Genomic DNA, 450477 nt, shown 5'->3' with positions numbered 1-450477 from the left:
GCCACCGCAAGGCCCTCAAACCCGCCTCGAACAACGCTGGGTCGACGAAACCGCATGAGAAACCCCAACACCCCACGCCAGGCCATCGCCCTCAAATACGACGGCAACCACGCCCCTACCCTCACGGCCAAAGGTGACGAAGAACTGGCCGAAGCCATTCTGAAAATTGCCCGCGATTATGAAGTGCCGATCTATGAAAACGCAGAGTTGGTGAAGCTGCTGGCGCGGATGGAACTGGGGGAGAGTATTCCGGAAGAGTTGTACCGCACGATTGCCGAGATTATTGCGTTTGCGTGGAACCTGAAGGGCAAGTTTCCGGCGGGGCATGATCCGGAGGCGCCTTCGGTGGAGAAGGATGTGACTGAGCGCGGGGATGATTATTGAGATTTCGAGAATAGCGATCTCGGCGGCCACACCAAGATCAGCTCTCGTGCAACTTTCTTATCAACTACGCCGCTGACACGCTACTCGGCTTAAAAAAATGCAAAAGCCTTAAACTACGGCCGATTATCAAACCATTGATGAGACCTGCCCCCAGAGCTGACCATGCCACCTCCGACACTTCGTTAGCCAGCTCAGGATGCACGGCCGCCTGATAACCGGTGAAATAACGCCAGGCAAAAAAGCCCCAATACACCAACAGCACCTTGATCGTCCCACCCAGCACCAACCGATTACCCTCGCATTCGACGTCGTTGTACGAATAGAAGCGCAGACCCGTAAACCATCCTGCCAATAAGCCTAGCGAGTAAACCGATAACGGTATTGCGATGCCCTGCGAGAACTCCAGGGACGAGAGGGAGATCGCGACAAATATCATCGGCGTTATCTGCAATGACCTTTTCGACTCATGATTCCTAAAGCAAGCCATGCCCCCGAAATAGGTCACTATCAAAAAAACCGCATAAACCCAAAGCGGTGTGCTGCGCAGGATATCGAGCATTGAAAGCCTTGGAATCAGAACTTTATTTTGACAGCAGGCGAAAAAAACCACGCCGACGACGTGCAGCTACCGAGAGCAAATTACCGACGACAGACCACTCTCACAAGTCGGCGCGATCCGACAAAGTTGTAGGCAGCATACTAAGGCGTCGTAGGTCTGAGGACGAGCAACCAATAGAATTTTGGGTTGAATGCAAAATCGCAACCTCGTTTCACTCGACAGATCCTACATTGAGACGGCGTACACCCTGTAGGAGCTGTCGAGTGAAACGAGGCTGCGATCTTTTAATTACCGTTAAGACTGCGGGTTAAGTCTGTCCAGCATCCGATTCACCGCCAGCTCACCCAGCATCACCACCTGCTGAATCCCCAAGATAGTATTGCGGTGTGTCCCCTCTAATAGCCCCGCGACATTACTCAGCATCACACTCGCCGATGCCAGGGATTCACAGGTGTTGTCCAGCAGGGTTTCGTCATCGGCGTCAGGGTCGACAAAGAAAATCGTGCTGGGTTTGCGTGGGGAGTCTTTGGGAATGACCGGTTTGAGGTAGTAATCGAGGGCGCGGTCGGCGGCTTCGTTGAGTTTTTTTGAATCGGGGGTTTCGTATGGGGAAACGTCATCGGCTTCCGGCGGGTTGGGCGTAATTTTGAACATGATCTTCAATTCCGTAAGTAATGCTGACACCACCTTGCGACTAAACGAGGGGGTGGCGGCTGTCCGCAGGTTAGTCGACCGGGGAATTGAAGAAACCGGCGCACCCGGAGGTGCCCTGCGCACAGCCACCATCAAAAGCAGGTGGGAAACACCTGCCTGACGGGCACTTGTGCAACTTCAATTACCGCTGGGCGACTAAACCCGACCACTGATGGGCAGTGGCAGGGAAACGATAGAGGCCAAGGTTGAAGCGCACAAGCCGGCGGATTCTGACTGAGCCGTAGGCAGCGGCGCAAGGATGTGTAGCTTGGGAGAGTGTCTGGAGATGTCATTTAAACATCTCTGTTTAAATGCAAAAAATCGCAGCCTCGTTTCACTCGACAGCTCCTACATGGGGTACGCGTACGCCGTGTAGGAGCTGTCGAGTGAAACGAGGCTGCGATCTTTTGATCTTTCTCAGTTCTTGTGCAACTTGCGCATCAACTCCGCCTCAGCCTGGGTCAACCCGCAAGACTGAGTCAGCTCATCGACGGTAGCCCCCATCCCGACCAGCCGCGCCGCCTGGGCAAACGACAGGCTCGACGGATCGCGCTGTTCCAGCTGAGCCAGCTTGTCCGGCAACGGGCCGACGACTGCGCGCAGTTCGTGCAGGTCTTCACCCATGCGCACGTTGCCGCTCTGATAGTCGTCGACGCGCTTGGCCAGGTCCTTGATGCGCTGATCGCGCAGCGCATCGCCCTGGGCCTGTTGCGCGCCAATTTGCCGTTGAGCGCGAATGTACGCCAGGAACATTGCCAGCGTGCCTGCCCAGAAGAGGAACAGGACAATGACCGCCACCTCAAGAATCAATCAAATGTTCTCCAGGTCCGACCATTCTTCTTCGCTCATCATCTTGTCCAGTTCGACCAGGATCAGCAGTTCGTTGTTCTTGTTGCACACGCCTTGAATGAACTTGGCGGATTCTTCGTTACCGACGTTTGGCGCGGTTTCGATTTCCGACTGACGCAGGTAAACCACTTCGGCCACGCTGTCGACCATGATCCCGACCACTTGCTTGTCGGCTTCGATGATGACGATACGGGTGTTGTCGCTGATCTCGGCATTCATCAGGCCGAAGCGCTGACGGGTGTCGATCACGGTGACCACGTTACCGCGCAGGTTGATGATGCCCAGCACGTAGCTCGGGGCACCCGGAACCGGGGCAATTTCGGTGTAACGCAGGACTTCCTGAACGCGCATCACGTTGATGCCGTAGGTTTCATTGTCCAGTTTGAAGGTTACCCATTGCAGGATCGGATCTTCGGAACCTTTTGCAGACGACGCCTTATCATTCATACCCTGACCCCTCAAAAAACCGCTCCTGGCGGTGTGTGTTCTGTGTGGCGGCATTCAACAATGCCGTCGCATGATTGTTATGTCGGCTGTTATGTCGATTTGTGTAGCGGCTTGCTGCCGCTCATGTGCTTTGCCCCACCGCTGGCGATCAACTCGGCCAACGCGGAGACGTCCAGCAATGCACACATGTGCTCAATCACCGTGCCGGCGAGCCATGGCCGCTGACCTCGATGACTTCTCCATTTGATTTCGTTCGGGTCCAGGCGCAACGAGCGGCTGACCTGATGCACCGCCAGCCCCCACTCGTAGCCCTGAACCGAAATAACGTATTGCAGGCCCTGACGGAAATCGTCGCGGTAGCGGTCGGGCATGACCCAACGCGCAGTGTCCAATACTTTCAGGTTGCCGGCCTGACTCGGCAGGATCCCGAGGAACCATTCCGGCTGACCGAACAGCGGCGTCAGCTCGTGACCGGCCAGGGAGTAAATCGAGCCCAGGCACACCAGCGGCACCGCCAGGGTCAACCCGGCGACATCGAACAGCAGGCATTCGAACGGCTCGGCGGCCCACGCCGGACGACCGTCGGTTGCAACCGGTGGCGGTGTGTTGCTCGGCGGCAGATGGACTTCGACCAGCGGCGGCACCAGGGTTTGCAGCAGCGGTGCGAGGGTCGAGACCGGCGCCAGAATCGGTGTCGGCGCCTCTTCGATCACCACCGGTGCTTTTTCGACCGCAGCAACCACTGGCGCCACGACAGGCGCGGCAGGCATAACGGGTTTCTGCGCATCACGCGCCTGCTCTTCAAGCACTGCTGCCTGGAACTCATCCAGTGCTGCTTCGACCTCGACCGTTTCAACGGCCTCAATGACTTCAGCCACCGCTTCGACTTCCAGCGACAACTCTTCAGTCGCCTCCATCAGCAGGCTGTCCAGATAGGACTGGAGCGCCAGTTGTGGACGCGAGGTGATTTTCACCGGCCGATTCATGCGCGCACCTGTGTAGGAGCGAGCGGTGCGGCGATCCGACTTGCCCGCGAAGAACGACAACGCGGTTTAACTGTGAAGACCGCGGCGTCTGCTTCGCGGGCAAGCCTCGCTCCTACAGGTACATGGTATGAGTTCATCTCAGGCCACCTGCGGGACAAGTTGTGCCGCCAGCAAATGCTTGAGCAAGGCGCGATAAGCGAGAACACCACGGCTCTTGCCGTCGAATTGCGAAGGCGTCAGCCCTGCCCGACTCGCATCCCGCAGGCGCGTGTCGATCGGTATGTAGCCTTGCCAGATTTCTTCCGGGTATTTGTCGCGCAGCACGCGAAGGGTTCCGAGGGAAGCCTGGGTGCGGCGGTCGAACAGGGTCGGAATGATGGTGAACGGCAACGCCACTTTACGTGAGCGGTTGATCATCGCCAGGGTGTTGACCATGCGCTCCAGGCCTTTGACGGCCAGGTGTTCGGTCTGCACCGGGATCACCAACTGCTGGCTCGCCGCCAAGGCATTGACCATCAACACGCCGAGCAATGGCGGGCTGTCGATCACCGCGTAATCGAAGTCCTGCCACAGCTGCGCCAGGCTCTTGGCGATCACCAGGCCCAAACCACTCTGGCCCGGCGACTGACGTTCAAGCGTGGCCAGAGCGGTGCTCGACGGCAACAGCGAAATGCGTTCGTCACTGGTCGGCAGCAGCAATTGACCGGGCAAGCCTTGCGGCACAGTGCCCTTGTGCAGGAACAGGTCGTAGCTGCTGTGTTCCAGGCTGTCAGGGTCATAACCGAAATAGCTGGTCATGGAGCCGTGGGGGTCGAGATCGACCACGACCACGCGCTTGCCCGCCTCAGCCAGTAAACCGGCTAAAGCGATAGAGGAAGTGGTTTTACCGACACCACCCTTTTGATTGGCGACTGCCCAGACTCTCATTCGGATTGTTCCTCCCGGTCGAAATGGTCGACCGAGAAATAGCTCAACGTATTAATGCGGGTGACGGAGAATTGACGGCGCTCTCTCGTACCGGCGACTTGACTGGGGTCGGTGCAGTTTGTGTGCCAGCACGCTTCAACGCGGCATCCGGATGTGCATTGGCCGTTCCGGTACCGGTGAGGCTGCGGCGTACATCGAGATTGCGTGACACGACCAGCACGACACGGCGGTTACGTGCCCGGCCCTCGGCAGTGGCGTTATTGGCCACCGGCTGGAATTCGCCGTAACCCACCGATGCCAGACGTCCAGGGTTCACGCCCTGCATCGCCAGCATGCGCACGATGCTCGCCGAACGAGCCGAGGACAGCTCCCAGTTGGTCGGGTATTGCGCGGTGCGGATCGGTTGATCGTCGGTAAAGCCTTCGACGTGAATCGGGTTGTCGAACGGTTTCAGAATGCCGGCGACCTTGTCGATGATGTTGAATGCGATGTCGCTGGGCATGGCGTCGCCACTGCCGAACAGCAGGCTGGAATTGAGTTCGATCTCGACCCACAGCTCATTGCCGCGAATGGTCATCTGATTGGAACTGATCAAGTCGCCGAACGCGGCGCTGATGTCGTCGGCGATGCTTTTGAGCGGATCGCTGGCACCCGCGATACCGGCGTCGACCTGCTCGGCGTCTTTAACCAGTGGCTTGGCCGGGGTCACGGTCTTCGGTCGCTCGTCGCCGATCGGGATCGGCTTGAGGGCGCGGTCGGAGTCGGTAAAGACCCCGATCAACGCTTCGGAAATAACCTTGTACTTGCCTTCGTTGATCGAAGAGATCGAGTACATCACCACGAAGAAAGCGAACAGCAACGTAATAAAGTCGGCGTACGAAACCAGCCAACGCTCATGGTTTACATGTTCTTCAGGTTGCCGGCGACGAGCCATAGTCCATTACTCCCATCAATCCATGAAGCCCTGAAGCTTCAACTCAATAGAGCGAGGGTTTTCACCTTCGGCGATCGACAGGATCCCTTCCAGCAACATTTCGCGATAGCGCGACTGGCGCAAGGCCACGGACTTGAGCTTGGCGGCAATCGGCAGCAACACCAGGTTGGCACTGGCCACGCCATAGATGGTCGCGACGAAGGCGACGGCGATGCCGCTGCCCAGTTGCGTCGGATCGGCCAGGTTGCCCATGACATGGATCAGGCCCATCACCGCACCGATGATGCCGATGGTCGGCGCGTAGCCGCCCATGCTTTCGAAGACTTTGGCGGCTTCGATGTCGCGGCTTTCCTGGGTGTAGAAATCCACTTCCAGGATGCTGCGAATCGCTTCCGGCTCCGCACCGTCCACCAGCAGTTGCAGGCCCTTGCGCGAGTAGCTGTCAGGCTCGGCATCGGCCACCCCTTCCAGACCGAGCAAACCTTCCTTGCGGGCGGTCAGGCTCCAGTTGACGACGCGGTCGATGCCACCGGCCAGATCAACGCGAGGCGGAAACAGAATCCAGCCAATGATTTGCATGGCGCGCTTGAAGGCGCTCATCGGCGATTGCAGCAATGCCGCGCCGACGGTCCCACCGAGTACGATCAGCGCCGCCGGGCCGTTGGCCAAAGCGCCGAGGTGACCGCCTTCAAGGTAGTTGCCGCCGATGATGGCGACAAACGCCATGATGATCCCGATTAGGCTTAGAACATCCATCAGACACACGCCTCGACCAAGTGCCTGCCTATATCGTCCAGACCGTAGATCGCGTCGGCGAGTTCGGCTTTGACGATGGCCATCGGCATGCCGTAGATCACGCAGCTGGCTTCATCCTGAGCCCAGATCGCACTGCCGCCCTGCTTGAGCAGGCGCGCGCCTTCACGACCGTCGGCGCCCATGCCGGTCAACACGACCGCCAGAACTTTGTCACCGTAGGTCTTGGCCGCGGAACCGAAGGTAATGTCCACGCACGGCTTGTAGTTCAAGCGCTCGTCGCCGGGGAGGATTTTCACCGCACCACGGCCGTCGATCATCATTTGCTTGCCACCCGGCGCCAGCAGCGCCAGGCCCGGACGCAGGATGTCGCCATCCTCGGCTTCCTTGACGCTGATGCGGCAGAGCTTGTCCAGACGTTCGGCGAAGGCCTTGGTGAAGGCGGCCGGCATATGCTGGATCAATACGATGGGGGCGGGGAAATTGGCCGGCAATTGGGTCAGAACCCGCTGCAAGGCAACCGGGCCGCCAGTGGACGTACCGATGGCGACCAATTTGTAGGCTTTGCGTTTCGGCGCTGGCGACGACGAGGCAGGTGCGTAAGTACGCGCCGGAATCGGTGCCGCTGCCGGACGCGCAGGCGCGCTGCTGCCGTAACTGCTGACGCTCGAAGGCGCAGGCGTCGGGGCTGGCGCGGCGACCGGGGCCGGTGCGCTGTAGGTGTTGGCGCGACGGTTACTGCGCGAGATGCTGAGAATCTTCTCGCACAGCAGCTGTTTGACCTTCTCCGGGTTACGGGAGATGTCTTCGAAATTCTTCGGCAGGAAATCCACCGCACCGGCGTCCAGCGCATCGAGGGTTACCCGAGCACCTTCATGAGTCAGCGAGGAGAACATCAATACCGGGGTCGGGCAGCGCTGCATGATATGCCGCACGGCCGTGATGCCATCCATCATTGGCATCTCGTAGTCCATGGTGATCACGTCTGGCTTGAGGGCCAGCGCCTGATCGATCGCCTCTTTTCCGTTGGTCGCCGTACCGACGACCTGGATATTCGGATCCGCTGAAAGAATTTCCGAGACGCGGCGGCGGAAAAACCCCGAATCGTCCACCACCAGGACTTTGACTGCCATAAACACTCCGTTAGACGGAGCGAGGCTCTGTCGCCCCGCCCCACCAGAATCAAATACGCCGTGCGGCGTAACGCTTGAGCATGCTCGGAACATCGAGAATCAGCGCAATGCGGCCGTCACCGGTAATGGTGGCGCCCGACATGCCCGGGGTTCCCTGGAGCATTTTGCCTAATGGCTTGATGACCACTTCTTCCTGGCCTACCAATTGATCGACGACGAAGCCGATCCGCTGAGTGCCCACCGAAAGGATCACCACATGGCCCTCGCGCTGCTCTTCGTGAGCGGCGGAGCTGACCAGCCAGCGCTTGAGGTAGAACAATGGCAGTGCCTTGTCCCGCACGATCACCACTTCCTGGCCGTCCACCACGTTGGTGCGCGACAGGTCGAGGTGGAAGATCTCGTTGACGTTCACCAGCGGGAACGCGAACGCCTGGTTGCCGAGCATGACCATCAGCGTCGGCATGATCGCCAGGGTCAACGGGACCTTGATGACGATCTTCGAGCCTTTGCCCTTGGTCGAGTAGATATTGATGGTGCCGTTAAGCTGGGCGATCTTGGTTTTCACCACGTCCATGCCCACGCCACGACCCGACACGTCGGAGATCTCGGTCTTGGTCGAAAAACCCGGGGCGAAGATCAGGTTGAAGCAATCGGATTCGCTGAGGCGGTCCGCTGCATCCTTGTCCATCAACCCTTTCTTCACGGCGATGCCGCGCAACACGTCAGCATCCATGCCTTTGCCGTCATCGGAGATGGACAGCAGGATGTGGTCGCCTTCCTGTTCAGCGGACAGGATCACCTTGCCACTGCGAGGCTTGCCCATCGCTTCGCGCTCGGCCGGCTCTTCGATACCGTGGTCGACCGAGTTGCGCACCAAGTGGACCAGCGGGTCGGCCAGGGCCTCAACGAGGTTCTTGTCGAGGTCGGTTTCTTCGCCGACCAGTTCCAGGTTGATCTCTTTCTTGAGCTGGCGTGCCAGGTCGCGAACGAGACGCGGGAAGCGCCCGAAAACTTTCTTGATCGGTTGCATCCGCGTCTTCATGACCGCGGTTTGCAGGTCGGCCGTGACCACGTCGAGGTTCGACACGGCCTTGGACATGGCTTCGTCGCCGCTGTTGAGGCCCAGACGGACCAAGCGGTTACGCACCAGTACCAACTCGCCAACCATGTTCATGATTTCGTCGAGACGCGCGGTATCGACCCGCACGGTGGTCTCGGCTTCGCTGGCCGGTTTTTCCGGTGGTGGAGCGGACGGTGTTCGGGCCGGAGCCGGTGCAGCAGCAACAGGCTTCGGCGCTTCGGCTTTAGGCTCGGGCGCTTTGGCGACGGGTTTCGGCGCAACAGCCTTGGCGGCTGGAGCAGCCACCGCAGTACCTGTGCCGACTTCAGTGAACTTGCCTTTGCCATGCAATTCGTCGAGCAGCGATTCGAACTCGTGATCGGAAATCAGATCACCGCCAGCCGCTTTAGCGGTTGGCGCAGCCGGAGCGGGTACGGAGGCAATGGCCGACTCCAGCGCATCCACCGCAAAGTTGCCTTTGCCGTGCAGTTGGTCGAGCAATGCTTCGAATTCGTCGTCGGTGATGTCGGAGCTGTCGCCTGCCGCTTTTGGGGCAGCCGGTGCAGCGGGCGCCGCCACCGCATCGACGGCGAACTGGCCTTTGCCGTGCAGTTGATCGAGCAACGACTCGAACTCGGCATCGGTGATTTCGTCGCTGGCCGCAGAATCAGCGCCAGCCACTGGAGCAACGGCCGGCGCTTCGGCTTGAGCCTTGACGGCGTTCAGCGAGTCCAGCAGTTGTTCGAATTCGTTATCGGTGATGTCACCCGATTCTTCAGCGGCAGGTGTTTCGACCACTTCAGCAACCGGTGCGGCTTCATCAGCCGTTTGCGGCTCGGCCAGACGGGCCAGTGCCGCGAGCAATTCAGGCGTGGCAGCCGTAATCGGGCTGCGTTCGCGAACTTCGGTGAACATGCTGTTCACCGCGTCCAGCGCTTCGAGAACCACGTCCATCAGTTCCGAGTCGACGCGACGTTCACCCTTGCGCAGGATGTCGAACACGTTCTCGGCGATGTGACAGCACTCCACCAGCTCGTTGAGCTGGAGGAAGCCGGCGCCCCCTTTTACAGTGTGAAAACCGCGAAAAATTGCATTGAGCAAGTCCGCATCATCCGGTCGGCTTTCAAGCTCGACCAGCTGTTCGGACAGTTGCTCTAGAATCTCGCCGGCCTCAACCAGGAAATCCTGAAGGATCTCTTCATCGGCGCCGAAGCTCATTAAGGGGGTGCTCCTGAGGTCTAAAAACCTAAAAAACCTAAAATGCTAAAACTCTAAAATCCTAGGCTGGATAACAAATCGTCCACATCGTCCTGACCGGACACAACGTCTTCTCTTTTATCGGCATGAATCTGCGGACCTTCACCCTGAGAGAGATGTTTTTGCGGATCTTTTTCAGCGAGCATCGCATCACGGTCATGTTCGATACCCGCAAAGCGGTCTACCTGACTGGCCATGAGCACGAGCTTGAGCAGGTTGCTTTCAACTTCGGTGACCAATTGGGTCACGCGCTTGATCACCTGACCGGTGAGGTCCTGGTAATCCTGGGCCAGCAGAATGTCGTTGAGGTTGCTCGACACCGTGCGATTGTCTTCGCTGCTGCGCGTCAGGAAACCGTCGACGCGCCGGGCCAGTTCGCGGAACTCTTCAGCCCCGACTTCGCGACGCATGAACCGCCCCCAATCCGCGCTCAACGCCTGGGCTTCTTCGCTCAGGCTGTTGACCAGCGGCGTGGAATTCTCCACCAGGTCCATGGTGCGGTTGGCAGCGGCCTCGGTCAGCTTGACCACATACCCCAGGCGCTCGGTGGCGTCCGTGATCTGCGACACTTCCTCGGCTTGCGGCATGTTCGGGTCAATCTGGAAATTGACGATCGCGCTATGCAGCTCGCGAGTGAGCTTGCCCACTTCCTGATACAGGCCGCGGTCACGGGTCTGATTGAGCTCATGGATAAGTTGCACAGCGTCGCCGAACCTGCCTTTTTCAAGGCTTTCGACCAGTTCGACCGCGTGTTTTTTCAGGGTCGATTCAAAATCGCCCAGTGAAGATTCTTTATGCTCCATAGCTCCCCCGTGGCGCAGTGGATCAACCGATGCGTTCGAAAATCTTCTCGATTTTTTCTTTCAACGCCTGGGCCGTGAATGGTTTGACCACATAGCCGTTAACACCGGCCTGGGCCGCTTCGATGATCTGCTCGCGCTTGGCTTCAGCGGTCACCATCAACACCGGTAGGTGCTTGAGCTTTTCATCGGCGCGCACGTGGCGCAGCAGATCGATACCGGTCATGCCAGGCATGTTCCAGTCCGTTACCAGAAAGTCGATGCTCCCGCTGTTGAGAACCGGAATGGCTGTAATGCCATCGTCGGCCTCGACCGTGTTGGTGAACCCAAGGTCACGCAACAGGTTTTTTATGATCCGCCGCATCGTTGAGAAGTCATCAACGATGAGGATTTTCATGTTCTTGTCCAATTCGACCTCCAAGCAGTCTTAAACGCGCCCAGCACCTGGACGCGCCATTTCAATCAATCCGGCAATGCACTCGATGTCTGTATGGAGCACAACAGATCGCGACCGGTGCAGTTCAACACCACACCGGCCTCGTTCGCAGTGTCCCCACACTGCCCTCAGCGCGCTCGCCACTCCCCCAAACGCCCCCGCAAACGGGCCGCGCACTGGCTGTGTAACTGGCTGACCCGAGACTCGCTGACCCCCAGGACCTCACCGATTTCCTTGAGGTTCAGCTCTTCGTCGTAGTACAGCGCCAACACCAGTCGCTCACGCTCCGGCAAATTGGCAATCGCGTCCGCCAGCGCTGCCTGGAAGCGTTCATCTTCCAGATCGCGTGACGGCTCCAGATGTGCACTCGCGCCATCCTCGTGCAGCCCTTCGTGTTCGCCGTCCTGCAACAGATCGTCGAAACTGAATAACCGGCTGCCCAGGGTGTCGTTCAAAATCCCGTAATAATCGTCGAGACTCAATTGGAGTTCGGCCGCAACCTCATGATCTTTAGCGTCACGACCGGTTTTAGCTTCAATCGAGCGAATGGCGTCGCTGACCATGCGGGTATTGCGGTGAACCGAACGTGGCGCCCAGTCCCCCTTGCGTACTTCATCGAGCATCGCGCCGCGGATTCGAATGCCCGCGTACGTCTCGAAACTCGCGCCTTTGCTGGCGTCATATTTGGTCGATACTTCAAGCAGGCCGATCATCCCGGCCTGGATCAGGTCTTCAACCTGAACACTGGCCGGCAGACGGGCCAGCAAGTGGTAAGCAATGCGTTTGACCAGTGGCGCGTAACGCTCGATCAGCTCGTACTGCGCGTCACGTGCCGACTTCTTGTAGAGGTTGTAACCGCTGGCTGTCATAACACCGGTCCTGCCGTTTGTTGCACGAGGCGCTCGACGAAAAACTCCAGGTGCCCACGCGGGTTGGCAGGCAACGGCCAGGTATCGACCTTCTGTGCAATGGCCTTGAACGCCAGGGAGCACTTGGAGCGCGGAAAGGCTTCATAGACGGCGCGCTGCTTCTGCACCGCTTTACGCACGCTTTCGTCATAAGGCACCGCGCCGACGTATTGTAAGGCGACGTCGAGGAAGCGGTCCGTGACCTTGGTCAACTTGGCGAACAGGTTGCGACCTTCCTGCGGGCTCTGGGCCATGTTGGCCAGGACGCGGAAGCGGTTCATGCCGTAATCGCGGTTCAGCAGTTTGATCAGCGCGTAGGCATCCGTGATCGAGGTCGGCTCGTCACACACCACCAGCAAGACTTCTTGCGCTGCGCGAACGAAACTGACTACCGAGTCACCAATACCCGCAGCGGTGTCGATCACCAAGACGTCGAGGTTGTCGCCGATATCGCTGAACGCCTGGATCAGGCCAGCGTGTTGAGCCGGGCTCAGATGAACCATGCTCTGCGTGCCGGACGCGGCCGGGACGATGCGAATACCGCCGGGGCCCTGCAACAGAACGTCGCGCAGCTCACAGCGGCCTTCGATCACGTCGGCCAGGGTACGTTTGGGTGTCAGCCCCAACAGGACGTCGACGTTCGCCAGCCCCAGATCAGCGTCCAGCAGCATGACGCGCCGGCCGAGCTCAGCTAGAGCCAGGGACAAGTTCACTGACACGTTAGTCTTCCCGACGCCACCTTTGCCGCCGGTCACCGCGATCACCTGTACGGGATGCATGCTGCCCATGTTATTTCTTTACCTTGTCTTGCATAGACGGAGGCCACATTACTGGCTGCGCGCTCATAAACTGAACAATGCATGGCAGACCATCGATGTAGGTACAAAAACTGTTCATTAGTACCTCAGCCAACCTGCTTGGTCGGGCTGTGGTAAATATCAGCGAACATGTCAGCCATGGCTTCTTCGCTGGGTTCTTCTTGCATTTGCACGCTTACGGCGCGACTGACCAACTGATGACGACGCGGCAGATGCAAATCATCCGGAATCCGCGGGCCATCGGTCAGGTAGGCCACCGGTAATTCATGACTGATGGCCAGGCTTAACACCTCGCCCAGGCATGCCGTTTCATCCAGTTTAGTCAGGATGCAGCCAGCGAGACCGCAGCGTTTGTAACTGTGATAAGCGGCCGTTAGGACCTGTTTCTGGCTGGTGGTTGCCAACACCAGATAATTTTTTGACTTGATGCCACGTCCGGCCAGGCTTTCGAGCTGCATGCGCAGTGCCGGATCGCTGGCCTGAAGACCCGCGGTATCGATCAGCACCACGCGTTTGCGCAGCAAGGGATCCAGCGCCTGCACCAGCGATTGCCCCGGATCGACGTGAGTTACCGACACGTTGAGGATCCGGCCCAGAGTCTTGAGTTGCTCCTGAGCACCAATACGGTAGCTGTCCATGCTCACCAGCGCGATGTTTTGCGCGCCATATTTCAGAACGTAGCGGGCCGCGAGCTTGGCCAGAGTGGTGGTCTTGCCCATGCCGGCAGGGCCGACCATGGCAATCACGCCGCCCTCTTCCAGTGGCTCGACTTCCGGTGTGGCGATCATCCGCGCCAAGTGCGCCAGCAACATACGCCAGGCCTGACGGGGTTCTTCAATGTCGGTAATCATCGCCAGCAAGTCGCGGGACAACGGGCCGGACAGGCCGATGCGTTGCAGGCGACGCCAGAGGTTGGCCTGGGCCGGACGGCTGCCTTGCAGCTGATTCCAGGCCAGGGAGCCGAGTTGCACTTCCATCAGTTCGCGCAGGCTGTTGAGTTCGAAACGCATCGAGTCGAATGCACGCGGGTCCACACCGCCAGCGGCTGGCGCAGGGGCTGGAGCGGAGCGACGAGGTTCGGCATACGTCGGCTCGATCAGCGGCTCGGCGGCGGTCAACGGCAGGCCGGCGAATAACTGGCGATTGGTGGTCTTGTCGCCTTCGGTTTCGCCTTCGCCACGCAAGCTCAATTCGGCCTGGGCGGTGACAATCCGCGACTGGGTCTTGCGCAGCTCGTCCTCGAGTTCCATGTTCGGAACACGCGGGGCCAGCGCAGACAATTTGTAATCCAGGGCAGCCGTCAGCTCGACACCACCGGCAATCCGGCGATTGCCAATAATGGCGGCATCAGCGCCCAGCTCATCACGAACCAGTTTCATGGCCTGACGCATATCGGCGGCGAAAAAACGCTTAACTTGCATAAACCACTACCTCAGCCGTTGGGCCCTACTGTCGCAACGATGGTCACTTGCTTGTTGTCAGGAATTTCCTGGTAAGCCAACACATGCAAACCCGGGACTGCCAGTCGGCCGAATCGCGAAAGCATCGCGCGAACCGGACCGGCCACCAGCAGAATCACCGGTTGACCTTGCATTTCCTGACGCTGCGCCGCATCGATCAACGAGCGTTGCAGTTTCTCAGCCATGCTTGGCTCCAGCAGAACGCCCTCTTCCGAGCCTTGTCCTGCCTTCTGAAGACTATTGAGCAATATCTGTTCCAACCTTGGCTCCAGAGTGATAACTGGTAGCTCGGAGTCAGTCCCTACAATGCTTTGGACGATTGCGCGGGATACGCCGACGCGCACGGCGGCCACCAACGCGGCAGTATCTTGACTCTTGGCGGCATTGTTGGCGATGGCCTCGGCAATGCTGCGGATGTCCCGTACTGGCACCTGTTCGGCCAGCAAAGCCTGCAAAACTTTCAGCAGCTGCGACAGAGACACCACACCCGGCACCAGCTCTTCGGCCAGTTTCGGTGAGCTTTTGGCCAGCAATTGCATGAGTTGCTGGACTTCTTCGTGACCGATCAGTTCGCTGGAGTGCTTGTACAGAATCTGGTTCAAGTGGGTGGCCACGACCGTACTGGCATCGACCACGGTGTAACCGAGGGATTGCGCCTGGGCACGCTGGCTGATTTCGATCCAGACCGCCTCCAGACCGAAAGCCGGATCTTTGGCGGTAATGCCGTTGAGCGTCCCGTAGACCTGCCCCGGATTGATCGCCAGTTCGCGATCCGGGTAAATCTCCGCTTCGGCCAGGATCACCCCCATCAGGGTCAGGCGATAGGCACTCGGTGCCAGGTCGAGGTTGTCACGGATATGCACAGTCGGCATCAGGAAGCCCAGATCTTGCGACAGCTTCTTGCGCACACCCTTGATCCGCGCCAGCAACTGACCGCCCTGGTTGCGGTCCACCAGCGGAATCAGCCGGTATCCGACTTCCAGGCCGATCATGTCGATCGGGGTCACGTCGTCCCAGCCCAGCTCCTTGGTTTCCTGGGCGCGAGCCGGGGATGGCAGCAGCTCCTGTTGACGCTTGACCTCTTGCAGGGCTTGAACCTTGACCACGTTCTGCTTCTTCCAGAACAGGTACGCACCGCCGGCCGCCACGGCCGCCATGCTGAGAAAGGAGAAGTGCGGCATGCCGGGCACCAGGCCCATGACCGCCATAATACCCGCCGCCACTGCCAACGCTTTCGGCGAGGCGAACATCTGGCGATTGATCTGTTTTCCCATCTCTTCCGACCCGGACGCACGAGTCACCATGATCGCCGCCGCTGTCGATAACAACAGTGATGGCAATTGCGCCACCAAACCGTCACCGATGGTCAACAGCGCATAAACCCTGCCGGCATCGCCGAAGCTCATGCCGTGCTGGAAGATACCGACGGCCATGCCGCCGATCAGGTTAATGAACAGAATCAGCAAGCCGGCAATGGCGTCGCCGCGAACGAACTTGCTGGCACCGTCCATCGAACCGTAGAACTCGGCTTCCTGGGCCACTTCCATCCGGCGCATTTTGGCTTGGTTCTGATCGATCAGGCCGGCGTTCAAGTCGGCGTCGATTGCCATTTGTTTACCGGGCATCGCATCGAGGGTGAAGCGCGCGCTCACCTCGGAAATCCGCCCGGCACCCTTGGTCACTACAACGAAGTTGATGATCATCAAAATCGCGAAGACCACGATACCGACCACGTAGTTACCGCCGATCACCACTTCGCCGAAGGCCTGGATCACCTTGCCGGCTGAGGCGTGACCGTCCTGACCGTGGAGCATCACCACCCGCGTGGAGGCCACGTTCAACGCCAGCCGCAGTAGCGTCGCCACCAATAGAATGGTCGGAAACACCGCGAAATCCAGCGGTCGCAAGGCATAGACGCAGACCAGCAACACCACGATCGACAAAGCGATGTTGAAGGTGAAGAACACATCCAACAGGAACGGTGGGATCGGCAACATCATCATCGCCAGCATGACCAGCAGCAGCAACGGCACACCCAGATTGCCCCGACTTAAGTCGGCAACGTTTGTGCGGGCAGTGTTGAGTAACTGAGAGCGATCCACCGGTTTTCCCCGTTCCTTAAAGCAAACTTTTGACGCCTGAAGCAGGCGCAGGGCGGCTACTGCAAGAAACCTTCCAACTTTTGCAGAGATGGGGAATAGAGGGCTTTATTGAGGATTTGTAGCAGCTGCCGAGCTTGCGAGGCTGCGTCCGGCTGCGCAGCAGCCGTTAAACCGTTGCGAGGAATGCGGTCGAGCATGACTCCGTCTCGAACGCAGCCTCGCGAGCTCGGCAGTTGCTACGCGTTTAAAGCACCAGAAATATGGATCAACCCGCTGTCAGAATTTGCTCTTTGAGAATCGCGCCAAACCCAAGCTTGCCCCCAATCATGTAACGCGTGCCTTTGTGCATTTCCAGCCCGTCTTGATTGACCAACTCCTCTTGGGCATATCCAAGCACCACCACAGTGGCAGGGGCGACTGCTGTGGCAGGGCCCACAAACTCGCCTTTCAAAAGATTCAGCGCCCATTCAAAAGGAATGATCGGCAGATCTTTTACAACGATCGGACGCTTGTCTTCCCAACGAAAATCCATCCGGGCAGTGATGTGTAGCTGATCAGCGATGATTTCGAATTGAGGCTTGGCATATCGCCGCTCCAGCCCACCCGTTGACCATTGACTCATGTAGTACCCTGGACTCCTGAAAACATTAAACAGCGCTTCTTTGTCACGGATATTTCCCGCAGCATCGAAAAAATAATTGTAGGAGTAGTGATAAGCGAAACTGGTCAGCTCAGGCCGGATAGCGTTGATCGGATTATTCAAATAGCCCGGAATGTATAGGCTGGACATTTGCTCGAAGTTCGTGAAATCCAGGCTCATTTTGAAAGTAACGGTGTACCCGATCGCCCGCTCGGCCGGATTTTCTTGCAGCCTGCCCGAGACAAACTCCAACTCCATACCCTGCAGTTTTCGATATAGACGCTCTGTCATGATGGTTCCCTCTAAAACTGACGCAAACACCCATCCTTGGCGCTCCAATCGAATGATCAGAACCTCCACTGCAAGGACATTGATCGGGAGAATTCCCACGGGCATGACAGCGCGAGCGGGCGCTGACTGTCTACTGTCAGAGTTGACAGGTGGAGCAGGCATTTCGACAGGCGGCGCATTGCACGTGCGGTTTTTGGATGATGGAGCCACCTCCGCCCACCTCTCGACCGCTCGTCGCCACTGTCAGATCTGACAGTTGCCATCAATAGAGCCTTGGAGGCCAGATAGAGCAGCCCGATGGAGCAACATACCCACAGGAAAAAACTCATGGACTCGATCACTGCCGTTACAAACCCAGCGAATCCGAAAATTCTCGAAGCCCATGGCTCCGCAGGGGATCGACTCGACTTCGACAGCGTCTACCACCGTGATTTCATTACCGCTCAAGTCCCTCATTACTCCGGCATGGCTCGGGGTCACACCGTGACCGTGACCTGGGGCAATCCTCGGCACATCTATAATTCAGAGGTGGTGACCGTCGGAACACCGGGGGCTATTGATATTCGAATCCCACGCATTGAAGTGATCGATGCCATCGGCCATACGGTAAAGGTCTACTACACCGTGCGCACCGCACCGGGCACCGCACTGATTCCTTCCAGAATCCTCCTGTTGCATATCAACCCCTACGAGTTCAATTTACTGGCACCAACCCTGTCGACAGATCAGAAAACCCTAAGCGTCAGGTACGTGGGTATGGTGCACGGCTACACCGTTCGCATACGCGCCACCGGCAAAACCACGTGGGAAAGCGACGAGCGCGAAGTGCAGACTGGCGTCACGCCGACCTTCACACTCCCTTCGAACTGGATCGCAGAAAATCGAGGCATCGACACCCGGATCAATTACAGCGTTTACAAATCTGGAAGTGGGCAGCGGTTGATGTTTTCGAAGGTGATGAGGGCGAGACTGGGCGAGGTAGTTCCTGAGCCTGATTTGTTCGAAAACTTTGATTCTTACTCAGACCGCTCGATCTCTCCGGGTCAAAGTTTCACCCTCGCGAGTATGAAAGTCACAAACCTGGGAACGCAGGGAATAGTCAGGATCATAGACCTGAGGCGCCCCCCTACACCGGGAAAAATGGAACGCAAAGTTTTAAACTGCGAAGGAACGATTTCCATATTACGACTGGATTTGAACTCACCATGTTCACGTGTTCGATTCTGGTATCAAGATGTGAACATAGGTGCTACTGCTGTTTTTTATGACGCCGCCGGGAATCGTCTCGGACAGCAACCACTAAGGTTATCCCATCCCGAATACGGTCCTTGGCAACTCGATTACTCAGCAACTGGCATCACACGCATAGAAATTCACAACACTCATCCGGACGTTGTCTATTACGATTATTTCCAATTTACCAACTGACAATGATCGATCACGACGAAGCCAATATTTGCCAGCGCCTTTCTCAAGAATCGCGCCGCAAATCCGGCGGAATCGGCAAATCATCCTTGAGCGGATCCGGACGCTTGCCCTTGCCCGCGCGGTACTGGCGGATCTGGTAGACGTAGGCCAATACCTGAGCGACCGCCAGATACAACCCACCGGGGATTTCCTGCTCCAACTCCGTGGAGTAATAGATCGAACGTGCCAGGGCTGGCGATTCGAGCAACAGCACATTGTTGGCCACGGCGATTTCACGGATCTTCAAGGCGAGGAAGTCGCTGCCCTTGGCCAGCAACACAGGCGCACTGCCCTTGTCGGGATCGTACTTGAGCGCCACGGCATAGTGCGTCGGGTTGGTAATGACCACATCGGCCTCGGGGATGGCCGCCATCATCCGGCGCTGGGACACCTCGCGCTGCAATTGGCGAATGCGCTGTTTGACCTCCGGCTTCCCTTCCTGATCCTTGTGCTCGTCGCGCACTTCCTGCTTGGTCATCAGCAGTTTCTTGTGGCTTTCCCAGAGCTGCACCGGCACGTCGACCGCAGCAATGAGGATCAGCCCGCAAGCCATCCACAAGGTACTCCAGCCCACCACTTGCAAGCTGTGAATGATCGCCATGTCCAATGGCTCGTGGGCGATGCGCAGCAGATCGTCGATGTCCGCCGACAAGACCGCCAACGCCACGAATAACACGATAAAAAACTTCGCCAGAGCCTTGAGCAACTCCACCAGCGCCTTGGCCGAGAACATCCGTTTCAGTCCCGCGCCGGGGTTCATGCGACTGAACTTGGGCGCCATGGAGCCGGCCGCGAACAGCCAGCCACCCAGGGAAATCGGACCGATCAGCGCAGCCAGCAGCATGGTGATCATCACCGGCTGAATCGCAAAAAGGGCAATCTGCCCCGAATGCAGCAGGTAAGTGCCCATGGAGCGCTGATCCAGAATCACTTCCCGCGACAGCGAGAAGTTCATGCGCATCAGCTCCATCATGTCCTGCGCCAATGCGCCGCCAAAAATCAGCAGCGCACCCGCGCCGGCGAGCATGACCGCCAGAGTATTGAGTTCCTTGGAGCGCGCAATCTCGCCCTTCTCACGGGAGTCCTTTTTGCGTTTCTCCGTGGGGTCTTCTGTTTTGTCCTGACCGCTTTCGCTCTCAGCCATGACTCAGCGCGCCCGTGCCAGTTCGCGTAAAAACTGCAAGGCCTCGGAGGCCAGCGGTTGATACTGATTGATGATGTCCGCCAGCCCGACCCAGACGATGAACAGCCCGAGCACCAGGGTCAGCGGAAAACCGATGGAAAAAATGTTCAACTGCGGCGCGGCCCGGGTCATCACGCCGAACGCGATGTTGACCACCAGCAGCGCCGTGATCGCCGGCAGCACCAGCAACAATGCAGCACCGAGGACCCAACCGAGCTTGCCGGCCAGTTCCCAGAAATGATTGACCATCAAGCCACTGCCAACCGGCATCGTGGTGAAGCTTTCGGTAAGGACTTCGAAGACCACCAGATGGCCGTTCATGGACAGGAACAACAGCGTCACCAGCATGGTGAAGAACTGCCCGATCACTGCAACCGAGACGCCGTTGGTGGGGTCGACCATCGACGCGAAGCCCATACCCATCTGAATCGAAACGATCTGCCCCGCCACCACGAACGCCTGGAAGAACAGCTGCAAGGAAAACCCCAGCACCGCGCCGATAAGGATCTGCTCGGCGATCAGCAACAGCGCACTCAAATCCAGTGCATTGATCGGCGGCATTGGCGGCAGGCCCGGCGCAATCACCACCGTGATCGCCAGGGCGAAGTACAGGCGCACGCGCGTGGGCACCAGGGACGTGCCAAAGACCGGCATGACCATCAGCAACGAGCCGATGCGAAACAGCGGCAACATGAACGTCGCCACCCAGGTACTGATCTGGGTATCGGTCAGCTGCAGCAGCGACGGCATGGTTTAGCCGATGACCTGAGGAATACTGCCGTACAGCTGCAGGATGTATTCCATGAACGTCTGCACCAGCCACGGGCCGGCGACGATCAGCGTCACCAGCATCACCAGCAGACGCGGCAGGAAGCTCAGGGTCTGTTCGTTGATCTGCGTGGCGGCCTGAAACATCGCTACCAGCAGGCCCACCAGCAGACTCGGAATCACTAGCACGGCAACCATCATCGTGGTCAGCCACAGCGCTTCGCGGAAGATGTCTACCGCCACTTCCGGCGTCATGGCGACACACCGCCGAAGCTGCTCGCCAGGGTGCCGATGATCAACGCCCAGCCATCCACCAGCACGAACAGCATGATCTTGAACGGCAGGGAAATGATCAGCGGCGAGAGCATCATCATACCCATGGCCATCAGCACACTGGCCACGACCAGGTCGATGATCAGGAACGGAATGAAGATCATGAAGCCGATCTGGAACGCGGTTTTCAGCTCCGACGTCACGAAGGCCGGCACCAGAATGGTCAGCGGTGCCTGATCCGGCGAGGCAATGTCGGTACGCTTGGACAGGCGCATGAACAGCTCAAGATCGCTGCTGCGCGTCTGCGCCAGCATGAAGTCCTTGATCGGCACCTGGGCCTTGGCCACGGCATCCTGAGCGGTGAGTTTCTCCGCCAGATACGGCTGCAAGGCGTCCTGATTCACCCGGTCAAACACCGGCGCCATGATGAACAGCGTCAGGAACAGCGCCATGCCGGTGAGGATCTGGTTCGACGGCGTCTGTTGCAGCCCCAGGGCCTGACGCAGGATCGAGAAGACAATGATGATCCGGGTGAAGCTGGTCATCAGCATGACGAACGCCGGGATGAAACTCAGCGCGGTCATGATCAGCAGGATTTGCAGGCTGACCGAGTATTCCTGAGCGCCGCTGGCGTTGGTGCCCAGGGTGATCGCCGGGATCGACAACGGATCGGCGGCGAACGCCAGCGGCGCGGCCAGCATCAGGGCCAGCGTCAAGACGATGCGTAACGCACCCATTACTTCTTATCCTTCTGATCCTTGCCGAGTATCTTCAACAGATGCTGGGCGAACTCCGGAGTCGCTTTATCGGTGGTGGCCGGCACTTCAATCGGCTCTTTAAGCACATGCAGCGCGGTGATGGTGCCAGGGCTCAGGCCGAGCAGGATCTGCTCGTTGCCGACCTGCACCAGCATCAGTCGGTCACGCGGGCCCAAGGCACGGGAACCAACAATCTCGATCACCTGCCCTTTGCCGGCCGGCCCGGCCTGCTGGACCCGGCGCAACAGCCAGGCGAGGAAGAAGATCAACCCCAGCACCAGCAGCAAGCCGAACACCAACTGCGTCAATTGCCCGGCCACACCGCTGCTGACCGCCGGCGCAGCAGCGACCGTTGCAGCCGTGGCCACAGGTTCGGCTGCCAGAACACTGAACGGCAACGCAAGCAGAAGCCCCAGAACCTTCTTCACTCAGCGCAGCTTCTTGATACGTTCGCTTGGGCTGATCACGTCGGTCAGGCGGATGCCGAACTTCTCGTTGACCACGACCACTTCGCCGTGGGCGATCAGGGTGCCGTTGACCAGCACGTCCAGCGGCTCACCGGCCAGGCGATCCAGCTCGATCACCGAACCCTGGTTGAGTTGCAACAGGTTGCGAATGTTGATGTCGGTGCTGCCCACTTCCATGGAAATCGACACCGGGATGTCGAGGATCACGTCGAGGTTCGGACCGTCCAGGGTGACCGGGTCGTGGTTCTTCGGCACGCTGCCGAACTCTTCCATTGGCAGACGGTTGGACGGCGAGCTAGCGGCATCGGCAGCCAGCAAGGCGTCGATGTCGTCCTGGCCGGCGTCACCGGTTTCTTCCAGGGCGGCGGCCCATTCGTCAGCCAGTGCCTGGTCGTCCTGGGCGTTCATATCGTCGTTCATCATTTGTCCTCGGCGGGCAACTGCTCAATCAAGAGCAGCCAATTAAAAGGGGGTTGGAGCGCCGGTCAGCGGCGCTCGATCGGCTCGATCACCTGCAACGCGAGGTTGCCTTTGTGCGAGCCCATCTTGACCTTGAAGGCCGGCACGCCGTTGGCGCGCATGATCATTTCTTCCGGCATTTCGACCGGGATCACATCCCCCGGCTGCATGTGCAGAATGTCGCGCAAGCGCAACTGGCGACGGGCAACCGTGGCACCGATCGGCACGTCGACGTCCAGCACGTCCTGGCGCAGGGCGTTGACCCAACGCTCGTCCTGATCGTCCAGGTCCGACTGGAAGCCGGCGTCGAGCATTTCGCGCACCGGCTCAATCATCGAGTACGGCATGGTCACGTGCAGGTCGCCGCCACCGCCATCGAGTTCGATGTGGAAAGTCGAGACCACCACCGCTTCGCTCGGGCCGACGATGTTGGCCATGGCCGGGTTCACTTCCGAGTTGATGTACTCGAAGTTAACTTCCATGATTGCCTGCCAGGCCTCCTTCAAATCGACGAAGGCCTGCTCCAGCACCATGCGTACGACGCGCAGTTCGGTGGGGGTGAATTCACGCCCTTCGATCTTGGCGTGACGGCCGTCGCCGCCGAAGAAGTTGTCCACCAGTTTGAACACCAGTTTGGCGTCGAGGATGAACAGCGCGGTGCCGCGCAACGGCTTGACCTTGACCAGGTTGAGACTGGTCGGCACGTACAGCGAGTGCACGTATTCGCCGAACTTCATCACCTGCACACCACCGACGGCAACGTCCGCCGAGCGGCGCAGCATGTTGAACATGCTGATGCGGGTGTAGCGGGCGAAACGCTCGTTGATCATTTCCAGGGTCGGCATACGTCCGCGGACGATGCGATCCTGGCTGGTCAGGTCGTAGCTTTTGACGCTGCCGGGTTCAGCAACGTTATCGGTCTGTACCAGACCATCGTCGACGCCATGCAACAGCGCATCGATCTCATCCTGGGACAGCAGGTCCTGCACGGCCATGTCGTGTTCCTACTGCAGTACGAAATTAGTAAAAAGCAGCTGTTCGATAACCACTTTGCCGAGTTCTTTCTGCGCCACTTCCTGGACGCTGGCCGTGGCCTTCTGACGCAACATCTCCTGGCCGACCGGGGTCGCCAGCGTGGCAAAATCCTGGCCGGAGAACAGCATGACCAGATTATTGCGGATCAACGGCATGTGCACTTTGAGCGCATCCAGATCGGCCTGATTGCGCCCTAGCATGGTGATACTCACCTGCATGAAGCTCTGGCGGCCGTTCTGTTTGTAGTTGGCCACGAAGGCCGGGGCCATGGGCTCGAAAATCGCTGGTTGCTTGCCGACCACGGCGGTTTCAGCGGCGGCAGGCTTGCTCTGGGCGCTGTGCATGAAGAACCAGGTCGCCCCCACGGACATGCCGATCGCCAGCAGCAGGGCCACCACGATCACAATGATCAGCTTGATCTTGCCTTTGGTTGCGGGGTCTTTTACTACTGCGTCGCTCTTCGCCATGCCAATAATCCGTCACTATTCGGGTTTTCACAGTCGCACGGCAAGGCAAGAGCAAGTGTTATGCCAGAAGTGTCGGGAGGTATGGGAGACAGCGAATGGAGATCAACTGTAGGAGCGCCGAACCGCTCGCTCCTACAGGGAACGTGTTGGATCAGGCGTAGTAATCGACGGCGCTGGAGCCGATCACGCTGGTGGCGGTGGCTGCCACTTCGGCGACACTCGGTGCAACCTCGTCATCCATGTCATCGAGGCGTCCGCCGCTGGCGCTGGTCCGACCGCCCTGCCCCTGTTGAGCCTGATCCTGCCCCTGCCCCTGCCAGCCACGAGACTGATCGGACACGTTGACGTCGACCTGACCCATGCCTTGTTGCGCAAACATGTCACGCAGACGATGCATCTGGCTGTCCAGCGCTTCGCGAACGCTTGGATGGGCGCTCATGAAGGTAACCTGGGTCTGCTGATCCGGAACCATGTTCACCCGGATATCGAGACGCCCCAGCTCAGCCGGTTGCAACTGGATGTCGGCCGCCTTGAGGTTGGCGCTGGAGAGGTACATGACGCGGTTGACCACTTCCTCGGTCCAGCCGCTCTGATGCATCGCGATCGGCTGGTTCACCGGCAAGGCATTGGCGGTTTTCGGTGTGGCCGCCTGGGTCAGTGCCGCCAGGCGGTTGGCGAAGTCATCGACACGGGTATCGCTGCTGGTGGACGTCAAATCCTTGAGGCCGCTATCGATCAAACCACTGAAGGTTTTCTCGCCGCCCTGACTGGTGCTGTCCTTGTCGGCTTGCACATCGAGCATGCTCGCCATGCCGGCGGCAAAGTTCTGCGCCGTCGTCAGTTCACCGTCAGCCTGGGTTTGGGCAGGCGTGGCTTTTGGCTGGGACTGGCTGCTAGCGGATACATGACCGCTCTGCTCCATGGCCATGCGCACGGCGGGCAGCGCGTCGAGTGGATCAGCTTCCGGATCGAATTCGCTATCGGTGACGGGCGCTGCTTGCGCGGTCGCGGCAACGACGGCGGCGGCAACCGGCGCTTCAACCTGTGGCGCTGCGCTCGTGACAACGGGCGCAGTAGTTTGCGCGACCGGCACGGTCACCAGCGGTTGCACTGCCTGCATCAACGCAGGATCAAGGGCCGGATCGAGGCTCGGATCAACGGGCGCCGTATCGGTCACCAGCGTTTCGGTGGTCCCGGGCTGGTCGTCGCTGGCAGTGGCGTCGTCAGTCGGCGCCGGTTTATCGGCGGGCAAGGAATTGCCGCTATCGGCAACCGCAGGTTCCGGGGCGGCAGGCTTATCACTGCTGGCATCCGGTTTGCCGGAGCCTTGCGCAGCATTGTCGGTCGCAGGTCTGGTCGATTTATCAGCGACCACAGAAGGCTTGTTCCGGGCTTGATTGGCGTAGACATCAGCGAAGCTGGACGCCTTGTCCCCTGGCTCAGCGGCCGGCGCCGGGGTATTGGCGGAGGCGGCTTGAGTCTTGGCCGTCGCGACGGCCTGTAGAAGCGAATTGGGGGTAACGGGCATAAAACGGTCTCCGCTGCACTGGGATCGTAGGTACAGTTGAGTGAGATAACTGCAAAGGTCGAGCCAAATTAACTCGACAGGCGCCAAAAGCGCCGGACGGTCACGTTAGTCAGCCAGAGAGCGCTGGCGCTCCGCCTCATACAGTGGACGGACAATGGCGAATTCGCCGTCGATTTCGCCGACCAGTTTTTCAATACCAGTGAGGCTTTTTTGCCTGGCGCGCTGCTCAAGCTCATTGCACAGCTCAGCCAGGCGAATGGCGCCCATATTGCTGCTGCTGCCCTTGAAGCTATGGGCAGCGTTCATGAGTTGTGCGGCATCTTCGGCTTTGCGCAAGATGCGCAAGCGTTCTTCGGAGTCGGCGATGAAGGTATCCAGCAACGTCGGATACTCACCCTCCATGACTTCCTGCAACGCGCTCAGCACGTCGCGGTCCAGATGTGTGTCAGCCACTTGCTCACTCCTTGATCAAGAATGGGTGAATTATGCCAGAGCCTCCCAGAAAAACTCCACGCTTGCACTTCGACCGTCGTCCGACCAGCTCGCGCTACGGCTCAATTGGCGGATCAGACTGACGCCACGCCCCGACAGACGGCTGCCATCGACAGGACGCTCCATCACCCGCGCCACATCAAAGCCCTTGCCGCTGTCTTCGACCCGCACAATCAGGCTCCCGCCCTTGCCCGTCGGCACGACCTGCAAATGCACCCGCACATAGCCGTCGTGCAACGCCTCCAGCCGCTCATTGCGCGCTTGATAATAGCGTGCGAACCCCGAAGCATCACGTTTGAGACTTGAATCCAGACCGAGCACGCCGTGTTCCAGGGCGTTGGAGTAAAGCTCTGCCAACACACTGTAGAGCGCACCACTCTGAGCCCGCAGGCCGTGGACCTCAAGCAGCAATTGCAAAAGATACGGCAGCGGATTGAAACGTTTGAGGGTCGCGGCGCGAAACTCGAAACTCACCGACCAGTCCAGCGGACAGGACTGGCCGCTGTCGGAATACACCGGCGCTGGTGGAGTCAGTTGCGCCGCCTCCAGCAGACTGACCTCGACCATGCTCACGTCATCGCGCGCCTCGCCACGAAAGTCCCGCAGCGCCTGCTCGATCTCCTCGAACAGCGCGCCTGGCTGGCGATTGGCCGCGAACACCCGCTGCAACCGCTCCACACCAAACAACTGTTCGTTGGCATCGCAGGTATCGATGACCCCGTCGGACAGCAGGAACACCCGATCGCCGACGGCCATCGGAAACACTTCGGTGCGGTCATTGAAGGTTTGCGGGCTCAGCACACCCAGCGGCAAGTGCCGCGCCGGCAGCGGCGTACGCTCACCGCTGGCGATGCTGTGCAAGTAACCGTCCGGCATCCCGCCGTTCCAGACTTCCACCGAGCGTCGCTGAAAGCTCAGGCACAGCAAAGTGGCGCAGCAGAACATGTCCACCGGCAAGATGCGTTTGAGCTTGGCGTTCATTTCGCGCAGGGTTTCAGCCAGGCCGTAACCCTTGGCGGTCATGCCGTAGAAGACTTCAGCCAGGGGCATGGCGCCCACGGCGGCCGGCAAACCGTGGCCGGTGAAATCGCCCAGCAGCACGTGCATGTCGCCGGCGGGGGTGAACGCCGCGAGCAGCAGATCGCCGTTGAACAGCGCATAAGGGGATTGCAGGTAGCGGATGTTCGGCGCACTCAGGCAGCCCGAATGCGCCACCTTGTCAAACACGGCCTTGGCCACCCGCTGCTCGTTGAGCAAGTAATCATGATGCTTGGCGATCAAGTCACGTTGCTGCAACACCGTGGCCTGCAACCGGCGCAAGCGGTCCATCGCCTTGATCTTGGCGGCGAGGATCACCTGGTTGTACGGCTTTGCCAGAAAATCGTCGCCGCCGGCCTCCAGACACCGGGCCAGGGCCTCGCTTTCGGTCAGCGAGGTCAGGAAGATAATCGGCACCAGGGTTTCCCCAGCCAACGCCTTGATCTGGCGTGCCGCCTCGAAACCGTCCATCACCGGCATCATGGCGTCCATCAACACCAGGTGCGGCCGTTGCTCGCGAAACGCTTCGACCGCTTCGGCACCGTTGGCAGCCGTCAGCACTTCATGGCCCTGGCGTCGGACGATCGTCGACAGCAGCATGCGATCGGCCGCGCTGTCTTCGGCGATGAGGATCGTCAGCGATTCAAGCGACGGCTGCATGGCGGTCATGCAACGTCGAAGATTTGTTCGAAATTGGAGATGGCGAGAATCTTGCGCACATCGGCGTTGGCGTTGGTCAACGTGATTTCGGCATTCTCACCGCCGGCGTGATCACGCAACAGCAGGAGCATGCCGAGCGCGGAACTGTCGAGGTAGGTGGCTGCTTTAAGATCCACCTCGAACGATTCGGGCTTTTGCTCAAGCCTCTCGTAGGATTCTCGGAATTCCTGATGCTTGGCGAAATCGAATCGACCCTCGACCGAAATCGTCAGCTTTTTCCCATCCTGGGAGACTTTTGTAACGACTGGCATTTATCGGCTTCCTTGTCATGGGTGAACGTACGTGTACAAGGTTTAGCACTTGGCGGAGATGGGAGCAAGGCGGGAAATTGCTGAGTCTTTGAGGACGCCTTCGCGGGCAAGCCTCGCTCCTACAGGTTTTGTGTCGTTCACGCATTATGGACAGCACATAACCTGTAGGAGCGAGGCTTGCCCGCGAAGAACGATAACGCGGTCCGACTGACTCAGTACGGATCATGCCGCGGCAACCGCTGGGACAACTCATCCAGCAGCTTCTGCTCGCGCTTGTCTTCCAGCTTCCGCGCCTCGTCCATGTAGCGTTGTACAAGTTTGCGCAAGCCTTCAACCCGGGCAAACGCCTGTTGCCAGGAATCGCGCGCCTTGTTCAGGTTGTTCTGGTGCCAGTTCAGGCTCTGACGCTGCTGATCGATGGCTGTGCCCAGTTGCGCAAGAAAGCCCTGGTAGCCGAGCAACCACTGGCCGGAAACGCCCGAGCTGCCGCGCACGATCCATTGCTCCTGGTATTCGAGGCGGAAGTTTTCGAGGTCGGCGAGTTTGCTTTCCGCCACACGAACCTGGCCCTGGAAGTGCCCGAGGCGCATGACCGCGGTTTTTTCGGCCTTTTCGGCCATTTCCACCACGGGTGCCAGGCGTGCCGCGCGGCTCTGGGCCATGGCCGGTTAGCCGCCCGCTGCCGGGGCGAAAATCGAGGCAAGGTGGTTTTCGCTGGCGCCCATGCCGATGTTGTCGTTCAAGCCCTGACGCAGATAAGTGGTCATGGCCGGCTGCAGGGAAATCGCGATGTCGGTTTCTCGATCACCACCCGGCACGTAGGCACCGACGCTGATCAAGTCGCGGCTTTGCTGATAACGCGACCAATACTGCTTGAACATCTGCGCGCGCGACATGTGCTCGGGGCTGACCACCGATGGCATGACCCGGCTGATGGAGGCTTCGATATCGATGGCCGGGTAATGACCTTCTTCCGCCAGGCGCCGGGACAGCACGATGTGCCCGTCGAGCACGCCTCGCGCCGAGTCGGCAATCGGGTCCTGCTGGTCATCGCCTTCGGACAGTACGGTGTAGAACGCGGTGATCGAACCGCCGCCCTTCTCGGCATTACCGGCCCGCTCCACCAGTTTCGGTAGTTTAGCGAACACCGATGGCGGATAACCCTTGGTCGCTGGCGGCTCACCGATGGCCAGGGCGATTTCTCGCTGGGCCTGGGCGAATCGGGTCAGGGAATCCATGAGCAACAGGACGTTTTTGCCCTTGTCACGGAAATACTCGGCGATTCGCGTGCAGTACATAGCCGCGCGCAGACGCATCAGCGGCGCATCGTCCGCCGGGGACGCCACGACGACAGAACGCTTGAGCCCTTCTTCACCGAGGATGTGCTCGATGAATTCTTTAACTTCACGACCCCGCTCACCGATCAGCCCGACGACGATAATGTCAGCCTCGGTGAAGCGGGTCATCATGCCCAGCAGCACGGATTTACCGACGCCGGTACCGGCGAACAGACCGAGACGCTGACCGCGGCCGACCGTCAACAAACCGTTGATGGTGCGAATACCCACGTCCAGCGGCTCGCTGATCGGTTCGCGCTTGAGCGGGTTGATGGTCGGGCCGTCCATCGGCACCCAGTCTTCGGCCTTCATGCCGCCCTTGCCGTCCAGCGCACGACCGGCGCCGTCAAGCACCCGTCCGAGCATGCTCATGCCCATCGGCAAGCGGCCGGTGTCCGCCATAGGAACCACGCGGGCACCGGGCGCAATGCCGGCGACGCTGCCGACGGGCATCAGGAACACCTTGCTGCCGGAGAAGCCCATGACTTCGGCTTCGACTTGCACCGGGTGATAACTGTCATCGTTGATGACCATGCAGCGGCTGCCCATGGCGGCGCGCAAACCTTCGGCTTCGAGGGTCAGGCCGACCATACGCAGCAGGCGGCCTTCAAGGATCGGCGCGCCGGCAAGCTCCGTGGCCTCGGCGTAACTGCCAAGGCGCTTGGCGAAGCTGGTGCGATCAAGGCGCATCGGGGTCGTCCAGTGTTGGCTCGACCGCAGCGACCGCAGGTTTTTCGTCGACCGGCAGCTCCAGGCTCAAGTCCGGCGCAGCCGGGTGCAAGGCCTGGTCATGCAACTGATCGAACAGCTTGGCCATGACCTGGGCGACGCGGGTTTCAACGGTGGCGTCGATGCGACTGTGTTCGGTCTCGACCCGGCAACCGCCGGGCAGTAGGGACTCGTCCTCGACGATGCGCCAGGTTTCTTCATGGCGCTCGCGCAGGGCTTTGACCTGTTCGAAATCTTGCGGGTTGATGTACAGCCGCACATTGCCCACGCCCAACGGCAACAGCTTGAGGGCTTCGCGCATGACCTGTTCGATTTGCGTCGAGTCGATGGCCAGTTCGCGCTGGATCACCTGCTTGGTGATGTGCTGCACGAGGTCGACCAGGGACTTCTCGATCTGGGTGTCCTGCTCGGCAATAGGCTCGAACAGGTTGGCCATCAGCTGCTCCAGGCCCGCGACCTTCGGTGCCAGGACGGCTTCGGCTTCCTGACGGACCTTGAGCGTGGTGCTGTGAAAACCTTCTTTCTCGCCCGTGGCGAAGCCTTCGTTGTAGGCCTCCTGGCGAATGCTTTCGAGCTCTTCGAGGGTCAGTGGCTGGACTTCATCCAGCGGCACTTCTTCCATTTCCGGCGGCTCGGGCTCGGGCTCCGGCTCGGGTTCCGGCACAAAAGGATCGAAGCTGGGCAACGCCCAAACGTCGAAACCGGCGACGGCCTTGCCTCGGATCAGGTCGGTCTGGGACTCATCATGTTTGGACGACATAGTGACCTTAGATCATCTCTTCGCCGCCCTTCCCGCCGAGAACGATTTCTCCGGCTTCGGCCATACGGCGGGCAATGGTGAGGATTTCTTTCTGCGCGGTTTCCACGTCGCTGACGCGCACCGGGCCTTTGGCCTCGAGGTCGTCGCGCAACAGTTCGGCCGCCCGCTTGGACATGTTCTTGAAGATCTTCTCTTTGACGCCTTCGTCCGAACCCTTGAGGGCCAGCACCAGCACGTCGGAGGACACTTCGCGCAGCAGCGCCTGAATCCCGCGGTCGTCGACATCGGACAAGTTGTTGAACACGAACATGAGGTCTTCGATCTGACCGGACAGGTCTTCGTCGACTTCGCGGATCGAGTCCATCAGCTGACCTTCGATCGAGCTGTCGAGGAAGTTCATGATATCGGCCGCACGCTTGATGCCACCCAGGGTGGTGCGCGCGGCATTCGAGTTACCGGAGAACTGCTTCTCGAGAATCTGGTTGAGTTCTTTCAGGGCCGCCGGCTGCACAGTGTTCAGCGAGGACACCCGCAGAATGATGTCCAGACGCACCTTGTGGTCGAAGTTGCCGAGCACTTCACCGGCCTGGTCCGGATCGAGGTACGCCACGACGATCGCCTGGATCTGCGGGTGCTCGTAACGGATCACGTCGGCGACGGCGCGCGGCTCCATCCACTTCAGGCTGTCGAGGCCGCTGGTGTTGCCGCCCAGCAGGATGCGGTCGATCAGGCCATTGGCCTTGTCTTCGCCCAGTGCCTGAGTGAGCATTTTGCGCACGTAGTCGTCGGAGCCGACGCCGAGGCTGGTCTGGTCGCCGACGATGTCGACGAACTCGCTCATCACCTGCTCGACTTGCTCGCGGTGCACATTACCCATTTGCGCCATGGCCACACCCACACGCTGGACCTCTTTGGGCCCCATGTGGCGCAGCACCTGGGCGGCATCGGTTGACCCCAGCGACAGCAGCAGAATCGCGGCTTTGTCGACCTTGGTCAGTTTGGCGGCAACGGCTCGGTTATCACTCATCTGCGTTAATCCACTCTTTCACGACCTGGGCCACGCGACCCGGATCTTCTGCCACCAGACTCTTGATTGCGTTCAACTGTGCGTCATAGCCTTCGCTCGGGCTCGGCAGCAGGATGCTGGCCGGGCCACCGAGGCTGACGCGGTCGTTGGCCAGTTCGCCGTCCAGACCGCCCATGCCACCCAGTTCGACGTCGCTACCCAAGCCTGCTAGCTGTTTGCCTTTGCCGCCACCGGTGATGTTGTTGAGCACCGGACGCAGCACACCGAACACCAGCACCAGGATGAACAAGACACCCAGCACTTGTTTGACGATGTCCCAGAACCATGGCTGGGAGTAGAACGCAATATCGGCAATCACTTCACCGCGCTCGGCGGAAAACGGCATGTTGATCACGCTGACGCTGTCGCCACGGCTGGCGTCGAAGCCGACGGCGTCCTGTACCAGGCGAGTGAAGCGCGCCAATTCATCGGCGCTCCACGGCGCACGAGTGGTTTCGCCGTTGGCTGCGTTGAGCTTGACCTGATCGTCCACCACCACCGACACCGACAGACGATTCAAACGGCCTTGCTGTTGCTTGGTGTGGCTGATGGAACGGTCGAGTTCGAAGTTCTTGGTGGATTGTTGACGCTTGTCCGCCGGGTACGGTGCGAGCATGGGCTGGCCGGTGGCCGGGTCCATGATCTGCTGACCGTTGGCATCAATCAATGGCTGGCCTGGCTGCACCATGCCGGCCGACGCGGTAGCGCCACCGGTGGTTTGCGGCGCGGAGGCTGGCGCTGGTGGCTGGTTGCTCAAAGCACCCGGCACACCTTGCGGGCCATTGCTGGCGGTGCGTTGTTCATTGACCGACTGCTCGCTGCGCAAGGCCGGTTGATCCGGGTTGAACTGCTCGGAGGTTGACTCGACGGCACTGAAGTCCACGTCTGCCGACACTTCTGCTTTATAGCGGTCGTTGCCCAACACCGGTTGCAGAATGTTGTGTACGCGCTGGGTCAGCATGGTTTCCATGCGACGGCTGTAATCGAATTGCTTGCCGGCCATGGTCAGTTCGGAATTTTCCGCCTGATCCGACAGCAGGTTGCCCTTCTGGTCGACCACGGTGATCTGGGATTTGCTGAGCTCGGGAACGCTGGTCGCGACCAGGTTGATGATCGCCACCACCTGACCCGGCTCCAGCGAGCGGCCGGAATACAGTTCAACCAGCACCGAAGCGCTTGGCTTGCGTTCGTCACGCACGAACACCGAGCTCTTCGGAATCGCCAAGTGCACGCGGGCACCCTTGACGTTGTTCAGGCTGGAAATGGTGCGAGCCAATTCGCCTTCGAGGCCGCGACGATAACGGGTCGCTTCCATGAACTGGCTGGTCCCCAGGCCCTGGTCCTTGTCGAGGATTTCAAAACCGATGTTGCCGTCGCTGGGAGTGACACCAGAGGCCGCGAGCTTGAGCCGCGCACGGGACAGGTCATCGGCCTTGACCAGCAAGGCACCGGAGTTGGGTTCAACGTTGTAGGGAATATCGGCGGCGGCCAGGGTTTCCATGACCTGCTTGGCGTCCATACCGGCAAGGCTGCCGTACAGAGGCCGGTAGTCCGGTTGCTGGGACCACAACACCACGGCGAAGCCAATCGCCACGCTCGCCGCCAAGCCGACCAACAGGCCCACCTGACGCAACATGGTCATCTCGGAGAGGTTTTCCAGGAAGGACAACCCGAACAGCGGCGGTTTGCCGTCTATCGGAGTGGCCTTGGCCGGAACGTTATCAGCGACTGCTTCTGCCATGACTCAATTCGTCCTTAAACCGGCATCTGCATGATGTCTTGGTATGCCTGAACCAGCTTGTTGCGCACTTGGGTCAACGCCTGAAAAGACACGCTGGCCTTCTGCGAGGAAATCATTACATCCGTCAGGTCGACGCCACTTTTGCCAATCTCGAAGGCACTGGCCAACTGACTGGACGCCTGCTGGGTGTCGTTCACTTTATTGACGGCCTGACCGAGCATGTCGGAAAAGCTGCTGCCACCCAGTTCAGGGACTGCGGCAGTCGATTTAGGCGCAGACATGGCATCCATTTGCATGGAGCGCATGTCGAGCATCAACCGATTAAATTCAATACCTTGGCTCATCGTCTACTCTCGTTGGCGACCCGCAATTTTTTGACACTCACTCGGCGGGTAGTGAGGTGTTAGCAACAAGGGTGCCAGCTCCGAGGCCACTCTGAACAAAAGCCCTTCCTTAGCCCTCATTCCAATCCTTCAAGCTGCTACAAAAATCGAATCAGGTGGCGAACAAGTACGCTTCCACGTCCATTCCGGCATCGCGCATCTGCGCCAGCTTGTAGCGCAAGGTGCGCGGGCTGATACCCAATCGCTCGGCGGCTTCTTTACGGCGGCCGCGTTCGGTGCGCAAGGTGTCGATGATCATCTGGAATTCACGGCGGCGCAGGTCATCGCCCAACGCCCCAGCCGATTCGGCTTCGACCTCCACGGCCCGGACAGGCACCAAAGCAGGCAACGGTGCACAGGCCACCGACCCGGACAGGCAGAAATCCTGAGGCTGGATCAAACCACCCTGCTGCAGAATCAAGGCGCGCTGGATCGCGTTGTCCAGTTCACGCACGTTGCCCGGCCACGGATAACCGATCAGGCACGCCTGTGCCTCGGGCGACAGTTTCGCCGCGGCATGCTTCATTTTATTGACGTGTTTGGCCAACAGACGCTCGGCCAGCGGCAGGATGTCGGCGGTGCGCTCGCGCAGCGGACGCCAGGCCAGCGGAAACACCGATAACCGATAGAAGAGATCTTCACGAAACCGCCCTGCCGCCACTTCACCGGACAGATCACGGTTGGTGGTCGCCACAACCCGAATGTCCAGGGTAATCGGCTTGCGCGCGCCGACCCGTTCGACTTCGCGCTCCTGCAACACACGCAGCAACTTGGCCTGGAGCCCGAGGGGCATTTCAGAAATTTCGTCGAGCAGGATCGTCCCGCCATCGGCCTGCTCGAACTTGCCGGCCTGCGCCGCGATGGCACCGGTGAACGAACCTTTTTCGTGACCGAACAAGGTAGCTTCTAGCATGTTGTCGGGGATCGCCGCGCAGTTGATCGCAATGAACGGCTGACTGGCGCGATGGGAGTGCTGATGAATGTAGCGCGCCAAGACTTCTTTACCGGTACCGGACTCGCCGGAGATCAACACCGTCGAATCACTGCGTGCGACCCGTGCGGCCAGTTCCAGCAACTGCACGCTGGCCGGCTCGAAAGCGATCGGCCCTTCGCTCTCGGTCGCACCGAGCGCGCCCAATGCGTGCCGCGCCACCAAGTCGAGCAAGGCTTTAGGCTCGAACGGCTTGACCAGGTAATCCGCCGCGCCCTGGCGCATCGCATCGACGGCCCGCTCGACGGCGCCGTGAGCGGTCATCAGCAACACGGGTAACTGCGGCTGGCGCGCGCGCAGCAACGCGAGCAGCTGATGGCCGTCCATGCCCGGCATGTTGACGTCGCTGATCACCAGACTGAACACCTCATTGCCGACCGTCGCGAGCGCCTCTTCCGCCGAACCGACCGCCGTGTAGTCGTGCCCCGCCAGCAGCAGCGTATCGGCCAGCGCTTCGCGAAGTGCGCGGTCGTCCTCGACCAGCAGAACCTTGATTGCCATGTCCTTCACTCCGCTCCCTGAGCGCTAGGCTGTTCACCGAAAAAAAGCGGCAGGATGACCTGCGCACACGTGCCGCGACCCGGCCGCGAGCGCAACTGCAATTCTCCCTGATGAGCACGGGCCACTGCCTTGACCACGGTCAGGCCCAGGCCGGTTCCGGTGGTTTTAGTGGTAAAAAACGGCTCGCCCAGGCGCGCCAGCACTTTGCCGTCGATGCCGCTGCCGCTGTCACTGACACACACGCGCAGGTTGTTTTCACGGGCGTAGAAATGCACCTTCAATCGAACATCGCCAGTACTGGCCTGAATCGCGTTCTCGATCAGGTTGAGAATCGCGCCGACCAGAGTGTCGCGGTTGCACAGTAATTCGCCTGCATGACTGTCGCACTGCCAGCGAATCGGCAGGTCTTGCACATGAGTTAGCGCCGCCGATTGCAGCGACTGCATCAGCTGCTTGGGCGTGACGCGGTCAGTCAACGGCAACTCGCCGCGAGCGAACACCAACATGTCGCGGACCTGATGCTCCAGCTCATGCAAACGCTCTTTCAGGCGCCCGGCGAAACGCTGCTGCGTGGCGACCGGTAATTCCTGTTCAGTCAAATGACTGGCGTAGAGCAAGGCAGCGGACAGCGGTGTACGAATTTGATGGGCCAACGAAGCGACCATGCGACCGAGGGACGACAGGCGTTCGTGACGGGCCAGTTGATCTTGCAGATGACGGGTTTCAGTCAGGTCGTTGAGCAACACCAACTGCCCAGGCTCGGCATCCAGCGAGCGAGTGGCGATCGACAGACGCCGACCGTCCTTGAGGGAGATTTCGTGACCGTCGTCTTCCCGGGGTGCAAAGCAGCGCGCAATGACATGGCGCCAGAGTTCGCCTTCGAGGGGTAGACCGAGCAACTCGCAGGCCGCCGGGTTGGCTTCGCGCACGATGCCCTGGGCATCGATGACGATGACGCCGCCAGGCAACAGATCGAGGAGGTTTTGCAGACGGTTGGCCAGGCGTTCTTTTTCCGCCAGCTCTTGCATGCGCTGAGCGCTGACCACCGCCAGCTCGCCCTTGAGCTCGGTGACCCGGGCCTCAAGCATGCTGTAGGAATCGGTCAACTGGCTCGACATCTGGCTGAACAGCGAGAACGCCTGCTCAAGGCCAAGCCGGCTTGCCTGCTCTACGGACGACGGTTGCCCCGAAACATCAGGGACAGGAGACATCTGGGCGGCTTGGGGCATCGTGCTCTCTCGCTTGGCTGACCGTCAGTTAAACGGAACGTTGCGAGGGATGTAGCAATACCCGTGCCTAAAAAAAAACGCCTACAAATGAACGACTTGAAAAACAGGCGTCAATCATCCGCCTGTTCATCACCGTCGCGACGGCTCATGCCGTACTTGCGCATCTTTTCCACCAGCGTGGTGCGACGAATACGCAGGCGTTCTGCAGCGCGGGCAACGATGCCATTGGCATCATCCAGCGCCTGCTGAATCAACCCTTGCTCCAGACCACCGAGGTAGTCTTTCAAGTCGAGGCCTTCCGGCGGCAGCAGGGCGTTGGCGGTGAAGTCCGGGGTATGGCCGTTGATGGCCACTCGTTCTTCAAGGTCGCTGCGCAGGCTGTCGACCAGCTGCTCGTCTTCGTCATCGACGTAACGGAATTTCTTCGGCAATTCGACCACGCCGATCACCCCGTACGGATGCATGATCGCCATGCGCTCCACCAGGTTGGCGAGTTCGCGAACGTTGCCCGGCCAGCCGTGACGGCACAGCGACATGATCGCCGCCGAGTTGAAGCGGATCGAACCGCGCTTCTCGTGCTCCATGCGCGAGATCAACTCGTTCATCAGCAACGGGATGTCCTCGACACGTTCGCGCAGCGGCGCCATCTCGATCGGGAACACGTTCAGGCGGTAGTACAAGTCTTCGCGGAAGGTGCCGATCTCGATCATGCTTTCGAGATTCTTGTGAGTCGCCGCAATGATGCGCACATCGACGCTCTGGGTCTTGTTGCTGCCCACGCGCTCGAAGGTGCGCTCCTGCAACACGCGCAGCAACTTGACCTGCATCGGCAGCGGCATGTCGCCGATTTCGTCGAGAAACAGGGTGCCGCCGTTGGCCAGTTCGAAACGCCCGGCACGACTGGTAATGGCGCCGGTGAAAGCACCCTTCTCGTGGCCGAACAATTCGCTTTCCAGCAACTCGGCCGGGATCGCCCCGCAGTTGACCGGAACGAACGGCGCATCACGACGCTTGGAGTGGTAGTGCAGGTTGCGCGCGACCACTTCCTTGCCGGTGCCGGACTCGCCGAGGATCAACACACTGGCGTCGGTGTCGGCCACTTGTTGCATCATCTGACGGACGTGCTGGATCGCCCGGCTGGTGCCGACAAGACTGCGAAAAAGATTGGGTTCGCGATGACGACCGCGCTCGCGGGCCTGGTCATACATCTCACGATAGACCTGGGCACGGTGCAGCGAGTCGAGCAGTTTGCTGTAGCTGGGCGGCATTTCGAGGGTCGAAAGCACACGGCGACGCTGGTCTTCAGGCAAGTCAACGGAAGAATTATCGCCCATTAACAAAACCGGAAGGAACTCATCCCAGGTAGCGAGTGTCTTTAACAAGCCCGGAAGTGCGCCAGGCGCATTGACCGTCCCGATGAGGACGCAGATCACTTCACGACTTGACGACAATGAGCCGACAGCCTGCTGCCAGTCATGGCTACCGCAGGGTAAATTTTCTTCGCCAAGAAAATTTAATATCACCGCCAAGTCGCGACGGCGGACGCTATCGTCATCAATCAGCAGAATTTTGGTTTCACGCCACATGCAATAGCAACTTCCCTAGTCAACTCAATGCCCAAAATGAGGGGCAAGCTAGACGCTTGCAGACACGTTATGCCTGTAGACGCCTGAAATGTTCAACCAGCCACTAGTTAAGTCAAAAAACCGTGCACAGTCAAATTTATGGCGCACTATGTTTGGATTAACCGGGGATTAATTAACCAAACAGATGGTAAACCTTTGCCGCACGCTGCGCTTGGGTGACTTGCGACATTTCATCGACTATCGCCTGACGCTCGCCCATAGTCGCCGTCAATAATTCCTTGTACACCTCCAGCAGCCCTTCCAGATTGGCCCGGAGCGCTTCTTCGTCGACCGGTGCCTCGCTCAGCGCATCATCAACGCATTCACGACAGGTCGCGTCCAGCTCGCCAATCGCGTCCCAATTGCGCGCAGCCAAAGCGTCGACCAAGGCTTCACGGGTTTCTTCAATGCGGTGCAGTGCATGACTCATGACGTCATCCTCGGCCGTCAGGCCTAGTGGTTGGCGATTGTATCCCACCCGCTTTTCAGGGTTTCGAGCAAGCCGGAAACTTCATCGATGATTGCCGCGTCGTTATCGCGATTGGCTTCCATCAGGCGCGTCATCATGTAGGCATACAAGTTGTCGAGTTGCTGCAGCGACGCCGGGTCTTCGGTCTTTTCCGGGTTCAGGCCGTCACGCAAGCCGATAACGATGTCGACCGCCTTGCCCAGCATCAACCCCTTGAGAGCGATGTCGCCACGCTCCATTGCACCCTTGGCTTGCGCCATGCGATCCAGCCCGCCTTCCATCAGCAACTGCACCAGGCGATGCGGATTGGCTTCAGAGATTTGAGCATGGGAATTGACCTTCTGGTATTGGCGAAGGGCTCTCATGGGGTTCATGTTTCTACCTCGTGACAGACAACAACTGAAAAAGGGACTGCTCTGATCATTATGTCGACTGAGCGACACATAACTTTAACCCAGACCCGCCACCAATGAAAAAACCCAGGCACTGTCATTACAGACTGCCTGGGTTTTTTTATGCCTGATGCGGATCAGTCCGACTTCGGATTGTTCAACGCATTGAGCGTGGTCATGATGCTATCGCTCTGTGCCCGCAGCTTGGCCACCAGGGAATCCATCGCGGTGTACTTGGCGCTCAGGCTCGCTTGCAGGCTGGTCATCCGCGCATCAAGGGAATCCTGCTGCTTCTTCAAGTCGTTCAGGCTGCTGGTCAGGGTTGCCGAGCGTGCGGCGAACACACCGGTCTTGCTCAGCGCAAAACTGTCGGTGGCGGACTTCATGCGGACCAACAAACCGGTGTCGCCGGCAAAGATACCGTTGATGTCGGCGGCATTGGTCAACGCCGCGGCGTCGAACAATTTATCGTCGACGGACAGCATCCCGGTTTTTTGATCGGTCTTGACGCCGAACTGAGCGAGCGATTTCAACTGACCCGTTCCGCCCATCGCATTGAGCTCGGTACGCACCGCCGACATCAATGAACGCAGGGAGGCATCGCCTGTGAGCGCGCCTGACGTCACGGAACCATTGGCATTGGTGGTGACTTGAGTCTCGGCATTGGACGCCTTGATCAGGGCGTTGTAGGTGTCAACGAACCCCTTGACCGCAGACTTCAACGTCGCTGTGCTCGCAGACACCGTGATGGTTGCCGGCGTCGCTGCACCACCACCGGACGGAGTCGGCGACACACCAGTCAGCTTGACCGTGATCCCGCTCACGGCATCGGCGATGGTATTGGACTTGGAGATCATCGACACACCATCCAGAACGTACTCGGCGTTCTGTGGAGGAGCAAGGACGGTGACACCTGTTTGCAGGCCTGAGTTACCCGACAGTGTCAGATCCGTACCAACACCGGTCGTGGTCGAGGTCAGTACCATACGAGAGCCACTGGCGTCGGTCAGGATGTTGGCACTCAAGCCCTTGTTGGCGTACTGCGAGTTGATCGAGTCGCGGACTTGCTGCAACGTCGCGCCGGCGGGAATGCTTACATCGAAGGTATCGCTTCCCTGCTTGATGCTCAGCGTGGTCGGCACCGAACCGGCGTTGACCACCGTAGACGCACCGCCGGCATAAACCTGGGTGGAAATCTTCGACGCAGTTGCCAGCTTGGTAACCAGCAGCGAGAAACTGCCGGCCGCGGCGCCAGTGCCGGTGGTAACGGTGGCAACTTTCTCATCGGACGACGACCCGCTCAAGCCACTGAAGCTGGAGGCGGTTTTCATGTTGTCCAACGCACTGCGGAAGGCATCCAGCGCCGCCTGGATTTTACCGATGGACGACAGCGAGGTGGTTGCTTTCAGCGTCTGATTGTTGATCTGCGTTTGCTTGGGCGCGCGCTCCGCGTCCACCAAAGACTTCACGATCGACTGGGTATCGATGTTCGAACCAATACCGCTAACTGTTGTACCCGCCATCATCTCTCTCCTTATCCAGTGGCTGCCGACTTCTTGACTAAGCGCGTGCTAATCATTGACAGCAACAAAATTCATGCCAGTTCAGACTTTGTCGTCAAACAACAAACTACTGGCGTCCGACAGGCTTTGTGCCAGTTTCAATGCAGTTTCCGAAGGGATCTGGCGAATCACGTCACCGGTTTCAGTGGCAATGACCTTGACCACGACCCGGCCGGAGGAATCATCAATGGAAAAATCCAGTTTGCGCTGGGCAGCCTGGACGAATTCCTGAATATCGGTCACAGCTTTTTCCAGGTCATCACGCTTCGGCTCGGAGCCCACAGACGCAACGGCTTCAACCTTGGGTTGATCCTGTTTAGCGGTAACAGTCGGCGCGACACTCTGGGGAGCAACGGCCGGATAGGACAGGTTTAACTTGACGCTCATGTCCATGCTAAATCTCCTCATCACGGAAAAGACGAAAGGGCACGTAAACGCGCCCTTCCGTCAGTCACCAAGCGCTGGAATTACTGAAGCAGCTTCAGTACAGCGGATGGCAGCTGGTTAGCCTGGGACAGGATCGCGGTGGAAGCCTGTTGCAGGGTTTGTTGCTTGGTCAACTGAGCAGTTTCCGACGCGAAGTCGACGTCCTGGATCACGCCACGAGCAGCAGTGGAGTTGTCCGAGATGCTGCGCAGGTTGGCCACGGTGCTGTCGAAACGGTTTTGTACCGCACCGAGGTCCGCACGCTGGGAGTCGATGTTGGCGATTGCCTGGGTGATCACGTCAACAGCGTTTTGCGCGTTGGTAGCAGTGGTCACGTCAGTGTTGTTGACGGTGGTTTTGGCCGAGCTGACGGTAGTACCGGCAGCGACGAACAGACCCGTTGCACCAGCACCGCTCAGCGAGTAGCTGTTGGTGGAGTTCAGCGATACTGCACCAGTCACCTGGATTGGACCAGCAGCGGCAGCAACACCAGCACCGTAGGCACCAGCACCGTTTTTGGCAGCAACGGCGATACCAGCGATTGCACCAGCGTCACCAGTGTCCAGAGTGATGTTTTCACCGGTGTCGGATTTGATTTGCAGGTTGTTGGTGGTGGCGTTGTAGTTAACGCTGATGCCCAGCTTGGCAGCGTTGGACTTCAGTTGGTCAGCCAGACCAGCAGTGTCGGTAACACCAACCATGTTGACTGCGGCGCCGCTGCCTACTTTGATGGAGAAGTTGGCGCTGGCTGGAGTAGCGGCCAGGATTGCAGCAGTGTTAACAGTGAACTGAGCTTCAGTGCTGGCAGTAGCCGACAGGCCACCGATAGCGCCGTTCAGCTGAGCAGCGGTAGCCTTGGCAGACTGACCGGCAGCAACAGTTACGCTAGCGGTCTGGCCACCACCGGTGACAGCCAGAGCACCGCCGGCAACGCCAGTTGCGCTTGGCGCGATGGCCACGGACTTCAGCTGCTGGGAACCGATGTTGTTAGCCGATACGTCACCCAGAGTCATGTTGATGGTCTGGTTTGCGTTGGCGCCTACCTGGAAAGCGGTAGTACCGAAAGAACCGTCCAACAGGTTACGACCACCGAAAGTAGTGGTGGTAGCGATACGGGTCAGCTCGGAAGTCAGAGCAGAGTATTCAGCGTTGTTCGACTTACGGTCTTCAGCGCTTGGCGAGCCGTTCGCGGAAGCCAGAGCCAGGGTACGCATTTTCTGCAGGATGTTGGTGGATTCTTGCATCGCGCCTTCAGCAGTTTGCGCGATGGAGATACCGTCACCGGCGTTCTTGATGGCAGTCTGCAGGCCGTTGATCTGGCTGGTCAGACGGTTGGAAATTTGCAGGCCGGCCGCATCGTCTTTAGCGCTGTTGATACGCAGGCCGGAAGACAGGCGTTGCATCGAAGTTTGCAGAGCGTCGGACGAACGGGTCAGGTTCTTTTGAACGTTCAGCGATGCAATGTTGGTGTTTACTGTTAAAGCCATGACGAAATCCTCGTTGGATGGATACTGCGGCTTCCGGCCCTGACATCCGTCGGGTGTGGCCTAGAGAACCTACGTAATAGTTATCGTCGTGAAGAGGCTTTGCTTGAGCGGTTTTTTTGAAATTTTTAGTGGCCGCTTGCCAGCCCTTTATTTTCAAGGCTTTGGAGCCAGAAAATCTGGCGTCAGAAAAACGCAAAACGCCCGGCAACTTTCGTTACCGGGCGTTTTTTTCATGCCATTGGCAAGGCGCTACGATCAGCCGCGATAAAGAATCGCCGAGCCCCACGACAGGCCCACACCAAAACCACTGATGGCCACACGCGTCCATTTCGAATCGAACACGTGGTTCTGTAACAGCAGTGGAATACTCGAAGACACGGTATTACCAGTTTCGAGCATGTCCTTGATGAACTTCTCCGGCTCGCCTTCTTCGAAGCGACGCGCCACGGCATCGACAATCGCCGCGCTGCCCTGGTGAATGCAGAAAGCGTCGATATCGTGCGCCTGCAAGTTGGACTCATCCAGCAGCTCGTGCAAATGAGCCGGGACTTTCAGCAAGGCGAAGTTGAAGACCTGGCGGCCGTTCATGAAGAACACGCCATCGGTGACCTTAAGGTGCGGCGCACCGGAACCGTCAGTGCCGAACTTCGACTTGCCGAGCTGCCAGACAGCGTTTTCGCCCATCCAGGTCGCGGTGGCGGCATCGCCGAACAGCATGGTGGTGTTGCGGTCTTCCGGGTCGACAATCTTCGAGTACGGATCAGCCGTCACCAGCAGGCCATTTTTCAGCCCCGTCGCTTCCATGAACCCCTTGAGGGCATAGATGCCGTACACGTAACCGGAACAGCCCAGGGAGATATCAAAAGCGGCGACATGGGTTGGCAGACCCAATTTGTCCTGAACGATCGCAGCGGTATGCGGCAAACCTTCTTCGTCACCGTTCTGGGTGACGACGATCAAGCAATCGATGGATTCACGTTTGAGTTCGGGACTGGCGGCGAACAGGGCATTGACTGCTTCGACGCACAGATCCGAAGTTTCCTGATCGGCACCCTTGCGCGGCAAAAACGCCGAGCCGATCTTGCCAAGGATGAACGTTTCGTCCTTGTCGAACTTTGCACCCTGGGCGTAGTTGTCAACCCCGGCTGCCGGCACGTAACTCGCTATGTTTTTTATGCCAATCATTATGGCTTCCCAATAATAAACAGCTGAATATCGCCGCTCGCTGAATCGAGGGCGTTTACAGTCAGGGCTTGGCCCCCAGAGGAGGCAACGTCGGGACTCAAGGATCACCTTGATCAGCCCCCCACCTTCACCGCCCGCAGACAGGATACAGTGAAGATGCGCGTTTTGACTGGCGGGTCACTCAGAGATCAGTGCTTTATTTGATTTTGTGGCACAAGCCCTGCTCTGCCCCACCCCGCCTCACTAAAAAAATGCAAAAAAAAGCCAGCCCCCTATGACAGGGACTGGCCGCGAGCGGTCAAGACCGACTCAAAGCTTGTTGAACAGGCCCAACTGGGAAATCTTCGAGAACGCCAATTGGGCCGCCTGCAGCATGGTTTGCTGCAAGGTCAGGCGAGTCAGCACTTCCGCTGGATCGGTGTTCTTGATTCCGTTCTGCGTTGAATCGTTGATCAGGCTAGTGCTCTGGTTTTGTTCGGCCTGCATATCCATCACGTTACCCCGGGCACCGATAGCGCCACGGGCCAGGTCGACCTGGTTCTTGGCGTTGCCCAGGTTGGCAAGGGCCGAAGCCACGGTGTCTTCCAGAAAGCGCTGCGCGGTCGGGTTGCCCTGGGTCGGCGAGTCAAGCGCCTGACGCAGCTGACTGATGGTATCCAGCACGTTCTGGGTCTGGTGTGTATTGACCGCAATGTCGAACTGATCACCCGTGGCGGGTGCCCCGCCACTGAGGGTAAAGCTGACACCGGCTGCTGTCGCTACACCCGCCGCCACGGTCCCGGAGGTTACCGGTGTGCTACTGCTGGTCAACGGACGGGCGTACAAGTCGAAGGTCGTTGGGCTGGTGAATTTCAGAACCGCACCGCCCTCAGGAAAATAGCTCTTGTAGTCAGCAGCACTGGTCACCGAAGACTGGCTCACCAAAGCCGTCGACCCATTGCTCGGCGCACGGTTGCTGACGAAGCTGTCCGGCTTGGCCGTCAACTGGAAACTGTGACCGGCGATCACCGCGTCGGCGTTGGTGGCGTTGTCACCGGCCTGGAAAGTGATATCCAGTTTAAAGGTAACACCACGGAAGTTGACGTCGGAGCCGCCCTTGGCATTCGGGTCAAACACCCCGCCCTGACTCGCCTCGGCGGTCACGTCATTACCCAAGGCATCCGTGATCGAAAACTGGGTGCTGCTGGTGAAGGCCAGGGTATACGGCTGACCACTGCGAAAACTTGTATCGAAAGCCGGGCCGGAACTCACCAGGCCTGGCGACAAGGCCACACGTCCGTCATTGGTGGCCGGCGCGGTCATGGTGGTCGAACTTCGGGCGGCATTGATCGCCTGCTGGAACACATCCCAACCGGTATCGTTAAGACCCAGCGACATCGAGTCACCGATCTTCAATTGCAGCTGCGTCTGGTCACCCTGATAGCTGTAGGTACCGTCGCTGTTGCGTGTAAAAGGCTGAGTATTGTTGCTGGCGCCGGAAAAAATGTACTTGCCGTTGGCATCCTTGCTGTTCATCAGGCTCAGCAGTTGTTCTTCAGCCTGACCGAGTTCTGCCGCAATGGATTTACGGTCGTCGTCGTTCAACGAACCGCCACCGGCACGTACCGCCAACTCGCTGACTTTTTGCAGCACGTTGTTGATGCTGTCGAGCACGCTTTCTTCTTGCGCCTGAGCGGTGTTCAGCGCGCTGATGTTGGTGGTGTACTGACCCAGCATCGCTTTTTGCTGATCGAGTTGCAGCAAGCGGGCCGCACCGACCGGATCATCCGCCGCTGTCTCAAGCTTCACACCACTACTGGCCTGCTCGGCCGACTTCAGCAGGTTATTGAAGTTGCGCTGATAGTTGGCAGCCGTCGTCGCATAGTACTGTGCAGTAGAAATACGCATGTTCTACGGCTCCTTAAAGGGCATTGATCAGAGTGCTGAAGATTTCCTGCGCAGTCTTGATGATCTGCGAAGAGGCCGAATAGTACTGCTGGTATTTGATCAGGTTACCGGTCTCTTCATCGAGGTCGACACCCGACAGCGAATCGCGAGAATCCCGGGCCTGGGTCAGGATGGCTCCAGTGGCGGTGGCATCCATTTGCCCCTGTTTGGTCATGGAGCCGACTGACGAGACCAGACCACCGTAGGCATCGGTGAAACTCACGCCCGGACTGGTGGCGTTGGCGCCGACCGTGGCCTTGGTCTGCAGACCGAGCAGCGCCTGGGCGTTGCGGTTGTCAGTACTGCCGGGCGCAGTCATCGAGATATTGAAACTGTCGTCCTTGGCGGGGCTGCCGCTGACGGTCATCGCGACCTTGAAGGTTTTCGCAGCGCCCCCGACGTCCGTGTAAGGCACCGAAATACTCAGATCGTTGTTCTGACCAGGCACGATGCTGCCGGTCCCGATGCTGGTGCCTTTGGCATCGAACACCTCATAAGCGGTGCTGCTGGTCATGAGCAGGCGAACCGGCATCGCCGCCTTGACCGCCGTCTGCACTTCCAGGCGCTGCACCGGGTCGTAGATATCCAGAGCAGTACTCAACGTTGGCTGGCTGACAGCACCGGTGCCGTCATTGCCCGAGGCCTTGGTGGATGTCAGCGGAGCGGCTGTGGCCAAGGTCTTGGCGTCCGTCATGACGGTGGTCATGTCCGCCGCGGAACTGCGTGTCGGGGTAATTTTGAAGGTATCGCCAGGGCTCACCGGGCCAGCGTTGAGGCTCAGGCTGAAGCCGTCGATGACCTGTGCCGGAGTAGCGCCCAGCGTGAAACTGCCCATGTCCGTATTATCCGACAGACGACGCACGCTGTAGCCGGTGGCACTGGTGAAGGTCACCTGGTAATCACTGGCGGCCAGTTTGCTGGTGTCTTTGATAGTGACGTTGAGGTTGCCGGATGTCGGGTCGTTGTTGCCATTGGCGATACTGCGCTGGCTGATCGCCGTCGCGCTGTTGATGTCGTTAAACAACGCCGAGCCAAAATTACCGTTCTGATCCAGCCCCTGCCCCAACTGCTTGTTGACCTGATCGGCCACCACCATGGCGATGCGACCCAGCCCGTTGACTGCTGGCGTCAGCACGTCGTCGCGGTAACGCAACAGCCCCCCCATCTCGCCACCCGACACCACGGAAGTGATATCGATCGTCGAACTGCCGCGATCCATGATGATCGAGGAACGGGTAGGGTCAGACTTGTCGGTCGCCAGGCGCAAAGTATTGACAGTATTGCCTATGACCAGCGGCTGGCCGCTGCCCAGATAAATATCCAGTCGGCCGTTAGTTTCGCTGACCTGCGTGCCCACCAGCTCGGAGAGCTGTCGAACGGTCTCGTTGCGCTGGTCCAGCAGATCGTTGGGCATGCCGCCCGAACCACTGACCTCACTGATTTTCTTGTTGTAGGCCGCAACGGTCGATGCCAGCTTATTGACCTGTTCGGCCATCGAGCCCAACTGATTGTTGATGTACGAACCCTGCTGATTCAACTGCTGGGAAATGGCGTTGAAGCGACTGCTCAACCCCTGAGCATTGGTCAACAACGCTTGACGTGAAGCACTGTCATTGGAGTTGGCGGACAGCGTTTGCAAAGACGAGAAAAATGACTGCAGCGTTTTGGTGATACCAGTGCCGCTGTCGGACAACAGCTTGTCCACTTGCGTGGCCTGCCCCAGATACGCTTGCGCATCGCTGTTGAGCGAAGTGGTGGTCTGCAACTGAGCATCGAGGTAGCTGTTGTACACTCGGCGCACATCGGACAGCGTCGTACCGGTGCCGATGAACACATTGCCGTACTGAATAGAGCCTTTAGTGCTCTGCACAGATTGCTGGCGTGAGTACCCGGCGGTGTCAACGTTGGCGATGTTGTTACCGGTGGTCATCAACGAGGATTGGCCAGCAGCCAGCCCCGACATCCCGATATTGAGCAAACTCATGGTTCAGACCTTATAGCTTGTGCCTATAAAGGCGTGGTGGTAGCGCCCGCCGCAGCGTAATTCTGGTAACTCGTCATCTGCTTGGCTATCTGCGAAATCTTGCTTGCGTAGTCCGGGTCGGTTGCGTAACCGGCCTTTTGCAACTCGCGTACAAACTGTTCTGGGTTATCGGCCGACTTCACAACATCTTGATAGCGATTGTTGGTTTGCAGCAGCGTCACAAGGTCATGGAAGCTGTCCTTGTAAGAGTCGTAGGAACGGAACTGAGCCGTCTCCTTAACCATCTCGCCATTCCTGAATTCGCTGGTGATCGCTCGTGCCGATTCACCCTTCCAGCTGCTGCTGGCCTTGATGCCAAACAGGTTGTGGCTGCTGCTGCCATCCTGGGCACGCATGACCGATTTGCCCCATCCGGTTTCCAGGGCGGCCTGGGCCACCAGGTAACGCGGATCGACGCCGATACGGTCGGCGGCTTCCTTGGCCATCGGCAGCATGGTGTTGACGAATTCGTCGGCGGAGCTGAAGGCTTTCTTCGGCGGCGCCAGTGGAATCTGCGCCATCGCACGGCCATAAACCTGCAGGCGTCCGCTGGATTTGTTATCGGTTTGCGAGGCCAGCCAGTCGCCATTGAGTAGCGGGCCGGCCCCGGTCGCTGCGGTTGTCGCAGCGCGTTCAGGCAGCAGGGTTTTGTTCGGTGTCACTGCGGCGGCAGTCGTTGCCGAAGGCACCAGACCGGCGAGCAAGCGATCAGCCAGTTTCGGTGGCAAGGCCAGACGGCGCTGATTGATCAGCTCCATGTCATTGTGATGCGTGCCCTCGCCTGTCGGCGCTTTTACCGAACGCGACGCCCACAACGGACGCTGGCCATTGAGCCGCGACAGCGGACCGTCGGTGGCCACGGTGCCCGCGGCAATCGGCGTCGGCACCGCAGCTTTCGCCGCTTCCTGCTTGGCGGCGGACAAGGCCGCAGCCTCGCCCGGCGCCAGCGGTTTGTTCTTCGACATCTGCCGCATCAGCACGTCCGCCAGACCAATACCGCCGCCTTCGCGAGACATGGAAACGGCCAACTGCTGGTCGTACATTTCTTGGTATTGCTTGGCCGCCGGGGTGTTGAGCGGGTTGTCCTTGCCCAGCGCTTCGGTGGCCGAGCGCATGGACTTGAGCATTTCACCGAGGAACAGCGACTCGAATTCCTGCGCAACCTTGCGCATGTTCGCGTCACTGTCCTTGTCGCCGACCTTGAGCTGGTTCAAACGATTCAAGTCCGAATAAGAGCCCGAATCGTTGCTGCTGACACCCAGACCGCCTTTGCGCATATCCATGGTCGCTGTCCTCAGATCACGATCAGGTCGGCTTGCAACGCGCCGGCCTGTTTCAGTGCTTCGAGGATTGCCATCAAGTCACCCGGTGCCGCGCCGACCTGATTCACCGCACGCACGATTTCGTCGAGGGTGGTGCCCGGGCCGAATTTGAACATCGGCTTGGCTTCTTGCTGGGCATTGACCCGCGAGCGCGGCACGACGGCGGTCTGGCCATTGGACAGAGGGCCGGGCTGGCTGACGATCGGGTCTTCGGTGATGGTCACGGTCAAGCTGCCGTGGGTCACGGCGGCTGGGGAAACCTTGACGTTCTGGCCGATCACAATGGTGCCGGTACGGGAGTTGATGATGACTTTCGCCACCGCCTGACCCGGGTCGACTTCAAGGTTCTCAAGGATCGACAAATAGTCGACGCGCTGACTTGGATCGAGCGGCGCGCTGACCCGAATCGAACCGCCGTCGATGGCCTGAGCGACGCCAGGACCAAGCATGTTGTTGATCTTGTCGACGATGCGCTTGGCAGTGGTGAAGTCCGAACGATTGAGGTTCAGGGTCAGGCTGTTGCCCTGATTGAAACCGCTTGGCACCGCACGCTCGACCGACGCACCGCCGGGGATGCGACCGGCCGACGGAACGTTGACGGTGATCTTCGAACCGTCCAGACCTTCAGCATCGAAACCGCCGACCACCAGGTTGCCCTGAGCGATAGCGTAGACGTTGCCGTCAATACCTTTGAGCGGCGTCAGCAGCAAGGTGCCGCCGCGCAGGCTCTTGGAGTTACCGATGGACGCAACGGTGATGTCCACCTGCTGACCCGGCTTGGCGAACGCAGGCAAGTCGGCACTGATCGATACCGCCGCGACGTTCTTCAACTGCACGTTGCCCGAACCTGCCGGCACCTTGATGCCGAACTGCGAAAGCATGTTATTGAAAGTCTGCAGGGTGAACGGGGTCTGGGTCGTCTGGTCACCGGTGCCGTTGAGCCCGACCACCAGGCCGTAGCCGATCAATTGGTTGGAACGCACGCCGGAAATACTGGCGATATCCTTCAGCCGCTCGGCTTGAGCGTCGAATGCCGCGGACAGCAACAGGACGCCCACCATCAGGTGTTTAAGATTCAACATAGCCACCTAGAAAGGGAACAGCGGGCTGAGGAAGAAACGGTCGAACCAGCCTGGCTGACTCGCATCGGCAAACGCGCCGGTGCCCGAATAGGTGATGCGTGCATCGGCGACGCGGGTCGACGACACGGTGTTGTCGGTGGCGATGTCATCGGCGCGAACGAGGCCGGCAATCCGCACCAGCTCATCGCCGGTGTTGAGGGTCAACCACTTCTCGCCGCGCACGGCGATGATGCCGTTGGGCAACACGTCGGCGACGGTCACGGTAATCGAACCGGTCAGGCTGTTGCTCTGGCCGGACTTGCTATCGCCCTTGGTCGCACGGTCGCCTTCGTAACCGACGTCCAGGCTCAGGCTACCGCTGCCCACCGGATCGTTGGTGCTCAGACCGCCACCAAAGAACGAGCTCAGGCCGATGCCGGTCTTGCTGTTCTTGTCAATTTGCGAGTTGGCGTTCTTGCTGGCCTGGGTGCGTTCGTTCAGGGTGATGGTGATGATGTCACCGACCCGGAACGCCTTGCGGTCGCTGTACAGGTTCTGTTCAAAACCGGCCTGATAGATCGAGCCGTTATTGGCGGCAGCCGGCAACGGCGTACGCGGCAACACCGGGGCGTAGTAAGGGTCATTGGGCTTGGGCGGCGGAGCGACGCAGCCCGCGAGCACGACGACCCCACTCAGTGCCAGAACAGATACAAAGCGATTCATGACCCTACCTCACGGTATTGCAGGCGACCGCATGGCCGCCTCATAGACTTGATTACAGATTCTGCGTTACGAACGAGAGCATCTGATCGGCGGTGGAGATCACTTTGGAGTTCATCTCGTAGGCGCGCTGAGTGGTGATCATGTTGACCATCTCTTCAACGGTGCTGACGTTGGACGTTTCCAGGGTGTTCTGCAGCGTGGTGCCGAAACCGCCGAGGCCCGGGGTGCCGACTTGCGGCGCGCCACTGGCAGCGGTTTCCAGGAACAGGTTGTTACCCACCGCTTGCAGACCGGCCGGGTTGATGAAGTCGGCGGTTTGCAGGTTGCCGATCACCTGGGAGGCCGGGTTGCCGGCAACGGTGATGGACACGGTGCCGTCACGGCCGACGGTGAAAGTCTGGGCGTCGTTCGGAATGACAATGGCCGGCTCCAGGGCGAAGCCGCTGGCGTTCACGATCTGGCCGTTGGAATCCAGGTGGAATGTACCGTCACGGGTGTAGGACGTGGTGCCGTCCGGCTGCAGAATCTGGAAGAAACCGCGACCGTCGACGGCCAGGTCAAGCGGCTGCTCGGTGGTTTGCAGGCTGCCGGCGGTGAAGTTTTTCTGGGTGCCGACGATGCGCACACCGGTACCCACTTGCAGACCCGACGGCAGTTCGCTGTCCTGGGTCGACTGGGCGCCTGGCTGGCGTTTGATCTGATACAGCAAGTCCTGAAACTCGGCGCGATCACGTTTGAAACCCGTGGTCGATACGTTCGCCAGGTTGTTGGAAATGGTGGTGAGGTTGGTGTCCTGGGCGGACAGACCTGTTTTGGCAACCCATAGAGCCGGAAGCATTCGATTCTCCTCGTGCGCCTGTTTTACGGCGCGACGTTCTGATAATTAGCTGATCTGCAAGACCCGAGCCATGGCCTGGTCATCGTCTTTGGCGGTGTTCATCATCTTGATGTGCAGCTCGAACTGCTTGGCCAGCGCCAGCACCGAAGTCATTTCTTCCACGGCATTGACGTTGCTCGACTCCAGGAACCCGGACACCAGTTTGACGTTGGCATCGGCCTGCGCCGGCTTGCCGTCCTTGGTGTGGATCGAACCGTCCAGGCCTTTGGTCATGTTCTTGAAGTCGGGGTTGACCAGTTTGATCCGGTCGACTTCGGCCATCACCCGCGGGCCTTCACCCATCGCACGGATGCTGATGGTGCCGTCTTCGCCGACTTCGATTTGCTGCTCGGGCGGCACGGCAATCGGCCCGCCATTGCCGATCACCGGCATACCGTTGCCGGCGCGCAGCACGCCCAAGGCGTCAACGTTCAGGCTGCCGGTGCGCACGTAGCTTTCACCGCCATCGGGGTTCTGCACGGCGATCCAGCCATTGCCCTGCACCGCGACATCGAGGTCGCGACCGGTTTGCACCAGCGCACCCGGGGAGAAATCCGTGGCCGGACGCTCGGTCATGGCAAACGCACGCGCCGGAAAGCTGTCACCAAACACCGGCATCGAACGGGCCTGTTCCAGGTCCTTCTGAAAACCGTTGGTGGAGATGTTTGCCAGGTTGTTGGCATGAGCCTTCTGCGCCAGAGCATTCTGGCTGGCGCCGGTCATTGCCACATAAAGGTACTTGTCCACACTCTTTCCTCTGCATGCCGGACGTTTGCCGCCCACCGCTGTACTGCTGAGCGATAAGCAATTTGCAGACCAACTTTCTTTTGACGGCGCGAGGCCCGGCAAACAAAGGACTTGAGGGGGATTGCGGGGATTGGGGAAATGTATCGGAGACGAAAAACCGGCGGTGTTATGCCGGTTAGTGGCAAAGGCTGATCGGGTGTTGACAGCGCTACCGCATTCGCGAGCAAGCCCGCTCCCACATTCGACCGCGCTTCTTCTGGTGGACCTCGGTCGAATGTGGGAGCGGGCTTGCTCGCGAAGGGGCCCCCACCATCACAGCAAATGTCAGCTATGACTCAGTCTTGCCGACTTCATACTCACGCAATTTATTGGCAATGGTCGTATGGGAAACCCCCAGGCGCTTGCCCAGCTGCCGACTGCTCGGATGCTCGGAATACAGCCGTTCCAGCACCGCTTTCTCAAAGCGCCCGACAATCGCATCCAGCCCACCTTCGAGGGAGAAATCGCCAAGCGGCTGACGCACGCCGTAATCCGGCAAGCGAATGTGCTCGGCCTTCACGGTCCCGCCCTCGCACAGGGAAACCGCCTGGAACAACACGTTCTCCAACTGCCGGACATTGCCCGGCCAGTGGTAATGACTCAGGCGCTCCATCGCTGCCGGCGCCAGTTTCGGCAGCGGGCAACCGATCTGCCGACTGGCCTGATCGAGGAAGTGCTCCACCAGCGGCGTCAAACCGTCGAGGCATTCACGCAATGGCGGGATGTGCAGCGACAGCACGTTCAAGCGGTGATACAAATCCTGGCGAAACTCACTGCGTGCGCACAACTCGGACAAGTCCACCTGCGTCGCGCAGATCACCCGCACATCCAGATAAACCTCTTCATCACTGCCTACACGGCGAAAGCAACCGTCCTGCAGGAAGCGCAGCAACTTCACCTGCAAGCGCGGGCTCATTTCCCCGACGCCATCGAGAAACAGCGTACCGCCCGCCGTCAGCTCCAGCAGCCCGAGCTTGCCTTCGGCCCGCGCCCCCTCGAAAGCGCCGGGGCCGTAACCGAACAACTCGGTCTCGGCCATCGATTCCGGCAAACCGGCGCAGTTGAGTGCCATCAACGGTGATTGACCGCGAGGGCTCGCCAAGTGGCAGGCACGCGCCAACAACTCTTTACCCGTGCCGGTTTCGCCTTCTATCAATAGCGGCGCATCCAGCGGCGCCATGCGTCGGGCCTCGCGCACCACCGCCGCCATGACCTTGGAACTCTGGAAGATACTGTCGAACCCGCGCAACTCCTGCTTGCGCACGTTATAGATACGCTCACCGACCCGATCAGCCCTGTGCAAGGTCAACACCGCGCCGGCCATGGCTTCGCTGTCGTCATGCTCTGATTGCAGCGGCGCGATGTCGGCGAGAAACACGTCACCCTTGACCTTGACCCGCAAGCCGTTGATCCGCGACTTGTTGGCGCGCACCAATTCCGGTAAGTCGAAGTCCTCGGCATACCGCGACAACGGAATGCCCGGCACCTCATCGACCCGCACACCCAGCAACTGCGCCGCCGCCCGGTTGGCCGCGACGATTGAGCCGCCCATGTCGATCGACAACACCGGAAACTCCAATGCGCCCAGCAAGGCATTGAGCTCCATGTGCCGACGCTCGCTGGGCATCAGGCCTACACGCTTGACGCCAAACACCCCGGCAATCGATTCGAATTTCGGGCGCAACGCCTGGAACTGAATGTTGATCAGATTCGGACAATGCAGGTAGATCGCATTGCCATGCTCGCCGCCGACCTCACCGCGAGCGACGTTGATCCCGTACTCGACCAGCAAGTTGAGAATGTCGCGCAGGATGCCGATGCGGTTCTGGCAGTGGACTTTGATACGCATATAAAAGGCCTGAAAAGCTGTGAATAAGGTTGATGCAACCTGTGGGAGCGGGCTTGCTCGCGAAAGCGTCGGCACATCCGACATTGATGTATCAGACGGACCGCCTTCGCGAGCAAGCCCGCTCCCCCAAGGGGTAATCGCAGTGACCTCGGACGTATTTATTTGCCGAGCCGCTCAGTTAGTCGTCAAGATTATGTGACAGCTGCAGCGCTTTTCAAACCCGGAAAACTCAATACCTGCGCAGCAGAGGCCGATCCGTAACGAATACTTTACGAAAAACGACGAATTCTCCTACGCACACCAGCGATCACCTGCTGCATCACCGCACGCCTTGGGGTATTTCTAAGTCCATAGCAGCACATAACAAGAACGAAATCCCTTAGCAGGAGAGCAGCATGAAGCAGACGCAATACGTGGCTCGCGAGCCCGATGCGCAAGGTTTTATCGACTACCCCGCTGAAGAACACGCGGTGTGGAACACGCTGATTACTCGCCAACTGAAAGTGATCGAGGGTCGTGCGTGCCAGGAATACCTGGACGGTATCGAAAAACTCGGTCTGCCCCACGACCGCATTCCGCAACTGGGCGAGATCAACAAAGTCCTCGGTGAAACCACCGGCTGGCAAGTGGCCCGGGTTCCGGCGCTGATCCCCTTCCAGACCTTTTTCGAATTGCTCGCCAACAAGCAGTTTCCGGTCGCAACGTTTATTCGTACCCGCGAAGAACTGGATTACCTGCAAGAGCCGGACATTTTCCACGAGATCTTTGGCCACTGCCCGCTGCTGACCAACCCCTGGTTCGCCGAATTTACCCACACCTACGGCAAACTCGGCCTACAGGCCACCAAGGAAGAACGCGTGTACCTGGCGCGCCTGTACTGGATGACCATCGAGTTTGGCCTGGTCGATACGCCAGAAGGCCTGCGCATCTACGGCGGCGGCATTCTCTCCTCGCCGAAAGAAACTGTTTACTGCCTGTCGGACGAGCCTGAGCATCAGGCATTCGATCCGCTGGAATGCATGCGCACGCCGTATCGCATCGACATCCTGCAGCCGCTGTACTTTGTCCTGCCGAACCTCAAGCGTCTGTTTGATGTGGCCCATGAAGACATCATGAGCATGGTCAAGCAAGGCATGCAGCTGGGCTTGCACGCGCCAAAATTTCCGCCAAAAAAAGCCGCGTGATCCGCAGCTTTTAGAATCAAGTGAGCCTGTCAGAAACCGACGCTTTGGTTTAGCGTGGGGTACTGACGGCCGATTTCCAATAATTCGATTTCAGGAACCCATCATGTCCACATTGAACCAAGCCCATTGCGAAGCCTGCCAAGCCGGCGCTCCTCAGGTCAGCGACGAAGAACTGCCGGTACTGATCAAGCAGATCCCGGACTGGAACATCGAAGTTCGCGACAGCATCATGCAGCTGGAAAAGGTTTTCCTGTTCAAGAATTTCAAGCACGCGCTGGCGTTCACCAACGCGGTCGGCGAAATCTCCGAGGCCGAAGGTCACCACCCTGGCTTGCTGACTGAATGGGGCAAAGTCACCGTGACCTGGTGGAGTCACTCCATCAAGGGTCTGCACCGCAACGATTTCATCATGGCCGCACGCACTGACGACGTGGCCAAGGATGCCGAGGGCCGCAAATAATGCATTTCGACGCCATAGGTCGAGTACCCGGCGATCCGATTCTCGGTCTGATGGAGGCCTATGCGCAGGACCCTAACCCGCGCAAATTCGACCTTGGCGTGGGCGTCTATAAAGATGCCCAGGGCCAGACGCCGATTCCCGAAGCGGTGAAAATCGCCGAGGCGCGACTGGTTGAAGGCCAGAACACCAAGACCTACATCGGTGGTCACGGCAATCCATTGTTCGGCAAAGTCATCAATGAGCTGGTGCTCGGTGCCGACTCGGCGCTGATCGCCGAACAGCGTGTCGGCGCCACTCAGACCCCAGGGGGCACCGGTGCCTTGCGCCTGAGTGCCGACTTCATCGCCCAGTGCCTGCCGGGCCGAGGCGTGTGGTTGAGCAACCCGACCTGGCCGATCCACGAAACGATTTTCGCGGCGGCCGGGGTCAAGGTCAGTCACTACCCGTACGTCGGCAGCGACAACCGCCTCGACGTCGAAGCGATGCTCGCCGCCCTCAGCGAAGCGCCGAAGGGCGACGTGGTGTTGCTGCATGCCTGCTGCCATAACCCGACCGGTTTCGACCTCAGTCATGACGACTGGCGCCGAGTGTTGGACGTGGTGCGCAGCTGCGATCTGCTGCCGCTGATCGACTTCGCCTATCAGGGCTTTGGCGACGGTCTGGAGCAGGACGCGTGGTCGACCCGGCTGTTCGCCGCCGAGTTGCCGGAGCTGCTGATCACCAGCTCATGTTCGAAGAACTTCGGCCTGTACCGCGATCGTACCGGTGCGCTGATCGTCTGCGCGAAAACCGCTGATAAGCTCACCGACATACGCAGCCAACTGGCCAACATCGCCCGCAACCTGTGGTCGACCCCGCCGGATCACGGCGCGGCAGTAGTCGCAACGATCCTCGCCGACCCGGAGCTGAAAAGCCGCTGGACCGACGAAGTGGAAGCCATGCGTTTGCGCATTGCCCAACTGCGCAGCGGGCTGGTGGAAGCGCTTGAACCACACGGCTTGCGCGAACGCTTTGCGCATATTGGCGTGCAACGCGGGATGTTTTCCTACACCGGTTTGACGCCGGATCAGGTTAAACAGCTGCGCGATCATCATAGCGTTTACATGGTGGGTACCGGCCGGGCGAACGTGGCAGGGATCGATGCAACGCGTCTGGATTTGCTGGCCGAGGCAATCGCCGAAGTCTGCAAATAACCTCAAGCCATTGCACATCCCCTGTGGGAGCGGGCTTGCTCGCGAAAGCGGAGTGTCAGTCGACATCAACATTGACTGATCCACCGCATTCGCGAGCAAGCCCGCTCCCACAATTGCCTGTGCGTCTCCTACAGACCTGTCTAGACAACTCCATCCGTCGAAACAAATGGATATAAAAGTCTATTTGTCATTTCTCCTGCTGTATCCTGCCCAAGCTTTTTAAAAGCGCGGATCTACCAGATCTATCAACAGACTTTGCGAGGAGCGCGAAACATGCACGAGATCCCTAATCTCCCCTTCCCAAGCCTGCACGAAACTGAGCAGACAACCCCGCAACAAGCCGGTGCCCAACAGCCCGAGCCGAAAGAAGCCACTGAACGCCGCCAGGCCGACAGCGAAGACTGAAACACCTGCAATGCCAGACCGTGTGGAAAGCGCTAACATGCGCTTTCCACACCGCCTGAACCCCGAGTCCCACACCATGACTGACGACTTCTCAGAAACCCAGGCCAGCGTCCTGATCGGCACCGCCGAGAAGATGATCGAGATCTGGAATCGCCTGTCCCCCGAGAAACAAGCCGCGTTGCTCGCCCGTTTCGGCAGCGAAGAAAACGCCTTGGCCGCTTTGGTCACGACGCAATTGGTTGCCCCCGCAAAACTCGAATAAGCCCGCCCGGCAAATAGTTTTACTTTTCCACGCCCCGCGGCCGCTCGCGCCGCTATCATAAGCAGCCTATCTATCCTGCTTTCCCGTGGACCTTTACTCATGTCTGAAAACCAGCGCCCCCTGGCGGTCACGCTGCAAGTCGTTTCCATCGTTCTCTTTACCTTTATCGGCTACCTGAACATCGGCATTCCCCTCGCCGTATTGCCCGGCTATGTCCACAGCGACCTCGGATTCGGCGCCGTGATCGCCGGGCTGGTGATCAGCGTGCAATACCTGGCCACCCTGCTCAGCCGGCCATACGCCGGGAAAATCATCGACAACAAGGGCAGCAAACTCGCGGTGATGTACGGCCTCGCCGGTTGCGGTTTGAGCGGTGTGTTCATGCTGATTTCGGCCTGGACCCAGAGCCTGCCAATGCTGAGCCTGATCAGCCTGTTGATCGGCCGCCTGGTGCTTGGCAGCGCGGAAAGTCTGGTGGGCTCCGGCTCGATTGGCTGGGGCATCGGCCGGGTCGGCGCAGCGAACACCGCCAAAGTCATCTCCTGGAACGGCATCGCCAGTTATGGCGCACTGGCGGTCGGCGCGCCGTTGGGCGTGCTCCTGGTCAGTCAATTGGGCTTGTGGAGCATGGGCGCGAGCATCGTGCTGCTGGCCGTCCTCGGCCTGGCGCTGGCCTGGCCGAAAACCGCCGCGCCGATTGTGGTCGGTGAACGGCTGCCGTTCATGCACGTGCTGGGACGGGTGCTGCCCCATGGTTGCGGTCTAGCCTTGGGCTCGATCGGATTCGGCACCATCGCCACCTTCATCACGTTGTATTACGCCACGCAACACTGGGAAAACGCAGTGCTTTGCCTGAGCCTCTTCGGCGCAAGCTTCATCGGCGCGCGATTGTTGTTCGGCAACCTGATCAACCGCCTCGGCGGCTTTCGCGTGGCGATTGCCTGCCTGTCGGTGGAAACCCTGGGGTTGTTGCTGCTGTGGCTGGCACCGGATGCTCATTGGGCACTGGCCGGCGCGGCATTGAGCGGTTTCGGCTTCTCGCTGGTGTTCCCGGCGCTGGGCGTGGAAGCCGTCAACCTGGTGCCCGCTTCCAGTCGTGGCGCAGCGGTCGGGGCCTATTCGCTGTTCATCGATTTGTCGCTGGGGATTACCGGGCCAGTGGCCGGTGCGATTGCCGCCGGGTTTGGCTTTGCTTCGATCTTTCTGTTTGCCGCGATTGCCGCGTTGAGCGGCTTGGCGCTGAGCGTTTATTTGTACCGGCAGGCGCCCAAGCACCTTAATGAAAAGTACCGTGAAGAGCGCGACGCGCGCTAGAAATCGATCTTGCCCCGCCCAGCCTTGATGCTGCCACGCTTGGTCTTGGATTCGAGCCGACGCTTCTTCGAACCGAGAGTCGGTTTGGTCGGGCGGCGTTTCTTCTCGACCTTGGTCGCGCTGAGAATCAACTCGATCAGCCGCTCCAGCGCATCCGCGCGATTGGCTTCCTGGGTGCGGTATTGCTGGGCCTTGATGATCAGCACCCCTTCGCTGGTGATGCGACTGTCACGCAGCGCCAGCAGCCGCTCCTTGTAGAACTCGGGCAAGGACGAGGCCGGAATGTCGAAACGCAGGTGCATGGCACTGGAGACCTTATTGACGTTCTGCCCACCGGCGCCTTGCGCACGAATGGCCGTCAACTCGATCTCGGCATCCGGCAGATGCACATTGTTGGAAATCACCAGCATGGAAAAACGTCCGATATCAGGACCGCCAGAATACCCTGTAGGAGCGAGGCTTGCCCGCGAAGAACGATAACGCGGTTTGCCTGACAAACCGAGTCGTCTGCTTCGCGGGCAAGTCGGATCGCCGCATCGCTCGCTCCTACAGGTTTTGCGTCGATCACAAAAAACCCGGCACATTTGGCCGGGTTTGTTGTTTCTGCATACTGCGCTTACTTCGCGTTTGCCGCCTGCAACGCATGCTGAGCACTGCGCTTGTTCTTGATGCCGTAGCAAACCCACATGAACGCAACCCACACCGGAATCGCATACACCGAGATCTGGATGCCCGGGATCAACAGCATCACGCCGAGGATGAACACCACGAACGCCAGGCAGATGTAGTTCCCGTACGGGTACCACAGGGCCTTGAACAGCGGCGTCTGTTTGGTTTTGTCCATGTGCTGGCGGAACTTGAAGTGCGAGAAGCTGATCATCGCCCAGTTGATCACCAGGGTGGCAACCACCAGCGACATCAGCAGTTCCAGCGCGTTCTGCGGGATCAGGTAGTTCAGCAACACCGCAATCAACGTCACAGCCGCCGACGCGAGGATCGAGCGCACCGGCACGCCGCGCTTGTCGATCTTCGCCAGGGCTTTCGGCGCATCGCCCTGCTCGGCCATGCCCAGCAGCATACGGCTATTGCAGTAGGTACCGCTGTTGTACACCGACAGCGCCGCGGTCAGGACCACGAAGTTGAGGATGTGCGCGGCGGTGTTGCTGCCAAGCATCGAGAACACTTGCACGAACGGGCTGCCGCTGTAGGAATCACCCGACGCGTTAAGGGTCGCCAACAGGCTGTCCCACGGCGTCAGCGACAGCAGAATGACCAGTGCGCCGATGTAGAAAATCAGGATCCGGTAGATCACTTGGTTGATGGCTTTCGGGATCACGGTTTTCGGTTTGTCGGCTTCTGCTGCGGTGAAACCGAGCATTTCCAGGCCGCCGAAGGAGAACATGATGATGGCCATGGCCATTACCAGACCGCTGACGCCATTCGGGAAGAAGCCGCCGTGGGCCCACAGGTTGGTCACCGAGGCTTGCGGGCCGCCATGGCCGCTGACCAGCAGGTAGCTGCCGAGCGCGATCATGCCGACGATCGCCACGACCTTGATGATCGCGAACCAGAACTCGGCCTCGCCAAAGACTTTGACGTTGGCCAGGTTGATCAAATTGATCAGGACGAAGAACCCGGCGGCCGAGACCCAGGTCGGAATATCAGGCGCCCAGTAGTGGATGTATTTGCCGACCGCGGTCAGCTCCGACATGCCCACCAGGATGTACAGGATCCAGCAGTTCCAGCCCGAGAGGAAGCCGGCGAAACCGCCCCAGTATTTGTGGGCGAAGTGGCTGAAGGAACCGGCAACCGGCTCTTCGACGATCATTTCGCCGAGCTGGCGCATGATCATGAACGCAATGAAGCCGCAGATGGCGTAGCCGAGGATCATCGACGGGCCGGCGGATTTCAGTACGCCGGCCGAGCCCAGGAACAGCCCGGTGCCAATCGCGCCACCGAGGGCGATCAGTTGAATATGGCGATTTTTCAGGCCGCGTTTCAGCTCGCCTGAATGCGAGTTTTGTCCACTCATGAAAAGGGTCTCACGCAAGGTTTGATGATGTTCGTTAGACGATGCTGCTCAGTTGCGATTTCAAGCAGCGCCGATCAAACCCCAGCGAAGGCAAAAGGAGTTCAGCGTTTTTACAACGGTCATGCGTCACCTGTTTGTTTTTATCTGTGACGAAATCGAACCCGACACGCTTGTGGCGCGGCGGAGTGAACAAGGCGGATAGCCTTGAGGTTTGCGCAGATGCGCAGGAGGTCACAGTTAAAACGCGGCGCATTGTACACCTGTAACCCCCTGCTGCCAGACACCGCTGGATCAGCGTGTCGTTTGCCGGGATTGCCTGTGTCCACCCCGAGGGTCTCGGGCGGCTGCAAAAATAGGGTCAGAGCTTTGCGGGTCTTCGACGGGGACGACGGAAAAATCGCCTCTCGGGGAGAAGTGGAACTGGGTCACGGCGTTCATTGCGCCTCCTTCTTGTTATGCACCTGCACGACAGGCATGGACCGCATCTCACCCTTCCCGCGTCGCTGAAACAAGCGGGCCAGAGCGCCTGCAGGATTGGTGACTGGCGTGCTTTCGGCAGGTTTTCCTTACACCCCTTCCGCAAACGTCAACCCAAGGGCTTTGCGGGGCGATTCCGTCAGCTTTTCTTTACAAGCTGTAACGCATATTTTCCAAATCAGATCAATCTGTAGGACGACTGCAAATTGACGGTAGGAATCTTCCTACGGAAAAGGTCGACTTAGTTTTCTGTTTTTTCTCGATAAATCCTTCATCAAAAAACAGAATAAAAAGTTCAAATAAATCTAATTTGATTATTTTTTTGCAATTTAAAAACCTGTGGACTAGGTTTTCAGCGACTTGCCGAAACGCATCGACCGGCAAGTCGGCTCGTTATTCAATGACTGAAAAACGCGCCGCTGTACTTACCGAAAAAGTCTCTAGGAGATTCACAATGCAAGCACTTGAAAAAGACTTGGACACTGAACTGCAACTGGACGATTGGTTTGAAGCACCGACCCATGAAGCCGCCGTTGAAATGATGCAAGCCGATGCGGTCGTTCCGTTCGGCACGGCGATGTGGCCTTTGTAAGACACCCCGGCAGGCATGATCCGGCCGGTTGTGCCTGCCACTTTTTCTCGGTTTGTCAGGGAGGACTACATGGATAAGCAACGCGCCATTTCGCATTTCCTTTACTACCTCGAACACCACCCTGCCCTTGCCGGCATCAACCCGGCGAAGGTTTTGCTCGGCCACACCGCTGATTACGAGGCACTGACCGGCACCATCGCCGAACAGGCCGGTGACAGCCAGCCATTCCGATTCAGCGCCATGCGCCTGGACCTCGAACCTGCCGAAAGGCTGGCCCGGGCGATAGCCGACAGCGATCTGTACATTTTCTTTTACGACTCTTCCACCCTGCCCAATCCACGCCCCGATGGCCCGGAGTTTGTCCGTGCGCTGCAAGGCGTAATGGCTGAGAACTGGAAGAAGTCGCTGCTGTTCAAGGATTACGGCGATTACTTCTACGACACCTTCAGTGTCACGCCGCAGCGTATAGCGGGGCTCAACAGCCACTTGATCCAGCGCATGTCCCATGCCACGACGTTAAGTTTCAAAGATGATCACGGCTCGTGGTTCGAAGCGCCGATGCATAGCATCAAGAAGTGGACCGACATCAACGGTGTCGGCAACTTTGACCTGGCGCCCGGTGAAATTGCCACGCACAGCGAAGCGATAAACGGCCAGGTGAAGTTCATGGGGACTTTTCTCAGCACCATTCCGTTTGCCCGCAAGTACGGGGTGCTGGAGTCACCGCTGGAGTTGTGGATCGAGAACTCGACCATCCGCAAGATCGCCACCGATGTGCCGGGGCTGGAACATGACTTCAACAAGTACCTGGAGGCGAATCCGTCGAATCGGCGCATTGAGGAGTTGGGGATTGGCACCAACGAAGGCGTGAAGGCGCTGTATGCGCGCAATGCCGGGTTTGAAGAGCGCCATTGCGGGCTGCACCTGGGGTTGGGTGGGGGAGCCAAAGGCAGCCATCATCTGGACCTGATCTTCTCCAGCGGCGTGTTGGCGCTGGATGATGAGCCGGTGTTTGATGGGCGATTTGTGTTTTAGCTGATCGTTCCCACGCTCTGCGTGGGAATGCAGCCCCGGGACGCTCTGCGTCCCATTGGAACGCGGAGCGTCCCTAGAGGCATTCCCACGCAGAGCGTGGGAACGATCAGCCAGACCAAAAAAAACGCCAACCCGAAGGTTGGCGTTTTTTTATGCGGCGCTTACCGATTACTCAGGCTTGCGACGACCAAAGCCCGGACGCTGGCCCGAACCGGCTGGCGCACCACGGCGCTTGCCCGACGGTGCGTCCTTGTCGACCAGCACAATGCCTGGGCGTTTCTTCCCGACAGGCTTGGCCGGACGCTTGGTGTCGGCCGGACGATCTGCCACTGGCGTACCGCGACTCGAATCACCACGAGCCTCACCACGAGGAGCACCGCGATCGCTACGACCGCCGCTTGGCGCACCGCGACCATTGGCCGGACGTGGCGTGCGTGGACCGCGCTCGCCGTCAGCACGAGGTGCTGCTGGTTTGCGGGCTGGACGCTCGCCTTCGATATGCGGTTCACGAGTATCACGTGGAGTAGCCGCGGTCTGGTTGCCGATGGCTGGACGCAACGAACGCACGCGCTCGGTCTTGCCCATCGGACGCGACGATTTACGCTGCATGCGGTCAAGCTTGTCTTTGCTCTTGGCGTTCATCTGCGGCATGGCCACAGGCGTCAGGCCAACTTCAGCACTCAGAATGTCGACTTCGTACTGGCTCATTTCGCGCCAGCGGCCCATCGGCAGGTCGGAGTTGAGGAACACCGGACCGAAACGCACGCGCTTCAGACGGCTGACCACCAGGCCCTGGGATTCCCACAGACGACGAACTTCGCGGTTGCGACCTTCCATCACCACGCAGTGATACCAGTGGTTAAAACCTTCGCCACCCGGCGCTTGCTTGATGTCGGTGAACTTGGCCGGGCCGTCTTCGAGGACGACGCCTGCTTTCAGACGCTCGATCATCTCGTCATCGACTTCGCCACGCACACGTACCGCGTATTCACGGTCCATTTCGTAGGAAGGGTGCATCAGGCGGTTGGCCAGCTCACCGTCGGTGGTGAACATCAGCAGGCCGGTGGTGTTGATGTCCAGACGACCGATGTTGATCCAGCGACCTTCTTTCGGGCGCGGCATCTTGTCGAAAACGGTCGGACGGCCTTCCGGATCAAGGCGGGTGCAGATTTCGCCGTCTGGCTTGTTGTACATGATCACGCGGCGTACCGACTCGGCGGCTTCTTCGCGCTTGATCACCTTGCCATCAATGGTGATGGCGTCGTGCATGTCGACGCGCTGCCCTAGGGTGGCGTCTTTGCCATTGACCTTGATGCGGCCGTGGCTGATCCAGGCTTCCACGTCACGGCGCGAGCCGACGCCGATACGGGCGAGGACTTTCTGCAGTTTCTCGCCTGCTGGGCCGATTTCCTGGTCGTCTTTCTGGTCGTTGATACTCATCTGGGCACCTCCCGGTGTGGTCTGTTCAGGCGGCCCTGAATTGAGCGTCCTGAAGCGATGTAAATCTGTTCACTTGGCGTAGGGATCGCCGAAGGGTCGCGAATCATACGCTCATGGGAGCGTTTGCGCATCAGAGACTAGCTGATGATTGCCTGCTTATTTGCTTTTTCGCCGAACGGCACCGCCGAGTTTGATCAACCGCAGCGAGGCTTCGGCGAGAACGGAGCGCTTGTCGGTCTTGTCGAGTTTCTTCCAGGACTTGATCTCGCGCTTGCTGCGACCGCAGCCGAGGCAGATGTCGTCGGTGAATTTGCAGATGCTGATGCAGGGGTCTTTGGTTGAGCTCATCAAATAATCCAGCCAATACCAATAACCTGTGGGAGCGGGCTTGCTCGCGAATGCGGTGGGTCAGTCGACATCTTTGTTGCCTGACCCACCGCATTCGCGAGCAAGCCCGCTCCCACAGGGATCTCTATTGTTCTCAGGGTTGGCGTCAATCGTCGAACTCGCGGCGTTCGGCCTCGATTGCTTCGGCCAGGGCCCGGGCTTCAGCTTCTTCGTCGCTCAATTCGGGCTCGGGTTTTGGCTGCTCTAGAGCGGCGACAGCGGCCAGGAGTTTCTCGCGCGCTTCGGCGACGCCAAGCACATCATCCTCAAGCTCTTCTTCCGGCTCTTCTAGCTCTTCTTCCAGCCCTTCTTCGACTGTCGCTTCGGGCTCGACCTGAAGTTCAACTTCGATTGCAGGCTCCGGCGTCTCCAGAACATCTTCGGTCTCGGTCACCTCGCCATCACGCAATATGTCGTCGAAGTCGGTCTTGATCCCCTCCTCCATGGTGTCCAGTTCCAGCAACAGCGTATGGAAACTGGTTTCTTCCTTCGGCTCCTCCGGCTCGGCGCTGGCATCCGCCAGTTCTTGCAAACCGGCCGGCACCGGTGCGTCGTCGAAGTCGAGTAGCGGATCCGGCTCCATCTCTCGCAGCTCCGCCAGCGGCGGCAGATCGTCGAGATTCTTCAGGTTGAAGTGATCGAGAAACGCTTTGGTGGTGGCGAACATCGCCGGTTTGCCGGGCACATCGCGGTAACCGACGATGCGGATCCACTCGCGTTCCAGCAAGGTTTTGACGATGTGCGTGTTGACCGCCACGCCCCGCACGTCTTCGATCTCGCCCCGGGTGATCGGCTGGCGATAGGCGATCAAGGCCATGGTTTCGAGCATCGCGCGGGAGTAACGCTGCGGGCGTTCTTCCCACAAACGGCCAACCCACGGCGAGAACTTTTCGCGGATCTGCAGGCGATACCCGGAGGCCACTTCCTTCAGCTCGAAGGCGCGGCCGTCGCAGGACTTGGCGAGAATCGTCAGGGCTTTCTTGAAAACCGGCGGTTCCGGCCGCTCGCCCTCTTCGAAGAGTTCGAACAGGCGTTCAAGCGATTGCGGTTTTCCCGAGGCCAACAGAAAGGCTTCAAGCAGTGGCGCCAGCTCGCGGGGTTCAGTCAGGTTCATGATTCAACTCGTTATTCGGCTCGGGCTCGCACGTGGATCGCCGCGAACGGCTCATTCTGCACCAGCTCGACCAAAGATTCCTTGACCAGTTCGAGGATCGCCATAAAGGTCACCACCACCCCCAGACGTCCTTCTTCAGCGGTGAACAGCTCGACAAAGGGCACGAAACCGCCGCCCTTGAGCCGTTCCAGTACATCACTCATGCGTTCGCGGGTGGACAGCGCTTCGCGGCTGACCTGGTGGCTTTCGAACATGTCGCCACGGCGCAAGACCTCGGCCATGGACATCAGCAACTCTTCCAGGCTCACGTCCGGCAACAGCTTGCGCGCCCGGGCTTCCGGGGCGTCGAGCTTGGGCACCACCACATCGCGACCTACCCGGCTCAGGCCATCAATGCCTTCGGCGGCAGCCTTGAAGCGTTCGTACTCCTGCAAGCGGCGGATCAGCTCGGCGCGCGGGTCGTCTTCTTCGTCTTCGATGGTTTCGGCACGCGGCAACAGCATCCGCGATTTGATCTCGGCCAGCATCGCGGCCATCACCAGGTACTCGGCGGCCAGCTCCAGGCGCACCGACTGCATCAATTCGACATACCCCATGTACTGGCGGGTGATTTCCGCCACGGGGATGTCGAGGATGTTGATGTTCTGTTTACGGATCAGGTACAGCAGCAAGTCGAGGGGGCCTTCAAAGGCTTCGAGAAACACCTCGAGTGCATCCGGCGGGATGTACAGGTCCAGCGGCATTTCCATGACTGCCTGGCCATAGACCATGGCGAAGGGCAGTTCTTGCTGGGCGCCGGCCTGACTGTCGACAACGGGTTCTACTGCAGACATCTACGCCTCGGCCATGAACGGCGTAGGGTCGCCGCAACCGACACGGATCACTTCCGGTTCGCCGTCGGCGAGGTTGATCACGGTGGATGCCTTGATCCCGCCGAAACCGCCGTCGATGATCAGTTCGACCTGATGCTCAAGCAATTGACGCATTTCGTAAGGATCGGTCATCGGATCGGTGTCGCCAGGCATGATCAGCGTCACGCTCATCAGCGGTTCGCCGAGTTCCTCCAGCAGCGCCAGGGCAATCGGATGACTCGGCACCCGCAGGCCGATGGTGCGTTTTTTCGGGTGCAACAACAGCCGCGGGACTTCGCGGGTGGCGTTGAGAATGAAAGTGTAAGGCCCCGGCAGGTGAGCTTTAAGCAGGCGGAAGGTGCCGGTGTCGATTTTGGCGAACAGCCCCAGTTGCGAGAGGTCGCTGCAGATCAGGGCGAAGTTGTGCTTGTCATCCAGCCCGCGCAAACGGCGCACGCGATCCACGGCATTCTTGTCACCTATCTGGCAACCAATGGCGTAGGACGAGTCTGTGGGATAAATCACCACCCCGCCGTTGCGGATGATCTCGACAGCCTGTTTGATCAGGCGCACTTGCGGGTTTTCCGGATGAATCTGGAAAAATTGACTCACATTCTCTACCTGTTCAGACGGCGGCAATAATTGGGTCATGTTTGAATCGACACCACAGTGGTGGCAGATCCTCCGGTAGCGGGCGGTATTCCCCGATCTCGGACCAGCCTCCAGGGCCATGAAAATCACTGCCGGCGCTGACCAGCAGACCGAACTCGCGGGCGAGAATCGCCAGGCTGCCCACTTGCTCGGCGGGCTGATGGCCATTGACCACTTCAATTGCGTGGCCCCCGGCTTGAATATAGTCAGAAATCAGGCGACGACGCTTGCTGCGAGTGAAATCGTAGTGCCACGGATGCGCCAGGCTGACCCAGGCCTTCGCGGCTCGAAGGGTTTCGACCGTGTCTTCCAGGGTCGGCCAGTGCTGCTTGACGTCGCCCAGCTTGCCGGCGCCCAGCCATTTACGGAACGCTTCGGCGCGATCCTTTACGAAACCTTCACGCACCATCCAGTCGGCGAAGTGCGGACGGGCCGGCGCATTGCCGCTGTCACCCAGCTCCTGCTGAATCGCCCGGGCACCTTCCAGCGCGCCGGGCATGCCTTTCAACGCGAGCTTGCGACTTATTTCTTCGGACCGTAACCAGCGGCCATCGTGCAATTTGGCGATTGCCTCGACCAACGGTGCAGCATTTACATCAAATCCGTAGCCGAGCACATGAATGGTCGCGCCGCCCCAGGTGCAGGACAATTCGACGCCATTGACCAGTTGCATCCCCAGCGCCGTCGCCGTATTGCGGGCCTCATCGAGGCCCTCGAGGGTGTCGTGATCGGTCAAGGCCAGGACTCGCACGCCTTTCTCGAATGCACGCGCAACCAGAACTGCAGGCGCGAGAGCGCCATCGGAGGCGGTGCTATGGCAGTGCAAATCAACATTCACGGGGATGTGTTACCTCAAATCAGCTGGCGCTATCGCGCGCCCATATGTTTGTTATTATGCCGCCACATCCTGCTTCTGGCTGCCACTGTGAAACAATTCATCGATTTCATCCCGCTCCTGCTGTTTTTCATCGTTTTCAAAATTGATCCACGGGTCGTCGACATCGGCGGTCATCAACTGACTGTAGGCGGTATTTACAGCGCCACCGCGATGCTGATCGTCAGTTCCCTGGTGGTTTACGGCGCGCTGTTCATCAAGCAGCGCAAGCTGGAGAAGAGCCAGTGGCTGACCCTCATCGCCTGCCTGGTCTTCGGTAGCCTGACCCTGGCGTTCCACAGCGAGACCTTTCTGAAGTGGAAAGCGCCGGTGGTCAACTGGCTGTTCGCCCTCGCATTCATTGGCAGCCACTTCATCGGCGACCAACTGCTGATCAAGCGCATCATGGGCCACGCGCTGACCCTGCCGGACCAGGTCTGGACGCGCCTGAACATCGCCTGGATCGGCTTTTTCCTGTTTTGCGGTGCCGCCAACCTGTTTGTCGCGTTCACGTTCCAGAGCTACTGGGTCGACTTCAAAGTCTTCGGCAGCCTGGGCATGACGTTGCTGTTCCTGGTCGCCCAAGGCATTTACCTGTCCCGCCACCTGCATGACGCCGATACCACCACGCCAAAAACCGAGGACTGACATGCTTTACGCAATCATTGCCACAGACGTCGCCAACTCCCTGGAAGCCCGCCTGGCCGCACGGCCTGCCCACCTTGAGCGCCTGCAAGTGCTCAAGGGCGAAGGCCGTATCGTACTGGCCGGCCCGCACCCGGCGGTCGACAGTAATGATCCGGGCGCGGCGGGTTTCACCGGCAGCCTGATCGTCGCCGAGTTCGATTCCCTGAGCGCCGCCCAGGCCTGGGCCGATGCGGACCCGTACATCGCCGCCGGCGTCTACGCCAACGTTTCGGTCAAGCCGTTCAAGCAAGTCCTGCCGTAAATCTCCCCGGCGCGGTGAACCTTGTCGGTTCATCGCGCTCTCAACGCTCATTATTCTCGTTCAGCGGCCGACAACCTGCCCAATACTCGTATTGGAATCAGGAGTGGCGATGCGCAAAGGTCCGTTGTGTCTGATGTTGGTGACGTTGTCGATGGTGACCCCTGCCCACGGTGAAGAAAGCGCCGAGGGCGGCAGTTCGACGCCGCTGTCGCTGAGCGCCGGCAGCCAGATCACCGAGTTGCAGCAGCGCTTGAAGGCAAGTGAGCAGCAACGAGAAGAACTGAGCAAACAACTGCAAAATACCGATAGCGAACGCGAAAGCGCTCAGCTGAGCCGGTTGCGCCAAGAGAATCAGCGCCTCAAGCTGCAACTCAAGGAAGCCCAGGCCAGCAACCCGCTGCCACGCCTGCTGACTGATCAGCAGCAATGGTTCGTAATCGGTGGTGGAGTTGCGCTATTGGCCCTGCTCTGCGGTATCTTCGCCAGTGGTGCCACCAGAAAACGTCGGCAATGGCTAAATTGAGTGAGTGATGAGCGAGCTGTTATTAATTGATGATGACCAGGAGCTGTGCGAGCTCCTGAGCAGTTGGCTGAGCCAGGAAGGCTTTCAGGTCCGTGCCTGTCACGACGGCCAGAGTGCTCGCCGTGCGCTGGCCGAAACCTCCCCCGCCGCCGTGGTGCTGGACGTAATGCTGCCGGACGGCAGCGGTCTGGAACTGCTCAAGCAATTGCGCAGCGACCATCCCGACCTGCCGGTGCTGATGCTTTCTGCGCGTGGCGAGCCGCTGGACCGCATCCTCGGCCTGGAACTCGGCGCCGACGATTACCTGGCCAAGCCATGCGACCCACGGGAACTGACAGCCCGTCTGCGCGCCGTGTTGCGCCGCAGTCATCCGGCGGCGGTGTCCAGTCAGCTCGAACTGGGCGACCTGTGCTTCAGCCCGGTGCGCGGCGTGGTCAGCATCGATGAACAGGAATTTACCCTCACCGTCTCCGAAAGCCGTCTGCTTGAAGCCCTGCTCAAGCAACCCGGCGAGCCGCTGGACAAACAGGAACTGGCGCAAATCGCCCTCGGCCGCAAGCTGACCCTGTACGACCGCAGCCTGGACATGCACGTCAGCAACTTGCGCAAAAAGATCGGCCCGCACACCGACGGCCGCCCGCGCATCGTGGCCCTGCGCAGCCGTGGCTATTACTACAGCCTGTAAGTTTTGTCAGGTCAGCGAGAAATCGTCTTTACCCAAGCTTTACGCTCCGCTGACCGCCGCTGACCTTGATCTCCGTAATCTGCACACATCCGGAACGTACCGGGAACGAGACAAGGAGATTCACCATGCGCAAGACTCTTATCGCTCTGATGTTCGCTGCCGCCCTGCCGACCGTTGCCATGGCCATGCCTGAAGGTGCCGGCCCGATGGGTGGTCCGATGGATGGCTCGCGCCACGGCGGTCAGATGCACGGCATGCACGGTAAAGGCCCGTACAGCCAGCTGGACCTGAGCCGCGAACAGCGCGAGCAGATCCGCAAGATCATGGGCGAGCAGATGCATGAGCGTAAGCAAGTGGTCGAGAAGTACCTGGAGAAACTCTCGCCGGCTGACCAGAAAGCCATGAAAGACGAAATGGCCGCCAACCACAAAAAAGCTGAAGCCGATGTCCGTGGCCTGCTGAAACCGGATCAACAGAAGAAATTCGACGAGATCCAGAAGAAGAAGGCTGAGCGCCGCGCCGAATGGGCCGAGTTCAAGGCGTGGAAAGCGCAACAACCGCAAAAAGCGCAATAATGCGTTAATCACGGGCCCAGCGGTTAGCCACCGTTGGGCTGATGCCACTCAGCCTAATGTGGGAGCGGGCTTGCTCGCGAAGACGTCCCTTCAGACACGTTGATGCTGAATGTGCCGACGCTTTCGCGAGCAAGCCCGCTCCCACATGGGCTTTCTTTGTTTGAGGATTTTCCGTGCGCTCATTGTTCTGGCGTATCCTGGCCAGCTTCTGGCTGGCCATCGCTCTGGTTGCAGGGCTTTCCATTCTGCTGGGGCACATGCTCAACCAGGACGCGTGGATTCTCAGTCGCCACCCGGGCCTCAACACCCTGGCCGAACAATGGACGCAAACCTACGAAGCCCAGGGTGAGGAAGCAGCCCAGGACATTCTGGAACAGCGCAAGCGCCAGTATCACATCGACGTTCAGGTGCTCAACGAAAGCGGCGATCCGGTGGTACGCGGCACCTTCCCCCGGCGTGCGGCGGCCTTCGAAGCGCGGCAGAACAACGACGATCGCCGCCTGCCGTGGCGTCGTCTGACCGATGAATACACCAGCGCAAATACCGGCGACACCTACCTGCTGATCTACCGCATTCGCCACCCGGAGCTGGACGCGTGGCACCGCGAAAGCCTGCTGTGGCCGTTGAGTGCGCTGGGTATCGCGCTGGTGGTGCTGACCTTGTTCAGTCTGTTCGTGACGTTGTCCATTACTCGCCCACTCAACCGTTTGCGCGGCGCGGTGCATGACCTCGGACAAACCACCTACCAACAAAACAGCCTGGTAAAACTGGCCAACCGACGCGATGAGTTTGGCGTGCTGGCCAACGACTTCAACCGCATGGGTGCGCGCCTGCAAAGTCTGATCGGCAGTCAGCGGCAGTTGCTGCGGGATGTATCCCATGAACTGCGTTCACCGCTGGCCCGACTGCGCATTGCCTTGGCACTGGCCGAACGTGCCACCCCCGAAGAACGGGAAAAACTCGCGCCACGCTTGACCCGTGAGTGCGATCGACTCGAAGCGCTGATCAGCGAAATCCTGGTGCTGGCGCGGGTCGATGCCGACAACGCCAGCGCTGAAGACGTGGATCTGAACGCGTTGCTCAATACGCTGCAAAAGGATGCGCAATTGAGCTCACCGGAGCAGAAGTTACGCCTCGACGCCGAACCGCAGCTGAACCTCAAGGGCTGGCCGACGATGATCGAGCGCGCCGTGGACAACTTGCTGCGCAATGCCCAGCGGTTCAACCCGCAAGGGCAATCAATTGAAATGCAGGCGGTGCGTCAGGGTGAGCGAATTGTGGTTAGCGTGCGTGACCATGGACCGGGTGTAGAGGCTGCACATTTGAGCCAGTTGGGGGAGCCGTTCTATCGGGCGCCAGGGCAAACGGCGGCCGGGCATGGTTTGGGATTGGCCATTGCGCGACGCGCGGCAGAGCGGCATGGCGGTAGTCTGGTGCTGGCCAATCACCCGCAGGGCGGGTTCATTGCCAGCCTTGAATTACCCCTGGTGCCGGGAGCTGTCGTCCAACCTTAAAAGCTTCGCGGGCAAGTCGGATCGCCGCATCGCTCGCTCTTACAGGTTTATGTGTCGTGCCACAGTATTGTGATCGGCATAAACCCTGTAGGAGCGAGGCTTGCCCGCGAAGCATTTGATCTTAAGGTTTAGAGGGCCAGGCGCTGACGAATTCGGCCAGGTCAACCTTCTCCGCCAAGCGTGGTTCTTTCTGCGGTGTGCCCAGATAAAGAAACGCAATCACCTCTTCCCCTTCCGCAAGCCCCAACCCTTGGGCCACATGCGCCGAATAGGCCAGTTCACCGGTACGCCACACCGCGCCTATGCCTTGCGCGTAAGCAGCCAGCAGAATCCCGTGAGCCGCGCATCCCGCCGCCAGCAGTTGCTCGGATTTCGGGTATTTGACGTGGTCCTGCAACCGCGCGATCACCACAACCACCAGGGGCGCGCGCAATGGACCGCTACGCGCCTTGTCCAGCGCCGCCTCGGACACCTCGCTGTCTTGCAGCTTCGCCGCTTCGGCCAGCAACTCGCCCATTTGCTCGCGCGCCGCACCTTCGACTGTCAGGAAGCGCCAAGGCTGCAAATGGCCGTGGTCCGGCGCACGCATCGCGGCAGAAAACAGCACTTCGCGCTGCGTTGCAGTGGGTGCCGGTTCGAGCAGTCGTGGAACGGAAACACGGTTGAGCAAAGCGTCGAGAGCCTGCATCGGCCACCTCCTGGAAAATATGTCCGGCTATTCTAGCTGCAAGTGCGTTGGAGGTGCCGGTTTACATGCCCTGCCCCGCAGGTAGAATGGCGCCCTTCCTACTTTCAACCCGAGCGGACTTCATGGCGTTGCCGACCTTACGTCTCATTGGTTTCATCATCGGCATCTTCCTGATCACGCTGGCCATCGCCATGGTCGTGCCCATGGCCACGCTGGTGATCTTCGATCGCACGAGCGATCTGCCGTCATTCCTCTGGGCGAGCATGATCACCTTTGTCGCCGGCCTCGCGCTGGTCATCCCCGGTCGCCCCGAACACGTACACCTGCGGCCCAGGGACATGTACCTGCTGACCGTCAGCAGTTGGGTGGTGGTGTGCATCTTCGCTGCGCTGCCGTTCCTGCTGACCCAGCGCATCAGCTACACCGACTCGTTCTTCGAAAGCATGTCCGGCATCACCGCCACCGGGGCCACTGTGCTCACCGGCCTGGACACCATGTCCCCCGGCATCCTGATGTGGCGTTCATTGCTGCACTGGATCGGCGGTATCGGCTTTATCGGCATGGCGGTAGCGATTCTGCCACTGCTGCGCATCGGTGGCATGCGGCTGTTTCAGACCGAGTCGTCGGACCGTTCCGAAAAAGTCATGCCCCGTTCGCACATGGTGGCGCGTTTGATCGTAGCAGCCTACGTCGGCATCACCATTTTCGGCAGCCTGGCATTCTGGTGGGCCGGGATGAGCCCGTTCGATGCGATCAACCACGCGATGTCGGCGATTTCCACCGGTGGTTTCTCAACGTCCGACCAGTCTTTGGCCAAGTGGCCGGAGCCTGCAGTGCATTGGGTCGCGATCGTCATCATGATTCTTGGTGCCCTGCCGTTCACCCTGTATGTAGCGACCTTGCGCGGTAACCGCAGGGCCCTTATCAAGGATCAGCAGGTTCAAGGTTTGCTTGGCATGCTACTGGTGACCTGGCTGGTGCTCGGCACCTGGTATTGGTGGACCACCCAGCTGCATTGGCTGGAAGCCCTGCGACATGTGGCGCTGAACGTGACCTCGGTGGTCACGACTACAGGCTTCGCGTTGGGGGACTATAGCCTCTGGGGCAACTTCTCGCTGATGCTGTTCTTCTATCTGGGCTTTATCGGCGGTTGCTCAGGCTCAACCGCTGGCGGGATCAAGATTTTCCGCTTCCAGGTCGCGTACATCCTGCTCAAGGCCAACCTTAACCAGCTGATTCACCCGCGCGCGGTGATCAAGCAGAAGTACAACGGTCACCGCCTCGACGAAGAGATCGTGCGTTCGATTCTGACTTTTTCATTCTTCTTCGCCATCACTATCTGTGTGATCGCGCTGCTGTTGTCGCTGCTCGGCGTGGACTGGATGACCGCCCTTACCGGCGCGGCCGCCACGGTGTCCGGTGTCGGTCCGGGACTGGGCGAGACGATTGGCCCGGCGGGCAACTTTGCCACCCTGCCGGACGCCGCCAAGTGGATTCTGTCGGTCGGCATGCTGCTGGGCCGACTTGAGATCATCACGGTGTTTGTTCTGTGTATTCCGGCGTTCTGGCGTCACTGACAGGCGCCAGCGCTTCCATCAGCCGCATCCGGTACTCGCCGGGGGTGGCATCGAACCAGCGGCGGAAAGCACGGAAGAAGTTGCTCGGATCGGCGAACCCCAACAGGTAGGCAATTTCCAGCAAGGTCATGCTGGGCTGCGCCAGGTATTGTTCGGCCAGTTCACGTCGCGTGTCGTCCAGCAACGTTTGAAAACTCGTGCCTTCTTCCTGCAAGCGCCGCTGCAAGGTGCGCTGCGACAAATGCAGCGTCTGCGCCACCGTGTCGCGCTTGGGTTCGCCCTGGGGCAGCAAACGGCACAGCACCTGCCGCGCCTTGTGGGTCACGCGGCTCTCGGAAAACCGCGCCAGGTATTCGCCAGCAAACCGGTCATGCAACAGCGCCATCGCCTCATTGGCGGTCGGCAGCGGTGCCTCCATGTCAGCGCGCTCAAAGATCAAGGCGTCATAAGGCGCGTTGAACACCAAAGGTGCATGAAAGGCTTGTTTATAGGGTTCGAGATCAACGGGCTGATCGCCCTGCACCAGCACTTTGCGCGGTTGCAGAGTGCGCCCGGTCAACCAGCCACACAGCGCCAGCGCACAGGCCAGCGACGCTTCGGCGCTCTGTCGGGTCGGCGGCAAGTGATCGCCATGCACCGTCAGAATCAGCGCGTAACCTTCATCCAGCAGTCGGAAACTGAGGTCAGCACTTTCGGCAATGATCCGCTGATAACGTACCAGTCGCTGAAAGCCTTCGGCCAGGGTCTGGCTGGACATCAGGGCGTAACCGGCCACATGGAAAGAGGCCGGTCGCACCACCTTGCCCATGTTCAGGCCGATCGCCGGGTTGCCGGACAGCTCGACCGCTCGCTGCCACAGTCGTGTCATGGAATCTTGCGGGAAGCGCGCATCCGGATCGTCCAGTGACGCGTAGTCGAGCCCCAGTTGCTTGAACAGAACCCGGCAATCCAGGCCGTCCATCTCCAGTGCTTTGACAATCCCCATCGCCCAGCTTGCAGAAGTCGTTCGTTCGCTCATGGCGTCTACTTACTACTTTGTGAGCCGTCTACCGCGGCAAATTTGCGAAGGATACTAAAGTGGCGCCTATTGTCACTGGCTGATGCCAATGATCACTCTAGACTCAAATAGGCTACCCGCCGAACAACTTGCAAACAGAACAACAATAACCACAGAGATCGCAGTCGTGGAAAACATCAGACGTTTCAACAGTTTCGCTGAGTTTTACCCGTATTACCTCAGCGAACACAGCAACAGTACGTGTCGACGATTGCATTTTGTCGGTACCAGCCTGGTCATCTTCATCTTGGCGCTGACCATCGGCAAAGGCGCCTGGTTGATGTTGCTGGCCTTGCCGCTCGCGGGTTACAGCTTCGCCTGGATCGGGCATTTCTTTTTCGAGAAGAACCGTCCCGCCACGTTCCAGCATCCTCTTTATAGCCTGCTTGGCGACTTTGTCATGTACCGCGACATGATTCTGGGTCGCGTGCCGTTCTAGGCTCCATTGGCCACAAAAGCGTCCTGCGCAGCCAGTGCGATGCTGGATCCAAGTTCTACACTCAAGACATCCCTTTCGATTAAAACAAGAGGATAGCTGATGAACGCCAATGCACGGTTCACCCACATGCAGGATGGCACGCAAGAAGATTGGGCGATCATCGCTGCCGACTTCAGTGCCTACGCCAGGCAGTTGCCGTCACGGATTGTGGCGCACCTGAAATTGCTGGAGGGTGATTTTGGCGGCTTCCCAGTGGATCGTCTGACCCATTCCTTACAAACCGCCAGCCGTGCCTGGCGCGATGGCCGTGATGAAGAATATGTGGTCTGCGCGCTACTTCATGACATCGGCGACACGCTGGGTTCCTACAACCATCCGGACATTGCCGCGGCGATTCTCAAGCCGTTCGTCAGCGCCGAGAATCTGTGGATGGTGGAGAAACACGGGATATTCCAGGGGTATTACTTCTTCCATCACTTGGGTATGGATCGGCATTTGCGGGAGCAATTCAGCGGGCATCCGCAGTATCAGGCGACTATCGAGTTCTGCGCCAAATATGACGCGGCGGCGTTTGATCCGGCTTACGAGACATTACCGCTGAGTTTCTTTGAGCCGATGATGGAGCGGTTGTTTGCGCATCCGAAGCATTCGATCTACATAGCGGCGATGGCAGAACATTCGCCAGCCTGACAGAACCGGAGTGTCTGGGCGGGCCTCTTCGCGGGCAAGCCTCGCTCCTACAGATTTCGCAGTGTTTAAAAGTTATGGGGTAATCCAGTAGGAGCGAGGCTTGCCCGCGAAGGCGTCGGACCTGCCTACGCCGGCTCTGCAATTTTAATGGCCTTCAACTCCCCCTCCCGCGCCTGGGCATCCGCCAACCGGTACAACTCGATCGACCCGTCCCAATGCTCGATCAACGCCGTGCACGACTCCACCCAATCCCCGCAATTGAGGTAGTCCACCCCCCCGACCTTGCGAATCTCGGCATGGTGAATGTGCCCGCACACCACCCCATGCAACTCGCGTTTGACGCACTCGTGGGCAATGGCTTCTTCAAAATCACTGATGAAGCTGACCGCCGTTTTCACCTTGTGCTTGAGGTAGGCCGACAACGACCAGTAGCCGTAACCGTAACGGGCGCGCCAATGATTGAGCCAGCGGTTGAGGGTCAGGGTGAACTCGTAGGCCGAGTCGCCGAGAAAGGCCAGCCAGCGGTGATATCGGGTGATCACGTCGAATTGGTCGCCATGAATCACCAGCAGATGCCGGCCATCGGCGGTCACGTGCACCGCTTCGTCCACCAGCTGGATGTTGCCCAGAATCAGCTTCGAATAGCGGCGCAGGAATTCATCGTGATTACCGGTGACGTAAATCACCTCGGTACCGCGCTTGCTCATGGTCAGCAGACGGCGAATCACGTTGGTGTGCGCCTGAGGCCAGTACATGCCGCTGCGCAGTTTCCAGCCGTCGATGATGTCGCCCACCAGGTAGACCTTGTCCGCGTGGTAGCCCTTGAGGAACTGCGACAGATGTTCGGCCTGGCAGTCCCGGGTGCCCAAATGCACATCGGAAATCCACAACGTCCGCACACGTTGCTTACGGCTGGGTTTGGCGAGCTCGGCGCTGGTCATGGGCAACCCTCTGGGCAAGTTTTGGCAAGCTTGCGCCGATCCGGTTAATTGCCCATGACAACCGCGAGTCAATCCTGTGACAGCGTCCGGCCGGTGTAGACTGGCCGCATCTTGCCCGGGAGACCTGCGATGAGACCGATCCTCACGCTTCGCCAATACACCAAAGACCTGATCGTCCACAGCCACGACCACGCGCAATTGGTATTCGGGCTGTCGGGTGCGCTGGACTTCGAGGTCGGCGGGCATGGCAGTCAGGTGATTCAGCAGCGTTTCGTGGTGGTGCCGTCGGGCTTCCATCACGCGTGCGGCAGCAGCAATGGCAGCCGTTGCCTGGTGCTGGATGTGCCGAGCGATCAATGGGTTTCGCAGTCCCTTGGCGATCACGCCGACGCCAGCCGCCGGTTGCTCGACAACGCCGGTCGCCTGCCGCTGGATGCCGGGCAAAGCCAATTGGTGAGTTGGCTGGCGGGCAGCCAGGTCAGTGACCCGTTGATTGCCCAGCAAGGCGCGGTGCTGTTGTTGGCCAGCCTCAATAACGCCAAGCCTGAGGTGGTGGGCGGTCGGCGCCTGCCGTATGCGGCGCTGAATGCGCACATCGATCAGAACGCGGCTTATCCGCTGCAAGTCGCCGATCTGGCACGCGTCGCCGGGCTGTCCAGCGCCCGGTTGCATGCGCGGTTTGTCGCTGAGTGCGGGCAGACGCCGATGGATTACATTCGCAGTCGGCGGCTGCATATTGCGGTGGGGCTGCTGCGCGACTCACCCTTGCCGATCGGCGAGATTGCCAGTCGGGTCGGTTACAGTTCTCAGAGTGCATTTGCCGCGGCGGTGTTGCGCGAGTTTGGTACGAGCCCGGGCAAACTGCGGCGCGAGGCTGGCGACAAAAGTCGATAGTCTGCCGACAGACTCGCTGGGGTGTACGCGGTCAAATAGAGCAGCTGGCCTGTGGCGAGGGGATTTATCCCCGTTCGGCTGCGAAGCAGTCGTAAAACATGAACGCACGGTCTAACTGATACACCGCGTTGTCTGAATTCACGACTGCTTCGCAGCCGAACGGGGATAAATCCCCTCGCCACAGGGCGCTGCTACAGGACGGTGGTGTCTGTCGGCCCGGTTTAATACGTTTATCAAGGAATGCAATGACTTCCCGTACCGCCCTTGGCGCCCTGCATATCGGCGCACTGATGTTTGGCCTGACCGGTGTGTTCGGCAAACTCGCTGCCGCCTCGCCCGCCGTCATCGTTTTCGGCCGGGCTGCATTTGCCGTCCTTGCCTTGGCGGTGTTCGCGCGATTCGCCAGCAACACGCGCTGGCAGAAACTCGAGGCGGTGGACTGGCGCCGTCTGCTGCTCAGCGGTTTGCTGCTGGCCGGGCATTGGGTGAGTTTTTTCATTGCTGTGAAAGTGGCCGGCGTGGCAATCGCGACCCTGGGTTTCGCCAGCTTCCCGGCGTTTACCGTGATCCTCGAAGGGCTGATATTCCGTGAGCGGATTCGCGCCAATGAAATTCTGTTGGTGGTACTGGTGAGTGTCGGGCTGGTGCTGGTCACGCCCGACTTCGATCTGGCGAGTGGCGCCACCACGGGCCTGCTCTGGGCGGTCGGTTCAGGTTTGCTGTTCGCCCTGCTGTCCCTGACCAACCGCGCCAGCTCCGGACGAATCCCGCCGGTGCAGGCGGCGCTGTGTCAGAACGTGGTGGTCGCGCTGTGCCTGCTGCCGGTGGCGGCGCCGCAGTTGAGCGAAGTCCGCGCCATCGACTGGCTGTGGATCGGTTTGCTCGGGGTGTTCTGCACTGGCGTCGCTCACAGCTTGTTTGTCGCCAGCCTGGCGGTGATCAAGGCGCGCACGGCCGCCGTGGTGTTCGCCCTGGAGCCGGTGTACGGCATCACCATGGCCTGGCTGTTGTTCAATGAAAACCCGACGCTGCGCATGCTGATCGGTGGCGCCTTGATCATCGTCGCAATCGTGGTCTCCAGCAGACTGTCCGGCTCAAGCAAAAAGACCGTGGCAGCCGAAGCCGCGTCTCACTGAGTGCGCTCGTTGTGGCCGAGGTCGCGGTCAGGGTCGATCTGATCGCGGACCCGCTGCTTGAGCACCTTGGCCTCCGGGAAACCGCCGTCCGCCTTGCGCTCCCAGATCTGCACATCGTCGCAAAAAATATGGAAAACCCCACCGGTGCCGGGCACCAGCGACACTTTGCCCAGGTCGTCGCCGAAGGTGCTGAGCAGTTCCTGGGCCAGCCAAGCCGCACGCAACAGCCATTGGCATTGCGTGCAATAGGTGATGATGATTTCCGGTTTATGCGTGGTCATGATGGGCAAGACTCCTGAGCCAGAGGGCGCCGCTATAGTAGAGGCTCAGCGGATTCCGGCCAACAGGCTCCGGGCGGTCTGCTTGAGCGGCTCATCGCCTTCCTTCAGTAACTCGTTGAGCAGTTCGATGGCGTTGTCCAGATCGCCGTCATCGATACAGGTCTGGGCTTGTTCCAGTTTGTCGTTGCTGGCCAGGCTTAGGGGTTCAAGTTCCAGCGACGGGCCGGCATCGCTGAATTCGTCGAGAAAGTCGCCTTCCAGAGATTGCGAATCAGGTTCTGCGACCCACTCAAGCTCAGGCTCGTCCAGAGTCGACTCTTCAGGAATCTCGAACACATCGGGCAACACGTGCAGGTTTGAGGTGAACGCAGGCTCTTCAGCCTTTGGTGATTCGTCTGAAGATTTAGCCTTGTCGAAAGGGCTGACCAGGTCCCAGCTGGAATCCATGGACAGGTCATCCAGGTTCAACTGGAACTCGTCGGCAGGTGCCGTTTCTTGCGCGGGAGTGATGACTGCAGCGGCTGCAATCGGAGCCGCATTGTTCAGTTTCGGGTAGCGGGCACGGATGTCTTGAAGCTTTTGTACGTCGAACCCGTCGTCACGCAGGCTTTTTTCCTGTGCGTCATAGGTGGGTACGTCGCCTTGTTTACCCAGGACTTCCAGCAGTTGCACGGCCAGATCCGTGCGCTGGGGCTCCTTGACCAACGCTTCTCGCAACAAACCGACCGCTTCGGAAAAACGGCCATAGGCCAGGTAAATACCGACCCCTTCCAGTACATCGCCTGTTGGCGTTTCTTCACGATCTTCGGGAGCGGATTTGAGTATGGGTTGTTGCACCGACGATTGCGCCGGACGCTCAAGCATCGGCTCCTGTCGCGCAGGTGCAATGGGCGAAGACTCGGGTAATGCCTGAAGCTGCTGTCGTTGACGTCGAACAAACAGCCCCAGCAACACCAAAACAATCAGCGCCAGCAAGCCGATGATCAGCGGCCAATGGCTAGCCTCGGATTCTTCGACAACGACGGGAGCAGGCGCCACAGCTACCGGCGTCTCCGGTGGCGCCTGTTTGACCTCCGCCAGCTGGGTTTGCAGTTCGGTCACCTGTTTTTTCTGGCCAGCGATCTGCTCGTCCTGTGCCTGAAGTTTCGCATTCAGCTCATCGATGGTTTTTTGCAGCTGCTGGTTCTGCAGCACGCTGGCGGCCAATTGTTCGGTAACAGGATCGGGCACAGGCGCGGCAGGTTGAACGACGGCAGATGCTGGCGCGGACTTCTTCGCCGTGGGTGCCTGCGCAGTGGCCGGTTTGACGCTCTGGAATGGAGAATTTTGTGGGCTGGCGACCGGTTCGTCGTCGGCCGGAACAATCCCCGGTGAACCCGGTGGATCGATCAGCACCGTGTACTCGCGCAGCAAACGCCCGTTGGGCTGATTGAGCTGCAACAGGAAATTCAGAAAGGGTTCATTGACCGGTTTGTTGGAGGTCACCCGGATCAGGCTACGGTTGCCCCGCAGGACCGGCGTGAATTTCAGGTCGTTGAGGAAGAACACCCGATCGACGCCGGCACGGGTGAACTCATCCGCCGTCGCCAGGCTGACCGAGAGCTCGCCCTCCTCCAGCCCACCGACATCCACCAAGGCGATGTCAGCGCGCAACGGCTGATTCAACGCGGAGTGAAGAGTAATCTCGCCCAATCCCAGCGCAGGGGCCAATGCCGAGTAAGTGACAGCACCACCGACCAACAGCAGCCTGGCGCAACACCGCAATACAACGTGCCAACTCTCGAGCATGAGCATCCCTTAGATAACCAGAACCAACCTGTACGCGTTCGCACATCCGGTACGAACACGATATTGCCTAGTAGTTCTTTATAGTCTGCCCAACGGGGTATCTCAAAAAGCTGACGCGCGGTTTTGCCTCAAGATTTTTCCAGGTTGGCCAGAATGTGCCCGTGGACACGCATGCAAATCTTCAAATCCGCCTCGTCGACGCCGTCGAACAGTTCGCGGCGCAGTTGATTGGCAATGGTTTCAATTTGTTCGATCAGAGGACGGGCCGGGGCACAGAGGACGATTTTTTTCGCCCGACGGTCTTCCAGTACCGATTGGCGCTGGACCAGGCCCTGGTTTTCCAGGCTGTCGAGCAACCGGGCCAGGGTCGGCCCTTCGACGCCGACGCTTTGCGCCAGCTCACGTTGGGTCGGTGCTTCTTCGAAGCGCGCCAGGTGCAGTAGCACCAGCCAGCGCGCCTGGGAAAGACCCAGCCCAGCCAGACGACGATCCAGTTCGGCACGCCAGCCGCGGGACATCTGGGCCAGTTGCATGCCAAAACGGTGTTGATCGGTTAACGGCATAAAAAACTCATGATTAGACTGAAATAGAGAAAAACTAATTATTAGTCAGCTAAGCATGGGCGTTGGCTTGAGGCAAGGCTTGGTCTGTAGTGAATCGTTACATCACTGTAACAAGTCATTTAAACCTCAAATTCGGATTGCAGTGCCGCCCGAACGCAGTACAGGACACCTTCAGGCACTCTCCCTGCGAACAGCGCGGCAATCTCCGAAACCGGCGGCAACTCGCCCTCACCATCCAGGAAAGCATCCTGGACCTCGCCCATCAACTCTTCAGGCAGGTCCAGCGCTTGCTCCAGCGACAACTGCTGCTTGCCGATCGCTTCGGCGAGCATGGTGTAGACATTCTTTTCCGAGCATTGCAACTGACCGGCGATCTGCAGCGGCGTCATGCCGGCGCGAGCGAGGGTGATCAGCTCGTGGCGCACATCGGCGACGACTTTCGGCGCCTCGACCTGACCGCCCAGCACTTCGAGGAAGGCCTCGCCATAACGTTCGAGCTTGCGCGCGCCAACGCCACTGACCGTGGCCATTTCCGCCAGCGAGGTCGGCTGGCTGCGGAGCATTTCCAGCAGTGTCGAATCGGGGAAGATGACGTACGGCGGCACCCCGTGTTCTTCGGCGAGTTTGCGACGCAAGGCGCGCAAGGCTTCCCACTGTTCGCGCTCTTCGCCGCGAACCAGCTGGCTCGCCTGGCTCTTGCTACTTTTGGCGGTGGTTTGCGGCTTGAGGTCACGGCGCAGTTCCAGGGTCACTTCGCCCTTGAGCAGCGGCCGGCAAGTGTCGCTCAGGCGCAGGCCGCCGTAGCCTTCGAGATCAATGTCGGCCAGACCACGGGCCACCAGCTGTCGGAACAGGGAGCGCCATTCACTCTCGCCCATTGCCTTGCCGACGCCATACACCGACAGATGTTGATGGCCGAAGCTGCGGACCTTTTCGTTGTCCTTGCCCAGCAGCACGTCCACCAGATGCCCGACGCCATAACGCTGACCGGTGCGATAAATCGCCGAGAGCGCCTGACGGGCCGGCTCGGTGGCGTCCCAGGTCTGCACGCCATCGACGCAGTTGTCGCAATGACCGCACGGCTCAGGCATGTCTTCGTCGAAGTAGGCCAGCAAGGTTTGCCGACGGCAGCGGGTTTCTTCGCAAAGCGAGAGCATGGCGTCGAGCTTGTGCTGCTCCAGACGCTTGTGGCGCTCGTCGCCTTCGGAGTTTTGCAGCATCTGCTTGAGCATCACCACGTCTTGCAGGCCGTAAGCCATCCAGGCATCCGCCGGCAGGCCATCACGGCCGCCGCGACCGGTTTCCTGGTAGTACGCCTCAAGGGATTTCGGTAAGTCGAGGTGAGCGACAAAGCGCACGTTGGGCTTGTCGATGCCCATGCCGAATGCCACGGTGGCGACCATGATCAGCCCTTCCTCGTTGAGGAAGCGCTTCTGGTGATGGGCCCGGGTGTCGTTGGGCAAACCGGCGTGGTACGGCAGCGCCGGGAAGCCTTGTTCGCTGAGGAACACCGCGACTTCGTCGACTTTCTTGCGCGACAGGCAATAGACAATGCCGGCATCACTGCGCCGCTCGGCAAGGAACGCCAGCAACTGCTTGCGCGGCTGCTCCTTGGGCACGATGCGGTAGAAAATGTTCGGACGGTCGAAGCTCGACAAGAAGCGCTCGGCATTCTGCAAATGCAAACGGTCGACGATTTCTTCGCGGGTACGCTTATCGGCCGTGGCCGTCAGGGCAATGCGCGGAACGTTGGGGAACAGCTCCGCCAACTGGCCCAGTTGCAGGTATTCGCGGCGAAAGTCGTGACCCCATTGGGACACGCAGTGGGCTTCGTCGATGGCGAACAGTGCGATTTCAAGACTTTGCAGGAAGGCCAGCATCCGTGGCTGGACCAGACGCTCGGGCGCCAGATAGAGCATCTTCACTTCGCCGCGCTTGATCCGTGCCGCCAGATCGCGCTGCTGCTCGGCGCTCAACGTGGAGTTCAATGCAGCGGCAGCGACGCCGAGCTCTTCGAGGGTCGCGACCTGGTCGTCCATCAGCGCGATCAGCGGCGACACCACCACCGCCAGGCCTTCGCGCAGCAGCGCCGGGACCTGGAAGCACAAGGATTTGCCACCACCGGTAGGCATCAGCACCAGGGCGTCGCCGCCACTGGCCACGCGCTCAATGATTGCACCCTGGCGGCCACGGAAACTGTCGTAGCCGAAGATGTCCTTGAGGACGCGTTGAGCCTGTTCGAGCATAAAAACTCCAAAAATCACAAAAACATCCCTGCAAGGCTGGTTCAGAACCACGCAGGCTGCACTGACAAATCGTAAGTGCGCATTGCATGACGCTTCACATTCCAGCCGTGACGCCAGCAGGGCATCACAAAACGCGCGAGTATACCCGACGCCTGCCCGCCAAAGGGTGCCGCTGAGAAGACACACGAATGTCGATGCAACACAAAACCTGTGGGAGCGAGCTTGCTCGCGATAGCGGCAGACCAGTCAACATTGATATTGAATGTAACGCCGCCATCGCGAGCAAGCTCGCTCCCACAGGGATTGCGGGGGTGCTTGTACTTGCGAAGGCTTCAAATATCCCGCGCGGCTGGCCTGACTGCTCAAGAAGGCCTAGAATTCCCGCATCTGTTAATTCCCCAAGGTAGCCCTTTAATGTCCTTCGCTGAGCAACTAACCCGCCTGCAAGTCTTCCTCGACGCCGACGAACTGCATGACGAGGCGCTGGACTACGTGGCCGCCCACGGCTACCTCACTGCGCTTTCGATTTGTTCCGAAGAGGTTCCGGATCGTGAATGGATCGACGCCCTCTTCGCCGAAGAGCCGCATTACGCCGACGACACCGAGCGTGAAGCGATCGAATCCACCCTGCTGGCCCTCAAGGCTCACATCGCTCGCCAACTGGCCTCCGATGAAGAGTTCGAGCTGCCTTGCGACCTGGACCTGGGCGAAGAGCCGGATGACTCCGACCTGCGCGGCTGGTGCATCGGTTTCATGGAAGGCGTGTTCCTGCGCGAAGCAGCCTGGTTCGAAACCGCCGAAGACGAAGTCAGCGAAATGCTGCTGCCGATCATGGTCGGTTCGGGTCTGTTCGACGAACAGCCTGAGTTCGAAGACATCGCCAAAGACGCCAACCTGATGGACGACATGATCGTGCAGATCCCGGAAGCCCTGACCGCGCTGTACCTGCTGTGCCAGGCGCCAGACGAAAAACCGGCGATCCTCAAGCCTCGTCACCACTAAGGTTTTGCCTATGGACAACCCCATAGGCAACCGCTCCCTGATGTTGCGCTACGTGCTGCTGGCCATCGGCTGGCTGAGCGTAGCGCTGGGGGTGATCGGGATTTTCCTGCCGGTATTGCCCACCACGCCTTTCCTGCTGTTGGCGGCCGCCTGTTTCGCCCGCAGTTCGCCACGCTTTTATCAGTGGCTGGTGGGACATCCACGGCTCGGCCCGTGGATTCGCGACTACCTCGATGGCAACGGCATCCCGCTCAAGGGCAAGGTCTACGCGATCGGCCTGATGTGGGTGAGCATTCTGTTCTCCTGCTACCTGGTGCCCCTGCCGTGGGCGCGGGGGTTCATGCTGACCAGCGCGGTGCTGGTGACGATCTACATCCTCAAACAGAAAACCCTGCGCAAACCCTGAGCACTCTCATCATCCGATCGTTCCCACGCTCCGCGTGGGAATACATCCAGTGACGCTCTGCGTCACAACGGCAAAGGGACGCAGAGCGTCCCGGGCGGCATTCCCACGCGGAGCGTGGGAACGATCACCAAGCCTGCGTTCGGCTCGGGCCGCGTGCCAACCGACGATATGTCCTGCCTCGCTGAAAACACCGCCTAGACTTCAGTCATCTGCACCCGAGCAGCCAGACATGTCCAGTCGCCGGCGTAGTCCAGGAGGGTCAACGCTCCGACTTCGGCTCGGCGGATGGTTGCTGCTGGCCAGTTTTCTGCTGACGGGGCTGGGCAGTGTCTGGGCCGACTGGGACTTTACGCAGATCCTGCAAATCGCCGAAAAGCGCTACGGCCCGCTCGGCCCCGCACAAGGAAGAATCGAGGCCTGGAGTCAAATGCTCAAAAGCGAACTCAACCAACCCGAGCGCGAGCAACTGAACGCGGTCAATCGCTTCTTCAATCAACAACTGAGTTTTCAGGACGACACGCGCATCTGGCGTCAGACCGATTATTGGGCCACCCCGGAAGAATCCTTGATCAAGGGTGCCGCCGACTGCGAAGACTACGCCCTGGCGAAATATTTCAGCCTGCGCCAACTCGGGATTCCCAGCGAAAAGCTGCGCATCACCTACGTCAAAGCCCTGAACCAGAACCAGGCGCACATGGTGCTGACCTTCTACAGCAGCCCTACGGCCGAGCCGCTGGTGCTCGACAACCTGATCGGCGAGATCCGCCCCGCCTCCCAACGCAAAGACCTGTTGCCGGTGTACGCCTTCAACGCCGAAGGCCTGTACTTGCCGGGAGCCAATGGCGGAAAACGCAGCAGCGACTCGAAAAAACTGTCGCGCTGGCAGGACGTGTTGAAAAAGATGCAAGCCGAAGGGTTCGCCGTGGGCGAAGGCTAGCCGCTATCGCAAGGAGCGTTTTATGTCACTGCGCAAACAGTTGTTTATCGCCATTTGCCTGTTCTTGCTGGTGGCCTTCAGTGGCAGTTTTTTTGTCAGCCTGGAAAGCTCTCGCGAACAGATGCTTGGCCAGTTGCGCTCCCACGCCCAGGATGCCGCCACCGCGCTGGGCCTGTCGCTGACCGCGCAAATCGATGACCCGGCGATGACCGAATTGATGGTCAGCTCGATTTTCGACAGCGGCTATTTCCGCAGCATCCGCGTGGTCAATATCGTTGATGCAAAGGTGCTGGTGGAGCGCAGCACAGCGGCGCAAATCGAAGGCGTGCCCGGCTGGTTTGTGAGTCTGGTCAACCTGCGCCCGGAAGGTGGCGATGCGCTAATCATGCGCGGCTGGGAACAAGTCGCGCGGGTCGAAGTGCTGAGCAATCCGCAGTTCGCCCTGGCCAAACTCTGGGACAGCACACTCGGCAGTCTGATCTGGCTGGTGATCTGCGGACTGCTCAGCGCCGTGTTCGGTGGATGGTTGCTACGTCGACAATTGCGCCCGCTCGACAAGATGGTCAGACAAGCCGAAGCCATCAGCAAACGCGAGTTCCTCAGCCTGCCAAAACTGCCACGTACACCTGAACTGAGACGTGTGGTGCTGGCCATGAATCAGATGGTCGAAAAGCTCAAGGCGCTGTTCACCGAAGAGGCCACTCGCAGCGAAAAATTGCGCGCCGAATCCTATCAGGACAGCCTCACAGGTCTGGCCAATCGACGCTTGCTGGATGAACAACTGGCCGACCATTTGTTGGTCTCCGAGCAAAGCAGCGACGGCCATCTGATGATGCTGCGGATCAACGACCTGATCGGCCTCAACCAACGCCTGGGAGGTCATCGCACCGATGGGTTGATCAGTGCCATCGGCGAATTGCTCAAGCGTCTGACGCAACTGCCGGAACGGCGCACCTGGCTGGCGGCGCGCAATCGTGGTGGCGAATTTAGCCTGCTGACACCGGGCCTGGACAGCACCGAAGCGGCCCGCCTCGCCTCGGAAATCAGCGCCACGCTGGAAAATCTGCGTCTGACCGGCGCCAGCGATTGCATGCCGGTGGCGCACTTGGGTGTGGTTGCCTATCAGCCCGGCGAACCGGCCAGCAACGTCCTGCTGCGCCTCGATCAAGCGCTCGCCCAGGCCCAACAACATCCCGAGCGGCCGTGGGTGCATCTGGCGCGTTCGGATACCGCGACGAACCACTCCCAACACGATTGGCGCAGCTGGATCGACGACGCGTTGACCGAGGGCAAAATGCAGCTGTATTTCCAACCCGTGGTGCAATGCGCCGACACCAGCCGGGTGCTGCACCACAAAGTCCTCGCGCGCCTGCTCGACCCGCAGGGCGAGGCGATTGCCGCTGGGCATTTCCTGCCGTGGATCGAGCGTCTCGGCTGGTCGGCACGGTTCGACCTGGCGATGCTCGAAGCCACCCTCGACTACCTCGTCGTCAACCGCTGGCCCCTGGCGCTAAGCCTGTCCGGCAGCACCCTTCGCGACCCGGTGCAACTGCGACACATCATCGACATGCTCGAATCACTGCCCGAACTGGCCCATCTGCTGATATTGGAAATCGACGAACGCCAACTGCCGCCACCGGAAGAATTACAACGCCTGAGCCACAGCCTGCTCGACACCGGTTACCGCATCGGCTTACAGCACTTTGGCGGCAGCTTCAGCCAGATAGGCAACCTGACGCAGCTGGGTTTGGCGTATCTGAAAATCGATGGGGCGTACATCCGCCACATTGATGAGCAAAGTGACAAGCGGCTGTTTATTGATGCGATCTACCGGGCGACCAACAGTATCGATTTGCCGTTGATTGCGGAAATGGTCGAGACCAAAGGGGAACTGGAGGTGATCCGGGAGCTGGGGTTGTTTGGGGTGATGGGGCGGTTGATTGGGCCGCCGGAGCCGATGTGAGGGGTTTGAAAGTTGGAATGACCTGTTTGATGTGTCAGCCCGAAAGACCGCAAGTTTCGGACAATCTTTTCATGTTGAACGGCGATGTTTAAAAGACGAGGGTGTAATTAGTTTTGTGTAAACGGTCATTTGGCAGGAGACTGCCTACCCCAAGGAAATCCAATGACCGAGTCAAAACCCAAGCGAGCCAAACGAGTCAAGCCTGATCCTGAGCTGGTTAAACTGGCCGACAGTCTGTTGGCCAATTACAAAAAGCCCGAAGATCTCATCGGCGAAAACGGCCTGCTCAAACAGCTCACCAAGATGCTGGTCGAGCGGGCCCTTGAAGCCGAGATGACCGAACACCTGGGGCACGACAAAAGCGCGACGATCACCAACACCGCCGCCAATGCGCGCAACGGTCACAGCGGTAAAACCCTGAAGGGCGACTTCGGCGAACTGCCGCTCGACATCCCTCGCGACCGGCAGGCGTCCTTCGAGCCGCAGTTGGTGGCCAAGCATCAAACCCGCTGGACGGGCTTCGATGACAAAGTCATCTCGCTGTACGCTCGCGGTTTGAGTGTCAGAGAAATTCAGGCGCACTTGCAGGAAATGTACGGCACCGAGGTCTCTCCCAGCCTGATCTCGGCGATTACCGACGCGGTGAGTGATGAGGTCAAACTCTGGCAGGCGCGGCCGCTGGACGCGCTGTACCCGATCCTCTATCTGGACTGCATTCACGTCAAAGTGCGCGATGCCGGCGCCGTGCGCAACAAGGCGGTTTATCTGGCCATCGGCGTCAACATGGCGGGTCACAAAGAGGTGCTGGGCTTGTGGATCGCTCAAACCGAAGGCGCAAAATTCTGGCTGCAAGTGGTGACCGAACTCAAGAATCGGGGCGTGCAGGACATCTTCATCGCCTGCGTGGACGGCCTCAAAGGCTTCCCTGAGGCGATTGAAACGGTTTACCCAAAAGCCGTCGTTCAGCTGTGCATCGTGCACATGGTGCGCAACAGTTTGAACTTCGTATCGTGGAAACGGCAGAAGGAAGTCGCGGCTGACCTCAAGCTGATTTACACCTCGGCCACCGCCGAGCTGGCTGAGCAACGGCTCTGCGAATTTGAAGCCAAATGGGACGCCGAGTACCAATCGATCAGCCTGTCATGGCGACGAAACTGGGCTCGGGTGATTCCGTTTTTTGACTATCCAGCCGAAATTCGCAAGGTGATCTACACCACCAATGCCATCGAATCGATCAACATGAGTCTGCGTAAAGTGATCAAAACGCGTGCGTCATTTCCGACCGACGAGGCGGTGATGAAGCTGTTTTATCTGGCGCTGAACAACATCAGCAAAAAGTGGACAATGCCGATCCGGGACTGGAAAGCGGCTTTGAATCGCTTCAGTATCCAGTTTGAAGATCGGCTGTTAACGGTTTAATAGAAATCCCGTTTACACAAAATCAGGGACACCCTCTAAAAGACATCTCCAGAAACTCACTCCGGCTACACATCCTTGCGCCGTTGCCTACGACTGCGCCAGAATCCGCCGGCTTGTGCGCCTAAGGGCCGGGCTCTATTGTTTCCCGGTCGCTGACCAATCAGCGATCGGGTTTAGCGACCCGAACCTTTGTAGGCGCAACAGCGCTCCAAACTCTCTTGCAGATTGTTCATGCCTGCGATTGATGTCATGGCGGCTGTGCGCGGGAGACCTTCGGGTCTGCCGGGCGCCTACACCCGGTTCGCTAACCTGCGTGCAGCCGCCACCCTTACTTGTTTAGCGACAAGTCTTGGTGGCTCCATTTCTTGTAGGAGTTTCACTATGTTCAAGATCACACCCAACCCACCCGAAACCGACGACGTTTCCCCGTACGAAACCACCGATTCCAAAAAACTCAACGACGCCGCCGACCGCGCCCTCGATTACTACCTCAAACCGGTCATTCCCAAAGACACCCCGCGCAAACCCAGTACGATTTACTCCATCGCTCCCGACACCAACGACGAAACCCTGCTGGTCAACGCCTGTGAAACCCTGGCGTCGGCGAGTGTGATGCTGAGTAATTTCGCGGGGTTGATGGAGGGGTCGCATCGCAACACGGTGCTGGGGATTCAGCAGGTGGTGATGCTGGGGGAGTTGGCGGTGAATCGGATGCTGGATAATTTTGTTCCGCAGGGTTAGCGAGAATCCTGCAGCGAACATTGATCGTTCCCACGCTCTGCGTGGGAACGCCTCCCCGGACGCTCCGCGTTCGCTTTGGGGACGCAGAGCGTCCCTTGCTGCATTCCCACGCGGAGCGTGGGAACGATCGATTACCAAAAACCAGACAAAAAAACCCGCCATTCCTTCAACAGGAATGGCGGGTTTTCTCGTTTCAGCCTTCAGATCACACCGTATCCACCTTCAAAGAATGGTCATTCAACATGCCGTTGATGATGGTCGCCGTGTCGTGCCCGCCCGCCACCACCCCGCCCGCCCCCGGCGTGACGCCGTAGTGGCTGGCCAGGTTGACGCCGGCCAGGTCGATGGTCTGGTTCGGTGCCGCGCCGGCCATGGCGCTGACGTCGATGCTGGTCAGCACCGAGGCGCCGCTGCCGATGACTTTGAAGTGCAAGTAGTCATCCAGCGACGCGGCGGTGTTGTTTTCGCCTTGCAGCAGTTGCGACAGGTCCAGTTTGTCGGTGCCCGGGGTGAAGTCGGTGACCACATCGTGGCCGCTGTTGCCTTTGAGCCACTGGAAGGTGTCGGCCCCTGCCCCGCCGGTGAGCGTGTTGTTGCCCAGGCCGCCGATCAGGAAGTCGTCGCCGCCACCGCCCTTGAGGATGTCGTTGCCCAAGCCGCCGGTGATAACGTTGCTCAGGTTGTCGCCCGTGAGCGAGTCGTTGAAGTTGGAGCCGGTGAGGTTTTCGATAGCGGTCAAGGTGTCGGTGCCGGCGCCGCCGGTGTTTTGCGCGATGGCCTGGCTCAGGTCGACCGTGACTCCGGCGGTGGCGTGGGCGTAACTCGCGGTGTCGGTGCCAGTGCCGCCGTCGAGCAGGTCGTTGCCGGTGCCGCTGAACAGCAAGTCATTGCCGGCACCGCCGTGCAGCTCGTTGTTGCCGTTACCGGCGCTGAGCACGTCGTTGCCGTCACCGGCATTGATGACGTTGTTGCCGGCGCCCGCCACCAGCACATCGTCGCCTGCCGTGCCGGTGAGGGTGTGGCCATCCTGATAGCTGATGGTCACCGCTGCGCTGTCGCTGCCACCATGGCTGTCATTGGCGGTGTAGGTGCCGTGTGCATCCGGGGCGATGTCGTGGCCCCCGGCGTAGTTGAGGGTCATGGTCAGCTGGTAGTTTTCGGCGTTGTTCACGCCGTTGCCGCTGGTGTTGGTGATGTTGGTAACGTGGATCTGGTAGGTCCCGTCCGCCAATGCGGTGAGGGTTTGCCCGTCCGCGAGGGCGATCCACCCGCCGCCGTTGAGCGAGTACTCCATGGCGATGTGACCGCCCGCCAGGTTGTGGTCCAGGTTGAGGGTTTCGCCCTGTTTCAGGTTGACGGTAATCCGGTCCTCATCGTTGGCATTGCCGTTGGTTACCCCTCCCAGATAACCACTCACCACCAGCACCGCCGTCATGGTCGCCGCGTTCGCCGTAAAGGCATTGCGCACATTCGCCAGGACCTGGTTGGCGGCGTTGTTGCCGGTCGAGGAGAAGCTGATCGCCCCGGTGCCGGTGAAGTCTGCGCCTTTTGAAATCCAGCCGGTGTTGAAGGTGGTGGGTGAAGCCGTCAGCGGATCGCCATTGGCGTCGATGTCGTTGGCCAGCAGCAACTCGCCCGGCACCACGACGCTGCCCGAGAGCACATTGGTGATGATGTGGTCATCGACCGCTACCGGTGCCGCGTTCGGAATGACTTTGACCGTCAGTGTGGAGCTGGCCAGGTCGCCGTCGTTGTCGCTGGCGGTGAAGCCGATGTTTTCGGTGATCACCACCGCCGTGGTTTTTTGCGAGGTGTAGGTGTACTCGCCGGTGTCGAGGTTCACCACCAGGGTGCCGCCATTGTTGGTGGCGATGCTGATGGAGTTGTTCACCGTGTTGAACGTGCCGTGGTTGGCGCCGCCACTGAAGTTCAGCGCGCCCTGATTGCTATTGCCTTTAGGATCGTAGGTGTACGTCGTGCCGTCGACCACGAGGGTTTTGATGAAACCGCCATCGGCGCCGAACGTACCGCCCTCCAACAATGTGCCCGTGACCGGCGCGCCGACCACCGTGCCAGAGAGCACCGAGTTGAGCTGGTTGAGATCGGTCACCACCACCGCATTGGTGTTGGTGTGCGTGCTGCCGTCATAGGCCAACGGATCGAGGTTGGCGTTGCTCACGCCGCTGCCCAGGCCGATCGCGTAGTTCTTGATGCTGTTGGCATCGAGGAAGGCTTTGAGCGCGGTTTCGTCCGCGGTGCCGATGTCGCCTTCGTTGGGCTTGCCGTCGGAGAAGAAGTAGCCGACGTTCTGCGCCCCGGTCAGTTTGCCCGAGGTGTTGAACGCGGTTTGCATGGTGGCGACAGCCGCGTCGTAGTTGGTGCCACCGCCGGCAGTCAGGCCGGAGATGATCGACTTGGCGGTCGCTACATCAACCCAGATCGATGTCTTGTCGGTGGCGTTGCTGCTGAAGGTGACGATCTGCACTTTCACATCGCCCAGGTCGTCGTACTTGTCGAGCAAGGCACTGATCGCCTGCTTGGCCAGCGCCAACCGCGACAGCCCGGGTACGCCCGAAGCGTCGGCCATACTGCCGGAGACGTCGATCACCAACAGCAGATTGGAATCGATCTCGACCGCGGCGACCGAACGATCGGCAGCGACCGCTTTGGGCACGTCATCGACGATGTTCACCACGATGGTGCTGGTGGTGCTGTTACCGGAGGCATCCGTGGCTTTGTAGGTGAAGCTTTCGCTCAGGGTGTTGGCCCCGTCATTGGCGTTCGGCGACGTTTTCGGTGCCGAAGTCAGGGTGTAGGTATAGGTACCGTTGGGGTTGAGCAGCATTTGCCCGTACGTTCCGGTGGTGCTGCCGACCAGGGTGTAGGTGATGGCGCCACTCGCGCCAGTGACGGAACCCACCAGGGTGCCAGTCGCGGTTTCGCCGGTGTTGCCGGGCTCGCTGCCGGTGACGTTACCGGCGGCCAGATCCAGACCATCCTTGCTCAGGTCCAGCGCTTTCTCGTAGACGGTCACGTCGGTATCGGTGACCGCTTTGATGCAGCTGTTCGACACATCGATGGTGATCGTGGTGGTGCTTTCATCGCCATCGGCATCGCGCACGGTGTAGGTGAACGTGTCCGTGGCGCCCGCACCACTCACAGCGTTTGGGTTGCTGTGATAAACCGCGTTGCCGTTAGCATCCAGGGTCAAGTAGCCGTAGGTGCCGTTGATGTTCGAGCCCAGACCGCCGATGGCCGAGGACGACGTGTCCGAGCCCGCGCGCACGCCGACCACAGCACCACCGGCTGCCGCGCCGTCAGCGCCATTGATGTCGTTGTCCAGCACGTTGCCGCTGACCGTGCCGCCTTCGGTCACGCTCGCCGTGTCCGCTTTGGCGGTTGGCAAGTCATCGACGATGTTGACGTTGATCTGGCCCGACGCGGTGCTGCCGTCGGTGTCCGTCGCCACCACGTTGAAGTTCTCGGTGAGGCTGTTGGCGCCGTTGGCGGTTGGATGGGTTTCGTTATCCGCCAGGGTGTAGCTGTAACTGACCACGCCGGTGGCCGGGTTGTAACCGGTGACGGTCAGCGTGCTGCCGAGCGGTGTAACGACCGATTGCGGGAAGCCTGCCGCCACGCCGCCAGTGACCAGCGCAATGCCGCCCACCGTCAGGGTTTGCAGACCATCCAGCGCGGTCACGGTGAAGGTGCCGCTCTGGGTCAGCGCCGGCGTATTCGGACTGGTGCCGTCGCTGAGGTTTTTCTCGTAGACGGTCAGTTCACCGCCGTACACATTGAGGCCGTTGAGGGTGACCGGGTCGTTGTTGTTATGGACGTTCAGCACCAGGTTGGCGGTGCTGGTATCGCCGTCGGCATCGGTAATGGTGTAGGCGAAGGTTTCGGTGCCGTTGCCGCCGCCGTGCAGGTTTTTGAAGTCGGCATCGTTGGTGTTCAGCGTGTAGGTGTACGTGCCGTTAGCGTTGAGCACCAGCGTGCCGTATGTCCCGGTGAAGGTGCCGGGGGTCACAGGCCCGGCGTTCGGCCCGGTGGCAACGTGGTCCGCGCCCTGAACGTCGTTGGTCAGGACGTTGCCATTGAGCGTCAGCACGGCCTCCGACGCCGTGCCGGTGTTGCTGTCGTTCACGGCTTTTGGCACGTCATCGACGATCTTCACCACGATGGTGCTGGTGGTGCTGTTGCCCAGCGAATCGGTGGCCTGGTAGGTGAAGCTTTCGGTCAGCGCATTCGCACCGTCGTTGGCATGCGGCGTGGTGGTCGCCGGCGACGTCAGGGTGTAGGTGTACGTGCCGTTGGGGTTGAGCTGGAGCTGGCCATAGTTGCCCGTGGCGCTGCCGACCAGCGTGTAGGTGATCGCGCCGGTCGCCCCGGTGACCGAGCCGACCAGTGTGCCCTTGGCAGTTTCGCCAGTGCTGGTGGGGTCGCTGCCGATGACCGTGCCGGCCGCCAGATCTTGCCCGTCCTTGGTCAGGTCCAGGGCTTTTTCGTAGACGGTCACGTCGGTATCGGTGGACGCGACGATGCTGCTGTTGGACACGTCGATGGTGACGGTGGTGGTGCTTTCGTCCCCATCGGCATCGCGCACGGTGTAGGTGAACACGTCGGTCGCGCCCGGGCCGTTCACCGCATTCGGATTGCTGTGGTAGGTTGCGTTGCCGTTGGCATCCAGCGTCAGGTAACCGTAGGTGCCGTTGATGTTGGTGCCCAGGCCACCGATGGCCGAGGTTGATGTGTCCGAGCCTGCACGCACGCCAATCACGGCGCCACTGAGCGCCGGGCCGTCGGCACCGCCGATGTCGTTATCCAGCACGTTGCCCGAGACTGTCGCGCCTTCCGCAACCGAGGCGTAGTCCGCGTGGGCGGTGGGCAGGTCGTCGACGATGTTGACGTTGATCTGGCCCGACGCGGTGCTGCCGTCGGTGTCCGTCGCCACCACGTTGAAGTTCTCGGTGAGGCTGTTGGCGCCATTGGCGGTTGGATGGATTTCGTTGTCCACCAGGGTGTAGCTGTAGCTGATCACGCCGGTCGCAGGGTTGTAGCCCGTGATGGTCAGCGTGCTGCCCAACGGAGTGACGATCGATTGCGGAAAGCCTGCGGCCACACCGCCGCTGACCACGGAGATGCCGCCGACCGTCAGGGTTTGCAGGCCATCGAGGGCGGTCACGGTGAAGGTGCCGCTCTGGGTCAGGGCCGGCGTGTTCGGGCTGGTGCCGTCGCTGAGGTTTTTCTCGTAGATGGTGAGTTCGCCGCCATTGACATTGAGGCCGTTGAGGGTCACCGGGTCGTCGTTGTTGTGGATGTTCAGCACCAGGTTGGCGGTGCTGGTATCGCCGTCGGCATCGGTGAGGGTGTAGGTGAAGGTTTCCGTACCGTTGCCATTGCCGTGCAACGCTTTGAAGTCGGCGTCGCTGGTGTTCAGGGTGTAGGTGTACGTGCCGTTGGCGTTCAGCACCAGGGTGCCGTAAGTCCCATTGAAGGTGCCGGGGGTGATCGGCCCGGTGCTTGGGCCAGTCGGTACGCGGTCGGCGCCTTGCACATCATTGGTCAGCACGTTGCCGTTGAGGGTCAGCAGGGTTTCCGAAGCGGTGCCGGCGTTGCTGTCGTCCACGCCTTTGGGCAGGTCGTCGACGATGTTCACGTCGAGGTTGCCGTTGGCGGTGGTGCCGTTGTCATCCACAACGATAACGGCGAATTGCTCGGAAAGGCTGTTGGCGCCGTTGGCGGTTGGATGCGCTTCGTTGTCAGTCAGGGTGTAGCTGTAACTGACCACGCCGGTCACGCTGTTGAACCCGGTGATGGTCAGCGTGCTGCCGAGCGGCGTGACGATCGATTGCGGGAAGCCTGCGGAGACGCCGCCCACCACCACGTTGATGCCGCCAACGCTGAGGGTTTGCACGCCGTCGAGCGCGGTGATGGTGAAGGTGCCGCTTTGAGTCAGCGCCGGAGTATCGGGGCTGCTGCCGTCGCTGAGGTTTTTCTCGTAGACGACGAGTTCGCCGCCTTCGACGTTGAGGCCGCCAATCGTGACCGGGTCATCGTTGTTGCGGATTTGCAGCACCAGGTTGGCGGTGCTGGTGTCGCCATCGGCATCGGTAAGGGTGTAGGTGAACGTTTCGGTGCCGCTGCCACCACCGTGCAGTGCCTTGAAATCCGCATCGCTGATGTTCAGCGTGTAGGTGTAAGTGCCGTTGGGATTGAGCACCAGGGTGCCATATGTCCCGGTGAAGGTGCCGCCAATGATCGGCCCGCTGTTGGGGCCAACGGGAATCCGGTCAGCACCCTGCGAGTCATTGGGCAGCACGCTGCCGGTCAGGGTCAGCAGGGTTTGCGAAGCGGTGCTCGCGTTGCTGTCATCGACCGCTTTGGGCACGTCGTCTTTGATGTTGACGTCCAGTGTGCCGGTGGCGGTATCGCCATTGGAATCACCGGCAACCACGGTGAACTGTTCGCTGAGGTTGTTGGCCCCCTCGCCGGCCGAATGGGTGTCGTTGCCGACCAGGGTGTAGCTGTAACTGACAACGCCAGTGGCCGGGTTGTAACCGGTGACCGTCAGGGTGTTGCCCAGTTGCGTGGTGATCGACTGCGGGAAGCCGGCGGCCACCCCGCCCGTGATCACGTTGATCCCGCCGATGCTCAGGCTGGTCAGCCCGTCCGGCGCCGACACGGTGAAGGTGCCGTTCTGAATCAACGCGCCCGGATTGCTGGCAGAACCGTCGGCGAGATTGGCTTCGTTGAGGGTCAGCTCGCCCCCTGCCACCGACAGGCCCGCGAGGGTGACCGGGTTGTTCGGCAGGACGCCTGTCCCACCTGAACCGGCACCGTTGTCGCCGTTGTCCGGGTCACCGGCCAGCCGTTCCAGCGGAAATTCGGGAATGCCGTTGAAACCCGCGGTGGGGAAGCCAATGACGGGATCGACCCGCCCGCCCACTTCTTCGAGCATGACGAAACTGTGGCCACCGCCCGCCGTCCCACCGGGTGCGCCGGTCGGAGCAGCTCCGGCCGCCGTGGCTTCAGCCGTTTGAGTCGGGTCATCACCGGCAGCGATTGCTTTTTGCAGTTGCTCGACATCGGTCAGTTGCGCCTGAGTCGGCGTCACCGCTTCAGCGGTATCAACATGAGGCGCCTGATGCGCCAGTAGCTGGGAAGTCATTTGCAGGCTGCTGCCACGCCCAAGGGTCAGTTCCTGGCCATTTTGCAGATGCACGGCCACCGCGCCTTCGGCCCCGGTGATCAATTGGTCGCCGACGAACAATCGGTCGCCCTCGATCAACGCGCGTCGAGTGCCGTCGCTCGCCACCGCGAACACCTGACCAATGACTTTACTGACGATACCGATGAGCGTTGCCATGTGCATTTCCTCCGCTGCCAACCGCTGTCGGCACCCTGTTTGTGCGAAGAACGTGCTCATGGTTAAAGCAGGCTTGCCTGGCGGATCGCCTGCGGGGCGCGTTTACCTGAGTAAGCCGATGCCCCGGCGATCTTCTCGCCAAGCGTGTCGCTCGCAGGGGACGTGTCTGATTTCGGTAAAACCCCATTGCAATCAATAACCTTGGGGCGCCAATCACCGTCAAATCGCCCTGCGAGCGGTGCGTAACGATTTTGAACCTAAACAGTGACAAAAAACTGTCACCTCAAAACCGTTCCGCTTCCCTCCCCTCCAGCACTTCTCCGCCCTATGTCGATAAGTGGATGGAACTTTCCTTAAACCCTCGAATGCTCCCAAGAGCTCCTAAATCAAGGGCTTCCAGAGTGAACAATGTGCTGGATTTCGCAGCGCGCATAAGTTTTTTTTGGAATAAGCCATATGAAAAAAATTTCTTAGCTACGCTCTAGAATGTTCTTAGCTTCGTTGTTACAAGCATGAAACGGTTTTGCCTATAAATGCCGTCAAATAACTGGCAGCTTATAAAGAACCATTAGGAATCAGGGAGATGTACCCATGCGCGTTTTAACCCCCCTATGCAGCGCAGTTCTGCTGGCGATGGCCTGCTCATCCCAGGCGCAAGCCATGTCGTTGACCGAGGCGATCCAGAGCACCATCGCCACCCACCCGGAACTGGCGTCGCGGGTGGACAGCCGTCTCTCGGCCGATGAGCAAGTGAAAGTCGCCAAGGGGGGCTTTTATCCATCGGTTGACCTGAACGCCGCCTACGGGCGCGGGTACAGCGATAACACCAATACTCGGGCGTTCGGCAATCACCACACCGAAATCCTCACCTACACCCAGTCGGAGTTGCGTCTGCGGCAGATGCTCTTCGACGGTTTCAACACCGCGAACGAAGTCGAACGCACCAAAGGCGTGGTCAACTCCCGGGCCTATTACGCGCAAGGCACCGCCCAGGATCTGGCATTGCGCACCACCGAGGTCTACCTCGAAGTGCTCAAACGCCGCGAACTGGTGACCCTGGCCACGAACAACCTGCAGGCTCACTTGCGGGTCAACGACCAGATTGGCCTGCGCACCCAGCGTGGCGTCGGCAGCAACGCCGACTCCGACCAATCCGGCGCGCGCCGGGCACTGGCGCAAAACAACCTCGATACCGCCGAGGTCGATCTGGCGGATGCCGAGTCCAATTTCTACGCGGTCACGGGGCGCCTGCCCGATGAACTCGAAGCGCCGCCGTCGATCCGCGGCGAACTGCCCGCCACCCTGCCGGAAGCTCAGCAGAGCATGGTGGAAAACAACCCGTACTTGAAATCCGCCCAGGCTGACGTGCAATCGGCCGAGAGCCAGTACGAAGTCGCCAAGTCGCCGTTCTACCCGCGTTTCGACGCCGAAGCGGCGGTGGGCGCGAACAACAACGTGCAAGGCGATGAAGGCCACGACAACGAATGGCGCGTGGGTGTGGTGATGAACTACAACCTGTTCCGCGGTGGCAGCGACAAGGCGCGCCTGGCCTCCAATGCGCATCAGATCAACCAGGCGATGGACATCCGCAACAACGCCCTGCGCCAACTCAACGAGAACATCCACCTGGCCTGGAACGCCATGGTCAATGCCAAGAAACAAACCCCGACTGCCCGCGAATACGCCGACACCAGTAAACGCGTGCGCGTGGCGTATCAGGATCAGTTCGGCCTCGGCCAACGCACCCTGCTCGACTTGCTCGACAGTGAAAACGAGCTCTACAACGCCAATCGCCGCTACACCGAAGTGCGCTACACCGAGGAGTATTCGATGTACCGCGTGCTGGCAAACATGGGCCAGTTGCTGAGCAAACAACGGGTGGTATTGCCCGCCGATGCGATCGCCTCCACCGAAGTGAAAAACGAAGCCCGTTTGCCTGAACTGAAGTAGGCCTGTGGAGAGATCAATTTGACCAGCATGGAACCCGGCAACACCGGTGTCGATCCGCGCCTGAGCTTCGATGACCCGCTTCTGGACGGTCTGTTGATCCTCTGCAAACTCCACGGTGCGACGGTCAGTCGCGCCAGCCTGAGTGCCGGGCTGCCACTGAACAAGCAGCGCTTGAGCCTGGACCTGCTGCCCCGCGCAGCCGCCCGGGCCAGCCTGCAAGCGCGCGTGTTGCGCCGTGAACTGGCGGACATTTCCGCGCTTAACCTGCCCGTGATGCTGATCCTCAACAACGGCCGCACCGCCATCCTGCGACGCTTCGGCGAGGACGGTCGGTTGCTGATTCTGCCCAGCGAAGCGGACGGCGGTGAACAATGGGTCAGCCGTGAAGAACTGGCCGAGAACTACAGTGGCCAGGCGTTGTTCGCCCGGCCACGCCATGAACTCGAAGACTTGCGCTCACCGCTGGTGCCACGCGTTGAGGCCTGGTTTCGCGACACCTTGAAGTTGTCGAAATGGCTGTACAGCGATGCGATTCTGGCGAGTTTTCTGATCAACCTGCTAGGGCTGATGGTGCCGCTGTTCGTCATGCAAACCTACGACCGCGTGGTGCCGAACCAGGCCACCTCGACCTTGTGGGTGCTGTCGATCGGCTTGCTGATCGGCACCGGTTTCGAACTGGTGCTGCGGGTTGTCCGCGCACATCTGCTGGACACCGCCGGGAAGAAAACCGATGTGATTCTTTCGGCGACCTTGTTCGAACGCATCACCGGCATGGCGATGAAGGCGCGGCCGGCGACCATTGGCGGGTTCGCCCAGAGCATCCATGACTTCCAGGGCCTGCGCGAATTCCTCACCGCCGTCACCCTGACCAGCCTGATCGACCTGCCCTTTGCCGTGCTGATGCTGGTAGTGATCGGCCTGCTCGGCGGCTGGCTGGTGGTGATTCCCTTATTGGCGTTTCCGATCACGATCATTTTCGCGATGGTGATCCAGGTGCGCCTGCGCGACACCGTGCAGAAAAGTTTGAGCCTCGGCGCCGAACGCCAGGCCCTGCTGATCGAAACCCTCGGCGGCCTGGAAACCCTGAAAGCGTGCAGCGCCGAAAGCGAGCGCCAGCACAAATGGGAAAGCACCCACGGCGCCCTCACCCGCCTCGACAGCCATGCGCGCAACCTCTCGGCGCTGGCCACCAACGGCACGCTGTTCATCCAGCAATTCTCCGGCATGGCGACCATCGTCGCCGGGGTCTACAGCATCATCGCCGGCAACCTCAGCGTCGGCGCACTGGTGGCGACCTACATGCTCGGCAGCCGCGTGCTCGCGCCATTGGGACAAATCGCGGGTTTGATCACCCGCTACCAGCAAGCGCAACTGACCATGAAAAGCACCGATGCGCTGATGACCTTACCGCAAGAGCGCGACGCCAAACAGCGGCCGCTGGAGCGTACGCAACTGCAAGGTGCACTGGACGCCAGCGGTGTGACCTTTCACTACAACGGCCAGAACGCCCCGGCGCTGGCCAACGTCAGTTTCAGCGTCAAACCCGGCGAACGGATCGGCATCATCGGTCGCAGCGGTTCGGGCAAAAGCACCCTGGCGCGATTGGTGATGGGGTTCTATGCGCCGGAAGAAGGGCAACTGCTGCTCGATGGGCTGGACCTGCGGCAACTCGATGTCGCCGACCTGCGCCAACAGATCGGTTACGTCGCCCATGACCTGCCGCTGCTGGCCGGCAGCCTGCGCGACAACCTGACCCTTGGCGCCCGTTACATCAGCGATTCACGGATGCTCGAAGTCGCTGAGCTCACCGGCGTCACCGAGCTGGCGCGTCAGCACCCGCAAGGTTTTGACCGGCCCGTTGGCGAACGCGGCCAGTTGCTGTCCGGCGGTCAACGTCAGGCAGTGCTGCTGGCCCGGGCCTTGTTGCTGGATCCGCCGATCATGCTGCTCGACGAACCCACCAGCGCCATGGACAACAGCAGCGAAGACGTTTTGCGGCAGAAACTCCACGGTTGGGTGCAGGGCAAAACCTTGCTGCTGGTGACCCACCGCACCTCGATGCTCAGCCTGGTGGATCGGCTGCTGGTGCTGGACAACGGGCGGATCGTTGCCGACGGTCCGAAAGAAGCGGTCATCGATGCACTGCGCAAGGGCCGTGTCGGCTCTGCGGCTGTCTAGGAGCTACCCATGGCCCGTTCATCATCAGACAAGTCGCAAGACCGGGGCTATTTCGGCAGTTTCGGCAAAACCGCGGAAAGCGAATTCATGCCGGAAACCGCCGGCGCCTCGTTGCAGGATTCGCCGCGCTGGTCGCGAATCACCGTGTGGCTGGCCGCTGCGCTGCTGATTACAGCGCTGGTCTGGGCCAAGTTTGCGGTACTGCAAGAAGTCACCATGGGCGAAGGCAAGGCGATCCCGTCGAGCAAGGTCCAGGTGATCCAGAACCTTGAGGGCGGCATCGTCACCGAAATTTTCGTGCGCGAAGGGCAAATGGTGAACAAGGGCGACACGCTGCTGCGCCTGGATGACACGCGGTTTCTGTCGAACAAGGGCGAAAGCGAAGCGGATCGTTATGCGTTGACCGCGCAGGTCGAACGTCTGTCGGCCGAAGCGGAAGGCCGGCCGTTCAAGCTGTCGCCTGAAGTGATTGCCAAGGCCCCTCAAGTGGCCGAGGACGAGCGCTCGCTGTACGAACAACGCCAGCGCCGACTGGCCAGCGAGCAACGTACGCTGAGCGAACAACTTCGGCAAAAGACCCAGGAACTGGCGGAATTCCGCTCCAAGCAAGGGCAATTCAGTTCGAGCCTGGCGCTGCTGCAACAAGAGATGAACATGTCCGCGCCGCTGGTGGGCACCGGTGCGGTTTCACCGGTGGAAATCCTGCGGCTCAAACGTAGCGCGGTGGAAATTCGCGGCTCGCTGAACGCCACGACGCTGGCGATTCCCCGGGCGGAATCGGCAATCAACGAGATCAAAAGCAAGATAGATGAATCGGAACAATCCTTCCGCTCGGACGCGGCGAAAGAGCTGAATGAAAAACGCACCGACCTGTCGAAAATCACAGCGTCGAGTATCGCCATCGATGACCGCGTGACCCGCACCACCGTGGTGTCTCCGGTGCACGGGATAATCAAGGTGCTCAAGGTCAACACCATCGGCGGCGTGGTTCAACCGGGCAGCGACATGGTGGAAATCGTCCCCATTGAAGACAACCTGCTGATCGAAGCCAAGGTGCGGCCGCAGGACGTGGCTTTTCTGCATCCGGGGCAGAAAGCGATGGTGAAGTTCAGTGCGTACGACTACACGATTTATGGGGGTTTGACTGCCAAGCTGGAGTTGATTGGTGCGGACACGATTACCGATGACAAGGGCAACAGCTTTTATCTGATTCAGGTGAGGACTGACAAAAACCACTTGGGTAAGGATGTGAAACCGTTGCTGATTATTCCAGGGATGGTGGCGACGGTGGATATCATCACGGGCGAGAAAAGTGTGCTGGATTACTTGCTCAAGCCTGTGCTGAAAGCGCGGACCGAGGCGATGCGGGAGCGGTAGTCTCGAGCCGGATCTGGTGGTGATTGTTCTATAGTCTTCGCGGGCAAGCCTCGCTCCTACAGGGTAGTGGTGTGCCGATGTTTTGTGAAAGACATCAATCCTGTAGGAGCGAGGCTTGCCCGCGAATAGGCCATCACTAACACCGCCTATTTCGGTCCATGATTACGCAAAAAAGTCTCCTCCCCCATCGCCGCAATCTGCCCCTCGATCAACGCCTCGAACGGTTTCAGCAACGGCTCAAAACTGACAGGCGCTTCCAGCACCTGCAACGCCTGCACAATCGCCTCCACCGTAGACAACGCCCCGGGACCCGGTGCCTTGCGCAATCGATAACGGGACACGCCACCGTCAACCAATGCCACCCTCGGCAACGCCGCCAGCAACGGATTGAGGTGCAACAGCTTGCGCGCCTTGCGCCAGGTGCCGTCCGGGACGACCAGCAATAGCGGTTCCTCATTCGCGGTGTACGCCTGCAACGGTTGCGCATCGTCGGCAGGAAACAACAACCGCGCCTGATACCCCGGCTGATTCAACAGCGCCGGCAAATCCTCGAAAACCTCACCCACAATCAACTCGGCATTCTTCAACCCCAACGCCGCCAGCCTAGCGGTATTCAGCGCATGGTTCACCTCGCTCGGATGCTGCAACAGCAGCACCCGGGTGCGGCTGTCGAGGCTCGGGATCAACGGGCACAGGCAATGGGTTTGTGGGCGCAGGCAGCGCGGACAGTGGATTCTGGACATGTTCTCAGGCCTGGTTCAGTTGTGCTTTGAGCAGATCGCGGAAGGTTTGGATCAACGGCTCTCGACTGCGGCCACGGCGCACGATCATCGAGAACGGCGCCTGATAACCAAAGGTCGCGGGCAGCAACACGCGCAAATCTCCCTTGTCCGCCCAAGCCTGGGCGTAGTGCTCCGGCAGGTAGCCAATGTAGGCGCCGGATAGCACCAGAATCAGCTGGGCCTCCATACTTTCCACGGTGGCGGCGCTGTGTTTGAAACCGTGGCGGGCCAGTTCGGCCTGGCTCCAGTAACCACGGCCCACCATGCGCTGCTGGGTGATGACTTGTTCGGGAATGCGCCGCTCGGTGAAGAGCGGATGACGGCTGCTGCAATACAGCCAGTGTTGCTCGCGATAGAGCGGCATGTAGACCAGACCGCTCATGCGCGTGGAAAACGCGCCGATGGCCAGGTCGAGGCGGTTGTCTTGCACGCCGAGTTGCAATTCGTAAGGGCTCATGACCGACAGGTGCAAATGCACGGCCGGGTGTTCCTGACTGTAGGCGCCGATGGCTTCGGCGAAGGGCAAGGCCTTGTCACTGACGGTGGAGTCGATGACGCCCAAGTTCAGCGTGCCGCGCAGCTCACCCTTCAACGCCGCCGCGTACTGTTCGAAACCTTCGAGCTCGCCCAACAGACGCAGGGTTTCCTGATGGAACAGCTCACCCTTGCTGGTCAGGCTGAAACCACCGCGACCGCGATGGCAGAGCACCAGGCCAAGGGCGGCTTCGAGCTGGCTCATGTAGGTGCTGATGGCCGAGGTCGAGAGGTTGAGCTCTTGCTGGGCGTTGGCGAACCCCTGATGACGGACCACGCTGACGAAAATGCGCAGGAGTTTCAGGTCGGGTAAAGCGTTGGCCATGGGGGGCTCCTGTTACAAGGATACGCGCGGTGCATCTGTGAAGACTCAACCCATGTGGGAGCGGGCTTGCTCGCGAAAGCGGTGTGTCAGGCAACATTGATATCGACTGACACGACGCCTTCGCGAGCAAGCCCGCTCCCACATGGGTTGTGGTGTTCAGCCTCTAAGTGACAGGCCACAGGGGGTCAGTGCATAGCGAGAAGTCTATCGCCCCCTCCGCCATTAGTTTAGAAAAATCTGAACTAAGTATTTGCCCGTAGCGATTCTTCCCGGCCACTACATTTCGCAGAATCGGCCCCCAACGGTGCCCGTACCTCCCCGGAGCGGCGCAACCGACATAAATAAAACAACGACGATGAGGCCTTACCCGTGGACAAGATTCTTCACCAACCACTGGGCGGCAATGAAATGCCGCGCTTCGGCGGCATCGCCACCATGATGCGACTCCCCCATTTGCCTACCGCTGCCGGCCTGGATTCTGTCTTTGTTGGCGTCCCCTTGGACATCGGCACCTCGCTGCGCCCCGGCACCCGTTTCGGACCTCGCGAAATCCGCGCTGAATCGGTGATGATCCGCCCGTACAACATGGCCACCGGTGCTGCACCGTTCGACTCGCTGTCGGTTGCCGACATCGGCGACGTGGCGATCAACACGTTCAACCTACTGGACGCCGTGCGGATCATCGAAGAGTCCTACGATGCCATCCTCGAGCACAACGTGATCCCGCTGACCCTAGGCGGCGACCACACCATCACTCTGCCCATCCTGCGTGCGATTCATAAGAAGCACGGCAAGGTCGGCCTGGTGCACATCGACGCTCACGCCGATGTGAACGACCATATGTTCGGTGAGAAAATCGCCCACGGCACCACCTTCCGTCGTGCGGCCGAAGAAGGCCTGATCGACTGCGATCGCGTGGTACAAATCGGTCTGCGCGCTCAGGGTTACACCTCCGAAGACTTCAATTGGAGCCGTAAACAGGGCTTCCGCGTGGTTCAGGCTGAAGAGTGCTGGCACAAATCCCTGGCCCCATTGATGGCTGAAGTTCGCGAGAAAGTCGGCGGTGGTCCGGTGTACCTGAGTTTCGACATCGACGGCATCGATCCAGCGTGGGCGCCAGGCACCGGCACCCCGGAAATCGGTGGTCTGACGACCATTCAGGCGATTGAGATCATTCGCGGCTGCCAAGGCCTCGACCTGATCGGCTGCGATCTGGTAGAAGTCTCGCCCGCTTACGACACCACCGGCAACACCTCGCTGCTGGCCGCCAACTTGCTGTACGAAATGCTCTGCGTACTGCCTGGCGTGGCCCACCGCTGAGGATCGGTCATGAACGAACGTGATCAGGTATTGAAAGCTGCCGCCGATCTGGTGACAGCCTTTGCCCGTAACGATCGCGAAGTTTACTTCGGCGCGTTCAGCGCCGATGCCAGCTTCGTGTTCTACACCCTCGAGCAGCCCCTGCTGTCGCGCGATGCCTACCAGGCGTTGTGGGACACCTGGCGCGCCGAGGATGGCTTCGAGGTGCTTGCGTGCACTTCAAGCAACGCCTTCGTCAGCCTGCAAGGTGACGTGGCGATTTTCATCCATGACGTGGCCACCGAGCTGCGCATGCAAGGGGAGCAACACTTCAGCCAGGAGCGCGAGACGATTGTTTTCAAGAAACAAGCGTCTGGCCTAGAACAACAAGGCCTATGGCTGGCCTGCCACGAACATTTGTCCGCGATGCCGGAAGGGCTGCCACCCCCTTAGCCAAACAGGTGACGCTCACACACGATGAGCGCGCCTTTATGATCGGAGCTGATCATGAATAACAACAACAAAGACCAAAGCCTTACGCACATTGAAACCTACGGGGTCGAACAGATCCCGGACAACGAACGCACCGCAGGCCCGACGGATTTGTTCCGGATGATCTTCGGTGGTTCCAACACTTTTGCCACCGCCGTGCTCGGCAGTTTCCCGGTACTGTTCGGCCTGTCTTTTCAGGCGGGCGTCTGGGCGATTGTGCTGGGCGTGTTGCTGGGCTCGCTGATCCTCGCGCCAATGGGCCTGTTCGGCCCGATCAATGGCACCAACAACGCCGTGTCTTCCGGTGCGCACTTCGGCGTCCACGGGCGGATCGTCGGTTCGTTCCTGTCGCTGTTGACCGCCATCGCCTTCTTCTCGCTCTCGGTGTGGAGTTCGGGTGATGCGCTGATCGGTGGCGCCAAACGCCTGATCGGTTTGCCGGAAACCGACCTGACCCTGGGCCTGGCCTACGGTCTGTTCGCGATTCTGGTGCTGACGGTTTGCATCTATGGCTTCCGTTTCCTGTTGTGGGTCAACAAGATCGCCGTGTGGAGCGCCAGCCTGCTGTTCCTGCTGGGTATTTTCGCTTTTGCCGGGCCTTTCGATGTGAACTACGCCGGCACGGTGAGCATGGGGCAACCGGGTTTCTGGGCAGCCTTCATCGGCGCAGCGCTGGTGGCGATGAGCAACCCGATTTCCTTCGGTGCGTTCCTCGGTGACTGGTCGCGGTACATCCCGCGTGACACCTCCAAGCGCCGGATCATGGCGGCGGTGGTGATCTCGCAGATCGCGACCTTTATCCCGTTCCTGTTCGGCCTCGCCACCGCCACCATCGTAGCGATCAAGGCACCGGACTACATCGCGGCCAACAACTACGTCGGCGGTCTGCTCGCGGTCTCTCCGAGCTGGTTCTTCCTGCCGGTGTGCCTGATCGCGGTGATCGGCGGCATGTCCACCGGCACTACTTCGCTCTATGGCACGGGGCTGGACATGTCCAGCGTGTTCCCTCGGGTGCTGTCGCGGGTCAAGGCGACGTTGCTGATCGGGGTGATGTCGATTGCCTTCATCTTCATCGGGCGCTTTGCAGCGAACCTGGTGCAGAGCGTGTCGACCTTCGCCGTGCTGATCATCACCTGCACCACCCCGTGGATGGTGATCATGATCATCGGTCTGCTAGTGCGTCGCGGCTTCTACTGCCCGGATGACCTGCAAGTGTTCACCCGCGGCGAAAAAGGTGGCCGCTACTGGTTCACCCACGGCTGGAACTGGCGTGGGTTGGGTGCCTGGATCCCGAGTGCACTGGTGGGTTTGTGCTTTGTGAACCTGCCGGGGCAATTCGTTGGCCCGTTGGGTGACCTGGCGGGAGGCATCGACATCAGCCTGCCGGTCACCCTCGGCCTGGCGTCGCTGGTGTACCTGACGCTGCTGAGCCTGTTCCCGGAACCGGCTGCGGTATTCGGCCCCAACGATCCACGCAGCAAGGGCACGGATTCGCTCGGTAAACCGGCGATGCGACAAGCCGCCTGATTCAACGCATTTACCTGTGGTCAACGCATTACCTGTAGGAGCGAGGCTTGCCCGCGAAGGCGGCGGCACATTCAACATCAATGTTGACTGACACACCGCCTTCGCGGGCAAGCCTCGCTCCTACAAGGAATGGGTATTTCCACAGGAATTGATTTTCGCCTCACCATAAAAAAGACAATCGGAGACACGCCATCATGGCTTTGGATTTATTCGTCGTACTCATCTACGCCGCCGCGATGCTGATACTCGGCTACTACGGCATGCGCAAGGCCAAGACCAACGAAGACTTTTTGGTCGCCGGTCGTAACCTCGGTCCGGGCCTGTACATGGGCACCATGGCCGCTACCGTTCTGGGCGGCGCCTCTACCGTCGGCACCGTGCGCCTGGGCTACGTCCATGGCATCTCCGGTTTCTGGCTCTGCGCGGCCCTCGGTTGCGGGATCGTGGCGCTGAACCTGTTCCTCGCCAAACCGCTGCTGAAACTGAAGATCTACACCGTTACCCAGGTGCTGGAAAAACGCTACAACCCGATGGCCCGCTCCGCGAGCGCGGTGATCATGCTGGCGTATGCGCTGATGATCGGCGTGGTCTCGATCCTGGCCATTGGCACCGTGTTGCAAGTACTGTTCGACCTGCCGTTCTGGCTGTCGGTACTGGTCGGCGGTGGCGTGGTGGTGATCTATTCGGCGATCGGCGGCATGTGGTCCCTGACCCTGACCGACATCGTCCAGTTCGTCATCAAGACCGTGGGCCTGATGTTCATCCTGTTGCCAATCTGCCTGTACCGCGTCGGTGGTTGGGATGAGTTGGTGTTGAAACTGCCGGCAACCGCCTTCAGCTTCACCACGATTGGCTGGGACACCATCATCACCTACTTCATGATCTACTTCTTCGGGATCCTGATCGGCCAGGACATCTGGCAGCGTGTGTTCACCGTCAGAAGCGCCAAAGTGGCTCAGGTCGCCGGTACATTCGCAGGCTTCTACTGCATCCTTTACGGACTGGCCTGCGCCCTGATCGGCATGGCCGCTCATGTGCTGATCCCGGACCTGGACAACGTCAACAACGCCTTCGCCGCCATCGTCAAACTGTCCCTGCCGGACGGTATCCGTGGCCTGGTCATCGCAGCGGCACTGGCCGCCATGATGTCCACCGCCAGCGCTGGCCTGCTCGCCGCCGCCACCACTCTGACCGAAGACCTGCTGCCGAAACTGCGCGGTGGTAAACAGTCGAGCCTGGGTATCAACCGCCTGTTCACCCTGCTGACCGGCATCGCCGTGCTGGGTATCGCGCTGGTGGTGAACGACGTGATCAGCGCCCTGACCCTGGCCTACAACCTGCTGGTGGGCGGCATGCTGATCCCGCTGATCGGTGCAATCTTCTGGAAACGCGCAACTACCGCCGGCGCTATCGCCAGCATGGGCATGGGCTTTGCCACCGCGCTGCTGTTCATGATCAAGGACGGTATGGACGCCAATACCCCGATCTACTACAGCCTCGGTGTGGGTCTGGTGAGCTTCGTCGTGGTCAGCTTGCTGTCCCGTCGCCCGGCAGCGGTGGCGAGCGCCATCTAAGCTTTCCATAACGACTTGATGCTTTCTTCGACGGGTGTGGCGTCGGTTGCCACACCCGTTTTTTTCGTCTGAAGGAAACTGCTTATGAAGATCGTCAACCGCGACCAGTGGTTCGAGGTCAAACAGCTCAGTGACGGCATTCGGCTGATTCATGAGCCTTATATCCGGCCCTTCTACCGCTGCAATCTCTGGCACATTCAGGGGCGCGACAAGGACTTGCTGCTGGACAGCGGTTCCGGGCTGGTGAGCCTGCGCGAACAACTGCCGTGGATCACCGAGCGGCCCTTGGTGGCGGTGGCCAGTCATTGCCATTTCGACCACATCGCGGGACATCACGAATTTCCTGAACGTCTGGTACATCCGACCGAAGCCGACATCCTGGCGGCACCTGACGGCGAAAACGATTTGAGCCGGGCATTTGTCGGCGACGAGATGTTCGAGGCGCATCCGGATTGTCCGCTGTGCTACGCCGAATACCGGGTCAAAGCCGCACCGGCCACGGGGATGATTGAAGAAGGCGACGTGCTGGACCTGGGCAACCGCGTGCTGCACGTGCTGCACACACCGGGGCATTCACCGGGTGGCATCAGCCTGTATGAAGCCGCGACCGAGACCCTGTTCAGCGGCGACATCATCTACGACGGTCCGCTGATCGAAGACGCCTACCACTCCAATCTCGACGACTACGCCCGCAGCCTGCAACGCTTGCGCGCGCTGCCGATCCGCACGGTACACGGCGGGCATTTCGGCAGTTTTTCCGGGGAGCATTTGCGCACGATGATTGACGAGTGGCAGCGCTCACATGCCTGAAGCCTGCTGTACTCAAGCGCAAGGACAACAACAATAACGCCCTCGAAGAACCACCATGAAAAGAGCTGCCGTTCGTGCCGCCGTGCATCGTTTTATCAGCCGCCTGCTGGAGGGTCAGGATGACTTCGACGACAACGCCAACCTGGCGCAGTTGGGATTGGATAAACAGGATATCGAAGAGCTGATCTTCCATCTGGAGGATGAGCTGGGGTTGACAGCGTTTACGGCGGAGGAAGACCGGATGCTCAAGAACGCCAGGACGGCGAATGATTTGAGTCGGTTTTTGATAGAGATCGGGCGGGATTGAGACGGGTTGCCAACTACTCACCAGTTGGCAATCAAGAATAACTTAGTGAACACACCACACTGTGGCGAGGGGATTTAGCCCCGTTGGGCTGCAGAGCGGCCCCAAGACCATTCGACCGGGTTGTATCAGGTTGACCGCGTTAGGCTATTTACGACTGCTTCGCAGCCGAACGGGGCGGTGCGACATTTCGCCAAATTCCCTCGCCACAACAGCCCCCTTGCCACAACAAGCCCGCTCGCCACGGGCCTCGTGTTGGCAGTTACCGGCGGCGCTGCTGGCGTCGACGCTGTTCGTCGTCAGTGCGAATAGGCACAGGTTGCAGAGGCGGTTCAATCAAACCGAGTGCAACACCCAGATCGTGCAGCCAGTTTTGGATTTTCTCTTTCATGGTGCCCCCTTCAGGGTAGTGCCGAGCGACCGGAATTCTGTGGCCCCTTCGCACTGATAATAGTCCGAAGTCCTACGCATTGCTCGCCCAAATCCGCAATGATCTGTTACTGAATTGATCTAAATACCTGACCGATAGTTCAAGCTATCGCCGAGGCCTGAATCGGCGCCGACGGATAGACCGCCTGTTGCTGCTCAATCCACGCGTTCAGGTTGGCCCCGACCATGCCCTTGGCGCCACATCAACCACGTCGTCGCGCGGGCAAACGGCTCCGCCAGAGGGTGCACCGCCAAGCCTTCGCGCCCGGCAGGCTGGCAAGCATCGACTCCGACATCAGCGCAACGCCCGAGCCGGCAATCACACACGCCTGCATTCCCGGATAGGATTCGATCTCCATCGCCCGGCCCATGGCCGCGTGGTCATGGGCAAACCAGGCTTCCAGACGCATCCGGTACGAACAGCCCTGACGAAAGGTAAACACCTACCGTCCTTCCACATCCAGGGCGTTACGTACCGGCGGGTGATCAGCCTCGCTGATCAAATGCCGCACTTGCTCAGTGAAGGTCGGATCGACCTGACCGCCGCCGGTCTGATTGGCCGCACCGAACGCAGCCACTTCCAGCCATCAAGGCATTGGCCGTCTAGGTGTGATCTACGGGTTGTACGGTTTGGGCTGCATCATCCCCGCCACTTTCCTTTCGCAAATGGCCAGCGCTCAGTTTCATGGCCAACGGCAGGCCGACCTGTTCTGGCCGTGCTTCGGCCTGGCGTCGGCCATTGGGTTGGTGCTGCAATTGGTGATGCAACGTTCCCGGGAACTGGCGCCCCACGCCACCCAACACAACACCGGGCTGCTGACGGCGTGCTTCGCCGTGGGTCAGCTCGCCGGACCGTTGCTGGCAGCAATGAGCAGCCAATTCAGTGGTGGTTTGCAGCCAGCGCTGGTACTCGCCGGCAGCGGATTACTCGTGGCCGGCGGGCTGTTGTTGCGTCCGGTCACTGCTGCCCAAGGGCTTTGCGCAAACGACGGCGCACCCACTGCTCAGCGCTGACAAACGTGATACCCAGCAGCACCAGCACCGCACCGATGACGAAGTTCATGCTCAACTCTTCACCCAGCAGCACTACGCCGAACGTGACACCAAACAGCGGCGTCATGAACGAAAACACCGCCAGGTTCGCGGCCAGGTAGCGGCGCAACAGCCAGAACCACGTCAGGTAGCTGAAGAACGACACGACCAGTCCCTGGAACAGCACACTCGCCACCGCCACGGTGGTCAGGCTGACGTGGGTCACCTGGCCACTGAGGATCGCGATCAGCAGCAGCCCGACGAAGCCGACGATCAGTTGATAAAACAGAGTCAGGGTGACCGGGGCTTCGGACAGTCGCGAGGCGCGCACCACCACCGTGGTCGCCCCCCAGGATGCGCCGGCCAACACGCCCAACGCATCGCCCATCAACATGCGGTGATCGAGGTTATCCCAGGACACGCCGCCGACAAACGCGATGGCGATCCCGACGAAGGCGAGGAAAATCCCCAGCCACTGGACGGGTCTCAAACGTTCGCTCGGCAGCAGCCAGTGCACGCCCAACGCGGTAAAAATCGGCGCGGTGTAAAGGAACACCGACATGTGTGCGGCCGTGGTCAGTTGCAAGCCTTCGGAAATGAAGAAGAACTCCAGGCCAAACAGCGCACCCGCCAGCAAACCACCGCGCCAGGTGCTACTGACCTGGTCCCAGCCGCCCTTCCAGCAGATCAACAATCCGACAAGCAACGCGGAAATACCCGACCGCCCCACCGCTTGCATGACCGGCGCGATGTCGGGCGCCGCCCATTTGATCATCACCTGTTGCACACCCCAGATCAGGCACAACCCGATCATCACTTGCAGGGCAAACCCATCGGCGCTACGCCGGGTGGCGCTCATTGGAAGACCTCGACAACACACAACATGGCAGTGACCTGACAGTAAAAACAAAGCCCCGGCCTGTTTGATGAACAAACAGTACCGAGGCGAAAAATGATGCCGTCGATTATTAACCAGATGGCCAGAAAATGCCGCTTCGGGGGACCTGTAAATGCGTACGACAACAATCAACCGTGGGAGCGAGCCTGCACGCGATGACGTCATCGCAAGCCACTGAGATCACCGCGCTTTGCACGCAGCCCAATACCCAACGCTGCACGCAACACATGTGGCAAAAGCACCCCACGCCATATCCATCAATGCCAACTGTGCCGACCACCCCTTTAACGTCGCCCAGTTGCTCAAATCATAGGTGCCATACGCCACCAATCCCAACAGCGCCCCCAAACGGGCAGCATGCCGCCAGGTATTCGCCGGCAACACCACGAACACCACACAACCGAATACATAGAGAAGATAGAACGCTACTGCCGGGGCCAGCAGTGGTTGGTCGAGCATCAGCGAGCCGAGCAGCGCCCGATACGTGGACGTCATCAGCACGCCGAGCCATAGGCCGTCGAGCACGAGAAACGCGAGCAAGGTGCCCGAGTATGCAAACAGCGCTTTTTTCATAGCCGCCCAACCCCATGTATTTGTCCTACATGGGGCCGGCGCGAGGTCAGCTTAGTTCAATGCGATCCGCATGAATGACGATCTGGCCATTCTTGTACAGCGCACCGATGGCCTTCTTGAAGTTGCCTTTGCTGACACCAAACATGCTGGTGATCACCGTCGGGTCGCTCTTGTCGCTGACCGGCAAGGTGCCGTTGTTGTCACGCAACTTGGCGAGGATCTTCGAGTTGAGGCTGGTGGCCGCTTCTTCGCCTACCGGTTGCAGGCTCAGGCTGATCTTGCCGTCGGCACGGACTTCTTTGATAAAGCCCTTCTCTTCCTTGCCGGCGCGCATGAACTTGAAGATTTCGTTCTTGTGGATCAGGCCCCAGTGCTTGTTGTTGATGATCGCCTTGAAGCCCATGTCGGTCGCTTCGGCCACCAGCAAATCAACTTCCTGGCCAGGGGTGTAGTTGGCCGTGGTCTTGTCGAGGTAGCGGTCCAGGCGGGCCGTCGCGGTGATGCGGCGGGTGTGCTTGTCGAGGTAGACGTGCACCACGACATACTCGCCGGCCGTCATCTGGCGCTTTTCTTCGGAGTACGGCAGCAGCAGATCCTTTGGCAGACCCCAATCCAGGAAAACACCGATGCTGTTGACTTCAACGACTTTCAAACTGGCGAACTCACCGACCTGAACTTTCGGCGTTTCGGTAGTTGCGATGAGTTTGTCATCGCTGTCCAGATAAACAAAAACGTTGAGCCAATCTTCATCTTCGCTGGGAATATCTTTGGGAATATAACGATTAGGCAGGAGGATTTCGCCGTCCGCGCCACCGTCAAGATATAAACCGAAGTTAGTGTGTTTAACCACTTGCAAACTGTTGTAGCGCCCGACTAAAGCCATTTCCAATACCCTCATTGCGTGGGCGGCATTCTACCCGGTTTTGCGGGCGGCGTTTCCGTGGCCAGCCCGGTGACACCAGAAATTCTTCTGAAGGCCTACATTTTCCTGGGTACTGACTCAGGCCTTTGGCCGCTCGTCAGGCCGAACGGGTGATTGTCACCACTGCCAGCTCATCAGAAATCCTTGTTTTTCTACCGTCGTTCTTAGTTAAAACAGCAGCTTAGGGGCATATTTCGAATAATAACTTGTGAGTCATTGCGCCCCTACGATGTGTATTTTGAGGGGATATTTGCCAAGCAATTGTCAAGTATTTCCTGTACGATGCTTGGCCAAGTTAATTTTCTACAGGTTAATGGCCGCCATGCGTGTAAAAGCATCCAACAGCAAAGCAAAGCCAGCTCCAGCCGTTGAAACCAGCGAATCGATCAACAACCAGATTGCTGCGTTCCTCAAGTCCGGCGGCGAGATCCAGCAAATTGCCAAAGGCGTCAGCGGCCAGACGTTCGGCCCGTCCAAGCAGATCACTTTGGGCAAGAAGTAACACTCCCCCAAATATCTGCCGCGTCACCTGGTCCGTAAGCGCTTTGAGCTTCGAAGCGCTTGGACTGGAACCCTCCTCGCAACACTCCGCCAAACCCACCAATATTTCAAAAATCGACGAACGGCCTTCAATGCCGAGTATTCGCCGGTATGCTTGCACACGTCTAGATCAAGCGTTTCAGTAGGTTTTCGTTCCTGCTCCCCGCTGTCATGGAGTGACGCATGCTCAAACCCTCCTGTTTATTGCTCGGCACCCTGCTGTCGTGTTCGGTCGCCAACGCGCAAGTCTTCCAGCGTGAATTGGGCGACTTCGATCTCAAACTCGGCACCACCCCCAGCCGCAGCATGGCCCAGGGGTTGGTCAAACCTTCCAGTACCGGTTCGTTCCACGGTGGCCTCGACCTGAGCCACGACAGCGGTTTTTACGTGGGGCAATGGGCACCGAGCATGGGTTTGACGCCAGGAGCCAAGCTGGAAGTCGACTCCTATTTGGGCTTTAAACAACCTTTCGATAATACCCTCGGCTACGAAGTCGGCATGATCCGTTACAGCTATCCGAAAGTGGACACCCTCGACAGCCAGGAGCTGTTCGGTGGCCTGACTTTTCTCGGCAGCCGCTTCGGTGCCGCGTTCAGCAACGATCCGGACAAACAGAACAGCACCGTCTTCGCCGACCTGGGCGGTAATCAGCCGTTCGGCATCGGGATCAGCATGAAATACACCACCCACCAGCTCAACACGCCGGCGTCCGTCGACGGTGGGTATATCGGCAGTTTCACCGATTGGTCCGTGCAGCTTTCCCGGCCGTTCATGGGCGTCGACCTCGACCTGATCTACAGCGACTCAAGCCTCAGCGGCAGCGACTGCTCCGCCTATTCCGGACACAACAGCCAATGCGACGGGCTGGTCACCCTCAAGGCCGAACGCGCCTTCTATTGATCGGCTGAACTGCCGGGCACATTCTGCGTTCACATAAGAATCCACTCAAGAAGCCAGACCTTCGCAAGGACTCGCCCATGTCGCGCTGGTTGAAGTATCTCGCCGTCATTCTCACCCTCAGTCTCGCCCTTGGCGCCTGTAGCCGCGTGGGCCTGGCCTACCGCAACCTCGACGTGATCATTCCGTGGACCCTCAGCGACTACCTGGACATGAACGGCGAACAGAAAGGCTGGTTCAACGAGCGCCTCAAAGAACACCTGAGCTGGCACTGCACCACGCAACTGCCGGGCTACCTCGACTGGCTGGACCGCTTGCAGGTCATGGTCGAGACCAATCAGGTCACCGATGCCGCGCTGCAAACCCGCACTCAGGAAGCCAAAGCCGCCATCGCCCAGACCGCCCGGGAAATCACGCCTTCGGCCATCGAGCTATTACAGGGGCTGGATGACCAGCAAGTCGCGGAAATGAACGACGCGTTCGCCAAGGATCAGCGCAAACGCCAGGAGGATTACGTTAAACCGTCTCTCGATCAGCAGATCAAACAGCGCGGCGAACGCATGGAAAAACGCCTGAATGACTGGCTGGGTCCGCTCAGCCCGACCCAGCAACAACGGGTGGTGACCTGGTCAAACGCCTTGGGTGACCAGAACACGCAATGGATCGCCAACCGTGTCCATTGGCAGAAGCAGTTCAGTGCGGCCGTTGCGCAGCGCCAGAGTCCGCAATTCCCACAGCGCATCGAGACGCTTCTGGTGAATCGCGAGAGTTTATGGACGCCGGCGTACCGTCAGGCCTACGCCAACACCGAAGCGCAGGCACGAAGCTTGTTTGTGGATTTAATGGCTGAGAGCACGCCAGCTCAGCGCCAGCGCTTATTGAAGAAGATTGAAGGGGTTCGCAAGGACTTCAACGATCTGAAATGCCTTAAAGCCGCCAAGCAAAGCTAAGCCCAACACAAATCAAAATGTGGGAGCGGGCTTGCTCGCGAAGGCGGCGTGTCAGACAAAGATGATGTCGACTGACACGCCGCCTTCGCGAGCAAGCCCGCTCCCACAATGGTTTAAGGGTGATCTTCAGGCAATCTGCGCCTTCGACGCCACCTCATCAAACGTCACTTCATCCAGTGCATCTGCCTGCTCATCCAATACCTGACGCGGATGGTCATTACCCGGAATGCTGCTGTCGATCAGGCTCAACAAACTCGAGCCGCGCGGCGTCAAAATGTAATTGGAGCCGGTGCCGCCCTGCTCTTCGGGCCGAGGCTCGATGTAACCGCGCGCCAGCATTAATTTTTCGTACTCGCCGGCCACCGCTTTCAAGTGATCGAGGTTTTCAGTCACTTCGCCTTTCGACGCTTTCTCCGCCGCATACCGTTCGGCATACGCTCTCGGCGTATAACTGGCCTCACCGTTTTGCACTTCGTGCAGCAAGCGTTCGATCAAATCCCAGTTGTAAGTTGTCATCCTGATTCAACCTCCAAAGCCTGTGAGTGAGATGGCCTTCTTAAGTTGTGACCGGCACCGCGCGCAGCCGTTCAGCCGAGTTTTTTTGCGGCTACCGACCGACGGCATGTCGAATTGGGCGTAGGTCAAACGACTAGGCTGTGTAAGTCGCCTCCCTGCATTGCGAAGGAGAACAACTGATGAACGTTCAGAATCATCCCATCGTGTCCCGCGAAGAATGGCTCGCCGCCCGCAAACAACACTTGGCCAACGAAAAAGCCTTCACCAAAGAACGAGACAAACTCAGCGCCGAACGCCGCGCCCTGCCCTGGGTGAAAATCGACAAGGACTACCACTTCCAAGGCCCCCACGGCGAACTGAAACTCGCCGACCTGTTCGGCGGCCGCAGCCAATTGGTCATCTACCACTTCATGTTCGCCGCGGGATGGGATGAGGGCTGCCCCGGCTGCTCGTTCCTGTCCGACCACATCGACGGCGCCAACCAGCATCTGGCCCATCATGACGTGGCAGTGGTCGCGGTTTCCCACGCACCGTTCGCCGAATTTCAGGCTTTCAAGCGGCGTATGGGCTGGAAATTTGATTGGGTGTCGTCAGAAGGCTGCGATTTCAATTACGACTTCGGCGTCTGCGCCCGAGCCGAAGACGTCACTGCCGGCAGAGCCACTTACAACTACGAAAAGTCCGACGGCGCCGAAGAAGAACTTCCCGGCCTCAGCGTGTTTTATCGCAATGAATGCGCATTCCACGCCATCCGGCCACTCAGTCCACCAACATCCGGCCACCTATTCCACGGTCATCCGGCCGGGCAGTCGGAGCGCAGCGACGCAGGTTTGCATTGTTAGTCTGAAGTCTCTGTCGCCGTCAATTTCGTTGCGCGTCTGCGCATCGATTCGCCCTTCAGTTCGATCCGATAAGCGTTGTGCACCAGCCGGTCGAGGATCGCATCGCCCAAGGTTGGATCGCCGATCAGCGCATGCCATTTGTCCACCGGCATTTGGCTGGTCACCAGCGTCGAGCGGTTGCCGTAACGGTCGTCCAGCAGTTCAAGCATGTCGCGCCGTTGCGCAGCGGTAAACGGCGCCAGGCCCCAGTCGTCCAGGATCAGCAAGTCGGTCTTGGCATAGCCCGCCATCAGTTTCGCGAAGCGGCCGTCGCCGTGGGCCAGGCCCAGTTCTTCCATCAGGCGCGGCAAGCGCAGATAACGCACGCTGTAACCGTCGCGGCAGGCCTTATGAGCCAGCGCGCAGGCGAGCCAGGTTTTGCCTACGCCAGTTGGGCCGCCGATGATCAGGTTCAGGCCGTCGCGCAGCCACTGGCCGCTACCCAGTTGCAGGATCAGAGATTTGTCCAGGCCGCGCGGGCTGCGGTAGTCGATGTCTTCCAGGCAGGCGTTATGGCGCAGTCGTGCGGCCTTGAGGCGAGTAGTCAGGCGGGCGTCTTCGCGCTCGGTCAGCTCGCGGTCGACCATCAGACCGAGGCGTTCGTCGAAGCTGAGATCGTTGATGTCAGGCGTTGCGTGTTGTTCGCCAAGCGCCTTGATCATGCCGTGCAGGCGCAGGGTTTGTAGCTTGTCGAGTGTCGGGTTGGGCAGCATTTTGGTGCTCCTTTTTCAGGTCAGTGGTAGTAACCAGGGCCGCGCAGGTTGATGTGTTCTTCGGGCAGTAACGGCAGGTTTTGCTGGGCAAGCGGCAGCCGTTCCAGCCCTTGGCGCAGGATCGATTCAAGGCTTTTGTAGCTGCACGCGCCCAGTGCCAGCGCTCGCTGGCAAGCGGCTTCCAGCCGCTCTTCGCCGTGCTGTTTGCTCAGACGCAGGATCCCCAGGCAGGCGCGGAAGCCGTGCTGCGGATGGATCCGGCGTTCGAGGATGTAGGCGATGACGCCGGCCGTATTCGGGCCTGTCTGCTCTGCCCAGTGGATCAGTCGCTGCGGCGTCCATTCGGCATGTTCGCGGTGATTTTTGGGCATGTGCTCGGTTTGGGTGGTGTGGCGGCCTTTGTGCGGCGAGCGCAGATGGCTGGCCACCCGCTGGTTGGCGTGGAAGCACTCGACGGTCTTAGCGGTTAGCCGCACTTCGAGTTGGTGCTTCACCAGCTGGTACGGCACCGAGTAGTAATGGCCGTCGACCTCGACGTGGTAGTCGATGTGTACGCGTACCTTTTTCCATTCGGCGTAGACGTAAGGGTGTTCCGGCAGCGGTTGCAACGCAGGTTGGTCGATGGTCTCGAAGGCTGACCGGCGTGAGCCGGGCAGCTTCTTGAAGGGCTTCTGATTGAGGCGATCCAGCAGCAGCGCGATGGCTGTGTTGAGTTCGCCCAAGGAGAAGAACTGGCGGTTGCGCAGCACCGCCAGGATCCACCGCTCGACGACCTGTACGCCGACTTCAACCTTGGCTTTGTCCTTGGGTTTACGCGAACGCGCGGGCAGTACGGCTACGCCGTAATGCTCGGCGAGATCGCGGTAACTGGGGTTGATGTCCGGCTCGTAGCGATGCGCCTTGGTGACGCCGCTGCGCAGATTGTCGGGCACCAAGATCTGCGATGTGCCGCCAAGAAAAGCGAAGCAGCGGGCGTGCGAGCCCAGCCAGTCGGGCAGTTTCTGCGACCAGGTGGCCTCGGCGAAGGTGTAGCTGGATGCGCCGAGGACGGCGACGAAGATCTGCGTTTGGCGGATCTCGCCGGTTCGCTGATCAATGACTGGCACGGTCTGGCCGGCGTAATCAACGAACAGCTTCTCGCCGGCACGGTGTTCCTGGCGCATGACCACGTCGACCTTGGCGGCCCAGAGGCGGTAGTGCTCGCAGAACCAGCTGTACTGGAAACCTTGCGGGTGGCTGAGCCGATACTCTTGCCAAAGCAGGGCCAGGGTGACGCCGGGGCGACGTAACTCGGCATGAGCCCATGCCCAGTCGGGCATCGGACGCTGATCGCTGGGAACGGCGGGCGGCGGTGGAAAAAGCCGCCGTTGCAACTCGGCGTCCGTTAGCGCAGACGGCCAAGTCAGGCCGCTGGCAGCAAAGCGATTGAGGTACTCACCGACGCTGGCTCGACCCACTTGCAAGCTGACAGCGACCTGGCGGGCAGATAGGCCGACCTCGAATTTGAGACGTAGTACTTCTCGAATCTTACGCATGGATAACCGCTCCACGACGACCTCTCCGCTTCGATAAAAGAGGTCGATGGTAGTGAATTAATCCTGCGTTGCTGCCTGCTTTAAGGGTGGCCGGATGAGCGTGGAACGGGTGGCCGGATCACCGTGGAATCAGTGGCCGTATGTTCATGGAATAGGTGGCCGGATGGCCGTGGAATCCGCACAATGAAGCGGGAGAAATCTTTCACACCTATTCCACCTATGCCCGAGGCCTGGACATGTTGGTCGGCGCCTATAACTACCTCGACCTCATGCCCAAGGGGCGCAATGAAGAGCAAATCATGGAGTGGGTGAAGCACCACGACAAATACGAAGAAAAGACGTCGTCGAGTTGCTGCCATGGGGGATAGAGCGCGCTAGAACACATAACAACTTTCAGGCCGCGATGTCTCGAATCGCCACGACCGGATCACACCATCGGCCGTGGTGTACACCGAGTAGCTGCAATCGAACAACCAGTTGAAGTAGTAGCGATTGCCGTCGCCCTCGACCACTCGCTCATAGCGGTGTTCGTGATTGTTCGGGGACCACAACATGAGCCGACAGCGATCATCGCACGAGGTGTTTTCGAGGTCGGGCATTGGTTGCCCGACCAGGCGGTTGGCGCTATCGATCCACACTGAACGAGAAGGTCCGCAGGCTGATAGCGACAGGGCTAGCACTATCAAAGCTAATTTTTGTGAATGAAAACGGGCGACCAATGGGTCGCCCGTTTCATGGGGACATTCTGCGTCAAGCCTGTCTTTTTAGTCATACTTGAAAGCAATTGCCAACTTGGCAGGCACAACTTTCAGTGTAATGGTGCAACCACTCCAGACGGGCAAACCGGCTGTCTTTCCACTCTCCTTGTATATTTTTCTCAGTTCAACCAGGCTTTTCAGCAACCCCACATCTACATGACCGCTCTTTGGACTGAACCAGTCTTTCTTCCCGTGCTCATCAATGTAATCAAATAGCAATTGACAGTGATCATCCTCTGGAGAAATCTCGGCTTCAACTATAACTTCAACCGCCGAAGGCGGAGCGGTACCTAAGAGTATTTCTCCAATCTGCAGATAGATCTCGTCTTCACTCATCCGTCATACCCCTCCGGGCGCATTTACAAATGTTTGCCGAACTTCTCGTCCATTGCCAATTTTATAGGCTACAACAAAATGGTCAGGCCGAACACCAGGCCCCGAATACACGGGCTGAATCTGGACTTTAACGGCTTTACCTTCATCGACAGCCTTGACCCAGGTGTTTTCCATTTTTTTCCAGACTCCTTTGTTCAAGTTGCCGTCCATGGGAACCAGGTTAATTTTTTCGCCTGGTCCATCCAGGATGCTGGCAATCAGATGCCCCCCTTCATCCGCATCCAGACCGCACTTGCCAGCTTTGCACTGCTGATAGGTATTCCGATCTCTGGCGATGGCAGACAAATCGGCTTCGACAAATTCCACACGCCCCTGACTATCGGTGTGAAACTCCTTGTTTCCGTCGACCTTATAGATGGTATTTGGCTCAGGCTTGTTCAACTGCTTGTTCCACGCGCCCTTGCCACCAGAATCGACTTCAACCACGCGTGGGGGAACGGGCGGTTTTCTCGGTTCGATAGGGTGATCCAGCGTTTTATCCTGGCCTCCCCCCCCCATATGCGGTCGCTCCACCTGATTGACCGCGACATATCTGCCACCTGTTTTGCCCAGGTTTGGCGAGCCCAACCCCAGCAAAACTGCTGCCATGAGCGATCCGCCGTCCAAGCGCCAATCGGTATACTGCGAATCTTTATAGAGCCTTGGCTCTATACCCTCCGCTATCTGGCGTCCGACTTTAGCTTCCAGCTCACTTCGAAGCAGATCCAATGACTGCATGAAGGACATATCGCCCAGCACCTTCTGAGCGGCATACATGATCATGCCTTTGGGGCCTTGCGAAGCGGCAAGGATGAACTCGACAGCCTGAACCTTGTCGGGATTCTCCGTCATGTACTGTTTGATGGCAGCGGCACGATCAAGCGCGACCATAGCGTTGGTAATGGCAGGGCCTTTGACAGTGATGTTCTTCTCGACAAGGTTCTTGTCGACCAGATCCTCTTTAACCGCTGCTACCTTCTCGGACTGATCCTTGAAAAGGTCATCAAGTTGTTTTAACTCAGCCAAAACCTGGCTCTGGAACTTCGAGTCCTCCAGCAGCGCCCGGGCGTCTTTCCTGCTGTAACCCGCCGCCACTAGAGCGGACAGCGCCTGTTCGGCAATTTCCTCCCCGCCCGCAGCAACCGCACCTTTGCCGACACCTTCAAACTGCATCCTGCCAAAGGAAGGGACAGATTTATTTTCTGGTAATCGCACTAGAATTGCGAGTCGTAGCAATAACATTCGCTGCGGTAAATTTCACACCATTAGCAGTTAACTCATCAAGCAAAGATGTGTTCAACTCACCTTTTGCACCATTTTAACCATGACTTAAATTCTTAACCGCCTGATTCAAAAGGGACATGAGTTCTTCAAGCTCAAAATTCCATTTCCCGCCTTCAACAGGCGGGTAAATTTCGATCTCAACTGATCTGCCAGGCTCACGGGATACTTCAGCCAGTTGGTTAGTTCCCGACCATATCTCAAACACTAAATTTTCACGATCTGGTGGGCTGGTTATCATTGATGATAAATGAGTCATGGTTTTGGTGGCTCCAATAGACCAATAAATTTCCCATTAGCATCATAACGTAGCCCCCGACCATCAGGAGCAATTACATCCATTACTTTCCCAAATCTCCCCGTGTCCTTATAGGTTACGGTTGTCGCGGGATTGCTCAGAATTTCATCAGCTATTTTTTGACCTTGAGCGTTGATTTCGGAAGGACTTCCTTAGCAAAAAGAGGACAGATTTATTTTACGGCCTTCACAACCAAGTAAAATAAATCCGCCCCTTTTCTCACCTGATGCCCGCCTTCAGGCAAGCGAACTCCATTGATTGCATCCCACATATCGCCCCCCCATAATTAATAACGGATCCACTTTCCTGTACTTATCAATTCTGGATTATTACAATCAACCAAATAGAGCCATTCTGGACCATGTCCTACTGTACCAACCAAGACACCTAAGGTATCAGGATGATCGGGCATCGCGCCGGAGTGGATGGCTCCTATATAACTGCCTTCACCCTCAGGATTTTTTAGTTGGAAACGCAATGAGCCGTCGGCATTGTAGATTGCAGCATTATCTGGAAAACTAAAAAACCAAGGAGCTTCAGAGCATCTAAATCCCGAAGGATCCTTTTCAAACACCACCAAAACACCAGTTCTATCAGGCAATATATAGGGGATACCCGAACCCACGAATTCGATGACCTGTCCATCTTCAGAAACTATAAATCTCACCGACTTTACGACCGGACTAACCTTCAAATATTTTAGATGTTCCATCTCTATTTCAAAATCAGTCCTACCACCATTCCAATCATAAAACTCCTGAAAGACTGTACCATCAGCATGAGTCATTTCACGTCTTACACATGCAACAAGACTGTTCATTTTAACAACCTCAAACTACCAACATCGACATCATACAACTCCGGATTCGTATAAGGAGTTTCATCCATAAAATTAACTTGATGCGCGCCACCTTGCAGCCTTATTTTCTGTTTCGCATCCCACATATCTCCAGCAGCGCCATTCGGGACAGATTTATTTTCTGACCACTTCACCAATACCAAACATATAAATCCGCCCCCTTTCCCGCCCCCCATTCACGCGGAGCGAAACTTTCACCAAAATGCTCATTCAGTGCGTTAGCTGTACTCTTATTGGGAGTATAACTCCCAGTTTGCAAAACATTCGGAACTCGCCCAGATGCACCTATGCTGGAAGGAACAGACAATAGAAGCCCTTCAGCACCAACCCACTTCCCATTTATTAGCTGATTGCCTTTTGCACCACTTAACTATCTATATATGGAGATGATTTTAATATTTCATCAACCTCCAGCCTCCCTAGCTCCGCCCACTCAGGCCTTATCTCACCGAGCAGCTGTATAAATCTAAAAAATATAGTCTTCTTGTATCGCAATTGCTCACTCTACTTTCAACCTCATACTTAACGGCCATCTGCCGCACGACTCTGGCCATAATCCAATAAAGTAACTCATCCAATTAGCATGAGTCATTTCACGTCTTACACATGCAACAAGACTGTTCATTTAATAACCTCAGGCTACTAACATCGACATCATACAGCGCCGGATTCGTATAAGGAGTTTTATACATAAAATCAACTTGATGAGCGCCACCTTGCAGTCTTATTCTTTGTTTCGCACCCCACATATTTCCAGCAGTACCCTCACGAATCCCAACACCAGGCTTGATAGTAAATTCAACCCGAAACAATGTAAAAAAATGAAAAAAAGGGGCCGGGATTACGCCATAAAATTTTCGTTTTTACTTATGCCTATCCTACGCCTTTTACGCGCCCTATTCGTAACCCTCAAACTCCCACAAACCTAGCTTTGATACTTTTTTTGAAACCTCACTCCAGTCTTTACCCGAACAATTTTGCAAAAATTTCTCGATAACTTTAACTATCTCCTGATAATTATATTCACGAACAATCAGGCAATGTAGTCCAAGAACAACCACGTCCGTCCTATGTCTTTTCTCGATCCACTTCGGAGTAAAAACCTCTATATCAAATGACTCTTCCCCATCCTCTCCAGCAGGCCCAACCATGGCTTGTAGGAGAAACCCAAAATCATCCTGAACATCTGGCTGATAATGTTCCAGATTATAAATATCAGGGCTATGCAGCCGCTTCAGCTTTGCTTCCATAGTTTAATCCGTAATATCCAGATGACCATTAGACTGCCATTTTTTTGTTTCTTGCCCAAGATACCTTTGTTCAAAGTTAGCTTGAGTTCCCTTCTGATTTGGCTTATAGGTAGGTAGTCTATACTGCCTCAACCCATCCTGACTAACTAGAGTTTTCCCGTCACTAGCAATTTTATATCCAGCACCGACCCAAGCTTTTCCCATAACATCTGCTTGCTCTCTCGTACCGGAACCAATACCGAAGTTACCTTTACCTGTCGCGGCCTCACGGAGCTGTCCGCTCCGTGAATAAAGGGGACAGGTTTGAATGGCACTTACTTAACATGTTTTGCGTGCCCGTTTTTCCTGACATCTGCCCTTGCTGACCGACGTGGTTTGGTCAGCAAGGGGTAGGCTTGAGGTCTTCGTTTTATGGCTCGCGGCTCGATACGACCGTGCCGGTTTCCGACGCGTCTCTGAGCAATCAACATCAATAAATTCGGCAGGCCATTCTCGTCTTCAGGGCTGCCATATTGTCGCAGCGCCAGCCATAGCTGAAGGCTGTGTTTGAAGCTCAGTTCGCGAGGTAAACAGTCAGCTAATAGCGCTGATTGTGCCATGAGCATTCGGATCAGATTGTGTGCCAACAGATAGACCCATAGCTCCTTGACTGCCATGCCTGGGGTTTTGCAGCTTAACTTTCCAAGTCCCAGCGTAGCTTTGAGATTTCGCAAATCCAGCTCGACATGCCATCGCCCCTTGTACAGCGATTTGAGGGCGGTTTTGGGTGTCTGCTTCGGGCAATGCAACGTGGTCACCAACGTCTTTCCGCCAGCCTTCAGCTCTCGCACTGTCAGTCTTTCAGGCGCCAGTTCGTAATGCGCCTGACTCATCCAGGGCGGCCTTCTTTCGGGCTTTTTCAATTCGATCAAATGATCTTCCGAACCGAGACTTTGACCCAGGCGAAAGTCCGTACTGCGCCGTCGAGCGCCATATTGTTCGAATACGCCATCGACACCTCTTCGTTGCAACTCGCACAGGAGGAAATAGGTCGCGTAGTAAGCATCGCCCAACAAAATGTCGCCTGTTTTCAACGTGTCGAGCATTGATCTGAGCAGCGTCTGTTCATCGCCGCCCTTGCCTCGGAAACGTCCAAGGGCGGCATCTAAAACGGCGCCACTGGAGAGGCAAACGATGCCGACCACTCGACACAGCGGAAAACCAACCCCCACCTTCTGACTGCGTGACTGCGTGACTGCGGATAGGCACCCTGATTGGCCGCAGTATCGGGCATGCTGACCGTCGTACCGTCCACCAGGCGTACAGGCCGTCCCATCCAGCTCCACGACGAGGGTGCGTTATCACTAATCGAAGCACCGGTGTGCCTGACTAGCGTGGAAACCATTTCCACAGGCAGGCGCTTTCTGGCTTTGCAGTAGGCGCCCGTGCGAGTGCTATTGGGCTTCATGCCGCCACAAGACCGTTTGATGGACAAATCGTTGACGGCGTTCTGGCAGGAACGGTCGGCACTTATCGCTTGAGCCAGAAACATAGACAGCGTTTCAGTCGGCGGAAACAGGCGCTCCCGATATTCTGGTAGTGCAGACTCGACTCGCTGCAACAGTTCAGGAGCGGTGAGCAGATTGAAAAACGCATAGGCATCACAGTTCGAAGCGTGTCGATGAAAACGTTGCTGTTGATGCTGGAGAATTTCACGTCTACGATTCATTGGGGCTGTGTCCTTGGTTTATCGGGGTGTGTTCGCAACTATCACCGTAGACCAAGACCAGCCCTTCTTCATTTTTTGCTTTCAGCTCAATTGGTTAGCTGCTAAGTAAGTGCCATTCGGGACAGGTTTATTTTCCGACCACAACAAAATAAAGTAAATCCGTCCCCTTTTTCTCCAGTCCCCTTTTTCTCTTTTAACCCTCTTATCCATATTATCTGTAAGGGTTACGGTAATTTCACCATAACTACCGTTTCTAACGACTTTGGCAGCCCCAGGAAAAGCTTCCACTGCTCCAGAACCTGACGCCATTCTTGCAGGGTAAATTTACCCTCGGGCTGTCCAACCCAGTCGTCGTTGATCAGGATATCGACCTGAACACCTGTAGCGTCCATGGTCAGCTCAACATCATTGCCACCCCCGACCTCTGATGATTGGGAACCATCTTCGATTGACGTTATGCAATCTAATAGTCGATCACAATCCTCCTGTGTCTGAGCAATAGCGTTTAGCACAGTACAAATATAGAGCTCATACCGCTCAGCGTTCTCTCCGGAAGAAACCAGCGCGGCCCTGTAAAGCACCGTCCCAGCAATAGGGTGAACTCCTCCAGGAATATAGTAATACTTCAGATCCATGTGCCGGCCTCTCGTCAAGGTCTATAAATCGGATAAATAGTTGTCCTTGGAGAAACATATCCCTCGACCTCAACCCCAGACGGGGTCGTCGAGCGCCATACGGTACCCGTTACAACTTTATCAGGACTATTCCATGCTCCATCAATTTCATTTATCAGTCGTGCCTTATCCCAAGTGGAGGGAAACATCGAGTTCATCGATTTATTAGTCGTTTTTGTCAACCATTGGCCAGGATTCTTCGGATCCGGTACCTGTACAGTTGCCTGATAAACTCCGTATGCATCAGGTACTTTCTCGCTTCCCGGAACAATTCTCACATCACCATTTAATAATGTATGTGCACCAGTGGGTGCGCCATTTTTAGTGTAATCCGCACCAATAATATGATCGTAGTCAACAGGACTACTGAACATGTTGCCTGGCGAAAGGGATGGATCCACAGCCGGAGAAGTAGTGCTCGAACCACCGCCGTTTACGACCGGGCTGCCTCCGGTAGTGGTTGGCAGTGATGGGACCGTAGATCCACCAGCACTCACTGGGTGTAGCACATCAGTGTCCCAAATGGGATTGATCAGCGTTCCAAGCTTTGGATCAAGCAGGTGTATTGGAAACGCGGTGCCAATAATTGTTTCCCATATCTCTATTGCCACCTTCAGGCGTTCAGCTGAAATCGAACCTGCCTCTATCGTAGACTCAACAAGAGCATTCACTGCCTTTTGCATGTTTTCCTGGTATTGCGGTGAACTGACCGCCGTCAGCAATGCTGCGCCTAGCGCAGCCAACGCCCCACCTGCAAGAACCACGGGAACAAAATTCGACCGCTCGGGATGAGGGTTTTGCAAGCGTTTGAACTGACTAAGCAGGTTCATCGCCAGTTCAGGATTGGTCGCTGCGATTTGGGTAATACGATCGGCTAACGCTTGAGATTCAGGGGTAGATTGCCCATTCATAATCTCATTGACGGTGAGTTTGACTAACTCTGCTCGCGTGCTTTCATCGCCCAGTTTTTTCAGAAATGCACGGGTGCCTGCACGAACCTCAAGAACTGTATCAGCCACAACAAGGCCATAGCCTCTCGCGAAAACGGCAGTGGCAAACAGTAAATCAACCAGCGTGTTCAACGCTTCGACGCTGTTCTCACCGTAATTTTCGACATTCGCTTTCCACTGGTTGTATGTCTTTACGGGGTCCATCACTGCACCGAGCGAAGTGCTGCTGACATACAGATCAGTACGATGCTCATCGTCTCGAGTCACTTCGTAGGCCTTGCTCACGTCACGATTGAGCCCTGCCGTAGAGTCCTGCCCCGTCACTTTGTCATGACGCACGACAATTTCGCCTGCGCCGACCGTGGCATTGAGCGTCTGCTCGCGATCCTTGTTGTAGTTGTAACCTTCGACCGCCCAACTGTTTTTGTCTGGAGCCTCCATGCCCTGATTCGGTTTATCTTGCTGGGCACCACTGCCGCCGCCGTAGCTACCGCTGACATTGAGGTAGTAACCGTGCTCGTTATCCTTGCCTTTGATATTGCGGAACCCAAGGGTATCGGTATCCAGCTTGAGATTGCCGTTGTCGGCTGACACCAGTGCCCCATCGAGCTGCGTGTGATTTTCAGTGCGGATATCGACTTTATTTTTGCCGCTGATGACCGTCTGACTTTCGACCCAATTGGTTTTTCCATTGGTTTCGCCGTAGCCCAACGAGCCGCTGACGGTCATGCCAATGCTGAAGGCCAACGTCAGGCTGGCATCGAACTCTTTGCCCTCAACCTTGCCTGTGTTGGGTACCGAAGTCACAGTGAGGTTGCGACCCACGTCGCCAATCACTTCGTCGCCGCGCAACGTGGCTCCGGCTATGGTGGTATCGCGGCCGCTTTCGAAGTTCAGGCTATTGCCTGCGTACAAGTAAGCTTCCTGCTGTTGAACGCCTTTTCGTTTTAAATCGCCCAGACCAACGTTGGCTGAGCCATAGAAGCCGAAACCATCCTGCCCCGCAATAACACCGCCCTCGGCGCCCCAACTGCGACGGCTGTTTTCACTGCTGGACGCATTTTGCGCAGACAGGATATTCAGGTCATTACCGGCCTTGAGTTTGATATCCCGTTCCGCAATCACCTGTGTGCCGATCAGGGTCAGGTCGTTTTTTGCATCCAGGTTGATGCTGCCACCCGCATTGAGTTGCGCGGGTGTGGAGTTGCCTTGAGTCGACTCATCCTTACTGCCCGCATTGCTGATACCAACACCGAGTTTGAAACCTCCGGTCGTGCCGCCCTTAAGACCACCTTTGCTCTGGGTCTGATTTCCATCACTGCCATCAGCGCCATGGGCGACATCGAAGGTAATGTTGCGGCCGGTGACATTGATATTCCGCCCGGAATCAAACTGACTGCCACGAACGTTTACATCGTTACCAGCGTCCAGGCTGATGTCGTTACCTGCCGAAAGAGTGGAAGGACGATTGGTCACAGAGGTCTGGGTTCTTGTCTGACTGGTACTTGAAGCCCCCACATGCCCATCGAAAGTGGGTCCACTGAAAAATTGGCCGAGAGTATCGACCGATTTAAGTACGCTCGACCCCTTGCTAACCCCATCCTCACCTTTGCCGGTGCCTTTGAGAGTATCCACCGTGTTGCCAAAATTGTAGGCGACCGTGGTAGTGGTCCCGTTGCGTTTTATGCTGTCGGTGGTGGTGATCTGGCTGGCCTGTTCTGCGGCATCGATATTGATGTCACGGACCGCCTTTAACTTCAGGTCGATGCCGGATTGCAGGTCGGAGCCCTGCTGGTTGATGTCGCGGCCAGCGGTGATAGTCAGATTTTGCAAGGCAGAGATGGAGCTGCCTGCGGCTGTGTGACCGTTACTATTCACACCATGGTTTATCGTCTCGTTACCGACGAAGGTGGAGAGCCCGTTGTTATCCACGGCATGTTTGATGCCATAGCTTTTGTCCGTTTCCCAGCTGTTACTGCGCTCCTGATCAATGCTGGCGACCACGTTCACATCCCGACCTGCCTTGAGCGTTGCGTCGTGACCGGCGTTGATACCACTGCCGATGATATTGATGTCACGTGCGCTATTTAAAATAGCGTCATTACCCGCATTGATCTGGCTGCCGACGCTGTTCGAGCTGAACCCTTCGCGCCCACCCTTGTGCGACGCGTTCAGGGTCGTGTTCAAATTCACACCCATCGCATCCTTGAGCGACAGGCCGAGTTTTTTCTTGAACTCTTCTGCGCGGCTGTAAGCTTCGTTATCGGCAGATGAGAGGTTGATATCACCGGTTTTGTCGACCAGCCCGGCGTGTAGTTCTGCATTGTTGTCAGCGTTGATGACACTGGCATTCAGATTCACATCACGACCGGCAATGACGACCGCATCGTTACCAGCGCTGAGTTCACTGCCCACCTGGGTGACGCTGGTCTGGAGATGGCTGCTGCCACTGGACGACATCCCAAACAAACCGGTTTTCGTTTTCTTGGTGTAGGAACCACTTTCCTCGATGCCTGAAAGTATCGCCACGTCCTTCGTGGCACCGACGATCAAGTCATCACCCGCCTTCAATTGACTACCAATAATGGTGACGTTGCGGCCTCCATTGAGGCTGACACCTCCTCCATCGTCTTTCGTGGTGTTAACGGTCAGATCCTGCCCCGCCTCAATAACGGAAGCGACGTTAGCGCTATCGTAGCTCTCGCTCTGAGTAGTTTTGCTTCGTCCAAACGAACCGTTTTTCTTCTTGTGGTAGTAAGAAGAGCTCTCATCCTTCGCGGACGCAACAAGAATGTCCTGCTCGGCATCGAGGCTGATGTCTTCATTAGCCTTGATCCTGCTGGCAATGATGCCAAGATCGTTGCCGGCATAAATGGCGATGTCTCGACCTGCATTCACAACCGACGACTGTTGGCTGACACTGTGACTTTCCAACGCAGTTTTTTTGCTGCGTGCAACGTAATCGCTTTCGTTCGCCGCCGACGTCAACAGTACATCGTTACCTGCGGTGAGATACATATCGAGCTTTGCATCAAGCCGACTGGCGACAACGGTTACGTCACGATCCGCAGTGATTGAAAGATCCCGTCCAGACGTCACCTCCGCGCCGTACTGAGTGATGGTCTGATTGAGGAAATTGCTGCCCCGCGAGATGCTATTGCGATCCTGAACCGAGGTGATGTTGACGTCTCGGCCAGCATCAAGCTCCAGGTCCTGGCCACTCTTCATCACGCCGCCAACATTGTTGATATCGCGACCGGCATCGATGCTCAAATCATTGGCCGCCTCGATCCGCGCCGCGTTATCCAGGTAATCGCGGTGACGCACATTCCCGCCCCCGATGGTGTCAACACTCGTCACATCACGCTGGTTGATCACATCACCATTGGTGGCCGTCAGCGTCACGTCACGACCGGAAATAATGCCGCCCGACTTGTTGACGATGTTGTTGCCCGCCTTCAGCGTCAGACGATCTCCTGCCTCGATCAGACCTGAGTTGGTCAGGTCATTTCCGGCTTCGGCCGACAGATTATTGGTGGCGCGCAAGGTCCCGGCGTTGTTCAGATCCTGGCCGGCTATCAGGGTGACGTCGCCCCCCTGGATCAATGCGCCATTGGGCGCGAGACGGTTGTTCGCCTGGGCCAGATACAGCACTGGCACCAGCACTTTTTCGCCATTCACCACATGCTCTTCGAGCCAGACGATGTCGTGGGTCAGCGCCGCGACTTGCTGGGAGGTCAAGGTGACGCCCATCGACAAATTCAGCTGGTTCTTGCTGGCGATGGCGTTGTTCATCAGGTACTTGAACATGGCTTCGTCAGAGGTCTGACCGTCGAGGAAACGCTGGCCGGTGCGCGCCACGATCGATTGCTGCACCAGGCGTTGTTCGAACAAGCCATCACCCAGGCGTTTGGCGCTGGTGTCCGGGTTGTAGCCGAGATTGCTCAGGAGGTAATCCGAACTCATGAACTGCTTGAGGTCGGTGAGTACCGGGTTGGTCTCGATCAGGTATTTTTGTGGATTTGAACGCACGCTGGTGTCGGGCAAGCCCTGCACGCGCGGAACGCTCATCGGTCCACTGGTGCGGTTAGGCAACAACACGCCCACCGGGCCGTCGCTGGCGGCGGCGTTGACACTGACCATTGCCATTTTGTCGCTGAAGTCCACCGGCGGACGACTCGCCAGGGCCAGGTCGCGGGCCTTGACCGAAACAGGATCATTCTTGTCGAACTTGAACTCTGTAGCCTTAACCAACGTGGACTCTTGAGCGCGCTGGATCAGGTCTGAATTGATGTTGCCGATGACCCAGTCTTGAGCCGGAACCACAGTTTGCTCGGTGCCGTCTTTACGGCTGAGACGGAACAGACCGTTATCGCCTGTCGGCAGGGTGAAACCAGGAAGTGCCAGCGGGTTGACCTGTTGCTGGGCCAGGTCAGGCGGTAGCTGCGGATTCAAAAAGATGATGGTCGGTTTGGCGGCGTTCTGAACGCCGGTATCCGCTGTGCCCTTGGTCGTCCCGCCAAAACTCGTGTAGGGATTGAGATTACTGTTGTCGATCGTGTTCTTGGCGTTGATCTGTATGGCTTGCCCGGCCTGAACGATGGAGGACACGCTGCCGCCGCCATTAGTGAAGACCCTGACATCGTTTTTCAGCTCGCCGGACAGAATGGGCGCGGGCACCGCTATTTCAGGCCCTATACCGTAATTCGGGTTGATCGTGCTGGTTAGCTGCTTGTCGAGATCAACATAGGCCCAATGCGTCCCGCCCTTATCAGGCTCATGCCAGCTTCTTGAGTATTTATAAACATGGGTGGAGTTTCTTTTTGCGTAAGCCTGCAGATCCGTGCTTGTCCAAGCATCCTGGCGATCTGGAAGACCTGCGAGTTTGAAAGTGCGCGAGCGGGTGAAATTGCCCGACTGCAGTCCAAAGTTATCGAAGGTGTCCACATCCAGCTTGATATTTTTACCGGCTGAAATCTGCGAGGCCGTATTGGTAAAAGCCCCCACATTGCCGGTCAGGTTTCCCGCCACGGTGAGCGACGCCTGGGGACCAGTGATCGTTGATTGCGATACAAAGTTTTCATTGACGTAAAAAGTAGCGGAATTCGGATCAAACGTAATATCGCCGGACAGAAGCTTCTCTTCGCCAATGACCCCCTCGGTTTTATTATTGAAACTATTGGCCGACAGTGAAAAATCACCATCAACATTAATCGATGCCGCCAGGTTATTAACTGTATTGGATCGACCGCCATCGCGTCCGGCAATCGTCAGATCCCCGATGCTGTAAACATCACCATTCTGGTTGGTGAAGTCATTGAGCAGCAGGTTCATAGTGCGGCCGCTGAAGATCAGGCCGCGGTTGTTTACCAGGTTCGATGTCTTGATCGTCAGGTCTTGTGCTGCCCCTAACGTGCCGATGTTGCTGACGCTGCCCGCATTGATTGTCAGTCCGCCATCAGAGGTCAACCGCCCGGCATTCGTCAGTTGCCCACCAATATTGAAAGTGGTTTGCGCGCCCCCGCCAATGCTGGTCGCACTCGACAAGCCGAGTTGCGCGGCAGTCAACGTCAGGCTGCCCAGGCTGGATAGCCGCCCGTTACCGGTGTACGTGCCGCCCAGATTGAGATTCAAGCTGCCATCACTGGCAATCAACCCGTCGTTGGTCCAATTCGCGCCCCGCCCTTCCAGATGACTGGAAGCCAACAATTGACCACTCGCGGTCTGCGTGAAATTGTTGACGTTAACCGTCAACCGCCCCGCCTGAATCACGCTGCTGTTGGTCCAGGTATCCGCATTCAGCGTCAACCCGCCACGGGTCACCATCGTGCCGCCAGCGTTCATGACGTTGGCCGTGGAGATATCAAACTCACCCACGCCCACATGGGTCACGGTGCCGCCGGCGTTCAGGAAGCCTTGCGTGGCCAGTGTCAGGTCCGTGTTGGCCGTTTCCAGCAACCCGTTGCGGTTATCGAACAGGCTGCCGATCTGGAAATTGGTTTTGCCGCTGTTGCCCAGCGCACGCAGTTTGCCGCCCTGGTTATCGGCGCTGGTGGCGCGCACGGCCAGGGTGCTGGCGCTTTCGATCAAGCCGCTGCGGTTGCTGAGGTTGCCGTCAAGGCCTAGCTCGATGGACTGGCCACTGATCTGCCCCGCGTTGTTGTTCAGCGAGTTGCCAATGACTTTGACCAGACCTTTGGCGTGGATCCCGCCGCCGCTGTTGTCGATGGCGGCATTGCCCGCATTGAGCAAGATATCGCCGGTGTTGGCGGCAATGCGGCCGCCGTCGCTGTAGATCCCGCCCAAGGCTTGCAGGTCGAGACGGCGGCCTTCGATCTTGCCGCCCTGGCCGTTGCGCAATACGCCAGTGAGGCGGGTTTGCAGCAAGCCTTTGAGGCTTGAGAGCACGCCGCTGCGGCTGTCGAGGTTGGCGGCGGTGATGTTCAGGTCGCCGTTTTGAGCGATGATTTTTCCGCTCTGGTTATCGATGTCGCCGCCGGTCACGTCCAGGGTCATTGCGCCCAGGCTTTGCAGCGCGCCGCCGGCGTTATTGAGGGATTTGGCGTTGAGGGTCAAGCCGGCGTCGCGGCTGTAGATCAGGCCATCGGCGTCATTGCGCACGTTACCGGTGGCGGTGAGGTCGAGTTGTCCATAGGTCGACACGGTGCCGTGCTGGCTGTTGTTTAAATCGCCGGTCAACAGCGTCAACAGGCCTTGACTGAGCAACTGGCCGCCCTGGTTGTCGATGCTGGCGGAACGCTTGATCACCAGTGGGCCGGTGCTGCCGAGCGCACCGTTGACGTTGGTCAGCGCACCGAGCAAGTCGAGGGTAATGCTGTCTTTGCCGACCAGGCTGCCGTTGCTGTTGTCCAGGCTTGTACCGGTGAACGTCAGGGCTTTATTGCCGGTGATTTTTCCGACGTTGTTGTTCAGGCTCGACGTATTGATGTCCAGGGTGTCGCCACTTTCGATCACACCGCCCGCAGAGTTATTGATCGGGCCTTGGGTCATTGTCAGGGTTTGCTTGCCATGACTGCTGACGATGCCATTGCGGTTGTCGAGACTGGCCGCGGTGATGGTCACGTCGCCGTCGGCACCGATGCCGCCCTTGACGCCCTTACCGGTATTGATCAACGCGCCGCTGAGGTTGATGTCCAGGTTCCCGAACTGGCTGGAAACCGAGCCTTCCTGACTGTTATCGAGACTGCCGCCCGTCACGGCCAGTTTCTTCCAGCCGGAAACCAGACCGCCCTGGTTGTTCAAACTGGCGGCGTTGAGCATCAGTTGATCGTTGCTGATCAGATTGCCGCCACGGTTATCCAGTTGGTTGCCACTCAGGTTGAAGCTGTGGACGCTGGAAATTTCACCTTTCTGGTTATTCAGGTCGCGCAGGTGAGCGATGCTCAGCACGCCTTTGGTGTTGATCACACCGTCCTGGTTGTTCAGGTCGGCCGGTGCGGTGCCCAAATCGATACTGATGCCTGTGCCACCGGACAGGTTACCGCCCAGGTTGTTCAAGCCGTTGCTGTTGAGGGTGAGTTGCCCGGTCGCTTTGATCAGGCCTCTGGTCAGGTCCTGAATCTGATTGGACAGCAGCCCGTCGACGGTGATTTGAATATCGCCATCGCTGAGTATTTTGCCAGCGCTGGTATCAAGGCTCGCGGCACGAACCTGCAAGGCAGCAGCGGCAATTTTGCCTTTGACCGAGGTCAGCGCATTGTCGATTTGCAGGGTGAGTTTCTGGTTGCTGAGCAGTTGGCCGTCGCTGTTGTCCAGCTGCCTGGCCGCCAGTTCGAAAGCCTCTTCACTGGAAATTTCGCCGTGGCGGTTGTTCAAGTCGGCAAGGTTTTTCAGCAGCAATTGGCCCGGCGCGTTGATGAAACCGTCCTGGTTGTTCAACGCCCCGCCGTTCAGATCAAGGCTTAACGTGCCTTTGCTGAACAGCCTGCCGCCCTGCTGATCCAGTCCTGTGATGTTAGCGATCAGCGCGGAGGCCGCGTTGAGACTGCCGCCGGTATTGGTGACGTGCGCGGCGTTCATGTCCAGACGAGCGCCTGCGTAAATCGTACTTTGGTGGCTGTTATTGAGTGCGCCGGTGGTGATGCTGGCGTCGCCTTTGCTGCTGATCGCGCCTTTTTGCTGGTTATCCAGGCTGGCGCTGTTGAGGGTCAGCGTCGAGTCGGTGAGTAGCTTGCCGCCCTGATTGCTGATGGCGCCCTGGGTGACGACAGCCAGCGCTTTGGCACTGGAAATCGTACCGCCGTTGTTGCTCAGGCTCTGCGCGTTGAGCGCCAGTTCGCCTTCGCTGATGAGGCTGCCCTGATTGTTGTTCAGATCGGACGAGAGGTTGAGCGCAAGATTTTTCTGGGTGGTGAGGCGACCGCTGTTTTCCAGGGTCTGCCCGGTCAGTGTCAGCCCGGTTTCGCCGGACAGCAGTCCCTTATTGCGGTTGATGACCTTGCCCACGGTCAGCGCGAGGTTGCCACCGGCCAGTATGTAACCGGCATCGCTGTTGTCGAGTTGTTGACCGATCAGCGTCACGTCCGCCTTGCTCGACAACTCGCCATTGCGGTTATCGAGGTTGTCGACGGTCAGTTTCAGCGCTTTTGTGGCCCCTACCAAACCCTCCTGACGGTTATCGAGGCTGGCGGCTTTCACGGTCAGGCCGTCATCGGCAATGACCAGGCCGCCCTGATTATTGAAGGCGTCGGTGACCGTCAGCTCAACCTCACCACGGCCACGGATTTCACCGTTGCTGTTGTCCAGGCTCGCGCTGCGACTGGCCAGGCCGGCCGATTTGATCAGGCCATGGATGTTGCTGAGTGCGCGGTCGATGACGAGGGTGAGTTTTTCATTGCTCAGCAGTTTGCCGTCATCGTTGTTCAGGCTTTTGGCGTTGATGCTGTAGGCCTTGGCCCCGGAAATTTCACCCGCGCTGTTGTTCACCTCGTTGAGGTTTTTCAACAGCAACTGACCGGGCGTGTGGAGGTTGCCGCGCTGGTTGTTCAGCAGGCCGTTGTTCAAGTCGAGGGTCAGGTCGCTGTTGCTGAACAGCTCGCCGCCGTCCTGATCCAGGCTCGTGACCGAAGCGTTCAGCCGTTGCTGACTGCCAATCTGCCCGGCCGAGTTGTTCAGGTGTTTGGCCGTGAGGTCGAGGGTGCCGTCAGTCGCCAGACTGCCGCCGTTGCTGTTGTTGAATTCACCAGTGGTGACAGTCGACGTGGCTTTGGCGTTGATCAGGCCTTTGCCGCTGTTGTCGAGGCTGGCGCTGCTCAGCGTCAGACCTTTTTGCGAGCCGAGCAAACCGCCCTGGTTTTGCAGGGCTGCCGCAACGTTGAGCGACATGGCCTGGAGGCTCGACAGGTTACCCAGTCGGTTGTCCAGGCTGCCGGCGTTGAGCACCAGTGTGCCTTCGCTGCTGACCAGGCCTTGCTGGTTGTTCTTGATGTCGTCGAAGGTCAACGCCAGGTTGTTCTGGCTGACGATCTTGCCGCCCGAGTTGTCGAGCCCGACGCCACTGAGCGTAACCGCGCCTTTACTGAAAATCTGGCCGGCGGTCTGGTTGATGATCTGAGCGACCTTGAGCGCCAGGGTCGTGTTGGACTGCACTTTGCCGCTGTCGCTGTTGTTCAGGGTCGCGCCGTTGATGTACACGTCGGTCTGACTGGACAGCGAACCGCTGCGGTTGTCGATCTGATCGACGTTGACGGTCAGTGTTCTGAGGGCCGCGACCAGACCGCCTTTTTGGTTATCCAGCGACTTGCCGGTCACCTTCAGGTTGCCCTCGGCAATCAACTCGCCAACCTGCTGGCTCAAGGCATCGATAGTGGCGTCGATATCACCCTTGCCGGAAATTCGGCCGCCATCGTTGGCGACTTCTTTGGCTTTGAGTGTCAGAGGACCGGTGGCGGTGAGAAGGCCGCCATTGCGGTTGTCCAGTTTGCTGCCATCGAAGGTCAGCGCAGCCTTGCTTTCCAGTCGGCCCTTGTCGCGGTTATCCAGTTCGGTGACCTGCAGTTTCACCGCTTGATCGGCACGGATCACGCCGTTGCGGTTGTCAGTGTTGCTGCTGCTGACGTTCAGGGTGTTCAGGCCGGAAATCTTGCCGTTGCGATTGTCCAGGCGCGTGGCTTGCACATCCATCGCGCCGTTGGCCTGGATCAGGCCTTTGTTCTGGTTGTTCAGCAGGCCGTTGACACGAGTGGTCAGTTGGCCGGCGCTGCTCAGTTTTCCTTGCTGACTGTTGTCGAGGTTTTGCGCGCGGACGGTCAGGGCTTGTTGCGCCCCCAAGGTACCGCCGATGTTGTTGATGCCGCCGCTGGCCGTGATGTCCAGCAGACGTCCAGCGGTCACCACACCGGCGACGTTATCCAGTGCGGTTACGCTCAGGGTCATGTCGGCCAGGCTGCTGAGCTCGCCGCTGTTGTTGTTCAGTCGACCGACATTACCGGTGAGAAGGTCGGTGCTGTTGATCACTCCGTTGGTGTTGAACACCTGACTGGCATTGAGGTTCAACGTGCTGTTACTCAGCACTCGCCCGTTGTTCTGGTTGTCCAGAGTAGCTGCGGTGATGCGGGTGGTTTGCCCGCTGAGAGTGCCGCCCTGGTTGCTTAATGTCTGTGCGGTATTGATCGACAGGTTACGGCTGGCAACCACGCTTTTGCCGGTGTTGTTGAGGTTCTGCGCGCTGAGGCTTACATCGCCATTGGCGTTGCGACTGTTATCGGCATTGACCCCGGCTTCGATGATGCCGTTGTTGGTCAACTGCCCGCCGGCACTGAGGGCGATGGTGTCGCGAGCGGCGAGGGTTTGCTGGTTGGTCAGGTTGCCTTGGGTTTGCACGTTTAGCACGGTGCCTGCATACACCGGACCGCGAGCATCGAGGCTGGCGGCTTTGACATTGACCGCGCCGTTCGTGGCCGAGGTGTCGGCCAGGCTCAAGTGGCCGCTGGCATCGAGCTGGATATCACCACCGCTGGCAATCAGTTTGCCGTCGAGCTTCACCCCGACCCCAGCCTCGGTGCCGACCAGTTTGATCGCCCCGGCGTACATGCCGCCCAGTGCCGACGAGTCGATGGCCAGTTGCGGTTTGGCGCTGCCGTCATCGGCACGAGCGATGGCGTTGAGCGTCTGTGCATTGACGTCGTTGCGACCGGCCACAATCGTCAGGTTCTTCGCCTGAATCTCGGCATTGATCTTCGCGCTGCGGGTGATGATTTCGAAACTGTCGACGTTGGTCGCATTCAGCCCGGTGCCATCGATCGACACGCTTCCCTGATCAACCTGATAACGATCCACACGCCCGTTGTCGAGCAGCGGTTTGCCGGTGGTCAGCGTCACACGCGGCGTATTGATAAACCCGCAACCGTTGCAACTGATGCCGTAAGGGTTGGCGACGATAACGCGCGCGGACTGCCCCGCCACTTCCGTGTAACCGCGCAACTGGCTTGGGCTGCCGCCGATCACTTCGTTGAGGATGGTTTGCGCGGCGACGCGGTTGGTGAGGTTGGGGTTGCCGACGATGATGCCACCCAACTGCGTCGCGCCGGTCTGCGCGGCGACGTTGTTGAGGATCACACCTTGAGTACCGACGTTGTAGTCGTGGAACTGGTTATGCGACAGGCCGGTGCCATTGGGCGTGGCGATATTGACGATCGGAACGCCATTCCCCGCCTGCCCGAGACTGGTCCCCGGCGTGGCCACCACGATTCCTTCGGCCTGGGCCCACATCGGTTGCCAGAACATCACGTTGGCCAACAGGAACGCCAATCCGCGCTTGGGCATGCCCCAGAAGTGCTCACGGGTTTTCAGTTGCGCAGAAGGCTGACGCGAAAGGAAAGCGTAGTGGCGAACGTCCATGTTGAAGGTCTCGATGCGGCGAAATTAGAGGAAGAGATCCATGCGGAAATAGATCGGCGCTTCGCGCTCGGTCAGGGTGTCCGGGCGTTCAAGGGAATGAGCAAAGGTCACGCTGGCGGCCAGGTGCTGACCACGAGCAAACACCTCCACCGAGCTGCTGGACATGCGCCCGTGCTGATCGCCGTTGTAGCGATCGCCACGGATCACGCCCTGGTCGTAACCGAGGCTGGTGCCGTATTCGGCGAACACCGGGCGCAGCCATTCCAGCGTCACCGGACGGCTCCAGCGCAGGTCGTTGCGCCAGTAACCGCCACTGTCGCCAGACAAGGATTGGTCCTTGTAACCACGGATCGACGACTGCCCGCCGAGGCTGGTGCGCTGCGGGCTGAACAGCACGTCTTCACTGCGCTGCCCGGTCATCAGGCTGCTGAAACTGAACGACTCGCCCCACAGCTTGAACGGTTGCAGGTAGCTCGCGGTGGCGGTGTATTTGCGGTAGCGCGCATCCGGTTCGCCGGGGCCCGGGTGACCGTTGCCCTGCGCATCGAACGCGCCGATGCCTTGCTGCATACCGAGGTCAATGTTGACGAACGCACTGCCGACTCGCCGACCGTGGTTGATGCCGAACTGCGCTTCGCTGATGCGGTTACTGCTCAGCTTGAGCTTGCTGTCTTCGATGAAGTTGTTGGTGCGCAGGTACGAGACACCGGTGCTGAGGGATGTCTTGCTCACGGCGTCACGATGGATCACCCGCTCGGCGCGCAGCTGATGGTTTTCGCTATCACCGGTTTGCTTGAAATTGAAGCCATTGGCTTGCGCCTGCGAGCGGTATTCACTCTGGCTGTAGGTGTAATTGAAGTTCCACCAGCCCCACGGCAAGTTGTAGTTGAGCAGCGCGTTGTTGGAGGTGTGCTGGTGATCGGTCATCGCATCGTGACCGCCGCGCAACATCAACTGATCCGCCAAACCCAGCGGGCTGTCCCAATCAAACGTGGTGCCCCACTGCTGCTCGCCGGTGCTGCGCTGGCCGTCGTTGCTGCGGGACAACCCGGCACGCCAGGGCTTTTGCGGGGTGTTCTTGACCAGCACTTCACTGCCACCGACGTTCTTGCCCGGCGCCAATTCCATCTGCGCCTGATTCGATGGCAAACGGTTGAGCTGATCGACCAGTTGCTCGATTTCCCGCAGGTTGACCAGCTCGCCGGTCTTGCCGGGAAAAGCCATGCCCAACTCGCGGTCCGACAGCTTGCTGCCCTCCGCTCCCTTCAAGCCTTCGAGCTTGCCTTCGACCACCAGCACCTTCAGATGCCCGCCGGACAAATACTGCTGCGGCAGGTAGGCACGACTGGTGACCAGGCCTTTTTCGATGTAGTGATCGGTGATGACTTTCAGCAGTTCATTGAGCTGCGTGACGCCCAAGCATTGGCTGATGTACGGCTTGAGCAGACGGTTTTTCTCACTCTCGGAGAGACTGTCGGCGCCGTTGAGCTCGATGTCTTTGATCGGGAAGCAGCGGGTGTCGGCGGGAGCCGTCGGGGCGGCGGGTTTGACTTCCTTGCCGGGTAATTCCTTGAGCTCTTCGAGACGCCGACGTTGCTCTTCGAGCAAGCGATCCTGGCGTTCACGGATGAGGTCGGTTTCCCCTGGAGTGGGGGCAGCATAAGCAGGATTAAGCGGAGAAAGGCACAGCAAAGCCAGGCACAACCTCGCCGCGAGGGCGGGTGGGTACATGTTCGATCCCTCGAAATGGAGACTGATAGCACAATAGTGGCGCGATGCTAGAGAGCCATCATTCTGACGTCAAATAAAGGATCCACTCGAATAGACTAGGCGACGAACGGTCACGGCAAAATTAGCTGCTTTCTGCAAGCGCGCAGGACGTTTCCCGAGGCATTCAACAAAAGCGACCACGACTGACAGGGCATTTCCGAAAGACGATGTGTCCTACAGAAAGCTGAACTTTCGGCAAGGCAGAGCCTCCACCGTTTAACCGCCCAACACGGAACTCGAGGCTTTCCATGAAAACGCTAATGACGCTCACCCTCGTCGCCACATTTGCCTGCGCCCTTCCCGCCTGGGCCTGCACCCCCGAAGAAGCCACGGCCAAGCGCGAACAACTGGCCAAGGAAGTGACCAGGCTCACGGAACAGAATCCGAAGAAGGCCAAAGAGATCAACGACGAGTTGCAGAAGATGGATCTGGGCACTGCCAGCGCGGATTTGCCGGACAAATGCCAGTTGATTGATCAGCGGTTGAAAGAGCTGAAGACGGCGGATAAAAAGGCCGAGAGCTGAGCCAGAGATTGCAGCCTTCGGTAATTACTACGCAAAAATGACGGTCCCTCCGGCGCTGCCAAAAGCGCCGATCTTTCGATCTGGAATTTGCATTAGTGCATTTAATTATTTGCACAAACGCATAGGCGTGCCTAAGGTTACCTCGAGCCCGGATCGGAGCCGGCCATCCAGCATGGCAAAACGCACACACCGATCGCTCAGCAACATCGCTACAGACCCACTAGCTGGACGCTAGTTTTCACTCATGGAGGATTGAAAAATGTTAACCACTGAAGCAACGCAATTCACCGGCGAAACCCTGCCAAGGTGCCTGACCGGTCATCTGCTCAACCCGCAACTGTCCGATGTCAAATCAGCTGCACCACTCAGTGCACAGGCCGCTGCCAGCCTCAACTTCACGATGCAGAAACAAACCCAGACCAACTGGTGTTGGGCAGCCGTTTCCGCCTCGGTCGGCAACTATTACGGCACCGGGTCCTGGACCCAATGCGGCGTTGCCACCGCTGCGCTGGACCGCAACTGCTGTAATCAACCCGGGCCGTGCAACGTGTATGGCTATCTGGATACAGCCCTGACGATTACCCGAAGTTTCAACGGCATGAATCAGGGTTCGCTGCAGATGTCGGCCATCCAGAACCAGATCAACATGGGCCGACCCATCGGTTTGCGCTGTGCCTGGTACGGCGGCGGTGCGCACTTCCTGACGATCTATGGCACCAACGGTAGTTACGTGCTGGTTGCGGATTCCATCTACGGCTATTCGACCCGCGCGTTGAACTCGTTCCCCGGTTCCTACAACGGCGGCGGCAACTGGACCAACACTTACTTCACCGTAAAAAACTAGGAGGGCGACATCATGCAACTGACTTATCCAAAGGCGCCTTCCAACGGCGTGCAGACATTGCGTCCGGCGCTTCAAGCCGCCCTGCAAACCCAAGGCTTCGGCATCAATCGCCAGTTTGCCAACGCCACGCCCGGCAAGATCAGCCTCAGTGAGGCTTACCGTGGCTACTCGCTCAGCCTGGAGGACGTGAGCCAGGGCAAAGGCCTGAAAGACGCCAAGGTGGGCGATTGGCATTACCTGGTGTTCTCCGATGGCGTGACGATTGCCGATGCGCAACTGGCCGATGTTCGCGGTCATGTCGAGTTCGCTTCGCTGAACCACGGGGCCATGGCGGCCGCTACGGTCGGTGCGTTGAAACTGGCGGAACAGTCGCCGCAACTGCAGGGTAAAACCGTTGAACTGCGGGTGCTGTTTGTTTCGGCATTGCACCTAGTGGTGATCTGGCTGCATGCAGATACGGAAGACGTGCTGATCCCGATTGAGCCGACACCCAAGGAACTGGCGGTCACTCAGTTGTACAGTGAGGCCGCGCTGCTCGCGTTACTCAAACCGGCGGCTGATCAGGCCAAACAACGCTTTGATGCGGACACCCGTGGGCTGTTGGGAAGCTGACAAACGCTGGACCTAAAAAAACCCGGACACTGTCCGGGTTTTTTATTGGATCGCTACGGCGCTTTATTCAGCAGCCGGCGCTTCCGGCTTCCGGCGCTTGAGCGGCGCCATGCCGTCCTTGCTGACCAGCGACAGAGCGTCGGTCTTCGGGCGGTTGGCGATTTTGCGTTTGGTCGGGGCCTTGGCGCCGGTTTTCTTCTTGTCGCCTTTGGCGTCGACCTTTTTCTTCTTCACGCCAACGGCTTTGCCCGAGGCCTTGACCTTTTTCGGTCCGCCGTAGGTGCCTTTGACTTCCTTGATGGTGCGGCGCTCGAAGCTCTGCTTCAGGTAGCGCTCGACGCTCGACATCAGGTTCCAGTCGCCGTGGCAGATCAGCGAGATGGCCAGGCCATCGTTGCCGGCGCGGCCGGTGCGACCGATGCGGTGAACGTATTCGTCGCCGCTGCGCGGCATGTCGAAGTTGATCACTAGGTCCAGGCCTTCCACGTCGAGGCCGCGAGCGGCAACGTCGGTGGCGACAAGGATTTTCACGCCGCCCTGCTTCAGGCGATCAATGGCCAGCTTGCGATCTTTCTGGTCTTTGTCACCGTGCAGCACGAACGCTTTGTATTCCTGCGCCACCAGGCGGCCATAGATACGGTCGGCCATGGCCCGGGTGTTGGTGAACACGATAGCCTTCTGATAGGTCTCGTTGGCCAGCAGCCAGTTCACGATCTGTTCTTTGTGCTGGTTGTGGTCAGCGGTGATGATCTGCTGACGGGTGGTCGCGTTCAGATCGCTGACGTTGTTCAGCTGCAAGTGCTCTGGATTGTTCAGGACCTTGGCGACCATCTCGCGCAAGCCCGAACCACCGGTGGTGGCCGAGAACAGCATGGTCTGCTGGCGGTTGGTGCACTCTTCCACCAGACGCTGGACGTCTTCGGCAAAGCCCATGTCGAGCATGCGGTCGGCTTCGTCGAGGACCAGGACTTCGACTTCTTTCAAGTCGAGGTTGCCGGCGTTCAGTTGCTCGATCATCCGGCCCGGCGTACCGATCAGGATGTCCGGCACCTTGCGCAGCATGGCGGCCTGAACCTTGAAGTCTTCACCGCCGGTGATCAGGCCGGACTTGATGAACGTGAATTGCGCGAAGCGCTCGACTTCCTTGATGGTCTGCTGGGCCAGTTCGCGGGTCGGCAGCAGGATCAGGGTCTTGATGCTGACGCGGACTTTAGCCGGGCCGATCAGACGGTTGAGGATCGGCAAAACGAATGCAGCGGTTTTGCCGCTACCGGTTTGCGCAGTCACCCGCAGGTCACGCCCTTGGAGCGCCAGCGGAATAGCCGCTGCTTGCACAGGCGTTGGCTCGACAAATTTAAGCTCGGCCACGGCTTTGAGCAGGCGTTCGTTCAGGGCGAATTGGGAAAACACGGGTGTTACCTCGAAGAAATACAAAAAAACAGCTGCATAGGGTAACGGTTTCGAGCGCCGAGGCCGAGTGTCTTTATGCAAACGACCGCAAACAGTGGCTTTTTTGTTGCCTGATTTGTCTTCAAACGTCATGCAAAGCGTCTTAAATGCTCTAATCGCCCCGTCGCGTCCTACAGAAGAACCGTTTTACCCATGGATATCAAACAGCTCTGGCTCAACGTCCAAGACCTCTGGGGTGCCCTCGATCAGCACCCGCTCCTGCATTCCGGCCTGGCGCTGATCCTGCTACTGGGGGTGGCGCTGGTCCTCGGACGAGTGGCGCGCTATCTCATTATTCACGCGACCAAAATGCTCGGTCGCCAACCGGCCCTGCACTGGGTCAACGACTTTCGGCACAACAAGGTCTTTCATCGCCTGGCGCAAATGACACCGTCGCTGGTGATCCAGTTCGGCCTGTACCTGGTGCCGGATCTGAGCAAGACCAGCCTGATTTTCCTCGGCAACGTCGCACTGGCGTTCACCATCCTGTTCCTGGTGCTGTCGGTCAGCGCCTTGCTCAGCGCCCTGCTGGACATCTACGCACGCACCGAACATGCCCGCACCCGGTCGATCAAAGGCTACGTGCAGCTAGCGAAAATGGTCTTGTATGTGTTTGGCGCGATCATCATCGTCGCGACGTTGATCGACCGCTCGCCGCTGTTACTGCTGTCGGGTCTGGGCGCCATGTCGGCGGTGATTCTGTTGGTTTACAAGGACACCCTGCTGTCGTTCGTCGCCAGTGTGCAGCTGACCAGCAACGACATGCTGCGGGTCGGCGACTGGATCGAGATGCCGCAAGTCGGTGCCGACGGTGACGTGGTCGACATCACGCTGCACACGGTCAAGGTGCAGAACTTCGACAAGACCATCGTTTCGATTCCGACCTGGCGCCTGATGTCCGAGTCGTTCAAGAACTGGCGCGGCATGCAACAGTCCGGTGGACGACGGATCAAGCGCAGCCTGTTCATCGACGCCAGCGGCGTGCGGTTCATCCGCGATGACGAAGAGCAGAAACTGTCCCAGGTGCATCTGCTGACTGACTACATCAGCCGCAAGCAGGCTGAACTCAAGGCCTGGAACGAGGCTCAGGGCAACGTCGCGGCGATGTCGGCCAACCGGCGGCGGATGACCAACATCGGGACGTTCCGGGCCTATGCGTTGGCGTATTTGAAGAGTCACCCGGAGGTCCAGCCGAACATGACCTGCATGGTCCGCCAGATGCAAACCACTGCACAGGGCATTCCGCTGGAAATCTACTGCTTCACCCGCACCACCGCGTGGGCGGATTACGAGCGGATTCAGGGGGATATTTTCGATTACCTGCTGGCGGTGTTGCCGGAGTTTGGCTTGAGCCTGTATCAGCAGCCGAGTGGCGGTGATTTAAGGGCCGGGCTATTGCCGGCAATGTTGGGCGCGAGCCACATTCCCGAACCCGAAAAACACATGATGTAACACCCCGAACCCCTTGTAGGAGCGAGGCTTGCCCGCGAAGGCGGTTTGTCAGATGGCATCAATACTGACTGATACACCGCCTTCGCGGGCAAGCCTCGCTCCTACGAAGAGCGGATTGCGGTGGGCCTGATACCCATCCGACTGATCCACACCGCCATCAGAATCACCGATCCACCAAAGAGCAACCGCCCCAGCTCTTCATGCTGATTCCAGATCAGCAGATTGATCAGCAACCCCACCGGCACATGCAGGTTGTTCATCACCGCCAGCGTGCCGCCATCTACCAGGCAAGCGCCCTTGTTCCACCAGTACAACCCGAGCGCAGTCGAGACCAGGCCGAGGAACACCAGCACGCCCCACTGCAACGGCGCCTCCGGCAGGAAATTCTGTTTGCCAAACAGCAGGAACGCCGGCAATGCCACCGCCAGCGCGCCCAGGTAGAAGTAACCGAAACGCCGGTAGTGCGGCAGATCGCTCGGATGGCGCGCCACCAGATGTTTATAAAGCACCTGCCCGGCGGCGTAGGTGAAGTTGGCCAGTTGCAGCAGCAGGAAGCCCATGAAGAAATCCGGGTTGATCCGGTCGTAACGAATCACCGCCGCACCGAGCACCGCCACCAATGCAGCCACCAGCGCCCACGGATTGAAGCGCCGATTCAGGGCATCTTCGATCAGGGTCACGTGCAGCGGTGTGAGGATGGTAAACAGCAACACTTCCGGCACCGTCAGCACCCGGAAGCTCAGATACAGGCAGACGTAGGTCACGCCGAACTGCAACGCACCGATCAGCAGCATGCCGCGCATGAACGCCGGTTCAACCGAACGCCAGCGCGTCAACGGAATGAACACCAGCCCCGCCAACAACACGCGCACCAGCACCGCAAAGTAACTGTCGACATGACCGGCCAGGTATTCGCCGATCAGACTGAAGGAAAACGCCTGGATCAGCGTGACAAAAAGTAGATAGCCCATGCTCGCCTCGTTTCGAATGGCGGCGACGATAGCGGGTTTTGCTGGCGATCGCGAGAACACACAGATCCCTGTAGGAGCGAAGCTTGCTCGCGAAGACGGCGTGTCAGCCGCTATTTATGTTGAATGTGGCACCGTCTTCGCGAGCAAGCTTCGCTCCTACAGGTTCATGTTGCGGCCACCAAATCCCAAGCAAAAAAAAGCCCGATCTCGCTAAAGCGTTCAATCGGGCGACAGCACTCAGGAGCAACAAGTGCAAAGGGAGGTTCGATGCGCGTAAAGCCTTGAAGGGGTTGCGCCAGGCCACTTGAACATCAAGGGATTATCTGGCGATTAAAGCCTCAAGCCACTTGGGAAAGCTTAGCGTTGGCCTGGTTCAGGCCTTTCTCCTGGAAGTCACCGCCCAGGTTCATGCCCTCGGCGTGAATGAAGGTCACGTCGTGAATCCCGATGAAACCCATCACCTGACGCAGGTACGGTTCCTGGTGATCGGCCGTGCTGCCGGCGTAGATCCCGCCGCGAGCAGTCAGCACGTAGGCACGCTTGCCGCTGAGCAAACCTTGCGGGCCGGTGTCTGTGTACTTGAAGGTCACACCGGCACGCAGCACATGGTCGAGCCAGGCTTTAAGGGTGCTCGGGATGGCGAAGTTGTACATCGGCGCGGCCATGACCAGGACATCGGCAGCCAGCAGTTCGTCGGTCAACTGGTTGGAGCGTTCCAGGGAAATCTGTTCGATGTCGTTGCGCTGCTCGGCAGGTTTCATCCAGCCACCCAACAGATTGATGTCCAGGTGCGGCACCGGGTTGACGGCGAGGTCACGCACGGTGATCTGGTCGTTCGGGTGCGCGGCTTTCCACTGACTGATGAACGTCTGGGTCAACTGGCGGGAAACCGAATCTTGCTGACGAGCGCTGCTTTCGATGATCAGAACACGTGACATGGGATGTAGGCTCCATCTGAGAATGCTGTAAGGCGATGGAGTGAAGGTTAAACAGAGTCATATCGATGAAAAAGCGCAAATAACTGCTATAACCCATCAATAAATTCGTTTATAAGCGGAGCATACTTACTCTGTAGGAGCGAGGCTTGCCCGCGAAGGGGCCGTGTCATTCAACATCGATGTCGACTGACACACCGCCTTCGCGGGCAAGCCTCGCTCCTACAGTGTTTCATGTCATTTGGGGGTGCAGGTCAGGTTGATTCGCATCTTGATAATGGTCCGGGTGAATTTGGCGGTGGCATTTTTGTGTTTGCCGGCGGCCACTTCGATAGAGCGGGTGCGCGGTGCTTCCGGACCATTGTTGAAAACAACCTTACAGATCGCATCGGTGTCGCCGTAGTTGTTGACCTGAATGGAGGCGATGTCGTTATCCGTATCGTAGGCGTTGTAGTCGATCTTCATGCCGTTAAGGTTTTTCTCCACATCGATCGGATAAGCAAACGCGGTCAGCGGCAGCATCGCCAACAGCACACAACAGAATTTTCTCATTCAGCAGTCTCCAATAAGGACTGCCAGCTTAGGACAAGAGGAGCTATTCATGAAAGCGCCGCGCGTGACCCTTGATCAATGGCGAACCTTACAAGCCGTGGTCGACCACGGTGGTTTCGCCCAGGCCGCCGAAGCGCTGCACCGCTCGCAATCGTCGGTGAGCTACACCGTGGCGCGTATGCAGGACCAACTCGGCGTGCCGCTGTTGCGCATCGATGGCCGCAAAGCGGTGCTGACCGAAGCCGGCGGCGTGTTGTTGCGTCGCTCGCGGCAACTGGTGAAACAGGCCAGCCAGCTCGAAGACCTGGCCCACCACATGGAGCAAGGCTGGGAAGCGGAAGTGCGGCTGGTGGTCGATGCCGCTTACCCGAGCGCCCGCCTCGTCCGCGCGTTGACCGCGTTCATGCCGCAGAGCCGTGGCTGCCGGGTGCGTCTGCGCGAAGAAGTGCTGTCGGGTGTGGAGGAAGTCCTGCTTGAAGGCGTGGCCGACCTGGCGATCACCGGTTTCAGTATTCCGGGCTACCTGGGTGCGGAGTTGAGTGACGTCGAATTCGTCGCTGTCGCTCACCCCGAACACCCACTGCATCGTCTCAACCGCGAACTGAACTTCCAGGATCTGGAAACTCAGATGCAAGTGGTGATCCGCGACTCCGGTCGCCAGCAACCACGCGACGTCGGCTGGCTCGGCGCCGAACAGCGCTGGACCGTCGGCAGCCTGGCCACCGCGGCGACGTTTGTCAGCAGCGGCCTGGGTTTCGCCTGGCTGCCCCGGCACATGATTGAACGCGAACTCAGGGAAGGCACGCTCAAGCTGCTACCGTTGGACCAGGGTGGCAGCCGCAACCCGAGCTTCTATCTGTATTCGAACAAGGACAAACCCCTGGGCCCGGCGACGCAAATCCTGATCGAACTGCTGCGCACCTTCGACACGGCGCCGCTGGATGCGCCGTTCGCCGCCCCTGAACAAGCCTGATACGGAGTATCTGCATGGCCTATTTCGAACATGAAGGTTGCAACCTGCACTATGAGGAATACGGTCACGGCACGCCGTTGCTGCTGGTCCACGGGCTGGGTTCCAGCACCCTGGACTGGGAAAAGCAGATCCCGGCGCTGTCAGCCCATTACCGGGTGATCGTCCCGGACGTGCGCGGTCACGGTCGCTCCGACAAACCCCGGGAGCGTTACAGCATCGCCGGATTCAGTGCCGACCTGGTCGCCCTGATGGAACACCTTAACCTCGGTCCCACGCATTACGTGGGCCTGTCCATGGGCGGCATGATCGGTTTTCAGCTGGCCGTGGATCAGCCGCGAATGCTCAAAAGCCTGTGCATCGTCAACAGCGCGCCCGAGGTCAAACTGCGCAGCCGCGACGATTATTGGCAGTGGTTCAAGCGCTGGAGCCTGATGCGTGCCCTCAGTCTGGGCACCATCGGCAAGGCTCTGGGCGCGAAGCTGTTCCCCAAACCCGAACAAGCCGATTTGCGCCAAAAGATGGCTGAGCGCTGGGCAAAAAACGACAAACATGCTTATCTCGCCAGCTTCGATGCGATCGTTGGCTGGGGCGTTCAGGAACGACTTTCGAAGGTCGCCTGTCCAACCCTCATCGTCAGCGCCGACCGCGATTACACGCCGGTATCGCTGAAGGAAACCTACGTAAAACTGCTGCCCGATGCGCGGCTGGTGGTGATCGCCGATTCGCGCCACGCCACCCCGCTGGATCAACCCGAACGCTTCAACCAAACCCTGCTCGAGTTTCTCACCGCAGTCGACACCACCTCACTCAGGATCACTGACCCATGCTGAAAAAAATCGCCCTCGTCGCCGGCTCCGTTCTGTTTGCCGCCAACCTGATGGCCGCAACGCCCGTCGCCAAGGCGCCGCACGTGTTGCTGGAAACCACCAACGGTCAGATCGAAATCGAACTGGACCCGGTCAAGGCGCCAATCAGTACCAAGAACTTCGTTGATTACGTCAACAGCGGCTTCTACAACAACACGATTTTCCACCGTGTGATTCCTGGTTTCATGGTCCAGGGCGGTGGTTTCACTCAACAAATGCAGCAAAAAGAAACCAAGGCTCCGATCAAGAACGAATCCAAGAACGGTTTGCATAACGTCCGTGGCACGCTGTCCATGGCCCGGACCTCCAACCCGGATTCGGCCACCAGCCAGTTTTTCGTCAACGTCAAAGACAACGACTTCCTCGACAGCGGTGATGGCTATGCCGTGTTCGGTAAAGTCGTCAAAGGCATGGACGTGGTGGACATCATCGTCAACACGCCAACCACCACTCGCGGCGGCATGAAAGACGTGCCGGCCGACCCTGTGTTCATCAAGTCAGCCAAAGTTATCGACTAATCTGCACAGGAGTGCTTGAGCGGCTGCCGGTATCCGGCGCCGCTCATATCGTTTAAAGGAGAGCCCGCGCGCGGGCGGAGAACTGATGCTTTATCGCCGTTTTGAGAAACTGATCGACATATTCCGTGACGCTCCGACGGCGGCTCCGCCGGATCGGGTTCTCCCCTTCTATACCTATTACTTGAAGCAGGTCTGGCCGAGTTTCGCCGCCCTGCTGATTGTCGGCCTGTTCGCCTCATTGATCGAAGTCGCGCTGTTCAACTACCTGAGCCGCATCATCGACCTGGCCCAAGGCACGCCGAACCCGGATTTCTTCCAGGATCACGCACTTGAACTGACCTGGATGGTGGTGGTGACCCTGATTCTGCGGCCGATATTCTTCGGACTGCACGACCTGCTGGTGCACCAGACGCTGACCCCGGGCATGACCAGCCTGATTCTCTGGCAGAACCACCGCTACGTACTCAAACAGAGTCTGAATTTCTTTCAGAACGACTTCGCCGGGCGCATTGCCCAACGCATCATGCAGACCGGCAACGCTCTGCGCGATTCCGCCGTCCAGGCAGTGGACGCCCTATGGCATGTGCTGATCTACGCCATCAGCGCGCTGGTGCTGTTTGCCGAAGCCGACTGGCGCCTGATGATCCCGCTGACGACCTGGATCGCCGGGTTCATCGGCGCGCTTTATTACTTCGTGCCTCGGGTCAAGGACCGCTCGGTGCAATCCTCCGATGCACGCTCCAAACTCATGGGACGGATCGTCGACGGCTACACCAACATCACCACCTTGAAGCTGTTCGCCCACACCAACCATGAACAGCGATACGCCAAGGAAGCCATCAAGGAGCAAACCGAAAAAGCCCAACTGGCCGGGCGCGTGGTCACCAGCATGGACGTGGCGATCACCAGCATGAACGGCCTGCTGATCGTCACCACCACCGGCCTGGCCCTGTGGCTGTGGACGCAGTCGCTGATCTCGGTGGGCGCGATTGCCCTGGCGACAGGCCTGGTGATTCGTATCGTCAACATGTCCGGCTGGATCATGTGGGTGGTCACCGGCATCTTCGAAAACATCGGCATGGTCCAGGACGGTTTGCGGACCATCGCCCAACCGGTCAGCATCACCGACCGCGATCAGGCCAAACCGCTGACCGTACCCCGTGGCGAAGTGCGTTTCGAGCACGTGGATTTTCACTACGGCAAGAAGAGCGGGATCATTGGCGACCTCAACCTGACGATCAAGCCCGGTGAGAAAATCGGCTTGATCGGACCATCAGGCGCGGGTAAATCGACCTTGGTCAACTTGCTGCTGCGCCTCTATGACGTGCAGGGCGGGCGAATCCTCATCGATGGGCAGAACATCGCTGAAGTCGGCCAGGAAAGCCTGCGCGAGCGCATCGGCATGATCACCCAGGACACCTCGTTGCTGCACCGTTCGATCCGCGACAATTTGCTGTACGGCAGGCCCGATGCCACCGACGCCGAGCTGTGGGAAGCAGTGCACAAGGCCCGCGCCGATGAGTTCATTCCGTTGCTGTCGGACGCCGAAGGCCGCACCGGTTTCGATGCGCATGTGGGTGAACGCGGGGTGAAACTCTCCGGCGGCCAGCGTCAGCGGATTGCGATTGCCCGGGTGCTGCTCAAGGACGCGCCGATCTTGATCATGGACGAGGCGACCTCGGCCCTGGATTCGGAAGTCGAGGCCGCGATCCAGGAAAGTCTTGAAACCCTGATGCAGGGCAAAACCGTGATCGCCATCGCCCACCGACTCTCGACCATCGCCCGGATGGATCGGCTGGTGGTCCTGGAAAAAGGCAAGATCGCCGAAACCGGTACCCACGCCGAACTGTTGGCGCATGGCGGGTTGTATGCGCGGCTGTGGCAGCACCAGACGGGTGGGTTTGTCGGTATCGATTGATATCGCGAGACCACCTCCCCTGTGGGAGCGGGCTTGCTCGCGAAGAGGGAGTGTCAGTCACAATCAATGTTGCCTGACCCACCGCCTTCGCGAGCAAGCCCGCTCCCACAGGGAATATCTACACCCTGATAAACCGCCATAACCCTCTAACACAGGCCCTGGCGGTTTTTTGTGGCCGCTGGAAATCCGCAAAAACCCTGCTGTACTCAGCCAAGGTTCTGGAGATGAGCCTGTCGTAAGCCTGCAGGATGCATCACGCGATACAGTCTCGATAGGACGCCTATCAAGGACGCTCTCATGTCTCTGTTCAAACGTTCAGTCACTGAGTTGTTAGGTACGTTCTGGCTGGTATTGGGAGGTTGCGGCAGTGCGGTGCTCGCCGCGTCTTCTCCCCTTGGGATCGGGGTGCTGGGTGTGGCCATCGCGTTTGGTCTTTCCGTGTTGACCATGGCGTTCGCCATTGGCCATATTTCCGGTTGTCACCTCAACCCTGCCGTCTCCGTCGGCCTGTGCGTTGGCGGTCGGTTTCCCTCCCGGGAGCTGCCCGCGTACATCATCGCCCAGGTGATTGGCGGCATTATCGCCGCTGCGCTGATCTACTACATCGCCAGCGGCAAGGAAGGCTTCGATCTCTCCGCCGGACTGGCCTCGAACGGCTACGGCGAACACTCCCCCGGCAAGTACTCAATGGCCGCTGGCTTTGTCTGTGAACTGGTGATGACCGCGATGTTCGTGTTGATCATCCTCGGCGCCACCGACAAACGAGCGCCTGCCGGGCTTGCACCGATTGCAATTGGCCTGGCCTTGACGCTGATTCACTTGATCTCGATTCCCGTCACCAACACTTCAGTCAACCCGGCTCGCAGCACCGGCCCGGCGTTGATAGTCGGTGGCTGGGCCATCGCGCAGTTGTGGATGTTCTGGGTGGCACCGCTGCTTGGCGCGGTGATAGGCGGCATAACGTATCAATGGTTAGGCAAGGAACAAGGTTAACGCGTCAGGTGACGTGAGGATCTGACTGGCCGAAAGTGCAAATAAAATCCTCATGTTCGTTCATATTCTTCACGTTGTGTCTTCAACTACTGATGCAACCCCAGAACAAACAGATACAAACCCCTTCTTACACCTCTGCAAAAACCAAGATACTCTTCCTGCGCAACTGCTTAATCCCTTTTAAATACAAATCGTCAGTAAAACCATTAGCAAAGGATTGCTATGAAGAACTTCAAATCAGCACTTCTTATCCCCCTGAGTCTTGGGCTTTTTCAGGGAAATGTTTATGCAATGGATATCAAGGATCACATTAGAATCGAGAAAGCGAAAATTGAATTTGAATTCAATTGTACGGTGAGCGGAACGATCGACGAAAACGAGTCGATTTACCCGGCCAATACCCCGGAAGCAGCTAAGGTCCTTGCCATTGCGAAATCCGTAAAAAGCGACGTGCAATGCGTAAAACCCAAGTATCAATACAGTTGTTTCCTCCCCGAAAACAGGAACATTCCGCTTTCCGGTTCGATCACCTACTCTTACTGGTCGAACAGCCCGACCCTCAGTGAGTTTAAAAAGTCTGAAACCGGGAAGAAACTTCGCGGCTGTCAGGCGCCATGGTGGTAACTGCGCCGCACCTATAATACAACTCGACACTTGATTACCAACAATAAGGCCCTTCATTGAAAGGCCTTATTGTTTATAACGCTGTCGTCAAACCTGACGATAAGGTAGTGCCGCAAAGGCTTGTTCGGCGTAAGCCAGCACGCCAACCCTTTCCTGCTCCAGAAAATCCTTTACCGCCGCTTTCAATCCCGCGTGAAGCAGGTAATGCCAGGAATGCGTGATCACCGGTTCGAATCCGCGAATCAACTTGTGTTCACCTTGGGCGCCGGCATCAAAACGCTGGAAGCCGTTGGCAATCGCGTAGTCCATGCCCTGGTAGAAGCAGGTCTCGAAATGCAGACGGTCGAACTCCGCCAGGCAGCCCCAGTAACGCCCATAAAAACTGTCACCGCCCACCAGGCTGAAGGCCATGGCTACGGGGCGTGAACCTTGTTTGGCCAGCACCACGCGAATGGATTCGGGCATGCGCTCGGCCAGCAGACTGAAAAATTCCCGCGTCAGATAGGGCCTTTGCCGACGCACCGCGTAGGTATTGGCGTAACAGGCATAGACGAAATCCCACTGCGCCTGATCCAGTTGCCGGCCTTCCAGCCACTCGAAATCAATACCCTGCCCCGCCACTTGCTCGCGCTCTTTGCGCATCTGCTTGCGTTTGCGCGAACTGAGGACGTCAAGGAAGTCCTGAAAATCCCGATAACCGCGATTCTGCCAATGGTACTGACAGCCGATTCGCTGCAACCAGCCAGGTTGTTCGGCTAATGCTGCGTCGGTGAAAGAGTCCGTGAAATTGATGTGAGCGCTGGAAAGCTCTTCGATCTCAAGGTAGCCAGGCAAGCTCTTCAGTAATTCAAAGCCGTCTTCGACCGTGGCCGCCAGCAATCGCGGCCCGCTGACCGGGCTGAACGGCACGGCGGTCAACAGCTTGGGGTAATAGTCGATGCCGGCACGCTCGCAGGCATCGGCCCAGGCGTGATCGAACACGTACTCGCCGTAGGAATGCCACTTGCGGTAACTGGGCATCGCAGCGATCAGCCGCCCCCCTTCGATATTCAACAAATGCTCGGGTTGCCAGCCGGAATGAGGACCGAGACTGCCGCTGTCTTCCAGTGAGCTTAAGAAGGCATGGCGCAGAAACGGCTGATTATCCGGCACCAGGGCATCCCACGTGTGCGGACCAATATCGGACAGGCTTTCCAGACGTTGCAGCGGCATCGACACCCTCTCTACTTCTTCGCGTAACAGCCTGGCGAGTATCGCCTATCGCCCGCTATTGCACATCCGTCAAAAACCGCCGACAGAGCTCCGGATCGAAAGTTCAGACAGTCTTTGTATCGTCATCGAGACGCCATCACTTTGCCACCGCTCTGTCATAAACGATCGCGATACTGGCGCCAGTTTTTAGAGCGTCGGGTTCTACCCGGCCACTGTTTCCGTCCGTCAATGGTCGGTTGTGTCCCGGATGGCTCAGTCATCCCCTTACATCTTCGGAGATTGATATGCGTCTTGCTTCCACGAAAACTGCGGCGGTCCTGTGTGGCGGTCTGCTGCTGGCCATGAGTGTTCCGGCCAGCGCCGCAGTCGACGCCAAACTGCTCGACATGCTTAAGGCAAACGGCTCGATTACCAACGCGCAATACGGCGAACTGCAAGCCGAGCTGGCCAGGGATCAGAAAGACCAGAAAATCGCCCGTCAGGCTCAGCAAGAGACCAACGAGCAAATCGCGGCAACCGCGAAGAAAACCAATGAACTGAGCACCTTCGACCAGAAACTGGCCTGGGCCGCCAAGACCCAATTCAAGGGCGACGTGCGTTTCCGTCAGGAGACGGTCAAGAACGATGGCGTTTCCAACAACCGCGACCAGGATCGTCAGCGCATTCGTGCCCGCCTGGGTGCCTACACCGAAATCAACCCGCAAGTCGACACCGGTATCCGTATCGCCACCGGTAACAACGACGACGCGCGTTCCACCAACCAGAGTCTGGACAACTACTTCGACAAGAAGTCGATCTGGCTGGACCAGGGTTACGTCGACTACCATCCGGGTTTCGCCAAAAACCTGCACATCGTTGGCGGCAAGATGCCACAGCAATGGGTGAGCATGGGCGACATTATCTGGGATAGCGACATCAGCCCGGAAGGCCTGGCCCTCACCTACAAATACCCGCTGGGCGCCAGCACCGAACTGTTCGGTAGCGCCGGCCACTACACCCTCAAGGACAACGTCGACGGCGACGGCGTGCAGTTCAAACACGACCTGCGTCTGTACGCCGGCCAGTTAGGCGCGCGCTTCGCCCTCACCGACAACCTGAAACTGACCCTGGGTGGCAGCGTCTACGGTTACGACAACGACGACGACATCACTGCAGGCGGCACCAGCATTCCATCCGTGCTGGCCACCAACGGCAACACCCCGAACGAGCAATTCAAACTGTACGAAGGCTTTGGTCAGATCGACATCACCGGCCTGCCACTGCCGCTCTCGTTCTACGGTCAGTACGTCAATAACAAAGATGCCAGCAACGATCAGGACTCTGCCTGGTTGGCCGGTATCAAGACCAAGATTTACGGTTTCGCCGTGGACTACAACTATCGCGACGTACAGCGTAACGCCGTGGTCGGCGCCTTCACCGACTCCGACTTCGCCAACGGTTTCACCGGTTCGCGTGGCAGCAAGTTGAAAGTGAGCTACGAGCTGGACAAGAACTTCGCCGTGGGTGCGACGTACTTAATGGCTAACTCTGACTTCACCAACGCCACGATCAGAGATTCGGACATCAACACCCTGCAATTGGACGCCGAAGCCAAGTTCTAAGCAGTACCGCTCCACGCCTCAGGTCATGGATGCTTGAGGCGCTTTACAGACTGGCGTGGATGGATCGATCCCCATCATCCGTTCGATGCATCCACGCCGGCCTGCTTCTCTTCCGCGCAGTGCTCCACGAAACTTACGGAATGTCCTTGCGACGCTCCGCAGCGAGACGTTCGGCGAGTGCATCGACCTCCGCCACAGCTTTCTCCGGCAAGACGCGCAGCGTCGCCTGCATCAAACGCATCTGACGAATGAACCGCCGGCAATTAGGGCAGAACATTAAATGATGCCGCACCATCAACTTCTCCCGAAAGCTCAACTGGCCATCGAGATAATCACTGGAACGTGCCACTTGCTCCTTACAGGTCAGCATTCACCGGTTTCCTCAAAATGCTCCACGGTCGCAAAGACCTTCAACCGTGCCCGATGCAGCAGCACGCGAACATTGGAGAGCGAGAGTTCCAGAAGATTACAGATCTCTTCCAATTCCAGGCCCTGACGCTCGCGCAGCAGCAACACGCTGCTTTGCAGTTCCGACAGGCTGAGCAGGGTGTGTTCGAGGCATTCGCGCAGCTCGTTTTCGGTGAGCAACGCCTCTGGGGTGTCTTGGTGCCAGGCATATGGTGCCACCAGCCAATGGCCATCGCCGGGCGAAAAACGATCATCATTGATCGTGCCGTGGGCCGATGGAAGGTCATCGAGCAGCACTTCGCGACGGTTCTGCTTGTATCGCCCCTTCGCCGCATTGGCGGTGATGGTCAGCAACCAGGTCTTGAGGCTCGAACGTGCCTCAAACTTGCTCAGATTACGCACGACCGACAGCCAGGCATCCTGAACGACTTCGTCAGCATGCCGACTGCCGACGATCGCATAAGCGACCGCACGCATCGGGCTCTGATAAGTGCTGACCAATTCCTTGTAAGCCTGCTGCTCGCCCGCCAGCAGGCGTTCGAGCAGTTGGGTGTCGTCAGCCACTGCCATTGCGACCTCGTTTCAGCGCTTGCGCAAAATCACGCTACCAATCGAGTAACCCGCGCCGAACGAGCTGAGCACGGCCAGGGAACCGGCGGCCAGATCATCCTGGTGCTTGTGAAACGAAATCACCGACCCGGCGGAGCTGGTATTGGCGTAGGTGTCGAGAATCACCGGGGCTTCTTCTTCGGTGGCTTCACGGCCCAGCAGTTTCTTGACGATCAGGTGGTTCATGCTGAGGTTGGCCTGGTGCAACCAGAAACGCTTCACGTCGCTGACGTTGAGCTTGTTCTCTTCCAGGTGCGTAGCGATCAGCTCGGCCACCATCGGGCAGACGTCGCGGAACACCTTGCGGCCTTCCTGCACGAACAGTTTGTCCTTGGCACCGATGCCCTCTTCCGCCGCGCGGTTGAGGAAGCCGAAGTTGTTGCGGATGTTGTTGGAGAACTTGGTCAGCAGTTTGGTGCTGACCACGTCGAACTGATGCTTGGACGTCGCCAGGTCGGCCCGCTCGATGATCACCGCCGTCGCCGCGTCACCAAAGATGAAGTGGCTGTCGCGGTCACGGAAGTTCAGGTGACCGGTGCAGACTTCCGGGTTGACCATCAGGATCGCCCGGGCCTGACCCAGTTGCACGCTGTTGGCGGCGGCCTGGATGCCGAACGTCGCCGAGGAGCAGGCCACGTTCATGTCGAAACCGAAACCCTGGATGCCCAGCGCTTCCTGGACTTCGATGGCGATGGCCGGGTAGGCGCGCTGCAGGTTGGAGCAGGCAACGATGACGCCGTCGATGTCGGCGGCAGTTTTACCCGCACGCTGCAAGGCTTGTTCGGCTGCGCCGATGGCCATTTGGCAAAGCACCGACCACTCGTCGTTGGAACGCTCAGGCAGACGCGGTGCCATGCGTTGCGGGTCGAGGATGCCGTCCTTGTCCATGACAAAGCGGCTTTTGATGCCGGAGGCTTTTTCGATGAACGCAGCGCTGGATTCGGTCAACGCTTCGACTTCGCCACGGGCGACGGCGTCGGCGTTGTCGGCGTTGAATTGCGCGACGTAAGCGTTGAAAGACTGCACCAGCTCTTCATTGGAGATGCTGTTGGCCGGGGTGTACAGGCCGGTGCCGCTGATGACGACGTTATGCATGGTCGTTTCTCTAATCTGTTCAGGCAGAAAGCGTTGGCACCGACGTACCAACACACAAAGGGTCTGTTCCCGTCACGGGAAGCACACCTGACATCGCTTTATTCCGATCCGCCCGAACCTGTAGAGGCTCAAAACCGCGGGGCCGGTGTTTATAGGCGCGAAGTTTGCCATAAACATTGGGTTTTGGCCCTATTTGCAGGATCAAACACCCACCGCAGACACAACGCATTACCGTAGGAGCCAGGCTTGCCGGCGAAGGCATCCTTATGACCGCCTTCGCCGGCAAGCCTGGCTCCTACAAAAAGCCTCTACGGTTCAACCTGGGTCCATTGCTTGTTCAGGCGCTTGTCGGAAATCGGCACCTTGGTCCCCAATTGCTGGGCGAACAGCGAAACCCGGTATTCCTCCAGCCACCAGCGATAGAGCTCCAACTGCGGATCGCGTTTGCCTTCCTGGGCGTGCTTGTTGGCACGGGTCTGGTATTGGGTCCAGAGTCCGGACAATTCGCCGCTCCAGACCCGATCCCTCTGCACCTGAGCACCGATTTTCTCGAAGCGCTGCTCGACCGCTTTCAGATAGCGCGGCAGTTCCTTGAGCCATAACATCGGCGTTTCCCGGACAAACCCCGGATACACCAGATGGCTGAGCTGCTGCTTGATGTCGTTCAGGGCCACGGCTTGTGCCAGATCAATCTTGCCCTTGAAGCGTTTTTGCAGGCCGTGCCAGAGCTTGAGAATCTCCAGCGTCAATTTAGCCAGACGCTCAGCATGCTCGGTCCAGCCACCGCGTTTGCGCTCGGCCAACGCCGCCAGACCCGCACCATCACGCGGCAACGGGTCTTCACCCTCGAGAATGCAGCTGTCGAGGCTGGCCAGCAGAATGTCTTCCACCAGACTGTCGATACGCCCCATGTCGCGGTACATCAGGCCCAGTTCGGTCAGCCCCGGCAACTTGCCGCGCAGGAACTTCGCCGGTTCGGCCAGCTGCTGCATCAACAACCGCTGCAAAGCACGGCGATGCTGGAACTCGGCTTCGGCCGGGGTCGAGAAACGCCCTTCCTTGACCGTGCCGCTCTCTTCCACCAGCGCCGGATACACCGTCATCGACAGCCCGGCGATCTTCTGTTGAGTCTTTTGCGCCACCGCCGCGAAGACCTTCGCCTCCACCGGCTGCTGGCTTTTCGCGGTTTGCGGCACAGCCAACGCAGCCTGACTGGCCTCGGAAAAACGTGCGGTCAGCTCGGCCAGATCTCGCCCTTCGCCGAGGAACTTGCCTTGGCCATCGACGATTTCCAGGTTCATCCGCAAATGACTGTCGACCTGCTGCTCCGCTTCCGCCCACGCTTCATCGCTGACCCGCGCACCTGTCATGCGCAGCAGCTCGCGACCCAACGCCTGAGGCAACGAGCCCTCGGCGAAGGTCATGCGCTGCAACGCGGCTTTGACGAAGTCCGGCACCGGCACGAAGTTCTTGCGCAGGGCTTTGGGCAGGTTGCGCACCAGCGCGATGCACTTGGCCTCGATGATGCCCGGCACCAGCCATTCCAGGCATTCCGGCGGCAACATCGGCAACAGCGGCGCCGGCACACGCAGAGTCACGCCATCGCGCGGATGGTTGGGTTCAAAATGGTAACTGAGGGCCAGTTCCAGATCGCCGATGTGCAAAGTGTCGGGGTAATGCAGGGCGGTGACTTCGCTGGCCTCACGGGCCAGCACGTCTTCTTCGCGCATGATCAGCAGCTGCGGGTCTTTCTGGCTATTGACCCGATACCAGCTATCGAAAGTCGCCGTCTGGTGGATCTCCGCCGGCAGTCGCGCATCGTAGAAAGCAAACAGCGTTTCTTCGTCGGCCAGAATGTCGCGACGACGGGCCTTGGCTTCCAATTCGTCGAGCTGTTCGAGCAGTTGCTGGTTGGCCGTCAGGCACTTGGCCTTGGATTGAATCTCGCCCCGCACCAGGCCTTCGCGAATGAAAAACTCACGAGACACCACAGGGTCGATCGGTCCGTAATGCACCGGCCGGCGACCGACCACGATCAGTCCGAACAGGGTGATCTGCTCGAAGGCCACGACCTGACCGCGCTTCTTCTCCCAATGCGGTTCGAAGTGATTTTTCTTGATCAGGTGCCCGGCCAGCGGTTCGATCCAGTCGGAGTCGATCTTGGCCACCATGCGCGCGTAGAGCTTGGTGGTTTCCACCAGTTCGGCGGTCATCAGCCATTGCGGGCGCTTCTTGCCCAGCCCGGATGACGGGTGAATCCAGAAACGTCGCTGACGCGCACCGAGGTAATCGCCTTCATCGGTTTTCTGACCGATCTGGCTGAGCAGGCCCGAGAGCACGGCTTTGTGCAGTTTCGGGTAATCCGCCGGTTCTTTATTGAGGCTGAGCTGCATGTCGCGGCAGATCAGGCTCAGTTGGCGGTGAGAATCGCGCCATTCGCGCAGGCGCAGGTAATTGAGGAAATTTTTGCGACACCAATTGCGCAACGGACTCGCCGTCAGCGCCTGGCGCTGTTCTTCAAAACCACGCCACAGATTGACCAGCCCGGCGAAATCCGAGTCCACGTCTTTCCATTGTGCGTGGGCCTGATCCGCCGCTTGCTGACGCTCCGGCGGACGTTCGCGCGGGTCTTGAATCGACATGGCGCTGGCGACGATCAGCACTTCCTGAAGGCTGCCAAGTTTCGCCGCTTCCAGCAACATGCGGCCCATGCGCGGGTCCACCGGAAGGCGCGCCAACTGGCGACCGAGCGGGGTCAGCTGACTATTGCGGTCCACCGCCGAAAGTTCTTGAAGCAGGTTGAAACCGTCGCTGATGGCCTTGCCATCCGGCGGTTCGATAAACGGGAAGTCGGTGATCTCGCCGAGGCGCAGATGCAGCATCTGCAGGATTACCGCCGCGAGGTTGGTCCGCAGAATTTCCGGGTCAGTAAATTCCGGGCGACCGATGAAGTCTTCTTCGCCATAGAGACGGATGCAAATGCCCGGCTCGACCCGCCCGCAGCGACCTTTACGCTGGTTGGCGCTGGCCTGGGAAATCGCTTCGATGGGCAGACGCTGGACCTTGGCGCGGTAGCTGTAACGGCTGATGCGCGCGGTGCCGCTGTCAATCACGTACCGAATGCCCGGCACGGTCAGTGAGGTTTCGGCGACGTTGGTCGCCAGCACCACGCGACGGCCAGGGTGCGACTGGAAAATCCGCTGCTGTTCGGCCGGCGACAGCCGCGCGTACAGCGGCAAAATCTCGGTGTGCTTGAGCTGGGCCTTGCGCAGCATGTCGGCGGCGTCGCGAATCTCGCGCTCGCCGGGCAGGAAGACCAGCACATCACCGGGGCTCTTGCGCTCGCTGCGTTCGAACGCGGCGATTTCATCGAGGGTGGCGAGGATCGCCTGATCCACGGTCAAGTCGTCCTCGACGCGATTGCCCTCCTCGTCCTGCTCCAGGGTCAGTGGGCGATACCAGGTGTCCACCGGGAAAGTACGGCCGGAGACTTCGACAATCGGCGCATCGTCAAAGTGCTTGGAGAAGCGCTCCAGGTCGATGGTCGCCGACGTGATGATGACTTTCAGGTCCGGACGACGCGGCAGCAGGGTTTTCAGGTAACCCAGCAGGAAGTCGATGTTGAGGCTGCGCTCGTGAGCTTCGTCGACGATGATCGTGTCGTAGCGTTCGAGGTAGCGGTCGTTCTGGGTTTCCGCCAGCAGGATGCCGTCGGTCATCAGTTTGATCAGGGTGTTGGAATCGCTTTGATCTTCGAACCGCACTTGATAACCAACCAACGCGCCCAACGGCGTCGCCAGTTCTTCGGCAACCCGGCTCGCGACGCTGCGGGCGGCGATTCGACGGGGCTGGGTGTGGCCAATCAGACCCTGCTGACCGCGACCGATTTCCAGGCAGATCTTCGGCAGCTGGGTGGTTTTACCCGAACCGGTTTCACCGGCAATGATCAGCACCTGATGCTTGAGCAGCGCTTCTTTGATTTCGGCGCGTTTGGCGGCGATCGGCAGACTGTCGTCGTATCGAATCACCGGCAGGCTGGCACGCCGCGCCAACACCTGATCACAGGACGCCTGCATGCGCGTCACCCACTGCGCCAGCTTGGCCTCATCAGGTTTCTTGCGCAGCTCAAGCAACTGCCGCCGCAGCCGGTGGCGGTCGGCGAGCATGGCGTGATCAAGGTTTTTCAGCAGTTTGTCGATGGAAGGCGATTCGTCAGTCATCAGGTACGCAAAAGTCGTCTAGTGGCGCAGGGGGGCGATTGTCGCAGATTTGCGTGCATAGAGACGAATGCAACCCGCTTTTGTGGCGAGGGGATTTATCCCCCGTTCGGTTGCGAAGCAATCGTAAACCGGTCAGCGCGGTTTGTCTGAAATGCCGCGGTGGATGGTTTTAGGGTCGCTTCGCAACCCAACGGGGATAAATCCCCTCGCCACAAAAGCTCCATCGCCAGAAGGTGTCATCTCAGAGTGGGTTATTCGTTGTCGAGGCCTTTGCGGCGGTACGGGAAGACGTCGATCACCTTGCCGCCGCGAATGGCTTCCTGGAGGCTTTTCCAGTAATCGGCGTTGTACAACTCGCCATGCAACTGATCAAACAGCTTCCTTTGCCCGGAGTCGGCAAACAGGAACGGCGGAAACTCTTCAGGAAACACATCCAGCGGCCCAATCGAATACCACGGCTCGGACGCCATCTCATCTTCCGGCGTGCGCGGTTGCGGGATGTGACGGAAGTTGGCTTCAGTCAGAAAGCAGATCTCGTCATAGTCATAAAACACCACGCGACCGTGCCGGGTGACACCGAAGTTCTTCAACAGCATGTCGCCAGGAAAGATGTTCGCCGCAGCCAGTTGCTTGATCGCCAGACCGTAATCCTCCAGCGCCTCGCGTACCTGCGCCTCGTTGGCGTTTTCCAGGTACAGGTTCAGCGGCGTCATTCGCCGCTCGGTCCAGCAGTGACGGATCAGCACCGTGTCGTCTTCCACCGATACCGTGGACGCGGCCACCTCAAGCAGTTCTTCCAGGCACGCCGGGTCGAACTTGCTCAAGGGGAAGCGAAAATCCGCAAACTCCTGGGTATCGGCCATGCGCCCGACGCGGTCGACGCTTTTCACCAAACGGTATTTTTCGATCACCGTGGCGCGGTCGACGTTTTTCGACGGCGAGAAACGGTCCTTGATGATTTTGAATACGGTGTTGAAGCCCGGCAGCGTAAACACGCTCATCACCATGCCGCGTACACCGGGGGCCATGATGAACTGGTCGTCGGTGCTGGCCAGGTGATTGATCAGCGCCCGGTAGAACTCGGACTTGCCGTGCTTGTAGAAACCAATCGAGGTGTACAGCTCGGCGATGTGTTTCCCGGGCAGGATCCGCCGCAGGAAACCGATGAACTCCGCCGGCACCGGCACATCCACCATGAAATACGAGCGAGTGAACGAGAAGATGATCGACACGTCCGCTTCATCGGTGATCAGCGCATCGATCTGGATGCCGCGACCTTCGAGGTGCAGCAGCGGAATCGCCAGCGGCCATTGCTCGTCGGTGGTGTAGATGCGTCCTACCAGGTACGCGCCCTTGTTGCGGTAGAGCACCGAGGAAAACAGTTCGACGCTCAATTCCGGGTCCTTGCATACCCAGTCCGGCAGGTTCTCGCGCAATTGTGCTTCGAGGCGGCGCAAGTCGCCGGCCAGGTCGGCGTAATCCTCGCTGAAGCTGTAATCGGCAAAAATGCTCGCGAGCATGCCGGACAACTGGCCCTGAGGCTTGTAGGTTCGGGTTTGCGCGGCGCGAGCCCGGCGCAGGCTTGGCCGGGTGGTGTGGATGAACATGCAGCCGTCGCTGATCAGGTCATGGCTGAACAACCCGCAGAAAATCGAGTTGTACCAGGTCTCGGACAGTTCATCGTCGAAACGCAGGTCGATCAGGGTGATGTAAGCGCTTTTGACCAGCGGCCAGCAACTGACGTCCAGCGTGTCGGCGTCAAACGCAATGCGCAGGCGGTCGACCGTTTCGCTGACCTTCTCTTCATACAGGTTGATCCGCGCGGCCGAGGCGACTTGGGCCTCCTGCCACAGGGCCTGCTCGAAGCGGGTCCGGGCGCCGTCGGTGATCTGGCGGAAATGCTCGCGGTAATCGTCAAAGCCATCGAGGATCATTCGGGCGATGTCGGCGGCTGGCCATTGCTGCGGCATGGTGAGACCTCTGCGGGAATTCGGGAGCCCTGAGCTTAGCCAGTGAACCGGGTGCAGGAGAAGCGTAATTTTCGGCTCGGGTTAAATGCTCGTTTTTCGGTTGCCATGGATAAGGCGCTCGGCAACACTCTCGTCCCCATCAAGGAAGGAGTGTTCCGTGAGCCCTGTCGATATTTTCCGTTTACTGTCGCTGGCAGCGATCTGGGGTGCGAGCTTTCTGTTCATGCGCATCATCGCCCCCGTGATTGGCACAATCCCCACGGCCTTTTTCCGTGTGTCGATTGCTGCCACCGGCTTGCTGGTGATCCTGGGGCTGATGCGCATCAGCTGGGATTTCAAAGGCAAGCTGAAGACGGTGATGCTGCTCGGCGTGATCAACTCCGGGATTCCGGCGACGCTCTACTCGGTAGCCGCCCAAGTCCTTCCGGCCGGCTATTCGGCGATTTTCAACGCCACCACGCCGCTGATGGGCGTGTTGATTGGCGGTCTGTTCTTCCATGAAAGACTGACCGCCGCCAAGCTTGGCGGGGTGTTCCTCGGACTGCTTGGTGTTGGTGTCCTGACCCGTGCCGGTCCGGTGGCGTTCGACATGGAACTGCTGATGGGCGCCGTTGCCTGCCTGCTCGCCACCACCTGTTATGGCTTTGCCGGATTCCTGGCCCGCCGCTGGCTTGATCACGCGGGCGGTCTCGACAGTCGTCTTTCGGCGCTGGGCAGCATGCTTGGTGCGACGCTGTTTTTACTGCCGTTGTTCGGCTACAGCGTAATCAGCCAGCCACCGGCAAGCTGGGGCGGCTGGAATGTCTGGTTGTCGTTGCTGGGGTTGGGGCTGGTGTGTACCGCGCTCGCGTACATCATTTACTTCCGTTTGCTCAGCTCGATCGGGCCAGTGAGGTCGATGACCACGACCTTCCTGATCCCGCCGTTCGGGGTGTTGTGGGGAGCGCTGTTACTGGATGAGCCGTTGTCGATGGCGCATATCTATGGCGGGGTGTTGATTGCGGCGGCGTTGTGGTTGGTGTTGAAGCCTTCGGTGGTGAAGGCTGCAGCGGTGGCTGCCAAGTAGATTTTTGGTGAGGCTGATGACGTCATCGCGAGCAGGCTCACTCCCACAGGTAACCTCAGTGTTCACAAATATTGTGTTCACAGGAGATCCAATGTGGGAGTGAGCCTGCTCGCGATGGCGATAGCCCAGACACTACAAGGCTGACTGACTCACCTCCCCATCCACCAACCGCCGAATCCCCAGCGGATTGGCGTTCTGCAACGCCTCGGGCAGCAACGCATCCGGATAATTTTGGAAGCACACCGGCCGCAGAAACCGGTCAATCGCCAACGTCCCGACCGACGTCCCCCGCGAATCCGACGTCGCCGGATACAGCCCGCCATGCACCATCGCTTCACACACCTCGCCCCCCGCGTCTGGCTGAGCATGCCCGTCACTTCGGCCAGCGCCACGTGGGAGGTCACGCGCGAGCTCCAGAGGTTATCTGCCCGGCGCTGGCCAAATAGAAAAGGCCCGGAGCAACGCTCCAGGCCTTATCATCTTTACGCTGTTTTACGGAACACGAAGACCAGACCGATGATGATCAGCAGCAGCATGCCCAGCATGCTCAATGCCGCCAGCCGATTACCAAAAATCAGGTAGTCCATCACCGTCATAAAAAAACCGCTCCCAAGGAGCGGTTTTCTATTGCATCCAGTCACCCAAACAACCAATACCCCAACAACGTCAACACCACCACCGCCAGCACCGGCCGCAGCACGCGGTATGTATTGGGATTACGACGCTTCCAGCGCTTGACCGCTCCACTGACCTTGTCGCTGAAGTTCTTGCTCCAGGCATAAGCCTGGTTAATCCCGCCAACCCGTTCATCATCAAGATTCTGCGGTGCGGTGGCGCGACCAAGCAAGCCACTGATCCAGCGGTTGATACGGGTCATGATGCGATTGCTCAGTGGCCGCTCGATGTCGCAGAACAGAATAACTCTGGTTTTCCCGGTTTCGTTCTTGACCCAATGCACGTAGGTCTCATCGAACATCACGTCCTCTCCATCACGCCAGGCGTACACCTGACCGTCGACGAAGATACGGCAATCATCGGAGTTCGGCGTCGACAGCCCCAGGTGATAGCGCAGGGAACCGGCAAACGGATCGCGGTGCGGGTTGAGGTGGCTGCCACCCGGCAGCAAGGCGAACATCGCACCCTTGACGTTGGGAATGCTGCTGACCAAGGCCACGGTTTTCGGGCACAAGGTTTCGGCTGATGGCAGAGGTTTGTCGTACCACTTGAGGTAGAAACGTTTCCACCCTTTCTTGAAGAACGAACCGAAACCGGCATCGTTGTTCTTTTCGGCGGCGCAGATGTAACCCTCGTCGAACAGGTGCATGGCTTCGTCGCGGATAACTTCCCAGTTGTCCTTGAGCACGTTCAGTTCCGGGAACTTGCTGCGGTCCAGATAAGGTTTGGATGGCACGCCAGAGAACAGGTACATCAAGGCGTTGTAAGGTGCGAACAAGGCCGAGTGATTGACCAACTGACGCAGAACCGGCAATCGTGCCTTGCCGCGCAAATGCACATAGAGGGTGCTGCCCAGGAATAGCAGCAACACTGACGCTTTCGCGGCAAAGGAAAAGGAAAAGGTCATCTACGGCTCCTTGAGTATTGGTTCTATGCACAACGCCATTTACCCGACGTGGCAGCCGGCCATGATCAACACTACCGGCCTCGGGAAAAACCCGCAAAAGTCGACATTCAGTATTAAGGTTTGTGCAATAAAGCACTTATTAACATAAGGTTCCTGAACGGGGGCTGACCTGAATCAGCCCTCTCGCCACACGTTAAAAAGATCCCGCAGACGTCACCGCTTTACTGCTGATTCTCCTGCTCGGTAAACAGATCGCTGAACAACATGCTCGACAGGTAGCGCTCACCGGAGTCCGGCAGGATCACCACGATGGTCTTGCCCTGCATTTCCGGTGTTTCGGCCAAACGCACCGCCACCGCCATCGCGGCGCCACAGGAAATACCGCACAAAATCCCTTCTTCCTGCATCAGGCGCAGGGCCATGGCCTTGGATTCGTCGTCGCTGACCAGCTCAACCCGATCGACCATCGCAAGATCCAGATTCTTTGGGACAAAACCGGCACCGATCCCCTGGATTTTGTGAGGGCTAGGCTTGATCTCCTCACCGGCAATCGCCTGGGTGATCACAGGCGACACCATCGGCTCCACCGCCACCGAGATAATCGGTTTGCCCTGGGTATTCTTGATATACCGCGAAACGCCAGTAATGGTTCCGCCGGTTCCGACGCCCGCTACCAGCACATCGACCGCGCCGTCGGTGTCGTTCCAGATTTCCGGGCCGGTGGTTTTCTCGTGAATGGCCGGGTTGGCCGGGTTGTCGAACTGCGCCGGCATGAAGTATTTGGCCGGGTTGCTGGCAAGGATCTCGGCAGCCTTCTCGATCGCGCCCTTCATGCCCTTGGCCGGTTCGGTCAATACCAGTTCGGCGCCCAGTGCCTTGAGAACCTTGCGTCGTTCGATGCTCATCGACGCCGGCATGGTCAGCATCAATTTGTAACCACGGGCAGCGGCAACAAAGGCCAGGCCAATACCGGTATTACCCGACGTCGGTTCGATGATGGTCATGCCAGGCTTTAGTTTGCCGGAGCTTTCGGCGTCCCAGATCATGCTCGCGCCGATCCGGCACTTGACCGAATAACCAGGGTTGCGCCCTTCGATCTTGGCCAGAATGGTCACGCCGCGCGGGGCAATGCGGTTGATCTGCACCAGCGGCGTATTGCCGATGGAATGGGCGTTGTCAGCGTAAATACGGCTCATGGCTGGGTCCTTGTACAGCGTTGAATAAGCTCCCAAAGGTATGCCTGTTGCCGGTGGTCGTCCAGTCAGGTCGAACGTCCGGTGACCGCCGCAGTCAATGGCTTTATATCGCCAGAGATTTGCCGTCATGAAACGTCGATACAGTTGGCCCCTGTGGACCCTCGCCGGCCTCGTTGTGCTGCTGATTGCCCTGCACATCGCCCTGCCCTACCTGGTACGCGATTACCTGAACGACAAGCTGGCGGACATGGGCGATTACCGAGGTCAGGTGACCGACGTGGACCTGGCCCTGTGGCGCGGCGCCTATAAAATCAACGGACTGAAGATCGTCAAGGTCGACGGCAAGGTCCCGGTGCCTTTCGTCAATGCGCCGCTGATCGACCTTTCTGTCAGTTGGCACTCACTCTGGTCTGACCGCGCAGTGGTGGCCGAGGTGCAGTTCTTCAACCCCGAGGTGAACTTCGTCGACGGCGGCGCCAACAAAAAAAACTCCCAGACCGGTCAAGGCACCGACTGGCGCGCACAGTTGAGCAAACTGGCGCCGTTCACCTTTAATGAAATACGCATCTACGACGGCAAGATCAGCTTTCGAAACTTCAATTCCAAGCCCCCCGTCAACATGAACGCCACCCAGGTCAACGCCAGCCTTTACAACCTGACCAACGTGGTCGATACCAAAGGCAAGCGCGACGCCCGTTTTGAAGGCAAGGCGCTGTTGCTGGGCCATGCGCCACTGGAGACAACGGCAACCTTCGACCCGTTAAGCAACTTTGAAGACTTCGAGTTCCGGCTGCGGGCCAGGGACATTGAACTCAAACGCATGAACGACTTTGCCTCGGCCTATGGCAAGTTCGACTTCAACGCCGGTCACGGCGATGTGGTGATCGAAGCGCAAGCCAAAAAGGCCAAAATGACCGGCTACATCAAACCGCTGCTGAAAGACGTCGACGTGTTCAACTGGCAACAGGATGTGGAAAACAAGGACAAAGGGTTTTTCCGTTCCATCTGGGAGGCCATCGTCGGAGGTTCCGAAACCGTGTTGAAAAACCAGGGCAAGAACCAGTTTGCCACTCGGGTTGAACTGAGCGGCAATGTGCATCGGCAAGATATCAGCGCCTTCCAGGCGTTTTTGCAGATTTTACGCAACGGTTTTGTTCAGGCGTTCAATGCACGCTATGAGCGGCCGAAGCCGGAGGCTGGTTAGGGTTTACGCGTAACGGTGTAGCGCCCGGTTTCTTCGGCGGCCCGCATCGGGCTCGCTTGCTGCTGCAGGAAATCCCACCCCAGACAGGCCAGCGCCAATGATCGGGGCACCGGTTCACGCCCGCTGCTATAACGCGTGATGCTGCGCGCGCTAACCCCCAACGCTTCAGCCGCCTGATTGAGCGGCAACCCGGTACGGGCGCGCCAATCGATAAAGATCCGGGTGTTCTCGTCCGATGCGTTTTGCGCGAGCGCCTCCAGATACAGAGTGTCGGCGCCAATCTGGATGTCCTGCTCCGGCCACTCGACACTCCAGCCCTCATCGCCCGATATTGCATTTTCGAATGCGCCAGCCTCCAGCAATGGCTGCAATCCTGGATAGGCGTGCAAGTCGCGACTCAAATCGAGGGTCAGTTGCTGACCGTCGATAAAGGTCAGCGCCAGGCGGTAAACCGGCAACGCCTGCACAGCCGACAGCCGTGGTCGTTTCATGGGTAGCATCGTTTCCAGTCCTCCAGCAATTGCACCTGATGAGCCCTGACCCACTCCAGTGCTTCCTTGATAATCAGCGGCGGTGCCTTGCCCACCATCACTTCGACGGTATCCAGGCTCAACATGACATCCAGCCCGCCACCCGTCAGGTGAACATGAGGCGGTGGATGATCCTTCTCGCGCAACTGAATGCGGTACGTATCGCGAAATCGATATTTAGTAGACATGCCGGGCAAGCTATCGCCAACATGGCGATATCTCAATACTGGCCAGCAGCCGAGACTGAGTCAAGATGTGACGCCCCATTCAGAGACTGAATAAGCCGTCTGCGTTCACAGTCGACGGGGCAGCGCGTTATAGTCGGGTACTACAATTATTGCGCCCCGCCCTGCCCCGTTCAGGTCGGCATTACCGTTCGAGGATTAGCAGATGAAGTTCGAAGGCACCCAGGCCTACGTCGCCACCGATGACCTGAAGCTGGCGGTCAACGCCGCCATTACCCTGGAGCGTCCACTGCTGGTCAAGGGCGAGCCGGGCACCGGCAAAACCATGCTCGCCGAACAACTGGCCGAGTCCTTCGGCGCCAAGTTGATCACCTGGCACATCAAGTCCACGACCAAGGCGCATCAGGGCCTGTACGAGTACGACGCGGTCAGTCGACTGCGTGACTCGCAGCTGGGCACGGAGAAGGTCCACGACGTTCGCAACTACCTGAAAAAGGGCAAGCTCTGGGAGGCTTTCGAGTCCGAAGAGCGGGTGATCCTGCTGATCGACGAAATCGACAAGGCCGACATCGAGTTCCCGAACGACCTGCTGCAAGAACTCGACAAGATGGAGTTCTACGTTTACGAAATCGACGAGACCATCAAGGCCAAGAAGCGTCCGATCATCATCATTACCTCCAACAACGAGAAAGAGCTGCCGGACGCCTTCCTGCGCCGCTGCTTCTTCCACTACATCGCGTTCCCCGATCGCGTGACGCTGCAGAAGATCGTCGACGTGCACTACCCGAACATCAAGAAAGACCTGGTCAGCGAAGCGCTGGACGTGTTCTTCGATGTGCGCAAGGTCCCGGGCCTGAAGAAAAAGCCATCGACCTCCGAACTGGTGGACTGGCTGAAACTGTTGATGGCCGACAACATCGGCGAAGCGGTATTGCGCGAACGCGATCCGACCAAAGCGATTCCGCCGCTGGCAGGCGCCCTGGTGAAGAACGAACAGGACGTGCAATTACTTGAGCGTCTGGCGTTCATGAGCCGTCGCGGCACTCGCTGATCCCTCTGTTTAACAAGATAGAGGGCGATTGCCATGCTGCTTAACCTGTTCAATGAAATGCGTGCAGCCAAAGTGCCGGTCTCGGTACGGGAGCTGCTGGACCTGATCAACGCGCTGAAACAGCGCGTGACCTTCGCTGATATGGACGAGTTTTATTACTTGTCCCGGGCGATTCTGGTGAAGGACGAACGGCATTTCGACAAGTTCGACCGCGCGTTCGGTGCCTACTTCAACGGCCTGGAAAAACTCGACGATCACCTTCAGGCGTTGATTCCTGAAGACTGGCTGCGCAAGGAGTTCGAGCGCTCCCTGACCGAGGAAGAGCGCGCAGCAATCCAGTCCCTTGGAGGCCTGGACAAGCTGATCGAAGAGTTCAAGAAACGCCTCGAAGAACAGAAAGAACGCCACGCCGGCGGCAACAAATGGATCGGCACCGGTGGCACCAGCCCGTTCGGCTCCGGCGGTTTCAACCCGGAAGGCATTCGGGTCGGCGATGCCGGCAAGCGCCAAGGCAAAGCGGTCAAGGTGTGGGATCAGCGCGAGTACAAGAACCTCGACGATTCGGTGGAACTGGGCACGCGCAACATCAAGGTTGCCCTGCGCCGCTTGCGCAAATTCGCCCGTCAGGGTGCGGCAGAAGAGCTGGACATCGATGGCACCATCGACCATACCGCACGCGATGCCGGCCTGCTGAACATCCAGATGCGGCCGGAGCGGCGCAACACCGTCAAGCTGTTGCTGCTGTTCGACATCGGCGGCTCGATGGACGCCCACGTGAAGATTTGCGAGGAGTTGTTCTCGGCCTGCAAGACCGAGTTCAAGCACCTGGAGTACTTCTACTTCCACAACTTCGTTTATGAATCGGTGTGGAAGAACAACATGCGCCGTACCTCCGAGCGCACGTCGACCCAGGATCTGCTGCACAAGTACGGTGCCGACTACAAAGTGATCTTCATCGGTGACGCCGCCATGGCGCCATACGAAATCACCCAGGCTGGCGGCAGCGTCGAACACTGGAACGAAGAAGCCGGTTATGTGTGGATGCAGCGGTTCATGGAGAAGTACAAGAAGGTCATCTGGATCAACCCGTATCCGAAAGATACGTGGGGTTATACGTCTTCGACCAATATTGTGCGGGACTTGATTGATGACCAGATGTATCCGCTGACGTTGCGGGGGCTTGAAGAAGGGATGCGGTTTCTTTCCAAATAGAGATCTGCGTTGCCTGCAAGGCAGCCTTCGCGGGCAAGCCTCGCTCCTACAGGTTTCGGTGTTCGTGCGTCGTGCACCAACCCTGTAGGAGCGAGGCTTGCCCGCGAAGCTTTTAGCGGTCTGAAAATCGGCGCAAATACTTGACCTGCTCCCGATGCGCAACATCCTGCACCACCGGCCGCAACCGCACCTTCGACCCCGGCAAGCACTGCGCCAGCCGTGCCAACGCCAACGGCGTCAACGCCCCCAATCGCGGATAACCGCCAATGGTCTGCCGATCATTGAGCAACACAATCGGCTGCCCATCCGGCGGCACCTGGACCGCGCCCAGCGGGATGCCTTCGGAAATCATCGGTTTGCCCTGGTACTGCAACGCCATTCCCAGCAGGCGAATGCCCATGCGGTCGGCACGGCTGTCGAGGGTCCAGACGCTGTTGAACGCGTCGAACAGACTTTGCCCGCTGAACTCACCGATCTGCGCGCCGAGAACCAGATCCAGTGGCGAATCGACTTTGAAATCCGGCCGATGTTCTACCGGCAACTCCCGCAGCAATAACAACGCACTTCCGCGATAGCTTAACTGGGCGTCTTTGGCCAACGGACGGCCCATTCCATCCAGACCGCCGAGTTCTTCACGGACCACCGTCGCGGTGCTACCCAGCACCTTCGGCGCCTCAAACCCGCCCGGCGCGGCCAGATAAGCTCGCGCCCCGAGCAGCGGTTGAGTGAACTGCAATCGCTGGCCTTTGTTCAGCCGAAAACTGCGCCACGGCGCCAGTGCCTCGCCATTCACTTGCGCACCCAGATCCGCTCCGGCCAGCGCCAATACACAATCGTCCTCGGCCACGACGCTGAATCCGCCGAGGGTGATTTCAATCACCGGCGCATCCAGCCTATTACCCAGCAGCCAGTTGGCCCACGACATCGAGCGCCAATCCAGGCCGCCGCCCTGGGTCACGCCCAGATGCCGCACGCCGAAACGGCCAGCGTCCTGCAACAGGCACAGCGGCGTACTCGCCTCAATCAACAGATGGCTCATGCCAGGGCCTCCAATGGCGTGTCGTCACCGCCCAGGTTGATGAACTCGGCATGACTGACCGCTTCGAAGCGCACAGTGTCACCCGGTTGCATCAGGCTGTAGCCGTCGCGTTCGCGGTCGAACAGTTTGGCCGGCGTGCGGCCGATCAGGTTCCAGCCGCCGGGGGAAACCACCGGGTAGGCGGCGGTTTGCCGCTCGGCGATGCCGACACTGCCGGCGGCAACTTTTTTGCGCGGCGTATTCAGGCGCGGCGCAGCGAGTACTTCCTCCACCAGCCCCATGAAGGCAAACCCCGGGGCGAAGCCCAAAGCGAACACCTGATATTCACGCTCGCTGTGGCGACGGATCACCTCCTCCACCGACAGCCCGCTACGCTGAGACAACAGGCTCAACTCCGGACCGACGCTCAAGTCATACCAGACCGGCAGCACATGGCATCTGCCGCTGCTGCTCGCGTTGGGCGACAGGTCGATCAGCGCTTCGGCGATCAGTTCCCGGGCCTGAGCCGGACTCAACGCGGTCAGATCGTAATGCACCATCAACGTCGTATAGGACGGCACCAGATCAATCAGATGCCCTGCGAATACAGCACGCAGGTTTTCGCTGGCCGCCAGCATCCACGGCATGTTGGCCTCGGCAATTTCATCGAACATCCGCACCATCAGACAATCCAGCGCCACCACCTCAACCCGCGGTTTCATGGTGCGCTCTGCTGATCAAGTGCTTCGCGAATCCGGCGCACGGCCGCCACCGAACTGGCGTTGTCTCCGTGGACGCAAAGGGTGTTGGCCTGTAAATGCAAGGCGCTGCCGTCGCTGGCGGTGAGGTTGTCGCTACGGGCGATGGTCAGCGCTTGCTCGATAATTCGCTCGGGATCGTGGTGCACCGCCCCCGGCAGTTGCCGTGAAACCAGCATCCCGGCGCTGTCGTAGGCGCGATCGGCGAAGGCTTCGAACCACAAGGTCACGCCGTATTCATCACCCAGTTGCTGCGCGGCGCTGTTGTCGCGAGTGGCCATCAGCATCAGCGGCAGGGTCCGGTCATACGCTGCCACAGCCTGAAGCACCGCGCGCAATTGCGCCGGGTTGGCCATCATGTCGTTGTACATCGCGCCGTGGGGTTTGACGTAACTGACGCGCCCGCCCTGGGCCCGGCAAATGCCGTCGAGGGCGCCGATCTGGTAATGCAGAATGTCCTGAAGTTCCTGGGCGGTGTAGGCCATGGAGCGGCGACCGAAGCCGACCAGATCCTGATACGCAGGATGTGCGCCGATCAGTACGCCGTTGCTCAGGGCCAGGCTGACGGTCTTGCGCATGATGCTCGGGTCGCCGGCATGGAAGCCGCAGGCGATGTTGGCGCAATCGATGAAGGGCATGACCTCGGCGTCCAGACCCATGGTCCAGTTACCGAAACTCTCGCCGATGTCGCAGTTCAATAGCAGGCGGCTCACGGTGAACACTCCTGTAGGTTTGATTCTTTTTAGCTGTAGGCATTTGCCCGCAGATTATCAGCTACTCGGCTTCAAGTTGCTTGCCACGGGTTTCCGGCAGGCTCAGGGCCGCAAGAATCACCACCCCGTAGGAAACTGCCGCAAACGCCCCGATGCCTACGCTCAGTGGCACCGTCTGGCTCAGCAAACCGATCAGCAGCGGGAACAATGCCGCCAGCGCCCGACCGATGTTGTAGCAAAAGCCTTGCCCCGAACCGCGAATCCGCGTCGGAAACAGCTCGGTCAAAAACGCGCCCATGCCACTGAAAATCCCCGAAGCGAAGAAGCCCAGCGGGAAGCCCAGCCACAGCATCACGCCGTTACTGACCGGCAATTGGGTGTAGAGCAGCACGATGGTGAACGAGCCCACGGCGAACAGGATGAAGTTCTTTTTACGGCCAAGGATGTCAGTCAAATACGCGCTGATGACGTAGCCGACGTAGGAACCGACGATCACCATCGCCAGATAACCGCCTGTGCCGAGTACGCTCAAACCGCGCTCGTTTTTCAGAAAAGTCGGCAACCAGGACGTGATCGCGTAGTAACCGCCCAGTGCGCCAGTGGTCAGCACCGAAGCGCGAATCGTGGTGAACAGGATGCCGGGGGCGAAGATCTCGTAAAACTTCGCTGCGTTGCCGGGCTCCTGTTTGGCCTTGGCTTCGCGGTAGATTTCCGGGTCTTTGACCAAACGGCGGACGAAGATCACAAAAATCGCCGGCACGATGCCAAGGATGAACAGCGCGCGCCAAGCGTCTTCCGGCGGCAGCACCGAGAACAGCAGCGCATACAATATCGCCGTCACCCCCCATCCCAGCGCCCAGCCGGATTGCACCATGCCCACGGCCTTGCCGCGGTCCTTGGCACGAATCACTTCACCCATCAGCACGGCGCCGGCGGTCCATTCGCCACCGAAACCGAAGCCCATCAGGGTGCGACTGATCAGTAGTTGCTCGTAGTTCTGGGCGAAACCGCAAAGGAAGGTGAAGAAGGCAAACCACAGAACAGTCAGTTGCAGGGTACGTACGCGACCGATGCGGTCGGAGAGAATCCCCGCCACCCAACCGCCGATGGCCGAGGCGATCAGGGTGCTGGTGTGAATCAGCCCTGCCTCGCCGGTGGTGATGCCCCACATGGCAATCAGGGTCGGCACCACGAAGCTGAGCATCTGGGTGTCCATGCCGTCGAGGCCATAGCCGATCTTGCAGCTCCAGAAAGTGCGGCGTTCCTGCTGATTGATGTTGCGGTACCAGTCGAAAGGTCCCGGGCGAGCCGTCGCTTTGGGGATGTCGAGGGTGTCGGGCGCACTCATGGCAAGTCTCCGTGCAAATTTTATTGGTATTGTTCTGAGCCCCGACGACGCCTATCGTGGGAACCGGATGCGTCGATTTTTGGACGCTTGGCCCTGCTGCGTCCAACTAATAAAAACCCGGCCAAGGCATAAGAAAAAGTTGATCCCATGAACCTGAAGTTTCTCGAGACCTTTGTCTGGGTCGCCCGACTCAAGAGTTTCCGCCTGACGGCAGACAAGCTCTTCACCACCCAGGCATCGATTTCCAGCCGCATTGCCGTGCTTGAAAGTGAGCTCGGGGTGAAGCTGTTTCTGCGCGATTCTCGCGGCGTGAGCCTGACACCCGAAGGCTTGAAAGTGCTCGAATATGCCGAGCAGATGATGGACACGATGCAGGCGCTCAAGCAGTCGATCGAGACCCGTTCGAGCAAGGCCGGGCGGGTCAGGATTGGCGTCATGGACACCGTGATCCACACCTGGCTCAGCCCGTTGGTGGCGCAGATGATGGATCACTACCCGCTGGTGGAAATCGAGTTGGTGGCCGATACCGCGCTCAACCTCTGCGATCAGCTGCAAAAAGGCTTTCTCGATTTGATCCTGCAAACCGACCTGCTGCGCCAGGAAAGCGTGCGCAGCCTGGAGCTCGCCAGTCATCCGATGGGCTGGATCGTGGCCAGCAATTCCATCTACAACCGCGAGTATTCAGGTGTCGCCGATCTGGCGCGGGAGCGGATCATCACCTATTCGAAAAACTCCCACCCTCATCAGGACATCTTGAGCCTGATGCAGGCCAGCGGGGTCATGGCGCCGCGGCTCAACTGCGTGAACTCGGTGTCGGCGATTACCCGTTTGCTGAGGGACGGATTTGGCATTGGCGCGTTACCGCCGGTGCTGGTGGCCGAAGAATTGGCGCGAGGGGAATTGACGTTGCTGGCCATCGATCAGCGGCCGCCGAATTTGCAGGTGGTGGTGTCGTGGCGGGTTGGCGTGGAATGGGTCGAGGAGATTGTTGCGTTGTGTCAGCACGTCGTGGAGCGCTATGCGCAGAAAGTAGGTGAGCATTACATCGTCTTGGGCAAGCCCCAGGCCAGAATCTGAAGGACGTTTCCCATACTGTAAATATGAACCACTATCATTTGCATTATTTTTTCAACGAGGTATTCTCTGCGCGCTTTCAGCTAACCCATTGTCCAGACGGAGTCGGGCTTGATGCGCGCCTACACGCAAAAACAGCAGCAATTGCTCGCTCACTGGAGCGAAGCCCTCGGCACACAGGCTTTCCAGTCCCACCGCATCACCCTCGATCATTTGAGCAATGCGCTGGAGCCCGCCGCCCAGCGCTGCTTCCAACGCCTGATCCAGGCGCTGTTTCGTGAAGGTCTGATCAACCCCGACGCTTGCGAATACGACGACAATAGCCGTTGCTGGCTGCCACTTGGCGATGGCGCGCACCTTTGCTTCGAGCACTTGTCCGGCGGCAGAATGAACAGCTGGGACGTACGCGGCAGCATCGTCCTGCACACCCCCGACAGACTGCCCCAAAAAATCCAGTTGCCCAGCGAACTGCTCGCTCACCTCAGCACTCAGCTCAACCCGCCAGCCTCCCCGCAGGTACTGGAACGTCTGGCCAAGGAGCTGGATGACAGCTTCAGCAACGACACCCTGTGCCTGGCGTTTCACCACGGATGGACCGAGCGCCTGAGAGAGCAGATCGATACCGAGTACGACGACAATCTGCTCGCTTGGCTCAAAGCCGGCCCCAGCCACCAGAACCCGACGTCATTGCTCGAACAGTGGGGCACTCTCGGCCATCCGTGGCACCCGAACTACAAGACCAAACTGGGCTTGAGCGCGGCTCAGGTCATCGCTTTCTCGCCAGAATTCGAAGCGAGTTTTCCGATTGTCCTGTGCGCCCTGCACCGCCAGTACGCACACGTCGAAGCGCTGGCTGGCACTACCGATTACTGGGACTGGTGGCAAGGTCACTTCCCACAGGCCGCCGAGCAATTGCAACGCCACTTGCAGCAGTTGGGTCTGGAAGCAAAGGACTACCTCCCGCTCCCGTCGCACCCATGGCAAGCCCATGAAGAGCTGCCGCACTCGTTCGCCAACGAGATCGCCGACAACCTGCTGATCGTCACTGACATCGTGGCTTTTACCGGTCACCCGACCATGTCCTTCCGCACGGTCCTGCCGGAGGCCAGTCGCGTGGCGCCGATGGTCAAACTGCCGGTGGCTCTGCGACTGACCAGCGTGCAGCGCACCGTGTCGCCGCGCTCCGCCCGGATGGGGCCGCGCATCAGCCAACTGATATTGAATATTCTCGATCAGGAGCCGCAGATTCAGCGTCTGCTGAACATCGTTCCCGAGCGCATCGGCGTGCACTACGCACCACTACCGGCCGATGACGAGCGCTCCCGGCATGCTGCCGTGCTGTATCGCGACAACCCGCTTACCCTCCTGCAAGAAGGCGAGTTGGCGGTGCCGGTCGGCAGCCTGTTCGCCGTCAACGAATTCGAACAACCGCTGCTGCGTGATTGGGTAAAACTGGCTCAGGGCAGTGACAACAGCGAGGCCATGCTGGCGTTCTTCGATGATTACCTGTCGATTGCCGTACCGAGTCTGTTGGGCATTTACCTGATGTATGGCGTGGCGTTCGAAGCGCATCAGCAAAACAGTTTCATGGTGATGGGCGCTGACGGGCAGTTGAATCGGCTGCTATTGCGTGATTTCGGCGATGTTCGTATCGATCGTAAAACCCTGCACGCCAAAGGTCTGGATATCCAGTTGCACGATCCGAAAATGACCCTGTATGACGATTCCGGATTTGTCCGCGACAAGCTTCTGCACACCACCTTCATGTGCCACCTCGGTGAGCTGACTTTGCTCTGTGCCCGCCACTGGAATGTGCCGGAAACTATCCTTTGGGAGAAATTGGCATCGCACGTTGCACAGTGCTTCGAGACCTTGCGCGAGCGCGTTGAACCAGCACGTTGGGAAAGCGAGCGCCAGGCCTTGCTGGAACAGGATTGGCCCGCCAAATCGTTCATGCGCATGCGCTTGCTCGACAGTCATGCCGACATCGTCGGACGCCTGAGTAACCCGCTGCGACCAAACGCCCATGCTCGCTGACGGTCGCGCCTTGCGACTGCTGATCGTCATTCAGTTTGTCTCCATGGGCGCAATGGAAATGAGCGGCCCGTTCTGGCCCTTGCAGATCCAGCATCTGCTCGGGCCGGAAGGCGCCGGCTACACCGCGCTGCTATCGGCGATGGTCTATGCCGGTCCGATGCTGGCGGCCATGCTCCTGACTCCCATGTGGGGCCGGTTGGGAGATCGCACCGGACACAAACCGATGATTGTTCGGGCGTTGCTGGCACTCGCGCTGTGCCAAGGGTTGGCGGCCATTACCCTCGACCCGTGGCTGCTGGTGGGTATTCGCGTGATGCAAGGCGCATTGGCCGGTTTTCTCGCTGCCGCGCAAGCCTATGCCTTGGCCTGCTGCGACAGTTCAAGACGTGGTCACACCCTGGCCCGCCTGCAATCGGCAACCGCCGTCGGCTCCTTGATCGGCCCAGTGTTGGGTGGCTGGCTGATGGACGTCTCGGGGTTTGCCCTGCTCTGTTATGGCGCGACGGTGATTTGCCTGCTGTGCGCACTGGGGAGCTTTTTCCTGCCGGCCGACAAGGCTCGGACCTCGAAGAAAAAAGCGGTTGAACCGGTTGCCCTGCCCAAAGGCTGGCTCGGTGGAATCCTGTTGGTGATCGTGTTGATTCAGGCCGCGAAGATGATGCCGCAGTCGTTCTACGCGCTGTACGTCGCGAACATTCTGCATGCCCCAAGCTGGCTGATCGGCGCCACCTACGCGGCGAGCGCCGCGACCCTGGCGATTTCCGCACCGCTGTGGGGACGCCTGTTCGACCGCTGGCAGCCGGCACACACCTTGCGCGTCATCGAAGGCGTGGCCTGGCTGTGTGCACTGACGCTGGCGGCCACGGCATTGGCCAACGAATGGCTGGGGTTTCTCGTCAGTCGACTCGTCTGGGGCATCTGGCAAGGCGCCCTGCTGCCCGTCGCCTATGCACTGATCGCCAACACCATTTCCGTAAACCAGCAGGGCTTCGCGCTCGGCCTCGGCAACAGCGCGGCAAAGGCTGGCGCTCTGCTCGGTGTCGTCCTTGGCGGGATCGGCATGGGCCTGGTTGGCCTGGCTCACAGTTTCTGGCTGGTGGCGCTGACCTACGCCATAGCCGCCATCGGGATCCGCTGGGTGCGCTCGTTCAACTCCGCGCCTGACCGCTCGACCTTATCGCCCCACACTAATCACAACTAAAAAAAGACCACGTCATGATCCGAACCAAGCTTTCCCTGCTGATCCCGCTGCTCGGTACCTTCAGCGCCCAGACCTGGGCCGAGGATACCGAGCAGCAACCCGGTACCTTAAACATGCAAGCCACCGTCGTCTCCGCTACTCGCAGCGAAGCGAGCATTGCTTCGATTCCGGGCTCGGTCCAGGTTATCGACGAACAACAGGTCCGTGAGCAGAGCGGCGCGGGCCGCCGGGTCTCCGACATCCTCGGGCAATTGGTCCCCGGTCTTGCGCCGTCCAGCGGCGGGATGAGCAACTTCGGTCAGACCCTGCGCGGGCGCAACATGCTGGTGTTGATCGACGGCGTATCGCAGAACGCCACGCGCGACAACTTCCGCCAGCTCAACAGCATCGCCCCGGCCAGCATCGAACGCATCGAAGTGATCTCCGGCGCCAGCAGCATCTACGGGGCCGGTGCTTCGGGCGGCATCATCAACATCATCACCAAGCGCAATCAGGGCCAGGACATTGCCTACAGCAGCAAACTGGGTCTGACCAGCGGCAACAACCTCAACCGCAAAGGCTTCGCCTACGAAGCCTTTCAGAGTGCGACGGGGCGCAAGGATGCCCTTGACTGGTACGTCTCCGCCGACCTGACCCAGCGTAACGATCAGTACGATGGCAACGGCAACCGCATCCCTCAAGACACTTCCCAGGGCAGCAACATGGATACCGAAACCTATGACCTGCAAGGTCGTTTCGGTTACGAACTGGATGCCGACAAAAAACTTAGCCTGTCGCTGCAGGACTACAAGGACCAGCAGGACACTGGTTACACAAAAGACCCGACAAACCGCCAGCAAGCCGTGGCAGTCAAAGGGCTGAAACTCGACGATCAACCCTATACGCATAACCAGGCGGTCAACCTCAACTACACCGACAAAGACTTCTACGGTCAGGGCCTGCAACTGGAAAGCTACTGGCGCCGCGCCGATGCACTGTTCTTTCCGGACCTGTCGCGAGGCAGGGCCGGGATCTCCGACAACAACAGTGTGCAGGATGTCTACGGCCTGCGCGCGGCCATCGACACGCCGCTGCCGGCGATCGGGAGTGCCACGGGTAATCTGGTCTGGGGCGCCGACTATGATAATGAGCGCTCCCGCCAACGAGGTGATCAATACAGGCTCAAGGGCCTGACCTACACCAAGACCGGCACCACCTACGAGCTGGGCCCGGACATCGAAACCACCACCAAATCGCTGTTCGGGCAGATGTCCTGGGACATCGGTGACTGGACCTTGCGTGGCGGTGTGCGCCGTGAATGGATCGAAAGCGACGTCTCCGACAGCATCGCTTATGGTCAGATCGTCCAGACCGGCATACGTGCAACGCTGCCCGGCGACACCCTCAAATACGATGCCACGCTGTATAACCTGGGGGCGGTCTACCATCTGAGTGAAAACCAGGATGTCTTCGCCAATTACAGCCAGGGGTTCTCGCTACCGGATATCCAGCGCTTCATGCGCGATGTCAGCAGCACCTTCGACATCCAGAGTCTCAACGCCCAGGCCATCAAGGTCGACAGTTACGAGCTGGGTTGGCGCGGTAACTGGGACCAGTGGCAGGCCGACGTCACCGTGTACGAAAACACCTCGGACGTGACCCAGTTCTACGATGCCAATGATCGCGTATTGCGCCTGATCAACCAGAAAGAGCGAGTTCGCGGCATCGAAAACAGCCTGACCTACCGCGCGACCGATCACTGGTCGGTGGGTGGCACTTATGCCTGGGCCAAAGGCGAGACCGAGCAGAACGGCAAATGGATCGATCTGCCGGCTACGCGCATCTCACCGGCCAAGACCACACTGTTCGTCGGCTACACCGAAGACGACTACACCCTGCGCCTGCAAGGCATGCATTTGTCCAGTTACGACGCCGCCGCCAAGGACAACAACGGGCGCGAGATCGAAGGCTATACGCTGGTGGACCTGCTCGGCTCCGTGCAACTGCCGGTCGGTCGTCTTGAAGGTGGCGTGTACAACCTGACCAACCGCACGTACCAGAACCTGTTCACCCAGGCCAACGCCAGAGCGCCGTACGCCAACGCCGAAGGCCGCACGCTGAGCATGAGCTACTCGGTCGATTGGTAAAAACAGAAGCCGGCTTGCCAGCGATGCGATCTGCCAGGCATACCGTGTCGCGGCAATCGCCGGAAGCCGGCTCTACAGGGTTACAGGCCGCGCACATCCCGGTCTTCGATCGGCCGGCTCTGGCGCAAACGCTTGCCGCCCAGTACCACCCAGTCGATCAGTCGGAACAAACATTCAATGCCGAACGACAGCAGCAACGCGCCACTCATGCCCCAGATCATCGCTTCCGGTGTCAGCAGGATCTGGTAGCTGTAGCCATTCCAGGTTTCCTTGCGAATATCCGGATCAGCCGCCAGCGCCACCTGCAGGACGCGGATGTACCACGGGCCCTGCATGGCCTGGAACTGTTTATCGAGGGCCAACTGACGGGTGAGCAAGGTGCTCAGGCTGTCGGCGTCGCTGCGAAAAATCGGGTCTTCGCTGGCGCGGTAATGGGCGACCAGCGCCTGCATATCGCCTTTGAAGAACTGATTGGCCGTGCCCTGAAAACCGCTCAAGCCGGTCTGAGCCTCAATCAGGTGCGCTTCGACCCGTTTCGCGTAATCGCTGATGAACCCCGGCACCTGGACACCGATCAACAGGCCCGCCGCAAACAACACCAGCCGTAGATAACTGAGCAACATCGGGTGAGATCCTTATTCGGTCTTGCCCTGGTTGACGCATTCGCCGCGTCGCCAGAGGCTCCATTGGCCCGGTTCGTAGCGGGTCCAGGTTTCGTTTTCGGTCAGGGGTTCGGTGGCGATCACCGTGACCACATCGTTGGGCGTGGTTTCGGCCTGGAAATCGACGATCACATCGACATCCTTCAACCGCGCCGGGCCGAACGGCGCGCGACGGGTGATCTGGGCCAATTTGGTCGAGCAATAGCAAAACAGCCAGTCGCCGTCGCTCAGCAGGCAGTTGAACACACCTTTGCTGCGGTACTCGGCGCAAGCGGCGACCAGATCCGGCAGCAACGCTTCGATCTCGACTGGTTCCGGAAACGCTGCGCGCACACGGTTGAGCAAATCGCAGAACGCCGCTTCGCTGTCGGTGTCACCGACGGGGCGGTAAAAACTTTTGATCGGCTCAAAATCCGCAAGCTGACCGTTGTGGGCGAAACACCAGTTGCGGCCCCACAGCTCGCGTACGAAAGGGTGCGTGTTGGACAGGCAGACCTTGCCGACGTTAGCCTGGCGAATGTGCCCGATCACCACTTCGCTTTTGATCGGATAACGTTGCACCAGGTTCGCCACTTCGGACTCGCAGCTCGCCGCCGGGTCCTGAAACAGCCGCAGGCCACGCCCCTCGTAGAAGGCGATGCCCCAACCGTCACGGTGCGGACCGGTGCGGCCGCCGCGCTGCATCAGCCCGGTGAAGCTGAACACGATATCGGTCGGCACATTGGCGCTCATGCCCAATAACTCACACATGCTCGGATTCTCGATGGAAGGCAGGGGCAAGGTTACAAACGCGGTTCGACCCGCAATCGCTGAGGGTTGCTCGGCACTGGCGGACGACCGTAACGGTCATCGCCGGCACCGCCGAACGGATGATCGTCTTCAGGATCGTCGGCCCGGGCCGCGGCCTTGGCGGTGGCTGCCTGTTCCTTGCGAGCATTGGCGGCGCGTTCGATCGGGAAACGGATCGCCACGTAAACCAGGTAGATACCGAAGGCGATCATGCCGTACATGAACAGATCGGAAACCGCCCGCCAGGCGTTGTTGCCCACCTTGAACAGCAGATCGAGCGCGGTGATGGCGATGGCCGGGGCCACTTTTTCCTTCACAGGGTCGATGATGGTCGGGCTGAACAGCAGCACGGCAACCAGCAGCCGCAGCGGTTCGCGCAGCCAACGCCACATCCAGCGGGTCATGCGCATCCACACCAACAGGCAGCCTAAAGCGGCAAAGGCGTAGAGGCCCCAAGCGATCAGATAGTCGTTCTCGGTCATGGTGTCCATGGCAAGGCAGGCAAAGAGGCGCTTATAGTAACGACTTTTCGCCCGTCAGGCTTGCTCCAATGCCTGGCCGCTACGCCTCACTCCTGTGGGAGCGGGCTTGCTCGCGAATGCGGTGTGTCAGCCAACACAGATGTTGAATGTGCAGGCCCATTCGCGAGCAAGCCCGCTCCCACAGGGATTTGCAGCGGCATCAAGACACGCGCGCGCCCTATTCCGTACATTGTTCGAGATTCCTTTATGCCCTTATCCGCCAACGTTTCCGACGCCCCTATCGCCCGCAAGGCCGAGGGTGATGACCCGTATGCCTGGCTGCAGGAGCGCGACACCGACGCGGTGCTCGACTACCTCAATGCTGAAAACAGCTACCAAGAGGCGCAAACCGCCGATCAGGCAAAGCTGCGCGAAACCCTGTTCGAGGAAATCAAGGGCCGGATCCTCGAAACCGACCTGTCGCTGCCCTCCCCGTGGGGCCCGTACCTGTATTACACGCGCACCACTGCCGGTGACGAATATGCCCGACACTACCGCTGCCCGCGTCCGGCCGATGACAGCCTGCAGCTTGACGAAAGCCAGGAACAACTGTTGCTGGACCCGAACGAATTGGCCAATGGCGGCTTTTTCTCCCTCGGCGCGTTCAGCGTCAGCCCGGATCATCAGCGCCTGGCCTACAGCATCGACGCCACAGGCGATGAGATTTACACACTGTTCGTGAAGGAATTATCCAGCGGCCGTGTCAGCGAACTGGAATTTCAGGATTGCGACGGCAGCATGACCTGGGCCAACGACAGCCTGACGCTGTTTTTCGGCGAACTGGACGACACCCATCGCCCGCACAAACTGTTGCGCTATCGACTGGACGGCACGGCGGCCGAAGAAGTGTTCAATGAGCCGGACGGACGATTCTTCCTGCATTGCTACCGCTCGAGTTCCGAACAGCAATTGCTGCTGTCGCTGGGCAGCAAGACCACCAGCGAAGTCTGGGTCCTCGACGCCTCGCAGCCGCAGCAGGCCTTTACTTGCCTGGCGCCACGGGTTGAAGACCATGAATACGACGTCGACCACGGCACGCTGAACGGCGAGTGGGCCTGGTTCATCCGTACCAACCGCGACGGCATCAACTTTGCCCTGTATACCGCCGTCGACACCGGCGTTGCGCCGACCGAGGCCGACTGGCAGAACCTGATCCCTCACAGCGACACCACAATGATCGAGGGCATGAGCCTGAACGTTGGCGCGATGACCCTGAGCCTGCGGGTCGGCGGCTTGCCGGTGATTGAAGTCCACCCGCAAGACCTGCCGAGCTACCGCGTGCAACTGCCGGATGCGGCGTACAGCCTGCATGTGCAGAACAGCCTGGAGTTTGTCAGCGACAGGATCCGCCTGCGTTACGAGGCATTGAACCGTCCGGCGCAGATCCGCCAGCTTGAACTGGACAGTGGCGAGCAGAAAGTTCTCAAGGAAACCCCGGTACTCGGCCCGTTCGACGCCGACGCTTACGTCAGCCAGCGCCTGTGGGCGACGGCACCCGACGGCACGCAAGTGCCGATCAGTTTCGTGGTCAAACGCGAAGCACTCGGTCAGCCGACACCTCTGTATCTCTATGGCTACGGCGCCTATGGCGAAAGCCTCGACCCGTGGTTCTCCCACGCCCGCCTGAGTTTGCTGGATCGCGGCGTGGCATTTGCCATCGCCCACGTGCGTGGCGGCGGTGAACTGGGCGAAGCCTGGTATCGCGCTGGTAAGCAGGAGCACAAGCACAACACCTTCAGCGACTTTATCGCCTGTGCCGAACACCTGATCGACAACGGTTGCACCACTTCGCAGCAATTGGCGATCAGCGGCGGCAGTGCCGGCGGTTTACTGATCGGCGCGGTGCTCAATCAGCGTCCGGAGTTGTTCGGCGCAGCCATTGCTGAAGTGCCGTTCGTTGACGTGCTCAACACCATGCTCGACCCGGACCTGCCGCTGACCGTCACGGAATACGACGAGTGGGGCAATCCTGAAGAGCCGGACGTTTATGATCGGATCAAGGCCTATGCCCCGTACGAAAACGTCACCGCGCAAGCCTATCCGGCGACCCTGGTGATCGCCGGCTACAACGACAGCCGCGTGCAGTACTGGGAAGCGGCGAAATGGGTGGCGAAATTGCGCGCGACCAAAACCGACACCAATCCCCTGCTGCTCAAGACCGAACTGGGCGCCGGGCATGGCGGGATGAGCGGTCGCTATCAAGGATTGCGTGACGTAGCACTCGAATACGCATTTGTTTTCAAGGTTTGGGGGATTGCCTGAGGAACTTGGCCCGGCGTGCTGGTCTTAACACCAGACACCGGGGCTAGGCCCTTGTAGGAGCGAGGCTTGCCCGCGAAGGCATTTTCACAGTCAACATTGATGTTGGATGTTACGGCCTCTTCGCGGGCAAGCCTCGCTCCTACAAGGGATTCGGACCGGAACCAGACACAAAAAAAGACCGTGCCAACATGTCAGAACCGACCTTGCTGAACAACGAAATCCGCGACTGGCTGATGGACTGCGGCCTGTTCGATCAGCTGCTGCCTGCGGACTTCGCCGCCGCTTCCGGCTACTTCAGCATCAGCACCATCCCCGAAGGCGAAGAGATTTTCCATGAGGGCGATGCCGGCAGTTTCATGTGCATCATCCACACCGGCCAGGTGTCGGTGCAGAAGACCAACGGCGACGGGCAATTGGTGACCATGGCCACTTTGCGCAGCGGTCGCTCGTTCGGCGAAATGGCCGTGCTCGATGGCGAACGACGTTCGGCCAGCTGCGTGGCCGCCAGCAATTGCCAGCTGCTGAACCTGGGCAAGGACTCTCTGGAAAAGATGATCAACGACGCGCCGAAAATCGCCGCCAAGATCATCCGCGCCCTCGCTGTCGCCCTCTCCAAACGCCTGCGCATGGCCGACGGGCAACTGCTCTCGCAACAGGTTTAACCGCCGGGTGACTTGGTCTTCGTGCTATTTGGCTCAAGGCCCGGCAACGGTTGATCCTTGGACGGAGGGCTGGGCATCTCGATCGGCACCAGCGGTGGGCCTCCACTCCCGGCCCCGGTCCTGGGCAAGGTGGTCGGGGTGATTTGCGGATACGGCGTAGGCGTGGCGGTGCCGGGTGAACCAGGCATCGCTGTCGGGCTGGTCGGAATGGTTTGCAACTGCTGGGCCTGCACTGCAGTTATCGAGAGCGCGGCCAAGGCAATGACCGTTAGAATGGTGCGCTTCATCAATGGCTCCGTTGGCCTTGTTGTCATTGGCAGGCTACTCCCAACTGCCTCTGTTTGCCTTCCCCCAATTTGAGATTTCCATGAAACGTTTCGTTCTGCTCGACACCGCCCCTATCCCTGAAAACGGCGGCGCCTTGTGCCTGTTCGAGTATGGCGAGGATTTCGTCATCAAGATCCAGGGCGGCGACGGCGGGCAGTTGATGAACACCCGCATGCACGGTTCCGAAGATGCCCTGGCCGAGATCCCTTGCCGCAAGGTGGCCGGCCGGCCGAACTCACGGGTGCTGATCGGCGGTCTGGGCATGGGTTTCACCCTCGCTTCGGCCCTCAAGCATTTGGGCAAGACCGCTGAAGTGGTGGTCGCCGAGTTGGTGCCCGGCGTGGTGGAGTGGAATCGCGGGCCGTTGGGGGAGAAAGCCGGCAATCCGCTGGGAGACCCGCGCACCGTGATTCGCATGGAAGACGTGGCCAAAGTGCTGCAAGCCGAGCCACAAGGCTTCGACGCCATTATGCTCGACGTCGACAACGGCCCCGAAGGCCTGACCCAACGGGCCAACAGCTGGCTTTACTCCGCCGGTGGCCTGAGCGCTTGCGCCAAGGCCCTGCGGCCCAAAGGCGTGTTGGCGGTGTGGTCGGCCAGCGCCGACAAGCAATTTTCCGACAAATTGAAGAAGGCTGGTTTCAAGGCCGAGGAAATCCAGGTGTTCGCCCACGGCAACAAAGGCACGCGCCACACCATCTGGATTGCCGAGAAGCTCAAGGGCTGAGCTAAACTCCGTTCATAACCGTCATTAGTCTTTTACAAAGGTGAACCCATGAGTTCGTCAACGCCTCCGACCAACACGTCGAAACTGGACCGCATCCTTGCCGACAATCAGCGCGACAAGGAAATGGGTTACCGCGACAAAGCCCTGAAGATGTACCCGCACGTGTGCGGCCGCTGCGCCCGCGAGTTCTCCGGCAAGCGCCTGAGCGAACTGACCGTGCACCACCGCGACCACAACCATGACAACAACCCGCAAGATGGCTCGAACTGGGAATTGTTGTGCCTGTATTGCCACGACAACGAACACTCGCGGTATACCGACCAGCAGTATTTTCACGAAGGCTCGCTGAGCACGCCGAAAATCGCCAAGGCCACGCATAACCCGTTTGCGGCGTTGGCTGGGTTGATGAAGAAAGAAGACTGAAGGTTTTCAGTGGCTGGACTGGCCTCTTCGCGGGCAAGCCTCGCTCCTACGGATCGGTGTCGTTCACCAGATGGTGATCGACTCTGTACCTGTAGGAGCGAGGCTTGCCCGCGAAGACAATCTCCCAGTCACCACCAATCTACAATCTGACTCCCCTCCCCCAATCCCCGTATAATCGCCGTTTTTTCCCGAAGGCACCCCGCTCGTGGCAGACAAACGGTACAGCTGCATTGGTTTGTATAACCCCAAATCACCGGAAAACGTTGGCTCGGTGATGCGCGCCGCCGGCTGCTATGGCGTGGCGTCCGTGTTCTACACCGGCAAGCGGTATGAACGTGCCGCCGACTTCGTGACCGACACCAAGCGCGTCCACTACGACATCCCGCTGATCGGCATCGACGATTTGAAGAAAATCCTGCCATTAGGCTGCGTCCCCGTCGCAGTGGAGCTGGTCGAAGGCGCCCGTTCGCTCCCCGAATACACCCACCCGGATCGTGCGCTGTACATCTTCGGCCCGGAAGACGGCTCGCTGGATCAAGAGATTCGCGACTGGTGCGAAGACGTGGTCTACATCCCGACCACCGGTTGCATGAACCTGGCCGCCACGGTCAACGTCGTGCTCTACGACCGCATGTCCAAGGGACTCAATACCCGTTCCGGGGCAAAATTCCGCTGAATCACCGCACATTCGATGGAACAAGCCGACGGCTCCGGCAGTCAGCTTAACTATCTATTGTTGAAGCAGTCATTCCTGCCTGGAGACAGATCATGAGCGAACTCAAACGCGTAGAACGCATCGAATCCACCCCGTTTCAGACTCATTCCGAACAAAACGTTCACGGCTGGGAACGCGTCGGCTCTCTCGCCGGTGGTGTGCTGATGATGGGCAAGGGCCTGCGTCGCGGCGGCATTTTCGGGTTGATTCAAGTGGCGATTGGCGGTGTGGCGCTGGCTCGCGGGATTACCGGGCACAGCTCGGCGAAAAGCCTGCTGGAGAAAAGCCGTCAGGACATGAACAACGTTCGGGCAAGGATCGAGCGGGCCGGGGAAGAGTTGAGCACGTTGAAGGCGAACGCCGAGGCGGCGACCAATACCGCTACGGTGACGGGCAATGATTCGTTGAAATCGCCTAAAACCGGGGTTTGATCCAGATGTTGCGGAGAGGCTGACGGCCTCTTCGCGGGCAATCCTCGCTCCTACTGGATTGGCTTGATCACACGCGTTGCGTATGCCACAAAACCCTGTAGGAGCGAGGCTTGCCCGCGAAGGCGGCGTTACTGAAGCAACTCGGTGTCGAGGACTTTGGAAGACTCGCCAATCACGCTTTCCGCGAGTTGCACAAATTCCTTGGTATCCACACTTTCCAGGTGCATCGCCCCACGCAACACATCATCCAGCGACCGTTTGTTGCGGGTCTTCAAGCGAATCTCGCGATCCAGTTCCTGAAGTAACAACACCGCTTTCGACACCTGAGCCGGGCTCACCTGTTCGCCACGCAACGTGGTGACTTTCTGGCTGTCCTTGATCAACTTGCCGTGCAAACTTTCATACCGCTCATCACTCATGCCACCGGCGCGGCGCACCAGTTCGATGGCGTAGTACTCGGCATACCCTTCGCTGATCCAGTCACTGCGCTGCTTGTCGTTGATCCGCGCGAACACCTGCGCCAGTTCACGCACCACCGCGCTGGTGCCGCTTTCGCTGACCAGCGGCAGACGCGTGTTCAGATAGATCGATTCCCGCGCGGCCAGGCTGCCGCGCCACATCGGGTCATTGGCGCCGACGATCAACAGTTTGGTGGGATGACGCGGGAACACCGCTTGCACCTGCGGCCAGACAAAGGTCAGCAGCGTCAGCACGTCCATGCGGCGCATGCCCTGGCCTTGGGGCGAGGCGACGGTGACTTCGGTTTCCCCAAGCCTGGTGCGACGGCTGCCGAGGTGGCCGGCGAGCATCCAGCCCACGGGCCGGTCGAACAGTCGAGAGGCGTTATCAATGCGGAATTTGTTCTTGCCGATTCGCGGCCAGGCGGTTTCGACGCTTTTCCAGCCGCTGGGCAATTCGAATTCAAGGCGTGATACCAGCTCGATGCCGTCCTGCTGATCGAGTTTGGCCGGTGGCACCAGGTCGTCACCGCGCATCAGCGCCCAGGTCGGGGTCATGCGCGTATCGAAGCTGCCGCTCTTGCGCCCATGGCTGATGCGCACGCGGTAGGTCAGGCTGGCCTTGTCAGTGGCCGGACGCCAAACCCCGCGCTTCTGCTCGCCCGGCGTGAGCTGCCATTGGCCGTCGGCCTTGAAGTCGCTGTAGTGGCTGCCGTCGCCCAGATCGAAATCCAGACTGCGCACCGCCGAGCCCTGGGCCAGCGTCAGTCGCACTTCGGCCTGATCGCTTTGCGGCAACAGGCGCACGTGGTAATCCAGATCGACCTTCTTCGCCGCACACACGGACGAACTCAGGGCCAATAGCCCAACGGTCAGCAACAGCCGCAATCCCACAGCCATACACACTCCTTGTAAAGCTAACCTGCCCGGAAAATCAGATGATCTTCCCAGTCATCTTCGGCCACGCTGCCTTCGGCGAGCATGCGCCCGGACTGGGAAATACGTTCGTGGTGCACCGCATCGCGATCACCACACACCAGGTGATGCCAGAGTGGCAGGTCCTTGCCTTCGCTGACCAGGCGATAACCGCAGGTCGGCGGCAGCCATTTGAACTCGTCAGCCTTGCCCGGCGTGAGCTGGATGCAATCGGGGACGAATTCTCGGCGGTTCGGGTAGTCGGTGCACTGACAGGTGTTCAGGTCCAGAAGTTTGCAGGCGATGCGCGTGTAATAGACGGAGTTGTCGTCTTCATCTTCAAGCTTTTGCAGGCAGCACAGGCCACAGCCGTCGCACAGCGATTCCCACTCTTGTGAATCGAGTTGATCGAGGGTTTTGCGTATCCAGAACGGTTCGACTTTGGCGGCCATGGTTCGAGCATCGACATCAGGTGGTGAAAAGGCCGCCAGTCTAGTGCCAAGGCCCTTGCGGGCCAAGCATTGGCGACTGCCGGTAGAACGGGGCTTGTCAGTTATTGCGCCGCCACGTAGCTTTGCCAGTCGCAAGGAGCCATGCCCAAATGCCATTAACGCTCAACCGCGTTGCATTCAGGTGAACTGCCCGGCTCTGGAAAACCTTAGCGCTCAGCTCAACTGCGCCCGCAGGTTTCAGGCGACCCTCACTTTCAGACGAAGCAAGGAATCTCTTGATGAGTTCAAATCCACGCGTTGCCGATTATGCGATCCACCCTCAGTTCACCGATCGCTGGTCACCCCGCGCCTTCACCGGCGAAACCATTGCCGAAGAAACCTTGCTGAGCTTCTTCGAAGCCGCACGCTGGGCGCCATCGGCCTACAACTCGCAACCTTGGCGGTTTCTCTACGCGCGTCGTGATACGCCGAACTGGGAGCGCTTCCTGGGCCTGCTGAATGAATTCAATCGCGGCTGGGCGCAACACGCCTCGGCGCTGGTGATTGTGATCTCGAAAACCACCTTCGCCGTACCCGGCGCCACCGAAGAAACCCCGGCCCTGTGGCACACCTTCGACACCGGTTCGGCCTGGGGCCACATGGCGCTGCAAGCGAGCATCAGCGGCTGGCACACCCACGGCATGGCCGGTTTCGACCAGGACCTGACCCGCAAGGAGCTGAACATCCCTGAAGGTTATGCGCTGCACGCAGCGGTGGCCGTGGGCAAACTGGGCGACAAGGCAACGCTGGCCGATTACCTGCAAGCCCGCGAAGAACCAAGCCCGCGTCGCCCGCTGAGCGAACTGGCGGCCGAAGGCGACTTTACTCTCTAAGCGCTGAACCTGATCGTTCCCACGCTCTGCGTGGGAATGCATCCCGTGACGCTCCGCGTCACATCCAAAGCGGAACGCGGAGCGTCCCCGGCGGCATTCCCACGCAGAGCGTGGGAACGATCAGTGGTGGGCTCAGTAGCCGCGGTTGAAGTCCACTTCCCCGCGCAACGCTTCTCCTGCCTGATACGCCCGCAGGTTTTCGACAAACAGGTTCACCATCATCGATGGCGAGGTCGGTGCCGAGCTGTGGCCGGTCAGCAGCAAGCCCCAGGCTGTCCAGAACGGATGACGCTGCGGCAGCGGTTCCTGGCGGCAGACGTCGATCACCGCGCCCGCCAGATGCCCTTCTTTCAAGGCTTCCACCAGGTCCGCGTCGACCACGGCCACGCCCCGCCCGACGTTGATGAACAACCCGGTCGGCTTGAACTGCTTGAACAGCGCAGCATCGTACAAGTCATGGGTATTGGGGGTGTTGGGCAGCAGATTGATGACGAAATCCACTTCACCGACCAGGCGCGGCAAGTCTGCCATAGCGCCGACTTCAACAAACGGCGCCTGCTCCCGGGCTTCGCTGGCGATGCCGTACAACTCGACGCCAAATGGCACAAGGAACTTCGCCACGGTCTGGCCGATGTCACCGGTGCCGACGATCAACACTTTGCGTCCCGCCAGGCTTTGGCCCTGACGACTGTCCCACTTGCGCTCGACCTGGCTGACCAGCCGCGCCAGCACTTCGCGCTCGTGGCCGAGCATGTAGGTCAGGACGTATTCGGCCATGACCTGACCAAAAATCCCTACCGCACGCGTCAGGCGATAATCACGGCGCAAACCGTCGGCCAGCAGCGGCGTAATGCCGGCCCATGTCGATTGCAGCCATTGTGGCTGGTGGCCCTGGCGCAACAGGTTCGCCAACAGGTCCGGCTGGCCCAGCCAGATCGGGCAGTCGGCCGCCTGGCTGGCCAATTCTGCGGAGTCGCCGCTGGTCAGCACTTCCAGATCAGGCGCAGCCTGACGCAACAGTTGGGCGTACACAGGGTGGTCGTGTTCAGCAATCAGAACGCGCATGGTTCAAACCTTTCGAAAACAGTGCAGACGGCCGTCGAAGGAGTATCACTCCGTCGCCCTGGCCATCGCCAAAATCATTCCAGTGTTTCACACAGACTCTGACAGAGCCTGTCTGCCGATCACATCGGGTCGTTACGTCGCAGCAACTCTTCCGGCAAGTGTTCGATGTATTCGTCTTCGGCCGGTGGCATTTGCAGGTGGTAGCCCTGCTTCTCAAGGTTTTCCAGGACCACGGCGATGTCCTCGCGCGACAGTTTGCGCTCGGGGGTCAGCACCAGATCGAAAGCATGATGAGGTTTGCCGAAGGCGGCCATCAGACTTTCCGGAACACGCTCCAGTGCATCGCTTTTGAGCACATAGAGGTACATCTCGTTTTTCTTCAGGCTTCGGTAGATGGAGCAAATACGTTTCAAGGCTGTTCTCCGGCGGTGGCCAGGCTGTCGAGCAGCGCCTGGCCCATCAATTCGCGGCGCCAGCCACGCAGCGAATCAGGCAATTGGTAAGGACCATTGGGGTAGCCGCTCTTGAGCAGCGCTTCCAGGGTTTTCTTGCGCAGCATCAGCTCCGGCGCGATGTTCAGGCGCTCGGCTTCGGCCTGGCCGATCGCACGCAGCTGTTTGACCAGGGTGGCGGCGTCTACCGGCAATGGCTCCGGCACGGCGGGCGGCCATTGATCTGGCGACACACTGCCAGAGCGCTTGATCAGATCAAGCAGAAATTCGCCGTCCTGACGCACGGTACGCGGGTGCATGTCTTCGATTTTCGCCAGTGCTCCGAGGTTGTCGGGCTGCGTGCGCGCCAACGGCCACAGCGAATGCTCACGCACGATGCGATTGCGCGGCAGGTCACGGGCGCGGGCTTCGCGTTCACGCCAGGCGCAGAGTTCACGCAACACGGCGAGCTGGGCGCGGGAGAGCTTCCAGGCCAGTTTGGCTTCGCGATAGACCTCGTACGGATCGATCTCGCGGCGCAAGTTGGCCACCAGCTCGGCGCCGTCCTCCAGGACCCAGTTGTACTTGTCATCGGAAAGCTTCGGACGCAGTTGTACGAAAACTTCTGCCAGATGCAGCGCATCTTCAGCGGCATAGCTGATTTGCGTATCGGAAAGCGGACGTTGCAACCAGTCGGAACGGGTCTCGCCCTTGGGCAGGTCGATACCGAGCACTTCCTGCACCAACCGCGAATAACCCATCGAGAAACCGAGGTTCAGGTAGGCGGCGGCCAGTTGCGTATCGAACAGCGGCGCCGGCAGGCTGCCGGTCAGGCGCAGCAACACTTCGAGGTCTTCGCTGCACGCATGGACGACTTTGACCACGGCCGGGTTTTCCAGCAACGCGGCCAAAGGCTTCCAGTTGTCGATGGTCAGTGGGTCAATCAGGTAAGCGCGTACGCCATCGCCGATCTGCAGCAGGCCTGCAATCGGATAAAAGGTGTCGACCCGCATGAATTCGGTGTCGAGGGCAACGAATGGCAACTGCTGCCACTCGGCGCAAAACTGACCGAGGCTATCGTTGTCGCGAATCCAGTGAATATCGATGGCCACACGGCTCTCCCTTGAAGAATGGCGCGCAGTATATATCGCCCCCGGCGATTTCCGCGCATCCACTGAACAAGAGCTTTAGCGAAAAGACCTGCCAGACGGCACGAAATGTCTGACAAGCGGAGGTTAACTGGCCTTACGCAGCACGTAGACCCGCATCCGTGCACAACCGGGCAGAAAGTCCTGGTGACTGAGCAAGCGGAAACCCGCCTGCCTGAATTCGGCTTCGACCTGGGCCTTGTCTGCCAGCTGCCGGGGGTTAGTGCCCGCTGCGCCTGGTCGGCGGAGTTTGAAATGCGCATCGATCCGTACCGCCACAATCACGGTATCGCGACTCACACGGTGGAACTCTTTAAGCAGGGCCAATCGATGGTCCGGACTGGTGATGTGCTGAAACAGTTGCATGCAAAAAATGCTGTCGACCGCGCTCGCCGACAAACCGAGGGTGAAGGCCGAACTCTGGAATGTCTTGATCCGCTGGAGCACGCTCTGCGAATGGTGAGTCTGGGCGTGATTGAGCATGTCCTGCGAATGATCGGACGCAAGAATCACGCGGTTCGCGTGCTCGGCCAACACCGGCCAGAAGCGCCCGGCACCACAGGCCACATCAAGCATCAAGCCCGGCTCGCCGGCGACCTTGAGCGCGTTACGCACCAACTGCTCATCGCGCCAGAAGGTCAAGCGCCCCGCCAGGCCACGCGGTCGCGGCTGAAGGCAGACGCGGCTGTGTTCCTGATCGTAGCGCCGGGCGAACTCAAGCTCGATGGCGGATGGGGGCTGCGCGGACATGTGCAATGGCTCTTGTAGGAATAGGTACCAGCCGCAGGTTAACCACCGGTACGTGAAAAAAAGGTCGAAACGCTTACTCTTTGGCCAACACACCGTCGATCACGGCCCCGCGGCAACCGGCGAACATGTCCAGATCCTGGTTGTAGACCTTGCTGTTGACCTCCAGCAGACCGAGCATCGAATGGAACAGGTTGTCCTGGCTCAGGGGCTTGTCGCGGCTCAGTTGCAGACAATGGGTGTCCACCGAGAACGACTTTTGGTAGCTGTCGGAGAACCACGCCAACATCGCCACATGCTTCTGCTGATCCGGAGCCAGCATGTAAGGCGTGCCGTGGAGGAACAGGTTGTATTCGCCCAGGGATTCGCCGTGATCCGACAGGTACAGCATGGCGGTATCGACTTTGTCCTGATTGCTGCGCAACAGATCGATCAGGGTCGACAGCACGTGGTCGGTATACACCAGCGTGTTGTCGTAGCCATTGACGATACTTTCGCGGCTGCAATTATTCAGTGCGTTACTTTCACAGACGGGCGTGAAGCGCTCGTACTCTTTCGGATAGCGCTTGTAGTATTCCGGGCCATGGCTGCCCATCTGGTGCAGGACCAGCACGGTGTCTTTATCCAGCGTGTCGATGAAGTGCTGCAAACCTTGCAAGAGAATTTCGTCGCGACATTCACTGTTGGCGCACAGTACCGGGTCCTTCAAGTTGCTGACGTCATCAAGGGTGACCCGGTCGCACGTGCCTTTACAGCCTGATTGATTGTCACGCCAGATCACCTCAAGATCGGCGCGTTTGAGCACGTCCAGCAGGCCCTCTGCATTCTTCGCCTTGCCGGCGTTGTAATTCTTGCGGCCCATGTTCGAGAACATGCACGGCACCGACACGGCCGTTTCCGTGCCGCAGGAATGCACATCGGTGAACGCAATCAGGCCGGCTTCCTTGTCCAGTTTGGGCGTGGTGTCGCGGTCGTAACCGAGGATGCCGAAGTTCTCGGCCCGGGCACTTTCGCCGACGACCAACACCGTCAGGGATTTACGGCCGTGGGTTTGCCAGGCGGGATTTCGCTGGGCATCTTCACCGACCTTGACGAAGGGCTGCCGGGCGGAGACGACTTGCTCACGCAGGTAACCGAACGCCGCACCGATGTAGTTACTCGGCACCACCATCAGGCGCAGTTCATGGTGATTGCGAAACAACGAGGACAAACCCTGATAATTAACCAGCGCGATGCCACCGATTACTGCAACCGAAGCGACACTCACCAGGGCCTTACTTAGTAGTTCACGGTGCCAGCGGCGATAATTAACCGGAACCTTCCACAACAGCCAGGAGGGAAAAACACCCAGCAAAAGGATATAAACAAACAACTTCAAGGACAGTAAATCACGCACTTCCGTCGCGTTGGTTTGCGCAAAGTTGCGCAACATGCCGATGTCCATCAGAACACCGTATTGACTCATAAAGTACGCCACGCCAGCGCTGATCATAAAGATCAGGATCAAGACCGGCTTCATCACGCGCCGGAACGCCAGAAGAGTCAGCACATTGTTGAAGGCCGCCAGAATCATCACGCCGAACGCGACGCGCATGACGATGCCTTTACCGTCCGCAGCGGTGATATCAAACAGGTGTTGCCAGAGCACAAAGTTAAAGCCCGTTAAAAGAAAGGCGCTGGCAATCAGTGTCACCCATTCCGGGCGCACAGGTTTGAACTTCAACATAATGATTGGCTGTTCCTGAAAAGAGGTGCCCTCAGTAAATGTGAAAATTTCATTTACCGTGACCGCACCAACTTTAGGCAGCCAACCATCAATTTTTTGTGAAAAAGACGCCAACGATTAGTTGGCTCCAGGTATTAGATCGACACTTTTAACTTATTTGAGAATGGTTCAGCTTTTGTTCAGGCCTGATGCAAATACCAACGCCAATCCTGCTCGCCGACCTCGCCCATGAACTGCCGATACTCGGCGCGTTTCACCGCCAGGTACACGCCGAGGAATTCACCGCCGAACGCCTCCCGCCCCCAGTTCGAACCTTCCAGCGCCCGCAACGTGGTCAGCCAATCGGTTGGCAACAACTCCGTGGCCTGGGCGTAACCATTGCCTTCCACGGGTGCGCCCGGGTCGAGTTGTTCGCGAATGCCGCGATGGATGCCGGCCAGAATTGCCGCGGCCGCCAGATACGGGTTGGCGTCGGCGCCGCAGATGCGGTGCTCGATGTGCCGGGAGAATGCCGGCCCGCCGGGAACCCGCAAACTCACGGTGCGGTTGTCGACGCCCCAGGTCGCTGCCAGCGGCGCGTAACTGTTGGTCTGGAATCGACGGTAAGAGTTGGCGTTCGGGCAGAACAGCAGCAACGAATCGAGCAAGGTACTGAGCATGCCGCCGACCGCGTGTTTGAGCAGCGGCGTGCCGTCCGGGGACTCGCTGGCGAACAGGTTGTTGCCGTTCTTGTCCGCCAGGCTGACGTGCATGTGCATACCGGTGCCCGCCAGGTCATCGAACGGTTTGGCCATAAAGCAGGCGGCCATCCCGTGTTTGTGCGCGACGCCTTTGACCAGCCGTTTGTAGCGCACCGCTTCATCCATCGCCTGCAGGGCGTCGGTGCGGTGTTCGAGGGTGATTTCCACTTGCCCCGGTGCGTATTCGGATATCGCCGTGCGCGCCGGAATGCCCTGCAATTTGCAGGCACTGTAGAGATCCGCCAGAAACGGCTCGATCTGCTCCAGCTCACGCAATCCGTAAACTTGCGTCGAACGCGGTCGCCCGCCATCGACGTCCCGCGCCGGTTGCGGCCGACCGTTGCTGTCGCGCTGCTGATCGAGCAAATAGAACTCCAGCTCCGCCGCCATCACCGGGTAATAACCGTCGGCCTGCAAGCCTTCGATCACCTTCGCCAGCAGGTGCCGAGGGTCGGCAATCGTCGCGGGCATGCCTTCCTTCGGATGCATGCTGACCTGCACCGCCGCCGTCGGAATCAACCGCCATGGCATTCGCGTCAAACTGCCGCTGATCGGGTACGCCCGGCAATCGATGTCGCCGACATCCCAGACCAGGCCCGAGTTTTCCACGTCGTCACCGTTGATGGTCAGACCGAGAATGGTGCTCGGCAACGGCCGCCCGCTTTCATACACCGCCAGCAGTTCATCGCGATGCAGCAACTTGCCCCGAGGCACGCCGTTGTTGTCGAGGATGAACAACTCGAACATCTCGATATCCGGGTTCTGTTCCAGAAAGGTCAGGGCTTCTTGCTTGGTGGCGAAAGAGGTTGTGGCACTGCTCATGGAAGTTCTCTTGTTCCGCGTCAGGCAAACGCGCAGGCGCTGCCGGTCTGATCCCGGCGCACAGCGCGGGACCTGTCAGATAAATCAACGGGAAAGGCAGGAATCCGGCGGGCGCGCGTGGCGACAGTGCCATAGCGCCCAGAAGGCTAATTCGGAGGGAAGTGCGACGGGGCAACCGTCCATAGAAATGACCGCAGGAAACAGATGAGCAGCAGCGTCACACGGGCGGTCAGGTCGTTAAATCGGGATTTGACGAACTTTGGGTGTGGGCTGACTAAACAATCATCCGTGACTCACTCACCATCCCTGTGGGAGCGGGCTTGCTCGCGAAGGCGGTGTGTCAGGCAGCAGATGTGTCGACTGACACACCGCTTTCGCGAGCAAGCCCGCTCCCACAGGGGGACTGTGTTGTGGCGCAGGTATTTAATTTTTAAATACCTCTGCGGACTATCTGATTTGCGGCCTTCAGACCTCGCGCGCCTAATCGGCTCCTGATTATTCAAGGTCCGATTGATGGAAAACGTTCGCGCCACTTCCCGCCCTGCCCTCTGGCTGATGGTCAGCATCATTCTTGTCGGCCTGAACCTGCGGCCGTCGATGGCGGCCGTCGGGCCGTTGCTGTCGGGCATTCGCGGGGACATCCCGTTGAGTTTCAGCCTGGCCTCGCTGCTGACCATGCTGCCCGTCATGGCCATGGGCCTGGCGATATTCTTTGGCCTGAGCGTCAGCCAACGCCTCGGCGAACAGCGCACGGTGGTGATATCGCTGCTGATCATTGGCTTGGCCACGGTGTCGCGGTTGTTCGTGGACTCCGCAGTCGAACTGATCCTCAGCGCCATGCTGGCCGGCATGGGGATTGCGCTGATCCAGGCCTTGATGCCGGCCCTGATCAAATCCCGCTTCAGCGACAACGTTGCCGTGTGCATGGGGCTCTACGTGACGTCGATCATGGGCGGTGCGGCGATAGCGGCATCGTTTGCACCCCTGGTGATGACCCGCACCGGCAGTTGGCGGGTGGGGCTGGCAATCTGGGCGGTGCTGGCCCTGGTGGCATTGCTGTTCTGGACGGCCGGACGCCAGAAGGCACCGACACTGAAGGCGCAGGCACCACGAAAGACATCCTTCTTCGCCAATTCCCGCGCCTGGTTACTCGCAATCTTCTTCGGTTTGGGCACCGCGTCCTACACCTGTGTGCTGGCCTGGTTGGCGCCCTACTACGTGGAAAAGGGTTGGAGCGAACAGAATGCCGGTTTGCTGCTGGGCTTTTTGACGGCCATGGAAGTGTTGTCCGGGCTGATAACCCCCGCCATCGCCAACCGCAGCCGTGACCCGCGCCTGGTGCTGGTGGTGTTGCTGGCGCTGATCATGGCCGGTTTCTGCGGGCTGATCCTCAGCCCGCAACACTTCAGCCTGCTCTGGCCATGCCTGCTGGGATTGGGCATTGGCGGCCTGTTCCCGATGAGCCTGATTGTGTCGCTGGATCACCTCGACAACCCGCAACGCGCCGGTGGGCTGACGGCCTTCGTACAAGGCATCGGCTACCTGATCGCCGGCCTGTCGCCGCTGATGGCCGGGATGGTCCGCGATCAGTTGGGCAGTTTCGAATGGGCCTGGTGGTGCCTGACCGGTGTCATGGCGCTGATGATTCTGATGGCCCTGCGCTTCAATCCGCGGCATTACGCCCGACACATTCACTGACCCGCAACCGCCCCCCTGAGATCCTCCGGATTCACCGCCGCTCACATCGGCCTGTTGGCGCTGCTGATGTCGAGCCGCCGTGCGGTGCCTGCCGTCGTTCAGGGGTAAAGGCCTTCGGCCATGATTTGTGGGATTAAATTCACACGTCGTGTTCGTAACATTTTCTGTCCCACAACCGACCATGAAACGTCCTACAGGGCATTCTCCTGGCACCATCGTTCCGTTAGGATCATTCGTACACGTTTGCGCACAGTCAGCGCAAGGAGCACAGCGAGACGGAACGGATGCTGAACAGTAACTTGCTTAGAAAGCTCGATATGCAGGACCTCATGGTGTTTGTCGCCGTGTATGAGCAAAGCAGCGTCACCGGTGTGTCGGAGGCGCTCTGCGTCAGCCAGTCCACCGTGAGTTACTGCCTGAAAAAACTGCGCACCAGTTTTGAAGACGAGTTATTCATCAATACCCGCACGGGTATGCGCCCCACGTACAAAGCCAGCACCATGTACCCGCATGTGCTGAAGATCCTCGAAAGCATCAACCTCTGCCACGCCGGCGCTCACGCGTTCGATCCGACCTTGCAACCGGTCACGTTCAATGTCTGCGCGCCGGAATACTTCGAGCAGTTGATCCTGCCGCGCCTGTTGAAAAGCTTCGATTTCGCCGACCTGCCGGTGATGGTCAACATGCACAAGTTCGAAACCGATATCCCGACCGAAGACCTGCGCGATGGCAGCCTCGATCTGGTGATTTGCTTCGGCCCGCATTTTCATCGCAGCCACACCGACTTCAAATCCCGGCTGCTGCTGGAAGATGACCTGGTCTGCGTCTTCGACAAACGCGCCACACCATTGGAGCCACGTTTAAGCCTGAAAGCGTTTGTCGAACGCCGGCATGTGTTTCCGACGCCGTGGACGTCCACCACCAACATGGTCGATGGCTGGCTGGCGCGACAGGCGCACAAACGGCAGATTGTCGCGCGCTCCAACAGCTACAGCGCAGCGCTGAAAATGATCACCGGCACCGATTTCATCCTGACATTGCCCCGTCGCATCCAGCAATTGCTGGCCAACGAGGCGATCTTCAATCACTGCGAAGCACCCAACGGCCTGCCGGGTTTCACCCTGGACATGCTGTGGAGTCAAAGCGTCGATCAGGACAGCGCCAACACCTGGCTGCGCGAGCAAGTGATCATGGCCTGCGCCGAGCAGGAAATGGCCTGAAACTCAGTGGCCGATGGCCGTCTTGGTGTAGGACTCTCGATCGATGTCGAGGATCTCCACGCACAACTGGACTTCAACCCCCGTCGGCCATTCACACAGCTCCTGCACCACGGTCAGCAGGCTTTCGGACAACTGCTGTTTGATCTGCGGCGGGCGACCGCTCAGCAGCGCCAGCTTCACATGCACAAACGCCCGCTCCCCCATCGCCGTGCCGACCTTGAAGGTCTCGACCTTCACCGCGCGGCTCTTGATGTCGAACTCCGCAGCAAACTGACCGGAAGCCACCAATGCATTGTTGAGCCGAATCAACGCCACGTCGGCGTTCAGCTCGGGCAGGTTGGCGGTGTATTCCATGTGCAGGTGGGGCATGGTTTGGCTCCTGATGGTGAGCGGAAAAGTCCTACATATAACACAGCGCCGTCTGACTCATTTGGACAGCGGCGATTCAGCGCGCTCACTCATGAACGCCTCCAACCGTGAGCGCAACCAGCGTTCGGCCGGATCGGTATCGACATGACTGAGCCAGACCATGGACAAGTCCAGCGTCGGCGTCTTGAACGGAAAGGGTTCCTTAAACAGTTGCCCTGAGGCCGCCATCGCCTCGGCGGTGTAATCCGGCAGGCTGGCGATGAGGTCGGTGCCGGCGAGCAGGGCCGGCAACGAACTGTATTGCGGCACCGACAGCACGACCTGACGCGTGCGGCCGATCTCCGCCAGCCATTCATCGGCATAGCCGCTGACGTTGGCGGTGTGCGACACCAACACGTGCGGGCGGGCGCAATATTCATCGAGGGTCAGCGGGGTGTCCGAGGCATCGGCGCGCAAAATGCTCGGCTGGATGTGCCGCAACAACTTGCGCTTGGCGTTGGCCGGCAAGCCGCGAGTCTGGCTGATGCCGACCGTGATATCGCCGGAGGCCAGCAAGTCGGGAATGCGCCAGTAATCGACATGCTGAACCACAAACACCACCTTCGGCGCTTCCTGGCGCAAAGCGCGCAGCAGCGGCGGCAGCAGGCCGAACTCGACATCGTCCGACAGCCCGATGCGAAAGGTCATGGTGCTGCTGGCCGGGTCGAAATCGTGGGTCAGGCTCAAGGCCACCGACAACGAATCCAGCGCCGGCGACAGGTGCAGAATGATCTCCTCGGCCCTCGCCGTCGGTTCCATGCGATGGCCGACCCGAATGAACAGCGGATCGTTGAACATCGTCCGCAAGCGGTTAAGCGCGGAACTGATGGTCGGCTGGCCGAGAAACAGCTTCTCTGCCACCCGCGTGACATTGCGCTCAAGCATCAACGTTTCGAACACCACCATCAGGTTGATGTCAGCCTTGCGCAGTTCGTTGCGATTCATTCCTTGCCCCCGCTCTTCAACACTTCAGGCAGTGTAGAAAGGCGCGACGGGGGCGTCTACGTGCGTCGGCTCTCAATTGACCGTCAGGGTCTTCAATCCGAATGCGAGTTGTCGGGCGTCCTCGCCTATCCCGAACTGTTTCGGGCTGACGGCGTCGGCGAACTGCATGTGCAAACTCAATACACCCTGACTCGACACCCGTTCTTGCATTTCGGTGGTGAGGCGCACATCGATAATGTTGCCATCGGCCTGCTGAAGTTGGGTCTTCAAAGCCGCAACGCCGTTGATGCTGATGACAACACTTTGGCCAGCATGCCCGGGAGGGAGAAACGCCGTGGCCTCCAGACGCAAGGAATGCACGGGCACCGGTACCCGGAACATGACTTCGGCGTCGGGACCTTCGGACCAGGTGCCCCAGAGCTCGGAATCGGACCAGCCCCTGGCCAGAAACGCTCTCCCCTTGCTGCCGTAACTGAATAGCGTTTTTTGTCCGGTTTCAAGGGCGGGTATCAGCGCGAGCGGGTTAACTGGCGTGTTCATCTGCAAGCAAGCACCGCATTGTTTCCATCCCGGTGCAAGCACCGTAAATCCGTCTATTCGGGTAAACAGATCCTTTTGGGTATCAACGTTCATCACGGCCTGAAGCAGCGCACGCTCATCCAGCAGGTACAACGTGTCGGCATCATACTTTCCAGACGCCATTACCCCCGCAGTCTCCCGGTCGGCGCGTTTCCAATTGGCAGCATCCATTCGCCCAAGGTAAACCGCATTCGTTGCCATGCCATGGGCGCCGGCAAAATCAGCCAACGCCATCCAGTGAGGGGAGAGATTCTGTGGAACGATCCAGCGAATGCTCTTGTAATGGGCCGCCGCGCTTTCCCAGAACGGATCGACCATGGGCGACGCCCACTTCGAAGCAGGTTCAACCATCAATTGCTTGCGAACGGCCACCCAGCCGGCGTGAGTGTCCAGCACCTGAATCAGTAGCGCGAGTGACAGCAAGCTCACGGCAGTGCGTGGTGTATTGGCGCGAATCACCAGGAAAATGATGGCGAAGATAATCGCGTAGTACACCGGCCAGAACATTCGCCCCGAGGCGCGGAAGATGTTGGCGATGGAAATCACCACCGGCGGCAGCGGATAGGTGAACTCCAGCAAGCCCATAGCCACATGGTTTGAAATCGCGAAAACAGTCAGCCCCACCATCGCCAACAGTAAAAAGGGTCGGCGCCGCAATTGTTGCCCGAAGCCGGTATCGCCTTGCAGTAAACCGACCATGGCACAGATGCCCAGCGCGATCAGCCCAAGCCCCAGAAAGGCAAATCCTTCGCCGTCACCGAACCCTTGAACACCGGGCAGATCCTTCAGTAAATAGGACCAGTTCCCCGGATCGATCAGTGACAGCAGGTTCATGGCGTACATGCCAAAACCATCGGATACCGCGCTGTCGCCGCCCACCGAAAAATAGCCCGCCTGCCAACAGCAGAAGCTGACCAACGAAAACAGCGCGATGAATTCGGTTAACGCCGACCGTAGCGTCAGTTTTTTCCTGGACCAACCGGCAGCGAGATTGGCAATCCAGATCACTGCAACCATTGCCAGAAAGTACGCGTGGACCAACGCGGCCGCCGCCAGCAACGCGCCCCATTTCAGATGTCGACGCTGCAGTTGCGGATGCAGCCCCAGGTACAACGAGGCCAGCACCAGAAAATGCCCGCCCAGGGACAAATGAAAGGGCATGCGCATGAGCATCGGCGGAACAAAAAGGAACAACGCCGTACTCACGGCCCGTACACCCACGTGCGAAGTCACCAGCCCGACCAGTTTCCAGGCGAACCACGCCTGCAGGACGAAGCAGGTCAGGAACCAGAGGCCGAAGTACTGAAAAGGCATAGGCAACAGCGAGGCGAACGGTTTGAACAGGAAGGCCAGCAGCGGATTGGAATCAGAAAAAATGATGCCGTTGCCCAGCTCCAGCCCGTAGGACGGATTGAGCCCGATGGGAAAGCTCCAGGGTGACTGTCGGAAAAACACCCAGCCCAGATAATGCGTCGCCGGGTCACCGTTGCCCAGCCACGCAATGTTGAGCGGGTTCAGCGCCCTAGGCCCGACGACGAGGAAAAAGGCCACAACACCGATCAACAGGGGCACCAGGTTGAGCGGCAGGCGTTTAGCGAAATCCTTCATCGATACGTCCAGAAGTTATGCAATACAAAGGTGAAGGCCGGAATGGTCAGCGCCACCGCGCCGATCCCCAGCAAATAATGCAGCCCGGCCATTTGCGCGGCCCAGGCCACCAGCATCGCCAGCAGAAAACCGGCAACTGAAACCATCATGAAGCGCAGCAACGTTTGCCCGTGCAGCCGGGCGGAAAAGCTCCAGGTGGTATTGATCAGGTAAGACACCACGGTCGCCACGGCGAACGCCGCGCCGTTGGCCAAGGGCGGCAGAGGCAACACGTAGTTGATGAACAACACGGCCACCAGCGCGTGCAGGGCCGTGACGAACAACCCGGTCACGGCAAAACGCAGGCCACGCTGGATCAAGGCGGATTTTTCGGCTGACGTCACGGCTTCTGCGCCAGGACAAACACCGTCAGCCCGGCCAGGCGATTCGCGCCCATGAATGGCAGTTCGACGCTGCACAGCGTCTTCAACATCGTATTCACCAGCGGATGGTGCTGCTTGAGCTGCGAACGCGGTGGCGAGGGTTGCGCACCGCTGGGCAGCAAGCGCAGGGTGGCGGCAATCGGGAACACCAGACCGAAATAGTAAGCCCCCTGCTTCACGTTCAATCCGGCATCCCGAGCCACTGTCTCAAGCTGCGGCAAGGTATAGCGGCGCTTGTGTTCGAGGAAGTCATCGTGCCCACTCCAGAGAAACTGGAACGCCGGCACCGTCATCAGGAAACGGCTGCCGGAAGGGACTTTATCGACGTAGGCCTTGAGCAATTCGACGTCGTCATCGACATGTTCCAACACGTCCATCAGCAGCACCAGATCGGCGTCCACCGAGTCGATGCCGCGACGGTAATGCACCGGTTTACCGACAGTTGTGGCGTCCGAATCGGCGTCGTAGCTGATGTCGACACACCACGCTTCACGGGCCGCTGAGTGCGTCAGTAAATGGTGGGAAAAGAACCCGGAGCCGGCGCCCACGTCGAGAATCTTTTTGATCGGCGTGTTGCCCAGCATGCGCGTCGTGGCCGCCGCTTTGGAGGCGTAATACCAATGCTGGTCGATGCTTGAACCGAGGATGTCGGTTTCCTTGAGATCCATGGTTCAGTCCTTGGGGTCATAGACGCGCCGCACCAGATACACCGGGCGGCGTTTTGACTCGATGTAGGTCCGGCCCAGGTATTCACCCAGCACGCCGATGCCGATCAATTGCAGGCCGCCGAGAAAAGTGACGGCGACCATCAGCGAGGCATAACCCGGCAGATCGACACCGGAGATCAAGGTGCGCAAGATGATAAAAATGGCGAACGAAAAAGAGATCAGCGAAACGAACAGCCCCAGATACGTCCAGATGCGCAGCGGTTCCGTGCTGAAACTGGTGATGCCTTCCAGCGCGAAGTTCCACAAGCGCCAGCCGTTGAATTTGCTCGCCCCGGCGACCCGCTCGAGACGCTCGTAGTTCACGTAGGTGGTGCGAAATCCGACCCAGGCAAACAGGCCTTTCATGAAGCGCCGGGACTCGGGCAAGGTTTGCAAGGCATCCACCACGCAGCGGTCCATCAGCCGAAAATCGCCAACGTTTTCCGGAAGGTGCTGCTCAGCGATTTTGTTGTGCAGGCGATAGAACCAGTTGGCCGAGGTTTGCTTGGCCCAGGAGTCGGTCTTGCGACTCACACGATGGCCCAGCACCACTTCATAGCCTTCACGCCAGCGGGCGATCATTTCGAGGATGACTTCAGGCGGGTCCTGCAAATCGACATCGATCGGCACCACCACCTGGCCGGTGGCGGTCTGCAAGCCTGCGGTCAGGGCCGCTTCCTTGCCGAAATTGCGACTCAGATCGACAACGCGAAGGCGCGAATCGGTCTGTTGACGTTCCAGCAGCAGGTCGAGCGTGGTGTCGGTGCTGCCGTCGTTGACGAACACCATTTCAAGACTGACCAGCGTTTCTTCCTTGAAGACGTCAGTGATCCGCGCGATGAACAAATCAATGGTCGCCGCTTCGTTGAATACCGGTATCACGAGCGAAAGCTGCAAATGCCCGGCCAGTTGCGTTCCGTGCTGATGAGTCAATTGATTGCTCTTTTTTATAGTGGTTTTTCTACAATCCGAGGTCGCCGACCGCTGATCGACGCCATGAGCCGTGTCGTATTAAGCAGGACCGAGGGAGGTGATGCAAGGGCGAAACTGCGGGGGGTTTGGCCATTCGCGCCGGCCCGGTTGCGCTGGCTGAAATATTTTCAAATGCCTGGAAACAAATGCCTGATGGTCAAAAAAGCCAGCTCCGCTAGGCTTGCCCCCGATGCGTCACACAGGTTGTCGCAATTACCCATCGCATGGAGCGAGCAGAATGTATTTCGAGATTTACAGGCAATCCAAAGGCACGCCGAGCACCGGAAAAGGACAATGGCGCTGGCGCTTGAGGGCGGGGAACCACGAGACGATCGCCAGTGGCGAGTCGTATGTGAACAAGGCGGATTGCCTGCACGCCATCGGGTTGATCAAAGGGGTCGAGGGTGAGACGCCGGTGAAGGAGATCTAAACCTGAGGCCAATGCCGAAACTGTTCAGCGACTGTGAACAGCTTCGGCATTTTAGGTTGAGCTCACTGACCCCATCGCGAGCAGGCTCGCTCCTACAGGGGTTTGTGAACGACACAGATCCAATGTAGGAGCGAGCCTGCTCGCGAAGAGGGCCGAAAGAACACCCTCAACCCTGGTCAAAGCCCCCATTAGCCAGGCAACGGATACAACCCATCATCAAACTGCGACAACCGAGCAAACTGCATCGGCTGATCATCACTCAGGTGTTCCAGTCGCTGCTGGAAACTCTGCAGGAAATCCTTGCGAGCCTCGTCGCTGATGTACGGCACATGCCAGGCCACGAACGGCTCCAGCACGTCAAACCCGACATAGGCCAGCGTGCCGCGCAGGATCGGCCGCAACATGTCTTCCAGCGGACCGTGAATCGCGCCGTCACCGAACATATGCTCACGGCCGCCCAAGGTGATGGACACCAGCGCCTTTTTTCCACTCAACCCGCCCTGGTCATAAAAGCGCTTGCCGCCGTAGCAGATACCCGACACCAGCACCCGATCAATCCAGCCCTTGAGGATGGCAGGAGTCGAGAACCAGAAAATCGGGAAGTTCAGAATCAGCAGGTCAGCCCACAACAGTTTGTCGAGCTCTTGCTGGATGTCCGGCGCCAACGACTGGCTCTTCACGCCCAGGCGTTGCTCCAGCGCATACACCAGGTACTCGGGGTTTTCCCGCGAGGAAAAGTCATCGGCGCTGGCCACCGGGTTCCAGTTCATCGCGTACAGGTCGCTGACCTGGACCTCATGCCCCTGGGCTTCGAGTGTCGCCACCGCTTGGTCACGCAGTGCGGCGGTGAAGGATTTCGGCTCCGGATGGGCGTGGACAATCAATACTTTCATGGCAATTCCCTAGACGCTGACAGGTTTTGAGTTTGAGGGCGATAACGCTTCACGTCACACCTGGATCGCCTTCACTTCGACGAACTCGTTGAGCCCTTCTTCCCCCCATTCCCGACCATTGCCCGACTGTTTATAGCCACCGAACGGCGCCTGATAATTGAACGCCGCGCCGTTGAGAAAGCATTGCCCGGCGCGCAACTGACGCCCAAGGTGCAAGGCGCGCTCAGTGCTGGCGGCCCAGACGCCGCTGGACAAGCCGAACGGCGAATCGTTGGCGATCTGGATCGCTTGCGCTTCATCGGCGTAAGGAATCAGGCATAGCACCGGACCGAAAATTTCTTCCTGGGCGATGCGCATGCGGTTGTCGACATCGGCGAACAGCGTCGGGCTGACGTAGTAACCGCGCTCGAATGCGTGCGCCGTATCGCCGCCACACAGAAGTCGCGCGCCTTCCTGTTGACCGACCTGAATGTAGTCACGCACGGTGCGCCGTTGCGCCGCCGAACACATCGGCCCGAGGAAACTCTGCGGGTCCAGCGGATCTCCCATGCGCAGGCTTTGGGTTTCGGCGATGGCCAGTTCCACGGCCTCGGCATAACGACTGGCGGGCAGCAACATGCGGGTCAACGCGGTGCAGGTTTGCCCGGAGTTGATCATCACGTCCTGCACGCCGTAGCGCACCGCGGCAGCGAGGTCCGCATCTTCGGCAATCAACAACGCCGACTTGCCGCCCAGTTCCAGGCACACACGCTTCACCGAAGGCGCTGCCGCCTGCGCCACGCGAACCCCGGCGCCGGTGGAACCGGTGAACGAGACCATGCCCACGTCCGGGTGTTTGGCCAGTGCTTCGCCGACCTTCGAACCCGGTCCGCTGACCAGGTTGAATACCCCGGCGGGCAAGCCGATGGCTTCAATCATTTGCGCCAGTAAAAAGGCGTGCAGCGGCGTTTCCTGACTCGGCTTGACCACCACGGTACAGCCGGCGGCCAGCGCCGGAGCGAGCTTGCCGATGAGTTGATGCAGCGGATAATTCCACGGGTTGATGAAGGCGCACACACCGACCGCCTCGCGGATCACCAGCGAATTGCCGACCTCGCGCACTTCATCCATCAAGCCGGCGAGTTCGACGTATTGCTCCAGGCCGATGATGGGCCCGTCGACCTGAACCGAGCGACACCATTGCACCGGCATCCCCAGTTCAGTGGTGATCACCGCGGCCATCTCGTCGGCCCGCGTGTGCAGTTGCTCGGCGAGCGCGCGCAGGTAACCGGCGCGAACGCTTGACGGTGTGCGCGACCATGGACCGAACGCCCGGCGCGCGGCGGCCACCGCGTTGTCGACATCGCGCTCATCGCCCAGCGGCACCGAACCGGCGACTTCTTCAGTGGCCGGGTTGATCACCTCGGCGATGCCTTGCCCCGAAGGCGTTTGCCAGCGGCCATCGATAAACAGCGTCTTGTGATTATGCATAGACTTGGGCTTCCATCAGTTCAGTGGCGCAACGGGTGATTCGTTGGCAGGCATCACGCAAGGGTTCTGCGCCCAACACCAGCCCCAGTCGGATATGCCCGGCAGCGCTCGGGCCGAAGGCTTCACCGGCCAGGACCGAGACGCCATGACGGTCGAGCAAGCGGTCGGCAAACGCCTGGGCACTGAGCCCGGTGTCGCGGACATCGACCATCACGAACATTCCGCCATCGGGTTTCAAGGCGCGCACGCCGGGGCAGTCGGCCAGGCATTCGCAGACCAGATCGCGGCGTTGGCGATAGGCTTCGCGCATCGCCTCCAGTTCAGGCAGATTGCTTTCCAGCGCGACGACGGCGGCGTCCTGCACGAAATCCGGCAAACCGTAGAGCATGCACAGCGCAAGGTTTTCCAGGTGTGCAGCCAGGGCGGGCGGAGTGATCGACCAGCCGATGCGCCAGCCGGTCATGGCATGGGATTTCGACAGGCTGTTGAGCGTCGCGGTGCGCTCGGCCATGCCTGGCAGACTGGCCGGGCTGATGTGTTCGCCGTTGTAAAGCAACTCGCTGTAGACCTCATCGGAGATCAGCCACAGGTCGTGGGTGATGCACAGCTGCGCCAACGCCTGCCACGTGCCGCGCGGCAAACTGGCTCCCGACGGGTTGTGCGGGCTGTTGAGCACCAGCGCCCGAGTGCGCGGGGTGATGCGTGCGGCGACATCTTCGGGCAAGACCCGAAAGCCGTTCTCCGAACGCGCTGGCACTGGAATCACCACCGCGCCACAGGCACCGAACACGGCTTCATAGGTGACGTACATCGGTTCGGCGACGATCACTTCATCGCCCGGATTCAGTACGCACTGAGCCACGCAGAACAACGCACATTGCGCCCCGGCGAGCACGGTGACCTGCTCCGCAGAGACCTGCTGGCCGCTGCGTCTGGCGTAATGCCGGGCGATGCTTTCACGCAGTGCGCGTTTACCGCGCGCGTCGGCGTAGTGGGTATTGCCCGACAACAGGCTGTCGATGGCCGCCTGCACAATCGGCACCGGCGTGTCGAAATCCGGGTCGCCGACTGACAGCAGCAGAATGTCTTCACCCTGTTCTTGCAGCGCCAATGCACGGTAATGAATGTCCCAGGCGGCGGCGCCGTCACCGGCGATACGTTGAGTCAGATCGGAAAAGCGCATGGCCCCATCCCCTTAAAAAAGCCCTGTAAAAAATGGCAGTCAGAGCGCGCACGCATGCTTGAGTTCGATCAGGGTCACGCCGTTGCGCTTGAAGCCATGGCGCAAATCGGTTTGCAGTTCGGCCAGGCTCTGCGGCTCGCTCACGGTGCAACCGAACGCGCGGCCAAGGGCGGCAAAGTCCGGGTTGCGCGGCAGCACGCCAATCGGCTCGATATCCAGCCCAATCATGTCGTCGCGAATCTGCCCCAACGCGTCGTTGTTCCAGAGCAACACCACCAGCGGGCTGTCCAGCTCTTCGACGGCGGTGGCCAGTTCTTGCGCGGTGTAGAGAAAACCGCCGTCGCCAACCAGCACCAGCCCAGGCCGCTGCGGTGCGCCGAACTTGGCGCCGATGCCCGCCGGCAAGCCGTAACCCAACGTGCCGTAACCGGTGGGATGCAACCAGCTGCGAGGCGCCAGGCTGTTGAAGGCGTAGTTGCCGGTGTAGGCCAGCTGGGTCATGTCGGTGCTGATGAAAGCATCGTCCGGCAGCTCGGCAGCGATCCGTTCGAGAATCGCCTGGTGGATCGACTGCAACGGGCCGTGGCTGTTTTGCACCGCTTCACGCAGTGCTGCGACGGACGCGCTCGCGGCACTGGCATCGCGCCTGGCGGGCGACAGACGTTCCAGCAATGCGGCGAGGGTGTGTTGCGCATCGCCTTGCAGCGCCACCGTGCATGGGTAGAAATCGTTGAACTTGCGCGGGTCGATGTCCACGCGAAGCAGTTGGGCATTCAGTGGCAGACGCTCGCGCCAGAAATCGGTGTCGGCCATTTCGGTGCCGACGGCCAGCACCACGTCGGCCTCGGCGATCAGTTGCCAGCCCGGCTCTACGCACAGGGTCGAGCCGGCATTCAGCGGTGCATCCGGCGGCAACAGGCCTTTACCGGCAACGCTGGTGAACAGCGGCGCGGCGAGCCGGGTGCTGAGTTCATGCACTTGCTGCTGCGCATTCAATGCGCCACCGCCAGCGATGATCATCGGCCGCTTGGCGCTTTGCAGCTTGGCCACAGCCTGGTCCAGCGCCGTGGCTGCCGGTACGCCACGGCTTGGGCGACGCACCACTTCATTGCTCCAGTCGCGGGTGATTTTTGCGGACAACACGTCGAGCGGCACCGAGATGTGCACCGGGCGCGGACGTTCGCTGTCGAACACCGCGTAGGCACGGGCGATCAACTCGGGCAGGTCTTCGGCACTGAGCGCCACCGCCGAGAACGCGGTGATCGGCGCGGTGATTGCGCGCTGGTCCTGGGTTTCGTGCAGACACCCCCAGCCTTTACCGAGGCTGGCCGTGTGGTTGACGCTGGAAATCACCAGCATCGGAATCGAGTCGGCATACGCCTGGCCGATGCCGGTCGCGGCGTTGGTCACGCCCGGCCCGGTGATGATGAAGCACACGCCCGGTTTGCCGCTGACCCGCGCGTAGCCGTCGGCCATGAAACTGGCGCCTTGCTCGTGGCGAGTCAGCACATGACGAATGCCGCTGCCGGGCAAGCCGCGATACAACTCCAGCGTGTGTACGCCGGGAATGCCGAACACGGTGTCGACGCCGTAGTTGGCCAGAAGACGCACCAGGGCCTGGCCGCCGGTCAATGTTGTGCTTTGCATGTTCACTTCCTCACTCGTGGCCGAGGCGAATCAACGCATCGACCGCAGTCGTGCCATGGGCACCGACCAACAATGGGTTCACATCGAGTTCCAGCAACTGCCCGGCGTTCTCGCAGGCGTAATCGGCCACCGCACGAATCGCCGTCACCAGCGCGTCCAGATCCGCCGCTTCACGACCGCGAAAACCTTGCAGCAACGGGGCACTGCGCAGGCTCAACAATGCTTGGCGGATGGCACCATCGGTGGTCGGCAGCAGCAGGCTGCGGCTGTCCTTGAGCAACTCCACCAGAATCCCGCCCGCACCGATGACCAGCGCCAGGCCGAAGTCGTTTTCGCGTTTGATGCCGACGATCAATTCGGCTAACGGCGGTGTGGCCATCGGTTCCAGCAGCACCTGATCGAACGCCACCTGCGGCGCGTAAACGGCAATGCTCGCGCGCATTTTTTCCAGTGCGGCACTCAGGGCCGCGGCGTCCTTGAGGTTCACCGCCACGGCGCCGACTTCGGTTTTGTGCGGCAGTTGGGCACTGACCGCTTTCAATACCAGCGGATAACCCAGTGCATTGGCGTCACTCAATGCGTTGTCCGGGGTGCTCAATACGCCGTTCGGCGTCGGCAGGCCAAAGGCGCGCAAGGCTTTTTTGGAATCCCATTCATTGAGCAAGCGACCTTCGCCTTCCAGCGCTTGCGGGCAATGCGGAACCAGCGCCGATTCACCGAGCGCCAGCAGCGCCTGGCGATTGCGTTGATAGCCCGCAATTCGGCCCCACGCGGTCAGCCCGTCTTCCACGCCTTGCAACGCCGACACGCCTTGGGCATGCAGACGTTCGCGAGCATGGGCCGGCAGCAATTCCGGGAACGCCGAGGTGACAAAACCGGTTTTGCCGTGGCGGACCAGGGCGGCGCAATACAACTCCAGCAGCAGGTCGCATTCCTTGCGTTCGCCGGTAAATTGCGCCGGGTAATCGAGCACCAGCATCGCTGCATCGCCTTCGGTGCGCAGGGCGCTGTCGAGCATGCGATTCAAGGCTTCGCCGTCACCCCAGATCGCCGTGGTGAAATCCAGCGGATTGACCAGGTTGGCGTAGCTTGGCAGCACGTGCGCCAGCTCTTCTCGCTGACCCTCATCGAGTGTCGGCAAGGTCAGGTCGTTGCGTTCGGCGTAGTCGGCAATCAGCCCGGCATCACCGCCCGAACAGGCCAACGCGATCAGACTGTTGCCCGTCGGCAGCTTGCCGCACGCCGCCGCTTTCAGGGTTTCGACAAAACTCACCGGGCCACTGACGCGGATCACGCCGAGGCGCGCAAACAGACTGTCGTACAGCGCATCAGAACCGGACAGTGAGCTGGTGTGACTGAGCGCCAGTTCGGCACCGATCTGCGACACGCCGGTTTTCAGGGCGATGATCGGAATGCCTTTCTCCAAGGCCTTGTGCGCGGCGCGGGCAAAACCCGGGACGTTTTTCAGACCTTCGAGGTGCAAGCCGATGGCAGTGACTCGCGGCTCGTCGAGCAGCACGTCCATCAATTCGGCAACGCCCAGTTGCGCCTGATTGCCGACCGAGGCCATGTAGGCCACCGGCAGTGAGCGGTCGCTCATCGATAAGTTATAAGCAAAGTTGCCGCTTTGGGTCAGGACAGCGACGCCCTTCTCCACCGGTTTGCCGCCATGCGCCACCGGCCACAGCGCGGAGCTGTGCAGGTAGTCGAGCAAGCCGTAGCAGTTGGGGCCGAGCAAGGCCATGTTGCCAGCCGCCTGAAGCAACTGCTGCTGCAAGGCCTGGCCCTCGGCGCCGGTTTCGGCGAACCCGGAGGCGTAGCAGATGGCCCCGCCCGCGCCTTTGGCGGCCAGTTCGGCGACGCAGGTCAGGGTCAGTTCGCGGTTGGTCGCGATGAACACCGCGTCCGGGCCGCACAGCAGTTCGGCGATGCTGCGCACACAGGGCACGCCTTCAAGGGTGTCGTGCTGCGGATTGACCAGCCACATCTCGCCAAGGTAGCCACCTTCGGCGCAGCGCTTGAGCGCGCGGGCCATGCTGCGGCCACCGACAAACGCCAGGTGGCGCGGTGCGAGCAAGCGTTTGAGGTTGTCACGAATCGTTTGCGACATAGCAATTCTCCGGGCGGATCAGCGCAACAGTGGCCGCAGCAATTCGCGGGAAATGATGTGACGCTGGATCTCCGAGGTGCCTTCCCAGACACGCTCGATCCGCGCGTTACGCCAGATGCGTTCCACCGGGCATTCATCCATCAGGCCCATGCCGCCAAAGATCTGCACCGCCTCATCGGCGACCTTGCCGAGCACTTCACTGGCGAACAACTTGGCCATACCGGCCTCGCCATCGGTCATGGTGCCTTGGTCCATTTTCCAGGCGGTGTACAAGGTCAGCAGTTCGGCCGCGCGGATCTGCGTGACCATGTCGGCGAGCTTGAACGAGATGCCCTGATAGGTGCCGATCGGCTGACCGAACTGCTTGCGATCCGCCGCCCATTGCAGCGACACGTCGAGCGCGCGTTGTGCCTGGCCGACGCAGTTGGCCGCGACCATCACCCGCCCGGCGGTGAGCCAGGCGTTGGCCACGTCCCAGCCCTTGCCGACTTCGCCCAGCACCTTATTGGCCGGTACGCGGCAGTCGTCGAAGAACATTTCAAAAGTGTGGTAACCGCGGTTGCTCACGCACTTGGGACCACGGCGAATGGTCATGCCCGGCGTGTCGCGATCGACCAGGAACGAGGTCACGGCGTTGCGTTTGCGGCCGTTGTGCTCGTAGGTGTCGGTGACGGCGAAAACGATGGCGAAATCGGCGTGCCCGGCGTGGCTGATGAAGTGCTTGCTGCCATTGAGAACGAAGTCATCGCCGTCGCGCACGGCGCGGGTCTTGATCGCGTTGGCATCGGAACCGGCGCCCGGTTCGGTCAGCGCGAAGCAATCGATCTTCTCGCCCTGGATGCACGGCAGCAGGTAGTCGTTGATCTGCTCGTCAGTGCAGGCCATGAGGATTTTCGACGGCCGCGCGACGAACACATGCAGCGCCCATGACACCTTGGACAGCTCGCGTTCGATCAGCGCCTGGGACAGGTAATCGAGGCCGCCACCGCCCACTTCTTCCGGCATGTTGAAGGCATAGAAACCCGCCGCAATCGCCTTGCCACGAATCTGTGCCGCCAACTCGGGGGAGACTTCGTCGGCGCGGTCGACCGCTTCCTCATGAGGTAGCAGTTCCTTGGCGACAAAGCTGCGTACCGCGTCCACCAACATTTCTTGTTCTTGGGTCAGTTGGAAATTCATGGGGCTACCTGTTGTTCATGTGCTGAGTAGGTGTACGGGCAAGCCACCGGGCTTATTGGCCGCTGAAGTGGGCCGGGCGTTTTTCGATGGCGGCGCGCAAGGCTTCGGCGCCGTCCTGGCTGCGACCGCAGAGCAGGCCGGCGGCGAGCTCGGCTTGCAGTTGCTCCGGCAGGCTGCGCTGGGCGCCTTCGCGCATGAGTTTTTTGGTCTGGGCGAAAGCGAACGTCGGACCGTTGGCCAGGCGCGTGGCCAATTCAGTGGTCACGTCGTGCAGTTGATCATCGGCGCAGACTTCGCCGACGAGGCCGGCAGCCAAGGCACGCTCGGCGCTCCACATTTCGTCGAGAAACAGCAGACGCTTGGCTTGTTCAGTGCCGATCAGGCGTGGCAAATGCCAACTGGCACCGGCGTCCGGCGAGTAGGCCATGCTGGTGTAGCCGGCCTTGAACCGTGCTGATTGCGCGGCAATACGCAAGTCGCAGCACAGCGTCAGGTCCATCCCGGCGCCGACGGCCGTGCCATTGATCGCGGCGATGGTCGGTTTTTCGAGGCTGTATAAACGGCTCATCAGTGCGTGGGCGGTTTCGGTCCAGCCGTAACTTTCGAGGGCACCGCGAGCTTCTGCTTCCGCCCACTCGGCGAGGTCGGCACCGGCGCAGAAGCTGCGGCCGCTGCCGGTCAGCACAACGACTCGAACGGCGGGATCGGCGTTGAACTCATCAAGCAAGGTGTGCAGGTTTTTCAGGGTTGGAATGTCCAGCGCATTGCGCTGGGCGGCACGATCGAGGGTGATCCAGGCCACGCCGGCTTTTACCTGGCACAGAAGAGAAATGTGAGTAGTCATGCGAATCCTCGAATTATTGTGTTTGGCCTGAGGTGATGCGACTTGAGGCCATACTAAACGAGTGTTCAGCAAGACGGCAATTGGCGATTAAATTGGCTGTAACAGTCACATTTACTTAGTAAGTAATTGTTTTTATTGAATTAATTCCTGAGATACGGTTTTGCAGCAACCGCGCTGTTACAACTTTGAACAACTGCGTGCGGGATCGACGATTTACAGCCCTCCACAAACGACTGTGGGAGTGAGCTGTGGCGAGGGGATTTATCCCCGTTGGGTGGCGCAGCCGCCCCCAAAAAATGGGCCTGCTTCGCAGTCCAACGGGGATAAATCCCCTCGCCACAGTTCGCTCCCACATGGTTTTGTCTTGGTGTGTGCGGTTACGCCGTCGGCAAGCTCGGCGCCAGCACCACCTGACGCTTGCGTTGGGTCAGGAAATACGCGGCGTAGCACACCGCGATGAACCCAAAGCCCCAATACAACGAAGGACGCTGCGTCTCATCCAGTGCCAGGAACACGAACAGCGAGCAGCACAACGCAATGCACGTCAGCGGCAGCAGCGGGAACCACGGCGCACGGTATTTCAGATCGCTGAGCTTGCCGCCATCGCGCAGGTAAGCCTTGCGGAATTTGTACTGCGCCAGTGCGATCACAATCCAGGTCACCGTGCCGGACATGCCGCTCACCGCCATCAGCACCATGAACAACGTGTCCGCCGCGACGAAGCTGGTCATCAACGACACCAGCGCGAAGCACAAGGTGATGCTCAGCGCCCGCAACGGCACGCCGCGCTTGCTCAATGGCGACAGACTTTTCGGCGCCATGCCGGTCTTCGACATCGCCCACAGAATGCGCGTCGAGGCATACAGGCCGGAGTTACCCACCGACAGAATCGCCGTGAGGATCACGAAGTTCATCAGGTCCGCGGCGTAAGGAATGCCGACCATGTCGAACACCTGCACGAACGGACTTTCCATCAGCCCGGCCTGCTGCCACGGCACGATCGCCGACAGCACCGCGATCGCCAGCACATAGAAAATCAACACGCGAAACACCACGTTGCGAACGGCGCGCGGGATGCTTTTTTCCGGCTGATCGGTTTCGCCGGCGGCAACGCCCATGATCTCGCAGCCCTGGAAGGCGTAGACCACGGTCATCATCACCGCGAACACTGCGGACAAGCCGTTGGGAAACAGCGAGTCGCCAATCAGGTTGCTCATCATCGGTGCCGGGGCGCCGCTGCTCAGCGGGATCGCACCGAAGATCACCAACACGCCGACCACGATAAAACCGAGAATCGCCGCAACCTTGATCCCGGAGAACCAGTATTCCGCCTCACCAAAAGCACGCGTCGCCAACGCATTCAGGCCGAACAGCACCACCACGAACAGCGCCGACCAATACCAGATGGGAATGGTGGGGAACCAGCGCTCCATCAGCATGCCTGCCGCCGTGAACTCCAGACCCACGGTCGTCGCCCAACTCATCCAGTACACCCAGCCGATCATGAACCCGGTGGCCGGTCCGATGAATTTGGTCGCATGGGTTTGAAAAGAGCCGGAGACCGGCATTTGTACAGACAGTTCGCCCAGGCAAACCATCACCAGGTACATTAGGAAACCGGCGACCAGGTAGGCCAGAATCGCCCCCACCGGCCCGCCCTGATTGATCGTCAGGCCTGAGCCCATAAACAGCCCGGTGCCAATCACGCCGCCCAGCGACAACATGAAAATGTGCCGGCTTTTCAGGGCGCGGGTCAGGTGGATGCCGTTGCGTTCGGTAGTTTCATTCATGGTCTGCGCCTCAGTACTGGATGAGGTGCGCGCCACGGCGCAAGGAAGGATGAGCTTTACGGCGGTTCATTATTATTATCTCCAATAAGCTTCGAAGACCGCGCTGTGGCGGTTGCCTCGATTATTGGAAGACCATGTAAGCTCACGTTGACCGTAACGATCAAAGTTGTAAAAAGACGTAACAAATTTGTACGTCAGGTGTGCAGCAGCTCAGCCAGCGTCTGTTGCGAATGCCGTAATTGCGCATGAACCTGCGACGCCAATGCCCGCAACCTTGATTCGTCGTTGACCAGCGCGGCCTGTTCCAGCGCGCGCAGCACATTGGCCAGTGCACGAAAGCCCAATGAATCGCTGCTGCCGGCCAAGCGATGCGCCAGATGAGCGACTTCGGTGCAATCGTCGGCCTCGATCGCTTCCGTGAGCGCCTCGCGGTGCTGACTGATCGAATCGCGCAACACCGTCAGCAATCCCTGCAGTTTCTGTTCACCGAGCAAGGCGCGGTGAGTGTCCAGCAGCGGCCAATCCATCGTTTCGTCATCAGGCTGCTGCGCAAGTGTGGGTGAGTTCCCGGCCAGCGCCTGACGCAGATTGTCGAGTTTCAGCGGTTTGGCGAGAATGCCATCCATCCCGGCATCCAGATAACCGCGCACCAGCGCCGGTTGCACGCTGGCGGTCAGGGCGAAGATTCGGCAGTGGCGGTTCGGGCCGTCGGTGCGGCGGATCAGTGTGCACAACTCGACGCCACTGATGCCTGGCAGGTGAACATCGAGCAGGATCAAATCGAACGCCTGCCCGGCGCATTGCGTCAGCGCCTGTTCGCCGTCTTCGGCGAGCCAGACTTGATGCCCGTCCCGTTGCAGCAAGCCGCTGACCACATCCCGGTTCAGCGCCACATCTTCGACCACCAGAATCTTCAGCGCCTGGCCGGGCTCGCTGCTTGACGCCACATCGGTGGTGCCGGTCGAGGGCAGTAATGTCAGCTCGAACCAGAAACAACTGCCCCGCCCGACGTCACTTTCAACGCCGATCTGCCCGCCCAACTGCCCCACCAGATGTTTGCAAATGGCCAGTCCGAGACCGGTTCCGCCGAAGCGTTGCGCCACTTCCTCGCTGGCCTGGGTGAAGCGCTCGAAAATCTTTTCCTGCACCGCCGCCGCAATGCCGATGCCGTTGTCCGTCACACTCACGCGCAGCCGTTGCCCGGTCTGTTGCGGGATGGGAGCCAATAGCACGACCTCGACTTCAACCTCTCCGCCCTCGGTGAACTTGATCGCGTTGGCCAGCAAGTTGCTCAATACCTGACGCAAGAATTGTTCGGCCCCGTTGTGCCGGTCAGCGACCTGTGGATCCATCCGGCACTGCAGCGTCGTGTCGTTGCTCAACGCGCGCGGTTCCAGCAGCGTCAGCACCTCATCCAGCAACTGCCGGAGCGAAAAATCCACCGGTTCCGGGTGGCTAACACCTTCCTCCAAACGAGCGAAATACAGCACTTCATTGAGAATCGACAGCAACCCTTCGCCCGCCTTGTACAACGCATCCAGACGCTTGCCGTCACGCTCATCCAGACTCGCGCCGCGCAGCAATTCAGCCATGCCGAGGATGCCGTTGAGCGGTGTGCGCAACTCGTGGCTCATGGTCGCCAGAAAGCGCGACTTGGCGAGGTTGGCCGCTTCGGCTTCGTCCTTGGCACGCATCAGGCTGGCGGTGCGACGCTCGACCATCCGGAACAGTTCATCGCGGTTGTCTTGCAGGGCCAGCCGATCGCTTTCACGGCGGTCGATGTCACTGAGAATGGCCCGGCGCATGTCGTCCAGCGCATAGGCGACGGTGTCGATCTCATCCGGGTGAGGGCTGCGGCGCTTGTCCAAATGCATCGGCTCGTACCAGTCACCGGCGGCGATGCGCCGCGCAAACTCGGCCATGACTTGCAGGTGTCGGGTCACCAAGCGATAAAACAACCACGATAGCGCCACCGCCAGCCCGCACAGAAACATGCTCATCCACAGCAAACTGGTCAAACCGGTGGCATACAAACGCTGATGCACAGCGCCCAGATCAGTGCTGACTTCCAGTTGCCCGAGATGCCGTAGCGGCCCGGACGGCGGTTGATAGTCCAGTTGAAAACGCTCGATGCGCAGCGGTCCTGTCGGGTTCGGATTGCCTTGCAGCAAATCGAAATCCGCGCTGGTCAGACGAACCCGCGCCACGTCGGAAAAATCCACCAGCCCGCGCAGCTGCACATTCAATTGTCCCTCGTTCAAATCCCAGAGACTGCGCTCCAGGCTGGCCAGATACCCGGCGCGAATCAGCTCCATGCGCGAATCGATCTCGCGCATCTCGCGGCGGTATTCGAAGTACAACTGCACGGTGCTGGCCAACACGGTGAAGCACAGGCTGAACAACAGAATGAACAGCAGCAGACGCCGCAGCAGTCCACCGGGTCGAGCGCGGATCATGGCGAATTCGCCGGCAGGTTGACCATGTCGCGGTAGGTGACTTCGCTTTCGTTGAGCAAACGGTCGACCTCTCCGGCATCGACCATGCGCTTGAGTTGCGCATCGATGTCCGGCATGAGGCTGGCCAGCGGGGAACGGCGTGATACCGCAATCCGCAGGTAGTCCACGCTCAAGGACGTGGGCAATGCGACGATGTCCTGCGCGCCCGGCAGATTTTCGACGTAGAGCTCGCCGGTGCGTCGCTCCGAGGTGATGAAGTCGATGCGCCCGCGGATCAGTTTGCCGAAGTTCTGGCGGCTGTCAGAGACCCACTCGATGTTTTGGTGTTGTGCAACCATGTGGTCGAATTCCACGCCGTAACTTTCACCAAACAACAGTCCGCCACGGTAACTGGCCAAGTCCTCCAGACGCTCGAATTTCACCGGACGCTGACGATTGATAAACAACGCGACCTCTTCACGCAGCACCGGCACCGTGGAAAAAATCATGCTCCGTTCCCGTTGCGCGGTGTTGTAGGCCAACACCACATCGACCCGGCCTTCGGCCGCGTCGAGCAGGCAGCGTTTCCAGTTGCCGAGCACAACGATTTCCACTTCGTAGCCGAGTTTTTCGAAGAGGTTTTTCACCACACTTGGGGCCACGCCGCGCACCTGTTTGCCGTCGCTCCAGGAGATCGGCGGGTAAACCGGATAGTCGCAGTAGCGAATCTTTTGCGCCCCCATCGCGCTGTTCGTGACCAGCGCCAACAGCAGCGCAAACACCCGCCACATAAAACTCAAGCCGCCACGCTGGCGGTGAACAGGTAACCGGCGCCGTGGATGGTGATGATCAGTTGCGGCTCGGCCGGGTCGTCGTGCAACTTGCGTCGCAAGCGTCCGACCAGCACGTCAATGGAGCGATCATTGGGCACCCACTCGCGGTTGCGGATCTGATCCATCAACTGATCGCGGCTCAAGGTATGGCCGCTGTTGCGCAGGAATACGCTGAGCAACTGGTACTCGCCGTGGGTCAGCAGGGTTTCGCTGCCGGTGGGGTCGATCAGCCGCCGGCGATCGGTGTCCAGCGCCCAGTCGGCAAATTGTTTGACCGGCTTTGCGATGGCCGCTACCGGTTGAGGCACCTGCGCGTGACGAACTCGGCGGATCAGGTTTTTCGCCCGGGACACCAGCTCGCGTGGGTTGAGGGGTTTGATCACGTAGTCATCGGCGCCGCATTCGAGGCCGACGATGCGGTCGATCTCATCGTTGCGCCCGGTGATCAGAATGATCCCGACTTCCGAACGGACCCGCAGCTCCCGCGTCAGGGTCAGGCCGTCCTTACCCGGCAGGCGGATATCGAGCATCACCAGATCAACCGTCTGGCTCGCCAGAAAGGTGTCGGCCAGCTCCGCCGTGGCCGCGCAATGCACGTCATAACCTTCCTGGGACAGGTAGGCGTGCAGCAGTTCGCGAATCAGCGGATCGTCATCGACGATCAGTACTCGAGGAGTCATCGCTAGGTGTCCCGCGTATGCCCGAAGGCGTGTTTCTTATTAGAGTGTTTTGTTGCCTTTGCGCCAGAGAGTATCGACAGCTGAACGACCGATCAACAGCCCGTCGTCTGGACGCAAAACCGTTGGCGACCACCGGCCTGCAATCCATCGACCCAGGCTTCGCAAATCTGGATGCCTTGCTCCGGGGTGAAGGTGCCAGGGTTGAGGCCCGACTCCAGCCACAAACCGTCGAGCAATGCGCTGAGGCTGATGGCGGCCAGATCGGCGTCGAAGTTTTCCCAGCCCTCCTCCTGCGCCAGCTCGGTCAGGACCTTGCGCAAGATGCCGCGGTACTCGCCGTAGGAATGCTCGTGCGCGAGGTTGATTGACTCCGCCGTGCGCACCGCGCCCCAGAATGCCAGCCAGGCATCGATCAGTTGCGGGTCGAGCAGTTCGGCGGAGAAAGACCCGCGGAAGAACGCCGACAAGCGCTCGCGGGCGTTGGGCGCCGCATGCTCCATAGCGTCGCGCAGCAAACTCATGACACGACCGGTGATCGCCCGGTAAGCTTCGGCCACCAGTTCATCCTTGCCGGAATAATGATGGCTGATCAACCCGACCGAGACACCGGCCTCGGCGGAAATCTTGCGGATCGATGCGCCCTGGAAGCCGTGGCGCTTGAGGCAAACCAGCGTGGCTTCGATCAGGTTGGCCTTGCGCAACTCCGGCTCCATGCGGGAAAAACGGGCTTCCTGACTCATGAGCGACACTCTCCGTGGACAATCGTTAGGGCGCGGCTGGACAATCCGCGGGCTGAACGACTGTACAGCAAGAGAGTGGGAAGTCTCCAGTCAGTTGCACGCCCCAGAAACCGGATGACTGACACACCGCTTTCGCGAGCAGGCTCGCTCCCACACTGATCTGAGCAGTAATCCAATATCTGCGCCCGACACATAACCCTGTGGGAGTGAGCCTGCTCGCGATATAGGTAGTCCATCCATTCAAAAACCCAGGTCAGTCCCGATAACCCGGCGCCACCCGCTCAAGCAATCGCAACAACGCCGCCCAAGCCAACTGCACGGCATCCGGGTCGCTCAACTCGCCTTCATCCAGCGGACGGCCAGGATCGTTGAACTGACGCTCGGTGTGTTCGCACACTTTGCTCGGCGGCAAAACCAGTTCACCTGCAGCCTGCGCGGCGAGCTGGATTTCGCACGCTTTTTCCAGGTAATACATGCGCAAGAAGGCCTGGCTCACGGTCTCGCCAACGGTCAACAAACCGTGGTTACGCAGCATCAGCACCGGCTTGTCGCCAAGGTCCTGCACCAGACGCTGCTGCTCGCTCATGTCCAGCGCCACGCCCTCATAGTCGTGATAGGCAACCCGACCATAGAACTCCATGGAAATCTGATTCACCGGCAACAACCCGCATTTCAACGCCGCGACCGCGCAACCGGATCGGGTGTGGGTGTGCAGCACGCACTGTGCATCTTCACGTGCACCGTGGATGGCACTGTGAATCACAAACCCCGCAGGATTCACCGGGTATGGCGTCGGCTCCACGGCCCGGCCATCGAGACCGATTTTCACCAGATTGGACGCGGTGATTTCATCGAACATCAGCCCGTACGGATTGATCAGGAAGTGATGTTCAGGCCCCGGCAGGCGCACCGAGATGTGGGTAAAAATCAGATCTGTGATGCGAAAGTGCGCGACCGGGCCTTCGCCAAACTCACTGAACTCAAACCCTATATCCAGTGGTGGGAGGCCGGCGCGCAACCGGCGCAATGGCTGACGGCCGGGGATGTGGTGATGACCTCGACGTCCAGCAAGGCGAACTCAAGGTCCGACGGGGTGAAGGTCGATGACGTTTATTCAGTGTTTGTACACCGCACGTTTGCGCAGCCCGCGTTTGCCAGGGATTTTCTGCACATCCCAGAAGTCAGCCCAAGAGGTCGGGGCCTGCGCCAGCTTCTGAGTGTCATAGGCAATCGCCACGCTCCACACCAGCGCTGCGGAACCGCACGGCTGCGCCGCATCGGGAATCAACTGCTCGATGCGACCCAGGGTTTTCCAGTCGAGTTTTTCATACCTTAATCGCAACCGCGCATCAGGTCCGGGCCTTCAATCTGCACCACGTCCCAATCGGCATTGCCGGTGTCGACCATCACGTTGATCCGGGCCATCTCACCGTTGTATTCACTCTGGATCAGCTTGCTGTGATCCGCGACGCTGAACGGCTGGAAAAACGCCACATCCTGGGCTTGCTGGCCGGCGCCGCCGTAACCCACCACCACCATGTCCGGTGCTGCCTGAGCGCTCCCAAGGCCCATGGCCAAGGACAGCAACAAGGGATAAAAACCGTGCTTGAGCGTATTCGATTTCATCAGTGGTTCCTCTTGCAGGTGCCACGCGAATTACCTCGACGTGACCCTTTTTTATTGTTGTGAGGTTCGCCTCAGGTCCGGGCGCCAAATGAATCTACTGCGAGCCTCAGTAAAAAAACAAGTTGATTTTTTACTACAGGTAAATTTCTATAGGCAAATAACAACAACGCAAAAAAACCGGCCTTTCGGCTTCAGCCTGCCTGGAGTAATTGCACCATGTCGACCGCTTCCCCTGCCTTCGCGCACCTGTTCGAACCTCTGCAACTGCGTGGCAAACGCCTGAAAAACCGCATCATGTCCAGCGGTCACGACACTTCGATGCCCACCGACAACCTGGTCAACGAGCAACTGATTGCCTACCACACTGCGCGGGCCGAAGGCGGCGTCGGGCTGATCGTGTTGCAAGTGGCCGGCGTGCATGACAGCGCGCGGTACACCTCGCACGTGCTGATGGCCACCGACGACGCTTGCATCAAGGGCTATCGAACAATCGCTGAGCGCTGCCATGCGCACGGCACCGTGGTGCTGTCACAAATCTTCCATCCGGGTCGGGAAATCATGGAGTCCAGCGATGGCTTGCTCGCTGTCGCTTACTCGCCTTCGGCGGTGCCCAACGAGCGGTTTCGGGTGATGCCTCGGGCGCTGGATCAAGCGATGATCGACGAGATTGTCGCCGGTTACGGGGCCGCTGCCCGACGCCTGTATCAGGCTGGGATCGACGGTGTGGAAGTGGTCGCCAGCCATGGTTACCTGCCGGCGCAATTCATCAATCCACGGGTCAACCGTCGCACCGATGGCTACAACGGCGAACTGGAACAGCGTCTGCGTTTCCTGCGCGAAGTGATCGATGCAGTACGCGCCAACACCGATGAACACTTCATCATCGGCCTGCGCATTTCTGCCGATGAACGCGATCCCGAAGGGCTGACCGAAGACGAATCCCTGGCTGCCGTGCAATCGCTGCAAGGGATTCTGGATTACGTGCACATCGTCGCCGGCACCTCGGCCTCATTGGGCGGCGCCGTGCACATTGTGCCGCCGATGGCGATCGAAGCCGCTTATCTGGCCAAGGAGGCCGGAACGTTCAAGGCCAGGCTGTCGATTCCACTGTTCGTCACCGGGCGCATCAACCAACCGCAGGAAGCTGAATTGATCATCGCGCGCGGGCAGGCCGATGTCTGCGGCATGACCCGCGCACTGATCTGCGACCCGCAAATGCCCAACAAAACCGACACCGGCCACGTCGAGGATGTGCGCGCCTGCATCGCCTGTAACCAGGCGTGCATCGGCCACTTTCACAAAGGTCTGCCGATTTCCTGCATCCAGCACCCGGAAACCGGGCGCGAACTGATCTTCGGCCAGCGGCAACCCACCGCTCAACGCAAACGCATCATGATTGCCGGCGGCGGACCAGCCGGGATGAAAGCTGCCGCTGTGGCCGCCCAGCGTGGACATGACGTGACCCTCTACGAAGCCAGCTCGCAACTCGGCGGCCAAGTCTTACTGGCGCAATTGCTGCCGCGACGCGCCGAATTCGGCGGTGCCAGCACCAACCTGCAACGCGAAATGGAACTGGCCGGCGTACGCGTCGTACGCAACACCCGCGTCGACCGGGCGCTCGTCGAACGCGAACGCCCGGACATGGTGATCGTCGCTACCGGCGCCGAACCGTATTGGCCAGCGTTCGAGCGCGGCGGTGAATTGCAGGTCGTGGATGCCTGGCAAGTGCTGCGCGATCAAGTGCAAATCGGCCGCTCCGTGGTGGTGGTCGACTGGCGCGCCGACTGGATCGGCCCCGGCATCGCCGAACGTCTGGTAAGCGCCGGGCACCAGGTGCAACTGGCCGTCAACGGCACCCACTGCGGCGAAAACCTGCCGCAGTACGTGCGCGATCAACTGGCCGGCGAACTGCACAAACTCGGCATCCCGATCACTACCTACGCCCGCCTGTACGGCTGCGACGACAACACCGTCTACCTGCAACACACCGCCAGCGGCGAACCAATGCTCATCGAAAACATCGACACTCTGGTGCTCTGCCAAGGCCACCAACCCGTCGATACCCTTGGCGCCGAATTGCAAGGCTTGGTGGAGTTTCGCCGCATCGGCGACTGCCTCGCCCCGCGCACCGCCGAAGAAGCCATCTACGAAGGTTTGAAAGTCGCCTGGGAGCTTTGAGGCTGTTTTATACTCCAGGGCTTTTACCCATCACCCCGGTTTGGAGCACGCCATGAGCAACAGCAGCAAGATGCCGCCTGCCAGCAGCGCGCCTACACAGGACAGCGCCACGGCAGAACCGCATTTTCTCGGCACACGGATTCGTGGGTTGCGCAAACGTCGGGGCATGACCTTGGCGGAATTGGCGCAGAAGAGCGAGCTGACGGCGGGGTACATCAGCCAGCTGGAACGGAATCTGGCGTATCCGTCTATACCTGCGCTGTTCAATATCGCTCGTAGTCTGGGTGTAACCATTCAGTGGTTCTTTGCCAGCGAGGGCAATACGGCGCCTGAAGATAACGGCGTTGTGGTGCGCAAGAACACTCGTATGAGTGTTCATTATGAGGACGGGATTGTGGATCAGCTGCTGACGCCGCAGCCGAATCGGCAGTTGGAGATGCTGCATTCACGGTTTCCGCCCGGGACTTACAGTCAGCAGAGTTACAGCCATGAAGGGGAAGAGGCTGGGTATTTGCTGTCGGGGAGTTTTGAGCTGTGGGTGGGTGAGCGGTATTTCCAGCTGAGTGAGGGGGATAGTTTCAGCTTTTCCAGCCAGGAGCCGCATCGGTATGGGAACCCTGGGGAGGTGGATGCGGTGGTGATTTGGGTGATTACGCCGCCTTCGTTTTGAGGGTTCGGCAGCGGTCTCAGCGCTTGATAGATTCAGGTGGCACGACCACTGCACAAAAAAAACCGGCGTCTGGCCGATTTTCTTTTTGCGCATTCGTTTACAACCACCCGAACCCTTTCCCCATGACTGCCGCCAGACCCAGCGCGGCGGTAATCAAAGCGCCAAACAGTAATCGAAAATCCGTTCGAGCGTCTTTCCGCTGCTCACTAAAATCAGTGCGAAGGTCACCCAGGTCACGCCGGACGTATTCGATATGCGTTTCTAGTTGGGATACACGTGGTTCCAATGGGTTTTCTCCTGGAGGACCTGGTGGTCTTCGTCCTTTATCGTCTCCGCCACTCCTTTTGTTGCTCGGGAAGCGGTCGGGGTAATGCTCATCAAGGTTTACCAGCACAAAAGGCTCACTCATCGCAGACCTCCAGCGTACGGGCTTTGCTCCCATCGTCGACGATGATATCTGCCAACACACTCAGCGAATGCAAGCGAACAAATCCGCAATACTTGCAGTTAAGCATCACCGCCGGCGTGCCGGAGCGTAAATACTCTTTGCCACACGCCCAAGGCAACCCGACGCCCGTCGCCCCGGCTTGGAGTGGCAACTCCCACTCATCATGCTCACAAAACGGGCACTCGGTATTCTTTATTCGCGCTTTGAAAAAATTGGCCAACCGCCCGGTATCCAGATGAAGATCCCTGGACATTGGCTTGGCTTCTGCCCCCCCGGTCTGATCATCACCCTGAAAACCCTCTTCACTGCTGCTGTACATCGCTACCTCCTCCTTGAGGGAATAAATCATCGATTAACCGATCAACCAGAAGATGGTGCGTAACGTCCAGCCACCTGCTCGACCGCGAAGTCACTACTGATGTCTTCGCTGAAAACCGAATATACCTTCGATCAATCTCGGACGTATCCGCGTACGAAGTAGGAGGATTCGCTTGTTTTTGTCAGCCCGGAATTATTCCTGTGAGATCCGTCCACGCGGTTCTTTTCGAAGCTGACCAGGGTCACAGATTTCTCTGATGAATGGGGTCTTCAGTTGGCAGGGTCAGTGGCCATTCCGGCGTTGCCTCGGCATCGCCTTCAGGTTCTGCTTGAGCTCTGGAATTGTTCGGGACCACCAGCCCCAACACACCCCTTTCAATCAGTGAAAGAAGTCCAAAAGTAATGAAGCCAAAAATCAGCCCGACAACCAGAATGCTCAATGGGTGAATTTGCACGGCGTCGGAGCTTTCCAGCATGTAGAGAAAAGCCTGAATAGCGACGGCCACGCAGGCCGCAAGGGCTGCTATCAGCTTGATAATCAACCAAAGCCGCCGCCATCTGTTCATGCTCTTCCCCGCTATCCGGTGATTTAGCTCTTTATTGCATGATAGCTAATGACCGGGATGCGCCTTGTTTTCTCGCATGCCTCCAGATAATCAGTGACGGCCTCTTCAAATGCATCTCGAAGCTCGAGTACTGACTCGCCATGAAAGCCAACCACATCTTTGATACCCGCAATATGGCCGACAAACAGGCCGTCTTCGTTGCTGTATTCAATTCGGGCGACATAGTCTTGGTAATTCATTTCGTTCACGGGGTGGCTCCTGCTTGCTCAAGGAAAGCCCGAGCATCACTAACCTGGTAGGGCTTAGTTTCTTTGTCGGAGTGGGGTCGGTGCCAGAATATCCGGGTGACTCTCGATGAAGTTGTAGGCAAAATCCGAGAGTTGCGTAAGAGGTGCGCTTGCTGTGCGTTTTGGCTCGTTACCGTCTTGTTGGCCTTATCTTCGCTGGGATATTCTCCAGCCGTCGCTGAAAGTTCAGCGAACGGGCTTGGTAACCCGACGAGTTACGCAACAGCGTCCCCTTCACAATACTGGTTTTTTTCATCAGTAATCTTGTGCTATGGCGGCTGTGCGTGGGACGCCTTCGGGCGTGCCGGTCTCCTTGACTCCCGGTTTACCAACCTGCGCGCAGCTGCCACCCATTCGCTTGGTAACGAAAACGGCAGCTCCTAACGTCAAGGAGTAGACAATGCACACTGTAAATCCGTACAAATTTCTGCGTTACCCTCACCTCAATTCTGACTGTCGATCCCGCTGCATCTCCGTCAATGGAGGTGGCAAATGACCGAACCAACAGAAGTAAAAACCATCGGCTTCACCCCTATCTACTGTTCAGGCAAAGCGATGTTCCACGTCAGCGCAGGGGTGCCCGTGAGTGTTGCATTGGCACAGGCATCTGATTTTCTGTTCCTGGCCAAGGCGTTCACGGAGGATGCCGCATACGTAAGAGACACCGACCGTCATGCCTGGGCCGCGCACTATTTAACGGCGATGGGTAAAGCGCTGCTTGATGATGTGGTGAAGGCGGTTACACCCAGACCTGCTCGGAAGGACAAGAAGGCCGCGAAATAGCGGCTAGCCTTTCTGATAAGTGCCCCGAGCATTAGGGGTATCAGACCGCCATGGGGAGTGATGCTAGCGACTCTCCCATGGCGCCTATGCTGCCACCCACTTGCTGAGAGATACCACGGCTTGGGGTGATTGCTTTTTCACTGGAGAGATATAGAATCTATATCACCTTCTAGATTGAAGGATAGTCAGAGCTCGGACGCTCTACCAAGAAACATATGCTTTGGAGTACCCAATGACCCTCACCACTGAAAAATCTGAAAGCTTTCTGCTGCGATTACGCAAACAGGACACGCCAACAGGGGTAAGCATCTCGACAATCGAGTTGCTTATGAATCAGACCGGTTTGAGTAAAACCGAAGTCGCCCACCTCGCTTTGAGGCAATTTGCTGACCGCTATTTGCCCAAGTACGAGCTAGACGATGGACCTCTAACCCCGGCTCAAGTCTCCGCAATTCGTGCAGCTAGCCCTGCTACGGACCTTCCGGAGGAGCGCATTACTAAAAGGCTCTACTGAAAAATGACCGTACCTTTTCGCCCGCTGCCTGCACCAGGCGACTTTGTCTGGTGTCATTTCCCCGAAGTCATCGGGAATCCAGGCCCCAAAGCTCGCCCCGCATTGGTAGTCGCTGTTTTCGAAGATGATCACGCGGTAAGAATCGCCTACGGCACTACGCGAAAAACAGAAAAATTGTTTCCGGGTGAATTTGTTTTAGACCCTGCGGACGATGGTTTCGCGTTGAGCGGACTGGCCCAGCGCACGAAGTTCGACTTGAACAACGAAGTCCAAGTCTATTTTGATTCCGATTGGTTTGCCCCGAATCAAAGCGTCTACGCCTCCACGCCTCTACCCAAGATGGGGCGGTTAGACATTGAGTATTACCCTGTCGTACAGAAGGCAGCGGAAGCGAAAGCCAAGCGTATAAAAAAGTAACATTGAGTGTTTAACAAGCCGAAGCAATGCGGGCTTCTTTAATTCTGTCGCGCTTTATTTTTCACAATTGTCGTATTTCAAAAGTCACAACATTTCTTACAAAAAACCGGCGTTTGGCCGGGTTAGTAAAGACCAGCCGTGTAGCTCAGATGCTGTGCGACGTGGGCGGTCTATTGCTATTGCTTGGATCCAAGCTAGGCTCCTGTTGCTTTGAGGTTGCGTGTTACAGCCTGAGCAACCTGCCATGGGGATATGAAAAATGAGCAAGTCACCAATCGGAACTACCGGCAAAACCGGCGAAAAGTCACCAGAAAGCGGTGTATGGGAAACGCAAGACTCACCTTCTACCACCGGGCCATTCGCCGAAGGCAATGTGTTCCCGCCACATAACGGCAAAGCTGTTACGTGGAAGCTGATCTCCTACGCTTAAAACGCATCGCAATAAGAAAGCCTCAGCGTATTGAGGCTTTTTAAATACGCCCGCCTGCCCACCTTCTGCTCACCAAGAACCCGTTACCGCTTGACGCTCACAACCCCATAGAGGCGCTGAGCTGACTCAGTTTTGGCGATGGGGTGCGGATGATAGAGAAGCCGCTTTGGGCGCGCTGAGAGGGTCTGTAGCGATAGGTATTTTACGTACTACCTCTACGTACAATCCCAGAATGCAAAAAGCCCCAAGACCTTGATCTATGGGGCTTTTCTATGTATGGCGGAGAGATAGGGATTCGAACCCTAGGTACCGGTGAAGGTACAACGGATTTCGAATCCGTCCCATTCGGCCACTCTGGCATCTCTCCAACGGCGCGCATCATAACAACACTTTCGCCGGAAGCGAACCCCCTAAGCGAAATTTTTCCGTGCTATCAGATGCTTGCGTCGATTAAAGCGGTACGCCCAGACGATTGGCGACTTCTTCATAGGCTTCGATGACGTCACCGAGGCCCTGGCGGAAGCGGTCTTTGTCCATTTTCTTGCCGGTGGCCTTGTCCCACAGACGGCAGCCGTCCGGGCTGAATTCGTCGCCCAGGACGATGGAGCCGTCGGAGAAGACGCCGAATTCAAGTTTGAAGTCGACCAGCAGCAGGCCGGCGTCGTCGAACAGTTTGCTCAGGACTTCGTTGACCTTGAGCGACAGTTCTTTCATGCGAACCAGTTGCTCGGCGGTGCCCCAACCGAATGCCACGACGTGGGATTCGTTGATGAACGGGTCGCCCTTGGCGTCGTCCTTCAGGAACAGTTCGAAGGTGTAAGGATTGAGCTTCATGCCTTCTTCGACGCCCAGGCGTTTGACCAGGCTGCCGGCAGCGTAGTTACGCACGACGCACTCGACCGGGATCATGTCGAGTTTTTTCACCAGGCATTCGTTGTCGCCCAGCAGTTTGTCGAATTGGGTTGGCACGCCGGCGGCTTCGAGTTTCTGCATGATGAAGGCGTTGAACTTGTTGTTCACCATGCCTTTGCGGTCGAGCTGCTCGATGCGCTTGCCGTCGAACGCCGAGGTGTCGTTGCGAAACAGCAGGATCAAGCGGTCAGCGTCGTCGGTCTTGAAAACCGATTTGGCTTTGCCGCGGTAGAGTTCTTCACGTTTTTCCATGATGGGCTCCGCTTGCTAAGTAGGTGGGCTAGGCGATATGTCGCCAGTCGAGCCCTGAATCTTGATCGGCCATTTGCAGCCAGTCCGGGTCGCACCCTAGGGTGTCGACAAAACATTGCCGGGCCAGCTGCGGCAGGTTGTTCTTGCTGCTCAGATGGGCCAGGACCAGGTGTTGCAGGCCTTGCCAGCCCAACTCAGACACCAGGAATGCCGCCTGGTGGTTGTTCAAATGTCCCAGTTCACCGCCCACCCGCTGCTTCAAGAAGTATGGGTAGTGACCGCGAGCGAGCATGTCACGGCAATGGTTGGACTCGATCATCAACGCATCGAGGTCCCGATAGCCGTCCAGCACCTTGTTGCAATACGAGCCCAGGTCGGTCAGCAGGCCGAAGCGCCGCTCACCGTCGCTGAAGACGTACTGCGTCGGTTCCTGTGCATCGTGGGCCACGGCAATGACGCCGATGCTCAGTGCGCCGATCTGCAGTTGCTCGCCGCCGGCCAGAAGGCCAGCCGGTTCAATCGGTTTGCGCATCCCGCGCAGGGTCCCGCGACTGAGGTAGACAGGCAGATTGTAGCGCCGAGACAGCAAACCCACGCCATGCACGTGGTCGGCATGTTCGTGGGTCACGAGTATCGCGCTCAGTTGCGCAGGGTTCACACCCAGGCGCAGCAGGCGTTTTTCGGTTTCCCGCAGGGAGAAACCACAATCCACCAGTACATACGTGTCAGCGCTGGCTATCAGCGTGCCGTTCCCTTGGCTACCGCTGCCGAGAACGGCAAAACGCATGTGATCAGCCCAGGTTGTCCTGAATCACGCTCAACACCTTGCGCGCCACTTCTGCCGGCGCCACGGTGTTGATGTTTTTCTCGACGGTGACCTGGACGTTGTCGCCAACCTTGCTCAGGCGAACCTGATAACGCTCGGCACGGGCTTCAACTTCTTCCTTGCTCGGCGCGCTGCCGAACAGGCCGCTGAAGAAACCAGGTTTCTCGTCTTTCTTCTCGGCTTTTTCGGAGAGGTTGATGTAGTACAGGCCCAGGCTGCGGTTGATGTCTTCAACGCGCCATTCGCCCTGTTCCAGCGCACGACCTACGCTCGACCAAGCACGATCCAGGTCGTTGCCGACGTTCAGAACCGGGTTGCCGCTGCCGTCTTCGCTCAGGCTGACACGACTCGGCGTATCGAAATCACGCGAAGCCAGCATGGAGACCGAACCGCCCTTCTCCGAGATGCGGCTCATGCTTGCGAGCATGTCGTCGACCAGTGCCGCGTCCAGGCCAGTGTTGACCGAACGGTTGGTGAAGGCCACGTCGGCGGTGCTGCCGGAAGGACGTTCGGCGCTGACCACGTAGACTTCGCTGGTGTTGCGCTGCACGCCCGGCTCGATACGCACCCGAACACGGGTTTCGCTGTCAGTGCTGACACCGGCGGCGCTCAGGCGCTTGGCCATTGCTGCGGACAGTTCGTCGGCATGCTGCCAGGTGGTGGTGAATTCGCCGGTTTGCGGCTTCTGTTCGTCCAGACGAAAACCGTTGTCCTGGAAGAACTGCACAGCCACTGGCCAGACTTCGGCGGGTGGGTTCTGGGCGACGATCCAGCGCGAATCACCGGTCTTCTGCAGGGAGTAGGCGCTGGCGTCAGCCCCTGCCGACAATGGCTGCGGACGCGGCACGATGTATTCGCCCTTCGCGGTGTCATCGGCCACGTTGCGCGGGATCGGCAGCAGCGGATCCAGACGTTTGGCGGTGCTGACATCCGTTGGCAATTGCATAGGTGCAGTCTGTTGCGCTTCCAGGTAATCGCTACCACGGTCACGGAAATAACCTTCCGGGCCCCAGACCCATCCACAGCCACTGGTGCTGGAGATAATCAAGGCAAGTGCGGAAAGTCCGGCCAATCGCTTCATGCGTAGTACTTCCTCAATTAAACCAGTACGCCGGACTGGCGCATGGCCTGCCGCAGCGGTTCGTGACAGGCAGCGCTGAGCCAGGTGAGCGGCAGACGGATACCGTCCGGCATCAAGCCCATTTCATGCAGTGCCCATTTCACGGGGATAGGGTTGGATTCGATAAACAGGGTTTTATTGAGCGGCATCAGCTTTTCGTGAATCGCGCGGGCCGTAACGGCGTCGCCTTTCAGGGCAGCGTTGCACAGGTCGCTCATGTCGCGCGGGGCGACGTTGGCGGTCACCGAGATGTTGCCTTTGCCGCCGAGCAGGATCAGTTCGACTGCGGTGGCGTCGTCACCGGAAAGCACCACGAAGTCTTTGCTGACGCCGTCGATGATGGCTTTGGCACGGGTCAGGTCGCCGGTGGCTTCCTTGATGCCGATGATGTTTTTCACGGTCGACAGGCGGATCACGGTTTCGGTCAGCATGTCGCAGGCTGTACGGCCCGGCACGTTGTAAAGAATCTGCGGGATGTCGACGGCTTCGGCGATGGCTTTGAAGTGCTGGTACAAACCTTCCTGGGTCGGCTTGTTGTAGTACGGCGTGACCAGCAGGCAAGCATCGGCGCCGGCGGTCTTCGCGTTGGTGGTCAACTCGATGGCTTCGCGCGTCGAGTTGGCGCCGGTACCGGCGATCACCGGAATGCGCCCTGCCACCTGCTTTACCACGTAACGAATCACTTCGATGTGCTCGTTCACGTCAAGGGTGGCCGATTCGCCTGTAGTGCCGACCGCCACGATCGCGTGGGTGCCGTTCTGCAGGTGAAAGTCCACCAGTTTGCTCAAGCTGTCCCAGTCGAGACGACCTTGTGCATCCATGGGTGTGACCAGTGCCACCATACTGCCCGCAATCATGCAACCGCTCCTGCCGGAAAAAGAGAGCGGTAATGGTACTGGCGCCAAGATGCTTGTACAAGCAAAGTACTGCGCTGCCGCCATTCCCCTTGGCGCTGCTTTTCGCTACCCTTCAGACTTTGATCGGTACTGATAAGCTCGTACGCCGGGTTTCAGCCTCCATTTTCGGCATCACAAGCCCCGATCCAGCGTTGCCACCCCTCGCTCTTGCCTTGATGGAGCACGTTGCAACCTTCGGCCCGGGTTTTCTGAATTCGCATCCGCAGGCTCGCCCCCGGTAGTAAAAGCCCGTAAAAGTATCGACCGCTCATCGCTTTAGGAATGCTGCATGTCCACCCCCACAGTTCGCGAACAATTCCTTGTCATCAGTGCCCTCGGCGCCAACCCCATGGAGCTGACTAACGTCCTGTGCCGCGCCAGCCATGAAAACCGCTGCGCCGTGGTCACCTCTCGCCTGACCCGTCACGGCGAGTGCAGCGCGTTGATCCTCGAGATCTCCGGCAGCTGGGACGCCCTGGCGCGCCTGGAAGGCAGCCTGTCTGGCCTCGCCAAGAAGCACGCATTCACCGTCAATGTGGTGCGCAGCGCGGCGCTGGAGAATCGTCCTCAGGCCCTACCTTACGTCGCTTATGTCAGCTCGGCCTATCGTTCGGACATCATCAACGAGCTGTGCCAGTTCTTCATGGACCACAATGTCGAGCTGGAAAACCTGACCTGCGACACGTATCAGGCGCCGCAAACCGGCGGCACCATGCTCAACGCCACGTTTACCGTGACGTTGCCGGCCGGCGTGCAGATCAGCTGGCTGCGCGATCAATTTCTGGATTTCGCCGACGCGCTGAACCTGGACGCGCTGATCGAACCGTGGCGCCCACAAAACCCAATGTAAGGAAGCTTTCATGGCCGTTGCCATCGACCAACCGGTTGCCGACTTCGAAGCACCCGCCACCAATGGACAGACCGTCAGCCTCGCAGGCCTTAAAGGCAAGCAAGTGGTGATCTACTTCTATCCGAAGGACAGCACGCCGGGCTGCACCACTCAAGGTCAGGGCTTTCGCGATCAGCTGGACGCCTTTAAAGCGGCCAATACTGAAGTGTTTGGTGTTTCTCGCGACAGCCTGAAGTCCCACGAAAACTTCAAGGCCAAGCAGGCGTTCACCTTTGAGCTGATCAGCGACAAGGAAGAAGCGCTGTGCCAGTTGTTTGATGTGATCAAGCTGAAGAAGCTGTATGGCAAGGAATACATGGGAGTTGATCGCAGCACGTTCCTGATTGATAAGGACGGTGTGCTGCGTCAGGAATGGCGCGGTGTGAAGGTGCCGGGGCATGTGGATGCGGTGTTGGCTGCGGCTCAGGCTCTCAATAAAGCCTAAGATTCTGGCGTCTGTTCTGACGCCATCGCGGGCAAGCCCGCTCCCACAGGGTTGGCGTTAATCCTGTGGGAGCGGGCTTGCCCGCGAAGACGCCATCAGCCTCACTGCAAAATTAGAGATGACGGTTAAAGCAACGGCGCCACCACCTGTTCCTTCCGCGGCCACGCATCCAGCACAGCCTTGAATAGCGTCGCCAGGGGAATCGCAAAGAACACCCCCCAAAAGCCCCACAACCCGCCAAACAACAGCACCGCACAGATGATTGCCACCGGATGCAGATTGACCGCTTCCGAGAACAACAGCGGTACCAGCACATTGCCGTCCAGGACCTGGATAATCCCGTAGACCGCCATCAAATAGATGAACTGATCACTCCAGCCCCACTGGAACAGCGCAATCAGCAGCACCGGCACGGTCACCACCACCGCTCCGACATACGGCACCACCACCGACACGCCCACCAGCAATGCCAGCAGCGCTGCGTAGTTGAGCCCCAGCACGACGAACCCGATGTAGGTCACACCACCGCAAATGAAAATCTCAATGACTTTGCCGCGAATATAGTTGGCAATTTGACGATTCATCTCGTGAGCGACCCGGGTGATCAACGCCCGCTCACGGGGCAGATAGCCTCGTACCCAATGACCGATCATCTCGCGGTCCTTGAGGAAGAAGAACACCAGGATTGGCACCAGCACCAGATAGATCATGATGTTCACCAGCAACGGCAGGCTCGACAGCGAGAACGTCAGCGCCCACTGACCGAACTTGCCGATCTCGCCCCGCGCCACTTCGATGGCCTGCAACACCTGCTCGTCCGATACCAGGTGCGGATAGCGTTCGGGCAGCAGCAACAGCAACGATTGCCACTTGGCGAGCATGCCGGGCAGTTCGTTGAACAGCGTGATCAGCTGATGCCAGAGCAACGGCACCACGACAATGATGAACACCAGCAACACGCCCATGAACAACGCGAAGACCAGCCCCACCGCCACCCCGCCGGGCATGCGCAGGCGTTCGAGGGTGACGACCAGGCCTTGCATCAGATACGCCAGCACCATCCCCGCCAGCACCGGTGCGAGCATGCCGCCCAACGTGAGCACGGCGGTAAAGGCCAGAAACAACAGCACGGCCAGCACCACGGCTTCTTCGTCGGAAAAATAGCGCTGAATCCAGTCGCGTAACACCTTGAACATCAATAATCCTTAGAAACGAACGCAGTAGGTTTCAGGCTTTTTTCAGCCAGTAGCGGTAAACACCCGCCTCATCTTCTTCGCGAAGCAGCGTATGACCGGCCAATCGGGCAAAGGTGCGAAAGTCGCGCTGGGAGCCCGCATCGGTGGCGATCACCTTGAGCACCGCGCCACTGGCCATTCGATTGAGCTCCAGCTTGGCCTTGAGCAATGGCAATGGGCAATTCAGGCCACTGGCGTCCAGTTCGGCGTCATGGGCTACAGCGTTGGTCATTACATCGCTCCGGGTCAGGTGGTGGAGTTGCCTAGAATATCTGGTCCCAAGCGAAGTGTCCGGCTACAGTAAGGTCTTTGTCGACTAAGGCTTTGTGCATGACTTTTTTGCGCCCTACCCTGCTGACGCTCGCTTGCCTGCTCGCCTCACCGGGCTTCGCCGACGACTTGCCGTCACTCGGCGACGCCAGTTCTGCCATTGTCTCGCCGCAACAGGAATACCAATTGGGCCGTGCGTGGCTGGCACTGTTGCGCAGCCAGGTCTCGCAGCTCAACGATCCGCAGCTCAAGGATTACGTCGAATCCAGCGTTTACCGACTGGTCGAAACCAGCCAGGTCAATGACCGGCGCTTGGAGTTCATCCTGATCAACAGCCCGCAGCTCAACGCCTTTGCGGCGCCGGGCGGGATTGTCGGAGTCAACGGCGGTCTGTTCCTCAATGCGCAGACCGAGGGCGAATACGCTTCGGTACTGGCGCACGAATTGGCTCACTTGTCGCAGCGCCACTTTGCCCGTGGCGTTGAAGCCCAACAGCGCATGCAAGTCCCGATGATGGCCGCTCTGCTGGCCGGTATCGTCATTGCGGCTGCCGGTGCCGGTGACGCCGGGATCGCGGCGATTGCGGGTACTCAGGCGGCTGCGATTCAGGAGCAGCGACGCTTCTCGCGCCAGAACGAGCAGGAAGCCGACCGCATCGGCATCCTCAATCTGGAAAAGGCCGGTTACGACCCTCGGTCGATGCCGACCATGTTCGAGCGGTTGATGCGTCAGTACCGCTTCGACGCCAAGCCGCCGGAATTTTTGCTGACTCACCCGGTGACCGAATCGCGGATCGCCGACACCCGCAACCGCTCCGAACAGGCCAAACCGGGCGGCATCGAAGACACCATGCGGTATCAGCTGATTCGTGCACGCGTTCAGCTGGTCTATGAAGAAACACCAGGCCTGGGCGCCAAGCGTTTCCGCGCGCAACTCGACGAGAACCCGAAAAACGACGTCGCCCGGTATGGCTTGGCGATCGCCCAGATCAAGGGCGGCCAGTTGAATGAAGCTCGCGAGAACCTCAAACTGCTGCTGGCCAAATCACCGAATGAGATCATCTACAACCTGGCGCAGGTCGATCTGGACATCACCAACAATCGTCTGCCCGATGCTCAAACACGGGTTGACCGGATGCTGACCCAGTACCCCGGCAACTACCCGCTGAACCAGGTGCGCGTCGATCTGCTGCTGAAACAAAACCGCGCCGCCGATGCCGAGAAGGCGCTCGAAGGGCTGCTCAAGTCGCGTCCGGATGATCCGGACGTGTGGTATCAGGTGGCCGAGACGCGCGGTCTGTCAGGCAACATCATCGGCCTGCATCAGGCTCGCGCGGAGTACTTCGCCCTGGTTGGCGACTATCGTCAGGCCATTCAGCAACTGGACTTCGCCAAGCGCAAGGCCGGCACCAACTTCCCGTTGTCGTCGCGTATCGACGCCCGGCAGCGTGAGTTGATGGAGCAGGAACGCATGGTCAAGGACATGATGGGCTGACCTGCTTCAGGAACACAAAAGCTTCAGGCACAAAAAAAACCGCCTCTTTCGAGGCGGTTTTTTATTCAGCCGACAACCGGTTTATTCAGCCAGTTTGAAGGTGATGAAGCTGGCACGACCTTGACGCAGAACCCGCATGGACACCGAACGATTCTTCGGCAGCGCCTTGGCGATTTCAGCGAACTCTTTGCTGTCGTTGATTGCCTGGTTGTTCAGATGAGTGATCACATCATTGGGCTGCAAGCCAATGAGCGATGCAGGCCCATCCTGAACTTCCTTGATCACCACACCGCCTTTGAGGTCGTAGGTCTTCTTCTGCTCAGCGGTCAGATCGGCGACGGCAACGCCCAGACGATTGCTGCTGGTTTCGACGCCTGACTTCAGTTTCGAGTCCAGCTCTTTGCCTTCGTCAGGGATCGCGCCAACGGTCAGCTCGATATTCTTGCGCTTGCCGTCACGAATCACTTCAAGTTTGGCCTTCTCGCCTTCTTTCAGTGCGCCCACCAGATGCGGCAGATCGGCAGACATGACGATCGGTTGACCGTTCATGCTCAGGATCACGTCGCCTACTTGCAGATCACCCTTGGCAGCTGGGCCATCTTCCTGGATCTGGGCCACCAGCGCACCGGCCGGCTTATCAAGACCAAACGACTCGGCCAGATCCTTGTTCACTTCCTGGATCACTACACCCAACCAGCCACGGCTGACTTTGCCGCCACTTTTCAGCTGATTGGAAACGTCCATTGCCACATCGATAGGGATCGCGAACGACACGCCCATGAAACCACCGGAACGGGTGTAGATCTGCGAGTTGATCCCGACCACTTCACCGGCCAGGTTGAACAGCGGGCCACCTGAGTTACCCGGGTTGATTGGCACGTCGGTCTGGATGAACGGCACATAGTTTTCGTTTGGCAGACTACGACCGACAGCGCTGACGATGCCTTGGGTCACGGTATGGTCGAAACCGAACGGCGAGCCGATCGCGACGACCCATTGGCCGGCCTTCAGGTCCTGGGACTTGCCCAGCTTCAAGACTGGCAGGTCCTTGCCTTCGATTTTCAGCAATGCCACGTCGGAACGTGGATCGGTGCCAACCAGCTTGGCTTTCAATTCACTGCGGTCGGAGAGACGAACGAGAATTTCGTCGGCATCGGCGATCACGTGGTTGTTGGTCAGGATGTAGCCGTCAGGCGAGATGATGAAACCCGAGCCCAGTGACTGCGCTTCACGCTGGCGATCACCGCGAGGCGAGCGTGGCTGCTGCGGCATGCCCCGCTCGAAGAACTCGCGCAGTGCTGGTGGCAGGCCTTCAAGGTCGGGCATCTGGCCTGACACTCTGCGGTCCGGCAGCTTTTGTGTGGTACTGATGTTCACCACTGCGGGCGAGGCTTGCTCGACCAATTGAGTGAAGTCAGGCAACTCGACTGCTTGAGCAGTGACCGCCTGACCAAGCACCAGCACGGTGGCAACAATGGAAAGATAAGACTTCAAGCGTGGTATCGACATACGGCTCCCGTTACGACGAGCATGGTTAAGCGATATGGAGCAAGGAATACCGGGAAAGATACGCCGGTATTTTTGTTCCGGGAACAACAAAACAAGGCCAGAGCCGTGAGGCTCTGACCTATAGAAAAATTCAGGTTTTTTTGCAAATTGAAATGCTCACCAAACATTTCGGCATCAGCTCACTACTTGGTTGCAGTGGCATCGGTGCGCATGGACAACGCAATCCGTTCAGCAGTACCAATCGGGATCTCGCCAACCACGGTCACCATCATCTCGCCTTGAGGGGTGGTCAAGCGCCGAGAAACAGCAACGGTAGGGCCTAATTGGGTGCGGGTGTCGGTGACGGTCGCACCGTTCAACGGCTCAAGGAATACCGAGAAGCGCGCCAGACCATCGTCATACATCAGACTGTTGACCTGGGTTTTCGTCTCTGGATCCTTGCGGGCGCTGCTGCTGGTCAACTCGAAACCGGGTGGAAGCCAGTCCGAATGCCAGAGCTGGGCGGCCTTGACGGGGGAAGCCTTGTCACCGTCGAGGGTCACAGCCTTGCAATCGTCGCCGGCCTTCAAGTCGTTTTCCGAAGGCACGCTGGCAGTATCCAATTGGGTGAACTGGAAGCGCTCGAGCAACTGCCCTTTGTCATTGAGTAACAATGACTTCAACGGCAAGCCGGTTTCCTTATCAAGGTGAAGCTCAAAACCATAGCGATGCTGATCACGTGGCTTAAGTGAGACAATCACTGCCGCACGCCCAGCCACACGCGACTTGCCAATGACGGCAAGGTCATACCAATTTTTCAGCTTTTGTGGATCGAGTGCACGAGCAGCGGAGTTGGGTGAATCCCCAAGCCCTGCTATCAGAAGGCCACTGACGCATTGAGTATGCCCATCAATGCGCACGACTTCCTGTGCTGAGCCGTCGAGCTGGAGTAAACGCTCGCGTACCTTGCCATCCTGAACGCGGTGCCAGATGTTATGGGTAGAAAAACTACCGTTACGCTCGTAAACGAAAGTGCCGCGAAAGCTTTGCTGTTGCTCGGCCTGACCAAGACGTGTCAACCAGTCCTGGGCTTCATCGGCGTGGGCTGGAACAACAAACCAGCCACCGAGCAGAAGCGAAAGTAGAGGTATGGCGCGCATGATCCTCCTTAACGGTTTTCCAGGCTTGCTGCACGAGCGTAAGGCAGAGCGCTCTCAGTACCTTTCAGTGCAGCCTGTTGAGCATGTTGGCGCAAGTAGCCTGGCAGACGCTGATCGTGCCAGCCTGGTTGACCTTGCAATACGCCGTTGGCCATAGGGCCAGTGGCTTCCGAACTCTCACTATAGCCTGCCAATACAGCTGGACCCTTGACCTGAGGAACGGCCAGACCCGGTTGACTGGATTGCTGAGCAAGTTCGACACCAGCGATCTCGTCCTGGTTGTACAGACGCACACCTGCCAGCACGGCAACAGTCACCGAAGCAGCAACAGCCAGACGACCCAGGCTGCGCCATGGACCACGGGAGGCTTTTGCCGGTACGGCTTCGTCGGCCAGAGCAGCAGAAACTGCCGCGGCGATGTCCAGACGTGGAAGTAGCAGATCCTTGTGCATAACTGCCCGAGCGATCTGATAACGAGCCCATGTTTCACGGGTTTCAACATCGTCAAAGGCATTTAATACCCGACGCAATTCCAGTTCATCCGCTTCGTTATCCATCACTGCGGACAGCGATTCCTGCAGGGCTTCACGACTCATGGCGTTCCTCTCTTGGCTATCGCCGCTGTCTCAGTTTTCCTGCAACAACGGCTGCAGGGCTTTATCGATGGCCTCCCGAGCGCGGAAAATCCGGGAGCGCACGGTACCCACCGGACATTGCATGACCGCCGCAATGTCTTCGTAACTCAGACCATCGAATTCACGTAAAGTTAAAGCCGTACGCAAATCTTCTGGCAGTTGCTGAATGGTTCGATGGACGGTGCCTTCGATCTCATCCCGCAGCAATGCACGCTCTGGCGACTCGAGATCCTTGAGGCCATGATCGCCATCGTAGAACTCTGCATCTTCGGAACTGACATCGCTATCCGGCGGCCGACGGCCGCGTGAAACCAGATAATTCTTCGCCGTGTTGATGGCGATGCGGTAAAGCCACGTATAAAACGCGCTATCTCCGCGAAAATTTCCAAGTGCGCGGTAGGCCTTGATAAAGGCTTCCTGTGCCACATCTTGGGCTTCATGGGTGTCGTGCACGAAACGCACGATCAACCCGAGAATTTTGTGCTGGTATTTCAGCACTAGCAGATCGAAAGCTCGCTTGTCGCCGCGTTGAACGCGCTCAACGAGCTGCTGATCCTCTTCCTGGGTTAGCATGAACACTCCTCGATAAGCTCGGAGGAGGCTTGCATAACTAAACGACCAGACTTGCAAACATAGACTCGGGCTTTTCGCAAAAGTTCTCCCCCTCCAAGCAAGTTTCCTGCGGGCTCTGATTTGGCACGCACGAAAAGCGCAGCTCGGCATGACCCGGCTGCGCGAATAATCTTGTCGTCGGATTCACTGACCAGGACCAAACCGCACGTCCCGACCTGAAACCGACACTGTCCTTCTTTTCAGGCACCGTCTATTGATCTTGGGCCTTTGGCAAAAGTTCCAAATATTTATAGCCGGGCGAAAGGGACATTGTGCGACCGTGAACAGAAAAAAACTGTTAAATCGCTGATACAGTCGCCTTGTCACCGAACCGGGCGAAAAACCATCCGACGAAGCGTCAGGTATTTTCCGTCACAGTAGTTTCACAATGCCATATGCGCTCGGGTATTGTGCCGCTCCCCCCCTCTATATACTAGTGGGCTGTGTGGCTGCCTTGACTCGCCGTTCCAGGAGTCTTGCGCCAACCCCAACCCGGGTCGCTTTAAGCGGAATCCTGAAATGAGCCAACAGTTTCAACACGATGTTCTGGTCATTGGCAGCGGCGCTGCCGGTTTGAGCCTTGCGCTGACCTTGCCCGGTCATTTGCGCATCGCCGTACTGAGCAAAGGCGACCTCGCCAACGGCTCGACGTTTTGGGCCCAGGGCGGTGTCGCTGCCGTTCTGGATGACACCGATACTGTCGAATCCCACGTCGAGGACACCCTCAATGCCGGTGGTGGACTCTGCCATGAAGACGCCGTGCGCTTTACCGTCGAGCACAGTAAAGAAGCCATTCAATGGCTGATCGACCAAGGTGTGCCGTTTACCCGCGATGAACAATCCGGTACCGAAGACGGCGGATTCGAATTTCACCTGACCCGCGAAGGCGGTCACAGTCATCGACGCATCATTCACGCCGCCGATGCCACGGGCGCGGCGATTTTCAGAACTTTGCTCGCCCAGGCGAAACAGAGACCAAACATCGAATTGCTGGAACAGCGGGTTGCGGTCGATCTGATTACCGAAAAACGCCTGGGCCTCGAAGGCGATCGCTGTCTCGGCGCCTATGTCCTCAATCGCAGCACCGGCGAAGTCGACACCTACGGTGCACGATTCGTGATCCTCGCATCCGGCGGCGCGGCAAAAGTCTACCTCTATACCAGCAACCCCGACGGCGCCTGCGGTGACGGCATCGCCATGGCCTGGCGGTCGGGTTGCCGGGTGGCAAACCTGGAATTCAACCAGTTCCACCCGACCTGTCTTTATCACCCGCAAGCCAAGAGTTTCCTGATCACTGAAGCCCTGCGCGGTGAAGGTGCGCACCTGAAGCTGCCCAACGGCGAGCGCTTCATGCAACGCTTCGACCCGCGTGCCGAACTCGCGCCCCGGGACATCGTCGCCCGCGCCATCGACCATGAGATGAAGCGCCTGGGTGTTGACTGCGTCTATCTGGACATCAGCCACAAGCCCGAAGCATTCATCAAGAGCCACTTCCCGACGGTGTATGAACGCTGCCTCGAGTTTTCCATCGACATCACCAAGCAACCGATCCCAGTGGTTCCGGCGGCGCACTACACCTGCGGCGGCGTGATGGTCGATCAGAACGGTCGCACCGACGTGCCGGGGCTGTATGCCATCGGCGAAACCAGCTTCACCGGCCTGCACGGCGCCAACCGCATGGCCAGCAATTCGCTGCTGGAGTGTTTCGTTTACGCCCGTTCGGCGGCGGCGGACATTCTGGAACAGTTGCCGCAGGTTTCGATTCCGATCGCCCTGCCCGTCTGGGATGCGAGCCAGGTCACCGATTCCGATGAAGACGTGATCATTGCGCACAACTGGGATGAACTGCGGCGATTCATGTGGGACTACGTCGGCATCGTGCGCACCAACAAGCGCCTGCAACGCGCGCAGCACCGCGTGCGGTTGCTGCTGGACGAAATTGACGAGTTCTACAGCAATTATAAGGTCAGTCGGGATTTGATCGAGTTGCGCAACCTGGCCCAGGTGGCGGAGCTGATGATTCAGTCAGCCATGGAGCGCAAGGAAAGTCGCGGCCTGCATTACACACTCGACTACCCGAACATGCTGCCGGTCGCGCTGGACACTATTCTGGTGCCGCCCACCTACGTCGACTGAAGGTGAGCCTCACCCGCAGGCGTCGGTGCAAATCGGCGGCCTGCGAATCGTGGGGAACGCAGATTGATCTGACTCGCCGTTCGTCTCGCAGTCGAAAACGCAGGACCACCAGCATTGGCAACGCCAGGCTGTCCGGTCGCAGCTGCACGGACTGCCAACCGGAGGCCTGATTCCACAACTGCCAACCATCGGCATCGCGACGCAAGCCGCGAAATGCCTGTGGATGTGTCAGCAAAATCTGTCGCGGCAGTAACCAGAATCCGTGAATCACACACAGCATCATGCCGAGCAGACTGGCCCAGACCGGTATAGAAAGAACAAGCAATGAACCCAGCGCGAACAGCTGGGCTACAAGATACGCCGCCAGCAACTGCCGCGAGGCATGCCAGCGGCATTCGAACGCATTACTTGGGCTGGACACGATCCAGGATCATGCGAACCATTCGCTGAAGCTCCGGATCTTCCGATTCGGCGCGTTCCATGAACCAGCCGAACATGTCCTGATCTTCGCATTCGAGCAGCTTGCGGTAGCAATCGCGGTCGACGTCGTTGAGGTGCGGGTAGACCTCTTTCACGAACGGCACCAGCAATACGTCAAGCTCGAGCATGCCGCGGCGGCTGTGCCAGTAGAGGCGATTCAGTTCAACATCTTCGACCATGGAGCGCTCCTCAAATAGGCGGCAAGTATACAGCCCCACGCCCGGTCGAACACCCGGCTTTGGTCGGGCGCCATCGATCCTTTGTGAACTACCCATTTCGAGAGCGCCACCTTATGATGTCCCCCAGACTCTTTACCCTGCGATGACCCATGGCCGATTCTGCTTTTTTCTGCACCCTGTCCCATGAAGGCGTTCTTGCAGTCCGCGGCGCGGACGCCGGCAAATTCCTGCAAGGCCAATTGACCTGCAACCTCAATTACCTGAGCGATACTCAGGCCAGTCTCGGCGCCCGCTGCACGCAGAAAGGCCGGATGCAGTCGAGTTTCCGGATTGTGCTGGAAGGTGACGGCGTTCTGCTGGCGATGGCCACCGAACTGCTCGAACCGCAGTTGGCAGACCTGAAAAAGTACGCCGTGTTCTCCAAGTCGAAATTAACCGATGAAAGCGCTGCCTGGGTCCGCTTCGGCCTCGATCATGGCGATGCTGCACTGAGCAGCCTGGGTCTTGAGTTGCCGGCAGACTCTGACAGCGTCGTGCGCCATGAAGGTCTGATCGCCATTCGCGTCTCGCCGGATCGCGCCGAACTGTGGGTCGCTGCCGATCAGGCCGATGTCACCAAGGGCAAGTTGTCCGCCCTGTTGGCCGAAGGCAATCTGAATCAATGGCTGCTGGGCCAGATCCGCGCAGGGATCGGCCAGGTCATGCCGAGCACCCGCGAGTTGTTCATCCCGCAGATGCTCAACCTGCAAGCCGTCGGTGGCGTGAGTTTCAAAAAGGGTTGCTACACCGGCCAGGAAATCGTCGCGCGCATGCAGTACCTGGGCAAACTCAAGCGCCGCTTGTATCGCCTGACACTGGATGCCAGCGAATTGCCCGAACCTGGCACGCAACTGTTTTCCCCGTCCCACGGCAGCTCTATCGGCGAAGTGGTGCTGGCCGCCAACGCCGGGCAAAACATTGAACTCTTGGCCGTGCTGCAAGCCGAAGCAGCAGAAGGTGGCGATATTCATCTGGGCGCCCTCGAAGGGGCAGCCCTGCACCTGCTAGACCTGCCTTATCAACTGGATCGCGATCGCGAAATCCAGCGTTAACCGCAGCACTTGTTGCAACACCCTAGAGAAAAGAAATGAGCGAGCTGGCGGATAAGGTCCAACAGGATTTGGTTGAGGCCATCGATAACGATGACCTGGTTCTGCCAACGTTACCGGAAGTGGCCCTGCAGATTCGCAAGGCCGCTGAAGATCCGGAGGTTAGTGTCAGCGCCCTGAGTAAAGTGATCGGCCGTGACACGGCGCTGTCGGCGCGCCTGATCAAAGTGGTCAATAGCCCGCTGCTGCGCGCGACTCAGGAAGTGACTGACCTGCACACGGCGATCACACGGCTGGGCGTCAACTACAGCAGTAATCTGGCGATCGGCCTGGTGATGGAACAGATTTTCCACGCCCGTTCTGAAGTGGTGGAGCAGAAAATGCGCGATGTCTGGCGTAAAAGCCTGGAAATCGCCGGGGTCAGCTATGCGCTGTGCCGCAGCTACACGCAACTCAAACCTGATCAGGCAGCCCTTGGCGGACTGGTGCATCAGATTGGCGTCCTGCCGATCCTGACCTACGCCGAAGACCATTATGAATTGCTCTCTGACCCGGTCAGCCTCAATCATGTCATCGACCGTATTCACCCCTTGATCGGCGACAAGCTGCTCAGGGTCTGGGAATTTCCGGAAATGCTGGTTCAGTTGCCGGGGTTGTATCTGGATTTCAAGCGCCAGTCCGAGCGGGTCGATTATGTTGATCTGGTTCAGGTGGCCAGCTTGTATTGCCACAAGGACACCGACCATCCGTTGGCCCGCGTCGACGCGTTCAGTGTGCCAGCCTTCAAGAAACTGGGGATCGATCCAGAGAACGAGGCGATGTGCCGGGATCTGGAAGAGTCGCGGTCGATGTTTTATTAAAAGCTTCGCGGGCAAGTCGGATCGCCGCACCGCTCGCTCCTACAGGTATTGCGCGATCCCTGTAGGAGCGAGCGGTGCGGCGATCCGACTTGCCCGCGAAGAGGCCCGTACAAACACCTTTACTCCCCCGCGATAAAACTCACCCGCACCTTCAACCCCGCCTTCTCACCATCGTGCAAGCTGATCTGCGCCAGGTGCGCACGACAAATCTCACCGACGATCGCCAACCCCAGCCCGGACCCGGCCACCTGCTGGTTGCGCCGGTAAAAGCGCTCGAACACCCGATCCCGCTCATCAATGGGAATCCCCGGTCCGTCGTCTTCGACCTCCAGCACCGCCGGCGCCGTGACCCGCAGAATCACATTGCCACCCGGCGGCGTGTGCGCGAGGGCGTTGTCCACCAGATTGCTCAGCAGTTCGTTCAACAGCGTCGGCTCGCCGCGCAGCCACACCGGTTCGTCCGCCTCCAGCGCCAGGGCTACGCCGCGCGCGTGGGCCAATGGCGCCATGGCCATGCCCAGTTCGCGAGCCAACTGACTCAGGTCCAACAACTGCGCACCGCCCTCGGCAATGGCCCGGGCCCCGTTTTCTACCCGCGCCAGCGAAAGCAATTGATTGGCCAGGTGAGTCAGGCGATCCGTGCCTTGTGCAGCGGTTTCCAGAGTGCTGCGCCAGGTTTGCGGCTCGTTTGAACGCAGGCCCAGTTCGAGTCGCGCCTTGAGCGCCGCCAATGGCGTACGCAGTTCATGGGCGGCATCGGCAATGAATTGCGCCTGCCGCTCGAACTGCCCGCGCAGGCGCTCGGTAAAGTGATTGAGCGCGCGCACCAACGGCCACAATTCGTGCTGCACTTCCACCAATGGCAATGGGCGCAAATCATCCGACTGACGCTCTTCCACCGCCGTGCGCAAGCGCTCCAGCGGACGCAACGCCGCGCTGACCGCAAACCACACCATCAGCAACGCACCGACCGCCAGCATGCTCAAACGCAGCAACGTGTCCGCCGCCAGACTGCGGGCCATGGCCACCCGCGCCTCGTCGGTTTCCGCCACGCGGATTTCCGCCATGCCGTTCATGTTCGGCTCGCTCACGGGTTTGAGCAGGCTCACCACGCGTACGTTCTGCCCACGGTATTGGGCGTTATAGAAACGCGCCAGCGCCGGGTAGTCATCGGTACGCGGCGTTCCCGGGGGCGGCGGAGGGAGGTTTTCGTAACCGGAAATCAGCTTCTGATTGATGTCGTTGACCAGGTAAAAAATCCGCCCGGCGCTGTCGTAGGCGAACGTATCGAGGGCCACGTAAGGCACGTCGGCGCTGAGGCTGCCATCGCGCTGAGACACGCCGGCGGCGATGGTCCGCGCCGACGCCAGCAGCGTCCGGTCATAGGCTGTGTCGGCGGCTTCGCGACCATTCCAGTACGCGCTCAAACCGCTGGCCAGCATTAGCACCACCAACAACAGCGCGAGGTTCCACAACAACCGCCAGCGCAGGCTGCTGGGCTTATGCATCGCGGCTTTCCAGCAAATAACCGAGGCCGCGGAAGGTCACGATGGCGACCGGTTGGCCGTCGAGTTTCTTGCGCAGGCGGTGGACGTAGATTTCGATCGCATCCGGGCTGGCTTCTTCGTCCAGGCCAAACACTTGGGAGGCCAGTTGCTCTTTGCTCATCACCCGACCGGGCCGGGCGATCAATGCTTCAAGAACCGCCTGTTCGCGGGAGGTCAGGGTCAGCAATTCCTCACCGAGGGTGAAGCGCCGAGTGTCCAGGTCATAGGCCAGCACGCCGCAGCGCTGCTGGCGCTCACCGCCCAGCACACTACGCCGCAACAAGGCTTTGACCCGTGCTTCAAGCTCGGTCAGTTCGAAAGGTTTGGCCAGGTAATCGTCAGCGCCGAGGTTGAGCCCGTGAACCCGATCCTTGACGTCGCTGCGAGCGGTCAGCATCAGCACCGGCAGGTTTTTGCCCCGGGCCCGCAGGCGCGCCAGCACTTCAAAACCATCCATGCGTGGCAAGCCCACATCGAGGATCGCCACCGCGTATTCCTCGCTGCTCAACGCCAGGTCGGCCGCCACACCGTCGTGCAGCACATCCACGGTCAGCCCGGTGCTCTTGAGCGCCTGGGCGACACTTTCGGCGAGCTGCAGATGGTCTTCGACGAGCAGGACACGCATGGATCTTTACCTCATTCAGGGATGGTCGACGCCATTCTTTGGCGCGGAGTTTACAGCCGCATCCGCCACTGTGAAGCCTGAAAACCGCGAAAGTCTGCTGAAAGGTTAGCGAAAGGTTAGCCCGTTAGAGTCCAGCCACGGACAGTTTCGACTGCCGTCGCTACGCACATAGCGATACGAAAAACGCCTCGAAGCGTTTTCGCCAAATAAGAACAATAAAACGGAGTATTTCACGATGCTGTCTACGCAGACTCAGGCTCGCCCGCCTGTTCGTTTCTCTCGCCTCAGCCACACCGCCCTTGCCAGTGCCGCCGCCTTCGCCGGTTTTTCGCCGTTGAGCCAGGCTGCCTTTTTCGAAGACAGTACGGCAACCCTCGAAACCCGCAACATGTATTTCAACCGTGACTTTCGCGACGGCACCAGCGCCCAGCAATCGAAGCGGGACGAATGGGCTCAGGGGTTCATGCTCAATCTGCAATCGGGTTACACCGACGGCACCGTGGGGTTCGGTGTCGATGCGTTGGGCATGCTCGGCGTCAAACTTGATTCGAGTCCCGACCGCACAGGCACCGGCCTGTTGCCGACCCACGATGACGGTCGGGCGGCGGATGAATATTCCAAGCTGGGCCTGACCGGCAAAGTGAAAATCTCGGCCACGGAACTGAAAATCGGCAGCCTGATTCCGGAGCTGCCGATCCTCAAGCCCAACGACGGGCGTATCCTGCCGCAGACGTTTGAAGGCGCCTCGTTGACCTCCAAAGAGATCAAGAACCTGACCTTCACCGGCGGGCGACTGGAAAAAGCCAAGGACCGCGACAGCACCGATTTCGAGGACATTGCCCTCAACAACAAAAACAGCCGCTTCGCCGGCACCGCGGCCGGTAAACACTTCGACTTTGGCGGCGTGGACTACAAGTTCACCGACAAGATCACCGGCAGTTACCACTTTGCACAACTCGATGAAGTCTATAACCAGCACTTCCTCGGCATGGTGGCATCGGAAAAATTTGGCCCCGGCACCTTCGGCACAGACCTGCGTCTGGCCATCAGCGACGATCAGGGCGCAGCCCGTGGCGGCAAGATCGACAACAAATCCCTCAACGGTCTGGTGAGCTATGCCCTGAGCGGGCATAAATTCAGCGCCGGTTATCAGCACATGTCCGGCGACAGCGCGTTCCCGTACGTTGATGGCAGCGATCCGTACCTCGTCAACTTCGTGCAGATCAACGACTTTGCCGGCGCCGAAGAACGCTCCTGGCAGGCGCGCTACGACTTTGATTTTGCCAGGCTCGGCATTCCCGGCCTCAGTTTCATGAGCCGTTACCTCAGCGGTGACAACATCAAGCTCAAGAACGGCGACGAAGGCAAAGAGTGGGAGCGCAACACCGAGATCAAATATGTTGTACAAAGCGGCGCCCTCAAGGACGTTGCCGTACGCCTGCGTAATGCCACCTACCGTTCCAACTACTCCGCTCGCGATGCCGATGAAGTGCGTCTGCTGGTGAGCTATAGCGTTGCCCTTTGGTAATTCAGTACGTCCATAACAAAAACTCTTAAGGAGACAAAGATGAACTTATCACTGCGTAAAGTTGCTCTAGCCGCCAGCTGCATGCTGTTCGCCGGCCAACTGATGGCCGAGCCAAAACGCCCTGAATGTATCGCCCCGGCCTCGCCAGGCGGCGGTTTCGACCTGACCTGCAAACTGGCGCAAAGCGCGCTGGTGAACGAAAAACTGCTGACCAAACCGATGCGCGTGACCTACATGCCCGGCGGTGTCGGCGCGGTGGCGTACAACGCGGTAGTCGCTCAACGTCCGGCCGACGCCGGCACGTTGGTGGCGTGGTCCAGCGGTTCGCTGCTGAACCTGGCCCAGGGCAAGTTCGGTCGTTTCGATGAAACCAACGTTCGCTGGCTGGCCGCCGTCGGCACCAGCTACGGCGCCATCGCGGTGAAAAGCGACTCACCTTACAAGTCCCTGGACGATCTGGTCCAGGCACTGAAGAAAGACCCGAGCAAAGTGGTGATCGGCTCCGGCGGCACCGTCGGTAGCCAGGACTGGATGCAGACCGCGCTGATCGCCAAGGCCGCCGGGATCAACCCGCGCGACCTGCGTTACGTCGCCCTCGAAGGCGGCGGTGAAATCGCCACTGCCCTGCTCGGCGGCCACATCCAGGTGGGCAGCACCGACATCTCCGACTCCATGCCGCACATCCAGAGCGGGGACATGCGCTTGCTGGCGGTGTTCTCCGAGAAGCGTCTGGACGAACCGGAAATGAAAGATATTCCGACCGCCAAAGAGCAAGGCTACGACATCGTCTGGCCAGTGGTTCGCGGCTTCTACCTCGGGCCAAAAGTCAGCGACGAAGACTACGCCTGGTGGAAAGGCGCCTTCGACAAACTGCTGGCATCCGACGATTTCGCCAAGCTGCGCGATCAACGTGAGCTCTTCCCGTTCGCCATGACCGGCCCGGAGCTGGACACCTACGTGAAGAAGCAGGTTGCGGACTACAAAGTGCTGGCCAAAGAGTTCGGCCTGATCCAGTGATCGCCTCTGTCTAGCGGCCACGGTCCCGTTTCGCGGGGCCGTGGCACAGGAGTTTCCCATGCTCTTACAACGCATTTTTGCTTCGGTGCTGTTGCTGGCCTGTCTCAGCCTGGTGCTGATGGCCTGGCCCTACCAGGCGCCTTTTTCCTACGAACCGATCGGACCACGGGCCTTCCCGCTTTTGATGCTGGGGCTGATGGGTTTGGGGCTGGTTTACATGGTGTACCGCCCCTCGCCCATCAAACACACCGATGAAGATCCGCCGATGGATCGCGAAACCCTGACCAAGATTGGCCTTTGCGTGGTGTTGCTGCTGATCTTCGCCGGCCTGTTCGAACCCTTGGGCTTCATCCTCAGCAGCCTGCTGATTGGCATTCCGATGGCACGCCTGTACGGCGGGCGCTGGTTGCCGAGCGTGGTGATTATCAGCCTGATGAGTGTCGGGCTGTACCTGCTGTTCGACAAAGTGATGGACGTGCCACTGCCTCTGGGCCTGCTCGACGTTCTGGAGAACTGATATGGATACGCTTGGTTATTTGAGTCACGGCTTCGGCGTCGCATTGACCCCTTACAACCTGGTGACCGCGCTCTGCGGCACGCTCATCGGCACCGTCGTCGGCCTGCTGCCGGGGCTTGGGCCGATCAACGGCGTCGCGTTGTTGATCCCGATTGCCTTCGCCCTGGGCCTGCCGCCGGAATCGGCGTTGATCCTGCTGGCGGCGGTCTACCTGGGCTGCGAGTACGGCGGCCGGATCAGTTCGATTCTGCTGAACATTCCGGGCGAAGCCTCCACCGTAATGACCACCCTCGACGGCTACCCAATGGCGCGTCAAGGGATGGCGGGCGTTGCGCTGTCGTTGTCGGCCTGGAGCTCGTTCATCGGCGCCTTCATCGCCACCTGCGGGATGGTGATCTTCGCGCCGATTCTGGCGAAATGGGCGATTGCCTTCGGACCCGCGGAATACTTCGTACTGATGGTGTTCGCGATTGTCTGCCTCGGCGGCATGGCCGGCGATCGACCGCTGAAAACGTTTATTGCGGCGTTGATCGGCCTGTTCCTGTCCACCGTCGGCATCGATGCCAACAGCGGTGTCTATCGCTTCACCGGCGACAACATTCACCTGACCGACGGCATTCAGTTTGTGGTGCTGGTACTGGGCCTGTTCTCCATCAGCGAAATCCTCTTGCTGCTGGAAAAAACCCACCGAGGCCAGGAAGCGTTCAAAGCCACCGGTCGCATGATGTTCAACTTCAAGGAAGCGGCTTCGGTGTTCTGGGTGAACATGCGTTGCGGTGTACTCGGGTTCATCATGGGCGTGCTGCCGGGGGCCGGGGCGACTCTGGCCAGTGCCGTGGCCTACATGACCGAGAAACGTATCGCTGGCCCTAGCGGAAAATTCGGACAAGGCGACAAGCGTGGTCTCGCCGCCCCGGAAACCGCCATCGGTGCCGAAGCCTGCGGTGCGCTGGTGCCGATGCTGACCCTCGGCGTTCCAGGCTCGGGCACCACAGCGGTGATGATCGGCGCACTGTCGCTGTACAACATCACACCGGGCCCGCTGCTGTTTCAACAGCAACCGGACATCGTCTGGGGCCTGATCGCGTCGTTGTTCATCGCCAACATCATGCTGGTGATCCTCAACATCCCGATGATCCGCATCTTCACCCGCATCCTCGCCGTGCCGAACTGGGCGCTGGTGCCGATGATTGCGATCATTACCGCTATCGGTGTTTTCGCGGTGCATGCCACCACCTTCGATCTGTTCCTGATGATCGGCATCGGCATCTTCGGCTACATTCTGCGCAAGCTGGACTTTCCGTTATCGCCCGTTCTACTGGGCTTCATCCTCGGAGGTTTGATGGAACAGAACCTGCGCCGAGCCTTGTCGATCTCCAACGGTTCACTGGAGATTCTCTGGTCGAGCGGGATCACCATGGGTGTCTGGGCGTTGATCGCAGTGATGCTGCTGGTGCCGATCCTGCGAATCTGGCGCAAACGTTCGGTAGCCCGGCGCGCTATCGCCGATGTCTGATCGAACACCCTTCAAAGCCTGGTGGGGAACCCCGCTGGTCGGTCTGTTGGGCGGTTACCTAGCCAGCCAGATTGGCTGGCCACTGCCGTGGATGGTCGGCTCGTTGCTGGCGATCATCCTGGTACGCTGCCTGACACCCTGGCAATTGGCGGAAATCCCTGGCGGCCGCAAGTGCGGCCAGTGGGTCGTCGGTATCGGCATCGGCCTGCACTTCACCCCGGTGGTGATGGAGCAGGTGTTGAGCCACTTCGGTCTGATCTTCTTCGGTGCGTTGATCACCAGCCTGTCCGCCGTGGTCGGGGTCTGGTTGATGCGGCGCTCCGGCGAGGATCGCGCCACCGCGTTCTTTTCCAGCATGCCCGGCGGCTCCGGGGAGATGGTCAACCTCGGCGCACGTAATGGCGCGGTGCTCAGCCGCGTTGCGGCAGGGCAAAGCTTGCGGGTGTTGGTCGTGGTGTTCTGTGTGCCGGCGGCCTTCAAATATTTGTTGGGTTACGGCGCACCGATCTTGCATCCAACCGCCGTCAATGGGTGGTGGCTGGCCCTTCTATTCCCGGCAGGCGCGTTGGCGGCCTGGATCTGGGAACGTCTTCGTCAACCCAACCCGTGGCTGTTCGGGCCGTTGCTGGTGAGTGCGGCGGTGAGCATTGGTTGGGATTTGCACATCGGCTTGCCCAATGGTGGCAGCCAGATCGGCCAATGGCTGATCGGCAGCGGATTGGGCTGTCACTTCAATCGGCAGTTTTTCCGTCGCGCCCCTTCATTCATGGGCAGGACCTTGGTCGGGACGGTGCTGACCATGTTGATCGCCACAGCGGCGGCGCTGGGCTTGAGCGCATTGACCCACCTGGATCTGCGTTCGCTGACGTTGGGCATGATGCCCGGCGGCATTGCTGAAATGAGCCTGACGGCAGAGACCCTGCAATTGTCCGTACCGCTGGTGACGGCGATGCAGGTGATGCGGCTGCTGTTTGTGTTGTTTCTGGCGGAGCCGTTGTTCAGGTATTGGAATCGCGAGCCGGATTCTGTCTGAAAGACCGAGTCGTCCCCTTCGCGGGCAAGCCTCGCGCCTACAGGTCGTGCGAGGATTCTGTAGGAGCGAGCGGGCGGCGATCCGACTTGCCCGCGAAGCTTTTCAAATCGGCGGCAACCGCCATTCAATCGGCGTTTCGCCATTCTGCTCAAGATACTTGTTGGTCCGGCTGAAATGCCCGCACCCCAGAAAACCTCGATAGGCGGACAGCGGTGACGGGTGCACCGAAGTCAGCACCAGGTGCTTGGTGGCGTCGATGAGTTTCTGCTTGCTCTGGGCATGGGCGCCCCACAGCATGAACACCAGATGCGGTTGCTGTTGGCTGACCACTTCAATGATTCGATCGGTGAAAAACTGCCACCCCTTGTCCTTGTGCGCGTTGGCGTTGGCGCGTTCCACGGTCATGGTGGTGTTGATCATCAGCACGCCCTGGTCGGCCCAGCTTTGCAGGCAGCCGTGACTCGGGATGTCGATGTTCAGGTCGCGTTTCAACTCTTTATAGATGTTCACCAATGACGGCGGCGCCGGTACGCCCGGTTGCACCGAGAAGCACAAGCCGTGGGCCTGTCCCGGGCCGTGATACGGGTCCTGTCCGAGGATGACGACCTTGACCTTGTCCAGCGGTGTGGAGTTAAGTGCGCTGAAAATCATCGGTCCCGGAGGATAGATTTCCTTGCCCGCCGCGCGCTCCTGTTGCAGGAAATTACGCAACTCTGCCATGTAGGGCTGGTCGAATTCGGCACGCAGTGCTTCCTTCCAGCTCGGTTCGAGTTTGATACGGTCGTCAGCAGTCATGGTTACATCCGGCAAAAACAATGGAGCGAACCCTAGGAAAGCCCATCACGCTTGTCAATTGATCTGACGCAGATCCGGCACTTTCCTGCATAGCGATCATACTGAACGCTCAAATTCCCGATCGAGGTCACGATGAATCTGCACTTCGAAGAACTCACCGGCACCGACGGCGCACGCATCGGCATCGCCAGCCTGGATGCCGAAACGTCCCTCAATGCCCTGTCCTTGCCAATGATCAACGCCTTGCGCGATCAACTGGAGGCCTGGGCCAAAGAGCCGCAAATCGTCTGCGTAGTGTTGCGCGGCAAGGGCGCCAAGGCCTTTTGCGCCGGCGGTGAAGTCCGCAGCCTGGTGGAAGCCTGTCGCACCCATCCAGGCGAAGTGCCGCCGTTGGCCGCGCACTTCTTTGCGGCGGAATATCGCCTGGACTTCAATCTGCACACGTACCCTAAACCGCTGATCTGCTGGGGGCATGGTTATGTGCTCGGCGGCGGCATGGGGCTGCTGCAAGGGGCGAGCATCCGGATTGTCACGCCAAGCAGCCGACTGGCGATGCCGGAGATCAGTATCGGTTTGTACCCGGACGTCGGGGCCAGTTGGTTTCTGTCGCGTCTGCCCGGCAAGCTCGGATTATTCCTCGGCCTGACCGGCGCTCATATGAACGGTCGCGATGCGATCGATTTGGACCTTGCCGACCGTTTCCTGCTCGATGAACAGCAAGAAAAGCTGATCGAAGGCCTGCTGCAATTGAACTGGCAGGAACAGACGCCGATGCAGCTGAACAGCCTGCTCAAGGCGTTGCAGCAGGAAGCGCTCGCGCAAATGCCCGAAGCCCAGTGGCTGCCACGACGTCAGCAGATCGATGAGCTGCTGGATGTCAGTGACGTGCGCTGCGCCTGGAAGGCCATCAGCCAGCTGCGCGACAACACGGATCTGCTCCTCAGCCGTGCCGCGAAAACCATGAGCGAAGGTTCGCCCCTGACCGCTCATCTGGTGTGGGAGCAGATTACTCGCGCCCGGCACCTGTCATTGGCGCAAGTCTTTCAGATGGAATACACCCTGAGCCTCAACTGCTGCCGTCATCCGGAGTTCAGCGAAGGTGTACGTGCGCGGTTGATCGACAAGGACCAGAAACCTCGCTGGCATTGGCCGGACATCAACAACGTACCGGATGCGGTGGTGCAAGCGCATTTCCAAAAGGCCTGGGAAGGTCGGCATCCTCTGGCTGATCTATCGGTGTATTGAAAATCGGGCACAAAAAAAGCGGCGCTTCATGCGCCGCTTTTTTATGGAGGGCTTTTGTGGACAGTTAGCGGTGGCTGCCTCGGCCATCGCCGCGACCGTTGTGGTCGCCCCATCCGCCGTGATTGTTGCGTCCGCCGCGATAGTCCTTGTTCCCACCGCCACGGTTACGACTGTCCCAACCGCCACGGCTATGACCCTCCCAACCGTCACGGCCATGACCATCCCAACCGCGATGCTGATGGGCCCTGTAGTCGGCTCGTGGCGCCGGCTGGTAGTAGCGCGGAGCCGGTTGATAAATCCGCGGCTGGTAGTAATACCGCGGTGTTGGCTGGTAATACCGGGCAGGCGGTGAGTAATACCTGCGCGGCGCCGTGTAATAACCGTCATTGGAGTAATAAGACCCGCCACCGGAGTAATACGGCGCTGGGGACGTATAAACCTCGGAACGGTAGTAAGTGGCTCCTCCATCGGAATAGGGCACGCACGCACCAAGAGACAATCCCAATACAGCTATCAGAAGAATTTGGCAGAGCTTTTTTCGACGGAGCATGGCGGCCTCCTGGACCGCGAGTGAGCCACACCAGCGACGCTGGTAGGCGACAGTCAATTATTCGGTGACTGTCAAAGGATCAGACATCGAATTGGAAATCTGGTGCGCTCTCGCAACAAGTTGAAACAGGTCGCCGATGAAAGGTTTTTCATCAAATTGCGTTCCATTACGGTGCAACTGCGCACCAATGGGTAATGGTGTCCCTGGCCCCGGACGGAATATTCGTAGCTGCCGCTGTGAGGTTTGGGCAGTTGGATGACCAGGCCCTTCATGCTGTCGAGCTCGCCGAGGCTCTGCCCGATCCGCGCGCGCCTTCTGGGGGCCCAGGCGATCCTCGACAGCCTGACCGAGTTGCCGAACCGTCGCGGCTTCGACTTGCAAGACCGGTCTGATGATCGCCGAGAAAAATCGTCAGCATGTCGAGCAACAGCGTTATGCCTACAACGATAAGGCCTTGCAGCTGACCGTGAGCATCGGCGTTACCACCCTGCAGACCGATGACACCTTGCACACGCTGCTCTCGAGGGCTGATCATGCGATGTACCGGGCCAAGCAAGCCGGCCGTAACCGCACCTGCGTGGAAATGCCTCACTCCAGTTATGCATAACCCTAAATGAGCAAGCCTGACCTCTGCCCGGCGTGCGGCGCCTCCAACGACTGTACGCTGGCCGACCCGCGAACCGCCGATCGAGCCTGCTGGTGCTACGGCGTCAGCATCGACCCGGCAGTGCTCGAAGCGCTGCCGGCCGGCTTGCGCGACATCTCCTGTTTGTGCCCCGGCTGCGCTCAGGTCGAGGCGCAGTTGCAAGCATCCGCCCGGCCGATCACGTAAGATGCGCGACCCTTTCCCACCGACCTCTAGCCATGCGCGTTGACCGTTTCCTCAGCAACCTGCCGCGCTTCAACCGTAAGCAGGTACGTCTGTTGCTGGTGGAAAAACGCGTCAGGATCGACGGAACAATCGTCAGTGACCCTCACGCCGAGGTACGCGAGTTCAGCCGTGTCGAGGTCGATGACGAGGTGCTGCAAGTCGGCAAACCGGTGCGTCACTTCATGCTGCACAAGCCAGCCGGCTGCGTCAGCGCCACTCGTGATCCGGAGCACCCGACCGTACTCGACCTGATCCATGAGCCGGACAAGGATGAGCTGCACATCGCCGGTCGGCTAGATTTCAACACCACCGGTCTGATGCTGATCACCAACGATGGCAGCTGGTCGCGACGCCTGACCCAACCACAGACCAAACTGCCCAAGGTTTATTACGTCGAGACTGAGCAGGACATCGGCCCGGAGTATGCAGTCGCGTTCACCGAGGGGCTGTACTTCGCCTTTGAGGATCTCACCACCCAACCTGCCGAGTTGGTGCTGCTCGGGGCAAAATCGGCGCGGCTGAGCATTGTCGAAGGTCGATATCACCAGGTGAAGCGGATGTTCGGCCATTTCGACAACAAGGTGCTGCGCCTGCACCGCGAAAGCATGGGCCCGCTGGTGCTCGACAATGCGCTGAAACCGGGCGAGTACCGCGCATTACGCACCGAAGAGATCCATTTGATCTAAGCAGCGTACCGCTGAGCAGAAGTTGTCGAACAATTTACGAATGACACTTGCGCGATCACGTGACCCCTGCTTGAATCAGGACGTCGGCCGAAATGTGACCGACGAGTCACAACATACTTCTAAGAAACTTTTTGCCGGTAGAGAACCCTCAGGTTCCGCCTCAGACCGACAGACTGCCCGCCAATAACAATACCCGTCGACCGGACTGCATTGGATCGACATGGGCCTACAAATTCCAGGCGTATGCCTACCTGTCACAAAGCTCGTGCAATCTCATTTGCGCGCATACCCGCTTGCTTGGAGTCTTATGACATGAGGCCAGAAATCGCTGTGCTGGATATACAGGGTCAGTATCGGGTTTACACGGAGTTCTATCGCGCAGACGCCGCAGAGAAGACCATTATCCTGGTCAACGGCTCGATGGCCACGACTGCGTCGTTCGCACAAACCGTGAAAAACCTTCATCCACAGTTCAATGTGGTCTGCTACGACCAGCCCTACGCGGGCAAGTCAAAAGCCCACAACCTGCATGAGAAATTGCTGACCAAGGAAGTCGAAGGGCAGATCCTCCTGGAGCTGATCGACCACTTCGGCGCCGAACACGTGCTGTCGTTTTCCTGGGGTGGCGCCGCGACCCTGGTCGCCCTGGCCCAACAGCCACGGCGCATCGAAAAGGCCGTGATCAGCTCGTTCTCCCCGGAGATCAACGCGCACATGCTCGACTACCTCGAGCGCGGTGTTGACTACCTCGGCAGCCGTGACGGCGACCGGGTCGGCAACCTGGTGAACAGCACCATCGGCAAACACCTGCCGACGCTGTTCAAGCGCTTCAACTATCGCCACGTCAGCAGCCTGGCCGAGCATGAATACGGGCAGATGCACTTCCACATCAGCGACCTGCTCAACAGCGATCGCCAGTGCTTTCTCAAAGCCGCAGAGAAAATCAACGTGCCGGTGCTGTTCATGAACGGCGAATGGGACGAATACACCGCCGCCGATGGCGCCCGGTTGTTCGCCAACCACGTGCAAAACGCCACCTTCAGCACCTTACAGGCCACCGGCCACTTTCTCGACATGGAGCACAAAGCTGCCTGCCGAGACAGCCGCGACGCACTGCTGGGCTTCCTGAAACCGGCGCAACACGCTAGCCGACCGCGTTACCACTACGTCCAGGACCAACATGCATTGGCCATCTGAAACAGAGTCATCGCGAGCAAGCTTCGCCCTGTAGGAGCAAGGCTTGCCCGCGAATGACCGTCACGCGGTCACTGCATGTGTTTCACCCGGCGATAAAGCCGTCTCGCGCAAAGAAAAACTTCATTTCCACGCGTACATCTGGTACAAAGTCAGCCGCTCTGAGCGGGTGTCGTATAATGGCATTACTCCAGCTTCCCAAGCTGATAACGAGGGTTCGATTCCCTTCACCCGCTCCAATCGAATTTCGGTCTCGCGTTGTTTTTTGACAGGGGATGCAGGTAAAGAAAAAACCGGTCTTGATGACCGGTTTTTTTGTGTCTGAATTTTGAGCTACGCGAGCGCAGGGTGGATGGCAAAACCCTGCAATACAGAAAACGACTCACCTGAGGCCATCTCCCTAACTATCTCCTCACGTCCTCCTAACTCGTTTCCTGTCACCTTACCATCGGTGCCCTGGAAGGCTCAGTGGTTATAGTGTTGATCATAAAAATTCAGTAGGTATAGTAACCACCTAAGCACACCACAGGGAGGTGATGTGAATAGCCGATTTTTGATAAGCCAAATCGTTGCGGATGGCTGGTACCTAGTGCGAATCAGGGGCAGTCATCATCACTTTAAGCATCCGATCAAACCGGGGCTGGTAACAATTCCTCATCCGAAAAAGGATCTGCTCAAAAAAACGGCCATGAGTATCTTGCAACAGGCGCTGCTCTGACAATCTCATACGCGGCGTCCCAGGAGGACAATGAACATGCTTTACCCAATTGCAATTTCAATGGGCGATAACGAACACGCTTGGGGGGTGGAAGTACCGGATATTCCAGGGTGCTTCTCAGCCGGTAAGGATTTAGATGATGCTATGGCAATGGCTCGCGAAGCCATTGAGGGCCATTTCGAGCTTCTGGCAGAGGACGGCTCGCCGATCCCGCCTGCCAACAAAGTCACCTTGCATGCTGCCAATCCGCAATATGCGGGGTGCACCTGGGCTGTGGTGGATATTGATGTCACCAAGTATTTGGGTAAAGCCCAGAAGCTGAACATCACATTGCCCGGATACTTGCTCAACCGAATCGATGAGTACGTATTGCATCATCCGGAAGAGAAAAGCCGTTCGGGCTTTCTGGCTTCAGCAGCATTGAAGGTGTTGCAGCAAAGCTGATGACCTTGTTGCAGTGATGTTTCTACCGGCCGTGAGTGGCCGGTTTTTTGTGGGTGGGATTTAGTGAACCGCTGATTTTTCATCCTGAACGATCAGTCGACGCCTGCCGTTAGCTGTCGAGAACCCATTCACTAGTGGCACGAAAGTGGCCAATTATCGAAAAGGCAAGGTCCTACACTACGGTGGGAATTGTCCGTAGACTTGCGCATTGCTGTGCATTTGCATCGAGGCCTATAGTCGAGCCGGCGCCAAAATGGCGCTTCGGGTTTGGCGACTCGATCCAATGAACAAAAGCTTCCGAGCAGTTTTCGGATCGCTTTAAAGCACTTAGTTGCCTGCTTTTTGGTAGCTGTGCGCGGGAGACCTTCGGGTCTGCCGGGTTGTCCATTGTCCGGTTCGCCAACCTGCGTACAGCTGCCACCCTTTTCGTTTGGCGACGATTGAGTGGTAGACCTCTTAACCCAATGGAGCTCTACTCATGAACGAATACATGGCTTTAACCAGCAACGCCGACGACCTTCCCTCGCTCTACGTAAATACCACCCAACCGCGGCATTCACTGCTCAGCACCGCCAGTTACAGAATTCGGGCCGTGACGCAGCTTCTTGAAAACCTCGCGATGCGAGGTGACATCACGTCTGACTCGGTGATCCTCAGCGACTTTGCGTTGCTCTGTTGCGTGCCCTTGCGCGACGGTTGCGATGTGCTGGACGTCATTGCTCGACGCATGGACGCAGAACCGTCCTGACGTAAAACCGGGCGCCTTTCGGGGTGCCTTTTGCGTGTCATGGCCGGCCAACATTGGTCAGAAAGAGATCGCATGAGCGATGTGTCACTGTGGCGAGGGAGCTTGCTCCCGCTGGGTCGCGAAGCGGCCCCAAAAAGGCCTGCTGCGTAGTTCGACGGGAGCAAGCTCCCTCGCCACAGGTTCGTGTCACGCTGAACTGCCTCGCATTATTCTGGATGACGGTTTGCAACTGAATCGAGCTTACAAATCCCCAACGTACAACTCATTCCCCCTCCTGACTCGACCCGATAACATCTCCCCTATCTTCAACCGCCCTCTCCCTGCGCGGCCATCAACGAACACGCGCCGTCACTTTTCGAGGGAACCCAATCGGCCGCACATCAGGTGCCGCCCGTAAACGATCTCAACAGAGCACCTCGAACATGACTCAAAACATCTACGACGACCCGGAATTTTTTCAGGGCTACAGCCAAATGGCCCGCTCCATCGGCGGCCTCGACGCTGCACCCGAATGGCCCGCGTTAAAAGCAATGCTGCCACCCATGAAAGGCCTGAAGGTCGTAGACCTTGGTTGCGGTTATGGCTGGTTCTGTCGCTGGGCCAGTGAACACGGCGCCGATAGCGTGCTTGGATTGGACGTCTCGGAAAAAATGCTGGAGCAGGCACGCAACACGACGTCGGTAACCAATATCCAATACGCCCGTGCCGACCTGGAACAACTCGACCTGCCCGAAGCCGGTTTCGATCTGGCATACAGCTCCTTGGCGCTGCACTACATCAAGGATCTCCCAGGACTGTTCGCGAAAATCCATGCGGCACTTAAACCTGGTTCACGCTTCGTATTCTCCATCGAACACCCAATCTTCATGGCCCCGCGCAATCCGGGCTGGCTGATTGATAACGAAGGGAACAAGCGCTGGCCAGTGGACAGTTATCAACTGGAAGGCGAGCGCGTAACCCACTGGCTGGCCGAAGGCGTGATCAAGCAGCACCGCACTATGGGCACCTTACTCAATTCGCTGATTGGCGCAGGTTTCAGCATCCAGCAGGTCAACGAATGGGGCCCGACCGATGCAGAGGTGGCGGTACAACCGGCCCTGGCCGAAGAGCGGGAGCGACCGATGATGATGCTGGTCGGCGTTCAGCGCTGAGCACCTGGCCGGGTTTTCGTAATTTTTGCGTATGGATTCCGGGAAGTCAGTAAAGAAGCAGTAGTGCTGCGTTGGGCCTGACCACAGATCCTTTATTGTGCCAGCTCACACATCGCCAAGAGATCAACATGGACAATTCAGAGTTGGGGATCATGATCATTTCGATGATTGGGTTGTTCGGCTTTGCTTCGTTTATTTTTGAGTACTTGAGTGCCAGGCAAAGGGACAGATAACGCTCAGCGTGATCCGTCCCTTTCTGCACTAGCGAGTCGCGACGATGAACAACCGCGGGAAAGGCAGCAGCACCGAACCATCGCTCAGTGCCGGATACGCCTGCTCGATAGCGGCTTGGTACTGCTTGAGGTACTGCGCTTTTTCCGCCTCATCCAGCGGTTCGAGAAACGGCCGCAAGCCGCTGCCCTTGAACCACTCGACCACGCCCGACGCGCCGCCCGCGAGCGGGTGATGGTAGGTGGTGCGCCATACGTCGACCCGCGCACAGTGCGGTCGCAGCATCGAGTAATAATCACTGGCGCTCGCCATTTCCGTGCGTTGCCCAGCAGCGTCCGCCATCTTGCTGGCCCACGGCCCATCGGCAGCGACTTCGCGCATCAAGCGATGTGACGGCTCGTTGAGATTGTCGGGCATCTGAATGGCCAGGCTACCACCCGGGGTCAGTCGAGCGGCCAGTGAAGGCAGTAACGTCGCGTGATCGGGCACCCACTGCAACACCGCGTTGGCGAAAATCACATCGAACGGGCCCGTTTCGCTCCAGGTATCGATGTCAGCGGTGTCGAATTGCAGTTGCGGCAAGCGTTTGCGGGCGGCCTCGATCATATCGGTCGAACTGTCCAGGCCACGCACCGTGGCATCGGTGAAGCGCTCCACCAGCAACTCGGTCGAATTGCCAGGGCCGCAACCGATGTCGATGGCCGAGCGCGCATCCACCCGCGGGATCGCCGCGAGCAAGTCACGGGCCGGGCGGGTGCGTTCATCTTCAAAAGCGACGTATTGTTTGGCGGACCAACTCATTGCGTTCTCCTGTCGGTGCGATGTCGTGGCCAGAGGCGCACAACCGGTTCGCTACGATACCCCGACCGGTGCGCCCTGCCCTATCCGACCTATGGCGAAAGATGTCAGTTGACCCCGAGTTGAAATAACAAACTTGCCCCCCTTTCCAGCCATGCTCCTACCTGGCCCACGGATCTTGTAACAGGTCATATCTGTCTATTGCCTGAACTGGCATCACTTGGCGTTGGTGGAGCAAAGCAGATTTGAATGAGCTGTTTTTTATCGCCAAATCATCGGAAGTCATAACTATATCGACCGCTCGTCGAACATGCAGCCCATCAATTTTGACAGCCTCTGTTTCGCATCTATAGTCCTAATCGCGGCCGTCGGAAGGAACCCGACTTATCAGTTTGCACGCAGGGAGCAAGGCCAACTTATCTCCCGTTATCGGTGGGTTCCGCCCGTAGTGTTTTCGCAGCGGCCGCAAGGCAAGCAAGCGTTGTTGTGCCTGGAAAGATGCCAGGCGCTCACTATGAACAAGGAGTTTTACTATGTCTCGAGTCACGGATGTACTGGTTTCAATCGACACTGAAACCATTCTGAAAAACTACCCGAACATCAGCAAAAATCCCGCCTCGCCGACGTTAATCGATGTCAATCATGTGTACATGGTGACCAATCAGAACAACGTGGTCAGTGGCCAGGCCGGTGGCGAACTGAATCTGAAGGCCCAGGTAGGCGACTTGATTCGCTGGCGTGAAACCAGCCTGTCGCAGAGCTTCGAGACGGCAGTGATTTTCTACAAGTTCATCGGCAACGTCGGCAACGAATTGATCTCTACACCCACGCCACGTAAGGCTACAGCCTGCGTTGCCGTTCCCAACACCAGCAACCCGTCGGTGCCGAGCTGCCAGAAAGTCGATAACCATTACTGGTCTTCGGAAACCCTGTCGTGCGGCAGCGTGACCTACCACTTCCACTTCCTGATCGTGGATCGCGATTGCAAGATCGTAGGCTGCTGTTCGTGGGATCCGTTCATTACCATCCGTAACTGACGATGGTCCGGCCCCTTGGCGACAAGGGGTCTGCCAAGTTCGTTGCCGCCTCGACAGGAACGGGATGTCTTGCATGAACCGAAGCGGCTGCCGTTGTGCGTCAACATCATGAAAGGAATCCATGATGACTTCCGAACCGATCAAATCCCCTTCATCCAGTGTCGCGACTGCCAACAACGTGTTGCTGGTTGTTGATGCTGAATCGCTGCTTTCACGCTATCCAGAACCCAGTATCGAGCCGAAAAGTCCGACGACGATTGCAGATGGCTTCATCTTCGCCATCAACGGATCTCCGACACCACAAAGTACAATAAATGACAGCTCAATCGCGTTACCCGTTGGCATTGGATCTACTTTCCGTATCCGCGGCAGAACCGTCAGCTTGCTTGCGGAGCACAGTGTGGTGTTTTACGAGATGTCTGTAGGTGATGCCGGAGTACTTTCGACGCCTGAACTGGTGGTGAAGGAAAACCTGAGCGTGCCTGCACCCGATGCTGAAAACCCTAACGTACCTGGCAGCCACACGGCCGATGATCATTATTGGCGTTGCACGCAATTGGCCTCGGGGATCGAGGCGTGTGCACTGAGCTTCATGCTGGTTGATAGAAACTGCGAGGCGTTGGGGTATTTCCGTTGGGCGGTTGATGTGAAGGTGACGGACTGAACCGGCCACCAAGGTTTGCCTTTCATGTCAGCCGAAACGCAATTTTGTAATTGGATGGACTCGCCCAAGCCGAGGCGTCAATGCGCAGCAGTCGTGAAATCAAACAATGCGGCTTTTCAGGAAGAACGCACACTCAGGTTTTACGACTGCTGCGCAGCCGAACGCAGGCTTCGCCAGCTGCAACGATCGGGGCACCGCAGAATTAGGGTTTTTAAGTAGAATTTTCAACACGCCGTCGCTGTCTGAAATTCAGGCGCATCCCTATAAGGAACACGGCAATGAAATTCGCAAAAATCTCGCAGAAACTTGCCCTGTGGGCCGGCAGTCCCAAGACGTTCATGGGGGCTCTGATTCTGATTGCTGTATGGGGAATGAGCGGGCCGATTTTTGATTACAACGACACCTGGCAACTGATCATCAACACCTCAACCACCATCGTCACATTCCTGATGGTGTTCCTGATCCAGAACACGCAGAACCGCGACACCGACATCCTGCACTTGAAAATCGATGAGTTGCTGCGGGTGAACAAAGAGGCGCAGAACGCCATGCTCGGGCTGGAATCTTTGGACCTCAAGCAACTGGAGGCGCTGCGTAAACACTACCGCGCCATGGGCGAAAACGAGGTGCATGGTCTGGCAGGGCTGACGGCTTCGAACAAGCGCAAACAGGATTTGAATGAGTGCTGAGCACAAACAAAACGGCGCGTGATGTGAATCACGGGCCGTTTGCTACAAACGTCTTCAAACGGGGTGTTATCGACCCGCTTGAAGCGCCCTGGCCATTTGCAGATGGTTTTGCAATTTTGGCAGTGTTTCTTCGGCGAAGGCTTTGATTTCCGGCACGTCGGTGGTCTGTGCGGTTTGCTGAAGTTGCTCAATGGCTTCCTGGGTGGTTTTCACCTGACTGGCGGCGTAGGCCTGGTCAAAAGTCGCGCCGTCCTTCACTTCCGGCATCAAGGCTTTTGCCTTGTCGACCACTTCTTCCCGTGGGGCAACCGGCAAGTCCAGTTGTTTGGCGATCTTCGCTAGATGCTGGTTGGCGGTCGTACGGTCATTGATGACCACGATGGTGTAGTCCTTGACCTCTTTGGATTCGGTTTTCTGGTGCGCCAGCCGACTGGCTTCGATGTCGGCCATGCCTTTGGCCGACGCATCGTTGATGAATTCGACGGGAGACTGGGCGAAGGCACTGTTGGCAAACAGGCCCAGCAACGTGACAAAACTGGCAGTGCGTAATCGGGTGGCCATTCGGCTCATGGTCGCGCCCTCCTTCTAAAAAAATTCAAGCGGGAGCTTTCACCCCCGCCTCTCAATCAAAACCACCTTGCGACTACTTCGACTTCTGACCACCTTTGCGGCCCATATCGGGTTTCACAGGCTCTTTATCGACAGTCGTAGTGGTAGTTTTCCCACCTTTGCGACCGGCTTCAGACGCCTTCGTTCGATCGTTGGTGAAGTTTCCCGAGTTCGAGTTTCTTGAGTTAGGCATGATTCTCTACCTCTTGGTGATGATCGCGGCGAGCAGGAGCCCGCATAGAATCTGAATTTCGATCCCCACAAAGGTTTAGAAAAGTTGGAATCGCTGCGACGAACGGTGGCAGATTTTTCAGGCCCCGAGGCGCTGGTGATGTTGGCGCTTGGCGCTTGGCGGCGTACATAGCCTCATCGGCATGCCGGAACAGCTGCTTTTCTTCGGTGCCATGCTCAGGATAATGCGCGACACCCATACTCGGCTGGATGTTTACGCTGTGCCCGTCCAGGCGCAGGGGTTGGGCCAGAACCCGACGGATTTTTCCCGCCACGCGCTCAGCGTCTTCCGTCGCGTGGATGCTGTGCAACAACACCACGAACTCATCCCCACCGATGCGCGCCACCGTGTCGGTCTCGCGCACGCAGCCCTTGAGCCGATTGGCGACCGCTTGCAACAGCATGTCGCCGACCGCATGGCCGTGGGTGTCGTTGACTTCCTTGAAGCGGTCAAGGTCGACGTACAGCAGCGCCATTCGTGCGGAGTACGCGCGGGCCAGCGCCAGCGAGTCTTTGAGGGCCATGCGTTGCAGTCGGGCATGCAATTGCTTGCGCTCGATCGCGGTCGCGACCTGGGCGCAGACGTATTGGACTCGGCCTGCTTGCGCTCGGTGATGTCCCGGGCCACGGCGATGCGCAGCTGATCGACTTCAGACCAGCGCGCCGACCACAGGATATTCACCATCGCGCCATCCTTGCGCAGGTAGCGGTTTTCGAAGTTGAGCTTCGGCTCGCCGCCCATGATCTCGCGGGCGGCGTCGAGGGTGCGCTGCCGGTCAGCGGGATGCACCAGATCGATCATCGGCTGGCCGATCAGTTCGTTGGGGGTGTAGCCGAAAATACGCTCGCAGGCCGCGCTGACAAATACGAAGCGACCTTGTTTATCCACCGCACAGACGGCGTCCAGCAAGAGATCGATGTAGCTCGCCAACGGCGCGGAATTTCTGGTTGCCATGGTGTGATGAGGGTGTCCGGACAATGCAGTAAAAAAGAACCCTCCCTGACCGATCAGTACACCTGACGCATCCGTGCGCTCAACCTCAAGCCTTGTTCGTCACCAGCCCCGGCAACGCATGAGCGAGGGCGTTGATGGCAAACCCGATAAACATCACCCCGCACAACCGGGTGATCGCCAGTTCATGGCGTTGATACAAGGTGCGAACCTGCCGCGCACCGACAATGCCAATAAGGATAGCGTAGGCCATGAGGCCACCGATAAAGCTCAGGACAATCAACCACGGCAGCATGGACCAGTGCAGCAATTCCGCGCGGCTGGACAGCAGCGCAGTGAACGTCGCCACCGCCACCGGGTATGCCTTGGGATTGGTCAGGCCGAATAGAATACCGTGCCAAAAGGGCTGACGAGCCGGGCCTTGAGGTACATCGACGCCGCTGCGCTTCGCCCGTATGGCGCGTAAACCCAGCCAAAACAGGTACAGCCCGCTGAGTACGCCCAACACATCGAATGCCGTGCTGCCGATTTCCCGTGCGCCAACAATGGCGATCAGCGCCGTGCTGCACCAGACCACGTCCCCCAGCAAATGCCCACAGAGAAACCCCGCCCCTGCCCGTCGCCCCCGCGCTGCACCGATCCCGAACACCGCCAATACGCCCGGCCCCGGGGTGATGCCGTATATAAAACCCGAGGCAAGAACGGCCATTAGCAGCGATGGGGTCATGGGAAGTCCTTTTGAACTTTTTGGTGAATGGGCGCAAGTCTATCTCAGGTCCCGGGAATATCGACTGACTGATCGTCGAAGAACTTCATCCCCGCATACGGCCGCTCGCGACAGGCCGCCAGCCGTGAAGCCAGGTCGCCGACGTGGGCTTCGAGCTTGTGGCCGTCCGGGTCGAGGAAATAGAAGGAAGCGCCTTCGCTGTGGTTGTCGCGCCATTCTTGTACGTTGGCAGATCGCAGGCGTTCGACGAACACGGGGAAATCCGTTGCGCTGACGGTGAAGGCGAAGTGGGTGTAATCGGCGGCGGGCTCGGACTTGCGCAGTGGATCGAGGGAAAGGCACAGCCACAGGCCGGGCAGCGAGAGGTAGGCGCCGGTGTCCCAAGTGGCATCGACGCGAAGTTGCAGCAGGTCTTGATAGAACGCCACGCTGCGGTTCAGGTCGGTGACGGCGAGGGTCAGGTGGTTGAGACAGGTGAGCATGGGTCAAAAACCTTTGGGAGCTTCGGGTATTACATAGTGTTTACCGTCGTAACGCAGAGTGGTTATCACAGGTTTTACTGTCGTTGATCTGGATTCACATGCCTCGCCCTCACCGTCCCCAACCGTAGTGGTAGATACCGATTTAACGATTAGGTCTGAGAAACCATGGGAGCTGCCTCTGCCGATTTCGACGGTTCGAACGACTTCGGAACGCTCACCGGCACAATTGCCATCCCATGCGCCGCTGTATTGATAGGTGATCAACCGCTCCATGACCGGACGCACCATTTCACCGTCTTTTACGTAGAGCGAGAGCAACGTTTGATCGAATGGATTGATGCGTGATGAGCCTTTGAACAAAACTCGCAAACCAAACGCGCGCAAATCGGAAGTGAGTTTGTATCGAGCGGTGTCGAGTTGTAGGTCTTCCAACGCAATCGCATCCGACTCAAAAACTGATGCGCGATGATACGTCGCCACAGGCTTCAACCCGTCAGTAGAAACCAAGGCAAGGTTGAGATCGTAAATCCCATCGCGGCCCGATCTGTCAGACGAAGGCCGGGACTCAAGTTGCGACAACGCGGTAATCGACAATCCCGGATAGGCTGGCCAGTCCTTGCACACTGAATATCCGAACTCGCTCGAAAGCGGCGGCTTTTCACATCTCGCCAGCGCTTCGGTGGTCACCAAGAAACTGCACACGACAGCACAACCGATCAATCCAGACCTCAATGTCATTTTCCCTGCTCCTTATGCACTTATAACGAGGTGATTTCAGCCACGCACTATCCCCGGCTCGGTGCATTCGCTCATCAGTTGTGATGCCAGACGAACGGACTAGCATCTCCCCATGCGCGACGATGTAGTATGTTGTATTACAAACCACTACATCGAGACCGCCATGTCCGTCATGTCTTTGCGCTTGCCAGACGAAATCGCCGATACCCTCGCCAATCTTTCCAAGGCCACTGGCCGTAGCAAGTCATTTCTTGCTGTGGATGCGCTGCGTGAATACCTCGCCCGGGAAGCCTGGCAAATCGAGGAAATTCAAAAAGCTCTGAAGGAAGCCGACGCGCAAGACTTCGCATCACCCGAGGAAGTAAAAGCAATCGCCGATAAGTGGACTGCCAATGCGCGTTGAGTGGTTGCGTACCGCATTGAAAAATCTGGATGACGAAGCCGCTTATATAGCAATTGAGAATCCTAAAGCCGCAGCAGACTTCGTCCAAGCTATCCTCACCAGCGTCGATCACCTTGCCCGCTTCCCGGCAACCGGCCGCGAAGGCCGCCTGCCCGGCACCCGCGAATGGGTCTTGCCCGATCGACCTTATCTGATTCCCTATCGGTTTCGCCAAGGACGCCTTCAGGTATTAAGGGTCTTCCATACCAGACGTCTTCCGCCTGCCAATTGGTAAACACTACAAAAATCATGGCAGTGGATAGAACGTCATTCTTGCCTGATCCCCTCTCCAATCCGCCCATTCAACCAATTCAACGCCTGATCCCCACCCCGCCGCTTGTGCCAGACCAACACAAACGTAAACGACGGAATATGAAATGGCGGCGCAACCACGATCAACGAGCGCTCAGCAATGTCGCGCAACCCACGTGATGCAACGGTCAGAATCAGGTCCGTGCCGCTGATGAACTCCGGGGCAACGCTCCAATGCGGCAGGCTGATCGCGACGCGACGCCGTTCGCGCAATGCGGTCAGGGCTCGTTCGATTTCCGGGGTGCCGCTGCCGCGCATTTCCAGCAGGACGTGTGGCCGTGCGAGGTAGATCGGCAGGTCGAGTACGCCATTGGCAGGCAAGCTGTTGCGGTCCACCAGGCAGGCGTAGTGTTCTTCGAACAGCGGGGTGCTGCGCAGCTCGTTTGGCAGCTCTGGAAATACCCCGACCGCAACGTCGATGTCTCCGTTGAGTACCGCGTCGAGCATGCCTTCGCGGCTGGCGTGGCTGATTTGCAGGTCGATGCCCGGTGCTTCCCGGCGCAACGTCCGAACCAGCCCCGGCAGGACGATGGCAGCCCCGTAATCGGACATCGCCAGACGAAACGTGCGCTTGGCCGTGGCCGGGTCGAAGGCGTTCGGCGCCAGCAGCGATTGCACTTGGGCAAGTGCCTCGGCCAAGGGTGCGATCAACTCCATGGCTCGAGGGGTGGGCACTAACGTGGCGCCCGCGCGTACCAGCAACGGATCGCCAAGCAGATCGCGCAACCGCCCCAGGGCATGACTGACCGCCGGCTGACTCAGGTGCAATCGCTGCGCCGCACGCGTGACGTGTTGTTCGCTGAGCAAGGCGTCGAGGATCACCAGCAAGTTGAGGTCGATACGCCGAAGATCATTCATCTGATGCATGTTCTGGATAGCAATTTGGAATTTAAATCTGCGCGACGAATACTCTAGAGTCCAGCAAAACTTGGTGGAGAATGATCATGAGTACGTTGCATTGGGCCGGGCTGTTGCTGCTGGCCGTGATTGCCGGGGCGGTGGTGCCTTTTCAGAGTGCGATCAACGCCAACCTCACACGCGGGTTGGGCCATCCGTTGTGGGCGACGCTTGCTTCGTTACTGGTGAGTATCGTGGTGTTGTTGCCGATTATGTTGGCGATGCGCTTGCCGCTGCCGTCACTGGCGTTCATCACCAGAGCGCCGCTGTGGATGTGGGCGGGGGGTGCGTTCGGGGTGTGTTTTATTTCGTTGGCGCTGATGCTGCTGCCCAAGCTTGGAGCGTCGGGGTTTATTGCTTTGGCGCTGGCAGGACAGGTGGTGGCTTCGCTGGTGCTGGACCACTTCGGGTTGTTTGGGTTGGTGGAACGGCAGATGACGTTACCGCGGGTGGTTGGGGCGGTGTTGTTGATGGCGGGGGTGGCGATGATTCAGTTCAGCGACTCGCCGGCAAAATCTTTGGTGACGCAGGGATGAACGACACCTGATAGGGCGTGAGTGTCAGTCAGTCTTCGCGAGCAAGCCCGCTCCCACAGGGGCTTGTGTGTGTGTGGTCAGGAAGGGCTGGGGTGCAAATCGCAATTGCGGCCGGCCTTGGCCAGTTGACCGGGCACTTCGTGGCCCAGCAGCGTCGGCAACCCTCGGGACAACTTCAGCAACAGCGGCAGATCGATGCCGGTGTGAATGCCGATTTCATCACACAGGTTGACCAGGTCTTCGGTGCAGATATTGCCCGAAGCGCCCGGTGCAAACGGGCAACCGCCGAGGCCTCCGAGCGCTGCGTCAAAACGTCGGGCACCGGCCTCGTAAGCCGCCAGCACGTTGCACAAACCGAGGCCGCGGGTGTTATGGAAATGCAGGGTCAAATCAACTGGCGAAACCCGCTGCAAGACCCGCCGCACCAGCCGATCCACCTGCCGCGGATTGGCCATGCGGGTGGTGTCCGCGAGGGTGATGCCCTGGATGCCGAGCTCTTGATAGGCCTCGACGATTTGCAGCACGCGATCCTCATCGATCTTGCCTTCAAACGGGCAGCCGAAGGTGGTGGCGATGCTGCCGTTGAGTCGCACCTGCGTGCCACCGACGTATTGCACGATCTCACCGAACGCCGCCAACGAGGCTTCGCAACGCATGCGCATGTTGGCCAGGTTGTGAGTCTGGCTGGCGGACATCACCAGATTCAGCTCGTCGGCGCGTGTCGCCAGCGCCCGTTGCGCGCCTTTGAGGTTGGGGATCAATGCGACGTAGATCACCCCCGGTTGCCGGGTGATGCCCTTGAACACCAGTTCACCATCGCGCAGCGCCGCAATGGCCTTGGGCGACACGAACGAGCCGGCTTCGATGCGGCTGAAACCGGCCATCGACAGCTGATCGATCAGCGCAATTTTGTCGATGGTTTCGACCCAGGTCGGCTCGATCTGCAAGCCGTCGCGGGGGGAGACCTCCTGAACAATCAGGGTCTCGGAAAAATCAGTGATCATTGCACCACCCCTTCAGCTTTCAGCCGTTCGATGTCCAGCTCCGTAAGGCCCAGCCCTGCGAGGATACCGTCGGTGTGCTGGCCCAATGTCGGCCCGGACCAGTTCACGCCGCCGGGGGTTTCGGACATTTTCGGCACGATGCCGGGCATCTTCACCGTGGCACCGCCCGGCAGGTCGGCGCTGAGCAGCATGTCCCGCGCCTGATAGTGCGGATCGGCGACGATGTCGGCGACCGAATAGATGCGCCCGGCCGGCACTTCAGCGGCTTCCAGCGCCGACAATACGTCGTCGATCGGCAGGCTGCTGGTCCAATGAGTGATCGCCGCATCGAGTACGTTACTTTTCAATGCTCGACCATCGTTATGAGCAAACTCCGGCGCGTCGGCCAAGTCGCGCCTACCGACCACTTCCATCAGACGCTTGTAGATCGGGTCGCTGTTACCGGCGATCACCACGTAGGCGCCGTCAGCCGTCAGGTAAGTGTTGGACGGCGCGATGCCTGGCAAGGCGCCGCCGCTGCGCTCACGGACATGGCCGAGCATGTCGTATTCCGGCACCAGGCTTTCCATGACGTTGAACACGCTTTCGGCCAGCGACACATCGACCACTTGCCCGCCGCCCTGCCCGGTCTTGACCCGCAGCAACGACATCAAGGCGCCGATCACCGCGTGCAAGGACGCCAGGGAATCGCCGAGGCTGACGCCGACCCGTGCTGGCGGCGAACCGGGGGTGCCGGTGGTGTAGCGGATCCCGCCCATGGCCTCGCCGATGGCTCCGAAACCCGGACGATCGCGATAAGGGCCTGTCTGGCCATAACCGGAAATCCGTACCAGCGTCAGGTTGGGGTTGAGGGCGTGCAACACGTCCCAGCCCAGACCGAGTTTTTCCAAAGCGCCTGGCCGCAGGTTCTCGATCAGCACGTCGGCGCTGGTCGCCAATTGCTTGACCAGTTCGATGCCTTCGGCGGATTTGAGGTTGAGCGCCAGGGACTTCTTGTTTCGCGATTGCAGGTACCACCACAGCGAGGTGCCTTCGTGCAATTTGCGCCATTTGCGCAGCGGGTCGCCCTGGCCCATGGCTTCGATTTTGATCACTTCGGCGCCGAACTCGGCGAGCATGCGTGCGGCGAACGGCGCGGCGATCAGCGTGCCGATTTCGATCACTTTGATTGCACTCAAGGGGGCAGTCATCGCGGGGTACCTCTTGTTGTTCTTGGAATATGAGCCAAGGCTAGAGGACCTGAGGGCGATGAATCCAACCTTCAGTTGGCAACGTTCGTTCGCGAAACGCGAACGCTCCGGGAGATTACCGCGACCTCAGGTTCGCCTTCGCGGGCAAGCCTTAATGCCAGTCAGTTAAGCCCTCCAGCCCTCTTTTTGGGGTATTTGACTGGTCTAGGCTTGACCACTCTTGGGTAACTTCGCTCTCGTCTGGCTGGCAGTATGAAGTGCTGAGCCTGGATTCTCAGTTCTGCCAGTCGTTTAGGGATCGTGCCTGGCGTTTCCAGCGGACAGAAGCGCAGCGCATTGCTGACCGCTTGAGACAACCAGAGAAAACTCAAGCGTTGCGGTACCACCTTTATTTCTTCAGCCATCAAGCGCATTTCCTGACGGATCAGGTTGTAGGCCAGCAGAGTTCCCCACAGTTCTTGACGCACCAGATCAGGTTGTTTACTGCGTAATTGCTCTCCTTTGAGCAGGTTTTGCTTGATCTCGCGGTAACCCAACTCGATTTCCCAGCGTTCGTTGTAGTGCCCCGCCACCTGATTGGCAGGGTAACGTTCGGCATCGATCAACGAGGTGAGATAGCGGCGGGGTTTGTCGTCTATCGAGTACTCAATCAGTCTTGCCTGCCAATGGCTAGGAAGGTCTGGACGTTGCTTGAGCGCATCTCTGGAAACCGTCAGTCGCACAAGCCAATCACCGGCGCCCAACTCTTCGATCACCTCGTACTTGAGCGGTTTGCGTGCCCGCATGAGCCAGTGCCGTTCGGTTCCACTGTGCTGCCAGTCGAGCAAGAGGGCCGCCGAGTAATAGGCGCGGTCAAAAATCGTCACCGAATGATCGCTTACCGCTTTCTCCAGACCTTTGGCATAGCGAAGTTCGCCGACAGCAAACTCGCCAAAACAGGCAGCCCGAATCAAGTGACTATAGGTATCCATCAGGCAAACACCGCGCACTTGTGGCCAGGCTCCGTCTCCCGAGTGAGTCCGCCCGCCACCAAAGGCTTGGCGGTTTTCTGGTGTGTCAGGGGTGGACCAAACCACGCCGTCTACCGCAAAGCTGCGTAACCCTAAAAAGCCAGCCGAAGCTGGCTGCTCAGCACCGCCCCATGACTCTGCCAATTGCTTAAACAGTGCGGCAAGGGGCTCTGCTCCCAGCCGTTGCCGGGCCTGGACTGCTGCGCTGGGCACAGGCACCTTTGCTTCGCCCAAAGCCAGTCCCAGCTGCTGCACGATGAGCCAAATCGGCTCGTTCTTGAACAAGGCCAACCCCACCACCAACCAGACAATACGCTCGGCCGGCAGGCGTCTACGGCGCAGAGAAACCGTTCCGGTCGAGGCCAGCGCTTGCTCGATCCACAGGGGATCGATCAGTTGCGCAAAGCGTTCGAAAGAGATCGGATTGAGTTTGGTAACTTCTTGAAGGGCGTTTTGTAGGGACATGAAGCGGGCTCATAAAAACATAAGCCCGTTTCTATTACTGCTGGGCGGGCAAGTCAATTTCTTAACTGACTGGCATTAGGGCAAGCCTCGCTCCTACAGGTTGTGCGTGATCCCTGTAGGAGCGAGGCTTGCCCGCGAAGAGGCCAGCACATCCCATCGAGATCTTTCAGGCCTGCCCACGCAACTGCTCAAACAACATCCGGCTCACCGGCGACAACGCCGCTTCATCACGCACGACCAGAAGAGCGCCCGATCCGACCAGTCATCCGTCAACGGCACCGCCAGCAAACCCAACGCCCGGCCAAACAGTTCATAGGCCTTTTGCGGCAGGATGCCGATGCCCATGTTGGCCTGAACCATGCAGCACATCGCATCAAAACCCGGCACATGAATCCGCAACCGCAGCACCTTGCCCGCCTTGCGCGCAGCCGCGTGGGTGCGCATGTTGATCGAACTGGCGGAATGCAAACCCACGTAATCGCTGTCCAGCGTATCGGCGAAGGCCAGGCTGGAACGACTCGCCAACGGATGATCGGGCAGCATCAACACCACCAGTTTGTCCTGTCGATAAAACACGCTGTGCAGTCCTTTGACGTCACTGTCACTGGAACAGATCCCAAGGTCCGCCACACCGTCCAGCACGCCCTGAATCACCCCACTGCTGGGACGTTCTTCAAGGTCGGTCTTGACCTGGGGATGACGCTCGGAAAAGTCGCGCAGGTCTTCGGGCAAAAACTGAATGATCGCCGACAAGTTGGCGAGCATCCGCACATAGCCACGCACACCGTGGCTATGCTCGCCCAGCTCGAGGCCCATTTTCTCGACGTTGAACAACATCTGCCGGGCATGGTGCAGCAGGGTTTCGCCAGCCGGCGTCAGGGTCATGCCTTTGGTCTGGCGCACGAACAGGCTGATGCCCAGCGCCTCCTCCAGTTCCATCAGCCGCTTGCTGGCCGCCGACACCGCAATCGCTTCGCGGGTTGCGGCACGGGTCAGGGTGCCTTCTTCGTGGACGGCGACAAACAGCTGGAGGGTGATCAGGTCGAGGCGGCGGATCAGGCTTTTTTGCAGCATGGAGGGCTCGATGACTTCAGTTCGGCTGAGTCGGCAGAATAGCCCGGTTTTGGCCCACAGCATCACACGCCATCGCCATACGCATAAATCTCTTGTGCCACTCAACCGTAACGGAAACCGCCGATTTAATGCCCGCGCCGCACGCAGTAAAGTCAGCTGCTATCGAAAAATCATCTCGCTGACCGATCACGACTGACAGACCGCTGAAAAAGTCGCGTGACTTGATGTAGCTTTACGCACCCACGCCAGGGACGTCGGTTTCTGAAACCCAAGGAAGACTCAATGAAGAGCAGCACCACCCTCCTCGTTACTTGCAGCACGGTGTTTCTTGCCCAACTGGGCATGAGCATTTATCTGCCGGCGCTTCCGGACATTGCCCGGGATCTGTCTGCCGATGCCTCGCAGGTGTCCTGGGGGTTGGCGGTGTACCTGATCGGCATGGCGCTGCCGATGTTGTTCTGGGGCAGCCTGGGTCAGCGCATTGGCCGCAAGCCTGTGTTGCTCGCCGCTCTCGGGATCTACGGGTTGGGTAACCTGGCCCTGCCCTTGGGCCAGACGCTTGAATCGTTCCTGTTGTGGCGGCTGATTCAGGGGATTGGCGCCAGCGGAATTTCGGTGATGGCGCGGGTACTTATCCGCGACAGCTTCCGTGGTGACCTGCTGGCCAAGGCGCTGTCCTGGCTATCGATTTCCTTTGTGGTGGCGCTGGGCATCGGCCAGTACCTGGGGTCGATCATTCAGGTGGCGCTGGGCTGGCCGGCGATTTTCTATCTGTTGGGTGGCGTGAGCCTGCTGATGGCGATGATCGTGGCGCGCGTCAGGTTTCCGGTGCTGGCTGAGGACAATGTTCTGTCGTCCGCCTGGCCCAGTTACTGGCGCATTCTGCGTGATCGGGCCTTCCTGCTACCCGCCCTCGCCGGCGGCCTCGGTTATGGAGTGATCATCGCGTTCAACACCGCAGCGCCGCTGATTCTGCAAGGCCCCTTCAACTGGTCGGCCGTGGAATACGGCCTGTTGGGCTGGCCGATCAGCGCGGCCTATTTTCTGGGCGCATTGGGGGTCAATGCCTTCGTGCTGCGCACCGGTCAACGCCGGCTGATGACGGCGGGCGTGGGGCTGGTGCTGGCCGGCAGCGCGGTGATGTTGCTGGGCAGTCTCGCGGGAACATCCATTGCGCTGCTGTTCTGGTTGCCGTACTGCTTTGCGGTGTTCGGGCAGTCTTTGAACTACCCGATCAGCCTGTCCCTGGCCAATGACGGCTCACCGGTCGGCGGGGCTTACGCGATGGCGCTGAGTGGTTTCATTCACCAACTGATGGCGGCCGTCATCGGCGCGATTGCCAGCCTGATCGCAAGCCAGCAGGCATGGCCGCTGTCCCTGTTTTGCACCTTGCTGGCCTTGGGCGCGATGCTCTGCGTGATGCTCGCGCGTGGTCGTCAAACCGATTAGAACGCGTTGCGGAAAATCTCCTCGATCTGGCGTTGATCCGCCACCCGCGGATTGGTCAGGCCGCAGGCGTCTTTCAGCGCATTGATGGCCAACGTCGGGATGTCGTTGAGCTTGGCGCCGAGCTCACGCAAACCGGCGGGGATTTCCACGTCTCTGGACAAGCTGCGGATCGCGACGATGGCTGCCTGAGCCCCCTCTTCCGGGCTGACACCACGGGTATCGGCGCCCATCGCGTGGGCCACATCCGTCAGGCGCGAGGCGCAAACCAGCGCATTGAAACTCTGAACGTGGGGCAGCAACACCGCGTTGCACACACCATGAGGTAGGTCGTAGAACCCGCCCAACTGGTGAGCCATGGCGTGGACATAACCCAGGGATGCGTTGTTGAACGCCATGCCGGCGAGGAACTGCGCGTAGGCCATGTTTTCCCGTGCAGCGATATCGCTGCCGTCACGCACGGCCAGGCGCAGGTTGTTGCTGATCAGCGTGATCGCCTTCAGTGCGCAGGCATCGGTGATCGGGTTGGCTGCGGTGGACACGTAGGCTTCGATGGCGTGGGTCAGTGCGTCCATGCCAGTAGCGGCGGTCAGGCCCTTGGGCATGGCGACCATCAGCGCCGGGTCGTTGACCGACAGCAGCGGCGTGACGTTGCGGTCGACAATGGCCATTTTTACGTGGCGCGATTCGTCGGTGATGATGCAAAAACGGGTCATCTCGCTGGCCGTGCCGGCGGTGGTGTTGATCGCGATCAGCGGTAGCTGCGGCTGGGTGGACTGATCGACGCCTTCGTAGTCGCGGATCTGCCCGCCGTTGGTCGCACACAACGCGATGCCCTTGGCGCAGTCATGGGGCGAACCGCCACCGAGGGACACCACGAAATCGCAGAGACTTTCCTTGAGCAGGCCCAGGCCGAGCTCGACGTTGGCGATGCTCGGGTTCGGTTTGGCGCCGTCGAAGATCACCGAGTCGATGTCCTGCATCGCCAGTTTCTCGGCAATCATCTTCGCCACGCCGGCCTTGGCCAGCCCGGTGTCGGTGACGATCAGCGCCTTGCGAAAGCCGTACTTGCCAATGGCGTCCATGGCTTCGTCCAGGCAATCGTTGCCCATGATGTTCACGGAGGGAATGAAAAACGTGCTGCTCATGAGTGATTCTCCTGACTGGGCCGAATCGGCAGCGCCGATCCAGCGGGTACCCACAGGATCGACCTATCGGTTACGCAGTAACTTGATCTGGCTCAAGTCCCGGTCGTGATAAAGTCGCCGCCCATCAGACCCTTTGCTTTGAGACTTTGAACCGCAATGACCGATTTCCAGGATGTTGATGCCCAACTTGAAGACTGGAACGCCTTGCGCGCCACCGCCTCGTTCAGCGGCTTGCTGGTAGGCAACGGTGCGAGCCGCGCGGTGTGGGACGACTTCGGTTACGACTCGCTGTTCGAAAACGCCCGCACCGTTGAAGAAAAGCCCCTGAGCCAGTCCGAACTGAGCGTGTTCGACGCCATGCAAACCCGCAGTTTCGAGCAGGTGCTGAGCGCGCTGAAAACCACCAGCCGAGTCAACAAGGCCCTCGCCGTCAGCTCCGCCGCGCCGCGCAATCGTTACTACGCAATCAAGGAAGCGCTGATCAACACGGTTCACGCGGTCCACATTCCGTGGCGACTGGTGGTGCCTGCGACCCTGGCGACCATCAGTCAGGAACTGGGCAGTTATCGGACGGTGTTCACCACCAATTACGACTTGCTGAATTATTGGGCGATCCAACATCAGCCGGATGCGATCACCGACCTGTTTCAGGGTGCTGAACCGGGTTTTGATTTGAGCGCCACGGCGACTGATAAAACCCGATTGTTGTATCTGCACGGTGGCTTGCACCTGGTGCGCAATCAGGACGGCACAGCACGCAAACTGATGTCGACCGAGGGTACGTTGCTGGGCAGTTTTGCGATCAACAATACGATCAAGACGCTGGATGACGTGCCGCTGTTTGTGAATGAAGGGCCGAGCGCGGACAAGCTCAAGACCATTCGCAGCTCGGACTATTTATCGTTTTGCTACGACCAGTTATTGAGCCATGGTGATGGGTTGTGCCTGTTTGGTCATGCCCTGGGCGAGCAGGACAGCCACATCATCCATGCGTTGCGCCAGGCGAAACCCAAGGTGGTGGCGATCTCGATTTACCCGCGCAGCAAGGCGTTTATCCAGCATCAGAAGCGGCATTACGCGAAGGTGTTTGAGGGGACGGGGTCGGAGTTGCGGTTTTTTGATTCCAAGACGCATGCGCTGGGTAGTCCGAAGCTCACGGTGCCGGTCGAGGTTTAACTGCGACTGGGCTTGCCCCTTCGCGAGCAAGCCCGCTCCCACATTTGATTTGTGCACACCGCAGATCCAATGTGGGAGCGGGCTTGCTCGCGAAGGGGCCAGTCCAGTCAACCTATTCTTAGGCGCTATGCACCACCACCAGCAACTGCGCCTGAACCTCCCCCACTGAGCGAATCCGGTGCGGCTTCTGCGCATTGAAGTGCAGCGCGTCCCCGCGATTGAGCAGCACGCGCTCGTTCATGAAGTCCACTTCCACCTGCCCTTCGTGCACGAACAGAAACTCTTCCCCCAGATGTTCCTTAAAGGTTTTGTCGGCGAATTCGTTCGGCGGATAAATCATGAACGGCAGCAGACTGCGCTCGCTGACCTGATGAGCCAGCACCGCGTAGCCGGGGCTTTCATCGTTGGCCGCCAGGGACTGGCGTTCGTCGCTGCGCACAAGGCTGTAGCTGTCGAGGCTGATGTTGTCTTCGGAGAACAACTCCTCGACCTTCACGTTAAGCGCCTTGGCCAGTTTCAGGGCAGCCGCGATCGACGGGGTATTCAGCCCACGCTCGACTTTTGACAGGTAGCTCTTGGTCATGCCGGATTTTTCAGCCAAGGCTTCAAGGGTCACGCCAAGTTTTTTTCTCAATAATTTCAAACGGATAGACATGAAGAACGATTAATCCATCAAGGAGGCGACGATTTGTCCTTGCCAATGACACAAAGTGTCATATAGCCTCTTTAGTGTCATTTGCATGAAACCACCCAAGGACACCGATATGGCCAAGACCTTAGCACTACCCAAAGAGCAACTGGTCAAGCACGCGTTGACCCAGATGCAAAACACTCTGGCGGATAATACGTGGACCGATCGGCAAAAGCTGGCCCTGACCTGCCGGATTCTGTTCGAGAATGGTCACGACTCCGGCCTGGCCGGGCAAATCACCGCCCGCGGCCCTCAGCCTGGCACCTATTACACTCAACAACTGGGCCTGGGTTTCGACGAGATCACCGCGAGCAATCTGTTGCTGGTCAACGAAGACCTGGAAGTGCTCGAAGGCCACGGCATGCCCAACCCGGCCAACCGTTTTCACAGCTGGGTATACCGCGCCCGGCCTGACGTGAACTGCATCATTCACACCCACCCGACCCACGTCGCGGCGCTGTCGATGCTCGAAGTGCCGCTGCAGATTTCCCACATGGACCTCTGCCCGCTCTACGACGATTGCGCGTTTCTCGAAGGCTGGCCGGGTGTGCCGGTGGGTAACGAAGAAGGCGAACTGATCGCCGGCGCACTGGGCGACAAACGCGCGATTCTGCTTTCGCACCACGGCCAGTTGTCCACCGGCACGACCATCGAAGAGGCCTGTGTCATCGCTCAATTGATCGAGCGCGCCGCGAAGCTGCAACTGCTGGCGATGAGTGCCGGGACCATCAAACCAATCCTGCCGGAGCTGGGCCGCGAAGCCCATGACTGGATTTCGAAACCCAAGCACCACGGCGCTGCGTTCAACTACTACGCTCGGCAGAACCTGCGTCAACACGCCGATAGCCTGAACTGAACCCACTCATTTTCTAAAGGAGAGACCGCATGTCGACCCCAACCATTCACGGCATCATCGGCTACACCATCACCCCGTTCACCGCCAATGGCGAAGGCGTTGATCTCGACGCGCTCGGGCGTTCCATCGACCGTTTGATCGACGGCGGCGTCCACGCCATCGCGCCGCTGGGCAGCACCGGCGAAGGCGCTTACCTGAGCGACGCCGAGTGGGATCAGGTCAGCGAATTCAGCATCAAGCATGTGGTCAAACGTGTGCCGACCATCGTCAGCGTGTCCGACCTGACCACCGCCAAAGCCGTGCGCCGCGCACGTTTCGCCGAAGCCCACGGGGCTGATGTGGTGATGGTGCTGCCGACGTCCTACTGGAAACTCAGCGAAGCGGAAATCCTCGCCCACTACCGTGCCATCGGCGAGAGCATCGGCGTGCCGATCATGCTCTACAACAACCCGGCCACCAGCGGCACCGACATGTCGGTGGACCTGATCCTGCGGATCGTCAATGCCGTGGACAACGTGACCATGGTCAAGGAGAGCACCGGCGACATCCAGCGCATGCACCAACTGCAGCGACTTGGCGACGGTCAGGTGCCGTTCTACAACGGCTGCAATCCGCTGGCACTGGAAGCCTTCGCAGCAGGTGCGAAGGGCTGGTGCACGGCGGCGCCGAACCTGATTCCACAGCTCAATCTTGATTTGTATGAAGCGGTATTGGCCAACGATTTGAGCAAGGCGCGTGAGTTATTCTATCGCCAGTTGCCGCTGCTGGATTTCATTTTGAAGGGTGGGTTACCAGCGACCATCAAGGCCGGCTTGCGTGCGACCGGGCTGGAGGTTGGTGATCCGCGGTTGCCGGTGTCTCCACTCGGTGAGGCTGGAGTTGATCAGCTACAAACCTTGTTGAAAGCATTGCGCTGATCTCGAAGTTCACAAAAAACCAATGTGGGAGCTAGCCTGCTAGCGATAGCGGCCAGACATTCAACATCTTCGTCGAATGTTAAGCAGCCATCGCTAGCAGGCTAGCTCCCACAGTGGATTTGTTTTGGGTTTGAAAGGTGCGATCAGAGCACCGGCAAAGTCTTGTCCTTGATCACGGTGGTCGGCCCATTGACCTTGACGCTGGCGATGCCTTTATCCATCGCGCCAGCGGACGCGTAAGCCTCGCTGCTGCCAATGATCTCGTGGTTGCCGGCCTTGAGGTTGAAGTAAGGATGGCCATCCTTGGTGGTTTTCTTTTCGTAGCGTTCATCCAGCGGGCTGTTGGTCTGAACCGACGCGATGCCTTTGTCGGCAGCGCCGCGAGTGGTGTACAGCTCGCTGGTCAGAATGGTTTCGGCGTTCGCGGCCTTCAGTACAAACTTGAACTGACCATTGCTGCTTTTGCTGACTTCGTACCATCCGGACATGCTCTTTCTCCTTGGCAATTGAGAGGTTTGCGCTTCAGAGTAAAGACCAGCCTGTGATATCTGTCGCCTGTCAGGGCCCCATCGCGGGCAAGTCGAATCGTCGCACCGCCGCTCCCACAGGTTCAGCGTGATCCCTGTGGGAGCGGGCTTGCCCGCGAAGGAGTCGACACGGTCGACGCTATTTCACCACCGCGCGCACCACCGACAACTCCGGCGCCTGCCCCCGCCGCTGACTCAAATACCGCGTACAACTGACCCGCAAAAACGAGGCGAAATTCACCACCTCGCCGCGGTAGTCCATCACCTCTTCATACAACTTGGCGATCAACTGGTTGGTGGTCATGCCGTCGACCTCGGCGATTTCGCTGAGAATGTCCCAGAACTGATTTTCCAGCCGCAGGGTGGTGACCACCCCGCAGATGCGTAGCGAGCGGGAGCGCGATTCGTAGAGAATCGGATCGGCTTTGACGTAGAGCTCGCACATCAAAAGTCCCTCGTTACAGTGTGATTTTGGTGCCCAGCAACCCGAGGAATCCGGCGAGCCAGCTCGGGTGCGCCGGCCAGGCGGGCGCAGTGGCCAGATTGCCTTGTACGTGGCCTTCCGTCACCGGGATATCGATGAACGTACCGCCCGCCAGGCGCACTTCCGGAGTACACGCAGGGTAAGCGCTGCACTCGCGACCTTCGAGAACCCCCGCTGCCGCCAGCAATTGCGCACCGTGACACACGGCGGCGATCGGCTTGCCGGCCTTGTCGAATGCGCGCACCAGTTCCAGGACTTTTTCGTTCAGGCGCAGGTATTCCGGCGCACGACCGCCCGGGATCAGCAGCGCGGCGTAGTCGGCTTCGGCGACTTTGGCGAAATCGAAGTTCAGGGCGAACAGGTGGCCGGGTTTTTCACTGTAGGTCTGGTCGCCTTCGAAGTCGTGGATCGCCGTGCGCACGGTCTGGCCGGCGGATTTGTCCGGGCAAACGGCATGCACCGTGTGGCCGACCATCAGCAGCGCCTGGAAAGGCACCATCACTTCGTAGTCTTCGACGTAATCGCCGACCAGCATCAGAATTTTCTTGGCAGCCATGGGGAGGACTCCTCTGGGAAACACGTAGGATTATTCAAGGTAGTCCTTATCCGCGGGGTCGGGTAATAACCGGGTACTACCCTGAAGACCGCGTTATCGTTCTTCGCGAGCAAGCCCGCTCCCACAGGGAAACGCATTCCAATGTGGGAGCGGGCTTGCTCGCGAAGAGGCCCTCAAACTGTACGTATAACTCTGCGCCTAGCTGTAACAGCAGCAGACCCCGAGTTTATGGCTAGATGAGGACTCTTACCGCCATCTTCGACTCTGGTCCCCCATCATGTCCTCGCGCGAAAACACCGGCATGGCCCTCGGCCTGCTGGGCGTTGTGATCTTCAGCCTCACCCTGCCCTTCACACGGATCGTCGTGCAGGAACTCCATCCGCTGCTCAACGGCCTGGGTCGGGCGTTGTTCGCGGCGGTTCCGGCGGCGATGCTGTTGCTGTGGCGCCGGGAAAAATGGCCGACCTGGAAACAGGTCAAAGGCCTGACGCTGGTGATCGCGGGCGTGATCCTTGGTTTCCCGGTGTTGTCGGCCTGGGCGATGCAAACCTTGCCGGCCTCCCACGGGGCGCTGGTCAACGGTTTGCAGCCGCTGTGCGTCGCGCTGTACGCCGCGTGGCTTTCCCATGAGCGACCGTCAAAAGCCTTCTGGGCCTGCGCCGCGTTGGGCAGTGCGCTGGTGCTGGGTTATGCGCTGATCAGCGGGGCCGGCAGCATTCAGGCCGGTGATTGGCTGATGCTCGGGGCGATTGCCGTGGGCGGTCTGGGTTATGCCGAGGGCGGCCGATTGGCCAAGGAGATGGGCGGTTGGCAGGTGATCTGCTGGGCGCTGGTGTTGTCGACGCCACTGCTGATCGGGCCGGTGGTGTACCTGGCGTTGCAACATCAGGGCGAGATTTCGGCCAAGACCTGGTGGGCGTTTGGTTACGTTTCGCTGTTTTCGCAGTTTATCGGGTTCTTTGCCTGGTACGCCGGGTTGGCGATGGGCGGCATTGCCAGGGTCAGTCAGATCCAGCTGTTGCAGATTTTCTTCACCATCGCCTTCTCGGCGTTGTTCTTTGGTGAACACATCGAACCGATCACCTGGCTGTTTGCTGCCGGGGTGATTGTGACCGTGATGCTCGGACGCAAGACCGCCATCAAACCCGCACGCATTGCCACCGCATAACCTGTAGGAGCCAGGCTTACCGGCGAAGGCGTCAGCACTATCGCCTTCGCCGGCAAGCCTGGCTCCTACAGGTTAGCGGCGGCCATCAGGTTCCCTCGGATTAGAGGTAGCCGTCAGAGCGCAGCAAGGTTTCGAGGCAATGCTCGGTGATCTGGTAGAAATCCTTCAGCTCCTGAATCTTCACCAACAGCTGGGCCGGGTCCACCGGCTCGGCGCGTTTGACCGCCAGGACCATCTTGTTCTTGTTGGTGTGGTCCAGTGAGATGAACTCGAAGACCTTGGTCTCGTAACCGCAAGCCTCAAGGAACAACGCACGCAAACTGTCGGTGACCATTTCCGCTTGCTGGCCCAGATGCAGACCGTATTGCAGCATCGGCTTGAGCAGCGCCGGGCTCTGGATTTGCAGGCGGATCTGCTTGTGGCAGCACGGCGAGCACATGATGATCGAGGCGCCGGAGCGAATGCCGGTGTGAATCGCATAGTCGGTGGCGATGTCGCAGGCGTGCAGCGCGATCATCACGTCCAGCTCGCTCGGCGCTACGCTGCGTACATCACCGCACTTGAACACCAGCCCCGGATGTTCAAGCTTGGCGGCGGCGGCATTGCACAGGTTGACCATTTCTTCGCGCAACTCGACGCCGGTCACTACGCCTTCGGCCTTCAAGGTGTTGCGCAGGTAGTCGTGGATCGCGAAGGTCAGGTAACCCTTGCCCGACCCGAAATCCGCCACCTGCACCGGCTTGTCCAACGCCAGGGGCGAGGTGGTCAGCGCATGGCTGAAGACTTCGATGAACTTGTTGATCTGCTTCCACTTGCGCGACATCGCCGGGATCAGCTCGTGCTTGCTGTTCGTCACACCCAGGTCGGCGAGAAACGGCCGGCTCAAGTCAAGAAAACGGTTTTTCTCGCGGTTGTGCTCGGCGGACGGCACTTCACGCAATTGCTGAGGTTTGCTCTTGAACAGCGAAGACTTGCCCTTTTTGCTGTATTCGAGCTGGGCTTCATCCGTAAGCGACAATAAATGCGCATTTTTGAATGATGCCGGCAACAGCGCGGCGAGGGTCGCCACGCCCTCGGCCAGCGGCAGGTTCTTGGTGATATCGCGGGTCTTGTAGCGGTAGACGAAGGACAGGCAGGGCTGATCCTTGACCGTCAGCTGCTTGATGATCAGCCGCTGCAAATCCGCTTCGGTGCCGACGTACTTGGCCAGCACCAGTTTGATGAAGGCGCTGTCGTCGAGGCTGGATTGCAGCAGGTCGATGAACTGGGCGTGATGATCCGGCGCGAGGCTGGCGGGAGTGGCGGGAGTGGCGGTGACAGACATGGGAATAACGGCCTCGGGCGGGGAATGGCGGGTATTTTAGGGGGGATGGGGGTTTGGGACACGCGGTTATTTACCGAACGGTTTGAAAACCATCCCTCGAGGGTGTCCCTGATTTTGTGTAAACGGGATTTCTATTAAACCGTTAACAGCCGATCTTCAAACTGGATACTGAAGCGATTCAAAGCCGCTTTCCAGTCCCGGATCGGCATTGTCCACTTTTTGCTGATGTTGTTCAGCGCCAGATAAAACAGCTTCATCACCGCCTCGTCGGTCGGAAATGACGCACGCGTTTTGATCACTTTACGCAGACTCATGTTGATCGATTCGATGGCATTGGTGGTGTAGATCACCTTGCGAATTTCGGCTGGATAGTCAAAAAACGGAATCACCCGAGCCCAGTTTCGTCGCCATGACAGGCTGATCGATTGGTACTCGGCGTCCCATTTGGCTTCAAATTCGCAGAGCCGTTGCTCAGCCAGCTCGGCGGTGGCCGAGGTGTAAATCAGCTTGAGGTCAGCCGCGACTTCCTTCTGCCGTTTCCACGATACGAAGTTCAAACTGTTGCGCACCATGTGCACGATGCACAGCTGAACGACGGCTTTTGGGTAAACCGTTTCAATCGCCTCAGGGAAGCCTTTGAGGCCGTCCACGCAGGCGATGAAGATGTCCTGCACGCCCCGATTCTTGAGTTCGGTCACCACTTGCAGCCAGAATTTTGCGCCTTCGGTTTGAGCGATCCACAAGCCCAGCACCTCTTTGTGACCCGCCATGTTGACGCCGATGGCCAGATAAACCGCCTTGTTGCGCACGGCGCCGGCATCGCGCACTTTGACGTGAATGCAGTCCAGATAGAGGATCGGGTACAGCGCGTCCAGCGGCCGCGCCTGCCAGAGTTTGACCTCATCACTCACCGCGTCGGTAATCGCCGAGATCAGGCTGGGAGAGACCTCGGTGCCGTACATTTCCTGCAAGTGCGCCTGAATTTCTCTGACACTCAAACCGCGAGCGTACAGCGAGATGACTTTGTCATCGAAGCCCGTCCAGCGGGTTTGATGCTTGGCCACCAACTGCGGCTCGAAGGACGCCTGCCGGTCGCGAGGGATGTCGAGCGGCAGTTCGCCGAAGTCGCCCTTCAGGGTTTTACCGCTGAGACCGTTGCGCGCATTGGCGGCGGTGTTGGTGATCGTCGCGCTTTTGTCGTGCCCCAGGTGTTCGGTCATCTCGGCTTCAAGGGCCCGCTCGACCAGCATCTTGGTGAGCTGTTTGAGCAGGCCGTTTTCGCCGATGAGATCTTCGGGCTTTTTGTAATTGGCCAACAGACTGTCGGCCAGTTTAACCAGCTCAGGATCAGGCTTGACTCGTTTGGCTCGCTTGGGTTTTGACTCGGTCATTGGATTTCCTTGGGGTAGGCAGTCTCCTGCCAAATGACCGTTTACACAAAACTAATTACACCCTCCATCCCTCACCCCAACACCACCAACCGATTCGGCAACTCATTCCTCACATGCGTCACCGGCACATGCACCTTGAGCAACTCGCCGCACGCCTCAACACACGTCACAAACCCCTGCAACGTCTGCCCTTGCTTCACCTGTTGAGTGAACGCCGCAACAATCGCGTCCCAGTTTTTGTTGTCCAGGCGCTTCGAAATCCCTTCATCGACCAAAATCTCCACATACCGCTCAGCTTCGCAGACAAATATCAGCATGCCGGTGCTGCCCACGGTGTGGTGCAGGTTTTGCTCCAGGAACTGCCGACGCGCCAGGTTCGAGGCGCGCCAATGGCGCACCGAGCGCGGGATCAGGCGTGTGGTGATTTTCGGAATCCGGAACACCAGGCACAACACGATGAAACTGATCCATTGCACCAGCAGCAGGCTGTGCATGGTCAACCAGCCTGTCAGGTAATGCACGACCCCCGGCACCACCAGCGCCAGCAGGCTGGCCCACAGCAGCGGGATGTACGCATAGTCATCGGCGCGGGCCGCGAGCACGGTCACCAGTTCGGCGTCGGTGTCGCGCTCGACCCGGGCAATCGCCTCGGCGACTTTGCGTTGTTCGTGTTCAGTCAGTAATGCCATGTTTAACAGTGCTCGCTCATTATTGTTATCACCAGCCGCCCGACGAACCGCCGCCCCCGAAACTGCCGCCACCACCGCTGAAGCCCCCGCCTCCACCGCCGCCGCCAAAACCTCCACCGCCAAAACCGCCACCTGAACTGCCTCGGCCACCGCCACCACCGGTAGGCAGAATCCCGAGCATCTGGCAGACGAAAATCGTCAGGATGAACAGCACCACCAGAAACACGAACACGCCCGGATAGCGGGACAGGAAATCGTCACCCTCATCACCGCGCGGCTCATAGACCGTCGACGGCTCATCCAGCGGACTGCCGCCCAACACCACCAGCATCGCGGCAACCCCGTCGCTGATGCCTTTGCTGAAATTGCCGGTCTTGAACGCCGGCGTGATCACCTGATTGATGATCACCGAACTCTGCGCATCGGTCAGGCGATCTTCCAGGCCATAACCGACTTCGATGCGCAATTTACGATCATCGCGCGCGACGATCAGCAACGCGCCAGTGTTTTTGTCCTTCTGGCCGATGCCCCAGTAGCGTCCCAGTTGATAACCGAAGTCTGCAATGTCGGTGCCCTGCAGGTCCGGCACCGTCACCACGACCAATTGCTCTCCGGTGGCTTTTTCATGGGCCTGGAGTTGTTGCGTCAGCTGCTCGCGCACCGACGGCTCGATCATCTGGGCGTTATCGACCACCCGCCCGGTCAGTTGCGGAAACTTCAACTCGGCCTGGGCCGCCAGGGCAAACACCCACAGCAACAGCACCAGGCCCACTTTCAACACGCGCATTGGCAACCTCATCCGTGGTGATGCTTCGAACCCGTCCCGGTGCTTACTGGAACTTCACTTCAGGCGCTTTTTCAGCACTGGGGCTGGTGGCCTCGAAGGTTTCGCGGATCGGCAGATCGCTGTACATCACGGTGTGCCACAGGCGACCCGGGAAGGTGCGGATTTCGGTGTTGTACTTCTGCACCGCGAGGATAAAGTCGCGACGCGCCACGGCGATGCGGTTCTCGGTGCCTTCGAGTTGCGATTGCAACGCGAGGAAATTCTGGTTGGCCTTGAGGTCCGGGTAACGCTCGGACACCACCATCAAACGGCTCAAGGCACCGGTCAGCTGATCCTGCGCCTGCTGGAACTGCTTGAGCTTTTCTGGATTGTCGAGCGTGCTGGCGTCCACCTGAATCGAAGTGGCCTTGGCCCGGGCTTCGATCACCGCGGTCAGGGTTTCTTCTTCATGTTTGGCGTAGCCCTTGACGGTTTCCACCAGGTTGGGGATCAGGTCGGCGCGGCGCTGGTACTGGTTCTGCACCTGACCCCAGGCGGCCTTGGCCTGTTCGTCGAGGGCCGGAATGTTGTTGATGCCGCAGCCGGCCAGCAGCGTGGTGAGCAACATCAAGGCTGCAACCTGCAGGCTCGACCGATAGTGGTGTCGTACATTCATCTGGTTGACGCTCCCTTGCACATTCCGTTGAAAAACAACCAGCGACCTTCTGACCGGTCTCTTGGGGCATAATCTGCCGCCGCCACTGGATTGCATCGAGCCAATGGGCTAAAAGATGCCCCAGCGCTAAAAACACTGCAGAAGTGTGCTGCATTTACCTGAACAACAATAGTCGCTCCCTAAATTTTGGCTGACCGGCGTATTCACTGCCGTTTAGGCTTTAGAGAAAACCATTCATGAAGAAGCTGTGTTTGCTGGGCCTGCTCGTCAGCCTGGCCAGTCATACCGTATTGGCCGCCACGACGCCCGCACCTCTGGAGAACAAGGACGCTTTCATCACTGACCTGATGAAGCAGATGACCCTCGATGAAAAGATCGGCCAGTTGCGCCTGATCAGCATCGGTCCGGAAATGCCTCGGGAGATGATCCGCAAGGAAATCGCCGCCGGCAACATCGGCGGCACGTTCAACTCGATCACGCGCCCGGAAAACCGTCCGATGCAGGACGCGGCCATGCGCAGCCGGTTGAAGATCCCGATGTTCTTCGCCTATGACGTGATCCACGGTCACCGCACGATTTTCCCGATCCCGATTGCCCTGGCCTCGAGCTGGGACATGGACGCCATCGGCCTGTCCGGGCGCATCGCCGCCAAGGAAGCCGCGTCGGACGGCCTCGACATCACCTTCGCGCCGATGGTCGACATCTCCCGCGACCCGCGTTGGGGCCGGACTTCCGAAGGCTTCGGCGAAGACACCTATCTCGTGTCGCGTATCGCCGGCGTGATGGTCAAGGCGTTCCAGGGCACCGGCGCAAACGCCGCCGACAGCATCATGGCCAGCGTCAAGCACTTTGCCCTGTACGGCGCGGTCGAGGGCGGTCGCGACTACAACGTCGTCGACATGAGCCCGGTCAAGATGTTCCAGGACTACCTGCCACCGTACCGTGCGGCTATCGACGCCGGTGCTGGCGGGGTAATGGTCGCGCTGAACTCGATCAACGGCGTGCCGGCCACCGCCGACACCTGGCTGATGAACGACCTGCTGCGCAAGCAATGGGGCTTCAAAGGTCTGGCCGTCAGCGACCACGGGGCGATTTTCGAGCTGATCAAGCACGGTGTTGCTCGCGATGGCCGCGAAGCCGCGAAGCTGGCGATCAAGGCCGGCATCCACATGAGCATGAACGACACGCTCTACGGCAAAGAACTGCCAGGGCTGCTGAAGGCCGGTGAGATCCAGCAGAGCGACATCGACAACGCCGTGCGTGCGGTGCTCGACGCCAAGTACGACATGGGCCTGTTCAAGGACCCGTACCTGCGCATCGGCAAGGCTGAAGATGATCCGGTCGACACTAACGCCGACAGCCGCCTGCACCGTGTCGAGGCTCGTGACGTTGCGCGCCGCAGCATGGTGTTGCTGAAGAATCAGGGCGAAACCTTGCCGCTGAAGAAAACTGCGAGAATCGTCTTGGTCGGTCCATTGGCCAAGGCACCGATCGACATGATGGGCAGTTGGGCCGCCAACGGTCGCCCTGCGCAATCGGTGACGCTGTTCGACGGCATGACCAACGTACTGGGCGCGCAATCGACGCTGATCTACGCCCGTGGCGCCAACATCACCAGTGACAAGAAAGCCCTCGATTACCTGAACTTCCTCAACTTCGATGCGCCGGAAGTGGTGGACGATCCGCGTTCGGCCCAAGTGCTGATCGACGAAGCGGTGAAAGCCGCCAAGGATGCTGATGTCGTCGTCGCAGCGGTCGGCGAATCCCGTGGCATGTCCCACGAATCGTCGAGCCGTACCGACCTGAACATCCCTTCCAACCAGCGCGACTTGATCAAGGCACTGAAAGCCACCGGCAAACCGCTGGTGCTGGTGTTGATGAACGGCCGTCCGCTGTCGATCCTTGAAGAGAAGGAACAGGCTGACGCGATTCTGGAAACCTGGTTCAGCGGCACCGAAGGCGGCAACGCCATCGCCGACGTGCTATTCGGCGACTACAACCCGTCGGGCAAACTGCCGATCACCTTCCCGCGCTCGGTGGGCCAGATTCCGACCTACTACAACCACCTGAGCATTGGCCGGCCGTTCACGCCGGGCAAACCGGGCAACTACACCTCGCAGTATTTCGATGACACCACAGGTCCCCTGTTCCCGTTTGGTTTCGGCCTGAGCTACACCGATTTCAGCCTGAGCGACATGGCCTTGTCGTCGACCACGCTGAACAAGACCGGCAAACTCGACGCCAGTGTGATGGTGAAAAACACCGGCAAGCGTGACGGCGAAACCGTGGTGCAGTTGTACATTCAGGACGTGACCGGCTCGATGATCCGTCCGGTCAAGGAACTGAAGAACTTCCAGAAAATCATGCTCAAGGCCGGTGAACAGAAAGTTGTGCGCTTCACCATCACCGAGGACGACCTGAAGTTCTTCAACGCCCAGCTCAAGTACGCTGCAGAACCGGGCAAGTTCAATGTAGAGATCGGCCTGGATTCCCAGGACGTGACGCAGCAGAGCTTTGAGTTGCTGTAACCCCTGACACACCGCAAAACAAATGTGGGAGCGGGCTTGCTCGCGAAGACGGCTTAACATTCAACAAAGATGCTGAATGTCAGATCGCTTTCGCGAGCAAGCCCGCTCCCACAGTGGTTTTAGGCTGTTGCGAAGATTGGGTTCAACCCCGTCGATCCAGCAGGTTCACCACCAACCGATCCACCCACCCCCAAATCCTTTGCTTGACCCGCCGCCACAACGGCCGGCGTTGCCATGCTTCCAGGCTGACCTCCAGGCTCTGCGCAAAGTCCTTCTCGAAACTCGCCACCACTGCCCCCGTCAGCCCCGGGTCCAGCGCTTCAAGATTGGCTTCCAGATTGAAACGCAGGTTCCAGTGATCGAAATTGCACGAGCCGATGCTCACCCAGTCATCGATCAGCACCATTTTCAGGTGCAGGAAGCACGGCTGGTATTCGAAGATCTGCACCCCGGCCTTGAGCAATCGCGGGTAGTAGCGATGCCCGGCGTAGCGCACAGACGGGTGATCGGTGCGCGGCCCGGTCAGCAGCAGGCGCACGTCGACGCCTCGGCTGGCGGCCCTGCGCAACGAGCGGCGGACTTTCCAGGTCGGCAGAAAATACGGCGTGGCCAGCCAGATCCGCCGCTGACCGCTGTTCAGCGCACGAATTAGCGATTGCAGGATGTCGCGGTGCTGGCGGGCGTCGGCATAAGCCACCCGGCCCATGCCCTCGCCCGTGGACGGCACACGTGGCAGACGCGGCAGGCCGAAGTGCGACGCGGGTTTCCAGGCGCGGCGATGGCGGTTGGCGATCCATTGACGGTCGAACAGCAACTGCCAGTCGACGACCAAGGGGCCGGTGATTTCCACCATCACCTCGTGCCATTCACTGGTGTCTTCGCCCGGTGTCCAGAACTCATCCGTGACGCCCGTGCCGCCGACCACGGCCAGGGTCTGATCCACCAGCAACAGCTTGCGGTGATCGCGGTAAAAGTTCCCCACCCAGCGCCGCCAGCTCAGGCGATTATAGAAACGCAGCTCCACGCCCGCGGACGTCAGACGCTGACGCAAGGTCAGGGTGAACGCGAGGCTGCCGTAATCATCGAACAGGCAGCGCACGCGCACGCCGCGTTCGGCTGCTCGCACCAGCGCTTGCACCATGGCCTCGGCGCAGGCCCCCGCTTCCACCAGGTACAACTCCAGTTCGACCTGTTCTTCGGCCCGGGCAATCGCGACCAACATGCGGGGGAAGAACTGCGGACCGTCGATCAGCAGTTCGAAGTGGTTGCCTGCACGCCAGGGGAAGATTGCACCGGCCATGTCAGCGCGCCGTGAAAATCAGTACCGCACTCACCGGCACCGACAGACTGATGCCCGACAAACCGGCGACCTTGCGCAAACTTTCCAGCCCCGGTGCCAGATCGAAGTCTTCAGCATTGATGATCATCGGTTCCAGGGTCACCACCTGAAAGCGTCGGTCATCGAGACGGGTCGCCAGCAGCTCGGCGTTGTATTCGTGGGTTTTACCGTGAAGGTTGACGGTCAGCGGCAAGCGCAGCTCCAGCTGGGCACCGGGCGCGAGGTCGTTGATCGGACGCAGATCAATCTGTGCGGTGATCAGCGCTTCGGGAAAGGTCTGGATCTCGAACAGCTCCTTGCGCATGCGTTCGTCACGCAACGGGATACCGCTGTTAACCGAGTCCATCTCGACTTCCACCTCGGCCAGGCCTTTGGGACTGACCTTGCCGTGCAACACCAGGAAACGCTGCACTTCGGAGATGTTGGCGTTCTTGGTGCTGATGAACGACAGCCGCGAGGACTCGCCGTCTAGGTACCAATTGGCCTGGGCCGATAACGAAGCACCGGCCAGCAGCAGGAAGGCGAGGGTTTTGGAGAGGGACCGCTTGAGCATAAAGACTCGTGCTGAAAATAAACGTGCATGAACCTTAACCGCCCGTGAGCCAATTGCATACTTGTAGCAGCTGGCGAAGCCTGCTGCTACAAGGAAAGTGGTGTTCAGGGAGTCAGGCGGCAGCCTTGGCGTTCGCCGATCCATTGGGCGCTGTTGCTGCGGCCCATGCCGCTGACGGTCACGCGCTTGCTGGCGGGGTCATCGGTAAAGCCGCTGGTGGGCAACCACTGTTTCACATAGCTGTGGCAGAACTCGGCCTGGTTGTTCATCACGTACCGGCACGAGCAATACTCCTTGGCGGTGTAGGCGCTGATGATGTCCGGGAACGCCCACAGCGCCACCCGCTCCTGCCAGATCCAGCCGAGCAAGGCGACCAGCAAAACCAGCGACAGCGTGCTGAAGGGCCGGCGACGCACAAAATGGCGGCGGTTCATGGCTGCACCTTCCCGGCAAAGGCCTTGAGCGCGAGCTTGAGCAATTCGTTGTGCTGGTAGCGCTCGTCGCGGTCATCGCCGTAGCGCACGATCACCAGGTTTTCGCTGGGAATCACGTACATCGCCTGCCCCCAATGGCCCAGTGCGGCAAAGGTATCGGCGGGCGCATCGGGCCAGGGTCGGGCGGCGCCGTCCACCGCGCGGTTGAGCCACCAATGACCGCCGGGAACCGCATCGTCCTGATTGGCTTGATAGTGAGTGAAGGGTTCGCGGTTGAAGGCGACCCAGTCTTTGGGCAGCAGTTGTCGATCACCCCAGCGACCGTCACGCGCCATCAGCAGACCGACTCGCGCCAGGTCCCGGGCGGTGAGGTAGGCATAAGAGGAAGCGACGAAGGTGCCGGTGGCATCGGTTTCCCAGACGGCGTGGCGAATCCCTAACGGCTCGAACAGCGCCGTCCATGGATAGTCCGGATAACGTGCCGGGCCGACGATGTTTTTCAGCGCCGCAGACAGCAGGTTGCTGTCACCGCTGGAATAGCGAAAGGCCAGACCGGGCCTGGCGTATTCGTCGTGGTCGGCGGTGAACGCCGCCATGTCGTGATGACCTCGGGTGTAGAGCATGGCCACCACCGAGGACTTCAACGGGGCGTATTCGTAGTCTTCCTGCCAGTCCAGGCCTGAAGCCCAGTGCAACAGGTCGGCCAGGGTGATCGCCGGGTGTTTTTTCAGCGGCGGATAAAACTTCAGCGCCGGGTCCTGGAGCTTGAACAGGCCTTCGCCGTAGGCGACACCGAGGACCGTGGCCATCAGGCTTTTGCTGATGGACCAGGTCAGGTGCGGGGTTTCGGCCGTGGTTGGGCCGGCGTAGCGTTCGTAGATTAACTGACCGTCACGGATCACCAGCAAGGCATCGGTGCGGATGCCTTGTCGGGTAGCGTCGTCGCGGGGTGGGAAGGTGTAAGTCTCCAGGGCCTGAAGTGCTGGGCCGGTGAATTTCGGCCCCGTCGACCATTGCTCGGCGGGCCAGTTTTCGGCGTGGGCCGGAAGGCTGAGCAGCAGCATCAAAATCAGGGACAAGCCTTTGAACATGGCGGGGGCTCGGAGGGATGAACCTGCAGAGCCTAGTCGAGGTTGATGACAGTTTTGGAATTTGTGTTGCCTGTCAGGCCGCCTTCGCGGGCAAGCCTCGCTCCTACAGATTTTGCGCTGAACCTGTAGATACTCTGTTCACGGTCAAGCTTTCGCGAGATGTTTTTCGCTAAAAAGCTTGGCCGTATTAAATTCTTCTCCAGAACGCATGCATGCCCATAACCCGGTCAGGTATTTACGCATCACTGCTCCGATGGCCTGCATTTTCTTCTTGCCGCGGGCTACCAGCGCCTCGTAAAAGGCTTTCACATTCTCATCACAGCGAATTGCCGTCATTGCCGGCATGAACATCGCTGCCCGTAAATACGCGTTGCCGCATTTGGACATTCGCCCTGGCCGGTTCACGCTGGTGCCTGACTGGGTCAGCCTTACATCGAGTCCTGCATAACGGCTTACCTGCGCCGATTTAAGCGTCACAGGAAGTGTCGTCAACTCAGCCAGTGCTGCGATGGCCGAGGCCTCTCCCACGCCGGGTGCAGCCATCATGCAGCGAAACTGCAAACTCAGATCCGGGCATTTGGCGATGGCCTCGCGTGCAGCCTTCTTCAAACGATCAATCCGTGTGTCTAGCGCTGCAATCGCATCTTTTTCATCCTCGATCAGCAGCTCAACGCTCGTTTGCGTCGCTTGTAGTGCGTGCAACTCGTTCTTGGCTCGGGTCCGATGGCCAATCAGCCGGTTGATATGGCGCCCAATCGCACGCAGCATCAGTTGATCTGCGGTAGGTGGCACCCAAAGTCTTGGCGCCATACGTTCGCCATACTCGGCCAGCAACTGAGCATCAATCTGGTCAGTTTTGCTGTTTTGCAGCATCAGCTTGGCAAAGTTATGGAAGCTTTTGGGGTTGATCACCGAGACCGGTAAGCCGGCGGCATGCAACTCTATCGCCAGGTCCAGGTAGTAAATGCCGGTGGCCTCCATGACCACGCTCAGCGGTTTGAGGCCCAACATCTTGGTCACGGCAGCCTTACGCCCCTTGGGGGTGTGCTGAATGTCCCACTGGCCTGATGTTTTACCGTTCTGCCGCCATCCCATAGCAGACGTGCGGGCACCAATGTCTATGCCGACATGAGTATTCATGGTTTTCACTTCCCTGATTTTCGGTAAGATTGCTCCTGGTTCCCCCGACCTCGAACTTCATGCCACTGCAACCTTGTAATGCGAAGTCCGACTTGTCGGCTTCTCGATACTCTTCGTGGTGGGCAATGAGGCGGGGGGGCCTCTCTACAGACAAGGTCAGGAGCAAATCCTGCCTTCAGGAGCGATCGGCCTCCCCCAGAAACGCACTTGCTGTTGTATGAATCCTTAAGCGTAACCTCTCTCGTTGGAATCAGGGTCAACATACAAGGAGCGAGGCTTGCCCGCGAAGAGGCCCTTCAGCCTTACGACAATCCCGCCAATGCCTTGGCCAATCGCTTACCTCTGGCCCCCGCCGCCAAATCCATCACCGCCTGATCCCGCTGCCACATCGCCGCCCAGTGTGGCGGGCCATCGGCCAGTGCCTGATTGATCTCCGCCTTGAGCCCGTCGAACTGCGCAAACAATCCCCCCAACACGACATGCCCGGCCAGATTATTCGGCGCTTGCCGGCTGACTTCCGCGCACCCGGCCAGCAGCGCCAGCAAACGCAATTGCAAATTCTGCGGCCAGTCACTGTCCTGACCCACTCCGTACAGCCACGCCGTCATCGCGCTCAATACATAAATGTCTTCCAGCGTGCGGAACGGTTTGACGTAGGCATCCCAGCCATCCCCCGCCAGTAATTCGCACTGGGCGTTGTCCAGAAACAACCGACCGTGACTGATGTCCGGCATCAGCGGGATCGCCGGGAGTTTTTCCAGGCGCACGCCCGGTTCATCGGGATAGACCACTGCCAGACTCAGGCGCGGACTTTCGCCGGGCGCCTCACTGCGAGCGGCGATCAGCAGCCAGTCGGCCGCATCGCCAGCGGTGACGAAATCCTTGCGCCCGCTCACGCGTAAATCGCTCAGGCGAGTCTGCATGTCCGCCACCCGCAGGCTGCGCTGTTCGGTGGCACACAACGCACCGAGGCTCAGCGGCGCGCTCGGCCAGAGCATGCGCAACGCCGCCTGATACCCCACCAGAAACGCCAGTCCCGGCGTCGCCATCAGCCGCCCGCCGACCACCGCCAATTCGAATGGCGTGACCGTGCCCAACGTGTGCAACAAGGTCGCGAAACCCTCCGCCAGGTCTGGGTTGGCGGGCAGGCGATCGCGGCGATTCAACAGATTTTGCCAGGGCATAAGAGGCTCCTTGAGGGCTGTCATATAAGCATCACCAAAGCTTCATGGCGATGACACCGGGGCTACATAGCCTGACTTTGCACAACACGGCTGCATAAAGAAAGTCGATCGGCTGCAACCCAAGACGGGTGAACAGCCCGCACGGAGATTCCCAATGACTCAGATCGCCCGCATCAGCGACACCGGCAATGAACGCCGCCTGCAAGCCGAACGCCTGGTGGGCGCCGAGGCATTGCAGGAAGCCCAGGCCTTGCGCTTCAACGTCTTCAGTGGCGAATTCAACGCCAAGCTCAAAGGCGCGGAACTGGGTCTGGACATGGACGACTATGATGTTCACTGCGCCCACATCGGCGTGCGTGATTTGAACACCGGGCGGCTGGTGGCGACCACTCGCTTGCTCGACCACACGGCCGCCAGCAGCCTGGGCAAGTTCTACAGTGAAGAAGAATTCAGCCTGCATGGCCTAGTGCAGTTGAAGGGCCCGATCCTGGAAATCGGTCGCACCTGCGTCGACCCGGCTTATCGCAACGGTGGCACCATCGCGGTGCTCTGGGGTGAACTGGCCGAAGTGTTGAATCAGGGCGGTTACAGCTATTTGATGGGGTGCGCGAGCATTCCGATGCAGGACGGCGGGATTCAGGCCCACGCAATCATGCAGCGCCTGCGTGAACGCTACCTGTGCACCGAACACCTGCGGGCCGAGCCGAAGAAACCGCTGCCGGTTTTGGACATCCCGTCCAACGTGATCGCCGAAATGCCGCCGCTGCTCAAGGCCTATATGCGTCTTGGCGCGAAGATCTGCGGCGAGCCGTGCTGGGACGAAGACTTCCAGGTCGCCGACGTGTTTATCCTGCTCAAGCGCGACGAGCTCTGCCCGCGTTATGCCAAGCACTTCAAGGCGGCGGTCTGATGAGCCGGTTGCGGGTGTACGCGCGGATTGCGCGAGTGCTGGTGGTGGTCGCACTGGGCTTGAGCATGGCCAGTGTGTTCGGGCTGTTCGAGCGCTTGGGGATTGCTCATTCGATGGTCCGCCGCCAGCGCTGGTCGCGATTTTTCATGGCGCGGTTGAGCAACGCCCTGCCCTTTCGCGTGACGGTTCACGGTGAACTGCCGAAAGAGCCGATGCTGTGGGTCAGCAATCACGTGTCGTGGACCGACATTCCATTACTGGGCATGCTCACGCCGATGTCGTTCCTGTCCAAGGCCGAAGTGCGCACCTGGCCGGTGGCCGGCTGGTTGGCAGCCAAGGCCGGCAGCCTGTTTATCCGTCGCGGGTCGGGTGACAGCCAGCTGATTCGCAAACAGATGACGCGCCACCTGGCGCAGGAACATCCGCTGCTGATGTTCCCGGAAGGCACCACCACCAATGGACGTTCGTTGCGGACGTTTCATGGCCGTTTGTTGTCAGCGGCGATTGACTCTGAAGTGAAGCTGCAGCCGGTGGCGATTCGGTATCTGCGTGACGGCGAACTCGACTCGCTGGCGCCGTTCATTGGCGATGATGATTTGCTGTCGCACCTGATGCGTCTGTTCGCCAATGATCGTGGGGAAGTGGAAATCAAAGTGCTCAAGCCGATCGCTTGCGAAGGCCGTGAGCGTGCGGCGCTGGCGTTCGAGGCGCAGCAGGCGGTGCAGAAGGCGTTGTTTGGGGCGATTCCGCAGGCGCAACCGGAACCGCTGCGGCCCGCGATCGCGGCCTGATATAAATCCCCTGAAGAAACACAAATCCCTGTGGGAGCGGGCTTGCTCGCGAATGCGGTGTATCAGCTGGCATCAATGCTGAATGACACACCGCATTCGCGAGCAAGCCCGCTCCCACAAGGGTATTTAGGGTGTTGGATAGTTCTGCGCAAAGTCCTGAAGCTGCGGATAGAACAACCGAAAATCATCGCTCAACGGCTCATACAACAACCGCAATTCCTGCATCGCCCCCGCCAGTTCCTCAGGCCGGGTCAACCGCCGGGAAATCCCCCGCAATACCTGCTCCAGCACTTCAAACTCCTGATAAGAACCCAACCAGTCATTCGCCACCATGTGCGGTGCGATCCTCGCCAACCGTTCCGGCAGTTGCGGCTCGGCCGACAGCACCCGGTACACATCCGAAGTGAACAGCTCCAGTGGCTGATTCGAATAAAGCGTCCAGTCCCGCGCCAGGCAGTGGTCGAAAAACACGTCGAGCACAATCCCCGCGTAACGCCTGCGCGTGATGGAAAACCGCGACAACGAGGTATCCACCAACGGATGGCGGTCGGTAAAGACGTCGATGCTGCGATGCAGCTGAATGGCCGCTTCGATCTCCGGGTCGAACTGCCCTTGCAGCCGTCCCTTGACGAAATCGCCATACAGACTGCCGAGCAATTGACCGGGGCGCTGGCCACCGAGGTGAAGATGTGCGAGATAATTCATGGGCGCAGCTTAGCACTGCGCCTTTATATCTTTACACTCAGCGTATCGTTATAACCCGATATACCGATTTGCACGGTCGTCAGACCAAAATCATATTTGTATATCGCGAAGTACCGATTTAAAGTTCGCCTCATCGCGATATAACGTTTTACTCATCACGAGCCCAAACCATGACCATCGACCTCGACGAAATAATAAAAGCCCTGGCACACCCAGTACGCCGAGACATCCTCACCTGGCTGAAAGATCCCAAATCCCAGTTCCCGGAACAGATCCACAACCACGAGTACGGCATTTGCGCCGGACAGATCGATCAACGCTGCGGCCTGTCGCAGTCGACCGTGTCCGCCCATTTGGCGACCTTGCAACGTGCGGGACTGATCAGCAGCCAGAAAGCCGGTCAATGGCACTTCTTCAAACGCAACGAGGACGTGATTCAGGCGTTCCTCGACGCCATCGTCAAAGAGCTCAGCGCTCCGACAAGGAATTAAACAATGCCCCTCTCGCTCCTCATTCTGGCCTTGAGCGCCTTCGCCATCGGCACCACCGAGTTCGTCATCATGGGCCTGCTGCCCGATGTGGCGGCTGACCTCGGTGTGTCGATTCCCGGCGCTGGCTGGCTGGTGACCGGTTACGCCCTGGGCGTGGCCATCGGTGCGCCGTTCATGGCACTGGCCACTGCCAAATTACCGCGCAAGGCTGCACTGGTAGCGTTGATGGGCATCTTCATCATTGGCAACCTGCTCTGTGCAATGGCGACCGACTACAACGTGCTGATGTTTGCCCGTGTGGTCACCGCCCTCTGCCACGGTGCGTTCTTCGGCATCGGTTCGGTGGTGGCGGCAGGTCTGGTTCCGGCGAACAAGCGCGCATCGGCCGTGGCCTTGATGTTCACCGGCCTGACCCTGGCCAACGTGCTCGGCGTCCCGCTGGGCACCGCGCTTGGTCAGGAAGCCGGCTGGCGTTCGACCTTCTGGGCGGTGACCGTGATGGGTGTGATCGCATTGATCGGGCTGATCCGCTTCCTGCCGGCCAAGCGCGATGAAGAGAAACTCGACATGCGCGCCGAACTGCGCGCCCTCAAAGGCGCCGGGATCTGGCTGTCTTTGAGCATGACTGCGTTGTTCGCGGCATCGGTATTCACCCTGTTCACCTACGTCGCCCCGCTGCTCGGTGATGTCACCGGCGTCTCGCCCAAAGGCGTGACCTGGACCCTGATGCTCATCGGCCTGGGCCTGACGGTCGGCAACATCATCGGCGGCAAGCTGGCTGACAAAGGCATGGCCGCGACGCTGATTGGCGTCTTCATCTCGATGGCCGTGATCTCGACCGTGCTGACCTGGACCAGCGTCGCGCTGATTCCTGCCGAAATCACCCTGTTCCTCTGGGCCACCGCGTGCTTCGCCGCCGTACCCGCCCTGCAAGTGAACGTAGTGACCTACGGCAAGGCTGCGCCGAACCTGGTGTCGACCCTGAACATCGGCGCTTTCAACATCGGCAACGCCTTGGGTGCCTGGGTCGGCGGCAGCGTCATCGCCCACGGCTTCGGCCTGACCCGCGTGCCTCTCGCGGCAGCAGCACTGGCGGTACTCGCCCTGCTGGTGACCCTGATTACTTTCCGTCAGAGCGGTAACCCCGAACTGGCTCCTGCGACTAACTGATACCTCACGAGGGTTGTACTGAAATGACGACTATTTTCGATCCAATCAAACTCGGCGACATCGAGCTGGCCAACCGCATCATCATGGCGCCACTGACCCGCTGCCGCGCGGACGAAGGCCGTGTGCCGAACGCGCTGATGGCCGAATACTACGTTCAACGCGCCTCGGCCGGCCTGATCCTCAGCGAGGCCACGTCGGTCACGCCGATGGGCGTCGGCTACCCGGACACCCCGGGCATCTGGTCCAACGATCAGGTGCGTGGCTGGGCCAACGTGACCAAAGCGATCCACGGCGCCGGCGGCAAGATTTTCCTGCAACTGTGGCACGTGGGCCGGGTTTCCCACGAGTCGTACCTGAACGGCGAAGCGCCGGTCGCACCGAGTGCCATCCAGCCAAAGGGTCACGTCAGCCTGGTTCGCCCATTGGCCGACTTCCCAACGCCGCGCGCCCTGGAAGCCGCTGAAATCGCCGACATCATCGACGCTTACCGCGTAGGTGCCGAGAACGCCAAGGCCGCCGGTTTTGACGGCGTGGAAATCCACGGTGCCAACGGTTACCTGCTCGATCAGTTCCTGCAAACCAGCACCAACCAGCGCACCGACCACTACGGTGGCTCCCTGGAAAACCGTGCGCGCCTGTTACTGGAAGTGACCGACGCCGCGATCGAAGTCTGGGGTGCTGGTCGCGTCGGTGTGCACCTGTCACCACGTGCCGATCTTCATGACATGGGCGACGACAACCTGGCCGAGACGTTCACCTACGTCGCTCGCGAACTGGGCAATCGTGGCATCGCGTTCATTTGCTCCCGCGAGAAAGAAGCCGGCGACAGCCTTGGCCCACAACTCAAAGAAGCCTTCGGCGGCCCGTACATCGTCAACGAACGTTTCACCAAGGACAGCGCCAACGCCTGGCTGGCCAGCGGCAAGGCCGATGCGGTCGCCTTCGGCGTGCCGTTCATTGCCAACCCGGACCTGCCGGCGCGCTTGAAGGCTGATGCGCCGCTGAACGAAGCGCGTCCTGAGCTGTTCTATGCCAAGGGCCCGGTGGGCTACATCGACTATCCAGTGATGTAAGCGCCCCCTTGAAATGCAAAAGCCCCGACTCGAAAGAGCCGGGGCTTTTTATTGCGCCCTGGTTATTCACGTGCCTTCACACTGATTCACACGCTCGACACAAAATCCCTACAAAATACGTAGCTCGCTACCTTTCAACCTGACGAGCGTCCGTATATAAAAGCATCCCATTGCAACAAGGCGAGCATTGAAGGGATCAACGCCCGCCTTAATGGTTGAAATAACCGGATCCAATTACGCATTTGTGTTATTTGCGCAGGCTGGGGCTCAAGCGCAGCATGTCCAACCCTGTATTGACCCAACGCTCGGCTTCGGTGTGCAGTTGAAAACTGTCGGGGGCCAATAGCCACTGGTAAAGCATGCCATCGATGTAGGCATGCAGGCTGATGGCCGCGCGGGCCGTGTCGAGGTCCTCGGGCATTTGCCCTCGATTCACTGCATTACTCAGGGCCAGGGCGATTCGCACATTGCAATCGAGGCTGACCTCACGACGCTGCTGACGCAGGTCGCACATTTCATCGGTGAATTCGCACTTATGAAACAAAATCTCATTGATGCGTCGGGTTTTCGGGTCCAGGGCAACTTGATGAAACAAATGAATCAGCAGTTTGCGCATGCAGCCCAGCGGATCGAGTTCATCTTCGCTTTCGCTGGCCCTGGCCATTTCATCCAGCGGCTCTTTCAGGCTATCCAGCATGGCCTGCACCAAGTCCGCCTTGTTGCTGAAATGCCAGTAGATGGCTCCGCGAGTCACGCCGGCCAGGGTCGCGATGTCCGCCAGCGTCGTACGCGCCACGCCCCTTTCATAAAAGGCTTTCTCTGCCGCTTCGAGAATCTGGCTGCGGGTTTCTTGAGCTTCCTCTTTGGTACGACGGACCATGGCAGTAAAACCTCAATCAGTATGCTTCAGCGATGTCTGAACAGCCGCTGAACAAAAGTGGGGCGAGCGCTCTCGGGTCTCGTCCCCGGCTTACAATTCGAACCGTTGACGGGCGTTGGTAACGGGATGGATACGCAGTCAAGGTGTTTACAAACAACCATGAACGTAAGTATATTCCTTAGCAAGCTACTTATCCACCCGGCACTCATTTTTTACCCTTCCACATTTCGAGTGCGTTTCTTGCGCGCCTGACCCGAGGATTTTCATGCAATTCAAGCCAGCTGTTACCGCTCTGGTCGCCGCCGTCGCCTTGGCATCACTGCTCAGCGGATGCAAAAAGGAAGAAGCGGCACCCGCCGCACCGCCTCCTCAGGTCGGCGTGGTTACCCTGCAACCTCAAGCCTTCACCCTGACGTCCGAGCTTCCGGGCCGCACCAGTGCGTTCCGCATTGCCGAAGTACGCCCACAGGTCAACGGCATCATTCTCAAGCGTCTGTTCAAGGAAGGTGGCGACGTCAAGGCCGGCCAGCAGCTGTATCAGATCGATCCGTCGGTCTATGACGCTACGCTGAAAAGCGCCGAAGCCAACCTGCAACAGACGAAGTCGATCTCTGATCGCTACAAGCAGTTGGTCAACGAACAGGCTGTCAGCCGTCAGGAATACGACACTGCCGTGGCCAACCGCATGCAATCGGAAGCCGCGCTGCAAACCGCTCAGATCAATGTGCGCTACACCAAAGTCTACGCGCCGATTTCCGGCCGCATCGGTCGCTCGAACGTGACCGAAGGCGCGCTGGTCAGCAACGGCCAGGCTGATGCCATGGCGGTGATCCAGCAACTCGACCCGATTTACGTCGACGTCACCCAGTCTTCGGTCGAGCTGCTTGAGCTGCGTCGCGAACTGGAAAGCGGTCGCCTGCAAAAGGCTGGCGACACGGCAGCGGCGGTCAAGCTGACCCTCGAAGACGGCAGCCAGTACAAACAGGAAGGCAAGCTCGAATTCTCCGAAGTCTCGGTTGACCAGACCACGGGGTCCGTGACCTTGCGTGCGGTGTTCCCGAACCCGGATCACACGCTGCTTCCGGGTATGTTCGTGCATGCTCAGCTTAAAGCCGGTGTGAACGCCGCCGCGATTCTGGCGCCGCAACAAGGCGTGACCCGCGACCTCAAAGGCACCCCGACCGCGCTGGTCGTGGGTGCCGACAACAAGGTTGAACTGCGTCAGCTCAAGGCCAGCCGCACTGTCGGCAGCCAATGGCTGATCGAAGACGGTCTCAAGGCCGGCGATCGTCTGATCACCGAAGGACTGCAATTCGTCAAACCTGGCATTGAAGTCAAAGCCAGTGAAGCGACTAACGTTGGCGCAAAGAACCCGGTCTCCGCACAGGCAGCTAGCAAGGCTTCCAGCGGCAAAGGGGAGTAAACCATGTCCAGATTTTTTATCGACCGTCCGATTTTCGCCTGGGTAATTGCCCTGGTGATCATGCTGGTCGGGGCACTATCGATCCTCAAACTCCCGATCAACCAATACCCGAGCATTGCGCCTCCGGCCATTGCCATCTCGGTGACCTACCCAGGCGCGTCTGCACAAACCGTGCAGGACACCGTGGTGCAGGTGATCGAGCAACAGCTCAACGGTATCGACAACCTGCGTTATGTCTCCTCGGAAAGTAACTCCGACGGCAGCATGACCATTACCGCGACCTTCGAGCAAGGCACCAACTCCGATACCGCGCAGGTTCAGGTCCAGAACAAACTGAACCTGGCCACCCCGCTGCTGCCGCAAGAAGTGCAGCAACAGGGTATCCGCGTGACCAAGGCAGTGAAGAACTTCCTGATGGTAATCGGCGTGGTGTCGCGCGACGGCAGCATGACCAAGGACGACCTGTCCAACTACATCGTGTCGAACATGCAGGACCCGATCTCGCGGACCGCCGGTGTCGGTGACTTCCAGGTCTTCGGTGCCCAGTACGCGATGCGGATCTGGCTCGACCCGGCCAAGCTGAACAACTTCAATCTGACGCCAGTGGACGTGAAAGCGGCCATCGCCGCGCAGAACATCCAGGTGTCCTCCGGTCAACTGGGCGGCCTGCCTGCTGCGCCCGGCCAGCAGTTGAACGCCACCATCATCGGCAAGACCCGTCTGCAGACCGCCGAGCAGTTCAACAAGATCCTGCTCAAGGTCAACAAGGACGGCTCGCAAGTACGCCTGTCCGATGTCGCCGACGTGGGCCTGGGCGGTGAAAACTACAGCATCAACGCTCAGTTCAACGGCGCACCGGCTTCCGGTCTGGCGGTGAAATTGGCCAACGGTGCCAACGCCCTCGACACCGCGAAAGCGCTGCGCAACACCATCAACACGCTCAAGCCGTTCTTCCCGCAAGGCATGGAAGTGGTCTTCCCGTACGACACCACCCCGGTGGTGACCGAGTCGATCAAGGGCGTAGTTGAAACCCTGGTCGAAGCGATCGTGCTGGTGTTCCTGGTGATGTTCCTGTTCCTGCAAAACTTCCGCGCCACCGTCATCACCACGATGACCGTGCCGGTGGTATTGCTGGGTACATTCGGGATCCTCGCGGCGTTCGGTTTCAGCATCAACACCCTGACCATGTTCGGTATGGTGCTGGCCATCGGTTTGTTGGTGGACGATGCCATCGTCGTGGTGGAAAACGTCGAACGGGTCATGAGTGAAGAAGGCCTGTCACCCAAGGAGGCCACCAAGAAATCCATGGGGCAGATCCAGGGTGCACTGGTCGGTATCGCCCTGGTGCTGTCGGCGGTACTGCTGCCGATGGCCTTCTTCAGCGGTTCCACGGGCGTGATCTACAAGCAGTTCTCGATTACCATCGTTTCGGCCATGGCGCTGTCCGTGATGGTCGCACTGATCTTCACTCCGGCCCTTTGCGCCACCATGCTCAAGGCGATTCCGAAAGGCGAGCACGGCACACCGAAACGCGGCTTCTTCGGCTGGTTCAACCGCAGCTTTGACCGTGGCGTCAAAAGCTACGAGCGTGGCGTGGGCAACATGCTGACGCACAAGGCGCCATACCTGTTGGCCTACGTGATCATTGTCGTCGGCATGATCTGGCTGTTCACCCGCATTCCAACGGCGTTCCTGCCGGAAGAAGACCAGGGCGTTCTGTTCGCTCAGGTGCAGACCCCGGCCGGCTCCAGCGCCGAGCGCACGCAGGTGGTGATCGATGAGATGCGCTCCTACTTGCTGGACAAGGAATCGAGCGCGGTCGCCTCGGTGTTTACCGTCAACGGTTTCAACTTCGCCGGTCGCGGCCAAAGCTCGGGCCTGGCGTTCATCATGCTCAAGCCGTGGGATCAGCGGGATGCGGAAAACAGCGTGTTCAAACTCGCTGCCCGCGCCCAGCAACACTTCTTCACTTTCCGCGATGCAATGGTGTTTGCCTTCGCGCCACCCGCGGTATTGGAGTTGGGTAACGCCACTGGTTTTGACGTGTTCCTGCAAGACCGTGCCGGTATCGGTCACGACAAGTTGATGGAAGCTCGCAACCAGTTCCTCGGCATGGCGGCGCAGAGCAAGGTGCTCTATCAGGTGCGTCCGAACGGCCTGAACGACGAGCCGCAATACCAGCTGGAAATCGATGACGAGAAGGCCAGTGCACTGGGCCTGACCCTCACCGACATCAACAGCACCCTGTCGATTGCCTTGGGCAGTAGCTACGTCAACGACTTCATCGACCGTGGTCGGGTGAAGAAAGTCTACGTGCAAGGCCAACCCGGCTCGCGCATGAGTCCGGAAGACATCAAGAAATGGTATGTGCGTAACGCCGCAGGAACCATGGTGCCTTTCTCGGCTTTCGCCAAGGGTGAGTGGATTTACGGTGCGCCGAAGCTCTCGCGTTACAACGGCGTAGAAGCGATGGAAATCCTCGGTGCCCCGGCTCCGGGCTACTCAACCGGTGAAGCCATGGCGGAAGTCGAAGCCCTGGCCAAGAAACTGCCGGCCGGTGTCGGTATTTCCTGGACCGGTCTGTCGTACGAAGAACGGCTGTCCGGCTCGCAGGCTCCCGCGCTGTACGCGTTGTCGCTGCTGATGGTGTTCCTGTGCCTGGCGGCGCTGTACGAAAGCTGGTCGATTCCGATCGCGGTGATGCTGGTGGTGCCTTTGGGGATCATCGGTGCACTGTTGGCAACCAGTCTGCGAGGGCTCTCCAACGACGTTTACTTCCAGGTGGGCCTGTTGACGACCATCGGTCTGGCGGCGAAAAACGCCATTCTGATCGTCGAATTCGCCAAGGAACTGCATGAGCAAGGGCGTAGCTTGCGCGATGCGGCGATCGAAGCGTGCCGGATGCGTTTGCGGCCGATCATCATGACCTCGCTCGCCTTCGTCCTCGGCGTGGTACCGCTGGCGATTTCCACGGGCGCAGGTTCCGGTAGCCAACATGCAATCGGTACGGGCGTTATTGGCGGTATGATCACCGCCACGGTCCTGGCGATCTTTTGGGTCCCACTGTTCTTCGTCACCGTGTCGTCCATCGGCCAGCGCAAAAAAGCCGAACAGGACGACGCTATTGAACCTTCTAAAGAGGCTGGCCAATGAGCAAGTCGCTACTCTCCATCGCAGTTGCCGCCTTCGTGCTGAGCGGCTGCTCGCTGATACCCGATTATCAGCAGCCTGAAGCACCAGTGGCGGCCCAATACCCGCAAGGCCCGGCGTACTCGTCGGCCCAGGCGCCGAATCAGGCGGCTGCGGAACAGGGCTGGAAGCAGTTTTTCCATGACCCGGCCCTGCAACAGCTGATCCAGGTCTCGCTGGAAAACAACCGTGACCTGCGTGTTGCGGCCCTGAACATCGACGCGTTCGCGGCGCAGTACCGCATCCAGCGTGCCGATCTGTTCCCGGCCGTTTCGGCCAATGGCACTGGCAGCCGTCAGCGCGTTCCGGCGCGTGCCTCGCAAACTGGCGAAGCGGGTATCACCAGTTCCTATTCGGCCACCGTCGGCATCAGTGCCTATGAACTCGACCTGTTCGGTCGGGTTCGCAGCCTCAGTGAAGAAGCCCTGCAAAAGTACTTCGCCACTGAAGAAGGTCGTCGCAGCACGCAGATCAGTCTGGTGGCCAGCGTGGCCAACGCCTACCTGACCTGGCAGGCGGACAAGGAACTGCTGAAACTGACCCAGGACACCCTCGGTGCGTTCGAGGAGAGCTACAAGCTCACCGCGCGCAGCAACGAAGTCGGTGTGGCCTCGGCCCTGGACCTGGCCCAGTCGCGTACCTCGGTGGAAAACGCCCGGGCGCAACTGGCCAGGTACACCCGTCAGGTCGCGCAGGATGAAAACAGCCTGGTGTTGCTGCTAGGCACCGGCATCCCGGCCAATCTGCAAGCCGCCAAACCACTGGCTGACGACCTGCTGAGCGACGTACCGGCCGGTCTGCCATCGGACTTGCTGCAACGTCGTCCGGATATCCTCCAGGCCGAATACAACCTGAAAGCGGCCAACGCCAACATCGGCGCGGCACGGGCGGCGTTCTTCCCGAGCATCAGCCTGACTGCCAATGCCGGGACCCTGAGCCCGGACCTTTCCGGTCTGTTCAAAGGCGGTTCGGGCACCTGGCTGTTCTCGCCGCAGATCAACCTGCCGATCTTCAACGCCGGCAGCCTGCGCGCCAGCCTGGATTACTCGAAAATCCAGAAAGACATCGGCGTGGCGAACTACGAGAAGTCCATTCAAACGGCCTTCCAGGAAGTCGCCGACGGCCTGGCCGCCCGCCAGACCTACACCGATCAGTTGCAGGCGCAGCGTGACTTCGTTACCGCCAACCAGGACTACTACCGACTGGCCGAGCGTCGCTACCGTATCGGTGTCGACAGCAACCTGACCTTCCTCGACGCCCAGCGTCAGCTGTTCAGTGCGCAACAGGTGCTGATTACTGATCGTCTGGCGCAGCTGGTCAGCGCGGTCAATCTGTACAAGGCACTGGGTGGTGGCTGGAACGAGCAGACGGCGAAAGTCGAACCGCTGAAAGAAGAAGCGCCGAAGATGAAGTTGTTCTGATAGCGCTGTTGTAAGAGAAGCCCACCTTTCGGTGGGCTTTTTGTTAGTTGCGGGAAACGGTGTGGTGTCTGGTCTGGCCTCTTCGCGGGCAAGCCTCGCTCCTACAGGTGGTGCGGGGTGCATACCGTCTGAGCTCGACGCGGACACTGTAGGAGCGAGGCTTGCCCGCGAAGAGGCCAGCCCTGACACCACAAACGCCTCGGCCCATCTTGCGTTCGATAACCGCCCAAAACCCGCTTCCCCCGATTGAACCATCCAGTCCATCCCCCGCACCATTCGTCGTACAAGACCAATAACATCAGGTTCGACACCATGCCCCCGCGCCCTGCCCTGTCCGGCTGATCCCGCTCCCGTTTTTCACCCATTCGAGACCTTTGTCTGCAACCCCAACGTTGCGGCACCGCACCGTTTCATCCCTAACAATTAGAGAGACCCGAGCCCATGACGCCTTGCACTACGCCGTATTACTTCCCAAGCCTGATCGCCATCGCTCTGGCCGGTGCGGCCCTGCCCGCCATGGCCGAGGAACCGGGTTTTGTCGAAGGCGCCAAGGTCAACCTGAACCTGCGCAACTTCTACATCAACCGCAACTTCACCAACCCAACCAAGGCCCAAGGCAAAGCTGAAGAGTGGACGCAAAGTTTCATCCTCGACGCCAAGTCCGGCTTCACCCAGGGCACCGTCGGGTTCGGCATGGATGTGCTGGGGTTGTACTCGGTGAAGCTCGACGGCGGTAAAGGCACGGGCGGGACGCAGTTGCTGCCGCTGGACCACGACGGTCGCCCGGCGGACAACTTCGGTCGTACCAACGTAGCGTTCAAGGCCAGGTTTTCGCAGACCGAAGTCAAAGTAGGCGAATGGATGCCGGTGCTGCCGATCCTGCGCTCGGACGACGGTCGCTCCCTGCCGCAAACCTTCCGTGGCGGTCAGATCACCTCGAAAGAAATTGCCGGCCTGACGCTCTACGGCGGCCAGTTCCGCGCCAACAGCCCGCGCGACGACAGCAGCATGAGCGACCTGTCGATGACCGGAAAACCGGCCTTCACCTCCGACCGCTTCAACTTCCAGGGCGGCGAATACGCGTTCAACGACAAACGCACCCAGATCGGCCTGTGGAATGCCGAACTCAAGGACATCTACAGCCAGCAATACGTGAACCTGATTCACAGCCAGCCCATCGGCGACTGGACGCTGGGCGCCAACCTCGGTTTCTTCTATGGCAAGGATGACGGCAGCGCCCGGGCTGGCGATCTGGACAACAAGACCTGGTCGGGCCTGTTCTCGGCCAGGTACGGCGGCCACACCTTTTACGTCGGCCTGCAAAAGCTCACCGGCGACAGTGCCTGGATGCGGGTCAACGGCACCAGCGGCGGCACCCTGGCCAACGACAGCTACAACGCCAGTTATGACAACGCCCGGGAAAAATCCTGGCAGGCGCGCCACGACTACAACTTCGTCGCCCTCGGCATCCCCGGCCTGACCCTGATGAACCGCTACATCAGCGGCGACAACGTGCACACCGGCGCCATCACTGACGGCAAGGAATGGGGCCGCGAAAGTGAACTGGGCTACACCGTGCAGAGCGGCGCGCTCAAGGACCTCAACGTCAAATGGCGCAACTCGACCCTGCGCCGGGACTTCAGCAACAATGAGTTCGATGAGAATCGGTTGATCGTCAGCTATCCGATCAGTTTGTTGTAAACGCACCAGGGCAGCGGGGGAAGTTAAACCCCGCTGCCTGTAACCACCGGTCGGCGTGACTGGCATTTTGCGAGTTGGCAGATACAGTCAAGAAGGTGTGTTTAATTCTCCAGCCCAGATGTAGGAGCCCCTGTTTCCTTCCGTTATCTCCGGATGCTGTACGCGAAGCTGCCATGACCGCGGAGGTCAGGTATGAGCAAGCGAATAGTTATCGTCGGTGGCGGCGTAGGTGGAACCATGTTGGCCAATCAACTGGCCAGCAAGCTGTATCCGGAAATCCTGCGCGGCGAAGTCTCGATTGCACTGCTGTCCAATTCCCCCGATCACTTTTATAAACCTGCGTTCATGTATGTGGCGTTCAACCTGTTTTTTCAGGAAGAACTCAAGCGTGCGGAGCGTTCATTGTTACGCCCGGAAATCACCTTCAAAGTTGAAGAAGTGACACGTTTTGATTTCCCCGGGCAACGCCTGAAAACTCGTAGTGGCAAAGTTTACGACTATGATTTTCTGGTGATCGCCACAGGCTGCGTACCCGCCCCGGAACGCATCGAAGGCCTGAAGGAAGCCGGCGACCATTTCTATCAATACGAGCCCGCCAGGCAACTGGCGCAAAAGCTGAGCACCATCGAAAAAGGCCGCATTTTCATTACCGTTTCCTTCCCGAAAACGCCTAACGTTCCGCATCAATGCGGTATCGCGCCTGTCGAAACCACCTTGATGCTTGATGACTTTCTGCGGCGTCGGGGGGTGCGGGACAAGGTGGAAATCATTTACACCTACCCGACTACGGCTCAACTACTGCGAAACTGCCTGTTCTTGCAACGCCCGACCGGGGAAATTCTGCCGAAGATTTTCGAGCAGAAAAACATCCATTTTCAGCGTGGTTTTACGCTGAGTCGTGTTGATCCAGACAGCAAAATTGCCTACTCCGAAGAAGGCGACGCGCAGCCCTACAACATCCTGATGGCCACACCGCCCATCTGCGCGGTGGATGCCGTGCTTGAGTCCGGAGCCTCTCAAGCACCCAACCGCGAAGGCTGGTTGCCCACCAACCACGAAACGCTGCAGGTCTATGGACTGGAAAACGTCTACGTCATCGGTGACACCGTCGACCTGCCTGTCAGCAAAGCCGGAGGCGCATGCCATAACCAGGCCCCCGTAATCGCCAACAACATCGCCGCCGAAATTCGTCTGGGCACCACCATCGCCGTATACGACGGACGTGTTCAGGCCGTGGCGCAAATGGGCCTGAATGCCGGCATGCCGCTTTGTTATGACTACCAGCACGATGTCCTGCCAACCCCGCCAACCAAACTCGGCGGGTTACTCAGGAACGGATTCAATCGCGGTCTGTACTGGGCTTGCGCCCGCGGAATGCTTTGACCCTGCACAGGGAAAGGATGAATCGTCATGGACCTATCAAATGAATCAATCGCACCCGCCATCAGCCCTGGATTAAACGCACTGATGGAAAAGCTGAAACCGTTGATTGACGGTGGGCGGCTGGACAACCTGGTGGACCTGCTTTCGCTGGTCAGCGACCTCGTCGACCTGCTGGACGCCCCGATGGTGGAAAAGCTGGCTCAGCTTTTCGAGAACGCAACAGCGGCTACCTGGAGCGTCAGCAACGCCGTACGCATGGCAAAAGCCGATAGCGCGGCAAACGAGCAGCCCCCTGGCTTTTACCAGCTACTGAAATTATTGCGCGAACCCGATACTCGACGAGGTGTGGGGTTCGCACTCAAAACCCTCAACGTCATTGGAAGACAACTTTGAACGGTCAGAGAGGACAACCTCATGAGCACCAAACTGCATACAGCAAGGAATACCAGCACAGACTGGGATGCCAGGGCCTACCAGCAATTCTCGATGCTTCGAAAACGACCGGTAAACGAGCTACTGGACCGCGTCGACCTTGAAAACCCCAAATGCATCTACGACCTCGGGTGTGGCACCGGCATTGCAACGCAAGCTCTGGCCAAGCGCTGGCCCCGCGCGCACCTGATGGGTGTCGACAGTTCTGAGCAGATGCTTGGGGAGGCCAGATGCTTGCCGATCAAAGCACAGTGGAAGCGGTGCGATCTACAGAACTGGCAGCCGGAGCAACCGGCCGACCTGCTCTTTGCCGCCGCCGTGCTGCACTTCATCGACGGTCACGAACAGCTGCTACCGCGTTTGCTCGGTTATCTCAATGTGGGTGGTTGTCTGGCAGCGCACATGCCCGACTGGCGGGATGCGCTGTGGTATCAACTGATGCTCGACACACTCAACGATGGCGGCGCCGACGGTAAATCGCTCGGCTCCCCGCAATTGCGCGAGACGATGGCAGCGCGGCCGTTGCTGTCGTTGGAAGATTACTACCGGTTGCTCTCACCTATCACCCGGACACTGGATATCTGGGAGACCGAGCAGTTGCAGGTCGTGGACGGCAAGTCGCCGATTTATGACTGGATCAAGGTCTCGGCCTTGCGGGCGGTGATGCAAGGGTTGAAGGATGACGAACAGGCGCGGTTCATTTATCACTTCATGATGCGGGTGCATGCGCATTACCCGCATGAGTGCGATGGCCACACGCTGTTTCCGTTCAAGCGGATCTTCATTGTCGCCACGGTGTAAGTCATGACATTGCTTTCGCGGGCAAGCCTCGCTCCTACAGGTACTGCGCCAATTTTTAAATGGTGCAAAACCTGTAGGAGCGAGGCTTGCCCGCGAAAGCGTCAGCTCTAACAACGCAAAACCCGAAATTTACTCCCGAGACTCAACGCCAAGCTCATCCCAAACCGACTCCGCCAAATGAAACGTCGCATTCGCCGCCGGGATGCCGCAGTAGATTGCGCTCTGCATGATCACTTCCTTGATCTCTCCACGGGTCACGCCGTTGTTGGCGGCGGCGCGCAGGTGCAGTTTGAGTTCTTCGTTGCGGTTCATGCCGATCAGCATGGCGATGGTGATCAGGCTGCGGGTATGACGCGGCAGGCCCGGACGGGTCCAGATGTCACCCCACGCATGGCGGGTGATCATCTCCTGAAACTCCGAGTTGAACTCGGTCAGGGCGTTCAGGCTGCGGTCGACATGGGCATCGCCGAGCACCGCGCGACGGACGTTCAGGCCCTCGTCGTAACGTTGTTTCTCGTCCACAACAATCCCCTTAATGAGCCAACAGAAACGCCAGCACACGGTCGCTGAAATCAGCCCCGGCCTGGACGTTGGACAGGTGCGCGGCATAGAACTCGGCGTACTCGGCGCCCTGCACATGCTCCTGAATAAAGTGCCCACCGGACGGCGGCGTCACCGCATCTTCGGTGCCGGCGATGACCAGCAGCGGCACCTTGATCGAGGACAGCTGATCACGGAAATCGGCATCGCGCACGGCGGCGCAATTGGCGGCATAACCTTCAGGCGAAGTGGCCGCGAGCATGTCGGTAATCTTCTTCGCTGCAGCAGGATTCGCCTCGGCAAAATCCGCGGTGAACCAGCGCGCAATCGACGCATCGCGCAGCGCGACCATGGCGGCCGGACCGTCACGCAGCACAGTTTCGATCCGTGGATTCCACACCGACGGATCGCCGATTTTCGCCGCGGTGTTGCACACCACCAGTTTGTTCAACCGCTCGCCAGCATTGATGCCCAGCCACTGGCCGATCAGGCCGCCCATGGACAGACCGCAGAAATGCGCACGCTTGATGTGCAACGCATCCAGCAACGCCAGCACGTCGTGGCCCAGTTGCTCGATGTTGTACGGCCCCGGCGTCACCAGCGATTGGCCATGGCCACGGGTGTCGAAACGCAGCACCCGGAACTGCTCGGAGAACGCTGCAATTTGCGCATCCCACATGTGCAGGTCGGTGCCCAGCGAGTTGGACAGCACCAGGACCGGCGCATCCGCCGGGCCATCAAGTTGGTAGTGCAGTTCGCCCTCGGCGAGTTGTACGAAAGCCACAGCAATCTCCTTCAGGCAGTCAACGCAGAATGTTCAGCCACCGCTCGCTCGACCCAGGTATGGGCCTGACCGAGGTAATGGGCGGGGTCCAGCAGACGATCGAGTTCAGCAGCAGAAAGCTCGGCGGTCACTTGCGGCTCGTCGCCGAGTACCGCTCGCAGATGACGTTGCTCGGCCACCGCACGTGTGCAGCATTGCTCCAGCAAATGGTGCGCGGTGTCGCGGCCGACCCGTTGGGCGAGGACGATGCTCACCGCTTCGGCCAGCACCAGCCCCTGGGTCAGGTCGAGGTTGCGCGCCATACGATCGGCGTCCACTTCCAGTCCATCCGCCACCAGCAATGCTTGTTTAAGGCTGCCGGACACCAGGCAGCAAATCTCCGGCAGGGTTTCCCATTCGGCATGCCACAGGCCCAGGCTGCGCTCGTGTTCCTGCGGCATGGCGCTGAACAGGGTCGAGAGCAAACCGGGAACCCGGGTTGCCGCACCGATCATCACCGCCGCGCCCACGGGGTTGCGTTTGTGCGGCATGGTCGAGGAACCGCCCTTGCCCGGTGCCGACGGCTCGAACACTTCGCCGGCTTCCGTCTGCATCAACAGACTGATATCGCGGCCAAGTTTGCCGAGGCTGCCGGCGATCAAACCGAGTACCGAACCGAACTCCGCCAAACGATCACGCTGGGTGTGCCAGGGTTGGTCCGGCAACGTCAGTTGCAGCTCACCGGCCAAGGCTTCGGCAATCGGCATCGCTTGCTCGCCGAGGGCCGCCAGTGTTCCGCAGGCGCCGCCGAATTGGAGCACCAGCAGACGCGGTTTGAGTTCGCGCAGACGCTGACGGCTGCGGGTCACGGCGCCCAGCCAACCGGCGATTTTCATGCCGAGGGTGACGGGCGTTGCGTGCTGCAGCCAAGTGCGTCCGGCGAGCGGCGTGCCGACGTAACGCCGGGCTTGAGTCGAGAGGGTTTCGCCCAATTGCGCCAGATCGCTTTCGATCAGTTCCAACGCGCGGCGCAGTTGCAGCACCAGCCCCGTGTCCATCACGTCCTGGCTAGTTGCGCCCAGATGCACGTAGCGTTCGGCTTCGGCATCGTTGGCCGCAATCTGTTTACCCAACGCCTTGACCAGCGGAATCGCCGAGTTGCCCGCCGTGGCAATCGCTTCGCCCAGAGCGACAAAGTCGTAATGCCCGGCCCGACATGCCGCTTCGATCGAGGCAACAACCGTCTGCGGAATCAAGCCAACCCGCGCCTCTGCCCGGGCCAGTGCCGCTTCGAAATCGAGCATGGCCTGAACCCGGCCCTGATCACAGAACACTTCACGCATGTCGCGGGCCGTGAAATAGGCATCGAACAATTGATTGCCCGGTCGCTGGTTCATAAACAGTCCCTGAAGGCGTGGGCCATTGAGGCCCACGCGTATGGATCAAAGGTCGTGGTGCAAGTACTTGGCCTGTTTCGGCAGGCGCAGGCTGAACAGGAACGCCACCGCCATCATCACCGTCACGTACCAGTAGAAGGAGTTTTCCATGCCCACGGCTTTAAGGCTCAGGGCCACATATTCCGCCGAACCGCCGAAGATTGCATTTGCCACGGCGTAAGCCAGGCCGACACCCAATGCACGCACCTCTGGCGGGAACATTTCGGCTTTGACCAGGCCACTGATGGACGTGTAAAAACTGACAATTGCCAGCGCCACGGTAATCAGCACAAAGGCCAGGAACGGACTGCTGACGCTTTTCAGGCTCAGCAGGATCGGCACGGTGCACAGCGTCCCGAGGGCGCCGAACCAGAGCATCGAGTTACGTCGGCCGATCTTGTCCGCGAGCATGCCGAACAGCGGCTGCATGCACATATAAAGGAACAGCGCGCCGGTCATGATGAAACTGGCGGTCTTGGCGTGCATGCCGGCGGTGTTCACCAGGTACTTCTGCATGTACGTGGTGAAGGTGTAGAAAATCAGCGAACCACCGGCGGTGTAACCGAGCACGGTAATAAAGGCTGCCTTATGGTCGCGGAACAGTGCGCGGATGCTGCCGGCGTCCTTGTTCTCGCGCATATCCTTGCTGGTGGTTTCTTTCAGCGAACGACGCAGGAACAGCGAAATCAGCGCCGCCACCGCACCGACCACAAACGGGATCCGCCATCCGTAGGCACGCAGGTCATCTTCTGTGAGGAACTGTTGCAGGACCACCACCAGCGACACCGCCAGCAACTGCCCGCCAATCAGCGTCACGTACTGGAACGAGGCGAAGAAACCGCGCTGGCCCTTGAGGGCGACTTCGCTCATGTAGGTCGCGGTGGTGCCGTACTCCCCGCCCACCGACAGGCCCTGCAGCAAGCGGGCGAACAGCAGCATGATCGGCGCCCAGACGCCGATGTCCTTATAGGTCGGCAGGCACGCGATGAGCAACGAACCGAAGCACATCATCAGAATCGAGATCAACATCGAATTCTTGCGCCCGTGCTTGTCCGCGACACGGCCAAAAATCCAGCCGCCAATCGGTCGCATCAGGAACCCGGCCGCGAACACGCCAGCGGTATTCACCAACTGCACGGTGGGGTTGCCGGACGGAAAAAAGGCTGGCGCAAAGTAGATCGCGCAAAAGGCGTAGACGTAGAAGTCGAACCATTCGACGAGGTTGCCGGACGAAGCGCCGACAATTGCGAAGATCCGCTTGCTGCGCTCTTCGCCGGTGTAGTGCTCTGTAAAAGCGGTGGTCGTTGTCATTGTTTTTCACTCTTTGAGGACCATGACAGTCTAGACACACTTTGCAACAATCCCGTTCCACAGGAACATTCTGTGGCGGCCTTGAGGACGTCTTCGCGGGCAAGTCGGATTGCCGCACCACTCGCTCCTACAGGTTTTGTGCCGGTCGCAAATTGCTAAGACCATCGGAAAACCTGTAGGAGCGAGTGGTGCGGCAATCCGACTTGCCCGCGAAGGTCTCAAGCCAACTCAGTAATCGAAGAACACCGTCTCGGCGTCGGTGCCCTGAAGAATGACATTCCACTGGTACACACCCGACGCATCCTTCTTCGCCAGCAAGGTATTGCGGCGCTCAGCCGGCACGCACTCCAACAGCGGGTCCTCGACATTCGCCGGTTCGCCCTCAAAGTAAACTCGCGTCAGCAAGTGCTTCACCAACCCACGAGCAAACACCAGCACCACCAAATGCGACGCCTGGGTCGAACCCCTAAGGCCTTCCACCGTTCCAGGCTTGATGGTGGTGAAGCGAAAGCGCCCTTCAGCATCCACCGGCACCCGGCCAAAGCCTTGGAAGTTCGGGTCCAGGGGTTTGGCCTGGTCGTCTTCGGGGTGGTCGTATTTGCCGGCGGCGTTGGCCTGCCAGACTTCCAGCATCGCGTCGTTGACGAAGTCGCCGTTGCCGTCGACGACTTGCCCGGTGATCGCCACGCGCTCACCGAGGGTTTGTTCAACGGTCAGGTCTTCGCGGTTCAGCCAGGTCAGGCCGATGTGGTAATACGGCCCGACGGTGTGGGACGTGGTCGCGTTCAGCGTCATCTTATTTCTCCATCGGCGTGGCTTCGCGGCCGCGCAAGACGATGTCCCAGCGATAACCGAGGGCATAGGAAGGGATGGTTTTTTCCAGATCGAACGTGGCGATCAAACGCTCTTTGGCGCGGGTATCGGGCACGCAGTTGTAGATCGGGTCATAAGCCAACAGCGGGTCACCCGGGAAATACATCTGCGTGACCAGCCGCGTCAGAATGCTCGGCCCGAACAGTGAGAAATGGATATGCGCCGGACGCCAGGCGTTGTGGTGGTTGCCCCACGGGTAGGCGCCCGGTTTGATGGTCTGGAACTGGTACCAGCCATCGGCGTCGGTCACGGTGCGGCCGGTGCCGGTGAAGTTCGGGTCCAGCGGCGCGTCGTGCAGGTCGCGGGCATGGTTATAGCGACCGGCGGCGTTGGCCTGCCAGATCTCCACCAGAATCCCCGGCACCGGCAGACCGTCTTCATCCAGCACGCGGCCGTGGATGATGATGCGCTCGCCCAACGGTTCGCCCGCGTGTTGCACCGTCAAGTCGTTGTCCTTCTCGTTAATACGCTCGGCGCCGATGGTCGGGCCGGTGATTTCCGACAACGAATGAGGCAAAAACACCAACGGCTTGGACGGCGCGCGACGGTTGGTGGATTGATACGTCGGGTGCAGGTAGTCCGGCTGGGTGCCTTCCTGCGGGCGACGGTAACCAGGCTTGTCAGTCATTTCGCTTTCCTCTGTTCTTATGAGTCTGCCGGGCGTCAGACGCGTTCGATGGCCAAGGCCAGACCCTGGCCGACGCCGACGCACATGGTCGCCAGACCTTTCTTGCCGCCCGTCTTTTCCAATTGATGCAGCGCGGTCAGCACCAGACGCGCACCGCTCATGCCCAACGGATGGCCCAAGGCAATGGCGCCACCGTTCGGATTGACCTGTGCCGCGTCGTCCGCAATACCCAATTCACGCAGCACCGCCAGACCCTGGCTGGCGAAGGCTTCATTGAGTTCGATCACGTCGAAATCGCTGACGGCCAGGCCCAGGCGTTCAGTCAGTTTGCGCACCGCCGGGACCGGGCCGATGCCCATCACCCGCGGTGCGACACCGGCGCTCGCCATGCCCAGCACTTTGGCGCGAGCGGTCAGGCCGTGTTTCTTCACCGCGTCGGCCGAGGCCAGGATCAAAGCCGCGGCACCGTCGTTCACTCCCGAAGCGTTGCCCGCGGTGACGGTTTTGTCGGGGCCATTGACCGGTTTCAGTTTGGCCAGGGTTTCCAGCGTGGTATCGGCACGTGGATGCTCATCCTGGCTGACGACGCTTTCCCCTTTCTTGTGGGCAATGCGCACTTCGACGATTTCTTCAGCGAAAAATCCTGCAGCTTGCGCGGCGGCTGTGCGCTGCTGGCTGCGCAGGGCGAAAGCGTCCTGATCCTCGCGGGACACTTCGTAATCGTCTGCCACGTTATCGGCGGTCTGCGGCATCGCATCGACGCCGTATTGGGCTTTCATCAACGGATTGATGAAGCGCCAGCCAATGGTGGTGTCTTCCAGCCTCATGTTGCGCGAGAACGCCGCATCGGCCTTGCCCATCACAAACGGCGCGCGGGACATCGACTCGACGCCGCCGGCAATCGCCAGCTCCATTTCACCGCTGGCGATGGCGCGGAAGGCGGTGCCGATGGCGTCCATGCCCGAAGCGCACAGGCGATTGAGCGTAACGCCTGGAATGCTTTCCGGCAGCCCGGCCAGCAGTAGCGCCATGCGTGCGACGTTGCGGTTGTCTTCGCCGGCCTGGTTGGCGCAGCCGAGAAACACCTCGTCCACGGCTGCCCAGTCCACCGACGGGTTGCGGTCCATCAACGCCTTGATCGGCACGGCGGCGAGGTCGTCAGCACGAACCGCCGACAAGCCACCGCCGAAACGGCCGATGGGGGTGCGAATCGCGTCGCAGATATAAACGTCGCGCATCACGCTTCTCCCGGTGCTTGGCCGTGGGCGGCGGCGGTGCGGGCTTCCAGATCCCTGAGCGCCTTCAATTCAACGTCGGTGGGCTCGGCGGTGTGTTCAACCGTGTCTGCGAAACGAATTGCCCAACCGGTGGCAGCAATCACTTGCTCGCGGGTTACGCCCGGGTGCAGTGCGGTGACCACGAATTCATGGGTGTCCGCTTCCGGTTCCATGATGCACAGGTCGGTGATGATGCCGACCGGACCTGCGCCCGGCAGGCCGAGACGCTTGCGTGAATCACCGCCCTCGCCGTGGCCGACCGAGGTGATGAAGTCGAGTTTGTCGACGAAGGAACGTGCCGACTGTTTGAGGATAATCAGAACGCTTTTCGCCGAACCGGCAATCTCCGGCGCACCACCGGCACCCGGCAGGCGGACTTTCGGCTGGTGGTAGTCACCGACCACCGTGGTGTTGATGTTGCCGAAGCGGTCGACTTGCGCGGCACCGAGGAAACCGACGTCGATGCGTCCGCCCTGCAACCAATAGCGAAAAATCTCACCGGTCGGGACGACGGTGTCGGCAGTTTCCGCCAACTCGCCGTCACCGATCGACAGCGGCAGTACGCTCGGCTTGGCACCGATCGGACCCGATTCGTAGATCAGGACTACATCCGGCGAGGAAGTCAGTCGCGCCAGGTTGGCCGCTTTCGACGGCAGGCCGATGCCGACAAAGCACACTGAACCGTTCTTCAGGCGGCGGGCGGCGGCGACGGTCATCATTTCATTGGTGGTGTAAGTCATTACCTGGCCTCCGAAGCAGCGGCCAGCTTGGCCTGGAACTCGCTGAAGTCAGCGCAGCCGTGGATGTATTCGTTGATCCACGCGGTGAAGGTTTCACGGTCGCGGGCAATCGGGTCCCAGGCCTGGTAGAAACGGTTATCACGCTCGTTGTAGCCGTGAGCGTAGGACGGATGCGCGCCGCCGGGAACGTGGCAGACCGCGCTCAACACCCACGTCGGCAGAACACACGAGTTCATCGGTGCATTGAGGTCGTCGACGATTTCTTCGACGGTAACGATGCAGCGCTTGGCGGCCAACGCCGCTTCTTTCTGCACGCCGAGAATGCCCCAGAGCAGCACGTTGCCTTTGCGGTCGGCTTTCTGCGCGTGAATCACGGTGATGTCCGGGCGCACCGAAGGCACGGCAGCCAATACTTCGCCGGTGAATGGGCAGGTAACGGTTTTAATCAGCGGATTGACCTTCGGCAGGTCGGAACCGGCGTAGGCACGCAGCACCGCGAACGGTAGGCCGGATGCGCCAGCGACGTAGGCATTGGCCAGGTCGGCGTGGCTGTGTTCTTCGATTTCCAGCGCCTGTGGCCACTGCTTCTCGACGGCGTCACGCAGGCGGTGCAGCGAACCGACGCCCGGGTTGCCGCCCCAGGAGAAAATCAGCTTGCGAGCACAACCGGCGCCGATCAACTGGTCGTAGACCAGGTCAGGCGTCATCCGCACCAAGGTCAGGTCTTTCTTGCCCTGGCGAATGATTTCGTGACCCGCCGCCGTAGGGATCAGGTGAGTGAAGCCTTCGAGCGCGACGGTATCGCCGTCGTTGACGAATTGCTTCACCGCGTCGTGCAGCGAAAGAATTTCAGCCATGGGGCAGGCTCCCGTTTTGTTATGAACCGACAGTGGATGAAAAGGGCGCGAGGTTCAGCGCCGGAATGCCTGAAGGTTAAGCCTGTGCAAAACGTCAAACAATCCGATAATCGACTGAGTGTTCGTTTATCGAACAGATTGTTGTCTCACTACTGATCCCAAAAAGCTTCGCGGGCAAGCCTCGCTCCTACAGATTCGCCGCGTTCACGGACATCGTTAATCCTGTAGGAGCGAGGCTTGCCCGCGAAGAGGTCATCAAACTCGCCAAAGAATCTGGATCAGGCCCTCAGGTCGCATCCGCATGACTGACCATGCCCTTGATCACCACCGCAGTCGTCGCCAACGCCGCCGGAATCACCAGCGCCGTCAGCACCTGTTCAAAATTCCAGCCCAACCCCAGCAGCGTTGCGCCCATCCACGCCCCGAGAATCGCTCCGAACCGGCCAATCCCCAGCATCCACGACACGCCCGTCGCGCGCCCTTGAGTCGGATAAAACCGTGCCGCCAGCGAAGGCATCGCCGATTGCGCGCCGTTGACGCACATCCCGGCCACCAGCACCAACGTCGCCAATAGCGTGATGTTGCCCAGGCTTTGCCCCACCGCGTAGGCAAACACCCCGGCCATCAAGTAGAAAATGCCGATAACCTTGTGCGGATTGAACCGGTCCATCGCCCAGCCCACGCCCACTGCGCTCAGCACCCCGCCAAACTGAAACAGCGCGCCAATGAACGCCGCTTGCTCCATGCTCGCGCCGCTGTCGCGCATCAGCGTCGGCAGCCAACTGGTCAGCAGGTAAACGATCACCAGCCCCATGAAATAGGTCAGCCACAGCAACAGGGTGCCGGTGCTATAGGTGCCGGAGAAAATCACCGCAAACACGTTGCGCGCCTTCACGGTTTTCTGCTCCGGCACACTGAAGCTGGAGGCCTGAGCGACAACGGTCGGATCGATCGGCGCCAGCGCCTTGCGCACTTTGTCGGTGCCGCGATTGCGCACGACCAGGTAACGCGCCGATTCCGGCAGCCAGAACAGCAAGACGACGGCGAGAATCAACGGCAGAATCCCGCCGATCAGCAGCAGACTGTGCCAGCCGAAAGCAGGAATCAGCTTGGCCGAGATAAACCCGCCACCGGCCATGCCGAGGTTAAAGCCGCAAAACATGCTGGTCACCAGCAGGGATTTTTTGCGCTCGGGGGTGTATTCCGACAACAGCGTAGTGGCGTTCGGCATCCCGGCGCCAAGGCCCAGGCCGGTGAGAAAACGCAGCACCAGCAGTTGATCGACGTTGGTGCTGTACGCCGATGCCAGGCTGAAAGCGCCGAACAACAGCACCGCGCCGACCAGTACGACTTTTCGCCCAAAGCGGTCAGCCAATGGGCCGGAGCCCAGTGCGCCGAAAACCATGCCGATCAGCGCCGCACTCATGACCGGGCCGAGACTGGCGCGATCGATGCCCCAGTCCTGGGACAGGGCCGGCGCGATGAAGCCCATGGCCGCGGTGTCGAGGCCATCGAGGAAGACAATCAGGAAACACAGGATCACCACTCGCCACTGGTAGCGCGAAATGGGTTGAGCATTGATGAAGGACTGCACGTCGAGGCAGTTTCCTACAGCAGACTGAGGCTGGTTCATTATTTTTATTCCACGCAAGAACGCAGTCGGACAGGTGCCAGCCTTGGGCTGGCGCTGCCGCGACAGTAATGATCCTGGGGAAACAGCGTCAATTCGATAAACGCGACTCTGTGCGTTTATCGAACAGCTTAGGCAAACAACTGAGCGCTGAGGTCGCGACTGGCACTCAGCAAGCCCGGCAGGAAACGTTGCTCCAGCTCGTTGCGGCTGACCCGCCCGGCGTGGGTACTGACGTTGAGCGCCGCCACCACCTGGCCGGAAGCGTCGTACACCGGAACGGCAATCGAGCGCAGGCCTTGCTCCAGTTCCTGATCGACGATGCACCAGCCTTGCTGCCGCACTTCCTGCAAACATTCGAGCAACGCCTCGGGGGTGTGCAAGGTGCGGCTGGTCTTCGCCTGGAACTCCGCATGGTCGAGGTATTCGCGCAGCGAAGTGTCATCCAGTGCCGCGAGAAGAATCCTGCCCATGGAGGTGCAATAGGCCGGCAATCGTCCGCCCACCGACAGGTCGACGGAAATCAGGCGCTGAGTGGTCGCCGAGCGAGCGATGTATAAAATGTCGTCGCCCTCCAGCGTGGCCATGTTGCAGGCCTCGTGAAGTTGCTCGCTCATGCGGTCCAGATACGGCTGAGCGGAAACCGCCAACGGCGTCGAGGACAGGTAGGCATGGCCGAGCGTCAGCACTTTGGGCAGCAGCGAATAGGTGCGACCGTCCGTGGTGGCGTAGCCGAGTTTGATCAGGGTGTGCAGGCAACGTCGCACAGCGGCGCGTGGAATTTCCGTGCGGTGACTGATCTGGGCAATGGTCAGGTGTCGCTTGCGCTCCTGGAATGCTTGCACCACCGCCAACCCCCTGGCCAGGGATGTCATGAAATCCGGGTCGCCGGTCAAGGCCTGGATTCGCTTGGCTGGCGAGGCCACGATCGGCGGCGCCACTGAAGCGAAGGAATTGCGCATTTGATCGTTCATATCAGGTCCTTTTCCTACACGGATCAGCGGCTATTACAAGCGGCTTCGGGTCCTGCACACAAGCCACAGACCGCAAGATTGGGCGATTATCGAACCATCGACCGATAATCGCAATCGGCACCACGGGCACTGCCAACCCTGCACACGCTGATTTTCGCAGTGCCCGCTACATGCTTTTATTCATGTTGGGTCGCTGACTTAAAGGCGCGATGTAATGGGGTTAACTTGTTCGACTTTATGGCGTCAGAAAGACATCGTCGCAATGTGACATCATCGCAGCCCTAGTTACCGATGAAAGTTACGAGTAACAAAACAATCACACAGATAGAACTACTTTTAACTCTCAAGAGATAGTGTTCTTCGGATCGACCGCTATAATGCACCTCAGTGGCGAAGCGGTTTTTACGTGCCGATTCCGCTACTCGGCAGCCCGGTATTCTATCGTCGCTGTCTGCAGCAAGCGCTTGACGCTCATTTCATATGCTCCGCCAATGCGCTCGCTGGAACAGGTAACTGATGCTACGTCAGCTGTTTTTCTCTGGTGCCGTGGCCGCCTGCAACATGGAAGTATTGTTCGCACGCCGTAAAAAACGATGCCTTTGTCGGGCATTGTCCTTTCGACGAGTGTGGTCAATTGATTCCATGCAGCGCGTTTCACCAGAATTTATCTCAACTCATACAGGTAGCACTGTGACGAAAGACGAACTGCGCGCGGAACTTGAGCGCCAGGAACAACGTTACAAGGAAGTTTACGGCGGGGAAGTCACCACCTACGCCGCTCAGCCCGAACCCGAACGCAAGCCTTGGCGTAAACGCGCCACCGTTCAGGATCAGGCATTCACCCAGGAATTGCAGAAGATGGAAAAGGAACTCAAAGCCGAAGAGCCTTGATCACCCCGACCTGAATTCTTTCAAGGGTCTGCATCTGCACCTGTTAAAAGCGGGTTGTATGGATGATGCCTTTTGCGCCCGCTACAAGCGGGCAGCGGCCACCTCACCCTATGGTTGAGGCAAATGGCATGTGCCTGACCCTCTTCTCAGATATTTCACACAAGCGTTCAAGCCTCTCGACCTCACGAGAGAAGCCCTTGTGGCTGCGGCCTTTTCATCTGAATTCAATGACTTGCAAAACCCGGTGAAAAGCTGGGGGATAGGCTATCGGCACAAACTAATTCGTTGAAGAATGTTACCGATGAGCACCTAGTGCATCGATTAGCAGTCTTTTCTGGCATAATCGCGCCCCCTTATGACCGGGTCAGAAAACCTTCATGATCGATTTATTCAGCGGACTGGATGCTTGGGTGCTTGTGAGCCTCTTGCTCGCCCTGGCCTTTGTCCTCGCCTTCGAGTTCATCAACGGCTTTCATGACACCGCTAACGCGGTGGCCACCGTTATCTACACCAAAGCCATGCCGCCTCACCTGGCGGTGTTCTTTTCCGGTGTGTTCAACTTCCTCGGCGTGCTGCTGGGCGGCGTCGGCGTGGCGTATGCCATCGTCCACCTGCTACCGGTAGAGCTGCTGATCAATGTGAACACCGGTCACGGGCTGGCCATGGTGTTCTCGCTGCTCGCCGCTGCCATCACCTGGAACCTGGGCACCTGGTACTTCGGTATCCCGGCCTCAAGCTCCCATACGCTGATCGGTTCGATCCTCGGTGTCGGCCTGGCCAACGCGTTGATCAACGACATTCCGTTGGCTGATGGCGTGAACTGGCAGAAGGCGATCGATATCGGTGCGTCCCTGGTGTTCTCGCCGATGGCCGGATTCCTGGTTGCAGCCCTGATATTGATCGGCCTTAAATGGTGGCGTCCGCTGTCGAAGATGCACAAGACGCCGGAACAGCGCCGCAAGATCGATGACAAGAAACACCCGCCGTTCTGGAATCGCCTGGTGCTGGTGATTTCGGCGATGGCCGTGAGCTTTGTGCACGGCTCCAACGATGGCCAGAAAGGTATCGGCCTGATCATGCTGGTGCTGATCGGTATCGTGCCGGCGCAGTTCGTGCTCGACCTGGGCAGCACGACTTACCAGATCGAGCGGACTCGCGATGCGACCTTGCACCTGAGCCAGTTCTACAAGCGCAATGCCGATACGCTGGGTGAATACCTGGCCCTGGGCAAAAGCGTGGAAGGCGATCTGCCGGAGAAATTCCGTTGCAACCCGCAACAGACCGAACCGACCATCACCGCCCTCCTCGGCACCCTTAAAGGTGTTGCGGATTACCACTCGCTGACGCCGGATAGCCGCATCGAAGTGCGTCGCTACCTGCTCTGCCTGGACGACACGGCGAAGAAAGTCGGCAAGCTGCCAGGCCTCCACGCCCGTGAAAAGGCTGACCTGAACAAGCTGCGCAAAGACCTGACCACCACCACCGAATACGCCCCGTTCTGGGTGATTCTGGCGGTCGCCCTGGCCCTCGGCCTGGGTACCATGGTCGGTTGGAAACGCGTGGTTCTGACCATCGGCGAGAAGATCGGCAAGCAGGGCATGACTTACTCCCAAGGCATGTCGGCACAGATCACTACCGCGACCCTGATCGGCATGGCCAACATTTTCAGCCTGCCGGTGTCCACCACCCACGTCCTGTCCTCGGGCGTGGCCGGGACCATGGTCGCCAACAAAAGCGGCCTGCAAGGCGGCACCGTCAGAACCATCCTGCTGGCCTGGGTCCTGACCCTGCCAGCGACAGTGGCCCTGTCGGCCGGCCTGTTCTGGCTGGCGTCGAAGGCACTGGGCAGCTGATCCATCGCTGCAATAGAAAGGCGCGTTCCGTGAGGTTCGCGCCTTTTTTATGGCCGGCATTTCGGCATTCCCGGTCTATTTAAAGAGATTGGTTGGCCGTGAGGACGCCTTCGCGGGCAAGCCTCGCTCCTACAAGGGGATCCCCACCACCAAATCGCGGGCAAAAAAAAGGGCAACCGAAGTTGCCCGAAATGCCTTGCGTGCTCATTACATCCAGAAAGAACTACGGCTTACGCTTATGCGAATCCTTCCAGATAAAAAATCCAAACCCTGCGAAAAACAGAACCATGAGGCCAACTGTCAGCACTCCGGCGATCACCACGTTGTCAAAAAACATGACGGCTCTCCTGCACTTGCCCTGTTGCGATAGGGCTAAGTTAACCAATCAGGCAGGAGAAAAAATTGACCGGGATCAATGTCGCCCGAGACAGGGCGTAAAGGAGGGGGAATAACTGACCTGCATCAAAGGATGCAGGGTGTTTCAGCGCTTTTTCGGCTTGTTCTTCGGCTTCTTTTTGGCTTTACCCAACGGCATCGCCTGCTCAAACGCCTGACGCACTTCATTCAGACGCTTTTCATTAAGGTCATGAACCCGCTTGGCGCGTTCAGAGTTAAGGTCAATCAGCTTGTCATCTTGGCTCATGGTGCTCAGTACATCGTATGGCAGGGTTTTAGCAATAATGCGGTCTCACGGCAGCGCTGACCAGCCACAACCTCAAATCTGGATATCGACCCACAACCCCTGCCGCGGCTGATCTTCCATCAACGGCGCCACCGGCACGGTATTGTCGGCATTGAGCTCGACACCCGGAACCGCCAGATGCTCCTCCGGATCTTCATCGGCTTCACGGCGACGCCTGTCCCGCTCCTGCTTGCGACGCTGTTCCTCACGCAGCTGAAAAGCCGCTTCCTCGGGATCACGCTGTTGCAGGTCGATGGTGCTTTCGTTGGAGCTTTCCTGCACCGGCACCACAGGCGGAATGTCAGGGCGCTGGCGGATCGGGTCCTGCTGTGAAGTGATCGGCACGGCACTCAAGGGGAGCATCGGTGGCAGCATAATTATCAGTCTCCTGTCAGCAGGCTGTCGGCTGCGGGGATGGCGACTTGAGCCATCGGTCGCAAACTGTGACCGGTTTGGCACCGATTGGTGCCCCGACCTGCAAGCATCGCATCACTGGGCTAACGTAAGACTGCGAGTTTTTATGAGAGTCCTTTGGCCCTGAAGCCCTCATTCCGTTAAGATAGCCCGCTTTTTCAAGGTGGGAGTCAGGCAGCATGGCGCAGCAGTATCAACCGGGGCAACGCTGGATCAGTGACAGCGAAGCCGAGCTGGGTTTAGGCACCGTTCTGGCACAGGACGGCCGCTTGTTGACCGTGCTCTATCCGGCCACTGGCGAGACTCGCCAGTACGCGCTACGGAATGCGCCCCTCACCCGCGTGCGATTTTCGCCGGGTGACTCGATCACTCACTTCGAAGGCTGGAAACTCACCGTCCAGGAAGTCGACGACGTCGACGGCCTGCTGGTCTACCACGGCCTCAACGCGCAGAACGAAGTGGTCACCCTGCCGGAAACCCAGCTGTCGAACTTCATCCAGTTCCGGCTGGCCAGCGACCGTCTGTTCGCCGGGCAGATCGACCCACTGGCCTGGTTCTCCCTGCGCTACAACACCCTGGAACACACCAGCCGCCAGTTGCAATCCTCGCTCTGGGGCCTGGGCGGCGTGCGTGCGCAACCGATCGCGCACCAGCTGCACATCGCCCGTGAAGTCGCCGACCGCATTGCCCCGCGGGTTTTGCTGGCCGACGAAGTGGGCTTGGGCAAGACCATCGAAGCCGGCCTGATCATCCATCGCCAACTGCTTTCGGGCCGCGCCAACCGCGTGCTGATCCTGGTTCCGGAGAACCTGCAGCACCAGTGGCTGGTCGAGATGCGCCGCCGCTTCAACCTGCAAGTCGCGCTGTTCGACGAAGAACGCTTTATCGAAAGCGATGCCGCCAACCCGTTCGAAGACACTCAGCTTGCGCTGGTTGCACTTGAGTGGCTGGTAGACGACGAGAAAGCCCAGGATGCGCTGTTCGCCGCGGGTTGGGACATGCTGGTCGTCGACGAAGCGCACCACTTGGTGTGGCACGAAGAAAAAGCCAGCCCGGAGTACTCGCTGGTTGAGCAACTCGCCGAAGTCATTCCCGGCGTGTTGCTACTGACCGCGACCCCGGAACAACTGGGCCAGGACAGCCACTTCGCGCGTCTGCGCCTGCTTGACCCGAACCGTTTCCATGACCTGCACGCCTTCCGCGCCGAGAGCGAAAACTATCGCCCGGTGGCCGAAGCCGTTCAGGAGCTGCTGGACAAGGGGCGCCTGTCGCCGGAAGCGCACAAGACCATTCACGGTTTCCTCGGCAACGAAGGCGAAGCCTTGCTGGCGGCGGTTAACGATGGCGATATCGAAGCCAGCGCCCGTCTGGTCCGTGAACTGCTCGATCGCCACGGCACCGGCCGCGTGCTGTTCCGTAACACCCGCGCCGCCGTGCAAGGTTTCCCGGAGCGCAAACTGCATCCGTACCCGCTGGCGTGCCCGGACGAATACCTCGAACTGCCGCTGGGCGATCATGCCGAGCTGTACCCGGAAGTCAGCTTCCAGGCCCAGCCGGACGCCAACGAAGAAGAACGCTGGTGGAAATTCGACCCGCGCGTCGAGTGGCTGATCGATCAGCTGAAAATGCTCAAGCGCACCAAAGTGCTGGTGATCTGCGCCCACGCCGAAACCGCCATGGACCTGGAAGACGCCCTGCGCGTGCGTTCCGGGATTCCGGCCACGGTGTTCCATGAAGGCATGAACATCCTTGAGCGCGACCGCGCCGCGGCCTACTTCGCCGACGAAGAGTTTGGCGCACAAGTGCTGATCTGCTCGGAAATCGGCAGTGAAGGTCGCAACTTCCAGTTCTCGCACCACCTGGTGCTGTTCGATCTGCCATCGCACCCGGACCTGCTGGAGCAGCGTATCGGTCGTCTGGACCGGATCGGCCAGAAACACATCATCCAGGTGCACGTGCCGTACCTGGAAACCAGCCCGCAAGAGCGCCTGTTCCAGTGGTACCACGAAGCGCTGAACGCGTTTCTCAACACCTGCCCGACCGGCAACGCCTTGCAGCATCAGTTCGGCCCGCGCCTGCTGCCGCTGCTGGAAAATGCCGACGATGGCGAGTGGCAAGCGCTGATCGACGAGGCCCGCGCCGAGCGTCAGCGTCTGGAAGCCGAGCTGCACACCGGCCGTGACCGTTTGCTGGAGCTCAACTCCGGCGGCGCTGGCGAAGGTGATGCTTTGGTCGAGGACATTCTCGAGCAAGACGATCAGTTCGCCCTGCCGATCTACATGGAAACCCTGTTCGACGCCTTCGGCATCGACAGCGAGGACCATTCGGAAAACGCCCTGATCCTCAAGCCGAGCGAAAAAATGCTCGACGCCAGCTTCCCGCTGGGCGACGACGAAGGCGTGACCATCACTTACGACCGTAACCAGGCGCTGTCTCGCGAAGACATGCAGTTCATCACCTGGGAGCACCCGATGGTGCAGGGCGGCATGGACCTCGTGCTGTCCGGTTCTATGGGCAACACCGCCGTGGCGCTGATCAAGAACAAGGCGCTGAAACCTGGCACCGTGTTGCTGGAACTGCTCTACGTCAGCGAAGTGGTTGCGCCGCGTTCGCTGCAATTGGGCCGTTACCTGCCGCCGGCCGCCCTGCGCTGCCTGCTCGACACCAATGGCAATGACTTGTCGGCCCGGGTGTCGTTCGAGACCTTGAACGACCAACTGGAAAGCGTGCCCCGTGCCAGCGCCAACAAGTTCATCCAGGCTCAGCGCGATCAACTGACGCCACGGATCAACGCGGGCGAAGAGAAAATCTTCCCGCGTCACGCCGAACGGGTTGCCGAAGCGCAACGTCGTCTGGCGGCCGATACCGACGAAGAACTGGCGCGCCTGACCGCGTTGCAAGCGGTCAACCCGACCGTGCGTGACAGCGAACTGGTCGCCTTGCGCAAGCAGCGCGAACAGGGGCTGGCCATGCTAGACAAGGCTGCGTTGCGACTGGAAGCGATTCGGGTGTTGGTGGCGGGTTAACTCCCCTGCTCCACTCTGCTAAAAATGAAGGCCCGCAGCGATGCGGGCCTTTTTGTCTGCCTGATTGTTGTGGTGTTGCTGATGGCGATTATGCGTTCGCCACCGTAATCCCAGGTTCACTCACAGCCACCAACCCATCCTTCATCCGCTTCGCATCCCGAACAAAACACCGCGAAGCCAGGAACAAAAACACCATGGTGAAAAACAGCGCCACCGGGATCAAATACATCGCGTCATGCAACCCGACCGCCTTGAACGCCTCGGTCATCTGCTCGACGCCCGCCGCGGCCATCGCCGTGTGCGCGAAGTGGTCGGACAAACCGCCCACCACCACCGGCCCCAAACCACCGCCCAGCAAGTACAACCCGGCAAAGAACAGCGCCATCGCCGTGGCCCGCAAACGCGGTTCGACCACGTCCTGAATCGCCGTGTAAACGCAGGTGTAGAAGTTGTAAGCGAACAGCCATCCCACACTGAATATCGCGACGAACACCCCGATCTCGATCCGCCCGGCATGCAGCGCCCACGCCGTACACACGGTCGAGATGATCAGGCTGAACGCCGCGAACAGCAGTCGCCCATTGGCCACCCGCTGGTGAATCTTGTCGGCGACCCAGCCACCGAGCGTCAACCCGAACAACCCGGTCACGCCGACGATCACCCCGGTCGCCACCGCTGCTTCTTGCAACGGCATCAGGAAGTAACGCTGCAGCATCGGCACCAGAAACGAGTTGCAGGCATAGGTGGCAAAGTTGAAACACAGCCCCGCCATCACCAGCCACAGGAAGGTCGGCACGGCCAGCACGCGACGGATCGGCCGGTCGATGCGCTCCTGGGAGACTTGCACGCTCTCCGCGGCGCCGCGTTTCGGCTCCTTGATGTAGAACATGAAGATCGCCAGGATCAGCCCCGGCACCGCCGCGATGAAGAACGGTGCACGCCAGCTGTCGAAAGCCTTGACCATTGCGCCAATGGTGAAGAACGCCAGCAGCAGGCCCAGTGGCAGGCCGAGCATGAAAATGCCCATCGCCCGCGCACGACGGTGAGCCGGAAACAGATCGCCGATCAGCGAGTTGGCCGCCGGTGCGTAACTGGCTTCGCCGATGCCTACGCCCATGCGCACGATCAGGAACGCCCAGAAATTGCCCACCAGCCCGTTGACAGCCGTCAGGCCGCTCCACGCCGCCAGGCCCCAGCCCATCAGTTTGCTGCGCGAGCCGGTATCGGCCATTCGCCCCAGCGGCAGGCCGGCAATCGCATAAACGATGGTGAATGCAGTACCGATGATCCCCAGCTGAAAGTCGCTGAGGTGCCATTCCATGCGGATCGGTTCGATGATGATGGCCGGGATGGTGCGATCGAAGAAGTTGAACAGATTGGCCAGGAACAACAGGAACAGAATGCGCCAGGCATTCGCCGCTTGGGTCGAGTTCTGCATGGGGTCCGTCTCTTTTATTGTTATTGGGGCCTCGCTGTCCCCGGAACCTCCAATTTAGTCAGGCCCGCCAAAGCTGTCTGTAATTATTCGTAATGCTGATACCAGCCCATGGCGTCATGCGCCACCTGTGGGAGCGGGCTTGCTCACGAAGAGGGCACTACATTCAATAGAGAGGGTGACTGATCCCCCGCTTTCGCGAGCAAGTCGGATCGCCGCACCGCCGCTCCCACAAGGGATTTGCAAGGCAGGTATTTCTCGCCATTGGTCACCTTGAAAATACCTTCGCCCCCCCTTCCCAAGCCCAAGGCGAAGCCTAGAATAGCGGCCTTGTCTGCCTCACCTTGCCCCCCATCCCTCCTTTGATTATCGCCCATGTCCGAAGCCAGTCCGTGTCTGAATTGCGGTGCCTGCTGTTCTCATTTTCGCGTGTCTTTTTTCTGGGGTGAATGCACCTCGGCCGGGGGGACGGTGCCTGACGACCTTGTCGCGCCCATCAGCCCCAGCCGGGTGGCCATGCTGGGCACCGATTGCAAACCCACCCGCTGTGTCGGGCTGGTCGGCGAAGTCGGCAGCACCGTGCAGTGCTCGATTTACGATCAGCGTTCCAGCACCTGCCGCGAGTTCGACGCCTCCTGGGCCAATGGCGAGGCAAACGTGGATTGCGATGCGGCACGGGCAGCGTTCGGACTACCGGCCCTGCAACCGGAACTCGAGTTCCCTTATGAGCAGATCGCCTAAGGCTGTGCACGAGTAATTACAAAATCATTAGCAGCAATAGGCCACTACCGTTTGCACTCTTTGTATGAGCTCTATACTCCAACACATTCGCCAGGGGACATGGTGTCGGCTGGATAAATACGGGGCGTCCGATGGAGTGGCCTGCTTTATATTTCACGACCCAACTGCCAGAAACCGGCCAGGTCATACTCAATTGCGCCCATAACCCCTTTTTGGTGTTGCTGGCTTATGTGGTTGCCTGTGCGACCGGCTTCGCCACACTGGACATCACCGAACGGGTCGGCCATGCCGAAAAACCCGCGTCCCAGCGTCTCTGGTGCTGGATTGGTGCCGCGTGCCTGGCGGGCGGGATCTGGGCCATGCACTTCATCAGCATGCTCGCGTTCCAGGCGCCGATCGAAATCCATTACCAGTTGCCCATCACCCTGATCTCTCTGTTATTTGCATTGACCGCCTCGTGGCTGGCGATGCACACCCTCAGCCATCCTCATCCGAGTTTTTGGCAAACCCTGCGGGCCGCGGTGTGGATCGGTTTGGGTATCGCGACCATGCACTACGTAGGAATGGCCGCCATGCGGTCGAATGCGACGGCCTATTACGACCCCGGCCTGTTCGTCCTCTCCATCGTGATCGCGATTGGCGCCAGCCTGGCCGCCCTGTTGATTTCCCGTCACCTGCGCGAAGGCAGCGGCGTGGCTCATCAACTGCTTAAATACACCGCCAGCCTAGTACTCGGGGCCGGTATCGTCAGCATGCATTTCACCGGCATGGCGGCGCTCAACCTGGTGCTTCCCATCGATAGCCTCCAGCCGCTGCCAGGCGACAACAATCACCTGCAACTGGGATTGACGGTGGCGATGATGACGTTGCTGATCATCGGCAGCAGCATCAGCGCGGCACTCGCCGACAAGAAGCTGCAACACAAGGAATGCGACCTGCAGCGGGTCAACACCCTGCTCGGCCAGCTGGATCAGGCGCGCCTGTCGCTGCAAAAGGTGGCGCACTACGACGCACTGACCAACCTGATCAACCGCCGTGGTTTCAACCAGATTTTCTCCGAAAAGCTGCTCGAGAAGACTAACGAAGGCGGCATGCTGGCGGTGATATTCCTCGACATCGACCACTTCAAGCGGATCAACGACAGCCTTGGCCATGACGCCGGCGACGAATTGCTCAAGGTTCTGGCCAGCCATATCAAGGCCTCGGTGCGCAGTAACGACGAGGTGGTGGCGCGCTTCGGCGGGGACGAGTTCTGCATCCTCATTGGGCTGCATGACCGTGAAGAAGCGCGGCACATGGCCCAGCGCATCATGCTGAAGATGAAAGAGCCCATCGAGCTGGCCGGACGCAGCATGGTCATGACCACCAGCATCGGCATCAGCGTGTTTCCGCAGGATGGCACGACCTGCGAGGAGCTGCTGAAAAACGCCGACCTGGCGCTGTACCAATCCAAGGGCAGCGGCCGCAATGGGCTGCATTTTTTCAGCCCACACATGAAAACCCGTGCCACGCTGGAGCTGCAACTCGAAGAAGAACTGCGGCACGCCCTGCGCAATGACGACGGATTGATCCTCTATTACCAACCGATCTATGAGCTGAAAACCGGGCAAGTCACCAAACTCGAAGCGCTGATTCGCTGGCAACACCCGGTTCACGGGTTGCTGGCACCGGATCGATTCATTGCCATTGCCGAGGCCAACGGCCTGATCGCCGAACTGAACAACTGGGTGTTGCGCAAGACCTGCGAGGACCTTGGCGAGCTGTCCCGCCAGGGCCGTGAAGACCTCAAGATCGCCGTGAATTGCTCGCCGCTGAACCTTGCCCGCGAGGATCTGGCCGATGAAATCGAAAATGCCCTGCGCATCGCCGGGGTGGCGCCGCACCGGCTGGAACTGGAGGTGACCGAAAACGCGCTGATGGGCAACCTCGCCAACACCCTGGTGCTGCTTAAGCAGATCCGCTCCCTCGGGGTCTCACTGTCGATCGACGACTTCGGCACTGGTTATTCATCCCTGGCCTACCTCAAGCGCCTGCCGCTGAACACACTGAAAATCGACCGCTCGTTCATCCAGGACGTCCCCAAGGCCACCCAGGACATGGAGATCGTCCACGCTATTATCATCATGGCCCACACCCTGCATTTACAGGTCATCAGCGAGGGCGTCGAAACGTCCGAGCAATATGACTTTCTCGAACGCCTGGGCTGCGACTTCGTTCAGGGCCACCTGCTCAGCCGTCCGGTGCCTATGGCCGAGTTGCATGCGGTACTGGAGGACATCAATCAGCGCAAACACGCACGCAGTGTCAGTCCTCTGAGCCTGGCTTGCGGTACAACTGCACTAACGTCGACGGATCCTTTTCCAAAAAGCCCTGGCCCCCATGCAGGCGCATCAGTTGTGCGGCCAATCCGCTGATCGGCGTGGCTGATCCCTGTTCGCGGGAGAATTTCACTGCGGTGTCGAGGTCCTTGAGTAGCGTGCGCACGTGCCACTTCACTGGTTCGAAACGACTCTCGGCCATTTGCGGGGCAAGGATCTGCAACGGTCTTGAATCAGCGAAACCTCCCGCCAGCGCCTCGGCGATCAGGCTGGCGTCGACCCCGGAACGCTCGGCCAGCGCCACCACTTCAGCAATCACCAGCGCATTGCAGGCGACGATCATCTGATTGCAGGCCTTGGTCACCTGCCCGGCGCCGATTCCGCCCATGTGAGTCACCCGTTGACCGAGGTTCAACAGCACCGGCCGGACTCGCTCAAGGTCTGCCGCTTCGCCGCCGACCATAATCGCCAGGCTGCCGACCTCGGCGCCGACGACCCCGCCGGACACCGGAGCGTCCAGCCAGCGCATGCCGCATTGGCTGACAAGCGCCGACGCCATTTCCCGCGTCGCGGTAGGTTCCAGACTGGAAAAATCCACCAGCAACTGGCCACTTTTCGCCCCCTCGGCAATGCCGACCGGGCCGAAAACCACCTCGCGCACCACCGCCGTGTCCGCCAGGCACACCATCACCACATCGGCATGCTGACCCAGTTCAGCCGCTGTCGCCACTTGCCGGGCGCCGGCCTCGACCAACGCTGCGCACTTGGCCGGATTGCGATTCCACACCGTCAGCGGATACCCCGCCGCCAACAGGCGCCGGCACATGGGCAAGCCCATCAGGCCAATTCCGGCGAAACTCAACGAAGGTAGGGTTGACATCATTTAGCCTCCTTTTGATTAAAGATCGCCGAATATTGGCCGATTCATCATGACTAAGGAAAGGATTCCCCCGAGCGATGCTCAGGCTTTGACCCTGACGCTTGGGCAAAATACGCGCTAAAAAAGTCGCGAGTTCCTATTCCGTGAAGGTTCGACGACACCGTGTCGGCGAGCTAACCAGCCCAGGTACATGGCGCCCAATGACTTCTAAAAATAATCCGGCCACTACGGTTTCCGATTTGACACTGAGCCCCGCGGCGAACAGCCCCTCATCGTCGAAGCCATTGATCCCGTCGCGTCCGCTGGCCAGTCAGCAATACCTGTATTTCACCGAAACCAATACCGACCGCATCCTCGATAACCTCGATGGCCTGCGCGACATGGTGTTTCCGCGCCCACCGCACCTGGAAGGCGACAACGAACAACACAACGACCAGGAATTCCCCTCGGTGTGCCTGATCGGCCTGGGACGTTGCGGTTCCAACATTGCGCTGGACGTCGCGGAACTGGTGTACAACGCCCGCAAGTTCTACCTCAACGAATTCAATAACGAAGACCGTCTGTCGCCGGACAAACGCTACGCCGAAAAGGGTTACAGCCCGGCGCAGTGGATCCGCAACAACCTGCGCCTGGGGCCGAACAAGGCCACCAAACCGGTGTTCCTGGTCGAGCCGCTGGTGATGCTCGGCGACCTGGACAAAGACATCGCCGGTCGCATCCGCTTCTCGCGCAAGGGCGAAAAAAGCGGCTTCCTGCGCGACTACAGCAAAATGAAGATCATGGACTTGTCGGAAGTCCACGCCGGTGGCGCCGGTAACGCGCCGATCCTCGGTCAGTACCTGGCCAAGATCATCCTGAACAAGGACACCCAGCGTTTCTCCAGCCCTGACTGGAAAATGATCCACTCGTACCTGATCGACAGCTGCGGGATCAAGGCCAACCAGTCGCGCCTGTATTTCTCGATCTTCAGTGCCGGCGGCGGTACCGGTTCGGGCATGGCCTCGGAATTCGGCCTCGCCCAGCAGCACTCGTACATGAACAAGACGTTCGACACCAAGCCGATGGATGAACACGACGGCAAGAGTGGTCATTCGTTCGTCTTCGAGCCGATCTTCACCAGCGGCATTTGCGTGCTGCCGAACATTTCCGACCACCGCAGTGAAATGTCTGAGGCGCTGCACATCAACGCCGGTCGCTTGTTGTGCAAATACCTGTCGGAAGAGTGGGACTTCTCCTACAACTTCGCCAACGAAGACAGCAGCGAAGCCAGCGTCATGGGCCGTATCCGCCCATGGAACGCCATGATGCTGATCTCCAACGACATCATGCGTTATGCCGAAGAAAGCGATGATGGCAACATCCAGAACATCGACGTCAACGCGATGGAAAAGCACGCCAACCAATACATCTCGCAGCAGATCTTCAACATTCTGACGGCGCAAGCGGTCACGACTGACTACGACCAGAACTATTTCCGTCGTGCCGGCATCGACATCGGCGAAACCATTCGCCTCGACGCCAACGACCTGTTCATGAGTCTGGCCGGCCCGGTGGCGATTGCCTACGCCGAGTCCGTGGTACCGGAAACCCCGCCGCCGAGCAGCGACAAGTTCAAGGTGTTCGAGAAAGAGCCACAGCGCCTGAACATCGATGACTTGTTCTTCCGCTCCATCGACTTGCCGCACTTCAACAAAGTGACCCAGGCGATCGAAGGCATCAGCCTGTTGCCGATCGAGTCCAAGCGCTATCGCGCTTCGCTGGAGCAGTACAAGAATTCCGGTTATGACGCGGCCGCGTTGCACGACCTGCACTTCTTCAAGAATTGCTCGTCGGTGGTGTCGATTGTTTCGTTGCCCAAAGACTACAAGCTGTCCTACATGGACCTGAACCGGTTGAAGACCCACCTCAACAGCCTGTTCCCGAACACCACGCTCAAGCGTTACGCGCTGGTGATCGGCGCTTCGGCCAACTTGTCGTTGACCACCCTGATCGCCAAGAGCCCGTGCCTGTCGGACGACTTCCTGACGCTGATCGTGGCGTTCATCAAGCGCTGCTTCGCGAAGAACCCGTACCGGTTCGACGACACGCTGGATAACTCGATCCTGGACTTCATCATCAATGAAGACTTCGACGAAGACCTGATCGACGACTTGCTCAATGAGTTCGAGAACCCGGCGAAGATTCTCGACACCAACTGGTACGCGATCAAACCGATGTACGAGAAGAAGTACCGCGAGCTGATCAACGACAAGGACAAGTTTGTCTCGATCAACGACATCCGTTTGTCGCGTGACTGCGTGAAGAAGGCGATCAAGTACCTGCGTGAGATCTACCGTCACCGGATTGGCAAGACCAAGGTTATTTCGCTGAATAACCATACTGGCAAGACGTTCTCGGTCTGACGTGACACCACGTCGCCGCCTTCGCGAGCAAGCCCGCTCCCACATTCGATCGAGTTCCCCCAAAGGGATTGCGATCAAATGTGGGAGCGGGCTTGCTCGCGAAAGCGGCATCAGTTTCACCACAAATCCCAACATTCAGAAACAATTAAGCAGCCCAAAGGCTGCTCAATAAACTGTTCCCGTTACGTTTACGTCACCCTCGCCAAGACCCTTCTGTGGCCTTTCTCTACGGCAACGTGCCATCACGCTACTCACCTACACACTTTTAGTCGCCGACCAAGCGCACCAACAAAGTGCAGGCAGTCAGCTCGTCGCCCTTTCCTGGATCAGAATCCACGGCGAAACGACCACTGCCCACAGCTCCGGATCGCGCTCGAAAAGATCCAGCGCCCGCGTTTCAGACAGCTTGGCGACCTTGTCGGCGGCCAGCCAGGCAGCCACTTTCTCGCCTTCGTCAGTCGCGACTGCCTCCGCTGCAGCAATCAAATCCAGACCGGGGTCGACCCACAATAGGGCACCCTTGGCGAAGAACGGCTCAAGCTCCTTCCAGGTAATAGATGCGGTTTCACCAAGCAGCTTGGCATAGAGGGTGCTAGGTTCTTGATTCATGGGCGCTGTCCGGAAAAGAAAATCGACGTAATCATAACGTTGGTGGTCTGGCAGAAAAACCCGGATGCAATTGAGTTACCGATTGAAAACAGCAGGAAAGCCAAGGATTGCTGATATTTCAGCTATAACCCCCGCCGCCATTCTGTCTTTTTCTTTCAATAAAGCGACACCCTCAGGTTTTGCCCCCTGGCGCCAGCTTCCCAGGCCCACAATTGGCGCTCTACACTGTACCGGTACAGTTGCCGGGGGCATTTTCCGGAGGATATCGAAGATATCTGACCCGGTTCTGCTGCTACGGCGCCAGGACTATAAAAACTACAACAGTAAGAGTGGAGCACTATGACTAAGGCTACTAAGCAGATTTCCAAACTGTTTGCCGCTATGGTTCTGGCCGGGGTTGCCAGCCATTCGTTCGCAGCTGACACCATCAAGATCGGCATCGCCGGCCCTAAAACCGGCCCTGTAGCCCAATACGGCGACATGCAGTTCAGTGGCGCCAAAATGGCCATCGAACAGATCAACGCCAAAGGCGGCGTAGACGGCAAGCAACTGGTCGCCGTTGAATACGATGACGCCTGTGATCCAAAACAAGCGGTAGCGGTCGCGAACAAAGTCGTCAACGACGGCGTCAAGTTCGTGGTCGGTCACCTGTGCTCCAGCTCCACTCAACCGGCTTCGGACATTTACGAAGACGAGGGCGTGATCATGATCACCCCGGCTGCCACCAGCCCGGACATCACCGCCCGTGGTTACAAAATGGTGTTCCGCACCATCGGTCTGGACAGCGCCCAGGGCCCTGCCGCCGGTAACTACATCGCCGATCACGTAAAACCGAAGATCGTTGCTGTTCTGCACGACAAACAGCAATACGGTGAAGGCATCGCCACCGCCGTTAAAACCACACTGGAAGGCAAAGGCGTCAAGGTTGCCGTGTTCGAAGGCATCAACGCCGGCGACAAAGACTTCTCTTCGATGATCGCCAAGCTCAAGCAAGCCAACGTTGACTTCGTCTACTACGGCGGCTACCACCCGGAGCTGGGTCTGATCCTGCGTCAAGCACAGGAAAAAGGCCTGAAAGCCAAGTTCATGGGTCCGGAAGGCGTGGGTAACGACTCGATTTCGCAGATCGCCAAGGACGCTTCCGAAGGTCTGCTGGTAACTCTGCCGAAATCCTTCGACCAGGATCCGGCCAACATCGCCCTGGCTGATGCGTTCAAAGCGAAGAAAGAAGACCCGAGCGGTCCGTTCGTGTTCCCGGCCTACTCGGCTGTGACCGTGATTGCCGACGGCATCAAGGCCGCCAAGTCCGAAGACACTGCCAAAGTGGCTGCTGCCATCCACGCAGGCACCTTCAAGACGCCTACCGGCGACTTGGCCTTCGACGACAAGGGCGACCTGAAAGACTTCAAATTTGTGGTTTACGAGTGGCACTTCGGCAAACCTAAAACTGAAGCAAAACCTCAGTAAGGCGCGGCCAAACTGACTGCCAATAAAGCCCACGGCGTGCCGTGGGCTTTGTTTTACGAACGTATAGGGCCGCGCTGGCGTGATCCGCCAGTCTCCCCACCTGAAAATCTCAAAACCGTCATCAGCGGTTCGCTGGCAAACCTCGCGTTCGAAGTGGATGCAGATCCACGGGGCTCGAGCGGGAAAATGACTCCACCAGTGAAATGCGTATCAGGTTTTTAGGAGCGCTGTAATGCCTGACATCTATCACTTTTTCCAACAACTGGTTAATGGTCTGACCATTGGCAGTACGTATGCCCTGATCGCCATCGGCTATACGATGGTTTACGGCATCATTGGAATGATCAACTTCGCCCACGGCGAGGTGTACATGATCGGCTCCTACGTGGCGTTCATCGCCATCGCCGGGCTGGCCATGCTGGGACTCGACAGTGTTCCGCTGTTGATGACTGCCGCTTTCCTCGCGACCATTGTCGTGACCAGTGCCTACGGTTACAGCATCGAACGGATCGCCTACCGCCCCCTGCGCGGCAGCAACCGTCTGATCCCGCTGATTTCCGCCATCGGCATGTCGATCTTCCTGCAGAACACGGTTCTGCTCGCGCAAGACTCCAAGGACAAATCCATCCCCAACCTGATTCCGGGCAACTTTGCCTTCGGGCCAGGTGGCGCACATGAAGTGCTGATTTCCTACATGCAAATCGTGGTGTTCGTGGTGACCCTGGTCGCCATGCTCGGCCTGACGCTGTTCATCTCCCGCTCTCGTCTGGGTCGCGCCTGCCGTGCCTGCGCCGAAGACATCAAGATGGCCAACCTGCTGGGTATCAACACCAACAACATCATCGCCCTGACCTTCGTCATCGGTGCTGCACTGGCGGCCATCGCGGCTGTGCTGTTGAGCATGCAATACGGCGTGATCAACCCGAACGCCGGTTTCCTCGTCGGCCTCAAGGCCTTCACTGCCGCGGTACTGGGCGGTATCGGCAGCATCCCCGGCGCCATGCTCGGCGGGCTGGTGCTCGGTGTCGCGGAAGCTTTCGGTGCCGATATCTTCGGCGACCAGTACAAGGACGTTGTGGCGTTCGGTCTACTGGTTCTGGTGTTGTTGTTCCGGCCAACCGGCCTGCTGGGCCGTCCGGAGGTTGAGAAAGTATGACTAGGAATCTTAAACAGGCGTTGTTCAGCGCCTTGCTGGTATGGGCAGTTGCCTACCCGGTACTGGGTCTGAAGCTGACCATCGTCGGCATCAACCTCGAAGTCCATGGCACCAGCAATGCAACACTGATCACCATCGCCGTGTGCTCGGTCCTGATGTTCCTGCGTGTGCTGTTCGATCAGCAGATCAGCTCGGCCTGGCGTTCTTCGCCCAACATGCCGTTGATGCCGGCCAAGGCCAGTAACTTCCTGACCCTGCCGACCACTCAGCGCTGGATCATCATTGCGTTGATCGCCGGCGCCCTGGTCTGGCCGTTCTTCGGCTCTCGCGGTGCGGTGGATATCGCCACTTTGGTGCTGATCTACGTGATGCTGGGCCTGGGCCTGAACATCGTGGTCGGCCTGGCCGGTCTGCTCGACCTGGGTTACGTCGGTTTCTATGCCGTCGGTGCCTACAGTTATGCGCTGTTGTCGCACTACTACGGCCTGAGCTTCTGGATCTGCCTGCCGATCGCCGGCCTGATGGCGGCCACCTTCGGCTTCCTGCTCGGCTTCCCGGTACTGCGCCTGCGCGGTGACTACCTGGCGATCGTGACCCTGGGCTTCGGTGAAATCATCCGTCTGTTCCTGCGTAACCTGACCGGCCTCACCGGTGGCCCGAACGGCATCAGCAATATCGAGAAGCCGACGTTCTTCGGCCTGACCTTCGAACGTAAAGCGGCCGAAGGCATGCAGACGTTCCACGAGTACTTCGGCATCGCTTACAACTCGATCAACAAGGTAATTTTCCTGTACCTGGTTGCCCTGTTGCTGGCCCTTGGCGCGCTGTTCGTCATCAACCGCTTGCTGCGCATGCCGCTGGGGCGTGCCTGGGAAGCGTTGCGTGAAGACGAAATCGCCTGCCGTGCGCTGGGTCTCAATCCTACGGTCATCAAGCTCTCGGCCTTCACCTTGGGCGCCAGCTTCGCCGGTTTTGCCGGCAGCTTCTTCGCTGCCCGTCAGGGCCTGGTGACACCGGAGTCGTTCACCTTCATCGAGTCGGCGATCATTCTCGCCATCGTCGTATTGGGTGGCATGGGCTCGCAGCTGGGCGTGATCCTCGCGGCCGTGGTGATGATCCTGCTGCCTGAAATGATGCGTGAGTTCAGTGAGTACCGCATGTTGATGTTCGGCGCCTTGATGGTGCTGATGATGATCTGGCGTCCTCAAGGCCTGCTGCCCATGCAACGTCCTCACATGGAGCTGCGCAAATGAGCCGCGAGATCCTTAAAGTCGAAAATCTGAGCATGCGCTTCGGCGGCTTGCTGGCGGTCAACGGTGTGGCCCTGACCGTGCACGAAAAACAGGTCGTGGCGCTGATCGGCCCCAACGGTGCGGGCAAGACCACCGTGTTCAACTGCCTGACCGGCTTCTACAAGCCGAGCGGCGGCAGCATCCTGCTGGACGGCGAACCGATAGAAGGCCTGCCGGGCCACAAGATCGCCCTCAAAGGCGTGGTGCGGACCTTCCAGAACGTACGGTTGTTCAAAGACATGACCGCGGTCGAGAACCTCTTGATCGCCCAGCACCGTCACCTGAACACCAACTTCCTGTCCGGCCTGTTCAAGACCCCGTCGTTCCGCAAAAGCGAGCGCGAGGCCATGGAATTCGCCGAGTTCTGGCTGGAGAAGGTCAACCTCACGCAGTTCGCCAACCGCCCGGCCGGCACCCTGGCCTACGGTCAGCAACGTCGTCTGGAAATCGCCCGCTGCATGATGACCCGCCCGCGGATCCTCATGCTCGACGAACCGGCCGCCGGCCTGAACCCGAAGGAAACCGAGGACCTGAAGGCGCTGATCAGCATGCTGCGTGAAGAGCACAACGTCACCGTGCTGCTGATCGAACATGACATGAAACTGGTCATGAGCATTTCCGACCACATCGTCGTGATCAACCAGGGCACGCCCCTGGCCAACGGCACACCGGAACAGATCCGCGACAATCCCGAAGTGATCAAAGCCTACCTGGGGGAAGCGTAAATGCTGCAATTCGAAAACGTTTCCACCTTCTACGGCAAGATCCAGGCGCTGCACAGCGTCAACGTCGAAGTCCGTCAGGGCGAGATCGTGACCCTGATCGGCGCCAACGGTGCCGGCAAGTCGACCCTGCTGATGACCCTCTGCGGTTCGCCGCAAGCCCACAGCGGCAGCATCCGCTACATGGGTGAGGAACTCGTCGGCCAGGACTCCTCGCAGATCATGCGTAAAAGCATCGCGGTGGTGCCGGAAGGTCGTCGGGTGTTTGCCCGTCTGACCGTGGAAGAGAACCTGTCCATGGGCGGATTCTTTACCAACAAGGGCGATTATCAGGAACAGATGGACAAGGTTCTCGGGCTTTTCCCACGCCTGAAAGAACGCTTTGCCCAACGCGGCGGCACCATGTCCGGCGGCGAACAGCAAATGCTCGCCATTGGCCGTGCGCTGATGAGCAAACCCAAGCTGCTGCTGCTCGACGAGCCATCGTTGGGCCTGGCACCGATCATCATCCAGCAGATCTTCGACATCATCGAACAGCTGCGCAAGGATGGCGTGACCGTGTTCCTGGTAGAGCAGAACGCCAACCAGGCGCTGAAAATTGCCGACCGTGCCTACGTTCTGGAGAACGGCCGGGTGGTGATGACAGGCACTGGCGAAGCACTGCTGACTGATCCGAAAGTACGTGAAGCGTATCTGGGTGGTTGAGTCTTTGCGGTAAACAAAAAACGGCCTTCGGGCCGTTTTTTTTGTGGTGGGTAATCTGCCGATACTGGGGTATCGGTAGATCAGGTTTCGCCGCTAAAAAGCCTCAGTAAGGATTACAGTCCTTCGCTACAGCCGTGGCTTGGTCGACGTAAGGCCGTGCCGGTTCAAGGTTCCATTCGGGCTTGTTCCTGGCAGGCCTGTCGTCGAAGGTTGCCGCCAGATGACATACCATTTGCCGGCGGAGTGACCCGCCATTGACGCTGTACTGCCGCCATTGCTCATCGTTTTTATGCTTGTTGTACAACTCGGCAAACATTCTGTCGGTCTGATCATCCTTGATAGCGCGGCCGCAAGCGGTAGGCACTACCGAAAGCGACCAGGTGTTCGGCCCTAGCACTGGATCGGGACGTTGTACCCAGGTGCTTGATTCGATGTACTTGTCACAGAATTGTTGCGTCGGCGGCTGCGTGGTTTTGACGCACGAGAAGGTGGCCTTGCTGGTCGGGGTTCTGGGGAAATCAATCTTGACGATGTTGCGATCCTTGCCCGTCTTGGCTTTATAGTCCCGCTGATTGGCCATGGCATCGTTCAATCCACGTTGATCGCTGACAAAAAAAGCCAGAATCGGTAGCTCGTCGTCTTTAGGGTTGCCCAAGCGTAACTCTGTCTGGGTTTGAAACTCACGGCTATTGATGACTTTCCTTGCCCCCATGAAGTTGCGAAAGGCGTCTACCCGATCCTTGCTGCTCATGGGGTTGCGCATATTGAAGCCACACTGCAACTGGTCCTGCTTTTTGTCGTTGCTGAACCTGGTGAAATGCGCGACCCAGGCATTCGGGCTGAGGATTGGTGGCGCCATGGCCTGGCATACGGCTTCGGTCTGTGTGGTGTTTTTGTTGTTTCCACAGCCTCGGTCATCTCGAAAGTCGGTCCAGGCGTCATTAGGAAACGCACAGTAGACATGCACCGGCGTCTCGGGATCGCGTACCAGATCTATTGGAGCGATGAGGTAGCCGTTCTGGGTGCTCATGCCAGGATCTTCATAACTGATGCCGTCGGCACGCATATAAGAGGCGGCAAAAGTACCCTTCTCTATTGCTGTCGGGCTTGGATTCCATACATCCCATTTCTGCCCCTTTGCCGGGTCGGCCCGATGCGTGCCCCTGATCATCAATCCCGAGCAGTCCGACGCTGGATCCGGCCCGCAACTATCGACTGTTTTGTTGTACAACGTTTCAACCTTTTTTAGTGTCTCTTCGCATGACTCGGCATGGGCCCATGTCGCCTGAACCAGCAGCGGGAACATGAGTAATGGGGCGATCCTGTTCAGACGTTTTTTCATGGCTTGCATCTCCTTGATTAGCCAAAACACACCTTTAACGCGGGACCGGGTTGCAACCCGCGGCCCGAGTCTCGCTGTCCGACAACGCAGGCCTGAGAGGCTCGAGATTCCAAGGCGTCTTGCTGCGGTAATTGGCCACGACGCAGCTCAATTGCTGGCGCATGCTGCCGGCAGAATGTTCATTGTCACGCCAGTTGCTATCCGCGCCTTTGAGGGCGAACAGCTGGTCGTACAGAGCCACGGCCTGCTCGTTGGGCAAGGCGCGACCCGCCGCCGTGGGCACCACGCTCAAGGTCCACTCATCCTTGCGGGTGCCGGGGTCGTAACGCTTGACCCAGTCGGCAGAGGCGATGTATTGCGGTGCCTGAAGGGGCAGTGGGTTGCAACCAGCCTTGGCCGCGTCCTGGGGACTGACATTGGGGCGGAAAGGCTCCAGGTTCCATTCGGTCTTGGCCGGATAGTTCTGGATCAGACAGCTCAGTTGCTGGCGCATGCTGCCCGGTGATTTCTCGTTGTCGCGCCACTGGCTATCGGCCCCACGCAGCTCGAACAGTTCCTTGTACAAGGCGTCCTGGTCGCTGGCCTGAATCGCCTTGCCCGGGGCGCTGGGTGTGACCTTGAGGGACCATTCGTTTTTCTTGCTGCCCGGGTCGTAACGCTCGACCCAGGTCGCGGAAGCGATGTACTTGGGCGCGGGTACGACCGGCGCGGGCTCTGCCCCGCCGGCAACCGTCAGGTCTATCGCCTGGTCGGCGGCGACATAGCTGAAACGCTGCTCCGCAGGCTTGGTGAAATCCAGCCGCAGGATCGGCACGCTGTAGCCCTGGGCCTGGAGTTTCTTCTGGAAGTTGCGCGCGCTGGTCAGGCCATTCTCCGGTTTCGGGGGTGCCTGGTCACCGCGGGTGGCGAAGTTCTGCGTGCTGTTGACGTTGTAGATGAAGGCATCGATGTGTTTCATGTTTTCGCTGCCGTCGTTGGTTGCCGAGGCATTCTTCAACATGAACTCGTTGACCTGGCCACTGAAGGAGAAGGGGTCCTTGTTGGTAGTGTTCGGCCGGGACTCGTGAACCTGAATCATGGCGTTCCAGTCGCTGGGTTTTTCCGCGTTCCAGGAGCACTGGCTTTGTTGTATCGGTCCCTTCCACAGCCCGGTGTATTTCTGGGTCCATTGCTCGGCGGTGCTCACCCCGGCTTCCGCGCAGGTGCCGTAAGCCGCGGCGGAATTGCGGTTGTTCATCACGCCTTGGGCCGCGCGCGGAGGCTCGCGGCTGTCGAAAAAGCCGCAGCCGTACCATTTGCGCTCCGGCCCGGTACCACCATCGAAGGCGAAGATGCAGGTCCAGCCCTGCTCCTTCACCGGTAAGCTCAAGGCTGCAGCATCTGTTGGAGTTCGCAGGATGAAACCGGCCGGGTGAACGAGGATTCGGGTGCTCAGATCCTTGCGGATCCATGAATAGGAAGTCGCGCCGATCTTGATCGCGTAGGGGCTGTAGTCCCAAGGGTTGAAGGGTCCGTCGTTGACCATGCGCAAGGTCACGCCGCTGCAGTAGTAGAGACCACGCGCGGCACCGGTATCGGGTTCCTGGCAAGCGTCCTTGAGGGTGTTGTAGTTGTGGTTGATGCGCATGAGAGTGTCCAGCGGATCAAGCAGCGGCTGGGCGGCAACCGTACAGAACACCAGGGGCAGAGTGCAGGCCAGGGCAAAAGACGAACGCACGGCTGCGTACATTGCCGACCTCAAGGTCTGCCTTGCGGTGATAAGCGACCCGCTCTCTCCACCCGCAAGCTGCAAAGTCGACGGCAACTGCAAACCTGAGGCTGATTGATCATTCGTCATGAGGCGCCGTCCTTGGCAAAGAGGCCCGGGAGAATGGGCCGTACAGGTGCCTATAGAACATCCTCGACAGGCGGTTGGCTACTGTCAGAAATTACAGGTAAGCGCTGTTTCGCGACGAACGGTCGTTTGCTATTTGAGCCCGTTTGTTAATCAACAACCCACGCAAAGCATGGGAATGATCACCCCAGTAAAAAAGTTTGAGCTCGGCTGTAACGCATCACCACCTCGTTTCTCTAAAGGGACAAGCAAGCGCAAATCGCTTGTTAAAAACCCTGACTCAAACCGGAGAACTATCATGACTGCTACTACCCGCACCCTGTCCGCCACCGCCCTCGTTCTGGCCCTCGGCTCTGCGCTGAGCATGGCCGCTGTCTCCACCGTCCAGGCCGCCGACAACAGCAACATGGAAAAATGTTTCGGCGTGTCCATGAAAGGTCATAACGATTGCGCAGCTGGCGCTGGCACCACGTGCGCAGGCACCGCGAAAACCGACCACCAGACCAACGCCTGGAAACTGGTTCCGAAAGGCACCTGCGCCACCACCGAAAGCAAGACCTCGCCGACCGGTTTCGGTCAGATGGAAGCCTTCAAAGCCAAAGCCTGATCCGCCTCCCAGCCTGAGTGTCGACAATGAACAATTCACCGTTCGGGCTCCCGCCCCGCGCCGGGCTGGGGCTCAAGACCGGGCACTTTCGTGAAGTGCTCGGTTCACAACCGGACATCGGTTTCTTCGAAGTCCACGCCGAAAACTACATGGTGGCCGGCGGTCCTTTTCATCACTATCTGGGGTTGATCCGCGAGCAGTATCCGCTGTCGCTGCACGGTGTTGGCCTGTCCATTGGTGCCGAAGGTCCGCTGGACCTTCAACACCTGCAACGCCTTGCCGAGTTGATCGAGCGCTATCAACCCCACTCCTTTTCCGAACACCTGGCCTGGTCCAGCCATGGCCCGGTGTTCCTCAATGACCTGCTGCCGCTGGCCTACGACAACGCCACGCTGAACCGCGTCTGCGAACACATCGATCAAGTGCAGACCACGCTCAAACGCCCAATGCTGCTGGAGAACCCGGCGACGTACCTGGCGTTCAAGCGCTCGACAATCGATGAAGCCGACTTCATCAGCGAAGTCATTCGCCGCACCGGTTGCGGGTTGTTGCTGGACGTGAACAACGTCTATGTGTCGAGCATCAATCATCAACGCGATCCTTTGGCCTACATCGACGCCCTGCCCCTTCACGCCGTCGGTGAGATTCATCTGGCCGGATTTGCAGAAGACACCGACAGCCTCGGTGACCGTCTGCTGATCGACGATCATGGCGCGCCAATCGATAACGCCGTGTGGGCGCTGTACGTGCAAGTGCTGGAGCGCGTCGGCCCGATGGCGACACTGATCGAACGCGACAATCACCTGCCGGCCTTCAACGTGCTGCACACCGAAGCGCGTCAGGCCGATGAGTTGTTGCTGTGCGCCGGGGTCCGGCCATGAGCAATCAAGCCGATTTCGCCGCCGCCCTGCTCAATCCGCAACAGCCGTGCCCCGACGGATTATTCAGCGTAAATGGCGCCGATCCGGCCAGCCGTTTTACGGTGTATCGCAACAATGTGCAGAGCTCGCTGATCAACGCGCTGACGGACAGTTACCCCGTGGTTTTGCAATTGGTCGGCGAGGAGTTCTTCCGGGCCATGAGCGGAATTTATGTGCAGAGCACCCCGCCACGGAGCCCTTTGATGAATGGCTACGGCGATGATTTCGCAGCGTTCATCGAAGGCTTTGCGCCCGCCGCCAGCGTGCCTTATCTGGCCGATGTCGCCCGATTGGAGCGACTGCGAGTCATGGCCTATCACGCGGCCGATGCGCAGCCATTGGGTAACGAACAGATCGCCGCAGCACTCGCCGATCCGCAAGCCCTGAGCGAGTTCACTGTCGAACTACATCCCTCCCTCAACCTGTTGAATTCAACCTACGCCGTGGTCGCGATCTGGGCTGCGCATCAACAGGAAGCGACGCTGACGGGGATTGATTTGACACAGGGACAACACGCGCTGGTGCTGCGTAACGGTCTGGACGTTGAAGTGTTTGCCATCGATCAGGGTGCCAGCGCATTCATCCAGAACCTGCAAAACGGCCACTCACTGTTGCAGGCGTTGGAAGCAGCCCCCGCCTTCGACCTCAGCCAAACCCTGGCGCTGCTGATCAGCCGCAACGCCATCACTCATTTACACAAAAACAAGGTATCGCCATGAACACCCGGACTGAATCACAGAACCCCATCACCCGCGCCATCGCGTTACTGGAGATGATCCCCCACACTCTGATCGCCTTTATCGCGCGCTTCTCCATCGCCGCGGTGTTCTGGAAGTCCGGGCAAACCAAGGTGGAAGGCCTGGCCATCGACCTGTTTGACGGCTCCTTCCAGCTGGGCGTGCCACATCTGGCGGACTCGACCATCCCGCTGTTCCAGAGCGAGTACCACGTGCCGTTGCTGTCCCCGGAACTGGCGGCGCACCTGGCAGCCTTCGCGGAGCATTTCTTCCCGATGCTGATCCTGATCGGCTTCGCCACGCGGTTCTCGGCGCTGGCCTTGCTGGGCATGACCCTGACCATTCAGCTGTTCGTGTACCCCGATGCGTATCCAACCCATGGCACTTGGGCCGCCGTTCTGCTGTACCTGATGGCCACCGGGCCGGGCAAGTTGTCGATTGATCACCTGATCGCCCGACATTTCTCCCGCTAACGCAGCCCCCTGTAGGAGTGAGCCTGCTCGCGATAGCGGAGTGTCAGTCAGCATCATTACTGGAATGTCACACCGCTATCGCGAGCAAGCTCGCTCCCACAGGGGGTTAGGGTGTGAGTGGCTATTGCTGAAGACGGGCCAACGCCTCGCCGCTGCGTTTGAACCACTCGATCAGGTAGTCCGCCAATACTTGAGTGCGTTTCGGCAGGCCGCCCTGATATGGATGCACCAGGTACATCGGCATGCTCCGCGTCTGATAATCGCGCAGGAGCCAGCGCAAGCGTCCGTCAGCCAATTCCGTTTGCAGCAGATAGGATGGCAACCGTGCAATGCCCGCACCCGCCAGCGCCGCTTTTTTCAGCAGGTTGTAGTGATTGCTGGCAAACGGTCCCGAGACCCGCACCCGCAGCAATTCGTGCTGCTGGTGATAAAGCCATTCTTCGCGACCACTGTAATGGCTGTTGAGCAGGCAGCGATGCTCGGCCAACGCCTGGGGCGTCTGCGGCTCACCGTACTGTTCGAGATAGACCGGGCTGGCGCAGGTCATTTCATGCCAGGCCAACAACGGACGCGCGACCAGGCGTTGGTCATTGGCCACTTCGGATCGGATGGCCAGGTCAAAACCGTCTCGGGACAAATCGTGAAAGCTGTTGTTGAGGTCCAACTCGATCTGCACCTCGGGATACTTGCGGGAAAACTCCAGCAATAAGCCATCGAAGAACGTTTCACCCAGCGACACCGGAACCGTCATACGCACCGGCCCGGCCATGTCGTCCTTCAACCGCGCCAATGCCTGACGCGCCTTCTCGACTTGTACGACCAGCGCCTGGGCTTGTGGCAACAGCGCCGCGCCTGCCGCCGTCAAACTCAAACGGCGGGTGGTGCGCTGCAACAGGACGACGCAGAACCGAGTTTCCAACAGGCTGATGCGCTTGGACAGCTGCCCCTTGCTGCAACCCAATTGCTGCGCCGCCAAGGTGAAACTGCCCGCTTCGATCAACACCGCGAACGCCGCCAGATCATCCATCTCGCTCATGGATTGTTTCCATTTGAAAACCAAAGGTTGCCTATTAGTGCGCTTATCAACAGAAAAAACCACTCTAGACTGCAACCTCGTTCAACCACATCGAGGAACAGCACGATGAAAATTCTTTTGATAGGCGCAGGCGGCACCATCGGTTCAGCGGTCGACAAAGAGCTGGCCCAGCGTCACGACATCATCCGAATCGGCCGTAACAGCGGCGATTTCAATGTGGATATCAGCGACAGCGCCTCGATCCGCAAGCTGTTCGAGCAAACCGGCAAGTTCGATGCCCTGGTCTGCGCGGCCGGCAACGTCACCTTCGCGCCTCTGGATGAAATGACCGAAGAAAGTTTTGCGCTGGGCCTGAAAGACAAGCTGATGGGCCAGGTCAACCTGCTGCTGATCGGCCGTGAATTCGCCAATGACGGCGCCTCGTTCACCTTCACCACTGGCGTGCTCAGCCACGACCCGATTCGCAGCGGCGCCTCGGCCGCATTGGTCAACGGTGCGCTGGACAGCTTCGTCCGTGCGGCAGCCATTGAGCTGCCACGCGGCTTGCGGGTGAACTCGATCAGCCCGACGGTGCTGGTCGAAGCCATGGGCAGTTACGCGCCGTACTTCCGTGGCTACAAGCCGGTTCCGGCAGTCGATGTGGCGTTGGCTTACGCCAAAAGTGTAGAGGGCCTACAGACCGGCCAGACCTTTCACGTCGGCTGAAACACCACCATCACTGTAGGAGCGAAGCTTGCTCGCGAAAGCGTTGTGTCATTCACGACGATGCTGGAGGTACTGGCCCCTTCGCGAGCAAGCTTCGCTCCTACGGGAGATCGAACATCGCCGGGGTTGTGATGAACGGTCAGGCTGCGTAACGTGGCGGCACTTGTCTGGAGAGCCGAAGATGCGTGTTGCCCGTTCCTTAGTCCTTGTTGCCCTGCTTCCGTTGTTCGCTGCCTGTCAGTTGCTGGATGGCCCGCGTGAAAACGCCTCCCACGTGGGCCAGACGCGCATGCAGGGCCAGTTGACGGCGGCGGACGGCAAGTTGCTGTTCCAGCCGTGCAATGAGCAGCGCAGTTATGTGGTCAACGACACCGGCGGCACCAGCGTCCTCCAAGAGGCCGCGACCCTCGCCGATGCTCAGGGCAAGCTGTTCGCCGACGTGCGTGGGAACATCGTTGCCGATAGCCGCCTGGATCTGGAGCAGTTGTACCGCGTCGAACGCTCGGGCACCGCGTGCGATGATCCCAATTTCAAACTGCTGATCCTGCGCGCCGCCGGCCACTCGCCCGAATGGAACGTCAAGGTCAGCGGCAAAGGCATGGTCATCGACCGCGCCGGCCAGCCACCCCTGGCCTTGCCGTACGTTGAAGAGCAACTGGGCGATGGCCGTTTCAACCTCAGCACCGAAGCCAATAACCAACACATCGAACTGTGGGTTGCGCCGCAACGTTGCGTCGACAGCACCACCGGCAGTGTCCAGCACATGAGCGCCGAGCTGCGCATCGATGGTCAGGTGCAACGCGGTTGCGGGTATTTCGGCGGCGCGCGTAACGACTGATCGTTTTTGCCTCACGGGAACGGCGTTTGGGGCTTATAATCGCGGCCTTCAAACGCCTTGGCGCAGTTGTGCGCCCCGCGAACCGGATCCTGTCATGTTACGAATCACCGAACTCAAGTTGCCGATCGACCATCCCGAAGAAGACCTGCGCCCTGCCATCGTGCAGCGCCTGGGCATCGCCAGCGATGACCTGCTCGATTTCACCTTGTTCAAGCGCAGCTACGATGCGCGCAAAAAGTCCTCTGAACTGTGCTTCATCTACACCATCGACCTCAACGTTCGCGATGAGGCTGCGGTGCTGCACACGTTCGCCGATGACCGTAACGTCAACGTGGCGCCGGATGTCAGCTACAAAGTGGTCGGCCAGGCGCCGGCTGACCTTGAGCAACGTCCTGTCGTCGTGGGCTTCGGTCCGTGCGGGATTTTCGCCGGGCTGCTGCTCGCGCAAATGGGCTTCAAGCCGATCATCCTCGAACGTGGCACCGAAGTGCGCCAGCGCACTAAAGACACCTGGGGCCTGTGGCGTAAAAGCGTGCTCAACCCTGAGTCCAACGTGCAATTTGGCGAGGGCGGCGCGGGGACGTTCTCCGACGGCAAGCTCTACAGCCAGATCAAGGACCCGAAATTCATCGGTCGCAAAGTCCTGCATGAGTTCGTCAAGGCCGGCGCGCCGGAAGAAATCCTCTACGTCAGCAAACCGCACATCGGTACGTTCCGTCTGACCGGCGTTGTGGAAAACATGCGTGAGCAGATTCGCGCACTGGGCGGCGAAGTGCGCTTCCAGCAGCGGGTCACCGACGTGTTGATCGAGGACGGTCAAATGGTCGGCGTCGAGCTCAATGGCGGCGAACAGATTCATTCCAAACACGTGATTCTTGCCTTGGGCCACAGCGCCCGGGACACCTTCCGCATGCTCCATGGCCGTGGTGTGTTCATGGAAGCCAAGCCGTTTTCGGTGGGTTTCCGCATTGAACACCCGCAGTCGCTGATCGATCGCGCACGCCTGGGCAAATACGCCGGCCACCCGAAACTCGGTGCCGCCGACTACAAACTGGTGCACCACGCCAAGAACGGCCGTTCGGTCTACAGCTTCTGCATGTGCCCGGGCGGCACCGTGGTGGCGGCGACGTCCGAACCTGGCCGCGTGGTCACCAACGGCATGAGCCAGTACTCGCGTAACGAGCGCAATGCCAACTCCGGGATCGTCGTCGGGATCACCCCTGAGGTCGATTACCCGGGCGGCCCGCTGGCGGGTATCGAGTTGCAGGAACGCCTGGAATCCCACGCCTTTGTACTGGGCGGCAGCAACTACGAAGCGCCGGCGCAACTGGTCGGTGATTTCATTGCGGGCAAGGCGTCCACCGAGTTGGGCAGCGTTGAACCGTCCTATAAGCCAGGCGTTGCCTTGGGTGATCTGGCGCTGGCTCTGCCCGCGTTCGCCATCGAAGCGATTCGTGAAGCACTGCCGGCATTCGAGAAGCAGATTCGCGGCTACTCGCTGCACGACGCGGTGTTGACCGGGATCGAGACGCGCACCTCGTCGCCGCTGCGCATCACCCGTAACGAGTCGATGCAGAGCCTGAACGTCAAGGGCCTGTTCCCGGCGGGTGAAGGTGCGGGTTATGCGGGCGGGATTCTGTCGGCGGGTGTCGATGGCATTCGCATCGCCGAAGCCGTGGCACGCGACATCCTCGGCCTCGAAACCTGACCGGCATTTCCTGAAACACCAAGAAACCCTGTAGGAGCGAGGCTTGCCCGCGAAGAACGATAACGCGGTCCTTCAGGAGGACCGCGTTAACTTCTTCGCGGGCAAGCCTCGCTCCTACAGGGGCAATGCGCGGCTTTAGATATTTGCGCGGAGTACGGTGGCTGGCAAAGGCTCCCCACGCTCCACACTCGCCGCCACAACATCCATCAACCCACTCAACTCATACCCCTGGGCCTTGAGCCAGTCCTGATCGTAATAGCTGGTCTCATAACGCTCGCCGCCGTCGCACAGAATCGCCACGATCGACCCCGACTCCCCCTCCGCCGCCATCTGCCCCGCCGCCATCAAGGCGCCGATCAGGTTGGTCCCGCTCGATCCGCCGACACGCCGTCCCAAATGCTGCGCCAGGTAATGCATGGCCGCCAGCGACAACGCGTCCGGCACCTTGACCATCGCATCGATCACCTTGGGCAGGAACGACGCCTCGACCCGTGGCCGGCCAATGCCTTCAATCCGTGAACCATGATCCAATCGCAGCGAGGCATCACCGGTCTTGTAGTAATCGAAGAACACCGAACGCTCGGCATCGGCGCACAACACGCGGGTGCAATGCTGGCGATAACGCACGTATCGACCGAGGGTCGCGGTGGTGCCGCCGGTGCCGGGGCTGGAAATCAGCCAGCTCGGTTCAGGGTGCAATTCGAAACGCATTTGCTGGAAGATCGACTCGGCGATGTTGTTGTTCGCCCGCCAATCAGTGGCACGTTCGGCGTAGGTGAACTGGTCGATGAAATGCCCGTCATGTTCGTGGGCCAGGCGCTCGGACTCGGCGTAGATCTGCGTCGGGTCGTCGACCAGGTGACTCTTGCCGCCGTAAAAGGCGATCTGCGCGATCTTCTCTTTGGACGTAGTCGCCGGCATCACCGCAATGAACGGCAACCCCAGCAACCTGGCGAAGTAGGCCTCGGAAATCGCCGTCGAACCGCTGGACGCTTCAATCACCGGCGCACCGGGTTTGAGCCAGCCGTTACACAAGGCGTAGAGGAACAATGAGCGCGCCAGTCGGTGCTTGAGGCTGCCGGTGGGGTGGCTGGACTCATCCTTGAAATACAACTCGATACCCGGGAAACCCGGTAGCGGCAAGGGGATCAGGTGGGTGTCGGCGCTGCGCTGGAAGTCGGCTTCGATGATCCGGATGGCTTCGCGGGCCCACTGTCGGTTGTCGCTCATGATGGTCTTCTCGTTGAATCGGACAAGAGTCGGCCTTGTCGCAAGGCTCAGCCAATAAGCTTAGGAAAAATCCCACGCCACGCACAGATACAGCTGAGGCCCGATACAACTGGCAACTGCTAGGCTAAGGTCCGTGCCGGCCCTTCGCGTTGTAACGGCATATAACAAAAAAGAATATAACTTTTGTTTTAACAACTTACGGTACGGGTTAGGGTGTGCCACCTTTTTGATTATTCGATGGAGAGCGACCTTGCCTCTGCGTAGCACTTTCACGCGTTTCTTTCAGTTGGAAGCTGCAAGCGGTCTGTTGTTGATCGCCGCGGCAGCCCTGGCCCTGATCATCAACAACTCCCCGTTGTCGTGGCTTTACAGCAGTTTTCTGGACACGCCGGTGGTGGCGCAGGTCGGTGCGCTGCAAATCGCCAAACCGGCGCTACTGTGGATCAACGACGGCCTGATGGCCCTGTTCTTCCTGCTGATCGGCCTGGAAGTGAAGCGCGAAGTCCTCGACGGTCAACTGTCGAAACCTTCGCAGATCGTCCTGCCCGGCGCGGCAGCGATTGGCGGCATGGTCGTTCCGGCGCTGCTCTACTGGTTTTTCAATCGTGACAACCCGGCCGCCTTGAGCGGCTGGGCCATCCCGATGGCCACCGACATCGCCTTCGCCCTCGGCGTCCTCGCCCTGCTGGGCAAGCGCGTGCCAGTGTCGCTGAAACTGTTCCTGATGACCCTCGCGATCATCGACGACCTCGGCGCCATCATCGTCATTGCGATCTTCTATTCCGGCACGCTGTCGACGCTTTCCCTGGCATTGGCCGCATCCTGCATCGTCGCGTTGATCGCGATGAACCGGCTCGGCGTGGTCAAGCTCGGGCCGTACATGATCATCGGTTTGATCCTCTGGGTCTGCGTGCTCAAGAGCGGCGTCCACGCGACACTGGCCGGAGTGACCCTGGCGTTCTGCATTCCATTGCGCACGAAAAACGCCGAACCGTCGCCGTTGCTGACCCTCGAACACGCCCTGCATCCCTGGGTGGCCTACGGCATCCTGCCGCTGTTCGCCTTCGCCAACGCCGGTCTGTCGCTCAGTGGTGTGACCATGGAAAGCTTCACCCACGATGTACCGATGGGCATCGCGGTTGGCTTGCTGCTGGGCAAAACCCTCGGTGTGTTCGGCCTGACCTGGTTGGCCGTGAAAATCGGCATCGCCGCCCTGCCCCAAGGTGCCAATTGGGGTCAGGTGCTGGGCGTTGCGATCCTCTGCGGAATCGGTTTCACCATGAGCCTGTTTGTCGGTTCCCTGGCCTTCGTGCCCGGCGCCAGTGAATACGCCGGGATGGACCGGATGGGCATTTTGACCGGTTCGATTCTGGCGGCCTTGATCGGTTATGCGGTGACGGCGGCAGCGAGTCGCAAGCGCACCACGCTGCAATCCTGAGTGATAGAGAACACTCTTAACGACATTCAGGATTCGTCCTACAGCCACGTTTAACCTCGTTCGTTAACGTCGCACAGCCCCTTGTTTGGGGGCTGCCGACGTACGAACGCAAGGAAGATCAGTGGCTGGAAACAAGGAAGTCCCCAGGGTTAAAAACCCGCCGTCCGGCGACGGACATCACGTCACCCACCGCTTCATGACGGCCACCGAACTGGCCGAGCGGGACGCCCGACAAAACGCTTACGATGCGATGCTCGCGAGGCAAGAAGCCTTCGAACGCAGCCGTGAGGTCGTCGCCAAAAAGCACGAATCCGTTCGTGCGGGATGCGTCTTCGCCAAGTCCTGCAAGCTGCCGGACGCCATCATCGATTACTCGAATCCTTCGGGCATGGTGCCCACCGACAGCCTCAAGGATTACGGGGAAGTCGCCTGGCTCGGCGCCCGTGAAGCAGACGATGCCGGGCTGCTGAATCTTGAAACCATCAGCGGCAGTACCGTCTCGCTTGGCATTGGCCGAATGGCACTTCGCGCTCCTGCGCTCACTGCTCCGGTCGCAGCAATCGGCGCTGCAGGAACCGCCGCATTAGCCACGGTGGTCGCGCTGTTCTGGACGCCAAGCCTGGGCGACAGCGCGCTCTATACCGAAGATCAATTGCGTGCCTTGAAACAGGCCAGGACTCGCGTTCGCCTGCGAGTGGAACAACAGGCTGATGGCAGCCTCAAGGGATACGCTTTCTACACCGGCAAGAACCGCGACTGGGAAATGGTTGATGTTGTGCAGTTCGCACTGCGCGAGAGTCAGCAGGTGGCGAATCTGGGGGATGGGGTTGAGCTGATCTGGACACCGGCTGTGGATGGTTCGGACATCCTTGGTATTCCAGCGCTGGAGGCTGCACCGCAAGCGCCGCATATTTGGGTTTATCCGCCGACGAAAGCGGCTGACGGCATTATTGTGAATCCGGTTTATCCGCCGGAGTACAAGGATTTCATTCTTGTGTTTCCGGTGGGGTCGGGGATTAAGCCGGTTTACATTGTAGTTAGCGTATCAGGAAGAAAACTTCCAAACCCTGACCACGACTATCACTCACCACCTGAAACAGAAGAGATCACAGGCTTTTCAGGGTTGAAGGAAGTGAAAAAGAAAACGCCCAAACAAGGGGGCGGCGGGCTCAGATCCCGTTGGATAGATGCTAAGGGACGGACGATTTACGAATGGGATTCCCTGCATGGTGAATTGGAGGCATATCTCGCTAGCGATGGCAGTCATCTAGGCTCATTCGATCACACCACGGGTGAGCAAATAGACCCGCCCAAGAAGAAACGCAACATTAAAAAGTACTTGTGAGGATGGTATGGGCCTGAAAGTCAGTTTGGATTGGTACGATAAAAAAACAGAAATCGCAGAAGGGAAAGAATACTCCGCAGATTTAGGCGACGACGGCTCAATAATTGACGCGCTGGGCTTGATGGATGCAGACAATATTTATGACGGTGGTTTCGATGTAAAAGCTGATTGGATTCCGAAACTTCAGCCCTCGTTCACCCACAAAATTGATCCAACCGCCTTCGATTACCAAATATCCTTTCGGTATAGGACCGCTTGGTGAACATCTATATCGCGCTCTCTGGATTCTTCCCTGAACCCAATCCAGACAATTCACTCCAGTATGAAAAGGATGTACCGCAGGCCATCGAGAAACAGGTGCTGAGTGTCATGGGGTGGTCCACCTTGTGGGATGTACCTATGGGAGAGCACGAGTTATCCCACACTCAAGCTTTTGCGATAATGGAAATCGTTGGTAGCCCTTCCCGAAACGACTTGACCTATTACTTAGGTCTTTGCAAACGCTTAACTGTGTTGAATCAAACATAAACGGAAGCCACAAACACAAAAAACCCCAACCAATCACCCGGTCGGGGTTTTCTTTTACCGCTCGTTCCCGCTTAGTGCGAAACGCGGCTTGTCCCATCTACAGTAGCAATCCGCACCCGCTCGCCCACACGGAACACTTCATTCTCCTGAACCTGCTGCACATAGGCGCGCATGCTGCCGTCGTCTTCACGTACGGTGATTTCGACGCCTTGGGCACGGGTCAGGCCTTCTTCGGTGGCCGAGCCGAGCAGGCCGCCAGCGACGGCGCCGATAACCGCCGCCACGATGCTGCCACGACCGCCGCCGATGGCGCTACCGCCGACACCGCCGACCACTGCGCCCGCTGCGCCGCCGATCGGGGTCTTGGTGCCTTCGATTTTCACCGGGCGCAGGGATTCGATGGTGCCCATGCGAACGGTCTGCACACGACGCGCTTCGTCACGGGAGTAGGAGTCACCGGTCAGGCTCGATTGGCAGCCAGTGAGCAACATCGCCATCGTGGAAAAGGAAGCAACCAGCAGAACAGACTTACGCATAGCATCAACTCCAAAGGACAGGTATTCATTAAACTCCGCAGCTTGACGCCTGTCACGGCATCGCCCGGATAAAAATGGTTTCATTCAGGCCCGGTACAGGCGCCTCGGACTCACCACACAGTAGCGGCAAATTGAAAAATCTGCGCCACCGACCCAAGGATTTTCATGGATTACTTCATCATTGTCGTCACCACTGTCGCCGGTTTGTACTTCCATTGGTGGCTGTACGTGCGGATCAAACGCTGGATGGACCGCGATCTGGCGTTGGCACTGGCGGGTAAAGACGAGCAGAAAAAAGCGTTCATGCTCGAACAACTGGCAAGCGCTAAGGCGCAGAAGATCAAGCGCCGGGACCTGCCCCAGTGGCTTGAAGCCGCTGCGGCGGGCTATCCCGATCGGTAGACTGCTTAAGGTGCCAGACGTTCAAGAATCCAGTCGGCGCCTTGCAAACGGTAGTTGAGGCGATCGTGCAGGCGGCTCGGACGGCCTTGCCAGAACTCGATGCGCTCGGGTAGCAAGCGGTAACCGCCCCAGTGTTCCGGGCAATGAGGCTGAGTGTCGCTGAAGCGTTGCTCGGTGTTCTTCAGCAGCGCTTCCAGTTCAGCGCGATCGGCAATCACGCGGCTTTGGGGCGAAGCCCAGGCACCGAGGCGACTGCCCAGCGGGCGGACCTGGAAATAGGCGTCGGACTCTTCAGCCGCGACCTTCACCACCCGCCCTTCAATGCGCACCTGACGCTCCAGGGTCGGCCAGAAAAACGTCATGGCGGCGAACGGGTTCGCCGCCAGATGCTGGCCTTTGGCGCTGTCGTAGTTGGTGAAGAAGGTGAAGCCCTCCTCGTCCAGGCCCTTGAGCAGCAGAATGCGGCAATGCGGCCGACCGTCCTGATCGACCGTGGCCAGGGTCATGGCATTGGCCTCCACCGGCGGTTGCTCGGTTTTCACCGCGTCGGCAAACCACTGATGGAACAGCCCGAACGGCTCGGCCGGGGCTTGCGCCTCGGTCAGGCCATCACGGGTGTAGTCGCGACGCATATCAGCCAGGCCCTGGGTCATTGCGCATTCCTTTTGGTTAACGAATTACTTTTTGTCTGCATCGGCGGTAACGACTTTCTTGTCCGCCGCTGCGGCTTTGGCTGGCGCCGTTTTTTTCGCAGGCGTTGCAGTTTTAGCCGGTGTTTTCTTGGCTGGAGCCTTGGCCGCTTTCTTGGCCGGGGCTTTTTTCGCAGCAGGCACAGCCGCTTTCTTCGCGGCTGGCGCAGGGGTAACCGGCTTGACCACTGGCTTGACGTCTTGGGCAGTGACCATCTTCACTGGCGCCGGAGCCGGCATGTTGTACTTGCTCAGCAGCGCGACCATGGTGTTTTGCGGAGTCACCAGCAATTCCACACGACGGTTCAAGGCACGGCCTTCATTGCTGTCGTTGGCAGCACGCGGGGCTTCGCCGCCCATACCGCGCAGCATCAGACGATCACGCTGCAAACCGCTGAGGCGGAAAATTGCGGCCACGGCTTGTGCACGCTCCTGGCTCAGCTTTACGTTGGCCGGTGCAGCGCCCGAGGTATCGCTGTGGCCGAGCACCAGCACGGCAGTCTTTGGATCGACTTCAAGGATTTTCGCGACGCGAGTGAACGGGCCGAGGGTCACCGGCAGCAGCATGGCCGGACGGTCCGGGTTGAACGAGCCTTCTACCGGCGCGATAACCACCAACACGTTTTCACGGCGCTCAAGTTTCAGGTTGCTGTCCTTGATCGCTTCGCGCAGGCGCGGCTCGTAATCGTCGAGCCAGGCCTGGGTGACTTTAGGATCCGGCATCGGCACGACTTTGGCGGTCGGTTGTTCTTTACCACCGAACGGCCACCACCATTTGCCACCGGCATCGGCTTCAGCCTTGGCCACTTCGACAGGCTTGGCTTCAGGTTTTACTTCTGGCTTTTTGTCGACCACTTCATCGGAGCCGAACGGCCAGTACCACGGGCTGGAGCTTTCAGCCTTGGCCACTGGAGCGGCGACGGCAGGTTTCAAAGGGGCTGGGGCTGGGGCTGGGGCTGGAGCTGGAGCAGGGGCCGGCTCTTTCACCGCGACTTTGTCGGAGGAGCCGAACGGCCACCAGCTGCTGCCATCCGAATCACTTTGTGGAGTCTGTGCACAACCGGTGATAGCGACGCACAGGGCCAAGGCAAGGGTGGTTTTATTGAATGACATTGGATATCCACAAAAATGAAGTCAAAAAAATCAGGCCGGCGTGACCCGGATAAACAGACGCTTGGAAACCATAAAGGCCTTCGGGTTCCGACCCTGGAGCCCGTGAGTGCGTTTTACAGACAAGTGGCCAGTACTCGCGCTAGCTTCTGCGCGCGTGGATCCATCAAGACGTACGGCCCCAGGGTATTTGTCACAAAACCGAAGGCGACATCGTGTTCCGGGTCAGCAAAACCGATGGAGCCGCCAGCGCCCGGGTGGCCGAATGCCCGTGGGCCGAGGCCGTAGGTCGCATTGGGAACATCCGGTTGATCGAGCATGCAACCCAGGCCAAAACGGGTCCGGGTCAATAGAGTCTTGTCTTCGCCGATGCTGTGTTCGCGAGTCAGCTCCTCGAGCATTTCGCTTTCCAGCAGGCTGCCGTCGAGCAGGCCGGCGTAGAAACCAGCGAGGCTACGGGCGTTACCGTGGCCATTGGCGGCCGGTTGTTGCATCCGGCGCCATTCGGGTTTGTTGGTGCTGGTCATGATCGACGGCGGGTTGGTGAAGGCCCGGGTGGTCATGGCGGTCGGCTCACGCATGGTCACTTGCAACAAGCGCTGGGCGGCGGCATCGCCAACATTGCCCTTGCCACGCGCGATGTGCGCCACGCGGTGGAACTCTTCGTCCGCCAGGCCAACGTGAAAATCCAGCCCCAAGGGCTTCGCAACCCGCGCCACAATGGACGCGCCCGGCCCACGACCGTCGACACGACGCAGCAACTCGCCCACCAGCCAGCCGTAGGTGATCGCCGCATAACCGTGACCTTCGCCCGGTGTCCACCACGGCGTTTCGGCGGACAGGGCATCGACCATGGTGTGCCAGTCGTAAAGCGCTTCAGGCGCCAGTAACTCGCGCAGCGCCGGCAGGCCGGCCTGATGGCAGAGCAACTGACGCAAGGTGACGGACTCCTTGCCGGCGGCGGCGAATTCGGGCCAGTAGCGAGCCACCGGGGCATCCAGTTGCAGCTTGCCTTCGGCCACCAATTGCAGGGCCGTGACGGCGGTGAAGGTCTTGGTGCAGGAGAACAGGTTAGCGATGGTGTCGCTGTGCCAGGCTTCCAGGCCATCCTTGTCGGCGGTACCGGCCCAAAGGTCCAGGACGGTTTCGCCACCGACCCGGATGCACAATGCCGCGCCACGTTCCTGAGGATCGTCGAACAGCGCCGCGAAAGCTTCGCGTACCGCTTCGAACTTAAGCTCGTAATGACCCTGAATCTGCACCCGCAACTCCCCGAATTCTACAAAGTGGTCCGCATTGTTCCAGCCCTTGGGGGATTTGGGAACAAGTGCGGGCTGGGCGGTCGGTTGCCCGTGGATTGGATCTGAAATTTGTGGCGCCTTGGCGGGCGCCATCGCGGGCAAGCCTCGCTCCTACGGATCGCACGGACCTGTAGGAGCGAGGCTTGCCCGCGAAGAACGATAACGCGGTCCAGCAGGACTCAGTGGCTGTTGGCCGAATGCCCGCCCGCATGATCCGCACCTTTCCCCGCATCTTTGCCGGCGTCAGCTTTCCGGCCGCCCTCGCCCTCATGGCTGGCTTTTTCGGCTTCAGCCCTGGCCTTCTCGGCCTCTTTACCCAACTGATTGACGGTCGCCAGGTTGCTCTTGCGCACGCTGTCGACGAAGCCCTGGAACGGCAGATCGGTAATGCCCACCAGACCAAAGTGACCGTTCTCGCCATCCAGCAGACGGCCGGTCACGGGTTGATCGAGGTACTGAAACCAGTGCACCCCGACAATCGACGGTTCGCTCAGTGCTTGTTTGAGGAAGTTGGCATACGCCGGCCCACGGTCTTCTTCCTTGGCCAATTGCGTCACGCCGCCCCAGAACGGGCCGCGATCGGCAGAGCCGAAGTTGAACTCGGTGATCAGTACCGGTTTGTCCAGGCTGCGCAATTTGGCGAAGTCATAGCCGTCCTGCGGTTGCAGGGTGTACATGTTGAAGCTCAACACGTCGCAATACTGCGCGCAGGACTCCACGGCTTCCGGGGTGCTGATGGCGAAGCGACCGCCCAGCAACAGCTGATTCGGCGCGTGCCACTTAAGCGAATCGGAGAGGGTCTTGAAGTAGGTATCGGCGAAGACCTTCTGGAAGTATTTGAAGTCGGCTTCGATTTCCGGGTGTTCGGCGCTTGGCAGCGGCGGCACGAAGCCCGGGTCTTCCATCAATTCCCAGGCAGGCAAGTCGATGCCCCAGGCCTTGGAAAGGCCGGCCTGATTGCGGTACTTGTCGCGCAATTGCTTGAGGAACGCACGTTTGGCCGGCACGTCGGTGGTCATTTTCAAGGTGCCATAGGCCAACGCGTAACGGGCTTTCGGATCATCGCCGGGGCCGGCCCAGGCCAGTTCGTTGTCGGCGAAGTAACCGATCAGCCAGGGATCGTCGCGGTGGTCGCGGGCAGCGATGGCCACGGCCCGTTCGGTGGCCATGGCGAAACGCGGGTCAAACGGGTCGGGCATACCGCCCCACCAATCGGTGCCGGTACTGATGCTGGCGTAATCGCCGACGATCGACAGCGGCAGGGTGTACGGCACACGGTCAGCATTGGCCAGCGCCGGGGCGCTCCAGTTGCCGACGGTGTTGAAACCCCAGGCTTGCAGGCGATCCAGGGTGTGGCTGGCCCAGCGTTTTTCATCAACCACCGCTTTGCAGGGTTCGGCGGGGGCTTGCTCAACGGCTTTCGCGGCAGCCGCTTCGACTGCGCCGGTCTTGGCAGCTTCGGCGACACCGGATTCGGCAGTCGTCGGCGCGACCGGTTGCTCAGCCGCCTTATCGGCCGTTGCCTCGACCGCTTCGGCGACACCGGCCTTGGTATCGCTGCCCAGCGCGCAAGGTTCGCCATACAGGCGCTGCAAGTTAGCGCCATAAAAGTCGTACCAGCGACCGGCGTTATAGCCACGGCCCTGATCGGCGCCGTTGCCGCCGCGGTTGTCGCCTTCGCCATAGTGGCTGGCCAGCGGCTCGTCGGTTTTTGGCAGGGATTCAAACATCCACTCGCGGCCGGCGATGTAGGTCTGGTTGACGTCCGGGGTCACGGTGTTGACCCCGAGCGAATAGAACGGATGCCCTTCAGGAGTCACCAGGTACCAGCGACCGTCACGTTTTTCAGTGCGGAAAAAACCGCTGGCCTTGAACGCCGGTCCTTTGTTCCAGCCACCAAATTTGTCCAGTGACGTCTTCTCGCGCTCGGCGAGCCAGGTTTTCGTTTGTTGCTGTTCCTTGGCGGCGGCGCTTCTCAGTTGCTCATCGCTACTGACCTTTTCCGGCCATTTGGCCCGGGTCAATTGACCATAGGTGTCCACCAGGCCGCCATAAGCGGCCTTTGTCACCGCTTCACCGTCCTGCACGCCGAAGCGCTCAAGCAAGATACTTTGGGCCACTTTCGGCTGATCCATCGACAACGTGACCGACACCACCTGGCTGCGATCCAGTTCACCGGCGCTGCTGGCCAGCAATACGCGTTGGCCGTCAAACGTCATCGGCATCGGCGGCCCGGCCTTCATGCCCAGGCTCAGCGACGAACTCGGCTGCAGCGGCACCAGCAGGGTCTGCGCCGGTCCGGCCGGCAAATCGACACGACTGATCAGCGTCTTGCCATCGTTGCTCTGGATTTTCACGTACAGGGTCACGGCCCAGTCCATCGCGCTCTGGATGCGCAAGCTCATCACGCCTGACTGCGACCAGTCCCAGGCCCCGGTTTGCGGGGTCAGACGCAAGGTCGGTTGCGCCACCGGGTTGAACGTCACCCGACGCAATACTTCGCCTTCGGCCGTTTGCTCCGCATTGGATTGCGGCAGGCTGGCATCCTGAGTCGCCACCTGGACGACGTCGGCGGGGCGCACAAAATTGAACAGCGTCTGTTGGCCGGCAGGGGCTGCCAGCAAAGGGGCTGCGAACATCAGAGCGAAAACAGCGGGCAACGAACGGCGAATCATAAGAACGAAGTTCTCCCTAACGACCAACAATGGCCAGTGGAAAAGCGATGGCTAAGGGATAGACAACGGGTTGGGCAAAATTGCCCAGCCCTGTATCAGGAAATTTCACGACGAAAAGGTGGCAACGCATTGAGGATTGCCTTGCCGTAACGCTGGGTGACCAGCCGTCGATCGAGCAAGGTGATGGTGCCGCGGTCTTCTTCGGTGCGCAGCAAGCGACCGCAGGCCTGGACCAGTTTCAGCGAGGCATCCGGCACGGAGATTTCCATGAACGGATTGCCGCCACGGGCTTCGATCCACTCGGCAAGCGCCGCTTCGACCGGATCGTCGGGCACCGAGAACGGAATCTTCGCGATCACCACGTGCTCGCAATACGCACCGGGCAAGTCGACCCCTTCGGCAAAACTCGCCAGGCCGAACAGCACGCTGGAGTCTCCGCCATCAACACGTGCCTTGTGCTTGTTCAGGGTTTCCTGTTTCGACAGGTTGCCTTGAATGAACACTTGCTTGCGCCAGTCACGGTCCAGGCCGTCGAACACGTCCTGCATCTGTTTGCGCGAGGAGAACAGCACCAGGGTGCCGCGCGAACCTTCCACCAGTTGCGGCAGATCACGGATGATCGCCGCGGTGTGCGCCGGCGCATCACGCGGATCGGCCTTCAGGTCCGGCACCCGCAGCACGCCAGCGTCGGCATGATGGAACGGGCTCGGGACTACGGCGGTCACCGCTTTTTTCGGCAGGCCGGCGCGCATGCGGAAGCGGTCGAACGTGCCGAGCGCGGTCAGGGTCGCCGAGGTTACCAGCGCGCCGTAGGCCACATTCCACAGGTTGCGACGGAGCATTTCCGCCGCGAGGATCGGGCTGGCATTGACCTCGATATCGAACAGCGAACCGCTTTCGGCCAGGGTCAGCCAACGGGCCATGGGCGGGTTGTCTTCCGGGTCTTCCGCGGTAAACGCGACCCACAATTCCCAGTTGCCCGAAGAGCGGGACAACAGGCTGCCGAACAGCGGATACCACTCCTCGGCCTGGTTGCTGGCGATGCCAATGTTGACCTCGCCGTCCATGCCTTCTTTGAGCAGTTCGGTGAGCCGGGTGAACAGGTCGGTCAGACGGGCAAAGCCCTTCTTAAGCTCGATGCCCATTTCGCGCATGTGCTCGGGAATCACCCCGCCGACGAAGCGATGACGTGGCCGCTCGCGGCCTTCAACGTCTTCACCGGGTTTGAAATCGGCGGCCTGCTCGCAGGCGGTGAACATGAATTGCTGCTGGGTCTTGATCTCCCGCGCCAGTTCCGGCACTTGCTCGATCAACTTGCCCAAGTCGCCCGGCAGCGGATGCTGGGCCAGCAGTTTGGTGAGGTTCTTGGCGGTGGTTTCCAGCCAGTCGGCGGTGGAACGCAGGCGCGTGTAGTGGGCGAAGTGACCGATGGCCTTGTCCGGCAGGTGGTGACCTTCGTCGAATACGTAAATGGTGTCGCGCGGGTCCGGCAGGACGGCGCCGCCACCCAGGGCCAGGTCAGCCAGGACCATGTCGTGGTTGGTGACGATCACGTCGACCTTGCCCATGCCTTCGCGGGCCTTGTAGAAGGCGCACTGGCCGAAGTTCGGGCAATGACGATTGGTGCACTGGCTGTGATCGGTGGTCAGACGCGCCCAGTCGGCGTCTTCCAGGGCGGTGGACCAACTGTCGCGGTCGCCGTCCCATTTATTGCCGGCGAGTTTCTCGATCATGCTGGTGAACAGCTTCTGACTGGCCTCGTCGACCTCGATCTTGAAACCTTCTTCTTCGAACAGCTGCGCCGTAGCGGTTTGCGCGTGACCTTCCTGGAGCAACATGTCGAGCTTGGACAGGCACATGTAGCGCCCGCGGCCCTTGGCCAGGGCGAAGCTGAAATTCAGCCCGCTGTTGCGCATCAGGTCGGGCAAATCCTTGTAGACGATCTGCTCTTGCAGGGCCACGGTGGCCGTGGCAATCACCAGACGCTTGCCGGCGGCCTTCGCAGTGGGGATCGCGGCCATGCTGTAGGCCACGGTTTTACCGGTACCTGTGCCGGCTTCCACCGCGACAATCGCGGGGTCGCCACTGCGCCGGCCTTCGTCGTCGGTGTCGATGTCACCGAGGACTTTGGCGATTTCGGCGATCATCAGGCGTTGGCCGTAGCGCGGCTTGAGGCTCTTGGCTTCAAGAAAACGCGAGTAGGCGCCCTGGATCGTGGTTTTGAGTTCGGTGCTGATCATGGATTGTCGGGCGCAAAAAACGCTGGATAAATTTTCAGTGGTTCGGATCGGCCGCTATCATACCCCGCTAATTAATCCCGCGCAGAACGGAGTACCTCAATGACACCTTTTGGCATCGTTTACACCCTGCATGTCCTGTCCGCCCTGGTGTGGGTGGGCGGCATGTTTTTCGCCTGGATGGTCTTGCGCCCCGCGGCGATGAAGGCCCTGGAAGGCCCTGCCCGTTTGAAGCTGTGGGTAGAAGTGTTTCAGGTTTTTTTCCGCTGGGTCTGGGTCGCGGTGGTGCTGTTGCCGATCAGCGGGGTCGGCATGATTCATTTGCAGTACGCCGGGTTTGAGGCCGCGCCGCGGTATGTACAGGTGATGATGGGGCTGTACGTGGTGATGACCGCGCTGTTTATCCGGATTCAGGCGCTACTGCTGCCGGAGTTGCGCACGGCGGTGACGGCGCAGGATTGGCCGACCGGGGCCGCGACGCTTGGGAAGATTCGCAAATTGGTGGGGATCAATCTTATTGTCGGGTTGGTGCTGGTGGCGATCGCTGCGGCCAGACCGTGATCGTTCCCACGCTCTGCGTGGGAATGCCTCAAGGGACGCTCCGCGTCCAGTGACGCGGAGCGTCACGGGCTGAATTCCCACGCAGAGCGTGGGAACTATCGAACAGTTCTTACAACCGCTGAACCGTCACCGAACCCGCAGCACCCGCAGGCCCCGGCTGTCCATCAACCCCAGGGCGGCCGCTTTTGCCGCCATCGGCCTCGTAGACGAGGCAGCCCTTGGCCTTGCCGCCCGCGCCCGGTTTACCGCCAGGCCCCGCAATGCCGCCGGCACCGCCCGCCACCTGAACCTTGATCTGTTCAACCGGATAATCACGTGGCACTTCCAGCCTGACCAGCGCACCGGGCGCGCCCGGCTGACCATCACTGCCATTGCTGCCATCGGCACCGCGACCCGCCTGGCCCCAGGTGCAACCCGGTGCCTGACCGTTGGCCCCGTCGAGCCCCACAAAACCTGGCGCACCCGCGCCACCGCGAGCGTCCACCGACAACTGCGGCGCATTCAGCGCCTTGATCTGCAAATTCAGGTTGCGTCCCGAGCGGGCTGCCTTGAGGTAAGTCCCCGGCGCCCCGCGAGCGGTGATCTGGCTGCCTTCGGACAACTCGGCACGGCTGACTTTCAATTCCAGTGCCTGTTCACTCGGCACGATGGCGATCCGCGCCTCACGACCCAGATGCAATTCGCCGACGGTCACTTCGGTCACGTTCGAGGGAATCAACAAGGTGCCGTAATCGGCGACTTCCAGTCGTTCCAGCTGCAAAGTGCTGGCGGTGTTGGGCAGGCGCATCAACGAATTGGTTTCGACACTGACCACCTGAGCGCAGGCCAATGGGCTGATGAGTGCGGCGAGCAGACAGAGTTTACGCATGGGAAGCCTTCGATGCGGTCGGAGCCGGGAGGGTTTGCAGGTGGAATACGCCGAAAAACAGGATTTTCAAGCGATCACGCCAAGGGTGGGCGCGACCTCTGAGGCTGCGGAAACAGAACACCGCCTCAAGTAGATGAAGGGACGCCAACACGCCACCGGCCAGATCGACCAACTGGTGCAGCGGATTGACAAACGGCATCAGCAGATTGACCAGCACCACCAGCCAGAACAGCAGGGTCAATAACTTCCCCAGCCCCCAAATCACCTTCATATGCCCCCCGTTGAGAATTATTCTTTGCGCGCACAGTAACGGCATCCGCGAGGGATAAGCCAGAGGGCAACGGAAAATTCTTCATGAAGGCCGCCGAATGGCCGTCGGATCAATCGAGATATCGTCCGACGGCTCTAGTTCGGGGTTTAGCGATTAACGTGCAGCTCCACCCGACGGTTTTTCACGCGTCCTTCATCGGTATCGTTGTCGGCCACGGGCTGGCTTTCGCCCTTGCCTTCACTGGTGAGTTTGTTCGGCGCCAGGCCCTGGCTCAACAGATAGGCCGCCACGCTGCTGGCGCGCCGTTCCGAGAGTGCCTGGTTGTATTCATCCGAACCCACGCCGTCGGTGTGGCCGATCACCTTGATGCTCACCACATCGGCGTTTTGCAGTTTGCCCATCAGCGAATCCAGCTGACTCTGCGCGGAGGCACTCAGCTCAGACTTGTTGAAGGCAAACAGCACGTCGCTGGGCAGGGTGATGACCTCGGGTTGCACAACTTCGGCAGGTTTCACGCTGGCCGGATACTGCGGCAGTGGACAACCATGATGTTCGACAGGGGTATTGGCCGGGGTATCGGGGCAACGATCACGTCGATCGAAGACACCATCGTCGTCCTCATCGCCATCCTGGGCGTAACAGATCAAGCCACCGGTCAAGATACCGAGCGCTGCTCCACCGCCTGCCCAACCGGCACTTTTGATCGCGCCCAAGCCTCCGCCGACCAGTCCGCCGATGATGCTGCAGATCGGCCAGGTACGTTGATTGAGGGGGGCGGTGCCATCGCTGTGGGTTGCGCAGCCGGTCAACAGGCTGCCTATTAGCAGAACCGGCAAGACGGTCCGTGTGAGAACACTCATATGGAAAGCTCCTGTGTCACCGGCCCATACCGGTTACACAGGAGTAAAGACCCGCATCCGCGACTGCACAAGCCGCGGAGCGGATGGGGCTTAGCGGTTGATTTTGATTTCCGTGCGACGGTTCAGTGCACGGCCGTCAGCGGTTTTGTTATCGGCGACTGGCTGGCTTTCACCGGCACCGGCCACAGACACGAAGCTGCTGCGTGGCACACCTTGGGAAATCAGGTACTCCACCACCGAGTGCGCGCGACGATCCGACAGTTTCTGGTTGTAGGCATCACTGCCCACGCTGTCGGTGTGACCGGTCACAGTCAACTGTGCGGTGCTGGCTTCCTGCTTCAGGCGAGTGGCGATTGTGTTGAGTACATCTTTGTCGGAAGGGGTAAGCGTGGCTTTGTCGAACTGGAAGTGAACATCGCGGATGACGATGACTTCTTCCTTGACCACCACGGCTTCTTCGACCACTGGCGCAGGCACCGGTGGAGGGCAACCGTCAGCATCGACTTTCACGCCTCTAGGCGTACCCGGGCACTTGTCGCGACTGTCCGGCACACCATCGCCGTCTTCGTCGCCATCGCCATGCACCCAGCAATACGCCGCCACCGTACCGCCGACGACCAGCGCACCATACCCCGCCCATGCCGAACTCTCGGTCGCACCGAGACCGGCACCGATGACACCGCCGACCGCCGCACAGGTCGGCCAGTCGGTTTTCTGCAAACCTGCGCAACCAGTCAACACACTGGTTAGCAGAACCAAAGGTAATGCTGTCCGAACTATGCTCATCTAGTTTTCTCCTGAGGGATCGGCATGAAACCGATTCAGGGAGTAAAGACCGGAGTTTTAATCTCCGCCAGCAATAGGCCACCGCTGTTTTGCCCCGTATTCACGGTAGATCGCCGCTTTTTGGGGAAAGCTGCTCTAGGCCCGGACGTTTGGGCAGGCTAGTCTTGGTGCTCTGATTGAGGATCTCTGATGATTGCAGGTATTTCTTCGCGCACGCCGCAGCAGGCGTTGGCCGCTTTGCTTGATCGATACGCCCCCGCGCGCCTGTTGTTGATCGGCGCCAGCGAATTTCCCGCGCTTGAGGCGTTCAAGCTCGCGCACCCGGACAGCTGCGTGGCGCATGCGGCACCTGGTGCGCTGCCGGCCGAACTGGCGGCGCGCCGGTTTGATCTGGCGCTGGTGGTCGATTGCCTCGAACACTTGCCCAAGCGCGAAGGTCTGAACTTATTAGGTGGCATCCGTAATCTGAACGCCAGTCGCATTGCGGTACTGGCGGATTTGCCGGCCAGCGGCTGGCAGGAGACGGATTTCTTTTCCCTAGCCTTGCAAGCCAGTGAATGTTTCCAGCGCGACGATCAAGTGCTGACGCTGTTCACCTACGATCTGCTTGACTATAAACAGGTGCCCGACTGGCTCAACTCGCGGTTCTGGGCCAATCCGGAAAACTTCGGGAAATATTGGTGGTAACGCAATGAGTACATCCATTTGCCCTTGCGGCAGCGGCACCTTGCTCGATGCCTGCTGCGGTCATTACCACGCCGGACATCCGGCGCCGTGTGCCGAAGCCTTGATGCGCTCGCGCTACAGCGCCTATGTGCTGGGGCTGATCGACTATCTGGTGGGGACCACCCTGCCCGCCCAACAACCCGGCCTGGATCGTCAGTCCATCAGCGACTGGAGTGCGCAAAGTACCTGGCTGGGTCTTGAGGTGGAAAGCTCCGAGGTATTCGGCGGTCAGCCGGAACACGCGTTCGTCACATTCACCGCCCGCTGGCATGACGGTGGCGGTGAACACAGCCACCGCGAGCGCTCCTCGTTCGTGCAGAACGCCGGGCACTGGTACTTCATCGACCCTACCGTGCAACTCAAGGCTGGACGCAACGACGCCTGCCCGTGCGCCAGCGGGCAGAAATTCAAGAAGTGTTGTGCGGGTTATTTCGGCAATTGAGGTGATCCCTGTAATTGGAGCCGCCCGAACCTGTAGGAGCGAGGCTTGCCCGCGAAGAATGTCCCCCGATCCTTCAGGTAAATCGCGTCATCGTTCTTCGCGGGCAAGTCGGATCGCCGCACCGCTCGCTCCTACAGGTCGGGCGGGCTTCGCCAGCGGCTACAAGGAGACGTCACCATGACCACCCAGCGGCGCGTGTTACAGATGCTTACTCTGCTCCTGCTTCTCGGGCTCGGCGGCTGCGCATCCTGGTTCGGTGGCGATCTGCCGGATCCGCAAGTGCATCTGGTCAAGGTCGAAGTGGTCCGGGCCAAATTGATGGAGCAGAAATTCATCCTGCACTTTCGCGTCGACAACCCCAACGACAGCGACCTGACGGTGCGTGGGCTTGAATACCGCATTCACCTAGGCGAGATATTGCTGGCCGAAGGTGAGCATGAACACTGGTTCACGGTCGGTCCCAAACGCAGTGCCTATTTCAAGGTGCCGATCCGCACCAACCTGTGGCCCAAGGTGCGGGATCTGGTGAAAATGCTGAAAAAACCCGATCAGCCCATCCCCTATCGGCTGGAAGGTGAAATGGAAACCGGTTTATTCATCGCGCACTACGTGCACCTGGCACGCAATGGCGTGATAATCCCCGCCGATTTAATTCCGGAGCAAAACCGATGACCCAGCAACCCCATGTCCATGGCCCTGACTGCAACCACGATCATGACCATCACGACCACCATGATCACGACCATGGCCATGTCCACGGCCCGAACTGCGGCCACGCCCACCAGGAACCGGTGCGCAACGCCCTGAAAGACGTCGGCCGCAACGACCCTTGCCCATGCGGCAACGGCAAGAAATTCAAGAAATGCCACGGCGCTTGATGCTTCGGGCGGATAATTTTTTCGCCAGTTGAATCGCCTTCGCGAGCAAGCCCGCTCCCACATTTGAACTGCGCCTGACACATATTTTGTATCCGCCGCAGATTTAATGTGGGAGCGGGCTTGCTCGCGAAGAGGCCCTCAAACCCGCCATCAATCCAGAATCTGTGCAGTGCTGACGACCATCGCATATTCCCCGTGCAAATTCCCCAGCGACATCGCATGCACTTCCTCGGCTGAATGCGCATTGCCGAAATAATCAGCCTTATCGAACGTAAAGCACGCATCCTCCACAACCCAGGCGTCAAACCCCAGGTTCCCGGCCGTTCGCGCCGTGGACTCCACCGAGTTGTGAGTCGCAACGCCAACGATGATCAACTGCTCGATCCCCGCCTCGCGCAAACTCGCCTCCAGCCCCGTCGCACAAAACGCATCCGGCACCTGTTTGGAAATCAGCTGCTCGCCGGCCAACGGCTGGAAACGTTCCTGAATCTCCACACCCGATTGCTGCGGCCAGAACACTGAATCCGGTGAACGGGACAGGTGCTGCACATGAATCACCGGCCGCCCGGTTCGACGCCAATACGCGAGCAAATCTAGGATTCGCGCCTCGGCCTGAGGATTATTTCGGCGACCGAGCCTGGGGTGCAGGATGCCTTTTTGCTGGTCGACAATGATCAGTGCTGCGTTGTTCTTGAGCTCCATGCCGACTTTTCTCACACGAGGACATTGAATTTCACGCACTTCAGCATCACCTCCTCTTACAGGCAAGCCATCGAATGCAAACAGGACGACCTGATGCCCGCGGTCGCTGTCCGACCCTACGACGTCTCTTGATGTGGAGTACTCATGATCGACCTGTATTACTGGACCACCCCCAACGGCCACAAAATCTCGATTTTCCTGGAAGAAGCCGGCCTGCCGTACAACGTGCACCCGATCAACATCAGTCAGAACGAGCAGTTCCAGCCGCACTTTCTGAAAATCTCCCCAAACAACAGAATCCCGGCCATCGTCGACAATGAGCCAATCGATGGCGGTGAACCGCTGTCGGTGTTCGAGTCGGGGGCGATTTTGCTGTACCTGGCGGAGAAGACTGGCAAGTTCCTGCCCAAAGACCTGCGCGGTCGCCAGCAAGCGCTGCAATGGTTGTTCTGGCAGATGGGCGGTCTGGGGCCGATGGCCGGGCAAAATCATCACTTCAGCCAGTTTGCACCGGAGAAAATTCCTTACGCGATCAAGCGCTATATCGATGAAACGGCCCGCCTGTACGGAGTGCTCGACAAACAGCTAGCCGATAAAGACTTCGTCGCCGGCAGCGAATACAGCATTGCCGACATGGCGATTTACCCGTGGATCGTTTCCCACAAGTGGCAGAGCCAGAACCTGAAAGACTTCCCTAACGTGCTGCGCTGGTTCACCCACATCCAGAACCGTCCGGCGACCGTAAAGGCCTATGCCCTGGCGGCCAAGGTCAACCCACCAAAACCCTGAAAACGACGCATGACCTGTGGCGAGGGGATTTAGCGAAACGTCGCACCGCCCCGTTCGGCTGCGAGGCAGTCGTGAATACGGACAACTCGGTCTGTAAATGGATTCTGGGTGCCGCTTCGCGCCCCAACGGGGATAAATCCCCTCGCCACAAATGTGGGTGCCCGCGCTTATGTGAACAGTATTACGATCTAGAGTTGTGGTTTATCGGACAAATCCGGAAATAACCTGATACCCCGCTTGCGCGCCCTCCTCCTGCTCTCTAACGTAGCGCCTTTATTGCGCCTCTACCCCCGCAGGAGCTTTGCCATGGCCTCGCCAGCCCATACACATTTTCTTCCCCGGTTCGGCGTTGCCGCAGCAGTGGCCGGTGTTTTGAGCCTGACCGGTTGTCAGACCTGGAACACCCAGGACACCCTCCCGCCGACCACCGGCGTACAGCCGCTCAAGGGCCTGGCGCAGAACGTTTCGGTGCGCCGCAATGCCATGGGCATGCCGCTGATCGAAAGCAACAGCTTCCACGACGCCCTGTTCGCCCTCGGTTACGTCCACGCCAGCGACCGCATCACGCAAATGGTCACTCTGCGCCTGCTTGCCCAGGGCCGGTTGTCGGAGATGTCCGGTTCGGACCTGCTGGACGCTGACCGCTACATGCGCGCCGTCAACCTGAAGAAAAGCGCCGGCGAGCTGTACAAAGCGTCTTCGCCGCGCCTCAAACGCTTCTTCGAAGTCTATGCGCGCGGCGTCAACGCCTACCTGTTCCGCTTCCGCGACAAGCTGCCGGCCGACCTCGTGGCCACCGGTTACAAGCCTGAATACTGGAAGCCGGAAGATTCGGCGCTGATTTTCTGCCTGCTGAACTTCAGCCAGTCCGCCAACCTGCCGGAAGAAATCGCCGCGCTGATGCTGGCCCAGACCGTCACCACCGACAAACTCGGGTGGCTGACGCCGTCCGCTCCCGACGAAAAACTGCCGCTGGGCGAAGCCGAAAAACTTCAGGGCATCAAGCTCAATGGAGCAATCCCGGGCCTGGCCGACATCAGCAAAGCCACCGGGCAACTGTCCGACCTGAATCTGTTGGGCGCCACCTCGTCGAACAACTGGGCCATCGGCCCGCAACGCAGCCGCAGTGGCAAAAGCCTGCTGGCCAGCGACAGCCATGGCCCGTTGGGCGTGCCGTCGTTGTTCAGCTACGTGCAGATTCGCGCGCCGAAATACCAGGCCTCAGGCGTGACGATCGCCGGTTTGCCCATGGTGCTCGGCGGTTTCAACGGCAAGGTGGCGTGGAGCATGACCTCGGTCATGGGCGACAACCAAGACTTGTTCCTGGAAAAAATCAAACGCCAGGGCAACGGCCTCACGTATGAAGTCAGCGGCAAATGGCAGCCGGTGATCGTGCGCAACGAGACCTACTTCGTCAAAGGCCAGCGGCCGATTCGCGAAGTGGTGTACGAAACCCGCCACGGCCCGCTGCTCAACAGCGCCCAAGGCACGACACTGGCCAATGGTTTCGGCCTGGCCTTGCAGACGCCGAACTTCACGGACGACAAAACCCTGGACGCGTTTTTCGACTTGTCCCGGGCCCAGAATGTCGAGAAAGCCTCGGACGCCAGCCGTGAAATCCGCGCCATTGCGCTGAACCTGGTATTTGCCGACGCCAGCAACATCGGCTGGCAAGTCACCGGTCGCTACCCAAACCGTCGCGAAGGTGAAGGCCTGATGCCGTCGCCGGGCTGGGAAGGTCGTTACGATTGGGACGGTTACGCCGACCCGATGCTCCATCCCTATGACCAGGACCCGGCCCAAGGCTGGCTTGGCACAGCCAACCAGCGAGTCATTCCCCATGGCTACGGCATGCAACTGTCCAACTCCTGGTCAGCGCCGGAGCGTGGCGAACGCCTGGCCGAACTGGCGGGTGTGGGCAAACACGACACGCGCAGCGTGATCGCGATGCAATACGACCAGACCACGACGTTCGCCGCCAAGCTGAAGAAAATGTTTGAAGCACCGGGCATGTCCCAGCCGCTCAAACAGGCCATCGAAGCGCTGCCGGTTGCCGATCGCGGCAAGGCTCGCGAGGCCTACACCCGCTTGATGGCGTTCGACGGCAAACTCGGCCCGACCTCTGCGGATGCGGCGATCTACGAGCTGTTCTTGCAGGAAAGCACCCAACAGATTTTCCTCGATGAACTGGGCCCGGAAAGCAGCCCGGCGTGGAAAGCCTTTATCGCCAACGGCAAGTTGTCCTACGCGGCTCAGGCCGACCACCTGCTGGGCCGTGAAGACAGTCCGTTCTGGGATGACGCGCGCACGCCGCAGAAAGAAGACAAGCCTGCGATCCTCGCCCGCAGCCTGGCAGCGGCGATCAGCGCCGGTGACAGCCAATTGGGTGGTGATCACAAGGCCTGGCAGTGGGGCAAACTGCACCGCTATGAATGGAAGAATGCCAGCGGCCAGACCGTGCGCGGTCCATTGGCGGCGGGGGGCGATCACACCACGCTGAACACCGCGGCGTTCACCTGGGGCCAGGACTTCAACACCACGCTGGCGCCGGCCATGCGCTTTATCGTTGATTTCAGCCAGGCGGAACCGTTGATGGGGCAGAACAGCACTGGACAGTCCGGCAACCCGGCGAGCCCGAATTATCTCGACAGCATTGATCCATGGCTGAAGGGGCAATACATGAGTTTGCCGATGCAACCGCAGAACTTTGACAAGGTGTACGGCAAAACGCGGTTGACCCTCACACCCGGTAAATAAGGTCACCGCCGCTCCCACACGGGGAAATATTTCACCCGTACTGATCGTTCCCACGCTCTGCGCTCATCGTTCTACATAACTCTGTTTTCAAGTATTTTTGAAACTCGGAGAAATGGAGAGCGATGATTGAATTGGGCACAGGACGAAATGAAAACCGCCGACTTGGGTGATGGCCGTTTAAATGCCAGGCTCGCCAGCTTTTTAGGACGCCTAGCCGATCATCCCGGCAACAGCATCCCAACTGCTTGTCGAGGGCTGGCAGAAACGACGGCGGCTTATCGATTTCTTGATAATGAGAAAGTCACGTTCCAGAAGGTGTTGCGGCCCCATCAGGACGCGACCCTGCAACGGATGCAAAACAGTCCCGTGGTGCTGTTGGCGCAAGACACGACCGAGATGGACAAATGGGTCAATCTCGGTCCCAAAGGGATGGGCACGATCAAGGCGCAGAAGAAGTTTTCTCGACGTCTGCACCCAACTATTGCCTTTACCCCCGAACGTATTTGTCTGGGCGTCGTCGATGCTCAGTGGTGGAGCCGCGATAAACCAAGCCCCCGCCATGAGCGCCGAGATAAAGGGATTGATGAGAAAGAGAGTCAGCGCTGGATTGACAGTTATCAAACCAGTTGCGCGATTCAGGGGCAGCTACCGCAGACCTTGGTGGTCAACCTCGCCGATGCTGAGGGTGATCTGTACGAATGGTTTATTGATTATCAGCAATTCGCTCCAGACACGCAGGCCCAATGGATCGTGCGGGCGGCTCAAGACAGGCGCTTGTCAGGGCCTGACAACGGGAAGTTGTGGTCGGTACTGGATCAGGCACCCTCTTTGGGAACACTCAAGGTTGAAGTCAAAGCGCGCGTCCAACGCCCCGCCCGGCTGGCTGATGTCACATTGCGCGCAGCAACCGTGACCCTGCGCGCCCCCGACAGGTCGGGTTATAAATTGCCCAGTGTCTCGATCAATGCTGTTTTGGCCCGTGAAGAAAACGCCATAGACGGCGTTGAGCCTCTGGAGTGGATGCTGTTGACCAGTCTACCGGTCACCCGCCTGGAACAGGCGAGCACCGTGGTTGAATGGTACGGGGTACGCTGGTCTATCGAAGTGTTTTTCAATGTGCTGAAGAATGGCTGTCAGGTCAGTCGATTGCAGCTGGAAACCGAGGAACGGTTGTTACCCTGCATTGGTTTGTACTTGATCACGACATGGCGCGTGCTTTACGGCCTGATGCTGGGACGTGCTTGTCCGGATTTAAGCTGCGAGATGGTGTTTGAGGCTTCGGAGTGGAAAGCGGCCTATATCGTGGTCAAACGGTGTCAACCGCCCTCTGCACCTCCTTCTTTGGGCGAGATGGTTTTACTGGTCACAAGCCTGGGAGGTTACTTAGGGCGCAAAAATGACGGACCTCCCGGTCCTAAAGCCATGTGGATAGGGATGCAACGAATACGTGAGTTTGTTATCGCATTAGAAGCCCAGCGTGCGCTCATCGAGAGTTGTGTAGAACGATGAGCGCTCTGCGTGGGAATGCAGCCCGTGACGCTCCGCGTCACTGGACGCGGAGCGTCCCTTGAGGCGTTACCACGCGGAGCGTGGGAACAATCGTCAAGCTTCAAAAAATCAATAGAACTTCTGCCTTCGCGCAAACCTCATAGCTAACAAGTCCCCCCCATTTTGGTAACAACATGGATCTTGTTATCGCGCGCCCTGAAGGTTTGTACTGCCCCGTCGGCGATTTCTATATCGACCCGTGGCGGCCGGTCGAGCGTTCAGTCATCACTCACGCTCACGGCGACCATGCCCGCACCGGCAACCAGTATTATCTGGCGGCGGCCCCAGGCGAAGGGATTTTGCGTGCGCGATTGGGACAGGACATCAACCTGCAAACCCTGCCCTATGGCGAGCGCTTGCAGCACCACGGCGTCACCCTGAGTTTTCACCCCGCAGGCCATGTCTTGGGCTCCGCCCAGGTGCGCCTGGAATACGACGGCGAAGTCTGGGTTGCCTCGGGGGATTACAAGATCGAACCCGACGGCACCTGCGCGCCATTCGAACCGGTGCGGTGCCATACCTTTATCACTGAGTCGACTTTTGGCCTGCCGATTTACCGCTGGCAACCCCAGGCGCAGATCTTTGCCGAGATCAATCAGTGGTGGCAGGCCAATGCCGCCGCCGACAAAACCAGCGTGCTTTTTTGCTATTCCTTCGGCAAGGCCCAGCGAATTCTCCACGGTATCAACGCCAGCCTCGGCCCCATTTTGGTGCATGGCGCGGTGGAACCGTTGAACCGGGTGTATCGCGAGAGCGGCGTTTACATTCCGCCGACGATCTATGCCGGCGACGTGCAAAAGAGCGACCCGATGATGCGCAAGGCGCTGGTCATCGCGCCGCCATCGGCCGGCGCCAGCACCTGGATGCGCCGCTTTGGCGATTACAGCGACGGCTTCGCCAGCGGCTGGATGCGTTTGCGCGGTACGCGGCGCAGACGCGGTGTGGACCGTGGCTTTGTCCTGTCCGACCACGCCGACTGGCCGGGCCTGCTCTGGGCCATCGAACAGACCGGCGCTCAGCGGGTGATGGTCACCCACGGCTCGGTCGGGGTGTTGGTGCGTCATCTGCGCGAACAGGGCCTTGATGCCATGGGTTTCAGCACAGAATACGGCGACGATGAGGAAGACAACGCCGCCGTCGAAACCGACAGCGCCGAGGTGACGCCATGAAGGCCTTCGCCGAGCTGTACGCCGAACTCGACGCCACCACGTCAAGCAACGCCAAACTGGCCGCCATGCAGTCCTACTTTGCCAAGGCTGCTCCCGAAGACGCCGCGTGGGCGGTGTACTTTTTGTCCGGTGGGCGACCTCGTCAGTTGGTGCCGGTACGCGTGTTGCGCGAACTGGCGGTCACGTTTTCCGGCCTGCAGCCTTGGCTGTTCGAAGAAAGTTACCAAGCGGTCGGCGATATGGCGGAAACCATTTCGCTGGTCCTGCCCGAGGCCCTGCACAGCTCCACCGACGGGCTAGCGGTATGGATTGAAGACAAACTGCTGCCATTGCGCGGTGAATCCCCGGAAGTCCTCGCTGAGCGATTGCCCGCGCTCTGGGCGCAATTGGATCGCCATAGCCTGATGCTCTGCATCAAACTCATTACCGGCAGTTTCCGCGTCGGCGTCTCCAAGCTCCTGGTGACGCGCGCCCTGGCGGCCATGGCCGGGATCGACAGCAAACGCGTAGCCCAGCGGTTGGTCGGTTACACCGACCTGTCCAATCGTCCGAGCGCTGCCAGTTATCTGAAATTGATCGCGGCCGAATCGTCCGACGAACATGCCCAACGCGGTGGCCAGCCCTACCCGTTTTTCCTGGCCCATGCCTTGGCGCAACCGGTCGAGCAATTCGAAAACGTGCTCGGCCCGGCGAGCCAGTGGCAAGTGGAATGGAAGTGGGATGGGATTCGCGCCCAGGTGGTCAAGCGTGACGGGCGGTTGTGGATCTGGTCGCGCGGCGAAGAGCTGGTAACCGAGCGCTTTCCCGAACTCGACAGCCTGTTGCACGGCTTGCCTGACGGGACGGTGATCGATGGTGAAATCGTCGCCTGGAAATCCACACGACCAAACACCGACGATGCCTTTAACCCGCAATCGCCGGCCTCTCCCGCAGTCCTGCCGTTCGCGCTGTTGCAGCAGCGGATCGGCCGTAAAACCCTGGACAAGAAAATTCTCGAAGAAGTGCCGGTGGTGGTGCTCGCCTACGACTTGCTGGAATGGCAAGGTGAGGACTGGCGCAATCAGCTTCAGGCCAAGCGCCGCGCTCAACTGGATCAGCTCGTCACGACCTGCAACAACCCGGTGTTACTCGCCTCACCAGTGCTCACCGGCGAAGACTGGTTCGACCTCGCCAGACAACGCGAAGCTTCTCGCAGCCTCGGCGTCGAAGGCATGATGCTCAAGGCCCGGGATGCGCTGTATGGCGTCGGTCGGACCAAGGATATAGGCGTCTGGTGGAAATGGAAAGTCGACCCCTTCAGCGTCGATGCGGTGCTGATTTATGCGCAGCGCGGCCATGGTCGCCGGGCGAATCTCTACAGTGATTACACCTTCGCGGTCTGGGACGGCCCGCCCGACGCCAGCGAGCGAACGCTGGTGCCATTCGCCAAAGCCTATTCAGGGCTGACCGACGAAGAAATGCGCCAGGTCGACAGTATTGTGCGCAAAACCACGGTGGAGAAATTCGGGCCGGTGAGCAGTGTGAAACCGAGCCTGGTGTTTGAGCTGGGTTTTGAGGGCATCGCCCTGTCGAAACGCCACAAGAGCGGGATTGCCGTGCGGTTTCCGAGGATGTTGAGGTGGCGACAGGACAAGTCGGTGGAAGAGGCTGACAACCTCGCAACGCTGCAAGATTTGCTGGGCTAACCCCAATCTCTTTGTGGGAGGGGGCTTTTGTGGCGAGGGGATTTATCCCCGTTGGGCTGCGAAGCGGCCCCCGCGTCATTTCAGACTGAACGGTTTTGCCGAATTGACGACTGCTTCGCAGCCGAACGGGGATAAATCCCCTTAGGTATTTGTGCCATCCTGAACCATGATGGTGCAGCAATTTTCCGACGCCCGTTTTCGTGCACAAATCCCCGATTGCCATTTCTTGATTCACCTTTTAAAACGCTTGTTCGGGACACTGGTTCGGAAATTGCTACTTTCATTAGGTCTTACGCTTTCCAGTAACAATAATTCTGCGCCACAAGCGCTCATATTGGTTCTTAGGGATTGAATAATGAAAAAAGCATTGCTGACCCTTTCTGCACTGGCGTTGTGCATGGCTGCTGGTTCCGCCATGGCAAAAGAATACAAAGAACTGCGTTTTGGCGTTGACCCTTCCTACGCTCCGTTTGAATCGAAAGCGGCTGACGGTAGCCTGGTGGGCTTCGACATCGATCTGGGTAACGCGATCTGCGCCGAGCTGAAGGTCAAGTGCAAATGGGTCGAAAGCGATTTCGACGGCATGATTCCGGGCCTGAAGGCCAATAAATTCGACGGTGTGATCTCTTCGATGACCGTCACCCCGGCTCGCGAAAAAGTCATCGACTTCTCCAGCGAGCTGTTCTCCGGCCCAACCGCCTACGTGTTCAAGAAAGGATCTGGCTTGACCGAAGACGTCGCTTCGCTAAAGGGCAAAACCGTCGGCTACGAGCAAGGCACCATCCAGGAAGCGTACGCCAAAGCTGTTCTGGACAAGGCAGGCGTGAAAACCCAGGCCTATCAGAACCAGGATCAGGTGTATTCCGACCTGATGTCCGGCCGTCTCGACGCGGCGATCCAGGACATGCTGCAAGCTGAACTGGGTTTTTTGAAGTCGCCAAAGGGCGAGGGCTACGAAGTCAGCAAGCCGGTTGACAGCGAATTGCTGCCGGCCAAAACAGCGATCGGTATCTCTAAAGGTAACAAAGACCTCAATGCACTTTTGGATAAAGGTATCAAAGCGTTACACGACGATGGCACCTACGCCACCATTCAAAAGAAACACTTTGGTGATCTGAATCTGTACAGCGGCAAATAATGCGCGGCGCCCATCTCACGATGGGCGTTTTTTTTATCCGATCAGGTTGCTGATTTATGTTCGAAAACCTCTTACAAAATCTGGGGCTCTCAGCCTTCAGCCTCAAGGGCTTCGGTCCGTTGCTGATGGAAGGCACCTGGATGACCATCAAATTATCGGCATTGTCGCTGCTGGTGGCCGTATTGCTCGGCCTGCTTGGCGCCACAGCCAAACTGTCAAAAGTCAAATTGGTGCGGGTTCCGGCCCAGATCTACACCACGCTGATCCGCGGCGTACCCGACCTGGTGCTGATGCTGCTGATTTTCTACAGCCTGCAAACCTGGTTGACGTCGTTTACCGATTTCATGGAATGGGAATACATCGAGATCAACCCGTTCAGTGCCGGGGTCATCACCCTGGGCTTCATTTATGGTGCGTATTTCACCGAAACCTTCCGTGGCGCGATTCTCTCGGTGCCTCGGGGTCAGGTCGAAGCCGCTACCGCTTATGGCCTTAAACGCGGCCAGCGTTTTCGAATCGTGGTGTTCCCGCAAATGATGCGTTTCGCCCTGCCGGGGATCGGGAACAACTGGATGGTGATGCTCAAGGCGACCGCACTTGTCTCGATCATCGGCCTGGCCGACCTGGTCAAGGCAGCCCAGGACGCCGGTAAAAGCACCTATCAGCTGTTTTACTTCCTGGTGCTTGCCGCGCTGATTTACCTGCTCATCACCAGCGCCTCCAACTTCGTCCTGCGCTGGCTCGAACGCCGCTACGCCGCCGGCTCCCGGGAGGCCGTACGATGATCGAACTCTTGCAGGAGTACTGGAAACCCTTCCTTTACACCGACGGCTACAACATTACCGGCCTGGCCATGACCATGTGGCTGCTGACCGCCTCGATCGTCATCGGTTTCCTGGTGTCGATCCCGCTGTCCATCGCCCGGGTGTCGCCGCACTTCTACGTCCGCTGGCCGGTGCAGTTCTACACTTACCTGTTTCGCGGCACGCCGCTGTATATCCAGCTGCTGATTTGCTACACCGGTATCTACAGCCTGGCCGCCGTGCGTGCGCAACCGGTGCTGGATGCGTTCTTCCGCGATGCGATGAACTGCACGATCCTGGCGTTCGCCCTGAACACCTGCGCCTACACCACGGAGATTTTTGCCGGGGCGATCCGCAGCATGGCTCACGGTGAAGTCGAAGCGGCCAAGGCCTACGGCCTGACAGGCTGGAAGCTGTATGCCTACGTGATCATGCCGTCAGCCCTGCGTCGCTCGTTGCCTTATTACAGCAACGAAGTGATTTTGATGCTGCACTCGACCACCGTGGCGTTCACCGCGACCATCCCGGACATCCTGAAAGTCGCGCGGGACGCCAACTCGGCGACCTTCCTGACCTTCCAGTCGTTCGGTATTGCCGCGCTGATTTACCTGACCATTACCTTTGCGCTGGTCGGCCTGTTCCGCCTCGCTGAACGCCGATGGCTGGCCTTCCTCGGGCCGACCCACTAGGACTTGCAAATGCGCCACCAAACACACGACCTGTTGGCCCCGCTGCCGGGGACTGCACGACAGATTCACAGCTTCCATTTCGGCCCATCGGCGGCCAAAGGCAAAATCTACATCCAGTCGTCCCTGCACGCCGATGAAATGCCCGGCATGCTGGTGGCCTGGCACCTCAAGCAGCGTCTGGCGGAACTTGAAGCCGCCGGCCGCCTGCGCAGCGAAATCGTGCTGGTGCCGGTGGCAAATCCCGTTGGCCTGGAACAGGTGCTGATGGATGTTCCGCTGGGTCGCTACGAGCTGGAAAGCGGGCAGAACTTCAATCGCTGGTTCGTCGATTTGAGCGAAGCGGTGGGCAACGAGATCGAAGGCCATCTGGGCGATGACCCGCAGCGCAACCTCGAGACCATTCGCGCCACTCTGCGCAATGCGCTGGCCCGGCAAACCGCCAGCACTCAACTGCAATCCCAGCGCCTGACCCTGCAACGACTGGCCTGCGATGCGGACATGGTGCTGGACCTGCACTGCGATTTCGAAGCGGTCGCCCACCTTTACACCACACCCGAAGCCTGGCCGCAGGTCGAGCCTTTGGCGCGGTACATCGGCGCCGAAGCGAGCCTGCTGGCGACCGACTCGGGCGGTCAGTCGTTCGATGAATGCTTCACCCTGCTCTGGTGGCAGTTGAAAGAACGCTTCGGCGAACAGTTCAACATTCCGCTCGGCAGCCTCTCGGTCACCGTCGAATTGCGCGGCCAGGGCGACGTCAATCACCCGTTGGCCAGCCTCGATTGCCAGGCGCTGATCGATTACCTGATTCACTTCGGCGCCATTGTCGGCGAACCGGCGCCACTGCCCGAGCTGCCCTACCCCGCCACACCGTTGGCCGGCGTCGAGCCGGTGTCGACACCGGTGGGCGGTCTGCTGGTGTTCACCGCGCTGCCGGGGGAATACCTCGAAGCCGGGCAACTGATCGCCGAAATCATCGACCCGATCGCTGATCGCGTCATCCCTATTCATTGCACCGCCGCCGGGTTGATGTACGCCCGCTCGCTGCGGCGCATGGCCACTGCCGGCATGGTGATCGCGCATGTCGCGGGCACCGAGGCCTACCGCAGCGGCTACCTACTTTCGCCTTGAGGATGCATGCCCCATGTACAAACTGACCATTGAAGGCCTGCATAAAAGCTATGGCGATCATCATGTGCTCAAAGGCGTTTCACTCAAGGCCAACACCGGCGATGTCATCAGCCTGATCGGCGCCAGCGGTTCGGGCAAAAGTACCTTTCTGCGCTGCATCAACTTTCTTGAACAACCCAACGACGGCGCCATGACCCTGGATGGCCAGAACATCCGCATGGTCAAGGATCGCCACGGCATGCACGTGGCCAACCCCGATGAACTGCAAAAAATCCGCACGCGCCTGGCCATGGTGTTCCAGCATTTCAACTTGTGGAGCCACATGACGGTGCTGGAAAACATCACCATGGCGCCGCGCCGGGTGCTGGGTTGCAGCAAAGAGGAAGCCGAAGACCGCGCGCGGCGTTATCTCGACAAGGTCGGGCTGGCGGCGCGCGTGGCGGATCAATACCCCGCGTTTCTTTCCGGTGGTCAGCAGCAACGCGTGGCGATTGCGCGCGCCTTGGCCATGGAACCGGAAGTCATGCTGTTCGACGAACCGACCTCGGCACTCGACCCGGAGCTGGTGGGTGAAGTGCTCCGAGTGATCCAGGGCCTGGCTGAAGAAGGCCGGACCATGATCATGGTGACTCACGAAATGAGCTTCGCCCGCAAGGTGTCGAGCCAGGTGTTGTTTCTGCATCAGGGCCTGGTCGAGGAAGAAGGCGCGCCGGAAGACGTGCTGGGCAATCCGAAGAGCGAGCGCTTGAAGCAGTTCCTGAGCGGTAACCTCAAGTAATCATCAAACCCTGTTGGAGCGAAGCTTGCTCCGGGCGGCGTTCCGACGAAGGCGTCGTATCAGCCGACATCATCGTTTCCTGACACACCGCTTTCGTCGGAACGCCGCCCGGAGCAAGCTTCGCTCCTACAAGGGTTGCGGTGTCGATCGGGAGTACTGCGATTAAACTTGTTCACTCGCGCCGCGGTCACTGAAAGAAGACTTTCAGAGCGCACACCGCCGGCATGGGAACCTCCCCCAACTACGCAAAACAATGGTTCAGCGCCCGCGACTGGAAGCCATTCGCCTTTCAGAAGCAGGTGTGGACGGCCGTTAAACGCGGTGAGTCCGGGTTGCTGCACGCCAGCACGGGTGCCGGTAAAACCTATGCGGTCTGGTTTGCCGCGCTCAATCGCTTCGCCACCTCGATTGCTCCTGTTGACCCCCCTCGCAAACGAAAACCGCTGGCCGAACCGCTGACGGTGCTGTGGATAACACCCATGCGCGCCTTGGCCGCCGACACCGCTCGCGCCCTGGAAGCGCCGCTGCACGACCTGCAGATCCCGTGGAGCGTAGGCCTGCGCACCGGCGACACCAGCAGCAGCGAACGTGCGCGACAGAGCCGGCGCCTGCCAACAACACTGATCACCACGCCCGAAAGTCTCACCCTGATGCTCGCCCGTGCCGATGCGCAAACAGCCCTGTCGACCTTGCGCATGGTGGTGGTCGACGAATGGCACGAACTGCTCGGCAATAAGCGCGGCGTGCAGCTGCAACTGGCCCTCGCCCGTTTGCGCCGGTGGATTCCGGATCTGATCGTGTGGGGCGTTTCCGCGACGCTGGGTAATCAACCCCATGCCGAACAGGTATTGATCCCACAGGGAGGCGGCATCAGCGTTCAAGGCCAGACGTCCAAGGAACTGCGGGTCGACACCTTGCTGCCGTCGGCCATCGAGCGATTTCCATGGGCCGGGCACATCGGGTTGAAGATGTTGCCGCAAGTCGTCGCCGAAATAGACTCCAGCCCCAGCAGCCTGGTGTTCACCAATACCCGTGCGCAATCCGAGATCTGGTATCAGGCCTTGCTGGAGGCACGCCCCGATTGGGCCGGACTGATCGCCTTGCATCACAGCTCACTGTCACGAGACACCCGCGACTGGGTCGAGCGAGCGTTGAAGGAAGGTCAGCTCAAAGCGGTAGTCTGCACCTCAAGCCTGGACCTTGGGGTGGATTTCCTGCCGGTGGAACGGGTGCTGCAAATCGGTTCGGCCAAAGGTGTGGCGCGCCTGATGCAGCGTGCCGGGCGTTCCGGCCATGCGCCGGGGCGTGTGTCACGGGTGACGCTGGTGCCGACCCACAGTCTGGAGCTAATCGAAGCGGCGGCGGCTCAAGACGCCGTGGCGCAGCGTCGTATCGAGCCCCGCGAGTCGCCGCAAAAACCGCTGGATGTGCTGGTTCAGCACTTGGTCAGCATGGCGTTGGGCGGTGGGTTTGTGCCCGATGAGTTGTATGAAGAAGTCCGTGGCGCCTGGGCTTATCGAGACCTCAGCGCGGAAGATTGGACTTGGGCTTTGGCTTTCGTACGCAACGGAGGGCTTTCCCTGACAGCCTATCCGGATTATCGCCGAGTCGAGCCAGACGAGCATGACGTCTGGCGCGTACCGGATGCGCGACTGGCCCGGCGACATCGCATGAGCATCGGCACCATTGTCAGCGATGCGAGCATTCAGCTGAAATTCTGGAGCAAGGGTGGCGGCGGCAAGCAACTGGGCAGTGTCGAGGAAGGGTTTATTGCGCGACTCAAACCGGGCGACGGTTTTCTGTTCGCGGGGCGCTTGCTGGAGTTGGTTCGGGTGGAAAACATGACCGCTTACGTCAAACGCAGCGCCGCGAAAAAAGCCGCGGTGCCGCGCTGGAATGGCGGGCGGATGCCGCTTTCCAATGAACTGGCACAGGCGGTGGTCGTGCGCTTCAGTGCGGCGGAACAAGGCGAGTTCATCGGCCCGGAAATGCGGGCGCTGCGTCCGTTGCTGGAGGTGCAAAAACGCTGGTCCGGGCTGCCAACCTCCAGTACGTTGCTGGCCGAAACGCTGAAATCCCGCGAGGGCTGGCACCTGTTCCTTTACCCCTTTGCCGGGCGCCAAGTGCATCTGGGACTGGCGAGTTTGCTGGCGTGGCGGGTAAGCCAGCAGCAGGCGCTGACGTTTTCCATCGCGGTCAACGATTACGGGCTGGAATTGCTCAGCGCCACTTCCGTGGACTGGTCGCAGGTGTTGAACCCCGGACTGTTGAGCCCCGAGCATTTGTTGAAAGACGTGCTCGCCAGTTTGAATGCCGGGGAACTCGCGCTGCGCCGCTTTCGGGAAATCGCACGAATTGCCGGCCTGGTGTTTGCCGGCTACCCCGGCGCACCGAAAAGCACACGCCAGGTTCAAGCTTCCAGCGGGCTGTTCTTCGAAGTGTTCAAACAGTACGACGCCGGGAACCTGTTGCTGGCTCAGGCCGGGGAGGAAGTCCTACGGGAAGAACTGGATATTCATCGTCTGGAACAGACGTTGGCGCGCATCAATCAGCTGAAATTGGACCTGCATCACATCAAACGCCCTACACCGTTGGGGTTTCCACTGTTGGTGGAGCGCATGCGGGAAAGCATGAGTTCGGAAAAACTCGCGGACCGTATCCGACGCATGGTAACCGACCTTGAGAAAACCGCCGAAACCGGGAAAACCTGATGAGTACGTCCTATCCCGTGCGACTGGCCGGCGAAGAACTGTGGCTGCTGCCGGAAAAAGCCATTTACTGGCCGGCGCAACAAGCCCTGCTGATCGCCGATGTGCATTTTGGCAAAGCGGCAGCGTATCGAAGCCTTGGTCAGCCGGTGCCCCATGGCACCACCGCCAGCAATATCGCCGTGCTGGAGGGGTTATTGGCCGCCCTGCCCTGTCGCCAGCTGATTTTCCTCGGGGATTTCCTGCACGGGCCGGGCTCCCATGCTACCGGCACGTTAAGCGCACTGGCTGAGTGGCGAGCGCGCCACCCTGATCTGCCGATGACGCTGATTCGTGGCAACCACGACAAACGCGCCGGGGACCCGCCAGCCTCGTTAAACATTCGCGTAGTGCCTGAGCCGTTGTTGCTCGGACCGTTCGCCTTGCAACATGAGCCCGCTGCGCATCCGCAGCGGCATGTGCTCGCCGGGCACGTGCATCCGGTCTATCGGCTGAATGGCAGGGGTCGGCAGAGTCTGCGACTGGCGTGTTTCAGACTGGGAGAGGACATCAGCCTGCTACCGGCGTTTGGCGCGTTTACCGGCGGTTATCAGGTCGATCGGGACGCCAGCTGCAGGATTTTTGTCATCGGTGACAACGAAATATGGCCAGTCAGCTGAATTCTGCCCCACAACCTGTAGGAGCGAAGCTTGCTCGCGAAGGCGGTGTGTCAGCCAACACATTCTTATCTGACACACCGCCCTCGCGAGCAAGCTTCGCTCCTACAGGGCAATAACAATCAGGCAACCGGCGCGGGAGGCGGCTCATCCGGCAGGGTAGGCTCACCGGGCTCTGTAGGTTGTTCGTTGGGGGTATCGGGATCAGGCTGGCCGGGGATGCCCCCTGCCATGCTGATGGCTGGATGTGCCAACAAGGACCAGGCCAAAACGCCAACCTGATTGGGCTCAAGCCTTGCCAGTTCGGCACTTATTCGCGGATCGATCTTCATAAAGCACTCCTGAGCGATGGCCCGGTCCGCTGTGCGCGAACCGGGCAGTACACCCAATAGAGTGTCTACCCGCTCAAGAATTCCCGCCACCTGCCAGATGAATCGATCAGGTGCGCGGAAGGGTGACGCCTAGCTGGCCCTGGTACTTGCCGCCACGGTCCTTGTAGGAGACTTCGCACTCTTCGTCGGATTCGAAGAACAGCATCTGCGCCACGCCTTCGTTGGCGTAGATCTTCGCCGGCAAGGTGGTGGTGTTGGAGAATTCCAACGTCACGTGGCCTTCCCACTCGGGCTCAAGCGGCGTCACGTTGACGATAATGCCGCAACGCGCGTAGGTGCTTTTACCCAGGCAGATCGTCAGCACGTTGCGCGGAATGCGGAAAAACTCCACGGTGCGCGCCAGGGCGAAGGAGTTTGGCGGGATGATACAGACGTCGCTTTTGACGTCGACAAAGCTCTTCTCATCGAAGTTTTTCGGATCGACGGTCGCCGAATTGATGTTGGTGAACACTTTGAATTCGTCGGCACAGCGTACGTCGTAGCCATAGCTCGAGACACCGTAGGAAATCACGCGCTCGGCGCCTTCACCGCGCACCTGGCGCTCTACGAAGGGCTCGATCATGCCGTGCTCTTGCGCCATGCGGCGAATCCACTTGTCCGATTTGATGCTCATGGCGGGTGTCCTGAATAGCGAGGTGGAAAAATTCTGTCCGGCATCTTACCGGGCGCGCGCTCCGGGTTCAAAGTCCGGGGCACAATTCTCGCCGATCCCCCGTGATAACTGGGCCTTCGTCGTAATCCGATGCACCGTCAGTCATGAAAACAGAGAAACCTTCGCCGGAAGGATTGGCACGTTCCGGAAAAAGGGTTAAGGTGGCGCCACTGTGCTGCTTGTGTCACTGAGAATCTCTACACGATATGTTGAATTTCGATCCAACCATCTACAAGAATTTTTCCTGCTCTTTGCACTCAGTCTCGGCCAGGGTTCTTCCTGCGTCGCAGTTATCTTTGTTCAAGGAGTTACACCATGTCTAATCGCCAAACTGGTACCGTTAAGTGGTTCAACGATGAAAAAGGCTTCGGCTTCATCACTCCACAATCCGGTGACGACCTGTTCGTTCACTTCAAAGCTATCCAATCCGACGGCTTCAAAAGCCTGAAAGAAGGCCAACAGGTTTCTTTCATCGCTACCCGCGGTCAGAAAGGCATGCAAGCTGAAGAAGTTCAAGTTATCTAACTTGTACTTGCTTTAGTAAAAAGCCCCGCCCTCAAAAGCGGGGCTTTTTTGTGCCTGTGTGATTTGCAGGAAAAAAAATCGCAGCCAGTGGCTGCGATTTTTTGCGTCTTACCAGGCTACACCGAATCCTGCGGTGTAGCGGGTCTTGTCCAGATCGGCATCGTCGGTGCCGCTGATGATGTCTCGCTCGGCCTTCAGGTTAAGCGAAGCCCACTCGGTCACCTTGTAGCGCAAGCCCATTTCGGCATCGAGCGCGTAATCCGCCACACCCGACAGCGGCTTGCCCACTTCGCCGTTCGTGAAGAACTCCACCTTCTTGCCGATCAGGTAGCGGTTGTAATCCCACTTCATCGCCAGGGAATAGAAGTTTTCCTTGCTGCCGTCGGAGAACTCATAGTCCGTGCGGTTGACCAGCGAGCCCAGGGAGAATGCGCCAAGCTCGTTATCCCAGAACTGGTAACCCGGACCGGTACCGACCGTGCGCTGACGGGAGAGGTCTTCAACCTTGTCGCGTTTATAGACCGCACGACCCTGCCAGAACCATTTCTCGGTCAGGAAGCGGTCGAGCGAGTATTCACCCCGCCAGTTGTCAGTGGTGACCACGTCATCCTGGAATTCGCGGTTGTACTCACCTTCCGCGATATGCCGCCATTTGCCATGGCGCGCAGTAGTCTTGAAGTCGATGTCGTAGTCATCGGTATCTTTTTCCGCCCGCTGGTAATCCAGCGCCGCGTCGATATTCCCTTTCCACACCAGGTCTTCGACCACCGGCTTGGGTTTGAGAATCTGCTGGATACTGGCCAGCTCGACCGTCTTCGGCGCCTCGCTGTTTTCCAGCGTCACCTTGCCGTCGTCTGCCGCATGCAGCGACTTGGCCTTCTCGCCGGTGTAGGCATCCTGCTTGACCAGCAACTCCTGATCACTTTCCAGGGTCTTGACCTGTTTCCAGTCGATCGGGACCGCACCGGCGTACTCGGTCTGGATCAGCAATTTACCGCCATCGAACAGCGTGATCTTGCCGCTCAATTTGTCACCGTTCTTCAACCAGACGGTATCAGCGAGCAACGGCGTGGAGGCGCTGAGGACAGCGAGGCACAGCAGGGATCTGGACACCATAAGCAAATACAGGCTCAAGTTTGCGAAAAAAAGTCGGCATTATCCCTGAGAATAAGACCCTAGCAAGGACTGACCCGACTATTTCTATTGAGTTCATTTCTCAATTGCTAATCCAGGACCTACTCTACCGACGGTAATGCGAACTTCCTCAGGAACCACGGACGTGACCGACTCACCCGCTGAAACCGAAAGTGCGGCGCAAATCCGACGCACGGCGCTCTACCTGACCCTCGCGCAGGTGCCCGAGGGCAAAGTGGTGAGTTATGGTCAACTCGCCGAACTGGCCGGACTCGGCCGCGCCGCACGCTGGGTGGGCCGGACACTGAGCCAACTGCCCGGCGACACTAAATTGCCATGGCACCGAGTGCTAGGCGCCGGCGGTCGGATCAGCCTGCCCGTGGGCAGTCCTTCAGGGGATGAGCAGCGCGCGCGATTGCGCTCCGAAGGCGTCAGTATCCTGAACAATCGTGTTGATATTCAGCGCCATGGCTGGCGCCCGGTAGAGCACAGCGGTTAGAGTGCGCGCTTTGTTTCCGTAATTCTTGAGGCAGACTCCAGCCCATGCCCCGTAAAACCTGGCGCGCCGCGCTCGCCGCCTATGCCAGCCCCTCGACGCTTGTGTTGTTGTTGCTTGGTTTCGCCGCCGGCCTGCCCTACATGCTGGTGTTTTCGACGCTTTCCGTCTGGCTGCGTGAGGCCGGTGTGGCCCGCGAAACCATCGGCTATGCAAGCCTGATCGGTTTGGCCTATGCCTTTAAATGGGTCTGGTCCCCGCTGCTCGACCAATGGCGCCTGCCATTTCTCGGCAAGCTCGGTCGACGACGCTCCTGGCTGGTGCTGTCCCAGGTGCTGGTGATCCTCGGCCTGATCGGGATGGGTTTCTGCGATCCGCAAAAGCATTTGTCCTGGCTGATCGCTATCGCGGTGGTCGTCGCCTTCGCCTCGGCGACGCAAGACATCGCAGTTGACGCCTATCGCCTCGAAATCGCCGACGACACTCGCCAGGCCGCGCTCGCTGCCAGCTATATGTCCGGCTATCGGATCGCCGCCCTGCTGGCGACGGCCGGCGCGCTGTTCTTCGCTGAAGGCTTCGGCTCCACCGGTTTCAACTACAAGCATTCGGCCTGGGCCGGCACCTACATACTGTTTGGCGCCCTGATGGTCCCGGCCCTGCTGACCACACTGTTCATGCGCGAACCGCCCGTACCCCTGCGCACTCAACTTCAGGCCGGGCGCTACAGCTTTATGCATCAACTGATGTCGGTGTTCGTGCTGATCGTGCTGCTGGTGTCCGTGCCGGCCATGTTCACCCAGCTCTACAACACCGATTTCGCCAGCGTGCTGTTCGAAGGCGTGAGCCCGCTCGACCTGCTGCTCGAAGACCGCGCCTTCCTGCGGGCCATCCTCTACACCACGCTCACGTTTATGTGCCTTTCGGCCATCGGCCGCCGTGGTCTGGCGCCGGTGCTGACACCGATCAACGACTTCATTCTGCGTTACCGCTGGCAGGCGTTCCTGTTGCTCGGGCTGATTGCCACCTACCGCATGTCCGATACGGTTATGGGCGTGATGGCCAACGTGTTCTACATCGACCAGGGCTTCACCAAGGATCAGATCGCCAGCGTCAGCAAAATCTTCGGCCTGATCATGACCCTGGTCGGTGCCGGCATGGGCGGCCTGCTGATCGTGCGTTTCGGCATCCTGCCGATTCTACTGATCGGCGGCATTGCGTCGGCCGGCACCAACCTGCTGTTCCTGATGCTCGCCGACATGGGCGCCAACCTGAACATGCTGATCCTGACCATTTCCCTGGACAACTTCAGCTCGGGCCTGGCGACGTCGGCGTTCGTCGCTTACCTGTCGAGCCTGACCAACCTCAAATTCTCGGCCACCCAGTACGCCCTGCTCAGCTCGATCATGCTCTTGCTGCCACGCCTGATCGGCGGCTATTCAGGGGTCATGGTGGAGAAATTCGGTTACCACAACTTCTTCCTGATCACAGCGCTGTTGGGCGTTCCGACGCTGCTGTTGATCGCCTTGCACTGGTTCCAGGAGAGCCGCCGTGCAGGTCCGACCCCCTCGTCTGAGCCGGCCCCGACCCAGGTCGCGGAAGAATCGTAGGCATTTACGTAGGAAGCATCGCAGAGGGTATGGAGATTCCCGCCCTCCTGCCACACCGCCGACCGCACGCCTGTACGCCAGCGGATCTCGCCCGTACAATGCTCCGTCATTTCTCGTCATCAGCAACCGACAACGGCCAACCATGCGCACCAGTCAATTTTTGCTCGCCACACAGAAAGAAACGCCTTCCGACGCGGTCGTCATCAGCCATCAGCTGATGCTGCGCGCCGGCATGATCCGCAAACTCGCCTCGGGCCTCTACACCTGGCTGCCGATGGGCTTGCGAGTGATGCGCAAGGTCGAAGCCGTCGTTCGTGAAGAAATGAACGCCGCGGGCTCTCTCGAAGTGTTGATGCCGAGCACCCAACCGGCTGAGCTGTGGCAGGAATCCGGCCGCTGGGAAGAGTACGGCCCTGAATTGCTGCGCTTCAAGGATCGCCACGGTCGCGACTTCTGCGCCGGTCCGACTCACGAAGAAGTGATCACCGACCTGATGCGCAACGAGTTGAGCAGCTACAAACAGCTGCCGATCAACCTGTACCAGATCCAGACCAAGTTCCGTGACGAAATCCGCCCACGCTTCGGTTTGATGCGCGGTCGCGAGTTCATCATGAAGGACGCCTACTCCTTCCACGCGGATCAGCCTTCGCTGCAGGTCACCTACGACCGCATGCACCAGGCGTATTGCAACGTGTTCACCCGTCTGGGCCTGAAATTCCGCCCCGTAGAAGCCGACAACGGCTCCATCGGCGGTGCCGGCTCCCACGAGTTCCACGTACTGGCCGAATCCGGTGAAGACGATATCGTCTTCAGCAACGGTTCCGACTACGCCGCAAACATCGAGAAAGCCGAAGCTGTACCGCGTGAAACCTCTCGCGCCGCACCGGCTGAAGAATTGCGTCTGGTCGACACACCGAACGCCAAGACCATTGCGCAACTGGTCGAAGGCTTCAACCTGCCGATCGAAAAGACCATCAAGACCCTCGTGGTTCACGCGGAAGAACAAGGCAAGCTGATTGCCCTGATCATCCGTGGCGACCACGAGCTGAACGAAATCAAAGCCTCCAACCAGCCTGGCGTTGCCAGCCCGCTGGTCATGGCTTCCGACAGCGAACTGCGCGACGCCATTGGCGCCGGTGCCGGTTCCCTCGGCCCGCTGAACCTGCCACTGCCAATCATCATCGACCGTTCCGTCGAGCTGATGAGCGACTTCGGCATCGGTGCGAACATCGACGACAAGCACTACTTCGGCGTGAACTGGGAGCGCGATCTGCCGGTTCCGACCGTTGCCGACCTGCGCAACGTTGTTGCCGGCGACCCAAGCCCGGATGGCAAGGGCACCCTGGAAATCAAGCGCGGCATCGAAGTCGGACACATCTTCCAGCTGGGCAACAAGTACAGCAAGGCGATGAAGTGCGAAGTGCTGGGCGAGAACGGCAAGCCGGTTACCCTGGAAATGGGTTGCTATGGCATCGGCGTTTCCCGCGTGGTGGCTGCGGCCATCGAACAGGGCAACGACGACAAGGGAATCATCTGGAGCGACACGCTGGCTCCATTCCAGATCGCTCTCGTACCGCTGCGCTATGAAACCGAACAGGTTCGCGAAGCCACCGACAAGCTGTATGCAGAACTGACTGAAGCCGGCTTCGAAGTATTGCTGGACGATCGCGACAAGAAAACCAGCCCGGGCATCAAGTTTGCGGACATGGAGCTGATCGGCATTCCTCACCGGATCGTGGTCAGTGACCGCGGCCTCGCCGAAGGCAACCTGGAATACAAGAGCCGTACCGAACCTGAAGCGCAAGCGCTGCCGGTTGCTGACGTGCTGTCTTTCCTCCAGGCCCGTATCCGCCGCTGACACCAGATAGAGAAGTCATGTTCAAGCGAAACACCTTAGGCCTCGGTGGTGCCGCCCTGTGCGGCACCCTGCTGGTCAGCGGCTGTGCCAATCACATGTCGCAACGCAGCGAGCACGAGGAACGCGTCGAGCGCAAATTGCTCGATCACAGCCTGCAGATCGATGTCGGTGAGCCCAAGGTGCTTGAGCTGCCGCAACGGCGGGTGAAAATCCACGAGCAGAAGACGTTCGAAGTCACCGAATTCGAAGTCACGCGTCACTACGATCGCTACACGCCTTACCAACCCTGGCGCGAGGTCTACGAGATTCCGCTGGGTGCGGTGGCGGTGGTGGGCGGTGTCGGGGCCAACGTGGTCAACGTGTTCGCCCTCGGCAACCTGCCGGACAGCGTCACCAAGGATTGGCTCAGCTACGGCTTTGCCGGGCTCAACCCGTTCATGAACGCTCAGTCCAACGGTCGTGCGCAGCAGAACCTGGCCGGCATCGACGAAATCCAGCTCGACAAACGCACCGAATACTCGAGCCTGCCCTGGAGCGAGCGTCCGGTTGTGGTGAAGGCCGGCAAGGAAACGTTCGAGCTGAGCACCGACAAAAACGGGGTTTTACGCATTAACCTGCTGGACAGCCCGTTCGCTGAACATGACATCAATCATCTGAGCCGACTGCTGATCAGTGTCGAAGACGGTCAGGACGATGTGCACACCGATTCGTCCCTGGCGGTCAGCAGTGGCTTGCGCGGCAAACTGCTCGAAGCGCATGCCCTGATTTATGACGACCTCGAAGACGACGAAGTGAGCCAGTGGGTACACCGGGTCAAGCGCTTGTCGGAACTGGGTCTGGAAGAAGAAGCCAGTGAGCTGGAACAAAGCCTGATCGAACTGACCCGCAATGATCCAGAGTTGCAGACCGAATTCCTCAAGTCATTGACCAAGGATGCCGGGCGACTGGTGGCGGATCCGGGGCCGAACTAAAAGCAAAAGCTTCGCGGACAAGCCTCGCTCCTACAGTATTGGGTTGAACGCGGTACCGCGCATGACACAAATCCGTAGGAGCGAGGCTTTCCCGCGAAGAGGCCCTTGGATTCACCAAAAATCTACCGCTCAAACAACTCCATCTGCTCAAACCCACCGCGCAAATCCTCCAGCCTGACCCCAATCCCCAACAACCGCACCGGTTTCCCGCCGCGATTGAACGCCTGGGTCAGCAACAACTGATAACTCCCCAAATCCCGCCCTGCCCCGGCCTGTTCCAGTGTCGTCTGGGTAAAGTCATGGAATTTCACTTTGACGAACGGCTTGCCGGGCCGGTAGCTGCTGTCGATCCGCGCCATGCGGCCCGCCAGTGTTTCCAGCAGCTCGGGTAATTTATCCAGGCAGCTCACCAGATCGGGCAGGTCCACGTCGTAGGTGTTTTCAACACTGATCGACTGCCGACGGCTGTCGTTGTGCACCAAACGCTCATCAATCCCACGGGCCAGGCTCCAAAGTCGCTCGCCAAAACTGCCGAACTCACGCACCAGCGCCAACTTGTCCCACTCACGCAGATGCGAGCAATCGACAATGCCGAGTTTGCCCAGTTTGTCCGCGGTGACTTTTCCCACGCCATGCAGCTTACTCACGGGCAAACCGCTTACAAATTCTTCTACTTGATCCGGCGTAATGACAAACAAGCCGTTGGGCTTCTTCCAGTCACTGGCGATCTTGGCCAGAAACTTGTTCGGCGCTACGCCGGCCGAAACCGTGATGTGCAACTGATTGGAGACTCGGCGGCGAATGTCTTGGGCGATGCGCGTGGCGCTGCCACCGAAATGCGCACAGTCGGACACGTCGAGGTAAGCCTCGTCGAGGGAAAGTGGCTCGATCAGGTCGGTGTAATCGCGAAAGATCGTGTGAATTTCCTTCGACGCTTCTCTATAGGCGTCCATGCGCGGCTTGACGATGGTCAGGTCCGGGCACAGTTTCAGGGCATGCCCGGAAGACATCGCCGAGCGCACGCCATAGGCCCGCGCCTCATAGTTGCAGGTGGCGATCACCCCGCGCCGATCCGCCGAACCACCCACTGCCAGGGGTTTACCTGCCAGACGCGGGTCGTCACGCATCTCGATGGCAGCGTAGAAGCAGTCACAATCGACGTGGATGATTTTTCGCTGGGTCATATAGAAGCGGTGTTCATGGTGAAGAAATGGAGTCATGGGGTGCCGGATCGGCAGTATCTCACTGACACCTGTATATAGCACCAGTAGTCTGAATCTTCTTCCCCGCTCGTAGGAAAAGTCATGGATGAATTTATTTTCTCAATCGAAAGCCCACCTTCAATAGAGCTGAAAGCCTTGCCACGCCTGACTCGTAGCCCATTACACCGCCGTACTTTCAAGCTAAGCGATTGAACCAGAACAGGTTTTATCCGGATTGAAGGTTGACAGCCCGGCGATCCTCTGTAGAATGCCGACACACAGACGCGGGATGGAGCAGTCTGGTAGCTCGTCGGGCTCATAACCCGAAGGTCGTCGGTTCAAATCCGGCTCCCGCAACCAAACATCAAAAAAGGCTACTCGAAAGAGTGGCCTTTTTTGTGCGCGTCTGTTTTGTGCTCATCTATACTTACCAGAGGGAGAAATCGTTCTGATTCCGAAGCTTAAGTCTGCCCTGCGACCGCTCGCCGCTTATTTACACTTATTTGACCCGGTTCCAGATTAACAGTTGACACACAGGCGTATCTCTATAGAATGCCGCCACACAGACGCGGGATGGAGCAGTCTGGTAGCTCGTCGGGCTCATAACCCGAAGGTCGTCGGTTCAAATCCGGCTCCCGCAACCAAACATCAAAAAAGGCTACTCGAAAGAGTGGCCTTTTTTGTATCTGTTGAAAAAGTCCTTTCGCAACAATGACCTGTCACTGTGTAGAGACGCGTTCGGGATCTCCAAGGCTGTGAGTTCAGACTATGTTGAATCGCAGACAGAGAACCCTCGACGAGCAATGACATGCCATCGCCGATAACCGGTGAGAGGCGTTAAATTTTGTGATTATTTTTTTCTACAGGGATTGGTAACTTGGCTGGATACCCCCATCCTGTCGCGCACAATCCAAGAGGTGATTGATGCGCGCCAACTCGTCTGATCCACAAGACACCGTCACAGCGACACAACCGATCAAGGCCGAGCGTCTACGCTTGCTGGATCTGGTCAGCAAGTACCGTCAGCCCATCGGCCTGGCGGTCACTCTGCTGTTGTTCGCTATCGCGCTGATTGCCTGTCGTCATCTGCTGAGCGAACTCGATCTGTACGCTTTGCATGACTCGATCCTGGAAGTACCGAAACCGGCATTGCTGGGCGCATTGGGTGCGACAGTGGTCGGCTTCATCATTCTGCTGGGGTACGAATGGTCGGCCAGCCGCTACGCGGGCGTGACACTGGCGCCGCGCATCCTGGCACTGGGCGGCTTCACTGCGTTTGCCATCGGCAACGCCATCGGTCTTTCGATGCTCTCGGGGGGCTCGGTCCGCTACCGTTTATATGCACGTCATGGTCTGGGGGCTTCGGAAGTCGCTCACATGACGCTGTTTGCCAGCCTCTCGCTCGGCTGCGCCTTGCCACCGCTGGCCGCCCTGGCAACCCTCAGCAACCTGCCAGCCGCCTCGGCGGCCCTGGGACTGTCCGAAGGTTTGCTGGGTGGCGTTGCCGCAGCCGTATTGCTGCTCTTCAGCGTATTGGCCATCGGCATCTACCGCCGTCGCCTTCCGGATCAGCCTTCCAAGGACAACTTGCTGGTCAAGGTCGGACGCCGCACTTTGCGCCTCCCCGGCCGCCGCCTGACCTTCCTGCAACTGATCATTACCGCCCTGGACGTGGCCGCCGCCGCGACCGTGCTTTATTTGTTGCTGCCGGAAGCGCCGCCCTTCGGTGCATTCCTGCTGGTGTACCTGCTGGCCCTGGCCGCTGGCGTGCTCAGCCATGTGCCCGGCGGTGTCGGCGTATTTGAAGCCATCCTGTTGGCCGCCTTCGCCGCCACACTTGGCGCTGCCCCACTGGCCGCCGCGCTGCTGCTCTATCGCCTGATCTATGTCGTGCTGCCACTGTTGGTGGCGTGTGTGTTCCTGCTGATCAACGAAGGCCAGCGTCTGTTTCAGTCGCGCCAGTCCCTGCGGGCCGCTTCCGGTCTGGCGGCGCCGATTCTGGCGGTGCTGGTGTTCCTGTCCGGCGTGGTGCTGCTGTTCTCCGGCGTGACTCCGGAAATCGACACCCGTCTGGAACACATCGGCTTTCTGATCCCCCATCGCCTGGTCGACGCTTCGCACTTCGGTGCCAGCCTGATTGGCGTGCTGTGCCTGCTGCTGGCTCAAGGTCTGCGTCGTCGGCTGTCCGCCGCGTGGATGCTGACCACCATTCTATTGCTGGTCGGCGCCCTGCTGTCTCTGCTCAAGGGCTTTGACTGGGAAGAAGCCTGCCTGATGACCCTGACGGCGAGTCTGTTGGGGGTTTTCCGGCGCTCGTTCTATCGCCCGAGCCGCCTCACAGAATTGCCGTTCTCGCCGCTGTATCTGGTGTCCAGCCTGTGCGTGCTCGGTGCCTCGATCTGGTTGCTATTGTTTGCCTATCAAGACGTCCCGTACAGCCATCAACTCTGGTGGCAGTTCACCCTCGACGCCGATGCCCCGCGTGGCTTGCGCTCGCTGCTCGGTGCCGCAGTGCTGCTGGTCGTGGTGTCCCTGACCTGGCTGCTGCGCACCGCGCGTCCGGTGATTCACTTGCCGACACCTGACGAGCTGGATCGCGCGGTAAAGATTCTCATGGCCTCTGCCCAACCGGACGGTGGCCTGGCCCTGACCGGTGACAAGGCGCTGCTGTTTCACCCCAACGATGAGGCGTTCCTGATGTACGCCCGCCGTGGCCGCAGCCTGGTGGCCTTGTACGACCCGATCGGCCCGACCCAGCAACGGGCGGAAATGATCTGGCAGTTCCGCGACCTCTGCGACATCCACCACGCTCGCCCCGTGTTCTATCAAGTGCGCGCCGAGAACCTGCCGTACTACATGGACATCGGCCTGACCGCGATCAAGCTCGGCGAAGAAGCCCGGGTCGATCTGCAGCGTTTTGATCTCGAAGCCAAGGGCAAAGAGATGAAAGACCTGCGCTACACCTGGAACCGCGGCACCCGCGATGGCCTGTCGCTGGAAATCTTTGAGCCGGGCCATGCGCCGATGGATGAGCTCAAGGTGATTTCAGATGCCTGGCTGACCGGCAAGAACGTGCGTGAGAAAGGCTTCTCGCTCGGCCGCTTCAGCGACGACTACCTCAAGCATTTTCGCGTGGCGGTAATTCGTTTCGAAGGCCGCCCGGTGGCGTTCGCCAACCTGCTCGAGACTTACGGCCATGACCTGGCCAGCCTCGACCTGATGCGCGCGCACCCGGACGCCCCCAAGCTGACCATGGAGTTCATGATGGTCGGCCTGATCCAACATTATAAAAATCATGGATACGCGCGCTTCAGCCTGGGCATGGTGCCGCTGTCGGGGTTGCAACCCCGGCGTGGCGCACCGCTGACCCAGCGTCTGGGCTCGATGGTGTTCCGCCGTGGTGAGCAGCTCTACAACTTCCAAGGCTTGCGCCGCTTCAAAGACAAATTCCAGCCTGACTGGGAACCCCGTTATATGGCCGTGCCCGCCGGACTCGATCCGCTGGTTGCCTTGGCCGATACTGCTGCCCTGATTGCGGGCGGCTTGACTGGATTGGTGAAACGCTGATGATTCAACGCTCCTTGCGGTACGTACTGGGCACGCTGGTCGTGCTGGCCCTGATTGTCGGTGGCGGTTACTGGTACCTGAAACGCCCGGCACCCGAACCGACCCTCCAACAGCTGATACCGGCCGATGGCGCGGCGATGACGCGCGTCATCCCCGGCAACACGCCGCGCGCCCAGGTGCTGGTGGCGGTCAATGAAGACCAGAAACTCAGCGACAAACAATTGATGACCCTGAGCCGCACCGGCTCGGCGCAGATTGTTCAGGTGATCCTGCCTAAAGACTGCCTGCTGCAAAGTCGCGCCCTGCAATCGGGCCTGAGGGAACTCAACGGCCCGGCGACCCTGGTCAGCGGCATCGGCCCCGGCGCCGTGCTGGCGTGGCGCTGGTTGTCCGAGCAGAAGGACGACAAGGCTCAGGCCGTCTCCGTCGATCTGGCCCTGGAAAAGCCCGGGTGCACCCATCTGCTGCCGAAACGCGCCGCTCACGGTCACTGGCTGGTGGCCTGGAACGACAACCCGGACGACACCAGCGCCGGCTTCGTGCGCGATCAACCCAACGCCGAAACCAGCATCAGCGACTACGACATCAACCTGCCGCAAGTGCTAAACAACGAACTGCGCAAGCTCCTCGTCGGTGGCGATAAAGCCGCTGGTGGCCTGCAGATTCCGGTGGTCGAAGTCCCGGCCGGCCAGGCCAAAGACACCGTGACCCTGTTCCTGTCCGGTGACGGCGGCTGGCGCGACCTGGACCGCGACGTCGCGGGCGAGATGGCCAAGATCGGCTACCCGGTGGTCGGCATCGACACCCTGCGCTACTACTGGCAGCACAAGAGCCCGGAGCAAAGCGCCCTGGACCTGGCCGAGCTGATGCAACACTACCGGCAGAAATGGGGCACCAAGCGCTTCATCCTGACCGGTTACTCGTTCGGCGCCGACGTCCTGCCGGCGATCTACAACCGCATGGAACCGGCAGAACAACAACGCGTCGACGCAATCATCCTGCTCGCCTTCGCCCGCACCGGCAGCTTCGAAATCGAAGTCGAAGGCTGGCTCGGCAACGCCGGCAAAGAAGCCGCCACCGGCCCGGAAATGGCCAAGCTGCCGCCGGAGAAAGTGGTGTGCATCTACGGCGAAGAAGAAGTCGACGAAAGCGGCTGCACCGACAAGAGTGCGGTTGGCGAGGCGATGAAACTGCCTGGCGGCCACCACTTCGACGAGAACTACCCGGCGCTGGCAAAGCGTTTGGTGGACATCATCGAGAAGCGCCAGGCCAAGGGTGAGACGGCTCAGGAGTGATCTGAGGCCTGCCCACGAAAAAGCCCCCGCTGCCTTTTGGTTGCGGGGGCTTTTTTCATTTCTACAGACACCACAAATCTCTTGGGTAGATCAGATCCCTTGTAGGAGTGAGCCTGCTCGCGATAGCGGTCTGCAAGATACACCGATGGTGAATGTCAGCCCGCTATCGCGAGCAGGCTCACTCCCACAGGGATGGTCAGTGGATTCAAAATCACCGGGCACAAAAAAGCCCCCACTACCTTCACGGCAACGGAGGCTTCCTACTTATAGGCGACGCTCTGCGGCGTCATAAACCTCTTCGTCACGTCGGGCCCCGACTGCGACGATCAATACCTGAATGGCCTTGCCGTCGACTCGATATACAATCCGGCGTGTCGCCTGTCCGGATCCGTCTGCAACCTGCAAGACTGGCTCTTAGGGGCTTGCCGCTCTTGTCCGGCTCACCATTGACAATCCGCTCTTCGATAACATCAAGAATGCGGTTTGCCGCCACAGCTCCCAGCAGATCCAGATCCTTCTGGACCTCCGGATGATAGATAACGCCCCAAACCATCCACAGCTCCTTTAGTCTTTCTTGGCGTACCGCGCCCGCATATCGTCGTGGCTGACAGCCTTGGCCTGATCAAAACCGATCAGTCGCTCTCGAGCCGCAGCTTCAACCCGAAGGTCCTCAAGCTCGTCGAGCATTTCCTGATACGCCTCGACATTGATAATGACCGCTGCGGGTTGGTTGTCTTTGAAAATGACCAGTCGTTCGGTGGCTCGGCTGGAAATCTCCTTTAGCCTCGCACTAAACCCCCTGACCATCGCAGTCACCGAAATCGCTTGGTCAGCACGCTCCAGTAATGCCGTCATACTCACCTCTCTACACATCATGCAAATTTGAACACACAGTTCTACGCAGATTATTGCGTCGAATTAGACATACAGCAAGCTGCAAAAAGCGCGTATTTATCATCCAACGTTTTTCATCCTGAGAAAACGTGAGCCGAAACGTGTAAACACTCTCGCCGTGTTTAGTTTCGTTTACTTAAGGTGTCGCAATATCGGATGACGCCCGCAGACCTTGTAGGCAAACTCCGAATCTCGTGTTTGGGCACTTTGCCGCCTTGTTGCGTTTTTCTTCGACGGGATACTCTCCGGACGTCGCTGACCATTCAGTGATCGGGCTTGGAAACCCGACGAGCGTATAGCAACAACGTGCCCAACATGACCGCAGGCCTTTACGGCTGCAATCCTGTGTCATGGCGGTTGTGCGTGGGACGTCTTCGGACGTGCCGGTTTCCTAGGCTCCCGGTTTTCCAACCTGCGCACAGCTGCCACCCATTCGCTTGGAAACGAACGTGGCAGCTCCTCAAGCTTAGGGAATAGAAATGTCCAAAATAGATACGACCGCAATTTCAGAACTAAAAACCATAGGCTTCACCCCACTCATCTACTGCCCGGATCAGGCGTTGTTCAACGTCCGAGCCGGTGTCCCCATCGTTCAAGCATTGTCACAAGCCTGCGACCTGCTGTTCCTCGCCAAATCATTTTCCGAGGATGCCGCCTACGCAAAAGACACCGACCGCCACGCCTGGGCTGCTCACTATCTGACGGCGATGGGTAAGGCGGTAATTGATGATGTGGTGAAGGTGCTGACGCCACGACCTGCCCGGACCAAAACTGAATCTGAAGAAGATCTGCCCGAAAGCCAGTAACACCGCAAAACCCCTGTGGGAGCGGGCTTGCTCGCGAAAGCGGCCTGTCAGTCGCCATCAATGTTGAATGTCAGACCGCTTTCGCGAGCAAGCCCGCTCCCACATTGGATCTTCACTGTTATCAAGTAATGCGGCCGGACACAAAAAAGCCCCCGCTGCCGCAAGGCAACGGGGGCTTTTTGATGGGGCTACATCTCTACCTGTGTACCCAACTCAATCACCCGGTTCAGCGGCAGATTGAAGAAGCGCAAATTGCCGTTGGCATTCTTCAACATGAAGGCGAAGAGCGCCTCGCGCCAGCGGGCCATGCCTTCGAGTTTGGAGGCGATCACCGTCTCGCGGCTGAGGAAGTAGGTGGTGCGCATCGGGCTGAAGTCGAGGTCATCGAGATGACACAGCTTCAGCGCTTGCGGCACATCCGGTTCGTCGATGAAACCAAAGTGCAGGATCACCCGGAAGAACCCTTCGCCGTGGGATTCAACCTCGAAGCGCCGTGTCGGCGGTACCCGCGGGATGTCTTCGTAGACCACGGTCAGCAGCACCACTTGCTCGTGCAGCACCTGGTTATGCAGCAGATTGTGCAACAACGCGTGAGGCACGGCGTCCGGGCGAGCGGTGAGGAACACAGCGGTGCCCTGGACGCGATGCGGTGGTTGTACGGCGATACTGCTGATGAAAATCGGCAGCGGCAGCCCACCCTCGTCCATGCGTTCCACCAGCAGCTGTTTGCCGCGCTTCCAGGTGGTCATCAGCACAAACAGCGCGATACCGGCGATCACCGGGAACGCTCCGCCCTGAATGATTTTCGGCACGTTGGCCGCGAAGTACAGACCGTCCACCAACAGGAAACCGAGCAACAGCGGCACCGCGAGGATCGGAGGCCATTTCCACAGCAGCAATATCACCGCCGAGACCAGAATGCTGGTCATCAGCATGGTCCCGGTCACGGCCACCCCGTAAGCCGAGGCCAGGGCGCCGGAGGATTCGAAGCCGATCACCAGCAGAATCACACCGACCATCAGCGCCCAGTTCACCGCGCCGATGTAGATCTGGCCTTGTTCGGCACTGGAGGTGTGCTGAATGTGCATGCGCGGAATGTAACCGAGCTGGATCGCCTGACGGGTCAGGGAGAACGCACCGGAAATCACCGCTTGCGAGGCAATCACCGTGGCCAGGGTCGACAAACCGACCAACGGGATCAACGCCCAGCTCGGCGCCAACAGATAGAACGGGTTACGAGCGGCTTCCGGATCACCGAGCAGCAAGGCGCCCTGACCGAAGTAGTTCAGCACCAGCGCCGGCAGCACGAGGATGAACCAGGCGCGGGCAATCGGCTTGCGACCGAAGTGGCCCATGTCGGCGTACAACGCTTCGGCGCCGGTCAGTGCCAGCACCACCGCGCCGAGGATGGCTACGCCCATGCCCGGGTGTACGATGAAGAAGCGCACGCCCCAAATCGGGTTCATCGCTTGCAACACTTCCGGTTGCTGCAGGATGCCGTGGACACCGAGCGCACCTAGCACCACAAACCAGGTGACCATGATCGGGCCGAACAGAATGCCGATCCGCGCAGTGCCGTGGCGCTGAATCAGGAACAGCGCCACCAGCACAACCAACGACAGCGGCACCACCCAATGGTCTATACCCTCGAAAGCCAGTCCAAGGCCTTCAATCGCCGAGAGCACAGAGATAGCCGGCGTGATCATGCTATCGCCGTAAAATAGCGCCGCACCGATCAGCCCGCAGACCACTAGAAAAATGCGCAGCTTCGGATGCCCGGCCGCAGCCCGCCGAGCCAGGGCGGTCAAGGCCATGATCCCGCCTTCGCCCTGGTTGTCGGCACGCAGCACGAACAGCACATATTTGATTGAGACAACCCATATCAGCGACCAGAAAATCAGCGCCAGAATCCCGAACACGCCGTCATGGTCGACCGGTACACCATAGTGACCGGAAAACACTTCTTTGAGGGTGTACAGCGGGCTCGTGCCGATATCGCCATAAACCACCCCGACCGCCGCGACCAGCATGCCGATCGGCTTCGCCGCCGAATGCTCGGCTCCCGCCGCCTGACTACTTGCCTGACCCATCCACCACTCCTACTACCCAGACCGGACTTCTTTGAAAGAAGCACTATGCTTTTAAACGCAGCATGCGCTGTTTTACATGACGTTACAGACGTTTTGTTGACTGTAAAGAATCGGTAAAGCCTAACGGGACGAAGCATAGCGCAGCACTCGTCGTATTTCCCTGCATAAAGCTGGTCAACTGCGCCTCTCATCGCTAGAATTGCGCACTTTTTGACCAGAGGCGCAACATAGCGCCCGTCAGTCGCCTTGCCGTCTTCGGCTGGAGGCGTCTCAAATACCGAGGTTAGACATGTCCACCACTCCTGCGCCGGCCAATCCAAAGGTTGGCTTCGTATCCCTGGGTTGCCCCAAAGCACTGGTCGATTCCGAGCGCATCCTTACCCAGCTGCGCATGGAAGGTTATGACGTTGTGTCCACCTATCAGGACGCCGACGTCGTGGTGGTCAACACCTGCGGTTTCATCGATTCGGCCAAGGCTGAATCTTTGGAAGTGATTGGCGAAGCCATCAAGGAAAACGGCAAGGTCATCGTGACCGGCTGCATGGGCGTCGAAGAAGGCAACATTCGCAAGATTCACCCGAGCGTGCTGGCCGTGACCGGTCCGCAGCAGTACGAGCAGGTGGTCAATGCCGTGCACGACGCCGTGCCGCCGCGTCAGGATCACAACCCGCTGATCGACCTGGTGCCACCGCAAGGCATCAAGCTGACCCCGCGCCACTACGCGTACCTGAAGATTTCCGAAGGCTGCAACCACAGCTGCAGCTTCTGCATCATCCCGTCGATGCGCGGCAAACTGGTCAGCCGTCCGGTCGGTGATGTGCTCGACGAAGCCCAGCGCCTGGTCAAGGCCGGCGTCAAAGAGCTGTTGGTGATCTCGCAAGACACCAGCGCCTACGGCGTCGACGTGAAATACCGCACCGGTTTCTGGAACGGCGCGCCGGTGAAAACCCGCATGACCGAACTCTGCGAAGCCCTGAGCACCCTCGGCGTCTGGGTGCGTCTGCACTATGTTTATCCGTACCCACACGTCGACGAGCTGATCCCGCTGATGGCCGCCGGGAAAATCCTGCCGTACCTGGACATCCCGTTCCAGCACGCCAGCCCGAAAGTCCTGAAGTCCATGAAACGCCCGGCCTTCGAAGACAAGACCCTGGCGCGGATCAAGAACTGGCGCGAAATCTGCCCGGATCTGATCATCCGTTCGACCTTCATCGTCGGCTTCCCCGGCGAAACCGAAGAAGACTTCCAGTACCTGCTGAACTGGCTGACCGAAGCCCAGCTCGACCGCGTCGGCTGCTTCCAGTACTCGCCGGTGGATGGCGCTCCGGCCAACGATATGGACCTGGAAGTCGTTCCGGACGACGTCAAACAGGACCGTTGGGACCGCTTCATGGCGCATCAACAAGCCATCAGCTCGGCCCGTCTGCAAATGCGCGTCGGCCGTGAAATCGAAGTGCTGGTCGATGAAGTCGACGAACAAGGCGCGGTTGGCCGCTGTTTCTTCGATGCCCCGGAAATCGACGGCAATGTGTTCATCGACAACGGCAGCAACCTGAAGCCGGGCGACAAGGTCTGGTGCAAAGTGACCGACGCCGACGAATACGACCTGTGGGCTGAACAGATCTAAACGCAAAAAATACGAAAAGCCCTGCTCTCTTGACGAGATGCGGGGCTTTTTTACGACTATCGTTTTGTGAGGAAAGGATTCTCGACACTCACAGGAAAAGGGGCATTCGGCCATGCGCCAACATTCGGTTATCCACACGCCGAAACAGAGCGACTACGTAGAACTCACTCAAGTCTGGGAAGCCTCGGTGCGCGCCACCCATGACTTTCTGCCGGACAGCTACATTGAATTGCTGAAGAACCTGGTGCTGACCCGCTACCTCGACGCGGTGATGCTGATCTGCACCAGGGACTCGCGCCAGCGCATCACCGGGTTTGCCGGGGTGGCGGCGGGCAAGATCGAAATGCTCTTCATTGACCCGGCCCACCGCGGCCAGGGCCTGGGCAAACAGTTGCTGCGTTATGCCATGGAGCATTTGAACGCCGACGAGCTGGACGTCAACGAGCAGAACCCGCAAGCGTTGGGTTTTTACTTCAAGCAGGGGTTCGAGGTGATTGGCCGTTCGGAAGTCGATGGCATGGGCCAGCCTTATCCGCTGTTGCACATGCGCTTGCGCCAGGCGCTTCAACTGACGCGCAATGGCTGACTCAACATAGAACAAGTGTGGGAGCGGGCTTGCTCGCGAATGCGTGTGTCATTCAACAGATAATTGGCTGACCCACCGCTTTCGCGAGCAAGCCCGCTCCCACATTAAAAGCACATGCGGCAAATGGAGCCGGGATTAACCGGCGCCACGCAGGTACAATGCCCACCCCTTTTTTGTTACGGCCCTGTCATGACTGACCCGATTCGTCTCTCCAAACGCCTCATCGAACTCGTCGGCTGTTCCCGTCGGGAGGCTGAGCTGTTCATCGAGGGCGGCTGGGTCACCGTGGACGGCGAAGTCATCGACGAGCCGCAATTCAAGGTCGACACGCAAAAAGTCGAGCTTGATCCAGAAGCCAAGGCCACTGCACCGGAGCCGGTGACCCTCCTGCTCAACGTGCCCATGGGCATGGACGCAGAAACGGCGATGGCGACCATCAGCGCCGAGACCCTGAGCGAAGAACACCGCTTCAGCAAACGTCCGCTCAAGGGCCACTTCCTGCGCCTGACCGCCAGCACCGACTTGCAGGCCAATGCCAGCGGCCTGCTGGTGTTCACCCAGGACTGGAAGATCCTGCGCAAGCTCACCGCCGATTCCGCCAAGATCGAACAAGAATATGTCGTCGAGGTAGAAGGCGACATGGTGGCTCACGGCCTCAACCGCCTGAACCACGGCCTGACCTACAAAGGTAAGGAACTGCCGCCGGTCAAGGCCAGCTGGCAGAACGAGAACCGCCTGCGTTTTGCGATGAAGAACCCGCAACCGGGCGTGATCGCCCTGTTTTGCCAGGCCGTTGGCCTGAAGGTCGTCGCCATCCGCCGCATCCGCATCGGCGGCGTGTCCATCGGCAAAGTGCCGTTGGGGCAATGGCGTTACCTGTCCGGCAAAGAGAAGTTCTAAGACTTTTCACGCCGCCACACATTTCGGCGCCGCTGTTTATGCGGCGCCCACTGCTGAATATCAGGATTGCACACCATGATTCATAACGACGTACTGCGCAGCGTGCGCTACATGCTCGACATCAGCGACAAGAAAGTCATCGAGATCATCAAGCTCGGCGGCATGGACGTGGCCCTGGAAGACCTGGTGACGTACCTCGACAAGAAAGAGGAAGACGAGGAAGGCTTCGTACGCTGCCCGGACGAAGTCATGGCGCATTTCCTCGATGGCCTGGTGACCTTCAAGCGCGGCAAGGACGAAAGCCGTGCGCCGCAACCGATCGAAGTGCCGGTGACCAACAACATCATCTTGAAGAAACTGCGTGTGGCCTTCGAATTGAAAGAAGACGACATGCACGCGATCCTCAAGGCGTCCGAGTTCCCGGTGTCCAAGCCTGAGCTGAGCGCCCTGTTCCGCAAGTTCGGCCACACCAACTACCGCTCGTGCGGCGACCAGTTGCTGCGCAACTTCCTCAAGGGCCTGACCCTGCGCGTTCGCCCGCAGTAAATCGCCCACGAAACCTCGAGCGGCCACCGTCCCCTGTAGGCGCACAGCTTGCTGGCGAAGGCGATCTTCAAAACGCCATCGCAGCAAGCGCTGTCCCTAAGAAGTGGTGGCCGCTCAAGGCTGTATAGACCTTCATTCCTCGCAAAAATAGTGGCTCCGCTTCTGGCGGCTGACGACTAGGGTGTATTGACCCTCAGCTCTCAGGATTCGCCATGCACCCGTACTTTTCCCTGCAAGGCCGCACCGCTCTGGTGACCGGTGGCACCCGTGGTATCGGCAAAATGATCGCCAAGGCTTATGTCGAAGCTGGCGCCACCGTGTACGTCTGCGCCCGGGATGCCGAAGCGTGTCAGCAGACGGCGGATGAACTGAGTGCGTTGGGTCGTTGCCACGCCATCGCTGCCAATCTGGCCACTGAAGAAGGCGTGCAGCATCTGGCCCTGCGGCTGGGTGAGCAAATCAGTCACCTGGACATTCTGGTGAACAACGCCGGCACCACGTGGGGCGCTCCACTGGAAAGCTACCCGGTCAAGGGCTGGGAGAAGGTCATGCAGCTTAACGTGACCTCGGTGTTCAACTGCATCCAGCAGTTTTTGCCATTGCTGCGCAAGGCCAGTTCGGAAGCCAATCCTGCGCGGATCATCAACATCGGTTCGGTGGCGGGGATTTCTTCCTTTGGCGAACAGGCTTACGCCTACGGGCCGAGCAAGGCGGCCCTGCATCAACTGTCGCGGATTCTCGCGCGGGAGCTGGTGAGCCAGCACATCAACGTCAACGTGATCGCGCCGGGGCGTTTCCCGAGCAAGATGACGCAGCACATTGGTAATGATGAGCAGGCGCTGGCCGAGGATACGGCGTTGATTCCGATGAAACGCTGGGGGCGAGAGGAAGAGATGGCGGCGTTGGCGATCAGTCTGGCGAGTACGGCCGGGGCTTACATGACCGGGAATATTATTCCGTTGGATGGTGGGGTCTCTAGATTGGCGGTGCGTCCTTCGCGAGCAAGCCCGCTCCCACAGGTTTTGTGCTGAACACACATTGTGTGTTCGCTCGAGAACCCTGTGGGAGCGGGCTTGCTCGCGATATAGGTAGTCCGTTCCTTTCTCTTCCATACTGATATCGCTGGAAGTCAGTTGTCGGCGAGGAAGGAACATGCACCTGTGGGCTACGAATATGCTCGCGCAGCACTCGATGATTACGCCTTCACCTTCGAGTCCACAGGTGCGCTTGCGCCCTCTAACGAATTCTCAGGGAAAGCCCGACACGGCTCTCTATATCGCCTTCGCTGGACGCAAGCATGCATGTCCCTGCATGTACTTTAGCGCCTGTTGAGGTGTTCCATGCAAACGCTCCTGTCTCAGAGTTTCACTGCTTATATCGGAATTGATTGGGCAGACGCCAAGCACGACATCTGTTTGCAGATAGCTGGAGAGGCTCAGCGCAGTTTCGAGGTCATCGACCACAAGCCCGAGTCGATTGATCGCTGGGCCAAGTCGCTGCATCAACGTTACGGTGGCCCTATCGCGATCGCCGTGGAGTTGAACAAAGGCCCACTGATAGCGGCTCTGCAAAAATATGAGTTTTTTTGTATCTTTCCGATCAATCCGAGCACCTTGGCCCGGCACCGTAAAACCTTCGTCCCCAGTGGCGCCAAGGATGATCCAACGGATGCTCAATGGGCGCTTGAGCTGTTGCTGAATCACCCCGAACGGTTTCCTCAACTGGTCCAGCAAAGCTCCGCCATGCGTTCGCTCGCCAGCCTGACCGAACATCGGCGCGGGCTGGTCGATGACCGGGTCAAGCTCAGCAACCGTCTGGTCTGCATGCTCAAACAGTATTATCCGTTGGCTCTTGAGCTGTTTCATGACCATGACACGCTGGTTTTCTGTGATTTTTTGGCGCGCTGGTCGACCTTTGAAGTGCTTAAGCACGCTCGGCCGGCCAGCGTTTTGAAGTTCCTTCACGCGCACAATGTTCGCCATGCTGAGCTCAATCAGCAGCGTTTGGCGTTGATCGCCAAAGCCATGCCGTTGACTGAAGATCCAGGCGTGGTCAGTCCTTCAGCGCTGTATGTGGTGGCCCTGGTCTCGCAACTGAAAGGGGTTGTCACGGCGATCAAAGACTTTGATCGGGAGATCGAAAAAACTGCCAACACCCTGGCCGACTACCGACTCTTCAAGGCCTTGCCCGGCGCGGGACAGCAGCTTGCCCCACGGTTGATGGTCGCCTTTGGTGAGCAGCGTGATCGCTTCAAGGATGCCAGTGCGGTGCAGCGATATGCCGGAATTGCCCCGGTCACCGAACGCAGTGGCAAGAAAAAAGTCGTCCACTGGCGCTATCAATGCGCAACTTTTTTGCGCCAGACCTTTGTTGAGTGGGCTGCCCACAGCATCAATCAATCGGTGTGGGCAGAGGCGTATTATCGCCAGCAAAGGGCCAAAGGCAGCTCTTACCAAGCGGCCCTCAGGGCCTTGGCGTTCAAGTGGATCCGGATCGTTTATCGGTGCTGGAAGACCAGTACCGTGTACGACGAAAAGGTTTATTTACAGGCCTTGCTCCGGCACGGCTCACCGTTGACCAGCGAGCTGGACACAGCAAAACCGCGTTGACGGAAAGGCTCAGGGCGTGAAGGGGCCCTACCGGTCACCACCGATTCCAGGGTTGATCGGGTTATCATGCCCGCCCAAATTCCCGCCTCGACCCAAACCATGACCTACAACGTTTCCCCCATCGGCTTCGTGCGCTCCTGCTTCAAGGAGAAGTTCGCCATCCCGCGCCAGCCGCAACTGGCCCCGGCCGCTCGCGGCGTGCTGGAACTGGTGGCGCCGTTCGATCAGGGCGATGCGGTGCAAGGGCTGGAACAGGTGAGCCACGTCTGGTTGCTGTTCCTGTTTCATCAGGCCTTGGAAGAAAAGCCACGCCTGAAAGTCCGCCCTCCTCGCCTGGGCGGTAACAAATCCATGGGTGTGTTCGCCACCCGCGCGACGCATCGGCCCAATGGCATCGGTCAATCCGTGGTGAAGCTGGACAAGGTTGAAGCCAATCGCCTGTGGATATCGGGAATCGACCTGCTCGACGGCACGCCGATTCTCGACATCAAACCCTACGTGCCTTACGCGGACATCATTGACACGGCCTCCAATAGCATTGCCAGCGCCGCGCCACTGTTGATTCCCGTGCAGTGGACGGATTCAGCACTGTTACAGGCTCACGAGCACGCTCAGCGTCTTGAAGAGCCCTTGGTCGAACTGATCGAGCAATGCCTGGCGCAAGATCCACGTCCGGCGTACCAGATTCCTACGCCTGAGCGGGAATATGGTGCGCAGTTCTGGGATCTGGATGTGCGCTGGCATTACCCCGAGGCGGGCGTGATCCTCGTGCTTGAAGTCATTCCCGCAAAAGTCTGACCCCCAGAAACGAAAAAGCCCGCGCTGCCTTCTCAGGCAACGCGGGCTTTTCATGACCAACTCAAAACCACTGTGGGAGCGGCGGTGCGGCGATCCGACTTGCTCGCTCCCACAGGTAGAGCAGTGCAGCGGCTTCTTACTTCTCGACGAACGCACGCTCGATCAGGTAGTCACCCGGCTCGCGCATCCGCGGCGAAACTTTCAGGCCGAAGCTGTTCAACACTTCGCTGGTCTCGTCGAGCATGCTCGGGCTGCCGCACAGCATGGCGCGGTCATCCTGCGGGTTGATCGGCGGCAGACCGATGTCGCTGAACAGCTTGCCGCTGCGCATCAGGTCGGTCAGGCGACCTTCGTTCTCGAACGGCTCGCGGGTCACGGTCGGGTAGTAGATCAACTTGTCACGCAGCGCCTCACCGAAGAACTCGTTCTGCGGCAGGTGCTCGGTGATGAACTCGCGGTAAGCGACTTCGTTGACGTAACGAACGCCGTGGCACAGGATCACTTTTTCGAAACGCTCGTAGGTTTCCGGGTCCTGGATGACGCTCATGAACGGCGCCAGACCAGTACCGGTGCTGAGCAGGTACAAATGTTTGCCAGGCTTCAAGTCATCCAGCACCAGGGTGCCGGTAGGCTTTTTGCTGATGATGATCTCGTCGCCTTCCTTCAGATGCTGCAGCTGGGAAGTCAGCGGGCCATCAGGCACCTTGATGCTGAAGAACTCGAGATGCTCTTCCCAGTTCGGGCTGGCAATCGAGTAAGCGCGCATGAGCGGCCGGCCGTTGGGCTGTTGCAGGCCGATCATCACGAACTGACCGTTCTCGAAGCGCAGGCCCGGATCGCGGGTGCACTTGAAGCTGAACAGAGTGTCGTTCCAGTGATGAACACTGAGGACACGCTCGTGGTTCATGTTGCTCATGTACGTGGGACTCCTGGAGATTTTGCCTGCGCCACTGATGTGCGCAATTGCATCGCATTCTAATGGCAGCGACAATATCTGTTAAATGGATTATTAAGATAAGGGTTATCGGTTATATAGATATGCGATTCACTCTCCGTCAACTTCAAGTATTCGTCGCCGTCGCCCAGCAGGAAAGCGTATCCCGTGCTGCCCTGACGCTCAACCTCTCGCAATCGGCGGCGAGCACCTCGATCACCGAGCTAGAGCGCCAGTCCAGCTGCCAGCTGTTCGACCGCGCCGGCAAACGGCTGAGCCTCAACGCCCTTGGCAAACAGTTATTGCCCCAAGCGGTGGCCCTGCTCGACCAGGCCAAGGAAATCGAAGACTTGCTCAACGGCAAGTCCGGTTTCGGCTCTCTGGCGGTCGGCGCGACCCTGACCATCGGCAATTACCTGGCCACCTTACTGATCGGCAGCTTCATGCAGCGCCATCCCGAAAGCCAGGTGAAGCTGCACGTGCAGAACACTGCCAACATCGTGCAGCAAGTCGCGCACTATGAAATTGATCTGGGTCTAATCGAAGGCGACTGCAGCCATCCGGACATCGAAGTGCAGAGCTGGGTCGAGGATGAGCTGGTGGTGTTCTGCGCACCGCAGCATCCACTGGCCAAGCGTGGCAGCGCGACCATGGAAGAACTGACCCACGAGGCCTGGATTTTGCGGGAACAAGGTTCTGGCACGCGACTGACCTTTGACCAGGCGATGCGTCACCATCGCAGCGCGCTGAACATCCGTCTGGAACTGGAACACACCGAAGCGATAAAGCGCGCGGTGGAGTCAGGCCTGGGGATTGGCTGCATTTCGCGCCTGGCGCTGCGCGATGCGTTCCGCCGCGGCAGCCTTGTGCCCGTGGAGACGCCGGATCTGGATCTGGCGCGGCAGTTCTATTTCATCTGGCACAAACAGAAATATCAGACGTCGGCGATGCGCGAATTCCTCGACCTGTGCCGCGCTTTCACCGCCGGGGTTCAGCGCAGCGACGAGATCGTACTGCCCACCATCGCTTAAAGCAGAATCACCGCCCACACCAGCGCGATCATACTCAACGCCACGAACTGAGCGGCGCTGCCCATGTCCTTGGCGTTCTTGGACAGCGGGTGCAATTCGAGGGAAATGCGGTCGATGGCCGCTTCCACTGCCGAATTCAACAACTCGACGATCAATGCCAACAGGCAGACCGCGATCAGAAGCGCCTGCTCGACACGGCTGACGTTCAGAAAGAACGAAAGCGGGATCAGGATGACGTTGAGCAACACCAGTTGCCGAAAAGCCGCTTCGCCGGTGAAGGCTGCGCGCAGGCCGTCCAGCGAGTAGCCGGAAGCGTTGAGGATGCGTTTGAGGCCGGTTTGGCCTTTGAATGGAGACATAGAGTAGGCAACTGACCAAAGATGAGTGGGAAAGCTAGATCAACCAAAGTCAAAAAAGCGTGAACAGGCCAACTCTTAGTGGCTCGAAATTGACTCAAGTTGTTGCAGGAGCAACGCAGCCTGGGTGCGAGTCCGCACGTTCAGCTTACGGAAAATCGCTGTGACGTGGGCCTTGATCGTCGCTTCGGAAACGCTCAACTCGTAAGCAATCTGCTTATTCAGCAGTCCTTCACAGACCATTGTCAGCACCCGGAACTGCTGAGGCGTCAGGCTGGCAAGGCCTTCACTGGCCGCCTTGGCTTCAGCGGAAACGCTCACGGCTTCGAACGCCTGGGGCAGCCAGAACACATCGCCATCGAGCACTGCACGCACGGCTTTCTGGATGACGCTCAGGTCACTGGACTTGGGAATGAAGCCACTGGCGCCGAATTCACGGGACTTCACCATGATCGAGGCTTCTTCCTGGGCCGACACCATCACCACGGGAATCTGCGGGTACTGACCGCGGAGCAGCACCAACCCGGAAAAACCGTAGGCCCCCGGCATGTTGAGGTCCAGCAGCACCAGATCCCAGTCAGCCTTTTCGTCCAGTCGGGTTTCCAGCTCGGCAATGCTTGCCACTTCCACCAGACGGACACCCGGCCCCAGACCGAGGGTCAACGCTTGATGCAGGGCGCTACGAAAAAGAGGGTGGTCATCGGCAATCAGGATTTCGTATGTGGCCATTTTTCTAATGATCCTGTTTTTCTAACAACTCAAGGCACAGCCACGGAGCTGCACCAACAGGGCACGTTCAACGCCAATCACGTGGCTATCACGTAAAGAATACGGCGTATCAAACTTTGGCCGCGCCCCAATCGGCGCCAAGCATGCCCAGCGAAACCGGGGTGGTCAAGGTGCCTGGCCGGTACAGTTCTTTGCAGTATGGGCGACAATCAGCAGATGACCGGAGCCGTGTTCTGCACGAAAGGCATCAGCTCGGTGTGGGCTGGCGTTGCAACGTTCATGTCCAGCTGGTGTTTCGCGTCCAGGTAATGCTGGCTGAACACATCGAAATAAGCGTCCAGCGCCGATGCCGCCTCGGTATCGCCCGCAAGATCCAGACACAGTGCCGCCACTTCGGCAGTGCACAAATGCTCACTGCGGGTCGACCTGCGCAACCGGTAGCGCGACAGCTTTTCGGGCAACAGGCTCAGGATCGGCAGCCGATCAAAATACGGGCTCTTGCGGAAAATCTTCCGGGCTTCGGTCCAGGTCGCGTCGAGCAGAATGAACAATGGCCGCTTGGTGCTATCGGCCTCGACGGTGTTCGTCACTCGCTCAGGCTCGACGTATTCACCCGGAAAGACCAGATACGGTTGCCATTGCGGGTCGGCCAGCAACGCCAGCAGCTGCGGATCAGTTTCCGTGCGGGACCAGATAAAGGCATGGTTGTCGCGCACCACATCAGCAATCAACCAACCGGTGTTGCTCGGTTTGAACACTTCCTTGTTGGTCATGATCAGGCACACGCCGGAGCGGGCCTCGACCTGCGGGCGCCAGGCGCACAGGCAGTGACTCTCGATCACGCGGCAGGCTCGGCAACGCGGCGCCCTCCAGCCACGGGCCTGAATCGGCTTGATGCCCTCCTCCTCTCGCTCGTCGCGCAAGCGGGCGACGGCGTTTGCCGCAAAGGGTGGGGTTACAGGACTCATCGCAGGCAGCACCAGAGGGGAAAGAAAATCGACACGAAAAACACTCGACAGGGCACAAAGACGCGGCAGTTTATCAGAGCAGCCGGCGCAAGCCTGTACCGTCCAGGCCTCGTCCCCTATAATTCGCCGCCACTGAACGCACAGTCATGTGACGGGTCGAACCACCAGTCACTGAACCAGGAGAGTTTCATGCTGCGCCTTATCGTTCCCACCGCTGCCATTTTGCTGGCGTCGTCTTTCAGCGCTCAGGCTGCGTCCTTGAGTGAGCAGAATCTCAACCGAGAACTGCGAAACGTCGCCGCACAAAGCAGTGTTGGCACTCCACGGGCGATCAACGAAGACATTCTTGATCAAGGCTACACCGCCGAAGGCAATACGCTGATCAATCATCTGAGCGTACAAAGCAGTCACGCCAACAAGATGCGTGCCGACCCCAAAGCCGTGTATTTCCAGCTGGGCGCCTCTGTATGCAACAACCCATCGTTCCGCAAACTGATGGCCAAGGGCGCGGTCATGCGTTACGACTTCACTGAGGTGAAGACCAACCGCTCAGTCGGTTCCGCCAGCTATCAGGAATCGGATTGCCCGAAAGCGGCTCCGGCCAAGAAGAAGTAATCATCGGGAATTGGCGCGCCGCTGTTCATCCTCGGCGCGCAGTTCTGCCACCAACGCCTGCAAATAACGCGAACGCCGCTCACCGCCCTCCAGTCGCCGGCAGCACTCCTCTTCGAGACTCAAATGATTAGTCTCGGCGGATGACTTCAGTAATCGATACAGATGCGTATCGATTTCCAGAATGACTCTGGCCATCGTTTCCAGCCTCCCTGCACCTCGCCCTGTTTGGGCGAAAAATCCTTGAACCGCTTGAACCGTGCGCCCTGCCTTTGACGCAAAGTTGTCGTGTCACGCCTGTAACTTAGTAAATCAGAGCGTTGAGCCCGTGGCTTGCGTTCTGACGAACGGTGAATTCACCTTGCAAATCGTCAATAAGCGGTTGCCAGGAAAGACTTTTCGGCGCAATGATCAAGTCAGCGAGAATCTTTGCAAGGGTCTAGATTTAGAGTGTTCACGATCACTTTTTCAGGGCAGGAAAGGGGCTGCCCGTCGCGTGTCTTGTTGTGCGAACGTTTCTTTCATCCAAGGAAAAAACAGAGCCTGTATGGACGACTCGAACCGAGTCGGGTGGAGCGCCCAGGCATGGGCTTGGGCAGACAGCGACACATGAGGTGTCGCGGCGCTGACGACTGTTTTGTCGGTGCCAAGGGTTCTGTGCAGAAGGAGAAGTTGAATGCCTTACCAACCGAATGACCTCCTGAGCCGTCATTTCGAAGAAAGCGGCCACGACCTCATCAGCAAGGTCGAAGAGCAACTCAACCTGGTTTCACCCAACAGCCCCAACATCCCGATTTACCGCGACATGATCCTGACCGTGTTGCGCATGGCCCAGGAAGATCACAATCGCTGGAATGCCAAGATCACCCTTCAAGCCCTGCGCGAACTGGAGCATGCGTTCCGCGTACTCGAGCAGTTCCGAGGGCGACGCAAGGTCACCGTTTTCGGCTCGGCGCGAACACCAATCGAACATCCGCTGTATGGCCTGGCCCGGGAACTCGGCGCCGCGCTGGCGCGCTCGGACCTGATGGTCATTACCGGTGCCGGTGGCGGCATCATGGCGGCGGCCCATGAAGGTGCCGGCCTGGAACACAGTCTGGGGTTCAATATCACCCTGCCCTTCGAGCAGCATGCCAACCCCACCGTCCAGGGCACCTCAAACCTGCTGCCCTTCCACTTCTTCTTTACCCGCAAGCTGTTCTTCGTCAAAGAAGCCGATGCGCTGGTCTTGTGTCCAGGCGGTTTCGGCACCCTGGATGAAGCGCTCGAAGTGTTGACGTTGATTCAGACCGGCAAAAGCCCATTGGTGCCTGTGGTGTTGCTGGATGCGCCGGGTGGCAAGTTCTGGCAAGGCGCGCTGGACTTCATTCACCATCAACTGGAGGAAAATCGCTACATCCTGCCAACCGACATGAAGCTGGTGAGCCTGGTCTACAGCGCCGAAGAAGCGGTGGAGCAGATCAACCAGTTCTACGGCAACTTCCACTCCAGTCGCTGGCTCAAGCATCAGTTCGTGATCCGCATGAATCACAAGCTCAGCGACCAGGCGCTCGAAGACATGCAGGAAGCGTTCGCCGACCTGTGCCTGAGCGATCACTTTCATCAGCATGCCTATAACGGCGAGGAGCACGATGAAGCGCAGTTCAGTCATCTGGCGCGACTGGCCTTCAACTTCAACGCCAGGGACCATGGCCGCCTGCGGGAACTGGTGGACTACATCAACCTGCCGGAAAACTGGGCCCATTCCAAACCCCAGGCGCAACAGCGTGCGCGAGAGCCGTCCAAGGTGACATGAGACAAAATCGAGGCAAAAAATAACGGCCCGCTATCGAAATAGCGGGCCGTTTTTATTAATCATCTATTCCCCGACCGCTGAACAAGCGGCCGATCATTTCCATGGAGTATCCCCGATAACTCAGGAAACGCCCTTGCTTGGCGCGTTCCCGGACGTCTATCGGCAGATGCCCGGCAAATTTGCGCCGCCAGGTCTCTTCCAGTTGCTCCTGCCAGTTGAAACCGCTCTCGCGCAAGGCGAGTTCGATGTCGTTACGTTGCAGGCCGCGCTGGCTCAGTTCCTCGCGAATACGCAAAGGGCCGTAGCCAGAACGAGCACGGTAGGAAACGAAGCTTTCGAGGTAACGGGGTTCGGACAGCAGACCCTCTTCCGTCAACCGGTCGAGTGCTGTGTCAATCATTTCAGGAAGAGCGCCGCGCTGACGCAGTTTACGCGTCAGCTCGACTCGACCGTGCTCGCGTCGTGCGAGCAGGTCCATGGCGGTTCGCCGCACCGCGACGAGTGTATCGAGTACGGCGGTCATCGGATCAATCAGATATCAGCGTCTGCCAGGTCAGCAGCCGTCTCTTTGACTGGCGATGCTTTGACGTCCGGCGCAGGGGTCAGCAACTTGTCACGCAGTTGCTTCTCGAGCTTGGTGGCGATTTCCGGATTGTCTGCCAGGAACTTGGCCGAGTTGGCCTTGCCCTGACCGATCTTGGTGCCTTCATAGGCATACCAGGCGCCGGACTTCTCAACAAAACCGTGGAGAACACCCAGGTCGATCATCTCGCCATTCAGGTAGATGCCCTTGCCGTAAAGAATCTGGAACTCAGCCTGACGGAACGGCGAAGCCACCTTGTTCTTCACGACTTTGACGCGGGTTTCGCTACCGACGACTTCATCACCTTCTTTCACCGCGCCAGTACGACGGATGTCCAGACGAACCGAAGCGTAGAACTTCAGCGCGTTACCACCGGTGGTGGTTTCCGGGCTGCCGAACATCACGCCGATTTTCATGCGGATCTGGTTGATGAAGATCACCAGGCAGTTGGCGTTCTTGATGTTACCGGTGATTTTACGCAGCGCCTGGGACATCAGACGGGCTTGCAGGCCCACGTGCATGTCGCCCATCTCGCCTTCGATTTCAGCCTTCGGAACCAGGGCAGCCACGGAGTCGACGATGATCACGTCAACCGCGTTGGAACGCACCAGCATGTCGGTGATTTCCAGGGCTTGCTCGCCGGTGTCCGGCTGGGAAACCAGCAGGTCGTCGACGTTGACGCCCAGTTTGCCAGCGTATTCAGGGTCGAGGGCGTGTTCGGCGTCAACGAATGCGCAGGTCGCGCCGGCTTTTTGAGCCTGGGCGATCACCGACAGCGTCAGCGTGGTTTTACCGGAGGATTCAGGACCGTAGATTTCAACGATACGGCCTTTTGGCAGACCGCCAATGCCGAGCGCGATGTCCAGACCCAGAGAGCCAGTGGAGATAGCCGGGATCGCCTGACGGTCCTGATCGCCCATACGCATTACGGCACCCTTGCCGAATTGACGTTCGATCTGACCCAGGGCCGCAGCCAAGGCTTTCTTCTTGTTGTCGTCCATTAAAGTCCTCACGTAATCAATAAGGCCTGACGGCCAACACCTGTATAAGTAGCCAGTATTATTCCACAGCGTTTCAGGATCGCCTACCCCTGATTTGAGATTTCTCCAGCGGCATGACGCAGCAGCCCCTCTAGCGCGGCCTTAACCGTTTGTCGGCGGACCTCATCGCGGTTACCGGTAAAGTGCTGCACCTCGCTGAACACCTGCTCACCGACGCCCCACGCCAGCCACACCGTGCCGACCGGTTTGTTCGGTGAGCCGCCATCCGGGCCGGCCACGCCGCTGACCGCCACGGCAAAATACGCCCGGCTTTTTTCCTGCGCGCCGCGGACCATCGCCTCGACCACTTCACGACTGACCGCGCCCACCACAGGGAACAATTCGGGAGAAACGTTCAGTTGCTCGGTTTTCTGCCGGTTGGAATACGTCACATAACCGGCCTCGAACCACGCCGAACTCCCCGGGATGCGAGTGATCGCTTCTGAGATTCCACCGCCGGTACAGGACTCGGCAGCGGTGACGTGGGCATTCAGAACCTGCAAGCGCCTGCCAAGGTTAGCGGCCAGTTGAGTGATTTCTTTCACGGTCATCTCCTGAGCGAGCGGAATGAGCACTACCGTACACGAGCAGATTGCGCTTGCAAGGCACAGGATCGATCAAAATGTTAGCGAGCGACGGCTCTGACGTAGGCCTGACAGGCCTGCAATGCAATCAGTCCGCTATCGCCGGCGTCGGTGATGGCGATAATTCGTTGAGCATGCGCCGGGTCAAGTCGGGCTCGCGGGGCGCCATTATCCAGGCTGCGGGAGCTGGCGGAGGCTGGCACTGAATCGCCTGAGGCAGCGTCGCCGGCATCGAGGAGAACTGACAGGCGCAGATCAGCAGTGGCAAGACGATCGCGCAAGCGACCTTGATCACGTTGGGCATCGCTCAGCGCTCGGTAATGGGTGTGTTCGCTGGCCGAAAGACGCCGCTCCAGCGCCAGACGCTTGTCCTGCTCGGCCTGTTGCTGCGTTGCGGCGGCCAGCGTCAGCTGATTCAGTGCCTCGGCGTGCAGCCTGGCCTGTTCCGTCAGTTGCCGGCCGTACCGCCAATCTTGAACGTGCCAGGCCAGCGCCGCCGAACCGCCGGCCAACACAACGATGCCCATCACCCGCCAGGAAATCAGACCAAAGGCTGGCATAGCACCGCCCTCGCACGCGCCCAGAGTTGCAGACGATCCTCAAGTCCGTTCAAACCGCCGTTGATCCGCCGGGTAATGCTGTTGAACTGGTCGCGATCGGCCAGTTCGTTAAGGCCGTTCCGCTCCCAGAACCACGCGGCGGATTCGGCGGCCCATTGCGGCTGTTCCAACAGTTCAGGCAGCGACAGCAGACGTTCATCGCCAAACAGGCCGAGGCTGCACTGGAGATAGTTGTTGTGCCCGGTAATCTGGATCAGGCCTCGACCGCGGTATTGCTGGCCGTCACCGTCGGCCTGCGGCGTGTTGCCCAAACGCAAGGCCAGGGTGCCGGTGTCGTATTTGCTCAGGTATTGGTTGTTGCCCAATTCCCGCACGTACTGCAACTGCCCGGACTCATGACCGACTTGCGCGAGGAACGCGGTGATGCGTTTCGAGGTATTGATACTGCGGTGGATCATGGCGCTGTTGAGGGCAGAAATGAAAACGCCCGCTTGGGAGCGGGCGTTGGGAAAAATTTGTTGTAACTGCGCTGAAGTGAGAGACATGGGTCATGTTCCATTGGCCGTTGTTTTTAACCAGACAGGCACCAGGGGTTTACTGAAGTCTTTTGGAAAGTTGGCCATCGAGGGCCAGTCGCGCAGATCCTGCCGGTAATCCAGCAGTTCATGATATTGATCACTGCTCAAGGTCATCGGAGTGCCCGCCGCTTGCTCATCGCGATCACGGTCGACCAGCCATTGGCTGGCGGACAACTCTTGATCCCGCCAGGCTCTGGCAACAGTCGCTGGTTCAGGTTTCGCCTCTGAAGCACCTTCCAGCATGGCAGGCAGCGGCACGCCACCGCTCGCCAACCATTGCTGATATTCATCCCAGAAACGGTGATGAAGGGGAACGGTTGCCCCGTCAGGCAGACGGATGACAGTGTCCGGATCTTGAGTAAGTTGATAGCTCATAAGAAACCTCCTTAAAGTTCGGCGTCGGCGGTGACGTGGATGTAGTACGACTGAGCGATCAACCCGATATCGGAGTTATCCACCCAGACGCCGCGAGTCGAAACCCCAAGCGTCCGAGCATTAGCCGATGAGATATCGTCACTTCCCGAACGCCATTGCCCAGCAATCCCCTTTGACGTGGAGGTATACAAACTGAGACTTGGAATACCTCTCTTTTCAACTTTGAAAGACCACTGAGCCAAGGGCTGTGAGGCGAACCCTGTTTGCCCCTGTTTCACTGTGGATATCAGTGCACCGTAAGGACCTGTCACGGTGCCCGGCGGCACATCCTGACTGTAGGTTTTTTCGTAATAGCGCTGGCACATCATCAACTCATCGCCAGGGCTACGGAGCTCGAACGGCGTTGACACTCGCCCCTCTTCCAACTGGATCTGCGCCAGGTCTATGACTTGCAAAACATTCAACGGCAGGTCAAAGGACAGCCGCAGAAAGTCATTACCACTACTTCCTGGTGTCTTACCCGCCAAGGACGGTACTTGAATCGTTGCACTGTATCGGGACCACGAAGTCTTGAGTTGAAAGCTGCCCACCGGCGTCACCGTATCCACGCTACCGCCCGCACCGAAATACTGTGCGACCGTCACATTGATCTGACGCGCCGTGTCGGCCTTGGCCCAGAACGTCAGCGTCGCAGTTTTTCCCGCCAAGGTCCTGACCGATTCGATCGCCTGGGAGATTTTATGTACGCTGGCGCCAACTCCCGCGGTGATTTGCTGCCAACGCATAAAGTAACGGGGTTCATTGGGCACCTCGGTCTGACCCAGTGCAAAACTCTGCCTGGAAATATTCACCCCGGCGTTACCGTTCCAGTCGCAACGGAAACGGTCAGCGATATAGGCACCCGTGTAAGGTCCCAAGTTGGCTGTCCCGCGTTGCCAGATATCGAAGTTGCCGTTAATCAGCAGGTTTTTACGATACACCTGCACAGGAAAATTCTGTTGCGGGTCGAGCTTCGCCAACTCCTTAATGGCCAGGCTCAATTGATCAGTTTGATTTTCGGAAGGCATCAGTCCGGCAGCAGTGATGGTGTTGACGATCTCCTTGGTGACGGCGTTACCCCAAGTGGCAGGAATCAGGGAACCAGGGGTTCCGGCGACCGGGTTTTCATCTACAAATTGACCGTTGACCAGCCCCGCGCTGGTTACGCTTCTTGGATAGTCCATCTTATCTACTCTGGTTATGGGGAAAACTTACAATCACTGGTTCGAACCTGGAACCTGAGGCCAGCCGATCTCTGTCGCAAAGCTGGCTTGCTGTTCAAGACGATTCAATTCAACGCTGTAGAGCTTCCACTCCATCAATGCCAGTTGCTCATCATGAGAGGCATCGCCAATATCTTCGGCATATTGAAGTGGGGCAATGCGCAAGACCGCGTCACGAAGCAGTGCGTCGCGTCTGGCCAGCACCTGATTCCTGAGATCCGCCAACCGCGCCTGTTCGTTCAATTCCCAGGTGTTATCACGCCAGATGAAAAACTCTCCTGGCCAGGGAGCAGTGGTAAAGGTGTCGGGCAACTCCCCAAGTTCATTCCAGATCTGCTGGGCTCCACCCTCTTTGCGATACACCACGCCACGCCGGTCAATCACTTCGCGCGGAACGTTATTGACCAGCGCCCAGGTACGGCCTTGTTCCGCTGGAGGCAATTCAAATGAAAGCTCCACGGCATTACTGGGAAGTTGAATGCCAATACCCGGCGTCACAAAAAACTCGACAGGCCCGGACAAGGCGCCCGAGTTATCAATCAGATAATTAAACATGGACACCTCAGATGAGTTTGATGCGGCCGGGATAGGCGATATTGCGTGGACGGGATTTGAAGACATGGAGCAAGGTGCCCGCAGGGTCCATCTGATAGCTGGTTCCGGCTGGATAGATCGGGCCACCATTGGAGAGTGCACCTACGTATTGAAGTTCCTCACGGGTGTCGGCACCGATGGCGGCAAGGCTGTCACTCCATCGCGACCCTACCGCACCACCGCCATTCGCCCCCATGGCATAGGAATGCGCGGTTCCGGTCTGGAAGGCCCCCATTACGCGCCCGACATCTACGCCACGCCCTTCGTCCAAAACCCTTAGAAACTCCCCTCGACCTTCTGGACCACGGAACGTCAACGCACCATCGCCACTCGTCCACTTGCCTTCGTTGCCCACTCGAGCGGCCTCGGTGCCGAGCATTCCCGATTGCTGGGCGTGATCCCACAACCACGGCCATTGCGCACGATTCATGACCGTACCGTTGAGCGCCCCATAGCCACCGGGACTGAGCAGCGTGGTCGTCTCGAAAAACGGTCGGCCCAACGGCGTGTTGTCAAACCGCCCCACCGGCCACCAACTGCCAGCGCCATCGCTACGCAGCTGCCACCAGTCGCCGCCGCCCATCAACACCAGGAACGTGTAACCGGTCGCAGAGAGATGGGTGTGAAATCTGATTCGATCGGTGCCGGCAGCCTGAATAACCAGACGGTTGCCGCTGTTGTCCACGCGTCGAACAATGACGTCGCGAACACCCATGGCCACATTGGCCGGCGGAAGCGTGATGGTGGCTGCGCCGGGGCTGGCGTCAATCAACACCAAACCGAGTTCTTCTGGCGCCAGCATCTTCGATGCGGCTAGCCGGGTGACCACTGAACGCATCGGGCTGCTCACGCCGATGATCGACTGGATGGCCTTGAGCAACTGGCCGTTGTCCGCTTCTGACGGCGCCATACCCGCGCCAGCAACAACCCCCAGAATCTCTTGCGTAACCGAATTGCCCCAGACCGCCGGAATCAACGATCCAGGCGTACCGGCCACCGGGTTCTCGTCGACAAATCGACCATTCACCAGTCCGATACTGGGGATGCTTTTTGGATAATCCATCGTTCTGCTCCCTGTAATAAACGCCTGCATTGCCATTGGCATAACGGCACCGCAGGTCATGTTTGAATATAAAAAAACGCCCACGGGTGAGTGGGCGTTGGGTACAGCGAATATTTCAAATGAACTAGCCTGCGAGGTCGCTCGCCACGTTGCGTATTGCGGCAATCGCGTCATCACTGACTTGATTGGCGAGATCCGTTTTACCTTTGGCGATATGAATTTTGATTTGTTCTTTTGCCTTCAAGCGAAGAGTTCGAACTGTCAGCAGGCCCTCGTTGAATTGAGTTGCCTTGGCAATGATTTGATCTGCCGCCTGCCTGGCGGTACGACCTTTGACGACCCAGGCGGACACCGAAAGCGGCACCGCTTTTTTCGGATACCCTTCTTCCACGAAGGCTTGGGCGTCAGCGGCGGCTTGTGTGTATTCCATTGCTCGCAGCGGGTCGCCGGCCATGGTCTTACGTGTGCTGTCTGCGACCGCATCAATCCTGGCGCAAAGCTCCGCGCACTTCTGCTGTTCCAGCATGGCAACCATCGACGCGTCCACAACCCACTTTTCTCCATCCCAGCCATGGGCTGCAGAAGGCTGGGCGGGCCGCAGTTCATCTTCGAATTGATGAAGCTCCTGAATGACTTTCATCGGATCAGCTCCCACGACAAGTGGACGTTGACTGCGTCCGAAAAGTTGACGGCAATGCCGACGCTATAATCCGTCAGCGCTTGGTGACTCTTGATTCCCATACTCAGCAGCAGTTCATCGCTTTCGGACGAGTTGGCACCAAAGGTGTGCTCCGCTTGATAGCACTGCCAAAGAGAGCGCAACTGCGAATGATCAAAACTGGCAGTCAACGTGGAGACGGTTACATCATTCAAGACATTGCTGGAAAACAGCACACACGTTGATGGGTTGGCGGGGTTAGTCCAGCCACCGGGATTGTTGGAACTGGTCGAGGTCACGGGGTTCAAGTAGCAGTAGTTACCACCTAGCCACCCCGCCTGAGGAAACGCCAATGAGGTCACTGCCGTCGATGAAGGCGTCGGGTTACCCGCAACGAGACGTGCCGCCCGGGCATGAGGATCGAGGGGCAAATAAACCACGCCCGTACCGTTCACAGTCTGCGTCCAGGTCAATCGTGCGCGATTGTAGATCTGGCGTATCGTTGGAACAGAGCCCGGTGTGCCCGTCACCACCCACGCCAGGCACATATCCAGCGGTGTGGATTGAAACCACCACCGGCGGCATTGTTCAAAGTACCTTTCAAACCTTCCGGAACGATGTCGTACGGGATACCGCGCTGCATGTAAAACGTCAGCAGATCCCCAATCACCTGAGCCCTCAGGTAGTAGCTCGAACTTGGTAACAAATCCGCGCTACTCCAGGCTTGTGTCGTGAATGTCCGAGGGCGCCCCAACTGCCCGGTCACGACTTCCTGTCCGATGCTGACAAACACTCCCGCAGGGATCGACACCTTTCCACCGCTGGTGGCCACCGCCATCGGTGTCACGGGCAACCGCCCATCAGCAGTCGCCACCGTGGCTGGCGGCAACGATGCAATCGGCAACGCCGAATCCAGGTTCCAGCCCTTGGACGACACGCTCTTGATGGCTTGCAGCAATTGATCGAATTTCGTCTCGTCCGGAGTCAGGTCCCCGGCCTTGATCACATTCACAATCTCCTGCGTCACCCCATTACCCCAGCTTGCCGGAATCAACGACCCCGGCGTCCCGGTCAACGGGTTCTCATCGACAAACTTGCCATTCACCAATCCGGCGCTGGGCACTTTCGTTGGAAAATCCATCTCACTACTCCCTAGTCATAATTGATGTGCACCTTGGTATGCGCCGGTGCGCTGCGATGGATCAGGCATTCCAGGGCCGAGCCCGGATTCATGCCAAAGCGCTCGCCCCAGTAACTGGCGCCGAAACGCCGGCCCAGTAGCAAGCGGCCGCCGGTGTTCAGCGTCCACATGAACTGCGCTTCCCAGGTGCCCCAGTGCGCAGCACCGAAACGCGATCGGCCCATGCGTGGGGCTTCGAGTTCGGTGATGGTGGCGTTCGGGTAGCCCTGGCTTTTGGCGATCTCAAGGTAGTAGCCGACCGCCTGGCTGCCGACTGCCAACAACCGACGACGCACGGTGAGACGACGATCATCGAACAGTGGCGTGGCACCCAGGCACGGGTCGGGCAGATTCATCACCTGCTCCCAATCGGGCACCAGTTCACTGACGCCGGCCGGGTCCATTTCGTTGAGCAGATCGGCGGCGCGGGCGTCGAGCCGGGCCAGTTCCTGGGCGATGCCGTCCAGCACAGTCTCCAGCTCCGGAACCCGCTCGGGGTCCCAGGCAGGGCCGGTGGGCAGCAGGCTGCGCAATTGCGCATGGTATTGCGCGGCGGTTCTCATGCCTGCCATATGCACACCCCGAAGGTCAGCAACTGGTTACTGTCTGCGATGATGTCGGTAGTAGGCGAAATGAGCGTGTGGTCGTTTTCGCCGGTGGCGCTGCTGATGGCTTCGCGGATGTGACTGATCAGCAAGGCCTCGCCAAGGCCGGCCTCGCGGTTATGCAAGTCACGCAGCTGCGCTTCGACGGAAGCACGCACAGCGCTAGTGTCCGGCGTCAGGCTGATGATGTAAGTGACCGGCACTTGCACAGGCGGCAGCACGTGCAACTCGGCAGTGACCGGTCGCAGAGGTTCGATGTAGGCCTGCACGGCTGCCAGTTGCGCGGCATTCGGCACCGGTTGCGGATCGTCGTCGCGCATGATGTACAGGTTGACGATGCCCAGCTTCGCGTAGGTGCTGCGGCACCAGGCACGGGTCACGCCGGGGCATTCCAGGGCCCAGGTCTCATAATCTTGCGCCGAGCCGCCGTGAGGGATGATCCGATAGGAACTGATCACCCGGGAGCGCAGGGACTCCAGGCTTTCCCGGGCGACACCGCCGATCAGGCCCGGCGCCAGCACCGTGAAGCTGTTACCGACAATCCCCAGGATCGGCTGCACCGGGATCAGGCTCATGCCGGCATCAGCATTGCCCAGACTGCCTGCGTCGAGCGCGGCGATGATGGTGGTGTTGAGCCCGTTGCTGGTGGTGCGCGAAGCGGTCACTTTGTAGGTGCGGCCGTCGCTCGACTGCAGCAGTGTGTCGACGTCCAGCACGGCGCCGGCACTGGCGGTAAAGCTGACGTTGCCGCTAGCGGCTTGCGCGGCTTTGCGCGGCTGGTTCAGACGCAGGGCGGCAATCCGCTCCAGGGTCGATTCCTCGGCCTTGTCCGGGAGGATCTGCTCGGCGATCCAGTTAAGGTAGCCATACAAGCCATAAGCGGCGCCACCGAGGGTACGGGCCAGCACTTGCGCATCGGACTGGCGCAGCGAATCGCCGGCCAGGTCACTTTGGGTGCGCTTGATCAGCACCGGCAGCGAAGGGGTTTCAAACGGCATAGATCACCTGCCAACTGTTATCAGGGTTGATGTCCAGGCGCTCGCCGTCGGCCAGGGTCAGGACCGTGCGCAGGTTCAGGCGCTGGGCGTCGAGGCGTTCGCTGATGATGTCGATGGCGCTGCAATGGCCGTCGTCGATCAGCCATTGCAAGGCTTCGCGGGCATAGAACTCGGCGTCCATCTGCGTTTGTCGGGTCAGCTTGACCCGGCGCAGCAGCCACAGCCGCGAGCCGATACGGTCGTCGGCAACGGTGGGAAAAGTGTCGCCCCACCAGCCGAAGCGTTCCTCATCATCGAGGGCATCGTCATCGGCGGCGCGGCGCCAGGTGAACAGGCTGATCAGCACCGAGCGGATCAGGGCGGCGTGGAGGTTCTGGCTGATAAACATCACTGACCTCCCGCCGGCACGCCGGTCTGGCCGTTGCCCGCCTGAACGCCGACGTGCACGTGTTTGATCTGGCTGATACCGCCCGCGACCTGGTCGCCCTGGGACACGATCTTGCCGGTCTGGGTCAGGGTCGGGGTGTCGATGTTCACGCCGGTGCTGGCGCGGATGTTCAGGGTCGCGGTCTGGATGTCGATGATCCGCCCGCGCTTGAAGTGGATCTTGTCGCCTTCGTCGGTGTAGATCGCCACTTCGCCGGCGGCCAGGGACTGGAGACGATAGCGGCGGTCGGCGACCACCAGGACGATGGCGTGGGAACGATCACCGCCCAGAAACGTGGCGATGCCCTCGGCGCCAGCCAGTGGGTTACTGGTGAAACCGTAGGGTTCGAAGTGTTCCATGTCATCGTTCACTTCGCCGGCGGTGAGGCGCATTTGCAGAGATTGCAGCTTGGATGCCGAATTGGCGAGCACGACAGTGCCGCGCGCCAGGAGGCGTGTCAGTAGGCTCATTGGGTTTCCTTTAAATCAGGACCGACGCAGACCAATGTGGGAGCGAGGCTGCTCGCGAAAGCAGCCTGCCAGTCGATATCGTCGGTGAATGTGAGGCCGTCTTCGCGAGCAGGCTCGCTCCCACATTGGCCTGCGTCGTTCATAGCATTCGCACACACAGGAGAGCCCGCTCCCACAGGTTCAGCGTCAGGCTGAAGTTTTCTTGGGAGGCTCGGGATTGGCGTCGAAGGTGTGCGGCGGGGCGACTTGCAGGGTGGTGATCGAGCCTTGTGCCGACAGTGAATAAGTCACTTTGGAGATCAGCATGTCGTCATCAAATCCGAGCACCGGGTCCTTGACCCGCACCAGGGTGTTGTGACGCCACAAGTCACCGTTGGACTGTCGCCAACCCTGCACCTGATAGATGGTCGCCAGCGCCCTGCCCATACGGGTGGTGCTTTCCCAGGTGGCCCGCTGCTGCGCCAATTCGAACGTCAGCTGTGTGCCTTCGTTGATCACGGTAGTGCGCCGACGCTTGACGCTCAGGTCAGCCGCGACTGCTTCAACTTCGCTGACGGCCGTCCCGCTCTTCGTGTCTGTCCCTTTTTGCTGACCGATCACCCGATATTCGGAGAACACCTGGCTGTAATCCATCGGCGCGCTGGCCGAGAGAATGTTCTTGCCCAGTTCCAGCACATCGCTTGCCCGTCCACCGCTGCCTGGCCGGGCCAGCACCAGCCGACCCTGGGCATCATCAGTGGAAAACACTCGGAATAGCGACAGCAAGCGGTCGATGGATTGAAACACCGTTTCCCCCGGCACAATGGTGTGACTGCTGAGCCGGGAGGTTTCGGGGATTTCGCTGACCACGTACACGCTGTAGTTCATTGCCAACGCTTCGACGATGCTCAGTAAGGACTGGCCGTGCCATTGGTTCGGACGGTTAGTTGCCGCGCAATCCACCAGGTCCCGGGTGTTCGAGCTGCCTTCGATGCTCAGGCTGATTTGCTGCCCGTCATAGCTGATGGGTGCCTTGAACACGTAACCGGTGAGCACCAGGTCCTTGCCGATCCGCACCTCGCAACTGTCTCCGGCCTTGATCCGCTGATCCACGGTCTGCCCCGGCCATTGCCAGGTGATGTTGAGTTTGAAGGTGCGGAACTGACGCTCCAGGTCCGCACTGATGTCCACGCTTTTCCAGCCACCGTATTCCATCCCCCCGACGGTCAGCGTGACGCGATTATCCAGCTCGCTCATGGCTCACTCCCCGGAGACTTTCACTGCGTTCGGCAAAAAACCCGGATGGGAAATACCGTTGCTTTGGGTCACTTCAGTGACCCGTGTCGCATCGGTAAATTGCTTGTAGGCCACGACCAGGGCTGGAAGGCTTTCCTGGAATGCCTTGCTGACCTGTCGCACACCAGACGACGCCACCGCTTTGAGGTGTGCGATCAACGCCTGTTTTACATCATCGATGGCTTGGTAGTGCGCAGGCCCCGCCTTGTCCAGCATCGGGTTGATCGCTGCGACCAGCGCCTTTTGCAACACTTGCAGATCGTTGATGACCGGCACTTCCTGACGGCTGACCGGTTGCATCGCCTGCTGCTCCAGCGACGGTGTCGACGGTGTCTTCACCGGCTTTGTGGCCACCGGCATCGAGGCCACCCATTGCGCCACTTTGACCAACAGCGTGTCCTGCACCAGATCAGCCATGGCTTGTGCGGCGGCGGTGGTGTCCTTACCGGTGGTGAGCTTCGGCGCGTCTGCCTTGCGAATGGCTTCGAGCTGTTGGGAGACGTCGGCAATCACACCACGATAACCCTCCTTCGCGAAGTCCTTGAGCGACTTGATGTCGCCCAGCAGCCCCTTGAATTCCGCAGCCACTTCCTTGGGCAACTCCTTGACTGCCTTGACCAGTTCGGTGATCTGGCGGTATTGCTCGATCAGCGGTTTAAGCTGTTCCTTGATTACCTCAAAAACGCCGGTAAGGCTGTTGCGCAGATTGGCGATCCCGATCCGGGCGGCCTTGATCAGGGTCATCGCCTGTTCAAAACGCGCCACTGCCGAACCCAGCAGGGTGTCGGCTTTCGCCAGCAGCACCTTTTGCGTACTGACCGTCGCGGTCGGAAACGGCAGCGGTTCATCGGGGTAGAACTTCAGCGTAAAGGTCACCAGCCCGCCATCCTGGCGGGTGTGGGTCATGTCGCATTCACCGACCTTGACCTGCAGCCGTCCCAGCCACGGATGGACCAGTTCGCCGCTGCCCTGCTCCAGCGCCTTTAGCAGTTTGTCGCGCTGCTCCAGGCAATCGGGGCCGACAATGAATGCCGTCAGATCGTGAATCTTCGCCTGCTGGCCAAGATTCTCGAAAAACGGCAAGTCTCGCTGCGGGTACTCGTGCAACTGGCCCTTTTTGCCGACCGGGGTTTTCGCCTGATCGACCCAGAAACCGACACCTCGAAAGGACGCCGGCAATAAACGGTCACGCCAGCTCATTGGAACCTCCAAGCGAAAGTGAGCGATAGCCGATGCGCGAGTTGAGCATCAGCCCCGGTTGATTGGTTTGCGGTTGAGCGGTGCGCAGGCCGGCCGGCGCGTTTTCGAAGCGCACGGTCAGGCCGCCTTCGAGTTGCGTGCGGTTGTTGGCGGCGCTTTGTTGAATCAGGGCGCTGGAGTGTTGTGGCAGATTGCCGGGCAATCCCCACGAGGCGTGCGGGGCATCAATGTCTTTACCGAAGAACGAAGGGGCCTGGCCATTCTCGCCGTCAGCACCCGGCTGGCCGGTGATCCTCGCGACCAAGCCGCCAACGCCGCCGCCCAACAGGTTTTTGATCGGTCCGATAACGCTCTGGAGTTTTGTCCACAGCTCATTGAACCAACCCAAAATCGGCTCCCAGGCTTGCTTGATCGCTTCCATCGGCGACTGACCGAACAGCGAACCGAACGTATCCAGAATCGGTTGTACGTCAGCAGTCAACGATGTCCACAGACCGGAAAAGTAACCCTTCAAGCCCTCCCAGGCAGCGGTCACCCTTTCAACCGGCGAACCACTGAACAAACCGCGAAAACCGTCCATAAACGCTGTCGCCGATGCGCGAAGCACATCCCACAGCGCGGAAAACACTCCCGCCAGCGGCTGCCACAGGCCTTCGATCATCGCCGAAGGAGAGAAGGAGAATGCCGATCCAAGCGCCTCATATCCTGCTGTGGTTTTTGCCGCAACGCTGTTCCAGAAATCGGTCACAACGCCGCCTGCCGAATTCCAGGCCCCGGCCATCACCTCTCTCGGCGACCAGTTGAATCGGGATTTGAGTGCCTCATATACGGCCACCGTTTTCACCGTCGCACGGTCAAAGAAATCGGTTACCACACCACTGGCTGAAGACCAGTTTTCACCTAACGCCGCCCGGAGTTTTCCGAAGCGCTCGGTGGTTCCTGTGACTACGCTGCCGGCGCCAGCGAAAAAGTCCGCTTTGATTCCCTCCCAAGTTGTGCGGGTAGAAGTCCCGATCCGATCCAGGGTTTGCGTCATGCCCGTGCCAAGCTTGTTCCAGCCTTGTTTGATCGTCGAAATCCCGACATCGGTAGCGGCGCTGATGGATGTCCAGAGCCCGGAAAAGAATCCTGAGATTGATGCCCAGTTATCGATCATCAAACGCGCACCGATCACTATGATCGCGACCGCTGCGGCAATGGCAGCGGCCATCAGGCCGATCGGCGATGTCAAGATACCCATCACCGTCGCAAACCCCATTGCAGCGACGGTCACCACGGTGAATGCCACCGCAGCCGCCGCCAAACCTTCTACCAGGTAGGGATTATTCGCTGCGAACTGGCCGATGGCGGTCACTACAGGTGTGAGTGCGGTGACAATGCCATTAACCGCGGGGAGCAACGCCTGACCGATCTTCAGCGTGATGTCGTCGAGGGATCTGTTGAATTTTGCAAGGTTGGCAGAGGTTTCCCCCGAGACCACCTTGGGCACTTTCAACCCCTTGAGGGCCATGGCTTTTTTTGCCAGCTCATCCTGAGCCGCAATGGCTTTCTTGATCCCGTCCTGAAAGGGTTTCAACAACCCGCCGCCGGAGATAAAACCGGAGAGATCCAGCGGTTTGAGACCGCTGTCCTCCATGCTTTTCTTGAATGCTGCGACTTTGCCCCGAATCCCCTTCAGTTCGGCGTCCAGTTTCTTGGCGCCTTGCATGACCACGATCATGTTCACCGTGGCCAAGATATTCGTCTGGCTCATGTTTATCTGTGTGTTCGCCATCACTGCACCTGCTGCATCGCATTGATCCGTTGCGCGTGTTCCAGGGATTCCCGGAGCACATCCAGTGGCCTGGCCATCATCTGTTCGGGGTCAACCTTCCAGAACCAGGCCAGGTCATAGGCGACTGCGATCAGGTCGGTGATGGCTCCGACGCCGCACTCATGAAAAAACTCGCGACGGCCCAGCTCAACGCGTTGAGATCAGCCAGGTCCAACTGATTGACCGACGACGGCGGGATACCGGCGCAGACCGCGATGTATTTGGCCGCGACGTCCATGTCCAGGCTGACTTCTTCGCTCTTGTCGATCTTGTACGGCAGCGCTTTGATCGCCCGCACTTCCTGCACCGTCGGACGGCGCAGGTTGAGTTCGGTCAAAGGCTCGCCGTGGGCTTCAATCGCAACATGAAGCTTCACGGCGCCGCTCATTGCCAGGTCCCCTTCACACCGTTGAACACCAGCGAGATCGAGGCGTCATCACCCTTGGATGCCGGTTCATCGACGAGGTAGGCGCCGGCCAGCACGTAGACTTTGCCGTTGCTGAATTCGCAGGTGACGGTCATGTCGACGCCAGCCACCAGCTGCTTGAGCGGGAAGTCCGGGGTGTGCAGCGCGGTCACTTTGAACGACGGCGCAATGTCAGTTTCCTTGTAGAAACCCGGTACGACGGTTTCGCGTTTGGTGGACATCAGTGGCGCTTCACAGCCGCCATTGATGGTCAGTTGAGCGCCGTCCACTTTGACGTAGCAGGTGCCCGCAATCAGTTGACCCATGGTGTTTCTCCCTTCAAATAAAAAGCCCACGCGGGGTGGGCTGAATTCACACAGTCGCTACAGTCAAAAAGCAGCAATCAGGCTGCGTCGTCGTACTGCAGACGGAATTGGTTGAGCAGCGCGAACACGCGCAGGCCGTTGATGTAATCCGGTGGGAACAGCACGTTGACCCGGCTCGGGTCCTGCACGTCGCGCTCGACGATGAGGTGCTGGGCGAACAGCTCAGCATTTTCGACGTGGCCTTCCAGTTCGAGCTTGGCGTACTGGGCGATCAGCTCACCGCGAATGGTGCTCGGGGTGACGATCGGCTGGCCGGCGCCGAAACGGGTGCCATCGGAAGCCAGCTTGTGGCGACCGTACTTGCTGGTGATCACACTTTGCAGGCGGCGCACGATAAACGCCGACTGGTGCATGGTTTCGCTGTCCAGGTAGGAATTGTCTGCCTGGCCGTAGGCGTTTTTCTGGTAGGTGGTGATCGAACGCTGAATGCGCACGTAGCCGCCTTCGTAGTAGGCGGTAGCGATGCCGTAGTTAAGCAGCGACTGACGTTCCGTCAGGGTAAAACGTTCGCTCGCCGGGGCCGGGTCGAGACCTGGCAGGCTACCGCTTTGAGTCGGACGACTGGCATCGGCTGAAATGAATACCGACGTGCGCGCAGCCAGCGCAGCGGCTTGAACCCAGAACGGTTGCGGTACGCCCGGCTCCAGTGCCTGAATGGTCATGTGCTGATCGTTACGTGCCTGGCCAGCGGCGACCAAAGTACCAATGGTGCCGCGCTTGGCGCTGTACACGTGACCGAACAATTGCTTGGCCCAGGACCAACGACCTGTGCTGTCATCCATGACGGCTTGCCAGGTGTTGAGGGTCGACAGATCAGACCATGGCAGGCAGATGAACTCGAACGGTTCGTCGCCCAGTGCGGCCACGGCCGCCACTTGATCCGGCATACCGGCGCCGCCGGTCATGGCAGTGATGGCCGAGGTCAGGCCGGCCGGGGTTTCTTCGCCATTGCTCTTGCCCAGGCGATTGAATTGCAGGCTGATGTCGTTGCCGCTGTCGCCGGACCATTTGGCGCTCAGGGTCACGACACCTTCAACCGCAGCGGCGGTGACCGGCAAATCGGCGGCAGCGTTGATTTTCAGTGCCAGCGCGGTGGCTGCTTGAGCCGCTGTGTTACCGCTGATAATGGCCGCTTGAACACGAACGCCACCGACGTACAGGTTGAGCACACCGCTTTGGGTGGCCGCGCCGGTCAGGGTCAGCACGCCTTTGGCAATACTGCCTTCAGTGTTGTGCAGCGGCAGGCACCAGATCTCGCCGACCGGATCGGTCTTGCGGAACGTCTCGTACATCGAGGCCAGCATCGAGCCTTGGCCGCCGATGCTTTTTGCCAGTGCCACGCTGGACACCAGCACCAGTTTGCCGACGTCGGTCGGCGCCACGTTGTCGTTGACCTGAGCGACGATCAGACGGCGCATGGCCGACGACGCGCTATTGGCCGCCGAGTTGTCCATCTCGGCGTAGAACAGCGGAACACGAATGTCCGCGGGGATGTTGCTGAATCCGATCGCCATTATTTGGCTCCCTGTGGTTTTGCCGCTTTCACGGCATTAATAGTGATATCGCCATCGGCCAGACGTCGACGCCACCAGGCGTTGTCCGACACTTCACGGCCCTCGAGGGGCAACAGATCGCCCGCTTCCGGGTCGGGCACGGCACGGCCTGGGGCCGGCAGCACGGTGATGCGTTTGCTCATGGGGTTACGTCTCCAGAGAAAGTCAGTTCCAGGCGCCCGTCGGGGCCCGGGCGTTTCAGATTGGGGTCGGCCGGATCGATCGCATCGACCCGCACGGTGACCCCGGTAAAGGACGACAAGCCGTCCAGTTCACTTTCGTGCCAGCTTTCCGCAGGCTGACCGGGCAGATTGCGGCCGAGCTGGAACTCGGTAAAAAAGCGCAGGCGATACAGCACACGGCTGCTGTTGATGGAAACCAGTTCGCCGCCGTCGTATGCGATGGCGTTGTAGTCGCTACCGGGTTTGAAACCCACCAGCGCGCGCCACAGTTCGGCCCGCAGGTCGTGCAACAGATCCAGCGCTTTTGCAGCGTCCGTGGTGTCGAGCACCAGGGTCACTTCGAAACGGTCGCGGATCGGTTGCAGGCTCAGGTTTTGCGCCACGCTTTGGCTCGCCACATCGGCGATCGATACGACGTAGGCGCAAGGGGTTTGCAGCGGGTTGTTGGCTTGCAACGTGGTGAGGTCGATGCCGGCGGCCACGCGATTGGCGAGGGTTGGGCAGTGATCGCGCAATTGCGAAATCAGTGGAGTGATCTTCATGGGTTTTCACCGGGCAATAAAAAACCCGCTGAGGGCGGGTTTGATTAAAAGGTACTGGCCATGGGTAACCCGCGTCCTTGTGTATCGGATGCTGGTCGGCACCGTTGTTCGCCAATCCATTGGTCGCGGGTTTCAGTGATCCTGGCTTGTGTCGCGCGGCGGCACTTCGCAAACGCCAATCCGCTTGGCCGCCCAGCGCTCATAGAGCCCGATGGCGACGTCCGCCCCGGCCATCGCCGTCAAACAGCCAAATGCGCAAGCGGCCCAGATCGACATGCCGGCGGCGTACAGCAGCATGATGGCCGAGACCCCGCACACCACGCAGGCCCCGGAACGCAGGGCAAGACGCCGCAGCAGCGACCAGCCGCGGGCGCCGTCCTTGTCCGCGCGCCACATTTCGCCGGACACCCCGCCCACCAGGGCAAGGACGATGACGAGCCAGATCGGCATGTCCAGCAACGCTTGTTGCTCGTTTGTCATGTCACGTCCCCTGGGGGTGATTGATAAAGGATCGGGCTGCTTGTTTGGAAGCAACCCTCGCGATGTCAGGCGTGAAGGGTTTACAGACGTTCAACAATCACGTTGTCGATAAAAGCGAAGTTGTTGTACGGGTTCTGTTCGTTGGAAAAAGCCAGCGTCGTTTGCGCCGTGGTCGCTGTGAAGTCGTATGTCATGGTGCTCCACTCGACCGTGACGCCTTTGGCAACCGGGGTGTTGAAGGTGGCGGTCTGCCCGGCCACTTTCACCTGGATGACACCGTCGCCGGAGCGACTGGCAAACCGCGAATTACCTGCACTGAAGGTCAATCGGTACTTGGCGCCAACCGTGGTGGCGAAGTTCTGTTGAATCCCGCCGCCGTTGCCATAGACGTAGTTGGCCAGGTCGACAATGACCACGCCGTCCGCGGCGACAGAGCCACCAATCGAGGCCGGCATGTTGAAATACTCGGCACCGGACAGAAATGTCGTCCAGCCCGTGATGAAACTGGTTTTCGCCGCTGTATCCAGAATGCAGCTACCGCTGCAGCCAGGCTGTTCAAAGCTGCCGTTGACCAAAAGGTTGGCGGCAACAACATTGCCCCCGGCGCCGAGCAGCGCAATGGAAAGCAACAGCGGGGTAACGTACTTTTTGAAACGGTTCATGGTTCACCTATTGAGTTAATGAGTTGTTTGCGCGGCGGATGCAGCGCTTATGTCGCTCAAAGGCGATCGCTCGAGGCTCGCGGCCTTCACATGATTCAGCGTCCCGCACCGGGAGCATTTGATCTGGAGCTCGGTGCACTCACCCACTCGGGCGAGCAGTCTTTTGCAATGTCCACATCTGCATTCTTTCAACATCTGCAATGCCTTTTGATTTCTGCCGGATCCT

At 59.2% G+C, this 450477-nt stretch carries 428 protein-coding genes, 4 tRNA genes and 16 pseudogenes (1 of these 448 cut by a window edge); 184 read left to right on the top strand and 264 right to left on the bottom strand.

From position 1 onward, the window contains the following. Positions 1–58, top strand: partial view of a flagellar hook-length control protein FliK gene (fliK, locus tag ACYZTM_RS23750; RefSeq protein WP_461984959.1) — the end only. 1517 nt of this gene lie to the left of the window's left edge; 58 of the gene's 1575 nt are visible here — the last part of the coding sequence; its start codon lies off the left edge, out of view; its stop codon occupies positions 56–58. After that, positions 55–384: an EscU/YscU/HrcU family type III secretion system export apparatus switch protein gene (locus ACYZTM_RS23745; RefSeq protein WP_131061592.1), complete on the top strand. Its 330-nt coding sequence runs from the start codon at positions 55–57 to the stop codon at positions 382–384. The genes fliK and ACYZTM_RS23745 overlap by 4 nt, the downstream gene beginning before the upstream one ends. Before the next feature lie 64 nt (positions 385–448). On the opposite strand, the gene ACYZTM_RS23740 is transcribed toward ACYZTM_RS23745, so the two are convergent. From ACYZTM_RS23740 to ACYZTM_RS23660, 17 genes are all read right to left on the bottom strand, one after another. Then, positions 449–943, bottom strand: coding sequence for a hypothetical protein (locus ACYZTM_RS23740; RefSeq protein ID WP_461984956.1), 495 nt, complete (start codon positions 941–943; stop codon positions 449–451). A 294-nt stretch (positions 944–1237) separates the two neighbouring features. Further along, positions 1238–1597, bottom strand: coding sequence for a DUF6124 family protein (locus ACYZTM_RS23735; RefSeq protein ID WP_461984954.1), 360 nt, complete (start codon positions 1595–1597; stop codon positions 1238–1240). A 456-nt stretch (positions 1598–2053) separates the two neighbouring features. Next, positions 2054–2446 carry a DUF2802 domain-containing protein gene (locus ACYZTM_RS23730; protein ID WP_131061596.1) on the bottom strand — a complete coding sequence of 131 codons (393 nt, stop codon included), beginning with the start codon at positions 2444–2446 and terminating at the stop codon, positions 2054–2056. Beyond that, positions 2447–2932: a chemotaxis protein CheW gene (locus ACYZTM_RS23725; protein WP_131061597.1), complete on the bottom strand. Its 486-nt coding sequence runs from the start codon at positions 2930–2932 to the stop codon at positions 2447–2449. An 89-nt stretch (positions 2933–3021) separates the two neighbouring features. Continuing rightward, the gene (locus ACYZTM_RS23720; RefSeq protein WP_461984951.1) at positions 3022–3918 is read right to left on the bottom strand and encodes a CheW domain-containing protein; all 897 of its coding nucleotides are present in this window, start codon (positions 3916–3918) and stop codon (positions 3022–3024) included. A gap of 138 nt (positions 3919–4056) precedes the next feature. Then, entirely contained in the window at positions 4057–4845 is a 789-nt protein-coding gene (locus ACYZTM_RS23715; protein WP_131061599.1) for a ParA family protein, read from the bottom strand. Positions 4846–4888: 43 nt separating this feature from the next. Beyond that, a complete protein-coding gene (gene motD, locus ACYZTM_RS23710) occupies positions 4889–5779 on the bottom strand; it encodes a flagellar motor protein MotD (RefSeq protein ID WP_131061600.1) in 891 nt (296 codons plus the stop codon). 15 nt (positions 5780–5794) lie between these two features. After that, positions 5795–6535, bottom strand: coding sequence for a flagellar motor protein (locus ACYZTM_RS23705; RefSeq protein ID WP_461984948.1), 741 nt, complete (start codon positions 6533–6535; stop codon positions 5795–5797). Then, the gene (locus tag ACYZTM_RS23700) at positions 6535–7665 is read right to left on the bottom strand and encodes a protein-glutamate methylesterase/protein-glutamine glutaminase (RefSeq protein ID WP_461984946.1); all 1131 of its coding nucleotides are present in this window, start codon (positions 7663–7665) and stop codon (positions 6535–6537) included. The genes ACYZTM_RS23705 and ACYZTM_RS23700 overlap by 1 nt, the downstream gene beginning before the upstream one ends. Before the next feature lie 49 nt (positions 7666–7714). Next, complete coding sequence (locus ACYZTM_RS23695; RefSeq protein ID WP_131061603.1) at positions 7715–9943, bottom strand: chemotaxis protein CheA; 2229 nt, start codon at positions 9941–9943, stop codon at positions 7715–7717. 53 nt (positions 9944–9996) lie between these two features. Beyond that, entirely contained in the window at positions 9997–10785 is a 789-nt protein-coding gene (locus tag ACYZTM_RS23690; RefSeq protein WP_131061604.1) for a protein phosphatase CheZ, read from the bottom strand. Positions 10786–10807: 22 nt separating this feature from the next. After that, positions 10808–11179 carry a chemotaxis response regulator CheY gene (locus ACYZTM_RS23685; protein ID WP_008006721.1) on the bottom strand — a complete coding sequence of 124 codons (372 nt, stop codon included), beginning with the start codon at positions 11177–11179 and terminating at the stop codon, positions 10808–10810. 167 nt (positions 11180–11346) lie between these two features. Beyond that, positions 11347–12087: an RNA polymerase sigma factor FliA gene (gene fliA, locus ACYZTM_RS23680; protein ID WP_007894214.1), complete on the bottom strand. Its 741-nt coding sequence runs from the start codon at positions 12085–12087 to the stop codon at positions 11347–11349. After that, entirely contained in the window at positions 12084–12914 is an 831-nt protein-coding gene (gene fleN, locus ACYZTM_RS23675; RefSeq protein WP_008001746.1) for a flagellar synthesis regulator FleN, read from the bottom strand. The genes fliA and fleN overlap by 4 nt, the downstream gene beginning before the upstream one ends. 116 nt (positions 12915–13030) lie before the next feature. After that, positions 13031–14365 carry a flagellar biosynthesis protein FlhF gene (flhF, locus tag ACYZTM_RS23670; protein WP_131061605.1) on the bottom strand — a complete coding sequence of 445 codons (1335 nt, stop codon included), beginning with the start codon at positions 14363–14365 and terminating at the stop codon, positions 13031–13033. A gap of 11 nt (positions 14366–14376) precedes the next feature. Continuing rightward, positions 14377–16506: a flagellar biosynthesis protein FlhA gene (flhA, locus tag ACYZTM_RS23665; RefSeq protein WP_131061606.1), complete on the bottom strand. Its 2130-nt coding sequence runs from the start codon at positions 16504–16506 to the stop codon at positions 14377–14379. Positions 16507–16771: 265 nt separating this feature from the next. Beyond that, on the bottom strand, positions 16772–17437 hold the full coding sequence (locus ACYZTM_RS23660; RefSeq protein WP_461984942.1) for a hypothetical protein: 666 nt from the start codon (positions 17435–17437) through the stop codon (positions 16772–16774). Between the two features lie 327 nt (positions 17438–17764). Here ACYZTM_RS23660 and ACYZTM_RS23655 point away from each other — a divergent pair, with 327 nt between their 5' ends. Beyond that, the gene (locus tag ACYZTM_RS23655; protein WP_461984940.1) at positions 17765–18865 is read left to right on the top strand and encodes a hypothetical protein; all 1101 of its coding nucleotides are present in this window, start codon (positions 17765–17767) and stop codon (positions 18863–18865) included. Between the two features lie 43 nt (positions 18866–18908). Here ACYZTM_RS23655 and flhB read toward each other — a convergent pair whose 3' ends face one another. From flhB to ACYZTM_RS23480, 35 genes are all read right to left on the bottom strand, one after another. Next, the gene (gene flhB, locus ACYZTM_RS23650) at positions 18909–20048 is read right to left on the bottom strand and encodes a flagellar biosynthesis protein FlhB (RefSeq protein ID WP_461984938.1); all 1140 of its coding nucleotides are present in this window, start codon (positions 20046–20048) and stop codon (positions 18909–18911) included. 3 nt (positions 20049–20051) lie between these two features. Further along, a complete protein-coding gene (gene fliR, locus ACYZTM_RS23645) occupies positions 20052–20837 on the bottom strand; it encodes a flagellar biosynthetic protein FliR (RefSeq protein ID WP_461984936.1) in 786 nt (261 codons plus the stop codon). Between the two features lie 3 nt (positions 20838–20840). Further along, positions 20841–21110, bottom strand: a complete 270-nt coding sequence (fliQ, locus tag ACYZTM_RS23640; RefSeq protein WP_007948918.1) for a flagellar biosynthesis protein FliQ — start codon at positions 21108–21110, stop codon at positions 20841–20843. Further along, positions 21107–21865, bottom strand: coding sequence for a flagellar type III secretion system pore protein FliP (gene fliP, locus ACYZTM_RS23635; RefSeq protein ID WP_461984934.1), 759 nt, complete (start codon positions 21863–21865; stop codon positions 21107–21109). The genes fliQ and fliP overlap by 4 nt, the downstream gene beginning before the upstream one ends. Then, positions 21865–22314 carry a flagellar biosynthetic protein FliO gene (gene fliO / locus ACYZTM_RS23630; protein ID WP_461984932.1) on the bottom strand — a complete coding sequence of 150 codons (450 nt, stop codon included), beginning with the start codon at positions 22312–22314 and terminating at the stop codon, positions 21865–21867. Before fliO ends, fliP begins: the two co-directional genes overlap by 1 nt. Then, a complete protein-coding gene (fliN, locus tag ACYZTM_RS23625) occupies positions 22315–22773 on the bottom strand; it encodes a flagellar motor switch protein FliN (RefSeq protein ID WP_109628591.1) in 459 nt (152 codons plus the stop codon). Positions 22774–22838: 65 nt separating this feature from the next. After that, the gene (fliM, locus tag ACYZTM_RS23620) at positions 22839–23807 is read right to left on the bottom strand and encodes a flagellar motor switch protein FliM (RefSeq protein WP_131061611.1); all 969 of its coding nucleotides are present in this window, start codon (positions 23805–23807) and stop codon (positions 22839–22841) included. 9 nt (positions 23808–23816) lie between these two features. After that, entirely contained in the window at positions 23817–24314 is a 498-nt protein-coding gene (fliL, locus tag ACYZTM_RS23615; RefSeq protein WP_461984929.1) for a flagellar basal body-associated protein FliL, read from the bottom strand. Between the two features lie 151 nt (positions 24315–24465). Next, positions 24466–25842, bottom strand: coding sequence for a flagellar hook-length control protein FliK (locus ACYZTM_RS23610; RefSeq protein ID WP_461984927.1), 1377 nt, complete (start codon positions 25840–25842; stop codon positions 24466–24468). Positions 25843–25947: 105 nt separating this feature from the next. Continuing rightward, the gene (locus ACYZTM_RS23605; protein ID WP_461984925.1) at positions 25948–26295 is read right to left on the bottom strand and encodes an Hpt domain-containing protein; all 348 of its coding nucleotides are present in this window, start codon (positions 26293–26295) and stop codon (positions 25948–25950) included. Between the two features lie 30 nt (positions 26296–26325). Next, positions 26326–28032 (bottom strand): ATP-binding SpoIIE family protein phosphatase, encoded by a 1707-nt coding sequence (locus ACYZTM_RS23600; protein WP_461989194.1) that lies wholly within the window; start codon positions 28030–28032, stop codon positions 26326–26328. A 5-nt stretch (positions 28033–28037) separates the two neighbouring features. Next, positions 28038–28343 (bottom strand): STAS domain-containing protein, encoded by a 306-nt coding sequence (locus ACYZTM_RS23595; protein WP_131061615.1) that lies wholly within the window; start codon positions 28341–28343, stop codon positions 28038–28040. A gap of 212 nt (positions 28344–28555) precedes the next feature. Next, positions 28556–29005 (bottom strand): flagellar export protein FliJ, encoded by a 450-nt coding sequence (gene fliJ, locus ACYZTM_RS23590; RefSeq protein WP_131061616.1) that lies wholly within the window; start codon positions 29003–29005, stop codon positions 28556–28558. Between the two features lie 6 nt (positions 29006–29011). After that, entirely contained in the window at positions 29012–30370 is a 1359-nt protein-coding gene (gene fliI, locus ACYZTM_RS23585; protein WP_131061617.1) for a flagellar protein export ATPase FliI, read from the bottom strand. Beyond that, on the bottom strand, positions 30360–31169 hold the full coding sequence (gene fliH / locus ACYZTM_RS23580) for a flagellar assembly protein FliH (protein WP_131061618.1): 810 nt from the start codon (positions 31167–31169) through the stop codon (positions 30360–30362). Before fliH ends, fliI begins: the two co-directional genes overlap by 11 nt. Before the next feature lie 7 nt (positions 31170–31176). Then, positions 31177–32196, bottom strand: a complete 1020-nt coding sequence (gene fliG, locus ACYZTM_RS23575; RefSeq protein WP_131061619.1) for a flagellar motor switch protein FliG — start codon at positions 32194–32196, stop codon at positions 31177–31179. Further along, a complete protein-coding gene (gene fliF, locus ACYZTM_RS23570; RefSeq protein WP_131061620.1) occupies positions 32189–33976 on the bottom strand; it encodes a flagellar basal-body MS-ring/collar protein FliF in 1788 nt (595 codons plus the stop codon). The genes fliG and fliF overlap by 8 nt, the downstream gene beginning before the upstream one ends. 14 nt (positions 33977–33990) lie before the next feature. Further along, positions 33991–34320 (bottom strand): flagellar hook-basal body complex protein FliE, encoded by a 330-nt coding sequence (gene fliE / locus ACYZTM_RS23565; RefSeq protein ID WP_010456962.1) that lies wholly within the window; start codon positions 34318–34320, stop codon positions 33991–33993. Between the two features lie 151 nt (positions 34321–34471). Beyond that, entirely contained in the window at positions 34472–35851 is a 1380-nt protein-coding gene (locus ACYZTM_RS23560) for a sigma-54-dependent transcriptional regulator (RefSeq protein WP_131061621.1), read from the bottom strand. Positions 35852–35856: 5 nt separating this feature from the next. Further along, positions 35857–37062, bottom strand: coding sequence for a sensor histidine kinase (locus tag ACYZTM_RS23555; protein WP_461989193.1), 1206 nt, complete (start codon positions 37060–37062; stop codon positions 35857–35859). 128 nt (positions 37063–37190) lie between these two features. Then, positions 37191–38666 (bottom strand): sigma-54 dependent transcriptional regulator, encoded by a 1476-nt coding sequence (locus ACYZTM_RS23550; protein ID WP_131061623.1) that lies wholly within the window; start codon positions 38664–38666, stop codon positions 37191–37193. A 172-nt stretch (positions 38667–38838) separates the two neighbouring features. After that, positions 38839–39135, bottom strand: coding sequence for a flagellar protein FliT (fliT, locus tag ACYZTM_RS23545; RefSeq protein ID WP_131061624.1), 297 nt, complete (start codon positions 39133–39135; stop codon positions 38839–38841). A 23-nt stretch (positions 39136–39158) separates the two neighbouring features. Then, positions 39159–39548 (bottom strand): flagellar export chaperone FliS, encoded by a 390-nt coding sequence (fliS, locus tag ACYZTM_RS23540; protein WP_461984920.1) that lies wholly within the window; start codon positions 39546–39548, stop codon positions 39159–39161. Between the two features lie 155 nt (positions 39549–39703). Further along, complete coding sequence (gene fliD, locus ACYZTM_RS23535; protein ID WP_461984918.1) at positions 39704–41089, bottom strand: flagellar filament capping protein FliD; 1386 nt, start codon at positions 41087–41089, stop codon at positions 39704–39706. Positions 41090–41170: 81 nt separating this feature from the next. Continuing rightward, positions 41171–41521 carry a flagellar protein FlaG gene (locus tag ACYZTM_RS23530; protein WP_283183553.1) on the bottom strand — a complete coding sequence of 117 codons (351 nt, stop codon included), beginning with the start codon at positions 41519–41521 and terminating at the stop codon, positions 41171–41173. Between the two features lie 74 nt (positions 41522–41595). Beyond that, on the bottom strand, positions 41596–43041 hold the full coding sequence (locus tag ACYZTM_RS23525; protein WP_461984916.1) for a flagellin N-terminal helical domain-containing protein: 1446 nt from the start codon (positions 43039–43041) through the stop codon (positions 41596–41598). A 255-nt stretch (positions 43042–43296) separates the two neighbouring features. Beyond that, positions 43297–44226: a ketoacyl-ACP synthase III gene (locus ACYZTM_RS23520; RefSeq protein ID WP_283183551.1), complete on the bottom strand. Its 930-nt coding sequence runs from the start codon at positions 44224–44226 to the stop codon at positions 43297–43299. 309 nt (positions 44227–44535) lie between these two features. Next, a complete protein-coding gene (locus ACYZTM_RS23515) occupies positions 44536–46113 on the bottom strand; it encodes a flagellar hook-associated protein 3 (RefSeq protein WP_461984914.1) in 1578 nt (525 codons plus the stop codon). 13 nt (positions 46114–46126) lie between these two features. Then, complete coding sequence (gene flgK / locus ACYZTM_RS23510) at positions 46127–48136, bottom strand: flagellar hook-associated protein FlgK (RefSeq protein ID WP_461984912.1); 2010 nt, start codon at positions 48134–48136, stop codon at positions 46127–46129. A 23-nt stretch (positions 48137–48159) separates the two neighbouring features. Further along, a complete protein-coding gene (flgJ, locus tag ACYZTM_RS23505) occupies positions 48160–49458 on the bottom strand; it encodes a flagellar assembly peptidoglycan hydrolase FlgJ (protein WP_461984910.1) in 1299 nt (432 codons plus the stop codon). An 11-nt stretch (positions 49459–49469) separates the two neighbouring features. Next, entirely contained in the window at positions 49470–50579 is a 1110-nt protein-coding gene (locus ACYZTM_RS23500; RefSeq protein ID WP_131061633.1) for a flagellar basal body P-ring protein FlgI, read from the bottom strand. A 6-nt stretch (positions 50580–50585) separates the two neighbouring features. After that, complete coding sequence (gene flgH / locus ACYZTM_RS23495) at positions 50586–51281, bottom strand: flagellar basal body L-ring protein FlgH (RefSeq protein ID WP_131061634.1); 696 nt, start codon at positions 51279–51281, stop codon at positions 50586–50588. Positions 51282–51333: 52 nt separating this feature from the next. After that, positions 51334–52119 (bottom strand): flagellar basal-body rod protein FlgG, encoded by a 786-nt coding sequence (flgG, locus tag ACYZTM_RS23490; protein WP_131061635.1) that lies wholly within the window; start codon positions 52117–52119, stop codon positions 51334–51336. Positions 52120–52164: 45 nt separating this feature from the next. Continuing rightward, complete coding sequence (locus ACYZTM_RS23485) at positions 52165–52905, bottom strand: flagellar basal body rod protein FlgF (protein WP_131061636.1); 741 nt, start codon at positions 52903–52905, stop codon at positions 52165–52167. 328 nt (positions 52906–53233) lie between these two features. Then, complete coding sequence (locus tag ACYZTM_RS23480; RefSeq protein ID WP_131061637.1) at positions 53234–54793, bottom strand: sigma-54-dependent transcriptional regulator; 1560 nt, start codon at positions 54791–54793, stop codon at positions 53234–53236. A 395-nt stretch (positions 54794–55188) separates the two neighbouring features. On the opposite strand from ACYZTM_RS23480, the gene phhA reads away from it, so the two are divergent. The 6 genes from phhA to ACYZTM_RS23450 all read left to right on the top strand — a co-directional run bounded on the left by phhA (position 55189) and on the right by ACYZTM_RS23450 (position 59611). Then, entirely contained in the window at positions 55189–55977 is a 789-nt protein-coding gene (gene phhA / locus ACYZTM_RS23475) for a phenylalanine 4-monooxygenase (RefSeq protein WP_131061638.1), read from the top strand. 103 nt (positions 55978–56080) lie between these two features. Continuing rightward, on the top strand, positions 56081–56437 hold the full coding sequence (locus ACYZTM_RS23470; RefSeq protein ID WP_131061639.1) for a 4a-hydroxytetrahydrobiopterin dehydratase: 357 nt from the start codon (positions 56081–56083) through the stop codon (positions 56435–56437). Continuing rightward, complete coding sequence (locus tag ACYZTM_RS23465; protein WP_461984906.1) at positions 56437–57630, top strand: amino acid aminotransferase; 1194 nt, start codon at positions 56437–56439, stop codon at positions 57628–57630. The genes ACYZTM_RS23470 and ACYZTM_RS23465 overlap by 1 nt, the downstream gene beginning before the upstream one ends. Before the next feature lie 273 nt (positions 57631–57903). Next, positions 57904–58035, top strand: coding sequence for a hypothetical protein (locus tag ACYZTM_RS23460; RefSeq protein ID WP_017337149.1), 132 nt, complete (start codon positions 57904–57906; stop codon positions 58033–58035). Between the two features lie 76 nt (positions 58036–58111). Next, positions 58112–58297 carry a hypothetical protein gene (locus ACYZTM_RS23455; RefSeq protein WP_461989191.1) on the top strand — a complete coding sequence of 62 codons (186 nt, stop codon included), beginning with the start codon at positions 58112–58114 and terminating at the stop codon, positions 58295–58297. 99 nt (positions 58298–58396) lie between these two features. Further along, positions 58397–59611, top strand: a complete 1215-nt coding sequence (locus ACYZTM_RS23450; protein ID WP_461984904.1) for an MFS transporter — start codon at positions 58397–58399, stop codon at positions 59609–59611. On the opposite strand, the gene arfB is transcribed toward ACYZTM_RS23450, so the two are convergent. Next, a complete protein-coding gene (gene arfB, locus ACYZTM_RS23445; protein WP_131061642.1) occupies positions 59608–60021 on the bottom strand; it encodes an alternative ribosome rescue aminoacyl-tRNA hydrolase ArfB in 414 nt (137 codons plus the stop codon). The genes ACYZTM_RS23450 and arfB overlap by 4 nt on opposite strands. 206 nt (positions 60022–60227) lie before the next feature. After that, positions 60228–61643 carry an amino acid permease gene (locus ACYZTM_RS23440; RefSeq protein WP_131062515.1) on the bottom strand — a complete coding sequence of 472 codons (1416 nt, stop codon included), beginning with the start codon at positions 61641–61643 and terminating at the stop codon, positions 60228–60230. A 931-nt stretch (positions 61644–62574) separates the two neighbouring features. On the opposite strand from ACYZTM_RS23440, the gene ACYZTM_RS23435 reads away from it, so the two are divergent. Both ACYZTM_RS23435 and ACYZTM_RS23430 read left to right on the top strand, forming a co-directional pair. Beyond that, complete coding sequence (locus ACYZTM_RS23435; protein WP_167360483.1) at positions 62575–62712, top strand: hypothetical protein; 138 nt, start codon at positions 62575–62577, stop codon at positions 62710–62712. Positions 62713–62781: 69 nt separating this feature from the next. Further along, positions 62782–63747, top strand: coding sequence for a M29 family metallopeptidase (locus ACYZTM_RS23430; protein ID WP_131062517.1), 966 nt, complete (start codon positions 62782–62784; stop codon positions 63745–63747). Positions 63748–63915: 168 nt separating this feature from the next. Here ACYZTM_RS23430 and rluB read toward each other — a convergent pair whose 3' ends face one another. From rluB to ACYZTM_RS23400, 6 genes are all read right to left on the bottom strand, one after another. Beyond that, on the bottom strand, positions 63916–65187 hold the full coding sequence (gene rluB, locus ACYZTM_RS23425) for a 23S rRNA pseudouridine(2605) synthase RluB (protein WP_461984900.1): 1272 nt from the start codon (positions 65185–65187) through the stop codon (positions 63916–63918). Between the two features lie 156 nt (positions 65188–65343). After that, positions 65344–65535, bottom strand: coding sequence for a DUF1289 domain-containing protein (locus tag ACYZTM_RS23420; protein WP_461984898.1), 192 nt, complete (start codon positions 65533–65535; stop codon positions 65344–65346). A gap of 145 nt (positions 65536–65680) precedes the next feature. Further along, positions 65681–66688: an SMC-Scp complex subunit ScpB gene (gene scpB / locus ACYZTM_RS23415; RefSeq protein WP_461984896.1), complete on the bottom strand. Its 1008-nt coding sequence runs from the start codon at positions 66686–66688 to the stop codon at positions 65681–65683. Positions 66689–66699: 11 nt separating this feature from the next. Further along, on the bottom strand, positions 66700–67521 hold the full coding sequence (locus tag ACYZTM_RS23410; RefSeq protein WP_017337140.1) for a segregation and condensation protein A: 822 nt from the start codon (positions 67519–67521) through the stop codon (positions 66700–66702). Continuing rightward, complete coding sequence (locus ACYZTM_RS23405) at positions 67522–68151, bottom strand: L-threonylcarbamoyladenylate synthase (protein ID WP_131062521.1); 630 nt, start codon at positions 68149–68151, stop codon at positions 67522–67524. Between the two features lie 13 nt (positions 68152–68164). Next, positions 68165–69028 (bottom strand): PHP domain-containing protein, encoded by an 864-nt coding sequence (locus tag ACYZTM_RS23400; RefSeq protein ID WP_131062522.1) that lies wholly within the window; start codon positions 69026–69028, stop codon positions 68165–68167. A gap of 87 nt (positions 69029–69115) precedes the next feature. Here ACYZTM_RS23400 and ACYZTM_RS23395 point away from each other — a divergent pair, with 87 nt between their 5' ends. The 6 genes from ACYZTM_RS23395 (at position 69116) to ACYZTM_RS23370 (ending at position 73310) form a co-directional block, all read left to right on the top strand. Beyond that, positions 69116–69712, top strand: coding sequence for a septation protein A (locus tag ACYZTM_RS23395; protein WP_131062523.1), 597 nt, complete (start codon positions 69116–69118; stop codon positions 69710–69712). 1 nt (position 69713) lies between these two features. Beyond that, positions 69714–70013, top strand: coding sequence for a YciI family protein (locus ACYZTM_RS23390; RefSeq protein WP_008156126.1), 300 nt, complete (start codon positions 69714–69716; stop codon positions 70011–70013). A 109-nt stretch (positions 70014–70122) separates the two neighbouring features. Next, positions 70123–70536, top strand: coding sequence for a translation initiation factor 2 (locus ACYZTM_RS23385; protein WP_131062524.1), 414 nt, complete (start codon positions 70123–70125; stop codon positions 70534–70536). A 7-nt stretch (positions 70537–70543) separates the two neighbouring features. Continuing rightward, a complete protein-coding gene (locus ACYZTM_RS23380) occupies positions 70544–71221 on the top strand; it encodes a response regulator transcription factor (RefSeq protein ID WP_131062525.1) in 678 nt (225 codons plus the stop codon). Positions 71222–71346: 125 nt separating this feature from the next. Further along, on the top strand, positions 71347–71796 hold the full coding sequence (locus ACYZTM_RS23375) for a Spy/CpxP family protein refolding chaperone (protein ID WP_131062526.1): 450 nt from the start codon (positions 71347–71349) through the stop codon (positions 71794–71796). A 173-nt stretch (positions 71797–71969) separates the two neighbouring features. Next, on the top strand, positions 71970–73310 hold the full coding sequence (locus ACYZTM_RS23370; RefSeq protein ID WP_461984892.1) for a sensor histidine kinase: 1341 nt from the start codon (positions 71970–71972) through the stop codon (positions 73308–73310). A gap of 121 nt (positions 73311–73431) precedes the next feature. On the opposite strand, the gene ACYZTM_RS23365 is transcribed toward ACYZTM_RS23370, so the two are convergent. Then, positions 73432–73998: a nitroreductase family protein gene (locus ACYZTM_RS23365; protein WP_131062528.1), complete on the bottom strand. Its 567-nt coding sequence runs from the start codon at positions 73996–73998 to the stop codon at positions 73432–73434. Positions 73999–74120: 122 nt separating this feature from the next. On the opposite strand from ACYZTM_RS23365, the gene ACYZTM_RS23360 reads away from it, so the two are divergent. Next, a complete protein-coding gene (locus ACYZTM_RS23360; protein ID WP_131062529.1) occupies positions 74121–75575 on the top strand; it encodes a TrkH family potassium uptake protein in 1455 nt (484 codons plus the stop codon). Here ACYZTM_RS23360 and ACYZTM_RS23355 read toward each other — a convergent pair. After that, positions 75532–76593: an AraC family transcriptional regulator gene (locus ACYZTM_RS23355; RefSeq protein ID WP_131062530.1), complete on the bottom strand. Its 1062-nt coding sequence runs from the start codon at positions 76591–76593 to the stop codon at positions 75532–75534. The genes ACYZTM_RS23360 and ACYZTM_RS23355 overlap by 44 nt on opposite strands. 166 nt (positions 76594–76759) lie before the next feature. On the opposite strand from ACYZTM_RS23355, the gene ACYZTM_RS23350 reads away from it, so the two are divergent. Next, positions 76760–77071, top strand: a complete 312-nt coding sequence (locus ACYZTM_RS23350; RefSeq protein ID WP_131062531.1) for an Mpo1-like protein — start codon at positions 76760–76762, stop codon at positions 77069–77071. Positions 77072–77170: 99 nt separating this feature from the next. Further along, positions 77171–77761, top strand: coding sequence for an HD domain-containing protein (locus tag ACYZTM_RS23345; protein ID WP_131062532.1), 591 nt, complete (start codon positions 77171–77173; stop codon positions 77759–77761). 125 nt (positions 77762–77886) lie between these two features. Here the strand turns inward: ACYZTM_RS23345 and ACYZTM_RS23340 are convergent, their stop codons facing one another. Further along, positions 77887–78702 carry a UDP-2,3-diacylglucosamine diphosphatase gene (locus ACYZTM_RS23340; RefSeq protein ID WP_131062533.1) on the bottom strand — a complete coding sequence of 272 codons (816 nt, stop codon included), beginning with the start codon at positions 78700–78702 and terminating at the stop codon, positions 77887–77889. A gap of 129 nt (positions 78703–78831) precedes the next feature. Between ACYZTM_RS23340 and ACYZTM_RS23335 the strand changes: the two genes are divergently transcribed. Both ACYZTM_RS23335 and ACYZTM_RS23330 read left to right on the top strand, forming a co-directional pair. Continuing rightward, on the top strand, positions 78832–79596 hold the full coding sequence (locus ACYZTM_RS23335; RefSeq protein ID WP_131062534.1) for a helix-turn-helix transcriptional regulator: 765 nt from the start codon (positions 78832–78834) through the stop codon (positions 79594–79596). A gap of 245 nt (positions 79597–79841) precedes the next feature. Next, complete coding sequence (locus tag ACYZTM_RS23330; RefSeq protein WP_461984888.1) at positions 79842–80732, top strand: DMT family transporter; 891 nt, start codon at positions 79842–79844, stop codon at positions 80730–80732. On the opposite strand, the gene ACYZTM_RS23325 is transcribed toward ACYZTM_RS23330, so the two are convergent. The 4 genes from ACYZTM_RS23325 to recQ all read right to left on the bottom strand — a co-directional run bounded on the left by ACYZTM_RS23325 (position 80726) and on the right by recQ (position 85610). After that, positions 80726–81013 (bottom strand): Rdx family protein, encoded by a 288-nt coding sequence (locus tag ACYZTM_RS23325; RefSeq protein WP_131062536.1) that lies wholly within the window; start codon positions 81011–81013, stop codon positions 80726–80728. The two genes, ACYZTM_RS23330 and ACYZTM_RS23325, sit on opposite strands and share 7 nt — an antisense overlap. A 45-nt stretch (positions 81014–81058) precedes the next feature. After that, positions 81059–82801 carry a FimV/HubP family polar landmark protein gene (locus ACYZTM_RS23320; RefSeq protein ID WP_461984886.1) on the bottom strand — a complete coding sequence of 581 codons (1743 nt, stop codon included), beginning with the start codon at positions 82799–82801 and terminating at the stop codon, positions 81059–81061. Between the two features lie 128 nt (positions 82802–82929). Continuing rightward, positions 82930–83364: a MarR family transcriptional regulator gene (locus ACYZTM_RS23315; RefSeq protein ID WP_131062538.1), complete on the bottom strand. Its 435-nt coding sequence runs from the start codon at positions 83362–83364 to the stop codon at positions 82930–82932. Between the two features lie 119 nt (positions 83365–83483). Beyond that, positions 83484–85610: a DNA helicase RecQ gene (gene recQ, locus ACYZTM_RS23310; RefSeq protein WP_131062539.1), complete on the bottom strand. Its 2127-nt coding sequence runs from the start codon at positions 85608–85610 to the stop codon at positions 83484–83486. A gap of 414 nt (positions 85611–86024) precedes the next feature. Between recQ and ACYZTM_RS23305 the strand changes: the two genes are divergently transcribed. The 6 genes from ACYZTM_RS23305 (at position 86025) to ACYZTM_RS23280 (ending at position 92078) form a co-directional block, all read left to right on the top strand. Further along, positions 86025–86612: a UPF0149 family protein gene (locus tag ACYZTM_RS23305; RefSeq protein WP_010461974.1), complete on the top strand. Its 588-nt coding sequence runs from the start codon at positions 86025–86027 to the stop codon at positions 86610–86612. A 10-nt stretch (positions 86613–86622) separates the two neighbouring features. After that, positions 86623–87018, top strand: a complete 396-nt coding sequence (locus tag ACYZTM_RS23300) for a YbaN family protein (protein ID WP_131062540.1) — start codon at positions 86623–86625, stop codon at positions 87016–87018. Between the two features lie 229 nt (positions 87019–87247). Next, positions 87248–87955 (top strand): cysteine protease LapG, encoded by a 708-nt coding sequence (lapG, locus tag ACYZTM_RS23295; protein WP_131062541.1) that lies wholly within the window; start codon positions 87248–87250, stop codon positions 87953–87955. Positions 87956–87977: 22 nt separating this feature from the next. Then, positions 87978–89918, top strand: coding sequence for a cyclic di-GMP receptor LapD (gene lapD / locus ACYZTM_RS23290; RefSeq protein WP_461984882.1), 1941 nt, complete (start codon positions 87978–87980; stop codon positions 89916–89918). A 162-nt stretch (positions 89919–90080) separates the two neighbouring features. Next, positions 90081–91337, top strand: coding sequence for an IS256 family transposase (locus tag ACYZTM_RS23285; protein WP_461964636.1), 1257 nt, complete (start codon positions 90081–90083; stop codon positions 91335–91337). Positions 91338–91718: 381 nt separating this feature from the next. Beyond that, a complete protein-coding gene (locus ACYZTM_RS23280) occupies positions 91719–92078 on the top strand; it encodes a DUF6124 family protein (protein WP_461984880.1) in 360 nt (119 codons plus the stop codon). A 205-nt stretch (positions 92079–92283) separates the two neighbouring features. Here ACYZTM_RS23280 and ACYZTM_RS23275 read toward each other — a convergent pair whose 3' ends face one another. Beyond that, entirely contained in the window at positions 92284–99444 is a 7161-nt protein-coding gene (locus ACYZTM_RS23275) for a retention module-containing protein (RefSeq protein WP_461984878.1), read from the bottom strand. A 591-nt stretch (positions 99445–100035) separates the two neighbouring features. On the opposite strand from ACYZTM_RS23275, the gene ACYZTM_RS23270 reads away from it, so the two are divergent. Genes ACYZTM_RS23270 through ACYZTM_RS23260 form a run of 3 tightly spaced genes read left to right on the top strand, consistent with a single transcriptional unit; the run spans position 100036 to position 104949 of the window. Then, the gene (locus ACYZTM_RS23270; protein ID WP_131062545.1) at positions 100036–101394 is read left to right on the top strand and encodes a TolC family outer membrane protein; all 1359 of its coding nucleotides are present in this window, start codon (positions 100036–100038) and stop codon (positions 101392–101394) included. A gap of 18 nt (positions 101395–101412) precedes the next feature. Then, positions 101413–103572, top strand: coding sequence for a type I secretion system permease/ATPase (locus ACYZTM_RS23265; protein WP_461984876.1), 2160 nt, complete (start codon positions 101413–101415; stop codon positions 103570–103572). Between the two features lie 9 nt (positions 103573–103581). Continuing rightward, a complete protein-coding gene (locus ACYZTM_RS23260) occupies positions 103582–104949 on the top strand; it encodes an HlyD family type I secretion periplasmic adaptor subunit (protein ID WP_461984874.1) in 1368 nt (455 codons plus the stop codon). 146 nt (positions 104950–105095) lie between these two features. On the opposite strand, the gene ACYZTM_RS23255 is transcribed toward ACYZTM_RS23260, so the two are convergent. Both ACYZTM_RS23255 and ACYZTM_RS23250 read right to left on the bottom strand, forming a co-directional pair. Beyond that, entirely contained in the window at positions 105096–105692 is a 597-nt protein-coding gene (locus tag ACYZTM_RS23255) for a tRNA-uridine aminocarboxypropyltransferase (RefSeq protein WP_131062548.1), read from the bottom strand. Between the two features lie 4 nt (positions 105693–105696). Beyond that, entirely contained in the window at positions 105697–106590 is an 894-nt protein-coding gene (locus tag ACYZTM_RS23250) for a LysR family transcriptional regulator (protein ID WP_007945995.1), read from the bottom strand. 369 nt (positions 106591–106959) lie between these two features. On the opposite strand from ACYZTM_RS23250, the gene speB reads away from it, so the two are divergent. The 6 genes from speB to ACYZTM_RS23220 all read left to right on the top strand — a co-directional run bounded on the left by speB (position 106960) and on the right by ACYZTM_RS23220 (position 112599). Continuing rightward, positions 106960–107910 carry an agmatinase gene (gene speB, locus ACYZTM_RS23245; RefSeq protein WP_461984872.1) on the top strand — a complete coding sequence of 317 codons (951 nt, stop codon included), beginning with the start codon at positions 106960–106962 and terminating at the stop codon, positions 107908–107910. Positions 107911–107919: 9 nt separating this feature from the next. Beyond that, complete coding sequence (locus ACYZTM_RS23240) at positions 107920–108342, top strand: YybH family protein (RefSeq protein ID WP_461984870.1); 423 nt, start codon at positions 107920–107922, stop codon at positions 108340–108342. A 54-nt stretch (positions 108343–108396) separates the two neighbouring features. After that, positions 108397–109908 carry a purine-cytosine permease family protein gene (locus ACYZTM_RS23235; RefSeq protein ID WP_461984868.1) on the top strand — a complete coding sequence of 504 codons (1512 nt, stop codon included), beginning with the start codon at positions 108397–108399 and terminating at the stop codon, positions 109906–109908. A gap of 194 nt (positions 109909–110102) precedes the next feature. Further along, the gene (locus ACYZTM_RS23230; RefSeq protein ID WP_131062552.1) at positions 110103–111482 is read left to right on the top strand and encodes a sodium:solute symporter family protein; all 1380 of its coding nucleotides are present in this window, start codon (positions 110103–110105) and stop codon (positions 111480–111482) included. 84 nt (positions 111483–111566) lie between these two features. Continuing rightward, complete coding sequence (locus tag ACYZTM_RS23225; RefSeq protein WP_461984865.1) at positions 111567–112292, top strand: MBL fold metallo-hydrolase; 726 nt, start codon at positions 111567–111569, stop codon at positions 112290–112292. 55 nt (positions 112293–112347) lie between these two features. After that, a complete protein-coding gene (locus ACYZTM_RS23220) occupies positions 112348–112599 on the top strand; it encodes an acyl carrier protein (protein ID WP_461984863.1) in 252 nt (83 codons plus the stop codon). Positions 112600–112858: 259 nt separating this feature from the next. On the opposite strand, the gene ACYZTM_RS23215 is transcribed toward ACYZTM_RS23220, so the two are convergent. The 3 genes from ACYZTM_RS23215 to ACYZTM_RS23205 form a co-directional block, all read right to left on the bottom strand. Further along, a complete protein-coding gene (locus ACYZTM_RS23215) occupies positions 112859–112987 on the bottom strand; it encodes a PA1414 family protein (protein ID WP_007914492.1) in 129 nt (42 codons plus the stop codon). A gap of 241 nt (positions 112988–113228) precedes the next feature. Next, a complete protein-coding gene (locus ACYZTM_RS23210; RefSeq protein WP_461984861.1) occupies positions 113229–113468 on the bottom strand; it encodes a LysR substrate-binding domain-containing protein in 240 nt (79 codons plus the stop codon). After that, positions 113469–113603, bottom strand: coding sequence for a hypothetical protein (locus tag ACYZTM_RS23205; protein WP_461984859.1), 135 nt, complete (start codon positions 113601–113603; stop codon positions 113469–113471). Between ACYZTM_RS23205 and ACYZTM_RS23200 the strand changes: the two are divergent. Further along, a pseudogene (locus ACYZTM_RS23200) lies at positions 113584–114039 on the top strand (YbfB/YjiJ family MFS transporter); the annotation flags it as partial. The gene ACYZTM_RS23205 and the pseudogene ACYZTM_RS23200 sit on opposite strands and share 20 nt — an antisense overlap. Here ACYZTM_RS23200 and ACYZTM_RS23195 read toward each other — a convergent pair. The 3 genes from ACYZTM_RS23195 to ACYZTM_RS23185 all read right to left on the bottom strand — a co-directional run bounded on the left by ACYZTM_RS23195 (position 113984) and on the right by ACYZTM_RS23185 (position 116411). Next, a complete protein-coding gene (locus ACYZTM_RS23195) occupies positions 113984–114916 on the bottom strand; it encodes a DMT family transporter (protein ID WP_461984857.1) in 933 nt (310 codons plus the stop codon). The pseudogene ACYZTM_RS23200 and the gene ACYZTM_RS23195 sit on opposite strands and share 56 nt — an antisense overlap. Before the next feature lie 219 nt (positions 114917–115135). Further along, complete coding sequence (locus ACYZTM_RS23190; protein WP_131062556.1) at positions 115136–115528, bottom strand: DUF2177 family protein; 393 nt, start codon at positions 115526–115528, stop codon at positions 115136–115138. 46 nt (positions 115529–115574) lie between these two features. Beyond that, the gene (locus tag ACYZTM_RS23185; RefSeq protein ID WP_461980169.1) at positions 115575–116411 is read right to left on the bottom strand and encodes a CvfB family protein; all 837 of its coding nucleotides are present in this window, start codon (positions 116409–116411) and stop codon (positions 115575–115577) included. A gap of 352 nt (positions 116412–116763) precedes the next feature. On the opposite strand from ACYZTM_RS23185, the gene ACYZTM_RS23180 reads away from it, so the two are divergent. The 3 genes from ACYZTM_RS23180 (at position 116764) to ACYZTM_RS23170 (ending at position 118837) form a co-directional block, all read left to right on the top strand. Further along, complete coding sequence (locus ACYZTM_RS23180) at positions 116764–116952, top strand: hypothetical protein (RefSeq protein ID WP_017337097.1); 189 nt, start codon at positions 116764–116766, stop codon at positions 116950–116952. A 221-nt stretch (positions 116953–117173) separates the two neighbouring features. Continuing rightward, positions 117174–117890, top strand: coding sequence for a TorF family putative porin (locus tag ACYZTM_RS23175; protein WP_131062558.1), 717 nt, complete (start codon positions 117174–117176; stop codon positions 117888–117890). A gap of 77 nt (positions 117891–117967) precedes the next feature. After that, a complete protein-coding gene (locus ACYZTM_RS23170) occupies positions 117968–118837 on the top strand; it encodes a DUF6279 family lipoprotein (protein WP_461984855.1) in 870 nt (289 codons plus the stop codon). 126 nt (positions 118838–118963) lie between these two features. On the opposite strand, the gene ACYZTM_RS23165 is transcribed toward ACYZTM_RS23170, so the two are convergent. Continuing rightward, complete coding sequence (locus tag ACYZTM_RS23165; protein WP_461984853.1) at positions 118964–119353, bottom strand: transcriptional regulator; 390 nt, start codon at positions 119351–119353, stop codon at positions 118964–118966. A gap of 179 nt (positions 119354–119532) precedes the next feature. Between ACYZTM_RS23165 and ACYZTM_RS23160 the strand changes: the two are divergent. After that, positions 119533–120099 (top strand): annotated as a pseudogene (locus tag ACYZTM_RS23160) (DUF899 domain-containing protein); the annotation flags it as partial. Positions 120100–120191: 92 nt separating this feature from the next. On the opposite strand, the gene istB reads toward ACYZTM_RS23160, so the two are convergent. Both istB and istA read right to left on the bottom strand, forming a co-directional pair. Beyond that, the gene (gene istB / locus ACYZTM_RS23155; protein WP_025163932.1) at positions 120192–120947 is read right to left on the bottom strand and encodes an IS21-like element ISPsy14 family helper ATPase IstB; all 756 of its coding nucleotides are present in this window, start codon (positions 120945–120947) and stop codon (positions 120192–120194) included. 20 nt (positions 120948–120967) lie between these two features. After that, positions 120968–122482 carry an IS21 family transposase gene (istA, locus tag ACYZTM_RS23150; protein WP_461983466.1) on the bottom strand — a complete coding sequence of 505 codons (1515 nt, stop codon included), beginning with the start codon at positions 122480–122482 and terminating at the stop codon, positions 120968–120970. Between the two features lie 182 nt (positions 122483–122664). On the opposite strand from istA, the pseudogene ACYZTM_RS23145 reads away from it, so the two are divergent. Continuing rightward, a pseudogene (locus tag ACYZTM_RS23145) lies at positions 122665–122850 on the top strand (DUF899 family protein); the annotation flags it as partial. A gap of 6 nt (positions 122851–122856) precedes the next feature. Here ACYZTM_RS23145 and ACYZTM_RS23140 read toward each other — a convergent pair. From ACYZTM_RS23140 to ACYZTM_RS23090, 11 genes and pseudogenes are all read right to left on the bottom strand, one after another. Continuing rightward, positions 122857–123036, bottom strand: a complete 180-nt coding sequence (locus ACYZTM_RS23140; RefSeq protein ID WP_131062562.1) for a hypothetical protein — start codon at positions 123034–123036, stop codon at positions 122857–122859. A 210-nt stretch (positions 123037–123246) separates the two neighbouring features. After that, positions 123247–123576, bottom strand: a complete 330-nt coding sequence (locus ACYZTM_RS23135) for a hypothetical protein (protein ID WP_131062563.1) — start codon at positions 123574–123576, stop codon at positions 123247–123249. 3 nt (positions 123577–123579) lie between these two features. Then, positions 123580–124830, bottom strand: a complete 1251-nt coding sequence (locus tag ACYZTM_RS23130; RefSeq protein WP_461984850.1) for a DNA/RNA non-specific endonuclease — start codon at positions 124828–124830, stop codon at positions 123580–123582. A gap of 103 nt (positions 124831–124933) precedes the next feature. Next, positions 124934–125155, bottom strand: a complete 222-nt coding sequence (locus tag ACYZTM_RS23125) for a hypothetical protein (protein ID WP_131062564.1) — start codon at positions 125153–125155, stop codon at positions 124934–124936. A gap of 325 nt (positions 125156–125480) precedes the next feature. Continuing rightward, the gene (locus ACYZTM_RS23120) at positions 125481–126014 is read right to left on the bottom strand and encodes a hypothetical protein (protein WP_461984847.1); all 534 of its coding nucleotides are present in this window, start codon (positions 126012–126014) and stop codon (positions 125481–125483) included. A 479-nt stretch (positions 126015–126493) separates the two neighbouring features. Further along, positions 126494–126631: an Imm63 family immunity protein gene (locus ACYZTM_RS23115; RefSeq protein WP_461984845.1), complete on the bottom strand. Its 138-nt coding sequence runs from the start codon at positions 126629–126631 to the stop codon at positions 126494–126496. Positions 126632–126949: 318 nt separating this feature from the next. Next, positions 126950–127303, bottom strand: a complete 354-nt coding sequence (locus ACYZTM_RS23110) for an immunity 8 family protein (protein WP_461984843.1) — start codon at positions 127301–127303, stop codon at positions 126950–126952. 314 nt (positions 127304–127617) lie between these two features. Then, positions 127618–129011 (bottom strand): annotated as a pseudogene (locus ACYZTM_RS23105) (IS4 family transposase). Positions 129012–129235: 224 nt separating this feature from the next. Beyond that, positions 129236–129646, bottom strand: a complete 411-nt coding sequence (locus tag ACYZTM_RS23100) for a hypothetical protein (RefSeq protein ID WP_461984841.1) — start codon at positions 129644–129646, stop codon at positions 129236–129238. Positions 129647–129660: 14 nt separating this feature from the next. Continuing rightward, positions 129661–142494, bottom strand: a complete 12834-nt coding sequence (locus tag ACYZTM_RS23095; RefSeq protein ID WP_461984839.1) for a hemagglutinin repeat-containing protein — start codon at positions 142492–142494, stop codon at positions 129661–129663. Positions 142495–142518: 24 nt separating this feature from the next. Beyond that, a complete protein-coding gene (locus ACYZTM_RS23090) occupies positions 142519–144225 on the bottom strand; it encodes a ShlB/FhaC/HecB family hemolysin secretion/activation protein (protein ID WP_461984837.1) in 1707 nt (568 codons plus the stop codon). Between the two features lie 287 nt (positions 144226–144512). On the opposite strand from ACYZTM_RS23090, the gene ACYZTM_RS23085 reads away from it, so the two are divergent. The 3 genes from ACYZTM_RS23085 to ACYZTM_RS23075 all read left to right on the top strand — a co-directional run bounded on the left by ACYZTM_RS23085 (position 144513) and on the right by ACYZTM_RS23075 (position 146244). After that, positions 144513–144788: a hypothetical protein gene (locus ACYZTM_RS23085; RefSeq protein ID WP_131060460.1), complete on the top strand. Its 276-nt coding sequence runs from the start codon at positions 144513–144515 to the stop codon at positions 144786–144788. A gap of 259 nt (positions 144789–145047) precedes the next feature. Next, entirely contained in the window at positions 145048–145632 is a 585-nt protein-coding gene (locus ACYZTM_RS23080; protein WP_461984834.1) for a papain-like cysteine protease family protein, read from the top strand. A gap of 12 nt (positions 145633–145644) precedes the next feature. Beyond that, a complete protein-coding gene (locus ACYZTM_RS23075; RefSeq protein WP_131060458.1) occupies positions 145645–146244 on the top strand; it encodes a hypothetical protein in 600 nt (199 codons plus the stop codon). A 63-nt stretch (positions 146245–146307) separates the two neighbouring features. On the opposite strand, the gene ACYZTM_RS23070 is transcribed toward ACYZTM_RS23075, so the two are convergent. Next, positions 146308–147654 (bottom strand): DEAD/DEAH box helicase, encoded by a 1347-nt coding sequence (locus ACYZTM_RS23070; protein ID WP_131060457.1) that lies wholly within the window; start codon positions 147652–147654, stop codon positions 146308–146310. A gap of 192 nt (positions 147655–147846) precedes the next feature. Between ACYZTM_RS23070 and ACYZTM_RS23065 the strand changes: the two genes are divergently transcribed. Next, positions 147847–149145: a mechanosensitive ion channel family protein gene (locus tag ACYZTM_RS23065; RefSeq protein WP_131060456.1), complete on the top strand. Its 1299-nt coding sequence runs from the start codon at positions 147847–147849 to the stop codon at positions 149143–149145. 101 nt (positions 149146–149246) lie between these two features. Here the strand turns inward: ACYZTM_RS23065 and ACYZTM_RS23060 are convergent, their stop codons facing one another. The 3 genes from ACYZTM_RS23060 to ACYZTM_RS23050 form a co-directional block, all read right to left on the bottom strand. Further along, positions 149247–150116, bottom strand: a complete 870-nt coding sequence (locus ACYZTM_RS23060) for a carboxylate/amino acid/amine transporter (protein ID WP_461984831.1) — start codon at positions 150114–150116, stop codon at positions 149247–149249. Positions 150117–150454: 338 nt separating this feature from the next. Further along, entirely contained in the window at positions 150455–151054 is a 600-nt protein-coding gene (locus ACYZTM_RS23055) for an FMN-dependent NADH-azoreductase (RefSeq protein WP_461984828.1), read from the bottom strand. A gap of 234 nt (positions 151055–151288) precedes the next feature. Further along, entirely contained in the window at positions 151289–151603 is a 315-nt protein-coding gene (locus tag ACYZTM_RS23050; RefSeq protein WP_131060452.1) for a 3-phosphoglycerate kinase, read from the bottom strand. Positions 151604–151652: 49 nt separating this feature from the next. Here ACYZTM_RS23050 and ACYZTM_RS23045 point away from each other — a divergent pair, with 49 nt between their 5' ends. The 6 genes and pseudogenes from ACYZTM_RS23045 (at position 151653) to ACYZTM_RS23020 (ending at position 157495) form a co-directional block, all read left to right on the top strand. After that, positions 151653–152576 carry a LysR family transcriptional regulator gene (locus ACYZTM_RS23045; RefSeq protein ID WP_131060451.1) on the top strand — a complete coding sequence of 308 codons (924 nt, stop codon included), beginning with the start codon at positions 151653–151655 and terminating at the stop codon, positions 152574–152576. A gap of 14 nt (positions 152577–152590) precedes the next feature. Continuing rightward, positions 152591–153396 (top strand): annotated as a pseudogene (locus ACYZTM_RS23040) (alpha/beta fold hydrolase). A gap of 3 nt (positions 153397–153399) precedes the next feature. Then, a complete protein-coding gene (locus tag ACYZTM_RS23035) occupies positions 153400–153960 on the top strand; it encodes a peptidylprolyl isomerase (RefSeq protein ID WP_131060449.1) in 561 nt (186 codons plus the stop codon). Positions 153961–154045: 85 nt separating this feature from the next. Next, positions 154046–155878 (top strand): ABC transporter ATP-binding protein, encoded by a 1833-nt coding sequence (locus tag ACYZTM_RS23030; protein ID WP_131060448.1) that lies wholly within the window; start codon positions 154046–154048, stop codon positions 155876–155878. A 297-nt stretch (positions 155879–156175) separates the two neighbouring features. Then, positions 156176–156871, top strand: a complete 696-nt coding sequence (gene aqpZ / locus ACYZTM_RS23025) for an aquaporin Z (RefSeq protein ID WP_131060447.1) — start codon at positions 156176–156178, stop codon at positions 156869–156871. Between the two features lie 222 nt (positions 156872–157093). Further along, positions 157094–157495: a hypothetical protein gene (locus ACYZTM_RS23020; protein ID WP_131060446.1), complete on the top strand. Its 402-nt coding sequence runs from the start codon at positions 157094–157096 to the stop codon at positions 157493–157495. A gap of 87 nt (positions 157496–157582) precedes the next feature. Here ACYZTM_RS23020 and ACYZTM_RS23015 read toward each other — a convergent pair whose 3' ends face one another. Continuing rightward, complete coding sequence (locus tag ACYZTM_RS23015) at positions 157583–158707, bottom strand: GNAT family N-acetyltransferase (RefSeq protein WP_461984823.1); 1125 nt, start codon at positions 158705–158707, stop codon at positions 157583–157585. A gap of 284 nt (positions 158708–158991) precedes the next feature. Here ACYZTM_RS23015 and ACYZTM_RS23010 point away from each other — a divergent pair, with 284 nt between their 5' ends. Next, positions 158992–160308, top strand: coding sequence for a putative porin (locus tag ACYZTM_RS23010; RefSeq protein ID WP_131060444.1), 1317 nt, complete (start codon positions 158992–158994; stop codon positions 160306–160308). A gap of 133 nt (positions 160309–160441) precedes the next feature. On the opposite strand, the gene ACYZTM_RS23005 is transcribed toward ACYZTM_RS23010, so the two are convergent. From ACYZTM_RS23005 to aceK, 5 genes are all read right to left on the bottom strand, one after another. Then, a complete protein-coding gene (locus ACYZTM_RS23005; RefSeq protein ID WP_461984820.1) occupies positions 160442–160678 on the bottom strand; it encodes an anti-sigma factor family protein in 237 nt (78 codons plus the stop codon). Beyond that, positions 160672–161286 (bottom strand): RNA polymerase sigma factor, encoded by a 615-nt coding sequence (locus ACYZTM_RS23000; protein WP_131060442.1) that lies wholly within the window; start codon positions 161284–161286, stop codon positions 160672–160674. Before ACYZTM_RS23000 ends, ACYZTM_RS23005 begins: the two co-directional genes overlap by 7 nt. A gap of 12 nt (positions 161287–161298) precedes the next feature. Beyond that, positions 161299–162420, bottom strand: a complete 1122-nt coding sequence (locus ACYZTM_RS22995; protein WP_461984817.1) for a beta-ketoacyl-ACP synthase III — start codon at positions 162418–162420, stop codon at positions 161299–161301. Positions 162421–162728: 308 nt separating this feature from the next. Further along, positions 162729–166640, bottom strand: a complete 3912-nt coding sequence (hrpA, locus tag ACYZTM_RS22990; RefSeq protein WP_461984815.1) for an ATP-dependent RNA helicase HrpA — start codon at positions 166638–166640, stop codon at positions 162729–162731. A 251-nt stretch (positions 166641–166891) separates the two neighbouring features. Continuing rightward, positions 166892–168610 carry a bifunctional isocitrate dehydrogenase kinase/phosphatase gene (aceK, locus tag ACYZTM_RS22985; protein ID WP_461984813.1) on the bottom strand — a complete coding sequence of 573 codons (1719 nt, stop codon included), beginning with the start codon at positions 168608–168610 and terminating at the stop codon, positions 166892–166894. A gap of 157 nt (positions 168611–168767) precedes the next feature. Here aceK and ACYZTM_RS22980 point away from each other — a divergent pair, with 157 nt between their 5' ends. Further along, positions 168768–169676: a DMT family transporter gene (locus tag ACYZTM_RS22980; protein ID WP_461984811.1), complete on the top strand. Its 909-nt coding sequence runs from the start codon at positions 168768–168770 to the stop codon at positions 169674–169676. A 132-nt stretch (positions 169677–169808) separates the two neighbouring features. Here ACYZTM_RS22980 and ACYZTM_RS22975 read toward each other — a convergent pair. From ACYZTM_RS22975 to cysK, 5 genes and pseudogenes are all read right to left on the bottom strand, one after another. Next, a pseudogene (locus ACYZTM_RS22975) lies at positions 169809–170030 on the bottom strand (aldehyde dehydrogenase (NADP(+))); the annotation flags it as partial. Then, positions 170009–170101: pseudogene (locus tag ACYZTM_RS22970) on the bottom strand (hypothetical protein); the annotation flags it as partial. The pseudogenes ACYZTM_RS22975 and ACYZTM_RS22970, both read right to left, overlap by 22 nt. A 57-nt stretch (positions 170102–170158) precedes the next feature. Beyond that, positions 170159–170266 (bottom strand): annotated as a pseudogene (locus ACYZTM_RS22965) (EamA family transporter); the annotation flags it as partial. Between the two features lie 47 nt (positions 170267–170313). Next, positions 170314–171258, bottom strand: coding sequence for an aspartyl/asparaginyl beta-hydroxylase domain-containing protein (locus ACYZTM_RS22960; RefSeq protein WP_461984809.1), 945 nt, complete (start codon positions 171256–171258; stop codon positions 170314–170316). A gap of 221 nt (positions 171259–171479) precedes the next feature. Further along, positions 171480–172454, bottom strand: coding sequence for a cysteine synthase A (gene cysK / locus ACYZTM_RS22955; RefSeq protein WP_131060436.1), 975 nt, complete (start codon positions 172452–172454; stop codon positions 171480–171482). A 127-nt stretch (positions 172455–172581) separates the two neighbouring features. Here cysK and ACYZTM_RS22950 point away from each other — a divergent pair, with 127 nt between their 5' ends. Continuing rightward, positions 172582–173658: a DUF748 domain-containing protein gene (locus ACYZTM_RS22950; protein WP_131060435.1), complete on the top strand. Its 1077-nt coding sequence runs from the start codon at positions 172582–172584 to the stop codon at positions 173656–173658. Here ACYZTM_RS22950 and ACYZTM_RS22945 read toward each other — a convergent pair. Beyond that, positions 173655–174158, bottom strand: a complete 504-nt coding sequence (locus ACYZTM_RS22945) for a DUF2442 domain-containing protein (RefSeq protein ID WP_461984806.1) — start codon at positions 174156–174158, stop codon at positions 173655–173657. The two genes, ACYZTM_RS22950 and ACYZTM_RS22945, sit on opposite strands and share 4 nt — an antisense overlap. Next, positions 174146–174376: a DUF4160 domain-containing protein gene (locus ACYZTM_RS22940; protein WP_461984804.1), complete on the bottom strand. Its 231-nt coding sequence runs from the start codon at positions 174374–174376 to the stop codon at positions 174146–174148. The genes ACYZTM_RS22945 and ACYZTM_RS22940 overlap by 13 nt, the downstream gene beginning before the upstream one ends. Before the next feature lie 202 nt (positions 174377–174578). Here ACYZTM_RS22940 and ACYZTM_RS22935 point away from each other — a divergent pair, with 202 nt between their 5' ends. Together ACYZTM_RS22935 and ACYZTM_RS22930 are read left to right on the top strand one after the other, a co-directional pair. Further along, positions 174579–175424, top strand: coding sequence for an AAA family ATPase (locus ACYZTM_RS22935; protein ID WP_010462104.1), 846 nt, complete (start codon positions 174579–174581; stop codon positions 175422–175424). 33 nt (positions 175425–175457) lie between these two features. Next, entirely contained in the window at positions 175458–176636 is a 1179-nt protein-coding gene (locus tag ACYZTM_RS22930) for a vWA domain-containing protein (protein ID WP_461984802.1), read from the top strand. Between the two features lie 112 nt (positions 176637–176748). Here ACYZTM_RS22930 and ACYZTM_RS22925 read toward each other — a convergent pair whose 3' ends face one another. The 4 genes from ACYZTM_RS22925 to ACYZTM_RS22910 form a co-directional block, all read right to left on the bottom strand. Next, positions 176749–177675 (bottom strand): 5-oxoprolinase subunit C family protein, encoded by a 927-nt coding sequence (locus ACYZTM_RS22925; RefSeq protein ID WP_461984800.1) that lies wholly within the window; start codon positions 177673–177675, stop codon positions 176749–176751. Next, the gene (gene pxpB, locus ACYZTM_RS22920) at positions 177672–178376 is read right to left on the bottom strand and encodes a 5-oxoprolinase subunit PxpB (protein ID WP_461984798.1); all 705 of its coding nucleotides are present in this window, start codon (positions 178374–178376) and stop codon (positions 177672–177674) included. The genes ACYZTM_RS22925 and pxpB overlap by 4 nt, the downstream gene beginning before the upstream one ends. Continuing rightward, positions 178373–179125 carry a 5-oxoprolinase subunit PxpA gene (locus tag ACYZTM_RS22915; protein ID WP_131060429.1) on the bottom strand — a complete coding sequence of 251 codons (753 nt, stop codon included), beginning with the start codon at positions 179123–179125 and terminating at the stop codon, positions 178373–178375. The genes pxpB and ACYZTM_RS22915 overlap by 4 nt, the downstream gene beginning before the upstream one ends. A 61-nt stretch (positions 179126–179186) precedes the next feature. Then, positions 179187–180473: an MFS transporter gene (locus ACYZTM_RS22910; protein ID WP_131060428.1), complete on the bottom strand. Its 1287-nt coding sequence runs from the start codon at positions 180471–180473 to the stop codon at positions 179187–179189. Positions 180474–180620: 147 nt separating this feature from the next. Here ACYZTM_RS22910 and ACYZTM_RS22905 point away from each other — a divergent pair, with 147 nt between their 5' ends. From ACYZTM_RS22905 to ACYZTM_RS22890, 4 genes are all read left to right on the top strand, one after another. Next, complete coding sequence (locus tag ACYZTM_RS22905; RefSeq protein ID WP_131060427.1) at positions 180621–181550, top strand: LysR family transcriptional regulator; 930 nt, start codon at positions 180621–180623, stop codon at positions 181548–181550. A gap of 111 nt (positions 181551–181661) precedes the next feature. Beyond that, complete coding sequence (locus ACYZTM_RS22900) at positions 181662–183584, top strand: IucA/IucC family protein (protein ID WP_131060426.1); 1923 nt, start codon at positions 181662–181664, stop codon at positions 183582–183584. After that, positions 183574–184785, top strand: coding sequence for an MFS transporter (locus tag ACYZTM_RS22895; RefSeq protein ID WP_131060425.1), 1212 nt, complete (start codon positions 183574–183576; stop codon positions 184783–184785). The genes ACYZTM_RS22900 and ACYZTM_RS22895 overlap by 11 nt, the downstream gene beginning before the upstream one ends. Positions 184786–184799: 14 nt before the next feature. Beyond that, complete coding sequence (locus tag ACYZTM_RS22890; RefSeq protein WP_131060424.1) at positions 184800–186911, top strand: TonB-dependent receptor; 2112 nt, start codon at positions 184800–184802, stop codon at positions 186909–186911. Between the two features lie 80 nt (positions 186912–186991). On the opposite strand, the gene ACYZTM_RS22885 is transcribed toward ACYZTM_RS22890, so the two are convergent. The 3 genes from ACYZTM_RS22885 to ACYZTM_RS22875 are packed head-to-tail and all read right to left on the bottom strand — an operon-like array spanning position 186992 to position 188853. Then, a complete protein-coding gene (locus tag ACYZTM_RS22885; protein ID WP_008067554.1) occupies positions 186992–187534 on the bottom strand; it encodes a DUF2937 family protein in 543 nt (180 codons plus the stop codon). A gap of 12 nt (positions 187535–187546) precedes the next feature. Further along, positions 187547–188323, bottom strand: a complete 777-nt coding sequence (locus tag ACYZTM_RS22880; RefSeq protein ID WP_131060422.1) for a class II glutamine amidotransferase — start codon at positions 188321–188323, stop codon at positions 187547–187549. 32 nt (positions 188324–188355) lie between these two features. Next, positions 188356–188853, bottom strand: coding sequence for an MFS transporter (locus ACYZTM_RS22875; protein WP_131060421.1), 498 nt, complete (start codon positions 188851–188853; stop codon positions 188356–188358). A 237-nt stretch (positions 188854–189090) separates the two neighbouring features. Between ACYZTM_RS22875 and ACYZTM_RS22870 the strand changes: the two genes are divergently transcribed. Both ACYZTM_RS22870 and ACYZTM_RS22865 read left to right on the top strand, forming a co-directional pair. After that, positions 189091–191145 carry a S9 family peptidase gene (locus ACYZTM_RS22870; protein ID WP_461984793.1) on the top strand — a complete coding sequence of 685 codons (2055 nt, stop codon included), beginning with the start codon at positions 189091–189093 and terminating at the stop codon, positions 191143–191145. A gap of 188 nt (positions 191146–191333) precedes the next feature. After that, on the top strand, positions 191334–191807 hold the full coding sequence (locus ACYZTM_RS22865) for a cyclic nucleotide-binding domain-containing protein (protein WP_461984791.1): 474 nt from the start codon (positions 191334–191336) through the stop codon (positions 191805–191807). Here the strand turns inward: ACYZTM_RS22865 and ACYZTM_RS22860 are convergent. Beyond that, positions 191804–192094, bottom strand: a complete 291-nt coding sequence (locus ACYZTM_RS22860) for a hypothetical protein (RefSeq protein WP_131060418.1) — start codon at positions 192092–192094, stop codon at positions 191804–191806. The two genes, ACYZTM_RS22865 and ACYZTM_RS22860, sit on opposite strands and share 4 nt — an antisense overlap. Positions 192095–192174: 80 nt before the next feature. On the opposite strand from ACYZTM_RS22860, the gene ACYZTM_RS22855 reads away from it, so the two are divergent. The 4 genes from ACYZTM_RS22855 (at position 192175) to ACYZTM_RS22840 (ending at position 194430) form a co-directional block, all read left to right on the top strand. Continuing rightward, positions 192175–192861, top strand: coding sequence for a spermidine synthase (locus ACYZTM_RS22855; protein ID WP_461984789.1), 687 nt, complete (start codon positions 192175–192177; stop codon positions 192859–192861). 48 nt (positions 192862–192909) lie between these two features. Next, a complete protein-coding gene (locus ACYZTM_RS22850; protein WP_131060416.1) occupies positions 192910–193284 on the top strand; it encodes a YajD family HNH nuclease in 375 nt (124 codons plus the stop codon). 205 nt (positions 193285–193489) lie between these two features. Further along, positions 193490–193960, top strand: coding sequence for an RNA methyltransferase (locus ACYZTM_RS22845; RefSeq protein ID WP_131060415.1), 471 nt, complete (start codon positions 193490–193492; stop codon positions 193958–193960). 92 nt (positions 193961–194052) lie between these two features. Continuing rightward, positions 194053–194430 (top strand): YgaP family membrane protein, encoded by a 378-nt coding sequence (locus ACYZTM_RS22840; RefSeq protein WP_131060414.1) that lies wholly within the window; start codon positions 194053–194055, stop codon positions 194428–194430. 128 nt (positions 194431–194558) lie between these two features. Here the strand turns inward: ACYZTM_RS22840 and ACYZTM_RS22835 are convergent, their stop codons facing one another. Further along, positions 194559–195788 (bottom strand): hypothetical protein, encoded by a 1230-nt coding sequence (locus tag ACYZTM_RS22835; RefSeq protein WP_461984786.1) that lies wholly within the window; start codon positions 195786–195788, stop codon positions 194559–194561. 17 nt (positions 195789–195805) lie between these two features. Then, positions 195806–196255, bottom strand: coding sequence for a YcgN family cysteine cluster protein (locus ACYZTM_RS22830; protein ID WP_461984784.1), 450 nt, complete (start codon positions 196253–196255; stop codon positions 195806–195808). Between the two features lie 278 nt (positions 196256–196533). Here ACYZTM_RS22830 and ACYZTM_RS22825 point away from each other — a divergent pair, with 278 nt between their 5' ends. Next, positions 196534–197127, top strand: coding sequence for a nitroreductase family protein (locus ACYZTM_RS22825; RefSeq protein ID WP_461984782.1), 594 nt, complete (start codon positions 196534–196536; stop codon positions 197125–197127). A gap of 132 nt (positions 197128–197259) precedes the next feature. Here the strand turns inward: ACYZTM_RS22825 and ACYZTM_RS22820 are convergent, their stop codons facing one another. The 6 genes from ACYZTM_RS22820 to ACYZTM_RS22795 all read right to left on the bottom strand — a co-directional run bounded on the left by ACYZTM_RS22820 (position 197260) and on the right by ACYZTM_RS22795 (position 203806). Next, positions 197260–198192 carry a D-2-hydroxyacid dehydrogenase gene (locus ACYZTM_RS22820; RefSeq protein ID WP_131060410.1) on the bottom strand — a complete coding sequence of 311 codons (933 nt, stop codon included), beginning with the start codon at positions 198190–198192 and terminating at the stop codon, positions 197260–197262. Positions 198193–198311: 119 nt separating this feature from the next. Continuing rightward, positions 198312–198605: a YcgL domain-containing protein gene (locus ACYZTM_RS22815; protein ID WP_131060409.1), complete on the bottom strand. Its 294-nt coding sequence runs from the start codon at positions 198603–198605 to the stop codon at positions 198312–198314. Beyond that, a complete protein-coding gene (rnd, locus tag ACYZTM_RS22810; protein ID WP_131060408.1) occupies positions 198602–199735 on the bottom strand; it encodes a ribonuclease D in 1134 nt (377 codons plus the stop codon). The genes ACYZTM_RS22815 and rnd overlap by 4 nt, the downstream gene beginning before the upstream one ends. 123 nt (positions 199736–199858) lie before the next feature. Continuing rightward, entirely contained in the window at positions 199859–200521 is a 663-nt protein-coding gene (locus tag ACYZTM_RS22805; protein WP_461984780.1) for a class I SAM-dependent methyltransferase, read from the bottom strand. Positions 200522–200594: 73 nt separating this feature from the next. After that, a complete protein-coding gene (locus tag ACYZTM_RS22800) occupies positions 200595–202244 on the bottom strand; it encodes a phosphoethanolamine transferase (protein ID WP_461984778.1) in 1650 nt (549 codons plus the stop codon). Positions 202245–202423: 179 nt separating this feature from the next. Further along, positions 202424–203806 (bottom strand): glutamine synthetase family protein, encoded by a 1383-nt coding sequence (locus tag ACYZTM_RS22795; protein WP_461984776.1) that lies wholly within the window; start codon positions 203804–203806, stop codon positions 202424–202426. 513 nt (positions 203807–204319) lie between these two features. On the opposite strand from ACYZTM_RS22795, the gene ACYZTM_RS22790 reads away from it, so the two are divergent. Together ACYZTM_RS22790 and ACYZTM_RS22785 are read left to right on the top strand one after the other, a co-directional pair. Beyond that, positions 204320–205504: a cyanate transporter gene (locus ACYZTM_RS22790; RefSeq protein WP_461984774.1), complete on the top strand. Its 1185-nt coding sequence runs from the start codon at positions 204320–204322 to the stop codon at positions 205502–205504. A gap of 284 nt (positions 205505–205788) precedes the next feature. After that, positions 205789–206724, top strand: coding sequence for a LysR family transcriptional regulator (locus tag ACYZTM_RS22785; protein WP_461984772.1), 936 nt, complete (start codon positions 205789–205791; stop codon positions 206722–206724). Between the two features lie 3 nt (positions 206725–206727). Here ACYZTM_RS22785 and ACYZTM_RS22780 read toward each other — a convergent pair whose 3' ends face one another. The 6 genes from ACYZTM_RS22780 to ACYZTM_RS22755 all read right to left on the bottom strand — a co-directional run bounded on the left by ACYZTM_RS22780 (position 206728) and on the right by ACYZTM_RS22755 (position 212326). Further along, the gene (locus ACYZTM_RS22780; protein ID WP_131060402.1) at positions 206728–207093 is read right to left on the bottom strand and encodes a 5-carboxymethyl-2-hydroxymuconate Delta-isomerase; all 366 of its coding nucleotides are present in this window, start codon (positions 207091–207093) and stop codon (positions 206728–206730) included. 57 nt (positions 207094–207150) lie between these two features. Then, entirely contained in the window at positions 207151–208077 is a 927-nt protein-coding gene (locus ACYZTM_RS22775) for a LysR family transcriptional regulator (RefSeq protein WP_461984769.1), read from the bottom strand. 72 nt (positions 208078–208149) lie between these two features. After that, positions 208150–210264, bottom strand: a complete 2115-nt coding sequence (locus tag ACYZTM_RS22770) for a DUF6311 domain-containing protein (protein ID WP_461984767.1) — start codon at positions 210262–210264, stop codon at positions 208150–208152. Beyond that, entirely contained in the window at positions 210261–210647 is a 387-nt protein-coding gene (locus ACYZTM_RS22765; RefSeq protein WP_131060398.1) for a GtrA family protein, read from the bottom strand. The genes ACYZTM_RS22770 and ACYZTM_RS22765 overlap by 4 nt, the downstream gene beginning before the upstream one ends. Beyond that, positions 210644–211354: a class I SAM-dependent methyltransferase gene (locus ACYZTM_RS22760; RefSeq protein ID WP_131060397.1), complete on the bottom strand. Its 711-nt coding sequence runs from the start codon at positions 211352–211354 to the stop codon at positions 210644–210646. The genes ACYZTM_RS22765 and ACYZTM_RS22760 overlap by 4 nt, the downstream gene beginning before the upstream one ends. A 3-nt stretch (positions 211355–211357) precedes the next feature. Then, positions 211358–212326, bottom strand: a complete 969-nt coding sequence (locus ACYZTM_RS22755; RefSeq protein ID WP_131060396.1) for a glycosyltransferase family 2 protein — start codon at positions 212324–212326, stop codon at positions 211358–211360. Positions 212327–212603: 277 nt separating this feature from the next. On the opposite strand from ACYZTM_RS22755, the gene ACYZTM_RS22750 reads away from it, so the two are divergent. After that, a complete protein-coding gene (locus tag ACYZTM_RS22750; protein WP_010462174.1) occupies positions 212604–212795 on the top strand; it encodes a YegP family protein in 192 nt (63 codons plus the stop codon). Between the two features lie 188 nt (positions 212796–212983). Here ACYZTM_RS22750 and ACYZTM_RS22745 read toward each other — a convergent pair whose 3' ends face one another. From ACYZTM_RS22745 to ACYZTM_RS22685, 13 genes are all read right to left on the bottom strand, one after another. Then, positions 212984–213688, bottom strand: coding sequence for an NAD(P)H-dependent oxidoreductase (locus ACYZTM_RS22745; RefSeq protein WP_131060395.1), 705 nt, complete (start codon positions 213686–213688; stop codon positions 212984–212986). Positions 213689–213742: 54 nt separating this feature from the next. Then, on the bottom strand, positions 213743–215158 hold the full coding sequence (locus ACYZTM_RS22740) for an aldehyde dehydrogenase family protein (RefSeq protein WP_461984764.1): 1416 nt from the start codon (positions 215156–215158) through the stop codon (positions 213743–213745). Next, on the bottom strand, positions 215151–216341 hold the full coding sequence (locus ACYZTM_RS22735; protein WP_461984762.1) for a pyridoxal phosphate-dependent aminotransferase: 1191 nt from the start codon (positions 216339–216341) through the stop codon (positions 215151–215153). Before ACYZTM_RS22735 ends, ACYZTM_RS22740 begins: the two co-directional genes overlap by 8 nt. A gap of 39 nt (positions 216342–216380) precedes the next feature. After that, complete coding sequence (locus tag ACYZTM_RS22730; RefSeq protein WP_461984760.1) at positions 216381–217988, bottom strand: 5-guanidino-2-oxopentanoate decarboxylase; 1608 nt, start codon at positions 217986–217988, stop codon at positions 216381–216383. 10 nt (positions 217989–217998) lie between these two features. Then, on the bottom strand, positions 217999–220098 hold the full coding sequence (locus ACYZTM_RS22725) for an acetate--CoA ligase family protein (protein WP_461984758.1): 2100 nt from the start codon (positions 220096–220098) through the stop codon (positions 217999–218001). Positions 220099–220116: 18 nt separating this feature from the next. After that, positions 220117–221277: an acyl-CoA dehydrogenase family protein gene (locus ACYZTM_RS22720; RefSeq protein WP_131060390.1), complete on the bottom strand. Its 1161-nt coding sequence runs from the start codon at positions 221275–221277 to the stop codon at positions 220117–220119. Positions 221278–221329: 52 nt separating this feature from the next. Further along, positions 221330–222121, bottom strand: a complete 792-nt coding sequence (locus ACYZTM_RS22715; protein ID WP_131060389.1) for an enoyl-CoA hydratase/isomerase family protein — start codon at positions 222119–222121, stop codon at positions 221330–221332. A 377-nt stretch (positions 222122–222498) separates the two neighbouring features. Continuing rightward, complete coding sequence (locus ACYZTM_RS22710) at positions 222499–223911, bottom strand: amino acid permease (protein ID WP_461984756.1); 1413 nt, start codon at positions 223909–223911, stop codon at positions 222499–222501. Positions 223912–224105: 194 nt separating this feature from the next. Then, positions 224106–226367 (bottom strand): ATP-binding protein, encoded by a 2262-nt coding sequence (locus ACYZTM_RS22705; protein WP_461984754.1) that lies wholly within the window; start codon positions 226365–226367, stop codon positions 224106–224108. Continuing rightward, the gene (locus tag ACYZTM_RS22700) at positions 226364–227137 is read right to left on the bottom strand and encodes a substrate-binding periplasmic protein (RefSeq protein ID WP_461989189.1); all 774 of its coding nucleotides are present in this window, start codon (positions 227135–227137) and stop codon (positions 226364–226366) included. Before ACYZTM_RS22700 ends, ACYZTM_RS22705 begins: the two co-directional genes overlap by 4 nt. 5 nt (positions 227138–227142) lie before the next feature. Beyond that, on the bottom strand, positions 227143–227859 hold the full coding sequence (locus ACYZTM_RS22695; protein ID WP_131060386.1) for a response regulator: 717 nt from the start codon (positions 227857–227859) through the stop codon (positions 227143–227145). A 92-nt stretch (positions 227860–227951) separates the two neighbouring features. Next, complete coding sequence (locus tag ACYZTM_RS22690; RefSeq protein ID WP_131060385.1) at positions 227952–228599, bottom strand: TetR family transcriptional regulator C-terminal domain-containing protein; 648 nt, start codon at positions 228597–228599, stop codon at positions 227952–227954. A gap of 253 nt (positions 228600–228852) precedes the next feature. Further along, the gene (locus ACYZTM_RS22685) at positions 228853–229596 is read right to left on the bottom strand and encodes a class II aldolase/adducin family protein (RefSeq protein WP_461989188.1); all 744 of its coding nucleotides are present in this window, start codon (positions 229594–229596) and stop codon (positions 228853–228855) included. Between ACYZTM_RS22685 and ACYZTM_RS22680 the strand changes: the two are divergent. Beyond that, positions 229552–229662, top strand: a pseudogene (locus ACYZTM_RS22680) (ABC transporter substrate-binding protein); the annotation flags it as partial. The gene ACYZTM_RS22685 and the pseudogene ACYZTM_RS22680 sit on opposite strands and share 45 nt — an antisense overlap. 60 nt (positions 229663–229722) lie before the next feature. On the opposite strand, the pseudogene ACYZTM_RS22675 reads toward ACYZTM_RS22680, so the two are convergent. Further along, positions 229723–230225: pseudogene (locus ACYZTM_RS22675) on the bottom strand (extracellular solute-binding protein); the annotation flags it as partial. Positions 230226–230441: 216 nt separating this feature from the next. Between ACYZTM_RS22675 and ACYZTM_RS22670 the strand changes: the two are divergent. Both ACYZTM_RS22670 and ACYZTM_RS22665 read left to right on the top strand, forming a co-directional pair. Further along, complete coding sequence (locus ACYZTM_RS22670) at positions 230442–232403, top strand: oxidoreductase (RefSeq protein ID WP_131060384.1); 1962 nt, start codon at positions 230442–230444, stop codon at positions 232401–232403. 70 nt (positions 232404–232473) lie between these two features. Continuing rightward, positions 232474–233073, top strand: coding sequence for a cupin domain-containing protein (locus tag ACYZTM_RS22665; RefSeq protein WP_131060463.1), 600 nt, complete (start codon positions 232474–232476; stop codon positions 233071–233073). A gap of 97 nt (positions 233074–233170) precedes the next feature. On the opposite strand, the gene ACYZTM_RS22660 is transcribed toward ACYZTM_RS22665, so the two are convergent. The 4 genes and pseudogenes from ACYZTM_RS22660 to ACYZTM_RS22645 form a co-directional block, all read right to left on the bottom strand. Then, positions 233171–233482, bottom strand: coding sequence for a hypothetical protein (locus tag ACYZTM_RS22660; RefSeq protein WP_256656949.1), 312 nt, complete (start codon positions 233480–233482; stop codon positions 233171–233173). Next, positions 233475–233840: a hypothetical protein gene (locus ACYZTM_RS22655; RefSeq protein WP_461984751.1), complete on the bottom strand. Its 366-nt coding sequence runs from the start codon at positions 233838–233840 to the stop codon at positions 233475–233477. The genes ACYZTM_RS22660 and ACYZTM_RS22655 overlap by 8 nt, the downstream gene beginning before the upstream one ends. 241 nt (positions 233841–234081) lie before the next feature. Next, complete coding sequence (locus ACYZTM_RS22650) at positions 234082–234405, bottom strand: hypothetical protein (RefSeq protein WP_131060382.1); 324 nt, start codon at positions 234403–234405, stop codon at positions 234082–234084. 41 nt (positions 234406–234446) lie between these two features. Further along, positions 234447–234653, bottom strand: a pseudogene (locus ACYZTM_RS22645) (toxin-antitoxin system HicB family antitoxin); the annotation flags it as partial. 531 nt (positions 234654–235184) lie between these two features. On the opposite strand from ACYZTM_RS22645, the gene ACYZTM_RS22640 reads away from it, so the two are divergent. The 4 genes from ACYZTM_RS22640 (at position 235185) to ACYZTM_RS22625 (ending at position 236836) form a co-directional block, all read left to right on the top strand. Then, entirely contained in the window at positions 235185–235475 is a 291-nt protein-coding gene (locus tag ACYZTM_RS22640) for a DUF3077 domain-containing protein (RefSeq protein ID WP_131060379.1), read from the top strand. A 232-nt stretch (positions 235476–235707) separates the two neighbouring features. Continuing rightward, positions 235708–235989, top strand: coding sequence for a hypothetical protein (locus ACYZTM_RS22635; protein WP_131060378.1), 282 nt, complete (start codon positions 235708–235710; stop codon positions 235987–235989). Positions 235990–235992: 3 nt separating this feature from the next. After that, the gene (locus ACYZTM_RS22630; RefSeq protein ID WP_131060377.1) at positions 235993–236406 is read left to right on the top strand and encodes a hypothetical protein; all 414 of its coding nucleotides are present in this window, start codon (positions 235993–235995) and stop codon (positions 236404–236406) included. A 259-nt stretch (positions 236407–236665) separates the two neighbouring features. Beyond that, positions 236666–236836: a hypothetical protein gene (locus tag ACYZTM_RS22625; protein WP_461984748.1), complete on the top strand. Its 171-nt coding sequence runs from the start codon at positions 236666–236668 to the stop codon at positions 236834–236836. A gap of 277 nt (positions 236837–237113) precedes the next feature. On the opposite strand, the gene ACYZTM_RS22620 is transcribed toward ACYZTM_RS22625, so the two are convergent. The 5 genes from ACYZTM_RS22620 to dapA form a co-directional block, all read right to left on the bottom strand. Next, positions 237114–237203, bottom strand: a tRNA-Ser gene (locus tag ACYZTM_RS22620). A gap of 83 nt (positions 237204–237286) precedes the next feature. Then, positions 237287–238000, bottom strand: a complete 714-nt coding sequence (gene purC, locus ACYZTM_RS22615; protein ID WP_008034929.1) for a phosphoribosylaminoimidazolesuccinocarboxamide synthase — start codon at positions 237998–238000, stop codon at positions 237287–237289. A gap of 28 nt (positions 238001–238028) precedes the next feature. After that, positions 238029–238787, bottom strand: a complete 759-nt coding sequence (locus ACYZTM_RS22610) for an MBL fold metallo-hydrolase (protein WP_131060376.1) — start codon at positions 238785–238787, stop codon at positions 238029–238031. A 4-nt stretch (positions 238788–238791) separates the two neighbouring features. Further along, entirely contained in the window at positions 238792–239907 is a 1116-nt protein-coding gene (bamC, locus tag ACYZTM_RS22605; protein WP_131060375.1) for an outer membrane protein assembly factor BamC, read from the bottom strand. Positions 239908–239924: 17 nt separating this feature from the next. Continuing rightward, the gene (gene dapA / locus ACYZTM_RS22600; protein WP_131060374.1) at positions 239925–240803 is read right to left on the bottom strand and encodes a 4-hydroxy-tetrahydrodipicolinate synthase; all 879 of its coding nucleotides are present in this window, start codon (positions 240801–240803) and stop codon (positions 239925–239927) included. Between the two features lie 328 nt (positions 240804–241131). On the opposite strand from dapA, the gene ACYZTM_RS22595 reads away from it, so the two are divergent. Beyond that, positions 241132–241692, top strand: a complete 561-nt coding sequence (locus tag ACYZTM_RS22595; RefSeq protein WP_109628402.1) for a glycine cleavage system transcriptional repressor — start codon at positions 241132–241134, stop codon at positions 241690–241692. Between the two features lie 10 nt (positions 241693–241702). Further along, entirely contained in the window at positions 241703–242176 is a 474-nt protein-coding gene (locus ACYZTM_RS22590) for a peroxiredoxin (protein WP_010462257.1), read from the top strand. A 125-nt stretch (positions 242177–242301) separates the two neighbouring features. Here the strand turns inward: ACYZTM_RS22590 and ACYZTM_RS22585 are convergent, their stop codons facing one another. Continuing rightward, on the bottom strand, positions 242302–243372 hold the full coding sequence (locus ACYZTM_RS22585) for an AI-2E family transporter (RefSeq protein WP_131060372.1): 1071 nt from the start codon (positions 243370–243372) through the stop codon (positions 242302–242304). A gap of 31 nt (positions 243373–243403) precedes the next feature. After that, complete coding sequence (locus ACYZTM_RS22580) at positions 243404–243643, bottom strand: sulfurtransferase TusA family protein (protein WP_461984745.1); 240 nt, start codon at positions 243641–243643, stop codon at positions 243404–243406. A 98-nt stretch (positions 243644–243741) separates the two neighbouring features. On the opposite strand from ACYZTM_RS22580, the gene ACYZTM_RS22575 reads away from it, so the two are divergent. Further along, positions 243742–245175 (top strand): M48 family metalloprotease, encoded by a 1434-nt coding sequence (locus tag ACYZTM_RS22575; RefSeq protein ID WP_131060371.1) that lies wholly within the window; start codon positions 243742–243744, stop codon positions 245173–245175. An 81-nt stretch (positions 245176–245256) separates the two neighbouring features. Here ACYZTM_RS22575 and ACYZTM_RS22570 read toward each other — a convergent pair whose 3' ends face one another. The 4 genes from ACYZTM_RS22570 to rpoE all read right to left on the bottom strand — a co-directional run bounded on the left by ACYZTM_RS22570 (position 245257) and on the right by rpoE (position 249031). After that, positions 245257–246684, bottom strand: a complete 1428-nt coding sequence (locus ACYZTM_RS22570) for a DegQ family serine endoprotease (protein ID WP_131060370.1) — start codon at positions 246682–246684, stop codon at positions 245257–245259. A gap of 182 nt (positions 246685–246866) precedes the next feature. Next, entirely contained in the window at positions 246867–247823 is a 957-nt protein-coding gene (locus ACYZTM_RS22565) for a MucB/RseB C-terminal domain-containing protein (protein WP_461984742.1), read from the bottom strand. Positions 247824–247831: 8 nt separating this feature from the next. Continuing rightward, complete coding sequence (locus ACYZTM_RS22560; RefSeq protein ID WP_131060368.1) at positions 247832–248419, bottom strand: sigma-E factor negative regulatory protein; 588 nt, start codon at positions 248417–248419, stop codon at positions 247832–247834. Positions 248420–248449: 30 nt separating this feature from the next. Then, positions 248450–249031 (bottom strand): RNA polymerase sigma factor RpoE, encoded by a 582-nt coding sequence (gene rpoE / locus ACYZTM_RS22555; RefSeq protein ID WP_007944079.1) that lies wholly within the window; start codon positions 249029–249031, stop codon positions 248450–248452. 558 nt (positions 249032–249589) lie between these two features. Here rpoE and nadB point away from each other — a divergent pair. Further along, entirely contained in the window at positions 249590–251206 is a 1617-nt protein-coding gene (gene nadB / locus ACYZTM_RS22550) for an L-aspartate oxidase (protein WP_131060367.1), read from the top strand. Here the strand turns inward: nadB and ACYZTM_RS22545 are convergent. Beyond that, complete coding sequence (locus tag ACYZTM_RS22545; protein WP_461984739.1) at positions 251175–251627, bottom strand: protein YgfX; 453 nt, start codon at positions 251625–251627, stop codon at positions 251175–251177. The two genes, nadB and ACYZTM_RS22545, sit on opposite strands and share 32 nt — an antisense overlap. Continuing rightward, positions 251611–251865, bottom strand: a complete 255-nt coding sequence (locus ACYZTM_RS22540; protein WP_007944081.1) for an FAD assembly factor SdhE — start codon at positions 251863–251865, stop codon at positions 251611–251613. Before ACYZTM_RS22540 ends, ACYZTM_RS22545 begins: the two co-directional genes overlap by 17 nt. Before the next feature lie 149 nt (positions 251866–252014). On the opposite strand from ACYZTM_RS22540, the gene ygfZ reads away from it, so the two are divergent. Both ygfZ and ACYZTM_RS22530 read left to right on the top strand, forming a co-directional pair. Then, entirely contained in the window at positions 252015–252956 is a 942-nt protein-coding gene (ygfZ, locus tag ACYZTM_RS22535) for a CAF17-like 4Fe-4S cluster assembly/insertion protein YgfZ (RefSeq protein ID WP_131060365.1), read from the top strand. A 35-nt stretch (positions 252957–252991) separates the two neighbouring features. Then, complete coding sequence (locus ACYZTM_RS22530; protein WP_131060364.1) at positions 252992–253813, top strand: HDOD domain-containing protein; 822 nt, start codon at positions 252992–252994, stop codon at positions 253811–253813. Positions 253814–253932: 119 nt separating this feature from the next. Here the strand turns inward: ACYZTM_RS22530 and ACYZTM_RS22525 are convergent, their stop codons facing one another. Further along, positions 253933–255321: a sensor histidine kinase gene (locus tag ACYZTM_RS22525; RefSeq protein WP_131063192.1), complete on the bottom strand. Its 1389-nt coding sequence runs from the start codon at positions 255319–255321 to the stop codon at positions 253933–253935. Then, on the bottom strand, positions 255314–255985 hold the full coding sequence (locus ACYZTM_RS22520; RefSeq protein ID WP_038358340.1) for a response regulator: 672 nt from the start codon (positions 255983–255985) through the stop codon (positions 255314–255316). Before ACYZTM_RS22520 ends, ACYZTM_RS22525 begins: the two co-directional genes overlap by 8 nt. Positions 255986–256220: 235 nt before the next feature. Here ACYZTM_RS22520 and ACYZTM_RS22515 point away from each other — a divergent pair, with 235 nt between their 5' ends. The 5 genes from ACYZTM_RS22515 to ACYZTM_RS22495 are packed head-to-tail and all read left to right on the top strand — an operon-like array spanning position 256221 to position 261596. Next, the gene (locus ACYZTM_RS22515; RefSeq protein WP_461984735.1) at positions 256221–257513 is read left to right on the top strand and encodes an OprD family porin; all 1293 of its coding nucleotides are present in this window, start codon (positions 256221–256223) and stop codon (positions 257511–257513) included. Between the two features lie 39 nt (positions 257514–257552). Then, a complete protein-coding gene (locus ACYZTM_RS22510) occupies positions 257553–258530 on the top strand; it encodes a Bug family tripartite tricarboxylate transporter substrate binding protein (protein WP_131063194.1) in 978 nt (325 codons plus the stop codon). A 58-nt stretch (positions 258531–258588) separates the two neighbouring features. Next, entirely contained in the window at positions 258589–259047 is a 459-nt protein-coding gene (locus ACYZTM_RS22505) for a tripartite tricarboxylate transporter TctB family protein (RefSeq protein WP_461984733.1), read from the top strand. Position 259048: 1 nt separating this feature from the next. After that, complete coding sequence (locus ACYZTM_RS22500) at positions 259049–260563, top strand: tripartite tricarboxylate transporter permease (RefSeq protein WP_131063196.1); 1515 nt, start codon at positions 259049–259051, stop codon at positions 260561–260563. Continuing rightward, positions 260556–261596: an AbrB family transcriptional regulator gene (locus ACYZTM_RS22495; protein WP_461984729.1), complete on the top strand. Its 1041-nt coding sequence runs from the start codon at positions 260556–260558 to the stop codon at positions 261594–261596. The genes ACYZTM_RS22500 and ACYZTM_RS22495 overlap by 8 nt, the downstream gene beginning before the upstream one ends. A gap of 102 nt (positions 261597–261698) precedes the next feature. On the opposite strand, the gene ung is transcribed toward ACYZTM_RS22495, so the two are convergent. Next, entirely contained in the window at positions 261699–262391 is a 693-nt protein-coding gene (gene ung, locus ACYZTM_RS22490; protein WP_461984727.1) for a uracil-DNA glycosylase, read from the bottom strand. A gap of 132 nt (positions 262392–262523) precedes the next feature. Between ung and ACYZTM_RS22485 the strand changes: the two genes are divergently transcribed. Then, the gene (locus tag ACYZTM_RS22485) at positions 262524–263636 is read left to right on the top strand and encodes an enoyl-CoA hydratase/isomerase family protein (protein WP_461984725.1); all 1113 of its coding nucleotides are present in this window, start codon (positions 262524–262526) and stop codon (positions 263634–263636) included. Between the two features lie 64 nt (positions 263637–263700). On the opposite strand, the gene ACYZTM_RS22480 is transcribed toward ACYZTM_RS22485, so the two are convergent. Then, positions 263701–264186: a hypothetical protein gene (locus ACYZTM_RS22480; RefSeq protein WP_461984723.1), complete on the bottom strand. Its 486-nt coding sequence runs from the start codon at positions 264184–264186 to the stop codon at positions 263701–263703. Positions 264187–264565: 379 nt separating this feature from the next. Here ACYZTM_RS22480 and ACYZTM_RS22475 point away from each other — a divergent pair. The 9 genes and pseudogenes from ACYZTM_RS22475 to ACYZTM_RS22435 form a co-directional block, all read left to right on the top strand. Further along, positions 264566–264793: pseudogene (locus ACYZTM_RS22475) on the top strand (GGDEF domain-containing protein); the annotation flags it as partial. Between the two features lie 6 nt (positions 264794–264799). Continuing rightward, positions 264800–265018, top strand: coding sequence for a cysteine-rich CWC family protein (locus tag ACYZTM_RS22470; protein ID WP_131063201.1), 219 nt, complete (start codon positions 264800–264802; stop codon positions 265016–265018). 32 nt (positions 265019–265050) lie between these two features. Next, positions 265051–265743, top strand: coding sequence for a pseudouridine synthase (locus tag ACYZTM_RS22465; RefSeq protein ID WP_131063202.1), 693 nt, complete (start codon positions 265051–265053; stop codon positions 265741–265743). A 312-nt stretch (positions 265744–266055) separates the two neighbouring features. Continuing rightward, positions 266056–266940 (top strand): alpha/beta fold hydrolase, encoded by an 885-nt coding sequence (locus tag ACYZTM_RS22460; RefSeq protein WP_131063203.1) that lies wholly within the window; start codon positions 266056–266058, stop codon positions 266938–266940. Positions 266941–267102: 162 nt separating this feature from the next. Next, a tRNA-Gly gene (locus tag ACYZTM_RS22455) sits at positions 267103–267176 on the top strand. A 299-nt stretch (positions 267177–267475) separates the two neighbouring features. Next, positions 267476–267655, top strand: a complete 180-nt coding sequence (locus tag ACYZTM_RS22450) for a type II toxin-antitoxin system HicA family toxin (RefSeq protein WP_131063204.1) — start codon at positions 267476–267478, stop codon at positions 267653–267655. 36 nt (positions 267656–267691) lie between these two features. Beyond that, the gene (locus ACYZTM_RS22445; protein WP_461989186.1) at positions 267692–268099 is read left to right on the top strand and encodes a type II toxin-antitoxin system HicB family antitoxin; all 408 of its coding nucleotides are present in this window, start codon (positions 267692–267694) and stop codon (positions 268097–268099) included. A gap of 478 nt (positions 268100–268577) precedes the next feature. Continuing rightward, positions 268578–268847 carry a short-chain dehydrogenase gene (locus ACYZTM_RS22440; RefSeq protein WP_461984720.1) on the top strand — a complete coding sequence of 90 codons (270 nt, stop codon included), beginning with the start codon at positions 268578–268580 and terminating at the stop codon, positions 268845–268847. A gap of 422 nt (positions 268848–269269) precedes the next feature. Continuing rightward, complete coding sequence (locus ACYZTM_RS22435; RefSeq protein ID WP_131063206.1) at positions 269270–269998, top strand: class I SAM-dependent methyltransferase; 729 nt, start codon at positions 269270–269272, stop codon at positions 269996–269998. 261 nt (positions 269999–270259) lie between these two features. Here ACYZTM_RS22435 and tam read toward each other — a convergent pair whose 3' ends face one another. Next, entirely contained in the window at positions 270260–271030 is a 771-nt protein-coding gene (tam, locus tag ACYZTM_RS22430) for a trans-aconitate 2-methyltransferase (protein ID WP_131063207.1), read from the bottom strand. A 530-nt stretch (positions 271031–271560) separates the two neighbouring features. On the opposite strand from tam, the gene ACYZTM_RS22425 reads away from it, so the two are divergent. The 3 genes from ACYZTM_RS22425 to ACYZTM_RS22415 all read left to right on the top strand — a co-directional run bounded on the left by ACYZTM_RS22425 (position 271561) and on the right by ACYZTM_RS22415 (position 273417). Next, complete coding sequence (locus ACYZTM_RS22425; RefSeq protein WP_046046162.1) at positions 271561–272064, top strand: inclusion body family protein; 504 nt, start codon at positions 271561–271563, stop codon at positions 272062–272064. A 124-nt stretch (positions 272065–272188) separates the two neighbouring features. Continuing rightward, positions 272189–272728, top strand: coding sequence for an AidA/PixA family protein (locus ACYZTM_RS22420; RefSeq protein WP_461989184.1), 540 nt, complete (start codon positions 272189–272191; stop codon positions 272726–272728). A 278-nt stretch (positions 272729–273006) separates the two neighbouring features. Further along, complete coding sequence (locus tag ACYZTM_RS22415; RefSeq protein ID WP_131063208.1) at positions 273007–273417, top strand: low affinity iron permease family protein; 411 nt, start codon at positions 273007–273009, stop codon at positions 273415–273417. 66 nt (positions 273418–273483) lie between these two features. Here ACYZTM_RS22415 and ACYZTM_RS22410 read toward each other — a convergent pair whose 3' ends face one another. The 6 genes and pseudogenes from ACYZTM_RS22410 to ACYZTM_RS22385 form a co-directional block, all read right to left on the bottom strand. Further along, the gene (locus ACYZTM_RS22410; RefSeq protein WP_461984717.1) at positions 273484–273987 is read right to left on the bottom strand and encodes a DUF4142 domain-containing protein; all 504 of its coding nucleotides are present in this window, start codon (positions 273985–273987) and stop codon (positions 273484–273486) included. 73 nt (positions 273988–274060) lie between these two features. After that, entirely contained in the window at positions 274061–274219 is a 159-nt protein-coding gene (locus ACYZTM_RS22405) for a KGG domain-containing protein (protein ID WP_131063210.1), read from the bottom strand. Positions 274220–274367: 148 nt separating this feature from the next. Further along, positions 274368–275212, bottom strand: a pseudogene (locus ACYZTM_RS22400) (diguanylate cyclase domain-containing protein); the annotation flags it as partial. Between the two features lie 85 nt (positions 275213–275297). Continuing rightward, positions 275298–275936 carry a LysE family translocator gene (locus ACYZTM_RS22395; RefSeq protein WP_131063211.1) on the bottom strand — a complete coding sequence of 213 codons (639 nt, stop codon included), beginning with the start codon at positions 275934–275936 and terminating at the stop codon, positions 275298–275300. Positions 275937–275980: 44 nt separating this feature from the next. Next, positions 275981–276418, bottom strand: coding sequence for a fosfomycin resistance glutathione transferase (fos, locus tag ACYZTM_RS22390; protein WP_131063212.1), 438 nt, complete (start codon positions 276416–276418; stop codon positions 275981–275983). 3 nt (positions 276419–276421) lie between these two features. Then, complete coding sequence (locus tag ACYZTM_RS22385; protein ID WP_461984714.1) at positions 276422–277156, bottom strand: PA3715 family protein; 735 nt, start codon at positions 277154–277156, stop codon at positions 276422–276424. A gap of 163 nt (positions 277157–277319) precedes the next feature. Here ACYZTM_RS22385 and ACYZTM_RS22380 point away from each other — a divergent pair, with 163 nt between their 5' ends. Together ACYZTM_RS22380 and ACYZTM_RS22375 are read left to right on the top strand one after the other, a co-directional pair. Next, entirely contained in the window at positions 277320–277559 is a 240-nt protein-coding gene (locus tag ACYZTM_RS22380; RefSeq protein ID WP_131063220.1) for a CopG family ribbon-helix-helix protein, read from the top strand. After that, positions 277549–277833: a type II toxin-antitoxin system RelE/ParE family toxin gene (locus ACYZTM_RS22375; protein ID WP_131063214.1), complete on the top strand. Its 285-nt coding sequence runs from the start codon at positions 277549–277551 to the stop codon at positions 277831–277833. Before ACYZTM_RS22380 ends, ACYZTM_RS22375 begins: the two co-directional genes overlap by 11 nt. Before the next feature lie 32 nt (positions 277834–277865). Here ACYZTM_RS22375 and ACYZTM_RS22370 read toward each other — a convergent pair whose 3' ends face one another. Further along, positions 277866–278777, bottom strand: a complete 912-nt coding sequence (locus ACYZTM_RS22370) for a LysR substrate-binding domain-containing protein (protein WP_461984711.1) — start codon at positions 278775–278777, stop codon at positions 277866–277868. A gap of 77 nt (positions 278778–278854) precedes the next feature. Between ACYZTM_RS22370 and ACYZTM_RS22365 the strand changes: the two genes are divergently transcribed. Beyond that, on the top strand, positions 278855–279343 hold the full coding sequence (locus ACYZTM_RS22365) for a DMT family transporter (RefSeq protein ID WP_131063216.1): 489 nt from the start codon (positions 278855–278857) through the stop codon (positions 279341–279343). Positions 279344–279420: 77 nt separating this feature from the next. On the opposite strand, the gene ACYZTM_RS22360 is transcribed toward ACYZTM_RS22365, so the two are convergent. From ACYZTM_RS22360 to ACYZTM_RS22345, 4 genes and pseudogenes are all read right to left on the bottom strand, one after another. Continuing rightward, entirely contained in the window at positions 279421–280347 is a 927-nt protein-coding gene (locus ACYZTM_RS22360) for a hydroxymethylglutaryl-CoA lyase (RefSeq protein ID WP_461984709.1), read from the bottom strand. After that, on the bottom strand, positions 280344–281537 hold the full coding sequence (locus tag ACYZTM_RS22355; RefSeq protein ID WP_461984707.1) for a CaiB/BaiF CoA transferase family protein: 1194 nt from the start codon (positions 281535–281537) through the stop codon (positions 280344–280346). Before ACYZTM_RS22355 ends, ACYZTM_RS22360 begins: the two co-directional genes overlap by 4 nt. Before the next feature lie 161 nt (positions 281538–281698). After that, positions 281699–283012, bottom strand: coding sequence for an IS4 family transposase (locus tag ACYZTM_RS22350; RefSeq protein ID WP_131063535.1), 1314 nt, complete (start codon positions 283010–283012; stop codon positions 281699–281701). 166 nt (positions 283013–283178) lie between these two features. Continuing rightward, positions 283179–284086: pseudogene (locus ACYZTM_RS22345) on the bottom strand (LysR family transcriptional regulator). A gap of 282 nt (positions 284087–284368) precedes the next feature. On the opposite strand from ACYZTM_RS22345, the gene ACYZTM_RS22340 reads away from it, so the two are divergent. Next, a complete protein-coding gene (locus ACYZTM_RS22340; protein ID WP_461984705.1) occupies positions 284369–285535 on the top strand; it encodes a multidrug effflux MFS transporter in 1167 nt (388 codons plus the stop codon). Here the strand turns inward: ACYZTM_RS22340 and yiaY are convergent. Continuing rightward, positions 285532–286680, bottom strand: coding sequence for an L-threonine dehydrogenase (gene yiaY, locus ACYZTM_RS22335; RefSeq protein WP_461984703.1), 1149 nt, complete (start codon positions 286678–286680; stop codon positions 285532–285534). The two genes, ACYZTM_RS22340 and yiaY, sit on opposite strands and share 4 nt — an antisense overlap. Positions 286681–286836: 156 nt before the next feature. On the opposite strand from yiaY, the gene ACYZTM_RS22330 reads away from it, so the two are divergent. Next, complete coding sequence (locus tag ACYZTM_RS22330) at positions 286837–287856, top strand: DUF4917 family protein (protein ID WP_131059335.1); 1020 nt, start codon at positions 286837–286839, stop codon at positions 287854–287856. Positions 287857–287974: 118 nt separating this feature from the next. Here the strand turns inward: ACYZTM_RS22330 and ACYZTM_RS22325 are convergent, their stop codons facing one another. Then, positions 287975–288511: a helix-turn-helix domain-containing protein gene (locus tag ACYZTM_RS22325; RefSeq protein WP_131059333.1), complete on the bottom strand. Its 537-nt coding sequence runs from the start codon at positions 288509–288511 to the stop codon at positions 287975–287977. Positions 288512–288620: 109 nt separating this feature from the next. Between ACYZTM_RS22325 and ACYZTM_RS22320 the strand changes: the two genes are divergently transcribed. Together ACYZTM_RS22320 and ACYZTM_RS22315 are read left to right on the top strand one after the other, a co-directional pair. Then, a complete protein-coding gene (locus tag ACYZTM_RS22320; protein ID WP_461984700.1) occupies positions 288621–289403 on the top strand; it encodes an aldolase in 783 nt (260 codons plus the stop codon). A 29-nt stretch (positions 289404–289432) separates the two neighbouring features. Then, positions 289433–290320: a dihydrodipicolinate synthase family protein gene (locus tag ACYZTM_RS22315; protein WP_461984698.1), complete on the top strand. Its 888-nt coding sequence runs from the start codon at positions 289433–289435 to the stop codon at positions 290318–290320. A gap of 143 nt (positions 290321–290463) precedes the next feature. On the opposite strand, the gene ACYZTM_RS22310 is transcribed toward ACYZTM_RS22315, so the two are convergent. From ACYZTM_RS22310 to ACYZTM_RS22300, 3 genes are all read right to left on the bottom strand, one after another. Then, positions 290464–290808 carry a YegP family protein gene (locus tag ACYZTM_RS22310; RefSeq protein ID WP_131059330.1) on the bottom strand — a complete coding sequence of 115 codons (345 nt, stop codon included), beginning with the start codon at positions 290806–290808 and terminating at the stop codon, positions 290464–290466. A gap of 178 nt (positions 290809–290986) precedes the next feature. After that, entirely contained in the window at positions 290987–291292 is a 306-nt protein-coding gene (locus ACYZTM_RS22305; protein WP_131059329.1) for a ribbon-helix-helix domain-containing protein, read from the bottom strand. Positions 291293–291305: 13 nt separating this feature from the next. Next, a complete protein-coding gene (locus tag ACYZTM_RS22300; RefSeq protein ID WP_461984696.1) occupies positions 291306–291887 on the bottom strand; it encodes a DJ-1/PfpI family protein in 582 nt (193 codons plus the stop codon). A 277-nt stretch (positions 291888–292164) separates the two neighbouring features. Here ACYZTM_RS22300 and ACYZTM_RS22295 point away from each other — a divergent pair, with 277 nt between their 5' ends. Continuing rightward, positions 292165–293055, top strand: a complete 891-nt coding sequence (locus ACYZTM_RS22295; protein WP_131059327.1) for a DMT family transporter — start codon at positions 292165–292167, stop codon at positions 293053–293055. Between the two features lie 100 nt (positions 293056–293155). On the opposite strand, the gene ACYZTM_RS22290 is transcribed toward ACYZTM_RS22295, so the two are convergent. From ACYZTM_RS22290 to ACYZTM_RS22270, 5 genes are all read right to left on the bottom strand, one after another. After that, on the bottom strand, positions 293156–294379 hold the full coding sequence (locus tag ACYZTM_RS22290; protein WP_461984694.1) for a class I SAM-dependent methyltransferase: 1224 nt from the start codon (positions 294377–294379) through the stop codon (positions 293156–293158). 134 nt (positions 294380–294513) lie between these two features. Continuing rightward, positions 294514–295770 carry an IS256 family transposase gene (locus ACYZTM_RS22285; protein WP_461984692.1) on the bottom strand — a complete coding sequence of 419 codons (1257 nt, stop codon included), beginning with the start codon at positions 295768–295770 and terminating at the stop codon, positions 294514–294516. A gap of 71 nt (positions 295771–295841) precedes the next feature. Beyond that, the gene (locus ACYZTM_RS22280) at positions 295842–296459 is read right to left on the bottom strand and encodes a TPM domain-containing protein (protein WP_131059325.1); all 618 of its coding nucleotides are present in this window, start codon (positions 296457–296459) and stop codon (positions 295842–295844) included. A gap of 28 nt (positions 296460–296487) precedes the next feature. Beyond that, positions 296488–297246: a TPM domain-containing protein gene (locus tag ACYZTM_RS22275; protein ID WP_461984690.1), complete on the bottom strand. Its 759-nt coding sequence runs from the start codon at positions 297244–297246 to the stop codon at positions 296488–296490. 43 nt (positions 297247–297289) lie between these two features. Further along, entirely contained in the window at positions 297290–297901 is a 612-nt protein-coding gene (locus ACYZTM_RS22270) for a LemA family protein (RefSeq protein ID WP_131059323.1), read from the bottom strand. A 236-nt stretch (positions 297902–298137) separates the two neighbouring features. On the opposite strand from ACYZTM_RS22270, the gene bglX reads away from it, so the two are divergent. After that, complete coding sequence (gene bglX / locus ACYZTM_RS22265) at positions 298138–300429, top strand: beta-glucosidase BglX (protein ID WP_461984687.1); 2292 nt, start codon at positions 298138–298140, stop codon at positions 300427–300429. Between the two features lie 142 nt (positions 300430–300571). On the opposite strand, the gene ACYZTM_RS22260 is transcribed toward bglX, so the two are convergent. The 6 genes from ACYZTM_RS22260 to ACYZTM_RS22235 form a co-directional block, all read right to left on the bottom strand. Further along, complete coding sequence (locus ACYZTM_RS22260) at positions 300572–301729, bottom strand: phospholipase D-like domain-containing protein (RefSeq protein ID WP_461984685.1); 1158 nt, start codon at positions 301727–301729, stop codon at positions 300572–300574. 1 nt (position 301730) lies between these two features. Beyond that, positions 301731–302321 (bottom strand): YceI family protein, encoded by a 591-nt coding sequence (locus ACYZTM_RS22255; protein WP_461984683.1) that lies wholly within the window; start codon positions 302319–302321, stop codon positions 301731–301733. Positions 302322–302425: 104 nt separating this feature from the next. Next, entirely contained in the window at positions 302426–302755 is a 330-nt protein-coding gene (locus tag ACYZTM_RS22250; protein WP_461984681.1) for an amidase, read from the bottom strand. Further along, complete coding sequence (locus tag ACYZTM_RS22245) at positions 302752–303846, bottom strand: serine hydrolase domain-containing protein (RefSeq protein ID WP_461984679.1); 1095 nt, start codon at positions 303844–303846, stop codon at positions 302752–302754. Before ACYZTM_RS22245 ends, ACYZTM_RS22250 begins: the two co-directional genes overlap by 4 nt. 144 nt (positions 303847–303990) lie before the next feature. Continuing rightward, a complete protein-coding gene (locus ACYZTM_RS22240) occupies positions 303991–304986 on the bottom strand; it encodes an IS110 family RNA-guided transposase (RefSeq protein ID WP_131063537.1) in 996 nt (331 codons plus the stop codon). Positions 304987–305288: 302 nt separating this feature from the next. Then, complete coding sequence (locus ACYZTM_RS22235) at positions 305289–306170, bottom strand: acyl-CoA dehydrogenase middle domain-containing protein (protein ID WP_131059317.1); 882 nt, start codon at positions 306168–306170, stop codon at positions 305289–305291. A 154-nt stretch (positions 306171–306324) separates the two neighbouring features. Here ACYZTM_RS22235 and olsB point away from each other — a divergent pair, with 154 nt between their 5' ends. Together olsB and ACYZTM_RS22225 are read left to right on the top strand one after the other, a co-directional pair. Next, positions 306325–307080 carry an L-ornithine N(alpha)-acyltransferase gene (gene olsB, locus ACYZTM_RS22230; RefSeq protein WP_131059316.1) on the top strand — a complete coding sequence of 252 codons (756 nt, stop codon included), beginning with the start codon at positions 306325–306327 and terminating at the stop codon, positions 307078–307080. Further along, on the top strand, positions 307080–307871 hold the full coding sequence (locus ACYZTM_RS22225; RefSeq protein ID WP_438660628.1) for a lysophospholipid acyltransferase family protein: 792 nt from the start codon (positions 307080–307082) through the stop codon (positions 307869–307871). Before olsB ends, ACYZTM_RS22225 begins: the two co-directional genes overlap by 1 nt. A 126-nt stretch (positions 307872–307997) precedes the next feature. Here the strand turns inward: ACYZTM_RS22225 and ACYZTM_RS22220 are convergent, their stop codons facing one another. Further along, entirely contained in the window at positions 307998–308576 is a 579-nt protein-coding gene (locus ACYZTM_RS22220) for an acyl carrier protein phosphodiesterase (RefSeq protein ID WP_461984676.1), read from the bottom strand. A 170-nt stretch (positions 308577–308746) separates the two neighbouring features. Between ACYZTM_RS22220 and ACYZTM_RS22215 the strand changes: the two genes are divergently transcribed. Genes ACYZTM_RS22215 through ACYZTM_RS22205 form a run of 3 tightly spaced genes read left to right on the top strand, consistent with a single transcriptional unit; the run spans position 308747 to position 311310 of the window. Then, positions 308747–309067: an ArsR/SmtB family transcription factor gene (locus tag ACYZTM_RS22215; protein ID WP_131059313.1), complete on the top strand. Its 321-nt coding sequence runs from the start codon at positions 308747–308749 to the stop codon at positions 309065–309067. Positions 309068–309070: 3 nt separating this feature from the next. Next, positions 309071–310237, top strand: a complete 1167-nt coding sequence (locus ACYZTM_RS22210) for an MFS transporter (protein WP_131059312.1) — start codon at positions 309071–309073, stop codon at positions 310235–310237. Positions 310238–310260: 23 nt separating this feature from the next. After that, complete coding sequence (locus ACYZTM_RS22205; RefSeq protein ID WP_461984673.1) at positions 310261–311310, top strand: alkene reductase; 1050 nt, start codon at positions 310261–310263, stop codon at positions 311308–311310. A gap of 247 nt (positions 311311–311557) precedes the next feature. Here ACYZTM_RS22205 and emhR read toward each other — a convergent pair whose 3' ends face one another. Continuing rightward, entirely contained in the window at positions 311558–312190 is a 633-nt protein-coding gene (gene emhR / locus ACYZTM_RS22200) for an efflux system transcriptional repressor EmhR (protein WP_083374862.1), read from the bottom strand. Positions 312191–312455: 265 nt separating this feature from the next. Between emhR and emhA the strand changes: the two genes are divergently transcribed. The 7 genes from emhA to ACYZTM_RS22165 all read left to right on the top strand — a co-directional run bounded on the left by emhA (position 312456) and on the right by ACYZTM_RS22165 (position 322540). Further along, positions 312456–313613 carry an efflux RND transporter periplasmic adaptor subunit EmhA gene (gene emhA, locus ACYZTM_RS22195; RefSeq protein ID WP_461984671.1) on the top strand — a complete coding sequence of 386 codons (1158 nt, stop codon included), beginning with the start codon at positions 312456–312458 and terminating at the stop codon, positions 313611–313613. Positions 313614–313616: 3 nt separating this feature from the next. Continuing rightward, positions 313617–316766, top strand: a complete 3150-nt coding sequence (emhB, locus tag ACYZTM_RS22190) for an efflux RND transporter permease subunit EmhB (RefSeq protein ID WP_131059308.1) — start codon at positions 313617–313619, stop codon at positions 316764–316766. After that, positions 316763–318223 (top strand): efflux RND transporter outer membrane subunit EmhC, encoded by a 1461-nt coding sequence (emhC, locus tag ACYZTM_RS22185; protein WP_461984668.1) that lies wholly within the window; start codon positions 316763–316765, stop codon positions 318221–318223. The genes emhB and emhC overlap by 4 nt, the downstream gene beginning before the upstream one ends. Before the next feature lie 441 nt (positions 318224–318664). Then, a complete protein-coding gene (locus tag ACYZTM_RS22180) occupies positions 318665–319924 on the top strand; it encodes an OprD family porin (protein ID WP_461984666.1) in 1260 nt (419 codons plus the stop codon). A 192-nt stretch (positions 319925–320116) separates the two neighbouring features. Then, the gene (locus tag ACYZTM_RS22175) at positions 320117–321307 is read left to right on the top strand and encodes an NAD(P)/FAD-dependent oxidoreductase (protein WP_461984665.1); all 1191 of its coding nucleotides are present in this window, start codon (positions 320117–320119) and stop codon (positions 321305–321307) included. Positions 321308–321334: 27 nt separating this feature from the next. Next, positions 321335–321700 carry a DUF1641 domain-containing protein gene (locus ACYZTM_RS22170; RefSeq protein WP_131059305.1) on the top strand — a complete coding sequence of 122 codons (366 nt, stop codon included), beginning with the start codon at positions 321335–321337 and terminating at the stop codon, positions 321698–321700. A 21-nt stretch (positions 321701–321721) separates the two neighbouring features. Then, entirely contained in the window at positions 321722–322540 is an 819-nt protein-coding gene (locus ACYZTM_RS22165; protein WP_131059304.1) for a methyltransferase domain-containing protein, read from the top strand. 129 nt (positions 322541–322669) lie between these two features. Here the strand turns inward: ACYZTM_RS22165 and pcaC are convergent, their stop codons facing one another. The 11 genes from pcaC to pcaR form a co-directional block, all read right to left on the bottom strand. Next, entirely contained in the window at positions 322670–323062 is a 393-nt protein-coding gene (pcaC, locus tag ACYZTM_RS22160; protein WP_008005892.1) for a 4-carboxymuconolactone decarboxylase, read from the bottom strand. Between the two features lie 10 nt (positions 323063–323072). Then, positions 323073–323864, bottom strand: coding sequence for a 3-oxoadipate enol-lactonase (gene pcaD / locus ACYZTM_RS22155; protein WP_461984662.1), 792 nt, complete (start codon positions 323862–323864; stop codon positions 323073–323075). A gap of 11 nt (positions 323865–323875) precedes the next feature. After that, entirely contained in the window at positions 323876–325240 is a 1365-nt protein-coding gene (locus ACYZTM_RS22150; RefSeq protein ID WP_461984660.1) for a 3-carboxy-cis,cis-muconate cycloisomerase, read from the bottom strand. Between the two features lie 45 nt (positions 325241–325285). Beyond that, a complete protein-coding gene (locus ACYZTM_RS22145) occupies positions 325286–326590 on the bottom strand; it encodes an MFS family transporter (RefSeq protein ID WP_461984658.1) in 1305 nt (434 codons plus the stop codon). A 228-nt stretch (positions 326591–326818) separates the two neighbouring features. Beyond that, positions 326819–327385 carry a protocatechuate 3,4-dioxygenase subunit alpha gene (gene pcaG, locus ACYZTM_RS22140; protein WP_461984656.1) on the bottom strand — a complete coding sequence of 189 codons (567 nt, stop codon included), beginning with the start codon at positions 327383–327385 and terminating at the stop codon, positions 326819–326821. A 1-nt stretch (position 327386) separates the two neighbouring features. Beyond that, complete coding sequence (gene pcaH, locus ACYZTM_RS22135) at positions 327387–328091, bottom strand: protocatechuate 3,4-dioxygenase subunit beta (protein ID WP_219095259.1); 705 nt, start codon at positions 328089–328091, stop codon at positions 327387–327389. A 35-nt stretch (positions 328092–328126) separates the two neighbouring features. Next, on the bottom strand, positions 328127–329332 hold the full coding sequence (gene pcaF / locus ACYZTM_RS22130; protein WP_178083815.1) for a 3-oxoadipyl-CoA thiolase: 1206 nt from the start codon (positions 329330–329332) through the stop codon (positions 328127–328129). After that, positions 329329–330108 carry a CoA-transferase subunit beta gene (locus tag ACYZTM_RS22125; RefSeq protein ID WP_131059296.1) on the bottom strand — a complete coding sequence of 260 codons (780 nt, stop codon included), beginning with the start codon at positions 330106–330108 and terminating at the stop codon, positions 329329–329331. Before ACYZTM_RS22125 ends, pcaF begins: the two co-directional genes overlap by 4 nt. Further along, the gene (locus ACYZTM_RS22120) at positions 330108–330965 is read right to left on the bottom strand and encodes a CoA transferase subunit A (RefSeq protein WP_131059295.1); all 858 of its coding nucleotides are present in this window, start codon (positions 330963–330965) and stop codon (positions 330108–330110) included. Before ACYZTM_RS22120 ends, ACYZTM_RS22125 begins: the two co-directional genes overlap by 1 nt. A gap of 286 nt (positions 330966–331251) precedes the next feature. Continuing rightward, positions 331252–332598, bottom strand: a complete 1347-nt coding sequence (locus tag ACYZTM_RS22115; protein ID WP_131059293.1) for a 4-hydroxybenzoate transporter PcaK — start codon at positions 332596–332598, stop codon at positions 331252–331254. Between the two features lie 128 nt (positions 332599–332726). Beyond that, positions 332727–333569, bottom strand: coding sequence for a pca regulon transcriptional regulator PcaR (pcaR, locus tag ACYZTM_RS22110; RefSeq protein ID WP_010462552.1), 843 nt, complete (start codon positions 333567–333569; stop codon positions 332727–332729). 690 nt (positions 333570–334259) lie between these two features. Here pcaR and ACYZTM_RS22105 point away from each other — a divergent pair. Next, positions 334260–334460 (top strand): hypothetical protein, encoded by a 201-nt coding sequence (locus tag ACYZTM_RS22105; RefSeq protein ID WP_007935837.1) that lies wholly within the window; start codon positions 334260–334262, stop codon positions 334458–334460. Between the two features lie 377 nt (positions 334461–334837). Continuing rightward, positions 334838–336313, top strand: a complete 1476-nt coding sequence (locus ACYZTM_RS22100) for an inorganic phosphate transporter (protein WP_131059292.1) — start codon at positions 334838–334840, stop codon at positions 336311–336313. A gap of 223 nt (positions 336314–336536) precedes the next feature. On the opposite strand, the gene ccoM is transcribed toward ACYZTM_RS22100, so the two are convergent. From ccoM to ACYZTM_RS22085, 3 genes are all read right to left on the bottom strand, one after another. After that, positions 336537–336650 carry a cytochrome c oxidase subunit CcoM gene (gene ccoM, locus ACYZTM_RS22095; protein WP_010462558.1) on the bottom strand — a complete coding sequence of 38 codons (114 nt, stop codon included), beginning with the start codon at positions 336648–336650 and terminating at the stop codon, positions 336537–336539. 144 nt (positions 336651–336794) lie between these two features. After that, the gene (locus tag ACYZTM_RS22090; protein WP_007935839.1) at positions 336795–336956 is read right to left on the bottom strand and encodes a hypothetical protein; all 162 of its coding nucleotides are present in this window, start codon (positions 336954–336956) and stop codon (positions 336795–336797) included. Between the two features lie 72 nt (positions 336957–337028). Further along, positions 337029–337370, bottom strand: a complete 342-nt coding sequence (locus ACYZTM_RS22085) for an aspartate-semialdehyde dehydrogenase (RefSeq protein ID WP_131059291.1) — start codon at positions 337368–337370, stop codon at positions 337029–337031. Between the two features lie 218 nt (positions 337371–337588). On the opposite strand from ACYZTM_RS22085, the gene rapA reads away from it, so the two are divergent. Then, positions 337589–340435 carry an RNA polymerase-associated protein RapA gene (rapA, locus tag ACYZTM_RS22080; protein ID WP_461984652.1) on the top strand — a complete coding sequence of 949 codons (2847 nt, stop codon included), beginning with the start codon at positions 337589–337591 and terminating at the stop codon, positions 340433–340435. A gap of 88 nt (positions 340436–340523) precedes the next feature. On the opposite strand, the gene ACYZTM_RS22075 is transcribed toward rapA, so the two are convergent. Continuing rightward, positions 340524–341873, bottom strand: a complete 1350-nt coding sequence (locus ACYZTM_RS22075; protein WP_461984650.1) for a spinster family MFS transporter — start codon at positions 341871–341873, stop codon at positions 340524–340526. Between the two features lie 372 nt (positions 341874–342245). On the opposite strand from ACYZTM_RS22075, the gene ACYZTM_RS22070 reads away from it, so the two are divergent. Continuing rightward, entirely contained in the window at positions 342246–342611 is a 366-nt protein-coding gene (locus tag ACYZTM_RS22070) for a YkgJ family cysteine cluster protein (protein ID WP_131059288.1), read from the top strand. Positions 342612–342742: 131 nt separating this feature from the next. Further along, the gene (locus ACYZTM_RS22065) at positions 342743–345025 is read left to right on the top strand and encodes a putative bifunctional diguanylate cyclase/phosphodiesterase (RefSeq protein WP_461984647.1); all 2283 of its coding nucleotides are present in this window, start codon (positions 342743–342745) and stop codon (positions 345023–345025) included. On the opposite strand, the gene ACYZTM_RS22060 is transcribed toward ACYZTM_RS22065, so the two are convergent. Continuing rightward, positions 344916–345812, bottom strand: coding sequence for an NAD(P)-dependent oxidoreductase (locus ACYZTM_RS22060; RefSeq protein WP_461984645.1), 897 nt, complete (start codon positions 345810–345812; stop codon positions 344916–344918). The genes ACYZTM_RS22065 and ACYZTM_RS22060 overlap by 110 nt on opposite strands. A gap of 197 nt (positions 345813–346009) precedes the next feature. Between ACYZTM_RS22060 and ACYZTM_RS22055 the strand changes: the two genes are divergently transcribed. Further along, entirely contained in the window at positions 346010–348211 is a 2202-nt protein-coding gene (locus ACYZTM_RS22055; protein ID WP_131059286.1) for a hypothetical protein, read from the top strand. 303 nt (positions 348212–348514) lie between these two features. On the opposite strand, the gene ACYZTM_RS22050 is transcribed toward ACYZTM_RS22055, so the two are convergent. Then, a complete protein-coding gene (locus tag ACYZTM_RS22050; protein WP_461984643.1) occupies positions 348515–348820 on the bottom strand; it encodes a DUF2288 domain-containing protein in 306 nt (101 codons plus the stop codon). 339 nt (positions 348821–349159) lie between these two features. Here ACYZTM_RS22050 and ACYZTM_RS22045 point away from each other — a divergent pair, with 339 nt between their 5' ends. From ACYZTM_RS22045 to ACYZTM_RS22025, 5 genes are all read left to right on the top strand, one after another. After that, entirely contained in the window at positions 349160–350287 is a 1128-nt protein-coding gene (locus ACYZTM_RS22045; protein ID WP_131059284.1) for a branched-chain amino acid ABC transporter substrate-binding protein, read from the top strand. Positions 350288–350519: 232 nt separating this feature from the next. Then, positions 350520–351443, top strand: a complete 924-nt coding sequence (gene livH, locus ACYZTM_RS22040; RefSeq protein ID WP_007947264.1) for a high-affinity branched-chain amino acid ABC transporter permease LivH — start codon at positions 350520–350522, stop codon at positions 351441–351443. After that, positions 351440–352696: a high-affinity branched-chain amino acid ABC transporter permease LivM gene (locus tag ACYZTM_RS22035; protein ID WP_461984640.1), complete on the top strand. Its 1257-nt coding sequence runs from the start codon at positions 351440–351442 to the stop codon at positions 352694–352696. The genes livH and ACYZTM_RS22035 overlap by 4 nt, the downstream gene beginning before the upstream one ends. Continuing rightward, positions 352693–353460 carry a high-affinity branched-chain amino acid ABC transporter ATP-binding protein LivG gene (livG, locus tag ACYZTM_RS22030; RefSeq protein WP_131059282.1) on the top strand — a complete coding sequence of 256 codons (768 nt, stop codon included), beginning with the start codon at positions 352693–352695 and terminating at the stop codon, positions 353458–353460. The genes ACYZTM_RS22035 and livG overlap by 4 nt, the downstream gene beginning before the upstream one ends. Continuing rightward, positions 353461–354162 (top strand): ABC transporter ATP-binding protein, encoded by a 702-nt coding sequence (locus ACYZTM_RS22025; protein ID WP_083374874.1) that lies wholly within the window; start codon positions 353461–353463, stop codon positions 354160–354162. 103 nt (positions 354163–354265) lie between these two features. On the opposite strand, the gene ACYZTM_RS22020 is transcribed toward ACYZTM_RS22025, so the two are convergent. Then, complete coding sequence (locus ACYZTM_RS22020; RefSeq protein WP_461984638.1) at positions 354266–355504, bottom strand: DUF2599 domain-containing protein; 1239 nt, start codon at positions 355502–355504, stop codon at positions 354266–354268. A gap of 34 nt (positions 355505–355538) precedes the next feature. Next, entirely contained in the window at positions 355539–357233 is a 1695-nt protein-coding gene (locus ACYZTM_RS22015; protein WP_461984636.1) for a DUF2599 domain-containing protein, read from the bottom strand. Positions 357234–357636: 403 nt separating this feature from the next. Between ACYZTM_RS22015 and ACYZTM_RS22010 the strand changes: the two genes are divergently transcribed. From ACYZTM_RS22010 to ACYZTM_RS21995, 4 genes are read left to right on the top strand one after another with little or no spacing between them, the layout of a single operon-like run. After that, on the top strand, positions 357637–357945 hold the full coding sequence (locus ACYZTM_RS22010; RefSeq protein ID WP_131059279.1) for a BufA1 family periplasmic bufferin-type metallophore: 309 nt from the start codon (positions 357637–357639) through the stop codon (positions 357943–357945). Positions 357946–357971: 26 nt separating this feature from the next. Further along, positions 357972–358826 (top strand): MNIO family bufferin maturase, encoded by an 855-nt coding sequence (gene bufB / locus ACYZTM_RS22005; protein WP_131059278.1) that lies wholly within the window; start codon positions 357972–357974, stop codon positions 358824–358826. Beyond that, positions 358823–359584, top strand: a complete 762-nt coding sequence (locus tag ACYZTM_RS22000) for an HvfC/BufC N-terminal domain-containing protein (protein ID WP_461984633.1) — start codon at positions 358823–358825, stop codon at positions 359582–359584. The genes bufB and ACYZTM_RS22000 overlap by 4 nt, the downstream gene beginning before the upstream one ends. Then, entirely contained in the window at positions 359581–360075 is a 495-nt protein-coding gene (locus ACYZTM_RS21995; protein ID WP_131059276.1) for a DoxX family protein, read from the top strand. Before ACYZTM_RS22000 ends, ACYZTM_RS21995 begins: the two co-directional genes overlap by 4 nt. A 121-nt stretch (positions 360076–360196) precedes the next feature. On the opposite strand, the gene ACYZTM_RS21990 is transcribed toward ACYZTM_RS21995, so the two are convergent. After that, positions 360197–361111, bottom strand: coding sequence for a LysR family transcriptional regulator (locus ACYZTM_RS21990; protein ID WP_461984631.1), 915 nt, complete (start codon positions 361109–361111; stop codon positions 360197–360199). A 105-nt stretch (positions 361112–361216) separates the two neighbouring features. On the opposite strand from ACYZTM_RS21990, the gene ACYZTM_RS21985 reads away from it, so the two are divergent. The 3 genes from ACYZTM_RS21985 to ACYZTM_RS21975 all read left to right on the top strand — a co-directional run bounded on the left by ACYZTM_RS21985 (position 361217) and on the right by ACYZTM_RS21975 (position 364362). After that, a complete protein-coding gene (locus tag ACYZTM_RS21985; RefSeq protein WP_131059274.1) occupies positions 361217–361816 on the top strand; it encodes a short chain dehydrogenase in 600 nt (199 codons plus the stop codon). A 181-nt stretch (positions 361817–361997) separates the two neighbouring features. Continuing rightward, positions 361998–362654: a COG3650 family protein gene (locus ACYZTM_RS21980; protein WP_461984628.1), complete on the top strand. Its 657-nt coding sequence runs from the start codon at positions 361998–362000 to the stop codon at positions 362652–362654. Positions 362655–362748: 94 nt separating this feature from the next. After that, on the top strand, positions 362749–364362 hold the full coding sequence (locus ACYZTM_RS21975) for an NAD(P)/FAD-dependent oxidoreductase (RefSeq protein ID WP_131059272.1): 1614 nt from the start codon (positions 362749–362751) through the stop codon (positions 364360–364362). Between the two features lie 135 nt (positions 364363–364497). On the opposite strand, the gene ACYZTM_RS21970 is transcribed toward ACYZTM_RS21975, so the two are convergent. Then, on the bottom strand, positions 364498–365595 hold the full coding sequence (locus tag ACYZTM_RS21970) for a PLP-dependent cysteine synthase family protein (RefSeq protein ID WP_178083818.1): 1098 nt from the start codon (positions 365593–365595) through the stop codon (positions 364498–364500). 247 nt (positions 365596–365842) lie between these two features. Between ACYZTM_RS21970 and nhaA the strand changes: the two genes are divergently transcribed. The 4 genes from nhaA (at position 365843) to ACYZTM_RS21950 (ending at position 368903) form a co-directional block, all read left to right on the top strand. Beyond that, positions 365843–367030: a Na+/H+ antiporter NhaA gene (gene nhaA / locus ACYZTM_RS21965; RefSeq protein WP_131059270.1), complete on the top strand. Its 1188-nt coding sequence runs from the start codon at positions 365843–365845 to the stop codon at positions 367028–367030. A gap of 121 nt (positions 367031–367151) precedes the next feature. Beyond that, the gene (locus ACYZTM_RS21960) at positions 367152–368375 is read left to right on the top strand and encodes a colicin E3/pyocin S6 family cytotoxin (RefSeq protein ID WP_461984626.1); all 1224 of its coding nucleotides are present in this window, start codon (positions 367152–367154) and stop codon (positions 368373–368375) included. A gap of 7 nt (positions 368376–368382) precedes the next feature. Beyond that, complete coding sequence (locus ACYZTM_RS21955; RefSeq protein ID WP_461984624.1) at positions 368383–368637, top strand: colicin E3-like toxin immunity protein; 255 nt, start codon at positions 368383–368385, stop codon at positions 368635–368637. After that, the gene (locus tag ACYZTM_RS21950; RefSeq protein ID WP_461984622.1) at positions 368634–368903 is read left to right on the top strand and encodes a pyocin S6 family toxin immunity protein; all 270 of its coding nucleotides are present in this window, start codon (positions 368634–368636) and stop codon (positions 368901–368903) included. Before ACYZTM_RS21955 ends, ACYZTM_RS21950 begins: the two co-directional genes overlap by 4 nt. A 71-nt stretch (positions 368904–368974) precedes the next feature. Here ACYZTM_RS21950 and ACYZTM_RS21945 read toward each other — a convergent pair whose 3' ends face one another. Then, a complete protein-coding gene (locus ACYZTM_RS21945; RefSeq protein WP_131059267.1) occupies positions 368975–369439 on the bottom strand; it encodes an outer membrane lipoprotein in 465 nt (154 codons plus the stop codon). A gap of 165 nt (positions 369440–369604) precedes the next feature. On the opposite strand from ACYZTM_RS21945, the gene ACYZTM_RS21940 reads away from it, so the two are divergent. Then, positions 369605–369841: a hypothetical protein gene (locus tag ACYZTM_RS21940; protein WP_131059266.1), complete on the top strand. Its 237-nt coding sequence runs from the start codon at positions 369605–369607 to the stop codon at positions 369839–369841. Positions 369842–369846: 5 nt separating this feature from the next. On the opposite strand, the gene pdxH is transcribed toward ACYZTM_RS21940, so the two are convergent. The 5 genes from pdxH to dinG all read right to left on the bottom strand — a co-directional run bounded on the left by pdxH (position 369847) and on the right by dinG (position 377856). Next, a complete protein-coding gene (gene pdxH, locus ACYZTM_RS21935; RefSeq protein ID WP_131059265.1) occupies positions 369847–370494 on the bottom strand; it encodes a pyridoxamine 5'-phosphate oxidase in 648 nt (215 codons plus the stop codon). 24 nt (positions 370495–370518) lie between these two features. Next, on the bottom strand, positions 370519–371643 hold the full coding sequence (locus ACYZTM_RS21930; RefSeq protein WP_461984619.1) for an OmpA family protein: 1125 nt from the start codon (positions 371641–371643) through the stop codon (positions 370519–370521). 113 nt (positions 371644–371756) lie between these two features. Continuing rightward, entirely contained in the window at positions 371757–372902 is a 1146-nt protein-coding gene (locus ACYZTM_RS21925; protein WP_131059343.1) for a serine hydrolase domain-containing protein, read from the bottom strand. 218 nt (positions 372903–373120) lie between these two features. Beyond that, the gene (locus ACYZTM_RS21920; RefSeq protein ID WP_131059263.1) at positions 373121–375616 is read right to left on the bottom strand and encodes a beta-galactosidase; all 2496 of its coding nucleotides are present in this window, start codon (positions 375614–375616) and stop codon (positions 373121–373123) included. A gap of 95 nt (positions 375617–375711) precedes the next feature. Next, positions 375712–377856 (bottom strand): ATP-dependent DNA helicase DinG, encoded by a 2145-nt coding sequence (gene dinG, locus ACYZTM_RS21915; protein ID WP_131059262.1) that lies wholly within the window; start codon positions 377854–377856, stop codon positions 375712–375714. 99 nt (positions 377857–377955) lie between these two features. Here dinG and ACYZTM_RS21910 point away from each other — a divergent pair, with 99 nt between their 5' ends. Then, the gene (locus tag ACYZTM_RS21910; protein WP_461984617.1) at positions 377956–378414 is read left to right on the top strand and encodes a CopD family protein; all 459 of its coding nucleotides are present in this window, start codon (positions 377956–377958) and stop codon (positions 378412–378414) included. A gap of 109 nt (positions 378415–378523) precedes the next feature. Here the strand turns inward: ACYZTM_RS21910 and ACYZTM_RS21905 are convergent, their stop codons facing one another. The 4 genes from ACYZTM_RS21905 to ACYZTM_RS21890 form a co-directional block, all read right to left on the bottom strand. Next, on the bottom strand, positions 378524–379282 hold the full coding sequence (locus ACYZTM_RS21905) for a collagen-like triple helix repeat-containing protein (RefSeq protein ID WP_461984615.1): 759 nt from the start codon (positions 379280–379282) through the stop codon (positions 378524–378526). Further along, positions 379275–379553: a DUF1145 domain-containing protein gene (locus tag ACYZTM_RS21900; RefSeq protein WP_131059259.1), complete on the bottom strand. Its 279-nt coding sequence runs from the start codon at positions 379551–379553 to the stop codon at positions 379275–379277. Before ACYZTM_RS21900 ends, ACYZTM_RS21905 begins: the two co-directional genes overlap by 8 nt. A gap of 146 nt (positions 379554–379699) precedes the next feature. Next, complete coding sequence (locus ACYZTM_RS21895; protein WP_461984612.1) at positions 379700–380413, bottom strand: OmpA family protein; 714 nt, start codon at positions 380411–380413, stop codon at positions 379700–379702. Between the two features lie 90 nt (positions 380414–380503). Further along, positions 380504–381199 (bottom strand): OmpA family protein, encoded by a 696-nt coding sequence (locus ACYZTM_RS21890; protein ID WP_131059257.1) that lies wholly within the window; start codon positions 381197–381199, stop codon positions 380504–380506. Positions 381200–381388: 189 nt separating this feature from the next. Between ACYZTM_RS21890 and ACYZTM_RS21885 the strand changes: the two genes are divergently transcribed. From ACYZTM_RS21885 to ACYZTM_RS21870, 4 genes are all read left to right on the top strand, one after another. Next, positions 381389–381886, top strand: coding sequence for a DUF6231 family protein (locus tag ACYZTM_RS21885; RefSeq protein WP_461984610.1), 498 nt, complete (start codon positions 381389–381391; stop codon positions 381884–381886). Between the two features lie 4 nt (positions 381887–381890). Then, on the top strand, positions 381891–382367 hold the full coding sequence (locus ACYZTM_RS21880; protein WP_131059255.1) for a YchJ family protein: 477 nt from the start codon (positions 381891–381893) through the stop codon (positions 382365–382367). 177 nt (positions 382368–382544) lie between these two features. Further along, on the top strand, positions 382545–383039 hold the full coding sequence (locus ACYZTM_RS21875) for an LEA/WHy family protein (RefSeq protein WP_461984607.1): 495 nt from the start codon (positions 382545–382547) through the stop codon (positions 383037–383039). Further along, a complete protein-coding gene (locus ACYZTM_RS21870; protein WP_007906737.1) occupies positions 383036–383245 on the top strand; it encodes an SEC-C metal-binding domain-containing protein in 210 nt (69 codons plus the stop codon). Before ACYZTM_RS21875 ends, ACYZTM_RS21870 begins: the two co-directional genes overlap by 4 nt. A gap of 150 nt (positions 383246–383395) precedes the next feature. On the opposite strand, the gene ACYZTM_RS21865 is transcribed toward ACYZTM_RS21870, so the two are convergent. Continuing rightward, entirely contained in the window at positions 383396–383947 is a 552-nt protein-coding gene (locus ACYZTM_RS21865; protein WP_131059238.1) for a cysteine hydrolase family protein, read from the bottom strand. A gap of 144 nt (positions 383948–384091) precedes the next feature. On the opposite strand from ACYZTM_RS21865, the gene ACYZTM_RS21860 reads away from it, so the two are divergent. The 12 genes from ACYZTM_RS21860 (at position 384092) to pdeM (ending at position 399798) form a co-directional block, all read left to right on the top strand. After that, positions 384092–384736, top strand: coding sequence for a glutathione binding-like protein (locus ACYZTM_RS21860; RefSeq protein WP_461984605.1), 645 nt, complete (start codon positions 384092–384094; stop codon positions 384734–384736). Between the two features lie 306 nt (positions 384737–385042). Beyond that, on the top strand, positions 385043–387493 hold the full coding sequence (locus tag ACYZTM_RS21855; protein ID WP_461984603.1) for a penicillin acylase family protein: 2451 nt from the start codon (positions 385043–385045) through the stop codon (positions 387491–387493). Between the two features lie 126 nt (positions 387494–387619). Next, entirely contained in the window at positions 387620–389002 is a 1383-nt protein-coding gene (locus ACYZTM_RS21850) for an IS4 family transposase (RefSeq protein ID WP_461983473.1), read from the top strand. 173 nt (positions 389003–389175) lie between these two features. Further along, a complete protein-coding gene (locus ACYZTM_RS21845; RefSeq protein ID WP_461984601.1) occupies positions 389176–390210 on the top strand; it encodes a ligase-associated DNA damage response exonuclease in 1035 nt (344 codons plus the stop codon). Further along, positions 390207–391895, top strand: coding sequence for an ATP-dependent DNA ligase (locus ACYZTM_RS21840; protein WP_461984599.1), 1689 nt, complete (start codon positions 390207–390209; stop codon positions 391893–391895). The genes ACYZTM_RS21845 and ACYZTM_RS21840 overlap by 4 nt, the downstream gene beginning before the upstream one ends. 355 nt (positions 391896–392250) lie before the next feature. Further along, a complete protein-coding gene (locus tag ACYZTM_RS21835; protein WP_131059232.1) occupies positions 392251–393033 on the top strand; it encodes a transporter substrate-binding domain-containing protein in 783 nt (260 codons plus the stop codon). A 56-nt stretch (positions 393034–393089) separates the two neighbouring features. After that, entirely contained in the window at positions 393090–393818 is a 729-nt protein-coding gene (locus tag ACYZTM_RS21830; protein ID WP_131059231.1) for an ABC transporter permease, read from the top strand. Continuing rightward, positions 393815–394525: an ABC transporter permease gene (locus ACYZTM_RS21825; protein WP_131059230.1), complete on the top strand. Its 711-nt coding sequence runs from the start codon at positions 393815–393817 to the stop codon at positions 394523–394525. Before ACYZTM_RS21830 ends, ACYZTM_RS21825 begins: the two co-directional genes overlap by 4 nt. 9 nt (positions 394526–394534) lie before the next feature. Then, the gene (locus ACYZTM_RS21820) at positions 394535–395653 is read left to right on the top strand and encodes a succinylglutamate desuccinylase/aspartoacylase family protein (RefSeq protein WP_461984596.1); all 1119 of its coding nucleotides are present in this window, start codon (positions 394535–394537) and stop codon (positions 395651–395653) included. Positions 395654–395666: 13 nt separating this feature from the next. Continuing rightward, positions 395667–396431, top strand: a complete 765-nt coding sequence (locus ACYZTM_RS21815) for an ABC transporter ATP-binding protein (RefSeq protein WP_131059228.1) — start codon at positions 395667–395669, stop codon at positions 396429–396431. A 224-nt stretch (positions 396432–396655) separates the two neighbouring features. Continuing rightward, positions 396656–399142: a ligase-associated DNA damage response DEXH box helicase gene (locus ACYZTM_RS21810; protein ID WP_461984594.1), complete on the top strand. Its 2487-nt coding sequence runs from the start codon at positions 396656–396658 to the stop codon at positions 399140–399142. Next, positions 399142–399798: a ligase-associated DNA damage response endonuclease PdeM gene (gene pdeM, locus ACYZTM_RS21805; protein WP_131059226.1), complete on the top strand. Its 657-nt coding sequence runs from the start codon at positions 399142–399144 to the stop codon at positions 399796–399798. Before ACYZTM_RS21810 ends, pdeM begins: the two co-directional genes overlap by 1 nt. Positions 399799–399917: 119 nt before the next feature. Here the strand turns inward: pdeM and ACYZTM_RS21800 are convergent, their stop codons facing one another. Beyond that, complete coding sequence (locus ACYZTM_RS21800; RefSeq protein ID WP_461984592.1) at positions 399918–400127, bottom strand: hypothetical protein; 210 nt, start codon at positions 400125–400127, stop codon at positions 399918–399920. A 106-nt stretch (positions 400128–400233) separates the two neighbouring features. Continuing rightward, positions 400234–400800 carry a dCTP deaminase gene (dcd, locus tag ACYZTM_RS21795; protein WP_007947207.1) on the bottom strand — a complete coding sequence of 189 codons (567 nt, stop codon included), beginning with the start codon at positions 400798–400800 and terminating at the stop codon, positions 400234–400236. Between the two features lie 354 nt (positions 400801–401154). Here dcd and ACYZTM_RS21790 point away from each other — a divergent pair, with 354 nt between their 5' ends. Next, complete coding sequence (locus ACYZTM_RS21790; protein ID WP_002554837.1) at positions 401155–401364, top strand: cold-shock protein; 210 nt, start codon at positions 401155–401157, stop codon at positions 401362–401364. A gap of 108 nt (positions 401365–401472) precedes the next feature. Here ACYZTM_RS21790 and ACYZTM_RS21785 read toward each other — a convergent pair whose 3' ends face one another. Then, the gene (locus tag ACYZTM_RS21785) at positions 401473–402480 is read right to left on the bottom strand and encodes a DUF481 domain-containing protein (RefSeq protein WP_131059224.1); all 1008 of its coding nucleotides are present in this window, start codon (positions 402478–402480) and stop codon (positions 401473–401475) included. Positions 402481–402616: 136 nt separating this feature from the next. Here ACYZTM_RS21785 and ACYZTM_RS21780 point away from each other — a divergent pair, with 136 nt between their 5' ends. The 4 genes from ACYZTM_RS21780 to ACYZTM_RS21765 all read left to right on the top strand — a co-directional run bounded on the left by ACYZTM_RS21780 (position 402617) and on the right by ACYZTM_RS21765 (position 407430). Beyond that, positions 402617–402997 carry an MGMT family protein gene (locus ACYZTM_RS21780; RefSeq protein ID WP_371928402.1) on the top strand — a complete coding sequence of 127 codons (381 nt, stop codon included), beginning with the start codon at positions 402617–402619 and terminating at the stop codon, positions 402995–402997. A 44-nt stretch (positions 402998–403041) separates the two neighbouring features. Next, entirely contained in the window at positions 403042–404601 is a 1560-nt protein-coding gene (locus ACYZTM_RS21775) for an AmpG family muropeptide MFS transporter (RefSeq protein WP_461984589.1), read from the top strand. A gap of 142 nt (positions 404602–404743) precedes the next feature. Further along, on the top strand, positions 404744–406459 hold the full coding sequence (locus tag ACYZTM_RS21770) for a proline--tRNA ligase (RefSeq protein WP_461984587.1): 1716 nt from the start codon (positions 404744–404746) through the stop codon (positions 406457–406459). A 17-nt stretch (positions 406460–406476) separates the two neighbouring features. Further along, complete coding sequence (locus ACYZTM_RS21765; protein ID WP_131059220.1) at positions 406477–407430, top strand: hypothetical protein; 954 nt, start codon at positions 406477–406479, stop codon at positions 407428–407430. Positions 407431–407552: 122 nt separating this feature from the next. Here ACYZTM_RS21765 and dinB read toward each other — a convergent pair whose 3' ends face one another. After that, on the bottom strand, positions 407553–408614 hold the full coding sequence (gene dinB, locus ACYZTM_RS21760; protein WP_461989182.1) for a DNA polymerase IV: 1062 nt from the start codon (positions 408612–408614) through the stop codon (positions 407553–407555). Positions 408615–408915: 301 nt separating this feature from the next. Between dinB and ACYZTM_RS21755 the strand changes: the two genes are divergently transcribed. From ACYZTM_RS21755 to ACYZTM_RS21740, 4 genes are all read left to right on the top strand, one after another. After that, positions 408916–408992 (top strand) — tRNA-Met (locus tag ACYZTM_RS21755). 207 nt (positions 408993–409199) lie between these two features. After that, positions 409200–409276, top strand: a tRNA-Met gene (locus ACYZTM_RS21750). A 280-nt stretch (positions 409277–409556) separates the two neighbouring features. Beyond that, positions 409557–412199, top strand: coding sequence for a bifunctional lysylphosphatidylglycerol flippase/synthetase MprF (mprF, locus tag ACYZTM_RS21745; protein WP_131059219.1), 2643 nt, complete (start codon positions 409557–409559; stop codon positions 412197–412199). Continuing rightward, the gene (locus tag ACYZTM_RS21740; protein ID WP_131059218.1) at positions 412199–413494 is read left to right on the top strand and encodes a virulence factor family protein; all 1296 of its coding nucleotides are present in this window, start codon (positions 412199–412201) and stop codon (positions 413492–413494) included. The genes mprF and ACYZTM_RS21740 overlap by 1 nt, the downstream gene beginning before the upstream one ends. 264 nt (positions 413495–413758) lie before the next feature. Here the strand turns inward: ACYZTM_RS21740 and ACYZTM_RS21735 are convergent. Further along, positions 413759–414047, bottom strand: a pseudogene (locus ACYZTM_RS21735) (type II toxin-antitoxin system RelE family toxin). A gap of 11 nt (positions 414048–414058) precedes the next feature. Then, positions 414059–414349, bottom strand: coding sequence for a type II toxin-antitoxin system Phd/YefM family antitoxin (locus ACYZTM_RS21730; protein ID WP_131059217.1), 291 nt, complete (start codon positions 414347–414349; stop codon positions 414059–414061). Positions 414350–414867: 518 nt separating this feature from the next. On the opposite strand from ACYZTM_RS21730, the gene ACYZTM_RS21725 reads away from it, so the two are divergent. Next, positions 414868–415194, top strand: coding sequence for a DUF3077 domain-containing protein (locus ACYZTM_RS21725; RefSeq protein ID WP_461984583.1), 327 nt, complete (start codon positions 414868–414870; stop codon positions 415192–415194). A 188-nt stretch (positions 415195–415382) separates the two neighbouring features. On the opposite strand, the gene ACYZTM_RS21720 is transcribed toward ACYZTM_RS21725, so the two are convergent. After that, a complete protein-coding gene (locus ACYZTM_RS21720) occupies positions 415383–417284 on the bottom strand; it encodes a potassium transporter Kup (RefSeq protein WP_131059215.1) in 1902 nt (633 codons plus the stop codon). A gap of 289 nt (positions 417285–417573) precedes the next feature. Here ACYZTM_RS21720 and rimO point away from each other — a divergent pair, with 289 nt between their 5' ends. From rimO to tsaA, 7 genes are all read left to right on the top strand, one after another. Then, positions 417574–418911, top strand: a complete 1338-nt coding sequence (gene rimO, locus ACYZTM_RS21715) for a 30S ribosomal protein S12 methylthiotransferase RimO (protein WP_131059214.1) — start codon at positions 417574–417576, stop codon at positions 418909–418911. Between the two features lie 112 nt (positions 418912–419023). Next, positions 419024–419497 carry a GNAT family N-acetyltransferase gene (locus tag ACYZTM_RS21710; RefSeq protein ID WP_131059213.1) on the top strand — a complete coding sequence of 158 codons (474 nt, stop codon included), beginning with the start codon at positions 419024–419026 and terminating at the stop codon, positions 419495–419497. A gap of 189 nt (positions 419498–419686) precedes the next feature. Beyond that, positions 419687–420397, top strand: a complete 711-nt coding sequence (locus ACYZTM_RS21705) for an rRNA pseudouridine synthase (protein ID WP_461984581.1) — start codon at positions 419687–419689, stop codon at positions 420395–420397. 75 nt (positions 420398–420472) lie between these two features. Beyond that, complete coding sequence (locus ACYZTM_RS21700) at positions 420473–420943, top strand: YehS family protein (RefSeq protein WP_131059211.1); 471 nt, start codon at positions 420473–420475, stop codon at positions 420941–420943. A gap of 212 nt (positions 420944–421155) precedes the next feature. After that, positions 421156–421974 (top strand): SDR family oxidoreductase, encoded by an 819-nt coding sequence (locus ACYZTM_RS21695; protein ID WP_461984579.1) that lies wholly within the window; start codon positions 421156–421158, stop codon positions 421972–421974. 309 nt (positions 421975–422283) lie between these two features. Continuing rightward, complete coding sequence (locus ACYZTM_RS21690; protein WP_461983557.1) at positions 422284–423552, top strand: IS110 family RNA-guided transposase; 1269 nt, start codon at positions 422284–422286, stop codon at positions 423550–423552. Positions 423553–423651: 99 nt separating this feature from the next. Continuing rightward, positions 423652–424350, top strand: a complete 699-nt coding sequence (gene tsaA, locus ACYZTM_RS21685; RefSeq protein WP_131059340.1) for a tRNA (N6-threonylcarbamoyladenosine(37)-N6)-methyltransferase TrmO — start codon at positions 423652–423654, stop codon at positions 424348–424350. 136 nt (positions 424351–424486) lie between these two features. Here tsaA and fpr read toward each other — a convergent pair whose 3' ends face one another. Further along, entirely contained in the window at positions 424487–425266 is a 780-nt protein-coding gene (gene fpr / locus ACYZTM_RS21680) for a ferredoxin-NADP reductase (protein ID WP_003443014.1), read from the bottom strand. Positions 425267–425388: 122 nt separating this feature from the next. On the opposite strand from fpr, the gene ACYZTM_RS21675 reads away from it, so the two are divergent. After that, on the top strand, positions 425389–426315 hold the full coding sequence (locus ACYZTM_RS21675) for a LysR family transcriptional regulator (protein WP_461957480.1): 927 nt from the start codon (positions 425389–425391) through the stop codon (positions 426313–426315). Here ACYZTM_RS21675 and ACYZTM_RS21670 read toward each other — a convergent pair. The 3 genes from ACYZTM_RS21670 to ACYZTM_RS21660 form a co-directional block, all read right to left on the bottom strand. After that, a complete protein-coding gene (locus tag ACYZTM_RS21670) occupies positions 426312–426674 on the bottom strand; it encodes a diacylglycerol kinase (RefSeq protein ID WP_008010143.1) in 363 nt (120 codons plus the stop codon). The two genes, ACYZTM_RS21675 and ACYZTM_RS21670, sit on opposite strands and share 4 nt — an antisense overlap. A 75-nt stretch (positions 426675–426749) precedes the next feature. Further along, entirely contained in the window at positions 426750–427400 is a 651-nt protein-coding gene (gene erdR / locus ACYZTM_RS21665) for a response regulator transcription factor ErdR (RefSeq protein ID WP_461984577.1), read from the bottom strand. A gap of 209 nt (positions 427401–427609) precedes the next feature. Continuing rightward, a complete protein-coding gene (locus tag ACYZTM_RS21660) occupies positions 427610–428368 on the bottom strand; it encodes a tRNA-uridine aminocarboxypropyltransferase (RefSeq protein ID WP_131059207.1) in 759 nt (252 codons plus the stop codon). 189 nt (positions 428369–428557) lie between these two features. Here ACYZTM_RS21660 and ACYZTM_RS21655 point away from each other — a divergent pair, with 189 nt between their 5' ends. Continuing rightward, the gene (locus ACYZTM_RS21655) at positions 428558–428983 is read left to right on the top strand and encodes a PA3611 family quorum-sensing-regulated virulence factor (RefSeq protein ID WP_131059206.1); all 426 of its coding nucleotides are present in this window, start codon (positions 428558–428560) and stop codon (positions 428981–428983) included. On the opposite strand, the gene ACYZTM_RS21650 is transcribed toward ACYZTM_RS21655, so the two are convergent. Beyond that, positions 428984–429178: a hypothetical protein gene (locus ACYZTM_RS21650; protein ID WP_461984574.1), complete on the bottom strand. Its 195-nt coding sequence runs from the start codon at positions 429176–429178 to the stop codon at positions 428984–428986. It abuts the gene before it with no gap. A 478-nt stretch (positions 429179–429656) separates the two neighbouring features. Between ACYZTM_RS21650 and ACYZTM_RS21645 the strand changes: the two genes are divergently transcribed. Next, on the top strand, positions 429657–430775 hold the full coding sequence (locus ACYZTM_RS21645; protein WP_131059204.1) for an LOG family protein: 1119 nt from the start codon (positions 429657–429659) through the stop codon (positions 430773–430775). Between the two features lie 55 nt (positions 430776–430830). Here the strand turns inward: ACYZTM_RS21645 and recX are convergent, their stop codons facing one another. The 26 genes and pseudogenes from recX to ACYZTM_RS21515 all read right to left on the bottom strand — a co-directional run bounded on the left by recX (position 430831) and on the right by ACYZTM_RS21515 (position 450446). Next, positions 430831–431298, bottom strand: coding sequence for a recombination regulator RecX (gene recX, locus ACYZTM_RS21640; protein WP_461984572.1), 468 nt, complete (start codon positions 431296–431298; stop codon positions 430831–430833). Between the two features lie 8 nt (positions 431299–431306). Beyond that, positions 431307–432359: a recombinase RecA gene (gene recA, locus ACYZTM_RS21635; RefSeq protein WP_131059202.1), complete on the bottom strand. Its 1053-nt coding sequence runs from the start codon at positions 432357–432359 to the stop codon at positions 431307–431309. A gap of 83 nt (positions 432360–432442) precedes the next feature. Further along, positions 432443–432943, bottom strand: coding sequence for a CinA family protein (locus tag ACYZTM_RS21630; RefSeq protein WP_131059201.1), 501 nt, complete (start codon positions 432941–432943; stop codon positions 432443–432445). 80 nt (positions 432944–433023) lie between these two features. Beyond that, positions 433024–433542, bottom strand: coding sequence for a lysis protein (locus tag ACYZTM_RS21625; protein ID WP_461984569.1), 519 nt, complete (start codon positions 433540–433542; stop codon positions 433024–433026). Further along, the gene (locus tag ACYZTM_RS21620; RefSeq protein ID WP_461984567.1) at positions 433524–434087 is read right to left on the bottom strand and encodes a glycoside hydrolase family 19 protein; all 564 of its coding nucleotides are present in this window, start codon (positions 434085–434087) and stop codon (positions 433524–433526) included. The genes ACYZTM_RS21625 and ACYZTM_RS21620 overlap by 19 nt, the downstream gene beginning before the upstream one ends. A gap of 3 nt (positions 434088–434090) precedes the next feature. Beyond that, positions 434091–434495 (bottom strand): phage tail assembly chaperone, encoded by a 405-nt coding sequence (locus tag ACYZTM_RS21615; protein WP_461984565.1) that lies wholly within the window; start codon positions 434493–434495, stop codon positions 434091–434093. 11 nt (positions 434496–434506) lie between these two features. Continuing rightward, complete coding sequence (locus ACYZTM_RS21610; protein WP_461984563.1) at positions 434507–435718, bottom strand: carbohydrate-binding protein CenC; 1212 nt, start codon at positions 435716–435718, stop codon at positions 434507–434509. Between the two features lie 33 nt (positions 435719–435751). Further along, on the bottom strand, positions 435752–436312 hold the full coding sequence (locus tag ACYZTM_RS21605) for a tail fiber assembly protein (protein WP_461984561.1): 561 nt from the start codon (positions 436310–436312) through the stop codon (positions 435752–435754). A gap of 7 nt (positions 436313–436319) precedes the next feature. Further along, positions 436320–437414, bottom strand: coding sequence for a phage tail protein (locus tag ACYZTM_RS21600; RefSeq protein ID WP_461984559.1), 1095 nt, complete (start codon positions 437412–437414; stop codon positions 436320–436322). A gap of 124 nt (positions 437415–437538) precedes the next feature. Continuing rightward, positions 437539–438054, bottom strand: a complete 516-nt coding sequence (locus ACYZTM_RS21595; RefSeq protein WP_461984557.1) for a phage tail protein — start codon at positions 438052–438054, stop codon at positions 437539–437541. After that, positions 438051–439213 (bottom strand): annotated as a pseudogene (locus ACYZTM_RS21590) (phage tail protein). The gene ACYZTM_RS21595 and the pseudogene ACYZTM_RS21590 overlap by 4 nt, the downstream one beginning before the upstream one ends. Positions 439214–439224: 11 nt before the next feature. After that, positions 439225–439824, bottom strand: a complete 600-nt coding sequence (locus ACYZTM_RS21585) for a YmfQ family protein (RefSeq protein WP_461984555.1) — start codon at positions 439822–439824, stop codon at positions 439225–439227. Further along, on the bottom strand, positions 439812–440855 hold the full coding sequence (locus ACYZTM_RS21580) for a baseplate J/gp47 family protein (RefSeq protein ID WP_461984553.1): 1044 nt from the start codon (positions 440853–440855) through the stop codon (positions 439812–439814). The genes ACYZTM_RS21585 and ACYZTM_RS21580 overlap by 13 nt, the downstream gene beginning before the upstream one ends. Continuing rightward, a complete protein-coding gene (locus tag ACYZTM_RS21575) occupies positions 440845–441243 on the bottom strand; it encodes a phage GP46 family protein (protein WP_123511975.1) in 399 nt (132 codons plus the stop codon). The genes ACYZTM_RS21580 and ACYZTM_RS21575 overlap by 11 nt, the downstream gene beginning before the upstream one ends. Then, on the bottom strand, positions 441243–441752 hold the full coding sequence (locus ACYZTM_RS21570; RefSeq protein ID WP_461984551.1) for a phage baseplate assembly protein V: 510 nt from the start codon (positions 441750–441752) through the stop codon (positions 441243–441245). Before ACYZTM_RS21570 ends, ACYZTM_RS21575 begins: the two co-directional genes overlap by 1 nt. Before the next feature lie 186 nt (positions 441753–441938). After that, positions 441939–442988: a phage baseplate assembly protein gene (locus ACYZTM_RS21565; RefSeq protein WP_461984549.1), complete on the bottom strand. Its 1050-nt coding sequence runs from the start codon at positions 442986–442988 to the stop codon at positions 441939–441941. 3 nt (positions 442989–442991) lie between these two features. Continuing rightward, a complete protein-coding gene (locus ACYZTM_RS21560; protein WP_461984547.1) occupies positions 442992–444227 on the bottom strand; it encodes a DNA circularization protein in 1236 nt (411 codons plus the stop codon). Next, entirely contained in the window at positions 444214–446001 is a 1788-nt protein-coding gene (locus ACYZTM_RS21555; protein WP_461984545.1) for a phage tail tape measure protein, read from the bottom strand. Before ACYZTM_RS21555 ends, ACYZTM_RS21560 begins: the two co-directional genes overlap by 14 nt. A gap of 130 nt (positions 446002–446131) precedes the next feature. Then, positions 446132–446428 (bottom strand): phage tail assembly protein, encoded by a 297-nt coding sequence (locus ACYZTM_RS21550; protein ID WP_461984542.1) that lies wholly within the window; start codon positions 446426–446428, stop codon positions 446132–446134. Further along, positions 446425–446772: a phage tail tube protein gene (locus tag ACYZTM_RS21545; RefSeq protein WP_123511965.1), complete on the bottom strand. Its 348-nt coding sequence runs from the start codon at positions 446770–446772 to the stop codon at positions 446425–446427. The genes ACYZTM_RS21550 and ACYZTM_RS21545 overlap by 4 nt, the downstream gene beginning before the upstream one ends. Before the next feature lie 77 nt (positions 446773–446849). Next, complete coding sequence (locus tag ACYZTM_RS21540) at positions 446850–448346, bottom strand: phage tail sheath subtilisin-like domain-containing protein (protein ID WP_461984540.1); 1497 nt, start codon at positions 448344–448346, stop codon at positions 446850–446852. Continuing rightward, positions 448346–448528: a DUF2635 domain-containing protein gene (locus tag ACYZTM_RS21535; protein ID WP_461984538.1), complete on the bottom strand. Its 183-nt coding sequence runs from the start codon at positions 448526–448528 to the stop codon at positions 448346–448348. Before ACYZTM_RS21535 ends, ACYZTM_RS21540 begins: the two co-directional genes overlap by 1 nt. Beyond that, entirely contained in the window at positions 448525–449109 is a 585-nt protein-coding gene (locus ACYZTM_RS21530; protein ID WP_461984536.1) for a phage tail terminator protein, read from the bottom strand. Before ACYZTM_RS21530 ends, ACYZTM_RS21535 begins: the two co-directional genes overlap by 4 nt. A 132-nt stretch (positions 449110–449241) precedes the next feature. Then, positions 449242–449589 (bottom strand): phage holin family protein, encoded by a 348-nt coding sequence (locus ACYZTM_RS21525; protein ID WP_461984534.1) that lies wholly within the window; start codon positions 449587–449589, stop codon positions 449242–449244. Between the two features lie 80 nt (positions 449590–449669). Continuing rightward, complete coding sequence (locus ACYZTM_RS21520) at positions 449670–450251, bottom strand: DUF642 domain-containing protein (RefSeq protein WP_461984532.1); 582 nt, start codon at positions 450249–450251, stop codon at positions 449670–449672. A 15-nt stretch (positions 450252–450266) separates the two neighbouring features. Continuing rightward, entirely contained in the window at positions 450267–450446 is a 180-nt protein-coding gene (locus ACYZTM_RS21515; RefSeq protein ID WP_461989179.1) for a Com family DNA-binding transcriptional regulator, read from the bottom strand. Between the last annotated feature and the right edge of the window lie 31 nt (positions 450447–450477).

Source organism: Pseudomonas sp. MDT2-39-1, assembly GCF_054898085.1.
Note: the sequence above shows the minus strand (reverse complement) of the source record. Positions and strands in the feature narration are given on the sequence as shown.

What these genes read in the sequence shown, in the direction of transcription:
- ACYZTM_RS23745 (WP_131061592.1), top strand. Translation starts at nt 55, where the DNA reads ATGAGAAACCCCAACACCCCACGCCAGGCCATCGCCCTCAAATACGAC.
- ACYZTM_RS23740 (WP_461984956.1), bottom strand. Translation starts at nt 943, where the DNA reads ATGCTCGATATCCTGCGCAGCACACCGCTTTGGGTTTATGCGGTTTTT.
- ACYZTM_RS23735 (WP_461984954.1), bottom strand. Translation starts at nt 1,597, where the DNA reads ATGTTCAAAATTACGCCCAACCCGCCGGAAGCCGATGACGTTTCCCCA.
- ACYZTM_RS23725 (WP_131061597.1), bottom strand. Translation starts at nt 2,932, where the DNA reads ATGAATGATAAGGCGTCGTCTGCAAAAGGTTCCGAAGATCCGATCCTG.
- ACYZTM_RS23720 (WP_461984951.1), bottom strand. Translation starts at nt 3,918, where the DNA reads ATGAATCGGCCGGTGAAAATCACCTCGCGTCCACAACTGGCGCTCCAG.
- ACYZTM_RS23715 (WP_131061599.1), bottom strand. Translation starts at nt 4,845, where the DNA reads ATGAGAGTCTGGGCAGTCGCCAATCAAAAGGGTGGTGTCGGTAAAACC.
- motD (WP_131061600.1), bottom strand. Translation starts at nt 5,779, where the DNA reads ATGGCTCGTCGCCGGCAACCTGAAGAACATGTAAACCATGAGCGTTGG.
- ACYZTM_RS23705 (WP_461984948.1), bottom strand. Translation starts at nt 6,535, where the DNA reads ATGGATGTTCTAAGCCTAATCGGGATCATCATGGCGTTTGTCGCCATC.
- ACYZTM_RS23700 (WP_461984946.1), bottom strand. Translation starts at nt 7,665, where the DNA reads ATGGCAGTCAAAGTCCTGGTGGTGGACGATTCGGGGTTTTTCCGCCGC.
- ACYZTM_RS23695 (WP_131061603.1), bottom strand. Translation starts at nt 9,943, where the DNA reads ATGAGCTTCGGCGCCGATGAAGAGATCCTTCAGGATTTCCTGGTTGAG.
- ACYZTM_RS23690 (WP_131061604.1), bottom strand. Translation starts at nt 10,785, where the DNA reads ATGGAGCATAAAGAATCTTCACTGGGCGATTTTGAATCGACCCTGAAA.
- ACYZTM_RS23685 (WP_008006721.1), bottom strand. Translation starts at nt 11,179, where the DNA reads ATGAAAATCCTCATCGTTGATGACTTCTCAACGATGCGGCGGATCATA.
- fliA (WP_007894214.1), bottom strand. Translation starts at nt 12,087, where the DNA reads ATGACAGCCAGCGGTTACAACCTCTACAAGAAGTCGGCACGTGACGCG.
- fleN (WP_008001746.1), bottom strand. Translation starts at nt 12,914, where the DNA reads ATGGGCAGCATGCATCCCGTACAGGTGATCGCGGTGACCGGCGGCAAA.
- flhF (WP_131061605.1), bottom strand. Translation starts at nt 14,365, where the DNA reads ATGCAAGTTAAGCGTTTTTTCGCCGCCGATATGCGTCAGGCCATGAAA.
- ACYZTM_RS23660 (WP_461984942.1), bottom strand. Translation starts at nt 17,437, where the DNA reads ATGACAGAGCGTCTATATCGAAAACTGCAGGGTATGGAGTTGGAGTTT.
- ACYZTM_RS23655 (WP_461984940.1), top strand. Translation starts at nt 17,765, where the DNA reads ATGGACTCGATCACTGCCGTTACAAACCCAGCGAATCCGAAAATTCTC.
- flhB (WP_461984938.1), bottom strand. Translation starts at nt 20,048, where the DNA reads ATGGCTGAGAGCGAAAGCGGTCAGGACAAAACAGAAGACCCCACGGAG.
- fliR (WP_461984936.1), bottom strand. Translation starts at nt 20,837, where the DNA reads ATGCCGTCGCTGCTGCAGCTGACCGATACCCAGATCAGTACCTGGGTG.
- fliQ (WP_007948918.1), bottom strand. Translation starts at nt 21,110, where the DNA reads ATGACGCCGGAAGTGGCGGTAGACATCTTCCGCGAAGCGCTGTGGCTG.
- fliP (WP_461984934.1), bottom strand. Translation starts at nt 21,865, where the DNA reads ATGGGTGCGTTACGCATCGTCTTGACGCTGGCCCTGATGCTGGCCGCG.
- fliN (WP_109628591.1), bottom strand. Translation starts at nt 22,773, where the DNA reads ATGAACGACGATATGAACGCCCAGGACGACCAGGCACTGGCTGACGAA.
- fliM (WP_131061611.1), bottom strand. Translation starts at nt 23,807, where the DNA reads ATGGCCGTGCAGGACCTGCTGTCCCAGGATGAGATCGATGCGCTGTTG.
- fliL (WP_461984929.1), bottom strand. Translation starts at nt 24,314, where the DNA reads ATGGCGAAGAGCGACGCAGTAGTAAAAGACCCCGCAACCAAAGGCAAG.
- ACYZTM_RS23610 (WP_461984927.1), bottom strand. Translation starts at nt 25,842, where the DNA reads ATGCCCGTTACCCCCAATTCGCTTCTACAGGCCGTCGCGACGGCCAAG.
- ACYZTM_RS23600 (WP_461989194.1), bottom strand. Translation starts at nt 28,032, where the DNA reads ATGCAGCCGTCGCTTGAATCGCTGACGATCCTCATCGCCGAAGACAGC.
- ACYZTM_RS23595 (WP_131061615.1), bottom strand. Translation starts at nt 28,343, where the DNA reads ATGCCAGTCGTTACAAAAGTCTCCCAGGATGGGAAAAAGCTGACGATT.
- fliJ (WP_131061616.1), bottom strand. Translation starts at nt 29,005, where the DNA reads ATGGCCCAGAGCCGCGCGGCACGCCTGGCACCCGTGGTGGAAATGGCC.
- fliI (WP_131061617.1), bottom strand. Translation starts at nt 30,370, where the DNA reads ATGCGCCTTGATCGCACCAGCTTCGCCAAGCGCCTTGGCAGTTACGCC.
- fliH (WP_131061618.1), bottom strand. Translation starts at nt 31,169, where the DNA reads ATGTCGTCCAAACATGATGAGTCCCAGACCGACCTGATCCGAGGCAAG.
- fliG (WP_131061619.1), bottom strand. Translation starts at nt 32,196, where the DNA reads ATGAGTGATAACCGAGCCGTTGCCGCCAAACTGACCAAGGTCGACAAA.
- fliF (WP_131061620.1), bottom strand. Translation starts at nt 33,976, where the DNA reads ATGGCAGAAGCAGTCGCTGATAACGTTCCGGCCAAGGCCACTCCGATA.
- fliE (WP_010456962.1), bottom strand. Translation starts at nt 34,320, where the DNA reads ATGAGCCAAGGTATTGAATTTAATCGGTTGATGCTCGACATGCGCTCC.
- ACYZTM_RS23560 (WP_131061621.1), bottom strand. Translation starts at nt 35,851, where the DNA reads ATGGCAATCAAGGTTCTGCTGGTCGAGGACGACCGCGCACTTCGCGAA.
- ACYZTM_RS23555 (WP_461989193.1), bottom strand. Translation starts at nt 37,062, where the DNA reads ATGTCTCCTGTCCCTGATGTTTCGGGGCAACCGTCGTCCGTAGAGCAG.
- ACYZTM_RS23550 (WP_131061623.1), bottom strand. Translation starts at nt 38,666, where the DNA reads ATGTGGCGTGAAACCAAAATTCTGCTGATTGATGACGATAGCGTCCGC.
- fliT (WP_131061624.1), bottom strand. Translation starts at nt 39,135, where the DNA reads ATGAGTCATGCACTGCACCGCATTGAAGAAACCCGTGAAGCCTTGGTC.
- fliS (WP_461984920.1), bottom strand. Translation starts at nt 39,548, where the DNA reads ATGAACCCCATGAGAGCCCTTCGCCAATACCAGAAGGTCAATTCCCAT.
- fliD (WP_461984918.1), bottom strand. Translation starts at nt 41,089, where the DNA reads ATGGCGGGTACAACAGTTAGCGGTATTGGTTCGAACATCGATACCCAG.
- ACYZTM_RS23530 (WP_283183553.1), bottom strand. Translation starts at nt 41,521, where the DNA reads ATGGACATGAGCGTCAAGTTAAACCTGTCCTATCCGGCCGTTGCTCCC.
- ACYZTM_RS23525 (WP_461984916.1), bottom strand. Translation starts at nt 43,041, where the DNA reads ATGGCTTTAACAGTAAACACCAACATTGCATCGCTGAACGTTCAAAAG.
- ACYZTM_RS23520 (WP_283183551.1), bottom strand. Translation starts at nt 44,226, where the DNA reads ATGATTGGCATAAAAAACATAGCGAGTTACGTGCCGGCAGCCGGGGTT.
- ACYZTM_RS23515 (WP_461984914.1), bottom strand. Translation starts at nt 46,113, where the DNA reads ATGCGTATTTCTACTGCACAGTACTATGCGACGACGGCTGCCAACTAT.
- flgK (WP_461984912.1), bottom strand. Translation starts at nt 48,136, where the DNA reads ATGAGTTTGCTCAATATCGGGATGTCGGGGCTGGCTGCTGGCCAATCC.
- flgJ (WP_461984910.1), bottom strand. Translation starts at nt 49,458, where the DNA reads ATGGATATGCGCAAAGGCGGTCTGGGTGTCAGCAGCAACGATTCGGGC.
- ACYZTM_RS23500 (WP_131061633.1), bottom strand. Translation starts at nt 50,579, where the DNA reads ATGTTGAATCTTAAACACCTGATGGTGGGCGTCCTGTTGCTGTCCGCG.
- flgH (WP_131061634.1), bottom strand. Translation starts at nt 51,281, where the DNA reads ATGAATCGCTTTGTATCTGTTCTGGCACTGAGTGGGGTCGTCGTGCTC.
- flgG (WP_131061635.1), bottom strand. Translation starts at nt 52,119, where the DNA reads ATGCTTCCGGCTCTATGGGTTGCCAAAACAGGTCTGTCCGCCCAGGAC.
- ACYZTM_RS23480 (WP_131061637.1), bottom strand. Translation starts at nt 54,793, where the DNA reads ATGCGTATCAAAGTCCACTGCCAGAACCGCATCGGCATCCTGCGCGAC.
- phhA (WP_131061638.1), top strand. Translation starts at nt 55,189, where the DNA reads ATGAAGCAGACGCAATACGTGGCTCGCGAGCCCGATGCGCAAGGTTTT.
- ACYZTM_RS23470 (WP_131061639.1), top strand. Translation starts at nt 56,081, where the DNA reads ATGTCCACATTGAACCAAGCCCATTGCGAAGCCTGCCAAGCCGGCGCT.
- ACYZTM_RS23465 (WP_461984906.1), top strand. Translation starts at nt 56,437, where the DNA reads ATGCATTTCGACGCCATAGGTCGAGTACCCGGCGATCCGATTCTCGGT.
- ACYZTM_RS23460 (WP_017337149.1), top strand. Translation starts at nt 57,904, where the DNA reads ATGCACGAGATCCCTAATCTCCCCTTCCCAAGCCTGCACGAAACTGAG.
- ACYZTM_RS23455 (WP_461989191.1), top strand. Translation starts at nt 58,112, where the DNA reads ATGACTGACGACTTCTCAGAAACCCAGGCCAGCGTCCTGATCGGCACC.
- ACYZTM_RS23450 (WP_461984904.1), top strand. Translation starts at nt 58,397, where the DNA reads ATGTCTGAAAACCAGCGCCCCCTGGCGGTCACGCTGCAAGTCGTTTCC.
- arfB (WP_131061642.1), bottom strand. Translation starts at nt 60,021, where the DNA reads ATGCTGGTGATTTCCAACAATGTGCATCTGCCGGATGCCGAGATCGAG.
- ACYZTM_RS23440 (WP_131062515.1), bottom strand. Translation starts at nt 61,643, where the DNA reads ATGAGTGGACAAAACTCGCATTCAGGCGAGCTGAAACGCGGCCTGAAA.
- ACYZTM_RS23435 (WP_167360483.1), top strand. Translation starts at nt 62,575, where the DNA reads ATGCAAGCACTTGAAAAAGACTTGGACACTGAACTGCAACTGGACGAT.
- ACYZTM_RS23430 (WP_131062517.1), top strand. Translation starts at nt 62,782, where the DNA reads ATGGATAAGCAACGCGCCATTTCGCATTTCCTTTACTACCTCGAACAC.
- rluB (WP_461984900.1), bottom strand. Translation starts at nt 65,187, where the DNA reads ATGAGTATCAACGACCAGAAAGACGACCAGGAAATCGGCCCAGCAGGC.
- ACYZTM_RS23420 (WP_461984898.1), bottom strand. Translation starts at nt 65,535, where the DNA reads ATGAGCTCAACCAAAGACCCCTGCATCAGCATCTGCAAATTCACCGAC.
- scpB (WP_461984896.1), bottom strand. Translation starts at nt 66,688, where the DNA reads ATGAACCTGACTGAACCCCGCGAGCTGGCGCCACTGCTTGAAGCCTTT.
- ACYZTM_RS23410 (WP_017337140.1), bottom strand. Translation starts at nt 67,521, where the DNA reads ATGTCTGCAGTAGAACCCGTTGTCGACAGTCAGGCCGGCGCCCAGCAA.
- ACYZTM_RS23390 (WP_008156126.1), top strand. Translation starts at nt 69,714, where the DNA reads ATGCTTTACGCAATCATTGCCACAGACGTCGCCAACTCCCTGGAAGCC.
- ACYZTM_RS23385 (WP_131062524.1), top strand. Translation starts at nt 70,123, where the DNA reads ATGCGCAAAGGTCCGTTGTGTCTGATGTTGGTGACGTTGTCGATGGTG.
- ACYZTM_RS23380 (WP_131062525.1), top strand. Translation starts at nt 70,544, where the DNA reads ATGAGCGAGCTGTTATTAATTGATGATGACCAGGAGCTGTGCGAGCTC.
- ACYZTM_RS23375 (WP_131062526.1), top strand. Translation starts at nt 71,347, where the DNA reads ATGCGCAAGACTCTTATCGCTCTGATGTTCGCTGCCGCCCTGCCGACC.
- ACYZTM_RS23365 (WP_131062528.1), bottom strand. Translation starts at nt 73,998, where the DNA reads ATGCAGGCTCTCGACGCTTTGCTCAACCGTGTTTCCGTTCCACGACTG.
- ACYZTM_RS23360 (WP_131062529.1), top strand. Translation starts at nt 74,121, where the DNA reads ATGGCGTTGCCGACCTTACGTCTCATTGGTTTCATCATCGGCATCTTC.
- ACYZTM_RS23355 (WP_131062530.1), bottom strand. Translation starts at nt 76,593, where the DNA reads ATGAGCGAACGAACGACTTCTGCAAGCTGGGCGATGGGGATTGTCAAA.
- ACYZTM_RS23345 (WP_131062532.1), top strand. Translation starts at nt 77,171, where the DNA reads ATGAACGCCAATGCACGGTTCACCCACATGCAGGATGGCACGCAAGAA.
- ACYZTM_RS23340 (WP_131062533.1), bottom strand. Translation starts at nt 78,702, where the DNA reads ATGACCAGCGCCGAGCTCGCCAAACCCAGCCGTAAGCAACGTGTGCGG.
- ACYZTM_RS23335 (WP_131062534.1), top strand. Translation starts at nt 78,832, where the DNA reads ATGAGACCGATCCTCACGCTTCGCCAATACACCAAAGACCTGATCGTC.
- ACYZTM_RS23330 (WP_461984888.1), top strand. Translation starts at nt 79,842, where the DNA reads ATGACTTCCCGTACCGCCCTTGGCGCCCTGCATATCGGCGCACTGATG.
- ACYZTM_RS23325 (WP_131062536.1), bottom strand. Translation starts at nt 81,013, where the DNA reads ATGACCACGCATAAACCGGAAATCATCATCACCTATTGCACGCAATGC.
- ACYZTM_RS23320 (WP_461984886.1), bottom strand. Translation starts at nt 82,801, where the DNA reads ATGCTCGAGAGTTGGCACGTTGTATTGCGGTGTTGCGCCAGGCTGCTG.
- ACYZTM_RS23315 (WP_131062538.1), bottom strand. Translation starts at nt 83,364, where the DNA reads ATGCCGTTAACCGATCAACACCGTTTTGGCATGCAACTGGCCCAGATG.
- recQ (WP_131062539.1), bottom strand. Translation starts at nt 85,610, where the DNA reads ATGCTCGAACAGGCTCAACGCGTCCTCAAGGACATCTTCGGCTACGAC.
- ACYZTM_RS23305 (WP_010461974.1), top strand. Translation starts at nt 86,025, where the DNA reads ATGTCCTTCGCTGAGCAACTAACCCGCCTGCAAGTCTTCCTCGACGCC.
- ACYZTM_RS23300 (WP_131062540.1), top strand. Translation starts at nt 86,623, where the DNA reads ATGGACAACCCCATAGGCAACCGCTCCCTGATGTTGCGCTACGTGCTG.
- lapG (WP_131062541.1), top strand. Translation starts at nt 87,248, where the DNA reads ATGTCCAGTCGCCGGCGTAGTCCAGGAGGGTCAACGCTCCGACTTCGG.
- lapD (WP_461984882.1), top strand. Translation starts at nt 87,978, where the DNA reads ATGTCACTGCGCAAACAGTTGTTTATCGCCATTTGCCTGTTCTTGCTG.
- ACYZTM_RS23285 (WP_461964636.1), top strand. Translation starts at nt 90,081, where the DNA reads ATGACCGAGTCAAAACCCAAGCGAGCCAAACGAGTCAAGCCTGATCCT.
- ACYZTM_RS23280 (WP_461984880.1), top strand. Translation starts at nt 91,719, where the DNA reads ATGTTCAAGATCACACCCAACCCACCCGAAACCGACGACGTTTCCCCG.
- ACYZTM_RS23275 (WP_461984878.1), bottom strand. Translation starts at nt 99,444, where the DNA reads ATGGCAACGCTCATCGGTATCGTCAGTAAAGTCATTGGTCAGGTGTTC.
- ACYZTM_RS23270 (WP_131062545.1), top strand. Translation starts at nt 100,036, where the DNA reads ATGCGCGTTTTAACCCCCCTATGCAGCGCAGTTCTGCTGGCGATGGCC.
- ACYZTM_RS23260 (WP_461984874.1), top strand. Translation starts at nt 103,582, where the DNA reads ATGGCCCGTTCATCATCAGACAAGTCGCAAGACCGGGGCTATTTCGGC.
- ACYZTM_RS23255 (WP_131062548.1), bottom strand. Translation starts at nt 105,692, where the DNA reads ATGTCCAGAATCCACTGTCCGCGCTGCCTGCGCCCACAAACCCATTGC.
- ACYZTM_RS23250 (WP_007945995.1), bottom strand. Translation starts at nt 106,590, where the DNA reads ATGGCCAACGCTTTACCCGACCTGAAACTCCTGCGCATTTTCGTCAGC.
- ACYZTM_RS23240 (WP_461984870.1), top strand. Translation starts at nt 107,920, where the DNA reads ATGAACGAACGTGATCAGGTATTGAAAGCTGCCGCCGATCTGGTGACA.
- ACYZTM_RS23235 (WP_461984868.1), top strand. Translation starts at nt 108,397, where the DNA reads ATGAATAACAACAACAAAGACCAAAGCCTTACGCACATTGAAACCTAC.
- ACYZTM_RS23230 (WP_131062552.1), top strand. Translation starts at nt 110,103, where the DNA reads ATGGCTTTGGATTTATTCGTCGTACTCATCTACGCCGCCGCGATGCTG.
- ACYZTM_RS23225 (WP_461984865.1), top strand. Translation starts at nt 111,567, where the DNA reads ATGAAGATCGTCAACCGCGACCAGTGGTTCGAGGTCAAACAGCTCAGT.
- ACYZTM_RS23220 (WP_461984863.1), top strand. Translation starts at nt 112,348, where the DNA reads ATGAAAAGAGCTGCCGTTCGTGCCGCCGTGCATCGTTTTATCAGCCGC.
- ACYZTM_RS23215 (WP_007914492.1), bottom strand. Translation starts at nt 112,987, where the DNA reads ATGAAAGAGAAAATCCAAAACTGGCTGCACGATCTGGGTGTTGCACTC.
- ACYZTM_RS23195 (WP_461984857.1), bottom strand. Translation starts at nt 114,916, where the DNA reads ATGAGCGCCACCCGGCGTAGCGCCGATGGGTTTGCCCTGCAAGTGATG.
- ACYZTM_RS23190 (WP_131062556.1), bottom strand. Translation starts at nt 115,528, where the DNA reads ATGAAAAAAGCGCTGTTTGCATACTCGGGCACCTTGCTCGCGTTTCTC.
- ACYZTM_RS23185 (WP_461980169.1), bottom strand. Translation starts at nt 116,411, where the DNA reads ATGGCTTTAGTCGGGCGCTACAACAGTTTGCAAGTGGTTAAACACACT.
- ACYZTM_RS23180 (WP_017337097.1), top strand. Translation starts at nt 116,764, where the DNA reads ATGGCCGCCATGCGTGTAAAAGCATCCAACAGCAAAGCAAAGCCAGCT.
- ACYZTM_RS23175 (WP_131062558.1), top strand. Translation starts at nt 117,174, where the DNA reads ATGCTCAAACCCTCCTGTTTATTGCTCGGCACCCTGCTGTCGTGTTCG.
- ACYZTM_RS23170 (WP_461984855.1), top strand. Translation starts at nt 117,968, where the DNA reads ATGTCGCGCTGGTTGAAGTATCTCGCCGTCATTCTCACCCTCAGTCTC.
- ACYZTM_RS23165 (WP_461984853.1), bottom strand. Translation starts at nt 119,353, where the DNA reads ATGACAACTTACAACTGGGATTTGATCGAACGCTTGCTGCACGAAGTG.
- istB (WP_025163932.1), bottom strand. Translation starts at nt 120,947, where the DNA reads ATGCTGCCCAACCCGACACTCGACAAGCTACAAACCCTGCGCCTGCAC.
- istA (WP_461983466.1), bottom strand. Translation starts at nt 122,482, where the DNA reads ATGCGTAAGATTCGAGAAGTACTACGTCTCAAATTCGAGGTCGGCCTA.
- ACYZTM_RS23140 (WP_131062562.1), bottom strand. Translation starts at nt 123,036, where the DNA reads ATGTTGTGGTCCCCGAACAATCACGAACACCGCTATGAGCGAGTGGTC.
- ACYZTM_RS23135 (WP_131062563.1), bottom strand. Translation starts at nt 123,576, where the DNA reads ATGAGTGAAGACGAGATCTATCTGCAGATTGGAGAAATACTCTTAGGT.
- ACYZTM_RS23125 (WP_131062564.1), bottom strand. Translation starts at nt 125,155, where the DNA reads ATGACTCATTTATCATCAATGATAACCAGCCCACCAGATCGTGAAAAT.
- ACYZTM_RS23120 (WP_461984847.1), bottom strand. Translation starts at nt 126,014, where the DNA reads ATGAACAGTCTTGTTGCATGTGTAAGACGTGAAATGACTCATGCTGAT.
- ACYZTM_RS23110 (WP_461984843.1), bottom strand. Translation starts at nt 127,303, where the DNA reads ATGGAAGCAAAGCTGAAGCGGCTGCATAGCCCTGATATTTATAATCTG.
- ACYZTM_RS23100 (WP_461984841.1), bottom strand. Translation starts at nt 129,646, where the DNA reads ATGGATCTGAAGTATTACTATATTCCTGGAGGAGTTCACCCTATTGCT.
- ACYZTM_RS23095 (WP_461984839.1), bottom strand. Translation starts at nt 142,494, where the DNA reads ATGGACGTTCGCCACTACGCTTTCCTTTCGCGTCAGCCTTCTGCGCAA.
- ACYZTM_RS23090 (WP_461984837.1), bottom strand. Translation starts at nt 144,225, where the DNA reads ATGTACCCACCCGCCCTCGCGGCGAGGTTGTGCCTGGCTTTGCTGTGC.
- ACYZTM_RS23085 (WP_131060460.1), top strand. Translation starts at nt 144,513, where the DNA reads ATGAAAACGCTAATGACGCTCACCCTCGTCGCCACATTTGCCTGCGCC.
- ACYZTM_RS23080 (WP_461984834.1), top strand. Translation starts at nt 145,048, where the DNA reads ATGTTAACCACTGAAGCAACGCAATTCACCGGCGAAACCCTGCCAAGG.
- ACYZTM_RS23075 (WP_131060458.1), top strand. Translation starts at nt 145,645, where the DNA reads ATGCAACTGACTTATCCAAAGGCGCCTTCCAACGGCGTGCAGACATTG.
- ACYZTM_RS23065 (WP_131060456.1), top strand. Translation starts at nt 147,847, where the DNA reads ATGGATATCAAACAGCTCTGGCTCAACGTCCAAGACCTCTGGGGTGCC.
- ACYZTM_RS23060 (WP_461984831.1), bottom strand. Translation starts at nt 150,116, where the DNA reads ATGGGCTATCTACTTTTTGTCACGCTGATCCAGGCGTTTTCCTTCAGT.
- ACYZTM_RS23055 (WP_461984828.1), bottom strand. Translation starts at nt 151,054, where the DNA reads ATGTCACGTGTTCTGATCATCGAAAGCAGCGCTCGTCAGCAAGATTCG.
- ACYZTM_RS23050 (WP_131060452.1), bottom strand. Translation starts at nt 151,603, where the DNA reads ATGAGAAAATTCTGTTGTGTGCTGTTGGCGATGCTGCCGCTGACCGCG.
- ACYZTM_RS23045 (WP_131060451.1), top strand. Translation starts at nt 151,653, where the DNA reads ATGAAAGCGCCGCGCGTGACCCTTGATCAATGGCGAACCTTACAAGCC.
- ACYZTM_RS23035 (WP_131060449.1), top strand. Translation starts at nt 153,400, where the DNA reads ATGCTGAAAAAAATCGCCCTCGTCGCCGGCTCCGTTCTGTTTGCCGCC.
- ACYZTM_RS23030 (WP_131060448.1), top strand. Translation starts at nt 154,046, where the DNA reads ATGCTTTATCGCCGTTTTGAGAAACTGATCGACATATTCCGTGACGCT.
- aqpZ (WP_131060447.1), top strand. Translation starts at nt 156,176, where the DNA reads ATGTCTCTGTTCAAACGTTCAGTCACTGAGTTGTTAGGTACGTTCTGG.
- ACYZTM_RS23020 (WP_131060446.1), top strand. Translation starts at nt 157,094, where the DNA reads ATGAAGAACTTCAAATCAGCACTTCTTATCCCCCTGAGTCTTGGGCTT.
- ACYZTM_RS23015 (WP_461984823.1), bottom strand. Translation starts at nt 158,707, where the DNA reads ATGCCGCTGCAACGTCTGGAAAGCCTGTCCGATATTGGTCCGCACACG.
- ACYZTM_RS23010 (WP_131060444.1), top strand. Translation starts at nt 158,992, where the DNA reads ATGCGTCTTGCTTCCACGAAAACTGCGGCGGTCCTGTGTGGCGGTCTG.
- ACYZTM_RS23005 (WP_461984820.1), bottom strand. Translation starts at nt 160,678, where the DNA reads ATGCTGACCTGTAAGGAGCAAGTGGCACGTTCCAGTGATTATCTCGAT.
- ACYZTM_RS23000 (WP_131060442.1), bottom strand. Translation starts at nt 161,286, where the DNA reads ATGGCAGTGGCTGACGACACCCAACTGCTCGAACGCCTGCTGGCGGGC.
- ACYZTM_RS22995 (WP_461984817.1), bottom strand. Translation starts at nt 162,420, where the DNA reads ATGCATAACGTCGTCATCAGCGGCACCGGCCTGTACACCCCGGCCAAC.
- hrpA (WP_461984815.1), bottom strand. Translation starts at nt 166,640, where the DNA reads ATGACTGACGAATCGCCTTCCATCGACAAACTGCTGAAAAACCTTGAT.
- aceK (WP_461984813.1), bottom strand. Translation starts at nt 168,610, where the DNA reads ATGCCGCAGCAATGGCCAGCCGCCGACATCGCCCGAATGATCCTCGAT.
- ACYZTM_RS22960 (WP_461984809.1), bottom strand. Translation starts at nt 171,258, where the DNA reads ATGACCTTTTCCTTTTCCTTTGCCGCGAAAGCGTCAGTGTTGCTGCTA.
- cysK (WP_131060436.1), bottom strand. Translation starts at nt 172,454, where the DNA reads ATGAGCCGTATTTACGCTGACAACGCCCATTCCATCGGCAATACGCCG.
- ACYZTM_RS22950 (WP_131060435.1), top strand. Translation starts at nt 172,582, where the DNA reads ATGAAACGTCGATACAGTTGGCCCCTGTGGACCCTCGCCGGCCTCGTT.
- ACYZTM_RS22945 (WP_461984806.1), bottom strand. Translation starts at nt 174,158, where the DNA reads ATGCTACCCATGAAACGACCACGGCTGTCGGCTGTGCAGGCGTTGCCG.
- ACYZTM_RS22940 (WP_461984804.1), bottom strand. Translation starts at nt 174,376, where the DNA reads ATGTCTACTAAATATCGATTTCGCGATACGTACCGCATTCAGTTGCGC.
- ACYZTM_RS22935 (WP_010462104.1), top strand. Translation starts at nt 174,579, where the DNA reads ATGAAGTTCGAAGGCACCCAGGCCTACGTCGCCACCGATGACCTGAAG.
- ACYZTM_RS22930 (WP_461984802.1), top strand. Translation starts at nt 175,458, where the DNA reads ATGCTGCTTAACCTGTTCAATGAAATGCGTGCAGCCAAAGTGCCGGTC.
- ACYZTM_RS22925 (WP_461984800.1), bottom strand. Translation starts at nt 177,675, where the DNA reads ATGAGCCATCTGTTGATTGAGGCGAGTACGCCGCTGTGCCTGTTGCAG.
- pxpB (WP_461984798.1), bottom strand. Translation starts at nt 178,376, where the DNA reads ATGAAACCGCGGGTTGAGGTGGTGGCGCTGGATTGTCTGATGGTGCGG.
- ACYZTM_RS22910 (WP_131060428.1), bottom strand. Translation starts at nt 180,473, where the DNA reads ATGAGTGCGCCCGACACCCTCGACATCCCCAAAGCGACGGCTCGCCCG.
- ACYZTM_RS22905 (WP_131060427.1), top strand. Translation starts at nt 180,621, where the DNA reads ATGAACCTGAAGTTTCTCGAGACCTTTGTCTGGGTCGCCCGACTCAAG.
- ACYZTM_RS22900 (WP_131060426.1), top strand. Translation starts at nt 181,662, where the DNA reads ATGCGCGCCTACACGCAAAAACAGCAGCAATTGCTCGCTCACTGGAGC.
- ACYZTM_RS22895 (WP_131060425.1), top strand. Translation starts at nt 183,574, where the DNA reads ATGCTCGCTGACGGTCGCGCCTTGCGACTGCTGATCGTCATTCAGTTT.
- ACYZTM_RS22890 (WP_131060424.1), top strand. Translation starts at nt 184,800, where the DNA reads ATGATCCGAACCAAGCTTTCCCTGCTGATCCCGCTGCTCGGTACCTTC.
- ACYZTM_RS22885 (WP_008067554.1), bottom strand. Translation starts at nt 187,534, where the DNA reads ATGTTGCTCAGTTATCTACGGCTGGTGTTGTTTGCGGCGGGCCTGTTG.
- ACYZTM_RS22880 (WP_131060422.1), bottom strand. Translation starts at nt 188,323, where the DNA reads ATGTGTGAGTTATTGGGCATGAGCGCCAATGTGCCGACCGATATCGTG.
- ACYZTM_RS22875 (WP_131060421.1), bottom strand. Translation starts at nt 188,853, where the DNA reads ATGGACACCATGACCGAGAACGACTATCTGATCGCTTGGGGCCTCTAC.
- ACYZTM_RS22870 (WP_461984793.1), top strand. Translation starts at nt 189,091, where the DNA reads ATGCCCTTATCCGCCAACGTTTCCGACGCCCCTATCGCCCGCAAGGCC.
- ACYZTM_RS22865 (WP_461984791.1), top strand. Translation starts at nt 191,334, where the DNA reads ATGTCAGAACCGACCTTGCTGAACAACGAAATCCGCGACTGGCTGATG.
- ACYZTM_RS22860 (WP_131060418.1), bottom strand. Translation starts at nt 192,094, where the DNA reads ATGAAGCGCACCATTCTAACGGTCATTGCCTTGGCCGCGCTCTCGATA.
- ACYZTM_RS22855 (WP_461984789.1), top strand. Translation starts at nt 192,175, where the DNA reads ATGAAACGTTTCGTTCTGCTCGACACCGCCCCTATCCCTGAAAACGGC.
- ACYZTM_RS22850 (WP_131060416.1), top strand. Translation starts at nt 192,910, where the DNA reads ATGAGTTCGTCAACGCCTCCGACCAACACGTCGAAACTGGACCGCATC.
- ACYZTM_RS22840 (WP_131060414.1), top strand. Translation starts at nt 194,053, where the DNA reads ATGAGCGAACTCAAACGCGTAGAACGCATCGAATCCACCCCGTTTCAG.
- ACYZTM_RS22835 (WP_461984786.1), bottom strand. Translation starts at nt 195,788, where the DNA reads ATGGCTGTGGGATTGCGGCTGTTGCTGACCGTTGGGCTATTGGCCCTG.
- ACYZTM_RS22830 (WP_461984784.1), bottom strand. Translation starts at nt 196,255, where the DNA reads ATGGCCGCCAAAGTCGAACCGTTCTGGATACGCAAAACCCTCGATCAA.
- ACYZTM_RS22825 (WP_461984782.1), top strand. Translation starts at nt 196,534, where the DNA reads ATGAGTTCAAATCCACGCGTTGCCGATTATGCGATCCACCCTCAGTTC.
- ACYZTM_RS22820 (WP_131060410.1), bottom strand. Translation starts at nt 198,192, where the DNA reads ATGCGCGTTCTGATTGCTGAACACGACCACCCTGTGTACGCCCAACTG.
- ACYZTM_RS22805 (WP_461984780.1), bottom strand. Translation starts at nt 200,521, where the DNA reads ATGTCCGCGCAGCCCCCATCCGCCATCGAGCTTGAGTTCGCCCGGCGC.
- ACYZTM_RS22800 (WP_461984778.1), bottom strand. Translation starts at nt 202,244, where the DNA reads ATGTTGAAGTTCAAACCTGTGCGCCCGGAATGGGTGACACTGATTGCC.
- ACYZTM_RS22795 (WP_461984776.1), bottom strand. Translation starts at nt 203,806, where the DNA reads ATGAGCAGTGCCACAACCTCTTTCGCCACCAAGCAAGAAGCCCTGACC.
- ACYZTM_RS22790 (WP_461984774.1), top strand. Translation starts at nt 204,320, where the DNA reads ATGGAAAACGTTCGCGCCACTTCCCGCCCTGCCCTCTGGCTGATGGTC.
- ACYZTM_RS22785 (WP_461984772.1), top strand. Translation starts at nt 205,789, where the DNA reads ATGCTGAACAGTAACTTGCTTAGAAAGCTCGATATGCAGGACCTCATG.
- ACYZTM_RS22780 (WP_131060402.1), bottom strand. Translation starts at nt 207,093, where the DNA reads ATGCCCCACCTGCACATGGAATACACCGCCAACCTGCCCGAGCTGAAC.
- ACYZTM_RS22775 (WP_461984769.1), bottom strand. Translation starts at nt 208,077, where the DNA reads ATGAATCGCAACGAACTGCGCAAGGCTGACATCAACCTGATGGTGGTG.
- ACYZTM_RS22770 (WP_461984767.1), bottom strand. Translation starts at nt 210,264, where the DNA reads ATGAAGGATTTCGCTAAACGCCTGCCGCTCAACCTGGTGCCCCTGTTG.
- ACYZTM_RS22760 (WP_131060397.1), bottom strand. Translation starts at nt 211,354, where the DNA reads ATGGATCTCAAGGAAACCGACATCCTCGGTTCAAGCATCGACCAGCAT.
- ACYZTM_RS22750 (WP_010462174.1), top strand. Translation starts at nt 212,604, where the DNA reads ATGTATTTCGAGATTTACAGGCAATCCAAAGGCACGCCGAGCACCGGA.
- ACYZTM_RS22745 (WP_131060395.1), bottom strand. Translation starts at nt 213,688, where the DNA reads ATGAAAGTATTGATTGTCCACGCCCATCCGGAGCCGAAATCCTTCACC.
- ACYZTM_RS22740 (WP_461984764.1), bottom strand. Translation starts at nt 215,158, where the DNA reads ATGCATAATCACAAGACGCTGTTTATCGATGGCCGCTGGCAAACGCCT.
- ACYZTM_RS22735 (WP_461984762.1), bottom strand. Translation starts at nt 216,341, where the DNA reads ATGCGCTTTTCCGATCTGACTCAACGTATCGCCGGTGACGGCGCCGCC.
- ACYZTM_RS22730 (WP_461984760.1), bottom strand. Translation starts at nt 217,988, where the DNA reads ATGCAAAGCACAACATTGACCGGCGGCCAGGCCCTGGTGCGTCTTCTG.
- ACYZTM_RS22725 (WP_461984758.1), bottom strand. Translation starts at nt 220,098, where the DNA reads ATGTCGCAAACGATTCGTGACAACCTCAAACGCTTGCTCGCACCGCGC.
- ACYZTM_RS22720 (WP_131060390.1), bottom strand. Translation starts at nt 221,277, where the DNA reads ATGAATTTCCAACTGACCCAAGAACAAGAAATGTTGGTGGACGCGGTA.
- ACYZTM_RS22715 (WP_131060389.1), bottom strand. Translation starts at nt 222,121, where the DNA reads ATGACTACTCACATTTCTCTTCTGTGCCAGGTAAAAGCCGGCGTGGCC.
- ACYZTM_RS22710 (WP_461984756.1), bottom strand. Translation starts at nt 223,911, where the DNA reads ATGAATGAAACTACCGAACGCAACGGCATCCACCTGACCCGCGCCCTG.
- ACYZTM_RS22705 (WP_461984754.1), bottom strand. Translation starts at nt 226,367, where the DNA reads ATGATCCGCGCTCGACCCGGTGGACTGCTGCGGCGTCTGCTGCTGTTC.
- ACYZTM_RS22700 (WP_461989189.1), bottom strand. Translation starts at nt 227,137, where the DNA reads ATGTGGCGGGTGTTTGCGCTGCTGTTGGCGCTGGTCACGAACAGCGCG.
- ACYZTM_RS22695 (WP_131060386.1), bottom strand. Translation starts at nt 227,859, where the DNA reads ATGACTCCTCGAGTACTGATCGTCGATGACGATCCGCTGATTCGCGAA.
- ACYZTM_RS22690 (WP_131060385.1), bottom strand. Translation starts at nt 228,599, where the DNA reads ATGAGTCAGGAAGCCCGTTTTTCCCGCATGGAGCCGGAGTTGCGCAAG.
- ACYZTM_RS22670 (WP_131060384.1), top strand. Translation starts at nt 230,442, where the DNA reads ATGTCGACCGCTTCCCCTGCCTTCGCGCACCTGTTCGAACCTCTGCAA.
- ACYZTM_RS22665 (WP_131060463.1), top strand. Translation starts at nt 232,474, where the DNA reads ATGCCGCCTGCCAGCAGCGCGCCTACACAGGACAGCGCCACGGCAGAA.
- ACYZTM_RS22660 (WP_256656949.1), bottom strand. Translation starts at nt 233,482, where the DNA reads ATGAGTGAGCCTTTTGTGCTGGTAAACCTTGATGAGCATTACCCCGAC.
- ACYZTM_RS22655 (WP_461984751.1), bottom strand. Translation starts at nt 233,840, where the DNA reads ATGTACAGCAGCAGTGAAGAGGGTTTTCAGGGTGATGATCAGACCGGG.
- ACYZTM_RS22650 (WP_131060382.1), bottom strand. Translation starts at nt 234,405, where the DNA reads ATGAACAGATGGCGGCGGCTTTGGTTGATTATCAAGCTGATAGCAGCC.
- ACYZTM_RS22640 (WP_131060379.1), top strand. Translation starts at nt 235,185, where the DNA reads ATGACCGAACCAACAGAAGTAAAAACCATCGGCTTCACCCCTATCTAC.
- ACYZTM_RS22635 (WP_131060378.1), top strand. Translation starts at nt 235,708, where the DNA reads ATGACCCTCACCACTGAAAAATCTGAAAGCTTTCTGCTGCGATTACGC.
- ACYZTM_RS22630 (WP_131060377.1), top strand. Translation starts at nt 235,993, where the DNA reads ATGACCGTACCTTTTCGCCCGCTGCCTGCACCAGGCGACTTTGTCTGG.
- ACYZTM_RS22625 (WP_461984748.1), top strand. Translation starts at nt 236,666, where the DNA reads ATGAGCAAGTCACCAATCGGAACTACCGGCAAAACCGGCGAAAAGTCA.
- purC (WP_008034929.1), bottom strand. Translation starts at nt 238,000, where the DNA reads ATGGAAAAACGTGAAGAACTCTACCGCGGCAAAGCCAAATCGGTTTTC.
- ACYZTM_RS22610 (WP_131060376.1), bottom strand. Translation starts at nt 238,787, where the DNA reads ATGCGTTTTGCCGTTCTCGGCAGCGGTAGCCAAGGGAACGGCACGCTG.
- bamC (WP_131060375.1), bottom strand. Translation starts at nt 239,907, where the DNA reads ATGAAGCGATTGGCCGGACTTTCCGCACTTGCCTTGATTATCTCCAGC.
- dapA (WP_131060374.1), bottom strand. Translation starts at nt 240,803, where the DNA reads ATGATTGCGGGCAGTATGGTGGCACTGGTCACACCCATGGATGCACAA.
- ACYZTM_RS22595 (WP_109628402.1), top strand. Translation starts at nt 241,132, where the DNA reads ATGTCCACCCCCACAGTTCGCGAACAATTCCTTGTCATCAGTGCCCTC.
- ACYZTM_RS22590 (WP_010462257.1), top strand. Translation starts at nt 241,703, where the DNA reads ATGGCCGTTGCCATCGACCAACCGGTTGCCGACTTCGAAGCACCCGCC.
- ACYZTM_RS22585 (WP_131060372.1), bottom strand. Translation starts at nt 243,372, where the DNA reads ATGTTCAAGGTGTTACGCGACTGGATTCAGCGCTATTTTTCCGACGAA.
- ACYZTM_RS22580 (WP_461984745.1), bottom strand. Translation starts at nt 243,643, where the DNA reads ATGACCAACGCTGTAGCCCATGACGCCGAACTGGACGCCAGTGGCCTG.
- ACYZTM_RS22575 (WP_131060371.1), top strand. Translation starts at nt 243,742, where the DNA reads ATGACTTTTTTGCGCCCTACCCTGCTGACGCTCGCTTGCCTGCTCGCC.
- ACYZTM_RS22570 (WP_131060370.1), bottom strand. Translation starts at nt 246,684, where the DNA reads ATGTCGATACCACGCTTGAAGTCTTATCTTTCCATTGTTGCCACCGTG.
- ACYZTM_RS22565 (WP_461984742.1), bottom strand. Translation starts at nt 247,823, where the DNA reads ATGCGCGCCATACCTCTACTTTCGCTTCTGCTCGGTGGCTGGTTTGTT.
- ACYZTM_RS22560 (WP_131060368.1), bottom strand. Translation starts at nt 248,419, where the DNA reads ATGAGTCGTGAAGCCCTGCAGGAATCGCTGTCCGCAGTGATGGATAAC.
- rpoE (WP_007944079.1), bottom strand. Translation starts at nt 249,031, where the DNA reads ATGCTAACCCAGGAAGAGGATCAGCAGCTCGTTGAGCGCGTTCAACGC.
- nadB (WP_131060367.1), top strand. Translation starts at nt 249,590, where the DNA reads ATGAGCCAACAGTTTCAACACGATGTTCTGGTCATTGGCAGCGGCGCT.
- ACYZTM_RS22540 (WP_007944081.1), bottom strand. Translation starts at nt 251,865, where the DNA reads ATGGTCGAAGATGTTGAACTGAATCGCCTCTACTGGCACAGCCGCCGC.
- ygfZ (WP_131060365.1), top strand. Translation starts at nt 252,015, where the DNA reads ATGGCCGATTCTGCTTTTTTCTGCACCCTGTCCCATGAAGGCGTTCTT.
- ACYZTM_RS22530 (WP_131060364.1), top strand. Translation starts at nt 252,992, where the DNA reads ATGAGCGAGCTGGCGGATAAGGTCCAACAGGATTTGGTTGAGGCCATC.
- ACYZTM_RS22525 (WP_131063192.1), bottom strand. Translation starts at nt 255,321, where the DNA reads ATGCATAAGCCCAGCAGCCTGCGCTGGCGGTTGTTGTGGAACCTCGCG.
- ACYZTM_RS22520 (WP_038358340.1), bottom strand. Translation starts at nt 255,985, where the DNA reads ATGCGTGTCCTGCTCGTCGAAGACCATCTGCAGCTCGCCGAAAGTGTC.
- ACYZTM_RS22515 (WP_461984735.1), top strand. Translation starts at nt 256,221, where the DNA reads ATGCTGTCTACGCAGACTCAGGCTCGCCCGCCTGTTCGTTTCTCTCGC.
- ACYZTM_RS22510 (WP_131063194.1), top strand. Translation starts at nt 257,553, where the DNA reads ATGAACTTATCACTGCGTAAAGTTGCTCTAGCCGCCAGCTGCATGCTG.
- ACYZTM_RS22505 (WP_461984733.1), top strand. Translation starts at nt 258,589, where the DNA reads ATGCTCTTACAACGCATTTTTGCTTCGGTGCTGTTGCTGGCCTGTCTC.
- ACYZTM_RS22500 (WP_131063196.1), top strand. Translation starts at nt 259,049, where the DNA reads ATGGATACGCTTGGTTATTTGAGTCACGGCTTCGGCGTCGCATTGACC.
- ACYZTM_RS22495 (WP_461984729.1), top strand. Translation starts at nt 260,556, where the DNA reads ATGTCTGATCGAACACCCTTCAAAGCCTGGTGGGGAACCCCGCTGGTC.
- ung (WP_461984727.1), bottom strand. Translation starts at nt 262,391, where the DNA reads ATGACTGCTGACGACCGTATCAAACTCGAACCGAGCTGGAAGGAAGCA.
- ACYZTM_RS22485 (WP_461984725.1), top strand. Translation starts at nt 262,524, where the DNA reads ATGAATCTGCACTTCGAAGAACTCACCGGCACCGACGGCGCACGCATC.
- ACYZTM_RS22480 (WP_461984723.1), bottom strand. Translation starts at nt 264,186, where the DNA reads ATGCTCCGTCGAAAAAAGCTCTGCCAAATTCTTCTGATAGCTGTATTG.
- ACYZTM_RS22470 (WP_131063201.1), top strand. Translation starts at nt 264,800, where the DNA reads ATGAGCAAGCCTGACCTCTGCCCGGCGTGCGGCGCCTCCAACGACTGT.
- ACYZTM_RS22465 (WP_131063202.1), top strand. Translation starts at nt 265,051, where the DNA reads ATGCGCGTTGACCGTTTCCTCAGCAACCTGCCGCGCTTCAACCGTAAG.
- ACYZTM_RS22460 (WP_131063203.1), top strand. Translation starts at nt 266,056, where the DNA reads ATGAGGCCAGAAATCGCTGTGCTGGATATACAGGGTCAGTATCGGGTT.
- ACYZTM_RS22445 (WP_461989186.1), top strand. Translation starts at nt 267,692, where the DNA reads ATGCTTTACCCAATTGCAATTTCAATGGGCGATAACGAACACGCTTGG.
- ACYZTM_RS22440 (WP_461984720.1), top strand. Translation starts at nt 268,578, where the DNA reads ATGAACGAATACATGGCTTTAACCAGCAACGCCGACGACCTTCCCTCG.
- ACYZTM_RS22435 (WP_131063206.1), top strand. Translation starts at nt 269,270, where the DNA reads ATGACTCAAAACATCTACGACGACCCGGAATTTTTTCAGGGCTACAGC.
- tam (WP_131063207.1), bottom strand. Translation starts at nt 271,030, where the DNA reads ATGAGTTGGTCCGCCAAACAATACGTCGCTTTTGAAGATGAACGCACC.
- ACYZTM_RS22425 (WP_046046162.1), top strand. Translation starts at nt 271,561, where the DNA reads ATGTCTCGAGTCACGGATGTACTGGTTTCAATCGACACTGAAACCATT.
- ACYZTM_RS22420 (WP_461989184.1), top strand. Translation starts at nt 272,189, where the DNA reads ATGACTTCCGAACCGATCAAATCCCCTTCATCCAGTGTCGCGACTGCC.
- ACYZTM_RS22415 (WP_131063208.1), top strand. Translation starts at nt 273,007, where the DNA reads ATGAAATTCGCAAAAATCTCGCAGAAACTTGCCCTGTGGGCCGGCAGT.
- ACYZTM_RS22410 (WP_461984717.1), bottom strand. Translation starts at nt 273,987, where the DNA reads ATGAGCCGAATGGCCACCCGATTACGCACTGCCAGTTTTGTCACGTTG.
- ACYZTM_RS22405 (WP_131063210.1), bottom strand. Translation starts at nt 274,219, where the DNA reads ATGCCTAACTCAAGAAACTCGAACTCGGGAAACTTCACCAACGATCGA.
- ACYZTM_RS22395 (WP_131063211.1), bottom strand. Translation starts at nt 275,936, where the DNA reads ATGACCCCATCGCTGCTAATGGCCGTTCTTGCCTCGGGTTTTATATAC.
- fos (WP_131063212.1), bottom strand. Translation starts at nt 276,418, where the DNA reads ATGCTCACCTGTCTCAACCACCTGACCCTCGCCGTCACCGACCTGAAC.
- ACYZTM_RS22385 (WP_461984714.1), bottom strand. Translation starts at nt 277,156, where the DNA reads ATGACATTGAGGTCTGGATTGATCGGTTGTGCTGTCGTGTGCAGTTTC.
- ACYZTM_RS22380 (WP_131063220.1), top strand. Translation starts at nt 277,320, where the DNA reads ATGTCCGTCATGTCTTTGCGCTTGCCAGACGAAATCGCCGATACCCTC.
- ACYZTM_RS22375 (WP_131063214.1), top strand. Translation starts at nt 277,549, where the DNA reads ATGCGCGTTGAGTGGTTGCGTACCGCATTGAAAAATCTGGATGACGAA.
- ACYZTM_RS22370 (WP_461984711.1), bottom strand. Translation starts at nt 278,777, where the DNA reads ATGCATCAGATGAATGATCTTCGGCGTATCGACCTCAACTTGCTGGTG.
- ACYZTM_RS22365 (WP_131063216.1), top strand. Translation starts at nt 278,855, where the DNA reads ATGAGTACGTTGCATTGGGCCGGGCTGTTGCTGCTGGCCGTGATTGCC.
- ACYZTM_RS22360 (WP_461984709.1), bottom strand. Translation starts at nt 280,347, where the DNA reads ATGATCACTGATTTTTCCGAGACCCTGATTGTTCAGGAGGTCTCCCCC.
- ACYZTM_RS22355 (WP_461984707.1), bottom strand. Translation starts at nt 281,537, where the DNA reads ATGACTGCCCCCTTGAGTGCAATCAAAGTGATCGAAATCGGCACGCTG.
- ACYZTM_RS22350 (WP_131063535.1), bottom strand. Translation starts at nt 283,012, where the DNA reads ATGTCCCTACAAAACGCCCTTCAAGAAGTTACCAAACTCAATCCGATC.
- ACYZTM_RS22340 (WP_461984705.1), top strand. Translation starts at nt 284,369, where the DNA reads ATGAAGAGCAGCACCACCCTCCTCGTTACTTGCAGCACGGTGTTTCTT.
- yiaY (WP_461984703.1), bottom strand. Translation starts at nt 286,680, where the DNA reads ATGAGCAGCACGTTTTTCATTCCCTCCGTGAACATCATGGGCAACGAT.
- ACYZTM_RS22330 (WP_131059335.1), top strand. Translation starts at nt 286,837, where the DNA reads ATGACCGATTTCCAGGATGTTGATGCCCAACTTGAAGACTGGAACGCC.
- ACYZTM_RS22325 (WP_131059333.1), bottom strand. Translation starts at nt 288,511, where the DNA reads ATGTCTATCCGTTTGAAATTATTGAGAAAAAAACTTGGCGTGACCCTT.
- ACYZTM_RS22320 (WP_461984700.1), top strand. Translation starts at nt 288,621, where the DNA reads ATGGCCAAGACCTTAGCACTACCCAAAGAGCAACTGGTCAAGCACGCG.
- ACYZTM_RS22315 (WP_461984698.1), top strand. Translation starts at nt 289,433, where the DNA reads ATGTCGACCCCAACCATTCACGGCATCATCGGCTACACCATCACCCCG.
- ACYZTM_RS22310 (WP_131059330.1), bottom strand. Translation starts at nt 290,808, where the DNA reads ATGTCCGGATGGTACGAAGTCAGCAAAAGCAGCAATGGTCAGTTCAAG.
- ACYZTM_RS22305 (WP_131059329.1), bottom strand. Translation starts at nt 291,292, where the DNA reads ATGTGCGAGCTCTACGTCAAAGCCGATCCGATTCTCTACGAATCGCGC.
- ACYZTM_RS22300 (WP_461984696.1), bottom strand. Translation starts at nt 291,887, where the DNA reads ATGGCTGCCAAGAAAATTCTGATGCTGGTCGGCGATTACGTCGAAGAC.
- ACYZTM_RS22295 (WP_131059327.1), top strand. Translation starts at nt 292,165, where the DNA reads ATGTCCTCGCGCGAAAACACCGGCATGGCCCTCGGCCTGCTGGGCGTT.
- ACYZTM_RS22290 (WP_461984694.1), bottom strand. Translation starts at nt 294,379, where the DNA reads ATGTCTGTCACCGCCACTCCCGCCACTCCCGCCAGCCTCGCGCCGGAT.
- ACYZTM_RS22285 (WP_461984692.1), bottom strand. Translation starts at nt 295,770, where the DNA reads ATGACCGAGTCAAAACCCAAGCGAGCCAAACGAGTCAAGCCTGATCCT.
- ACYZTM_RS22280 (WP_131059325.1), bottom strand. Translation starts at nt 296,459, where the DNA reads ATGGCATTACTGACTGAACACGAACAACGCAAAGTCGCCGAGGCGATT.
- ACYZTM_RS22275 (WP_461984690.1), bottom strand. Translation starts at nt 297,246, where the DNA reads ATGCGCGTGTTGAAAGTGGGCCTGGTGCTGTTGCTGTGGGTGTTTGCC.
- ACYZTM_RS22270 (WP_131059323.1), bottom strand. Translation starts at nt 297,901, where the DNA reads ATGAATGTACGACACCACTATCGGTCGAGCCTGCAGGTTGCAGCCTTG.
- bglX (WP_461984687.1), top strand. Translation starts at nt 298,138, where the DNA reads ATGAAGAAGCTGTGTTTGCTGGGCCTGCTCGTCAGCCTGGCCAGTCAT.
- ACYZTM_RS22260 (WP_461984685.1), bottom strand. Translation starts at nt 301,729, where the DNA reads ATGGCCGGTGCAATCTTCCCCTGGCGTGCAGGCAACCACTTCGAACTG.
- ACYZTM_RS22255 (WP_461984683.1), bottom strand. Translation starts at nt 302,321, where the DNA reads ATGCTCAAGCGGTCCCTCTCCAAAACCCTCGCCTTCCTGCTGCTGGCC.
- ACYZTM_RS22250 (WP_461984681.1), bottom strand. Translation starts at nt 302,755, where the DNA reads ATGAACCGCCGCCATTTTGTGCGTCGCCGGCCCTTCAGCACGCTGTCG.
- ACYZTM_RS22245 (WP_461984679.1), bottom strand. Translation starts at nt 303,846, where the DNA reads ATGTTCAAAGGCTTGTCCCTGATTTTGATGCTGCTGCTCAGCCTTCCG.
- ACYZTM_RS22240 (WP_131063537.1), bottom strand. Translation starts at nt 304,986, where the DNA reads ATGAATACTCATGTCGGCATAGACATTGGTGCCCGCACGTCTGCTATG.
- ACYZTM_RS22235 (WP_131059317.1), bottom strand. Translation starts at nt 306,170, where the DNA reads ATGCCCTGGCAAAATCTGTTGAATCGCCGCGATCGCCTGCCCGCCAAC.
- olsB (WP_131059316.1), top strand. Translation starts at nt 306,325, where the DNA reads ATGACTCAGATCGCCCGCATCAGCGACACCGGCAATGAACGCCGCCTG.
- ACYZTM_RS22225 (WP_438660628.1), top strand. Translation starts at nt 307,080, where the DNA reads ATGAGCCGGTTGCGGGTGTACGCGCGGATTGCGCGAGTGCTGGTGGTG.
- ACYZTM_RS22220 (WP_461984676.1), bottom strand. Translation starts at nt 308,576, where the DNA reads ATGAATTATCTCGCACATCTTCACCTCGGTGGCCAGCGCCCCGGTCAA.
- ACYZTM_RS22215 (WP_131059313.1), top strand. Translation starts at nt 308,747, where the DNA reads ATGACCATCGACCTCGACGAAATAATAAAAGCCCTGGCACACCCAGTA.
- ACYZTM_RS22210 (WP_131059312.1), top strand. Translation starts at nt 309,071, where the DNA reads ATGCCCCTCTCGCTCCTCATTCTGGCCTTGAGCGCCTTCGCCATCGGC.
- ACYZTM_RS22205 (WP_461984673.1), top strand. Translation starts at nt 310,261, where the DNA reads ATGACGACTATTTTCGATCCAATCAAACTCGGCGACATCGAGCTGGCC.
- emhR (WP_083374862.1), bottom strand. Translation starts at nt 312,190, where the DNA reads ATGGTCCGTCGTACCAAAGAGGAAGCTCAAGAAACCCGCAGCCAGATT.
- emhA (WP_461984671.1), top strand. Translation starts at nt 312,456, where the DNA reads ATGCAATTCAAGCCAGCTGTTACCGCTCTGGTCGCCGCCGTCGCCTTG.
- emhB (WP_131059308.1), top strand. Translation starts at nt 313,617, where the DNA reads ATGTCCAGATTTTTTATCGACCGTCCGATTTTCGCCTGGGTAATTGCC.
- emhC (WP_461984668.1), top strand. Translation starts at nt 316,763, where the DNA reads ATGAGCAAGTCGCTACTCTCCATCGCAGTTGCCGCCTTCGTGCTGAGC.
- ACYZTM_RS22180 (WP_461984666.1), top strand. Translation starts at nt 318,665, where the DNA reads ATGACGCCTTGCACTACGCCGTATTACTTCCCAAGCCTGATCGCCATC.
- ACYZTM_RS22175 (WP_461984665.1), top strand. Translation starts at nt 320,117, where the DNA reads ATGAGCAAGCGAATAGTTATCGTCGGTGGCGGCGTAGGTGGAACCATG.
- ACYZTM_RS22170 (WP_131059305.1), top strand. Translation starts at nt 321,335, where the DNA reads ATGGACCTATCAAATGAATCAATCGCACCCGCCATCAGCCCTGGATTA.
- ACYZTM_RS22165 (WP_131059304.1), top strand. Translation starts at nt 321,722, where the DNA reads ATGAGCACCAAACTGCATACAGCAAGGAATACCAGCACAGACTGGGAT.
- ACYZTM_RS22150 (WP_461984660.1), bottom strand. Translation starts at nt 325,240, where the DNA reads ATGAACCAGCGACCGGGCAATCAATTGTTCGATGCCTATTTCACGGCC.
- ACYZTM_RS22145 (WP_461984658.1), bottom strand. Translation starts at nt 326,590, where the DNA reads ATGACAACGACCACCGCTTTTACAGAGCACTACACCGGCGAAGAGCGC.
- pcaG (WP_461984656.1), bottom strand. Translation starts at nt 327,385, where the DNA reads ATGACGCTGAACGCGACCACGTCCCACACCGTCGGGCCGTATTACCAC.
- pcaH (WP_219095259.1), bottom strand. Translation starts at nt 328,091, where the DNA reads ATGACTGACAAGCCTGGTTACCGTCGCCCGCAGGAAGGCACCCAGCCG.
- ACYZTM_RS22125 (WP_131059296.1), bottom strand. Translation starts at nt 330,108, where the DNA reads ATGACTTACACCACCAATGAAATGATGACCGTCGCCGCCGCCCGCCGC.
- ACYZTM_RS22120 (WP_131059295.1), bottom strand. Translation starts at nt 330,965, where the DNA reads ATGGCTGAAATTCTTTCGCTGCACGACGCGGTGAAGCAATTCGTCAAC.
- ACYZTM_RS22115 (WP_131059293.1), bottom strand. Translation starts at nt 332,598, where the DNA reads ATGAACCAGCCTCAGTCTGCTGTAGGAAACTGCCTCGACGTGCAGTCC.
- pcaR (WP_010462552.1), bottom strand. Translation starts at nt 333,569, where the DNA reads ATGAACGATCAAATGCGCAATTCCTTCGCTTCAGTGGCGCCGCCGATC.
- ACYZTM_RS22100 (WP_131059292.1), top strand. Translation starts at nt 334,838, where the DNA reads ATGATCGATTTATTCAGCGGACTGGATGCTTGGGTGCTTGTGAGCCTC.
- ccoM (WP_010462558.1), bottom strand. Translation starts at nt 336,650, where the DNA reads ATGTTTTTTGACAACGTGGTGATCGCCGGAGTGCTGACAGTTGGCCTC.
- ACYZTM_RS22090 (WP_007935839.1), bottom strand. Translation starts at nt 336,956, where the DNA reads ATGAGCCAAGATGACAAGCTGATTGACCTTAACTCTGAACGCGCCAAG.
- ACYZTM_RS22085 (WP_131059291.1), bottom strand. Translation starts at nt 337,370, where the DNA reads ATGCTGCCACCGATGCTCCCCTTGAGTGCCGTGCCGATCACTTCACAG.
- rapA (WP_461984652.1), top strand. Translation starts at nt 337,589, where the DNA reads ATGGCGCAGCAGTATCAACCGGGGCAACGCTGGATCAGTGACAGCGAA.
- ACYZTM_RS22075 (WP_461984650.1), bottom strand. Translation starts at nt 341,873, where the DNA reads ATGCAGAACTCGACCCAAGCGGCGAATGCCTGGCGCATTCTGTTCCTG.
- ACYZTM_RS22070 (WP_131059288.1), top strand. Translation starts at nt 342,246, where the DNA reads ATGTCCGAAGCCAGTCCGTGTCTGAATTGCGGTGCCTGCTGTTCTCAT.
- ACYZTM_RS22065 (WP_461984647.1), top strand. Translation starts at nt 342,743, where the DNA reads ATGGAGTGGCCTGCTTTATATTTCACGACCCAACTGCCAGAAACCGGC.
- ACYZTM_RS22060 (WP_461984645.1), bottom strand. Translation starts at nt 345,812, where the DNA reads ATGATGTCAACCCTACCTTCGTTGAGTTTCGCCGGAATTGGCCTGATG.
- ACYZTM_RS22055 (WP_131059286.1), top strand. Translation starts at nt 346,010, where the DNA reads ATGACTTCTAAAAATAATCCGGCCACTACGGTTTCCGATTTGACACTG.
- ACYZTM_RS22050 (WP_461984643.1), bottom strand. Translation starts at nt 348,820, where the DNA reads ATGAATCAAGAACCTAGCACCCTCTATGCCAAGCTGCTTGGTGAAACC.
- ACYZTM_RS22045 (WP_131059284.1), top strand. Translation starts at nt 349,160, where the DNA reads ATGACTAAGGCTACTAAGCAGATTTCCAAACTGTTTGCCGCTATGGTT.
- livH (WP_007947264.1), top strand. Translation starts at nt 350,520, where the DNA reads ATGCCTGACATCTATCACTTTTTCCAACAACTGGTTAATGGTCTGACC.
- ACYZTM_RS22035 (WP_461984640.1), top strand. Translation starts at nt 351,440, where the DNA reads ATGACTAGGAATCTTAAACAGGCGTTGTTCAGCGCCTTGCTGGTATGG.
- livG (WP_131059282.1), top strand. Translation starts at nt 352,693, where the DNA reads ATGAGCCGCGAGATCCTTAAAGTCGAAAATCTGAGCATGCGCTTCGGC.
- ACYZTM_RS22025 (WP_083374874.1), top strand. Translation starts at nt 353,461, where the DNA reads ATGCTGCAATTCGAAAACGTTTCCACCTTCTACGGCAAGATCCAGGCG.
- ACYZTM_RS22020 (WP_461984638.1), bottom strand. Translation starts at nt 355,504, where the DNA reads ATGAAAAAACGTCTGAACAGGATCGCCCCATTACTCATGTTCCCGCTG.
- ACYZTM_RS22015 (WP_461984636.1), bottom strand. Translation starts at nt 357,233, where the DNA reads ATGTACGCAGCCGTGCGTTCGTCTTTTGCCCTGGCCTGCACTCTGCCC.
- ACYZTM_RS22010 (WP_131059279.1), top strand. Translation starts at nt 357,637, where the DNA reads ATGACTGCTACTACCCGCACCCTGTCCGCCACCGCCCTCGTTCTGGCC.
- bufB (WP_131059278.1), top strand. Translation starts at nt 357,972, where the DNA reads ATGAACAATTCACCGTTCGGGCTCCCGCCCCGCGCCGGGCTGGGGCTC.
- ACYZTM_RS22000 (WP_461984633.1), top strand. Translation starts at nt 358,823, where the DNA reads ATGAGCAATCAAGCCGATTTCGCCGCCGCCCTGCTCAATCCGCAACAG.
- ACYZTM_RS21995 (WP_131059276.1), top strand. Translation starts at nt 359,581, where the DNA reads ATGAACACCCGGACTGAATCACAGAACCCCATCACCCGCGCCATCGCG.
- ACYZTM_RS21990 (WP_461984631.1), bottom strand. Translation starts at nt 361,111, where the DNA reads ATGAGCGAGATGGATGATCTGGCGGCGTTCGCGGTGTTGATCGAAGCG.
- ACYZTM_RS21985 (WP_131059274.1), top strand. Translation starts at nt 361,217, where the DNA reads ATGAAAATTCTTTTGATAGGCGCAGGCGGCACCATCGGTTCAGCGGTC.
- ACYZTM_RS21980 (WP_461984628.1), top strand. Translation starts at nt 361,998, where the DNA reads ATGCGTGTTGCCCGTTCCTTAGTCCTTGTTGCCCTGCTTCCGTTGTTC.
- ACYZTM_RS21975 (WP_131059272.1), top strand. Translation starts at nt 362,749, where the DNA reads ATGTTACGAATCACCGAACTCAAGTTGCCGATCGACCATCCCGAAGAA.
- ACYZTM_RS21955 (WP_461984624.1), top strand. Translation starts at nt 368,383, where the DNA reads ATGGGCCTGAAAGTCAGTTTGGATTGGTACGATAAAAAAACAGAAATC.
- ACYZTM_RS21945 (WP_131059267.1), bottom strand. Translation starts at nt 369,439, where the DNA reads ATGCGTAAGTCTGTTCTGCTGGTTGCTTCCTTTTCCACGATGGCGATG.
- ACYZTM_RS21940 (WP_131059266.1), top strand. Translation starts at nt 369,605, where the DNA reads ATGGATTACTTCATCATTGTCGTCACCACTGTCGCCGGTTTGTACTTC.
- pdxH (WP_131059265.1), bottom strand. Translation starts at nt 370,494, where the DNA reads ATGACCCAGGGCCTGGCTGATATGCGTCGCGACTACACCCGTGATGGC.
- ACYZTM_RS21930 (WP_461984619.1), bottom strand. Translation starts at nt 371,643, where the DNA reads ATGTCATTCAATAAAACCACCCTTGCCTTGGCCCTGTGCGTCGCTATC.
- ACYZTM_RS21920 (WP_131059263.1), bottom strand. Translation starts at nt 375,616, where the DNA reads ATGATTCGCCGTTCGTTGCCCGCTGTTTTCGCTCTGATGTTCGCAGCC.
- dinG (WP_131059262.1), bottom strand. Translation starts at nt 377,856, where the DNA reads ATGATCAGCACCGAACTCAAAACCACGATCCAGGGCGCCTACTCGCGT.
- ACYZTM_RS21910 (WP_461984617.1), top strand. Translation starts at nt 377,956, where the DNA reads ATGACACCTTTTGGCATCGTTTACACCCTGCATGTCCTGTCCGCCCTG.
- ACYZTM_RS21905 (WP_461984615.1), bottom strand. Translation starts at nt 379,282, where the DNA reads ATGCGTAAACTCTGTCTGCTCGCCGCACTCATCAGCCCATTGGCCTGC.
- ACYZTM_RS21900 (WP_131059259.1), bottom strand. Translation starts at nt 379,553, where the DNA reads ATGAAGGTGATTTGGGGGCTGGGGAAGTTATTGACCCTGCTGTTCTGG.
- ACYZTM_RS21895 (WP_461984612.1), bottom strand. Translation starts at nt 380,413, where the DNA reads ATGAGTGTTCTCACACGGACCGTCTTGCCGGTTCTGCTAATAGGCAGC.
- ACYZTM_RS21890 (WP_131059257.1), bottom strand. Translation starts at nt 381,199, where the DNA reads ATGAGCATAGTTCGGACAGCATTACCTTTGGTTCTGCTAACCAGTGTG.
- ACYZTM_RS21885 (WP_461984610.1), top strand. Translation starts at nt 381,389, where the DNA reads ATGATTGCAGGTATTTCTTCGCGCACGCCGCAGCAGGCGTTGGCCGCT.
- ACYZTM_RS21880 (WP_131059255.1), top strand. Translation starts at nt 381,891, where the DNA reads ATGAGTACATCCATTTGCCCTTGCGGCAGCGGCACCTTGCTCGATGCC.
- ACYZTM_RS21875 (WP_461984607.1), top strand. Translation starts at nt 382,545, where the DNA reads ATGACCACCCAGCGGCGCGTGTTACAGATGCTTACTCTGCTCCTGCTT.
- ACYZTM_RS21870 (WP_007906737.1), top strand. Translation starts at nt 383,036, where the DNA reads ATGACCCAGCAACCCCATGTCCATGGCCCTGACTGCAACCACGATCAT.
- ACYZTM_RS21865 (WP_131059238.1), bottom strand. Translation starts at nt 383,947, where the DNA reads ATGGAGCTCAAGAACAACGCAGCACTGATCATTGTCGACCAGCAAAAA.
- ACYZTM_RS21860 (WP_461984605.1), top strand. Translation starts at nt 384,092, where the DNA reads ATGATCGACCTGTATTACTGGACCACCCCCAACGGCCACAAAATCTCG.
- ACYZTM_RS21855 (WP_461984603.1), top strand. Translation starts at nt 385,043, where the DNA reads ATGGCCTCGCCAGCCCATACACATTTTCTTCCCCGGTTCGGCGTTGCC.
- ACYZTM_RS21845 (WP_461984601.1), top strand. Translation starts at nt 389,176, where the DNA reads ATGGATCTTGTTATCGCGCGCCCTGAAGGTTTGTACTGCCCCGTCGGC.
- ACYZTM_RS21840 (WP_461984599.1), top strand. Translation starts at nt 390,207, where the DNA reads ATGAAGGCCTTCGCCGAGCTGTACGCCGAACTCGACGCCACCACGTCA.
- ACYZTM_RS21835 (WP_131059232.1), top strand. Translation starts at nt 392,251, where the DNA reads ATGAAAAAAGCATTGCTGACCCTTTCTGCACTGGCGTTGTGCATGGCT.
- ACYZTM_RS21830 (WP_131059231.1), top strand. Translation starts at nt 393,090, where the DNA reads ATGTTCGAAAACCTCTTACAAAATCTGGGGCTCTCAGCCTTCAGCCTC.
- ACYZTM_RS21825 (WP_131059230.1), top strand. Translation starts at nt 393,815, where the DNA reads ATGATCGAACTCTTGCAGGAGTACTGGAAACCCTTCCTTTACACCGAC.
- ACYZTM_RS21820 (WP_461984596.1), top strand. Translation starts at nt 394,535, where the DNA reads ATGCGCCACCAAACACACGACCTGTTGGCCCCGCTGCCGGGGACTGCA.
- ACYZTM_RS21815 (WP_131059228.1), top strand. Translation starts at nt 395,667, where the DNA reads ATGTACAAACTGACCATTGAAGGCCTGCATAAAAGCTATGGCGATCAT.
- ACYZTM_RS21810 (WP_461984594.1), top strand. Translation starts at nt 396,656, where the DNA reads ATGGGAACCTCCCCCAACTACGCAAAACAATGGTTCAGCGCCCGCGAC.
- pdeM (WP_131059226.1), top strand. Translation starts at nt 399,142, where the DNA reads ATGAGTACGTCCTATCCCGTGCGACTGGCCGGCGAAGAACTGTGGCTG.
- ACYZTM_RS21800 (WP_461984592.1), bottom strand. Translation starts at nt 400,127, where the DNA reads ATGAAGATCGATCCGCGAATAAGTGCCGAACTGGCAAGGCTTGAGCCC.
- dcd (WP_007947207.1), bottom strand. Translation starts at nt 400,800, where the DNA reads ATGAGCATCAAATCGGACAAGTGGATTCGCCGCATGGCGCAAGAGCAC.
- ACYZTM_RS21790 (WP_002554837.1), top strand. Translation starts at nt 401,155, where the DNA reads ATGTCTAATCGCCAAACTGGTACCGTTAAGTGGTTCAACGATGAAAAA.
- ACYZTM_RS21785 (WP_131059224.1), bottom strand. Translation starts at nt 402,480, where the DNA reads ATGGTGTCCAGATCCCTGCTGTGCCTCGCTGTCCTCAGCGCCTCCACG.
- ACYZTM_RS21780 (WP_371928402.1), top strand. Translation starts at nt 402,617, where the DNA reads ATGCGAACTTCCTCAGGAACCACGGACGTGACCGACTCACCCGCTGAA.
- ACYZTM_RS21775 (WP_461984589.1), top strand. Translation starts at nt 403,042, where the DNA reads ATGCCCCGTAAAACCTGGCGCGCCGCGCTCGCCGCCTATGCCAGCCCC.
- ACYZTM_RS21770 (WP_461984587.1), top strand. Translation starts at nt 404,744, where the DNA reads ATGCGCACCAGTCAATTTTTGCTCGCCACACAGAAAGAAACGCCTTCC.
- ACYZTM_RS21765 (WP_131059220.1), top strand. Translation starts at nt 406,477, where the DNA reads ATGTTCAAGCGAAACACCTTAGGCCTCGGTGGTGCCGCCCTGTGCGGC.
- dinB (WP_461989182.1), bottom strand. Translation starts at nt 408,614, where the DNA reads ATGACCCAGCGAAAAATCATCCACGTCGATTGTGACTGCTTCTACGCT.
- mprF (WP_131059219.1), top strand. Translation starts at nt 409,557, where the DNA reads ATGCGCGCCAACTCGTCTGATCCACAAGACACCGTCACAGCGACACAA.
- ACYZTM_RS21740 (WP_131059218.1), top strand. Translation starts at nt 412,199, where the DNA reads ATGATTCAACGCTCCTTGCGGTACGTACTGGGCACGCTGGTCGTGCTG.
- ACYZTM_RS21730 (WP_131059217.1), bottom strand. Translation starts at nt 414,349, where the DNA reads ATGACGGCATTACTGGAGCGTGCTGACCAAGCGATTTCGGTGACTGCG.
- ACYZTM_RS21725 (WP_461984583.1), top strand. Translation starts at nt 414,868, where the DNA reads ATGTCCAAAATAGATACGACCGCAATTTCAGAACTAAAAACCATAGGC.
- ACYZTM_RS21720 (WP_131059215.1), bottom strand. Translation starts at nt 417,284, where the DNA reads ATGGGTCAGGCAAGTAGTCAGGCGGCGGGAGCCGAGCATTCGGCGGCG.
- rimO (WP_131059214.1), top strand. Translation starts at nt 417,574, where the DNA reads ATGTCCACCACTCCTGCGCCGGCCAATCCAAAGGTTGGCTTCGTATCC.
- ACYZTM_RS21710 (WP_131059213.1), top strand. Translation starts at nt 419,024, where the DNA reads ATGCGCCAACATTCGGTTATCCACACGCCGAAACAGAGCGACTACGTA.
- ACYZTM_RS21705 (WP_461984581.1), top strand. Translation starts at nt 419,687, where the DNA reads ATGACTGACCCGATTCGTCTCTCCAAACGCCTCATCGAACTCGTCGGC.
- ACYZTM_RS21700 (WP_131059211.1), top strand. Translation starts at nt 420,473, where the DNA reads ATGATTCATAACGACGTACTGCGCAGCGTGCGCTACATGCTCGACATC.
- ACYZTM_RS21695 (WP_461984579.1), top strand. Translation starts at nt 421,156, where the DNA reads ATGCACCCGTACTTTTCCCTGCAAGGCCGCACCGCTCTGGTGACCGGT.
- ACYZTM_RS21690 (WP_461983557.1), top strand. Translation starts at nt 422,284, where the DNA reads ATGCAAACGCTCCTGTCTCAGAGTTTCACTGCTTATATCGGAATTGAT.
- tsaA (WP_131059340.1), top strand. Translation starts at nt 423,652, where the DNA reads ATGACCTACAACGTTTCCCCCATCGGCTTCGTGCGCTCCTGCTTCAAG.
- fpr (WP_003443014.1), bottom strand. Translation starts at nt 425,266, where the DNA reads ATGAGCAACATGAACCACGAGCGTGTCCTCAGTGTTCATCACTGGAAC.
- ACYZTM_RS21675 (WP_461957480.1), top strand. Translation starts at nt 425,389, where the DNA reads ATGCGATTCACTCTCCGTCAACTTCAAGTATTCGTCGCCGTCGCCCAG.
- ACYZTM_RS21670 (WP_008010143.1), bottom strand. Translation starts at nt 426,674, where the DNA reads ATGTCTCCATTCAAAGGCCAAACCGGCCTCAAACGCATCCTCAACGCT.
- erdR (WP_461984577.1), bottom strand. Translation starts at nt 427,400, where the DNA reads ATGGCCACATACGAAATCCTGATTGCCGATGACCACCCTCTTTTTCGT.
- ACYZTM_RS21660 (WP_131059207.1), bottom strand. Translation starts at nt 428,368, where the DNA reads ATGAGTCCTGTAACCCCACCCTTTGCGGCAAACGCCGTCGCCCGCTTG.
- ACYZTM_RS21655 (WP_131059206.1), top strand. Translation starts at nt 428,558, where the DNA reads ATGCTGCGCCTTATCGTTCCCACCGCTGCCATTTTGCTGGCGTCGTCT.
- ACYZTM_RS21650 (WP_461984574.1), bottom strand. Translation starts at nt 429,178, where the DNA reads ATGGCCAGAGTCATTCTGGAAATCGATACGCATCTGTATCGATTACTG.
- ACYZTM_RS21645 (WP_131059204.1), top strand. Translation starts at nt 429,657, where the DNA reads ATGCCTTACCAACCGAATGACCTCCTGAGCCGTCATTTCGAAGAAAGC.
- recX (WP_461984572.1), bottom strand. Translation starts at nt 431,298, where the DNA reads ATGACCGCCGTACTCGATACACTCGTCGCGGTGCGGCGAACCGCCATG.
- recA (WP_131059202.1), bottom strand. Translation starts at nt 432,359, where the DNA reads ATGGACGACAACAAGAAGAAAGCCTTGGCTGCGGCCCTGGGTCAGATC.
- ACYZTM_RS21625 (WP_461984569.1), bottom strand. Translation starts at nt 433,542, where the DNA reads ATGCCAGCCTTTGGTCTGATTTCCTGGCGGGTGATGGGCATCGTTGTG.
- ACYZTM_RS21620 (WP_461984567.1), bottom strand. Translation starts at nt 434,087, where the DNA reads ATGTCTCTCACTTCAGCGCAGTTACAACAAATTTTTCCCAACGCCCGC.
- ACYZTM_RS21615 (WP_461984565.1), bottom strand. Translation starts at nt 434,495, where the DNA reads ATGAGCTATCAACTTACTCAAGATCCGGACACTGTCATCCGTCTGCCT.
- ACYZTM_RS21610 (WP_461984563.1), bottom strand. Translation starts at nt 435,718, where the DNA reads ATGGACTATCCAAGAAGCGTAACCAGCGCGGGGCTGGTCAACGGTCAA.
- ACYZTM_RS21605 (WP_461984561.1), bottom strand. Translation starts at nt 436,312, where the DNA reads ATGTTTAATTATCTGATTGATAACTCGGGCGCCTTGTCCGGGCCTGTC.
- ACYZTM_RS21600 (WP_461984559.1), bottom strand. Translation starts at nt 437,414, where the DNA reads ATGGATTATCCAAAAAGCATCCCCAGTATCGGACTGGTGAATGGTCGA.
- ACYZTM_RS21595 (WP_461984557.1), bottom strand. Translation starts at nt 438,054, where the DNA reads ATGAAAGTCATTCAGGAGCTTCATCAATTCGAAGATGAACTGCGGCCC.
- ACYZTM_RS21585 (WP_461984555.1), bottom strand. Translation starts at nt 439,824, where the DNA reads ATGGCAGGCATGAGAACCGCCGCGCAATACCATGCGCAATTGCGCAGC.
- ACYZTM_RS21580 (WP_461984553.1), bottom strand. Translation starts at nt 440,855, where the DNA reads ATGCCGTTTGAAACCCCTTCGCTGCCGGTGCTGATCAAGCGCACCCAA.
- ACYZTM_RS21575 (WP_123511975.1), bottom strand. Translation starts at nt 441,243, where the DNA reads ATGTTTATCAGCCAGAACCTCCACGCCGCCCTGATCCGCTCGGTGCTG.
- ACYZTM_RS21570 (WP_461984551.1), bottom strand. Translation starts at nt 441,752, where the DNA reads ATGAGCCTACTGACACGCCTCCTGGCGCGCGGCACTGTCGTGCTCGCC.
- ACYZTM_RS21565 (WP_461984549.1), bottom strand. Translation starts at nt 442,988, where the DNA reads ATGAGCGAGCTGGATAATCGCGTCACGCTGACCGTCGGGGGGATGGAA.
- ACYZTM_RS21560 (WP_461984547.1), bottom strand. Translation starts at nt 444,227, where the DNA reads ATGAGCTGGCGTGACCGTTTATTGCCGGCGTCCTTTCGAGGTGTCGGT.
- ACYZTM_RS21555 (WP_461984545.1), bottom strand. Translation starts at nt 446,001, where the DNA reads ATGGCGAACACACAGATAAACATGAGCCAGACGAATATCTTGGCCACG.
- ACYZTM_RS21550 (WP_461984542.1), bottom strand. Translation starts at nt 446,428, where the DNA reads ATGAGCGGCGCCGTGAAGCTTCATGTTGCGATTGAAGCCCACGGCGAG.
- ACYZTM_RS21545 (WP_123511965.1), bottom strand. Translation starts at nt 446,772, where the DNA reads ATGGGTCAACTGATTGCGGGCACCTGCTACGTCAAAGTGGACGGCGCT.
- ACYZTM_RS21540 (WP_461984540.1), bottom strand. Translation starts at nt 448,346, where the DNA reads ATGGCGATCGGATTCAGCAACATCCCCGCGGACATTCGTGTTCCGCTG.
- ACYZTM_RS21535 (WP_461984538.1), bottom strand. Translation starts at nt 448,528, where the DNA reads ATGAGCAAACGCATCACCGTGCTGCCGGCCCCAGGCCGTGCCGTGCCC.
- ACYZTM_RS21530 (WP_461984536.1), bottom strand. Translation starts at nt 449,109, where the DNA reads ATGAAGATCACTCCACTGATTTCGCAATTGCGCGATCACTGCCCAACC.
- ACYZTM_RS21525 (WP_461984534.1), bottom strand. Translation starts at nt 449,589, where the DNA reads ATGACAAACGAGCAACAAGCGTTGCTGGACATGCCGATCTGGCTCGTC.
- ACYZTM_RS21520 (WP_461984532.1), bottom strand. Translation starts at nt 450,251, where the DNA reads ATGAACCGTTTCAAAAAGTACGTTACCCCGCTGTTGCTTTCCATTGCG.
- ACYZTM_RS21515 (WP_461989179.1), bottom strand. Translation starts at nt 450,446, where the DNA reads ATGTTGAAAGAATGCAGATGTGGACATTGCAAAAGACTGCTCGCCCGA.